415 protein-coding genes, 3 tRNA genes, 5 pseudogenes and 2 CRISPR repeat arrays (1 of these 425 only partly in view) are annotated in these 461,373 nt (G+C 38.8%); of the genes and pseudogenes, 232 read left to right on the top strand and 191 right to left on the bottom strand.

Annotated features, from left to right (window positions below):
- A protein-coding gene (locus H6G06_RS03545; RefSeq protein ID WP_242039582.1) for a hypothetical protein crosses the window boundary here: on the top strand, positions 1-697 show its 3' portion. It extends 434 nt beyond the left edge of the window; only the last 697 of its 1,131 coding nucleotides appear in the window; its start codon lies beyond the left edge, outside the window; it ends in the stop codon at positions 695-697.
- 4 nt (positions 698-701) lie between these two features.
- Entirely contained in the window at positions 702-1,886 is a 1,185-nt protein-coding gene (locus tag H6G06_RS03540; protein ID WP_242039581.1) for a CDK-activating kinase assembly factor MAT1, read from the top strand.
- A 21-nt stretch (positions 1,887-1,907) separates the two neighbouring features.
- On the opposite strand, the gene H6G06_RS03535 is transcribed toward H6G06_RS03540, so the two are convergent.
- The 8 genes and pseudogenes from H6G06_RS03535 to H6G06_RS03500 all read right to left on the bottom strand — a co-directional run bounded on the left by H6G06_RS03535 (position 1,908) and on the right by H6G06_RS03500 (position 13,710).
- Positions 1,908-2,348, bottom strand: coding sequence for a DUF29 domain-containing protein (locus H6G06_RS03535; RefSeq protein ID WP_190557104.1), 441 nt, complete (start codon positions 2,346-2,348; stop codon positions 1,908-1,910).
- Positions 2,349-2,558: 210 nt separating this feature from the next.
- The gene (gene hpnH, locus H6G06_RS03530) at positions 2,559-3,578 is read right to left on the bottom strand and encodes an adenosyl-hopene transferase HpnH (RefSeq protein WP_190557102.1); all 1,020 of its coding nucleotides are present in this window, start codon (positions 3,576-3,578) and stop codon (positions 2,559-2,561) included.
- Between the two features lie 123 nt (positions 3,579-3,701).
- A complete protein-coding gene (hpnA, locus tag H6G06_RS03525) occupies positions 3,702-4,685 on the bottom strand; it encodes a hopanoid-associated sugar epimerase (RefSeq protein ID WP_190557100.1) in 984 nt (327 codons plus the stop codon).
- 574 nt (positions 4,686-5,259) lie between these two features.
- Positions 5,260-7,968 (bottom strand): efflux RND transporter permease subunit, encoded by a 2,709-nt coding sequence (locus H6G06_RS03520; protein ID WP_190557098.1) that lies wholly within the window; start codon positions 7,966-7,968, stop codon positions 5,260-5,262.
- 217 nt (positions 7,969-8,185) lie between these two features.
- Positions 8,186-9,060: pseudogene (locus H6G06_RS03515) on the bottom strand (efflux RND transporter permease subunit); the annotation flags it as partial.
- Between the two features lie 244 nt (positions 9,061-9,304).
- Complete coding sequence (gene sodB, locus H6G06_RS03510) at positions 9,305-9,904, bottom strand: superoxide dismutase [Fe] (RefSeq protein WP_190557096.1); 600 nt, start codon at positions 9,902-9,904, stop codon at positions 9,305-9,307.
- A gap of 922 nt (positions 9,905-10,826) precedes the next feature.
- A complete protein-coding gene (locus H6G06_RS03505) occupies positions 10,827-12,446 on the bottom strand; it encodes a bifunctional pantoate--beta-alanine ligase/(d)CMP kinase (protein WP_190557094.1) in 1,620 nt (539 codons plus the stop codon).
- A gap of 151 nt (positions 12,447-12,597) precedes the next feature.
- The gene (locus H6G06_RS03500) at positions 12,598-13,710 is read right to left on the bottom strand and encodes a septal ring lytic transglycosylase RlpA family protein (protein WP_190557251.1); all 1,113 of its coding nucleotides are present in this window, start codon (positions 13,708-13,710) and stop codon (positions 12,598-12,600) included.
- Positions 13,711-14,506: 796 nt separating this feature from the next.
- Between H6G06_RS03500 and glsA the strand changes: the two genes are divergently transcribed.
- From glsA to H6G06_RS03475, 5 genes are all read left to right on the top strand, one after another.
- Complete coding sequence (gene glsA / locus H6G06_RS03495; RefSeq protein WP_190557249.1) at positions 14,507-15,478, top strand: glutaminase A; 972 nt, start codon at positions 14,507-14,509, stop codon at positions 15,476-15,478.
- A gap of 90 nt (positions 15,479-15,568) precedes the next feature.
- A complete protein-coding gene (locus H6G06_RS03490; RefSeq protein ID WP_190557092.1) occupies positions 15,569-17,590 on the top strand; it encodes a glycoside hydrolase family 10-like protein in 2,022 nt (673 codons plus the stop codon).
- A 246-nt stretch (positions 17,591-17,836) separates the two neighbouring features.
- Positions 17,837-21,853, top strand: coding sequence for a response regulator (locus H6G06_RS03485; RefSeq protein ID WP_190557090.1), 4,017 nt, complete (start codon positions 17,837-17,839; stop codon positions 21,851-21,853).
- A 178-nt stretch (positions 21,854-22,031) separates the two neighbouring features.
- Positions 22,032-22,847, top strand: a complete 816-nt coding sequence (locus H6G06_RS03480) for a TlyA family RNA methyltransferase (RefSeq protein WP_190557088.1) — start codon at positions 22,032-22,034, stop codon at positions 22,845-22,847.
- On the top strand, positions 22,844-23,296 hold the full coding sequence (locus H6G06_RS03475) for a DUF29 domain-containing protein (protein ID WP_190557086.1): 453 nt from the start codon (positions 22,844-22,846) through the stop codon (positions 23,294-23,296). The genes H6G06_RS03480 and H6G06_RS03475 overlap by 4 nt, the downstream gene beginning before the upstream one ends.
- 123 nt (positions 23,297-23,419) lie before the next feature.
- On the opposite strand, the gene H6G06_RS03470 is transcribed toward H6G06_RS03475, so the two are convergent.
- The 5 genes and pseudogenes from H6G06_RS03470 to H6G06_RS03450 all read right to left on the bottom strand — a co-directional run bounded on the left by H6G06_RS03470 (position 23,420) and on the right by H6G06_RS03450 (position 28,593).
- The gene (locus H6G06_RS03470; protein ID WP_190557084.1) at positions 23,420-24,019 is read right to left on the bottom strand and encodes a DUF2238 domain-containing protein; all 600 of its coding nucleotides are present in this window, start codon (positions 24,017-24,019) and stop codon (positions 23,420-23,422) included.
- A gap of 43 nt (positions 24,020-24,062) precedes the next feature.
- Positions 24,063-25,412: a DUF2254 domain-containing protein gene (locus H6G06_RS03465; protein WP_190557082.1), complete on the bottom strand. Its 1,350-nt coding sequence runs from the start codon at positions 25,410-25,412 to the stop codon at positions 24,063-24,065.
- A complete protein-coding gene (locus H6G06_RS03460) occupies positions 25,409-26,416 on the bottom strand; it encodes a mechanosensitive ion channel family protein (protein ID WP_190557080.1) in 1,008 nt (335 codons plus the stop codon). The genes H6G06_RS03465 and H6G06_RS03460 overlap by 4 nt, the downstream gene beginning before the upstream one ends.
- Positions 26,417-26,448: 32 nt before the next feature.
- Positions 26,449-27,261 (bottom strand): ion transporter, encoded by an 813-nt coding sequence (locus H6G06_RS03455; RefSeq protein WP_190557078.1) that lies wholly within the window; start codon positions 27,259-27,261, stop codon positions 26,449-26,451.
- A gap of 49 nt (positions 27,262-27,310) precedes the next feature.
- Positions 27,311-28,593: pseudogene (locus H6G06_RS03450) on the bottom strand (DUF389 domain-containing protein).
- Positions 28,594-29,161: 568 nt separating this feature from the next.
- Between H6G06_RS03450 and H6G06_RS03445 the strand changes: the two are divergent.
- Together H6G06_RS03445 and lysS are read left to right on the top strand one after the other, a co-directional pair.
- Entirely contained in the window at positions 29,162-30,061 is a 900-nt protein-coding gene (locus H6G06_RS03445) for an MBL fold metallo-hydrolase (RefSeq protein ID WP_190557076.1), read from the top strand.
- Positions 30,062-30,132: 71 nt separating this feature from the next.
- Complete coding sequence (gene lysS, locus H6G06_RS03440; protein WP_190557074.1) at positions 30,133-31,716, top strand: lysine--tRNA ligase; 1,584 nt, start codon at positions 30,133-30,135, stop codon at positions 31,714-31,716.
- Positions 31,717-31,753: 37 nt separating this feature from the next.
- Here lysS and H6G06_RS03435 read toward each other — a convergent pair whose 3' ends face one another.
- Entirely contained in the window at positions 31,754-32,203 is a 450-nt protein-coding gene (locus H6G06_RS03435) for a DUF29 domain-containing protein (protein ID WP_190557072.1), read from the bottom strand.
- Positions 32,204-32,501: 298 nt separating this feature from the next.
- On the opposite strand from H6G06_RS03435, the gene H6G06_RS03430 reads away from it, so the two are divergent.
- Positions 32,502-36,689 (top strand): WD40 domain-containing protein, encoded by a 4,188-nt coding sequence (locus H6G06_RS03430; RefSeq protein WP_242039580.1) that lies wholly within the window; start codon positions 32,502-32,504, stop codon positions 36,687-36,689.
- Positions 36,690-36,735: 46 nt separating this feature from the next.
- Here the strand turns inward: H6G06_RS03430 and H6G06_RS03425 are convergent, their stop codons facing one another.
- From H6G06_RS03425 to H6G06_RS03390, 9 genes are all read right to left on the bottom strand, one after another.
- Positions 36,736-37,320, bottom strand: a complete 585-nt coding sequence (locus tag H6G06_RS03425; protein ID WP_190557068.1) for a Uma2 family endonuclease — start codon at positions 37,318-37,320, stop codon at positions 36,736-36,738.
- A gap of 110 nt (positions 37,321-37,430) precedes the next feature.
- Positions 37,431-38,540 carry a glutamate 5-kinase gene (proB, locus tag H6G06_RS03420; protein ID WP_190557066.1) on the bottom strand — a complete coding sequence of 370 codons (1,110 nt, stop codon included), beginning with the start codon at positions 38,538-38,540 and terminating at the stop codon, positions 37,431-37,433.
- Between the two features lie 278 nt (positions 38,541-38,818).
- Positions 38,819-39,358 carry a YqeG family HAD IIIA-type phosphatase gene (locus H6G06_RS03415; protein ID WP_190557064.1) on the bottom strand — a complete coding sequence of 180 codons (540 nt, stop codon included), beginning with the start codon at positions 39,356-39,358 and terminating at the stop codon, positions 38,819-38,821.
- A 145-nt stretch (positions 39,359-39,503) separates the two neighbouring features.
- Positions 39,504-40,076: a DUF3727 domain-containing protein gene (locus H6G06_RS03410; RefSeq protein ID WP_190557062.1), complete on the bottom strand. Its 573-nt coding sequence runs from the start codon at positions 40,074-40,076 to the stop codon at positions 39,504-39,506.
- A gap of 129 nt (positions 40,077-40,205) precedes the next feature.
- The gene (gene ruvX, locus H6G06_RS03405) at positions 40,206-40,682 is read right to left on the bottom strand and encodes a Holliday junction resolvase RuvX (protein WP_190557060.1); all 477 of its coding nucleotides are present in this window, start codon (positions 40,680-40,682) and stop codon (positions 40,206-40,208) included.
- Between the two features lies 1 nt (position 40,683).
- Entirely contained in the window at positions 40,684-41,919 is a 1,236-nt protein-coding gene (locus H6G06_RS03400) for a GNAT family N-acetyltransferase (protein WP_190557057.1), read from the bottom strand.
- A gap of 235 nt (positions 41,920-42,154) precedes the next feature.
- Positions 42,155-42,355, bottom strand: a complete 201-nt coding sequence (locus H6G06_RS03395; protein ID WP_190557247.1) for a hypothetical protein — start codon at positions 42,353-42,355, stop codon at positions 42,155-42,157.
- 218 nt (positions 42,356-42,573) lie between these two features.
- Complete coding sequence (locus H6G06_RS27740; protein WP_277875163.1) at positions 42,574-42,702, bottom strand: hypothetical protein; 129 nt, start codon at positions 42,700-42,702, stop codon at positions 42,574-42,576.
- A gap of 209 nt (positions 42,703-42,911) precedes the next feature.
- Positions 42,912-43,490 carry a hypothetical protein gene (locus H6G06_RS03390; RefSeq protein ID WP_190557056.1) on the bottom strand — a complete coding sequence of 193 codons (579 nt, stop codon included), beginning with the start codon at positions 43,488-43,490 and terminating at the stop codon, positions 42,912-42,914.
- A gap of 239 nt (positions 43,491-43,729) precedes the next feature.
- On the opposite strand from H6G06_RS03390, the gene H6G06_RS03385 reads away from it, so the two are divergent.
- Complete coding sequence (locus H6G06_RS03385) at positions 43,730-45,592, top strand: sensor histidine kinase (protein WP_190557054.1); 1,863 nt, start codon at positions 43,730-43,732, stop codon at positions 45,590-45,592.
- On the opposite strand, the gene H6G06_RS03380 is transcribed toward H6G06_RS03385, so the two are convergent.
- On the bottom strand, positions 45,589-46,470 hold the full coding sequence (locus H6G06_RS03380) for a 4-hydroxybenzoate solanesyltransferase (protein WP_190557051.1): 882 nt from the start codon (positions 46,468-46,470) through the stop codon (positions 45,589-45,591). The genes H6G06_RS03385 and H6G06_RS03380 overlap by 4 nt on opposite strands.
- A gap of 257 nt (positions 46,471-46,727) precedes the next feature.
- On the opposite strand from H6G06_RS03380, the gene H6G06_RS03375 reads away from it, so the two are divergent.
- The 8 genes from H6G06_RS03375 (at position 46,728) to H6G06_RS03340 (ending at position 56,281) form a co-directional block, all read left to right on the top strand.
- Positions 46,728-48,401 carry a Ppx/GppA phosphatase family protein gene (locus H6G06_RS03375; protein WP_190557049.1) on the top strand — a complete coding sequence of 558 codons (1,674 nt, stop codon included), beginning with the start codon at positions 46,728-46,730 and terminating at the stop codon, positions 48,399-48,401.
- A 73-nt stretch (positions 48,402-48,474) separates the two neighbouring features.
- Positions 48,475-49,764 (top strand): glycosyltransferase, encoded by a 1,290-nt coding sequence (locus H6G06_RS03370; RefSeq protein ID WP_190557047.1) that lies wholly within the window; start codon positions 48,475-48,477, stop codon positions 49,762-49,764.
- 85 nt (positions 49,765-49,849) lie between these two features.
- The gene (locus H6G06_RS03365) at positions 49,850-51,556 is read left to right on the top strand and encodes an N-acyl-D-amino-acid deacylase family protein (RefSeq protein ID WP_190557045.1); all 1,707 of its coding nucleotides are present in this window, start codon (positions 49,850-49,852) and stop codon (positions 51,554-51,556) included.
- Between the two features lie 333 nt (positions 51,557-51,889).
- On the top strand, positions 51,890-52,312 hold the full coding sequence (locus H6G06_RS03360; protein ID WP_190557043.1) for an Mpo1-like protein: 423 nt from the start codon (positions 51,890-51,892) through the stop codon (positions 52,310-52,312).
- Positions 52,296-53,300, top strand: coding sequence for an aromatic ring-hydroxylating oxygenase subunit alpha (locus H6G06_RS03355; protein ID WP_190557041.1), 1,005 nt, complete (start codon positions 52,296-52,298; stop codon positions 53,298-53,300). Before H6G06_RS03360 ends, H6G06_RS03355 begins: the two co-directional genes overlap by 17 nt.
- A 165-nt stretch (positions 53,301-53,465) precedes the next feature.
- On the top strand, positions 53,466-54,206 hold the full coding sequence (locus tag H6G06_RS03350; RefSeq protein ID WP_190557040.1) for a hypothetical protein: 741 nt from the start codon (positions 53,466-53,468) through the stop codon (positions 54,204-54,206).
- A 97-nt stretch (positions 54,207-54,303) separates the two neighbouring features.
- A complete protein-coding gene (locus H6G06_RS03345; RefSeq protein ID WP_190557038.1) occupies positions 54,304-55,389 on the top strand; it encodes an aromatic ring-hydroxylating dioxygenase subunit alpha in 1,086 nt (361 codons plus the stop codon).
- On the top strand, positions 55,373-56,281 hold the full coding sequence (locus H6G06_RS03340) for a ferritin-like domain-containing protein (RefSeq protein ID WP_190557036.1): 909 nt from the start codon (positions 55,373-55,375) through the stop codon (positions 56,279-56,281). The genes H6G06_RS03345 and H6G06_RS03340 overlap by 17 nt, the downstream gene beginning before the upstream one ends.
- Here the strand turns inward: H6G06_RS03340 and H6G06_RS03335 are convergent.
- Positions 56,278-57,027, bottom strand: a complete 750-nt coding sequence (locus H6G06_RS03335) for an alpha/beta fold hydrolase (RefSeq protein WP_190557034.1) — start codon at positions 57,025-57,027, stop codon at positions 56,278-56,280. The genes H6G06_RS03340 and H6G06_RS03335 overlap by 4 nt on opposite strands.
- Before the next feature lie 109 nt (positions 57,028-57,136).
- Here H6G06_RS03335 and H6G06_RS03330 point away from each other — a divergent pair, with 109 nt between their 5' ends.
- The 10 genes from H6G06_RS03330 to H6G06_RS03285 all read left to right on the top strand — a co-directional run bounded on the left by H6G06_RS03330 (position 57,137) and on the right by H6G06_RS03285 (position 66,390).
- On the top strand, positions 57,137-58,372 hold the full coding sequence (locus H6G06_RS03330; RefSeq protein ID WP_190557032.1) for a P-aminobenzoate N-oxygenase AurF: 1,236 nt from the start codon (positions 57,137-57,139) through the stop codon (positions 58,370-58,372).
- Positions 58,365-58,649, top strand: coding sequence for a 2Fe-2S iron-sulfur cluster-binding protein (locus H6G06_RS03325; protein WP_190557030.1), 285 nt, complete (start codon positions 58,365-58,367; stop codon positions 58,647-58,649). Before H6G06_RS03330 ends, H6G06_RS03325 begins: the two co-directional genes overlap by 8 nt.
- A 53-nt stretch (positions 58,650-58,702) precedes the next feature.
- Positions 58,703-59,095 (top strand): deaminase domain-containing protein, encoded by a 393-nt coding sequence (locus H6G06_RS03320; RefSeq protein ID WP_190557028.1) that lies wholly within the window; start codon positions 58,703-58,705, stop codon positions 59,093-59,095.
- Between the two features lie 14 nt (positions 59,096-59,109).
- Positions 59,110-59,574 (top strand): SMI1/KNR4 family protein, encoded by a 465-nt coding sequence (locus H6G06_RS03315; RefSeq protein WP_190557026.1) that lies wholly within the window; start codon positions 59,110-59,112, stop codon positions 59,572-59,574.
- 431 nt (positions 59,575-60,005) lie between these two features.
- Positions 60,006-61,028, top strand: a complete 1,023-nt coding sequence (locus H6G06_RS03310; protein ID WP_190557024.1) for an aromatic ring-hydroxylating dioxygenase subunit alpha — start codon at positions 60,006-60,008, stop codon at positions 61,026-61,028.
- A gap of 59 nt (positions 61,029-61,087) precedes the next feature.
- Positions 61,088-61,840 (top strand): sterol desaturase family protein, encoded by a 753-nt coding sequence (locus tag H6G06_RS03305; RefSeq protein WP_190557022.1) that lies wholly within the window; start codon positions 61,088-61,090, stop codon positions 61,838-61,840.
- Positions 61,837-62,445, top strand: coding sequence for an acyl transferase (locus tag H6G06_RS03300; RefSeq protein ID WP_190557020.1), 609 nt, complete (start codon positions 61,837-61,839; stop codon positions 62,443-62,445). The genes H6G06_RS03305 and H6G06_RS03300 overlap by 4 nt, the downstream gene beginning before the upstream one ends.
- Entirely contained in the window at positions 62,445-63,956 is a 1,512-nt protein-coding gene (locus H6G06_RS03295; RefSeq protein WP_190557018.1) for a GH3 family acyl-acid amido synthetase, read from the top strand. The genes H6G06_RS03300 and H6G06_RS03295 overlap by 1 nt, the downstream gene beginning before the upstream one ends.
- Before the next feature lie 234 nt (positions 63,957-64,190).
- Complete coding sequence (locus tag H6G06_RS03290; protein WP_190557016.1) at positions 64,191-65,210, top strand: DMT family transporter; 1,020 nt, start codon at positions 64,191-64,193, stop codon at positions 65,208-65,210.
- A 40-nt stretch (positions 65,211-65,250) separates the two neighbouring features.
- Entirely contained in the window at positions 65,251-66,390 is a 1,140-nt protein-coding gene (locus tag H6G06_RS03285; RefSeq protein WP_242039579.1) for a peptidoglycan-binding protein, read from the top strand.
- A gap of 16 nt (positions 66,391-66,406) precedes the next feature.
- Here the strand turns inward: H6G06_RS03285 and H6G06_RS03280 are convergent, their stop codons facing one another.
- On the bottom strand, positions 66,407-66,808 hold the full coding sequence (locus H6G06_RS03280; RefSeq protein WP_190557012.1) for a metal-sensing transcriptional repressor: 402 nt from the start codon (positions 66,806-66,808) through the stop codon (positions 66,407-66,409).
- A gap of 273 nt (positions 66,809-67,081) precedes the next feature.
- On the opposite strand from H6G06_RS03280, the gene H6G06_RS03275 reads away from it, so the two are divergent.
- The 5 genes from H6G06_RS03275 (at position 67,082) to H6G06_RS03255 (ending at position 72,293) form a co-directional block, all read left to right on the top strand.
- Positions 67,082-68,275: an HhoA/HhoB/HtrA family serine endopeptidase gene (locus tag H6G06_RS03275; RefSeq protein ID WP_190557003.1), complete on the top strand. Its 1,194-nt coding sequence runs from the start codon at positions 67,082-67,084 to the stop codon at positions 68,273-68,275.
- 137 nt (positions 68,276-68,412) lie between these two features.
- Positions 68,413-69,069, top strand: a complete 657-nt coding sequence (locus tag H6G06_RS03270) for a Uma2 family endonuclease (protein ID WP_190557001.1) — start codon at positions 68,413-68,415, stop codon at positions 69,067-69,069.
- A gap of 141 nt (positions 69,070-69,210) precedes the next feature.
- A complete protein-coding gene (locus H6G06_RS03265) occupies positions 69,211-70,014 on the top strand; it encodes a Uma2 family endonuclease (RefSeq protein WP_190556999.1) in 804 nt (267 codons plus the stop codon).
- Positions 70,015-70,183: 169 nt separating this feature from the next.
- On the top strand, positions 70,184-71,584 hold the full coding sequence (locus H6G06_RS03260; RefSeq protein WP_190556996.1) for a serine/threonine protein kinase: 1,401 nt from the start codon (positions 70,184-70,186) through the stop codon (positions 71,582-71,584).
- Positions 71,585-71,870: 286 nt separating this feature from the next.
- The gene (locus tag H6G06_RS03255; protein ID WP_190556995.1) at positions 71,871-72,293 is read left to right on the top strand and encodes a hypothetical protein; all 423 of its coding nucleotides are present in this window, start codon (positions 71,871-71,873) and stop codon (positions 72,291-72,293) included.
- A gap of 202 nt (positions 72,294-72,495) precedes the next feature.
- Here the strand turns inward: H6G06_RS03255 and H6G06_RS03250 are convergent, their stop codons facing one another.
- Positions 72,496-72,744 (bottom strand): hypothetical protein, encoded by a 249-nt coding sequence (locus H6G06_RS03250; RefSeq protein ID WP_190556994.1) that lies wholly within the window; start codon positions 72,742-72,744, stop codon positions 72,496-72,498.
- A gap of 214 nt (positions 72,745-72,958) precedes the next feature.
- Here H6G06_RS03250 and H6G06_RS03245 point away from each other — a divergent pair, with 214 nt between their 5' ends.
- The 4 genes from H6G06_RS03245 (at position 72,959) to H6G06_RS03230 (ending at position 78,833) form a co-directional block, all read left to right on the top strand.
- Positions 72,959-75,361, top strand: a complete 2,403-nt coding sequence (locus tag H6G06_RS03245) for a GH116 family glycosyl hydrolase (RefSeq protein WP_190556993.1) — start codon at positions 72,959-72,961, stop codon at positions 75,359-75,361.
- 804 nt (positions 75,362-76,165) lie between these two features.
- Entirely contained in the window at positions 76,166-76,390 is a 225-nt protein-coding gene (locus H6G06_RS03240) for a hypothetical protein (protein WP_190556992.1), read from the top strand.
- A gap of 1,191 nt (positions 76,391-77,581) precedes the next feature.
- Entirely contained in the window at positions 77,582-78,154 is a 573-nt protein-coding gene (locus H6G06_RS03235; RefSeq protein WP_190556991.1) for a hypothetical protein, read from the top strand.
- Positions 78,155-78,449: 295 nt separating this feature from the next.
- Positions 78,450-78,833, top strand: a complete 384-nt coding sequence (locus tag H6G06_RS03230; RefSeq protein ID WP_190556990.1) for a HetP family heterocyst commitment protein — start codon at positions 78,450-78,452, stop codon at positions 78,831-78,833.
- A 74-nt stretch (positions 78,834-78,907) separates the two neighbouring features.
- Here the strand turns inward: H6G06_RS03230 and H6G06_RS03225 are convergent, their stop codons facing one another.
- Positions 78,908-80,209: an ATP-binding cassette domain-containing protein gene (locus tag H6G06_RS03225; protein WP_190556989.1), complete on the bottom strand. Its 1,302-nt coding sequence runs from the start codon at positions 80,207-80,209 to the stop codon at positions 78,908-78,910.
- A gap of 110 nt (positions 80,210-80,319) precedes the next feature.
- Entirely contained in the window at positions 80,320-81,684 is a 1,365-nt protein-coding gene (locus tag H6G06_RS03220; RefSeq protein ID WP_190556988.1) for a response regulator, read from the bottom strand.
- 616 nt (positions 81,685-82,300) lie between these two features.
- Between H6G06_RS03220 and H6G06_RS03215 the strand changes: the two genes are divergently transcribed.
- The 14 genes from H6G06_RS03215 to hepC all read left to right on the top strand — a co-directional run bounded on the left by H6G06_RS03215 (position 82,301) and on the right by hepC (position 100,605).
- The gene (locus tag H6G06_RS03215) at positions 82,301-82,975 is read left to right on the top strand and encodes a vWA domain-containing protein (protein ID WP_190556987.1); all 675 of its coding nucleotides are present in this window, start codon (positions 82,301-82,303) and stop codon (positions 82,973-82,975) included.
- Between the two features lie 139 nt (positions 82,976-83,114).
- On the top strand, positions 83,115-83,897 hold the full coding sequence (locus H6G06_RS03210) for a PP2C family serine/threonine-protein phosphatase (protein ID WP_190556984.1): 783 nt from the start codon (positions 83,115-83,117) through the stop codon (positions 83,895-83,897).
- Positions 83,898-84,050: 153 nt separating this feature from the next.
- On the top strand, positions 84,051-86,246 hold the full coding sequence (locus tag H6G06_RS03205) for a tetratricopeptide repeat protein (RefSeq protein WP_190556982.1): 2,196 nt from the start codon (positions 84,051-84,053) through the stop codon (positions 86,244-86,246).
- A gap of 587 nt (positions 86,247-86,833) precedes the next feature.
- Positions 86,834-87,607, top strand: coding sequence for a glucose-1-phosphate cytidylyltransferase (gene rfbF / locus H6G06_RS03200; protein ID WP_190556979.1), 774 nt, complete (start codon positions 86,834-86,836; stop codon positions 87,605-87,607).
- A 58-nt stretch (positions 87,608-87,665) separates the two neighbouring features.
- Positions 87,666-88,883 carry an L-2-hydroxyglutarate oxidase gene (gene lhgO / locus H6G06_RS03195; protein ID WP_190556977.1) on the top strand — a complete coding sequence of 406 codons (1,218 nt, stop codon included), beginning with the start codon at positions 87,666-87,668 and terminating at the stop codon, positions 88,881-88,883.
- Between the two features lie 148 nt (positions 88,884-89,031).
- Positions 89,032-89,973 carry a glycosyltransferase family 8 protein gene (locus H6G06_RS03190; RefSeq protein ID WP_190556975.1) on the top strand — a complete coding sequence of 314 codons (942 nt, stop codon included), beginning with the start codon at positions 89,032-89,034 and terminating at the stop codon, positions 89,971-89,973.
- Positions 89,974-90,026: 53 nt separating this feature from the next.
- Positions 90,027-91,052 (top strand): NAD-dependent epimerase/dehydratase family protein, encoded by a 1,026-nt coding sequence (locus H6G06_RS03185; RefSeq protein WP_190556971.1) that lies wholly within the window; start codon positions 90,027-90,029, stop codon positions 91,050-91,052.
- Positions 91,053-91,199: 147 nt separating this feature from the next.
- Positions 91,200-92,207 (top strand): glycosyltransferase family 2 protein, encoded by a 1,008-nt coding sequence (locus H6G06_RS03180; protein ID WP_190556970.1) that lies wholly within the window; start codon positions 91,200-91,202, stop codon positions 92,205-92,207.
- 15 nt (positions 92,208-92,222) lie between these two features.
- Positions 92,223-93,071 carry a phytanoyl-CoA dioxygenase family protein gene (locus tag H6G06_RS03175; protein ID WP_190556969.1) on the top strand — a complete coding sequence of 283 codons (849 nt, stop codon included), beginning with the start codon at positions 92,223-92,225 and terminating at the stop codon, positions 93,069-93,071.
- A 137-nt stretch (positions 93,072-93,208) separates the two neighbouring features.
- A complete protein-coding gene (rfbC, locus tag H6G06_RS03170) occupies positions 93,209-93,754 on the top strand; it encodes a dTDP-4-dehydrorhamnose 3,5-epimerase (RefSeq protein ID WP_190556964.1) in 546 nt (181 codons plus the stop codon).
- A gap of 2 nt (positions 93,755-93,756) precedes the next feature.
- Positions 93,757-95,070, top strand: coding sequence for an NAD(P)H-dependent oxidoreductase (locus tag H6G06_RS03165; RefSeq protein ID WP_190556962.1), 1,314 nt, complete (start codon positions 93,757-93,759; stop codon positions 95,068-95,070).
- A 548-nt stretch (positions 95,071-95,618) separates the two neighbouring features.
- Positions 95,619-96,719, top strand: coding sequence for a glycosyltransferase (locus tag H6G06_RS03160; RefSeq protein WP_190556960.1), 1,101 nt, complete (start codon positions 95,619-95,621; stop codon positions 96,717-96,719).
- Positions 96,720-96,790: 71 nt separating this feature from the next.
- Entirely contained in the window at positions 96,791-99,019 is a 2,229-nt protein-coding gene (locus tag H6G06_RS03155) for a polysaccharide biosynthesis tyrosine autokinase (RefSeq protein ID WP_190556958.1), read from the top strand.
- 872 nt (positions 99,020-99,891) lie between these two features.
- Entirely contained in the window at positions 99,892-100,605 is a 714-nt protein-coding gene (gene hepC / locus H6G06_RS03150) for a heterocyst development glycosyltransferase HepC (RefSeq protein WP_190556956.1), read from the top strand.
- Here hepC and H6G06_RS03145 read toward each other — a convergent pair.
- Positions 100,589-100,756, bottom strand: coding sequence for a hypothetical protein (locus H6G06_RS03145; RefSeq protein WP_190556954.1), 168 nt, complete (start codon positions 100,754-100,756; stop codon positions 100,589-100,591). The genes hepC and H6G06_RS03145 overlap by 17 nt on opposite strands.
- 56 nt (positions 100,757-100,812) lie before the next feature.
- Between H6G06_RS03145 and hepA the strand changes: the two genes are divergently transcribed.
- The 9 genes from hepA to H6G06_RS03100 all read left to right on the top strand — a co-directional run bounded on the left by hepA (position 100,813) and on the right by H6G06_RS03100 (position 112,461).
- Positions 100,813-102,669 (top strand): heterocyst formation ABC transporter subunit HepA, encoded by a 1,857-nt coding sequence (gene hepA, locus H6G06_RS03140; protein ID WP_190556952.1) that lies wholly within the window; start codon positions 100,813-100,815, stop codon positions 102,667-102,669.
- An 89-nt stretch (positions 102,670-102,758) separates the two neighbouring features.
- Entirely contained in the window at positions 102,759-104,213 is a 1,455-nt protein-coding gene (locus H6G06_RS03135; RefSeq protein ID WP_242039578.1) for a glycosyltransferase, read from the top strand.
- Positions 104,210-105,391: a glycosyltransferase family 4 protein gene (locus tag H6G06_RS03130; RefSeq protein WP_190556949.1), complete on the top strand. Its 1,182-nt coding sequence runs from the start codon at positions 104,210-104,212 to the stop codon at positions 105,389-105,391. The genes H6G06_RS03135 and H6G06_RS03130 overlap by 4 nt, the downstream gene beginning before the upstream one ends.
- 35 nt (positions 105,392-105,426) lie before the next feature.
- On the top strand, positions 105,427-106,554 hold the full coding sequence (locus tag H6G06_RS03125) for a glycosyltransferase family 4 protein (protein ID WP_190557245.1): 1,128 nt from the start codon (positions 105,427-105,429) through the stop codon (positions 106,552-106,554).
- A 35-nt stretch (positions 106,555-106,589) separates the two neighbouring features.
- Positions 106,590-107,579 carry a glycosyltransferase family 2 protein gene (locus tag H6G06_RS03120; protein ID WP_190556947.1) on the top strand — a complete coding sequence of 330 codons (990 nt, stop codon included), beginning with the start codon at positions 106,590-106,592 and terminating at the stop codon, positions 107,577-107,579.
- 52 nt (positions 107,580-107,631) lie between these two features.
- Entirely contained in the window at positions 107,632-108,831 is a 1,200-nt protein-coding gene (locus tag H6G06_RS03115) for a glycosyltransferase (protein WP_190556945.1), read from the top strand.
- Positions 108,749-109,684 (top strand): glycosyltransferase family 2 protein, encoded by a 936-nt coding sequence (locus tag H6G06_RS03110; RefSeq protein ID WP_190556943.1) that lies wholly within the window; start codon positions 108,749-108,751, stop codon positions 109,682-109,684. Before H6G06_RS03115 ends, H6G06_RS03110 begins: the two co-directional genes overlap by 83 nt.
- Positions 109,685-109,712: 28 nt before the next feature.
- Entirely contained in the window at positions 109,713-111,146 is a 1,434-nt protein-coding gene (locus H6G06_RS03105; RefSeq protein ID WP_190556942.1) for an O-antigen ligase domain-containing protein, read from the top strand.
- A gap of 433 nt (positions 111,147-111,579) precedes the next feature.
- A complete protein-coding gene (locus tag H6G06_RS03100) occupies positions 111,580-112,461 on the top strand; it encodes an aspartoacylase (protein WP_190556940.1) in 882 nt (293 codons plus the stop codon).
- A gap of 344 nt (positions 112,462-112,805) precedes the next feature.
- On the opposite strand, the gene H6G06_RS03095 is transcribed toward H6G06_RS03100, so the two are convergent.
- The 3 genes from H6G06_RS03095 to H6G06_RS03085 all read right to left on the bottom strand — a co-directional run bounded on the left by H6G06_RS03095 (position 112,806) and on the right by H6G06_RS03085 (position 117,666).
- Entirely contained in the window at positions 112,806-113,918 is a 1,113-nt protein-coding gene (locus tag H6G06_RS03095; protein ID WP_190556938.1) for a glycosyltransferase family 4 protein, read from the bottom strand.
- A 216-nt stretch (positions 113,919-114,134) separates the two neighbouring features.
- Entirely contained in the window at positions 114,135-114,917 is a 783-nt protein-coding gene (locus tag H6G06_RS03090; protein ID WP_190556936.1) for a PIG-L deacetylase family protein, read from the bottom strand.
- A gap of 526 nt (positions 114,918-115,443) precedes the next feature.
- Positions 115,444-117,666 (bottom strand): NHL repeat-containing protein, encoded by a 2,223-nt coding sequence (locus H6G06_RS03085; protein ID WP_190556934.1) that lies wholly within the window; start codon positions 117,664-117,666, stop codon positions 115,444-115,446.
- Between the two features lie 976 nt (positions 117,667-118,642).
- On the opposite strand from H6G06_RS03085, the gene H6G06_RS03080 reads away from it, so the two are divergent.
- Complete coding sequence (locus H6G06_RS03080; RefSeq protein ID WP_190557243.1) at positions 118,643-119,770, top strand: glycosyltransferase family 4 protein; 1,128 nt, start codon at positions 118,643-118,645, stop codon at positions 119,768-119,770.
- A 30-nt stretch (positions 119,771-119,800) separates the two neighbouring features.
- Complete coding sequence (locus H6G06_RS03075) at positions 119,801-120,934, top strand: glycosyltransferase family 4 protein (protein WP_190556932.1); 1,134 nt, start codon at positions 119,801-119,803, stop codon at positions 120,932-120,934.
- Between the two features lie 345 nt (positions 120,935-121,279).
- On the opposite strand, the gene H6G06_RS03070 is transcribed toward H6G06_RS03075, so the two are convergent.
- Positions 121,280-121,543, bottom strand: coding sequence for a hypothetical protein (locus tag H6G06_RS03070; protein WP_190556930.1), 264 nt, complete (start codon positions 121,541-121,543; stop codon positions 121,280-121,282).
- A 360-nt stretch (positions 121,544-121,903) separates the two neighbouring features.
- The gene (locus H6G06_RS03065) at positions 121,904-123,523 is read right to left on the bottom strand and encodes a mechanosensitive ion channel domain-containing protein (RefSeq protein WP_338422901.1); all 1,620 of its coding nucleotides are present in this window, start codon (positions 123,521-123,523) and stop codon (positions 121,904-121,906) included.
- 354 nt (positions 123,524-123,877) lie between these two features.
- Between H6G06_RS03065 and ahcY the strand changes: the two genes are divergently transcribed.
- Complete coding sequence (gene ahcY / locus H6G06_RS03060; RefSeq protein ID WP_190556928.1) at positions 123,878-125,155, top strand: adenosylhomocysteinase; 1,278 nt, start codon at positions 123,878-123,880, stop codon at positions 125,153-125,155.
- 65 nt (positions 125,156-125,220) lie between these two features.
- On the top strand, positions 125,221-127,020 hold the full coding sequence (locus tag H6G06_RS03055; RefSeq protein WP_242039577.1) for a reverse transcriptase family protein: 1,800 nt from the start codon (positions 125,221-125,223) through the stop codon (positions 127,018-127,020).
- A 495-nt stretch (positions 127,021-127,515) separates the two neighbouring features.
- Here the strand turns inward: H6G06_RS03055 and H6G06_RS03050 are convergent, their stop codons facing one another.
- The 5 genes from H6G06_RS03050 to H6G06_RS03030 form a co-directional block, all read right to left on the bottom strand.
- Positions 127,516-128,421 (bottom strand): protein kinase domain-containing protein, encoded by a 906-nt coding sequence (locus H6G06_RS03050; RefSeq protein WP_190556926.1) that lies wholly within the window; start codon positions 128,419-128,421, stop codon positions 127,516-127,518.
- A 151-nt stretch (positions 128,422-128,572) separates the two neighbouring features.
- Positions 128,573-128,986, bottom strand: a complete 414-nt coding sequence (locus H6G06_RS03045) for a putative toxin-antitoxin system toxin component, PIN family (RefSeq protein WP_190556924.1) — start codon at positions 128,984-128,986, stop codon at positions 128,573-128,575.
- On the bottom strand, positions 128,983-129,222 hold the full coding sequence (locus H6G06_RS03040) for a hypothetical protein (RefSeq protein WP_190556922.1): 240 nt from the start codon (positions 129,220-129,222) through the stop codon (positions 128,983-128,985). Before H6G06_RS03040 ends, H6G06_RS03045 begins: the two co-directional genes overlap by 4 nt.
- Before the next feature lie 66 nt (positions 129,223-129,288).
- Positions 129,289-129,663 (bottom strand): hypothetical protein, encoded by a 375-nt coding sequence (locus H6G06_RS03035; RefSeq protein WP_190556919.1) that lies wholly within the window; start codon positions 129,661-129,663, stop codon positions 129,289-129,291.
- Positions 129,664-129,671: 8 nt separating this feature from the next.
- Entirely contained in the window at positions 129,672-130,166 is a 495-nt protein-coding gene (locus tag H6G06_RS03030) for a hypothetical protein (RefSeq protein ID WP_190556917.1), read from the bottom strand.
- 237 nt (positions 130,167-130,403) lie between these two features.
- Here H6G06_RS03030 and H6G06_RS03025 point away from each other — a divergent pair, with 237 nt between their 5' ends.
- Both H6G06_RS03025 and H6G06_RS03020 read left to right on the top strand, forming a co-directional pair.
- On the top strand, positions 130,404-130,739 hold the full coding sequence (locus H6G06_RS03025) for a XisI protein (RefSeq protein WP_190557237.1): 336 nt from the start codon (positions 130,404-130,406) through the stop codon (positions 130,737-130,739).
- A 98-nt stretch (positions 130,740-130,837) separates the two neighbouring features.
- On the top strand, positions 130,838-131,167 hold the full coding sequence (locus H6G06_RS03020; protein WP_242039576.1) for a type II toxin-antitoxin system Phd/YefM family antitoxin: 330 nt from the start codon (positions 130,838-130,840) through the stop codon (positions 131,165-131,167).
- 60 nt (positions 131,168-131,227) lie between these two features.
- On the opposite strand, the gene H6G06_RS03015 is transcribed toward H6G06_RS03020, so the two are convergent.
- From H6G06_RS03015 to H6G06_RS03005, 3 genes are all read right to left on the bottom strand, one after another.
- Positions 131,228-131,590: an aspartyl protease gene (locus tag H6G06_RS03015; RefSeq protein ID WP_190556915.1), complete on the bottom strand. Its 363-nt coding sequence runs from the start codon at positions 131,588-131,590 to the stop codon at positions 131,228-131,230.
- A complete protein-coding gene (locus H6G06_RS03010; RefSeq protein ID WP_190556913.1) occupies positions 131,587-131,904 on the bottom strand; it encodes a hypothetical protein in 318 nt (105 codons plus the stop codon). The genes H6G06_RS03015 and H6G06_RS03010 overlap by 4 nt, the downstream gene beginning before the upstream one ends.
- A 149-nt stretch (positions 131,905-132,053) precedes the next feature.
- On the bottom strand, positions 132,054-132,248 hold the full coding sequence (locus tag H6G06_RS03005) for a ribbon-helix-helix domain-containing protein (protein ID WP_190556911.1): 195 nt from the start codon (positions 132,246-132,248) through the stop codon (positions 132,054-132,056).
- 154 nt (positions 132,249-132,402) lie between these two features.
- Here H6G06_RS03005 and H6G06_RS03000 point away from each other — a divergent pair, with 154 nt between their 5' ends.
- From H6G06_RS03000 to H6G06_RS02990, 3 genes are all read left to right on the top strand, one after another.
- Positions 132,403-132,984, top strand: coding sequence for a Uma2 family endonuclease (locus tag H6G06_RS03000; protein WP_190556909.1), 582 nt, complete (start codon positions 132,403-132,405; stop codon positions 132,982-132,984).
- A 751-nt stretch (positions 132,985-133,735) separates the two neighbouring features.
- Positions 133,736-134,530, top strand: a complete 795-nt coding sequence (locus H6G06_RS02995) for a PhzF family phenazine biosynthesis protein (RefSeq protein ID WP_190556907.1) — start codon at positions 133,736-133,738, stop codon at positions 134,528-134,530.
- Between the two features lie 50 nt (positions 134,531-134,580).
- Positions 134,581-135,024: a DUF4332 domain-containing protein gene (locus H6G06_RS02990; protein WP_190556905.1), complete on the top strand. Its 444-nt coding sequence runs from the start codon at positions 134,581-134,583 to the stop codon at positions 135,022-135,024.
- Between the two features lie 44 nt (positions 135,025-135,068).
- Here the strand turns inward: H6G06_RS02990 and H6G06_RS02985 are convergent, their stop codons facing one another.
- Positions 135,069-135,683 carry a TetR/AcrR family transcriptional regulator gene (locus H6G06_RS02985; protein WP_190556903.1) on the bottom strand — a complete coding sequence of 205 codons (615 nt, stop codon included), beginning with the start codon at positions 135,681-135,683 and terminating at the stop codon, positions 135,069-135,071.
- Positions 135,684-135,834: 151 nt separating this feature from the next.
- Between H6G06_RS02985 and H6G06_RS02980 the strand changes: the two genes are divergently transcribed.
- The 13 genes from H6G06_RS02980 (at position 135,835) to H6G06_RS02920 (ending at position 146,295) form a co-directional block, all read left to right on the top strand.
- A complete protein-coding gene (locus H6G06_RS02980; RefSeq protein WP_242039575.1) occupies positions 135,835-137,574 on the top strand; it encodes a M16 family metallopeptidase in 1,740 nt (579 codons plus the stop codon).
- Positions 137,575-137,782: 208 nt separating this feature from the next.
- The gene (locus tag H6G06_RS02975) at positions 137,783-139,282 is read left to right on the top strand and encodes a M16 family metallopeptidase (RefSeq protein WP_190556901.1); all 1,500 of its coding nucleotides are present in this window, start codon (positions 137,783-137,785) and stop codon (positions 139,280-139,282) included.
- Positions 139,283-139,804: 522 nt separating this feature from the next.
- Positions 139,805-140,047, top strand: coding sequence for a hypothetical protein (locus H6G06_RS02970; protein ID WP_190556899.1), 243 nt, complete (start codon positions 139,805-139,807; stop codon positions 140,045-140,047).
- A gap of 818 nt (positions 140,048-140,865) precedes the next feature.
- Entirely contained in the window at positions 140,866-141,102 is a 237-nt protein-coding gene (locus H6G06_RS02965; protein WP_190556897.1) for a hypothetical protein, read from the top strand.
- Between the two features lie 65 nt (positions 141,103-141,167).
- A complete protein-coding gene (locus H6G06_RS02960; RefSeq protein ID WP_190556895.1) occupies positions 141,168-141,404 on the top strand; it encodes a hypothetical protein in 237 nt (78 codons plus the stop codon).
- 194 nt (positions 141,405-141,598) lie between these two features.
- Positions 141,599-141,832, top strand: coding sequence for a hypothetical protein (locus H6G06_RS02955; RefSeq protein ID WP_190556893.1), 234 nt, complete (start codon positions 141,599-141,601; stop codon positions 141,830-141,832).
- A gap of 65 nt (positions 141,833-141,897) precedes the next feature.
- The gene (locus tag H6G06_RS02950; protein WP_190556891.1) at positions 141,898-142,131 is read left to right on the top strand and encodes a hypothetical protein; all 234 of its coding nucleotides are present in this window, start codon (positions 141,898-141,900) and stop codon (positions 142,129-142,131) included.
- Between the two features lie 65 nt (positions 142,132-142,196).
- The gene (locus H6G06_RS02945) at positions 142,197-142,433 is read left to right on the top strand and encodes a hypothetical protein (RefSeq protein ID WP_190556889.1); all 237 of its coding nucleotides are present in this window, start codon (positions 142,197-142,199) and stop codon (positions 142,431-142,433) included.
- A 65-nt stretch (positions 142,434-142,498) separates the two neighbouring features.
- Positions 142,499-142,735, top strand: a complete 237-nt coding sequence (locus tag H6G06_RS02940; RefSeq protein WP_190556889.1) for a hypothetical protein — start codon at positions 142,499-142,501, stop codon at positions 142,733-142,735.
- A gap of 143 nt (positions 142,736-142,878) precedes the next feature.
- Positions 142,879-143,094: a hypothetical protein gene (locus H6G06_RS02935; RefSeq protein ID WP_190556887.1), complete on the top strand. Its 216-nt coding sequence runs from the start codon at positions 142,879-142,881 to the stop codon at positions 143,092-143,094.
- Between the two features lie 167 nt (positions 143,095-143,261).
- Positions 143,262-144,446 carry a phosphotransferase family protein gene (locus tag H6G06_RS02930; RefSeq protein WP_190556885.1) on the top strand — a complete coding sequence of 395 codons (1,185 nt, stop codon included), beginning with the start codon at positions 143,262-143,264 and terminating at the stop codon, positions 144,444-144,446.
- A 344-nt stretch (positions 144,447-144,790) separates the two neighbouring features.
- Positions 144,791-145,888 carry a T3SS effector HopA1 family protein gene (locus H6G06_RS02925; protein WP_190556883.1) on the top strand — a complete coding sequence of 366 codons (1,098 nt, stop codon included), beginning with the start codon at positions 144,791-144,793 and terminating at the stop codon, positions 145,886-145,888.
- A gap of 104 nt (positions 145,889-145,992) precedes the next feature.
- Entirely contained in the window at positions 145,993-146,295 is a 303-nt protein-coding gene (locus H6G06_RS02920) for a HetP family heterocyst commitment protein (protein ID WP_190556881.1), read from the top strand.
- Between the two features lie 228 nt (positions 146,296-146,523).
- Here H6G06_RS02920 and H6G06_RS02915 read toward each other — a convergent pair whose 3' ends face one another.
- The 5 genes from H6G06_RS02915 to H6G06_RS02895 form a co-directional block, all read right to left on the bottom strand.
- On the bottom strand, positions 146,524-147,309 hold the full coding sequence (locus H6G06_RS02915; RefSeq protein ID WP_190556879.1) for a peptidylprolyl isomerase: 786 nt from the start codon (positions 147,307-147,309) through the stop codon (positions 146,524-146,526).
- Positions 147,310-147,395: 86 nt separating this feature from the next.
- Positions 147,396-148,922 carry a beta-barrel domain-containing protein gene (locus H6G06_RS02910; protein WP_190556877.1) on the bottom strand — a complete coding sequence of 509 codons (1,527 nt, stop codon included), beginning with the start codon at positions 148,920-148,922 and terminating at the stop codon, positions 147,396-147,398.
- A 417-nt stretch (positions 148,923-149,339) separates the two neighbouring features.
- Positions 149,340-152,381, bottom strand: coding sequence for an ABC transporter transmembrane domain-containing protein (locus H6G06_RS02905; protein ID WP_190556875.1), 3,042 nt, complete (start codon positions 152,379-152,381; stop codon positions 149,340-149,342).
- 17 nt (positions 152,382-152,398) lie between these two features.
- Positions 152,399-152,998 carry a helix-turn-helix domain-containing protein gene (locus H6G06_RS02900; protein WP_190556873.1) on the bottom strand — a complete coding sequence of 200 codons (600 nt, stop codon included), beginning with the start codon at positions 152,996-152,998 and terminating at the stop codon, positions 152,399-152,401.
- A 1,980-nt stretch (positions 152,999-154,978) separates the two neighbouring features.
- Entirely contained in the window at positions 154,979-157,504 is a 2,526-nt protein-coding gene (locus H6G06_RS02895) for a mannose-1-phosphate guanyltransferase (protein WP_190556871.1), read from the bottom strand.
- Between the two features lie 532 nt (positions 157,505-158,036).
- On the opposite strand from H6G06_RS02895, the gene H6G06_RS02890 reads away from it, so the two are divergent.
- Positions 158,037-158,225 (top strand): hypothetical protein, encoded by a 189-nt coding sequence (locus tag H6G06_RS02890; RefSeq protein ID WP_190556869.1) that lies wholly within the window; start codon positions 158,037-158,039, stop codon positions 158,223-158,225.
- A gap of 115 nt (positions 158,226-158,340) precedes the next feature.
- Here the strand turns inward: H6G06_RS02890 and H6G06_RS02885 are convergent, their stop codons facing one another.
- The gene (locus H6G06_RS02885) at positions 158,341-158,610 is read right to left on the bottom strand and encodes a YciI family protein (RefSeq protein WP_190556868.1); all 270 of its coding nucleotides are present in this window, start codon (positions 158,608-158,610) and stop codon (positions 158,341-158,343) included.
- A gap of 134 nt (positions 158,611-158,744) precedes the next feature.
- Here H6G06_RS02885 and H6G06_RS02880 point away from each other — a divergent pair, with 134 nt between their 5' ends.
- On the top strand, positions 158,745-159,284 hold the full coding sequence (locus tag H6G06_RS02880; RefSeq protein WP_190556866.1) for a Uma2 family endonuclease: 540 nt from the start codon (positions 158,745-158,747) through the stop codon (positions 159,282-159,284).
- 79 nt (positions 159,285-159,363) lie between these two features.
- Here the strand turns inward: H6G06_RS02880 and pheT are convergent, their stop codons facing one another.
- From pheT to H6G06_RS02840, 8 genes are all read right to left on the bottom strand, one after another.
- Complete coding sequence (pheT, locus tag H6G06_RS02875) at positions 159,364-161,799, bottom strand: phenylalanine--tRNA ligase subunit beta (protein WP_190556864.1); 2,436 nt, start codon at positions 161,797-161,799, stop codon at positions 159,364-159,366.
- A gap of 192 nt (positions 161,800-161,991) precedes the next feature.
- A complete protein-coding gene (locus H6G06_RS27200; RefSeq protein WP_242039587.1) occupies positions 161,992-162,099 on the bottom strand; it encodes a type II toxin-antitoxin system VapB family antitoxin in 108 nt (35 codons plus the stop codon).
- 82 nt (positions 162,100-162,181) lie between these two features.
- Complete coding sequence (locus tag H6G06_RS02865) at positions 162,182-162,757, bottom strand: Uma2 family endonuclease (RefSeq protein ID WP_190556862.1); 576 nt, start codon at positions 162,755-162,757, stop codon at positions 162,182-162,184.
- A gap of 327 nt (positions 162,758-163,084) precedes the next feature.
- Positions 163,085-164,083 (bottom strand): ADP-ribosylglycohydrolase family protein, encoded by a 999-nt coding sequence (locus H6G06_RS02860; RefSeq protein ID WP_190556860.1) that lies wholly within the window; start codon positions 164,081-164,083, stop codon positions 163,085-163,087.
- Between the two features lie 12 nt (positions 164,084-164,095).
- Complete coding sequence (locus tag H6G06_RS02855; protein WP_190556858.1) at positions 164,096-165,103, bottom strand: aspartate carbamoyltransferase catalytic subunit; 1,008 nt, start codon at positions 165,101-165,103, stop codon at positions 164,096-164,098.
- Between the two features lie 170 nt (positions 165,104-165,273).
- On the bottom strand, positions 165,274-165,900 hold the full coding sequence (locus H6G06_RS02850) for a CAP family protein (RefSeq protein ID WP_190556856.1): 627 nt from the start codon (positions 165,898-165,900) through the stop codon (positions 165,274-165,276).
- Between the two features lie 147 nt (positions 165,901-166,047).
- Positions 166,048-167,397 carry a magnesium transporter gene (mgtE, locus tag H6G06_RS02845; protein ID WP_190556854.1) on the bottom strand — a complete coding sequence of 450 codons (1,350 nt, stop codon included), beginning with the start codon at positions 167,395-167,397 and terminating at the stop codon, positions 166,048-166,050.
- Positions 167,398-167,885: 488 nt separating this feature from the next.
- Positions 167,886-168,890: a LuxR C-terminal-related transcriptional regulator gene (locus tag H6G06_RS02840; RefSeq protein ID WP_190556851.1), complete on the bottom strand. Its 1,005-nt coding sequence runs from the start codon at positions 168,888-168,890 to the stop codon at positions 167,886-167,888.
- 236 nt (positions 168,891-169,126) lie between these two features.
- On the opposite strand from H6G06_RS02840, the gene H6G06_RS02835 reads away from it, so the two are divergent.
- The gene (locus H6G06_RS02835; RefSeq protein ID WP_190556849.1) at positions 169,127-169,408 is read left to right on the top strand and encodes a hypothetical protein; all 282 of its coding nucleotides are present in this window, start codon (positions 169,127-169,129) and stop codon (positions 169,406-169,408) included.
- A gap of 145 nt (positions 169,409-169,553) precedes the next feature.
- Here H6G06_RS02835 and H6G06_RS02830 read toward each other — a convergent pair whose 3' ends face one another.
- A complete protein-coding gene (locus H6G06_RS02830; RefSeq protein ID WP_190556847.1) occupies positions 169,554-170,042 on the bottom strand; it encodes a hypothetical protein in 489 nt (162 codons plus the stop codon).
- A 165-nt stretch (positions 170,043-170,207) separates the two neighbouring features.
- On the opposite strand from H6G06_RS02830, the gene H6G06_RS02825 reads away from it, so the two are divergent.
- Complete coding sequence (locus tag H6G06_RS02825) at positions 170,208-172,127, top strand: protein kinase domain-containing protein (protein WP_190556845.1); 1,920 nt, start codon at positions 170,208-170,210, stop codon at positions 172,125-172,127.
- Positions 172,128-172,204: 77 nt separating this feature from the next.
- On the opposite strand, the gene H6G06_RS02820 is transcribed toward H6G06_RS02825, so the two are convergent.
- From H6G06_RS02820 to ndhL, 4 genes are all read right to left on the bottom strand, one after another.
- The gene (locus H6G06_RS02820; protein WP_190556843.1) at positions 172,205-172,861 is read right to left on the bottom strand and encodes a heterocyst differentiation related protein; all 657 of its coding nucleotides are present in this window, start codon (positions 172,859-172,861) and stop codon (positions 172,205-172,207) included.
- 242 nt (positions 172,862-173,103) lie between these two features.
- Positions 173,104-173,907, bottom strand: coding sequence for a tryptophan synthase subunit alpha (gene trpA, locus H6G06_RS02815; RefSeq protein WP_190556841.1), 804 nt, complete (start codon positions 173,905-173,907; stop codon positions 173,104-173,106).
- A 127-nt stretch (positions 173,908-174,034) separates the two neighbouring features.
- On the bottom strand, positions 174,035-174,334 hold the full coding sequence (locus H6G06_RS02810; protein ID WP_190556839.1) for a DUF3007 family protein: 300 nt from the start codon (positions 174,332-174,334) through the stop codon (positions 174,035-174,037).
- A 25-nt stretch (positions 174,335-174,359) separates the two neighbouring features.
- Positions 174,360-174,569, bottom strand: coding sequence for an NAD(P)H-quinone oxidoreductase subunit L (gene ndhL, locus H6G06_RS02805; protein ID WP_190556837.1), 210 nt, complete (start codon positions 174,567-174,569; stop codon positions 174,360-174,362).
- 721 nt (positions 174,570-175,290) lie between these two features.
- On the opposite strand from ndhL, the gene H6G06_RS02800 reads away from it, so the two are divergent.
- On the top strand, positions 175,291-175,428 hold the full coding sequence (locus H6G06_RS02800; RefSeq protein WP_190556835.1) for a hypothetical protein: 138 nt from the start codon (positions 175,291-175,293) through the stop codon (positions 175,426-175,428).
- Positions 175,429-175,830: 402 nt separating this feature from the next.
- Here the strand turns inward: H6G06_RS02800 and H6G06_RS02795 are convergent, their stop codons facing one another.
- A complete protein-coding gene (locus H6G06_RS02795; protein ID WP_190556833.1) occupies positions 175,831-176,748 on the bottom strand; it encodes a lysylphosphatidylglycerol synthase domain-containing protein in 918 nt (305 codons plus the stop codon).
- 279 nt (positions 176,749-177,027) lie between these two features.
- Here H6G06_RS02795 and H6G06_RS02790 point away from each other — a divergent pair, with 279 nt between their 5' ends.
- Both H6G06_RS02790 and H6G06_RS02785 read left to right on the top strand, forming a co-directional pair.
- A complete protein-coding gene (locus tag H6G06_RS02790; RefSeq protein WP_190556832.1) occupies positions 177,028-177,594 on the top strand; it encodes a DUF6658 family protein in 567 nt (188 codons plus the stop codon).
- A 47-nt stretch (positions 177,595-177,641) separates the two neighbouring features.
- Positions 177,642-178,244, top strand: coding sequence for a hypothetical protein (locus H6G06_RS02785; protein ID WP_190556831.1), 603 nt, complete (start codon positions 177,642-177,644; stop codon positions 178,242-178,244).
- Positions 178,245-178,288: 44 nt separating this feature from the next.
- Here H6G06_RS02785 and larC read toward each other — a convergent pair whose 3' ends face one another.
- Positions 178,289-179,572, bottom strand: coding sequence for a nickel pincer cofactor biosynthesis protein LarC (gene larC / locus H6G06_RS02780; protein ID WP_190556830.1), 1,284 nt, complete (start codon positions 179,570-179,572; stop codon positions 178,289-178,291).
- 131 nt (positions 179,573-179,703) lie between these two features.
- Here larC and H6G06_RS02775 point away from each other — a divergent pair, with 131 nt between their 5' ends.
- A complete protein-coding gene (locus H6G06_RS02775; protein WP_190556828.1) occupies positions 179,704-180,363 on the top strand; it encodes an L-threonylcarbamoyladenylate synthase in 660 nt (219 codons plus the stop codon).
- A gap of 371 nt (positions 180,364-180,734) precedes the next feature.
- Positions 180,735-181,955 (top strand): HetZ-related protein, encoded by a 1,221-nt coding sequence (locus H6G06_RS02770; RefSeq protein ID WP_190556826.1) that lies wholly within the window; start codon positions 180,735-180,737, stop codon positions 181,953-181,955.
- Positions 181,956-182,408: 453 nt separating this feature from the next.
- On the opposite strand, the gene H6G06_RS02765 is transcribed toward H6G06_RS02770, so the two are convergent.
- Positions 182,409-183,236, bottom strand: coding sequence for a DNA adenine methylase (locus H6G06_RS02765; protein ID WP_190556824.1), 828 nt, complete (start codon positions 183,234-183,236; stop codon positions 182,409-182,411).
- A gap of 173 nt (positions 183,237-183,409) precedes the next feature.
- Here H6G06_RS02765 and H6G06_RS02760 point away from each other — a divergent pair, with 173 nt between their 5' ends.
- From H6G06_RS02760 to H6G06_RS02750, 3 genes are all read left to right on the top strand, one after another.
- Positions 183,410-183,616, top strand: coding sequence for a DUF751 family protein (locus H6G06_RS02760; RefSeq protein ID WP_190556822.1), 207 nt, complete (start codon positions 183,410-183,412; stop codon positions 183,614-183,616).
- A 140-nt stretch (positions 183,617-183,756) separates the two neighbouring features.
- A complete protein-coding gene (gene rbfA / locus H6G06_RS02755) occupies positions 183,757-184,155 on the top strand; it encodes a 30S ribosome-binding factor RbfA (protein WP_190556820.1) in 399 nt (132 codons plus the stop codon).
- Between the two features lie 680 nt (positions 184,156-184,835).
- On the top strand, positions 184,836-185,072 hold the full coding sequence (locus tag H6G06_RS02750; protein ID WP_096537447.1) for a DUF4327 family protein: 237 nt from the start codon (positions 184,836-184,838) through the stop codon (positions 185,070-185,072).
- A 474-nt stretch (positions 185,073-185,546) separates the two neighbouring features.
- Here H6G06_RS02750 and H6G06_RS02745 read toward each other — a convergent pair whose 3' ends face one another.
- Positions 185,547-185,900 (bottom strand): hypothetical protein, encoded by a 354-nt coding sequence (locus tag H6G06_RS02745; RefSeq protein ID WP_190556819.1) that lies wholly within the window; start codon positions 185,898-185,900, stop codon positions 185,547-185,549.
- A gap of 391 nt (positions 185,901-186,291) precedes the next feature.
- Here H6G06_RS02745 and cdf31 point away from each other — a divergent pair, with 391 nt between their 5' ends.
- On the top strand, positions 186,292-187,197 hold the full coding sequence (cdf31, locus tag H6G06_RS02740) for a CDF family zinc efflux transporter Cdf31 (RefSeq protein WP_190556817.1): 906 nt from the start codon (positions 186,292-186,294) through the stop codon (positions 187,195-187,197).
- A 38-nt stretch (positions 187,198-187,235) separates the two neighbouring features.
- On the opposite strand, the gene H6G06_RS02735 is transcribed toward cdf31, so the two are convergent.
- From H6G06_RS02735 to H6G06_RS02705, 7 genes are all read right to left on the bottom strand, one after another.
- Complete coding sequence (locus H6G06_RS02735; protein ID WP_190556815.1) at positions 187,236-187,640, bottom strand: response regulator; 405 nt, start codon at positions 187,638-187,640, stop codon at positions 187,236-187,238.
- Positions 187,641-188,192: 552 nt separating this feature from the next.
- Complete coding sequence (gene guaA, locus H6G06_RS02730; RefSeq protein ID WP_190556813.1) at positions 188,193-189,815, bottom strand: glutamine-hydrolyzing GMP synthase; 1,623 nt, start codon at positions 189,813-189,815, stop codon at positions 188,193-188,195.
- Positions 189,816-190,037: 222 nt separating this feature from the next.
- On the bottom strand, positions 190,038-191,153 hold the full coding sequence (gene cbiD / locus H6G06_RS02725; RefSeq protein WP_190556812.1) for a cobalt-precorrin-5B (C(1))-methyltransferase CbiD: 1,116 nt from the start codon (positions 191,151-191,153) through the stop codon (positions 190,038-190,040).
- A 117-nt stretch (positions 191,154-191,270) separates the two neighbouring features.
- Positions 191,271-191,570, bottom strand: a complete 300-nt coding sequence (locus H6G06_RS02720) for a DUF7734 family protein (RefSeq protein WP_190556810.1) — start codon at positions 191,568-191,570, stop codon at positions 191,271-191,273.
- A gap of 82 nt (positions 191,571-191,652) precedes the next feature.
- The gene (locus H6G06_RS02715; protein WP_190556808.1) at positions 191,653-192,243 is read right to left on the bottom strand and encodes a DUF3177 family protein; all 591 of its coding nucleotides are present in this window, start codon (positions 192,241-192,243) and stop codon (positions 191,653-191,655) included.
- A 305-nt stretch (positions 192,244-192,548) separates the two neighbouring features.
- Positions 192,549-192,791 carry a Calvin cycle protein CP12 gene (locus H6G06_RS02710; protein ID WP_190556806.1) on the bottom strand — a complete coding sequence of 81 codons (243 nt, stop codon included), beginning with the start codon at positions 192,789-192,791 and terminating at the stop codon, positions 192,549-192,551.
- Positions 192,792-193,004: 213 nt separating this feature from the next.
- Positions 193,005-193,313: a hypothetical protein gene (locus H6G06_RS02705; RefSeq protein WP_242039574.1), complete on the bottom strand. Its 309-nt coding sequence runs from the start codon at positions 193,311-193,313 to the stop codon at positions 193,005-193,007.
- A 333-nt stretch (positions 193,314-193,646) separates the two neighbouring features.
- Between H6G06_RS02705 and H6G06_RS02700 the strand changes: the two genes are divergently transcribed.
- Positions 193,647-194,900 carry an FIST signal transduction protein gene (locus H6G06_RS02700; protein ID WP_190556804.1) on the top strand — a complete coding sequence of 418 codons (1,254 nt, stop codon included), beginning with the start codon at positions 193,647-193,649 and terminating at the stop codon, positions 194,898-194,900.
- A 98-nt stretch (positions 194,901-194,998) separates the two neighbouring features.
- Here H6G06_RS02700 and H6G06_RS02695 read toward each other — a convergent pair whose 3' ends face one another.
- Positions 194,999-196,108 carry a metallophosphoesterase family protein gene (locus H6G06_RS02695; RefSeq protein WP_190556802.1) on the bottom strand — a complete coding sequence of 370 codons (1,110 nt, stop codon included), beginning with the start codon at positions 196,106-196,108 and terminating at the stop codon, positions 194,999-195,001.
- 163 nt (positions 196,109-196,271) lie between these two features.
- Here H6G06_RS02695 and trmB point away from each other — a divergent pair, with 163 nt between their 5' ends.
- A complete protein-coding gene (trmB, locus tag H6G06_RS02690) occupies positions 196,272-196,919 on the top strand; it encodes a tRNA (guanosine(46)-N7)-methyltransferase TrmB (protein ID WP_190556800.1) in 648 nt (215 codons plus the stop codon).
- Between the two features lie 50 nt (positions 196,920-196,969).
- Here trmB and H6G06_RS02685 read toward each other — a convergent pair whose 3' ends face one another.
- The 10 genes from H6G06_RS02685 to H6G06_RS02640 form a co-directional block, all read right to left on the bottom strand.
- Entirely contained in the window at positions 196,970-198,136 is a 1,167-nt protein-coding gene (locus H6G06_RS02685) for a hybrid sensor histidine kinase/response regulator (protein ID WP_190556798.1), read from the bottom strand.
- Between the two features lie 125 nt (positions 198,137-198,261).
- Complete coding sequence (locus H6G06_RS02680) at positions 198,262-198,708, bottom strand: response regulator (RefSeq protein WP_190556796.1); 447 nt, start codon at positions 198,706-198,708, stop codon at positions 198,262-198,264.
- Positions 198,662-200,968, bottom strand: coding sequence for a sensor histidine kinase (locus tag H6G06_RS02675; RefSeq protein WP_190556794.1), 2,307 nt, complete (start codon positions 200,966-200,968; stop codon positions 198,662-198,664). Before H6G06_RS02675 ends, H6G06_RS02680 begins: the two co-directional genes overlap by 47 nt.
- A 420-nt stretch (positions 200,969-201,388) precedes the next feature.
- Positions 201,389-202,891 (bottom strand): dolichyl-phosphate-mannose--protein mannosyltransferase, encoded by a 1,503-nt coding sequence (locus tag H6G06_RS02670; protein WP_190556792.1) that lies wholly within the window; start codon positions 202,889-202,891, stop codon positions 201,389-201,391.
- A gap of 45 nt (positions 202,892-202,936) precedes the next feature.
- Complete coding sequence (locus H6G06_RS02665; RefSeq protein ID WP_190556790.1) at positions 202,937-203,500, bottom strand: GNAT family N-acetyltransferase; 564 nt, start codon at positions 203,498-203,500, stop codon at positions 202,937-202,939.
- A 119-nt stretch (positions 203,501-203,619) separates the two neighbouring features.
- Positions 203,620-203,910 (bottom strand): CRISPR-associated endonuclease Cas2, encoded by a 291-nt coding sequence (gene cas2 / locus H6G06_RS02660; protein WP_199306549.1) that lies wholly within the window; start codon positions 203,908-203,910, stop codon positions 203,620-203,622.
- A gap of 128 nt (positions 203,911-204,038) precedes the next feature.
- Entirely contained in the window at positions 204,039-205,031 is a 993-nt protein-coding gene (gene cas1, locus H6G06_RS02655) for a CRISPR-associated endonuclease Cas1 (protein ID WP_190556788.1), read from the bottom strand.
- Between the two features lie 134 nt (positions 205,032-205,165).
- Entirely contained in the window at positions 205,166-205,438 is a 273-nt protein-coding gene (csx18, locus tag H6G06_RS02650; protein WP_190556786.1) for a CRISPR-associated protein Csx18, read from the bottom strand.
- Between the two features lie 91 nt (positions 205,439-205,529).
- Complete coding sequence (locus H6G06_RS02645) at positions 205,530-205,700, bottom strand: hypothetical protein (protein ID WP_190556784.1); 171 nt, start codon at positions 205,698-205,700, stop codon at positions 205,530-205,532.
- A gap of 30 nt (positions 205,701-205,730) precedes the next feature.
- Positions 205,731-207,717: a CRISPR direct-repeat array (repeat unit 36 nt; unit sequence GTCGCTTCCTTTATAGGAAGTGGAATTAATGGAAAC).
- A 272-nt stretch (positions 207,718-207,989) separates the two neighbouring features.
- On the bottom strand, positions 207,990-210,083 hold the full coding sequence (locus tag H6G06_RS02640) for a WYL domain-containing protein (protein ID WP_190556782.1): 2,094 nt from the start codon (positions 210,081-210,083) through the stop codon (positions 207,990-207,992).
- A gap of 391 nt (positions 210,084-210,474) precedes the next feature.
- Here H6G06_RS02640 and H6G06_RS02635 point away from each other — a divergent pair, with 391 nt between their 5' ends.
- Genes H6G06_RS02635 through H6G06_RS02600 form a run of 7 tightly spaced genes read left to right on the top strand, consistent with a single transcriptional unit; the run spans position 210,475 to position 217,762 of the window.
- Entirely contained in the window at positions 210,475-212,061 is a 1,587-nt protein-coding gene (locus H6G06_RS02635; RefSeq protein ID WP_190556780.1) for a Cas10/Cmr2 second palm domain-containing protein, read from the top strand.
- Positions 212,046-213,044, top strand: a complete 999-nt coding sequence (locus H6G06_RS02630) for a CRISPR-associated protein (RefSeq protein ID WP_190556778.1) — start codon at positions 212,046-212,048, stop codon at positions 213,042-213,044. Before H6G06_RS02635 ends, H6G06_RS02630 begins: the two co-directional genes overlap by 16 nt.
- A 1-nt stretch (position 213,045) precedes the next feature.
- The gene (locus H6G06_RS02625; protein WP_190556776.1) at positions 213,046-213,897 is read left to right on the top strand and encodes an RAMP superfamily CRISPR-associated protein; all 852 of its coding nucleotides are present in this window, start codon (positions 213,046-213,048) and stop codon (positions 213,895-213,897) included.
- Between the two features lie 4 nt (positions 213,898-213,901).
- A complete protein-coding gene (locus tag H6G06_RS02620) occupies positions 213,902-214,327 on the top strand; it encodes a hypothetical protein (RefSeq protein ID WP_190556774.1) in 426 nt (141 codons plus the stop codon).
- Complete coding sequence (locus H6G06_RS02610; protein WP_242039573.1) at positions 214,317-216,053, top strand: hypothetical protein; 1,737 nt, start codon at positions 214,317-214,319, stop codon at positions 216,051-216,053. The genes H6G06_RS02620 and H6G06_RS02610 overlap by 11 nt, the downstream gene beginning before the upstream one ends.
- Before the next feature lie 3 nt (positions 216,054-216,056).
- Positions 216,057-217,454, top strand: coding sequence for a hypothetical protein (locus H6G06_RS02605; protein ID WP_190556772.1), 1,398 nt, complete (start codon positions 216,057-216,059; stop codon positions 217,452-217,454).
- Positions 217,455-217,483: 29 nt separating this feature from the next.
- Complete coding sequence (locus tag H6G06_RS02600) at positions 217,484-217,762, top strand: hypothetical protein (protein ID WP_190556770.1); 279 nt, start codon at positions 217,484-217,486, stop codon at positions 217,760-217,762.
- A gap of 275 nt (positions 217,763-218,037) precedes the next feature.
- A CRISPR array of direct repeats spans positions 218,038-218,537; the repeat unit is 36 nt; unit sequence GTCGCTTCCTTTATAGGAAGTGGAATTAATGGAAAC.
- Positions 218,538-218,634: 97 nt separating this feature from the next.
- On the opposite strand, the gene ppsA is transcribed toward H6G06_RS02600, so the two are convergent.
- Complete coding sequence (gene ppsA, locus H6G06_RS02595; protein WP_190556768.1) at positions 218,635-221,082, bottom strand: phosphoenolpyruvate synthase; 2,448 nt, start codon at positions 221,080-221,082, stop codon at positions 218,635-218,637.
- Between the two features lie 226 nt (positions 221,083-221,308).
- Here ppsA and H6G06_RS02590 point away from each other — a divergent pair, with 226 nt between their 5' ends.
- Together H6G06_RS02590 and H6G06_RS02585 are read left to right on the top strand one after the other, a co-directional pair.
- Complete coding sequence (locus tag H6G06_RS02590; RefSeq protein ID WP_190556766.1) at positions 221,309-221,713, top strand: hypothetical protein; 405 nt, start codon at positions 221,309-221,311, stop codon at positions 221,711-221,713.
- Positions 221,714-221,825: 112 nt separating this feature from the next.
- Entirely contained in the window at positions 221,826-222,881 is a 1,056-nt protein-coding gene (locus tag H6G06_RS02585) for a tellurite resistance TerB family protein (RefSeq protein ID WP_190556764.1), read from the top strand.
- A gap of 129 nt (positions 222,882-223,010) precedes the next feature.
- Here the strand turns inward: H6G06_RS02585 and H6G06_RS02580 are convergent, their stop codons facing one another.
- From H6G06_RS02580 to H6G06_RS02545, 8 genes are all read right to left on the bottom strand, one after another.
- A complete protein-coding gene (locus H6G06_RS02580) occupies positions 223,011-223,571 on the bottom strand; it encodes a hypothetical protein (RefSeq protein WP_190556762.1) in 561 nt (186 codons plus the stop codon).
- Positions 223,571-224,965: an AAA family ATPase gene (locus tag H6G06_RS02575; RefSeq protein ID WP_190556760.1), complete on the bottom strand. Its 1,395-nt coding sequence runs from the start codon at positions 224,963-224,965 to the stop codon at positions 223,571-223,573. Before H6G06_RS02575 ends, H6G06_RS02580 begins: the two co-directional genes overlap by 1 nt.
- A gap of 114 nt (positions 224,966-225,079) precedes the next feature.
- The gene (locus tag H6G06_RS02570; RefSeq protein ID WP_190556758.1) at positions 225,080-225,691 is read right to left on the bottom strand and encodes a Uma2 family endonuclease; all 612 of its coding nucleotides are present in this window, start codon (positions 225,689-225,691) and stop codon (positions 225,080-225,082) included.
- Between the two features lie 113 nt (positions 225,692-225,804).
- Positions 225,805-228,294, bottom strand: a complete 2,490-nt coding sequence (gene recG, locus H6G06_RS02565) for an ATP-dependent DNA helicase RecG (protein WP_190556756.1) — start codon at positions 228,292-228,294, stop codon at positions 225,805-225,807.
- Between the two features lie 94 nt (positions 228,295-228,388).
- Complete coding sequence (locus tag H6G06_RS02560; protein WP_190556754.1) at positions 228,389-229,312, bottom strand: hypothetical protein; 924 nt, start codon at positions 229,310-229,312, stop codon at positions 228,389-228,391.
- A gap of 623 nt (positions 229,313-229,935) precedes the next feature.
- A complete protein-coding gene (gene tsf, locus H6G06_RS02555) occupies positions 229,936-230,877 on the bottom strand; it encodes a translation elongation factor Ts (RefSeq protein ID WP_190556752.1) in 942 nt (313 codons plus the stop codon).
- Positions 230,878-231,013: 136 nt separating this feature from the next.
- Entirely contained in the window at positions 231,014-231,808 is a 795-nt protein-coding gene (gene rpsB / locus H6G06_RS02550) for a 30S ribosomal protein S2 (protein WP_190556750.1), read from the bottom strand.
- Between the two features lie 204 nt (positions 231,809-232,012).
- Positions 232,013-232,951, bottom strand: coding sequence for a glycosyltransferase family 2 protein (locus tag H6G06_RS02545; protein WP_422387038.1), 939 nt, complete (start codon positions 232,949-232,951; stop codon positions 232,013-232,015).
- A gap of 170 nt (positions 232,952-233,121) precedes the next feature.
- On the opposite strand from H6G06_RS02545, the gene H6G06_RS02540 reads away from it, so the two are divergent.
- Complete coding sequence (locus tag H6G06_RS02540; RefSeq protein ID WP_190556748.1) at positions 233,122-234,321, top strand: argininosuccinate synthase; 1,200 nt, start codon at positions 233,122-233,124, stop codon at positions 234,319-234,321.
- Positions 234,322-234,474: 153 nt separating this feature from the next.
- Here H6G06_RS02540 and H6G06_RS02535 read toward each other — a convergent pair whose 3' ends face one another.
- On the bottom strand, positions 234,475-235,104 hold the full coding sequence (locus H6G06_RS02535) for a DedA family protein (RefSeq protein WP_190556746.1): 630 nt from the start codon (positions 235,102-235,104) through the stop codon (positions 234,475-234,477).
- Positions 235,105-235,617: 513 nt separating this feature from the next.
- Between H6G06_RS02535 and H6G06_RS02530 the strand changes: the two genes are divergently transcribed.
- On the top strand, positions 235,618-235,971 hold the full coding sequence (locus H6G06_RS02530; protein WP_190556744.1) for an STAS domain-containing protein: 354 nt from the start codon (positions 235,618-235,620) through the stop codon (positions 235,969-235,971).
- Between the two features lie 305 nt (positions 235,972-236,276).
- Here H6G06_RS02530 and H6G06_RS02525 read toward each other — a convergent pair whose 3' ends face one another.
- On the bottom strand, positions 236,277-236,837 hold the full coding sequence (locus H6G06_RS02525; RefSeq protein ID WP_190556742.1) for an Npun_F5560 family protein: 561 nt from the start codon (positions 236,835-236,837) through the stop codon (positions 236,277-236,279).
- Positions 236,838-237,300: 463 nt separating this feature from the next.
- Positions 237,301-237,627, bottom strand: a complete 327-nt coding sequence (gene rpsF, locus H6G06_RS02520) for a 30S ribosomal protein S6 (protein WP_190556740.1) — start codon at positions 237,625-237,627, stop codon at positions 237,301-237,303.
- A 183-nt stretch (positions 237,628-237,810) separates the two neighbouring features.
- Here rpsF and H6G06_RS02515 point away from each other — a divergent pair, with 183 nt between their 5' ends.
- Positions 237,811-238,584: a fumarylacetoacetate hydrolase family protein gene (locus tag H6G06_RS02515; protein ID WP_190556738.1), complete on the top strand. Its 774-nt coding sequence runs from the start codon at positions 237,811-237,813 to the stop codon at positions 238,582-238,584.
- 3 nt (positions 238,585-238,587) lie between these two features.
- Here H6G06_RS02515 and H6G06_RS02510 read toward each other — a convergent pair whose 3' ends face one another.
- Both H6G06_RS02510 and H6G06_RS02505 read right to left on the bottom strand, forming a co-directional pair.
- Entirely contained in the window at positions 238,588-239,067 is a 480-nt protein-coding gene (locus tag H6G06_RS02510) for a Tic20 family protein (RefSeq protein WP_190556736.1), read from the bottom strand.
- A gap of 81 nt (positions 239,068-239,148) precedes the next feature.
- Entirely contained in the window at positions 239,149-239,346 is a 198-nt protein-coding gene (locus H6G06_RS02505; protein ID WP_190556734.1) for a hypothetical protein, read from the bottom strand.
- A gap of 621 nt (positions 239,347-239,967) precedes the next feature.
- On the opposite strand from H6G06_RS02505, the gene glyA reads away from it, so the two are divergent.
- From glyA to H6G06_RS02395, 22 genes and pseudogenes are all read left to right on the top strand, one after another.
- The gene (gene glyA, locus H6G06_RS02500) at positions 239,968-241,251 is read left to right on the top strand and encodes a serine hydroxymethyltransferase (protein WP_190556732.1); all 1,284 of its coding nucleotides are present in this window, start codon (positions 239,968-239,970) and stop codon (positions 241,249-241,251) included.
- A 153-nt stretch (positions 241,252-241,404) separates the two neighbouring features.
- Positions 241,405-242,451: a glycosyltransferase family 4 protein gene (locus H6G06_RS02495; RefSeq protein ID WP_190556730.1), complete on the top strand. Its 1,047-nt coding sequence runs from the start codon at positions 241,405-241,407 to the stop codon at positions 242,449-242,451.
- A 114-nt stretch (positions 242,452-242,565) separates the two neighbouring features.
- Positions 242,566-243,816 (top strand): competence/damage-inducible protein A, encoded by a 1,251-nt coding sequence (locus tag H6G06_RS02490; RefSeq protein ID WP_190556728.1) that lies wholly within the window; start codon positions 242,566-242,568, stop codon positions 243,814-243,816.
- Between the two features lie 522 nt (positions 243,817-244,338).
- Positions 244,339-245,772: a glycosyltransferase family 4 protein gene (locus tag H6G06_RS02485; protein WP_190556726.1), complete on the top strand. Its 1,434-nt coding sequence runs from the start codon at positions 244,339-244,341 to the stop codon at positions 245,770-245,772.
- Positions 245,773-245,958: 186 nt separating this feature from the next.
- The gene (locus H6G06_RS02480; protein ID WP_190556724.1) at positions 245,959-246,384 is read left to right on the top strand and encodes a hypothetical protein; all 426 of its coding nucleotides are present in this window, start codon (positions 245,959-245,961) and stop codon (positions 246,382-246,384) included.
- A 405-nt stretch (positions 246,385-246,789) separates the two neighbouring features.
- Entirely contained in the window at positions 246,790-248,565 is a 1,776-nt protein-coding gene (locus tag H6G06_RS02475) for an ABC transporter ATP-binding protein (protein ID WP_190556723.1), read from the top strand.
- 17 nt (positions 248,566-248,582) lie between these two features.
- Positions 248,583-249,395: a class I SAM-dependent methyltransferase gene (locus tag H6G06_RS02470; RefSeq protein ID WP_190556721.1), complete on the top strand. Its 813-nt coding sequence runs from the start codon at positions 248,583-248,585 to the stop codon at positions 249,393-249,395.
- Positions 249,396-249,755: 360 nt separating this feature from the next.
- Positions 249,756-250,154, top strand: coding sequence for a hypothetical protein (locus H6G06_RS02465; protein WP_190556720.1), 399 nt, complete (start codon positions 249,756-249,758; stop codon positions 250,152-250,154).
- The gene (locus H6G06_RS02460; protein WP_190556718.1) at positions 250,141-251,127 is read left to right on the top strand and encodes a class I SAM-dependent methyltransferase; all 987 of its coding nucleotides are present in this window, start codon (positions 250,141-250,143) and stop codon (positions 251,125-251,127) included. Before H6G06_RS02465 ends, H6G06_RS02460 begins: the two co-directional genes overlap by 14 nt.
- Positions 251,128-251,135: 8 nt before the next feature.
- On the top strand, positions 251,136-252,212 hold the full coding sequence (locus tag H6G06_RS02455) for a glycosyltransferase family 4 protein (protein WP_190556716.1): 1,077 nt from the start codon (positions 251,136-251,138) through the stop codon (positions 252,210-252,212).
- A gap of 46 nt (positions 252,213-252,258) precedes the next feature.
- Entirely contained in the window at positions 252,259-253,518 is a 1,260-nt protein-coding gene (locus H6G06_RS02450) for a glycosyltransferase family 4 protein (RefSeq protein WP_190556714.1), read from the top strand.
- 263 nt (positions 253,519-253,781) lie between these two features.
- On the top strand, positions 253,782-255,044 hold the full coding sequence (locus H6G06_RS02445) for a hypothetical protein (RefSeq protein ID WP_190556712.1): 1,263 nt from the start codon (positions 253,782-253,784) through the stop codon (positions 255,042-255,044).
- A 128-nt stretch (positions 255,045-255,172) separates the two neighbouring features.
- Positions 255,173-256,300: a glycosyltransferase family 4 protein gene (locus H6G06_RS02440; protein ID WP_190556711.1), complete on the top strand. Its 1,128-nt coding sequence runs from the start codon at positions 255,173-255,175 to the stop codon at positions 256,298-256,300.
- A gap of 12 nt (positions 256,301-256,312) precedes the next feature.
- Positions 256,313-257,512: a glycosyltransferase gene (locus tag H6G06_RS02435; protein ID WP_190556709.1), complete on the top strand. Its 1,200-nt coding sequence runs from the start codon at positions 256,313-256,315 to the stop codon at positions 257,510-257,512.
- A gap of 136 nt (positions 257,513-257,648) precedes the next feature.
- Positions 257,649-258,278: a class I SAM-dependent methyltransferase gene (locus tag H6G06_RS02430; protein ID WP_190556707.1), complete on the top strand. Its 630-nt coding sequence runs from the start codon at positions 257,649-257,651 to the stop codon at positions 258,276-258,278.
- Positions 258,279-258,289: 11 nt separating this feature from the next.
- Positions 258,290-259,126, top strand: a complete 837-nt coding sequence (locus H6G06_RS02425; RefSeq protein ID WP_190556705.1) for a glycosyltransferase family 2 protein — start codon at positions 258,290-258,292, stop codon at positions 259,124-259,126.
- A gap of 90 nt (positions 259,127-259,216) precedes the next feature.
- On the top strand, positions 259,217-260,098 hold the full coding sequence (locus H6G06_RS02420) for an FkbM family methyltransferase (RefSeq protein WP_190556703.1): 882 nt from the start codon (positions 259,217-259,219) through the stop codon (positions 260,096-260,098).
- A 39-nt stretch (positions 260,099-260,137) separates the two neighbouring features.
- A pseudogene (locus H6G06_RS02415) lies at positions 260,138-260,500 on the top strand (NAD-dependent epimerase/dehydratase family protein); the annotation flags it as partial.
- 2 nt (positions 260,501-260,502) lie between these two features.
- On the top strand, positions 260,503-261,099 hold the full coding sequence (locus H6G06_RS02410) for a YdcF family protein (RefSeq protein ID WP_190556701.1): 597 nt from the start codon (positions 260,503-260,505) through the stop codon (positions 261,097-261,099).
- Positions 261,086-261,667, top strand: a complete 582-nt coding sequence (locus H6G06_RS02405) for a WcaF family extracellular polysaccharide biosynthesis acetyltransferase (RefSeq protein WP_190556699.1) — start codon at positions 261,086-261,088, stop codon at positions 261,665-261,667. The genes H6G06_RS02410 and H6G06_RS02405 overlap by 14 nt, the downstream gene beginning before the upstream one ends.
- Before the next feature lie 525 nt (positions 261,668-262,192).
- Positions 262,193-264,424 carry a GumC family protein gene (locus tag H6G06_RS02400; RefSeq protein ID WP_190556697.1) on the top strand — a complete coding sequence of 744 codons (2,232 nt, stop codon included), beginning with the start codon at positions 262,193-262,195 and terminating at the stop codon, positions 264,422-264,424.
- A 330-nt stretch (positions 264,425-264,754) separates the two neighbouring features.
- Positions 264,755-265,549 (top strand): LmeA family phospholipid-binding protein, encoded by a 795-nt coding sequence (locus tag H6G06_RS02395; RefSeq protein WP_190556695.1) that lies wholly within the window; start codon positions 264,755-264,757, stop codon positions 265,547-265,549.
- A 130-nt stretch (positions 265,550-265,679) separates the two neighbouring features.
- Here the strand turns inward: H6G06_RS02395 and H6G06_RS02390 are convergent, their stop codons facing one another.
- From H6G06_RS02390 to H6G06_RS02355, 8 genes are all read right to left on the bottom strand, one after another.
- Positions 265,680-267,071 (bottom strand): UDP-glucose dehydrogenase family protein, encoded by a 1,392-nt coding sequence (locus tag H6G06_RS02390; RefSeq protein WP_190557230.1) that lies wholly within the window; start codon positions 267,069-267,071, stop codon positions 265,680-265,682.
- 92 nt (positions 267,072-267,163) lie between these two features.
- Complete coding sequence (locus tag H6G06_RS02385) at positions 267,164-268,099, bottom strand: UDP-glucuronic acid decarboxylase family protein (protein ID WP_190556693.1); 936 nt, start codon at positions 268,097-268,099, stop codon at positions 267,164-267,166.
- Positions 268,100-268,448: 349 nt separating this feature from the next.
- Complete coding sequence (locus tag H6G06_RS02380; protein WP_190556691.1) at positions 268,449-270,620, bottom strand: cation:proton antiporter domain-containing protein; 2,172 nt, start codon at positions 270,618-270,620, stop codon at positions 268,449-268,451.
- Between the two features lie 257 nt (positions 270,621-270,877).
- A complete protein-coding gene (locus tag H6G06_RS02375) occupies positions 270,878-271,534 on the bottom strand; it encodes an HAS-barrel domain-containing protein (RefSeq protein WP_190556689.1) in 657 nt (218 codons plus the stop codon).
- Between the two features lie 87 nt (positions 271,535-271,621).
- Positions 271,622-271,816, bottom strand: coding sequence for an NAD(P)H dehydrogenase subunit NdhS (locus tag H6G06_RS02370; protein ID WP_190556687.1), 195 nt, complete (start codon positions 271,814-271,816; stop codon positions 271,622-271,624).
- A 165-nt stretch (positions 271,817-271,981) separates the two neighbouring features.
- Complete coding sequence (gene rodA, locus H6G06_RS02365) at positions 271,982-273,295, bottom strand: rod shape-determining protein RodA (protein WP_190556685.1); 1,314 nt, start codon at positions 273,293-273,295, stop codon at positions 271,982-271,984.
- Between the two features lie 115 nt (positions 273,296-273,410).
- On the bottom strand, positions 273,411-274,481 hold the full coding sequence (locus H6G06_RS02360; RefSeq protein ID WP_190556683.1) for an Mrp/NBP35 family ATP-binding protein: 1,071 nt from the start codon (positions 274,479-274,481) through the stop codon (positions 273,411-273,413).
- 153 nt (positions 274,482-274,634) lie between these two features.
- Positions 274,635-275,159, bottom strand: a complete 525-nt coding sequence (locus H6G06_RS02355; protein ID WP_190556681.1) for an SRPBCC family protein — start codon at positions 275,157-275,159, stop codon at positions 274,635-274,637.
- A gap of 361 nt (positions 275,160-275,520) precedes the next feature.
- Here H6G06_RS02355 and hemF point away from each other — a divergent pair, with 361 nt between their 5' ends.
- The 3 genes from hemF to psb29 all read left to right on the top strand — a co-directional run bounded on the left by hemF (position 275,521) and on the right by psb29 (position 278,717).
- Positions 275,521-276,564 carry an oxygen-dependent coproporphyrinogen oxidase gene (hemF, locus tag H6G06_RS02350; RefSeq protein WP_190556679.1) on the top strand — a complete coding sequence of 348 codons (1,044 nt, stop codon included), beginning with the start codon at positions 275,521-275,523 and terminating at the stop codon, positions 276,562-276,564.
- Positions 276,565-277,058: 494 nt separating this feature from the next.
- Positions 277,059-277,517: an anti-sigma factor antagonist gene (locus H6G06_RS02345; RefSeq protein WP_190556677.1), complete on the top strand. Its 459-nt coding sequence runs from the start codon at positions 277,059-277,061 to the stop codon at positions 277,515-277,517.
- Between the two features lie 492 nt (positions 277,518-278,009).
- On the top strand, positions 278,010-278,717 hold the full coding sequence (gene psb29, locus H6G06_RS02340) for a photosystem II biogenesis protein Psp29 (RefSeq protein WP_190556675.1): 708 nt from the start codon (positions 278,010-278,012) through the stop codon (positions 278,715-278,717).
- A 120-nt stretch (positions 278,718-278,837) separates the two neighbouring features.
- On the opposite strand, the gene H6G06_RS02335 is transcribed toward psb29, so the two are convergent.
- The 3 genes from H6G06_RS02335 to H6G06_RS02325 all read right to left on the bottom strand — a co-directional run bounded on the left by H6G06_RS02335 (position 278,838) and on the right by H6G06_RS02325 (position 281,037).
- Positions 278,838-279,200, bottom strand: a complete 363-nt coding sequence (locus H6G06_RS02335) for a phage holin family protein (protein ID WP_190556673.1) — start codon at positions 279,198-279,200, stop codon at positions 278,838-278,840.
- Positions 279,201-279,590: 390 nt separating this feature from the next.
- Positions 279,591-280,256: an ExbD/TolR family protein gene (locus tag H6G06_RS02330; protein WP_190556671.1), complete on the bottom strand. Its 666-nt coding sequence runs from the start codon at positions 280,254-280,256 to the stop codon at positions 279,591-279,593.
- A complete protein-coding gene (locus H6G06_RS02325; protein ID WP_190556669.1) occupies positions 280,246-281,037 on the bottom strand; it encodes a MotA/TolQ/ExbB proton channel family protein in 792 nt (263 codons plus the stop codon). Before H6G06_RS02325 ends, H6G06_RS02330 begins: the two co-directional genes overlap by 11 nt.
- A gap of 225 nt (positions 281,038-281,262) precedes the next feature.
- On the opposite strand from H6G06_RS02325, the gene H6G06_RS02320 reads away from it, so the two are divergent.
- The 4 genes from H6G06_RS02320 (at position 281,263) to H6G06_RS02305 (ending at position 282,740) form a co-directional block, all read left to right on the top strand.
- Entirely contained in the window at positions 281,263-281,571 is a 309-nt protein-coding gene (locus H6G06_RS02320; RefSeq protein WP_190556667.1) for a YkvA family protein, read from the top strand.
- A 332-nt stretch (positions 281,572-281,903) separates the two neighbouring features.
- A complete protein-coding gene (locus tag H6G06_RS02315; protein WP_422387037.1) occupies positions 281,904-282,104 on the top strand; it encodes a hypothetical protein in 201 nt (66 codons plus the stop codon).
- Positions 282,105-282,333: 229 nt separating this feature from the next.
- The gene (locus tag H6G06_RS02310) at positions 282,334-282,534 is read left to right on the top strand and encodes a type II toxin-antitoxin system HicB family antitoxin (protein ID WP_190556662.1); all 201 of its coding nucleotides are present in this window, start codon (positions 282,334-282,336) and stop codon (positions 282,532-282,534) included.
- On the top strand, positions 282,531-282,740 hold the full coding sequence (locus H6G06_RS02305; protein ID WP_190556660.1) for a type II toxin-antitoxin system HicA family toxin: 210 nt from the start codon (positions 282,531-282,533) through the stop codon (positions 282,738-282,740). The genes H6G06_RS02310 and H6G06_RS02305 overlap by 4 nt, the downstream gene beginning before the upstream one ends.
- 43 nt (positions 282,741-282,783) lie before the next feature.
- Here the strand turns inward: H6G06_RS02305 and H6G06_RS02300 are convergent, their stop codons facing one another.
- Both H6G06_RS02300 and H6G06_RS02295 read right to left on the bottom strand, forming a co-directional pair.
- On the bottom strand, positions 282,784-283,059 hold the full coding sequence (locus H6G06_RS02300) for a type II toxin-antitoxin system RelE family toxin (RefSeq protein WP_190556658.1): 276 nt from the start codon (positions 283,057-283,059) through the stop codon (positions 282,784-282,786).
- Complete coding sequence (locus H6G06_RS02295; RefSeq protein WP_190556656.1) at positions 283,052-283,303, bottom strand: type II toxin-antitoxin system Phd/YefM family antitoxin; 252 nt, start codon at positions 283,301-283,303, stop codon at positions 283,052-283,054. The genes H6G06_RS02300 and H6G06_RS02295 overlap by 8 nt, the downstream gene beginning before the upstream one ends.
- 112 nt (positions 283,304-283,415) lie before the next feature.
- Between H6G06_RS02295 and mazE the strand changes: the two genes are divergently transcribed.
- The 9 genes from mazE (at position 283,416) to H6G06_RS02250 (ending at position 287,436) form a co-directional block, all read left to right on the top strand.
- The gene (mazE, locus tag H6G06_RS02290; protein ID WP_190556654.1) at positions 283,416-283,646 is read left to right on the top strand and encodes a type II toxin-antitoxin system MazE family antitoxin; all 231 of its coding nucleotides are present in this window, start codon (positions 283,416-283,418) and stop codon (positions 283,644-283,646) included.
- Positions 283,633-283,992 carry a type II toxin-antitoxin system PemK/MazF family toxin gene (locus H6G06_RS02285; RefSeq protein ID WP_190556652.1) on the top strand — a complete coding sequence of 120 codons (360 nt, stop codon included), beginning with the start codon at positions 283,633-283,635 and terminating at the stop codon, positions 283,990-283,992. The genes mazE and H6G06_RS02285 overlap by 14 nt, the downstream gene beginning before the upstream one ends.
- A gap of 110 nt (positions 283,993-284,102) precedes the next feature.
- A complete protein-coding gene (locus H6G06_RS02280; protein WP_190556650.1) occupies positions 284,103-284,432 on the top strand; it encodes a hypothetical protein in 330 nt (109 codons plus the stop codon).
- Positions 284,433-284,438: 6 nt separating this feature from the next.
- Positions 284,439-284,888 (top strand): PIN domain-containing protein, encoded by a 450-nt coding sequence (locus H6G06_RS02275; protein WP_190556648.1) that lies wholly within the window; start codon positions 284,439-284,441, stop codon positions 284,886-284,888.
- 179 nt (positions 284,889-285,067) lie between these two features.
- Positions 285,068-285,358, top strand: coding sequence for a hypothetical protein (locus tag H6G06_RS02270; protein WP_190556646.1), 291 nt, complete (start codon positions 285,068-285,070; stop codon positions 285,356-285,358).
- 236 nt (positions 285,359-285,594) lie between these two features.
- Positions 285,595-285,795 carry a type II toxin-antitoxin system VapC family toxin gene (locus tag H6G06_RS27965; RefSeq protein WP_338422900.1) on the top strand — a complete coding sequence of 67 codons (201 nt, stop codon included), beginning with the start codon at positions 285,595-285,597 and terminating at the stop codon, positions 285,793-285,795.
- A 145-nt stretch (positions 285,796-285,940) separates the two neighbouring features.
- Positions 285,941-286,243 (top strand): hypothetical protein, encoded by a 303-nt coding sequence (locus tag H6G06_RS02260; RefSeq protein WP_190556644.1) that lies wholly within the window; start codon positions 285,941-285,943, stop codon positions 286,241-286,243.
- 12 nt (positions 286,244-286,255) lie between these two features.
- The gene (gene vapC / locus H6G06_RS02255; protein WP_190556642.1) at positions 286,256-286,657 is read left to right on the top strand and encodes a type II toxin-antitoxin system tRNA(fMet)-specific endonuclease VapC; all 402 of its coding nucleotides are present in this window, start codon (positions 286,256-286,258) and stop codon (positions 286,655-286,657) included.
- A 311-nt stretch (positions 286,658-286,968) separates the two neighbouring features.
- On the top strand, positions 286,969-287,436 hold the full coding sequence (locus H6G06_RS02250) for a hypothetical protein (protein ID WP_190556640.1): 468 nt from the start codon (positions 286,969-286,971) through the stop codon (positions 287,434-287,436).
- A gap of 74 nt (positions 287,437-287,510) precedes the next feature.
- On the opposite strand, the gene H6G06_RS02245 is transcribed toward H6G06_RS02250, so the two are convergent.
- The 4 genes from H6G06_RS02245 to H6G06_RS02230 form a co-directional block, all read right to left on the bottom strand.
- The gene (locus H6G06_RS02245) at positions 287,511-288,527 is read right to left on the bottom strand and encodes a hypothetical protein (RefSeq protein ID WP_190556638.1); all 1,017 of its coding nucleotides are present in this window, start codon (positions 288,525-288,527) and stop codon (positions 287,511-287,513) included.
- A 210-nt stretch (positions 288,528-288,737) separates the two neighbouring features.
- The gene (locus tag H6G06_RS02240; RefSeq protein WP_190556636.1) at positions 288,738-290,141 is read right to left on the bottom strand and encodes an NAD(P)(+) transhydrogenase (Re/Si-specific) subunit beta; all 1,404 of its coding nucleotides are present in this window, start codon (positions 290,139-290,141) and stop codon (positions 288,738-288,740) included.
- Positions 290,138-290,431, bottom strand: coding sequence for an NAD(P) transhydrogenase subunit alpha part 2 (locus tag H6G06_RS02235; protein ID WP_015214883.1), 294 nt, complete (start codon positions 290,429-290,431; stop codon positions 290,138-290,140). Before H6G06_RS02235 ends, H6G06_RS02240 begins: the two co-directional genes overlap by 4 nt.
- A gap of 197 nt (positions 290,432-290,628) precedes the next feature.
- A complete protein-coding gene (locus H6G06_RS02230; RefSeq protein ID WP_190556634.1) occupies positions 290,629-291,783 on the bottom strand; it encodes a Re/Si-specific NAD(P)(+) transhydrogenase subunit alpha in 1,155 nt (384 codons plus the stop codon).
- A gap of 846 nt (positions 291,784-292,629) precedes the next feature.
- On the opposite strand from H6G06_RS02230, the gene H6G06_RS02225 reads away from it, so the two are divergent.
- The 7 genes from H6G06_RS02225 to H6G06_RS02195 all read left to right on the top strand — a co-directional run bounded on the left by H6G06_RS02225 (position 292,630) and on the right by H6G06_RS02195 (position 296,849).
- Complete coding sequence (locus tag H6G06_RS02225) at positions 292,630-293,139, top strand: DUF2808 domain-containing protein (RefSeq protein WP_190556632.1); 510 nt, start codon at positions 292,630-292,632, stop codon at positions 293,137-293,139.
- A 224-nt stretch (positions 293,140-293,363) separates the two neighbouring features.
- Entirely contained in the window at positions 293,364-293,498 is a 135-nt protein-coding gene (gene rpmH, locus H6G06_RS02220) for a 50S ribosomal protein L34 (RefSeq protein WP_015209090.1), read from the top strand.
- A 28-nt stretch (positions 293,499-293,526) separates the two neighbouring features.
- A complete protein-coding gene (rnpA, locus tag H6G06_RS02215; protein WP_190556630.1) occupies positions 293,527-293,949 on the top strand; it encodes a ribonuclease P protein component in 423 nt (140 codons plus the stop codon).
- Entirely contained in the window at positions 293,936-294,325 is a 390-nt protein-coding gene (locus tag H6G06_RS02210; RefSeq protein ID WP_190556628.1) for a PH domain-containing protein, read from the top strand. Before rnpA ends, H6G06_RS02210 begins: the two co-directional genes overlap by 14 nt.
- A gap of 250 nt (positions 294,326-294,575) precedes the next feature.
- Positions 294,576-295,727, top strand: a complete 1,152-nt coding sequence (gene yidC, locus H6G06_RS02205) for a membrane protein insertase YidC (protein ID WP_190556626.1) — start codon at positions 294,576-294,578, stop codon at positions 295,725-295,727.
- Positions 295,728-295,729: 2 nt separating this feature from the next.
- Complete coding sequence (locus H6G06_RS02200) at positions 295,730-296,263, top strand: Jag family protein (RefSeq protein WP_190556624.1); 534 nt, start codon at positions 295,730-295,732, stop codon at positions 296,261-296,263.
- A gap of 79 nt (positions 296,264-296,342) precedes the next feature.
- Positions 296,343-296,849: a YceD family protein gene (locus H6G06_RS02195; RefSeq protein ID WP_190556622.1), complete on the top strand. Its 507-nt coding sequence runs from the start codon at positions 296,343-296,345 to the stop codon at positions 296,847-296,849.
- 96 nt (positions 296,850-296,945) lie between these two features.
- Here the strand turns inward: H6G06_RS02195 and H6G06_RS02190 are convergent, their stop codons facing one another.
- Positions 296,946-297,209 (bottom strand): glycosyl hydrolase family 31, encoded by a 264-nt coding sequence (locus H6G06_RS02190; protein WP_338422899.1) that lies wholly within the window; start codon positions 297,207-297,209, stop codon positions 296,946-296,948.
- Positions 297,190-297,393: a hypothetical protein gene (locus H6G06_RS02185; protein WP_190556620.1), complete on the bottom strand. Its 204-nt coding sequence runs from the start codon at positions 297,391-297,393 to the stop codon at positions 297,190-297,192. The genes H6G06_RS02190 and H6G06_RS02185 overlap by 20 nt, the downstream gene beginning before the upstream one ends.
- Before the next feature lie 76 nt (positions 297,394-297,469).
- Here H6G06_RS02185 and H6G06_RS02180 point away from each other — a divergent pair, with 76 nt between their 5' ends.
- From H6G06_RS02180 to H6G06_RS02165, 4 genes are all read left to right on the top strand, one after another.
- The gene (locus H6G06_RS02180) at positions 297,470-298,708 is read left to right on the top strand and encodes a DNA cytosine methyltransferase (protein WP_190556618.1); all 1,239 of its coding nucleotides are present in this window, start codon (positions 297,470-297,472) and stop codon (positions 298,706-298,708) included.
- Positions 298,681-299,658, top strand: coding sequence for a Bpu10I family restriction endonuclease (locus H6G06_RS02175; protein ID WP_190556616.1), 978 nt, complete (start codon positions 298,681-298,683; stop codon positions 299,656-299,658). Before H6G06_RS02180 ends, H6G06_RS02175 begins: the two co-directional genes overlap by 28 nt.
- Before the next feature lie 229 nt (positions 299,659-299,887).
- A complete protein-coding gene (locus H6G06_RS02170) occupies positions 299,888-301,399 on the top strand; it encodes an AAA family ATPase (RefSeq protein WP_190556614.1) in 1,512 nt (503 codons plus the stop codon).
- Between the two features lie 165 nt (positions 301,400-301,564).
- Positions 301,565-302,041 (top strand): SH3 domain-containing protein, encoded by a 477-nt coding sequence (locus H6G06_RS02165; RefSeq protein WP_190556612.1) that lies wholly within the window; start codon positions 301,565-301,567, stop codon positions 302,039-302,041.
- Positions 302,042-302,447: 406 nt separating this feature from the next.
- Here H6G06_RS02165 and H6G06_RS02160 read toward each other — a convergent pair whose 3' ends face one another.
- The 3 genes from H6G06_RS02160 to sbcC all read right to left on the bottom strand — a co-directional run bounded on the left by H6G06_RS02160 (position 302,448) and on the right by sbcC (position 308,616).
- The gene (locus H6G06_RS02160; RefSeq protein WP_190556610.1) at positions 302,448-304,469 is read right to left on the bottom strand and encodes a putative bifunctional diguanylate cyclase/phosphodiesterase; all 2,022 of its coding nucleotides are present in this window, start codon (positions 304,467-304,469) and stop codon (positions 302,448-302,450) included.
- Between the two features lie 176 nt (positions 304,470-304,645).
- Positions 304,646-304,798 carry a hypothetical protein gene (locus tag H6G06_RS02155; protein WP_190556608.1) on the bottom strand — a complete coding sequence of 51 codons (153 nt, stop codon included), beginning with the start codon at positions 304,796-304,798 and terminating at the stop codon, positions 304,646-304,648.
- 794 nt (positions 304,799-305,592) lie between these two features.
- Entirely contained in the window at positions 305,593-308,616 is a 3,024-nt protein-coding gene (gene sbcC / locus H6G06_RS02150; RefSeq protein WP_190556606.1) for an exonuclease subunit SbcC, read from the bottom strand.
- A gap of 543 nt (positions 308,617-309,159) precedes the next feature.
- On the opposite strand from sbcC, the gene H6G06_RS02145 reads away from it, so the two are divergent.
- The gene (locus tag H6G06_RS02145; protein ID WP_190557226.1) at positions 309,160-309,930 is read left to right on the top strand and encodes a hypothetical protein; all 771 of its coding nucleotides are present in this window, start codon (positions 309,160-309,162) and stop codon (positions 309,928-309,930) included.
- 98 nt (positions 309,931-310,028) lie between these two features.
- On the opposite strand, the gene H6G06_RS02140 is transcribed toward H6G06_RS02145, so the two are convergent.
- The 4 genes from H6G06_RS02140 to pds form a co-directional block, all read right to left on the bottom strand.
- The gene (locus H6G06_RS02140) at positions 310,029-311,354 is read right to left on the bottom strand and encodes an ABC transporter substrate-binding protein (protein ID WP_190556604.1); all 1,326 of its coding nucleotides are present in this window, start codon (positions 311,352-311,354) and stop codon (positions 310,029-310,031) included.
- 192 nt (positions 311,355-311,546) lie between these two features.
- Positions 311,547-311,638 (bottom strand) — tRNA-Ser (locus H6G06_RS02135).
- Positions 311,639-311,770: 132 nt separating this feature from the next.
- On the bottom strand, positions 311,771-312,703 hold the full coding sequence (gene crtB / locus H6G06_RS02130) for a 15-cis-phytoene synthase CrtB (RefSeq protein ID WP_190556602.1): 933 nt from the start codon (positions 312,701-312,703) through the stop codon (positions 311,771-311,773).
- Entirely contained in the window at positions 312,687-314,132 is a 1,446-nt protein-coding gene (pds, locus tag H6G06_RS02125) for a 15-cis-phytoene desaturase (protein ID WP_190556601.1), read from the bottom strand. The genes crtB (H6G06_RS02130) and pds overlap by 17 nt, the downstream gene beginning before the upstream one ends.
- A gap of 191 nt (positions 314,133-314,323) precedes the next feature.
- Here pds and nagZ point away from each other — a divergent pair, with 191 nt between their 5' ends.
- Positions 314,324-315,412, top strand: a complete 1,089-nt coding sequence (gene nagZ, locus H6G06_RS02120; RefSeq protein WP_190556599.1) for a beta-N-acetylhexosaminidase — start codon at positions 314,324-314,326, stop codon at positions 315,410-315,412.
- A gap of 149 nt (positions 315,413-315,561) precedes the next feature.
- Here the strand turns inward: nagZ and H6G06_RS02115 are convergent, their stop codons facing one another.
- Positions 315,562-315,807 carry a hypothetical protein gene (locus tag H6G06_RS02115; protein ID WP_190556597.1) on the bottom strand — a complete coding sequence of 82 codons (246 nt, stop codon included), beginning with the start codon at positions 315,805-315,807 and terminating at the stop codon, positions 315,562-315,564.
- 733 nt (positions 315,808-316,540) lie between these two features.
- On the opposite strand from H6G06_RS02115, the gene H6G06_RS27190 reads away from it, so the two are divergent.
- On the top strand, positions 316,541-316,831 hold the full coding sequence (locus H6G06_RS27190; RefSeq protein ID WP_242039571.1) for a hypothetical protein: 291 nt from the start codon (positions 316,541-316,543) through the stop codon (positions 316,829-316,831).
- A 96-nt stretch (positions 316,832-316,927) separates the two neighbouring features.
- Here H6G06_RS27190 and H6G06_RS02105 read toward each other — a convergent pair.
- From H6G06_RS02105 to H6G06_RS02060, 10 genes and pseudogenes are all read right to left on the bottom strand, one after another.
- Positions 316,928-316,999 (bottom strand) — tRNA-Lys (locus H6G06_RS02105).
- 50 nt (positions 317,000-317,049) lie between these two features.
- Complete coding sequence (locus H6G06_RS02100; RefSeq protein WP_190556595.1) at positions 317,050-319,311, bottom strand: GAF domain-containing protein; 2,262 nt, start codon at positions 319,309-319,311, stop codon at positions 317,050-317,052.
- Positions 319,312-319,702: 391 nt separating this feature from the next.
- Positions 319,703-320,284: a hypothetical protein gene (locus H6G06_RS02095; RefSeq protein ID WP_190556592.1), complete on the bottom strand. Its 582-nt coding sequence runs from the start codon at positions 320,282-320,284 to the stop codon at positions 319,703-319,705.
- A complete protein-coding gene (locus H6G06_RS02090; RefSeq protein ID WP_190556590.1) occupies positions 320,284-321,525 on the bottom strand; it encodes a glycoside hydrolase family 10-like protein in 1,242 nt (413 codons plus the stop codon). Before H6G06_RS02090 ends, H6G06_RS02095 begins: the two co-directional genes overlap by 1 nt.
- 239 nt (positions 321,526-321,764) lie before the next feature.
- Entirely contained in the window at positions 321,765-323,246 is a 1,482-nt protein-coding gene (gene glcD / locus H6G06_RS02085) for a glycolate oxidase subunit GlcD (protein ID WP_190556588.1), read from the bottom strand.
- A gap of 79 nt (positions 323,247-323,325) precedes the next feature.
- Positions 323,326-323,665, bottom strand: a pseudogene (locus tag H6G06_RS02080) (XisI protein).
- 19 nt (positions 323,666-323,684) lie between these two features.
- Positions 323,685-324,350: a hypothetical protein gene (locus H6G06_RS02075; protein ID WP_190556586.1), complete on the bottom strand. Its 666-nt coding sequence runs from the start codon at positions 324,348-324,350 to the stop codon at positions 323,685-323,687.
- 102 nt (positions 324,351-324,452) lie between these two features.
- Positions 324,453-324,650 (bottom strand): type II toxin-antitoxin system HicA family toxin, encoded by a 198-nt coding sequence (locus H6G06_RS02070; protein ID WP_190556584.1) that lies wholly within the window; start codon positions 324,648-324,650, stop codon positions 324,453-324,455.
- 3 nt (positions 324,651-324,653) lie between these two features.
- Positions 324,654-324,896: a DUF1902 domain-containing protein gene (locus H6G06_RS02065; RefSeq protein ID WP_190556582.1), complete on the bottom strand. Its 243-nt coding sequence runs from the start codon at positions 324,894-324,896 to the stop codon at positions 324,654-324,656.
- Positions 324,897-325,158: 262 nt separating this feature from the next.
- The gene (locus tag H6G06_RS02060; protein ID WP_190556580.1) at positions 325,159-326,886 is read right to left on the bottom strand and encodes a succinate dehydrogenase/fumarate reductase flavoprotein subunit; all 1,728 of its coding nucleotides are present in this window, start codon (positions 326,884-326,886) and stop codon (positions 325,159-325,161) included.
- Between the two features lie 90 nt (positions 326,887-326,976).
- On the opposite strand from H6G06_RS02060, the gene H6G06_RS02055 reads away from it, so the two are divergent.
- The gene (locus H6G06_RS02055) at positions 326,977-327,195 is read left to right on the top strand and encodes a hypothetical protein (RefSeq protein WP_190556578.1); all 219 of its coding nucleotides are present in this window, start codon (positions 326,977-326,979) and stop codon (positions 327,193-327,195) included.
- Positions 327,196-327,229: 34 nt separating this feature from the next.
- Here H6G06_RS02055 and H6G06_RS02050 read toward each other — a convergent pair whose 3' ends face one another.
- Positions 327,230-327,547 (bottom strand): hypothetical protein, encoded by a 318-nt coding sequence (locus tag H6G06_RS02050; RefSeq protein WP_190556576.1) that lies wholly within the window; start codon positions 327,545-327,547, stop codon positions 327,230-327,232.
- A gap of 164 nt (positions 327,548-327,711) precedes the next feature.
- Positions 327,712-327,996, bottom strand: coding sequence for a DUF2470 domain-containing protein (locus H6G06_RS02045; RefSeq protein ID WP_190556574.1), 285 nt, complete (start codon positions 327,994-327,996; stop codon positions 327,712-327,714).
- Between the two features lie 811 nt (positions 327,997-328,807).
- Between H6G06_RS02045 and H6G06_RS02040 the strand changes: the two genes are divergently transcribed.
- Positions 328,808-329,572: a metallophosphoesterase family protein gene (locus H6G06_RS02040; RefSeq protein WP_190556572.1), complete on the top strand. Its 765-nt coding sequence runs from the start codon at positions 328,808-328,810 to the stop codon at positions 329,570-329,572.
- Positions 329,573-329,855: 283 nt separating this feature from the next.
- Here H6G06_RS02040 and H6G06_RS02035 read toward each other — a convergent pair whose 3' ends face one another.
- Positions 329,856-330,710 carry a M48 family metallopeptidase gene (locus H6G06_RS02035; RefSeq protein ID WP_190556570.1) on the bottom strand — a complete coding sequence of 285 codons (855 nt, stop codon included), beginning with the start codon at positions 330,708-330,710 and terminating at the stop codon, positions 329,856-329,858.
- A gap of 308 nt (positions 330,711-331,018) precedes the next feature.
- On the opposite strand from H6G06_RS02035, the gene H6G06_RS02030 reads away from it, so the two are divergent.
- A complete protein-coding gene (locus H6G06_RS02030) occupies positions 331,019-331,552 on the top strand; it encodes a DUF4330 domain-containing protein (protein WP_190556568.1) in 534 nt (177 codons plus the stop codon).
- A gap of 121 nt (positions 331,553-331,673) precedes the next feature.
- Here the strand turns inward: H6G06_RS02030 and H6G06_RS02025 are convergent, their stop codons facing one another.
- Positions 331,674-332,570 (bottom strand): alpha/beta fold hydrolase, encoded by an 897-nt coding sequence (locus H6G06_RS02025; RefSeq protein ID WP_190556566.1) that lies wholly within the window; start codon positions 332,568-332,570, stop codon positions 331,674-331,676.
- Positions 332,571-332,794: 224 nt separating this feature from the next.
- On the opposite strand from H6G06_RS02025, the gene H6G06_RS02020 reads away from it, so the two are divergent.
- Positions 332,795-333,544, top strand: a complete 750-nt coding sequence (locus tag H6G06_RS02020; RefSeq protein ID WP_190556564.1) for an armadillo-type fold-containing protein — start codon at positions 332,795-332,797, stop codon at positions 333,542-333,544.
- A 231-nt stretch (positions 333,545-333,775) separates the two neighbouring features.
- On the opposite strand, the gene ftsE is transcribed toward H6G06_RS02020, so the two are convergent.
- From ftsE to H6G06_RS27185, 5 genes and pseudogenes are all read right to left on the bottom strand, one after another.
- A complete protein-coding gene (gene ftsE / locus H6G06_RS02015) occupies positions 333,776-334,495 on the bottom strand; it encodes a cell division ATP-binding protein FtsE (RefSeq protein ID WP_190556562.1) in 720 nt (239 codons plus the stop codon).
- Between the two features lie 31 nt (positions 334,496-334,526).
- Positions 334,527-335,291 (bottom strand): WecB/TagA/CpsF family glycosyltransferase, encoded by a 765-nt coding sequence (locus tag H6G06_RS02010; RefSeq protein ID WP_190556560.1) that lies wholly within the window; start codon positions 335,289-335,291, stop codon positions 334,527-334,529.
- 120 nt (positions 335,292-335,411) lie between these two features.
- Positions 335,412-337,595: a hybrid sensor histidine kinase/response regulator gene (locus tag H6G06_RS02005; protein ID WP_190556558.1), complete on the bottom strand. Its 2,184-nt coding sequence runs from the start codon at positions 337,593-337,595 to the stop codon at positions 335,412-335,414.
- Positions 337,596-338,254: 659 nt separating this feature from the next.
- A complete protein-coding gene (locus tag H6G06_RS02000; RefSeq protein ID WP_242039586.1) occupies positions 338,255-338,443 on the bottom strand; it encodes a zinc ribbon domain-containing protein in 189 nt (62 codons plus the stop codon).
- 207 nt (positions 338,444-338,650) lie between these two features.
- A pseudogene (locus H6G06_RS27185) lies at positions 338,651-338,815 on the bottom strand (RNA-guided endonuclease TnpB family protein); the annotation flags it as partial.
- A 53-nt stretch (positions 338,816-338,868) separates the two neighbouring features.
- Between H6G06_RS27185 and H6G06_RS01995 the strand changes: the two are divergent.
- The 5 genes from H6G06_RS01995 (at position 338,869) to H6G06_RS01975 (ending at position 343,261) form a co-directional block, all read left to right on the top strand.
- The gene (locus H6G06_RS01995; protein ID WP_190556556.1) at positions 338,869-339,048 is read left to right on the top strand and encodes a hypothetical protein; all 180 of its coding nucleotides are present in this window, start codon (positions 338,869-338,871) and stop codon (positions 339,046-339,048) included.
- A 350-nt stretch (positions 339,049-339,398) separates the two neighbouring features.
- Complete coding sequence (locus H6G06_RS01990; protein ID WP_190556554.1) at positions 339,399-340,115, top strand: response regulator; 717 nt, start codon at positions 339,399-339,401, stop codon at positions 340,113-340,115.
- Between the two features lie 433 nt (positions 340,116-340,548).
- Positions 340,549-342,222, top strand: a complete 1,674-nt coding sequence (locus H6G06_RS01985; protein WP_190556552.1) for a SpoIIE family protein phosphatase — start codon at positions 340,549-340,551, stop codon at positions 342,220-342,222.
- 3 nt (positions 342,223-342,225) lie between these two features.
- Complete coding sequence (locus tag H6G06_RS01980; protein ID WP_190556550.1) at positions 342,226-342,651, top strand: ATP-binding protein; 426 nt, start codon at positions 342,226-342,228, stop codon at positions 342,649-342,651.
- A 169-nt stretch (positions 342,652-342,820) separates the two neighbouring features.
- On the top strand, positions 342,821-343,261 hold the full coding sequence (locus H6G06_RS01975) for a hypothetical protein (protein ID WP_190556548.1): 441 nt from the start codon (positions 342,821-342,823) through the stop codon (positions 343,259-343,261).
- Here H6G06_RS01975 and H6G06_RS01970 read toward each other — a convergent pair whose 3' ends face one another.
- Together H6G06_RS01970 and H6G06_RS01965 are read right to left on the bottom strand one after the other, a co-directional pair.
- Positions 343,262-343,684, bottom strand: a complete 423-nt coding sequence (locus tag H6G06_RS01970; RefSeq protein ID WP_190557225.1) for a nuclear transport factor 2 family protein — start codon at positions 343,682-343,684, stop codon at positions 343,262-343,264.
- Between the two features lie 161 nt (positions 343,685-343,845).
- A complete protein-coding gene (locus tag H6G06_RS01965) occupies positions 343,846-344,367 on the bottom strand; it encodes an orange carotenoid protein N-terminal domain-containing protein (protein ID WP_190556546.1) in 522 nt (173 codons plus the stop codon).
- A gap of 217 nt (positions 344,368-344,584) precedes the next feature.
- On the opposite strand from H6G06_RS01965, the gene queG reads away from it, so the two are divergent.
- Positions 344,585-345,577 carry a tRNA epoxyqueuosine(34) reductase QueG gene (gene queG / locus H6G06_RS01960; protein WP_190556544.1) on the top strand — a complete coding sequence of 331 codons (993 nt, stop codon included), beginning with the start codon at positions 344,585-344,587 and terminating at the stop codon, positions 345,575-345,577.
- Positions 345,552-346,187, top strand: a complete 636-nt coding sequence (locus tag H6G06_RS01955) for an HAD-IA family hydrolase (RefSeq protein ID WP_190556543.1) — start codon at positions 345,552-345,554, stop codon at positions 346,185-346,187. Before queG ends, H6G06_RS01955 begins: the two co-directional genes overlap by 26 nt.
- Positions 346,188-346,271: 84 nt before the next feature.
- Here the strand turns inward: H6G06_RS01955 and H6G06_RS01950 are convergent, their stop codons facing one another.
- Complete coding sequence (locus H6G06_RS01950) at positions 346,272-346,649, bottom strand: hypothetical protein (RefSeq protein WP_190556541.1); 378 nt, start codon at positions 346,647-346,649, stop codon at positions 346,272-346,274.
- Positions 346,650-346,877: 228 nt separating this feature from the next.
- On the opposite strand from H6G06_RS01950, the gene H6G06_RS01945 reads away from it, so the two are divergent.
- Positions 346,878-347,411 (top strand): orange carotenoid protein N-terminal domain-containing protein, encoded by a 534-nt coding sequence (locus H6G06_RS01945; protein ID WP_190556539.1) that lies wholly within the window; start codon positions 346,878-346,880, stop codon positions 347,409-347,411.
- A 249-nt stretch (positions 347,412-347,660) separates the two neighbouring features.
- Here the strand turns inward: H6G06_RS01945 and arfB are convergent, their stop codons facing one another.
- The 5 genes from arfB to H6G06_RS01920 form a co-directional block, all read right to left on the bottom strand.
- Positions 347,661-348,074 carry an alternative ribosome rescue aminoacyl-tRNA hydrolase ArfB gene (arfB, locus tag H6G06_RS01940; RefSeq protein ID WP_190556537.1) on the bottom strand — a complete coding sequence of 138 codons (414 nt, stop codon included), beginning with the start codon at positions 348,072-348,074 and terminating at the stop codon, positions 347,661-347,663.
- Between the two features lie 187 nt (positions 348,075-348,261).
- Complete coding sequence (locus H6G06_RS01935; RefSeq protein ID WP_199306548.1) at positions 348,262-349,026, bottom strand: ABC transporter ATP-binding protein; 765 nt, start codon at positions 349,024-349,026, stop codon at positions 348,262-348,264.
- A 531-nt stretch (positions 349,027-349,557) separates the two neighbouring features.
- Positions 349,558-350,775 (bottom strand): ABC transporter permease, encoded by a 1,218-nt coding sequence (locus H6G06_RS01930; protein WP_190556536.1) that lies wholly within the window; start codon positions 350,773-350,775, stop codon positions 349,558-349,560.
- Positions 350,775-352,244, bottom strand: coding sequence for an efflux RND transporter periplasmic adaptor subunit (locus H6G06_RS01925; protein WP_190556534.1), 1,470 nt, complete (start codon positions 352,242-352,244; stop codon positions 350,775-350,777). Before H6G06_RS01925 ends, H6G06_RS01930 begins: the two co-directional genes overlap by 1 nt.
- A gap of 288 nt (positions 352,245-352,532) precedes the next feature.
- Positions 352,533-353,126 (bottom strand): TetR/AcrR family transcriptional regulator, encoded by a 594-nt coding sequence (locus H6G06_RS01920; protein WP_190557220.1) that lies wholly within the window; start codon positions 353,124-353,126, stop codon positions 352,533-352,535.
- Positions 353,127-353,284: 158 nt separating this feature from the next.
- On the opposite strand from H6G06_RS01920, the gene H6G06_RS01915 reads away from it, so the two are divergent.
- Complete coding sequence (locus H6G06_RS01915; protein ID WP_190556532.1) at positions 353,285-354,169, top strand: tetratricopeptide repeat protein; 885 nt, start codon at positions 353,285-353,287, stop codon at positions 354,167-354,169.
- Positions 354,170-354,510: 341 nt separating this feature from the next.
- On the opposite strand, the gene H6G06_RS01910 is transcribed toward H6G06_RS01915, so the two are convergent.
- A complete protein-coding gene (locus tag H6G06_RS01910) occupies positions 354,511-354,909 on the bottom strand; it encodes a response regulator (RefSeq protein WP_190556530.1) in 399 nt (132 codons plus the stop codon).
- Positions 354,910-355,526: 617 nt separating this feature from the next.
- On the opposite strand from H6G06_RS01910, the gene gyrA reads away from it, so the two are divergent.
- Both gyrA and H6G06_RS01900 read left to right on the top strand, forming a co-directional pair.
- Positions 355,527-358,034: a DNA gyrase subunit A gene (gene gyrA / locus H6G06_RS01905; RefSeq protein ID WP_190556528.1), complete on the top strand. Its 2,508-nt coding sequence runs from the start codon at positions 355,527-355,529 to the stop codon at positions 358,032-358,034.
- A 215-nt stretch (positions 358,035-358,249) separates the two neighbouring features.
- Positions 358,250-358,429, top strand: coding sequence for a chlorophyll a/b-binding protein (locus H6G06_RS01900; RefSeq protein ID WP_190556526.1), 180 nt, complete (start codon positions 358,250-358,252; stop codon positions 358,427-358,429).
- Between the two features lie 150 nt (positions 358,430-358,579).
- Here H6G06_RS01900 and rpoD read toward each other — a convergent pair whose 3' ends face one another.
- Both rpoD and gyrB read right to left on the bottom strand, forming a co-directional pair.
- Positions 358,580-359,752 (bottom strand): RNA polymerase sigma factor RpoD, encoded by a 1,173-nt coding sequence (rpoD, locus tag H6G06_RS01895; protein ID WP_190556524.1) that lies wholly within the window; start codon positions 359,750-359,752, stop codon positions 358,580-358,582.
- Between the two features lie 1,270 nt (positions 359,753-361,022).
- Complete coding sequence (gyrB, locus tag H6G06_RS01890; protein ID WP_190556522.1) at positions 361,023-362,960, bottom strand: DNA topoisomerase (ATP-hydrolyzing) subunit B; 1,938 nt, start codon at positions 362,958-362,960, stop codon at positions 361,023-361,025.
- A gap of 203 nt (positions 362,961-363,163) precedes the next feature.
- Between gyrB and miaA the strand changes: the two genes are divergently transcribed.
- Positions 363,164-364,063 (top strand): tRNA (adenosine(37)-N6)-dimethylallyltransferase MiaA, encoded by a 900-nt coding sequence (gene miaA, locus H6G06_RS01885; protein ID WP_190556520.1) that lies wholly within the window; start codon positions 363,164-363,166, stop codon positions 364,061-364,063.
- 28 nt (positions 364,064-364,091) lie between these two features.
- Here miaA and H6G06_RS01880 read toward each other — a convergent pair whose 3' ends face one another.
- From H6G06_RS01880 to H6G06_RS01870, 3 genes are all read right to left on the bottom strand, one after another.
- Positions 364,092-364,385, bottom strand: a complete 294-nt coding sequence (locus H6G06_RS01880; protein ID WP_190556518.1) for an antibiotic biosynthesis monooxygenase family protein — start codon at positions 364,383-364,385, stop codon at positions 364,092-364,094.
- A 128-nt stretch (positions 364,386-364,513) separates the two neighbouring features.
- Positions 364,514-364,915 (bottom strand): helix-turn-helix domain-containing protein, encoded by a 402-nt coding sequence (locus H6G06_RS01875; protein WP_190556516.1) that lies wholly within the window; start codon positions 364,913-364,915, stop codon positions 364,514-364,516.
- On the bottom strand, positions 364,899-365,198 hold the full coding sequence (locus tag H6G06_RS01870; RefSeq protein WP_190556514.1) for a type II toxin-antitoxin system HigB family toxin: 300 nt from the start codon (positions 365,196-365,198) through the stop codon (positions 364,899-364,901). Before H6G06_RS01870 ends, H6G06_RS01875 begins: the two co-directional genes overlap by 17 nt.
- Positions 365,199-365,652: 454 nt before the next feature.
- Between H6G06_RS01870 and H6G06_RS01865 the strand changes: the two genes are divergently transcribed.
- The gene (locus H6G06_RS01865) at positions 365,653-366,276 is read left to right on the top strand and encodes a TMEM165/GDT1 family protein (RefSeq protein WP_190556512.1); all 624 of its coding nucleotides are present in this window, start codon (positions 365,653-365,655) and stop codon (positions 366,274-366,276) included.
- A gap of 80 nt (positions 366,277-366,356) precedes the next feature.
- On the opposite strand, the gene H6G06_RS01860 is transcribed toward H6G06_RS01865, so the two are convergent.
- Complete coding sequence (locus H6G06_RS01860; RefSeq protein ID WP_190556510.1) at positions 366,357-367,256, bottom strand: tetratricopeptide repeat protein; 900 nt, start codon at positions 367,254-367,256, stop codon at positions 366,357-366,359.
- Between the two features lie 389 nt (positions 367,257-367,645).
- Between H6G06_RS01860 and H6G06_RS01855 the strand changes: the two genes are divergently transcribed.
- Entirely contained in the window at positions 367,646-368,659 is a 1,014-nt protein-coding gene (locus H6G06_RS01855; RefSeq protein WP_190556508.1) for a hypothetical protein, read from the top strand.
- Positions 368,660-368,728: 69 nt separating this feature from the next.
- Here the strand turns inward: H6G06_RS01855 and H6G06_RS01850 are convergent, their stop codons facing one another.
- On the bottom strand, positions 368,729-369,898 hold the full coding sequence (locus tag H6G06_RS01850) for a homocysteine biosynthesis protein (protein ID WP_190556506.1): 1,170 nt from the start codon (positions 369,896-369,898) through the stop codon (positions 368,729-368,731).
- Between the two features lie 150 nt (positions 369,899-370,048).
- Here H6G06_RS01850 and thiL point away from each other — a divergent pair, with 150 nt between their 5' ends.
- On the top strand, positions 370,049-371,089 hold the full coding sequence (gene thiL, locus H6G06_RS01845) for a thiamine-phosphate kinase (protein WP_190556504.1): 1,041 nt from the start codon (positions 370,049-370,051) through the stop codon (positions 371,087-371,089).
- A gap of 135 nt (positions 371,090-371,224) precedes the next feature.
- On the opposite strand, the gene H6G06_RS01840 is transcribed toward thiL, so the two are convergent.
- Together H6G06_RS01840 and nadD are read right to left on the bottom strand one after the other, a co-directional pair.
- Complete coding sequence (locus H6G06_RS01840) at positions 371,225-372,238, bottom strand: type I glyceraldehyde-3-phosphate dehydrogenase (RefSeq protein ID WP_190556502.1); 1,014 nt, start codon at positions 372,236-372,238, stop codon at positions 371,225-371,227.
- A 116-nt stretch (positions 372,239-372,354) separates the two neighbouring features.
- On the bottom strand, positions 372,355-372,981 hold the full coding sequence (nadD, locus tag H6G06_RS01835) for a nicotinate (nicotinamide) nucleotide adenylyltransferase (protein ID WP_190556500.1): 627 nt from the start codon (positions 372,979-372,981) through the stop codon (positions 372,355-372,357).
- A 481-nt stretch (positions 372,982-373,462) separates the two neighbouring features.
- Here nadD and murC point away from each other — a divergent pair, with 481 nt between their 5' ends.
- The 4 genes from murC to H6G06_RS01815 all read left to right on the top strand — a co-directional run bounded on the left by murC (position 373,463) and on the right by H6G06_RS01815 (position 377,106).
- Positions 373,463-374,923, top strand: a complete 1,461-nt coding sequence (murC, locus tag H6G06_RS01830; RefSeq protein ID WP_190556498.1) for a UDP-N-acetylmuramate--L-alanine ligase — start codon at positions 373,463-373,465, stop codon at positions 374,921-374,923.
- A 123-nt stretch (positions 374,924-375,046) separates the two neighbouring features.
- Positions 375,047-376,048, top strand: coding sequence for a UDP-N-acetylmuramate dehydrogenase (gene murB, locus H6G06_RS01825; RefSeq protein ID WP_190556496.1), 1,002 nt, complete (start codon positions 375,047-375,049; stop codon positions 376,046-376,048).
- Between the two features lie 131 nt (positions 376,049-376,179).
- Complete coding sequence (locus tag H6G06_RS01820) at positions 376,180-376,530, top strand: YbaB/EbfC family nucleoid-associated protein (RefSeq protein WP_190556494.1); 351 nt, start codon at positions 376,180-376,182, stop codon at positions 376,528-376,530.
- A gap of 84 nt (positions 376,531-376,614) precedes the next feature.
- Positions 376,615-377,106, top strand: coding sequence for a low molecular weight protein-tyrosine-phosphatase (locus H6G06_RS01815; protein WP_190556492.1), 492 nt, complete (start codon positions 376,615-376,617; stop codon positions 377,104-377,106).
- A gap of 164 nt (positions 377,107-377,270) precedes the next feature.
- Here H6G06_RS01815 and H6G06_RS01810 read toward each other — a convergent pair whose 3' ends face one another.
- Positions 377,271-377,954, bottom strand: a complete 684-nt coding sequence (locus tag H6G06_RS01810) for a response regulator transcription factor (protein WP_190556490.1) — start codon at positions 377,952-377,954, stop codon at positions 377,271-377,273.
- 320 nt (positions 377,955-378,274) lie between these two features.
- Between H6G06_RS01810 and smpB the strand changes: the two genes are divergently transcribed.
- A complete protein-coding gene (smpB, locus tag H6G06_RS01805) occupies positions 378,275-378,742 on the top strand; it encodes an SsrA-binding protein SmpB (RefSeq protein WP_190556488.1) in 468 nt (155 codons plus the stop codon).
- Positions 378,743-378,975: 233 nt separating this feature from the next.
- Positions 378,976-379,254, top strand: a complete 279-nt coding sequence (locus H6G06_RS01800) for a WGxxGxxG family protein (protein WP_190556486.1) — start codon at positions 378,976-378,978, stop codon at positions 379,252-379,254.
- Between the two features lie 502 nt (positions 379,255-379,756).
- Here H6G06_RS01800 and H6G06_RS01795 read toward each other — a convergent pair.
- On the bottom strand, positions 379,757-381,172 hold the full coding sequence (locus tag H6G06_RS01795) for an IctB family putative bicarbonate transporter (protein ID WP_190556484.1): 1,416 nt from the start codon (positions 381,170-381,172) through the stop codon (positions 379,757-379,759).
- A gap of 155 nt (positions 381,173-381,327) precedes the next feature.
- On the bottom strand, positions 381,328-382,905 hold the full coding sequence (locus H6G06_RS01790; RefSeq protein WP_190556482.1) for a GAF domain-containing sensor histidine kinase: 1,578 nt from the start codon (positions 382,903-382,905) through the stop codon (positions 381,328-381,330).
- Between the two features lie 789 nt (positions 382,906-383,694).
- Between H6G06_RS01790 and H6G06_RS01785 the strand changes: the two genes are divergently transcribed.
- The 5 genes from H6G06_RS01785 (at position 383,695) to H6G06_RS01765 (ending at position 390,452) form a co-directional block, all read left to right on the top strand.
- A complete protein-coding gene (locus H6G06_RS01785) occupies positions 383,695-384,837 on the top strand; it encodes a DegT/DnrJ/EryC1/StrS family aminotransferase (protein ID WP_190556480.1) in 1,143 nt (380 codons plus the stop codon).
- Between the two features lie 69 nt (positions 384,838-384,906).
- The gene (gene crtB, locus H6G06_RS01780; protein ID WP_190556478.1) at positions 384,907-385,809 is read left to right on the top strand and encodes a cyanoexosortase B; all 903 of its coding nucleotides are present in this window, start codon (positions 384,907-384,909) and stop codon (positions 385,807-385,809) included.
- A 145-nt stretch (positions 385,810-385,954) separates the two neighbouring features.
- A complete protein-coding gene (locus tag H6G06_RS01775; RefSeq protein WP_190556476.1) occupies positions 385,955-386,677 on the top strand; it encodes a cyanoexosortase B system-associated protein in 723 nt (240 codons plus the stop codon).
- Between the two features lie 27 nt (positions 386,678-386,704).
- Positions 386,705-388,081, top strand: a complete 1,377-nt coding sequence (locus tag H6G06_RS01770) for a polysaccharide biosynthesis/export family protein (protein ID WP_190556473.1) — start codon at positions 386,705-386,707, stop codon at positions 388,079-388,081.
- A 184-nt stretch (positions 388,082-388,265) separates the two neighbouring features.
- Positions 388,266-390,452, top strand: coding sequence for a GumC family protein (locus H6G06_RS01765; RefSeq protein ID WP_190556471.1), 2,187 nt, complete (start codon positions 388,266-388,268; stop codon positions 390,450-390,452).
- A gap of 92 nt (positions 390,453-390,544) precedes the next feature.
- Here H6G06_RS01765 and cofG read toward each other — a convergent pair whose 3' ends face one another.
- Positions 390,545-391,462, bottom strand: a complete 918-nt coding sequence (cofG, locus tag H6G06_RS01760) for a 7,8-didemethyl-8-hydroxy-5-deazariboflavin synthase subunit CofG (protein ID WP_190556469.1) — start codon at positions 391,460-391,462, stop codon at positions 390,545-390,547.
- Between the two features lie 266 nt (positions 391,463-391,728).
- On the opposite strand from cofG, the gene psbA reads away from it, so the two are divergent.
- Positions 391,729-392,811: a photosystem II q(b) protein gene (psbA, locus tag H6G06_RS01755; RefSeq protein WP_190556467.1), complete on the top strand. Its 1,083-nt coding sequence runs from the start codon at positions 391,729-391,731 to the stop codon at positions 392,809-392,811.
- A 98-nt stretch (positions 392,812-392,909) separates the two neighbouring features.
- Here psbA and H6G06_RS01750 read toward each other — a convergent pair whose 3' ends face one another.
- Positions 392,910-393,251, bottom strand: a complete 342-nt coding sequence (locus H6G06_RS01750; protein ID WP_190556465.1) for a hypothetical protein — start codon at positions 393,249-393,251, stop codon at positions 392,910-392,912.
- Positions 393,252-393,473: 222 nt separating this feature from the next.
- Here H6G06_RS01750 and H6G06_RS01745 point away from each other — a divergent pair, with 222 nt between their 5' ends.
- From H6G06_RS01745 to H6G06_RS01730, 4 genes are all read left to right on the top strand, one after another.
- Positions 393,474-393,764, top strand: coding sequence for a type II toxin-antitoxin system TacA family antitoxin (locus tag H6G06_RS01745; protein WP_190556463.1), 291 nt, complete (start codon positions 393,474-393,476; stop codon positions 393,762-393,764).
- A complete protein-coding gene (locus tag H6G06_RS01740; RefSeq protein WP_190556461.1) occupies positions 393,761-394,255 on the top strand; it encodes a GNAT family N-acetyltransferase in 495 nt (164 codons plus the stop codon). Before H6G06_RS01745 ends, H6G06_RS01740 begins: the two co-directional genes overlap by 4 nt.
- Positions 394,256-394,383: 128 nt before the next feature.
- Positions 394,384-395,475 carry an AAA family ATPase gene (locus H6G06_RS01735; RefSeq protein WP_190556459.1) on the top strand — a complete coding sequence of 364 codons (1,092 nt, stop codon included), beginning with the start codon at positions 394,384-394,386 and terminating at the stop codon, positions 395,473-395,475.
- On the top strand, positions 395,472-396,095 hold the full coding sequence (locus H6G06_RS01730) for a DUF4276 family protein (RefSeq protein ID WP_190556457.1): 624 nt from the start codon (positions 395,472-395,474) through the stop codon (positions 396,093-396,095). Before H6G06_RS01735 ends, H6G06_RS01730 begins: the two co-directional genes overlap by 4 nt.
- Positions 396,096-396,175: 80 nt before the next feature.
- Here the strand turns inward: H6G06_RS01730 and H6G06_RS01725 are convergent, their stop codons facing one another.
- Entirely contained in the window at positions 396,176-396,958 is a 783-nt protein-coding gene (locus H6G06_RS01725) for a DUF3226 domain-containing protein (RefSeq protein WP_190556455.1), read from the bottom strand.
- Positions 396,955-398,112 (bottom strand): AAA family ATPase, encoded by a 1,158-nt coding sequence (locus H6G06_RS01720; RefSeq protein WP_190556453.1) that lies wholly within the window; start codon positions 398,110-398,112, stop codon positions 396,955-396,957. The genes H6G06_RS01725 and H6G06_RS01720 overlap by 4 nt, the downstream gene beginning before the upstream one ends.
- A 215-nt stretch (positions 398,113-398,327) precedes the next feature.
- Between H6G06_RS01720 and aroC the strand changes: the two genes are divergently transcribed.
- Together aroC and H6G06_RS01710 are read left to right on the top strand one after the other, a co-directional pair.
- Entirely contained in the window at positions 398,328-399,416 is a 1,089-nt protein-coding gene (aroC, locus tag H6G06_RS01715; protein ID WP_190556451.1) for a chorismate synthase, read from the top strand.
- 158 nt (positions 399,417-399,574) lie between these two features.
- The gene (locus H6G06_RS01710) at positions 399,575-400,474 is read left to right on the top strand and encodes a S66 peptidase family protein (RefSeq protein WP_190556449.1); all 900 of its coding nucleotides are present in this window, start codon (positions 399,575-399,577) and stop codon (positions 400,472-400,474) included.
- Here H6G06_RS01710 and H6G06_RS01705 read toward each other — a convergent pair.
- Both H6G06_RS01705 and H6G06_RS01700 read right to left on the bottom strand, forming a co-directional pair.
- Positions 400,464-401,549: a glycosyltransferase family 4 protein gene (locus tag H6G06_RS01705; protein ID WP_190556447.1), complete on the bottom strand. Its 1,086-nt coding sequence runs from the start codon at positions 401,547-401,549 to the stop codon at positions 400,464-400,466. The genes H6G06_RS01710 and H6G06_RS01705 overlap by 11 nt on opposite strands.
- A gap of 13 nt (positions 401,550-401,562) precedes the next feature.
- Positions 401,563-402,309, bottom strand: coding sequence for a class I SAM-dependent methyltransferase (locus H6G06_RS01700; RefSeq protein ID WP_190556445.1), 747 nt, complete (start codon positions 402,307-402,309; stop codon positions 401,563-401,565).
- Between the two features lie 180 nt (positions 402,310-402,489).
- On the opposite strand from H6G06_RS01700, the gene H6G06_RS01695 reads away from it, so the two are divergent.
- The 3 genes from H6G06_RS01695 to H6G06_RS01685 all read left to right on the top strand — a co-directional run bounded on the left by H6G06_RS01695 (position 402,490) and on the right by H6G06_RS01685 (position 406,122).
- Complete coding sequence (locus H6G06_RS01695) at positions 402,490-403,815, top strand: ABC transporter substrate-binding protein (RefSeq protein WP_190556443.1); 1,326 nt, start codon at positions 402,490-402,492, stop codon at positions 403,813-403,815.
- Between the two features lie 152 nt (positions 403,816-403,967).
- Entirely contained in the window at positions 403,968-405,020 is a 1,053-nt protein-coding gene (gene hemE, locus H6G06_RS01690) for a uroporphyrinogen decarboxylase (protein WP_190556441.1), read from the top strand.
- Positions 405,021-405,165: 145 nt separating this feature from the next.
- Positions 405,166-406,122 carry an NAD-dependent epimerase/dehydratase family protein gene (locus H6G06_RS01685; RefSeq protein ID WP_190556439.1) on the top strand — a complete coding sequence of 319 codons (957 nt, stop codon included), beginning with the start codon at positions 405,166-405,168 and terminating at the stop codon, positions 406,120-406,122.
- 170 nt (positions 406,123-406,292) lie between these two features.
- Here H6G06_RS01685 and H6G06_RS01680 read toward each other — a convergent pair whose 3' ends face one another.
- From H6G06_RS01680 to H6G06_RS01670, 3 genes are all read right to left on the bottom strand, one after another.
- Complete coding sequence (locus H6G06_RS01680) at positions 406,293-407,624, bottom strand: hypothetical protein (RefSeq protein WP_190556437.1); 1,332 nt, start codon at positions 407,622-407,624, stop codon at positions 406,293-406,295.
- A gap of 165 nt (positions 407,625-407,789) precedes the next feature.
- Positions 407,790-408,164: a DUF5615 family PIN-like protein gene (locus tag H6G06_RS01675; RefSeq protein WP_190556434.1), complete on the bottom strand. Its 375-nt coding sequence runs from the start codon at positions 408,162-408,164 to the stop codon at positions 407,790-407,792.
- Positions 408,161-408,394, bottom strand: coding sequence for a DUF433 domain-containing protein (locus tag H6G06_RS01670; protein ID WP_168694765.1), 234 nt, complete (start codon positions 408,392-408,394; stop codon positions 408,161-408,163). The genes H6G06_RS01675 and H6G06_RS01670 overlap by 4 nt, the downstream gene beginning before the upstream one ends.
- Before the next feature lie 391 nt (positions 408,395-408,785).
- On the opposite strand from H6G06_RS01670, the gene H6G06_RS01665 reads away from it, so the two are divergent.
- Positions 408,786-410,363, top strand: coding sequence for a B12-binding domain-containing radical SAM protein (locus H6G06_RS01665; protein WP_190556432.1), 1,578 nt, complete (start codon positions 408,786-408,788; stop codon positions 410,361-410,363).
- An 82-nt stretch (positions 410,364-410,445) separates the two neighbouring features.
- On the opposite strand, the gene H6G06_RS01660 is transcribed toward H6G06_RS01665, so the two are convergent.
- Both H6G06_RS01660 and H6G06_RS01655 read right to left on the bottom strand, forming a co-directional pair.
- Positions 410,446-411,669 carry a molybdopterin molybdotransferase MoeA gene (locus H6G06_RS01660; RefSeq protein WP_190557218.1) on the bottom strand — a complete coding sequence of 408 codons (1,224 nt, stop codon included), beginning with the start codon at positions 411,667-411,669 and terminating at the stop codon, positions 410,446-410,448.
- A 250-nt stretch (positions 411,670-411,919) separates the two neighbouring features.
- On the bottom strand, positions 411,920-412,171 hold the full coding sequence (locus tag H6G06_RS01655; RefSeq protein ID WP_190556430.1) for a hypothetical protein: 252 nt from the start codon (positions 412,169-412,171) through the stop codon (positions 411,920-411,922).
- Positions 412,172-412,365: 194 nt separating this feature from the next.
- On the opposite strand from H6G06_RS01655, the gene H6G06_RS01650 reads away from it, so the two are divergent.
- The 9 genes from H6G06_RS01650 to H6G06_RS01610 all read left to right on the top strand — a co-directional run bounded on the left by H6G06_RS01650 (position 412,366) and on the right by H6G06_RS01610 (position 419,860).
- Positions 412,366-412,923 carry an RDD family protein gene (locus H6G06_RS01650; RefSeq protein ID WP_190556428.1) on the top strand — a complete coding sequence of 186 codons (558 nt, stop codon included), beginning with the start codon at positions 412,366-412,368 and terminating at the stop codon, positions 412,921-412,923.
- Between the two features lie 43 nt (positions 412,924-412,966).
- Positions 412,967-413,161, top strand: a complete 195-nt coding sequence (rpmG, locus tag H6G06_RS01645) for a 50S ribosomal protein L33 (protein WP_190556426.1) — start codon at positions 412,967-412,969, stop codon at positions 413,159-413,161.
- 3 nt (positions 413,162-413,164) lie between these two features.
- A complete protein-coding gene (gene rpsR / locus H6G06_RS01640; protein WP_190556424.1) occupies positions 413,165-413,380 on the top strand; it encodes a 30S ribosomal protein S18 in 216 nt (71 codons plus the stop codon).
- 340 nt (positions 413,381-413,720) lie between these two features.
- A complete protein-coding gene (locus H6G06_RS01635; RefSeq protein ID WP_190556422.1) occupies positions 413,721-415,772 on the top strand; it encodes an RNB domain-containing ribonuclease in 2,052 nt (683 codons plus the stop codon).
- A gap of 233 nt (positions 415,773-416,005) precedes the next feature.
- On the top strand, positions 416,006-416,737 hold the full coding sequence (gene radC / locus H6G06_RS01630; RefSeq protein WP_190556420.1) for a RadC family protein: 732 nt from the start codon (positions 416,006-416,008) through the stop codon (positions 416,735-416,737).
- A 348-nt stretch (positions 416,738-417,085) separates the two neighbouring features.
- Positions 417,086-418,396 carry a YcjF family protein gene (locus H6G06_RS01625; protein WP_190556418.1) on the top strand — a complete coding sequence of 437 codons (1,311 nt, stop codon included), beginning with the start codon at positions 417,086-417,088 and terminating at the stop codon, positions 418,394-418,396.
- A gap of 79 nt (positions 418,397-418,475) precedes the next feature.
- Entirely contained in the window at positions 418,476-418,730 is a 255-nt protein-coding gene (locus H6G06_RS01620; RefSeq protein ID WP_190556416.1) for a TIGR03643 family protein, read from the top strand.
- A gap of 193 nt (positions 418,731-418,923) precedes the next feature.
- Complete coding sequence (locus tag H6G06_RS01615) at positions 418,924-419,511, top strand: Panacea domain-containing protein (RefSeq protein WP_190556414.1); 588 nt, start codon at positions 418,924-418,926, stop codon at positions 419,509-419,511.
- Positions 419,483-419,860, top strand: a complete 378-nt coding sequence (locus H6G06_RS01610) for a hypothetical protein (RefSeq protein ID WP_190556412.1) — start codon at positions 419,483-419,485, stop codon at positions 419,858-419,860. Before H6G06_RS01615 ends, H6G06_RS01610 begins: the two co-directional genes overlap by 29 nt.
- Positions 419,861-419,918: 58 nt before the next feature.
- On the opposite strand, the gene H6G06_RS01605 is transcribed toward H6G06_RS01610, so the two are convergent.
- The 3 genes from H6G06_RS01605 to H6G06_RS01595 all read right to left on the bottom strand — a co-directional run bounded on the left by H6G06_RS01605 (position 419,919) and on the right by H6G06_RS01595 (position 422,827).
- Positions 419,919-420,530, bottom strand: a complete 612-nt coding sequence (locus H6G06_RS01605) for a hypothetical protein (protein WP_190556410.1) — start codon at positions 420,528-420,530, stop codon at positions 419,919-419,921.
- 44 nt (positions 420,531-420,574) lie between these two features.
- Positions 420,575-421,801, bottom strand: coding sequence for a DUF4336 domain-containing protein (locus tag H6G06_RS01600; protein WP_190556408.1), 1,227 nt, complete (start codon positions 421,799-421,801; stop codon positions 420,575-420,577).
- Between the two features lie 150 nt (positions 421,802-421,951).
- The gene (locus H6G06_RS01595; RefSeq protein ID WP_190556405.1) at positions 421,952-422,827 is read right to left on the bottom strand and encodes a hypothetical protein; all 876 of its coding nucleotides are present in this window, start codon (positions 422,825-422,827) and stop codon (positions 421,952-421,954) included.
- A gap of 117 nt (positions 422,828-422,944) precedes the next feature.
- On the opposite strand from H6G06_RS01595, the gene H6G06_RS01590 reads away from it, so the two are divergent.
- Entirely contained in the window at positions 422,945-423,169 is a 225-nt protein-coding gene (locus H6G06_RS01590) for a hypothetical protein (protein ID WP_190556403.1), read from the top strand.
- A gap of 91 nt (positions 423,170-423,260) precedes the next feature.
- Here the strand turns inward: H6G06_RS01590 and H6G06_RS01585 are convergent, their stop codons facing one another.
- From H6G06_RS01585 to H6G06_RS01575, 3 genes are all read right to left on the bottom strand, one after another.
- Complete coding sequence (locus H6G06_RS01585; protein WP_190556401.1) at positions 423,261-423,947, bottom strand: DCL family protein; 687 nt, start codon at positions 423,945-423,947, stop codon at positions 423,261-423,263.
- Positions 423,948-424,056: 109 nt separating this feature from the next.
- The gene (locus H6G06_RS01580) at positions 424,057-425,037 is read right to left on the bottom strand and encodes an aldo/keto reductase (protein WP_190556399.1); all 981 of its coding nucleotides are present in this window, start codon (positions 425,035-425,037) and stop codon (positions 424,057-424,059) included.
- A 341-nt stretch (positions 425,038-425,378) separates the two neighbouring features.
- A tRNA-Thr gene (locus tag H6G06_RS01575) sits at positions 425,379-425,450 on the bottom strand.
- A gap of 301 nt (positions 425,451-425,751) precedes the next feature.
- Between H6G06_RS01575 and argF the strand changes: the two genes are divergently transcribed.
- The 9 genes from argF (at position 425,752) to H6G06_RS01530 (ending at position 435,963) form a co-directional block, all read left to right on the top strand.
- Positions 425,752-426,672, top strand: a complete 921-nt coding sequence (gene argF, locus H6G06_RS01570; protein ID WP_190556397.1) for an ornithine carbamoyltransferase — start codon at positions 425,752-425,754, stop codon at positions 426,670-426,672.
- Positions 426,673-426,829: 157 nt separating this feature from the next.
- Positions 426,830-427,435, top strand: coding sequence for a transcriptional repressor LexA (gene lexA, locus H6G06_RS01565; protein ID WP_190556395.1), 606 nt, complete (start codon positions 426,830-426,832; stop codon positions 427,433-427,435).
- A gap of 115 nt (positions 427,436-427,550) precedes the next feature.
- The gene (locus H6G06_RS01560; protein ID WP_190556393.1) at positions 427,551-429,032 is read left to right on the top strand and encodes a DNA phosphorothioation system restriction enzyme; all 1,482 of its coding nucleotides are present in this window, start codon (positions 427,551-427,553) and stop codon (positions 429,030-429,032) included.
- Between the two features lie 374 nt (positions 429,033-429,406).
- The gene (locus tag H6G06_RS01555) at positions 429,407-429,580 is read left to right on the top strand and encodes a hypothetical protein (protein ID WP_190556391.1); all 174 of its coding nucleotides are present in this window, start codon (positions 429,407-429,409) and stop codon (positions 429,578-429,580) included.
- A complete protein-coding gene (locus H6G06_RS01550; protein ID WP_190556389.1) occupies positions 429,577-431,643 on the top strand; it encodes an AAA family ATPase in 2,067 nt (688 codons plus the stop codon). Before H6G06_RS01555 ends, H6G06_RS01550 begins: the two co-directional genes overlap by 4 nt.
- Before the next feature lie 137 nt (positions 431,644-431,780).
- Positions 431,781-432,422 (top strand): Uma2 family endonuclease, encoded by a 642-nt coding sequence (locus H6G06_RS01545; RefSeq protein ID WP_190556387.1) that lies wholly within the window; start codon positions 431,781-431,783, stop codon positions 432,420-432,422.
- A 63-nt stretch (positions 432,423-432,485) separates the two neighbouring features.
- Positions 432,486-434,378, top strand: coding sequence for a DUF3370 family protein (locus H6G06_RS01540; protein WP_190556385.1), 1,893 nt, complete (start codon positions 432,486-432,488; stop codon positions 434,376-434,378).
- 147 nt (positions 434,379-434,525) lie between these two features.
- On the top strand, positions 434,526-434,999 hold the full coding sequence (locus H6G06_RS01535; RefSeq protein WP_190556383.1) for a DNA phosphorothioation-associated protein 4: 474 nt from the start codon (positions 434,526-434,528) through the stop codon (positions 434,997-434,999).
- 40 nt (positions 435,000-435,039) lie between these two features.
- Positions 435,040-435,963, top strand: coding sequence for an HNH endonuclease (locus H6G06_RS01530; RefSeq protein ID WP_190556381.1), 924 nt, complete (start codon positions 435,040-435,042; stop codon positions 435,961-435,963).
- A gap of 222 nt (positions 435,964-436,185) precedes the next feature.
- Here the strand turns inward: H6G06_RS01530 and H6G06_RS01525 are convergent, their stop codons facing one another.
- On the bottom strand, positions 436,186-437,784 hold the full coding sequence (locus H6G06_RS01525) for a DGQHR domain-containing protein (RefSeq protein WP_190556379.1): 1,599 nt from the start codon (positions 437,782-437,784) through the stop codon (positions 436,186-436,188).
- A gap of 191 nt (positions 437,785-437,975) precedes the next feature.
- On the opposite strand from H6G06_RS01525, the gene dndC reads away from it, so the two are divergent.
- The 8 genes from dndC to H6G06_RS01485 all read left to right on the top strand — a co-directional run bounded on the left by dndC (position 437,976) and on the right by H6G06_RS01485 (position 445,879).
- Positions 437,976-439,622 carry a DNA phosphorothioation system sulfurtransferase DndC gene (gene dndC / locus H6G06_RS01520; RefSeq protein WP_190556377.1) on the top strand — a complete coding sequence of 549 codons (1,647 nt, stop codon included), beginning with the start codon at positions 437,976-437,978 and terminating at the stop codon, positions 439,620-439,622.
- Between the two features lie 246 nt (positions 439,623-439,868).
- Entirely contained in the window at positions 439,869-441,857 is a 1,989-nt protein-coding gene (gene dndD / locus H6G06_RS01515) for a DNA sulfur modification protein DndD (protein WP_190556375.1), read from the top strand.
- A gap of 93 nt (positions 441,858-441,950) precedes the next feature.
- On the top strand, positions 441,951-442,346 hold the full coding sequence (dndE, locus tag H6G06_RS01510; protein WP_190556373.1) for a DNA sulfur modification protein DndE: 396 nt from the start codon (positions 441,951-441,953) through the stop codon (positions 442,344-442,346).
- A gap of 67 nt (positions 442,347-442,413) precedes the next feature.
- Positions 442,414-443,703 carry an AmpG family muropeptide MFS transporter gene (locus tag H6G06_RS01505; protein ID WP_190556371.1) on the top strand — a complete coding sequence of 430 codons (1,290 nt, stop codon included), beginning with the start codon at positions 442,414-442,416 and terminating at the stop codon, positions 443,701-443,703.
- Positions 443,688-444,089 carry an ABC transporter permease gene (locus H6G06_RS01500; RefSeq protein WP_190556369.1) on the top strand — a complete coding sequence of 134 codons (402 nt, stop codon included), beginning with the start codon at positions 443,688-443,690 and terminating at the stop codon, positions 444,087-444,089. The genes H6G06_RS01505 and H6G06_RS01500 overlap by 16 nt, the downstream gene beginning before the upstream one ends.
- 103 nt (positions 444,090-444,192) lie before the next feature.
- Positions 444,193-444,336 (top strand): hypothetical protein, encoded by a 144-nt coding sequence (locus tag H6G06_RS01495; RefSeq protein WP_190556367.1) that lies wholly within the window; start codon positions 444,193-444,195, stop codon positions 444,334-444,336.
- 112 nt (positions 444,337-444,448) lie between these two features.
- On the top strand, positions 444,449-445,024 hold the full coding sequence (locus H6G06_RS01490) for a GNAT family N-acetyltransferase (RefSeq protein WP_190556365.1): 576 nt from the start codon (positions 444,449-444,451) through the stop codon (positions 445,022-445,024).
- Between the two features lie 96 nt (positions 445,025-445,120).
- On the top strand, positions 445,121-445,879 hold the full coding sequence (locus H6G06_RS01485; protein WP_190556363.1) for a HEAT repeat domain-containing protein: 759 nt from the start codon (positions 445,121-445,123) through the stop codon (positions 445,877-445,879).
- On the opposite strand, the gene ung is transcribed toward H6G06_RS01485, so the two are convergent.
- The 7 genes from ung to H6G06_RS01445 all read right to left on the bottom strand — a co-directional run bounded on the left by ung (position 445,876) and on the right by H6G06_RS01445 (position 459,315).
- Positions 445,876-446,592: a uracil-DNA glycosylase gene (gene ung / locus H6G06_RS01480; protein WP_190556361.1), complete on the bottom strand. Its 717-nt coding sequence runs from the start codon at positions 446,590-446,592 to the stop codon at positions 445,876-445,878. The genes H6G06_RS01485 and ung overlap by 4 nt on opposite strands.
- Entirely contained in the window at positions 446,589-446,972 is a 384-nt protein-coding gene (locus H6G06_RS01475) for a phosphomannose isomerase type II C-terminal cupin domain (protein WP_190556359.1), read from the bottom strand. Before H6G06_RS01475 ends, ung begins: the two co-directional genes overlap by 4 nt.
- 132 nt (positions 446,973-447,104) lie before the next feature.
- A complete protein-coding gene (locus H6G06_RS01470; protein ID WP_190556357.1) occupies positions 447,105-448,316 on the bottom strand; it encodes an EAL domain-containing response regulator in 1,212 nt (403 codons plus the stop codon).
- A gap of 8 nt (positions 448,317-448,324) precedes the next feature.
- Positions 448,325-453,400, bottom strand: coding sequence for a PAS domain S-box protein (locus H6G06_RS01465; RefSeq protein WP_242039569.1), 5,076 nt, complete (start codon positions 453,398-453,400; stop codon positions 448,325-448,327).
- Positions 453,401-453,668: 268 nt separating this feature from the next.
- Positions 453,669-456,581: a family 10 glycosylhydrolase gene (locus H6G06_RS01455; protein WP_422387036.1), complete on the bottom strand. Its 2,913-nt coding sequence runs from the start codon at positions 456,579-456,581 to the stop codon at positions 453,669-453,671.
- Positions 456,582-456,825: 244 nt separating this feature from the next.
- Entirely contained in the window at positions 456,826-458,151 is a 1,326-nt protein-coding gene (locus H6G06_RS01450; protein ID WP_190556355.1) for a TIGR03279 family radical SAM protein, read from the bottom strand.
- A gap of 255 nt (positions 458,152-458,406) precedes the next feature.
- Complete coding sequence (locus H6G06_RS01445; RefSeq protein WP_190556353.1) at positions 458,407-459,315, bottom strand: undecaprenyl-diphosphate phosphatase; 909 nt, start codon at positions 459,313-459,315, stop codon at positions 458,407-458,409.
- Between the two features lie 423 nt (positions 459,316-459,738).
- Here H6G06_RS01445 and H6G06_RS01440 point away from each other — a divergent pair, with 423 nt between their 5' ends.
- The gene (locus H6G06_RS01440; protein ID WP_190556351.1) at positions 459,739-460,518 is read left to right on the top strand and encodes a DUF3120 domain-containing protein; all 780 of its coding nucleotides are present in this window, start codon (positions 459,739-459,741) and stop codon (positions 460,516-460,518) included.
- Positions 460,519-460,879: 361 nt separating this feature from the next.
- A complete protein-coding gene (gene psbU, locus H6G06_RS01435) occupies positions 460,880-461,308 on the top strand; it encodes a photosystem II complex extrinsic protein PsbU (protein WP_190556350.1) in 429 nt (142 codons plus the stop codon).
- The last annotated feature ends 65 nt before the right edge of the window (positions 461,309-461,373 follow it).

The raw sequence follows: 461,373 nt of genomic DNA, 5'->3' as shown, positions 1-461,373 counted from the left end.
GTTTGCTCAAGATGAAGGTGATTTATTGTATAGAATGTTGGTACTCAACTCTGGCCAAATTCCTTGGGGAATTGATAAACAATTAGAGGTAGTTTTTAGACCAATTTTGCAAAAATTAAAATATCGTATTCCTCATTTAGACAATTTAATTTCACAAAAATTATATAAACAGTCAGAAATTGTAGAACTATTTTTGGCATTTACTTCTAGAAAAGTCAGAATTGACAAAAAACAACAATTAGCTGAATATCATGCAGCTTTAGATATTATGAGTTTAATTAGGGAAAAATCGGGACATATTATTGATAAATTTGAAACCATTTTTGTATTGATGACCGACATTGATCAACTACTCTCAGAAATTGAAGACCGCTATGTTTTCAATAATCAAACTGTAAGAGTTGGTTTTATGGTAGCTTGTGCGGAAAAAACTTTTGGTTTATTGGGAAGCAATCTTGAAAAAGACCATACACAAGTAGAGGATAATTTTAACAATATAGTTTTCAAATTAAAGAAACTTAGAAGCAAAATTCAATTCCAAGACCGTCATAACTTTCTTGCCTTGAATATTTTAAAAGAAAACTTACGTTCTATTCCCAAAGAAAAACATAGACAAGCTTTTTTAGATGGATTCAAAGTAATTTTTTCTGAACCTGAAATTAATTCTTTTGCAGTTTGCTGGCATAAAATGTACTAAAAATATGGCAAGAAATATAACAAGCTCAATCAAAAAAGTTGTAGAAAAAATACAAGCTGTTGTTAATACACAAGAAAAATACACAATAGATGGTGAAGAAACTTGTATACACTGGCTAAAATACCTAAATATTGATAAGACAATACGATTATTTCCTAATTTTTATAGTTCGTGGTTAACTTATGAAAATGAGAATTATTTAGTATTGGTCAATCATAAATTTAAAGATAAAATTCCCCCTTTTTTACAAGAGGAAGCTCTTAACTCAGGTGCTTGGGTCGCTATTGTTGACGAATTAGAATTACCTCTTACGGGAGATACTGATATATTACAGGAAATTTTGGAAAGTGATTGGGAAATAAATCAAAAAGGATTTAAACAAGTTCAGTTTGATACAGTAATAGGTAATTTTAACCTCAAAGATTGTTTCCCGACTATTTCTTTGTATAAAATAATAAGCAGATTTACTCAAAAAGAAGAACTCAGCCAAATTACAGGTATTTGCCTAAGCAAAAGCAAAAGTTATTGTTTGCTACCATATAGTACAGAGGTTTTACAAGGGTTTAAAAATACATTTGAGAGCGGAAACCAATATATTCCTTTTGAAAATATTTTGGCGAGTTATGTAGCCTCCGATTTCAAGTTTGCTTATTTAGATTTATATAGGTGCATAGAACGATTACAGCCTCTATATTTTTTAAAACCTTTTTATGATAAATTGGCATTGGTAAATAAATCTCTGGAAGATTTTTATCGTGATTTTTCTGACCATATAAATTTACAGCCTAGATTTGAAGATTCTCTAAAAAAGCTCCTGGAATCAATAGACATTGATTACCAATATGAATACCCTAACAAACAAAATAAACAAAATAATTTGGATAGACTTATCAATCAAATCAAAGAATTTCGTATGGATTTTGATGAAAATTTAAAATTAGAACCTAAATGTGAAGAGTTTTTAAATATTCTTCTTGCATTAATTGAATCTATTGACAATAATACAAATAAAAAAAATAAGATTCCTAGTTCCTATTTGAATAAGCTGAGAAATGAAATTGTTCATTTGCGTCCAAAGCAAACTAATGATTTAATACCCAAATCTATTGCTGATTGGAACTTACTAATCTTAGATATGCTCACAATAGTTCAAGAACTTTATAAAGCTAATCAAGACTTATTAACTTGATTAGGAAATCAGTATTTTACTTTATTCTGGATAAACCAAAAAATCAGCATCGATAACTTGAGAACTACTATAAGGATTTTCAGCCGGAAAAATTGTATCAGGTAAATTAGTTTCCTGAATTGCTAAATCTACACCATCTTGATAAGCAGAAACAATTGCTTCCGATAAATAAGATTTCAGACTGGGGTTTTCTTCAAGAAGTTCTTTAATCCGACGACGTTGTTCTCTAATTGTTGCTTTCCAGCTATTACTGCGTTTATCGCTTTGATACTGCCATTTCAGTAAATGTCCAATCAGAATACCAAGTCTATTTCTCAATTCTTGCTTTTCTCGCTTACCCAAAGATTCAATTTCCTCTATTAAATTTAAAATATCAAGTTGATTTAGTTTTCCTTGTTTTAATAGTTGTGCCTGTTCCAATGTCCAAGCATAAAAATCAGTTTCATAAAGTTTTGATGTCATAGTATTATCTCCCGTTGTACAAATAATCAGCGGCTGTTATCCTTTCATTATTTCAAATACCTCTATTGTAGATCAGTAATTATAGATAAAGTATGAATCAGAATCAGGATTTACTAGATTTGAAGATTAACAGAATTGAGTGTAAATAAATTACTCTTCCATCCTGTAAATCCATTAATCCTGGTAATCCTGATTCAGACACTTCTCTAATTACCCCCTACCAAACACAGTTGTTAGAGAACGGGCTATATTTTGCGGTTGCATCGCATCCATTGCTGCGGTTGGTTCATAACCACAATGCACCATACAATCAGCACATTTAGGATTACCACTAGCACGTCCGTATTGACTCCAATCAGTCTCATCCAACAACTGTTTGAAACTTGTATAGTATCCTTCATTCAAGAGATAGCAAGGTTTTTGCCAACCAAGAACACTATAACTAGGACTACCCCAAGGAGTACATTCATAGTCTTTTTCACCAATGAGAAAATCTAAGAATAGGGGGTTGTGATTAAAGTTCCAGTTCTTCTTACCAGATGTGTAAGGTGTGAGAATTTCTCTAAACAAAGCGCGGGTTTGTTCTCGTTGCAGAAAATGATCCTGATCTGGGGCCCATGCGTAACCGTAACCAGGAGAAATCATCATTCCATCAGTTCCCAGAGTTTCCAGAAAGTCAAAAAACTCTTGCATTTCTTTGACATCGCAACCTTCAAAAATAGTCGTGTTAGTAGTGACACGAAAACCTTTGGCTTTAGCAGCGCGAATAGCTTGTACAGCAGTATCAAAAACGCCTTTTCTGTCTACACATTTATCATGCCATTCTCGCATTCCATCGAGGTGAACGCTAAAACTCAGATAAGGAGAAGGTTGAAATTTATGGAGACTTTTTTCTAATAACAAACCATTGGTACACAAGTAAACATATTTCTTGCGTTCTACTAATCCCTTAACAATTTCATCAATTTGGGGATGTAATAGGGGTTCTCCTCCAGGAATGGAAACCACAGGTGCGCCACATTCTTCTACTGCTGCAAAACACTGTTCTGGGGTGAGGTTTTGTTTGAGAACTTCTGTAGGATGTTGGATTTTTCCACAACCTGTACAAGCTAAGTTACACCGGAACAGCGGTTCTAACATCAATACGAGGGGAAAGCGTTTACGCCCTAACAGACGTTGTGTAACTAAATACTTTCCGATATCAATTGCTTGTTGTAGATTAATCGCCATTTAACTATTCTCCTCTCTTGATAACACCACTTACTTGAAGACCTAACCCCCAACCCCCTTCCATCTTAGGGAAGGGGGCTATTACCCCTCTCCTTGTAGGAGAGGGGTAAGGGGTGAGGTTTTTCATTTCACATAACCATTAGACACAAACCAGTCAACAGCGTCCTTGAGTGCTACATTCAGAGGGGACTGAGGTAGACCAAGTTCGCGGACGGCCTTTGAAGCATCATAATACATTGGTTGCTGTGCCATGCGGACACCATCTATAGGAACTGTGGGGGTTTTTCCTAAAGGTGCGAGAATTTTCTCTTCTACCCAAGCCACGCTCAATGGTAAAAAAGCCGGAACAGATATTTGCGGTGCTTTTAATCCTGTGATGTCGGATAGTATTTCTAGCAGTTGTTTGAGGCTAAGATTTTGATGTCCGAGAATATAGCGATCGCCCCCTTTTCCTTTTTGTAAAGCCAGCAAATGTCCCCTAGCTACATCTCGTACATCAATAAAGTTTAAACCGGTATCCACATAAGCCGGCATTTGTCGTCGCAAAAATCGCAGAATAATATCTCCGGTGGGTGTGGGTTTAATATCCATAGTTCCAATTGGACTGCTAGGATTAACTATCACAATATCCTGACCTTGTTTTGCTGCTGCGATCGCTTCTTGTTCAGCTAGGAATTTAGACTTTTTATAGTCTCCCACCAACTTCTCTACAGGACTCTGATAAGTTTCATCAACAACCTGACCAGCTTTTCCTACTCCAATAGCTGCTACAGAACTTGTATAAACAGTGCGTTCAATCCCAGCTTTTTGCGCTGCTGCTAACAGATTGTGCGTTCCTTCTACATTATGACGATATAGTAAATCGCGGTCTTTCTGCCAAAGAGAATAATGGGCAGCGACATGAAACAGGTAGTTACAACCTTGCATCTGTTTCCAGATATGCGGATCATTTAAATCACCTTTGACAATATCTATCTCTAAACCTCTTAAGTTGCCCAAGTTACTACTCCCACGCACCAAAGCTGTAACTTGGTATCCTGACTCTAACAGCGATCGCACTACATGAGAACCTACAAAACCTGTACCACCAGTCACAAAAGCCCGCATTCAATGACCTCTCACTCCTCAAGATTTCATTATTGTCTGATAGCATGGCGTAGCCATATCAGGATTTACAGAATTTAAGGATTTTCAGTATTTATGAAAAAACTGAGTTATTTTTCGTGATTGATAAATTTTAATTATTAATTAATGTTTTTTTAATAAGTTTTTTTCAAAAAAATTTCTTTTTTTTAGGGGTTCAGGTTGGGGTCAACGTGGTAAGATAGTTATATTAATATAATGGAGTGTAAGCTCAATTTTTATTGAGGCATATATTCTCATTATTAGAATATCAAGTCTAGGCGAAAAAGTCAACGGGGTTAGACACCAAAAAAACGAATTTTTTTTTTTAATTTTGAAATTTTTTTGAAATTTGAAAACGGCAGAATAAGAATTCAGACACAAAAATCATACCACAAACAAACATTTTGTAAATCCTCAAATCCTGTAAATCCTGATATGGCTTCGCCACGCTACGCTATCACACAAAAAATCATAAAACCAAGATCAGATCCCCGACTTCTATCACTTTCATCTTGGTAAATGAGAAGGTTGTAATCAGAAGTCGGGGATATTAAACTCATTTTTTCATATTTTTCCTGGGAAACCAATCATCTAAAATTGCATAGACAACCGGCACAACAATTAAGCTAAGGATCGTAGAAGTAACCAAACCGCCAGCAATAGCAACAGCCATAGGCGATCGCAACTCTGAACCCGCACCAAAACCCAAAGCAATAGGTAACATCCCTAAAAGAGTAGAGACAGTAGTCATCATAATTGGTCTGAGTCTAACTGGGCCAGCTTTGAGAATTGCTTCCGTGCGTTCCAAACCTGATTGACGTAACTGATTAATGTAATCTACCAAGACAATAGCGTTTTTATTTGCCAGTCCTAATAAGAACACAAAACCAATCAGCGAAATCATGCCAAAATCACTCTTAGTCAAGAGTAATGCTAACATTGCTCCCACCACAGCTAAAGGTAAGGAAACGCCAATCACTAACGGATCTACCCAGCTTTTGAACAGTAAAATCAACACAACGATGATACACAAAGCCGATAAAATCAAAGTAGAAATAAAACTACTAAAAACCTCATTTTGTCGGGCAGAATCTCCACCTAAACCTAAAGTGATATCAGCAGGTAAAACGCCTTTCGCTTCCGCAACTATTTTATCTGTAGCATCACCCAAAGTTAAACCCTGACCCAAGTTAGCACTGATATATGCTACCCGTTGCTGGTTCAGTCGTTCAATTTGAAAAACCTGATCTGCATTGTTTGTATCTCCTGTAACTGTGACATCTGCAAATCCTGGGATTTTGGTAATGCGGTCTTTAATAGTCTTAGCTGCTTGATTCAAAGCTTTGAGATCATTACCGCGAAGTGCCACCTGTAAAGGTTTTTCTCCACCAGTATCCACAAATTGAATATCTTCCACACTGGTATTTACACCAGGAAGTTGAGGCAAAGTTTGCCGTAATTGGTCTTGTAATTCTGCCGTTTTAATCGTGCGGTCTTTTTTCAGTTTGACATAGAGAGTTCCCTTATTTGGTTCACCCCCACGAGAACCGACAGTAGTAAATACTGTTTCCACATCTGGGAATTTTCTCACCTCTGCTTCTAGTTTTTTCGCCACCTCTAAAGAATCATTAAGAGGGTTGGGAATAGGTATTGGTGACTGGGGACTGGGGACTGGGAAATTATTTCCCCCCTGCTCCCTGCTCCCTGCTCCCCTGCTTCCTAGCTGTAACGCCGCCAAATCCGGTATTTTCGGCAGAGGTGCTGTGTAGGTAATGTTGAATTCACCGCGATCTAATTTGGGAATAAAACCCTTGGGAATAAGGGGAATTAGGGCAATTCCAGCAATAAAACTGAGTACAGCTAAGGCAATAACTATTTTGCGGTGATTCAAAGACCAAGAAAGTAAATTGCGATAAGCTTCGGTAAAATAAACCCCAATTTTTAGGTCTTTGCGTTGGGACGTTGTCGTAGCTGGCTTGAGCCAATAAATAGATAACACCGGAGATAAAGTCCGAGCCACCAATGTAGAAGCAATATAGGAGGCGGAAACTGTGATCCCGAATGGCTCGAAAAACTGCCCGACTACTCCACCCATCAAACCAATAGGTAAGAATACTGCTACGGCTGTGGCAGTTGTGGCAACGACTGTTAAGCCAATTTCATCGGTAGCTAAGTGTGCAGCTTCGCGGGGACTTTGCCCTTCTTCGATGTGCCGCAAGATGTTTTCTACATCAATGATGGCATCATCAATCACACTACCAATAACTAAAGCCAAAGCTAACAACGTGATCGTTTCTAGGTTAAAGCCGAAAATCGCCATAACGATAAACGTCGCCAACAAAGATGTGGGAATTGCTAAAGCAGAAATCAAAGTGGCTCGCCAATTCCATAAAAATGGGAAAATTACCACAACTGCCAAGATGATAGCTTCTATCAACGCATCTATGGTTGATTTGGTAGCTTGGCGGATATATTCTGCTTGGGTAGCTGCTAGGGTAAGTTTGACATCCTTCAAGGTAGAACGCAGGTTTTGTACTTCCTGTTCAACTCGACTCACTACTTCTAAGGTGTTAGCATCGCCACGTTTGATGACTTGAAATGCTAGTACATCTTGACCATTAAATCTGACTAAATTTGCTCCCCCTGGAGTTAAAGCCGCCGTGGCATTGGTAGGATTGAGAGGAGGCGATTTTGGAGGAGCGCCCAACAGTGAGACTTTGAGAACTCCTGGTAATTTAGCGATCGCTGGTAAAATTTTCTCATTGGCCAATTTTTGCAAATCACCCAAATTTCCTGACTGACTCTCAATGGCATAACTAATCACTGATGACTCATTCAGGTTTAAAGGAATAATCTTATAATTAGCACCTTCAGGTAGTTTTAACTCCTTCAGGGCGCTCTTCGTTTTCTCAGTAGAAGTTTCTAAATTTGTACCAACTGCAAACAATAGGCTAACAGCACTTTGCCCCGGATAAGTTGAGGAACGGATATTATCAATTCCTTCCAGGGACTTGAGGCTTTCTTCCAGTGGCTTAGTTAACTTGGCTTCTGTATCTAAAGCAGAAGTTAGGGGTGCTTGGGCATTTACCACCACCACCGGAAAAGTAATATCTGGAAACAAAGCGTATTTGAGAGAACCGAAAGCGAGAATACCCGCTACTGTCACCCCGATCCAAAAACACACCGTCAACCACGAAAATTTAATTGCCCATCTGGATATATTAAAAACTTCGCGTGCGGATTTTGAGTTATTATTCTGTACCATCTTGGAAAATCAATCATCTTGTGGCAGACACAATCATTTGTCATGCTACATTAATGACTCACATTTTGGACAGTTTTGCAAATGGCTAAGATGAGCAATCGCGAGGATTGCAGTGCCGATGTTCAATTTTAAAAACATTACCTTTAGGACTTACGCAAGTATCACATCAAACATCTCTTGTAGGGTGCGTCCCCTTTTGATTTGCTCCTCCTTCAATCAAAGCTGCCAGATTATCACCTTGCAAAGCCAACTGCAAAGGTTTCTGCCCCCCAGTATCCACAAATTTAATATCTTCTACACTTGTAGTTGTACCAGGTAAACACAGTTTCCACTGGGGAAGACTTTCTCACCACTGCTTCCAGTTTCTTAGCAACATCCAGAGAATCATTTAAAGGATTAGGAAGAGGAATTGGAGATGATAAAGCAGCGAAAGCAGCAGAAGAAGAGGAATTTATTTGTCCTCTTGTGTTCGTTCCTCCTTGTCCCGGTAGCCTTCCTGGTTTTGGTAGTTGTCCTTGTCCTGCTTGCGCCAATAGTCGGGGATCAGGAACACTAGGCAAAGGAGAGGTATAGACATTAAACTCGCCTCGGTCAAGTTTGGGAATAAAGCCTTTGGGAATCAGGGGAATCAGGGCAAAACCACCAACTAGGCTGAGAACGGCTAAACCGACAAATAGCCAATGGTGGTTTAAAGACCAGGCGAGCAAGTTGCAGTAAATTTGGTCAAATCGCACCCCAATCTGCTTTTCTCGCCGAGGAGAATGAGATTTTGAGGGTTTGAGCCAATAAATTGCCAATACAGGGGATAAAGTCCGCGCCAGTAATAAAGATGTGAGCATAGCAGCCGAAACATTAATGCCAAAGGGTTTGAAGAATTGGCCAACCACGCCACCCATCAAACCAATAAGCAGAAATACTGCCACTGCGATGAAAGTGGCAGCAGTGACTGTTAAGCCAATCTCATTAGTAGCTATCAGGGCTGCTTGGCGCGGAGTTGCCCCGTCGTCTATGCGGCGGGACTAAGAAAGAAATGGGAATTGCTAAAGCGAAAATCAGCGGTGCTTGCCAATTCCACAAAAACGGATTAATTATCGTGCGGCTGACACATCATTTATAGCAGGAGTCAGGAGTAAAACCCTTTTGTAGTGGGAGTTTCATTATCAATTGATGTCCTAACCACCCTGTCCATGGCTATAGTTATGCTACCAGAACGCAGAAAGCAGAAGGCAGGATGTAATTATTCTCCCCATCTCCCCCGTTGCCTATTCCCTGCATTCATTAAAAATCCCCTGCCAGCTAGGCATGGGGACTGTCATTATTAACTTTATTTAGCTGATTAAGCAGCTAGATTTGCGGCCGCAAATTCCCAGTTAACCAGTTGATCCAAGTAATTTTTGATGAATGCTGGACGAGCATTTCTGTAGTCGATGTAGTAGGCGTGTTCCCAAACGTCCAGGGTGAGAAGTGCCTTTTTACCATGTGCTAGGGGGTTTTCTGCATTTGGTGTCTTGATGACCTTGAGTGTACCACCATCATCAATCAACCAAGCCCAACCGCTACCAAACTGGGTTGCAGCCGCAGTAGAAAATTCTTCTTTGAATTTGTCAAAGCTACCAAAATCTTTGTCAATCTTAGCAGCTAGTTCACCTGTGGGTGCGCCACCACCAGCGGGTTTGAGTGAGTTCCAAAAGAAGGTATGATTCCAAACTTGAGCCGCGTTGTTGAAGATACCAACTTTAGAGGAGTCTTTAAAGGAAATTTGGATTACCTCTTCCAGGGACTTATCAGCAAGTTCTGTACCATCGGTGAGCTTGTTGAGGTTGTCTACATAAGCTTTGTGATGCTTACCATAGTGATATTCAAAGGTTTCACCTTTCATGCCATAAGGCTCTAGTGCATTAAAGTCGAAGGGTAGTGGAAGCTGTGAAAATGCCATCTTTTAAAATCCTCTCTTTACTGTTTTCCAGTTCCCAGCTATTGCCGAAATCCAGAAAATTACAGGTTTTGCATTGATTCAGTTTTATATCCTTGATCTGGGGACATAAAACTTAACACGGTTATTTTACTACCAAAGTGAAAGTTAAACCACAGGACTTTGGGAATAAGTCAAATTTTGAGAGATTTATGGTTATAAATAAAAATTGCTAATGGTTTATCGGCTCAGTTAATTAGCTGTTTGCAGAAGATCTATCCTCAAATTCAGATTTCCAAATATGCACAGATCAAGTATAATCACCTCTTACTCAGGAGGGGTTAAATATGGGTTAATTTTTTGTTGGTATGCTCGATTTATGGATAACAGGCCTAAATTATTTCTGAATAGAAAGATCCCCTACTTATGGGAGAAAATGGGGATCTATGCTTGAGTGATTTATGTGTACTGCACGCTACGCAAATACAAATCAGATAGGATTGCTATAGTTTTGATATGTAACAATCAAAAAATAATATTTAAAATATGTCTTTAGTTAGATGAATTATGATTTAAAGACTTTAAAAATATTCATTACTATACTTATATCTTGGCAATTGAACATACAGCAGGAGCCAGGAGTAAAACTGGTTTTGTGTATAGGTTTCAATTTAGATTCTGTACCGTATGGCTACGCCACGCAAGCTATCGGCTGACGCTCACGGCGAAGCCTCATTGATCTGCAATCTGCTGTATAGCACTTTTATTTGATTTGTGTTACAAATCTTTTCCCTATTCTTTGTTCACAGTTCCCTTACTCTGTGGGGGTTTAGCATTGCTAAACCCCTACTTCATGCAATAAATTTGATTTCAGGTTGAGTTTTGGGGATTTGCAGATTTGGATGAGCCTCTATTCAAATCCAAGACCAACAGGAAATTAGAGAAATTACCGATGAGACAAACGATCTTGGTAATAATTAACAATTTGCGCTGCTACTTCAGACGGGGTGAGTCCATCAGTTTGCACTTCCACTGCATCTGCTGCTTTTTGTAAGGGGGAAATTTTGCGAGTGCTATCTTTGTAGTCGCGTTCTGCAATATCTCGTTCCAACTGCTCTAAACTGACTTCGGGTTGACCTTGTTTGGTAAAATCTTGCTGACGACGACGCGCACGTTCACCAACAGAAGCAGTTAGGAAGATTTTCACTTCTGCATCCGGGAAAACATGAGTACCGATGTCTCGGCCTTCAGCTACCAAACCACCTTTTTTACCCCAGCTTTGCTGCTGTTTAACCAGTGCTTTGCGGACTGCACTTTGAGCGGCGATCGCTGATACTTGAGATGTTACCTCAATGGTGCGAATTTCTTGAGTGACATCATTACCATTAATCCATACTCGCACGGGAGTTTCGAGATTGTGGCTGGGAGTCAGTTCAATGTTACACTGGCTTGCTAATTCGGTGATTGCACACTCATCATTAATAGCAATACCTGTTTGTAGCACTAGCCAAGTGATAGCCCGGTACATAGCACCCGTATCTAAATACACTAAACCCAACTCGGATGCCACTTGGCGAGCCACAGTAGACTTACCAGCACCAGCAGGACCATCAATGGCGATAATAGGTTGGCGTAGCCCGTTGTAGACATCGCGCAAGATGGTATTATCAATCAAACGTGTAGAACCAAGACGGGCTGCGATCGCCAGCATTCCTTCCTCCTCAACTTTTGCTAAAAACATCAATGTAGTCGGTTCAACCAATTCAATATATTCAACATAGATAGTGCTGATCTTTGCGATTTCTGCCCACACCAATGCTATCAGCTGACTACTGTTGCGAACGCCAGCACGAAACGCCGCCTCAGCTTGCTGCAAGCCTTTATATAACACTGTTGCCTGCTCTTTTTCCGTTGCAGTCAAATATTGATTACGAGAACTCAAAGCCAAGCCCGACACTTCCCGCACCGTTGGACAAGCAACAATCTCCACCGGCAAATTTAAATCAGCCACCAGACGTTTAATAATTGCCAGTTGCTGACCATCTTTTTGACCAAAGTAGGCTCGGTCAGGCTGTACCAAATTGAAAAGCTTGGTGACAATCGTCGCCACACCTTGAAAATGACCCGGCCGATATCTACCACACAAGCTACTTATCATACCAGATGGAGGGATTACTTGTGTCACTTGAGTTTCTTGTATATTCTTCGGAGAAATTCCCATTTCTTCCGGAGTAGGGGCAAAAATCGCATCTACTCCAGCTTGTTCACACAATTGTTGGTCTTGCTCTATAGCACGAGGATAGCGTTGATAATCCTCATTAGGACCAAATTGTAGGGGATTGACAAAAATACTCACAATCACCGTAGAATTTTCTTGCCTAGCCTTTTCAATGAGGCTAAGATGACCTTGATGCAGCCCTCCCATAGTCGGGACTAAACCAATTTCTGTCGGATACCAGGTAGTCTGCTCATCAAGCAATAGCTCCTCTGAAAGCTTGAGATTGCTTTCCCAGCGACGTTGATTTAAATAACAGCGTAAAGCTGCAACTGTTGTCAGCAGGCGCACAAAATTCCCCTAGTTCTTCTCTATCCTCTCCCCCGTTAGTTTATATCTAATAGCGCAGCTTGGCGCAAACCATAATCGGGGTAAGGAATTAGTGAACCAGGGGAATTAAACAATAGTGAAGAGCGAAAAGGAGTTTGTTTGAGGAAGCGTGTTATCTTCCCAGCACATCAATACGCACTGGAGCAACTCCACTGTTCATCATTCCTAAAATCCGGGCTGCACCCAGAGAAAGGTCAATAATTCGACCACCGATGTATGGACCACGGTCATTGATTCGCACAACCACAGACTGGCCATTCCGGGTGTTAGTCACACGAACTTTTGTACCCATGGGTAAACTACGATGGGCTGCTGTCATTGCTTCGGGATTAAATCTCTCCCCATTGGCAGTTTTCCTACCAGCCCAATCATAACCATACCAAGAAGCTAGACCCTTGAAGTTGAGTTTTATTCCACGAATAGCAACCTGTTGAGGTAGCTTGGGCATGGAGATGGTTGTATTTGCTGGTAAGTTAGCAATTTCGCTGATGGGAGATGCGTTACCTATGAGTCTCCGTAGGCGATTGGTTGCTTGTAAAGCATCTTGTGCTGGATTTCTGGTACTATCTGCTAGTTGGGTGGCAGCATTGATTTCCACCAATTCTTTACCGTTGATTTTGATGGTGTAGCGATCTAGCTGTTGTTGAACAGAGTAGCTTTTGTCTTGGGCTTTATTATTATTGTTGACTGGAGATTTTTCCCCTGTTTTCCAACTTACGGTAATTTGGCTTGCGTCTGCGTTATCCCGAATCAAACGGTTGATTTTAGAGGCTACTAAGCTGGCTCTCTGAACTGGGTCATTGGCAATAATGGAGCTAGGCGATTTGCTCACATCCATCACACTCCCCAGACTCGCTACCTTGGCTGAGTGACTAGCGGCAAGGGCATAAGATTTAACGCCCTCACTATTTCCAATTGTTCCCACTTTTGTTTCTGCATGAGTAACTGGTGCAGAACTTAGAAATGTAAGAACAGGAATATTTCGGATGTAAAGGGTTGCCGCTTGACGGCCTTCAACGCTGTGAGGATGAATTTGTGTGTTCACAGCATCCAAGGTAGGTTTCGGTTTCGGGGATTGGTACTCTCCCACTTTCACTGCATCAGCTATAGCAGATGCTTGGTAAGTTGGAGCGTTTCCCTTAATGGTTTGAGTACGACCCACTGAGGGTAGACCCAAAACAGACAGAAACACAGCGACAGTAGTCCACAAATGTCTTTGATTCATGCGTCCGATTTTAAAGCGACTGTAGAACTTTAGTTTTTTAATTCGTGGGTTTTTCACCTGTGATGGTGATAGACCCTGAAACTTGAACTCGTTCCGCTTTCACTTTTTGTTTATAACTGCAACAGAGTAACATGAACTTTTGGGCTTGGGGATCAGGGTTTTAGCGTAAGTCTTGTTCAGGTCTCCCCTCTTCACATTCGATTTTCTGGGTCAAAACCTTTTGCGAATAAGGTTTTTGGATATGTAACATTTTTTTTCGGGATATGAATAATTTTTTATGAAAACTAAATATTAGGCTGATGTTAAACGAGTTGTCTACTAACCTGATCGTTAGACGGACAATATTTAAGCTTAGGTGATAGATTTAACTTAATAAACAGTTAATTTTGGGTAAATAAATATAAATATCAATTACATTTATGCGTATTTACACTTAAGAGTTATTTATTAATTAATGTGAGAAAATTTCCATATTAATCATAATTAATTAATTTTTTGAGATGAAACTATTTGTGATGAGCGTTCTAATAAATATCAATGACTTGTGTTTTTTAATACAAATTTAGCCCATAATTTACAAAAGTTTTAGTATAGACTATTTTCATTACTAAAGTATAATTACGGTTGTAAAAATAGTTGTAATGACAGTAAGAATTTTTTCTGCTCAAAAAAAAGCAATGATGGGAGAATAAATCAGGGTCGTCAACTTGTAAAGTCTAGTTTTTGATGTATTAAAGATTACTTTACTACTGCTGACCAGAACTAATCCATCAATTATGATAGTTATTAGCAAGTTATTAGCCTTATGGCAAACTCACAAGATCAAGAAATAGGTTCATCACCATTTTCGGAAGTTCTCAAAGATTTGCATTCCCAGTACAAATCTCTGCAAGAGGGTACAGTAGCAAAATACATTCCCGAACTGGCAAAAGTAAACCCCAACTTGTTTAGCATTTGTATCGCTACTACGGATGGTCAGATTTATGAAGTCGGTGATTATCAACAGCTATTTACTATCCAGTCGATTTCCAAGGTGTTTGTCTATGGACAAGCTTTAGAAGATCATGGACGGGATTATGTGTTAACTAGGGTGGGGGTAGAACCGACTGGAGAGGCATTTAATGCCATTATCCTTGATGAACAATCAAAGCGACCCTATAACCCAATGGTAAATGCTGGGGCTATAGCCACTACCAGCTTGATTAAAGGTAATGGTGCTACAGAACGCCTTAACCGCTTATTAGAAATGTATCGGCGCTATATTGGTCGGGATGTGTTTGTGGATATTTCGGTATTTACTTCCGAACGCAGCACGGGACACCGTAACCGAGCTACTGCCCATCTTATGCTAAATTTTGGCATGATTGACCAAAATATTGAAGAAGCACTGGATTTATATTTTCAACAATGTTCTGTGATGGTAAATTGTCGAGATTTAGCCGTGATGGCAGCTACTCTCGCTAATAAAGGAGTGAACCCAATTAGCAAGGAGAAAGCGGTAGATAGTTGTTATATCAAAGATATATTGAGTGTGATGTACACCTGTGGGATGTACAACTTTGCGGGTGAATGGGCTTATAAAATTGGTATTCCGGCGAAAAGTGGCGTTTGTGGGGGAATTATCGCTGTTGTTCCCGGCCAGATGGGAATTGGTGTGTTTTCACCTCTGCTAGATGCGCGGGGTAATAGCCTGCGGGGGGTGAAGGTGTGCGAAGAACTATCACAACGGTTGGGGTTGCATTTGTTTGAGTGTGCAGGTAATTGGTAATTGGTAATTATTGATTTTCTATCTCAGTTACTAGCCCCCTGCCTTCTGTTGCTAAATTAACAGTGGATGTTAATCTACTAACAATAAATAATGGTATCTACTTCTGGATCATTTCCCGATATTCAAAATCATTGGGCGCGTTTATTTATTCAGGCTTTAGCCCAGCGTCGCATTGTTAATGGATATCGAGATGGGACTTTTCGCCCTGATTATCCCGTTACCCGTGCTGAGTTTGCGGCTATCATAGCTTCTGTATTTACGGTGACTAAAAAACGGGAATATGTACCTTTTGGAGATGTCCCTGTTACATTCTGGGCTAACAGTGCAATTAAAAAGGTTTACGAAACAGGTTTTCTGGTTGGCTACCCTGATCAGACTTTTCGGCCTAATGATAGTATTTCCAGGGGTGATATTTTAGTTGCTATGGTCAATGGTTTGGGAATTGGTAGTCAAGTCCAGCCTGACCTATTAAGTAAATTACCAGAAATCTATCAAGATGCGGCGGCAATTCCTAACTATGGGATCAATCAGGTAGCGATCGCCACTCGTGTCGATTGGGTGACTAGTTATCCCAATATCAAATTACTCAACCCCAAAATGGCTGCTACTCGTGCTGATGTATCTGTGATGGTATATCAAGCTTTGGTATATCTGGGGAGGGCGGAAAAAATTGCTTCTGAATATATTGTAGTACCGCCATCATCGCCAACTCAACCCACTACCCCTACTGTGAAGGTAAGTCATAACCGCGAGTTTCGGGGTGCTTGGGTGACAACTGTGTGGAATAGTGATTGGCCTTCTAAACCTGGACTGGCTGTTGAACAGCAGAAAACGGAACTACTGGAAATTATTAAACAATTACAGTCTTTAAATTTCAATGCTTTGATTTTACAGGTGCGGCCAGAAGGGGATGCTTTATATGCTTCGGCGTTAGAACCTTGGAGTGCTTGGATTACGGGAACTCAGGGAAAAGCACCAGAACCATTTTATGATCCTTTAGAATTTGCGATCGCTGAATGTCATAAACGCAATATTGAACTTCATGCTTGGTTCAATCCTTACCGTGCCAAAACTACTACCAAAAGTGGTTTTAATGTCCGTCCCCATATAGCTATAACTAATCCCGAAGTAGTTTATCAATGGGGTAATCAATTATGGATGGACCCTGGTGCAAAAATCGTTCAAGATCGAGCTTACAACGTCATTATTGATGTTCTTAACCGCTACGATGTAGATGGCATTCATCTAGATGATTATTTTTACCCATATCCTATATCTGGTCAATCTTTCCCTGATCACAAAACCTACGCAACTTACAAAGCAAATGGCGGTAAACTCAGCTTAGAAGATTGGCGACGGGAAAACGTCAATCAAATGGTATTGCGTTTATCTGAAGGCATTAAAAAGACCAAATCTCATGTTAAATTTGGCATTAGTCCCTTTGGTATTTATCGTCCCGGACAACCAGCCGGGATTGTTGGTTTAGATCCCTATAATGTGCTTTATGCTGACTCTAAAAAATGGTTGCAAGCAGGTTGGATAGATTATTTAGCCCCCCAACTTTATTGGCGTACTGACCAAACACAACAGAGTTATGAAGTTTTGCTGAAATGGTGGACTGAAGCTAATACCAAACAAAGACATATTTACGCTGGTAACAATATCGGACAACTTGATGGTAAGGTTTGGAAAAATACAGAAATTCAAAAGCAGATTCAGATTTCTCGCAACTTAGCCACAAACTTTTCTTTGGGGAATATCTTTTTTAGTATGAGTTCCATCAAAGATAACCGCCAAGGTATTGCTGACCAATTTCAACAAGTCTATTATTCCCGTCCGGCGATAGTTCCTACTATGTCATGGCGAAGTATGACACCTCCATTTCCTCCTAAAGAACTGAAATTTCAAGATGGGAGATTGAATTGGCAAACTGGTGATAATCAACCTGTACGTTCTTGGAGTCTTTATCGTCAAAGTGGAGATAATTGGATCATTCAAAGAATTTTGTCTGCTGGTACTACCTTTGCAACTGTACAACCGGGGACTTATGCGGTGTGTGCGGTAGATAGGTTGGGAAATGAGAGTTTGGGTGTGATAATTACTGTAAATTGATTTAAATAAGCATTCAGGGTCAAGAGCAGTCAGCTAAAACTACCTTGGAAATTGATTTTTTCTTCTTGGAGTTGGCTGGAGTGAGACTAAAAGCAATTTGCAAACCTAATGATTAGTTATACATACTGATAGTTGAGAAAGTTATGCCACACTCCTGCTTTTATGACTGACTCCTGACTTCTGCTGTATCTTATTGATCTGATTTTTGGTCATACTTATTACCTACTTAAAAGCTGACCTACTTAAATGCGCTTGATCTACCACTGGACTGAGTTTACTTCCCGTTTTTACAGAATTCCCCTCAGACTACTATTAGTAGTTCCCTTTGTACTGCTGATTGTGGTAGCAGTAAGTTTAACCGGGTATCTATCCTTTACAAGTGGACAGAAAGCAGTCGCAAATTTAGCAGAGCAGGTAATTGAGCGCGTCAATGTTCAAGTTAAAACCCGTCTGAATGAATATTTAAACACACCACATATAATTAATCGCCTGAATTTGAATGCGGTGAAATTAGGTGAGTTAAATGTAGAGGATATTGAGCAAGTTCAACATCATCTTTGGGAACAAATTCATATTTTTGAAACTATTACAACTATTGGTTATGGAAATGAAAAAAGAGATACTATTGGCTACGCCAGATATCAAGGACAACTATTAGTATCTGTAAATCAAAAACCTGATTACGGGGTGCAGTATACTTATGTGACAGATAAAAATGGGAATCTAGCCAAGTTTTTGATCAAAAGAGATGTTGAATTGCATCGGACAGCTTGGTATAAAGTTGCTAAAAATTTTGGTAACAATAATTGGACGAAAATCTTTCCTTGGATGAATTATTCCTTGGCAGGAATTAATGCTTCTGCGCCTGTTTATGATCAAAATGGTAAGTTGCAAGGAGTATTTACTGTAGGTCTGATTTTGGAAGATATCAGCACCTTTTTAAATAATTTGAAACCTTCGGCCAACGGGCAAATTTTTATTATCGAAAAATCTGGGGATTTAGTAGCAAGCTCTACTTTAGAAAAGCCATACAATCATATTAATAAAAAATTTATTCGCCTAGCAGCTTCAGATAGTAAAAATCAATTGACGCAAAAGATAGCCCAGGAAATAAAGCATAAATTTGGTAATGTTGAGCAAATTAAAAAACCAGAAAAACTAATTTTTTATCAAAAAAGAGAACGCGATTTTGTAGAAATTCAGCCTTATCAAGATGAGTATGGTTTAGATTGGTTGGTAGTAACGGTTGTCCCAGAAAATGATTTTATGGCGGAAATTAATGCTAATCGCCGCACAACAATTATATTATGTGTGGGAGCATTGTTGGGAGCGATCGCACTAGCAACAATTATATCAAGTTGGATTACTAAACCTCTACGACGTTTAATTGTCATGAGTGAGGCAATAACAACAGGTGATCCTCATCAGACAATACCGGAAAGCTTGCCGATTCAAGAATTATCAAAATTGGCAAAATCTTTTAATCTAATGTCTGAGCAACTACGTCAAGCATTTGCTAGTTTAGCAGTTGCCCTAGAGGAATCAGAAGCCAAATTTACCAAATTGTTTGGTAATAGTCCTGACCCGATAGCGATCGCCACTTTGAAGGCAGGACGTTATTTAGAAGTTAATCAAAGTTTTTTGGAAGTTTCAGGATATAGCCGTGAAGAAGTCATTGGTAAAACTTCTGTGGAATTGAACTTATGGACAAATCTCCAAGACCGCGATCGCTACTTCCAAGCCATGCAAACAGATGGTTACATTCATAATTGGGAATTGAACTTTCGCATGAAATCGGGGGAAATTAGAACCCTGTTAGCTTCCGCAGAAGTAATTGAACTGCATGGAAAGCGATGCGCCATGATTATCGCCAAAGATATCACCGAGCGCAAACAAATTGAAGCTTCATTGCGTCAGAGTGAACAGACTACCCGCGCTTTAATTGCGGCTATTCCTGACTTACTTTTGCGTTTAGATTGCCATGGTAATTACAAGAATATCTTTGTAGGTAACGAATTTCAACCTATTCATCCTCATCGCAGTCGAGACGGGAAAAATATCTTTGATATCCTACCCCCCGACAGAGCAAAAGAGCGAATGTATTATGTAGAACAAGCACTACAAACAGGTAAACTTGAAACCTACGAACAGCAACTTGAGGTAGAGGGAAAAATTCAATATGAAGAAAGCCGGATTACTCCCCTCAATGACAATGAAGTTTTAGTCATGGTACGGGATATTACAACCCGGAAACAAACAGAGGAAGCTTTGCGGCGTTCTCAAGCCCAATTAGAACATCTAGCAACCTCTTCACCAGGAGTCATTTATTCTTTACTCATGCGTTCTGATGGCTTAACTACCTTTGAGTATGTGAATCAGGCGATCGCACATATTAACGAAGCTAAGGTTGAGGAGATTCTCAACGATGCAACAGTTGTCTTCAAGCAGTTTCATCCTGAAGATGTTCCCAGCTATATGCAGGCAGTTGAACGTAGTGCCTCTACTTTAGAAACATTTAGCCACGAATGGCGCATCATCACACCTTCCGGTAAACTGAAATGGTTACAAGCAACGTCCCAACCAGAACGCCGCGAGAATGGGGATATTTGTTGGCACGGCACTGCTCTGGATATTACTGAGCGCAAACAGGCGGAATTAGAATTAACACAGGCAAAAAAAGCAGCAGAAGCCGCCAACCGTGCCAAAAGCGAATTTTTAGCGAATATGAGTCATGAATTACGAACCCCCCTAAATGCCATTTTGGGATTCACTCAATTAATGCAGGGGGATACGACTCTCAATGCTGAACAAAAAGAAAATTTAGATATTATTATTGCCAGTGGTGAACACTTGCTGTCTTTAATTAATGATGTTTTAGAAATGTCAAAAATCGAAGCAGGGAAGATCACATTTAATAAAACTAATTTTCATCTTTCTACACTGATTGAATCTCTCCAATCAATGCTACAACTCAAAGCTACAGAAAAAGGAATTAAACTTTACTTTGATTTAGCCCCAAATTTACCCCAATGTATTCGCACAGACAAGGGTAAACTCAGACAAATTCTCCTGAACCTGCTCAGTAATGCCATTAAATTTACTCATCAGGGAAGTGTCACTTTCAAGGTAGAAGCGCAAGAAAAAAATACTCTAAAATTTGCAGTTATAGATACAGGAACAGGTATTGCTCCAGAAGAATTAAAACACCTTTTCAATCCTTTCGTCCAAACTGAATCAGGGCGTAAATCTCATCAAGGAACAGGTTTAGGTTTAGTCATTACTCGTAAATTTGTACAACTGATGGGAGGTGATATTCACGTTGACAGCACTTTAGGTAAGGGTAGTATATTTCACTTTACAATTCGCTTTCGCTCGGTTTTAGTTGATGCAGTTGCTTCACCATTATCAACGCGCAGAATTATGGCTTTGGCTCCCGACCAAACTCATTATAGAATTATGATTGCTGATGACATAGAAAATAATCGTCAGTTGTTAGTTAAGTTACTTCAACCTATTGGTTTTGAAGTTCGGGAAGCCAAGAATGGTAAAGAAGCAATAACATTATGGCAAGAATGGCAACCGCACCTAATTTGGATGGATATGCGAATGCCGGAAATAAATGGTTATACAGCTACTAAAATAATTCGCCAACTTAGTCAAGAACAGAACAAACCAGTAATTATTATTGCCTTAACTGCTAGTGTATTTGAAGAAGAAAGAGCCGCAATTAAAGCCGCTGGCTGTGATGAGATGGTACGTAAACCATTGCAAGCACAAATAATTTTTGATAAAATTTCGGAATTTTTACAGGTGCGGTATCTTTATGAAGATGATAAAATTAAACATACAAAACAACTTAATCTTCCTTTATTAGAAACATCAATTAAAACAGCATCTGAAGTAAAAATTCTCATAGCAGAAGATAACCTAGTAAATCAAAAAGTTGCTTTGCGTATTTTGCAAACCTTAGGCTACTCTGCTGATGTTGTGAATAATGGTAAAGAAGCAATCTCAGCACTAGACCAAAAATATTATAATTTAGTATTAATGGATATGCAAATGCCAGAAATGGATGGTTTAGAAGCAACACGCCAAATCTGCAAACATTGGCAACCTGATCAACGTCCTGTGATTATTGCAATGACAGCCAATGAAGAAGATAAAGATAGAGAATCTTGTTTACAAGCAGGGATGAATGATTTTCTAACTAAACCTATTCGTGTTCAGCAAGTTCGGGAGATGTTGGAAAAATATTTAAAATAAGGAGTCAGGATAATTTTGGATTTTGGATTTTGGATTGAAAAATCAAGAATTCCCTATTCCCTACCCTCACAGATATAGCGGTATGCACTTCAATGAGATACACAATTAACGTCAAAAATCCATACACTAAAAGATTTTTAACTCTGTTCCCTGTTCCCTGTTACCTATTCCCAGCTATATGAAACAACGATTAGATACATTATTAGTAGATTTGGGTTTATGTCCTTCCCGTCAGCAAGCACAAAGACTGATTCAAGCTGGGGAAGTGAGGGTAAATGAACAACTGATAGATAAACCTGGAACTGAGGTAGATACAACAGCACAGATAGTAGTTAAAGAACGTCCTCCCTTTGTTTCTCGTGGTGGTGAAAAACTATCTAAAGCTTTAGCCTTTTTTGGAATTTCCGCCGATGGACGTATTTGTTTAGATGGGGGAATATCTACAGGTGGTTTTACAGATTGTTTATTACAAAATGGTGCAACCCAAGTTTATGGAATTGATGTTGGTTACGGACAAGTTGACTGGAAAATCAGAACTGATGAACGAGTTATTTTAAAAGAACGTACTAATTTACGGGAATTACAACCAGAACAATTATATACAGATGGATCAACATTTCCTGATTTAGCTGTTGTAGATGTTTCCTTTATTTCTTTAACTAAAGTTTTACCAGCAATTTGGCGTTTGACACAAGCACCAAGGGAAGCAATTTTATTAGTAAAACCACAATTTGAAGTGGGTAAATCTCGTGTAGGTAAAAAAGGTGTAGTACGTGAGCCAAAAGATCATGCTGATGCCATTTTTCAAGTTTTGCGAACAGCGTTAGAATTAGGATGGAAATATCGGGGTTTGACATTTTCTCCCATCACTGGACCTGCGGGTAATATTGAATATCTTTTATGGTTAGGGATGGAAAGCGAAACACTACCACCAGATTTAGCAGTCATCCAAGAAATTACTAAGAATGCAGTGCAGGAGTTAGTAACAAAATGATCAGTAATAATCAGTTTGGTTTAAATTCTCTCTACGAGCAGAATTATCAATTATGGCTAGAGTCAACTATTGAAAATTTAAAACATCGTAATTTTGATAATTTAGATATTGATTTATTAGTAGAAGAAATCGAGGAAATGGGCGGTAGTTTAAAGGATGCTTTAGAAAACAATCTCATTGTAATTATAGCCCATCTCTTAAAATGTAAATATCAACCAGAAAAACGTTCTGGCAGTTGGCGAGCAAGTATTAAAGAACATCGCCGTCGTATTAATAAGTCTATCCAAAAACATCCTAGTTTGAAAAATTATTATGAGAGTATTTTTGCAGAATGTTACTCTCCCGCTTTAGATTGGGCTGCGGAAGAAACAGGATTATTACCTGATATATTCCCAGAGAAATGTCCCTTTACTACTCAACAGGTATTAGATAGTGAATTTTTCCCTTAGAGGATGTTTGATAGCTTGCGTGGCGTAGCTATAAACTTTTTTGTGTGGTATCTAATACTTGTAGATCCCCCTAAATCCCCCTTAAAAAGAGGAGGCAGTGCCTTGGGGTGCGGAAGGTGGGTATTAGGTGTTTTCAACAGATGTTGAATTGTTTGCTTCTGGATTACGATTTGTCCACTTTCGCAACGCCCAAAGGCTAATTAAAGCCGCTAATCCAGCACCGAGAGTGTCCATAACTAAATCAATAATTGTATCATCCAAGCTTTCAATTACTTGAGTATTGAGAATTTTACCAGCAGACCATTCCGTGACTTCCCACAAAGCACCAATAGCAATTCCAAAACTAGCAATTGTCACTAAATACAAAAGTGTATGATTCCGAAATATATTCAACATTGAACCATAGACTAAAAAACTAAGTGCTAGGGTAATTGCAAAAGTCGTATAAGCATGAACAATTTCGTCATAGGGGCCTGGCATACCAAATAAATCCCATACCCAACCAGTAGCATTGAGCAATGCGGCCAACACAAACAAAAAATCAAATAAAGTGGGTAATTTACTATCTCGGATAACAAACACAAAGGATACAACAAGGAAGAATGCAAGACCCAAGGCATTTGACCACTTACCTTGAACTGCTGCGACTATGACAAAAATTGTTAGTAGAGCCTGTCCTATCCATGCGATAATTCGATAACCTTTCCAATTCAGAATTTTCATAATTATTACCTCAAAACTATTAATTTAAAACGCCATTATCTGATTAATCCCAATCCTTATTATTGCCATCATTATTTAAATTTTTAATGACCTGATAATAACTCTCTTCTACATCTTTGCGGTCTTGTTCTTGTGATAATCCTTCACGGCTATCTTCTAAAATCATGTCAGCATGATGGCGCAGGCTTGCTTGATATTTAGAACTGTTGGTGTAAGTAGCAATTGCAGCTATAGCTTCTAACAAACGAATAGTTACTCCTGCATCCGACTTTCCATACTGCCGAATTTGGTTAAAAGCACAATCAACCAATCCTTGAAAATCTACTCTTTCAGCAATGAAGCGCAATTTTTTATTTTTATCGTAGCGATAGGGCGAAGGAAAATCTCGTTGAACTAAGTGGCACAGTCCTGCGCTAATTCGGTCAATACAGCGAATTGCAGTAAATGGATCATTCACAGCAGGAGAGATGGCACGCAGAGCAATTTCTACTAACTGATTGATAGGAAATTCTACATCCTGCTGCTCTGTACGTTCTTTGCCCAAAATAAAGGCATCATTGATTTGTTTGGTAAGTTTTTTATTTACTTTTTTCCGAGGAAAAACCAGGGCTAAATCGCTACCTTGAATTAAAAATTTTCCTGGTCTAACCTTAAGGCGTATTAGCAAATTATGTTTACAAGCAATTTCCATAAATTCTTCGTCATCAATTGCTTGTAAATAACCAGTTCCATTAGCTCGAATTGGTAAAGCTTCCTCCTCAAAGGAGATGGGAATTTCTTCAACTCCAAGGCTATCTTCTGGTTTACCATGCCCAATCTTTTCGGGGAATAACCGTTCAATTGCTGAATGTAAATCCTCACTAACATTTTGGATTACGTGAGATGCCTGAATTATGGTTGAAGCATGATGGATAAAATAAATTAATACACCAATGCTAATAATTGCCAGTAAAGTGCCGATTGTAACTGAAAGTTGTGGCACATACTGTTCGTATCCATCTCCTTTTCCATGAATTGTCCGCAGTACAAGCAAGCAGTAGATGAACGTACCAATAAATGTGCCTAGTACAATTTGATTACCTGTATCCTGCATAAAATTACGCAGAAGTCGCGGCCCGAAATTGGAAGCAGCCAACTGAAGTGCCACAATTGTAATTGAAAAGGCTGTAGCAGCAACGCTAATCATCGAACCTGCAACCGATCCTAACAGCGATCGCGCTCCATCCGCCCCACCTGTGTAAATCCACCAATAATCAATGTTTACCTTGCCTGTGCGGTCAAGATTAAGCATTGTGAAAGCCAAAGCAGTAGCTACCACCGCCATAACCGCCGGTATGAACCAGTAACTTGAGTGGAGCTGATCCCACAGTTTGCTTATCTTGACATTTCTCATTGTTCGTTGGTTTGAGAATCTACTTTACCGTTGTTATCTTGTGAAGATCGCACTTGGGCAAGTAACCTGAGTGAATCGCTGATGCGGCGAGGCTTCGGTACTTCACCTTTACCAGATGGCCAACCTTCACGCTGGCGGGAACGGTTTCCATCTGTCTCTTCTGTCTGGTCGTGGAACAGAATTTGTTGAGTTGGGAAGGGCAAATCAATGCCGTTTGCAACGAGCGTTTTCTTAATTGCAGTAATCACTTTATCCCGCGAAATAAGATTATCTGCGCGTCGTGGTGGATGAACCCACCAACGCACACGGATGTTAACAGTGCTTTCGGCAAGTTCCATTACTAGTACATCAGGAGCCGGATCTTTTAAAACTTCATTTACACTAAGCATTGCGTCTAGCATTAACTGCTTGGCACGGTCAATGTCGTCGCCGTAGCCAATGCCGACATCGTACTCTAATCGTCGGTTATCAAAGGCAGTGTTGACAGTTACCGAATTAGTAAATAATTCCGAGTTCGGAATGACAATCCGCCTACCATCATAAGTTCTGATTGTAGTTGCTCTTGTTTGGATATTTTCAACTGTTCCTTCAAAGCCTTTAAAAACAATTTGATCGTCGATTTGGAACGGCTCAGTCAACAGAATTAAAATCCCAGCTAAGAAATTTTGTAAAATATCGCGGAAAGCAAAACCAATTGCAACACCACTAATTCCCAAAAGTTGGACTAAATCACCTGCTTTGAATGAGGGAATTACAATGGAAAGGGCGATAAACAAACCAATCAAAATGGTTATGCCCTGAGCTAACCTTCCCAGGACTAATCCAAGATTACGGGCGGAGCGACGATTGCGGGTTAACCGCTTAACCAGTACCTTAATTCTGCCAGCAATAAACAAAAAGACTATAAAGACAATTAACCCTAACAGAAGGTTAGGTAGCAAAACTATAAACCCGTTAATCATGCTTTGAACTTTATCCCAAGCTGCGGAGATTTCTGCATTCATGAACTTTCCTCAGTAATTAATTTTTGCTCATATCAACGCTGTGAATTTTGATGCAATAATTCTTGAATTTCCTGTCGCAATGCGGCGATTTCAGTCTGAAGTACTTGAATAGATTTCGCTCCAGCTAACTCTGCTTCATCATCATCAGCATCACGACCAATAAAGAACGTTGCCAGAGTTGCAGTCACATAGCCAAACACGGCAAACGCATACAATGCTAGGAAAAAACAAAGCACCCGACCTTCGGGCGTTTTCGGCCAATACTCAGAACCCATCGTTGTGATCAGCATTGCTGTCCACCATAAAGCAGTACCGTAATTGTGCAGCCCAGATTCCACAGGCACTTCATTCTCAAACGCATACATCCCTGCTGCTCCTAGTACAGTAACAATCATTGTTAACGCCACAACATAACTAAACCCTCGACGGGTCCCACTTGCTGCTAAAATCCGCATACTTCTGTTAGCACGAGTCATGACTCGTAACAGTTGGAGTCCTCTTACAGCCCGTGCTGTTCGGAGTATTTTTATGACTCGTATAATCCGAAAAGTACGCAGTGCTGGCAAAAACAGAGAAATAACTGTTAGCCAGTTGCTTTTGATATAGGAAATTCTATGAGGGGCGATCGCTAGTTTCAGCAGAAAATCTAAAATAAAAATAATCCAGATAGTGATGCTAACAGCTTCCAGTAAAGAATTTAACCCCCAGATCATCTCGATGATGAATAGTGCTAACCACGCAAAGCCCAGCACCAGCATAGGAGTTTCTAGCCAATCTTCTAACTGCTGTAAGACTTCGATGCGTTCTTTTTCTAGGGCTTGTTTTTCTAGCTGAGAGCTATTCATAATATCAATTCGTAATTCGTAATTAATAGCGGATTTGGGAAAATTCGTATTATTGCCTAGCTGCCGGAGGCTCTAGAACATTTACACTAACTAAAGGTGTGACGTTGAGGTTTTGTTTTAATAATTGGGTTTGAATTGATTGGGTGAGGCGAGCGCGAATTTCTTCGTTAGAGGCTGTAATTTGCGGTTGACGCTGTACATAAAAACAGATAGCAGGGTATCTTGTCCTGCAATATTGGCTCGTGTAAAGCGCACATTCGATTCGACTAATTTTGCTAAACCAACTTGTTCCACAGTTTTCTGGACTTGGGCGTTGGCACGTTGGGCAAGACTAGAGCGTTGGAGATTAGGCGAATTTATGAACTGCCAAGTGAGTAAACCTGCCAATGCGAAGATAGTGATTGTCAAGGCAGAAAAAAAGACTCGTTTTTTACCACGCTGATAGCGAGTTTCTTGAGCAGACAACCCGAACACTCGAAACAACAAAGCTGCTGAGAAGTTAATACCGCATAGTTGTAAAAACAGTAAGAACAGCCCCGAAATTGCCATGTCCCATCTGCCAATGGCACTGGCCATACCCACGATTCCCGCAGGTGGAGCTAAGGAAGCCGCAACTAACATTCCTGTCGCTGCTCCAGATACTAAACTACTCCGCTCTGACTGTACCAAGTTAAGCGCCCCTGCTGCTCCGGCTGCCAATGGTAAAATCACTGCCACTGCTGAAACCTGACTGCTTTCTAACATTAAACTGGTGGGAATTTCTTGCCGTAATATCAGGCTAAGTAGCCAAGTAGTGGCAATTATGACTGTTAAAGCGGCAAAATATCGTAAAATACTCCGTCCTAAGAGTTTGCGATCGCCCCATGCAGTAGCGATCGCTGTATTCATTGCCGGGCCTGCAAACGGTGCTATCAGCATCGCCGCCACCAGCAAGTAAGTTGTATTAGTATACAAGCCAATCCAGACCACAAAGCCTGCGAGTGCTGCATAACCAAGAAAGCCTCGCCATGAGCCAAAGCTTTGCAAACCGGAGAGAAAAATCTCAATCGGACTGCGTTCCTCTACATCCACAACCTGCTGTGGTGCTGATGACGCAGGTGGTTGCAGAGCCATCACACCAGTTGGTATGAGCGTGATGTGTACTTTGGGCAAGTCTTGCAACTGCTCTACCAGTTCCCCAACCTTTTGATTTGAAATGTGAACCATTACCAGATCAATTGGTTCATCTGCATTCCCTTCAAACTGTGCCAGATTTGCGCCATTATGAGATTTAGCAAGATCAATAACGGCTTTTCCGTTTCCGCGCGGCACTTGGATAATGAGTTGACGCATTTTCACCTCCTATCGGTAACCATCTTCCTTTTTTAGGCGATCGCTCTACTACCAAAAGAGATATCTTGTGAAAAAGAACATAAAATACTCGTAAGGATTCAGGATTCAGGATTGTTTCAAGATTTTAATTCTTCATTAACCATTAACAGCAATTTTTGTTTTGTCTGATGCGTTATTTATGACTAATGGAATAAAGTAATTTCATTCTCTGGTAGTAATTTATTTTTTGAAAAGTATAAATTCACTAAAGGCTTACTGTTTATTAATTACTATATAAATTATTAGAGAACTAAATTGAAAAACAATAGGAGGCATATCATGACTCGGTTAGTGAAAAAGTAGGTTTTTTAAAAAAGTAGAGATGACTGACCATCAATTTAGTAGTTCGTTTGTGACTATAACCCACATTCCTCACCCTAACTGTCACATAGGAAAATTACTGTGGTAAAAAAGAAGTTTTTACCCATTACCCATTACCCAGTTATCAATCTAGCTTTTGGTAGTCTTTAATCAGAGTCATCTTTGTTAGCGTGATCATGTAGGGTTTATTCTCAGCCAGAGGTTAAATATGGCTAAATTAAGTTTGCGTCGTCCCCAAAATGTCAACGGCGATTTTTACGTTGATACCACTTGTATTGATTGTGATACTTGTCGTTGGATGGCTTCTGAAGTATTTTCTCGTAGTGGTGAACAATCAGCAGTTTATCATCAACCAACAAATGATACCGAAAGATTAGCAGCACTACAAGCACTTTTATCTTGTCCTACTTGTTCTATTGGTACAATAGAAACACCAAAAGATATTCAATGTGTGCAACAAACATTGCCAATTTTAATAAATGCAAATATTTACCATTGTGGCTATCATTCAGAAAAATCTTTTGCTGCTACTTCTTATTTAATTCAACTGCCAGAAGGTAACATTTTAGTAGATTCTCCCCGCTTTACTTCACCTTTAGTTAAGCGTCTAGAAGAGATGGGAGGAATTAGTTATATGTTCCTATCTCACAAAGACGATATTGCAGATCATCAAAAATTTGCCGAACATTTTCACTGTCAACGTATTTTGCATATTGATGATATTGCTCCAGATACACGCAATATAGAAATACAGTTGACAAGTTCAGAACCATTTCAACTCACACCAGATTTATTAATCATCCCTGTTCCCGGTCACACCAAAGGACATACAGTTTTACTCTATAAAAATAAATTTCTGTTTACAGGAGATCATCTTGCTTGGTCAGAAGATTTTCAGCAGTTAGTGGCTTTTCGTGATTTCTGTTGGTATTCCTGGTCAGAACAGATTAAATCTATGCGTAAATTGGCCAATTACTCCTTTGAGTGGGTGCTACCAGGTCATGGACGACGGTTTCATGCTGACACTGAGATTATGCAACAACAGATGCACAGGTGTATTGATTTTATGGAAGCTTTTCACGCTAAAGCACTAACTACAAGCCAATAGCTGATTTAACTCATCACTGATGACGAATCCTAGAGGTAGAATAGAGAGATTGTGAAAAGACATAAAGACAAATGTTTTGGGCTGATAAAATCGCTGCTGATGCACAAGGCTACCAGGTAGTTAATGATTCTAAGACTCCATCAGGTAGAGTCCACGTCGGGTCATTGCGGGGTGTGGTTATCCATGACGTTATTTACCGTGCCTTGAAACACGCAGGTAAGCCCGTGAAATTCTTGTACGGTGTGGATGACTATGACGCGCTGGATACAGTTCCCAAATACCTAGACCAAGAAAAATTTTCTCCTTATTTGGGTTTTCCTTTGTGTAACGTTCCTTCACCTGGAGAAGGTGCAAGTGATTACGCTAAATATTTCATTGGCGAATTTTTTGAAGTTTTTGAGTATTTAGGAATTAAACCAGAAACTTATTTTTTACGTGATTTATATCGTTCTGGAAAACTAAATTCCCATATCGACACTTTTTTAAAAAATGCTCACCTAGTCCGAGAAGCATATAAAGAAGTAAGTAAAGCAGACCGCCCCAATAACTGGTATCCTTTTCAAGTTATTTGTGAAAATTGCGGCAAAATCGCCACAACTGTAACTACAGACTATAACGGTTCAGAAGTTTTTTACACTTGTAATCCAGATGCAACTGACTATACAAAAGGTTGTGGTCATTCTGGTTGGGTTTCTCCTTTTGATGGTAATGGTAAATTACCTTGGAAAGTGGAATGGGTTGCGAAGTGGGATGTCGTAGGTGTAACTATCGAAATGGCAGGTAAAGACCACTCTCAAAAAGGTGGTTCTAGAGATGTGGCTAATGCTATTTGTCGCAAGGTTTTAAATAAGCAACCTCCTTTTCATTCACCGTATGAATTTATTCTCGTTAATGGTACGAAGATGAGTTCTTCTAAGGGTGTGGGTTCTAGTGCAGAAGAAATTGCTGCTTTACTTCCTCCTGAGTTATTACGCTTTTTGATGTTAAGAACTCAGCCGAGAACAGTAATTAATTTTGCACCCAATTATGAAACCGTCACTCGTTTATTCAGAGACTACGATATTTTAATTAACAAATATCCCCAAGCTTCTGAATTAACTGAAGAACTAATGCCGTTATTTTACGCGCAATTAGGTGATGAAATTAAACCTTTCCAACCTTTTGATTTTAGTACGCTGATTTCTTTGTTACAAGTTCCGCGTTTAAATATTCAAGATGAGGTTGTACAACGCAGTCAACAGCCTTTAACTGAGTATGATCAATTCATTGTCAATCAAAGAATTGCTTCGGCTCAAAAGTGGTTGCAAGACTACGCAGATGAGGAAGAAAAGTTAGTTCTTTATTTAGAACAAGTTCCAGAAAAAGCAAATGATTTGAATGAGGAACAAGTTGCTTATTTGCAGAAATTAGCAGAGAATTTGCAGAATATTTCTAACTGGGATGCTGAGGAATTGCAAACTTTGATTTTCTCAACTACTAAGGAGTTAGGTATTCAACAAGCAATTGCTTTTAAGGCTTTGTATCTATCGTTTTTAAATAAAGAACGAGGTCCAAAAGCCGGCGGTTTGTTTTCTTATTTAGAGAAGTCTTTTGTGATTTCCAGGTTGCAGGATGTTGTTGCTTTGAATCAGTCTCAGGAAAAAGCGGAAGTTTAAATTATTCTTGTTCCCTGTCTCTGACAGGGACTACAGTTTATGGTAAAAATTCCATATCCAGAATTTGAGTCACAGTGTAAGGTAAATCTGCTGGAAAGGTATTTTGAGAAATTCCTGTTTCGTTACTTGCTAGTTTTTTGCCTCTGCGGTAACACTCAGCTAAGACTTCTTCTAAATAAGGATTAAGACTAGGACTATCTTGGAATAAATCTTCAATGCGGTTGCGTTGTTCTGTAATTGTATTTTGCCAAGAGCCACTTCGCAAGCTCGGCTGATATTGCCATTTTAGCAAATGCTGTAACAATACCTCCAATCGGCTTTTCAACTCTCGTTTATCTGACCTTCCCAAGCTTTCGATCTCCTCAACAACCGCTTCCCAATCTACCCTATCCCATTTTCCGGCGCGGATTAACTCAGCCGTTTGCTGTGTCCATGCTAGAAAATCAGTATCATACAACCGGATTGCTGTCTTGGGAATAGAAACCATGATGTTTTTGCAATCTTGTTTGGATTGGTTTATTAATCTACTATTTTAACTCTGAATCAGCAACAGGGAATACATTTAATGAGTCTCTAACTCATATTTAATGTTAGCACAAGGCAGATCCTTCTTGATTGCATTCCTGCATTCCCAGGTTCTACCTGGGAACGAGGAACGAGGAAGTAATTCAGGAGTTTGCGAAAAAATGATGAATAATCAAGGTTAAAAGTGATTTTTTAAAAGCTTGACAGGCAAATATGTGTGATGGTATAAAAAGTAAAAATCTTTATACCAAGTTTTGTTTATGCTTGATAAAATTATTGACGCATTAATTGGGGAAGCAGTAGGTAAAGTCTTAGATAAATTAGAGTACAGTGAAACTCGATTACGACTTTTAAATAAATTTGATTTAAAACCAGAGACACCACCTAATGATTTTGATGGCGTTTATGTTTATACTTTGATTGAGTATGGAGTCGGGAAACCAAAAGCTATTTTACAGTTATTTAAAGAACAAAAAATTAAAGAAGAGTTTCAGAAAGCATTTAGTCAAAATAAAAGTTTTAATATTCAAACATTAGATAATTATATTCAAAGTTCTGATATTGGCGATAAAATCAAAGATCAAAAAATTGATTATCGTCGAGAATTGGCTGAATTTGCCCGTTTATTTGTGGAAATTGCCAAACGACCTAGAACAGCAACGGAAATTTTACAAGACCATAAATTAGAGAATTTACAAAATAGTTTAACTCAAGTTCGGGAACAAATTAACCAACTTAGTTTACCGGAGATTCAAAAACAAATTGCCCAAATAGTACAAAGTCAACAGCAATTATTACCACCTGCGGAAATTGTCAGAGAAACAGAATTAGCTAAACAATTAAAAAAATGGTTTGAAACACTGGGTTATAAATTTGAACAATACGAAGTCTTAGAAAAAGATTATTTTGAATGGATTATTAATATCCCCAAACGGCGAGGATATGACCGGATTTTGATTCACGGAGTAGAAGCAGAAGCGGGAATTAATGATATTAATGCAGTAAAACAAGCTGTAGAAACTCAAAAAGTTGATGAATGTTGGATTGTTGCACCGCGTCGAGTTAGTAAATTAGCCAGAACCGAAGTTGAAAAAGCTGAAAATAGCCATATTTTTTGTTATTCATTTGATGAATTAATTGAAGCTGATGCTGATTTTAGTGGTTATTTTGATTGGTTAGAAACAGAAGTTAAAAGCAGAGGAATTGATCAATATTATGTTCCCTTAGCTTGTACTAAAGAGGAAATTAACCCCAAAACGAAACAACGTATTGGTATTAGTCATTATGGTCAAGAAGATGGATGGATTGAAGGTTATATTAATCAATGGTTAGATGATCCGGTTAAAGAACATTTATCAATTTTAGGGGAATTTGGTACAGGTAAAACTTGGTTTGCTTTTCATTATGCTTGGTTAGCTTTACAGGAATATTTAAAAGCAAAAAATAACGGTACTGAAAGACCGCGTATTCCCTTAGTGATTCCTTTAAGAGATTATGCCAAAGCGGTGAGTATTGAATCTCTATTTTCTGAGTTCTTTTTCCGTAAACATCAAATTGGTTTATCTGGATATTCTGCCTTTGAACAACTTAACCGCATGGGCAAATTATTATTAATCTTTGATGGTTTTGACGAAATGGCTGCACGGGTAGATCGTCAAGCGATGATTAATAATTTCTGGGAGTTAGCCAAAGTTGTAGGAACAGAAGGAACGAAAGCAATTTTAACTTGTCGGACGGAACATTTCCCTGAAGCATTGGAAGGACGCAGACTGTTAAATGCAGAATTACAAGCATCTACTTCTAATTTAACAGGAGAACAGCCCCAATTTGAAGTTTTAGAATTAGAAAAATTTGATGATGAACAAATTAAACAGGTACTTGATTTTAAAGCTAAACCAGAAACCGTTGCTAGTGTAATTAACAATCAACAATTATTAGACTTAGCACGTCGTCCGGTGATGATTGATTTAATTATGGAAGCATTACCGGATATTGAATCTGGTAAACCTGTGGATATTTCCCGTGTTTATCTCTATGCAGTGCGGCAGAAAATGGAACGGGATATTAAATCGGCACGCACTTTTACCTCAATAGCAGATAAATTATATTTCCTGTGTGAATTATCCTGGGAAATGCTGTCAAATGACAAAATGAGTTTAAATTATAAAGAATTTCCTGACCGGATTCGGAGTTGTTTTAGCAAAGAAATCCAGGAACAAAAAGATTTAGATCATTGGCATTACGATATGATGGGGCAAACCATGTTAATTAGAAATGCTGATGGTGATTATTCTCCTGCCCATAGGTCATTATTAGAGTTTTTTGTTGCTTATAAATTGGGACGAGACTTAGGAATTTTAACCGCAGATTTTCGAGAATTTGCGGATGTTCGCCCCTGCCACCAAGAAAAAATAGACCCTACCGGGAATTTTGGGAAAACTCTGTTAGCCAAAGCCGTCTTAGATTTGATGTTTCTCATGTTGTCAGCAGCAGCTAATCAACGTTTATTAGAAGTAGTCAAAGCCACCAAAGGTAAAACCGAAGCAGAAGCAGGTTTTTGTGGCAGTAATGCGGTACAGTTGTTACTCAAAGGGAGTCGCTTTGCTTTAGAAAAACAGGATTTGAGTGAGACAGTTATACCTGATGTAAATTTTGGTTTGGCTAGTTTGTCTAATGTCAACCTGACTGGGGCAAATTTAACAGATACTTTTTTTGCTAAGGCATTAGGATCAGTTTATTCCCTTGCTTATAGTCCAGATGGAAAATACCTGGTTACAGGAGATAGTAACGGTAGAGTCCAAATTTGGAATGCCGTAACAGGAAGGGAAATATTGACATTTGTAGGTCATAGCAATTGCGTTAACTCAGTAGCCTGGAGTGGAGATGGTCTGACTTTGGCTAGTGGTAGTTCTGATAAAACGGTGAAACTGTGGGATGTGCAAACTGGGGACTGTGTGCGGACTTTACAGGGTCATAGCAGTTTGGTGAGGTCAGTAGCCTGGAGTGGAGATGGTCTGACCTTGGCTAGTGGTAGTTCTGATAAAACGGTGAAACTGTGGGATGTGCAAACTGGGGACTGTGTGCGGACTTTACAGGGTCATAGCAGTTTGGTGAGGTCAGTAGCCTGGAGTGGAGATGGTCTGACCTTGGCTAGTGGTAGTTCTGATAAAACGGTGAAACTGTGGGATGTGCAAACTGGGGACTGTGTGCGGACTTTACAGGGTCATAGCAGTTTGGTGAGGTCAGTAGCCTGGAGTGGAGATGGTCTGACCTTGGCTAGTGGTAGTAGTGATAAAACGGTGAAACTGTGGGATGTGCAAACTGGGGACTGTGTGCGAACCCTAGAGGGTCATAGCAGTTGGGTTAACTCAGTAGCCTGGAGTGGAGATGGTCAGACTTTGGCTAGTGGTAGTGATGATCATACGGTGAAACTGTGGGATGTGCAGACTGGGGACTGTGTGCGAACCCTAGAGGGTCATAGCAGTTGGGTGAGGTCAGTAGCCTGGAGTGGAGATGGTCTGACCTTGGCTAGTGGTAGTTCTGATCATACGGTGAAACTGTGGGATGTGCAAACTGGGGACTGTGTGCGAACCCTAGAGGGTCATAGCAGTTGGGTTAACTCAGTAGCCTGGAGTGGAGATGGTCTGACTTTGGCTAGTGGTAGTGATGATCATACGGTGAAACTGTGGGATGTGCAGACAGGGGACTGTGTGCGGACTTTACAGGGTCATAGCGATTGCGTTAACTCAGTAGCTTGGAGTGGAGATGGTCTGACTTTGGCTAGTGGTAGTGATGATCATACGGTGAAACTGTGGGATGTGCAGACAGGGGACTGTGTGCGAACTTTACAGGGTCATAGCGATTGGGTTAACTCAGTAGCCTGGAGTGGAGATGGTCTGACCTTGGCTAGTGGTAGTAGTGATAATACGGTGAAACTGTGGGATGTGCAGTCTGGGGACTGTGTGCGAACTTTACAGGGTCATAGCAGTGGGGTTAGGTCAGTAGCCTGGAGTAGAGATGGTCTGACCTTGGCTAGTGGTAGTAGTGATAATACGGTGAAACTGTGGAATGTCCAGACTGAGGACTGTGTGCAAACCCTAGAGGGTCATAGCGATTCGGTTTGGTCAGTAGCCTGGAGTGGAGATGGTCAAACTTTGGCTAGTGGTAGTTATGATACAACCGTGAAACTGTGGAATGTCCAGACTGGGGACTGTGTGCGATCGCTAGAGGGTCATAGCGATTCGGGTTGGTCAGTAGCCTGGAGTGGGGATGGTCAAACCTTGGCTAGTGGTAGTGGTGATCAGACGGTGAAACTGTGGTATGTGCAGACTGGTGAATGTATTGCTACCTTTGACCATAGGTTATATGCAGGGTTGAAAATTAAGGGAATGAAGGGGTTAAGCCGTGCGGAAATATTGACTTTGAAGGCATTGGGGGCTGTGGAATAAACAGCCAGAAACTTTTAAAACAACCTCTGAGACAAACAGCACAAATTCATATCCCCTGACGAAATTCTCTAATCGCTTCCAAGGGTGAAGATAACAACAAACAACGATTCAACAAAGATAAATCTAATTCTGGTAATAATTCACTATTACTAACTTTCTCATATTCTTGTTCTCGCAAGCAATAAACCTCAAGTGTGCCATCTTCCCAAAACCAAACTTCGGGAACTTCCATTAATTTGTATTTCTGTAATTTGATGGGACTACCGCTAGTAATAACCACCTCAATACATAAATCTGGTCTATTTTTATCTGTTCCCAAACAATAAGATAAATCTGCTTGATACTCAACTACACCAGGAATTATCTGAGAATAACTACCACTGGGGAAAAATTCAATTTCCTTAATTTCAAAGTAGATGATTAGCAGTCCAGCAATCAAACCACTAATCAACTCATGCGCTTTACCGACACCCACAATTTCTAAAACTCCCTCACAATAAAATAAACGCACCCCTGGTAAATGCTCAAAACCCTTTTGAATTGCTTGAAATCTTTCCCAACTCACTCCCCGACGATAAAAACGTTGTTCCTCTTCCGGTAAAACAATAGAAGTTTCTAAGGCTTGAGTCATAATTGTTTTCACCCTCCCTAGTTATACAGTTAATTTTATCATACCAAATCATTAAATATAGATCCCCTATTTCTTAGAGAAGTCGGGGATCTGGAGATTAAGTTTCTATATCAAGTTAAAACCAAATTATCCCGATGAATCACAGTTTCTACACCTACATAACCCAAAATTCCGGCAATATCCCGTGAATGACAACCACAAATTTTTTGTAATTCTTTACTGTTATAATTCACTAATCCTCTGGCAATTTCGTTACCGTTACTATCACATAATTGCACCGCTTCTTGATTTTCAAATTCTCCTTCTATGGCTTTAATTCCTGCTGGTAATAAGGATTTTCCAGCTTGCAAAATGGCATTTATCGCCCCATCATCTAAATATAATTTTCCTGCTGGAACTAAACCATAAGCTATCCAACGTTTTCTCGCTGATGTTGGTTCTGGTTGGGGTGCAAAATGCGTTCCTATTGCTTCCCCTTGGATGATTTTTTCGATGTTGTGAGGAAAACGCCCTTGAGTAATGACAGTTCGCACTCCAGCTGCGATCGCAATTCTGGCAGCGGATATTTTTGTCACCATTCCCCCAGTACCCCACTGAGAACCCTGTCCCCCGGTTTGAATTTGTAATTCTGCCAATTCCTTCATGTTACTAATTAAAGAAATAGGACGGGCATCGGGTACAGTCCGGGGATCTGCTGAATATAATTTATCAACGTCTGTCAGTAAAAATAACCAATCTGCCTCAACTAAGCTGGCGACTAAAGCGGAAAGGGTGTCATTATCACCAAATTTTAATTCTTCTACTGCTACTGTATCATTTTCATTGACTATGGGAATTACTCCCAGTCCTAGCAATTCCTGAAAAGTATTATAAGCATTAAGATAGCGGCTACGTTGTACTAAGTCTGCTCTAGTTAATAATACTTGGGCTATGGGTTGCTGAAGAGTAGTAAATAAATCATCATAAATACGCATTAACCGCCCCTGCCCCACTGCTGCTACTGCTTGTTTGAGAGCGATCGCTTTCGGGCGTTCTGTTAAACCCAGACGCGCACAACCCACCCCGACAGCACCAGAGGAAACTAAAATTACGTTATGCCCTTGATGTCTTAAATTGCATAGAGTTTCTGTCAAGCTGGCAATGGTAGAAAGGGCTAATTGTCCCGTTTCTGGTTGAGTTAGGCTGGAAGTACCGATTTTAACAACTATTGTTTTAGTCATTTGTCAGTTGTCAATTGTATGTAAATACGAGATAGATCCCCGACTTCTCAAAGAAGTCGGGGATCTGATAACTCAAAACTCAAAATTCATAACTAAAAAATTGTACAGCGCCAATCCCTCTATAGTGAAGGCTGACGCTGTATGGGTTTATATTTATCTATTATCGGCTAGGGTCTTTATTTGCTTGACCCGATGTTATTAATACTTATAATCTCTGATTTTTGGAGCAACTAAAGATTCCTTAATTATTTCTTTAGATTTACTTTTCTATTGATTTATCAATCTTTGTGAATTTTTGTGTGCTTGGGAGTGATAGAAGCGCCGAGTATTTCTGATACCCAAACTTCAAAGTTGCGGATGGGATGAGAACGGAGAACAGTATCAGCATGAACAATTGGTTCAACTAAAATAGTAAACATTCCTAAGCGATTACCTGCTATAACATCAGTAAACAAGCGATCGCCTACCATACCCACTTGATGTACAGGTAAATTCATACCTTGCAGTGCTGCCCTAAGTTTGCGCCGTGAGGGTTTAGCCGCACCGAGATAGTAAGGGAGATTCAAAGAACTGGCAATACTACCAATTCGGGTTTCACTTAAGTTGTTGCTAACTAACCACAGTGCAGCACAGCAACGCGTTTCTGCTACCCACTTTTGCATTTCTGGGGAAGCTGTACTGGCAGTAATTGGTACTAAGGTTTCATCTACATCCAATACCAGCCCTTTGAGTCCATATTGTTGAATGATATCTGGTGTCAGGTTCAAAATTGAACCTTCTAAAATCAAGTCAGGCTGTAAGAGATTGTTCCAAGTCATAATAATTCGTAATTCGTAATTTACAGCGTGTTGCAAGTTGCTCTCAGTACAAAATTGCTCTGCTTTCCGCTGACTGCTGCTGTAATAAAATTCCACTGCCAATCAAGACAAGATTAGCAATGGAAAAAATCATTTCACTTGCTAATTATTCAACTTGATTAAAGAGATGTTCTTCTAAAAGCGGTTGAACTTGGCGGAACTCTTCGGGAGAGAGCAATTTAGGATTACCTGTCTTGGTCATGCGGGCAAAAAATAGCAACGGATCAAGGGGTGTATAAATGGCGTATTCTTGCTCATCATGATAGAAGCTAGTAAGTAGCTGGAGTTGTTCTGGTTCTAAATCTGCTTCTTCATCTTCGATTTCTAAGGTGAAGATTTCTGATTCTTCTACTGGTGGTAACTCACCAGCTACTGTCAAAGCATAAGCGGTATTTTTAACAATCAGATTTTGCTCAGAGAGAACAGCTTGAGCGGTGCTAAAAATTTTGTCAATTGTGGCATCGTCTTCCACTAAAATTGCTTCTTCTTCTTCGCCATCACCTTCCCAAGCAAAAATCTCTATTGGGGAGTCAACAGGTAGAAGTAAAACATATTCTTGCCCCTCTACTGATAGGGAATGTTCAATATAACATTCGAGCGATCGCCCCTGGTCATCTGTCAAAGTAATAACAGCAGCGTCAGCAGGATCATGTTCTTCAGAAAATTCAGAGTAATACATAGTCATATTATGTAAATTTATCAATATCCCTAACTATGAAATTTATTGAACTGTTTTATGGCACCTAATGTCAACATCTTTGGGTGCTTTTTTATATTTTTAACTGATGGGTACTATAATTCAAAGATATCAATCCTCAACAAATTCTACTGCTCTATTTGATGTGCTGCGTTTGTTATCCAGCCACCGTTGCAAAATTAAAGCTGCTGCTTTACGGTCAATCAAGCCTTTGTGACGTGATGGAGAGCGATTTTCTGCAATCAGCAGTTGTTCAGCTTGAAAAGAAGTTAATCGCTCATCCACATATTCCACAGGCAATTTCACAGCTTTAGCTAATCTATTTGCAAATTTTTGGACGTGACGAGCCTGAAACCCCAACGAACCATCCATGGAATATGGCAGACCAACAACCAGAACTTGCACTTGGCGCTCATTCAAAATTTGTTGTATTTGCTCAACATCCTCTTGAAAGGATTTGCGATCAATTGTGGTGAGACCAGTGGCAATCAAACCAGTCCCATCGCACCCAGACACACCAATACGCTTACTACCGACATCTAACCCCAAGGCTGATATAAAGGATTTTGATTGCTGCTGAGGTATCACCCTAATTATTCTCCTGCTGTGCCTCTGGTTGTTGAGATTGGCGAGATATATCTATATTATTATGAAATTTTTGACTGCCAAAAGCAACAATTTCGGACTTGCTGGGTACTGCTCGGTCTGACTTGGGCTGTTGTTTGGGAACCCATGACATTCCACCTGGTATGGGTTTACGTGCTGGTTGTAGTCCTTGCAGCACTTCTGTCCACTGAATTCCTTCCAAGGAAACCAGCTTCGATTCCCGGATTTTATGCCAAACTGAGCGCGACATAATCAGGGTATGTTCAATGCGCTTGGCACCAATTCTTTCTAAATATTCTTCGCGTTCTGGCTGATAATCTGAAGAAGCTAATTGTAAGCCTTGTTGAGGAAAATCTTGGGCAATGCGGGCTAGTTGAGACAATAATTCTGGATACAACCAAGTATAAGCCGGGTGTACCGTCAGAGTTGCTATATGGGGATTTTCCCCTTTGCGTTCCAGTTGTACCTGAAAATAGCCAATAGCTGCTTTACGCTGGGGTTCAAACACGTAGCCGCTGACAACTTCGGTTTTAGTCACCCATTGCTTGACAGCATCCGAGAGAACGCCGAATAAACTGGTTTTGAAATCATGGGTGTGGCGGTCAAAAACCTGACGTACTAAAGGCGGCATCGATGCTGTATCTAGTTGATATAGCAATGGTGCATCGGCATTACTGACTGGTAACAGGTTGGGTAAATCTGGTTCTGCTTGTGCTAATTCCAGCAGTAACTCTGGGCTAATTTCCCAGTATGTCATTTCTGCCAACCGCTGAAATCCATTTTGCCGATAAAGTGCTAGGGCTTCAATGTCATTGACATTAACTTCTAGTAGCCAGGTACGAGCTTCTAAAATTGATTCAAAGCAATGACGAAGCATCTGTGAGCCTACACCTTGCTTATCAGCAGTACGGTCTAGCATCACTCTGTCAATTCGCCAAGTGCTGCGGGTACGGTTAAATGGTGACACTTGAATCATGCCCAGCAGCGTCCGCCCTTGCTCTGCTACAAATCCACAGAAGCGATACTGTAATGGGTTGGGAAACCAACTCAAAAACTTGAGCAACCCAAACCAGTGACGCAGCCATTGCATGGTAAAAAAGCTGCTCTTAGGAGAGAGGTCTGCGAATGAATCTTGTGTTAGGCGTTCAATACCGTCCAGATCCCGATATTGGACGGGACGAATTACGAGGCTGAGATTTCGAGGAAGTAGTGAATTCATTTTGATTCAAGCCGCCATTTAGCCTTTACTAATTGCGATTGGTGAGGTACTGCTGCAATAATAATCTTAACGGCTTTTCGCTCCTAGATATTGCTCCAAAAGAGTGATTTTCGTAACTAAATACCGAAAAAAGAATAAAAAGCAGAAATTTTGAGTACACCGTTGGCGTAGACACAATAATATCTGCTTCTATTTTATGATTTTTTCGGGAAAATTATCTATAATTTCTACGGTTCTATAAGCCTTGTCGAGAAACCAGCTTTTCAAAGTTGGCTTGGGTTTGATGAAGTAACTGCTGGCGACTATCTTCTTGTATATGTTTTAGGGTTGGAACCAGGTTGCGAGCTTGGAGAGTCATGTGCAACTGTAAATGCGCCACGTATTCACTGATATCTTGGTTTTCTACAACTGCGCCCGTTAATACATTTGATTCCATTGCCACTGTGTTCTCCTTAATCAATTTTGTTTGTGCGGTTGTATGACATGATAAAAACCTATCATATTTGTTTTACTTAGCTTATTGATTTGCAACGAACTGTAATAGTTTTTATGGTTGGCGTGAGCTAAGTATTTATACTCTAGTTGAAAATGGTCTGAGCCGTTGCCATCGCTTCTTAGCAATCATGGGCAATATAAACATCCTCTGGCTATAGCTTACGGAAGAAAGTTTGACTTTCTGCGTTGTTCACCAGTCAGCAAAATCCATCGTTGCGGCGCGATGTGCTTTTTTAGTTCATAAGCATTTTGTAAATCGTCTGCTGTGGCTGTTTCGTCCGGACTCATCACCCCAATCATCTTTTTTCTCATCCAATAGTTCCACATCTGCTGATAGATTGATACTGAGAAACCTTTCCCAACCCCAATAAAGTCTAGGGTAAGGGGGAAAAGAAAAAACCGTAAACCCTTACCCGATTAAAAATTAAGGGGACAAAAATCCTTGCAGTATTGAAATCTGATGGGCTGAATTCTGAATTCCGAATTCCGAATTGATATTACCACTTTTCTACCCAATAGACAATTTCTGAAGTTGAACTATCAATAGCTACTCCATAGCTATGACCATGATTCCATTTAAACCCAGGTTGACCTTGCGCTTGTGCCTTGAATACAAATATTTGATATGTATTGGGAAAGGCTTCAGTTTCAGATTCACCAGTATAAAAAAAGGTTGTAGGTACGCCATTGCTTTGGCTGCTATGGCTGTTTGTATCACCTCCCCAATATTGGTGATCTGCAATTTTACTGTAGCGTAAAAGTAATTTTTGAATCTGTTCAGGAGGCTGTTGAAAACGGATTTGAAAAAAACTACTTCCTTGCATCAAACCGGGAGAATAAGCCATGGAGACGGCCTTAGCACCACCGGGAATATCTACAGGGAAATGTTTTATTTGGTTAATATCAGACCACTTGTGATTGCGAATTTCTTGATAGCGTGATATATCAGTAATGATCTGTGTTGTTCCAGTATGGTTTGAAGTTTTTGTGAAGAGAAAACTTCCCGCAATTATACTGGAACTACCAACAGAAAATAAACCTACTGTAGCGATTTTGACAAAAAGAGATTGCTGCATTTAGTTGAGTGAATCTAGCTGGTAGATTAATATCCCAACTAATCAAACAATGGTCATGATAATTTTGAATCTATCGCCAGATATATGAAAATATTTCGTAATAGTGCCTCTGGCAGGCTACGCCAACGTAATTCCTAAATTAAGTTTTGTAACTGTGATTTAGACCCTGCCACAAAACTTACCGCTTTTAGAAGGGGGGACTTATACCCCTAGAATTTGTCAAATTACTTAATCAATGAATGATATATCTTATTAAGAAAAAGTTCAAACCTATTTTCCTGTATCTTGGCTACTTAACCAATAACTGGAATATAGCCAAAAAAATCAGTTATGGTTACACAGTTATACTTAGCATTGCCGCTATAGGTACAGTAAGTGGTTTGCTGATTGCCAATTACTATGAAGAAACCGCTCAGAAGCAATTATTCTTATCTTATCAGCAACAATTACTTGTAAAAGATTTAAAGAATTCAGTAATAACAGTAAGGATGTATCCACAAAGATTAGTTAATGTTCTAGAAAATTACGTTTTATTAGATTTTGAAAAAAATAAATTTTCAAATGATATTAATCAAGTAAATCAGAAATTATCTCAACTAGAAACCTTTATCAAAGAGAATCCTGATGCTTTAGCAGTAAATGATCAAGATTTCAATATCTTGATACAAAAATATAAAGACACTACGCAGTTATATACTGAAACTGTCAAAACTTTTTGGCGATACATAGAAGTAAATAACTTGCAACAATCTCAAACGAATAATTCTTCCCAGTCAATTCTGCTAATTTTGCTCAATGAACAAGAATATCTGAAGCTCAATATAAAATTTGAGGAACTCTCGAATGATCTAAATCTAATTATCGGCAGTGCTGACACTCAAAGATATCAGGCAAATGTTAGCTTTGATCAAGCCAAAAAACTGAGAATCAGAATTATTGCTATTAGTATAGTCTTGTCATCTTTAATAGCAGCAGCCCTCGCATTTTTTACTACTAAATTAATTACCCGTCCTCTACAAGCAGTTACTAATACCGCTAGAAAAATCACCCAAGAATCAAACTTTCAACTTAGAGCTAATGTTAACACCAATGACGAAGTAGGGACATTAGCAACATCCCTAAATCGATTGGTTGAATGGGTAGGAGATTATACCCGACAATTAGAGTTTGCTCGCAAAACTTTAGAACAAAGGGTAGATGAAAGAACTCAGGAACTGCAACAAGCACAACGAACTTTAGAACAAAGGGTAAAAGAAAGAACTCAAGAACTGCAACAAGCACTGCAAAATTTAAAAAATACCCAAGCACAACTAATTCAAACAGAAAAGATGTCTTCTCTTGGGGAAATGGTAGCAGGTATAGCTCATGAAATTAATAATCCTGTTAACTTTATTTATGGTAATATTCAATGTGCAGAAAATTATCTGCACGATTTAATTGGTTTATTAAATTTGTATCAAGAACAATACCCTGATGAAAATTCGATAATTGAAAATAAAATTGCAGAAATTGATTTAGAATTCCTCACTGAAGATTTGTCGAAAATGTTATCATCTATGAAAGTAGGTTCTCAACGGATTCGGGAAATTGTGCTGTCATTGCGGAATTTTTCCCGATTAGATGAAGCCGAAATGAAGGATGTAGATATTCATGAAGGTATTGATAATACTTTATTGATTTTAAATCATCGACTGAATCAAGAAATTAAAGTTATTAAAAAATATGCAAATTTGCCTTTAATTGATTGTTATCCTGCCCAACTTAATCAGGTATTTATGAATATTATTAGTAATGCCATAGATGAACTGATAGAATGTAAAGAGCAAGGTAGTAAACAAATAGTTATAGAAACATTAAGAGTTGATGATAAATATATTAAAGTAGGAATTAAAGATAATGGTCCAGGAATTTTACCCGAAATTATCAATAAGCTATTTGACCCTTTTTTCACGACTAAGCCAGTAGGTAAAGGTACTGGCTTAGGTTTGAGTATTTGTTATCAAATAATTGAGAAGCACCAAGGTAAAATAGAAGTGATTTCGGAAGTTACACAAGGAACGGAATTTGTAATTACTTTGCCAATCAAACAACTAGATTCTTAGAATGAACCAATAATTATTCCTGCGAGGATGAAAAACCCAATCCAGACATTTTGACGAAACATTTCACCATAAGCAGAGTTGGGTAATTCTGGGTTTCGCAAGCGGATAAATTGCCAAACCCAGCCAAAAGCAGCAATTATTAAGCTGATCCAGAAAAATGCATTGAGATTAATTAAAATGCCTTCTGTTGCTAGGAGAATGATAGTACCAGCGAAGAAAATACCAATGGCTGTGGGAGCATATTTACCAAAAAAGATGGCGCTGGAATTTACACCAATCCGCTGATCATCTTCGCGATCGCTCATTGCATAAATTGTATCAAATCCTAATGTCCAGAGAACAGTTGCACCCCACAGAGACCAAGTAGGTGCGGAGATGTTTTGTGTGACTGCACTCCAGCTAATCAAAACCGCAAAACCCCAAGCGATGGAAAGCACCAACTGCGGTACAGGGAACACCCGTTTTGCTCCTGGATAAAGTAAAATTACGGGTACTGCGGCCACAGACAACCAGAAGCTTAAGGGGTTAAGATAGAAAGCGAGAACTGCTGCACAAGCTAGGGCAACTATACCAACTACAATACCAACTTTTAGGGAAAGAGCGCGGGAAGCCAGAGGGCGATCGCGTGTTCTCTCTACTTGCGGATCTATGTCCCGATCCCATAAATCATTGACTACACACCCGGCAGCACTAGTAGCTAGAGTACCTAAAATAATCACCCCAACTAGGGGTAAAGGTGGTTTGCCAGCAGCTGCCAAAAACACAGCCCACAGTGCAGGAATCATCAAAATTAACCTGCCTTCTGGTTTATGCCACCGTAACAGCCGAATAATGACCAGCCATAATGGTTCTTGGTTGCTTAGGGGTATTTTTAGCATCTTTGCTCAATTCACATATCTTCACATCTATAGAATATCGTTATTTGCTAACTGTAAACAAATCAACTCAGCTGACAGCTTTGGATACAGATTCATGACTTTAATTGTTAGTTGTAGGAGTAAAGCACAATGCTAAATCCGTATTGTCACCAGACAATTAAGCTGAACACTCTATAGATTGTACGTACTAAGTATTTAGTGCGGATTAAATCAGCACACCAGCTTTGTCCATCCATTGTTATGAGAGAGAAACCTAAATGCTGAATGTAGTTTCTGCTAACTGGGAGAGTATGCCAACTCAAGTAGTTAAGCAAAACCGGATGATTGCGGCCATTGATATCGGCACTAATTCTTTGCACATGGTAATAGTGCGGATTGAACCGACGCTACCATCTTTTACAATGATTGCCAAAGAAAAAGAAACGGTGAGATTAGGCGATCGCGATTTAGAAACTGGAGAATTAAAACCAGAAGTGATCAAAAAAGCGATCGCTTGTTTAGGACGCTTCCAAGAACTGGCCAAAAGTCTAGAAGCAGAAAGCATTATCGCCGTTGCAACCAGCGCCGTCCGGGAAGCCCCCAATGGTAGAGATTTTTTACAGCGAGTAGAAACAGAGTTAGGCTTAAGCGTAGACTTGATTTCTGGTCAAGAAGAAGCGCGACGCATATACTTAGGTGTGCTTTCTGGCATGGAATTTAATAACGAACCGCACATCATTGTTGACATTGGTGGTGGTTCCACAGAATTAATTTTAGGCGACTCCCAAGAACCCCGCAGTCTCACCAGTACCAAAGTAGGTGCAGTGCGACTGACAGGGGAGTTAATCACCACTGACCCCATCGGCGATACTGAGTTTCAATACTTGCAAGCCTACGCACGGGGAATGTTAGAACGTTCTGTAGAAGAGGTGCTTACGAAACTCCAGCCTGGTGAATCTCCCAAATTGGTAGGAACATCGGGGACCATTGAAACCTTAGCCATGATTCATGCTAAAGAAAAGATGGGTGTTGTTCCTTCTACCCTCAACGGTTATCAGTTTAGTTTCCAAGACTTGCGGACATGGGTAACTCGCTTGCGACGCATGACGAATGTAGAACGTGCCGCAATTTCCGGAATGCCAGAAAAGCGGTCTGAAGTGATACTAGCTGGGGCAGTGATATTACAGGAAGCAATGACCCTGTTAGATGTGGAATCAGTTACACTATGTGAGCGTTCCCTGCGGGAAGGTGTGATTGTAGACTGGATGCTGACACATGGTTTAATTGACAACAGACTGCGCTATCAAAGTTCGATTAGACAGCGGAATGTTCTCAAAATTGCCAAAAAATACCAAGTTAACCTAGAACACAGCGATGACTGCGGCGGCCATAGCCAACGCGTTGCTGCATTTGCGCTAAGTATATTTGATCAAACTCAAGGTCAACTGCACAACTGGGGTAAAGACGAAAGGCAATTACTTTGGGCTGCTGCCATTTTACACAACTGCGGTCACTACATCAGCCATTCTGCACATCACAAGCATTCATACTATTTAATTAGAAATGGTGAATTACTTGGTTATAACGAAACAGAGATAGAAATCATTGCCAATTTAGCCCGTTATCATCGCAAATCACCACCTAAGAAAAAGCACGAAAATTACCGCAATTTATTGCATAAAGAACATCGGCAAATGGTCTGCCAACTGAGTGCAATTTTAAGATTAGCAGTTGCTTTAGATAGAAGACAAATCGGCGCAGTTTCTCGCGTGCAGTGTGAATATCTTCCTCATGTGCATGAATTTAAGATGTTAATCTTTCCCTCTAAGTTAGGCGATGATTGTGCCTTAGAACTGTGGAGTTTAGATTACAAAAAAGGAGTATTTGAGGATGAGTTTGGGCTGAAAATAGTAGCTAATTTAGTCAATCCTGGGAGCGTTAATTTTACCTAGTTTTTAGGGTGCGTTAGAATAAGTTAACGCACCTAAATATCTGGGTAAGTAACTTTAATGACATAACAAAAAAGTGGAAAAAAACATCTGTCAAACCAGTAAAAATATCAGCATTTATCGTTATCGCCGTCTCAAAGCAATTCTAGTAGTTCTCATAGTGTGGGGTGTCGTGAGTTTGCTGCACTATCTACCAGAAACACAATGGTTTATGGTTATTTTAACAATCGGACTAACTCTACAAACGGTCAGAATGCTGATAGCAAAACCTGCCGCTTTAGTGATTGAGAGTGATACTTATTTATCGCCAGTATCGATTTTAATTCCGGCTAAAAATGAAAGTGCAGTTTTGCCCGATATAGTTGACAGTTTAGGCGACTTAAATTATCCGAGTGATTATTTAGATATTTGGGTAATTGATGATGGTAGCACGGATGAAACACCCCAGGTTTTAAAGAAATTACAAACGCAATTTCCTTATTTACAAGTTCATCGACGGGAATCAAAAGGAGGTAAATCAGGAGCTTTAAATGCGGTGTTTCCTTTCACTACAGGGGAGATTATTTTAGTCTGTGATGCGGATGCTAAGTTACCTGCCAATTTTCTCCGGCAAACAGTACCTTTATTCCAGAAGCAAGCTATTGGTGCAGTGCAGGTGAGAAAAGCAGTTTCTAATGCTAATACTAATTTTTTAACCCGTTGCCAGCAGATGGAAATGAACTGTGATAGCTTTCTGCAAACCCATCGGATTGCGATTGGGGGAATGTCAGAACTTCGCGGAAATGGGATGTTAATTAGTCGGGAATTATTAGAAAAGTGCCACGGTTGGAATGAGGATACAGTTACCGATGATTTGGATCTTTGTTTCAGGCTTTATTTAGCAGGTGCAGAGATTGAGTTTATCACAGTTCCATTTATTCAGGAAGAAGGGGTGACAACCTGGCGAAAACTTTGGCTGCAACGCCGTCGTTGGGCTGAAGGTGGCTATCAGCGTTACTTCGATTATTTTCCGCGAATTATAACTTTAAATTGGAAAAAAGAGATTGATTTATTATTGTTTTTTATATTACAATTCTTATTACCAATAGGGTTAATTCCTGATTTGGTTTGGACTATATTCTATAGTCATCAGCTAGTTTTATTTCCCCTCCAGACATTACTAAGCGTCATTCTGACGATTGCTTTTATTGCCGGACTTTATCAATTCCAAGGTTTACGTGGTTGGTCTTTATTGTGGGCAACTATTCAAGGATCATTCTACATGGTGCATTGGATTCCCGTAATGATTGTCACGACCTTAAAAATGTGTGTGCAAAGAGAGCGATCGCCCTGGGTGAAAACTGAGCATCGGGGTGGAAATGCTTGAGGGTTCTCCACTAATTACCAGATAATTGCTAGAGCATCTCCACGCCATGCCCTAAAACTTGCAAGAAAGCTAAGGGAAAAGAATAATGCTAGATTTGCTAATTCAAAACGGGTTAATTTTCGATGGTTTAGGTTCTGCACCTGTGCGCGGAGATATTGGCATTGAAAACGGCCGCATTGTCACTATTTCCCCATCAATAAATATCCCAGCCCGTGAAATAGTAGACGCTGCTAATTTATGGGTGACACCTGGATTTATCGACATTCACACCCATTACGATTTAGAGTTAGAAATTGCACCAGGATTGAGTGAATCAGTGTGTCATGGAGTTACTAGCGTCATTATTGGTAACTGTAGTTTATCTGTTACCATCGGTGAACCGCAAATGTTAGCAGATATTTTTCAAAGGGTAGAGACGCTTTCCCATCGGTTGATTGCTAAATGGTTACAAAAATCAGTTTCTTGGTACACTCCAGCAGAATATTTACAGCATTTACAACAGTTACCCCTTGGTCCAAATGTTGCGCCTATGTTTGGACACAGTGCTTTACGCGCTCATGTGATGGGATTAGAACGCAGCTTAAAAACTCAGCCGACAAAATTTGAACTAAAAATTATGCAGCGCATAGCCGCAGATGCTTTAGATGCTGGCTTTATTGGTATTTCTATTGATATGTTTCCGTGGCATCGGATGAGTGGAAAATGGCAAGGTGATACTATTCCCTCTCAACACGCCAAACTTAAAGAATATGCAATGTTAGCAGATTTGTGTAGGCGACGGGATCTAGTCTTTCAAGTTACACCCAACTTACAAAAACTGACTTCCTTCGCAGAGATTTTATGGATGGGTTTAGGCATAGGAAAAAAACCACTGCGGTTAACAGTTCTCTCCGCTTTAGATGCCGTACATGATCGCAAATTGTGGCGAATATTTGCCCCCCTGTTGTTTATTTGGAATCGGATTTTAAATGGTAATGTTCGCTTTCAAACATTAACAGAACCATTCACCATTTTTTCTGATGGACCAGTCACGCCCTTATTTGAAGAATTTTCTACCGGCGGACAACTCAATAGTTGTCAGTCACGAAAGGAACGAGAAGAATTATGGAAGTCAGAAATTTTTCGTCGTCAATTTCGTCAAGAATGGAATAATAAATGGCGTAGATCATTCCATCGTCGGTTAGATTTAATGGAAGTTGTAGACTGTCCGGAAGCAATTTGGCAGGGTTTGAGTTTTGCGGAAATTGCCCATCAAAAACAACAGGAACCACTAGATTTCTTTATTGACGCATTACAAAAATATGACACAGATTTACGTTGGGTAGCCACAGGAGCAAATGATCGCCTCAAACCCCGTTTAGCGATGATGCAGCATCCCTATATTTTACCTGGTTTTACTGATGCTGGCGCTCACGTGCGTAATCTGGGCTATTATGATGGGGCTTTATCTTTGCTCAAACAAGCAGTTACAACCGGCTTCCTTTCACCTGAAGTTGCTATTTACCGAGTTACGGGAGAACCTGCACAATGGTTTCGTTTGGATACGGGAGTTCTCAAAGTTGGTGCGAAAGCAGATATAGTTTTACTTGATCCCCAGGCTTTAAATCAGCCTATTAGTCCGCAGGTGCAGATATCAGATCCAGTTTTGGATGGTGAATATCGAATGGTGAAGCGTGGTTCTGATGAGATTGTACAGGGGGTTTTTATTAATGGGGTTCGGGTTGTTTGTGGGGGTGAGGTGAGTGATATTTTAGGAAGGGAAAGGGTGGGAAATGTTTTGTTTCCTGGTTGAATTATTTCGCATTCCAGGCGCAAAGGTGCGGAGAGTTATGATATCGTCAACCTGTTTTGATCATAGGCAAGATTACTAGCATAGTTAAAAGGGAACAGGGAACGGGCAACAGGGAACAGGAAATCGCCATAATTAAAATTAGGGGATTTGAACCGGACGTATTTTTGAAGCACTACGTGTCTTTCGACAAATGTTTTTACCTCTTTTCATCAATAAATTTAGGGGCTTGAAACCCATTATTCGGGCAGGATTTTACGACTATTCCCTGTTCCCTATTCCCTGTCCGAAGGGCTTGGTCAAAGTTTCGCCCAAAGGTGTAAAAAATATTTTCTTATGAGTGACATCAATTCTCATCCTCAACAAAAGTTGAAATATCGAATTAATCATCAAATTCACGATCATCCATTTACAGACTATTGGGATATTTTTGTTCTTAAACATCAACATCCTATTAATATTGTTCTACACATTCTGGGAATATTATTTTTTTATAGTCTACTTTTTTTAACGTGGAAATTACAAAATTTCTGGTTACTCTTAGGCTTACCATTAACTCAGTTGATAGGATTAGCAGGGCATTTTTTATTTGAACGTAGCCATATTGATAAACAAGATGCTATATTTTCCTGGAGGGCTTCTTATTGTTTGGGTAAAATGTTATTCAGGGTTTTAATGGGTAAATATCAAAACGATATTCATAAAAAGCAGGAAATTTTAAATAATTATCTAGCAAAAATTTATGCAAATCTTCAATAATTGGGATGTAGTTATTAAGGGTTGGTATATTGCTTGTTCCAGTGAAGAAATCCCTAAAAGCAAAGCTAAATCTTTAGAATTATGTGGGCAGAAAATTGTTATTTTTAGAGGTCAAGATGGACAAATACGGGCTTTAAATGCTTACTGTCCGCATTTGGGAACAGATTTAGGCATAGGAAAGGTTGATGGTAATTTGATTCGTTGTGCTTTTCATCATTGGGCATTTGATGAAACCGGGATGTGTCAAGATATTCCCTGTCAATCAGAAATTCCTACTAAAGCTAAAGTACAAGCTTACGCAACTGAAGAAAAGTATGGATTTATCTGGATTTATCCTGAAGCAAAAGCACCGGAAAACGTAGTTGATTTTGATGAATTGAAAGGTAAAGAAATTATTTCCCAAGCTGATACGGCATTTACGAGAACTTGTCATCACCATATTTGTATGATGAATGGAATTGATGCCCAACATTTAAGAACAATTCATCATTTAGATATTCAAATGGAACTATCTTTATATCGCAGTGAATTGGGTACACAAATTGATTTTACAATGCGGGGTCAATTTCCCCAAACTACTTGGCGAGAAAAATTAGGTCAAAAATTTCTTGGTTCTACTTATGAGTATTCTATGCGCTATGCTCATGGTTGTATTGGGTTGTTAACAATGATGAAAAATGTCCGGCTTTTTCCGCCACTTTATATGATTTATGCTTATACTCCCATTGCACGTGGAAAAACGCGAATTCAACCAATTTATGTAACAGAAAAACGTCCAGGTATGATGGGATTTTTGGTGAGTAAATTTTTGTTATTTTGTACTCGTTGGGCCTACTATATGCTCAGAGATGAAGATGGTAAAATTTACGACAATATTCAGTTTAATCCTCAGTTGCTGTTGAAGATTGATCAACCATTAGCTGAATATATGCAGTATGTTAACCAGTTAGAACCGTCTCAATGGTCAAATAACAGGGGTTTAGTATAGGCCTTGTCCACCAACCCCTATTGAGAAAGTGTAAAATGTGAATAAATAATTGTATTGTAAACAACCATTTTAGAATCTGTCACATTAAAAACTCATTTCAACCAGCCACTCGCTAAAGTTTAACTTAAGACTCCCTATAAATAAAGTTTAGGTAATTTCCGAAAAATGAAAAGTTTGCTTGTTTCTATAGAAAAGTTGCAACCAAGCGATCGCACAGCTATGTATATGCTGCTGCAAAATCACTTTCAAGGTATCACCTGGGATGCCTTTGAAATTGATCTAGAACGCAAAAACTGGGTGTTGTTATTAAAAGATGAAACATCCCATACACTCAAAGGATTTTCAACTCTGAATTTATGCCAAAAGACTGTTTTGGGAGAAAAATTTAGTGTTGTTTATTCGGGTGATACTATTGTTGATCCTAGTGCTTGGTCAAGTACAACATTACCGCGTAGTTGGATTGCAGCCATAAATTTTTTACGGCAAAATTATGCAGAAAATAAACTATACTGGCTGTTAATTTGTTCAGGTTTTCGCACTTATCGTTTTCTCCCTACCTTTTGGCAAGATTTCTACCCCCGTTATAATTTAAAAACACCTGCAAATGTTGAAAAGATCATGGGGAGTTTAGCAAAACAATACTATGGTGATTTCTATCAAGAAAAAACTGGGGTTGTCCGCTTTCCCTATCCTCAAATTTTGCGAGAAGGATTGATTGAAATTCCATCAGGAAGAGAAAATAGTCCCCATATCCAGTTTTTTGACCAAAAAAACCCTGGTTATCGACAAGGAGATGAATTAGTTTGTTTTACCGAAATAAGTTATGATAATCTCACCCGTGCTGGCAGACGGATGTGGGAGTCAAACTCATCCTTAGAATTTGTCAAAGATTGCATTCTCATTTAATACCAATTTCTAAAAAGAAGGCAAGAGACACAAACCTATAAACCCAGATATATAGGCTGACCTTCTTAATTACGAATTACGAATTAGTATAACTGTTATGGCATCTACCAACCTACAATCAAACTTTAATAATCCTACACAATTTATAGAAGGATGGTACTGGGCATTACCATCAAAAAAATTAAAAATTGGCAAGGTAAAAGCTGTCACATTGCTAGGTAGAAATCTGGCAATTTATCGAGGATTTAGTGGTGAAGTGATAGCGGTGGATGCTTATTGTCCGCATTTTGGCGCACATTTAGCAGAAGGTAAGGTAGAAGGTGATAGTATTCGCTGTTTTTTCCATAATTGGAAATACGATCAGCGCGGAATTTGTGTAGATATTCCTTCCCTTGAAAAACCCCTACCTGTATGTATCAACACTTGGAAAACAGCAGAAAAATACGGCATGATTTGGGTTTGGGTGGGAGAAGGAAAACCCAATTCCCTGCCCTTTGTACCAGAATTAGAAGATGTAGACTGTGATTATATATTGGGAACTCGGTTTATTAAAAATTGCCACCCCAATGTATTACTAATTAATGCGATTGATGCTCACCATTTTAACACGGTACACAATCTACCTTTAGAGATTGTTTTTACTTCTCAAAACCTCAACCCTAACGCTATTACTTTCAGCAATATTACACGGGGAGGGGATGATTCTTGGTTTATTCGTTTGATTCGTCCACTATACCGCAACGAAGTTACTTATAGTATGTGTTATTGGTATGGTAGCACTGGAACTGTAACATTAGGTCCTGATTTTCTGCACTTTTACATTATATTTTCATTGCAAATGATAGAAGGAGGAAAAACCGAAGGACAAACAATTTTAGTAACTCCCAAACGTCCAGGATTCTTAGGATGGTTTGTAAATCCTATTTTGTTATGGTTAACCCAGCGGGTTGGTAATTATTTTGCCAAAGGAGATACTCAAGTATTTCAAACTATTCAATTTAATTTACAAACTCCTACTAAAGCAGATCAATCAATTTTGCAATTTATCCAGCACGTAAATCACCAAAAATCCTTAACTTGGGGAACTTGGGAAACCTTGAATGATTCAAATATTAAAAACCTATCAAAATCCAACAGTGAATTAACTTTAATGGAACAGGAAAAACATGAGTTTAAAATATAATATTGTCGGTTTTGACTTACCGCCAACAGATTCAGATCACCGTTTACGAAAGATATTAACAGCAGCATTACCAAAGGAAAATAATTATGCTCCTGATCCCCGATCAAATTATTGGGATGCAGAATTTTTTAACTTACATCAAGTTAAAATTTTTCAAGAATCTAATATTGATGAACAATATGGAATTTTAGAAATTGCCAATCTTAGCTTATTAACAGAATCTTATTTTATTGAGAAAGCCGGTGTTGGCTATATGGCAAAAATGGTACTATTAGCAGACACCGTTGAAGAAAGAATGCTTTACGGACTGTTTACTGCTGATGAAGCTACTCACCTTCACCAAATTACCAAATTTTTACCTCAACAAGAAGTAACCAGCACGGATGATCCGTTTTTAAAACTACTCTCCGAAGTAGTGGAAAGTGCAGATAAAACAGTTTTGTTATTTGTACTGCAAGTAGTTTTAGAAGGATGGGGTTTAAGTCATTATCGCAGTTTAGCGAAAAAATGCCGCTATCCAGTTTTAGCAGAAATTTTTGATAATTTTTTACAAGCCGAATCTCGTCATCATGCTACAGGAACAACATTATTTAATCAAATGTCTGTTTCTCCATCCAGTCAAACAATAATCATCGAAATATTGGCACAGTTTTTGTTAATGGTACAAGTGGGACCCCAAAACCTACTAACAGCAATTGAACAAGTAAAAGGACATTTAACACGTGGGCAAAAAATCCAAATTTTAGAAGAAATAGATACAAAAAATCATAGCGGTACAAGATTAAAAATATTGCGATCGCTCATGAGTGTAACATCAGCAAATATCATCCTTCAAACCTTAGAAGAACAGGGAGCTTTTCAACCACTCCCCGCTAATAAATGTGTGTATTAGTAAGTATTATGAGTTAATACTGATGCAAGGTGAGCAGGACGAGACAAGTGCGGGCAATGTCCTCCCGGTACTTCTATCGCATCAATTCCCAAACGTTTACGTGCAGCGTAGCGTGACCATGCAGGAGAAATGATTCGGTCATCCGTACAAACAATATATTTACAGTCTACATTGGGTAAACAATTCAGGGGATTGATTTCAAAAATATATGCCATTGATTGCTGCAAACGTCCTTTTGAAAGCGCCCATTCCATTACATCCGGTTGACAATCATGATAGAAAAATTCCCTTAATACTGCTTCATCAGTAAAGTCTTTGCCAACAGAAACCGGATTAAACATATCAGGTTCATCATCAAATTTTTCGAGTTGACTAGACTCTTTTATTTCGTAATTTAATGACTTGAGAGTATGAGCATCAAAACTATGAGAAAATTGATCAATTGTACTTGTTCCTGGACATGGAATCAGACCCCCAATGAATACCAGTTCACGTACTTTATGGGCTTCTGCAACAAGGGGGATAACAGTACCAGCCATTGAGTGACCAACCAGCACAATATCATCATCAGTTTTTGGCAGAGCTTGAATTACTACATCTGCAAATTGCGATAAACTAGCAGAAGCATCTTCAATTGGCAAATCTACTGCTAATGTTTTATGACCTTTCCCTTCCAAGTAAGGAATCAACAAATCCCAAGACCAAGCACCTTGAAATGCACCATGAACTAGACAAAAAAGACTCATAAAAATTTTAGGCGAGTTTTTTGATTTGTGCTGATATTATAGTTTATGTCTTACTTGCATTATTATCAAAAAACATCCCCACTAACTAACCAATTCATAGATTTTATTTATGACAAATACTATTCCCAAACTTTCAGACATTCCAGCAACTTATCGCAAACTACAAATTAACCACACCCGCAACAAACAACAAGATCATACTGCTTTAATGGATGAAGTAGTTAACAACTTTCGCTATGAAAATTGTCAAAACGAATATTGGAACCCAGAGGAATTTTCTCTTCTATATGGTACACCTTTATGGGAGGAATCTAGCCAACATCAAAGAATTATTTTAAATCATCTTTATTGGGTAGCTTATTATTCTCAAATTGTCTCTGCTGAAATTGCTACTATCTTTTTTAATCAAACCAGTGCAGCCGGACTTTATGCCTATGAAGATTTTCGGTTAATTTGCGATACATTAGATTTAGAATCCTCCCAAGAAAGGACGCACATTAACACCTTCCGCACCATTGCCAAACAAGTTGAACAAGCGTTATTTGGGCAGTTTATCTTTACCTACCCCATGCGCGGACCTTTTACAGAAACGATGGTTTATGCTGATACTAATGCCTTAAAAACTTGGTGGAAAAAAATTCAACTGCAATATTTTGGGCTGATTTCTGCGAATAATACTTTTTTGGCTTGTCAGTATTTTACAGTTCGGGGAGTGCGGACACTAAATGGTAAGTTAGTACAGCATAAACTCAGCAATTATTATCAAAAACATCCCACTCAAGAAGCTGCTCCAATTCCTGCTAAAATATCTTACTATCACTTTCTGGATGAAAGTTTTCATTTCAATAGTTCGACTATTATATCTCACGATGTAGTTACTTGTCTTGCCCCTCCGACTGCTTTTGAGCGACTGGTGGCTAATTTAGGATTGTGGGGATGTCAGCGCGATCATTTTCATTTTTCAGCGGCAATTAATGGGATTTTTTGGTATGATCCGGCGTTGTATGAGAAGATTTATTATGTGTTGCGATCGCCTATTTTTGAGATGAGTTATAGGGATGCTAGGGAAATGATGCGACGCTGTTTTACTGAGGAATCAGAAGGGTTACACCGCAGTTTTTTAACTCATCAGGAAGCAATGGCATCTTATCAGGTGTATGTGGAGAAACTTGATTATCTTTGGCAACGTAATCGGGAAATGTCGCTGATGAGAAATAATTCTATTTCTCGCTATTTGGCTACTCAAAGGAGAGCATTTCAAAAATTTGAAAAAGGAGAAGATTTAGGTTTATATCACGCAGAGACGCAGAGGCGCAGAGAGGGGGAGAGTTTTTATTATGGCTGATTTGTGTAAGATATCGTTTCCAGGAAGTGGTTTTGAGCCGATTATTTTGGAGTTTAATACAAATTTATCTGAACGTTTGACAATTCAAAATTCACCTGTTTTGTTTGGTTGTCGAACTGGTATTTGTGGTACTTGTTTGGTTGAGGTGGTTGGTGATGTTCTTCCTCCCCAAGCTGATGAACAGGAAATGTTGGAGGCTTTAGCAGCTAATAATCCTCATGCGCGGTTAGCTTGTCAGGTTGATGTTATAGGTGATGTGGAGATTCGTAGGGTTTAGGTAGCGATTTAAAGTTAAGGTAATGAGGGTTAAAAACTACTAAAATAGTAAGTATGGATTGGTTCAAGCGCGTCTCAGAAATTCGGAAAACTTGTAACGTGCCAGCACCAGCCAGAAATGTTGCTATTGCTAGAGTATGGGTAGATGAGATGTTTTATGAGCTATTCGCCTTTAGTGGTAAGCTGGTACGAGAGGGAGCAGTTGTTGTACCCAATCAACCGATGTTTCAAACCTTTGAAGTTAGCGGACACCGAAGAGATTTAGACTCAGAGTACAAAATATTAGAAGCGATCGCACAAAGATATACAAATAATAGAGAAGTAAAGGGTAAGATTGAGTTATTCACAGAGAGAGAGCCTTGTGATTCGTGTGAGTATGTTATTAAGCAATTTATGCAAACTTTCCCGAATATTCAGCTAAATGTACATCACGGAAACATTGCGTAAAGGAGTCGATAGAAATGTTAATTTGCAATTTACCCGAACCACTTCAGCTTATTTTTAGTGAGAATAAGCCTTCTCCATGTTCAGATTTGGAAATAATTCAACTGGAACGACAAAAAAATATTAGTCTACCCAGCACCTACAAAGACTTTCTCAAGATGATGGGGCATGGGGCAGGTAAGTTTTTGCGTGGTTCAGATTGCTTTTACCAGCATTTACCGCAAATTCAAGAATGGGCTAAACAACTTTTGTTAGAAAATGATTTTCCTGAAGCTTTGCCAAAGGATGCTTTTGTATTTTTTATGCACCAGGGTTATCAGTTTAGCTTTTTCAGGCTTTCAGAAGGTGATAACCCACCAACTTATTCATATTGCGAAGGGCAGGAAGAGCCTGATTTTGTTAAAAGTCATGATCAGTTTAGTGACTTTCTAAAAGTGGAAATTGAGCTTTATTTAAAGTCTTCGATGTCTCGATCGAGTTAGAGATTTGCTGTATTAAATTGACATTCAGCTTTCTCTCTACCTAATATGGCACTTGTCAGTTTTCAGAACTGTTGGTTTTCCGAGCTTTAATTCAAACTACTCTGCTAAATCAGCTAATTTTATTGCAGGTGTTTGGCTGTTATTGTATGGATTATCCTTATAGTAAAATTCTATTTTTCCTTGTGCTTTTAAGTCCTCTATTAGCTGATAAGTTGAAGAAGTATCTTAATTCATTTGTCATAACAAATTGGCTTTATAGTCCCAAAATACTGATCCGAATAAGAGTTAATAATTATTTAGAGGATGTTTGATTCAAAGGATTAGAGTGAAACTTTAACCATAAAACCTTTATCTAGAGAATTATACTGTGAATTTTCAAATTTTTTAACATTTTTTTCCAGCAACCCTGTATACTTCATAACCTATTTACCATGCAATTTGAAGATTTCTGGTACATTGTCGCACTTAGCGAACAGTTAAAACCTAATCAGGTATTAGCAAGAACCGTTTTAGGAGAATGGTTAGCAATATTTCGTGGTGCAGATGGAAAACCTGTAGCTTTGCGCGATCGCTGTTTACATCGTAATAGTCGTTTATCTCCAGGTAAAGTCTGCAATGGTACTTTACAATGTCCCTATCATGGTTGGATATATGACAGTTGTGGTAATGTCATTGCTGTTCCCGCAGAAGGAAATGATTTCCAATCTTCCCCTCAACGTCGTGCAGAATCTTACCCTACCAAAGAACAAGATGGTTATATATATGTGCGGTTAGCAGATACCCCAAGAATTGATTTTCAACCCTTTCCTATGCCTTATTACAAACAACCGGGATGGGAAACAGTAAGGGTAATTAATCGCTTTGCGAATAATGTTACTAATTGTGCAGAAAACTTTATTGATATTCCCCATACGGCTTTTGTTCATCCTGGTGTTTTTCGTACTTCGCGTCAACAAAAATTAGAGATGACTGTGGAACGTTGCCATGGTTCGGTTTTGGTAGAATATGGCAATGAAAATAATAATTTAGGTTGGTACAGTCGGTTTCTAAATTCGCAGGATGGAGAGATTAAACATAGCGATCGCTTTTTTATGCCCAATATTACTTCTGTAGAATATCAAATGGGCAAAAATCGTCATTTATTCATTACCAGTCAATCTATTCCGGAAAATGATAATTCAACGTTGGTTTATACTGATGTCACCTATAACTATGGTATTTGGAATAAATTAGCTCGTCCCTTTGTGTGGTGGACTGCTCAACATATTATTAGTCAAGACATAGAAATTTTAGGAATTCAGGGAGAAGCGATCGCTAAATACGGAACACAGTTTTATAATACTCCTGCGGACACAATTCATATATTTGTAGAGTCAATTATATCAGCGATATCTCGTGGAGAAGATCCGCGTTTATTGCCCAATCAATCAGTTAAAGTCACATTTTGGGTTTAAGAATAATTCGTCCTTAATAAATTATCTGTTTCTTCGTGTTCAAAACCAGGCAATTAGCAATGGAAATAAAAAACTTTTCCCAATTTCTAATTTTTATTAGTTTTTTTAGTTTATTTGGTTGGACAATTTTCAATAAATTTACTAGAAATCAACTTAAATGTAAAAATCGAGAAGATTGGCTACTAGATAGTATAGGATTGACAATTCAAGGAATTTTCATTCCCTTACTACAAGCTACCTTGGTTTATGGGCTGTACCACCATGTCCTACACAACTATCAAGGATATTTAAAAATATCACTAATTCCGTCTTTTATTCTCAGTTTTGTTGTCATTGACTATTTATATTATTGGAATCATCGCTTATTACATACTAAAATATTTTGGCAACTTCATCAAGTCCATCATACTGTTACCCAAATGGATGTTTTAGGAACTTCTCGCAACACCATTTGGACTAGTGTGTTCATTATCTATTTATGGATACATCCATTATTTTTGTATCTGTTAACTGCTCCCACAGGTTATTTATTAGGAATTAGTTTAACATCTGCTTTAGATTTATGGAGACATAGCCGCTTGATGATTCCTACTAATAGCTCGTTTTATCAATTTCTATCTCCCTGGCTAATCTTCCCACAGGATCATAATTGGCATCATTCTAAAGAGACTAATAATTGTAACTATGGTGCTAATCTGAAAATTTGGGATAAATTACATAGAACTTATTATCAAAGTCAAGAATTACCAGCTATAATGGGAACTCCTACATCATTAAATTTAATTCAAAAACTTTTATTTCCATTTCCATGACAGTTTTAAGTACAATTCTTGCATTTTTTCCGACTTTAATATTATTGCTAACTGGTTCAGCAATAGTATACTTTATTTATTCACATAATCTTTTGAGCATCTTAGCTATTTTCTTCTGCATTTACGGTTTACCAGTGCTAGTTTACCGCTTACATGAATGGGTTTATCCTATCAAGGAAGGTATTAGTTATTTACAAGGTAAAGAATATAGTCATTGGTGGGGTAGTCATCAAATTCAGGTAATTTATATTGCGATTCCAGTTTTAGAAGCCGTATTAAGATTGATTCCGGGAATGTTCTCTTTTTGGTTAAAATTGTGGGGTGCTAAAGTGGGGAAAAATGTTTATTGGACACCTGGTTTAGAAATTGCCGATCGCGGTTTATTAGAAATTGGCGATCGCGTGGTTATTGGTCATCGTGTCGGGATTTATTCTCATGTCATCAAACCCCGCAAACAAGACTTAATGTTGTATGTCAAAAAAGTCAAGATTGGCAATAATGTTTTTGTTGGTGCTGGATCTCATCTTGCTCCCGGTGTAGTTATTAGCGATGGTACATTTATTTCATCTGCTACTAATCTTTATCCTAATCAAAAGGTGCAATAATGCGTCCCCTAATTCAACTATTTGGCAAAATACTTGCCCCCACAGCTAACAGATTTTATAAATCATTATCACAACCAGAATTAACCCAAAACTCTGTAAAACAAGAAATTTACCATCTTCTGATTAATAGTGAATATGGTAAAAATTTAAAAATAAATTCTCTAGATGATTGGCAGCGTCTACCCATTGTAAATTATGATGACATTGCATCTTATTTACAAAATCAAAATAAACAGATTTCTCTCACACCAGAACCGATTTTATTTTATGAAAAAACCTCCGGTAGTAGTGGTGCGGTGAAATTTATTCCCTATACTCAATCTTTACGAAAATCATTTAATCAGATGTTTTGCGTTTGGGCGCATGATTTGACTGCAAATGGTCCAAAATTTAGTACAGGAAAACTTTACGCTTGTATTTCACCACAATTAAATATAGCTGATCACCAAACTTTACAAGATGATTTAGATTATTTAGATGGTTGGTTAAGTTGGTTTTTACGTCCTTGGTTGGTGATGCCTAATAAACTGAAAAGCTTACATGATGCCAACTCTTTTAAACATCAGTTAGCTTTAGCATTACTACAAACTGAGAACCTGGAAATTATTTCTATTTGGAGTCCTAGCTTTTTACAAATACATTTACAATATATCCAAGAAAATCGAAATTTATTAAAAGCAGAATTACATAACCAAATCTCCCATAAGCGCCTAAAATTACTGGATGAAAATAAGATTAATTGGGCGCAAATGTGGGAAAGGTTAAAACTCATATCTTGTTGGGATAGTGCCAACGCAGCAGATCAAGCGCAGGGATTAAAATCAAAATTCCCTGGTGTATTAGTTCAAGGTAAAGGACTTTTAGCAACTGAAGCACCAATGACAATTCCTTTAATTGAAGCTGGGGGATATGTTCCTGTTTTGGATGAAGTATTTTTTGAGTTTGAAGATGATAATGGCAATTTATATTATTTACATCAACTTAACATTGGCAAAGAATACAATATAATTTTATCTCAAAAGGGTGGTTTATATCGTTATCGAATAGGCGATCGCATCCGAGTAACTCATTATTATCGCAACACACCCTGTTTAGAATTTATCGGACGACATCAAAATATTAGCGATTTAGTGGGGGAAAAATTACAAGAAACCTTTGTAAATAATGCTTTAAATCAGTTGAACTTACAAGGAACAAATTTTAAAAGCTTAGTTCCCGTTGCCGATCCCCCTCACTATATTCTATTGCTAGATTCGGCCACAGAAACGCCAGAAATAATCGCTCAAAAACTAGATCGGTTTTTATCAGCATCTTATCATTATAAAATAGCGCGATCGCTTGCTCAACTTGCCCCACCACAGGTTTTAATTTCCCGTCAAATTCCTGAAGTGTTAGTTTCCCATCGCATCCGCACTGGAAGTATTTGGGGAGGTATTAAGCATCCAATTCTAGCCACATCACCCATTAGCACTGAACTTTTGCAAGCATTGAAATACTGTAGCAATTCATAATATAGCGTTTCCCAGTCTCATGAAGTACATACCAATTTATTCCCTGTTCCCTGTTCCCTAAAACTAAAAAACTTTGTACCTCACGAGCATGGGAACTGCTATAAATGTCAAATTAAATACAAATAAGTATTTATTCCTGCTTTCCGAGATGCTACACGAACACAAAAGTAAATGTTTCTGTAAAATTAGGTAAAGTAATATTTCCACCCATCTACCAAAGACCACAGCTAACTCATGCAACTGCAACTCCGAGGATCTAAATCTACCCTAGCTACCCTATTGTTAATTGCCCCCTTTTTCCTCTGGGGTACAGCAATGGTAGCTATGAAAGGGGTAATACCTCATACAACACCTTTATTTATGGCAGCAGTGCGTTTGCTACCGGCAGGGATTTTAATTCTCATCGCTGCTGCATTTATGGGTAGACCCCAACCCAAAGGATGGTTAGCATGGCTGTGGATTATAATATTTGCCCTTGTGGATGGTACGCTGTTTCAAGGCTTTTTGGCAGAAGGGTTGGTGAGAACCAGTGCGGGGTTAGGTTCTGTAATGATTGACTCTCAACCTTTAGCAGTGGCTTTGCTGTCCCTGTGGTTATTTCAAGAACATATTGGCCTTTGGGGATGGTTGGGGTTAGGATTGGGAGTTGCTGGTATTAGTTTAATTGGCTTACCAGAAGAGTGGATTTTTCATCTTCTCGACTCAGGGGTAAAAATTACAGTCGATAATTGGCAACAATTGTTTGCTAGTGGTGAATGGTTGATGTTACTAGCAGCTTTATCAATGGCTGTAGGAACTGTACTCATTCGGTTTGTGTGCAGGTATGCTGATCCAGTGACAGCTACAGGATGGCATATAATTTTAGGCGGGTTGCCTTTGTGGGGAATTTCTTCGGTTGTGGAAGTGGAACAGTGGCAAAATCTTGTCTTATCCGACTGGTTAGCTTTAAGTTATGCAACTATATTTGGAAGTGCGATCGCTTACGGTTTATTTTTCTACTTTGCCTCTAGTGGTAATCTGACTAGTTTAAGTTCTCTCACTTTTCTCACACCAGTTTTTGCATTGATATTTGGTCATATTTTTCTTTCAGAAGTCCTCACCCCAATTCAATGGGGAGGAGTTATCCTAACTTTAATTAGTATTTATTTAATCAACCAGCGCGAAACCCTCTCAGGGCAAAATCACAAAGTTACCATCGGTGAAAACACTCAAGAGCAGCAACCAATTTTAGAAGCATCTGTCACCAAAAAGTAGAACACAATCACCCTAATCAATTCAGTCGGAGATGAGGAAGATGAGGGATAACAAGCAATTACTCATTACCAAGTATCAATTACCAATTACCAATCACCAATCACCAATTACCCATTGCATTCTCATATTTGCCTCTTGTTTATCCTTGGGTTTATTCCCAAATCTTGTGATTTCAGCCACACCTAACCCAGCACCTAATCAACAAGCTATTCTTATTCCAGGGATGAGAGGTTCGGAGGTGCAGGTATTACAAATACAACTGAAGGCGTTAGGATACTACAAGGACTTGATCGATGGACTGTATGGCATCAGTACACAAGCTGCCTTATCTAAGTTTCAAAAAGCACAGGGATTGAAAAGAACTGATGGTATTGCTGATATAACTACTCAAACAATTCTGACCAAAGCAGTATCAGTCCAAACTCAATGTACAACTTCTCCTGCTTCTCCTGCTCCCACTCCCCAAATTAACACCAAGTCTCAACCTAGCCAACGAGATTTTATCTGGTGGTCATTACTAGGTTTGGGGCTTTTAGGAACTATTGGTGCAGTTGTTTACTTAATCAAAAAGTTTGGTAAAGTTCCACAGTTAGCAGGATCAGAAGATCAGAAACTTCTCAAACCATCTCCTGATCATCATCCTAAATTTTTCTTAAACCCAGCACAAACAGCAACTTTACCAATTTCTACAGAATTAGTACCAATAGAAACAGGTACGCTTATTCCTAAGCTCAACTTATTTGACGAATTGATCAAAGACTTACGGTGTCATGATAGTAATAAGCGACGCAAGGCTATCTGGAATTTGGGTCAGCAAGGAGATTCACGTGCTGTTCAGCCACTGGTAGACTTGATGATTGATGCAGATTCTCAACAACAAGGTTTAATTTTATCAGCCTTGGCAGAAATTGGTACTTGCACGCTCAAACCGATGAACCGTGCTTTAGCAATATCCATGCAAGATGAAAATCCCCAAGTACGGAAAAATGCTATCCGTGATTTAGTTCGCATTTATGACACGATGGGGCAAATGAGCAAAATTGTGTTTCATGCACTGGAAGATCCCGATCCAGAAGTGCAGGAAACCGCAAAGTATGCTTTAAATCAAATGGACCGTATCCGTCGCATTCCCAGGGAGCAGATTTTAGGGGATATGAAGACAGAAGAGCTTTTAGAATAAGCTGACTACTATCAACCTACGGCAAAAACCGATCTAAAGCGGCTTTGAGTTGTTCAATTTCTACGTCGATATTGCCATTTTCTGAAGCTCTAGCAATACACTCGGTTAAATGTTCATCCAAAACAATCCGTGCTACCTTGTCTAATGCGCCTCTCACAGCCGCAATTTGTAGTAAAACATCAGGACAAGGGGTGTTTTGTTGCACCATTGTTTTCACTCCCCGAATGTGTCCTTCTATACGAGATAGTCGGTTGACAATTCGCCGCATGGACTCTTCACTATGGACGTGAGGATGGACTGACTTGACTGCCCCTGGAGTATGATCTGTATGTTCGTGGTCAAGATGATGATGGTGTGTGTGTTCTGCTTGCTGAGATGAAGCCAAGGATTCTTCAGCTAATCGGTTTGATCCATTCATGGGTCATTTAGGGTTTGGTATAATTAAATCCTAGCCTAGAAGGATTTGAGATTGGTGGAATAACCGAACTGAGTAAGGGCTAATTTCCATAATAGCCTGGTTAATCAATGTTCCATTAACTTGATGATAGAACTTGCTCTGTATCCCGAATTAGATGGGTAAGTAAGATAAAAACTTCAATATGCAAGGATTTTTATCCAAGCTATTAACATTAAGTTTAGCTACATTTGTGACGAAATTGCCAAAATTAGGCTTCTAGATTAGGTTGTGATTATGCGAATTTCCCAAGTACCCCGGTCTATACGCCAACTCAGTACCCATGTTTTAGCGATTTTTCTAGGAGTGGTGCTAACGGTTTCTTGTTTGCAGGTTTTACCTTCACAAGCAGAACCTGCACCCGATCCAGTGGTTACTCAAAGGCCATCTACTGCTGTTGGTGCTATTGGTAGCAGTAGCTTTGTGACAGCAGCGGTGAATCGTGTCGGATCTGCTGTGGTCAGGATTGATACAGAAAAAACTATTACTCGTCCTGTTGATCCGATTATGGAAGACCCGTTTTTACGGCGGTTTTTTGGTGAGAGTTTCCCCCAACAGTCGCCGACTGAACAATTACGCGGTCTAGGTTCTGGTTTTATTCTGGATAAAAGTGGCATAATTCTCACTAATGCTCATGTTGTTGATCAAGCTGATAAGGTAACTGTCCGGCTTAAGGATGGTCGCACCTTTGAAGGTAAAGTTAAAGGCATTGATGAAGTTACGGATTTAGCGGTAGTCAAGATTAATGCTGGTAGCGATTTACCTGTTGCACCTTTGGGTTCTTCCAGTAATGTGCAGGTGGGAGATTGGGCGATCGCTGTTGGTAATCCGTTAGGATTTGATAATACTGTCACTTTGGGTATTGTCAGCACTTTAAAACGTTCTAGCGCCCAGGTGGGAATTAGTGATAAACGTTTAGATTTCATTCAAACTGACGCTGCTATTAACCCCGGTAACTCTGGTGGGCCGTTGTTAAATGGTCAAGGTGAGGTAATTGGCATTAATACTGCTATTCGTGCAGATGCGATGGGGATTGGGTTTGCGATTCCTATAGATAAAGCAAAAGCGATCGCTGCTCAACTGCAACGTGATGGTAAAGTTGTTCACCCCTATTTAGGTGTACAAATGGTGACATTAACACCCCAATTAGCCAGACAAAACAATTCTGATCCTAATTCTGCAATTCAAATACCAGAAGTTAATGGTGTTTTAGTGATGCGAGTTGTACCCAACTCTCCTGCTGCGAAAGCTGGTATTCGACGCGGTGATGTAATTGTACAAATTGATAATAAACCAATTACTTCCGCTGAACAATTGCAAGGAGTTGTGGAAGATAGTCGTTTGGGTGAAATGTTGCAGGTGAAAGTACAAAGAGGAAATCAAACTCAGGTGCTTTCAGTTCGTACTGCCCAACTGCAAGATATTTCTTAATAGTTGATATTTCAGAATTTGAGCATATTTATATCCCCGATTTTGTCAATAAGTCGGGGATTTATTATTTACTATTTCCTCTTCCCTATTGCCTAAAGTGATATAATAAGAGAATTGAAAACGCGAGGTGAATTTCTATGGTAACTCTAGCACTTACTCACAGCGACACTCACACCAATAGCGTCATCCTCCATAATATTTCTTGGAATACTTTTGAAAGGATTTTATCAGAAACAGGTGATACTCGTAATAACAGATTTACTTATAATCAGGGAATCTTAGAAATTATGACTCCATTAATGCCCCATGAACATAATAAACGCTTGCTAGAAAAGCTAATTGATACGTTAGTTGAAGAGTTAAATCTCAACGTTAAAAGCACTGGTTCATTAACTTGTAAAAGAGAAGATTTAGCTAGAGGTGTAGAACCTGATTCTAGTTTCTATATTCAAAATGAACTAATTATGAGAAATAAAAGAAGTTTAGATTTAACTCAAGATCCCCCACCTGATTTAGTAATAGAAGTTGATTATGCTAGTTCTTCTATTGATAAGTTACCAATTTATTTAGCTTTAGGTGTTCCTGAAGTTTGGCGTTATGATGAACCTGTGATGCAAATTTATAGTTTATCAGATGGTAAATATATTCCTTGTAATGGTTCACCAACCTTTGCAAATTTACCTTTAAATACAGAAATTCCTCGGTTTTTAGCCTCAAGTTTAGAAATAGGTGAAGTGGCAATGATTCGGAGTTTTCGGAGTTGGTTAAAAACACAAGTAGAAAATATTAAATAAATGTCTGATAGCGTAGCGTGGCGTAGCCATATCAGGATATCCAGGATTTGAGGATTTACAGGATTAAGAAAGAGAAAATAAATTGTAAGTCAATATAGTATAATTAAATTGCAGAAGTTTGATATTAAGGATGTTGAAAAAATGTATCAAACAGATCCGCCCTTAGCGGCTAAAGAAACATTACCCACAATGTACGATCTGCCTAGCGAAGATCCAGAGGAGAAAGGTTTGCCGGATCAATTTCATTTATTACAACCACAATTATTAGCAGATACATTTCTTCCTCCTAACTATAAACAAGAGGAAATATTTACAGGAAGTGACATAAATCTGTATTTTGATTCTCGTCATCCATTGTGGTATAAACGCCCAGATTGGTTTGCGGTTGTGGGTGTTCCTTATTTGTATGAAAAAAGAGATTTGCGGTTAAGTTATGTAGTTTGGCAAGAATCTGTTAATCCTTATATTGTGGTAGAGTTACTGTCACCAGGAACAGAAAAAGAAGATTTAGGTCAAATATTGCGAGATGTGGAAAAACCTCCTGGTAAATGGGAAGTTTACGAAAAGATTTTAAGGATACCTTATTATGCCATATTTGATCGTTATAAATCAGAATTTAGGATGTTTGAATTAACAGGCGATCGCTATATTGAAACTTTGCGATCTACACCTTCAGATGCTAATTCTCGTTTTTGGATTCCTGGGTTAGAATTAGGTTTAGGAATTTGGGAAGGGAGTTATAAAAATGTGCAAATGCCCTGGTTACGATGGTACGATCAAAATGGTAATTGGGTGTTAACTCCCACAGAACAAGAAAGAGAAAAAGCGGAACAAGAAAGACAACGTGCAGAACAGGAAAAACAGCGTGCAGAACAAGAAAGACAGAAAACAGAAAAATTAATTGCCCAACTGCGTGCGCTAGGTGTTGAACCTGATTTAGATTAAAATTCAGATCCCCGACTTCTTTTATTAATTTCTCCTCGTTCCCAGTCTCAGACTGGGAATGCCATATAGAGGCTCTGCCTCATGATATTAAAATAACATCACCACACTACCCAAATCATCTCTGATTGTGCCAAAATGAACATAACTATATTTTAGGCATCTGTAACCGATGGTTTGGCAGCAGGGGTATAAACTACAGGGTGGGAGATACGTTATAGAAAAAGTCCTGGGAGAAGGTGGTTTTGGAATTACGTATCAAGCACAACATACACTTTTAAAGCAGTGGGTAGTTATAAAAACGCCGAATGAAAGCCTAAAAAATGATTCTGAATATCCCAATTATGTAAAAAGATTTATTCAAGAAGGACGCAAATTAGCAAAACTTTCTCAACAACCACACCCGAATATTGTCCGTGTAACTGAATTGTTTCAAGAAAGTGAAACATACTATTTAGTCATGGATTTTTTGCCTGGTGAAAGTTTATTTAATATAGTCAAAAAAAAGGGATCATTACGAGAATTAGAAGCAGTAGGATATATTAAACAAATTGGAGAGGCTTTAATTTTTGTCCATCAACAGGGTTTAGTACATCGGGATGCACACCCTGGTAATATTATGGTACAAAAAAATGGTAAAGCTGTTTTAATTGATTTTGGAATTGCAGGGGAAATAATGCCCCAAGATGGATATTTTACTTCTCATCATCCTGCTAATATTGCTTTTGCACCCTATGAACAAATGGGAGGTAATAGACAAGTAACGATAGATGTTTATACTCTTGCTGCTTCTTTATATTATGCAGTTACAGGTAAACGTCCTGAAAGTTCGCTAGATAGAAAATTATATAATAAACCGTTAATTTCTCCTAATAAATATGTTGTTGGTATCAGTGATGGGTTGAATCTGGCAATTCTGAAAGGTATGAGTTTAGAAGCGGAAAATCGTCCGCAATCTATGAGAGAATGGTTAAGGTTATTACCTGATTTTAGTAATCAGGTTTATCAGGTTAGTCAGAAAATAGAACATCAAACTATTAGGACTGAGAAAACTGTTCCTGTTATTGTAGGTGTTAATAATTCTCCTAATGTTAAGGTAAATAGTAAGAATATTCCTTGGGTTTGGTTAGTAGTTATGAGTTTATATTATGTAATAATGGGGTTTTTATCAGCAATCTCCTCAGTTTGGATTCTTACTTCTACCATGCCTCCAGCTATGAATTCATCGGTGGTTACAGCTTTGGGTACTGATGCTGTAATTTTTCTTGTGGCTTTTTCTTTCGCTTTACCTTGGGATGGATCTCCGGCTTTATTTTTAGCTTTCGCTGGATTTATATTATTATCATGTATCGAGGTAGTATCAAAATATGGTTGGGTAGCTGTTGTTGGCTATATTGGGTTTTCTGTTTTGCATTTACTCGTATTTTTTGCTTATTCTTTTGCAAATAAACAATTAAAAAAATATTTCAGCAAATTGCATCAATTTCTGATCATGCTTTGTACATCTTGGTTAGGCTTATTTTTAGGTTGGTTAGTACATCAAATTTTCCCAAAATTTGTAAGATTATCTTGATATTGTAAAATAGTGAATTAATTTTTCCAGGAGTAGACTAATGTTTCTTTACCACGGTACAAGTTTTGAAAATGTTCCCCGTATTTTAAGTCAAGGATTGTTACCCAGAGGCTCTGAAAATGGTAATTGGTCTACATCTGAGTCAAATAATTTTGCATCAAGAAAGGATGCTGTTTATTTAAGTGATGCTTATTCACCATATTATGCATTTGCACAATACTATAATCGTTTGTATTCCTTCAACTCGAAGCAAACCTCCAACAAATTGACTACAGTAAACTCGACAGTGGCTTTAATTGAAATAGATATTAATTCTTTAGAAAAAGATAAGCTCTACCCTGATGAAGACTTTTTAGCACTGTCAAACCTGCCTTGTCAAATAGGAGAAACTCCAGAAGAACGCACAAAATATTTTAAAGAAAATTTGGAATCCTACCAGGATTATTTGAAAGATAGCCTTCAAAAAATGGGAAACTGTTGTTATCTTGGTATAATTCCTCCAGCAGCGATTTCTCGCATTACAAAATGGTGCTGTAATGAAGTTAAAATTCTGAATAAATGGAGTTATAAGGATGTAGATAAAAAAGACGGCGTTGTTCCCTTTCATGATCAGGAAGAGGGTCAAATTTTACGCTTGTTAACTCAATGTTTTGCAAAGCGAGAATTTCAATTAGATGAACTACTATTTTTATGTCAAAAGAAATTTTAACTAGATGATAATTTGGATTATGATAAAATTAAAGATATTCTCATCCAAGAAATGAAAAGCATTTACATTGTGCATGATAAAGACAAAGGCATATCAATCTTGAACTAACTTATAAAATTTATAAATTGATATCTTTTACCATTCTTCTATTAGCCAACTAACCCGCCTGGGAATAAATTCCCAGTCTAATAGCCCAAGTCAGTTAAAACTGACTAAAATCCCTAATTATTTTCGCATTCAATAAAGTAAAAATCCGATCTAGTTCTAATATTTCTGCTAACTCAGCCTCTTCACTTGAATTTAGCATTTCTGCCTTCTTTCTCTCAGAAAGTTCTTCCAAACGAGACTGTAACTCTGAGCTAAACTTAAATAAATTCAAATCTATAACTTTTTTGATTTCAATTCCCGACTCTACCCAGGATGAGGGTTGAATCATCACTTGAGTAATCATAGACTTATTTTATCTCTTGTAATCACATTCATCTTATCACATATTAAATCAACCTTTGCGCCTTTGCCCCTTAGCGCCTTTGCGCGAAACAAAAACCTCTCTTCCTCTCTGCGCCTCTGCGTCTCTGCGTGAGAAAAAAACACCTCATAACTACTTGAAAAAAACCACATAAACAGCTACCCTGCATTAACATCAAATATTCATCCCCAAAACCATGAAAAACCACTCCCAAATACCCCCCTATACCTGGAAACGTCCCATCGGTTTAGGATGGGAAAAACCCTACACCGTCCGCTATCCCAGCAACCTCGACGATGGACCATTTCACGGAATGCCATTAGGTGGTTTTGGTGCAGGTTGTATCGGCCGTTCCTCTCGCGGAGATTTCAATTTATGGCACATTGACGGGGGTGAACATATCTTTAAAAATGTCCCCGCTTGTCAATTTAGTATCTTTGCATCTGGTCAAGCTTATGCTTTATCTACCCAACCTCCAGAAGATGCTACATTACAATCTTGGGAATGGTATCCACCGACTCCCTTTTGTATTGACCCAGATGGTTTATGGGTGAAGTCAGGAACTTATCATGCACTTTATCCCCGCAGTTGGTTTGTGTATGAAAATGTTTTTCCAGTTAACTTAATTTGTGAACAATTTTCACCCATCTGGGCTAATAATTATCAAGAAACCAGTTATCCTGTAGCGGTTTTCTTGTGGAATGCACACAACCCAACCAACCAACCAATTACTGTTAGCATCATGCTAACTTGGGAAAATATGACTGGTTGGTTTACCAATGCGGCAAAATCTCCCGAAGTCAAAATTAGAGATGATGGCAGTCCCGTTTATGAATATCAACCACGTTGGGGAGAAAGCAAAAATAACTATAATTGGTTAGCGGAAGATGATAAATATTTAGGTTGTGTTTTAGGTCGCGTTACTAATAACGAAAATCCCCAAGAAGGTGACGGAACTTGGTGTATTGCGACTGCAAAAAATCCTCAAGTTGAATTATTTTATCATTCCCGTTTTAATGCTGTGGGTCATGGTGCAGAAATTTGGCAAAGTTTCAGTACAAATGGTTCTTTATTTAATTATCGTGATGAAACTCCCGCAGATGAAAATACTCGTTTAGGTGCTGCTGTTGCAGTTCGTTTCACTTTACAACCAGGAGAAACTTTAGAAGTTCCTTTTGTGTTAAGTTGGGATTTTCCAGTAACAGAATTTGCAGAGGGAGTAAATTACTATCGCAGATATACAGACTTCTTTGGTTGTAGTGGTGATAATGCTTGGCAAATTGCTACTACTGCACTGAAAGAATATCACAATTGGCGATCGCACATCCAAAACTGGCAAGAACCCATCCTCAACCGTTCTGACTTACCCGACTGGTTGAAAATGTCCCTATTTAACGAACTCTACGACTTAACCAGTGGGGGAACTCTCTGGAGTGCAGCCACCGAAAAAGACCCCTTCGGCCAATTCGCAGTGTTAGAATGTTTAGATTACCGCTGGTATGAAAGTTTAGACGTGCGGTTATACGGCTCTTTCGGGTTATTAATGTTATACCCAGAACTAGAAAAAGCCGTTATTCGCGCATTTGCTAGGGCAATTCCCCAAAGTGATGATAGAACTAGAATTATCGGTTATTATCTCACCATCAACGCCGAAAGTCCCCAAGCTATTCGTAAGGTAGCAGGTGCTACACCCCACGACTTAGGCGCACCCAATGAACACGTTTGGGAGAAAACTAATTATACTGCTTATCAAGATTGCAATCTTTGGAAAGATTTAGGTTGTGATTTTGTCTTGCAAGTATATCGCGATTTTCTGTTTACCGGTGCAAATGATATTGAATTTCTCGCAGAATGTTGGGATGCAATTGTCCAAACTCTCGACTATGTGAAAAAATTTGATATTGATGGAGATGGTATACCAGAAAATTCTGGCGCACCTGACCAAACTTTTGATGATTGGCGGTTAAATGGTGTTAGTGCTTATTGTGGTGGTTTGTGGTTAGCAGCTTTGGAAGCGGCCATTGCTATTTGTGATATTTTAACGAACCGCAGAGGCGCAGAGGACGCAGAGAAACGGAGATTAATTTATCAAACTTGGTTACAGCAAGCTAAACCCATCTATCAAGAAAAGCTGTGGAATGGTAAATATTACCGCTTAGATAGCGAAAGTGGTTCTGATGTAGTCATGGCTGACCAATTATGTGGGCAATTCTACGCTCGATTACTCAATTTACCAGATATTGTACCGAGCGATCGCGCTCTTTCTGCTTTAACAACTATATATGATGCCTGTTTCCTCAAATTCCAAGATGGGAAATTTGGTGCTGCTAACGGTGTCCTTCCCGACGGTTTCCCAGAAAACCCTAATTCTACCCATCCTCAAGAAGTGTGGACTGGTATTAACTTTGGTTTAGCTGCTTTTCTGCTACAGATGGGTATGAAGGATGAAGGTATGCGCTTAACACAAGCAGTAGTGAAGCAAATTTACGACAATGGTTTACAGTTCCGCACCCCAGAAGCTATTACTGCTGCTGCTACTTTTCGTGCTAGTACATATCTCCGTGCAATGGCTATTTGGGCTATTTATTTGTGTTTTTAAGAACGTATAATAGGTGATAGGGAATAGAGAACGGGGAATAGGGAGTTAGTAAAGAATTTTCTCCCCATTTCCCCATTTCCCCATCCCCCAATACAAGCTTTGTAACATTTCGCTCAAACACGTATTCAGAATTTTGATTAAAAATTACAGAATTACTTAAGATTTGCCCGTAAAAAAAAATCTTTTATCAGGAAAATGCCGAAAACCCTTGAAGGTGCGTCCGACTGTTGAGCAAGTTTTGACGTTGAATGTAGAATCCCCTCTGCTAAAGCCAGGGGAGTGTCAAAGTTAAAAAAATGTATCTGAATAAATGTGATTTTATTTTCCGGTTATTTCCGGAATCCTTAGAAAAAATAAGTAATGGTAAGAGTTAAAATATTTAAACCTCGATACCCATGTTTAAAAATATGCTCTAAACACTTACTCCATGAAAAAAACCTATGATTATAAACTTTTTTGTACAAACACAGTCAGCTTACAAGTGTCAAGTTATACACTGAACTCATAGTAACAGTTTTTCAACATACATAACCAGGTATCTAAAGGAAAACTAAAAAAATGAATATTAGGCACACAAGCAGGAAAATTACCCTTACCCGTAGGACACCATCTGACAAGCACAGTATCACAGATGGTCTAGTGTCAGTCGCAATGATGTTTTTCTGTTAATTGGGTTTTCTAAACTTTGACTTCCAAAAAGCCACGGGGAAAGAAAATCTAGGTCTATGTAGAGACACCGAAAGCAGCAGCAATCTTGATTGATCGTGTCAGGTTCACAAGCCATCTCGCCCTTTACTAGTAGAAATGAGTTTGGGTGATAGGGATTTATATTGTAACTCCTTGGCTTCTGATTGGCAAGTCAAAGACGATGTTAATTACCGCTTAAACCTCAAACCTGACATATCAAGCTATTGGACATTGAACTTGCATATCAGGACTAAAACTCTTGTGGGGGAGCCACTGCGTTGGTTAGGAAAGACCGCCATAGTTATGTTTTTTGAGGGTTTATCAGCTTACCAGACTAACTAACCTGATTGGTGATCCACTTTGTGCCATGCCGACTAGATAGTGACTTAAAACCGAAGTATAAAGTTTTAATACCGTACTAAACAGAAACTAAACACAATTAACGCTTTACATTTGTACTTAAGAAAATTGAGAACACAATTGTCATCCCCATCATCTTAGTTAATTTGCTTCATAAAAACTAAAAAATATCTTTAAATAAATTCAAAATTCTCTTTTAACGCTTAATTTAGGTTTAGCGTTTTAATTGTATGATTATGTGTAGGTTTAACCTATTAATTTTTTGGATAATACACCCGCTTAAGGGTGTTTTTTTATGTATAACTTTGTGTGGTAGGGATGCTAAATATAGTATATCATAAAACAGTATAAGCAATAACTTAATATCTGGATTATCTGACTTGGTTACTATACAATTATTACTCTGTATTCACTAGCCTCTATTGAGAACAGGTGTAGCTAGAATGATTTTCCCATAAGACCTCCAAGAAAAACATATAACAATATATAATCACTAAACTCGGAGAGCTAATTTTCCTAAAAATAGCGGATTGGGCTTTTACAAAAGTCTCTACAATGGTCTATACATAAGGTTTTTTGAATTAATTTAATGGTAAGTTTTAACAGAAAATTAAACACAATCAATTTTTTTTATTACATTAAATGGGGGGTGTTACCCCTCATTTTATTGACAAATTTGGGACAAAAATCAAAGTTGCACAATGCCTAAATGAACATTCTGAGATATTCAGTAAATTTAACTTATAAGACTGCCAAAGTGGCAGATGACATTAGCGAAAAAAAATAGTATAAATACGAATGTAGCTTTTGAGAAGCCAATATGAATCATCTTCTCGTCCGAATTGAAAATTATGAGACTTCACTGAAAAGGCTTACTAATTTTCGGCGGCAAGTTATACAATAATAGCCAGGGAACATCTATTGAATTAAAGCTTGTGAAATTTTTAAAGGTCACAACTGCATCTACTAAACCCGCTAGATTACAGAAAGATGGTAAATTTTTACCTTTCATTCACTAGTCAGCAAAAGTCACAGACGAGAAGTAACTAATGGCGGTTGCTTTTACCAGCAACCAAAGCCACTAGGGTACAAAACTGCACAACAGGGTCAATACAGCAAAGCAGCACACAGACTTGATTAAAAACAGTCAGGTTTTCAATCACAGGTCAGGTCATGAAACAAATCATCAGGTCAATTGCAGTCGAAACACTCAGCCAACGGGGTAATTTAGGGAGAAAACTCTCTGATTTGTATCCTCGTCAGGTATTCATTCAGGAAAGTCTCGTACTTTCACCAACGGTAACTTTATCAGTCCTACCGAAAAGTAGTGACATAGTAATTAAAAATAAAAGCAACAAGTCAACATCCTGCGAGAATAAGGCACTTTCAGCCCTTCTGTATGTAGTTTGGGAGAACAAGTTAGATTTTTTGCCAAGAGTTGTGATTTGGGTGTGTACAGGAAAGATTGTACAAGTCAGTTACACCCCAGGAAAGCAAATCACAGCTTTGATGACTAGGATTATGGGGAAGATTAAAGCTAGAGCAGAACAAGCAGCCCTAAGAGCCTTAGTTTTGAAAGTTAATTTATTGAAGTTTCTCCCAAACATACGGAAAACGACCCAGTTAGCAGTCAAAATTGCGAAAACTAAAACTTGGCTCCACAATATCTGGATGCAGGGAACACAACAGAGCAGTTTTAGAAATAAGTTTTTTTGCTCTTGGTTACGGGAACCGCTGAGAAGTTGAGAAATTTCTGGATGTGCCTGTTGAGAAGTGTATCTATTTTTTCAACATTCGCCATTAATCCATTATCAATATATTCCTGTAATTAATTCATCAGCTGTCTCAAAACTAGTAATCAACCAAACCAAAATTCCTGGGTGAAGGTACGCATTGGAAAAAACATAAAGTTTCTTCCTGTTATAAACCCGGAACCTTTGGCGTGGGGGACTAGTATTGCAGTTTGTAAATAGCACTTGACACAATAACACTCGCCGAAACTCGACTAGTTTACTTCATTGAAATAAAACTAAAACTCACCATGAATCAAGACATTTCTGGCAATAGTGGCCAACCTGATAAAAAAATCAATCCTGAACAGTTTGACCAAGTAATAGAAGCAATCCTAGCTGGTAAGTATTCTTGGGCTTGTGTTTTAATGCTGCGGTTTGTGGGTTACAATCCTCTGCATTACATTCCTTACCGTACTTATAACCGATTACTCAAAGAAAACTCTCGCAACAGTAGGTCAAACCCACAACCGAATGAAAATTTGAAAATTGCTAAATCAGCAACAGAGAAAAGGTCTGATGGTAATTTAGCAACTAGTTGTCTGAGCAAAATTAAAGATTTAGCTTATCTGGAAGTAGGGGGTAAGCAAAAAGTAGAGGTACGTGGTAGCCATAGGGAGAAGAAGTCGGCATAGCCGACAACAATGTTAGTTATCTGTGGTGATTGGATTCAATGCAAAAAAACATTACCAATCACATCTTCCCCAAATCATCGATGACCTTTGGGAAATATGGCCAACTCGGTTTCTGGGTCAAAAAAGTGGAGTTTCTCAGGAACTAGTGATAACCAAAGTTGCTCACCCAAACTGATGAATCTATCTGGGGGAATTCGGACTTGTAAGGCTTGACCATCTGTATTTGCTTCAGGGTCAGATATTCTTACAGCTAGAAAACTGTCATTTCCTAAATTTTCTACCAAATCTACTTTTACTGGTAAATTTTTGGTCGCGGGTACACTTAAACTCAAGTGTTCTGGACGGATACCTAAAATTACAGTTTGTCCATCGTATTTTTGCAACGCTTTTCCCCACACATCTGGGAGGGTAAAGCGAAAGTCAGAATGGGTAATTAATAAAGGTGCGTGAAATTCCACCGGGATAAAATTCATCGGTGGTGAACCAATAAATTCGGCTACAAAGCGGTTAGCAGGATAATTATATAATTCTAAGGGTGGGGCAACTTGCTGGATTTGTCCAGCAGACATGATGGCAATGCGATCGCCCATTGTCATAGCTTCCGTTTGATCATGGGTAACGTAAATAGTGGTTATCCCCAACTGACGCTGCAATTTAACAATTTGGGCGCGGGTTTCTGCCCGTAATTTAGCATCTAAGTTAGATAATGGTTCATCCATTAAAAATACTTGGGGATTGCGGGCGATCGCTCTTCCTAATGCTACCCGCTGTCTTTGTCCTCCAGATAACTGTTTAGGTAAGCGATGCAATAAAGTTTCTATTTGTAACAACTGGGCAACATTCCGCACCCGTTGATCTATAGCCCTTTCTTGTTCAGAAAAATAACGTAGTCCTTTGGGTAGTTTTTTAGTCACCCCCACGAGGAAATTTTCTCCCCACTTGCGGAGATAGGGGGGTGGAGAGATTGTTTCCCCATTTCCAAACCGACGACGTAACCCAAAGGCGATGTTTTCATAAACACTCATGTGGGGATAGAGGGCGTAATTTTGAAACACCATGGCGATATCTCGTTCTTTGGGGGGTAGGTCATTAATCAAGCGCAGCCCTGCGGGCGCACTACCGCTATCGCCCACCCAGATATTACCCCCAGTCATCACCTCTAACCCTGCTATTAATCGCAGCAAGGTACTTTTACCGCAACCAGAAGGTCCCACCAATACCATAAATTCACCATCAGCGATGGTTAAATTAATTCGCCGTAAGACATTAATACTATCTGCACCTTCTCTTTCTGGTGATGACTGCTGTGTAGTCACACCTTCCCCCTTCCGGGGGGGGAAACTTTTATAAACGTTTTCTAATACAACTTGTGCCACAGGTAATTACTTTAATAGTTAGTTGTCAGGGAACAGGGAACTCTTAACAGGGAACAGGGGAGGTAGGGGAAGTTAATAACCCAGTCACCAGTCCCAATCCCCAGTCACTTTTATGCCAAGTGCATAAAAATCATCTTTAACAATTCAGCACGAGTAAAAGGTTTAGTTAAATAACCAGAAGCTCCTACCATTCTTGCTCTTACCTTATCGACAATTCCCTTACTACCAGTCACGAAAATAATGGGAATTTCCTTAAACATTGAATTATTACGAATAATTCGGCATAACTCATAACCGTCAATTCCCGCCATATTCAAATCTAATAGAATCAAATCGGGTTTATGCCTAATAATAGACATCACCGCTTTGACTGGATCATTAATAGTCACGACAGCAACATTTTCATCTTCCAAACAACGGCTTATTTCTTTGAGAACTGTCGGACTATCATCTACAGAAATAATTTTGTAGGGTTTTTTAGCAGTTATGGTAGCAGTGTTTACGTTTTCTCCATCAGCTTGTATGTTATTTGGTATGGTTGATTGCTCAAGGTTTTCTTTTGGTAGAGCAGAAACTTGAGGTACAGGGTTTTTTCCCAGGGTAGTAGTTGGTGATGCTTCTACCTGAAACGATTTACCATTAATTCTGATTGTGCTGTATCTAGGAGCTAGTAAAACATCTTCAAAGGTTTTAGGCAATTTATCAAATGGAGGGTCTGGTTCATGCAAAATAATCGAACCCTGAAGGATATGTGGGTATAAAGTTCGAGCCAGTTCCACTTCATCCAAATTCATGATGACTGCCAAATGACGCAGACTAAAACCCTTCATCCATGTAGTTATATTTTGCTGTAGTTCTGGTAGTTGTTTGTCATAGAATTTACTGTTAATCAATAGATATGGACGCTGATAGGGAGAAGATATTTGGGGAGCGAAAGACTGCCAATTTTGCAACCGTTTTCGGCAGCGTTCCATGATATTTTCAACATCCAGCTTGCAAATTTTAGGTAAGCTATTAACTGGTGTCGTTAATTCATAAGTGCCTTCACTAATCAGCAAAAATGATTCGATCACCTCTTTAACTAACTCTTGAATAAGTAATGCTGCTTGGTCAGAGAATAGATGTTTTTGAGTAACAAGCCAGTGAATAGCTTGATATTCTGGCGCTTGGCTGGGATGATGATCACGACGTTCACTTAACTGAGTTTGCCAGTCAGGTTCAAACGTCATGCGTAATTGTACACGAATTTCATTAGTCAGTAAGGGAATTTGCTGACTGAGACGGCGCATATGCCGTTCCAGTCTATCAAAGGGTTCTACTGAATGGGTGGCATAGACAATTTTTCCTTGATCCAAGTATATTGACCATAACACTGAATTGTTAAAGACTTGCAAACAAGTAGTGTCAGATGAATTGCTTAACTGTCTTAATAAACTTTCAGGAGATAGTTTGCTAAATGTGCCAATATTATTCATATTTTTACAGTTTTTTCTAAAAAACTGACTTAGGATTGAGAAAGAATAAATTTCGGGATGAGATTAAATATGGTTTTTCTTTCATATTTCTCTATAAACCAACTCATGATGGATCAGAAAAAATAATATATCTATCTCAAGCTATATCACTTACTCCTCCGTTGGTTACATAATAATACTAGACTATCAAATATCTTTGTATTTTTCGATGTCATGCAACTTCTCAGTTTTCATTTTTACAGTGTGTCCATGATCAAATTGCTGCCTTAATTATGTTTACTGAGTGGTTGATAATTAGCAAATTTTCCACATAAAATCTTTAAATTTTTATTAATTATATATGTATATATTGAATATTATATTCTTAATTAGTTGAAGATAAATGATAGTAGATGCACCAAAATAAGTAATGTTAACCTCCCGTTCCATCCGTTTTAACTAAACTCTATTGTGATTCAAGTTTCCTGAAATAGAGAATCTGATGAGAATAATTTGAAAGATGAAGTTTCATCCATCTACCACCAAATACCATACTTGTAGTCGTACTAGTCTTGCAAACTATATACTTTGAGAAAAGGAAATTAAAACGTTGGACTATAACATAACACAAAAGGTTATGCTGGATACACTAAAACTAGATGAAGTCGTAGAATTTGCAGAAAACCCAGAACCTCGTTGCCCGTGCGTGCTATTGCTAGACACATCTGGCTCCATGCAAGGAGAACGGATTGAGGCTTTAAATCAGGGCTTGCTGAGTTTTAAAGATGAACTGATAAAAAATTCATTGGCAGCAAGAAGGGTAGAAGTAGCAATTGTTACTTTTGATACTCATGTCAATGTCGTACAGGATTTTGTCACCGCCGACCAATTCAACCCACCTATTTTAACAGCCCAAGGACTAACGACAATGGGGGCGGGAATTCATAAATCTTTAGAAATAATTCAAGAACGCAAATCCCAGTATCGCGCTAATGGCATTGCTTACTACCGTCCTTGGGTATTTATGATTACAGATGGTGAGCCACAAGGTGAGCTAGATGATGTTATAGAGCAAGCAGTACAGCGACTGCAAGGAGATGAAGCAAATAAACGTGTTGCCTTTTTTACGGTAGGAGTAGAAAATGCCAACATGACCCGTTTAAATCAAATAGCTGTGCGTACTCCCCTCAAACTTAAAGGATTAAACTTTATTGAAATGTTCGTTTGGCTTTCAGCAAGTATGTCAGCTGTTTCCCACTCCAAGGTAGATGAGCAAGTAGCACTACCACCAATTGGCTGGGGGTCTGTTTAACAGTTATCAGTTATAGCAACAAGCAAGGTGGTTAGGACATCAACATAATGACAAAACTTAAGATCCAAACAGACAGACGTTCAACTCTGTCACCTGTCACCTGTTAAGAGTCACCTGCTATAGCTGTGAGAATAAATTTATGAACACACCAAAACAGATTCCTCAATGGCGGATAGTAGCCGCTTCGGTATGTGGTACTAGCCATATCAAAAACCAGCAGCTGTGTCAGGATGCTCACCATTGGCAGATCTTGCCAAATAATGTGTTATTGATAGCAGCAGCAGATGGGGCTGGTTCAGCAACTTTAGGAAAAGTGGGAGCGATGATTGCTGTAGAAACAGCAATAGAACATATCTCAAACTGCGAAATTACTCACAGCACCCTTGCTGATGATACTCTTTTGCGTGATCTGCTAACTGATGCCATATTAGCTGCTAAAAAAGCAGTAGAAGATGAGGCAGAGGTCTGCAAACATCAGTCCTATGATTTAGCAACCACCTTAATTATTGCGATCGCCACACCAAAAGTTGTAGCAGTAGCCCAAATCGGTGATGGTTTAGCTGTGGCCAAAGATAGCACAGGTAACTTACTGGCGCTAACTATTCCTAACAGCGGTGAATACATTAATGAAACCACATTTTTGACTTCACCTGATGCCCTAGCTACAACCCAAATCAAAATATTACGTCATAACATAATTAATATCGGTGTTCTCACTGATGGACTACAAATGCTGGCTTTGAATATGCTTGTTGGTGAACCTCACAAACCATTTTTTTTCCCGTTATTTGACTTTGTAGCCAATGCCGAAGATAAAATGATAGCCAAAGAGCAGTTGGTAAAGTTTTTATGTTCTGAAAGAATTACAACACGTACTGATGATGATTTAACTCTAGTATTAGCAGCATTAAGCAACTCATGAACAATGTTTATTGGGTAGGGTTTAGGGTGCAGGCTGTCAGGTTCAGGAGCAGCGTTTTTTTCCCATCTTCAATTCCGTATCGACGACCTATCAGGTCGTCTGTACCTAAATCCCCAGTCCCTTTCCATAACCACTGTTAAAAGTAATTCTACTATGCAGGTACTACGTTCTTCTCCGCAGCAGGAAATTCTCAATCTCACGGTCAATTTGGGGCGTGGGGGTGAAGCTTGTGTTTATGCCGTGCCATCAGATGAAAATTTAGTGGCCAAAATTTATCATAAGCCCATTCTTACCCATGCTCACAAACTTCAGGCGATGATTGCCAACCCCCCAGAAAACCCAACAGCTAATTTGGGGCATATTTCCATTGCTTGGCCACAGGAGTTGTTACAAGCTGCGGATGGCAGTGGTAGTATCATCGGCTTTTTAATGCCTCGTATTCGGGGGATGCGGCCGATCATGGACTTTTACAATCCGGGAAACCGTCGTCAAAACTGTCCTTTATTTAATTATCAGTATTTACTGCGGACTGCTCGCAATCTGGCCACGGCTTTTGCAGCTTTACACGCCAGCCAATACTGCATTGGCGATGTAAATGAGTCGAATATTCTAGTCAGTGACACTGCATTAGTTACTTTAGTAGACACCGACTCATTCCAAGTCCGTGATCCAGAGCCAAATATTGTTTATCGTTGTTCAGTAGGTAAACCAGAGTACACCCCCCCAGAACTACAGAATAAAACTTTTGCTGAATATGATCGCGAAAGTTACCATGATTTATTTGGGTTAGCGGTGCTGTTATTTCAATTATTAATGGAAGGCACTCACCCATTTTCTGGGATTTTCCAAGGTCTGTTTGACCCACCTACTTACGAAGCCCGAATAGTGGCCGGTCACTTCACTTATAGTCAAAAGCAACACGTTCCCTATTTGCCTACCCCCATAGCACCAGCTTGGGAAATACTCTATCCCGGCTTACGGGATCTGTTTGTGCGTTGTTTTGAGGATGGTCACAACAATCCCCACTTGCGTCCTACTGCTCAAACTTGGTTGTCAGCCCTAGCTGAGGCTGAAGAGAATATTGTAACTTGTGCCGTCAACCCCCAGCATCTCTATCATAATCATCTTCACAAATGTCCTTGGTGTGAACGTACCGCGCAGTTAGGTGGACGTGATCCTTTTCCATCACTAGAGGCGATCGCTTCTAGGGAACATCTTAAACCCCGCCGAAAATCTAGAAAGCGGCATACACACAATCCTCGTGTACGCAAACCAGCTATTTCCGCATCACCGCTACATCATTGGCAACCAGTATTTCGCCAAAACTCTTTTGGTTATCAACCTCCTAAAAACTCAAATAAGTCAAAATTTTATACTTTTATGTTTTGCCTGTTGGGTTTTGGTCTGTTGGGGTATTTGGACGTAATGATTAAATTTACTCGTCCCTTTGTTTCCCAAAATCCTTACACTCAACAAAGCTTGTTGTCTCGCCAAGAAAATAATCTTCCTCAAGAGGACAATTTTACTTTTGTAGATTACTACGAGCGTGGTAATGCTGCTTATCGAAAGCAAGAATATGAGCAAGCAATTGAAAATTTTACCCAAGGTATCAAAAAAAATACTAATTTTTCTAAACTGTATATCAATCGGGGCAATGCTCGCTACAACTTGAACGATTATGAAGGAGCATTGGCAGACTATAACCAAGCTCTGAAAATTAATCCGCAGGAAGTCAAAGCATTTGTGAATCGGGGTAATGCCTACTATATGCTTGCCGACTATAGTAATGATCCTGACCGAGAGTATAAGAAAGCTATCCAAAACTTTAATAATGCTATCAACATCAATGAGCGTGACACCGAAGCTTATATCAGACGGGGTATTGTTCGTTCTCAAATAGCTAAATATAGCCATAATTTTCAACAAGAATACCAAAAATCAATTGCGGATTTTACAGAAGCAATTCAACTTAATGCTTCCAAAGCAGAAGCTTACTTTCAGCGTGGTCTGGCTCGATATCAATTCGCCCAATATAGCAGTAATTATGCTCCAATATATAAACAGGCGATCGAAGATTTTAACCAAGCTATAAATATCAATCCCCGCATGGCTAAGGTTTACCTCAAACGGGGAATGATTCATTATGAATTAGCCCAATATGGGGAAAGTCAAGTTAAAGAAAATCAAGCACAAGCTATAGAAGATTTAGAAAAATCTGCTCAAATTTACCTTGAACAAGAGGACATGGATAACTACCAGCAAGCACTCAGCAACATTTGCGTAATTGTATCCAAGAAATGTGACGCTTTATTCCAAAGCTCAACTATGTTTGATCCGACTAACCATTAGTTCCCTCTTCCGCTTTCCCTTTTAACTGAAAATATAAACTGTGATCTAATTAACCGTAAACTACTTTAAGGAGGCAGGAGTAAAACCCTTTTGTAGTGAGAGTTTCATTATCAATTGATGTCCTAACCACTCTGTCCATGGCTATACGAATTAGTGATTATGGTAACGACCTTTATTGTCACTAGCATTTTTGCTTGATCTTGAGGATAATTCATACCTCTGGAGGTAGGCAATATTTGATGCTAATTATTTTATATTTGTTGCTTTTTTAAGTGTATAAAACTTAATTTTCATTATTGATATTCATCATCTTTTTACATAGAAATTATTTTAATTTTATTGTTTCTTCATAATTTATAAGCATTTTACGGTTACATTATTTTTAGATTGTTTGTAGAGAAAAACATATAAAAATTCGTAAGGATTCAAATGTACAAGCGTTTCAGTTTTGTAGAGGTGTGCCGGCGGAACATCTCTACTGACTCCTGAATTCTTGCAAAAATTCATATTTTCTCTATTTCTTGTGCATCCTCTTCATCCTGAAAAATTCAAATCATAACCGACCGGCAAATCTTTGAGGTAATTGCATGAAAGCAGTAATTTTGGCTGGGGGTCTAGGTACACGCCTCAGTGAAGAAACTAGTATCAGACCGAAGCCGATGGTTGAGATTGGAGGTAAGCCGATTCTCTGGCATATCATGAAGATATACTCGGCTCATGGTATTAATGAATTTATTATCTGTTGTGGGTATAAAGGTTACATCATCAAGGAGTATTTTGCTAACTACTTCTTACATATGTCAGATGTAACTTTTGATATGCGATTTAATCAAATGAGTATACATTCTGGATATGCGGAACCCTGGCGCATCACCTTGGTAAATACAGGTGATAATACCATGACAGGTGGACGCTTAAAAAAAGTTAGAGAACATATTGGTAATGACACTTTTTGCTTTACTTATGGTGATGGTGTCAGTGATGTAAATATCACCGAATTAATCAAATTTCATCAAGAACAAAAAACCTTAGCAACATTAAGCGCAGTTCAACCAGCAGGAAGATTTGGAGCAATTTCTCTAGGACAGGAACAAACTAAAATTACTAGTTTTAAAGAAAAACCTGAAGGTGACGGTGCTTGGATTAATGGCGGTTATTTTGTCCTAGAACCTGAAGTCATCAACTTTATTACTGATGACTCCACTGTGTGGGAAAAAGAGCCATTGGAAAAACTAGCTGATATGCAAGAGCTATCAGCTTTCAGACATAATGGTTTTTGGCAACCAATGGATACTTTAAGAGATAAACAATACTTAGAGGAGCTATGGAAAAATGATCAAGCTCCTTGGAAAGTGTGGTAATACAAATTTTGGATATTGGATATTGGATGTTGGATTTTGGATTAGGGAAAAATTACTAATGTACGATTTTGCGATTATTGGTGGGGGAATAGTTGGACTTTCTACAGCGATGGCTTTAGGCTCACGCTATCCTGATGCACGAATTTTGGTGTTAGAAAAAGAAAGTCAATGGGCATTTCACCAAACAGGTAATAATAGCGGCGTAATTCATTCGGGAATTTACTACAAACCAGGTAGCTTTAAAGCTAAATTTTGCCGTGACGGTAGTCGCTCAATGGTAGAATTCTGCCAAAAGCATGATATTGAGCATGACATTTGTGGTAAGGTAATTGTGGCCACGGAATCACAAGAATTATCACGGCTAGAAAACCTCTACCAACGAGGTTTAGATAATGGCATAGCAGTGCAAAGGATTAGTTCTGAAGAAGTCAAAGAAATTGAGCCTCATGTTAGTTGTGTCGGTGGAATTCGGGTATTTTCTACAGGAATTGTTAATTACAAGCAAGTTTGTTTAAAATACGCTGAAATTATCCAAAAACAAGGGGGAGATTTACGCCTTAATACCAAAGTTTTACAAATCTCCCCAAGTGGTAAAAATCAGGTATTAGAAACCAACCAGGGTAGTTTTGAAACCAGATTTGTGATCAATTGTGCCGGATTGCATAGCGATCGCATGGCAAAATTAGGTAAAGCCAACCCCCAAGCTAAAATTGTCCCCTTCCGGGGAGAATATTACGAACTCACACCCGAAAAACGCTATCTGGTCAAAACTCTCATTTATCCGGTTCCTAACCCGGACTTTCCCTTCCTGGGTGTTCACTTCACCCGCATGATTGACAATAGTGTTCACGCAGGGCCAAATGCAGTTCTCAGTCTCAAACGTGAAGGTTACAAAAAAACCGACTTTGACTTGCGGGACTTTGCAGAAGTAATCACCTATCCCGGTTTCTGGAAACTAGCAGCTAAACACGCCGATGAAGGAATTCAAGAAATCATTCGTTCCTTTAGTAAAGCTGCCTTTGTCAGAAGCTTGCAAAAACTAATTCCTGAAGTCCAAACAGCAGATTTAGTTCCCACCCATGCAGGAGTTCGCGCACAAGCATTAATGAGTAATGGTTCCTTGGTAGACGACTTTTTAATCATCCAAGGTGATAACTCCATTCATGTTTGCAATGCTCCCTCTCCCGCAGCAACTTCTTCTCTAGAAATTGGCAAAGCGATTGTTAACCAGATACCTCAAGAGTCTCCTCTCCTGGAAACAGCAGTAAAAAATTAACTACTTTGCATCTATCCTAAATTTGCTAGGGCTAATCTTAATCTGGTTCAGAATAAGTGCATTATAAAATTTTGCTTAATCACTTATTATTGCAACTGCTGTCAACCAGATTTTCATCTCCAGCAACTTTAGTTATCAGGATTTTTTTATGTGCATTAACTCCAATTTTCAGCCAATCATACTTGTCTGCGCTGCTGATAATAACTATGCCATGCCCCTAGCGGTAACAGTTCGTTCGGCACTGGCAAATTTTAAAAGTAATCGCAAGATAGGGTTATTTATTCTGGATGGAGGGATTAGTAAATCTAACAAAAACAAAATTATTAAATCACTGAAATCAGAACAAGTTGATATTTCATGGATACAAATAGATGAGACGCAGTTAAACAATCTGGTATTGACTAGACATCTAACAACTACTTCATATTATCGACTCCTAATTACTCAATTTTTACCCCCAGAGTTTGATAAAGCAATTTATCTAGACACCGATATGGTAGTGAAAGGAAATTTAGAAGAGTTATGGAATATTCCTCTAGAAGATAACTATGTATTAGCTGTTCAGGATGATGTGGAACTGTATATATCAATGTCCGATGGATTAAGGAATTATCAAGATGTGGGAATTTGTCCAAATCATAAATATTTTAATTCTGGACTTTTAGTAATTAATTTGGAAAAATGGCGCAGCGACAACATAGGACAAAAAGCTCTTGAATATATCAAACAAAATCGAGAATATGTAAGAAACGATCAAGATGGACTCAATGCAGTTCTAGCGGGTAAATGGAAAGAAATTCATCCCAGATGGAATCAGATGCCCAGAATATATGATTATTCATCCTGGCAAGAAAGTCCTCACCCAGAAGATATTTATGAGGAACTACTGCATAAGCCTTACATTATTCACTTTACTAATTCTCCTAAACCCTGGTACGCAGGATTGAAAACAGAGTGTACACATCCGAAAAAAGATTTATTTTTCCAATATCTTGACATGACATATTGGTCAGGATGGCGGGATACTTTCTGGAGACGGCTGGCTAGAAAATTCATGAAAGTAACATCACTAACTACCTCAAAACTCTAAAAATATTGTGGTAGTAAACATCTGAAAACATCAATCACAAGGATTTAACAATAATGAAAATATTAATCACAGGAACAGAAGGATATCTTGGTTCCTTACTACCTCCTTTGTTAATTGCAAGAGGTCATGAAGTTCTGGGCGTAGATACTGGTTTTTATAAAGTTGGTTGGCTATATAACGGAACTGACGTAACAGCGAAGACTCTTAACAAAGATATTCGTAATATTACTCCTGAAGATTTGCTGGGTGTAGAAGCAATAGTTCACATGGCAGAACTTTCCAACGATCCTACCGGACAATTAGCACCTAACATTACCTATGAAATTAATCATTTAGGTTCAGTTCGTCTTGCTAATTTAGCTAAAGCAGTGGGTATCCGTCGCTTTGTTTATATGTCTTCTTGCAGTGTTTATGGCGTTGCGAGTGAAGATGATGTTACAGAGGAATCACCTGTTAATCCTCAAACAGCTTATGCAGAATGTAAAACATTAGTAGAAAGAGATGTTCAAGCATTAGCTGATGATGACTTTTCTCCTACTTTCATGCGGAATGCTACCGCTTTTGGTGCTTCTCCCAGAATGCGATTTGATATTGTTTTAAACAATTTATCAGGATTAGCATGGACTACCAAAGAAATTAAAATGACCAGTGATGGTACACCTTGGCGGCCATTAGTTCATGCTTTGGATATTTGCAAAGCCATTGTTTGTGCCTTAGAAGCACCTAGAGATATTGTCCATAATCAAGTCTTTAATGTGGGAGATACAGCAAATAATTATCGAGTTAAAGAAATCGCAGAAATTATTGCTGATGCTTTCCCAGGTTGTAGATTATCTTTTGGTAATAACGGTTCAGACAACCGTAGCTATCGAGTATCTTTCGAGAAAATAAATACTATTTTACCCGGATTTAAGTGTGATTGGAATGCTCAACGCGGCGCTCAACAGCTATTAGATTTGTTCAGCCAAATTGATATGACTGAAGATACTTTCTTGTTCCGAGGATTTACACGCTTAAAGCAGTTGGAGTATTTAATTCGTACTCAACAAATTGACAAAGATTTCTTTTGGAATAAATAAGGCTTAAGGGTTAAAATAATCGGATAAAAGCAGCAAAAACAATCTATTATTGCTGCTTTTAATCCGTACTTATTAATTGCGAACAGATGCCAATTAGCTAATTCATTCCCCAAAAAATAACTTTATTGATTTAGATCATGTCAACCTATGAATAAATTACTGACTATTGCTATTCCTACCTACAATCGTGCGGATTTACTGGATCAACAATTAGAGTGGTTGTCTAAAGCTATCAAAGGTTATGAATCTGATTGCGAGATATTAATTTCTGATAATTGTTCTAGTGATAACACCCAGGAAGTTATCACAAAATGGAAAAATACACTTACTTATGTAACTTTTAATTCCAATAGAAATATTGAAAATTTAGGCGTAATGAAAAATATCCTTTATTGCCTGAATTCAGCAACAACAAAATATGTTTGGACAATTGGAGATGATGATCCAATTCAAAATCAAGCAATTAGTTATGTAATAACTAAGATTAAAAAACATCAAGATTTATCATTACTATTTCTCAATTTTTCTGGGAGGAATAAAATTACTGGTGAACCAGTTCATCCACCAACTATTGTTGGTAATCGCTGGTTTGATGTTGAAAGTGAAGATGGTGAAGGGGATGGTAAAGCAATATTTGAATATTGTTTTTCTAAAAGTGTTGGAGCAGTCATTTTTTTAACTGCTTCAGTATACAGGACTGATTTAGTTAAACGCGCTCTACAAATTTGGCCAGATGCTGTGAATAATTGGATATCTTTAGCATATTTAGCTGGGTATTGTGCTGCTAATGGCAAAGTAATCGTCACCAAAGAGACTTATTTAGAATGTATTGTTGGTGTGAGTTATTGGCAGAAAGAACCAAAATCTGCGCTATTAATGCAATATAAACACATACCAGAAGTAATTTTTAAGCTGCAAGAAAATGGCTATTCTAAGCGATTTTATGCACAAATGATGGTGAATAAGTTTCAAGAAGTTAACTTGAAAGTTTTCTTGGGTGCTTTGAAAAGATGGCCAGTTACTGCTATTAAAACAGCCGTTCCTTTTTTGGCTTTAGCGACTATTTCTGCTATTGAAGTCATGGCTGCTCCCGAAGTTATAATTGCTGAATCTTTTCAGCCATCAAACCAAATTATTCGTCGTAATAAACAATAATCAAGTATATTTTCTATGATACAAACTCTCAAAAATAAAATAAATATGCTGACTTCCGAGCTAGATTATCGAGTAGCACTAGCTAAACACAAAAAAAAATTACCTGTGTTATCTCATGCGGATAATTTAATTGCTCAAGCTCTAAAACGAGAAGGTGTGTACGTCACTTCCTTAGAACATTTAGGATTACCATCAACTGCACAAATGTTAGATAGTGCTAACAGTTATGCAGCGATGATGGAAAGTCCGAGAAATATCCAATCAGGGTATAAATTACCGCAAATTTATACAGTTACAGATTTACCAGAATTCTTTACTTGGGGAATTGAAAAACGGCTGCAAAATATCATAGAAAACTATATCAGATTACCTATGGTTTTTCATGGTGTTCATGTGCGAAAAGACTTTCCAAATGAGCAGCAATTACAAACACTGCTTTGGCATAAAGATTCTGAAGATCGGCGCATGATTAAAGTCATTATTTATTTAAATGACGTGACAGAAAAACACGGACCATTTGAATATCTACCCCTACCTACTAATCTTGTAGACTGGTGTAATTATTATCGGGTTGACTATGCACTTTGGAAGTCTAATTATTTAGGAATCAACGATGAAAAAATGATGAAAATAATTCCTAAATCAGCTTGGAAATCTTGCCCAGGAAAAATTGGAACTGTAATTTTTGTAGATCCAAGAAATGTTTTACATCATGGTACTGTGAGAACGGAAGAACGTTCAACACTATTTTTTGTGTATACAGCAAACCCACCGAAGCGCCCAGAACTTTGTACTCAATACAATGATGATACTTTTATCAAACCAAATAAACAATTAATCCCTGAAAGCATAGGAAAGGGCTAGTAAATTATATATGAGCATTCAATTGTTAACGCCAATAATGCAGCTTCTATTTGTCACGGGTAATGGGTAATTGGTAATTAATTATTTATTTACTGTCACCTATTCCCTGTTCCCTGTTTCCGGTTACCTTAAAAACTATGATTTTTACAAAAACTAAACTCCCTGGTGCTTTTATTATTGACTTAGAAGAAAAACCCGATCATCGTGGTTTTTTTGCTCGGACGTTCTGCGCTCAGGAATTTGCAGACCACGGTTTAAAGCCAACTGTTGCTCAATGTAACTTGTCTTTTAATCACAAAAAAGGTACTTTGCGGGGAATGCACTATCAAATTCTCCCAGCCGCAGAAACCAAATTAATTCGTTGTACTCAAGGGGCAATTTATGACGTAATTGTGGATATGCGTCCTGAATCTCCAACTTATCTGTCGCATATTGGTGTAGAACTAAGTGCGGAAAATCGCCGCGCTTTATATGTACCAGAAATGTTTGCTCATGGCTATCAAGCTTTAACAGATGGTGCAGAAGTTGTCTATCAAGTGGGTGAATTTTACACTCCTGGTTATGAACGTGGTTTGCGTTATGATGATCCACTGTTAGAAATTTCTTGGCCTTTGAGTGCAACTGAAATGTCTGATAAAGACCGCAATTGGCCTTTACTAGAATCTATTTTAATAGGAGTTTAATAATGATTATTGTTGATAAAGCCTTAGAAGCCCGTGCTGCATTAGGTAAACCTGTAAAAGTCGCCATGATTGGTGCTGGATTTATGGGTCGCGGCATTGCTAATCAAATTATCAATTCTGTTCCTGGAATGGAATTGGTTGCTATTTCTAACCGTCACATTGATGGAGCTAAAAGAGCTTATTCAGAAGCAGGAATTGAGGATTTTAAGATTGTTTCTAGTGTAGTTGATTTAGAAAATGCACTGATTCAAGGTCAATATGCAATCACCGAAGATGCCATGTTGCTGTGTGAGGCTGATGGTATAGATGCAATTATTGAAGTGACGGGAACAATAGAATATGCTGCTCATTTAGTGATGAGAGCGATCGCCCATCAAAAGCATATCATTTTAATGAATGCAGAACTCGATGGTACTATCGGCCCCATCCTCAAACTGCACGCTGACCGTGCTGGAGTCATCCTGACAGCTTGTGACGGCGACCAACCAGGGGTAGAAATGAACCTGTACCGCTTTGTGAAAAGCATTGGTTTAACCCCCTTATTGTGTGGAAATATCAAAGGTTTACAAGACCCTTACCGTAACCCCACCACCCAAGCCGGTTTTGCTCAACGCTGGGGTCAAAATCCCGCCATGGTAACAAGCTTTGCTGATGGGACAAAAATTTCTTTTGAGCAAGCAATAGTAGCCAATGGCACAGGAATGAAAGTAGCAAAACGGGGAATGTTGGGATACGAATACGCAGGTCATGTGGATGAAATGACCAAAATGTATGATGTTGATCAACTCAAACAATTAGGTGGCATTGTTGATTATGTCGTTAGCACAAAACCAGGCCCAGGGGTGTTTGTTTTTGCCACCCATGAAGACCCTAAACAACGCCATTATCTCAATCTTTATAAACTTGGTGAAGGACCTCTTTACAGTTTCTACACCCCCTATCACCTTTGTCACTTTGAAGTTCCCCTTTCTGTTGCCCGTGCAGTGTTATTTCATGATGCTGTACTTGCTCCCATAGCTGGTCCAGTTGTCGATGTCGTGGCTACTGCAAAAATTGACCTCAAAGCTGGAGAAACTCTTGATGGCATCGGTTATTACATGACTTATGGACAATGTGAAAACTCAGAAATTGTCCAGCTACAAAATTTGCTACCAATGGGGATAGCAGAAGGATGTCGCTTAAAGCGTGATATTGATAAAGATCAAGTTCTCACATACGATGATGTGGAACTGCCTGGAGGTAGACTTTGCGACAAACTGCGATCTGAACAAACAGCTTATTTTGCTCCTGCTAAAACTTTGGCAGTTGTGAAGTAAGGTAAAAATTTAAAAGCAAAACTAAAATTCAGCCCCTGATTTTAGGGGGCTGATAACTCTTCACCACTTACCTTTGAGCAAATTCATCTTTCTGTTCAAGACGAGCAAATAAATGAGAATTTACCTGATATTCTGTTTCCACTTCTAGTTTACAGGTAAAAATTAAAGTTTTATTTGAAAGTATCTACTTAGTAAAAAAAAGCAAAAGGCAAAACATAAAGATATCTATAGAGTAGATTTTTCGCTGATTGCCAATAGTATCTCTACATCCGCCTGGTTATACTAATTACTCTCACAAAAAATGGCTAATTAAGCAATGTCATTTAATGTACAAAGGAGCGGTTTTGTAGTTAATCCCATCTGGAGTGCGATAGCTACGCTGACCAAAGCTATCGGACATTTGCCAAACTTAATTTGCAATATGTAACTACCTAAGGATGGGTTTAGTACAGACATAATACTGTTATAAACAGAGAACTTATTAATATCTGTACAACCTTACGAAACAGCCCATGATTTAGTCAACACTCCCATATAAGGCATCATCCATGAAAATAGCTCTCGTCCATGATTACTTAACCCAGCGCGGTGGGGCAGAGCGAGTGTTTGAATTGCTTTGTAAACGCTACCCCGAAGCCGACATTTTCACCTCTTTATATGATCCTCAAAAAACAATTGACCTTGGTGAACGTATAGTTAGAACAACTTTATTACAAAATATTCCCGGTGCTGTAAAGTATTTTCGCTTGATGGCTCCCCTTTACTTTCCTGCCTTTCGAGCCTTGAATTTACAAGATTACGATTTAATTATTAGTAGCAGCACTAGTTTTGCCAAAGCAGTGCGTAAAAAACCACAGGCACGGCACATTTGTTTTTGTCATAATGTCACTCGTTTTTTATGGGATACAGAAACTTATTTACGAGAGTATGGAGACTATCGCTACTTTGCACCCTTAATTGAAAAAATATTTGAAATGATGAGAAATGTAGACCTGAAATATTCTCAGGAACCAGACCTCTACATTGCTAATTCCAGCGTTGTTGCCCGTCGTATTCAAAAAATTTATGGGAAACAAGCAATAGTGATCAATTATCCAATTGATACCAATAATTTTGTCTTTTCCGATACCAAAGAAGATTACTACTTGGCATCGGCGCGGATGATAAGTTATAAACGTCTTGATATAATAGTCGAGGCTTTTAATTGGTTAGGGTGGCATTTATTAATATCAGGTGACGGACCTGAACTAGAACGGTTAAAATCTAAGGCATTAGGTAATATCGAATTCTTAGGCCATGTGAGTGACAGCAAACGTAAAGACTTATTTTCTAGAGCTAAGTCTATTATTGTTGCAGCCTTAGAAGACTATGGATTAGTTCCAGTAGAAGCAAATGCTAGTGGAACTCCAGTGATTGCCTATGGAGCCGGTGGGGTATTAGATACTCAAATACCTGGTAAAACCGGAGTTTTTTTCAAGAGACAAACACCTGATTCTTTACAAGCCGCATTATTAGAGGCTAGAGGAATATCTTGGAATTACAAAACTATTCGTAATCACGCCGTAAATAATTTTTCAGAACAAGCATTCTTTACCAAAGTTGAGGATATTCTTGTTCAAGTTTCTGGTGTGCATCACTCATTTATTTAACTTGTTAGCTTTGCCCCTACGGGTAAGTAAACTACGCATAGCATAGCGTCTCCCATAGAAGGATAATAAAAGTGGTTCAAACTAGTCTAAATCCCCAGAGAGTTCCCATAGCAGATCAAGAGCCAGGTTATGGACAAATGCTTGCTGTCTTTGTCAGGAGATTTCCCTGGGTTGTGTTAGTATTTATGAGTTCTACGGCTCTGGCAGGCATAATAACTTTAAAGACAAAGCCCACTTTCCAAAGTACGATGCAATTGTTAGTAGAAGCCAACTATCAAGGCAAAAAAGAAGGAGACAGCGTAGAAAATCAGTTTACAGACTCTAACATTGTTATAGATACTGCAACACAGCTTAACTTGATGCGGAGTTCTGGACTGATCCAAAAAGCAGTTGATAAACTGAAGTCGGAATATCCAAGCATCACTGTAGAGGAAATTAAAAAATCCTTAGTCTTAACTCAAATCAAGACTCCAGAAGATAATATCGCTACTAAAATCTTTCAAGCTGACTATACCGATAGCGATCCTGAAAAAACGCAAAAAGTGTTAACTGCCATTCGGCAAGTTTATGTTGAATATAACAAACAACAACAGGATGTGCGTTTACAAAAAGGTCTGCAAGTTATCAGAGATCAGTTGCGAAAAGCTAGTGATGAAGTGAATGCATCTGAAGCCAATCTGCAACGATTTCGCAGTAACCAGAATTTAATTGATCCAGAGTTGCAGGCCAAAGCAATTGAGGAAACTTTAAATAATATTCAGAAAGAGCGACAAACAACTCGTTCTCAATATGAAGAAGCTGTGGCAAAGCAAAAGTCTTTGCAACAACAACTCAACCGTTCGCCGCAGAATGCTCTGGTTTCTTCTCGTCTGAGTCAGTCTTTACGCTATCAAGGCTTACTGAATGAAATCCAGAAAACAGAACTAGCTTTAGCACAGGAACGCTTACGTTTTACTGATGGTACTCCTAGTGTACAGAAGCTCAACGAACAGCTTCAGAGTCAAAAAGAACTTTTGCAAAAAGAAGTCAGTAGAGCTTTAGGCGGACAATCTACTACTGCATTAAGTTCTGGAGAAAATCTTCTCGAACAAGGACAACTAGGACAAATTGATCTTAACCTCACTGGTGAATTAGTAGAAACCCAGACTAATATAGTTGCTTTAAGCGCCCGTGATCAAACTTTGGCACAAAAAGAAAATGAACTGCGATCGCAACTAAAACGCTTTCCTTCTCTGTTGGCTTATTACAATCGCATACTTCCCCAATTACAATTTAGTCGGGAAAGAATGGAGCTATTGTTAAAAGCAGAACAACAATTGCGTCAAGAACTTTCCAAAGGTGGATTTAATTGGGAAGTGGTGGAAGATCCGCAAAAAGGCATAAAATTAGGACCCAACCTTCAGCAAAATCTTTTGTTGGGTGCAATAGTAGGATTCATGTTAGGTGGTGTTGCCGCCTTTATTCGAGAAGCATCGGATGATTCAGTACATACTACTGCTGAATTAGAAAAACAATTTGCCCTACCTTTGTTGGGAACAACTCCCAAATTGCCACCAGCTAAACCTAAAGAATCAATCATCAAGTTGCCTTTTGGTAAACCTGAAGTTCTTGCTCCCTGGACAATTCAAGTCTTACAATCTCCACCTCGGTGGGAATCGCTGGATCTAATTTATAAAAACATAGAACTCCTCAATAGTGTCACTGATTTAAAATCATTGATGGTGACATCAGCATTACCAGATGACGGTAAATCAGCTTTGACATTAGGTTTGGCTATGAGTGCGGCTCGGTTACACAAAAAGGTACTGTTAATTGATGCCAACTTACGAGATCCTAGCTTACACAAACAGCTAAATCTTCCTAATGAACAAGGTTTATCAACTCTATTAGCCAGTGATATTACCCTTCCTAATCAGATTGGAATTCAATACTCAGGTTCATCCTATATCGACATTTTAACCGCTGGTCCGATACCTGTAGATCCGGCTCATCTTTTAAGTTCCCCACGCATGATGGAATTGATGGCTGCATTTGAAGAAAACTATGATTTAGTACTCATAGATGCTCCATCTGTTATCGGTATGGTAGATGCTATGCTCACAGCCTCATCTTGCCGGAGTGTCGTCATGGTCGCAAGCATTGGTAGAGTAACACGCAACCATTTAGCCCAAGCTACAGCAATGTTGAGCAAGTTAAATCTGATTGGGGTTGTGGCTAATGGAGTATCTAATTCTGATAGCACTTATGTTCCTTATGTCAAGCAAAAAGAATTAGTGCTGCAACAATTTGTGGAAAAATAGCTAGATGTTTTCCAGTGCAAATTTTTGTTTGATAACTATTTGTTTTGTGCCTTTTCCAGTCAAAATTTGGCTTAGTAAAAATACAAAAGGTATGGGTAAAAAAACAAACTTAATTCATTTTTTGCCCATTTCCCTTTTACTATTAGCAGACTAGTAAGTAAGTCGGCGGGAAAAAACCGAAGTATGTAACAAAAAGTAAATTCACCAAAACCCTCTTCCCTGTTCCCTGTTCCCTGTTCCCTTGTCATAACGACAATTTTTAACGCCCACTTACTTAGGAAAAATTGAAGAATTACTAAAAAAACATTTTTTTAATATTCTGTATAACTTTCTTTCAGACTGCCCCGGAAAAATTTTGATTCATCAAAACTTAACAATGGTTGCCAAAAAAGCATATCTATTTAAAGAATAAATGAAGATTTTCTTTAATCCTTAGTTAATGATCCTCCTTCTTATATTCTAGAGAATGAAGACAAATCTCAAATTAAATCAGCTAAGAGTAGAGGATTTTTATAATTTTTTGTGATAGCTATATCAAACTTAAGTAGCTTCTACTAAATTAAGGTATCGCTGATTTCCAAGGGGGAGTTTATCTCTACATATCCCCCAGAAAAAATACCAATTTTGCTAATTTTCCATTTACAGCACTTCCCTCTGTTATGAGGTACACACTTAGCGGGCAAGATGCCCGCACCACAAAGGTTTTATTCTTCCAGTTTGTACCTCATTTGAACAAAATATGCTGTATCTTCATTGCTGTTTGCTTAACTCTTATTGTTGCTTTTTGTACATCTTCGCATCTACAGAATTGCACAAACTTGAACTCCTATTCTCAGGTCACTAATTCGGCTACTGTATCAACGCAAAGACCTATGACAACTTCAATTGTTCCCAGCTTACAAGAACACAGCAGTATATCCCAGCAGCCCCAAAGTTATCACTCGCAATACTGCACACTTCAGTGGCGTAGGGGTCAGCTATTGGTGAAGTCTCCTATAAATTTGCAACAACCATATTTACCTTCACTGGAAAATGAACAATTATTAGTAGAGTGTTTAAAACATTCTCCAGTTACTTTGGTAACCATAGATCCACAACTAGGTGATGCTGCACTGCGATTTTGGGCAGATGCTTGCAAACAAGCTAAAAAGCCAATATTCATCCGCCTACCTTTTAAGAATCAATTGCCAAAAACAAGTAATTACATCCGGGTTATACAACGAGTAATTGACTGGATTTTGGCTTTATTTGTCCTGTTATTAGTTAGTCCTGTGATGCTGGTATTGGCTTTACTTATGCAGATGTACTCGCCTGGGTTACTATTTTCCTATGAGTGGCATATTGGTGAGCGGGGTAAACTATTCCAATCGATCAAGTTTTGTACAACTGGAAAACAGAGTATCACATTTTTAGGGTTTTTGATGCGTAAATACGGTTTAGATAATTTACCAAAATTATTCAATGTACTGCGTGGTGATATGAGTTTTATTGGCTCTCGTTGTTGGACTTTAGCAGATGCAGTCCACCTAAGTTTAGAAGATGCAGAACAGCTAAATAAGCTATCAGTAATTAGTAATCCATGGTAAGTACATAATCAAACTTCTCATCTCTTGAATTTAAATGTACAAACACTGTGATTTGCCGAGAAACTGTGAAGAACTTATAATTATTAGCTGTCAGTGAGGTAATTTTTGATTTAATTAACCGCACTTCAACTAGAGCTAAAACTGGTTGCATCGTATTTATGGGGGACTACCTGATTTGACCAAATACTTCTAGAAAATACCAATCCAATGAATTCTCCAATTTTTTATCCCCTCCGCAATTTGCTCAATACTACTAAATTTTGGAAAGAAAATCATTTGATTTTGCGAGAGTTTAAACACTTTCGTCGGATTACTGTACTTGCCTTAGTCTTTACATTTTTAGCTGCAACATTTGAAGGTATTAGCATTGGTTTTCTGCTATCATTTTTGCAAAATATAACAGATCCTAATTCTCAACCAATTCAAATAGGAATAGACTGGTTTGATCATTGGATATTGGGAGTTCATACGTCAGCAATTAGCAGACTATATCGCATATCCTTTCTTATTTTATTGAGTACTTGGATACGTGCTGCTTTTAACTACTTTGCCCAGATATACACAGAATTTTGTCAATTATATCTTGGAGACCGCTTACGTAAGCAAATTTTTGAGCAGTTGCAATCTTTATCTCTTAGCTACTTTAGCACTACTCGTTCTGGTGAAATCGTTAACACAATTACCACAGAAATTGAGAGAATTAGACAGGGTTTTAGCGGTGGAGCATTTTTATTTACTAGATGCTTGACGGTTATTGTCTACTTAACCACAATGGTTTTGCTCTCATGGCAACTAACGCTAATTGCAGTATTTTTATTCACTCTCTTAGCTGTCGGATTATCAAATCTCAATGCCAGAGTGCGAGAATCAAGTTTTGGTACGTCAGTTGCCAATGGTAATTTTACATCCATAGCCCTAGAATTTATTAATGGCATTCGGACTGTCCATGCCTCTGGTACTCAAGAATTAGAGCGTCAGCGTTACTACAAAGCTAGTAATCAAATAGTCAGTAGTTCAACTAAAGTTATTTTAACTTGGACATTGGTGAAACCCATTGCTGAAAGCGCAGCTACTACTGTGTTGATAGGTATGATTATTTTGGCTTTTAGTAGCTTTGTGGTTAATGGTACGTTGCAAGTTAGTTCTTTACTCACCTTTTTCTTTGTACTGTTTCGTCTCGTACCGTTTATTCAAGATATTAATGGCACAAGAGCATTTCTCAGCACTCTCCAAGGTTCAGCTGAAAATATTAAAACCTTGTTGAAAAGAGAGGATAAAACCTACTTTCAAAACGGGACAATTCAGTTTACAGGTTTAAAAAGATCAATTGATTTAGTGTCTGTGGATTTTGGCTATAGTCAGAATCAAAAAGTGCTGCATAATATTACCCTGACTATTGAACGAGGTAAAATGACTGCCTTAGTCGGTGCATCTGGTGCTGGTAAAACCACAATTGCCGATTTAATTCCTCGGTTTTATGATGCTACAGACGGCTATATTTACATTGATGAAGTTGATGTTCGGAAATTTGAAATTAACTCTCTACGTCGTAAGATAGCAGTTGTTAGTCAAGATACTTTTATTTTTAATAGTTCTGTGTGGAACAATATTGCTTACGGTACACCAGAGGCAACAGAAGCAGAAATTCGAGAAGCTGCTCGACTAGCAAATGCAGAAGAATTTATTTCAGAAATGCCAGAAGGGTTTGATACACAGTTGGGAGATAGAGGTATTCGTTTATCTGGTGGACAAAGACAGCGACTTGCTATTGCGCGTGCATTATTACGTAACCCAGAAATTTTGATTTTAGACGAAGCAACTAGTGCTTTAGATTCTGTGTCTGAGCGATTAATTCAGGATTCATTAGAAAAGCTCTCTCTAGGTCGAACTGTGATTGCGATCGCTCACCGTCTTTCTACAATTGCTAAGGCTGATAAAGTCGTAGTTTTAGAACAAGGAAGAATCGTCGAACAAGGTAAATACCAAGAACTTATAGAACAAAAAGGTAAGCTTTGGCAATATCACAAAATGCAATATCAAATGACTGCTAATGAGCAAATTTAATCCCATATCATAGGAGATAGATAATAGTAAATAAATTAACTTTTTGTTCGCCTGTTTGCTGAAACTATATAGGGAGTATGGAGGGAGAAATGAATAATTATTTATTAGAATTCCTAAACTTCAATTTTACTAAAAACAGAAAAACTGCCAATTCCAAAAATAACTTTGCAGAAAACTCACGAAATCAGCCAAAACTTTTTTGTATAGCCCATGATTTACCACCTTTAAAAACACCAATTGCCAATAGAGCTAATAAAATATTGAGCGAAATTCAGAAAACTTGGCAAATCCATGTATTAACCGATACAAGGGGTAGTTTTTTATCAGAAAAATCTAATATTTATCATGTCAAAAGTTGGTATCCTCAAGCCTTAATTACATGGCTAGGAAAGCTAAGATTGGAGAAAATATTAACATTATTAGTTTGGCCAGATCCAGAGATATTTTGGTTTTTACCAGCATTATTTAAAGGATATCAATTAATTAAACAACAAAAACCAGATGCTATTTTTGTGATCATGATGCCCTATTCTGCTGGTTTATTGGGAGTTGCTCTAAAATTTCTCACAGGGTTGCCTTTGGTAGTTAGTTTAGATGATTCACTGAGTTGTACTGATATGCACCCCTATGCTGTAAGTTGGTTACATCATCATCTCGACCGTTGGCTAGAAAATTTTTATGTACGACAAGCAAATGCAGTAGTTTATGTTTCACAATTCAATTTAGAATTAGTAAAAAGTCGTCAACCTGAAGCACAAAGATCAAAGTTTCATTTAATTCGTTGTGGTGCAGATCCATTAGATTTTGCTACTCCTATTAACTCTAAAAATGACAATTTCTCTTTTGATATTGTTTATATAGGTGGCATGAATGGCTGGTATGAATTCTATCATCGCCCGCAAGAAAAAACCTTACCTAAAAAACTTTATAAAGCTTGGCTAAAATGGGGATATTATCAACGAGCAAAAATTGATCATCGTAGTTCTAGTCCGGTGTTTGTGGGTGAGGCTATTAAAGAGGTTATCTCCCAAAACTCAGCATGGAAAAACAAAATCAAACTCTCAGTCTATGGTAATAGTTTTCCCGAGTTTGTAATTGATAGAGTTTTACAAAATCAAAATATTACAGATGTAGTAAATGTATCTGGAGCATTACCTCACTTTCAAGCTATTCAACTAGCTAGACAGGCAGATTTATTATTAATAACTTTACCAAATCGTCCAGATGGTACCCCAGGTGGAAGAATTTCTTGTAAAACCTACGAATATTTAATGACAGATCGACCAATTTTAGCAGCAGCACCTTACGGAGAAAACTGGAATTATTTACAAGATAAACCAGGCGTTTGGTTAGTTGAACCAACTGATGTAAAGGCTATCAAGGAAGTAATTATTCACATAGCGACTGCTAAGTTTTCCGGCTCTCCTTTACAGTTTGATCGCAGTTATTTACACAAAGAATTAAGTTATCAAAACCTAGTACAAGACTACTTAAAAATTTTCGATGCTGTTTGCTCAACCTCAACTTTTAATTATCCATTATGAAAATCACACTCACTTGCAATACAGGTTTAGGAACAGGTGGACAAGGTGTTTGTTTAGAGAATGCTGCATTAGGTTTAAATAAACTAGGAGATTTAACTGTATTTTGTAGTGGCTTAACAGTGCCAAAAACCGATTTTACTGTATATCCTGTAGGTAATTCTCCTTGGAGTAAGAGATTATTAAGTACCCCAATTTTGCGTCGTCGTAATGATTGGGCTGTATTGCTAAGTGACCTATATTTTGATCACCAGGTCAGCGAAAAATTAAAATCCTATCCCTGTGATTTAATCATGGGAGTAGCTGGACAAACTAACTTAGCATTTAAAGCAGCTAAAGCTCAAGGTGCAAAAGCTTGGTTATATTGTTTAAATAATTATCTGCCTTTTATGCAGCAGCAAATTCAGCAAGAATTAGATTTTTTATCTGATCCTACTGTAGCAACCATGAATCCCAAAATGCTCAAGAGATTTGCTGAAGAATGTCAACAAGCAGATTTAATTATCGTTTTATCTGAAGTTGCCAAACAAACATTTATTCAAGCGGGATTAGCACCAGAAAAAGTTAAAGTTGTCACTCCTTTTGTTGATACTCAAAAATTTCATCCTACTGTAAAAAATGATCAAGTTTTTCGAGTGCTTTATGTAGGAACTATTGAACCTAGAAAAGGAATTCCTTATTTATTTCAGGCTTTTTTACAAGCTGATATCCCCAATTCAGAATTATTGATTGTTGGAGGTGCTTCTACTCGTGGGCTAAGACAATTTATGACAGAAACATTAAACAAACATACCAATATTAAACAAGAATTTTGGAATTTTAGTCAAGATGATCCTACTGAAGTTTTTGGTAAATCTTCGGTTCTGGTTTTACCTTCTGTAGAAGATGGTTTTGGTTTGGTTGCATTAGAAGCAATGGCTTGTGGATTACCTGTAATTGTAACTTCTAATTGCGGTGTAGCGGATGTGGTAAATCATGGCATAAATGGCTTTATTGCTCCTCCTAGAGATGTAAAAACTATGGCTAATCAATTGAGATTTTTAGCAGAAAATGAATCCATAAGAAGAGAAATGGGAAAAGTTGCCAGAATAAATTCACAACAATATAATCAGGCACTTTATCAACATCGATTAAGGAAAATATTTTTAGAACAAGATTTAATTACACCAATTTTTAACTAAAAATTTCAATTTAAAAGGAACAAATCATGTTAACCATACATGAAAACATAATTTATCAGGAAAAAATATATCACTGTTCTGGTATTGATATCAGGGGAAATGGGGGGATGGAAACCTACATATCTTCTTTGATCAATTTTCCCATGAATGGAGTGATCAAGACCCATATGAATTCTGTTAAGAATTTAGACCAAAGTCAATGTAAGTTACTCCACCTTCACGATCCAGAATTATTATTAGAATTGACTGGCGAATGTCCAGCAGTCTTTACACTGCATAATCACTGTACATACTGTCCCAGTGGCACAAAATATTTAGCAGATCGCCAAAAACAGTGCGATCGCAATATGCACCTATTAGGTTGTGCTTGGGGACATTTGGTAGATGGTTGTGGTAGTCGCAGACCACAAAGAATATTTGAGAATTTGCGGAATACCTATAATTTTCTTAGCACTGCCAAAAAAATCAACATTCCTGTAATTGCTAATAGTAATTATGTACGAGAGCAAATTATTAGTAATGGTTTATTACCCGACCAAGTAATTACGCTTCACTGCGGTGTGCGAGACCCTCAATATACCACCACATCTTTAACTAAAGAAATACATCAAAATCAGCGAATTTTGTTTGTTGGTAGAATTGTTCCCGATAAAGGAATTGAATGGTTGCTCAAAGCTTTAGCAAAGACTGACACCCGCATTCATCTTGATATTGCTGGTGAAGGTTGGATTAAACCCAACATGGAAAAATTAGCTGAAAAAATGGGTTTGAGCGATCGCATTACATGGCATGGTTGGTGTCATAAAGAAAAACTAGAAACACTTTATCAACAGTGTTTAGCTGTAATTTTTCCTAGTCTCTGGCCAGAACCTGCCGGTTTAGTAACTTTAGAAGCCTATGCTCGTTATCGTCCTGTAATTGCCAGTGCTGTTGGTGGAATTCCTGAATATGTGCAAGATGGTCAAACAGGAATCCTTGTACCAGCTAATCATAGTCAAAAATTGGCAGATGCCATCAACGAACTAGCCACAAACTATCATAAAAGCCGATTGATGGGTGAACAAGGTCGGGATTGGTTTGAGCAAGAATTTACTCTTGATATTCACATTCAGCGATTGGAAGAAATTTATGCCAAAACCATTGCTGATTTTAGGTCTATTTAACACTAGCAGAGATAAAAAAATAACGAATTGTAATTATGTCTATCAATGCTAAAGTACCCGAACCTCTAGTTAGCGTTATCATCCCTACTTATAATCGCCCAGAATACCTCAAACAAGCAATTACTAGCGCAGTTCAACAAACTTACCAAAACATTGAAATTATCGTTTCTGATAATTGTAGTCCAGAAAACCTTCAAACTTTAGTAGAATCTTTTGCTGATCCACGCATCAAATTTTGGCGACATCCAGAAAATGTCGGGATGCTAAATAATCAGATGAATGCCTTCAAAATGGCACAAGGAAAATATGTGGCTAGTCTCCATGATGATGATATGTGGAATCAAGATTTTCTAGCAAAAATTTTGCCGCCACTAGAAGCAAATCCCAACTTAATTCTGGCTTTTTGTGACCAATATATTATTGATGCTCAAAGTCAAATTAATCATGCTGCTACTGAAGAAAATTCCCGCAGTTATCAGCGTGATCAAATCGCCTCAGGAATTCATAGAAATTTCCAAAAAATTGGCTTAGTTGATAAAAGTATACCTACAGCAGCAGCTTGTGTAATTCGTAATGGTTTGATTAATTGGGATAGCATTTCCTCAGAAGTTGGGGGAATGTGGGATTTATATTTAACTTACTTGTGTTGTATATCAGGGTATAGTGTGTACTATTATCCAGAAAAATTGACCTATTATCGTGAGCATGAGCAAACCGATACCATGCTCAGTGGTAGACGCAATATACAAGCAAAAATTCGCAAAGCTAAAAGTGAAATTTTTTGTTACAAAATTTTTATGGAAGATATGCGTTTACACGAATTTCATTCACACTTTAGAAAACTATGGTTAGAAGCACATACAACTTTAGGAATTGGCTTGATGCTAGATCAACAAAGTACAGCAGCACGTTCTTATTTTTGGCAAGCCTTACAGGAACAAAAATTCAATTTGCGGACTTTAACAGCACTTACTCTCAGTTTTACCCCGCAAATATTAACTAAGAAATTACTAGGTGTTGCCTAAATAGTAAATTAATTTTTACCTGTAAATTTTTTATAAAATTGAGAGGTCATGAGTGAAACTTTGCATTGTTACCCATAAAATTCAAAAAGGGGATGGTCAGGGACGAGTCAACTATGAAGTTGTTCTAGAAGCAATTCGTCGTGGTCATCATTTAACATTGTTGGCCAGTGAAATAGCACCAGAACTAGAACAACATAGCTTGGTAAATTGGATTTCAATCCCCGTAAATCAATATCCTAGTGAATTTATTCGCAATTTCATATTTGCTAAAAAAAGTGGTGAGTGGTTGCGACAACATCGGGGTGAAATTGATTTAATTAAAGTCAATGGTGCAATTACTAGAGGCACTGCTGATGTGAATGCTGTGCATTTTGTTCATGGTTCATGGTGGCATTCACCTTCACATATTTCCCGGCAACGTCGAGATTTATATGGTTTATATCAGTGGCTGTACACTGCCATCAATGCCTATGTGGAAAAACAAGCATTCCAACAAACCAAAATTGTGATTGCTGTATCTACAAAAGTAGCTGAGGAATTAGTTAATATTGGTGTACCCCGTGATAAAATTCGCGTTATTGTCAATGGAGTTGACTTACAAGAGTTTTATCCTGGTGCGACTTCTCGGCAAAAATTGGGTTTACCAGAAAATGTGACTTTGGCACTGTTTGCTGGAGATATTCGCACAACTAGAAAAAACTTAGATACAGTCCTGCAAGCTTTAGTAAAAGTTCCTAATTTACATCTAGCAGTAGTAGGAACAACAGAAGGTAGTCCCTTTCCAGAATTAGCAAATAGTTTGGGCATAAGTGAACGAGTACATTTTCTCGGATATCGACGGGATATAGCCGAGATTATGCGGGCTGTAGATTTTTTTGTTTTTCCTTCCCGATATGAAGCTTGCAGTCTTGTTTTGTTAGAAGCATTGGCTTCAGGATTACCCATAATCACTGCCGCTGCTACAGGAGGTGCAGAATTAGTCACAGCAGAAGCGGGAATTATTTTACCTGATACAGACGACATAGATGCTTTGGCGGCTGCCTTGTTCTCTTTACAAGACGATTCACTATGTCAGCAAATGAGTAAAGCGGCTCGCACCGTTGCTGAACAACATAGCTGGACGACTATGGCACAAACCTATTTAGATTTATTTGCAGAGTTAATCACAAATGAGGAATACAGTTCTCATCCCCACCTATCGCCGTCCTCAAGACCTATCACGCTGCCTTACCGCACTGCAAGCCCAAACTAAACCAGTTGATCAGGTAATTGTGGTAGTCCGGGATACAGATACAGAAACTTGGCAATTCTTGAACCAATTTCCTGCCCACAACCTACCATTGCAGATTGTAACAGTGACAAAATCGGGAGTAGTAGCGGCTCTCAACACCGGACTAGCAGCAGTAGAAGGAGACATCGTTTCTATCACTGATGATGATGCTGCCCCACATCCTGATTGGTTAGAAAAAATCACTGCTCATTTTCAAAGCGATGGTTGCATAGGTGGTGTGGGTGGACGTGACTGGATACACCAAGGCGAGAAGATAGAAGACGGCTCTTGTTCAATTGTGGGGCGTTTACAGTGGTTTGGGCGAGTAATTGGCAATCATCATTTAGGGGTGGGAAAACCTCGTGAAGTGGATGTCCTTAAGGGTGTAAATATGAGTTTTCGCACCCAAGCAATGGGGAAATTACGATTTGATGAAAGGATGCGAGGTACTGGCGCTCAGGTACATTTTGAAATGGCATTTACCCTTTCTCTCAAGCGAGCAGGTTGGAAAATTATTTATGATCCCAACGTTGCCGTAGATCACTATCCTGCCCAACGTTTTGATGAAGACCAGCGCCAACACTTTAACGAAATTGCTTTTACTAACTTAGTCCATAACGAAACTCTAGTTTTATTAGAACATCTACCACTGCCACGCCGAATTGTCTTTTTATTCTGGGCAATATTAATTGGCACAAGGGAAAGTTTAGGACTAGTTCAATGGCTCAGATTTTTCCCCAGCCAAGGCAAAATAGTCAATAAAAAGTTACAAGCATCTTGGCGGGGACGTTGGCAAGGATGGCAAACAAATAAATTCACAATTCATAATTCTTAATTCAATCCAGTTACCAATTAGGAAAAAAGTGATTTCCAAACAAATACTTTTCAATAGTTTTTTACAATCAAATTTTTCTCCAAAACAAAGAGCAGCCGAGAGTTGGATAGTCATCTTAGGCTTCATATTGCTAATAGCAACTTGCTATTTTGGCGGTGCTGCTAACTTGTTACGCCTAGTTTTTCCCGCCACCTCTTTGGTGGTAGCAATATTTTTATACTTGCGTCATCCTCTTCTTTACATCGGCTTCACTTGGTGGATCTGGTTTCTCACACCCTTACTGACTCGTTTAGTTGATTATCGAGTTGGTTGGGACCCCACCCGTCAAATGCTGATTGCACCTTATTTAGTGGTATTTGTAACCATCGCCACTTTTATCAAACACTTACCTCGTGCTGTTCATCAAGGCGGTTTACCTTTTATTTTGGGTTTCATGGGCGTATTTTATGGTTTTTTGGTAGGGATAATTTTTAATCAACCAATTCCAGTTATACGCGGTTTTTTAGACTGGTTGAGTCCCATTATCTTCGCTTTTCACTTATTTATGAATTGGCGAGATTATCCCAGTTATCGTCAGCACATTCAGCGGGTATTTTTATGGTGTGTTTTAATAGTAGGAGCTTATGGCATATATCAATTTGTAGTGGCTCCTGAGTGGGACAGATACTGGCTAATAGAATCAAAAATGTTTACCAGTGCGGGAAATCCTGTACCTTTTGGCATGAGAGTTTGGAGTACACTGCACTCATCTGGTCCATTTGGTTCGGTTATGCAGGCTGGTTTGTTGTTATTATTTACCAGTTCTGGTCCATTAATTTTTCCTGCCTCAGCAACTGGGTATTTGTCATTTTTGCTTTCGCAAGTCCGTACTAGTTGGGGAGGCTGGTTTTTAGGGATAATTATAATTCTCGGTTCAGTTAAGGCGCGGATTCAAATGCGCTTAATTATGATCATTTTAGTCATGGCTATGTGTGTAGTACCATTGGTGACTATTGAACCTATCTCTAAAGTTGTTACTACTCGCTTGGAAAGTTTTTCTAATCTGGAAAAGGATACTAGTTTTCAGGATAGATCCAAATCTTATGATCGAAATCTTAATTTAGCCCTTTCTACTGGTCTCGGTAATGGGTTAGGAAATATCTGGAAGGTGAATGAAAAAACTGGACAAATCGAAGTTATTGTCATTGACAGTGGCATTTTAGATATGTTTTTTACTTTGGGTTGGTTCGGTGCTATACCCTATATTGGCGGTTTGGTCTTGATGCTTGTCAGTGTTAGTCAGTATACTGAAAGTCGGTTTGATAGTTTTGTCAGTGCGGCTCGTGCTATTGGTATCAGTTCCTGCGCTCAGTTAATTATCTATAGTGGGATGTTAAGTGTGGCAGGTATGATTATGTGGGGTTTTTTGGCTATGGCTATGGCAGCACATAAATACTATCAGCATCAGGAAATGAAGATGTAGCTACTTAAGCATTCAGTAGAGATGTTTTGGGGGAATGTCTCTATATTAGACCTCTTGCAAAATTGTTTCTGTGGTATAGTGAGGGGTTTTAGGTTGTATGTATTTTTGGGTGTCTTTGCGATAGCTACGCTCGCCGAAGGCATCGCAAATTCAAAGATAGGTGTGTAATTCTAACTTTTATGTAAATCCAAGCCAACCCCTAATTATAACATAAAATGAATTCTGCAAGAGATCTATTTTGATAACACAAGGTTGATGTTGTAAACAACAAGATTCCCGACTTCTTAGAGAAGTCGGGAATTTAATAGCGTAATGCTATATAATCATTTTTATCTTTTATTAACAAAATGCTCCTTATTAACTAATTTATATTTTGAAGAATTAATTATAATCTGGCTGCTTTTTGGTAATTTTTTGTATGTATGAGGTGATTATGAATCAAATCAACCGGGCGGCAATTGTGGGGGGAAGCCACGGTAATGAATTAATAGGAGTTTATCTAGTCAAAAAGTTTCAGAAATATCCACATTTAATCAAAAGAGCCAATTTTGAAACATTGTCATTACTTGGTAATCCCAAAGCCATTGCGGCTAGAAGAAGATACATTGATAGAGATTTAAATCGTTGTTTTACTGAAAACAATTTAACAACTGACATAACTTCTAGTTATGAAGAATTAAGAGCCAAAGAAATTCAACAAATCTTGCGACCACAAAATCAGGAATTTGTAGATGTAATCATTGATTTACATACGACTACTGCCAACATGGGATTATGTATTATTCTGGGAAATATGCACCCATTACTACTTGGTTTGGCGGCTAATATAAGTGCGATTAATCCTTTGGTAAAAGTCTATAGTCATCAACAACCTAGAAACAGTGGTTTTCTCCGTTCTTTAAGTGAATTAGGTTTTGCTATAGAAGTTGGTGCTGTCGCCCAAGGTGTTTTAAGTGCGGAATTATTTAAACAAACAGAGCAACTTGTTTATGCTGTGTTGGACTATTTTGAAGAGTGTAACCAAGGTAAAATTCCGCCAACTCACAACACGCTAACACTTTATCAATCTATTGGTGCGGTTGATTACCCTAGAAATGAAGACGGGGAAATTCAAGCTATGATTCACCCCCAACTTCAATTTAGGGATTATGAACCTCTACATCCAGGTGAGCCAATTTTTCTCACTTTTGAAGACGAAGAAATTTTTTATGAGGGAGAGTCTACTGTTTATCCCATTTTTATCAATGAAGCAGCTTATTATGAGAAAGGAATTGCTATGTATCTCAGCCAAAAGGAAGTGATTCATACTATATAGCAGGTGACAGGTAACAGAGTTGAAAGCCTTTTGGTGTCTCAGTTTTTTCATCTGTTGATGTTCCAACCACTTTGGCAGTTGCTATAAATAAGCATTTAGCCATCAGCCCACAGATGATGGCTATGCTTCCTCTAGAGTCAAGCTAATGAAATTTTATCATGTTCGTTTTAATGGTTATCATATTTTTTGGGGCTGGTAATGGGTGTTTGATAATGGGTAATTGGAAAGAGCAATTATCAAATTGAATAGGTTTATTATCAATAATTAATTATCCGAATTTGATATTAGACCTAAACTCAAAATTGTAAAACTAAACTCTCTAGGGTTTTAAAAGAAGAAAATGCCTATTTACCTACTACTAATTCTCTGGTTTTAATGGCTGGGATGACTTTATATGTCTTGGTTAACTCACGGTATACAGTCAATGTTTCTTCATTTACTCGCACGGAACTAAATCTTTCTAGGTTTTGTTTGGCGCGGAATTTCCACTTTTGCAATTGTTTAGCATCACTGAGTAATTGGGCTAAAGCATTAGCCAAGGTTTGGCTATCTTTGGGTGGTACGAGGATACCAGCCTGACGATGATCCAAAGTCTCAGGAATGCCGTCTACATCACTAGCTACAATTGCACAACCGGCTTCTCGTGCTTCTGTTAACACCAAACCAAAGGATTCGCAGTGTGAAGCGAGAACGAAGATATCTGTTGATAACATATACCGTTGGGGTTCTGGCTGGAAACCTTCAAAATGAATGCGTTGGCGTAGTCTTCCGCAGGTTTTAACCATGCTCTCAAACATAGCACGATCAGGTCCATCTCCTACTAAATAAAGATGGGCTTGGGGAAAATCTTTAGCAATGTGGCGGAATGCTTCAATTAAATCTCCAATACCTTTGCGGGTATACATCCCGGCTACTGTGGTGATGGCTGGGTGATGCAGTGGTAGTGGTTGGTAATCTTGAATTTTTCTATGTCGAGGACTGTCTAAAGTGCCGTTTGCAACTACGCGCAATTTTTGGGCTGGGATACCACGACGGATCATGGAATCAGCTACTGCATGACTAACTGCAATTACTCGATCTGCTAATCCCATTAATACTGCACTACGTTGGAATTCATTGTGTACGGTGGAAACTAAACTATATTCATGACTATTTCTGAGAATTCCTGCGAGTACAACTCCTGTCATCATGTGGGCATGAACAATATCTGGTTGAAACTTTTTGATAATTTCTCGATAACGCCAAGCTGCTTTGATCATGTTGGCTGGTGTGCGTGATTGATTGAGTTGAAAGTGGTCAATACCATGATTTGCTAATAATGTTTCGTATTCTCCACCTGATGATGCAACAGCAACATGAAGACCTTTTTTCGCTTGTAAACAAGCTAAGTCTACTGCAACATTGACAATTCCGTTACCGATTTTTTGGACATGGTTTGTAATGTGTAAAATTCGCATTTATTTTTCTCCACAGCAATTATTTTAAGCAAAGAACATGATGCGTATCACTGTATATTTCAGCTTAAATCACTTGTTGATAAATGATTTATAGCGTTCCCCAGTCTAATGAAGTACACACCAATTTATTCCCTGTTAAGAGTTAAGAGTTCCCTAAAACTAAAAAACTTTGTACCTCACGAGCATGGGAACTCATGGGAACTGCTATATCAGTAACTAAGATTCAGCTTTAAAGAATATTTCTTCTGAATGTAAAAATCGCTTGATAAAGCCACGAGGTAAGGTTTGTATTTGGGAAGGGTAGGCAGCGATCGCTATTTTTTTCTTCTCTTGCACTGAGGTAATTGACAACCGATATGCTGATCTAATATCCTTTAACTTCAAGAGGATAAATAAGGGCGCTCTCCAGAATACCCAGATAGGATATTGTAATAGTTCTACTTGAATTCCACTTTCGGCGATCGCCTCTTTAACTAAGTAATATGTAGCTTCATGATCTTTATGACAATCTTTACGGTGAGGAACGTAAACTTCTCCTGGTTGATAACGCTTTAACAGTTCAGAAATGTGAGCTATTGTCTGTTGTCTTTCTGATGTGTTTAAATCTGGCAAACTCCCATCCTGCTTATCCAAAAAGTGAATTTCTGAAGATGCTACTCCCAAAATTCCTAATGCCTTTAAAGACTCTTGTTTACGAATTTGAATGATTTGATCTTGAATATTTGGAACTGAACCATGCGAACCACGTCCATCGGTTAAAAAAGTTACAGCTACTGTTATTCCTTGTTCCCGTTTTCGGGCGATCATCCCACCACAACCCAAAGTTTCATCATCTTGATGAGGAGAAAAAACCATTGCTGATGCTTCACTAAATTTTAGCGGTTGACTTCCCCAATTTAAAATCCATTGTGAAAGTAAACTGGCATGGATATACTGAATTGGATTTAACAAATTTATGGGGATTAGTTTTTGTATTTTCATCAAGGTGGTTTTCTGCATATTTTCTTACTCCATATACCTTGAGTTTAATGTTTTTGCCAGGGATTTAAAAGAGCTATAACTCAAAAGTTATCTAGCAATTATTATTGTTGAAAGCACACCCTACAACAGAAAAATTATTTTTCAATCCAACCCAGTAATTATTATCATAATTAACTAGAGGTGGCTATATTTATTGATTTTGTAAATTTGCTATATGAATATGAAGATTGAATTTGCTATAACTAAAAGCCCGAAAACAGGTTATTATATTTACCTATATAAATCAAAATTTAGGATGTATATCCTCTCATGTCTTGCCGCACCATTTTCTCTACAAAATCAAATTCTCAAAAACTGATGATTTCCTAAGGTGGGCATTACCCACCCTACTATAGGAATCATATTTTATTTTTGATAGCTTGCGTGGCGTAGCCATACAAAAATCAGCTTTATTCCTTCTTTCCTGTTCCCTGTTCCCTGTTTCCTGTTCCCTTTTGAAAAACTCCAGTTCTCAACTTGGACGAGGTTTATATTTAGATTTTGATTAAATTGGCAACCGATAAATAATCACCTTACCTTTCCAATTTTCTTCCACAAACACTAAATATTCACCATTAGCACGGCGAAAAGCCCTGATACCGTAGGGGATATCAACCCAGCCACTTTCTCCACCGACTTCAGGACCTGGACCAAACTTGTGTACAAGTTTTCCTGTAGCGGCATTGTAGACATAAACTTCTGCGGTTTTCACTGTCACCGCAAACACATAATCCCCGGCTACACTCATGGATGCGGTAGAAACTTCTTGTTTACCAGTGGTGTCGTAAGGAACTACAGTTCGCCATCTAGGAGTGCGGTTGCCTTTACTCCAATTATCAAACCGGGCAATTTCTGATCCGACCACTTTGGCTTCATCACCAGAGGCAGGATGTTCTGTGGTGAAGCCTGACAAATACATAGTATCTGTTTCGGGAAAATACTCAATCCGCCGCAAATCTCTAAAGAAGCTAGGAGTCTTATCCTTTTGCATGGAACGATAGGTATAAACGGGGTTGCCTTTGCTATCTAATCCCTGTAAAGGATAATGGCGAATACCATCTTGAGTTCGCAAGGTTTTCCAAATATCACCTTTACTATCTACCCACCAACCCCCCATGTAGGGATAATCTTGACTGCTGTCATATTCATTTTGATCAAATGCACCATTACCATTACTATCTCGCCAAATCCATTCTCCTTGGGCTGGTTGATGTGGAGGCCAATTACCTTTGATAGATTTACCTTCAACATTAGTTCCCACAAACAGTCCCGCAGGAATAGCAATTTTACCATCTGTAGTTGGTTGAAAACGATAAATTTGCAAAAAGCTGCCATACATATCTGTAAGAAATAAAAATGGCTTACCTTGAATCCGGCGGAAAATAGGAGCATCTGGGGATGTGTGTAAACGAGGATCTTGAGGATATTTGAAAGGATTAAGGGTGTAGGCTTTATAAGTCCACTGTTTACCAGCAGGTTTACTATAATCCATCAAATATTGTTCTTGTTTGGTGAAGAGATTTACACCATCACTTTTAGGATCAGTATCGGCATTATCGACAAATATCAAACCGAGTAATTGCCATTGTAGTTTTCCAGATGAGGAAAATTTTCTTAAATCTGTTCCTGATTTATTGAAGCCATTATTATTGATATAGAAATTCCCGGCACTATCTGCCCCAACGCCTGTAATACCATAGAGTTTTAAATTTTGGACTTCTCCAGGGACACCACTATAAATCCCATTTTTAGTTCCGAAAGTCCCCACCTGTACAGGCTGATTTTGGATGTTGTAAATCAGCACTTGTTGACGGATGTTATTTTCTGCTACTAACAATCTGTCTTGTTTGTAAATTGCGATCGCTGTTGGGTTAATAACATCTACAATTTGTTGAGGTAATTTTTTACCAGTCTGGGAATAATGGACAATTTTAGCAGCCGTGCTACCTTTTTTATTTTGAAGAATCCATAAATCTCCTTGTGCATCAATAGCTATTTCTCCAGGATTTGTAACAGCAAAGCTGCCCATTTCCTGCATTGTTTCTGTATTATAAATACGCACAATGTTTGCATTAGCATTACTGACAAATAACTTATTACCTACAGTTGCTAAACCAGTGACTTCGCTTTTTTCACTGGTAATTAACATACTTTTATCCCAGCCATTCCCTCCCGGAAAAGGTACGGGTTTTCCCGCTAAATTATAGCGTCTCACACAGTACCAAGTTTTACCATCTGGAGGATAACCTTCTTTTTGACTACTCATTCCTCCCTGACTCATAGCAATATAAATATATTTGCTATTGGCTGTTACTGCTTTACCACCAAGACGATTCCAGCCGTGAAGATCTTCTAAAAAACCTATAACTTTACCATCTTTATATATTCCCGCTTCTCCTCCAGCTTCATCCCAGTAACTATTAGTATAAATATCACCATTGGCTGTTACATACATTGCTTCTATATTGTTTTGTACCCGCAAGTCTCCCTTACCAATAGTATTACCAAGCCAAGAAGTTTTATAAGTAAATGCAGGTGCTGTAGCTGTTTGTGTGCTGGCCTTGTCCATTTTCATGCCTGCGAATATCACTACTAAGCCACAGGTTAAACTGAGTAAAATTTTCAACCATATATTTTGTCGCCAATATCTACTTTCAACTAAATTATTAATAACTTGATTAAGCTTTTGGCGGCTTTTCTTAATTTGGGAAATGAATCTGTTTTTCATGGAATTGCTATGGTTGCATATTGGCAATTAACATTAATATGCTTTTGCTATTTGGATATGTTGCACTATGTCCAATAAACGTAGAGTAGACAATGCACACACTCATCATGGGTACTAAACATCAATAACCTAACAAATAAATGTTGTTGTTCAGGTAATTTCATCAAAAATTTATAAAAAAAATATATATTTTATATACTAGGTAAAATCCGTCAATATTTATATTGGTTTGCAGAGAACTTTCCTGGCATTACTAAACTAGTCAATTATGATACAGGATTACTCATAATTTAATTCTGGTGATAGATACAATTTTTTAGAAAATGCTGAATACTAAAAGGTGAAGAGGTAATTCTCAAAGGAAAATTGAAACTTTTTACTATGTTTACCTTGCCTCATTTCCTGCTGGAGGTTAATCATCAAGAGTAACATTTATCATTAGTAGAAAATTACAGCAAAAATAACAAGTAAAGATTTAAACTCTCATGCTCTGTAAAAACTCTATATATAAAAATAATTTCTTTAAGAAACAAAGTGATTAATATTTTTTTAACCGGATTTAAAGGTGAGTTCATTGATGTTTTTGATCATGAATTGTCATCAATTGTCTTGCTTCCGACTTAAATATTAAGGTACGGAGTCAGAATATTTGCCAAATCAGGAATATAGAGGAGCGATTTTTTCGATAAATTATTAAGACTATAGCAGAAGGCAAGAGGCAAAAGGCAAAAGTAAAACCCTTGCCATCACTGAGTTTGAGCTTTCAAAAATCTCCTAACCGCCTTGCCTTGTCCACTGCTATAATTCTGTATTCAGAATCCTTACTGTTTCAATGTGATGTTGAGAACTTTGTCTTCTCAATAAGATTAATAATTAACGACTGAGTGCAGAAAGTTTCCTCTTGTGTGGAAGTCAAGGAGATAATTAGGTGGAAAGTAGCAAAAAAACTTTGGAATCAGCTTCGGCATCTATCCTCATGTTGGGGACAGGTTGGTTTCCCAAAACTCCAGGAGGGTTGGAAAGGTATATTTATGAACTAACTCATAAATTAGCTATAAATCAAGACCAGATAGAGTTATGTGGAGTTGGTTTACCAGATGAAAAGAATACACATATTAAGTTAAATAATTTAGGATCTCCAGATAGTCGTATTTGGGAAAGATTGTGGTCAATTCGTACTAACTTCCAGAAAACGAGATTAAATAAACCTGACGCTATTAATCTGCATTTTGCATTATATAGCTTTCCCATTTTGGATCTTTTACCTAAAGGAGTACCAATTACTTTTAATTTTCATGGTCCTTGGGGTTCTGAAAGTAAAGAAGAAGTAGTAGATAAGAAACTGAGTATTTGGATAAAGCAGCAACTGATAGAAAAAAACACTTATAATCGATGCGATCGCTTTATCGTTCTCAGCAAAGCTTTTGGTAATATCTTACATCAAGAATATCAAGTTCCCTGGAGTAAAATTCATATTATCCCCGGTGGAGTAGATATTAATCACTTTCAAAATAACTTATCCCGTCTGGATGCGAGAACAAAACTAGGGTGGCCAACTGACCGACCGATATTATTTACCTCCCGTCGTCTAGTTCATCGTATGGGAATTGACAAATTATTACAAGCACTAGCAATAATTAAACCAAAAATTCCTGATATTTGGTTAGCTATTGCCGGACGTGGACATATCCAAATTTTACTGCAACAACAAGTTATAGAACTAGGACTAGAAAACAACGTTAAATTCTTAGGTTTTTTACCTGATGAACAGTTACCAATTGCTTACCAAGCTGCTGATTTAACGGTAATGCCTAGTCAATCTTTTGAAGGTTTTGGGTTAGCAATTGTTGAATCTTTAGCCTGTGGTACTCCGGTTTTATGTACACCTGTGGGGGGAATGCCAGAAATTTTACAGGGCTTTACACCAGATTTAATTACTAATTCTACCACTGCTGATAGTATTGCCGAAAACTTAGAGGAAGTAATGTTAGGTAAAATTGCTTTACCTTCTAGAGAAGAATGTCGTAATTACACAGTTCAAAATTATGATTGGACTAATATTTCTCAAAAAGTACGGCAAGTTATTTTAGCTGAAAAAAATTGATAAAATTACGGCAACTTAAATAATCAGATCATGAAAATTTTGTTTTTAGACCAAAGTGGTAAACCTGGTGGTGCTGAGTTATGCTTACTAGATATCGCTAAACCCTACTCTAATGCTTGCTTGGTTGGTTTATTTGCAGATGGTGATTTTAGAAAGTTACTCGAAAGTAATCATATTCCTGTAGAAGTTTTAGCAACTCAAGCTCTTAAAGTTAGAAAACAAAGTAGTTTACTTACAGCATTAGCTAGTTTAGGACAACTCACACCTCTAATTCATAAAGTAGTTAAACGCGCAAAGGATTATGATTTAATTTACGCTAATACTCAAAAAGCTTTAGTTGTAGGTGCAGTCGCGAGTTTTTTAGCACGTCGTCCTTTGGTTTATCATTTACATGATATTCTGTCTACTGAACATTTTAGCCCAACCAATCTGCGGGTTGCTATTACTTTAATTAATCGTTTTGCATCTTTAGTAATTGCTAATTCCCAATCTAGTAAAACCGCATTTATCCAAGCTGGAGGTAAACCGGATATTATTGAAGTTGTCTACAACGGTTTTGAAACTAAAAATTATCAAATTTCTGAAGTTGAGATTCAGGAATTAAGACAAAAACTAGGGTTAGCAGAAAAATTTATAGTGGGACATTTTAGCCGTCTTTCTCCCTGGAAAGGACAGCATATTTTAATTAATGCTCTTGCGGAATGTCCAGAAAATGTGACGGTCATTTTAGTTGGTGATGCTTTATTTGGTGAACATGAATATGTAAAAGAATTACACCAAAAAGTAACTGCATTAGGTTTAGAAGACAGAGTTAAGTTTTTGGGTTTTCGTGCTGATATTCCCCAATTAATGTCAGCTTGTGATTTAATTACTCATACATCAATCGCACCTGAACCTTTTGGTAGAGTTATTGTTGAAGCGATGCTGTGCGGTAAACCTGTGGTTGCTGCTAAAGCTGGGGGTGCAATAGAGTTAGTTGAAGATGGTATGAATGGTTTTTTAGTGACCCCAAATAATCCCCAGGAATTAGCGCAGGTAATTAATACTTGTATTCAGGAAAAAGACAAGATTAAAAAAATCGCTAATCATGCTAGAATTAATGCTAGTCAACGGTTTGATGTGAATATTATTAATCAGCAAATTCAAGAATTGTTAGAAATATGATATCCCCGACTTCTTCCTTAAATCTATTATTTATTCACATCAATTGTCTTAGAAGTCGGGGATCTTGGGTAGATATAAGTTTTTTAAATAGGGATTTTGCCAAAATAATGAGATTTGCACCTTGTTGATAATTAACCCCCTCTATTCTCAAGATTATTGAAAATGTTATCAATAATTGAACGCAAATACGTTTTTTCAGGATTGATTAATACTACTTGACTTTTTGTGCTATGATTATATGTAAAATCTACTTGTGTTTACCTTGGAAATTTCTATGATAAATCTATAGTGTTGGGTTTCCTTGCGTCAACCCAACCTACAAATATAAAGCAGGTAAATGTTTAATTACGCTGCTTCCCGAATTTGCGAAGAAATGCTCACTTCTGGAAAGGGAAGGGAAAGTTGTTCAGCTTGAGGTATTGCAGCTTCCTCCAAGACTTTGACTTCAATATTGACACTGACTAAATAACTACCTGTATCCGCACCTACTGCTTCAGCAATTAATTTAGCTATGTCTGGACGTTTTGCGGTCAGAGGATCACGTAAAATACAACGATCCCATTCATGCTTGGCAGTTGGATTAAGATTGAGAATATAATGCTTCATCATAGGAATATCCTTGAATCCATCTTCCAGAAGTCGTTTACAGGTTCGAGGCGATGAATTCATTTTAGTACATACATACTATATTGTCAATATGTCTATTTGCTGGCAAGTAAACATCCTGCCAGTTCTAATACTCAGATCCCCGACTTCTCCAGGACTTACGCAAAAGAGAACGAAAGTAGGGGTAATTCATGAATTACCCCTACGCAAGAATCAGGTTTTTAGTCCAATCTTGCGTAAGTCCTATTCTCAAAGAAGTCGGAGATATACAGCATATTGCAGGTAAATGAGGTACAAATTTTAATCACAAAGCCTTGCACCAAGAGGGTTTGACCGCTGAAAGCGGAAAGCTGCTGTATCTGTTTACTGAACAGATGAACCATTTTCTTGATAACTCAACAAATGAGCATCATTGACCCAGATTGCTTGTTGTGGTACGGGAATGGAAATACCAGCTTGATCCAAGGCAATTTTGAGACGACGACGATATTCTCGCGCTACTTCCCATTGTTTAAGGGGTTGGGTTTTGATCCAGACGCGAATCATCATACCGCGATCGCTAAAATTATCAATTCCTAAAATACTAGGCTTTTCGATAATTTGCCGTTTCCAGAAAGGTTCTTTATTCATATCCACAGCCACATCTGTGATTAATTTTAAAGCTTCATCAATATTGGCTTGGTAAGAAACTGGAATAGTTAAATCAGCCCGTGACCAACGACTCGAAAGATTCGCAACGACTTTAATTTCACTGTTAGGAATTGTAATCAAACGTCCTTCCCCATCCCGCACTTGAGTCATTCGCAAATTGAGATTTTCTACTAAACCGCCCACATCTCCCACACTAATCACATCACCAAGGGCATATTGATCTTCAAGAATAATCAAAAAGCCGTTGATTGCATCTTTAATTAAGTTCTGAGAAGCGAGAGATACAGCTACACCAATTAAACCAGCACCTGCTAATAAGGGAACTATATCTATACCCAGTGCAACCAAAGTAAGTAAAATCCCAACTCCCATGCAGATGAGGGTAGTAATACTTTTTGTCACTCCTGAAAATGTGGACACTCTTAATTCCATCCGTTCAGAAGCTTCGGTGTTTAATAAAACACCACCGCTGATTAGAGTCGTGGTAAATTTGTCAATCAGGGCATAACTAAAACGAATCGCTACGTAAGTTCCTAATACCACAATACCTACTTTCACAGGAATTTGGGCTGCTGCGAGAATCCCTACTTGAAATGCTCGCGTGTAGGGAAATAAACCCAAAATTATAAAACTTCCGCCTCCCCAAATACCTGTTTGCGTTAATTGAAATAGGCGTTTTTTTACTTCTGCTAAATGCTGATGTTCCTGTTGATTTAGTTGGGTTGTAATCGGTTGACCTGTGGCGGCATCTGGGGAAATCGGTTCTACATCATCCTTTTGAGATCGGCGTTGCCAACGATATATTAATAAACTTGACAAAATCATTACCAAAGCGATACTACCAGCAATTTTACCTTGGTCGATTAAAGATGAAGTTTGGCGTTCTTCCTTAGCCCGTTCTAACTCTTTTTGCAAATCTCCGGCGATTTCATTAGCCAGTGTCAACGTATCTATTTGGCGCAATTTAGCATCCAGGGAATTAACAGTCATCAGGTATTTGTCATTGACATAAATGACTGGCAAATCGTTGACTGTTCGCATCTGCACCTTCAGTTTTTGTGTAGATGACCGAAAGTAATCTTGGTTAATTTCCTGTAAATTCCCTTGGATATTTTGTAACCGTTCCGAAATATCATTTCTCGATGCTGCAATCCGAAATAAGGGACGACCATCTAAATAAATCCATTCGGAAACTGTTTGATTTTCGGAAGTATTACTCACACTGCTAGGAGTTGGTAAGTAAGGTAAAAGAGGAATCTGGGCTGTAGCTTTTGGTACAGAGACAACGGTAATAGCCATTGAAACTGCGATCGCCAAAAATTTTAAACGCACTCAAAAACCTCCTTGAATAAAATCTATTCTTGGGTACTGATAGAGTCATTATCAACACAGGGACTATATTATCTATCTTTGGTCAAATCTGCGTGAAATTGACCGTTATTTATATCTAAAGACAGATAAAATATCTTGATAGTGATGACTAGCCCATTTGTTCATAATACTCATAACAGATATTAGGAAAAAAAGACAACTTGGATAAAAATGGTGATTGGTAAATTCTCGCTTTTTATCGGTCACATACTTCCTGATGCGGCAATTACAGCGAAAATTTGCCACTTGTGAGAAATCTTGTTAAAGTACGTAAAGGTTTTTAGACCTTTTTCATTTTTTAGAGGATAATTTTTCATGACCGCAACAACTCCCAGATTAAAGCACGAGGTTAAAGACCTCGCTCTCGCTCCCTTGGGAAGACAACGGATTGAATGGGCTGGACGAGAAATGCCCGTATTGAAGCAAATTCGCGATCGCTTTGAGAAAGAAAAGCCCTTTGCTGGATTGCGTATTTCAGCTTGCGCCCACGTGACCACAGAAACTGCACATTTAGCGATCGCTCTTAAAGCCGGTGGTGCTGATGCAGTTTTAATTGCTAGTAACCCCTTATCAACTCAAGATGACGTAGCTGCAAGTCTTGTAGCTGATCATGAAATTTCCGTATTTGCTCAAAAAGGCGAAGATGCCGCTACATATAGCCGCCACGTGCAAATCGCCTTAGATCATCGCCCCAACATCATTGTTGATGACGGTAGCGACGTGGTAGCAGAATTAGTTCAACATCGCCAAAATCAAATCGCTGATTTGATTGGTAGCACGGAAGAAACCACAACTGGTATCGTGCGGTTACGCGCCATGTTTAACGAAGGCGTTCTTACCTTCCCCGCGATGAACGTCAACGACGCAGACACCAAGCACTTCTTTGATAACCGCTATGGTACTGGTCAATCTACCTTAGACGGGATTATCCGCGCTACAAATATTTTATTAGCTGGTAAAACTGTTGTCGTTGTCGGTTATGGCTGGTGTGGTAAGGGTACAGCCCTCCGCGCCCGTGGGATGGGTGCAAACGTCATCGTCACCGAAATTGACCACATCAAGGCTATTGAAGCCGTTATGGATGGTTTCCGCGTCCTCCCAATGGCGGAAGCAGCACCTCACGGTGATATCTTCATTACTGTCACAGGTAACAAGCACGTCGTTCGCGGTGAACACTTCGATGTCATGAAAGACGGTGCGATCGTTTGTAACTCTGGTCACTTTGATTTGGAACTTGATTTGAAATACTTAGCCGCTAATGCTAAGGAAATCAAGGATGTCCGTCCTTTCACAGAAGAGTATAAATTGACAAATGGTAAATCCGTAGTTGTACTCGGACAAGGACGTTTGATTAATTTGGCTGCTGCTGAAGGACACCCCAGCGCAGTTATGGATATGAGTTTTGCTAACCAAGCATTAGCTGTTGAATACCTAGTGAAGAATAAGGGTAGTTTAGCTGCTGGTTTGCACTCTATTCCTAGAGAAGTGGATGAAGAAATTGCTCGTTTGAAGTTGCAAGCTATGGGCATTTTCATTGATAGTTTGACAGCAGATCAAATTGACTATACCAATTCTTGGCAGTCTGGAACGTAAATCATTAATTAGTTGATTTTTTGGGGATAGGCTTTTTGCTTATCCCTTTTTTTTCGTTTTGTGTTATGGATTTATTTAATGAACCACGAAAGAAGAGTAATGTTCTAATTTATAATAGAAAATATCATGTAATCAATATTTTACTCATAAATCTCCAATCAGTTGCATTTACAAATAATATGAACACTAATCATCTGATAACTATAGGAATTTCTCTATACCAAGAAAATAAATATAGCGAAGCTATTGATTGTTTTAACAAAATTATTTCTACTGATTCAAATTGTTGTCAAGCTTATCACTACAGGGGTTTAGTTCTTAGGAAACAAAGAGATGATCAAGGTGCAATTGCTGATTTAAAAAAAGCTGATACACTTATAGCTGATCAAGAATATACAAATATCTTTCAAAAACTTCAAAATTTAATTGGAAAAGATTATTCGCATTTTTCTAAAAATAATGATAATGATGAATTTTCTTATATTGAATATAAAGGTACTTGGCACTTAGAACAAGAAATCTATGATTTAATATCATCCGAATTAAATAAATTGGAAAATTTCCTTTCTAGCCGATTACAAACTATTGAGTTATTGCGAAAAAAGCGGGCTGAGAATTCCCAGTTTAATCAAGAAAGATTAGAAAATAAAAACTTACCTACATATAATTCCCATGAAGAAATTGCTCAAGCTATGGGAATTAGTGTTAAAGGATTGCGATTTCTGTCCTTTTCCCGCAAAAATGATCACTACATTCGTTTTCAAATACCCAAAAAACCGAGTGGATATCGGCAAATTTCCGCACCAAAAAAATTATTAAAAAAAGCTCAAAATTGGATTCTTGATAATATTCTTGAAAAACTAGAACTACATGATGCTGCTCACGGTTTCCGTCTGAAACACTCTATAGTTACAAATGCACAGATTCATGTAGGTAAAGAAGTAATTATTAACATTGATCTCAAAGATTTTTTTCCTTCAATTTCTTATAAACGAGTTAAGGGACTTTTTAAATCCTTTGGATATTCGGAAACAGCCTCAACAATTTTCGCGTTGATTTGCACAGAAGCAAAAATTAAAGAAGTTGAAATAAACGGAGAAATTAATAGTTTACTATCATGGACAGATCGTTATTTACCCCAAGGCGCACCGAGTAGTCCAGCAATTACAAATATTCTTTGTCGTAGGTTAGATAGGAAATTAACCTTTATGGCTAAACAATATGGTTTTGATTATACTCGCTATGCTGATGATTTAACTTTTTCTGCTTCTGGTGAAAGTCTTGTGAATGTCAATAATATTCTGAAACTTACCAATTTGATTGTTAAAAAAGAGGACTTTGAAATTAATGAAAATAAAACTAGGGTAGTTCGCAATTATCGCAGACAAGAAGTAACTGGTGTGATAGTTAATGAAAAACTTAATATCCCTAGAGATAAACTTAAAACTTTTCGTGCAGTTCTTTATAAAATTGAAAAAGATGGGTTGCAAAATTATACTTGGGGACAGTCCAAGGATATTATTGCTGCAATTGAAGGTTTTGCTAATTTTGTTTCAATGGTAAATCCAGAAAAAGGTGGTAAATTTATAGAACAGATACACCGAATTAAAGAAAAATATGGAATTAAAAAGGATAAGATTAGTGATTATAGTCCAGTAATTCGGACTCAATCTTACATAATTAATCAGATTTATTATAAACTTAGTAAACTTAGTTATAGTAAAACAAAAAGACGGATGTATCTAACTAAAACTTATAATAAACGCTCTCTCCAAGAATTAACAGAAGAACAATTAGTAGAATTTTTAAATTACTTAAAAAACTTGCAATCATCCTTTGACGATTTAGATGAGCCGCCGTTCTAAAAAACTTGCTTTTTATACATTCCATGTTTTATACTTTAATCATCACGTGACATTGTTAACAGGTAAAACAGCCTTGCATTTGGGCAGTAAAGTGCTGCCCTCTGTTGGGCGGTGGAGCGCCGCCCTCTGTTTTCAAGCTAATACTTATTCACCTGGCTAACGCCGTTCGGTGAGTAAGTATGTATTTTATTATGGTTTACGACGGTGTAAACTATTCTGAGTTTTTATGATTGGCTACGCGAAGGGGCAACCTAATAACAATGTTGCGTGATATTTTTTAACAGTGGTAGGTTGGGTTGAGGAACGAAACCCAACATCTTTATAATTTTATTGCGTTGGGTTGCGCTTTGCTTAACCCAACCTACGAATTATTACTATAACTTTATAGTCTTATGGAAAAGTTAGATTATCGAGAAATAGTTAAAAATTTCATCCATATAGCTGTTTCCTACCTCCTAGTCATCACGAAAAAACTTTTTCAGCAAGCCCTGTCTATTACTGGTAAAATTCTTGATTAAAGTTCTTAACTATTTGGTTCATCTGTATCATTTGGATCATCTGTATGTTTCTTAATTCCTTATCTAAATCTTCTCTTAATTCTAATACGCTTTGATAACGCCATTCTAATCTTCGACGTAACATACAAGAAATTATATATGCTAAATTTCCAAATTTTTCAATTAATGATTCAGCTATTTTTCTTGGTTGCCCCTCATTTATCAAATGATTAATTATTTCACGGTCTAAATTTTGAGGAATAGGTTCTTGTCCTGTTAATAATGTAAGTAGAATTAAACCTAGCTGGTAGATATCTGATTGAAAATCGGAGTAGCCCTGTTGTAAAATTTCTGGAGGAATAGCATTAGGAAAACCAGTATTAGACACAATAGGAAGATATAAATCAGACTTCCTTTGAGATATTCCGAAATCAGCAATTTTTACATGATAGCCAGGAAATAATAAAATATTTCTTAAAGTTAAATCTCTATGTATGACTGTAGAGTTATGAATTTCAAATAAACCATCACATAATTGACAACCTATCCAACAAACATGAATTGAAGAAAAATTTTTATTAATTTGCAAATATTTATCTAAGCTCGTTAAAGCTTTTTCCATAACTATTACTAACCTAGTATTACTAGTATAAGGCTCGGTATCAATAAAAAAATCATAAATTTTAACTATGTTTTTATGATCAAAACCTATTTGATTTGAAATTTCATTAACCCAGGCTTTCAAATTTTTATCATCAGTAAAATGAAAAATCTTAATAGCAACTGGAATTTGGTTGCTATCTATTCCTCCCCATACTTGCCCAAAACAACCTTTACCTAATTCTTCTGTTAAATAATAAGTTATTTGTTTGTCAGAATTTTTTAAACTATGTTTTACTTGCATAAATAACAACCCTGTATAAAACCATCAAGATTATAACAAGGTTGCTAGTATGTGTCAACGACTACGACCTAGCCTATGCGGGTTCAAAAATCTTGTTTTTAGTCCACGAAGGTGGACTTTGTTTATATAGCCGCGATTTCTAATCGCCTGATTATTCCCTAAAATCACAAACCAACCGCTTAAACATAGACACAGAAACAATAGTAGTATTCACTAAATTCTGTGCTTGATTAAAATCAGCATCTCCAGTAATTAAAAAATCCGCCTCTGCTGCGACAGCACAAGCTAAAAACTTTTCATCCTTTCTATCCCTAGCAAAATCTATTGTTACCTGAACATCAACTAATTTAGTTACCAAATCTATAACTTCTAACCATTCTTTTCTGACTTCATCTGTCAACTTAAACTTCTTCCGACTTAACACATCCTGATACTCTGATAAAATCTCCTCAGAAACAACCCAATCACAATTAGGACTATCCACAACAAATTGAATAACATCCCTTGGTTCTCTCCCCTTGAGAACAGCAGAAACTAAAACATTAGTATCAATAATAACTTTCATTCCCCACGCCGATAAGCTTCAATTTCTGCGGCTATATCCTCCTCTGTAACCTCTTCCACACCAGGAATAGCCTGAGTTTTATCAAATAAATTCCGCAACTTATTACTAATTGTAATTTGCGGGTTATCTTCAGCTAAAACAATAATCTCCACACGCTGTCCAACTTGAAAAGGTAAATCAGATAAAACTACCTGCTTCGGGTCTTCAATCGTGATATAAGTCTTGTAAGCATTCATGATTTATTCTGCTATTTATCCTGTATATATTTTATAACACTTCTCTTCCTTTGCGTGAGATATAAATTATGGTACAGGTGCATTTTTAGGATGTTTCCCCGCATAATAGACAACAACCTTTAATTGCTCCTCATTAGGAACATAAAATACCCTATCACCGCTTGTAACTTCATACTCCCAAACACCTTGATAAACTTTACCCTTTAAAGAAAAAACCCGCTTTGGTTGTCTAGTTGTTGGTGCATTACATAAATCTTGATAACAACGAGAGCAGTTTTCTGGATAACGTTGCATTAATGCTTCCCAATCTCGATTAACCCTTTTGTTTTTAGCAACTACTAACCAAGTTCCAATTGTTTGAGATAATGCAGGTGCAGATAATTTTACTTCTGGTGGTTCTACATTATCTATTAACTCATTTTCAGCAGCATTATCTGACATAAAATAATTTAACCACCACTTTTATTAATAGGTGATGTTAAAGGTATTTCATCAGTTTCATCATTAAAAGCTGCTGCTAACTCAGGACTACTAATAGCTATAGAACTTTCTTTCCATTCATAAATAATAGCATCAATCAAATCCCAAGCCTGATTAGAAGTATCAGTTAAACGAAAAGCCTCACTCACTTCTTTAATAAAATCTTGCAATTCATCCGCATCAAAAACCCGCAACCAACCATAAGGATGTTCATAACCAATTTCTTGACCCAATAACAACCGAAATCCCACCGATAACACCTCAAAAACAGCCTTACTTTGTGTTACCCCTTTCACTAAATAAGCCACATCCTCACGACGCAACAGCGCAAAAGATTGGTCATTTCTAGTAATAGTAATTGGGTGTTCATAAGCTTTGTCTAGAACTCGTCCAGGTTGACGATTCAACTCCGTGGCTGTCACTAACTCATCTGAGAAAGCATTGCTAAAAATTGCAATTGACATGATACCTGCGTTTTCAAGAAACGCTGACTTAATCTGAATATGATATTACGCACTATTATACGTAACTTTTATCATTTGTCAATAGGTAACATTACAAAAACCTTTGTTTCGGGTTTCATTTTTTCTTTGCACGAAACGAAAATCAGAACTATTTCAAAAACCAGTTGGTAAAATATTATTAGAAAATCAATGCCTTTGTTTACTTGTCTTCTACTCCAAACAAGAGATTATACTGCAATGGATACCTTAGATAAATATCGCCAAATCATTCAAAAAATATTAACCGAATATTCCCAACTTCCCTACGCTTACGGTGAACTAGAAAGACAACTAATAATAGACCAAACCGCCAACCATTACCTACTACTAACATTAGGCTGGGAAAATAATCAACGAGTACATGGTTGCTTAGTTCATATAGACATAATCAACAATAAAATCTGGATTCAAAGAGACGGAACAGAATACGGTATAGCCAACGAACTTGTTAACACTGATATTCCTAAAAATCAAATAGTTTTAGCCTTCCAACCAGCCGATATCAGACAATATACAGAATTTGCAATTACTTAAAACCTTGCGATTCTTCCTTTGCGTCTTTGCGCCTTTGCGTGAGATAAAAATATTCATAATTTCTTGATATACTAGAAAGATTCCCACCCAATCATCTCATGTTAACCATAACCATTGATGAAATCCAAAAAAACCTCACTAGCTATCTTCATCAAGTAGCAGCAGGAGAAAGTATAATTATCATCGAATCAGGTAAAGCAATTGCAGAAATTAAACCAGTTTCCCCCACATCTCCACAACTCAGACCTTATGGTTTATGTGCTGGAGAGTTCATTGTTCCAGATGATTTTGACGCTCCCTTACCTGAAGATATTTTGAATAGCTTCGAGGGTAAAGATTTACTAACTATTTTTGATAGAATTGGTAAAAATGCTCAATCCAAAGGACTCACAGAGGAAATCTTAGAAGAATTATTAGCTGATGAATGATAGTTACTTAAAACATTGCCGATAAGTTTCAATTTCTGCGGCTCTGCGCGAAATAAAAAATTATCCCAAAGTCAAAATATCCTCTGGAAAATCCACAACTAAACGCAATAACTTTAACCACTCAGAACTCAATAAAATCTCATTAATTCCTTTGCCCACATTCACAGGAATTTGATACTGCTTTCCGTCTAATATCACTTGACCTAAATAAATCTGAAATTTTGATTCACCTTTAGCAGTCCGTAACATTTCCTCCCCACTATACACCCATTCTAATCCATCTAAATCTTGTGTATTAATAGCCATAAAACCCGCAAATCCCGTATCAAATAGGGCATCTACAGCAAGATTTAAGCCATCATTAGTGACTAATTCAATTTCAAAAAATATTTGCCCATTTTCTCCAAAATAACCCTCTATCATATCGTGCCAGTTGTCCCCGTTTCATTCAAACAAAAAACGAAGTGTCTAGCTTGAGGATATTTTTCCAACATTCTTTTATGAGATTGCATCCTATCCTGATCAACTAAATATTCTCCACTATCTGGTTCTATGGCAATATACCAACCATAGTGACTTTCAATATATTCAGGACGGACACGCTCAAAAATTGCCCGACAACATTGATAAAATATTTCATCATCTGCTTCTCGTCTAGCTAATTCTTCCGGTGATATAGTCAATTCAGGGAAAATCCTTCCTCTTCTTACCACTTTTTTTGATGTTATGTGAGTCATATTTTTAACCTCAAATCTAACTACTATTTTAACTTAAATTGTGATAATTAATCAAAGTTCGTATTTGTTTTTATTAGAAATTATTATTTATTTTTGATAAATGCCAACTTATCCCGCAATTGTGAAATCACAACTTCCCCATCAATACCTTACCCTCTATCCAATTGTTCAATAGCAACATCAACCTTTTCTCGTGTTTCTTCCACCCAATTCTGATAACCTTTCTCCCACTCCAAAAGTAACTTCAAAGCCTTACTAATTACATCTTCAGCATTTGCATATCTACCCGTTGCAATTTGTGCTTGAATAATTTCCTCTAATTCCGGTTTAATTTGGATATTCATGATTTATTCTGGTAATTGACCTATATATATTTTATAATACATTTCTTTCTTTGCACCTTTGCCCCTTTGTCTCTTTGCGCGAAATAAAAGATATTAATCATTGCTATACTAAGAACATTCCCACACAATCATCTCATGTCAATCATAAAAATATATGACCCTTAGCCAATTTCAACCCTATCTTTCCCCAGAAGAATATTTAGAAACTGAAAAATCCAGCCCTATTAAACATGAATATATCCAAGGGCAAATTTATGCAATGGCTGAGGCTAGTGATGCTCATGTAACAATTACTGCTAACTTAGTCGCCCTTTTAAGAAACCACATTCGTGGTACAGGATGCCGGCTTTATGTTGCTGACATGAAAGCGAGAATTGAATCTCTCGATATTTTCTATTATCCTGATATCATGGTAACTTGCGATTCAAGAGATACACAATTTGAATATTTTAAACGATATCCGAGTTTAATTATTGAAGTTTTATCACCTTCTACAGAAGCCTTAGATAGAGGTGATAAATTTAGTGATTATCAAGAATTAGACACTTTACAAGAATATGTTTTAGTTAGTCAAAATCGGCAACGAATTGATTGTTTTCGGCGCAATTCTGAAGGAAGATGGGTTCTTTATAGCTATAGAGGAAATCAACAATTAGAATTAACCAGTGTGAGTTTTTATTGTCCTCTTACTGATGTTTATGAAGATGTTGCTTTTCCTACAAATTTGAGTAAATAAAAGATGACACTGGTATTATAGTAATTGCTCGAAATCTGGAAGAGAAAAACCTTTCCACCTTAAAAGTACATAGTTATAAGCTTTTTTCAACATTAAATAATCAGCACTCACTCGCAGAGATTTCAACAATAACCTATCAGATTCACTTAGAGGATGTTTGAAAAGTTTTGAATGTATAAATAAACCCCTCTCCAAACCTCTCCCCGACGCGGGGAGAGGCTTTGAAACCCCCATTCCCTCGTAGGGAAGGGGGGAAGGGGGGTTAGGTTACTGAAGATTATTGGTTTCATCTAATACTTTTCAAACAACCTCTTAATTGGTTATTTTGATTTTTTTCTAAAAGTTGTAAATGTAATTCTTGCTGACTTTCTAGAATTGGACTTTGAGCGAAATCAAAATATTCAACTTTTCTATCCGTGCATTTGTCTGAATCAGGATTTACAGGATATCAAAAAAATAATTTTCTATCACTAAATTATCATCAATTGTAGTTACGTAAATTATTTTAGTCGGCTTCACCCGACTTTTGCTATGAGCCTGAGAATTCATTCTCAGGCGGTATACTTGTATTTTAACCCAGCAATAAATGATATTATGCAAATAATCAATATAATAACTTTCTGATCTGACTTTTAGCCAATCTCACCGATGTTTATGAAGATGTGGCTTTTTAAGATTAATTTTTGACAAAGATTACGATCCCTCTCTTCCTTGGTGTGAAATATACCCTATCTTAACTTCTTACCCTCCTATGAACCAAATCATTACCCAAGTTGATGCTTTCACCAATACACCATTTAAAGGCAACCCAGCCGCAGTCTGTGTATTAGCAACTCCCCAACCTGACGACTGGATGCAAAAAGTCGCCCAAGAAATGAACTTATCAGAAACCGCTTTTTTAATCAAAAAAAATGGCGGTTTTAATTTACGTTGGTTTACACCGACTGTAGAAGTTCCCCTTTGTGGTCACGCCACTTTAGCCAGCGCCCATGTATTATGGTCAGAGGGACATTTATCACTGAATCAAGAAGCCCATTTCCATACAAAAAGCGGCCTATTAATTGCCAAATTGAAAGGCGGCTGGGTTGAGTTAGATTTCCCGGTGAATCATTCCAAATCCATAGAACCACCATCAGAATTAAATGAAGTTTTGGGAATTGCTTATAAATCCGTTTACCTAAATTCTCTTGGTTATTTAGTAGAAGTTGAATCGGCGGAATTGGTGCGACAAATGCAACCGAATTTTCAACAGATGAAAAACTTACCTATTGCTAATGTGATTGTTACGAGTATTGGTGATTCAGAATATGATTTTGTTTCTCGGTTTTTTGCCCCTGGGTTGGGTATTGATGAAGATCCGGTGACTGGTGCAGCACATTGTTGTTTAGCACCATTTTGGCGCGAAAGGTTGAAAAAAGATGAGTTTTTAGCTTACCAAGCTTCTAGTCGAGGTGGTGTTGTTAAGGTTAATTATCCAGGTGAAAACCGCGTTTTTCTGGCTGGACAAGCTATAACTGTAATGCGCGGTGAGTTAATAATGGGCTAATTGGTAATTGGTGGTGCAAGATATAAATAAACTCATGTTTAAAGGAAGAAATGGCTATTAAACACACAAAGAGTAGAAGTTTCCTGCAAGCTTGTGACTGGCCGATTGAAAAATTACCAGGATTAAGCCCAGAGGAAGAATCCAAACTCCAAAATTGTGGCATTACCACCACAGGAGAACTACTCAAACAGGGAAAAACTCCAGAAGCAAGATTAGTATTAGCCAATAAATTACAGGTACATCTTCAATATGTAAATAAATGGATGGCTTTGGCGGATTTGGCACGTCTTCCTAGTGTGGGAATTCAATATTGCGGCTTATTACTTCATGCTGGTGTGATTTCGGTGACGCAGTTAGCGGAAATTCCCACTCACAGATTGCACCAACAAATTATGCGTTTGCAAGTAGCAACATTCCAGCGTCGTGATTTGTGTCCAGCAGTTGAGTTAGTACAACAATGGAGTCAACAAGCGAAGGTAATTGGTAATTCATAATTATTAATTTTCTCCCCCAGTCCCCAGTCCCCAGTCCCCAGTACCTACTCCTTAGCTAGTACACCATTTAAGAAAATATCTGCCAGTCCTTCGGCCATTTGTTGCATTTCTTGGGGAGACGCATTGGGTTCCATGAGGGTATTATCAGAAAAACCTGCGATCGCAAACATTCCTAAAAACACCTTAGCCACAAGTTTGGCATCCATCTGGCGATAGATTCCTTTATCCATTGCCGTTTGAAAGAATGCTTCAGCGACATCGGTCATTTTATCAATGACTTCTGTTTGAATGCGATCGCGCAAATCTGGATGGAACTGCACTTCCATGAAACAAACCCGCATTATCTCGACATTTTTGTGCATATTCCACATTCTGCGGCGCATTACCTGGGCTACAGCCTTATAACTACCCATTTCACTCAATTCTGTGAGCAAATCTGTGAGAATATCCACCCAGCCACTAGTCGCCACCTCTACCAAAATCGCTTTTTTATTGGCAAAATGACGAAAGAGTGTACCCTCAGCTACCCCTGCGGCCTGTGCTAAGTCACGGGTTGTAGTACCATCAAATCCCTGAGATGCAAATAACCGCTGTGCCGCTTGAAGAATGCGTCCACGCGTTTGAGCTTCTGAGGGTGGGGGAGAATTAAAAACTCGCATAAGTAGTTATTGCTGTATCACAGGAACACGAATTGTAGCAATATTGTCTAACATCAAATCCAAAAAGCCCAAAAAGCTTAATACAAGATTAACGCTCTGTTTGCTAATTAACCAAATTCTCAAGAAGTGTAAATTTACTTTAATTTTTGCTATGAAACATTCGATTTTGGATTTTGGATTTTGGATTTTGGATTGGTTAAGGTTAAACAAAGCGATTGTAAATCACAGCTACACAGACAAAACCCACCTGCGTGGGTTGAAAACAGAAGATATTTCCCCAGTCCACGTAGGTGGACTTCGTTTGTGTAGTAGCGATTTCCAATCGCCTTTTTCCCATTCCGTCACTCGTCTGTTGTCAGTTGCGTTGGTGGTGTTGATATTTTTTGTGGGTTTGACTCCCCAAGCCGCTATAGCACTGCAACCCAGCCAAACTTCAATTCAACCTTATTTAGATCGGGTGGTGAAGCAGTTAACAGAATTTCGCCTCGATAATGGGCTGAAGTTCATTGTTTTAGAACGACATCAAGCGCCAGTAGTTTCCTTTGTCACCTATGCTGATGTTGGGGGCATAGATGAACCAGATGGACAAACAGGTGTAGCGCACTTTTTAGAACATTTGGCTTTTAAAGGTACAAAGCGCATTGGCACAACAGACTACAAAGCTGAAAAACCACTACTAGACCGCTTAGAACAATTAGATGCCCAAATTAGAAGTGCTAAAGCCAACAACAAACAAGATGACTTAGGAAAGTTGGAAACTGAGTTTAAATCAGTGGAAGCTCAAGCCTTGAAGCTAGTTAACCAAAACGAAATAGGACAAATTGTGGAGCAAGCAGGAGGTGTAGGTTTAAACGCCACTACTTCCAGCGAAGCAACCCGTTATTTTTACAGTTTTCCTGCTAATAAGTTGGAACTGTGGATGTCTTTGGAGTCGGAACGATTTTTAGAACCTGTATTTCGAGAGTTTTATAAAGAAAGAGATGTAATTTTGGAAGAACGACGGATGCGGGTTGACAATTCTCCCGTCGGTTCAATGGTGGAAAAATTCAACGATACTGCTTTCACAGTCCATCCCTACAGACGACCAGTGATAGGTTATGACGAAGATATCCGCAACTTAACACCAGCAAATGTCAAGCAGTTCTTTGATAATTACTATGTCCCCAGCAATTTAACCATCGCTGTTGTTGGTGATGTTAATCCTGATGAAGTGAAAAGATTAGCACAAACTTACTTTGGACGTTATCAAGCTAAACCCAAAGCACAGGCAAAAATTACCCCAGAACCAAAACAAACTGCAACCAGGGAAGTTACTTTAGAACTATCTTCTCAACCTTGGTATTTTGAAGGTTATCACCGTCCGGGTGTTACCGATCCTGATAATGCAGTTTATGACATCATCGGCAGTTTATTGAGCAATGGACGCACTTCACGACTGTATAAGTCTTTGATAGAAACACAGCGCATAGCCTTGGCTGCTCAGGGTCTTAGTGGTTTTCCCGGTGAGAAATACCCGAATTTAATGTTATTTTATGCCCTCACTGCTCCCGGACACACAGTTGATGATTTAGCGATCGCTCTCGGTAAAGAAATTGCCAGATTGAAAACTGAACCTGTATCCGAGACAGAGTTACAGCGTGTGAAAACCCAAGCCAGGGCGGGTTTATTGCGTAGTCTCGATTCCAATATGGGTATGGCGCAGCAATTGTTGGAATACGAAGTCAAAACTGGCTCTTGGCGGAATTTGTTTAAACAGTTAGATGATATTGCATCTGTGACACCTGCTGATATTCAACGGGTAGCACAGGCAACGTTTACCCCAGAAAATCGCACTGTTGGTAAATTGTTGTCGAAAACAGGGAACAGGGAACAGGGAACAGGGAACAGGTAAAGGCAAAAGGCAAGAGGCAAAAGGCAAGAGGCAAGAGGCAAGAGGCAGAAGGCAGGAGGCAGGAGGCAGAAGGCAGGAGGCAGGGGGAAGAAGGTAAATATTTCTCCCCATCTCCTCATCTCCCCATCTCCCCATCTCCCCCCCTGTTCCCTGTTCCCTGTTCCCTGTTCCCTGTTCCCTAAAAAAAATAGAGGATGGAAATACAAAGATGGTCAAAAATAAAAACTTGAAGTTTTCACTGAAATTTTCTAAAAGATGGCGGTTTATATCCGCTTTGGTTGTGGTTTGTCTGTTGACTTTTAATTTTTCTTGGGTAGCGACAGCAGCAGCAAAGCATTACACCGATTTACAGTTTACGCCTGTTTCGGAGATTAAATTACCTAAATATGAACGTTTTGTACTAGATAACGGCTTGGTTGTCTATTTGATGGAGGATCATGAGCTACCTTTGGTAAGTGGGACGACCCTTGTCAGAACCGGAAGCCGTTGGGAACCAGGAGATAAAGTTGGGTTAGCCGATGTTGTTGGTTCACTGATGCGGACTGGTGGAACTCTCAAGCATTCGCCTGATCAATTAAATGAGATATTAGAACAACGGGCAGCTGCGGTAGAAACCAATATTAGCGAAGCTGCTGGTAGTGCTAGTTTTGATAGTTTGACTGAAGATTTAGAAACGGTATTTGGGTTGTTTGCGGAGGTATTGCGAGAACCAGCATTTGCTCAAGAAAAATTAGATTTGATTAAAACTCAGGCTAAGGGTGGTATTGCCCGTCGCAATGATGATCCTAGCAGTATTGCCAGTCGAGAATTTAGAAAATTAATCTATGGACAGGATAGCCCTTATGCTCGCACGGTAGAATATGCGACTCTGGATAAAATTAACCGTGAGGATGCGCTGAAGTTTTATCAGCAATATTTTTATCCTAATAATATGATTTTGGGAATTGTGGGAGATTTTAACCCCAAAAAAATGCGATCGCTCATTCAAGCTCAGTTAGGTGACTGGAAACCTAACTCCAAAATCTCTCAAACTCAATTACCGCAAGTATCACCAGCTAATTTAGGTGGTGTATTTTTTGTCAACCAACCCCAACTCACTCAAAGTAACATTCTCATTGGACATTTAGGCGGAAAGTTTGATAATCCTGATTATGCGGTGTTAGATGTGATGAATGGGGTGTTAAATGGATTTGGTGGACGTTTATTTAATGAAGTGCGATCGCGTCAAGGTTTAGCTTACACTGTATACGGCTCCTGGAGTCCCCGCTTCGATTATCCGGGAATGTTCATCGCCGGCGGACAAACCCGTTCTGATGCTACGGTTCAGTTTGTGAAAGCCCTGCAAACAGAAATTAAACGGATACAAACTCAACGGGTGACAGCAAAAGAATTGAATCACGCCAAGGAGTCTACACTAAACTCCTTTGTATTCAATTTTCAAGACCCCAGCCAAACTTTATCCCGGTTGATGCGCTACGAATATTATGGTTATCCGGCTGATTTCCTGTTTCGCTATCAAAAAGCTGTCATCGCAACCACAACAGCAGATGTGCAGAGAGTAGCCAGAAAATATCTCCAGCCAGAAAATTTAGTCACCCTAGTAGTGGGGAATCAAACCTCTATTAAACCGCCATTAACGCAGTTAGCAACTAAGGTGACACCAATAGATGTGAGTATACCTGGTTCCCAAACCCAAGCACAGAAATAAAGCTATTTGTTGCTGCTTGGAGAAGTCGGGGATTTGGGTATTACGTTTTTGTAGGGGTTTATCTCGTTCCCAGTCTCCGACTGGGAATGCTATCACAGAGGCTCTGCCTCTGCTGTCCATCAAGGCAAAGCCTTTTAGAAGTTTTTTCTTAAGTAGACACTGGTAGCAGGATGCCCATCCCTCAAGATAGGATAAGTAGGTAGGCACAAATAAACCTAACTATGTAACAAAATGTAAAATCATCAAAACCCTTGCGGTTGCTTCACTCCGCTACGCTCCGTTCGCAATGACATACCTTGAAATTTTTCCGCCTACCTACTTAATTTATTTTTTGGTATTCCCTGAATAGAAACTTGCATTTCTAAAAAATTATCAGTTTCATAGACAAAACTCCTTAACTTCTGTCTGTAAAATTGCTCTAAAAATGTTGACTTTATGAGATAGAAGTTCAAAATATAACTAAGGCATTTAAAATCGTGGATTTATTCTATTCAAACCAGTATTTAAGGAGGTGATTCAACCATGGGCATAAAAATTTATGACCTCTACCCTAGTAATGATGCACAATTTCTTGAGGAAGCAGCCGCTTGGGAAATGATAAATATCAAGGGTGGTTTTAGCAGAAGAAGAAGAAACAGAAATCCAAGCACAGTAAACAGTAGTGAGATTGCCACGCTAATGCAAGACATCAATACTAATCTTGATAAATGGAGAACGGACATCGATACAACACTTGATGACTTGAGACAGGCAATCAGTTTTTAACATATTGGTTCGGTAATTTACTTTTTCAATATTCGTGTGTTGTCTTTTAATAAATAGATAACGCACGATTTTTTATGCAATATTTAAAACAATATTTCAAGAATCAGAATGCTTGTTATAGCGGTTCTACCGTACTTGTTATCCTAAATCACCAGTCTGAAAGAGGGAACAGGGAACAGGGAACGGGGAACAGGGAACGGGGAACAGGGTAAAGAGGCAATATTTTGTAATAATGTTCAAAATTATAACTTATTTCTTATGTATATTAAGCTTTACGAGGTTTTTTTGACTTGATTTTGCATATTAGGTACTGAAGAACCGTTATAGCAATTCTATGTGAGGGTGAGCCAAATAAATGATGTAGAGCCGTTATAGCGATTTCCTAAAAAAACGGTAAGTAACTTGGCACAATTAAATATAAAACCTCTCTCCAAACCTCTCCCCTACCAGGGGAGAGGCTTTGACTCCCCCTTCCCTAGTAGGGAAGGGGGCTGGGGGGTTAGGTTTATATTATATTTTTTAACGCCCACTTACTTATTAAATCTAAATCAGGAATATAGAGGAGCGAGATAGGGTGAAAATCATCGAGCATGACTCTAGAAGCAAAAAGATGAATGCTTGAGTTGAAAATTAATTCTCCCCCAAATTAATCAGCTTCAAAAAGACATTAAATCATGATTAATGTCTGATAAACCTGGTTCAAACCCTTGATTTTCCAAATTTCCTCAAATAAAAATAGGAGTATCGGTTGAGCAAAGAAAAACTTAACCGCTCCCACAAGTTCTAATTACTGAAAACAAGTCTTTTAGGAGGAAATTATGGCAAGTATTAAACTCTCTGAACTGCAAGCGACTGGTTCTGAATTATTCCAAGATTCCGAAAGCTTTCTCAACGAAATGAGCGATGCCAATTCCATTTCTGTTTATGGTGGATATAACAGCGACGTGAGTGATGCTTCCACACTAACAAAATTGGCTGAAGCCTTTGTGAATGTATATGGCATTGGTCATATCGGTTACTTAGCTAAGTCCTACAGCGACAAGGGTTACTACTAAATAGTTTTGTCCTTCCCCATTCCGCAAGTTCCAATTACTGAAAACAAGTCTTTTAGGAGGAAATTATGGCAAGTATTAAACTCTCTGAACTGCAAGCAACTGGTTCTGAATTATTTCAAGATTCCGAAAGCTTTCTCAACGAAATGAGCGATGCGAATTCCCTTTCTGTTTATGGTGGATATGACAGCGACGTGAGCGATATGTCCACATTAACAAAATTGGCTGAAGCCTTTGTGAATGTATATGGCATTGGTCATATCGGTTACTTAGCTAAGTCCTACAGCGACAAGGGCTACTACTAAATAGTTTTTTCCTTCCCCGTTCCGATACTTGTCGGGTTTTGCGGGGAAAGGCAAAGGGGAAAAGGGGAAGATTAAACCTTAAACTTAAACCTTTTCCCAAATCAACTAACAATTTTTAGATTATTAACCGAGCAGTATTGCTTCCCCATTCCGCAAGTTCCAATTAGTGAAAACAAGTCTTTTAGGAGGAAATTATGGCAAGTATTAAACTTTCTGAACTGCAAGCAACTGGTTCTGAATTATTTCAAGATTCCGAAAGCTTTCTCAACGAAATGAGCGATGTCAATTCCATTTACGGTGGTGGACATCACAGCAACGTGAGCGATATGTCCACATTAACAAAATTGGCTGAAGCCTTTGTGAATGTATATGGCATTGGTCATATCGCTTACTTAGCTAAGTCCTACAGCGAGAAGGGCTATTACTAAATAGTTTTGTCCTTCCCCATTCCGCCAGTTCTCATTACTGAAAACAAGTCTTTTAGGAGGAAATTATGGCAAGTATTAAACTCTCTGAACTGCAAGCAACTGGTTCTGAATTATTCCAAGATTCCGAAAGCTTTCTCAACGAAATGAGCGATGTCAATTCCATTTACGGTGGTGGACATGACAGCAACGTGAGCGATATTTCCACATTAACAAAATTGGCTGAAGCCTTTGTGAATGTATATGGCATTGGTCATATCGCTTACTTAGCTAAGTCCTACAGCGACAAGGGTTATTACTAAATAGTTTTGTCCTTCCCCATTCCGCCAGTTCTCATTACTGAAAACAAGTCTTCTAGGAGGAAATTATGGCAAGTATTAAACTTTCTGAACTGCAAGCAACTGGTTCTGAATTATTTCAAGATTCCGAAAGCTTTCTCAACGAAATGAGCGATGTCAATTCCATTTCTGTTTATGGTGGACATCACAGCAACGTGAGCGATATGTCCACATTAACAAAATTGGCTGAAGCCTTTGTGAATGTATATGGCATTGGTCATATCGCTTACTTAGCTAAGTCCTACAGCGAGAAGGGTTACTACTAAATAGTTTTGTCCTTCCCCATTCCGCCAGTTCTCATTACTGAAAACAAGTCTTCTAGGAGGAAATTATGGCAAGTATTAAACTTTCTGAACTGCAAGCAACTGGTTCTGAATTATTTCAAGATTCCGAAAGCTTTCTCAACGAAATGAGCGATGTCAATTCCATTTCTGTTTATGGTGGACATCACAGCAACGTGAGCGATATGTCCACATTAACAAAATTGGCTGAAGCCTTTGTGAATGTATATGGCATTGGTCATATCGCTTACTTAGCTAAGTCCTACAGCGAGAAGGGTTACTACTAAATAGTTTTGTAGTGAACGACTGAGTTAGGTGGCTCTCCTGGGGTTAACGGTAACAGTAATTTCTGTGATAGACATAAGTTGATCATATTACCAATAAACCGGGAGAGCCAATAAAAAAATTTCATTTTAGCAGAATTAAATAAATGGCACGAATTATCATTGCTGATCTGCATCCCATTGATTCAGAAGTTTTTCTCAAGGAACTGACTAATCAGGATTATCAAGCGGTGTTTGGTGGTGAAGATAAATATCGTCCTCAGATTCTAAATTTTGGTGTGAAGACTCTTGAGTTTATGCTTTTGATTGCAGCTATCGATGCTATTTCGTTTCTCACGGATTCATTCAGAAACCAAGATTAAGAATAAAACACCCTAGCATCTATTTATTTACCTATAATTTTCTACTGAGAATGAACATGATTACTAATAAATTGGGTATGCGATCGCTAATGGAATAGTCTCATGGTGTATTGATGGTTTATTGACACAAAAGCCATTTTACAATCGTTTCATCATCATTTAAAACCATGCCATTTCTTTTAAGTTCTCAAACCGTTTTTCCTTATCTCATTTCCCAAGGACTGTGTACTCAGGAAGAACAGTCATTGAGTAAAATTGAGCTAAAATCTGCTAAGAATTTTAATTTATTAGTTAGCTTGCCCGATGGCCGTCAGTTGCTGGTAAAGCAAGAACGTCTCAACCGAGAAGGTAAAACTCGTGGTGAGTTTTTAGATGAATGGCAAGTTCATAATTTTTTCCAGACCTTTCCAGAAATCAGTCATCTGCGCTCGTCTTTATCAGAAGCCATTCATTTTGATGCTGAAAACTCTATCATTATTTTCAATTATCTCAATGACTATCGTGACCTAGCAGAATTTCATGCTAAAGAGAATTTATTCCCTACTCAAATTGCTCGGTCGATTGGAGAGAATTTAGCATCAATTCATCGTTTAACTCTAGAGCGTCAAGAATATCAGCAATTCTTCCAAACTTCGGAAGTGACGATCAAGCAGACAAATCCTAACTTGGCTGGGGGGTTAAATAGAATTACTCCAGAAATGTTTGGTTTAGTTCCGTCCGATGGGTTGAAATTCTTTGCACTTTATCAACGTTATGATAATCTGGGAAAAGCGATCGCAGATTTGAGTGAGGCTTTTAACCCTTGTTGTTTAACTCACAACGATCTCAAACTCAACAATATTCTTCTCTCCTTAAATTGGGAAACAGCAATATTTCAAGAATCTTTCTTGGATGAAAAGATTATTCGCTTAATTGACTGGGAACGTGGTACTTGGGGAGATCCGGTCAGTGATTTAGGCGCAATCATCGCTAGTTACTTACAAATCTGGCTATATAGTATGGTAACTAGTAAAACAGTACCGATTGAAGAGTCTTTACGTTTAGCGGCAATTCCCTTGCATCTGCTACAACCTTCAATAGCAGAATTGGTTACTGCTTATTTAGCTAACTTTCCCGAAATTTTAGAGCGTCGTCCTGATTTCTTGCAATTAGTTGTGCAGTTCAGCGGGTTCTCTTTAATTAGGTCTATTCAAGCGAAACTGCAACATGAAAGAACCTTTGGTAATTCGGGTATCTGCATTCTCCAAGTGGCCAAGAGTTTATTGTGTCGTCCGCAAGCATCTATGACCACAATTTTTGGGATGGAAGCTTCAGATCTAATACCCACAAGCTTATCAATACCTGTCACCTAATACTATTAGGACTTACGCAAGTGTCACATCAAACATCTCTTGTATGGTGCGCCAGACTGCATAAATCCTGTCAATAAACAAATTTTTAACATCTGACACACCCTAATAAATATGCCAGTTGCGTAAGTCCTGACTATTTTGGATTTTGGATTTTAAGTAGGTGGGAAGAGAAAAACCGTAGACGCGGAGCGGCTTCTCGAAGAGTAGTATGTCACGAAAAGTAAAATTGCCCGAAACTTCTTCCCTGTTCCCTGTTCCCTTGTCATAACGACAATTTTTAACGCCAACCTACTTAGATTTCGCCCTGTTCCCTGTCAGCTTTAAACCCCTAAACCCTACAAGCCATGCAACTATTAGATTCACTACAGTCTCAACTTTCACAACTGCCCCAGCAATTGCAGACATCATTACAAGATATTGTCAATAACATTGAAATTGAATCTCACCACTGTATCAAGCATCCAAATTACAAATCGTTAGAATTGCCAGAGTCAGTTGTCTCTCGCTTTGAGAAGTTACCATTAGAGATGCAGCAACAGCATTTGAAGTTACAATTGCGTAATTTTCTATACAGTGCTTATTATAACGTTGCTTCACAACCTATCCTCAGTCCTGAGCAAGAGGAAACAAATGGTAAATCTGACCCAAATCTCGAAAATAAGAGTTTATTCGGCGTAGATTTAGAATTCTATGATCGCTTACATACCAGGAACAAAAGTGAAGGCTACTGGAGTCATAACTGGCAGGTAGTCAGGGAAGAAACAGATGGCACTTTGGCAGTGCATAAAAATGGGTTAACACTGCACGTTGATCCAAACTGGCATCTGTTACCAACACACCACGGAGTAACTGTTGGTAAGTTTGTATCTATCAAAATGCCGAAGAATTTGGTGCAAAATGGATTTTATATGGCTGTAGCTAATGCAGGCTCCCAAAATAATCATGAGATTACGCGAATTTACTTTAACTTAACTCCAGAAGGGGCCGCAGCCGTTATGGAAAGTTTAACAGAACAACTAAATAATATCGGCATTTCTTTTTCGTTTAAAGCCCTATATAATCCTTCCGATTATCGACGTTATGATTCAGCCGTTCTTTACTTTAACAAAGGCAAATATGAGGTAGTTCACCCAATTTTACAAAAAATCTATGCGGAAAATCAATTCTATTTTCAGGAGCAAGTACCTTTATTTACTAAGCTGTTAGCACCGGGGTTAGCTTGCGCTGAAGAACCAGAGCAAAAATTTGGTGAGCAAGAAAGTTTTGGTACGCATCGCTGTCAAATTATCGCTAATGGTTTAATTGCTGCTTGGCAGCAAGGTGATGATAGCCCAGAAAGTCGTATGGCCTCTATTTTTAAACATTTTTCATCACAGAAAATTCAATTACAATGTCCTTATCTCAATCCCAGGTCTAAGGATGTTTACACTCCTTTGTTTTAGTTGTACGCAAGCCTTCAGCATTCAACTCTGGATCTGAATGCTGAAGATTTTAACATCAGTAGCGTTGATAAATTAGTTTAGCTTCTCATTTTAGAGGTAATGGTATGATTCAAGAAAATTTTGAGCAAAATCAACAGCTAGATAAGATTTTTAAACATTCACAATTTCAAGAAATTATCAAAGCTATTATTTTTGGTAAATATTCCTGGGCTTGTGTTTTATTCCTCCATTATTCTGGATGCGATCCTCTAGACTACATCCCCCAGGAAACTTATAGCCAATTAGTCCAGGACAACTATATCTTTACTGGAAATAATCATGATTCAACCCCTGATAAAAAATTGAAATTTCCTGGCATACGATTAAGCTGGATTAAGTTTATTAGCGATAAACATAGCTCAAATTAATTAAATTCTTTGATTCTGCTGATTGGCTATTACGTGAACAAAAAGATCCCCGATTTCTTAAAGAAGTCGGGGATATAAATGGTATTGCTAGTAGGACTTACGCCAGTATCACATCAAACAACTCTTGTCGGGTGTGTCAGATGTCAAAAATCTGTTTATTGACAGGAGTTATGCAGTCTGAAGCACCCTACTAATATGCCAGTTGCGTAAGTCCTAGCTAGATTAAATTTAGCTGGCTTCACTCAATATTTGTGGAGAAGATTGATAATTTTTATCTTCTTCTAACTGGGCGACAATTTCTAACGTGTTCACCTGTTGATTTAACCAATTTGTAAATAACTCTCCCATAATTTTTAAGCGCATCTGTTCATTTAACTGGGGTTTGATAATTTCTTCAACCATAATGATATGCGCTCCTTTATGTGTAATGATTGGTTTGAGAATCTGGGGGGGGGTAGCAGCAAAAATGGCCGCAGCAATTTCTGGTCTAAAATCGCTACGTTGTCGGATACCTTGATATCCTCCAGCACGACGAAGTTCTGGATTTTGGATATATTGACGAGCGATTTGGTGGAAACTTATTTCTCCTTCTTGCAGAGCATAAAATATTTCCAATGCTAAATCTTCATCATCTAATATGACTTCATATGTCACTGCTGCTGTGTAGTCGAGTTGGTGAGCATAAAAAAACGGTTCCACTTTATCTGCAAATAAATGATTTGCTAACTTTGCAGAAAGTAAGTTGGTATAGGCTATTTCTTCAAAGTTATCCAAAGAAAGATAATGTTTGTTTAACCATGTCCACGTTTCTTCTGCTTTAATCAGTTTGTTGGCTAATCGTAGGTTATCTGCTGCTTGTTGCAGTTCCTCTGTTTCGATCTCAATACCCTCTTTATCAGCAATATCAGCAATAATTTTTCTGGCGGCGATCGCTTCTAGGATATTAGGAATTTGGCACGATATCTTAATATGGTAAAGAATATCTACAGGAGAAACACTTATAACTTTTGACATGATCTAATTCCTCCACTATTACCAAAAGGTTGGGATTCCCGACTTTTAGATCAGTCAGGAATCTTATTGTTAACGATAGCTAATTACTAAAGGTCTAGACCATTGTTTTGCAGCTTTTTGAATGGATCTAAGATAAAATCAATAACGCGACGTTGACGCACAATAACTTCTGCGGTTGCTGTCTGACCTGGTGCTAAAGGAATACGTTTGTTACCAGCTTGGATATAAGGTTGTTCCAAGGCAATTTCTAACTGATATGTTTCTAAGCGATTTGGGCTATTTTCTGGAACTTTGGCATCAGGTGAAATCCAGGTAACACGCCCTTGGGTAACACCATATTCTTGGAAAGGATAAGCATCAAACTTGATTTTTACTGGCATTCCTACCTTCACAAAACCACTTTGTTGACTGGGCATTTGTGCTTTCAAAATTAAAGCAGCACCTTTGGGTGCAATTTGCGCTAACATTTGTCCTGGTTGAACAACAGAACCAGGCTTTTTAACAGGTAATTCAAAGATTGTGCCATCAATCGGCGATCGCACTACTCGCTGTTGTAACTGCAACTCCAATGATTTAATCTGACTCTTGGTTTGAGTAATTTCTGATTGCAGTGACGTAATTTGCGTCTGCAAATCTTTAAGCTGTTCCTGATTTTTCAGCAGTGTTAATTTACCTGCTTGCACTACACTTTGATAGCTACTTTCCTGTTCTTGTAAACGCAGTTTTGCCTGTTGAATATCTGATTGAGCTTGACTCCTAATTGAGTTATATCGGCTTAACTCTTCCTGTAGACGCAACTGAGCCTGTTTGATATTAGCTTTAGCTTCTTCCTCCAACCTTTGGCTGTCTTCTGCCGTCTTTTCTAATTCCACAAATCTGGTTTGAGGAATTGCACCTTCCTGTAACAGTAGACGATAGCGAGAAACTTCTAATAAATCTCGATTCAAACGACTTTTAGCTAAACGATGGGCAATTTCGGTAGAATTTATGTTCTGTTTTACTTGCTCAACTTGAGCAAGTCTTTCCAATCCTTGCAAATGGTATGCACTTTGTTTAGCATCTACGTTTTCTCTTGCTTGATTAAGTTGAGCGAGTTTTTCTAATTGTTGAGACTGATTTTGTTGTTCTTGGATATTTATCGCCAGTAATACCTGATTTTTGAGTAATTCTAATTGTGCTTGACGATTCACTAAACCTTCTATTTTAGCCTGAGTTTGTTGCAGTTCTGTTTGCAAAAGTTCGGATTCAATTTCCACTAAAACCTGTCCGGCTTTAACGGTTGTTCCTTCTTTAATATTGACAGCAATAACACTCCCAGTAACTGCACTATCTAATTTTTGGGTTGCACCTTTGGGTTCTATTCTGCCACTAGCATTTCCAGTTTCATCAACTTGGGAAAACATTGTCCAAGGTAAGGCTACTGCTGTAAAACTAATCAGTAAATACAGCATGGAGCGTGTCCATACTTTCGGTAAAGCATCTAATAATTCTTCAGTACCATAAAACCAATCATTCTCTTTGGTTGCTGTCTGTTTTTCATGTTGAATACCAGAAGAATGAGCCTGTTCTGATATAACAAAGGCTGATGATGAATTGTAAGTTGATTGTGGCATAACCAATCTTGGATGAAGAGTATAAAACTTGTTGCTAAAGTGGAAAAATGATTAATTAAACGCCAATTTATGTGCAGAAAAGCCCTTTGTACATTCATAAAATTCTGTTGTAAGTAGAAAGGCACAAAAAAACAGGAGTATGTAACGAAAAGTAAAATTGCCCAAAACCTCTTCTCTATTGCCTTTTGCCTTGTCATAACGACAATTTTTCACACCCACCTACTTAAATGGAACATATAGCAGGAGTCAGGAGTAAAATCCTTTTGTAGTGGGAGTTTCATTATCAATTGATGTCCTAACCACCCTGTCCATGGCTATACATATTAGAGACGTTGTATGCAACGTCTCTAGATTTCGGTTGGAGATTAATTAAGGTGACAGGGGAGGAAAGGGAGGCATCTTCCACTGTTAACTGATTTAGCCTGTCGCCGCTAGTTGTTGTTGATTGAGATAGTAATAATGTCCTCTTTTGGCGATTAATTCGTCGTGAGTACCGCTTTCAACTAAAACGCCGCGATCTAAAACTATAATCAGGTCAGCATGACGCACGGTGGAAAGGCGATGAGCAATAATTAAACTTGTGCGTCCTTTGAGGATCTTTTTGAGATTGTTCTGAATAATTCGCTCAGATTCAGCATCAAGATGACTGGTAGCTTCATCTAATATTAAAAGGCGCGGATTTCCTAATAATGCACGAGCTATAGCTAGACGTTGACGTTGTCCCCCTGATAACATTCCTCCACCTTCACCAATTTGGGTTTCATAACCCATAGCCATGCGTTTAATAAACTCATCTGCGCCTGCCATTTGTGCTGCTTCTATAATTTCTTCTAGGGCAGCTTCTGGATGAGCAATGCTAATATTTTCCCGAATTGTACCGCCAAATAAAAATGTATCTTGGTCAACAACTCCTATTTGCGATCGCAGTGATTTTAGAGAAATACTAGTCACATCTTGATTGTCAATCAATACTCTGCCATCAGTCGGCGGATATAAACCCAAAATCAACTTAGAAAGAGTGGTTTTTCCTGATCCACTTCGTCCCACAACTGCTACAGTTTGTTCAGGTAAAATTTCAAAACTCAGATTTTCTAGGATGTTAATATCGCTTTCTGGATGATAACGAAATGTTACTTGATCAAAGTTTATTTTACCCCGCAATCTGGGTAAAACTTGACGGGGCTGGACTGCTAAATCTTCTTCTACTTCTGCTTCTAAAACATCATTAATTCTTTCGGTGGAAACAATTACTTCTTGTAGTTGATTCCACAACACAATTAACCGCTGAAAAGGTTGAATAATGTTGCCTAATAACATATTAAAAGCAACTAATTGTCCAATGGTTAATTGATTTTGAATCACTAACCAAGCTCCAAACCATAGCAATCCTGTACTAGCTAAAGATTGAATTGTGGAACTAATAATTTGTAGTTGGTTACTAATTACCTGAACGCTGAAATTTTTCTTGGTCAATTTATTGAGCAATTCTTCCCAACGCCAGCGTACTGTTTGTTCAATAGCCATTGAGCGAATGGAAGAAATTCCCGACAAGCTTTGAATTAAGTAACTATTTTCTTGAGTTACTGCACTAAATACCTCACGGCTAATGCGTCTTAAAAAAGGTGTAGCAAACAGGGCTAGAAATACAAAAGGTGGTACAATTGTTAACACTAACAAAGCCATGGGTGGACTGTACCAAAACATCAAACCCACATAGATAAAGACCGTCACCAAATCTAAAATAATAGATAGTGCTTCACCAGTGAGAAACCGCTGAATTTTTTGATTTTCTTGGACGCGAGAAACGATATCCCCAACGTAACGAGATTCAAAAAATGACAGAGGTAAACGAAATGTGTGTTTGATAAAACCTACCATCAAGGCTACACCAATTCGGTTAGCTGTGTGGTCTAATAGATATTGTCTGAGTCCATTAATGACGACACGAAATAAGCCAAAAATTAACAATCCAAACCCAACGGTGTTTAAGGTAATGGTGCTACCTTGAACAATTACTCTGTCTAATAAGAGTTGAGTAAATAAAGGTGTCACCAGTCCAAATATTTGAATTAACACCGAAGCTGCAAATACTTCTAGCAGTACCTGGGAGTGAGGTTTAACTAACTCAAATAACTGCCAAAATGGTGTATTAGCTTCTGGGGTTTCTTTGAGTGAGTTTGTCGGTTGTAATAACAACGCATAACCAGTCCAACCGGCTTTAAATTCCCCGATAGTGAGGTTGCGTTGACCGATAGCAGGATCAGCAACTATTACCTGTTTTTTGGTGATTTCATAGACGACGATGTAATGTTTACCTTCCCAGTGAGCGATCGCTGGTAGGGGTTGTTGTGCTAATTTATCTAAACTGGCTTTCACTGGACGAGTAGCAAAGCCAATACTTTCAGCCGCAGCAGTTAAACTCTGCATCGATGCACCAGCACGGTTAACATTGGCAAGATCCCGCAAGCGATTAATGCTGAAATTCTTCCCCCAATAACGGCTAATCATCACTAAGCAAGCTGCACCACAGTCTGAGGCGCTTTGTTGTTCAAAAAATGGGTAACGTTTGCTAATTCTACGCCACCAATTGCCAGCGGTGACGGTGGGACTAGGAAAGTATTTTTGGTGTTGTTTGGGCTGTGGTTGAGGTTGTATTCTCGGTTGGGGAAATTGAATTACATTCCGACTTTTGGGCTTAACTTCGCGCTGTATTGGTGCGGGAATTGGTATATTTTCTGCTTCAATTAAGGTACTTAGTTGCGGCCAGTGTTGTAGTGCTGTTTGCCAATCACTATGACGTAAAATGTAGGCTATGGTTGGTTGGTTTGCTTGCCAATTTCCCTGTTGGGGATTTACAAAAATATTACCAGGTGTTAATTTTGTCCCCTGAGAATGTTGTAATTCTCCCTGACGCACTAGCAACAGTTTACTATCTTTGGTGAGTTGGGTATTTAAGGAACCAATTTCTAAATTTTGTTTTGCAAATAGGGATAATGCTGTTAAGATTTCCTCTGTTGATTCATGACGAGGAATAGCAGAGTTTTGGCACAATAACAGCAGTGTATCCCAAAGTTCTGCCTGATGGAGTAGGCGCTCAGATACGGCGGAAAATTTATTAATTACCTCCTGGGGCAGATAACCTATTTTTAAATTAACAGAAGCTCTCGCTACATAATCACTAAACTCTTGTTCGGGAAACAACGTCAACTCCCCAAAGGATGAACCAGATGTCAAAGTGGTAATTAAATTATTTTCACCATCTAATAGTCTGACTTTACCAGCCAAAACAAGATAAATTCCCGGTGCTGCGGTTGTCGATTGCCAAAATTGTTTGGCTATTGGCGGCTCAATAATTTCTAATGCTTGGATACAAGTTTCTAGGTCTTGATTTGACAGAGACTCGCCCAAAGCGTGGGTGATTTGTGCAGCTAACTTTTCATGAGAAAACGCTGATGTCATTTTCTTACCTCCAAATATTAGTTATTGGTCTGAATCAAATTAAATGACCAATTAAAACTAGGTTCGGAGCGAGATTGCAAATCGCAAATCGTGATACTAGCATCCTGATTTTGCAGAGTTTGGGGTTGGGGGGAACTTTTGCGTTTGGTAGAAAGTCCCATTTGTTTAAGTAGGCGATTAATATGGCGATCGCTAATTTCAATCCCTAATTCATTTGCTAAATGTTTACTCAACCATTGAGCAGTCCAGTAACCAAAAGCATAGCCATATTCACGGGGACTATGACTCACCAATTCTTTCAATCTCTCAATATATTGATTATTAACAGTCTTTGGTCTACCTATCCTTCTTTCATTCCATTTATGAGCCATACCAGCCTCAGCTATACCAATCCAATACCGCGCCATCTCCTGAGAACAACCAATTATTTCACAGATACGAGATTGAGATTTACCCATATCTGCTAACAACATAATTTCAATGCGTCGTCGATATTCTGGTTGTAAATCAGCTTGCAAATTTTTTAACAGCGCCTTACGCTGAAAAGCCGTTAAAAACTTGCTCTCGTGTGCATCATAAAGTTCAGAAACTTTGTCTTTTTGAGAAGAGGATGACATAATTCTTACCAGTTGCTGAATACTGTGAAATTTGGGCAAAAACTTGGGTAAATTTATCCCTGACATCTGTTTTTAAAATCCAGATGCAAAATTTACAAACCACTTCAAGCCGACTAAATATTTATGAGGTGATGTGCAAATAACGCTGGTTTAAACAGCAGGTTATGATAAAACACCTATCATTAGTAGCAATTCGTAAGTCCTCATTCATAATTGGTTTTGAATAGAGATTTCAACCCTAACCAAAACGAGGCTGCCTATAGAAAAAGCAAATTCTCAGCAGTCTTTAAATTATGAACTATGAATTATAAATTACTCATTATTTTGACCCTTGCGATGCAACTTGATACAGCAACTTTCAACTATTTAAATTTGTTGAGTTTTGATTAACCAACAATAATGAGGTAAAACCTGTTCCAATTGAAGCCTAAAACTTTTTAAGTTCAGGCAAGGAAGCAACCTATTTCTTAACACTAGCCTAACACTAGTATTTTCTCATCAGCAGATTTTCATAAATCTGAACTTTTTGGACAGAAAAATTCAAAGAAAAGCACAGAGTTAATCTAATACTGTTCGGGGTTTTGCAGCTTGTAGTTTTTATTTACTCTGGACCGGGAAAAGCTTACTGGGTTTGGGTTAAAGGTTTTTTATTTCCCTTTCCCGTAAAACCCGACAAGTATTTAGAGTTAATCGCTATCTGTGTTTAGCCACTATTATTCATTTCCAAATTTTCCTGCATCTTCACTGAAAGTTTATGTAAGGTCTGAATTCCTTGATTGCATCTTCATAATAATCTTACATCAAATTTATATTTTTTGCTCCAATACTTTAGTTTGATAAAATTGGACAATTTAAAATTATTAATCAATTTGATCTAATTTATTTAAAATTTTATTCAATTGTTAAACGAGTGTTGAACAAGAGTATAAAAATAAATGGTTTTTACCTAATAAAGTAGATAGACCTCTACCTTGCGAAATAAACATATATTCTATTACCATCGGAAATCTACTAATTTTTATCTATCTATAGTATGAGAGTTTTTAGCTATTTGAGTAACCTCTTAGTTACAGGTAAATTTAATTAATAAATCTAACCTTAGATGAATAATCAAACAATAAATATAGTGTAGATATTTACTAGATATATTTTCTACTTCTTTGAGAAATCGGGAATCTTCAGTTCAGGTACTTGCAAAAAAAAAGAAGCTGAGAAATTTTTCAGCTTCCAGTATATGCTATATAAATTGCCAATTTATACAGTAGAGTTAATCCTGTTGGGGAGAAATAGGATTAATATAATGGGACTAGAAGTGTAATAGTTCAAACTGCTACCAGCCATAAGGAAGATTTCACCGTAACTGTTCAATTTCCCACAACAGCGCCGATGCTGAAGTTTATAATCAAAAACTAACACCTAAAATAGTAGAAGAATTTTGATCACAATCTCAAATTTCGGGTTAGCCACTACCCCAATTTGTAATTGTTCAAACTTAGTAGGAAAAAGAACCACCAGTAGTTACGGTTCATCTGTCTTGGTGTAAAAGGCAAGCATTTAGCTGTCAGCATGAAGCCTAAAGGTAGGCTAGTTCAACAGCTATTAGTGTTGTTATTTATAATTTATAGGATTTTACGGGTGTATATTTGCCATTCTGGCAGAATCTTACACTGAGTTTGGAGATAGATAACAAATATAAAACCTCTCTCCAAACCTCTCCCCTTGTAGGGGAGAGGCGTTGACTCCCACTTCCCTGGTAGGGAAGGGGGCTGGGGGGTTAGGTCTATCTTATTCTCACATCTAAATCAAATTAACATCCCCGACTTCTTTTTTGATCTGTCACCTATTGACATCAATAATATTAGAAGTCGGGGATGTGGTTTCTGGCAATTTTGATGATGTGAGAATTTCCAAGCAAGATTTAAATTATCAAAATCATTTTTCTGACAGAGAAATTTAAGCCTGTAAATCCTGATTCAGATATTACACTTCCGCATAATGTTCCTGTTCTCGTTCCACAAAAGTCTGTACACGGTGGCGATAACTTCTCAAACTATCATCTACCCAATCGCGATCGCTGCTGTTAACAAATAAATGTACCAATGGTTCACTGGCATCGGGTAGAACTAACACCCAACTATCATCATAAGGTTGACAAATTTTCACTCCATCAATCAATTCCAAATTTTGCGCTGGGTGAGTTTCCACCAAATAACGCATCAACGCCCCCTTAGCAGTCCAGGGACAACGAATAGTATAATTTCTGTAGATAACGCGGGGTAATTCTGAGCGCACAGAAGCAAGCGATCGCTCTTGAATTGTCAGCATTTCAATCAACTTAGCAATGCAGAACATCGAATCAAAACCCGGATGCAATTGTGGGAAAATAAAACCCGTTTCCCCACTTCCACCCAAAACTACATTGGGATTTTTTTGACAAGCCTCCATTAAAGCAGTAGGATTAGCTTTGGTACGGATTACCTTACCATCATGACGACGCGCCACTTGTTCCACCGCACTAGAAGCATGAACCGGCACAACCACCGAACCTCTAGGATTAGCAGTTAACATCATTTCCACCATCAACGCCGTCAGTATTTCTCCCCGCACCGGGTAGCCAGACTCATCAACTAAAATCAGTTGTTCACCATTAGCTGATACCTGCACCCCAAAATTAGCCTTCAGTGCTTCCACCACATGACCCAACTGAGTCAGCAAACCTTCCCGGCTAGTAGATGTCATTGCGGTTTTATTCACACTCGCATTTAACACCACCGCATCAGCACCAAACTTATCTAACATTTGCGGTAACACCGCCCCAGATACCGCATAAACATAATCAATAACTACCTTTGCTCGGCTGTTACGCAAAGTTGCCACATTTAAAAGCTTTTCAAAAGCAGTGCAGTAACGATCAATCACCTGGCTAGGATATGCCACATCGCCAATTTCATGACTTTGCGCTCTCCGCATATCTTCCTTAAAATAAGCCCCCTCAATTTTCTTTTCCTGAGCTTTAGTGATATTAATGCCCTTGCTATCCATGAATTCAATCAGGATATAATCAGGGCGATCTGGATGTACCCGGACATGAATACCCCCAGCAACTCCCATTGTGGGAATAACTGTTCTGGTGATGGGAATAGCTGTCGAGTCAAGATTTTGAATATCCACACCCACCGACATCAACCCAGCAATTAAAGAACGAGTTACCATCCGCGACACATTCCGCTGATCACGGGAAACAGTCACCTGAGAACCAGGCTTCAAAGTCGAACCGTAAGCAGCACCCAATTTGACCGCAAACTCCGGGCTAATGTCAATATTAGCTAAACCTTGTACCCCGCGTTGACCAAATAAATTTCTTTGAGCAGTGTTACCCCAAATCAGGTTAATGTTTAAAACAGCACCTGATTCAATCTTTTTACTCGGCCAAACCCGCACACCTGGGCTAATTTGCGCCTCTTCTCCCACCGTAGAAAGCGAACCCACTACAGCAGCTTCTAATACATGAGCGCGTCTATCAACACGAGTCCCACGGGAAATTACACAAGCTGATAATTGTGCTTCATCTCCTATAATCGCTCCATTCCAAACTATTGGCCGCTTTAAATTCGCATCTGCACCAACAGTCACATTATCACCAATTACTGTCCCATCTTCAATTTGTACTCTCGCGCCGATCCGGCAATTATCACCAATCACCGCTGGAGTTTCAATTCTAGCTGTTGGATCAATATATGTGTTTTGACCGATCCACACACCAGCAGAAATTTCTTGATAGGGAAAATCTAGTTTTACCTTCCTGGCTAAAGCATCATACTGGGCTTGCCGATAAGCATCTAAATGACCAACATCACACCAGTAACCTTGGGCTACATAACCATAAATTGGTTCATTTTTTGCCAGCAGTAAAGGAAATAAATCTTTGGAAAAATCAGTTTCAGTGTTTTCTGGTAAATATTCCAAAACTTCTGGTTCTAAAATATAAGTACCTGTATTAACAGTATCGGAAAAAATTTCGCTGGTTGAAGGTTTTTCCAAAAATCGTTTGATGCGTCCTTCTTCATCCGTAATTACTACGCCAAATTCAATTGGGTTGGGAACACGGGTTAAAATTAAAGTAGCTTTTGATTGTTTTTGTTTGTGAAATTCAATGGCTGCTGTCAGGTCAAAATCTGTGATACTATCGCCGCTGATGACTAAAAAAGGTTCATCCAAAAGTTCAGCAATATTTTTAACACAACCTGCTGTCCCCAATGGTTGATCTTCTTCAATAGCATAAGTCATCTGTACGCCAAAATCACTGCCATCTTGAAAGTAATCTCGCAGGACATCCGGTAAATAATGCAATGTGGCAATGACTTCTGTAATGTGATGTCGTTTGAGAAGATTGATAATATGTTCGGCAATGGGTCGATTTAAGATAGGAACCATTGGTTTGGGTAAATCGCAAGTCAAGGGACGTAAACGTGTCCCCGACCCACCTGCCATTAGTACTGCACGCATAAATCCTCCTATTTACAGCCTTGACTGCATCGAGATTCGTTATAAAATTTGGCTGTTCTTTCTTTAGTCTCCTATGAATGTTGATCTTTGAGGAACTTCCACAAGAAACATCTACTCAAAATTAAGTAAATTTACCCAAAAAAGTATTTGGCTGGTTTGGATAAAATCAAGTAATATCATCATCGAGTAACAAAATTATCATATCTGTATTTGGGCAACGTCTTCGTATAAAGTGCTGGTAATTAGGAAAAAACAGTTAGCAATCAAACCAAACTTATCCTCAGTAATGAGCAAGACTTGATATAAAACAGAAAAACAGGATAAATTTAAGATACTTCTATATTTTTATGAACACCGCACTGTTTCCGATGACTGGCAGCAATCTGTGATACTAATCTAAAGTAGAATCAAGTGACTCCAAAGCCACAGTCTGATAACCTGAGTTATAGGCTCTCGATTTTGGCAATGAAATCTCTGTAAAGTGTGTAAGTTTAACTAAAATTCTCTGAATTTACTAAGGGAGTTGACGACAATGGAATTAATTATTCTTGGTTTGACAGTGGCTTATGTAGTTGGGGCTTGGAAGTTTTGGACTGGGTTTAATAAAACTCATTTTACACAAAATTTACCCAATCGCATTGGTTTTACTTTATTATGGCCAGCTTTGTTTATTGCTAATCCATCCTATCGACGTAATTTTAGAAGGGCGCTAAAAGGGTAATTCGTAATTCGTAAACAAGGGAACAGGGAACAGGGAACAGGGAACAGGGAACAGGTGCAAAATAAATTCTTTCTCCTGACTCCTGACTCCTGACTCCTCCTGTAATTATGATTGATTAAAAAGCCTGAATCCACTCTTTGATAGAGTATTCTGTCCATATGCCATTTTGCCAATAAGGATCAGCTTCAACCAATTGACGAACAGTGTTTTCGTCTTCCGCTTCGTAAATACCAAAAACTTGAGTCACATCTTTAGTTGGTCCAATAGTAATCAACACACCTGATTCTTTTTGTTTTCCTAATCCTTCTAAGTGTGCTTGACGATAGGGTTCACGTTTGCTTAAAACGTCTTCGCAGTAGCTTCCCCACATTACATATTTGGCCATGATTTTATTACTCCTGTGTTAAGGTGAAGGTCATGATTCAAAAGCACTTTTATCATATAAGTATGATATAATAAAATGCAACAATTAATCACAATCAATAGAGTATTTCCGTAGTATTTCAGGAGAAAACCATCATGTCTTTAACCGTGAAAGAACTAGAAGAAATACAGATAGCATATCCAGACTATCGCATGGAATTAGTTGATGGAAGTATCATTATTATGAGTCCTTCGGGTTATGAACCAGAAGAGGTAGGTACTGAGTTTGCAGCTTTGTTAAGAAACTGGGTTAGACCTCGTAAACTAGGCCGTGTAGTGGGTTCTAGCGCGGGGTTTAAGTTACCAAATTCTGATTTACGTGCGCCCGATGTTTCTTTTGTTCGTGCTGAGAGATTGAAAATATCAACAGAAGATTATGCAGAATTAGTTCCTGATTTGGTAGTGGAAGTAAAATCTAAAACCGATTCTATAGATAAACTGAGAAACAAGATTCAAGAATTTATTAAATTAGGTTCACAAGTAGGAATTTTAATTAATCCTAAAACTAGAACGTTAGAAGTTTCTCGTCATGGTGAAACAGTGATTTTAAAAGATGGTGAGATTTTAACAATTCCTGATTTATTACCTGATTTTGAGGTGGTAATTTCGGAAATTTGGCCTCCTGTTTTTGAGTAGTTTTGATAATGGCAATTAGCAATTAGTAAATAGAAAACTATTACCAATTACCAATTACCCATTACCAATTACCTAAGAATTAACTTCTCAGACTCACGCCGAATTTTTCCACCAAAGCAGTACGCACTTTATCATGAACTGGTTCAACTTCATTATCGGTGAGAGTGCGATCGCTGACTCGATAAATTAAGCGAAAAGCTAAACTCCGCTGTCCTGCGGGGACATTTTCACCTCTGTACTCATCAAACACTTCCACCGAGTCTAATAAACCTTTACCAGCTTTAGTAATCACTTTTTCAATTTCCGAAACTGTCACCTTCACAGGTGCGAAAAATGCTAAATCTCTATCACTAGCTGGATAGGTAGAATAGGATTTAAACTTGGGAACTAGTAAATCATCATTATCCAACGCATTCAATAGCGTATCCAAACTCAATTGGAACACAAAAACCGCATCTGGTAAACTTTTTTCCCGTCGCAGTTGGGGGTGAACTTGTCCAAAAGTTCCCAACCTATTACCCCTTACCCATAAAGAAGCGGTACGTCCTGGATGTAAACGTGAATCTCGATTTTCTGGTTGAAATTCTACCTCTAAACCAAATTGTTGAAAGACACTTTCTAAAATGCCCTTAGCTTCAAACCACGTCATCTGCTGTTCACGTCCACCCCGTGACCATTTACCAAGGGTAGCATCACCACCCATAATACCAGCCAGCATCTCAGCTTCTTGCAAACCCTCTTCTTCTTGCCAGAAAATGCGCCCGATTTCAAAACCATTTAGCGCCCCATTTCCCTGTTCTAAATTGTATTGAAAAGCATCAATCAATCCAGAAATTAAATCAGTTCGCAACGCTGAATATTCTGCAAATAAAGGGTTAGCAAGAACAATCTGTTTATCCTCCCCTGGCTTTACCAAAGAATAGTGCATTAATTCTGTTAAACCTTCAGCCCGCAAATATGCCCGTAACTTCCGCAGCAATTCTTGATCTAAAGATAGATAACCAGGTTCTGTTTTTTCTGGTAAAGTATCAACGAAATTATCATAACCATAAAGACGGGCGATTTCTTCAATTAAATCAATTTCCCGTTCTAAATCGCGGTAACGATAAGGTGGTACTGTCACCTTCCAAGTGCGGTCATTATTATCAGTTAATTCACATCCCAAAGCAGTCAAAATTCTTTCTACATCTTCAGCTTCCAGTTCTCCTGTTTCTACTCCCAAATCAATGGGTCCTAGCACTTCATTAATTCTATCTAACCGCAGCACAATAGAATGAGACCAGTTAGCAGGATCAGGACGAGTATCAGCAATTTCTTGTTGGACAATTACACCATCTGCTAATTCAGTGATTAACGATAAAGCGCGGTTACAAGCTATTTCTAATTCTGCGCGATTTACTCCTCGTTCATATCTACCCGAAGCCTCACTTCTTAAGCCCACACTGCGGGAAGAACGACGAATAGCCACAGATTCAAATAAAGCTGCTTCTAAAACTAAGCTTTGTGTACCTTCATGAACTTCAGTTTCTTCACCACCCATTACTCCTGCTAAAGCCACAGCTTTATTATTAGCAGTAATTAATAAATTCTGGGTTGACAAAGTGCGGGTTTGTCCATCTAAAGTTTTCAGAGTTTCTCCAGCTTCAGCAAAGCGCACACCAATGGTTAAATTTTCACTACCAGCTACAGATTTTAATCTTTCCTGATCAAAAGCGTGCAGAGGTTGTCCCCTTTCTAACAATACATAATTAGTGATATCCACCACATTATTAATTGGTCTTACCCCAGCAGAACGCAAACGCTGTTGTAACCACTCAGGAGAAGGGGCAATTTTTATCTGTTCAACAACAGTACCAATGTAAGCAGGACAAGCTTTGGTTTCCGAAATTTTTAAAGTTAGGTTTCCTGCACTCTTGTTAATTGTCACTGCTTCCGGTTGGGGAATAGACAACTTTCCACCAGTCAAAGCAGCAACTTCCCTCGCGATACCCACCATCGATAAAGCATCAGCACGGTTAGCAGTTGCAGTGACATCTAAGATGACATCATCTAAACCCAACAAGGGACGTACATCACTACCCAAGGAGAGATTTTCTGGGGTGAAAATATGAATCCCATCTACATCAGTCGGTAAACCCAGTTCTTTTAAAGAACAGATCATCCCGTTAGATGGTACACCTCTGAGTTTTGCCGGTTTAATTTTTAAGTCGATGTTGGGTAGGTAAGTACCTGTGGTTGCGACTGGTACATAAATATCTGCGCGAACATTGGCCGCACCACAGACAATATTTAAAGTCTCAGATGCACCAATATCTACTGTACAGACACTCAGTTTATCTGCGTTGGGGTGCGGTTGACGTTCCAGCACTTTACCTATGACAACGCCATCTGCCCAAGTACGGCGATCTTCTATATCTTCGACTTCAAACCCTGCCATTGTCAAGGTTTCAGCTAGTTCTTCTGGAGTCAGTTTTATCTCTACTAGTTCCCGCAGCCAATTTAAAGAAATACGCATGGAGTGTGCTTGTGTTCAGATTTGTCTTTTGCTTTAATTTTATAATTTTATATGGTAGGTGAAAATTAGTGGGTTTTATCTCACGCAGAGACGCAAAGAGAAGGAGAAAACTCCGAAATTTTCCAACAACTGTATCAACTATAACTTTATTCTCTATATCTTTGTTGTTTGTAGTCATAATTATCTTCATATTCAATTATACCAAATAGTTCTATAATTAATCTCCTGCTGTTTTCGCCGTTGTATATACTGTTTTAAAGCTTCTGCAATTACAGCACTTTGATCACTATAACCACTCAGTTCCAGTGCTTCTTTGATTAAGTTTTCGTCTATTTATAAATTTAAATTTGTCATCATATTGTATATTTCTCTAATATTTCAATTACCAAACTATTGCCATATTTAAAATAAATCCTGGTAAAATATCTTCTCCTGATAATTCTGACGGTGAGGTTAATATTTCTATCGGTTTACCTAAACGATAAATTTCTACTTGTCGCCTTTTCGGATTAATTAACCAACCTAATTTTACACCGTTATCTATATATTCTTGCATTTTCTTTTGGGTTTCTTGCAAGCTATCTGTAGGTGACATTAATTCTAAAACAAAATCAGGCGCAATCGGAGGAAATTTTGTTTTTTCTTCTATTGTTAAACTATCCCATCTTTCTTTTTTTATCCAAGCTACATCAGGAGAACGATTTGCACCATTAGGCAATTTAAAGCAGGTGGAAGAATCAAAACAAACTCCTAGTTTATTTTGGCGGTTCCAAATTACAAAATCAGCGTTAATTTCTGAGTTGCTTTTTCCAGTTTCTCCTCCTGTTGGTGACATGATTAATAATTCTCCTTTTGCACTCCTCTCAAATTTGACTTCTGGGTTTTCCCGACATAGTTGATAAAATTGATCGTCGGTAAATCTGACAATAGGGTTTAAATTAATGGTGATAGCTGTCATTGTCAATAGTGGGTGATAGAGTGACTATAATGCAAGTTTCTAGTTAAGGAATTTGTCTGAATCAGGATTTACAGGATTAAAGGATTTACAGGATGAAAACAGGTATTTTTCAGTAATTAACCATGACTAGGATTAACTAGATAATTAGCAAACTAGAGTGAGGAACTAGAGTTAGCTAATTAATATTTATATTTTCCTATCAATCATAAATATTATATCAAATCAGGATCAAAAATTTCATATATTTTACCAGCTTCCTAGTTACTTATCTTGTAAATCCTTTAATCCTGGACATCCTGATTCAGACAAATTAAATCCTGAAAATCATCATTCATCAATTAACCTAATTAAATCATCTACTCTAGCGTCTAATTCCTGTTGATAAACTAAACCTTCTATCCATTTATTATCAATTCCTTGATAACCAAATTTTGCCCCTAACAATGCACCAGCGACAGCAGCATTTGTATCTGCATCTCCCCCTTCTTGAATAATGGCAAGAATACCTTCTGCAAAGTTTTCAGCATGAAGTAAAGCCCAAAAACCAGCCCCCAAGGTTTTTAATGTATAGCTTAACCTATAACTTTCGTTAGCATTCAAACCTTCATCTAAGTCTAAATCATCTAATGAATCTGCTTTTGCTTTGTGAAAGGATTCTTCTATCTCTGGATGGAATGATTTGACATCATTCGCTATTTCATCAACCAATAAATTCACATCTTCTACACCTTGTATCAGGTGACTAATTGCTAAAGAAACAGCAACACAGGAAGCAACACAACGAGGATCTGCATGGGTTATTTTACATACATTTTCAGCGTTATTACGAACTTTATCCGCGTCAAAATATTCCCATATTCCTAATACTGAAGTCCGCATTACTCCCCCGTTAGCTGCTGTTTCCCGATTTTTAGACCGCCAATATTCTTCAGCTACACGATGAGGATCTCGCAAAAATTCTGGATGATGAACCATTTTGTAAACTGTACCACCAATACCAAAACCATCAATAATAGCCCAATCTTGAAAACGAGTAGCAATATCTTGAATATTAACTTGTTTTTGTGCTAATAAACTATCAAGAATACAAAGCATTTGGTCAGTATCATCAGTCCAGTCTCCAGGTTTCCATCTCCAATCATCAACTTGTTCAAATTTGTTAGTAATTCTCGAAAAATATCTGATTTGTGAGTAGTTTGTTAATCCATGAGGATATGTAAATATTACTTCAGAACGAGCTAAAAACTCAGTTCCAAAACCTAGTGCATCTCCAACGGCTTGACCAAATAAAACTCCACGAATTCTATCAGCAAATATGGCATCCATATTAATTCTAAATTACGCCCTACCACTACCGATAAAATACAACAGTGCCATCCTCACAGCAACACCACTAGTTACTTGATCTTGAATTAAGCTAAATTCAGGATCATCCATTAAATCAGAGCTAATTTCTACACCCCGATTTACTGGTCCTGGATGCAAAACTTTAACATTAGGTTTACAGAGTTTTAACTTATTTCTAGTAATCCCAAATAATTGATGATATTCCCTTAAACTCGGTAATAAATGTGCTGTCATCCGTTCTTTTTGTAAACGCAATGTCATCACAAAATCTGCGTTTTCTAAGGCTGGTTCTAGCTGCCAATGAGTAAATAAACGTTTTGATTTCAAGTTTTCTGAGTCTGTTGCACCTAAATATTCAGCAAAGAATTTCGGTAATAATGTGGGAGGTGCTGCTAAATGAACCTCTGCACCACTAGCGGTTAAACTCCAAATATTAGAACGGGCAACACGAGAGTGTAAAATATCTCCAACAATGGCGATTTTTTTACCTTCTAATAATTCAATTCTGGGTTGTGCAGGGTCAATTAAACTACAAATTGTAAATAAATCAAGTAATCCTTGGGATGGATGTTCATGTTGTCCATCACCAGCATTTAAGACGCTGACTTTTACACCTAAACGATCCATTTCTTGAGCGATCGCTTGCGGTACTCCTGCTTCTTTATGACGGATCACCATAATATCCGTACCCATCGCTAAATAGGTTTTAGCAGTATCTAAAATCGTCTCTCCTTTAGTCATGGAAGAAGTAGCCGCAGCAAAATTGAGCGTATCTGCACTTAACCTTTTAGCAGCAATTTCAAAACTACTACGGGTGCGGGTAGAAGGTTCAAAAAATAAATTTGCCACCACCTGTCCCTGTAAAGTGGGTACTTTCTTTGTTCTGCGTGATAGCACCTCTTGAAACGAAGCCGCAGTTTGCAAAACCGCGTTATATTCAGCGGTTGTGAAGTCAGCTAGGGAAAGAATGTGATGACGATTCCAAGTAGTAGTAGGCATAAATAGTTCTGAGTTGAGGTTGTATGACACTCTACAGCGTGTAAATTTGTATATGCAGTAGCAATGATAACACCTGTGTCTATCACTTTTCTTGTGCCATCTGATTCAGATTAACTAAATTTTAATTGCACCAACAGAAGTTGCTGGTGCTAAGTTCAATCTTTTGAATACTAGGGTTTCAGCACGTTAGCAGGAAATTGCCCTTGCACATTACCAGCGGGAGCATACTGGCAGACCACATAGAAGGCGTTATACTTAGTTCCATTAATGGTTTTAACGCCCTGTGCCGCACCACAACCTAATTGGGTACTGCTCTTCCAGACTACCTGGGTAAAATGCCCAGTTTGGCTGGAAAACCCTGGATTTGAATAGTTGTAGGCTGAAACTTCATCGTACCACTTCTTCACTGCTGTGTTGGACAGGGTGGTTGAGTCTACTGAGGATGCTGTAGTATATGAAACATACAAATTTTCTCCAGCATTATTGCGTTGGCTGGGGGTACTGTGTTCAAACACTCCATTGGTTGCTAAGTATTGGGCCCAAGTTTGAGCGGTGTTATCAAGAGAATTACTTGTAGTCAGAGCAGGGCTACGATGTATGGAGCGATAACCGTTATGCTTAGAGAGAGAAGCACTACGCAGACTTGTTAGGTTAATCCCTGTCTGCGCTAGAGCGGGGTTACTACTGATAGACTCTAATGGAATTATCCCAGCGAATTGAGAGGGAGCTATTCCCATTAGGATGAGAGTTAAAGCTGTACCAGTTGTCAGTGTTAGAGTTGCAAATAATTTACTCATGTGTTTGTGTGTCATCCTACTAGAAGAAATTTTTGACCAAGACCGAGTTTATTTGTGATAAGTCCCAAAAATAATTTGACTGGGTAATTGCCAGCCTAAAAATTAACTTTGCAATTGCTAGAATGCCCAGATTTAACTGTCCGTATTTCACGATTGTAAATTAAATACTTTCAAAGCAATAGAAATCATGCTGAGGAAGGTTAAAAAGCCAATAGTATCCAGTAACGTTGTTACTAAGGGACCACTCATCAAGGCAGGATCTAACTTGAGTCGTTGTAATCCCATTGGTAGCAAAGTTCCCAAGCTAACAGCAACCATTGTATTCGTTGCCATAACTGCTCCCGCAACCAAAGCCACCCATCTTTCGTGAGGTTTAGCCCAAATTAGAGAAAGTAACATCATGGTTATACATAAAGCCAGGGCTGTACCTAAACCAGCTAAAAGTTCTTTGCGGAGAATTTTGGCAGTGTCTTTGGGTGTGACTTCCCCTACACCCAAACCGCGAATTGTCACGGTTAAAGCTTGAATACCTACAGTCCCACCTGTGTTAGAAAATATCGGCATAATTACAGCGAGGACTGGTACAGCAGCAATTACTTGTTGAAAGGGAGCGATCGCACTAGCAGCACCTATATACAATCCCATAATACCCAATAACCAAGGCAACCGTTTGCGAATGGTAACATGGGGAGGAGACAAAGCTTCTTCGTCACCACTCACCCCCGCCAATTTTTGGATATCTTCTGTGGCTTCTTCTTCTAAAATATCAATGACATCATCAATAGTAATAATGCCTACTAATCTATCTTCCCTGTCAACTACAGGCATAGCAATTAAATCGTAACGCTGCATAATGCGAGCAACTTCTTCCTGTAGGGTTTCAGTTCTCACTTTAACGACATGACTGCTGGCAATATCTTTAATTAAGACATCTGGAAAAGTAAATAATAATTGACGCAAGGACACAACACTAACCAAAGTGCGATTATCATCGGTAACATAAGCGTAGTAAATTGTTTCTTTATCTTCATCTTGCAAGCGAATTTTAGTTAAGGCTTCACCCACAGTCAAACCTTGACGCAGCCGCACATATTCAGTTGTCATTACCCGGCCAGCAGTCCCTTCTGGATAGCCAAGAATTGTTGCGGTTGCTTGTCTTTGTTCAGGACTGAGTTGTTGTAATAACCGTTTGACTACTCCTGCTGGTAGTTCATCAAACAAGTATGCCCTTTCATCAGGACTCATTTCTTCTACAAGATGTACTACTTGGGCATCATGTAAAGAATTTATCAGTTCTTCTTGTACTTCTGTGGGTAAATATTCAAAGGCATCTATGGCTTGAGATTTGTTAAGTAAACGAAATGCGATCGCCCTTTGTTTTTCTGGTAAGAGTGATATATATTCCCCTACATCCACGGGTTGTAGATTATTTAAATCACATTTCAACTGGTTTAAGTCAGCAAGATCCAATGAATTGCGAACTTCCTGTGTGAGCATAATAAATTCCTCCTAATGCCTCCCCCTCGCTGGGAGACTATTTCGCCAGCTTAGGGGAGGATAATACTGCCATCTGGTGGACTTTTGTCCATAAAATCTCAAGAACTCAATATCGATATTTAATCAAGACATCGTTAGCTTATCATCCTAACCCGGAATGAGTTCAATAGCTAACGCCAGGTTGTTCTGTCTCATGCCCAGCAATAAGGTGTCCTATTGGTAGTATTGTACACTGGTATGTATCTAGTTGCCTTGATTTTTCTTTGATGTCGAAATTTTACTACTGTTAGAACCTGTGTCAAGTCTATCAACCTACTTACTGAGAAACTTTACAAAATCAAAATATTTCCATTACAACAAGTTGTTTTTCTTATTACTGGGAGTTTATTGGTAAAAATATGGGAATATGAATACAAAAGCTAAAAAAGTTAGTTATTAAACAAATTTTTTGTGCTACTAAATGCTGTCAATGCTTTTATTTGGATTTTTTAGAAAGGTATATCATCAATATCAGATGTGTCACCCGATTGTATATTCATTAAAATTTTTCCAAAATAAATCAGAAAATCTTTTAATACTGCTCTAGAATTTATAACCATTTGCCAGGTATAGTTAAAGTTAAATTCCTTATTCTCATTAATATTTAGGTAACTTTCACTGTCACTCAGATCAGATTTATTAAATCCCTCAAGACATTTTTTAGTTGTTTCCTGTGTTGTGTTATCGTAATACTCTGGATTTTCTTGGTCATTTAAATAAACATCACCTATGGTTTTACCTTCAATTTCTAATATATTCCAATATTTAGGTTTAAGTGAATGTAAAAATAAATTTTCTTTGCCTGGAATTACTAAGAAAATTCCGGCTATTTCTGTATTCCAATTACTATCGCCTAGATCTACCCAATATTTCAAATTTAGTAAATGTGGTTCTAAAATATTTTTATTAATAGAAACACTTAAGCCCAAGTTGGAAGAATATTCAAGAAATAGTTGATAGCGTTTATCTGCAATTATATTTATTTTCGGTTTATAACCAACAAAATCCAATGCTCTTTTCATCTTAAATATTTCATCAAATCCGATCTCTTCCAGTATACTGATAGCAAAAGATATCAACTCTTCTTCAAGTTCTGGAACTAATTCCTCATCTGATGGAACTAATGGAATTAGACCTTTATTGGTTATATTTTCTAACTGCTTGATATTCTCATCTGTAGAGACAGAAAAATCATTACTTACCCACTCAGGTTTATGCTGTAGAAATAAATCCTTTAATTTATCTCTTTGAGGTTGATCTCCTGGGAATTCACTTTTAATACCAAACTTTTCATATATATTAGAAACTGTTTTGCTGATAGTTCCTTTAGCACTTTTCCGTGACTTAGCAATCTCACCATTAGGAAGCCCTTTCAGCACTAAACACAACACCTCAAATTCCACAGGTGCTTTTTTGAACTTTTCTAGAATTTCCTCAAACTGCTGCTTATTCATAGGTTTGATAACCTCATTTACCCCAATCTGCGTATTCCGCGTATTCTGCGTACTGTGATTTAGTTTAAGGGTAAATTTCCTCAAAATGCTTCCTATTCATAGGTTTTAGAATACTGCATTGAGTCAAACTTGCTTATTGTGCGTATTTTGCGTACTCAAATTCTATTTAAGGGTGTCTATTGACCTGCGTATATGCGTAATGAGCATGATATGTAGAGTAGCGTTTGAGTAAACCCATGAAAGATCATTTGAGCTTTGTTCAATTAGCAATACCAGGGATGGAAAAATTTATTGCTGAAAATCCAACAAGCACAGAAACCACTCCAACCACTCTCAAAGCCGTTGAAAATATATCGATTCTGAGTCAAGAAAATCAAAACACATTCCACCAATTAGAAATTCCAGGAATGGAAGAATTTTTAGCTAAACCAAATGCACAGTCAAAACCAAAAGATTTAAGCAAGTATAGCAACTCAATCACAACAGATGAGCGCAAATTTAAAGATTGTGCTGCTTAAAGAAAATGCAACTTCTTAACCCACGCAGGTGGGTTTTTTCTGTTTAGATAACTCCAAAAAATCTCCTGCCTTCTGCCTCCTGCCTCCTGCCTCCTGCCTCCTGTATACTCCCACACAATACCCCAAACACCACACCCCCCACGCTTCAAACCTCTGGTAAACTGTCAAATACCTGTTTAACTAACTGCTTGGTCTTATTTTCCAAATGTTGCCAATCGACTTGCCCCGACTCATCCAATAAATTAGTATCAATATCTACTCCTGTATTCTCAGGACTGTAATCTAAAAAACACACTTGATAACACAGATCCCACAAATCCACATTCACTTGCTGCTCTTGACGTTGCAAGCGCAGATGGTATCCTGGATGGGGCATAGGCAAAAGGGCAAGATTTTCGCGAATATCTTCCACCTGTTCCGGTGTGGCAGTTTCCATATCTTGCAACAACTGTGTCACTATAGCTTTGGTTTCATCAGTTGTACCAGGTGGCCAAATCAGTACATCGTGATAAGTTCCTTTCCAAGCGGATGTATCCAGATGCTTGCGAAGATTATCAACAACACGAATAAAAGCCGGTTGCATGAGGAGTTCAGCTTGCTGCCATGTAGTAGAGTTTGTTATCTTAGGGGGCATTGTTGGTTAACAGAAATACTAAACAAAAAGTAACAATTTGTTGTTTTTATTAAAAAACTGCATTTTTAGTCTAAATCTTTTCTCAAGATAGCGGATTTCCTAGAAGAAAATTTGGAGATATTGACTACCGTTTGCAAAATTAGGTGTTAAAACTGGGGAGGGAACATGATAGGCAAACTACTAGACCATCGATACCAAGTCATACGCATTTTGGCAACGGGAGGATTTGGTCAAACCTATATTGCCGAAGATACCAGGCGGCCTGGTAATCCCATCTGCGTTGTCAAACACCTCAAACCTGTCAGCACTGACCAAAAAATCTTTGAAACTGCTAAACGTCTATTCAACAGCGAAGCCGAAACTTTGGAAAAGTTGGGTAACCATGACCAAATACCCCGACTACTCGCTTATTTTGACGAAAATCAAGAATTTTTCTTAGTCCAAGAATACATTGACGGACATACGCTGAGTCAAGAACTGATTCCCGGCCAACCTTGGAGTCAAAACCAAGTCGTGCAACTGTTGTTAGAAGTTCTAGGGATTTTAGAATTTGTCCATCAAGAAGGAGTAATTCACCGCGATATCAAGCCAGATAATATTATCCGTCGCGCTGCTGATTATAAATTAGTTTTGGTAGATTTTGGGGCTGTTAAACAATTGAGATCGCCCTTAGTGTCAGTTGGCGCACAACTCACCGCTACAGTAGCTATTGGCACACCAGGCTATATGCCTACAGAACAAGGACAAGGTAAACCTCGTCCTAATAGTGATATTTATTCTCTTGGTATCATCGCTATTCAAGCATTAACAGGAGTACCAGCTAACCAATTACAAGAAGATCCCAATACAGGTGAAATCCTTTGGCAGCATTTTCTGCCTGTAAATTACCGCTTGGCAGAAATCTTAACCAAGATGGTGCGTTATCACTTCAAAGACCGCTACCAAACAGCCACGGAAGCACTGCAAGCCTGTAGAGAGTTGATGAATATGACCTCTACATCTTCAATATCTTCTGAGTCTCCAAGACAAATTAGCTACCAAACCCCCAAACGACCATCTTCTATCGCATCTCAGGTCTTTTCACAGCCTACTGTCGCTGTTTCACCTGCTAATCATGTTGTTCCTAAACCTGTTCATCACGAAAGAGTTCATCAGGATTCTAGCAAACCTGATCCATTACCCTTGATAATTGGCTTATTATTAGCTGGTGGTGCAGCAGCTTTGGTAACAAATCTATATCCAAATGTGAAAAATGTAGCTGCTAATTGGACAGGCAAAAATAGCACATCATCAAAAAACTGCTTGGCTGTAGTTGCAGCTAATTCTAATATTCGTTCTGAACCGAGTGCGATTAATTCGGATAATATTCTCAAAACTCTTGGCGATGCTAGTGATTTTGATGTTACTGGTAAGCGAACAAAACGCGGTTGGATAGAACTTAAACTCAAATCTGGGCGTTTGGCTTGGGCGCATTCGGATGTCATTATCAATAATGAACAATGGGTTTCTTGTTTACGGGATCAAGGAGTTTCTATTCAAACCGTAGACGATACTCCCTTAATCGCATCTCGACCTCTTCCCAAACCACAACCAAAACCAACTGCTGTTGCTACTCCTAGTCCAGAAATATCTGATCAATCAACTTCTGAAGCTGAAAAATCCCCATCTAGTGAGGATAAGCAGAAAATTGTCGAAAAAGCCAGACAGAAGTTTGAATCAGGAGATTTAAACGGTGCGATCGCTCAACTTAAAACAATTCCTACAAATGCTGCTTCAGGTATCAAAGAAACGGTTGAGATCATGAATCAATGGCAGCAAGACTGGGCTAAAGCTGAAGCACTAGCTAATGAGATTAATAAAGCTATTGATAATGGTCAATGGGATAAAGTTTTAGCTTATCGAGATAATCCAGAAAATTTACCCAATATTAAATATTGGCAAGATAAATTACAACCAATGTTTACACAAGCAGCAGAAAATGTTGCTAAACAAGCTCTTCCTAAAGAAGACAACAAAACTCATAAAAATACACCAACCACTTCCGAAACGCCCAGTGATACAGACAAGCCTGTAAATAGTTTGTAAATTCATGGTAATGGAAATCACCTTCTTCCCATTACCAATTCTCCGCCTGATCAAAAGCATTTAAGTCGAATCGAGTATTAATATAGTTCGTCGTATTGAGCCGTTTCCACTCGTCTGGTTTCTGGGCTGGAGGATGGTAAAAATTCAGCCCGTCGGACTGTAGCTAAAGGTGGTGTTGGTCCGTGGTAGGGGTGAATTACCTGTACAGTGCGGCTAGGACGTTGTTTGGGAGAAAATAAAGATAAAACTCCAGCGACAACAACACCGCCACCAATAGTCAAAGTCGCACCACCTACAGCCCAAACTATGGGTGAAGACCACCAGCGATTTTGTTCAGCTGGCAGTGCAGCTACTTTTTGTTGATTTTGTTGTTGGGCTAACTGCCACTGTTGTTGAGTGAAATTTTGAACTTGACCTTGAAGCTGTTGATTTTGCAACCGAAGTTGTTCGTTGTCGCTTTTGAGCTTCTCCATTGTCATGTTCAGCTTTTCCATTTCCAGCCGCTGGTCGGAATTAGGCGCTACTGGTTGTTGATATGGATATACTGGTTGCCCATAGTTAGGAGGGTATTGCATTGATGGATGCATCACCTGGGGCGCTACAACCGAACCTGGCATTTGTGGAGCAACAGCGAAGTTAGGTTGTTGTACGGGGGTATTGGTTCCTTTTAGCAAGAGGAGAGCCGCCAGCCCAGCTACAGCAACTCCGCCGATAAATGCCATACTTTCACTCATCGCTTTTACCCCTCAACTACGTCGGCAGTGTAACTTGATTTTAACTGACTCACTCTCACACTCATAATTTATCGCCTGCTTCAATTCACATAAAACTCAAACTATAAGCAAATGTATCAGGTAGTTTTTTTTTCAGCCTGGTATGTGCTGTTAATATTCAAGACTATATCAGTCAAATTGTCCACCAAGGTATGATAAAAAAACTACGCTGTTATCTTTTTTAATCTAATTTTCCCAAATCATCAAGAGGGAGTTGTGATTGTTGTCTTGAGAGTTTGGCAAAATTGAGCGATCGCATCAAGTCCTGATTCTGGTGTCCCTTCTGCCAAACGCTTAACGATAGCACTACCCACAATTGCTGCATCTGCACCCCATTCCCGCACTTGACGCGCTTGCTCAGAGTCGGAAATTCCAAAACCTACGCCGATGGGTTTATCTGTCACTCTACGAATTTGTGTGAGTAAATCTGAAACTCGGCTTTCCATTTGCGATCGCATTCCCGTCACACCGGTCACACTCACCAAATAGATAAATCCTTGAGAAGCACGAGCGATCGCTTCAATCCTCTGGGCCGAACTTGTAGGAGCTACCAATAGAGTTAAATCAATGCCCACCTCACCTGCTGGTTTTAATAGCCCTGCGGCCTCTTCCAAAGGCAAATCAGGAACTACCAAACCTGCTACACCAGCAGTCTTAATTTGCTCAAGAAACTTATCAACTCCCCGGTGCAGAATTGGGTTGTAGTAAGTAAATAAAATAATTGGCGCTTGCAAACTGGGAGTAGTAGCTTGCAACATCTCCAACACCTGATCCAAAGTAGTACCCCTTGCCAAAGCACGGGTAGCTGCTGCTTGAATAACGGGTCCATCTGCCAAAGGGTCAGAATAGGGAACACCCAACTCAATAATATCGGCTCCAGAGCGATCCAGAACTTGCAACGCCTTAGCTGTCGTTTCTAAATCAGGATCACCAGCAGTAATAAACGGAATCAGAGCGCACTCGTGATTCCGTCTTAAAGTTTCAAAACAACGAGAAATTGCAGTCATTAGTCAGGGAATAGGGAATAGGGAACAGGGAATAGGGAACAGAGAACATATTTATTTTTATTCGCCCCATCGCCCCATCTTCCCATCTTCCCATTTTCCCTGTCACCTGTCACCTGTCACCTGTCACCTAATTCCCTGATTCAATCTCAGCTTGAATTTTCGCTAATTCTTCAGGAGTTAGTTCATCTAGTCGCTGTTGCAGGAAAGTCTTTTCATACTCTTCCCGTTGTTGATGGTAGGTCATTTTTTTACTCCCCGCACGGAAAAGATATGTAGCCAACCAACCTATCAAACCAACAACCAGCACAGCTTGGCTCCAAATTCCCGCATTTTGACCATCTAAACCGACCAGCTGCAATCCTACATAAGCCAGTCCACCAATCAAAAAAACGCCTAAAGTAATACCGATTGCATCAATGCGTCGCATGAGAGTTATGACCTACCAAATCTAATTAAACAATTTGTCTGCGCCGGGGTCGAAAATTCGCAATTGGGGAGAGCAGCAACAAACCCGGAAAGAAGAAGAACACCAAAAAGTACATAAACCCACGCTCTACAGAACTAGCTGAATACCAGCGTAGCTTTAGATAAAGCATCACAGCCATTGGTACTACCAGAAGATAAGCTCCGGCTAAAATCAAATACAGTAGTGCTACAACCATAATTTTTGTCGGATTTGAGAAGACTATATTGGTGCATCTGTTTTCCATAATAGGCTCAACCCGTCAACTAAGGAAAGTATCAGAGATTGGGGATTGGGATATGGTTAACTAACGGTTTTAGCGGGGGCGGAAAAAAATTTGCAAAATACTTGGCAAAAATTTAAAAACCAGCTAAGATTGTGCTAGAATAGATTTCGCTGTTAAATTTAAGTTGAGTGCCAAATAAAAAAGTAGTAAAAAATAAAACTTGAAAAGATTTAAAAAAAAATTTTCAAAACTACTTGCACAAAAAACACATTAATGGTGAAATAGACAAGGAGGTTTCGCCTCCAACATCTAAAACCCCTTGGGAGTGTGGCGGAATGGTAGACGCTACGGACTTAGAAAACTGAGCCTTGATAGAGAAATCTTTCAAGTGGAAGCTCTCAAATTCAGGGAAACCTAAATCTGTAATCGTATGTGAACAGATATGGCAATCCTGAGCCAAGCCCAGAAGCTTTAGAGTTGAGATTTGATTTTGGAATTAAACCCAAGATTCAAAATCCCAAAGTTAAAATTCCGGGAAGGTGCAGAGACTCGACGGGAGCTACCCTAACGTTAAGCCGAGGGTAAAGGGAGAGTCCAATTCTCAAAACCTAGAAGGTAGTAGTGAAAGCTGCAAGAGAATGAAAATCCGTTGACCTTAAACGGTCGTGGGGGTTCAAGTCCCCCCACTCCCATTATGAATAACATTAATTTTAGTCGGTGTAATAGCTTTAATTACACTGGCTTTTTTGCATTTTATCAATTACTTTTATTAATTACTCGCCTGTCACCCGTAAATATAGCTAAACCTGATTATAAAGCTTTATCAGTTTAATAATTTATATGAGAGAAAATTTTTGCTTTATACTTTCTTAACAATTAATTGAGAATTATTTTTATTTATTTACGGTATTGCAATATTTTCAGCCTTCTGGTATGATTTAATAGAATTTGTAAACTGCCCAAATATTACCTATTTTTAAGATTAATTTTTAGGCATCAGCTAGAAATGATTGCTATATTAAGACTTTCCGAAAAAGCAAAAAATCAACCATACAAAACTTAACCAATTAACCAGGGTTCAGAATAACAAATTTTCCCAAAAATTCAATGCTGTTATTTGAGGGTTACACTTTCTGGTATTGACAAATAAGACAAATTATGATATGTGCAACCCTTAAGTTTTCCATCTGCGTTTATCTGCGTGTATCCGCGTTCGATGTTGAGTACCTGTAACCTAGCTAGTAAAACGTTCATCGAGAGAAGCCAAAGCAGCACCAGCGGTTTCAGCCAAAATGCTAATGAGACGATAGAGAGCGATCGCACTTATTACCAAAGCAGAAGGAAAACGATTTTGTAATATTGCTATAGCTGTCGCTTCAAATACCCCCAAACCACCAGGCGCACCGGGAACAACCAACCCCAATACCCAAGCAAAACTAAAAGCACCTAATAATAAAGGAATTTGGCTCAAGTTTAACGAACCCAGAGCATACATAGTTAATATAAACCCAGTTCCACGCAATCCTAAAAAAATTAATTCACCCAACAAAGGACGTAGAGGATAACGTTCCAGACTTAAACTGCTAATAGACTGATTTTCTGGTTGTGAATTTTTGTTCTTTAAACGATATAAAAAGCGAATTGCTGGATTTAAAACCCAAGGATGAACAGCACCCAGCAGCACAACTAAACTGAGAAATTGCAGAATTTGTACCCAAATATTAGTATTATTAACTGCCAATTCACTACCAAATAAAACCACGGTCATCAAAGCCGCCGCAGTCATAAGTAATGGTTCTAGTAAAACGCTTAAAGTTGCCGCACCATTAGAAATATTAGCATTTTTAGCCGCTAAGATGCGCCCGTAATAATGCCAAACATTACCAGGTAAATACTTAGCAATATTTGTCTTTAAATAAACTTGGATAAATTCAGAAGCTGATACAGATTGATTTAACTCTTGCAACACCCAAGTCCATATCCAACCAGCCCAAATATGTGCAAGTAAAGTTACACCTGTAGCAATTGACAAAATTGCCCATCCGGCTGCATCAATACGGATAGAACTCACTTCTAGCCAATTATCCTTCAACGCTTTCCCTAAAAAAAACAGCGTTCCCCCCAAAATGAACCAGCGTAAAACTTTTTTCATTATTGTTTTTATTATTTGTGTAATTTAATCATCAAATTGGTCAAGATAATTATATTAAATAATATCTCTCTTGAGTTAGAGAAAATTGGTATTTTCTCAACAGTAAAATGTGACCTAAGCTAGAAGTGGATTTCATATTAAATACGTTAATCTTGTTAAAGGTTGTTCACATTAACAACTCAACCCATTGCCAAAAATATGTAAAAATTGGCTGTATAACTCGTAAAACTCCATAATTTGTCAACGAGTTAAACTGCGAGATCGGATAAGGAGGACTAAGTGAAAAGTTTGATTAATTTCGTCAAGAACCTGCAAATACGCCAAATTGTAACTATCTTTTTAGTTGGAATATTGTTGATAGTTAGCACGGCTTGTAGCGGAGTAAAGGCTCAAGGTGCAAATCCCCAAAATACACCTGTGCAAGCTGGTGGAGCAAATAATCCTTATAAGAGTGGTAGCAACGAATATACAAATTTGCGAATGTCTACCGACCCAAAAGTAACTACTGGAAGCAGCAATAAAAAAGATGACCAAGCTAGTTTACCCTTAAATTCGCAATTATTCCTAGCGGTAAATAAAGACTCAGAAATTCTTTATCCTGGTGCAGAAACACCTTTAGGTAGAGTTAAGAAAGAAGCTGAATTACCAATCATCACTGAAGAAAATTTCCAACATCCCGAACCAGGTGGTTTAATTCAGCGCGAACCTGATTTAAAAACTCGCATCCAAGACAGAATAGAAACTGTAACAGAAGCAGTGGAAAAAGCTTCAGGCTTTTTGAAAGAAACAGCAGATGAAGCCAGTGCTAGACCTGAATTGCAAAAAAATCCAGCCGTTGGCAGATAGATAGATAGACGTTCTTTAGTCAGTCGGAAAACTACAAGGAGAAGAATATGAAAAGACTAACTACTTTGTTGCAGAACCTGCGTCCATTGAAAATTTTAACGGTATTTTTGGCGGCAAGTTTTCTATTTTTAGTCCAAGCTTGTAATCGTCCTACTATAGCTGGACAACCGCCACAACCTTCGGCACAACCGCCGAATGAGAAAAGATATGATCCTACAAAAGATTATCCTATTTCTCCATATCAAGGAGGAATGAATAACTTTAGTGATGTAGATCCCAGATCAAAAGCAGCAGAAAAATCAGCCAGAGTTAGAGCCGATGAGCTAATAGAAAATGCTCAAAGAAATATTGAACGCAAGGGAATTGATAGTACAGAGCAATACGTTCGTAATTATCGTGAAGGAACACCTTTTGGTGAAAGGGTGAAAAACTTAGGTGAAGACGTGGGAAGTTCAGCCGAAGAATTGCGGGAAGGAGTCAGCAAGGGGACTCAAAGAGGGGTAGAAAATCTTCAGAGAAATGTTGGCAGTGGAGTCAAAGATTTAACCAAGAATGTACAACGTGGAACTGAAGATATTGGTAAAAATATTCAACGCCGAACCGAGGATACAGGAGACGCAATAAACAGGACTTTCAGAGAAGCAGATTGAAATTAAGATGATGATTTTAGGGCAGGCTTGACACCTGCCCTATTTTATTTTTGATTTTGTAAATACCAATTCTGTAGAGCCAATCGTTGAATTTCCCGCCAGGGAATATTATGTTTTCGTGCTAAGTCTGCACAATCTTCATATTCTGGCTGCACATTGGTAATGACTTTCTCTGCTGCTTGTCCTTTCCAGGCAACTTTCACACCCACTTTCCCATACGGGGTTTCTACTTTTTGAATTTCCCGTTGTAAGATAGCACGTTTTTGAGTAGTCCGCCGAATTCCTAAAGTAGTGGTCTCGCAAAATAAAATCTCTTCACAACTGGCTAAATGTGGTGGATGACAAATTACAGTTAATAAAAGCCCAGGGCGTGATTTTTTCATCCCTATACTTTGAGTAAAGACATCCACAGCACCAGCAGCAAATAAAGCATCAAAGACATAGCCGACAGCTTGGGGATTTAAGTCATCAATTTGGGTTTCTAGGACAGAAATTGTTTCTAAATTTGGGCTAGTATCGGCCAAATCTGAAATATTTGTGTTTTCATTTGCACTTTCACCGAGCCATAGCCGTAGTATATTGGGTATGGGTAAGTCGAGAGAACCTGCTCCTAGTCCCACTTGTTTGAGGGTAATTGGAGGTGGTGAACCAAAACTTCTGGCTAAGGTAGTGGCGATCGCTGCTCCTGTCGGTGTCACCAATTCTTTGTCAATGCCGTTGCTATAAACTGGACAACTTCGCATTTCCCACAACTTCAATACTGCGGGTACTGGTACTGGCATTTGTCCATGTGCAGCGCGAACAGTTCCCCCACCGGTCGGAAAAGGTGAGCAGTATATCAAGGGTAATCCCTCGTGATTGCTGTCGATACCCAACCAATCTAACCCCAAACAAGTACCGACAATATCCACAATCGCGTCTACAGCACCCACCTCATGAAAATGAACTTTTTCCGGTTCAATGCCATGTACTGCCCCTTCGGCCACGGCTAACTGGCGGAATACTGCTAAACTCCAAGCTTCTGCCTGTGATGGTAGGTTGGCTTTGAGAATTATCTCCTCTATTTCCGGTAGGTGACGGCCATGATGGTGAGAGTGTTCATGATGATGATGGTGGTGATGGTGACGTACTAAATCGACGTAAATTTTAGTAGCTTGCTGAGTTTGCCGATGGACAAGTTCTGCCCGTAATTGGTATTCCTGCTCAATTCCTAAACCATTGAGTTTTTCCACTAGATACTCTAGGGGAACACCCAGACTTACCAAGGAACCCAGACACATATCACCGGAAATTCCGGTTGGACATTGAAGATAAGCAATTTTATTCATAAATTAGTCATTGGTCATTGGTCATTAGTCATTAGTCATTGGCAAAACTTTACTACCGATTACCCATTATTACCCAGTCCCCAGTCTCCAGTCCCCAGTCCCCAATCCCCAATCCCCAGTGAGCATCTTTTATGGCCAAGATTTTTGCGATTCATCCTGATAATCCCCAAAACCGCCGTATAGAGGATATAAAGTTGGCGCTTTCTAGTGGCGCTATCATGCTCTACCCTACTGATACAGTCTATGCAATTGGTTGTGATTTGAATGCCAAGTCGGCGGTGGAAAGAGTGCGGCAAATTAAGCAGTTAGCAAATGATAAACCACTGACCTTTTTATGTCCTTCTCTTTCTAATGTGGCAACTTATGCCTTCGTAAGTGATACAGCCTATCGGATTATGAAGCGTTTGATACCAGGTCCCTACACTTTTTTGCTACCTGCTACCAAGTTAGTACCGCGACTGGTGCAAAGTCCCAAGCGAAAAACAACAGGAATTCGAGTGCCAAATCATAATGTATGTTTGGCATTGCTGGAAGCGTTAGGAAATCCGATTATTTCGACTTCGGCACATTTACCACCAAATGACACAGATGATGAAATACTGGGAATAGATTCAGAATCTATTCTGTCACGGGTAGAGCTATTTGACCGTTTGGATAACTTGGTTGACATTATTATAGAGACAGGTGAAGAACCTACTGTTCAAGTGTCCACCATTTTAGACTTGACGGATGAAGAACCAATAATTACACGGAGGGGGTTAGGTTGGGAAGCAGCAGCTGCTTGGGTATAATAATTAAGCTTTACAAATGCAACCCTCTGTTTCGCAAATTGTGATACATATACTCCAATTTTGAAATTGTCATACCAAAAGATGCTGGGATCACGGGAAAAGAGATGGCGGCAAATCTTGGCATTGCTAGGGTTTGGATTAATTGCCGCACCTTCTCAACACCGATATCTCACCTTTGATCTAGTTGCTGATCTCAAAAGCGACACACTTGACAAGCCCTTAACTTCTGAAATTTCCTACAGTCTTATATGTGAACAGTATCTGCGGCGAGTCTTGATGGATGTATGTCAGCAAGATTCTCCAGTGATGACTGGCCTTAAGTACTGTGTCTGCGTTTTAGTTAAGGTGCAATACCAATTCCAGGAAAAGTCATGAAAGCTAACCTCGTCAATCTGCCAAATTCTACACCTGCTTTTGATAGTGATGTTCCAATCGAAGATTTATCGGATACTAAATCTGATACTTTAATGCAACTTCTTTGTCAGGAAATGCAGACTCAAGTGAAAGCTTCAACTGGCTGTGTGCAAGCTGTAGCTAATCGCATAACTAAAGAAGTAGAACGCATTTGTGATAAAAGTTCCCGCATCCAAACTTCTGGGCAAGTAAGGTCTTGGCAGATTACTTTAGCAAGACACCGTTTACAAAAGTGTCTACGTTACTATCAATTGGGTTCACGACAAGGACGGGTGGAATTACATAGCAGTTTAGGTGCTATTGTTTATCGCCACGTTACAGTTGCTGGCTCAGAATTAGGTTTTGAAGCTCGTTACAATCTGATTGAAGATTTTCTCCAAGCTTTTTATATCGAAGCGATTAAGGCTTTTCGCAGGGAAAATGAACTGCCTGAAGATTATACACCGCGTACTCAACTACAATTAGCTGAGTATATGGCTTTTACAGAGCAGTATGCTAAACGTCGGATTAATTTACCTGGTGGTGCTAATCAACAGTTGATTGTGTTACGCGCTCAAGGTTTTGCTCGTCGTCAACCCCAAGAAACGACTGTAGATATTGAAATGGCTGTGGATTCTGCTAAGACTGAAGAGGCAGAATCTTATCAACGCAATTTAGCGGTGCAACAAATTAGGTCGCAAATGGTTGCTAAACCTAATTTTGATCCCTCTGAGGAGTCGGAACGCGATCGCGTGATTACGGAGTTGATGAAATATCTGGAGTCTCAAGGCCAATCTGACTGTATGAATTATCTATCGTTGAAACTCCAAGACCTATCAGCACCAGAAATTGACCAAATTCTAGGCTTAACTAGCCGTCAGCGCGATTATTTGCAACAACGCTTTAAGTATCACGTCGAGAAGTTTGCTAAACAACACCACTGGCAATTGGTACATCAATGGTTAGGTGCTGGTTTAGAACATAAGTTGGGTTTATCTTCTCAGCAGTGGGATACTTTCTGGAATCAACTGACTGAACAGCAACAGCAAATCTTTAAGTTAAAAACTGCTTTGGAAAATGATCAGGCGATCGCTAAAGCTGTACAATGTACCCCGAAACAGCTACAAAAACGCTGGACTCAAATGCTAGAATTAGCCTGGGCTATCCGCAATGGTCATGCTGAAGTTAAGACCTGCTGAAGCTAAGGTGAAATTGCTAAATTTATCTGAATACCTGACCACCTTATACACCTGTTCCTACAAAATAACCATCTCCTCTATTTCTCCCCCAAGAACGGGAGAATTAGAGAAGTAGTTATCTCAATTAAAAATTAAAAATTATTTAAATTAAAAAATATTTAAATTTTATTCATCGACGCACCTCGTCAAATCCCCAAAACCCTATATTTTTCGTTGAGATGTGTCGATTGCTTACTAGGTAAGGCTTTTAGGTATGTACTTTACGATTTTTTTGCCTACAACGAGATCCCCGACTTCTGAGATGATAAATGTCAATCAATGACAAATCAAAAAAGAAGTCGGGGATCTTTTTCAAATCTTTTTTGTCAGAATCAGGATTTACACCATCAAAAAAAATCATTAATTAATATCTTCTAAATCCTTAAATCCTGGATATCATGATTCTGACAACCTCTAATAAGAAGTTACTAAAACCTCACTAATATTACCCCGCTTATTAGCATTAGAATTAATCGATCTCGCAGCGGAAATCCGATAAATATTAAACTCATGATAAAGATCACGAGTAAATTCACAATCAGAATTAGAAAGCATAACTTTCACTCCACGTTTAGCTAACTCCGCAAATACATCTCTTAATTGAATTTGCTGAATTTCACCAAAAGCATAGGTACTATAAGCTGTAAAATAGCTTGTTCCACTTAGAGGATAATATGGGGGATCAAAAAAGACAAAATCATTACTGTTTATCGCAGAATTCAAAACCTCTGTAAAATCTGCGTGTTTAATTTCAGCTTTATAAAGGGCTTTTGATGCAATTCGCAATACATCTTCCTGACAAATACCAGGATTTTGATATCTACCCAATGGCACATTAAATTTACCTTGAGAATTGACTCGATAAAGACCATTAAAACAAGTCTTGTTCAGATAAATAAATCGAGCAGCTTTTTCTAAATTCGTGCCTTCAGGATAGGAACGCACATCATAATAATAATCTCGCTCATGTTGCTGTTTATGTTTTTGTAGAAGTTCAATTAATCCTTCAACATTATCTCTAACACAGCGATAAGTAGTAATTAAATCAGCATTAATATCAGTTAAAACTGCTTTAGTTGGTTGCAGATGAAAAAAAACAGCCCCTCCACCTAAAAAGGGTTCATAGTAAGTCTGGTAATTGGTAGGAAAATATTCCTTATATTGCGGAATTAACCTACTTTTACCCCCCGCCCACTTTAAAAAGGGACGTGGGCAAGTTTCTTTGGGGATTTGACTGATCATGTACTTATAATTTGACTAAAACTCAGCTACTAAGCCACTAAAAAATAAAACCAATATAACCAACAAATCATATTTTATATGAATTGCTCAATTTTTAGCCCTATAGATTACAATTAAGTTAAATAAGCACCTGAAAACAAACTACAGTTTATAACAAGGCAGTCTATATTCAAATGTTTGACGGATTTTGGGATAACGTATTTCGCTACCCCCGGTACTTAATCACTATCGTCTTAGGTCTTTTTCTGAATACCTTTGAGCCATTAATGCCAATGTTGAAACGCCCAGCCACCTTAATAGCCCTTTTAGGCTTATTTGCTGGTGGTCTGGTTTTTCTGACGCTCACTGTTCGGGCGATGCTGGGCTTGAGTACAATCTAAACTAGGACTTACTTTACAGGGTCTAATCTTAAGTGGACTCGCTGAACCAAGAATCTCCGTGGCTACCCTTCGGGAACGCTAAGGGCAAACAGCCTGGAGAGTGTCAATTCGTACAACCTCTGTGAGAAGGCGGAATTTATATGGCTACAAATCGCCGCGTTTCCCGCGTTGCTGAATTAATTAAACGGGAAATTAGCCAGTTGTTGCTCAACGGTATTAAAGATGACCGTGTGGGTACAGGAATGGTAAGTGTCACCGATGTAGATGTTTCCGGTGACTTGCAACACGCCAAAATCTTCGTCAGTATTTATGGGACAGAGGAAGCTAAGGCTGAAACAATGGCGGGTTTAAAGTCAGCAACTGGTTATGTCCGCAGTGAACTAGGTGCTAGGGTAAGGCTTCGTCGCACGCCAGAAGTGATATTTGTTGAAGATCGCTCTCTAGAACGAGGTACTAAAGTGCTGAGTTTATTAAACCAACTCAAGCAGGAGCGTCCACCAGAAAGCAAGGAAAAAGATGAGGAAGATATTCCCGAATAATTAACTCAAAGTTAACTTATTCTACAACCTGAACTGTGATAGGGGCGAAGCACAATGCTAAACCCCTGCTCAATCATGCTGACAAAAATCTTGGTGAAAGAGCTTATATACTGTATAAAGTATGACAAAATTAACAAATTGATAGCAGTAATAACAGTACAGGTTAAAAAATTGTTAACAGATGATGCCAATAAAACTTAGTAGTGTAATTTAGCCATTGTAACTTGCGGTAGTTTATACCCTATTATCACTCCGAGATTGCAGATCTATGATTTTTTGGAAAAACCAATCACAGTTAGGCTAGAAAAGGCTTTACAGTGATTATTTGGAATATAAATAATATTTTTCTTATACATAACATCAGAAAATACTAGATTAAATTGTGACTATAGGTATATAGATAACAGACTTTTTAACCTGTTAATAGTAGCTGCAAGATATTCCGAGTTAGCCCAGTTAACAAGCCGGGGATTCACAATCTGAAGCGGAGTTAGTATTTATGTTATCTTTCCTTGACAAACTTAACATTTCTTTAGATAATTTACAGGTGTGTAGCGTCAAAATGATAATAGTTCCGTATAGCAAACTACAAAACCTAGCCACAGGTCTAAATTATTGCCATTTTCGTTCCTGATAATAATTGGGAATACTATCTAAATGTAAATTTGTGAGTAAAAACAATGAGTGTGAATACGGTGCCTTCTATCAATTACTACTCTCTAGACGTAATCCAGGACGAAGCACGCCGACTGGTGCAGAAGGGAATGGTTAGCCGTCAACAACCAATATATACACTGTGCCAATACATCCCAGCCAGAGAGTGGGTTTGCGTTGAATGTGAATTGGAAAAATGTGACTTCTTATTGCGCGATCGCATTGGGGATTTAATTGGTCGTGAAGAATGGGATAACGACTAATCAAGGGTTGGTTTTGGATTGGGAGTTGATTTATAAGTAATATTTCTCTGTCCATCATCTTTTATTAACCATGAACACAGAATAATTACAGTCTGAATTTATACTACTTTTCCAGTGATCGATATTGATGATGGCCCACGCCTACACATCGTGATTTTGAATAAGTAGTCATTATTTTATTAATACTTGTCCAGAGTTCATAACTTTGGATAAGTATATTTTTTGGTATTAGTCATTAGTCATTAGACCTCTCCGGAAATATGGTAGAGACGTTCCGCCGGAACGTCTCTACAAGGGTTTCAAACCACGCACATTTAATTACCGGAGATGTCTATTGGTCATTGGTCATTGGTCAATAGGGAAATTTCCCAGTCCCCATTCCCCAGTCCCCAGTCCCCAGTCCCCATTCCCCAGTCCCCAGTCCCCAGTCCCCAGTCCCCAGTCCCCAGTCCCCAGTCCCCAGTCCCCAGTCCCCTATCCCACTTGTTCTAAATACTGGTTAATATCTTCAATAATGCGAGTCAGTTCAGCTTCTGTAGTCAAGCGAATACCAACATTGCGGATAGTCAGCAGAACTTTGGCTGCAAAAGGAGTAGGCCAAATATTGGGATTGCAGAAAACTTCTAAAAATACCTCTCCTGTGTAGCGATACTCTAAAGGAGGTTGGGGAGTGACTTTACCACTACCTGGGGTGGGTTTAGCCGCAACAGCTTTGAGACTCAGCATCAATTGATCGATTGCTGCTTTTAATTCTCGTGCTGCTTGGGCTGAAAAACTAAAGGAGATAGAACCATCACCCAGGTTAAGTGTCAGAGGGGTAGAAGACATAGAGCTTTGTGATTAAAACTTCTTGGTAATTACTTATCTTACTGGATGGGGAGAAATCAATTCATAATTCATAATTCATAATTGATAATTCCTGTTAAGAGTTCCCTGTTCCTACAACAAGAATACCGATGGGATCACAGATTTTTTATTTTTACAGAATGCTCACGCTATTGATGATAATAATAGTCTGTTAGAAGTAATGATATTACCTAAATGAATCGGGGTTGTAGCTGATTTTAGTTAAAATAAATCTCAAGAAATTGGTAGTAAATTTAGAGATTATCGAGAGATTTATTCCTTACTATGTAAGACTTTGATACATTTAATTTGTATTTATTTGTTATTGAGCATTTACAGTAGAAGTCATAGAACATCATGTGATAAATTTTTTATGACTTACGATAACCGCGCCGAAGTACGAAAGGTTTTAATTATTACCCTGCTACTCAATTTATTCGTGATGGGGTTAAAAGCATTTGTGGGGTACTCAACAGGTTCTCTAAGTTTGTTGGCTGATGCCTTACATAGTGTTACAGATAGCGCCAATAACGTTTTAGGATTGATAGCTAGTAAGTTTTCTTCACCGTTACCAGATCGGGAGCATCCCTACGGACATCATAAATTTGAAGCTGTGGGTGCTTTAGGGATAGCCGCTTTTTTAGGAATAGCCTGTTTTGAAATTCTCCAAGGAGCTATTGAACGAATTCTGAAAGGTAGTTCACCTGTGAAAATATCAGCTTCTGAGTTGTGGTTATTACTAATTGTGCTAGGGGTAAATATTTTTGTAGCCTTTTATGAACGTAATGTTGGTAGACGGGTAGGTAGTTCAATTTTAATTGCTGATGCTACACATACGATGAGTGATGTTTGGGTGACTATCTCTGTGCTGGGAGGGTTAATAGGGATTTGGTGGCTAAATTTTCAATGGCTAGATGTGGTGTTAGCTTTTCCGGTGGCTTTGTTGGTATTTTGGAGTGGTTGGTCAGTTTTAAAGGAGAATTTACCTTGGTTGGTAGATCAAATGGCGATCGCTCCTGAAGCTATTCATGCGATCGCAGTTTCTGTTCCTGGTGTGATTAATTGTCATGATATTGCTTCTCGTGGTGTTCTTGGCCGCCAAGTTTTTATAGAAATGCACTTAATAGTAGACGCACCAGATGTAGAAACTGCTCACCGTATTACCGAAGAAGTAGAAAGTCAACTAGAAGCAAAGTTTAGTCCCGTGAGAATTGTAATTCACATTGAGCCACCAGCATACAAATCTGAAAGTATTAGCTTTGAAAATAGAGTAAACTAGAATATTTTCCAGATATTTTAATTCCTCCACTTCCAGGATTAACACTTAGAAAATGTGACTAAATTGGCGATAATTTCTACTAATTCACTAGGTTCAACAGGTTTAGCTATATGTCTCTGAAAGCCAGCTTCTAAGGCGTGAACACGGTCTTCACTATCTGCGTAAGCAGTTAAAGCAACAGCCGGAACTTGTCCACCTTCATTTGCTGAGAGCAATCGCACTTTGCGAATAAAAGTATAGCCATCTTCACCAGGCATAGCAATATCACATATCAAAGCATCTGGGTTGAAATGCGGTAATATTTCCAGGGCTAGTGCTGCTGATGGAACTGCTTTAACACTGGCTCCTTCTAGTTCTAATACCGCTGTAATGTAGCAGCAGCTATCATCATTATCATCAACCACAAGAATGCGTAAGCCAGTCAGAGGGAGATCAGTTTCCATAATATCTCCATTGGTGTTGGGAATTGAAGAAATATCCTCAAAGAACTTATTTTGCTATTCGCTTTCACCATCCATACCAATGGTAATTTTACTGTGACAAATGTAATTTGTTACGATTTGGTTCATCAATTAGTAAAAGCCAGCATTATTAACAATTAACCGGAAAAGCAAGAGCATAGTTACTATTTTAGATTTTTTTTTATCCGTTTGCCCCAAAACGGATAGATGATAACAGTTAGTTAAGTTAAATTTACAAAAGTACAAAGAGGCAGCGGCGAGTCTTAATTGCGATTAGTGCTAAGTAAGTGGGCGTTAAAAAATATAATATAAACCTAACCCCCCAACCCCCTTCCCTGCTAGGGAAGGGGGAGTCAAAGCCTCTCTCCTGGTAGGGGAGAGGTTTGGAGAGAGGTTTTATATTTAATTGTGCCAAGTTACTTACTTTCACCATTAAATTGCCGATTTAGACCTGGGACTGGGGAGAAAGAGGGAAAATAGGCTAAGAAGGATGAATATTTATCTTTCTTCTGCCTCCTGCCTATTCCCTATTCCCTATTCCCACTCAATGGTTCCAGGTGGCTTGGAGGTGATGTCATAAACTACACGATTAACGCCTTTTACCTCGTTGACAATCCTGTTAGAAATTGCCTCTAGGACATCGTAAGGTACACGCGCCCAGTCAGCTGTCATGCCATCTTCACTCGTAACAATCCGTAAAACTATGGGGTAAGCATAGGTACGTTTATCACCCATTACGCCGACACTACGAATCGGTAATAATACTGCGAAGGCTTGCCAATAGTCATGATACAAGCCACGCTGATTGATTTCTTGGCGGACAATCAAATCAGCATCGCGTAAAATATTTAACTTTTCGGCGTTAACTTCGCCTAAAATACGAATTGCTAAACCAGGACCAGGGAAAGGTTGTCTTTGGACAATTTCTTCTGGTAAACCAATTGAACGTCCTACTTTACGGACTTCATCCTTAAAGAGTTTCCGTAATGGTTCTACTAATTTAAATCTCAAGTCTTTGGGTAAACCACCGACATTGTGATGACTCTTGATTTTCACCGCGACTCGTTCACCGGTTTTGGGGTCAACGTTAGTATCAGCAGATTCGATCACATCGGGATAAAGAGTACCTTGAGCTAAATAATCAAAGTGACCTAGCTGTTTGGATGTTTCTTCAAAGACACTGATAAACTCATGGCCGATGCGACGGCGTTTTTCTTCGGGGTCGGTGATACCGGCAATAGCATCAATAAAGCGATCGCGTGCATTGACATACTCTACCGGAATATGAAACTGTTCTTTGAACAATTTCAGCAACCTTTCTGGCTCTAATTTCCGCATAAAGCCTTGGTCGATAAACACACAAGTTAGCTGTTCACCAATGGCTTTATATAGCAAAAATGCCAAGGTTGAAGAATCTACACCGCCAGAAAGTGCCAATAATACCCGCTTATCACCGACTCTAGCGCGAATTTCCCGAATTGACTCTTCTACAAAAGCTGCTGTTGTCCAGGTGGGTTCACAATCGCAGATGTGGTAAACAAAGTTACGAATTAATGCTAAACCACCCAGAGAATGTACTACTTCTGGATGGAACTGTACACCATAAAGTTTCTTGTCGTGGTCAGCAATAGCAGCACAGGGAGTATTTTCTGTATGTGCCAGTAACTCAAATCCCGGTGGCATTTTGGCGACAGAGTCTCCATGACTCATCCACATTGTTGTCCCATCTTCAACATTAGTAAGCAAGTCTGTGGGGTCATCTATATATAATGATGCTTTACCATATTCACCTCGTTCAGCTTTGGTGACTTCTCCTCCCAGCTGGTTTACCATCAGCTGCATCCCATAGCATACTCCTAAGATGGGGATACCCAATTTCCAGATTTCTGGATCACAATGGGGAGCATGATCACTATATACTGAATTTGGTCCACCAGAGAAAATAATCCCTTTGGGATTGAGTTGGCGTAACTGTTCCGCTGTGGTGCGATAGGAAAGAACTTCAGAATATACTTGAGTCTCGCGGATACGCCGAGCAATCAGTTCGGAATATTGAGAACCAAAGTCTAAAATAACAATCATTTGGCGATTAAGCTGCCTCAAATTTTCTTGGGTTTGAGGTGCTTGTTCGGTTGGTAGAGTCACCGCTGTATTCATGATGGCAAAAGTGTGTCTTTGAGAATGAAAACGTGAATTACCATTTCCGGCTGTTTAGGCTAGTAATGGTGTAAAAACCTCTTTAAAAACCTAAATATATAGACGCAACTGGTGTCGCGTCTGTTGAGCCGATAAATTTGGCTTGTTATTAAAAGCAAATCACTCTAAAGTGGGTACACAAAAAATTATTTATGTGATTTATTGATGATAATTTATAATAAGTTAACATAATTTTCCCATCAACATACAACCAGTTTTACTCTTAACGATTATTTGGCGATCGCGATCAAAGAGAACAGAACCACAGACTGTTGTGGCTGTACCCCGGTTGCTATGGCTTTTAATGTATTCTTGAGAGCGTGCATCAATAGTTTCGGCAATGCGGCTATAAACTTGTTTACTCCAATCACAACCTGTAGCATAATCGAGCGATCTCAGGTGTTGTAATGCTGATTCTGCTGTGGGGCTGTGAAATACTACCTCTATATCTGAAGATTTTAAACCCAACATGGCGCAATGGGCTGCTAAAATTTCCCGTCGGCCATCCGCTAAGTGATGATGGGTGTGAAAAATTCCCCCTGCCAATTTCATCAGCTTACCGTGATAACCAAACAATAAAATTTCTTTAACCCCTAAAATATCAGCTTCCACTAACAAAGGTCCTAACCAATTAGCAGTTTTCACTAATTGTTGGCAATTTATCCCTAGTTTTGCTGCTAAATCTAAGCCGTTTTCCCCAATACAGAAAACTAAACTTTCAAACCGACTAGCTTTTGCTTGTAAATCGCTGCGGAAAGCTGTTAGCTGATCGGGTGTACTCAAAGGTTGAGAAATACCTGTTGTGCCTAATAAAGAAAGTCCTTCGACTACTCCAAAAGCAGAATTGGAAGTACGCACTGCGAGCGATCGCCCTTCGGGTAAAATAATCCTCACCGTGATTTTTTCCCCCGGCGCTAGGAGTCGCTGCAAATTCTCCGTTAACAACTTTTGAGCATAACTATAAATCGCTGCGTTGCCTTCCCCATTTAATTGCTTACCAATTCCCTCCCCTCCCTGAATAATTACTGTTTCTTCATCTCCCTCGTTCCATGCCACCATTGCCCAAATCGGCGTATTTCTAGTCAAATCCAGATTATCACCCGGATCACTGCGGGTAATAGCCAAAGCAGCATTTTCAGATAATCCTGCTACCTGCTCAATCGGTATTTCTGCTAATTGTGAAGGTGAAATCAAATCTATCGAAGTTACAGTCAAGGGTTGACGATGACGCAACCAATGTAAAGCCGCCACAGCAGCAGCACAAGCAAAAACGGGGAGAGTGTATCCAGAACGGGACATAGGGAGCAGGGGAGCAGGGGAGCATGAAGTCAGTCAAGCAGGAACCCTGACGCTGACCGGGGGAGCAGAAGAGAAATATTGTCTTTCTCTGGCCTTTTGCCTCTGTTGACTAACAATTTAGAGACCAACTTCTGAAAGTAGAACTTGCATATCTGTCCAAGAAATTCCTTGTTGAATATAACGGGGTGATTCAGGATTATAAGGACTGGCTATGCGGTCAATAGCCACAATTATCGCATCATCTGGGAACACAGGTACATCTGGATCAAAAGCAGTGGAGCGCATCAAAGAACTAGAAAATCCCTTGAAAACGGCGATTTTGTCTTGTTCATCAGCGATATTTATTGTCACTATTAGGACTTCTTGAGGTCGTTTGACCGTGTATTGTTCTAGCCGTTTACCAATGAAATTATTCATCAAGAGAATACTGTACAAGTTAGTTGAGTATTTGCATTACTAACATTAACTAGACAATTAAACAGCATATTTTATCTTTTTTTTATTGTGTTGCTGATCTTCCTTGCTTACCTAGTTTTACAAATACAAAATAGCTTAGATAAACCACATAAATTACTAATCCAATCATGCCCAAAAAGCCTAGAAAAGCTGGTTTGCTATTATGATGAAAATAGTCTTTAAACATTAATGGTCCTTCCAACCAGACGCTACAGCCAGGATTTTTCAGAGCATTTTCTGAGAAAGCACAACCCAAAAAAGGTGCAAAGCCAACTATGCCTAAAATGCAATAAATAGTCATTGCCCAGCGCCAAGATGTGAAAATCAATTTTAAGGGACTTTTGGGTTGATAATCAATTTCATCGTTAATATCAACCCAGAACCATAAGGAAATGGGAATCAGGATACGAGCCATTAAACCAGAGATAAAACTAATTCCCAAACCGCCCATCATTAAGTAAACTGTGATGGCTAATAAACTTGCTACCCGCCAGTAAATTATTAGCAAGCGTTGTATGCCGTCTACTTTTTGTACAAATGCCCAAATCAGAAGAATGAGAGGAATAATTAATGTAAATAATAATGCTAATCTATAGTCCATCCAGACGTAGGGGCGAAACCAAACTTGTGGCATAGCGTTTGTTAGTTAATAAGTAAATTACTTCTGCAAGTCTTGCAGAATTCGTGTTCAATAGTGAGCGGACGTTGATCTACTTGGGGAGCCACCCCGGTGGGTGGGTCTCCCGACTTGAAGAAAGTGGCGTGAAACACTCATACCGCACTGCCTTCTCCTGACTCCTGAATTCTTTATTGATAAGCAGATCAACATAATTAAACATAAAACTGTCAAGCGATAGAACCCCAACTTCTCAAAGAAGTCGGGGATCTGGGTATTACGTTTCTTTAGGTTGAGATACTTAAAAGGTATTAGCTCAATTTCTAGTCTTCGTAAACCCGACACTCATCTGCTTCTGGGTTGGCATCACAGTATTGTTCTAAAGAGTTTTTGGGCTTGGTTTGACGCTGGTGGGAAGCTTCCGCTTGTAATTCTTCGACGGCATCCCAAGCAGCAGCACATTCTGCGGAGTTGCCACCTGAAACATCACAGACAGTACGAGCTTGTTCAATCTCTTCTTGGATTTGCTCTTGGATGGTGTTTGCTTTTTCTTGAATGTTGGTCATTACGTTAATCTCGTTATGTGTTGTTTATACCAGTGTAGAAAAAATCAAAAATTGCAGTTTTTGGTTTATTGTTCGCTTACTATTCTAACCACTGAGTTGCCCAGTTAGGCTTCGACCCTGATAATCGATCACTAATACAGCAAATTACCACATCTATACTGTGTTCTTCTTGATGTTTTAAGATTTGGCGGCAATATGACTACAGAAAAAGAATCATAGTTCCAAAAAGCATAGACAAACTTCTGTATAAGTTTTAATGGCCGCAAAAAAACTTAACCAGTTGCGATGTAGTCCTAATAATACTTGTTGGGATACTTTAGCAGGCAAAGCTTGATATGGTTCTGTTGATTTTAATTGTTGCGCTAAACAATTGTAATCGAGATATTTTTGAGCAAGAATAAAGCTTTGGCGGATGTGGAAGTTAGCATAATTGTAGAGGTTTTTGGCAGCAAAACATAACTGATCAATCTCCTGATAATGGGGATGATTTCGTTGAATGATATGCCGTTCGACCAACTGCATAGACTAGCTTACCAAAAGTAAAAACATGATTATATATACTAACATTTTTCCGTATTTGTGTCAATAAATTTATGCTAATTCTCTGGCTTTAGGTTTGCTCTATCCCCATCTATTAGCTATTTGTCTATGGATGGGGCGAAGTTTTACAATACAATATATTTAATATTTAAATGAATATAGTAGTAAGTAGCCGCCCCATTTAGCTGCTTGAGATGATCAGGGCAATAGTAGGGGGTGGAGAAAGGCCTGCTTGCTGTGTCAACTCTGATAGGATGCAATATTCCCTGGATAAGACAAACTACTAGCCTCAACACAAAGAGAAGCCCAGAAATCATGGCAGACCAAATGCAGTGGGCAAATGCCCTATCAACCCATCATTCTTTAGAAGCAGCTGTTACAGATGTAGTGCAACAAGCTGTTTCATCTTTAACAGCACCTGCGGATCTAGGGCTGGTATTCATTTCGTCTGCTTTTACAAGTGAGTATTCCCGACTTTTACCGCTGCTGGCAGAAAAACTTTCAGTACGTGTGCTGATTGGTTGTAGTGCTGCTGGTGTAGTTGGTAAGACATCAGAAAGCCAAACTCAAGAAATAGAAGCCGAACCAGCCATCAGCTTGACTTTGGCTCATCTCCCTGGTGTGGATATTCGCGCTTTTCATATTCTGGGAGATCAGTTACCTGATTCAGATAGTTCACCAAATGCTTGGATTGATTTAGTGGGTGTGCCACCATCACCAGTACCGCAGTTTATTTTGTTGTCTAGTGCTTTTTCTTCAGGAACTAATGATCTGTTGCAGGGGTTAGATTTTGCTTATCCTGGTTCGGTGATTGTGGGGGGACAGGCCAGCGGTGGATTTGTGAGCGATCGCATTGCCTTATTTTGTAATGATCGCCTTTATCGTCAGGGTACGGTGGGTTTGGCTTTGAGTGGTGATATTGTGCTGGAAACCATTGTCGCCCAAGGATGCCGACCAATTGGTGAACCATTACAGGTGACTAAAGCTGAACGCAATATTATTTTGGAGTTGGATGAACAAGTTCCTTTGGTAGTGTTGCGGAATTTGATTGGGACTCTGAGCGAACAGGACAAGATGCTGGCACAGCATTCTCTGTTTGTGGGTTTGGCAATGAATGAGTTTAAGCTTTCTTTAGAGCAGGGTGATTTTCTCATTCGTAATTTGCTGGGAGTAGATCCATCTGCTGGGGCGATCGCGATTGGCGATCGCGTGCGTCCTGGTCAAAGGTTACAATTCCACCTGCGTGATGCTCAGGCCTCAGCAGAAGACCTAGAATTGTTCTTACAAGAGTATCAAGCCCAAAACAGCAATCAATCTTCTCCTTCAGCGGCTTTGATGTTCAGTTGTGTGGGACGTGGTGCTGGACTCTACGGTAAACCAAATTTTGATTCACAGCTATTTAGCCTTTACCTCAAAGACATCCCGATGGGAGGTTGTTTCTGTGGTGGTGAAATTGGTCCTGTCAGCGGCAGAACTTTCCTACACGGTTATACTTCAGTTTTTGCAATTTGTAAAAGAAGGGAACAGGGAATAGGGAACAGGGAACAGGGAATAGGGAATAGGGAATAGGGAATAGGGAACAGGGGAAGTAGGGAAAGATTAATAACCCAATGCCCAATGCCCAATGCCCAATGCCCAATGCTCAATGCCCAATGCCCAATCACCAATCACCAATCCCCAATTAAAAGTCTACTGTTGTTATCAATTGAGGCAGGATAACCAGTATGAGTAATTGCGCCATATTTTTGAATGTAGCGGCGGACTTCTAGGGGAAAGTCAGGGTAGTCTAGAACTCCATCCCCATCGGCTATAGTTGCCCAAAAATCGCGCAAATCGGGAGCTAGTTTTTTCGCTTGTGCTAAGGGTAGGTTTAAGGGGGGTAAGGTTAGTAACTTGACAACGAAGGGAAATGAGCGATCGCCCATCCATTCTCTTGATGACTGCTGCAAGTTGGGGAAATCGGGTACTGATTCCACGCGATGAGAGACAATTTGTAACCATTCCCTACCTAGATGATCTCGTTCAAATTCTAGGACACGATAAGGATGGGGATAGCTAACTAATGAACCAGTGGTAATATCATAGACTCCATCTGCACAGGCTACATCCTGAACGTGCAAATGTCCGGTAAATACTAATCTCACTCCATGTTTACGTAGTAAAATTAAAAGCTCTGGCGCATTTTCTAACATATAGCGATTTGCCATGGGGTGATTTGATTGATTGGGCAAATGCTCAACAACGTTGTGATGTACCATAACAAGAACTAATTCATCACCCATTGCTGCTAGTTCTGCTTCTAACCACTGGAGTTGCTGGTTATCTAAACGCCCTATCTGATTACCCTGGTCATCAAACGAGTTAGAATTTAAACCAATCAGCCTGACTCCTGGCAGTAGTTGACAATTGTAATAAAGTTGCTGTGGGTTTTCATAACCAAACTTGCGGTAATAATGGGGAAAATCTGCAAAAGCGATTGATTGCTCATTTGCCATCAATACGGGAACATCATGATTACCAGGAACAACATAGGCTGGAAAAGGTAGCTGAGATAACCTTTTTGCCAACCAAGCATGATTTTCAGGTTCACCGTGTTGGGTTAAGTCTCCGGGAATCAAGAGAAAATCTAAATCAAGTTGTTTTAAATGTTCTAATACGCTTTCAAAAGCTGCGATACTGACTTCCACCAGATGAAATCGGCTGGGATGATCCCAAATTGTATGGGGTAGTGCAGTGTGTAAGTCACTAACTATGGCAAAGCGAAAGTTGAGATCCATTGATTTAAGAAAATGTTAAAACGAAAAGTGCAAATGCAAATAGTCTTTTTACCAAAGTATACCTCTTGCTTTGTCTGACTGCGTAATAACAGTTAGACTTAATATTTGTATACATTTATGTTTAAATTTTTTTACCCAAATTTCACCTAAAGGAGTGTTCATTATGCCGTTGATTCGAGTGCGTCAGCACGTTAACCCACTAGCGAGAAAGTTTCAAACCCCGGTTGATCCCCTAGAATGGGAAAAAGTTTATACAGAGGCAAATCAACCGCTACATTTAGATATTGGTTGTGCTAGGGGCAGGTTTTTACTCCAGATGGCACAGGTAGAACCGAAGTGGAATTTTTTAGGTTTGGAAATTAGAGAACCTTTGGTTGTAGAGGCTAATAGGTTGGGTTGTGAGTTAGGTTTAAAAAATTTGCATTATTTATTTTGTAATGTAAATAATTCTTTAGCACCGATTTTATCTACTTTACAATCTGGAATTTTACAGCGAGTAACAATTCAATTTCCTGATCCTTGGTTTAAAACTCGTCATGCAAAACGGCGTGTAGTGCAACCAGAATTAGTGGAAGAATTAGCTAATTATTTGGCTGTGGGTGGGGTTGTATTTCTGCAATCTGATATGGAATTTATTGCTGTGGAAATGTGCGATCGCTTTAAAGAACATCCGGCATTTGAAAAGATGGGTACAGAGAAATGGTTAGCAGAAAATCCGCTCCCAGTTCCTACAGAACGAGAAATAGCAACGCAAAAGAAGGGTGAACCTGTTTATCGGGCTTTGTTTGTGAAGCGAGAAAGCAGGGAATAGGGAATAGAGGAAGAATTACCCAATTACCAAAGTACCGAAGCTCCAAAAATTTAAATTTTCATCAATGGTAAAGTCACTGTAAACGTTGTCCCAACGCCAACCTGACTATCAACTAAAATTTCACCACCATGAGCCTCAACACACTTTTTTACAATCGCTAAACCCATACCTGTACCGGAAATACTGCCGACATTTTCCCCCCGATGAAAAGGAACAAATAGTTGGCTTTGGTCTCTTTTAGAAATGCCAATTCCCCAATCTTGAATTTTGAAAGTGACTGTTTTATCTTGTCGAATTAATTCAAACTTGACTTTGCTTTCAGGATGGGAATATTTAATGGCGTTATTCAGCAAATTTCCTAAAATGTGCCTTAACAAGCCTTCATCCCAAAGGCTGTGGCTAAAGTCTCCCAAGCTGGTAAATTCTATGAGTATGTGTTTTTCTAAAGCAGTTAAATGAATATCTTCTAGTATTTGGTGACAAAAGGCTTCTAAATCTAGCTGGCTAAGTTGACTTTGTAATTTACCAGAATCGGCTTTACCAATGAATGTAACTTCATCCAATAATTGCGCCATGTTTTTGATAGCGGAACGAATCATTTGTAAATGATTAAATTTTTTCTCTTTGGTTAATTTGTCATCGTTGTTTTGCAGCAAGCCCGCAGCCAAGAGAATAGTATTCAATGGATTACGAATGTCATGGGAAAGCATGGAGACAAATTCAGATTTAAACTGATATAGTTCTTGAGCTTTCTCTAGTTGAGCAGTTCTTTCTTCTACTCTATTTTCTAATGTTTGATTGACTGTACGCAATTGTTCTAAAACCTGTTTTCTGGCGATCGCATACTGTACCGAGCGAACTAAAACATCTGGATTTACTTGCCTTTTAACTAAATAATCTTGCGCTCCCTGTCGCACGGCTTCTATGGCTAATTCTTCATCATTTGTATTAGTGAGAACGACAATCGGTGTGCTAGGGGCTTGGGATATTAGCAAGGGTAGGGATGATAATCCTTGACTGTCAGGTAAAGTTAAATCCAACAAAATTACATCATAAGTTTGCTGATTTAATTCATGAAATGCGTCTCGTAATCTTTGGACATGAACTAAACTAAATTCTTTAGATTGGGCTTGCTTCAGAAACTCTTGTAACAACCTAGCTTCCGCCAAGTTGTCTTCAATCAACAAGATTTTTACTAAGCAGGTTGCAGCCATCATGTTCAGGAGTTTAAGGAGGCAGGAGGCAGGAGGCAGGAGGCAGGAGGCAGGAAGCAGGGGAAGCAGGGGAGAAAAAGATTTTTCCCAGTCACCAATCACCAATCACCAATCACCAATCACCAGTATTATTCTGATGGTAAGGTAGCGGTAGCAAACCAAAATTCTTCAATCCCTTTGACGATTTGGAATAACTGAGCGAGGTTGCGGGATTTGGTGATGTAGCAGTTTACGTGCAAGTCGTAGCTGTGGTAAATGTCATCTTCGTTTTTGGAAGTTGTTAACACTACTACGGGAATGCGCTTTAATTTGGGGTCAGATTTAATTTCTGCCAGCACCTCTCGGCCATCCTTCCTGGGGAGATTCAAGTCTAGCAAGATGAGGTCGGGACGTAGTGCATCAGCATATTCGCCTTCTTGACGGAGATAGGCCATAGCGTCTATACCATCCCTAACTGTCACTACCTGATGAGGTAGTGAACTAGTTTTTAATGCTTCTTGGATGAGACGGATATCGGCTTTATTATCCTCAACTAAAAAGATTATTTTGTGTGTTTCTTCCGTTTCTACGCTCACGATCACGTCCTCCGGCTGGAATGGTAAAGTAGAAGGTTGCGCCCTGACCGAGTTGTGACTCTACCCAGATCCGCCCCCGATGGCATTCGATAATTTTTTTACAAATTGCCAAGCCCATACCAGTTCCTGGATATTCATCCCGTGTGTGTAGGCGTTGAAAGATGATAAAAATGCGATCGCTAAATTGCGGATCTATGCCAATTCCATTATCGCGCACTGAGAATAACCACTCATCTTCTAGTCTCTCTGCACCTATATGGATTTGCGGTGGTTCGTTACTGCGGAACTTGATGGCATTACCTACCAGATTCAAAAATAGCTGCATGAGTTGGGTGCCATCAGCCATGACAGTGGGTAAAGAGTCATGGGTAATAGTTGTCCCGGTTTCGGAAATGCGTTTGCGTAAGTTGCTTAAGGCTCGTTCTAAGGCTGTATCTACTTCAGTTGCTTGAAATGCGATCGCTTGAGTATCTACTTTGGAATATGCTAATACATCATCAATCAAGGTTTGCATTAAGCTCACTCCCTCGACTGCATAATTAATAAATTCCTTCGCATCTTCATCAAGTTGGGCTTCATAGCGCATCTCTAATAACTGCACATAATTGGCTACTTGATTAAGTGGTTCTTGCAAGTCATGGGAAGCGACATAAGCAAACTTTTTCAATTCCGCATTAGACCTTTCTAAATCATGTGCCAACTGCGCTAATTCATCCGCTTGACGCAGAACAATATTGACAATTGCTTTCCGTAATTCTAATGCTGATTTGATTTCTACATAACGCCAGGGTAAAGATGTTAATTTAACTGTTTCTTTCCACAGTTCAAATGATTTCCGGGGACACAACCGCACATTTCCATGTGATTGATTGACTTCAAAAGCTTTATTAGGATCACCACCCCAATTAACTGTTTGAATTACTTCCGGTCGAAACCATAAAACATAATTTCGCTGGGAAATAGGAATAGCTAATAAACCACTAGCAACATTTTTGAAGCTAATCGCATCTGGATATAAACTAGGAAGAGAATCCGTATAAAATACTTCATCTTCTACATGATTCTTTAACCATTCTACTAAAAAGTTCAGGTCTTCTTCTTTGGGAGTTTCACCAATCAGTGTATAGTTTCCCCCAAAACAAACAGCTGCTCCTTTTGCACTGGTTAAATCTAGAAGATTGGGCTGGTTTTTCACCAAACCGTCAATAAAGTTATCTTCTTGGGACATATATTCAACTAACAGTGTTTGAATATATGTCAAATTCATCCGATAATCATAATCTTCTGTTTCTTCTCTGGCTGAAATTTCCGAAAATATGACTCTTCCTAAAAATTCGCAGGCTTTCCGCAGTTCATAGGAAACGTATTTGGGTGTTTGATGATGACAAGCAATTAAACCCCAAAGTTTTTGATCTTTGATCAAAGAAATAGTTAAAGAAGCACCGACACCCATATTATGTAAATACTCTATATGGCAAGATGCAGGACTTCTCAGACTAGAGTTAGTTAAATCAAGGGGACGATTAGTTACAGGATTATTATCGGGAAAAATTTGTACAGGTTCTACATTAGCATCGGGGATTAATCTAATGGAATTGGAAATAAATAATTTTCTCGCAGGTTTGGGAATATCTGACTCTGGATAGTGTAACCCCAAATAAGGCTCTAACTCGGCTATTTTTTCTTCAGCGATCACAGAACCATGTCCATCATCATCGAATTTATATAGCATTACTCTGTCAAATCCGGTCACTTGCCGCACTTCTTGGACGATGATTTGACCAAATTCCCGCAGGTTTTTCGTGCTTTCTAAACGATTGATGGAAGCTCTGGCTAAATGATAAAAACTTAAAAAAGGAATATTTTCTTGAGAAATAGCAGGCTCTAATTCTAAAATCAAAAATCCTTCAGAATTACGGTGAAATACAGCATCAAATACTGTGTATTCATCACCTTTTTTTCTGATCCAAATTTTGGTAGGGTTGATAAAATCTAGATTCTGTTCTGATAACCCGGATTTAATTCTCTCTAGCTGAAATGGATCTACTAAATCTTCTAATTTTTTCTGCACCATATTTTCGGGAGAAATTCCGAAAACATTTAAGGTATTATTACTAACTTGTAATACTTTTAGCTCTGGTTCTTCTAATACTAACAGAATGCCATGAGGTTGAATTTTGCTTGAAATATGAATTGGTGCTTCTTTCAAGCTAGTTATATTAATAGCTGGAGCAGGTTGCATTTGTAAGCCGATATCCATCACGATTCCCCCTCAATTATCTAGGTGCATCAAGAGTAGAGTTAGCGATAGATTTGTTCACCTATCAGGTTTAGTAACTTACGCGGATTTAACTCTCTTAGCACTTTTAAATTTACTATTAAATTAACTGGCAGATGATTAAGTAGCTAATAAACTGAATGAGATATTTAGCTAACTTCTCATTTGCCATTTCCATACTTGTTTAATTTTGCTGTATGGTCTATATCATTTACTTGCTCTTTTGTAATTGGGTAGAGTTACCCTAATCTGTCAACTGCCTACAGTTTAACAGGTGGTTATCCTGACTACAGATAAGAAATGTAAAATACAGGTGATTAAGTAAACGCTTTTTATGTACTTATGTTAAGTAAAAATTACGCGGATATTTGATTACTTTAATAATTATTTTGACTGCTGACCTCAAATCCAACTTCTAAACCACATCCGTAGGTGATAATCATCCAAAGAAAGAGGTAAACCCAAATAAATAGGCATCCAGAAAATGAAAGCAGCTATGATAGTGAAGGTGATTGTCAGACCAAGTATACGCATTCTGCTATAATAACTACGAAGACACTGATCAATAAACCAAGCGATCGCAATAAATGTAAAGACTACGGCACACATATAATGGTAGATAAATACGCAGCGATTCACCTTCACCCAGGGTAATAAATTAGCGGCATAATTGATAACTATATATAAACCAATCCAAGTATCAACACTCAGATTTTTAGGAATAAATAACCGTTTTTGCTGTATTCCCGGTAGGACGATTTTTACAAATAACATTCCTATTAAAAATATAATCGCTGCCAAGCCAAACCACCATAAAAAAGGATTACCCATTGCATGGACATCATAAATCACTTTCCCTGCACCAGGAGGTAAGGGAGGACCAAGTACAGGGAGGGGATCTTTAAAACTTTGAGTTATTTGGTAATAATAAGCCATTGGCCGAGTTAATAATGGCCATTTGTACCAAGCTGCACAGTAAGGATGAATACTGGGACTATTACCACCCAACTGAAGATGAAACTGTAAAATTTGCTTATGAACCTCTATAAATCCATAACTTGTGTCTAGTTGTAAATGAGGAATCCAAATTAAACTGTACATTAATATAGGGATAATTCCTAGACAAGATAGCATCTGCAAAATATTTATTTGAGTCAAGTTTTGCAGCGGTGTCTGAATAATCTTTTGTGGATTAACTTGAGAATTTGGAGGAGAAATAAAAGGATGCAAATAAGAAAATAAAGGTAAGCGCGGTGATGGTGAAAAAGATTGCAACCAGCGAATTATCCAAGCTGATACCCACATTCCATAAGCACCAGCAAGAAACCATAAACCATTCCATTTTGTGCCAACGGAAGCACCAAAACTAATCCCAGCTATAACTAAAGACAACCAACGTTGTTTATTTTGTTTTTCCAAAGCTAATAATAAAAACCATTGTCCAATTAATCCAAAGATAACTATATAAATATTACTTAAAGCATAGCGTGATTCTACCAAAAATAAGCCGTCACAAGCTGTAAATAAACCTGCTAATAAAGCAAAGCCACGACGATAACTTAACTGATAAGTCAGTAAAACAACTATTAAGGGAATTAATGAACCTGTAAAAGCATTTGCCCAACGATAACTCCAAGGAGATAATAAAGAACCTGTGGCACCATTGACAGTATTTTGCCAAAAGGGAATATGATTACCAATCCAAATACCAATACCAATGATATATTGACTTAGTGGGGGATGGGCATTAAAAAAGGGAGTTTTGGTAAGATAGTTGTTACCAAACTGAGCAAAATAAACTTCATCAAAGACGAGGGTATTAAATCGGTCTAATCCCCAAAATCTTAAAATAAATGACAGGATAAATATCACTGTCATGCCGATACGAAACCATTTTTTAGTCATTAGTTATTAGTCAGTTGTTATTTTTCCTCTGTCACCTATCACCTGTCACCTATCACCTATTCCCTTGATTTTATCAGGTGGAGTTTGTTGAAATAAAAGCAGTTCAATACCGTAGTAATTGCTTGTTAATCCTAATGGTTTCATTTGCAATCTTTCAGTAACATGGATTGAAGCAAGATGCCCTGGTTTAACTACAGCATAAATAACTGGTAAATGCAACTGATTAAAGCCGTATTCAAGGATAGCGCGTCCAGCTTCGGTTGCATATCCTTTACCCCAATCCGAACGTTTTAAATGCCATCCTACTTCAATTTCTTGAGTGGGTATGCGATTTTTATCTGGTAGTTGGGAAAGCATGATAGTACCTGCGATTTTTTTGGTATCTTTTTCAACAATTGCCCAAGAACCTGTACCATTTTTGAGTTGTTCTGATTCTTCTAAACTATCAATTAAATGCTGACGTTGTACTTCAATACTGGGAGGACGTGCAGCACTACCAAGAAAGTATATTACTTCTGGGTCATTATAAATTGCAAATACTTGTTCTGCATCTTGTTGCGGTATCCAATTGCGAATAATTAAGCGTTCTGTTTCTAAAAGATGGGTCATTTTGGGTTTGTTAGATTACTTCAGTTTGAATAATTATAGCAATCATAAATTACTTGTAATAGCCGATTGTGGTATTCATCATAAAACAAAATCCCAACTTCTCTAAAAAGTCGGGGATATTAAATTATAGTTGAGTTGGGAATTTCTGTAACGGGTGTTTGTCCCCAGGTGTCTATTTGGTTGAGTGTATGTTTGGTTAATGGATAAAATCTGACGCTATCTTCTGTAAGATTTACTTGTTGATGCAGTCGTTTTTTCAGTTCTTTATATTTATTTTGGTTAAGAATACATTCAAAAACTGAATATTGGACTCGTTGACCATATCCTTCTAATAAATCAGCTACTTTTTTACGCCTTTTATCACAGGGTATAAGTAACTTGGCACAATTAAATATAAAACCTCTCTCCAAACCTCTCCCCTACCAGGGGAGAGGCTTTGACTCCCCCTTCCCTAGTAGGGAAGGGGGCTGGGGGGTTAGGTTTATATTATATTTTTTAACGCCCACTTACTTATCATAGACAATAACATAAAATAACATTAGCGAATTTGATAAGGTTTGTATATTTGACTAGGTTGATAAACAAAATCTTTAAAGGCTTTAATTTGTTGAGTCATTAAATCCCAACGGGGTTGTTTTTCTCCTTGGGAGTTTTGGACTTCTTCCTCTAATCTTTGGAGGAAATATTTAATATATTTTGGTCTACCTGCATTATTTAAATAACAACCACTATCATGATATTCAAAATCGTTGTTAGCGTCCATAATTTTAGTATTAACTAACCACAATACTAAAGAATCAATTATGGGTGTTCTAAATTCTTCAATTAAGTCAGAAGCTAAAGCTGCATGGCGTTCTGTTCCTTGATGTAAACAAGCATAATAGGGGTCTAATCCTTGGAGTTCAATTAATGTTAATAAGTGATTCCAGAGAATTTGATAACCAAAACTCAGCATAGCATTAACAGGGTTGCCTGGAGGACGACGACTGCGGGCTAAAAATATAAAATTAGGATTATTTAAACATTCACCAAATGCTGAAAAATATTGAGCAGCACCAGCACCTTCTAAGCCCATTAAACGTTCTATTGTTTCAGCTTCTCCGGCTTTTTGGATTAATACTTCTAAACTTTTAATGCTAATATCAGCCGTGGTGGAAGGGTTACGCCGTTGTTGACGTTGTAAAAATGTGCGACTGTTTTTTAATTTAGCTTGAATGATTTTTCTGGCTACTATGACTTTATCAATTGTGGTTAATTCTTGTTGATAGCGAGATAAGCGCCGATATCCTCTTTCTATGGGCATTAATCGACCATAACAATATCCCATTCTTGATAAATAAGCGATGGGTATATCTCGCCAAAGACAGCTACGAATTGCTTGGGTTGTGATTTGTGATTTACCAAAGATTAGTATTTGTTCTAGTAATGGTAGTTGAATTTCGCCGTGAATTGTTTCTCCTTGTTTAACTATTAATGTTTCCGCTTTGAGGGAGATATAACAACCTTGACGTGAGACGTAAAGTGTTCGCATATTGGTTATTTTATGATTGATTTTTTATCTACTCAGATCCCCGATTTCTGGCATCAATTAATAATTTATTGGCAAGAGTTAAAAAAAACGGGGATCTTATTTTTCCGCCTCATTTAGCAATCCATAATATAAATTTAGTCTTGATGATGTTGTGAATTATTAACTATTAGTGACTGTTGTGAGATGATTTCTGCTATCATTGTTTTGATTTGAGTTGGTTGCAAGAAACGGACAATTGTATCTCCTGCTGTGGCATTTATAAAACTAGCGAGAGTGACTAAAAGTGTGTTAATAATTACTGCTGCTAGTCCTAATGGTGCGATTAACAAAATGATGAGTGTAATTCCACCATTGAGTAAGGCAACTGATAAGTTTCGCACTAAGGCTGCACGATGGGAAATATACATAATTTACTTGGGATTTGAGTTGATGCTGTTTTTTTAAGTTAATCGGTATAGGAAGTTTATACAAGTGGTTTCATGCGAATGACGATTTTTTTTATTGGTGTTGATTTTTTTGCGGCCGGGTACGCTGGGGGGTGGAAATGCTGATTGTTTCGTTGACCCGGCCGATGTGTTGCTGTGTAAGGATTTTACGGCTTTTGGCTGTGTGGCTTTGGGCTGAAAATGGTCTTGTGTTCATACCCCGTCGCAAATGGCATCTAGACATTAGTCGCTGTCTGGGTTTATACTATGAGGGGTCGCTTCCTTTATAGGAAGTGGAATTAATGGAAACTACTCCTAATCCGCCAGTAGCCACAGTGAATGCAGTAGCGTCGCTTCCTTTATAGGAAGTGGAATTAATGGAAACTTGAATTATCTTTGACAGCTTGATGGATTTACTAGCACACACTTTGTCGCTTCCTTTATAGGAAGTGGAATTAATGGAAACATTACTACACTGTCCTCATTGTACTCAACTAGAGAGATGTCGCTTCCTTTATAGGAAGTGGAATTAATGGAAACGTTGTTGTAGTTCAAGTTCAGATCGGCGGTTTGATAGTCGCTTCCTTTATAGGAAGTGGAATTAATGGAAACAGTACAGGAATAGTAGCACCACTATCAAATAGTGCGTTGTCGCTTCCTTTATAGGAAGTGGAATTAATGGAAACAACTTACTATATGAATCTAGTTGTTTAGGTGTTAACTGTCGCTTCCTTTATAGGAAGTGGAATTAATGGAAACATATCTATCTGTTGATACAACAAGTTCTCTTATTTCACTGTCGCTTCCTTTATAGGAAGTGGAATTAATGGAAACACTCAAGACTTTGGTCCATTGTGCCTCATCTTCTAGTCGCTTCCTTTATAGGAAGTGGAATTAATGGAAACGACATGTGGGTTAACTCTTCCCATTTCTGTGACGTACTTTGTCGCTTCCTTTATAGGAAGTGGAATTAATGGAAACAAGCTAAACCTGAACTACAAATCCTTGCAGCTATGAGTCGCTTCCTTTATAGGAAGTGGAATTAATGGAAACGAGTGGTTGAAATACCCCAAGTTATCCCAGCTGTGTCGCTTCCTTTATAGGAAGTGGAATTAATGGAAACTTAAACCTAGAGAAACTTTAGGTTGTGTTACTCGTAGTCGCTTCCTTTATAGGAAGTGGAATTAATGGAAACGGCATAAAGTCTAGTTCAGGAAAGCTGATAAGTTCTCTGAGTCGCTTCCTTTATAGGAAGTGGAATTAATGGAAACAATATGGAGCATTGGTTCAGCCTTGAGGGCTTCCAATACGTCGCTTCCTTTATAGGAAGTGGAATTAATGGAAACGATTCTAGTTTGCTGATAGGACAATCTGCGATCGCCTGTTGTCGCTTCCTTTATAGGAAGTGGAATTAATGGAAACTTGCAGGTCAGGTGGTTAGTGTCTAACTCCACAGTGTACAACGTCGCTTCCTTTATAGGAAGTGGAATTAATGGAAACTTGATTCTTCCGATAGCAGCATGAGTTAAAAGAAGGTCGCTTCCTTTATAGGAAGTGGAATTAATGGAAACCTTTTCTGATTCTTCCACCGCTTCATTCTCATGAGGTCGCTTCCTTTATAGGAAGTGGAATTAATGGAAACCTAGACGAAACTTCTGCTTGAGTTCATTGATATCATCTGCGTCGCTTCCTTTATAGGAAGTGGAATTAATGGAAACATGACTGGTTTAGTCATACATACCTCCTCTTTCTTAATAAACGTCGCTTCCTTTATAGGAAGTGGAATTAATGGAAACATCTTCTAATAGCCTCTATTGCGGCTGCTTTCATCTCCCACTGGTCGCTTCCTTTATAGGAAGTGGAATTAATGGAAACAAGCATCCTGAGAACGGACCAATCATATCTCCGCAAGCACTGTCGCTTCCTTTATAGGAAGTGGAATTAATGGAAACGGATATACCCCGTCAACGTAGGCTATATATGGCTGCTGTTCCAGTCGCTTCCTTTATAGGAAGTGGAATTAATGGAAACGGCATTAACACCAGCTCCTATTACCACTGCGTCTTTAAACAGACAGTCGCTTCCTTTATAGGAAGTGGAATTAATGGAAACCTATCATCCCCTTGCTGTGAGTTGGCGCACAAGTCAGAACGTGTCGCTTCCTTTATAGGAAGTGGAATTAATGGAAACCTATCCTTCTGAAAGTAGAGATTCTCAATTGTTTTGTCGCTTCCTTTATAGGAAGTGGAATTAATGGAAACATTAAAATAAATTGGGGATATTGCATCAATAAAGATTAAGATCCCCGACTTCTTCAAAAAATCTGTCTATTAAACAGATAATTAATCATAGAAGTCGGGGATCTGTGCCAAACTAATCATCAAGTAGCGTGTAATCATCTGTTGTTTAGAATATTTATCTAAGAAGTCGGGGATATTTAGTGGAAACTGATTGAGATCCCCGACTTCTCTGTGTAATCATCTGTTTTTCAGAAGATTTATCTAAGAAGTCGGGGATCTATAGGGTATTTATATTACCTATAAATATTGACAATATCCTCACCAATTTGTTTAAATTTATCAACTAATAATTGTGGTTTTACTACCTTTACACCTGCTTTAAAACCAAGAATCCAGCGTAACAATTCTATGTCATCTAAACACCATTGCGGGAGGATGACTTGAAAGCGATTAGGAAAATTTTTCTCTCCAGTTGATTTGAGAGAAAAAATAGATTTTGGTAAATTTAATTTATTGCCAGTAACTGGTAAAGACATTTTCATTTGTTGTGATGGAAAGCGTTTAGTTCCTTCAGCTACAAACCGAAACATTCCATCACTAAACCACAGTTCCACAGTAACGCAGACCTGAGAACGTGCTTTTTTATTTCCATCCAGAAATTGTTTTTGGTCTTGGGGATTATATCCTAAAAAAATTCCTCCACTAGCTGCGGATAGTTTTTGTAATTTCTTTAAAGTTTCTTCCTGTTCTAGTTGAGAACGGGTTTTTGTTTGGGGTTTACCAATAAATAATCTATCTAATCTTTCAAATCTCAGTAAACCGTCATCTTTCCCTTCAACAAGTTCGTAACCTAAATACCAAGCATAGTTAAAAAAAACTATTTGGAGGGGGAAAGCTAAAAAGAAACTTTCTTCATCTAAAATAAATTGACCACCACCGGGAAAACGATTTAATTCTAAAAGTTGTCCCTTGATAATAGCTTCTTCAACTCGTTGTAAATTTCTCGCTAAGGACTCCGCTGGTAAATACTCTGGGTCAATCATACTACGATTTGCGATCGCTCTCACCGGATAAACTTCACTCACACCTAATTTACTTTTTTCCATGCGATTAGCGAACTTTTCATAAATCTCTAATGCTATGGGGTCATTAAGACTTTGTGCTTGAGATTGAAGCACTTGAAAGACTTGAGTTAATTCTAATGTTGATAAAATCGCAGTTCCCGCAAAATAACCATCGCGCATAGAAAAATCAGGTAAAATTTTATAGGGTTTGAGAATTTTTTCGATATCTTTACGGACAGAATTTAAAACGGTCTTGAATATATTACTATTATTGACATCAATTATTCCCTGTTCTTGCATGACAGAAACTAAAGTTTTTAAACTTCCTTTTCCAGTGTTTACTAAAAAAGGATGATGTAAAATTAATCTGATTGTGTGTATTAATCGCTGAAATGCTGGTAAATCTGAATAAGGATGAGTTACTAAATTACTAGAATAATGCTCAACATAATCACCAGCATCAATAGGAGTATGGGGTGTTGAAGAAATTGTATTAACGCCAATTAGAGCGTTTTTTTGTAACCACTGTAAATCATTAGCGATAGCTTTTTGATCTGCATATATTTTACCATGCAATTGCATCATAAAACCAGTAATTTCTGATAAAGCAGTTGGAAAATCAGGAACATTACCGAAAATATTTACTAATAAACCAGGCTGATTTTCTGTTAAGTTACCAATTCCTGGATAGTTGATAATCAAGGAAATGAGATAAATTAAACGTTCAAAATCCAGCAATTTACTATAAGCATGAAAAGTCATGTGACTATTGCGATTACTGCGATTGATAAGAGTTTTATCAAGCTGGTGAATGTGAGTATAAATTTGTTGGAAATCGAAATTTGACGCAGTGACATCAACTTCTTTAATAATTGCAAATCCTTCCGCTGCAATGGGGGGAAAATCTTGTAGAGATGCGGACATTTTATCAATTATCACATCTGGAACTTGACGAGAGCGTTGTTGATTCCAGTGCTTACAGATTTCAATAGGTGTTTGTAAATACCACCCCATCCACAATACAGGGGTACTCACAGCTAAATTCAGCTTTTGTAATAAATCCAGTCTCCATACACGCTTGGCGTTAGTAGCATCATAAATCACGCTAACGCCTTCAGTAATAGCTGTCACAACCGCAGAGATGACTTTCGCTTCTATTTCTGTCCATTCACCTTGAATAGTCGCATCATTATATAGTTGCTGTCGAATAGCGTCTGTAGAGATAACGCGATAATTGCCTAATTTAGCCAGATTAGCAGCAAAAGTTGATTTTCCGCTACCAGGGACACCGATGAGGAAATGACAGATGGGAGGGTTGGACATTTTTTTTCATACTCAAGATTTGTCTTACATTTTCTCTTGTTCACTGGGGTGAAAGTCTAGTGTTTTCAAGCGAATCACGAATTTTTTTACCATATCTGGTCAGTAAATTTCGTCGTTCGCATGAGTAGCAGTTTACAGCCAGTTTTTTACCGCTAAGATAAAAACAAGACATAAATCTTTCAAACTTTACAGATTGCAAAATACAGCTAAGTTTGTTGATATATCGTTTGATATGTAAATAAAACCTGATGTTTAGTAGATAAAACTTAGTCATTTATGACAAAACCTGTTGCTTTTAGTCACTAAATATTACAAAGTATCTTTTTTTGAACACTGTATAACTTATAACGTGTATGTTGAAAATTAAGCATAACAAGGAGATACATAGTTAGTGGATAAATATACTGCTATCACCTTTGCTCCCGTTCAAGGGTTTATTGAAAAATCCCGCAAGCTTCGAGACTTGTATGGTGCATCTTTAATTCTTTCTTATTTGAGTCAACAAATAGTTAGTTATGTTGATAATCATAAGGATTTAAAACTGATTTCTCCTGCGCTTCCTAGCGTCCAAAAAGGAATGCCTAACCGCATTTTAATTAAAGGAGAAATGAGTAAAGAAGAAGCTGAAAAAATCATTCTTTCTGCATGGAAGGAGATGTTAAAAGTTTGTCGAGAATGGATACAAAAAAAACTCCCAGAATTTCATTATGAATGGGAAAGAGAATGGACGCTTTGGGGTTGTCATACTTGGGAAGTATTTCAAGGATGTGGTGACAGCATCAAAGCAGCGATGGATGATTTAGAAACTAATAAATTATCTCGTGATTGGAGTGCTGTAAATTGGATTGGTGAAAGTTCTAGTTTGACGGGTACTGATGGAATTGCTTTTCCTGGTTTGGGTTCTGATTATCGTAATCCTAAGACCTTAAATTATGGATTAGAAGATGATAAAGTCAAGGATTTTTATACAAAATTAGCGCGAAAATTAGATAATTGTCCAGATGATAAAGAACCAGAAGGTAAATATATTGCACCTAATGAAAAGCTGAGTATTCCTGAATTAGTAAAACGGTTAGTTACCTGGTATGGAATAGGGCAAAAATTAGGGATGGAAACACTAGAAGAGAGTTTTAAAGACATTCAAAGAAAACCAGAACCTAGTAAAAACATTCCTGGACAATGGACAGGGTGGTTTATGGGAGATGGTGATAAAGTTGGAGACCATTTGAAGGAGTTAGCTAAAAAAGACAATGGTGATGAAGAAATTCACCAATTTAGTGATGCAATTAGGAATTGGGGTAAAGATTTTGATCAAGAGTTTCCTGAAAATTTAGGGAGAATTGTTTATGCTGGTGGTGATGATTTTTTAGGAATTATTTATAGTAAAGATTCTAAAAAACCAATTCCAGCATTTACAGCTTATGAATGGTTACGGACTTTAAAAGATAAATGGAAGGAACATAAACAGGGTATTAATGTTAGTGTGGGTTTTGTTTGGGTCGCGGGTAGTGTACCTCAGCGAGATGTTTTACAACATTGTCGGGAAGCGGAAAAGGTAGCGAAATCTTTGGGAAGAGATAGAGTTACTATTCGGGTGGTTTTTAATAGTGGTCAATATGTCCAGTGGACTTGTCCTTGGGATTATTTGGGGATTTTGATGAAGTATCGAGATAGGGATGGTAAAACATTTTATGAGTGGGAATGTAAGGGAAGAAAGAAGGAAGATTTTCCTAACTGGGGTCATGTTTATAGTGATTTAGCAACTTTAAAAGCTCGTCATGCAATAAATTTGAATGCAAAAGGGTATCATGTTGATGAACGGATAGCATTAGAACTCTTTAATATTTACTTTGAGAAACAGAAAGAATATTTAGAAAACCAACAGGAAAAAATAGTTGGTAAATCAGATAATCTAGAACTCATGAAATGGATTGATGGTTTAATTCATATAGGATGGCATTTATGTTCAAATATCTAATCTGTATCAATCCTTTAGGTTTAATGTATGGTAGTGCTGGAGCATTTTTATCACCTGAAAATTTAGTTGGTCGTTCTGGTGCTAAATTTCCTCCTGAAGCAGCTACTTTATCTGGATTATTCTTTAGTGTTAACCAAGTTCAAAAATTATGGGATAAAAAACAATTAAGTAATGATTTATCTGTTGCAGGTCCATTTTGGAGCAAAACCAATAATCCAGAATATTTTTATGTACCAATACCTTGGACTAAAATTATAGCTGAAGATGAATCTAGTGAATGGGAATTTAAAAACAAAAAATGGCACTGTGAAAACTCAGAATTAACACCAGATTATCAGTGGCAAACAATTAATTACTGGAATTATTCAGCAGAAAGAATTCGTAGTAATGGGTATGCGGAAAAAGTACCTTGGAATTTTGTATCTGTATTGCATCCTCACTTAAAAAATGATGAAAGATGTACTCTGAAAAATGAGGATGATACAAAAGGTGGATTGTTTCTAGAATATTCTGTACAGTTAGACTCGGAATATTGCTTAGTTTATTTATCTACTCAGGCTTTACCCAATGGTTGGTATAGATTTGGTGGTGAAAATCATATTGTAGAAATCAACAGTTTTGAACTACCTGATAACAGTCCAATTTTAGAGCTTTTACGTCAGCCAATAAAAGATAAATTTGCTTTAATTACACCAGGAATTTGGGGTTCTAACCGTATTTCTCACCGTCAACCTCAAGATAATAGTTTTCCTGAAACTATGCAGATGTTAACTGATAAACCAGTTCCCTATCGTTACCGTTCTCAAGGAACATTAGGAAGAGGACGTTATGCAGTTCCTGCGGGTAGTGTTTACGTTCTCAAAGAACCCATTAACAAACCTTGGTGGGAATGGGACGAAAAATGGTTTCCCAATGAAGGTTACAGTCTCAAAAAAGTTGGTTGTGGTTTGTGTTTACCAGTAGAAATTCAAGGAGTTAACTAAAATGTACAAAAAAGCTTATGGCATTATTGAAACCTTAGCACCTCTCCATGTTGGTGCAACCGCAGGAGAAGAAAGTGGTAATTTAAACCTGATTTTCCGTGACCAATTTACCCAAACTGGGATCATTCCTGGTAGTTCTATTCGTGGTCGTTTGCGTTCAGAAATGCGCTTGATAGAAAACGGAGAAGCAGACGCAAATTATTGGTATGGTAATGAAGCAGGTGCAGCAGAAGTAAATAATAATGAATCCATTGTTAAATTTGAATATGCTTCTATTATTTGGATTCCTGTTTTTTGTCCTGGACAACCAATAGTTTGGGTAAGTTGTCCCCGTTTATTGCAACGTTATCAAAGAATTGCTGGTGATAGTGTTCAAGTTCAAGTAGATGGTAAAACTAAACTTCTCAAAGAGATACAAATTCCTGATAAATATACAGGTTCAACTAATCTTGTAGCTAAACAAGCAACAGGAGGTAAAAAAACCATCTTCTTTAATTTAGGTTTCTTAGAAATTAACAAAACCAAAGATTTATCACCTTGGTTTCCTGACCAAAAACAACAACCATCTGTAATAGTCGATGATAGTGATATTGGCATGATTCATGATATGGCATTATATCGCCAAAGTCGTGTGCGATTAAAACCAGATCAGAAAGTAGTTGATGGTGGTGGATTTTTCAACACTGAAGCATTACCAGAAGGCACAATTTTAGTATTTCCTGTGGCTATTAGAGATGATAAATCTGGTAAAAAATGGCAACCTTTAAAAAGTGGTGAAACCGCAGATATTTATTTAGGTGGGTTAGAATCTATCGGTTTAGGTCATTGTGAATTAACCTTCAAAGGAGTGTAAATATATGACTTGGAAATCTTACAATTTAGACCAAGAAGCACAAAAGTTAGTCCTCAAACATCGGGATAAAAAAGGCGTAATTGGTCAATCTCATAAAATGCGAACTACTGTAGCTTATGGTTTAGAACGTTTTTGGGGTGAACATTTACGACTGTTAGGTAAAACCGACTCTAAAGAACGCGCAAAAGGTGAATATTGGCGTGATACTTGGACAACTTTTGTCGAAATTATGAAAAAAGCAGGAATTAAACTTCCTGAAGAAAAAGTTGATGGTAATAATACCAAACAAGTACAAGATTATGCAGCTAAATTATGGGAATTTCCCATTGAAGACCAGCGCATTTGTTTAGCAGTTCTTACTCAATTTTGCGACAGTTTGGTTTGGTGGACTCAACGTTATAAAAAACCAGGAGATAACGATGCCGAATAGTAATGAAGTGCCGTTAATGTTTCAAGCACCAATTAGCGGTAGGGGACAAGTTCAATATATTGAAGAACGAGAACAGTCAGAAAGATGGGTTGATGAATGGGTAGAAGCTACTGCTACAAATTCCCCTAAATTTAACCACAATGTCAAAACCAAACCATATAAAATCACTTGGCGTTTTATTTCTAACAGTGGACAAGATGACAGTATCATCAGACCTGTCATAGCTGCTAATGGCTTTCCCTATTATCCTGGTGCGAGTATGAAGGGTGCTTTTTTAAGAAGTTGTAACCCTGAACAGGCTATGAAATATTGTGGAGGTAAGAACCTAACCCCCCAACCCCCTTCCCTACCTCTCCCTAACCCTCTCCTAAGAGGAGAAGGAACAAATGGGGAGAATTTAAAGCCTCTCTCCTTGCAGGAGAGAGGTTTGGAGAGAGGTTTTACAAATAACGAAACTAAACCGGGTATTTTGCGTTTTCATGGTGCATATCCTGAAGATGATAGTTGGTGTGAACAACCATTAATTGATGTGGTTCATCCTCAACAAGATTGGCAAGTTAAAAATAATGATTCTCACTCGGCTTTTTTGCAAATATCTCTCTATCAACCGACTTTAGTTTTTGGTATTTCTAGCAATATTGAATTAGATGATAGTGAATGGGAAATTATTTGGAATATTTGGGATAAAGCCATAGAAAGGGGTATTGGTTCTAGGGTAAGTGCGGGGTATGGTCAACCTGTTAAACACCCAGAAACTAAACTACTTACTGTTAATTTAAAAGGACAAGGTTTAGCATCACAATTAGTAGATACAGATAAAACACCTGAATTTCGTCCGAATATGTTTAAAGCCGCTTTACGTGGTCATACATTGCGGTTATTTAGTGCATTGACTGATGAGAAAACAGCAGAAGAATTAACTAAGGAACTTTGGGGAGGTTTTGCCGATAATAATAAAGGTGCAATAGTTGGAGATTTAGGTATTGCATTTAATCCTGTTGATTTAGAAATGGATGAATTTAAATACAATAATCTGAAAATGCCAATTTATGAATTAAATAAAGGCGTTTTAAATATTCTCTGTATGAAAAATTTTACAGATGAATATAAAAAAGAATTGAAAATTTTAGCCTTCCAATTGATCAAGTTTTCCATGCTGATAGGTGGTTTTGGTAAATCATCCCGCAGAATTGATCATAGAATATTTTTTCCCGAATATTTGGAAAATGGAAATAAACCAATGATAGGCTGTCATTGGCAATTTACCAAGGAATCAAATCAATACTATTTTCCTGTTAATAACCTGAATCACATCACTAATATTATTGATGGTGTTCACAAGGCTGTTAAAAATTGGTTGATTTTTAAAGGTCATACACCAACAAATAAAAACAGTTCATGGCGTGAATCTTTTCATCCTGAAAAAGTGCAAGTTTGGGGGCGAATTGCTTTAGGTGAAGATGATAGTTTAGCTGTGAGATGGTTTCATGGGAATTACAAAGGAAATCAATCAATTAAAGGTTCTAAATTGACGGGTAAAATGGGGAGTATTGGCAGAATTTACCATAGAATGTATCCACATTACAAAATCAGTGATGGGAAGATGATTTATCAGAAAAAGTATATAGAGTTATTAACTATCTTTCCAGATACAAGAGATGAAAGAACACAAGAATTTTTAACATTTTTACCAACAAGTGATTTTACTAAATTTTGGGGAGTATAAACAATGAGTATTTGGATTGTAACAACTGGTAATAGTGATGTGCAGCTAAAACCTAATTATAACTCTAATAAATGGCAGAAACTTTATAGAGAAGTTAGAAGCGAATTCTCTGATCATTTGTTTGAACCATATAGATTAAAAAATGCTCCTGCTAATGAACCTTATACTGTTCCTGCAAGGGTTATGGGTATGGTTTATAGTCCTCAATTAGATGATGAAATTTTTAAGGATTTACACTTTCCTTTGTTAGATACTTTTATTAATGGGTTAACTGGTAAAAATCAACCTGATAAAATAATTGTGATTTTAACTAATCAGGAAAATGTTTTTTCTGATGAAGATAAAACAAACAATAAATGTCCTTATTGGCAAGATACTTATACACTCAAGCCAATTCTAGAGAAATATTTTGAGAAAAAGTTCCCTCGACTGAAATCAAATCACGATATTAAATATTTAGAATTAAAGCCTAATTCTAAAGAAGAAGGTCTTGATAATTGGGATAAATGCTTAATCTTGGTTAACAATTTATTTTACCAAGAAATGGCTGACTTAGAAATTAGAGAATATACAAAGATTTTTGTCAGTCATCAAGCAGGTACTCCGGCTATTTCTTCAGCAGTTCAGTTCAGCAGTTTAGCAAAATTTGAAAAGCAAGTACAATTTTTAGTAAGTAATGAGTACGAACCAGGAAATCCTATCTCTATTCCCAGTTCCAATTACTTGAAAGGTATTAAATTGCAAGAAGCAAAGGAATTATTAAAACGATATGATTACTCTGGTGTTGATAAAATATTAACTGAAGTTTGGAAGCAAAAACAAGAATTATTAAATGTTCAAGAACAAAAAATTAAAGATTTATTAGCAATGGCTATTCAATGGAATAATGCTAATTTTAATGATTTTGGAAAAGCCAGAAGTAAAATAGATAAAAATGCTGAGGAACAGACTAAAAAAAGGTGGTGGACAAGTTATGAAGCTGCTTATTTAGCGGTTATAAGACTGAGGCAAGGTAATAATTTAGAAGCTTTGTTTCATAGTTTCCGTGCTGTTGAAGGTTTGTTGAGAGATATGGAGGCAAGTAAATATGATCACAAAGGTATCCATGATTTAATTGAAACAGTTTTATCTGATTGGAAATTGAGTGAAGATATCAGAATTTTTAAAGACTACACATCCAAACAAAGAAATAATTTATTTCATAATTTGCTAGGATTACAACAAGAGGAAGTATTTCAAGCATGGAATACAAATAGTAACAAAGAATGGCAAAAGAGAGTTAGAAGATGCTTAGATTTTATAACTAAACAAGAATTTAACTCATTAGAAGAAGCCAGTCTCATGTCATGTGTCCATCAAGAACTAGACACAGCAATTAATAATTATGAATTGCAAACCTAGCATTAATTAACAATTTACTCATAATCTCTTTGTCTCATGATCATGATATCGCCAGATTTTCGACTACAATTAATAAATCAACTAATCAAGATCAACACTCAAATAATCAACCTGAACACTCAACTGATCAAACTAAACACCCAAATAATCAACTTGAACCGTCAATTAATGAAGCTCATAAAGCTTATGTAGAAAACGTGAAAACACCATTTTTGAAAGCATTAAAGTTATTTGCACTTTCCCCAGAACAACCTATAGAAAATCAATTGGAGGAAAAATTGCAACAATTAGCAAATTCAATTAACTAATCTACAAATGTAAGAATTCAGGAGTCAGGAGTCAGGAGGATATGACAGGTTTTTGTATTAGTTTTGATTTTTTCCGAGGGTCAGCCCAACAAGACTCAAATGCTGATTCTTTCGTTGTGAACTTCGGTCTGTCTCTGTGTAAGGGTTTCAGGCGTTTTAGTTGGTGGTTTTTGGCTGAAAATTGTCCTGTTTTCAGTGACCTATGGCTAACGCCACGCTTCGCTATCGGAAATCGCCTCTAGACACTAGGCACAGCAAGGGTTTATACTAGAGGGGTCGCTTCCTTTATAGGAAGTGGAATTAATGGAAACGGTAGATCCTCGAAGTTTGTTGTATTGAAAACCCAATGCCAGTCGCTTCCTTTATGGGAAGTGGAATTAATGGAAACGGCTTGATGTAGAAGATGCGGGTAAATGTATTGTGTACGGCGATTGAAGTCGCTTCCTTTATGGGAAGTGGAATTAATGAAAACAATAACTCTGTAAAGTTGTCAATTTGCCCATCAATAGGGTCGCTTCCTTTATAGGGAGCGGAATTAATGGAAACGCACCAAGTATAGCCTCACGGTTGAAGAAAAAGTTCAGGTCGCTTCCTTTATAGGAAGTGGAATTAATGGAAACCCGTAACGTCCAACCAATCGGTGTAGTTTAATGGTTCTGAGTCGCTTCCTTTATAGGAAGTGGAATTAATGGAAACGGGAATTGTGCGAAGTGTTCGTTAGGCATCGACTCAGCTAATTGTCGCTTCCTTTATAGGAAGTGGAATTAATGGAAACATGAAAAAATCGGGGATCTTTAACCTTACCTAGATCCCCGAATTTTATATTTAATTAGTTAATTAACAGCAAAATTATCCTCAGAAAACGGGGATATTTAAACAGAATCTTCACACTTTGCTACTGACAACATAGTTTGTAAAACAGAATCAGGATTTAAACTAATACTATCAATTCCCTCCTCTACCAAAAACTGCACAAATTCCGGGTAGTCACTAGGTGCTTGTCCACAAATGCCGATTTTACGATTGTGTTTTTTCGCTCCCGCAATGGCCATTTTCACCATTTGTTTCACACCTTGGCTGCGTTCATCAAACAAATGCGCTACCAAAGCCGAATCTCTATCTATCCCCAAAGTTAGCTGAGTCAAATCATTAGAACCGATAGAAAAACCATCAAATATCTGAGCAAATTCTTCCGCTAAAATCACATTACTTGGTAACTCACACATCACGTAAACTTGCAAATTATTCACACCTTGCTGTAAACCATTTTTTGCCATTTCTGCTAATACTAAACGTCCCTCATGGGGAGTACGACAAAAAGGAATCATGGGAATAACATTCACTAAACCCATATCTTCCCGTACCCGCTTAATGGCATAACATTCTAAAGCAAAAGCAGCTTGATAACCCGGATCATAATAACGCGAAGCACCTCTCCAACCTAACATGGGGTTTTCTTCGTTAGGTTCAAATTGTTTACCACCTAATAAATTGGCATATTCATTACTTTTGAAATCTGACATTCGCACAATCACAGGTTTCGGATAAAATGCAGCCGCTATTCTGCCAATACCTTGGGCTAATTTATCTACAAAATATTGAGATTTATCATCATAAATTGCCGTAATTTCGCCAATTTTGTTTTTGACAAACTTATCTTCTAACAAATCAAAATGAATCAATGCCATCGGGTGAATTTGAATTTGATTAGCAATGATAAATTCTGTTCTCGCTAAACCCACACCATCATTAGGAATAGCAGATAAACTCAAAGCTTCTTGAGGATTACCCACATTCATTAAAATTTTAGTCCGAGTCCGGGGTAAATTATCTAAAGCAACTTCCTGTAATTCAAAAGGTAATAAACCCGGATAAACTTTACCTTCTTCCCCTTCCGCACAAGAAACAGTTACCAGTTGTCCAGTTGTTAATATTTCTGTAGCATTACCACAGCCAACAATTGCAGGAACACCTAATTCTCTAGCAATAATTGCGGCGTGACAAGTTCTACCTCCAGAATTAGTAATAATTGCACTAGCACGTTTCATAATTGGTTCCCAATCAGGATCAGTCCTCTCTGTGACTAACACTTCTCCCGGTTGAAATTGGTCAATTTTACTAGCATCTAAAATCAAATGTACTTCACCTTGACTAATAGCTGAACCTACTGCCCGACCAGTTATAAGTGGTTGTTCTGTCTGCTTTCCATCTCCACCCAGTAAACGATAATTCCGCAGGACATTACCTTGTCTTTGTGATTGTACTGTTTCTGGTCTAGCTTGAACAATAAATAATTGATTGGTAATGCCATCTTTTGCCCATTCGATATCCATTGGGCTGTAATTATTGTGAACTTGAGAATAATGGTCTTCTATTAAACAAGCCCATTTTGCTAATTGAATAATCTCATCATCAGTAATTGCAAATTTAACTTGTTCACCTTGAGTAACTGGAATATTTTTTGTGAAGCGAGAACCGTCATCATAAACCATTTTGAGTTTTTTACTACCCAATCTTTTATCAATAATTGGGCGAAAACCTGTTTTTAAAGTTGGTTTAAACACATAATATTCATCTGGGTTAACTGTTCCTTGAACTACGTTTTCTCCTAAACCATAAGCAGCAGTAATTAAGGCTGCATCTTTAAATCCTGTTTCTGTGTCAATGGAAAACATCACACCGGAAGCTGCTAAATCAGAACGCACCATTTTCTGCACACCGACAGCCAAAGCAATGCTAAAATGATCAAAGCCTTTAGTATGACGATAGGAAATTGCGCGGTCTGTAAATAGGGAAGCAAAGCATTTATGACAAGCTGCTAAAACACTTTCAACTCCCACAATGTTGAGATAACTTTCCTGTTGTCCTGCAAAACTCGCATCGGGTAAATCTTCAGCAGTCGCACTAGAACGAACCGCAACATCTGTATCTGCATTGTATTTTTGACAAAGAATTTGGTATGCTGAGGCGATCGCATCTCGCAGATCTTTGGGGAATGGTGTGTGCATTAATAATGATCTGGCTTTTTTCCCCCGCACTTGCAGATTTTTCACATCTTCTACATCCAAATCTGCAAACAGTTCTCGCAGTTTGCTTTCTAACCCAGCAGATTCTAAGAAATAACGATAAGCATAAGCCGTAGTAGCAAATCCTGTCGGCACATTGACACCTTTGGGTGTTAACTGCTGAATCATCTCCCCCAAAGAAGCATTCTTCCCACCGACTAAGGGAATATCAGCAATACCAACTTCATCAAACCAGAGGAGGAGTGAGCTATCTTTGTCAGATTGAGATACAGTGTTTCTAGATACTGTAGCCATCAGTATTACCTCTTATTTAGATGCTCTAGTTGCCCGTATGTTATACCATTTCTCGTCATCCCCCTTTTTAAGGGGAGTTGGTACAACTGCTAAGAAATTTTGCCTATATTTAATTGTAGATTTGTCATTCTAGGTTATGGCAGTAAAAATAAAATACTAGTCAAAAAAAATTAACAATTATTCGAGATAATAAATAACTGTACATGAAATATTTACTAGATGCACCATGTCACAATTAGAACGTCTTTTGAAAATGGCCGAAGATGAGCTAACTGAATACAGCACTGATGCCCGGAAGATGGAAAAACTACGCCGGAAGATCAGTTTATCCCTATCATTAGCAGAACAGAGGCAAATCAAGGCAGAATTATTAGCTACAATGCAATCTAGCAAAATTGCGGAAATAGTCGAGGAACAAAGACAAGCAGCAGCCTTGCCATTCTGGGGTATTGCGGGCTTGGGTTTGTTATTGGGAATTTCTCTCAATCAACCCATCGGTTTGTTAGCCGCCATAGTTGGAACTGTTGCAGCCTTTAGAATTCAGAAATGGGGTTGGCAGTTACAAGCAACTCGTCTCTTATTACACACATTAGAAGATATTGAAACGCGTATTACTCAACCAAACAAGTAATTCTCTCTATAAAATCTATACAAGGTTGCTGACCTTGCTAAACTAACAATTGTTACCGTTCAAGATCGGTTATTACTAAAAACCATTGATGGAGAGGATGGAGATAAATATTATGACAAAGTATGATAAAATATTCAAATCCCAAAAAATTTCCGAAGAATCACTGAGTCCAGAAGAAGCGGTAGCAGCCATAGCTGTCATTACCGCAATAGTTGATTCTTCCGTTGAAGACTTAGATACTGAAAGTTTAGCGGATATTCTCTGGGAATTTGAGGTTTTTGACGAATACTCAGAAGAGGAAATGCTAGAAACAGTTGATCGACTAGTAGCGATCGTAGAAGATGAAGGACTAGGTGCATTATTTAATACCGCCCACGCCAGCCTGACTGATGAGATAGTATTAGATGCCTTTGCTGCGGGGGTGATCATGCTTTTAGACGACGAAACATTGACTATCCCCAAACAAAAACAGCCTTACATTAAACAATTACAGCAAGCCTTAGAATTAGAAGATATAGAAGCTGAAGAAATTATCAAAGAGGTAATAGCTGCCATAGAAGAAGCAGAACAAGCAGAAGAATATGCAGATACAGAACAGGACGCAGTAATATTAGATGAATTTGGCCAACAAATATATCAATCACCCTTGGGTAATTTTATCGTTCCCATCCCAGTTACCACAGAACAGGGAGGAAAAATTCAAAGTCAAGAAGGAATAGTTGGCTTTTCTGATGATGTTGGTACTTTACTTAGAATTGATTATTATCCTCTCCCTCCAGAATATTTAGAAACAATGGAGTCTCAAGGACAGGAAACATATCTCCACTCCATTCTGATCGAGAAATATCTACCACAAGCCATTTTTGCCCATGTCGAAGGTGCAGAAATAAAGTACACAGAATATCTGCAAGATACCTTAAAGGGCTACTACTATGTATTAGTTGATATGCCTAAAGGTTCAACAATTTCCAAGCAAGAAAATAACGGCAATGCTATCAGATTAGATGCCTATCGGGGTTTATTAGCTTTTATCAATGGGGAATTTTTGTATATAGTTAGCAGTCAGCGTACCTTTTTTAGCGATGACATTCCTGGTTCTATTTTGGAAGAAGCTGAGGACATTAAGCAGAATATTTTAGAGTTTGTGGAGACGATGGAGTTTAGTTAACTCTTGATTTTTGCGGTGGTAATAAAGGGGTGATGTTTCAGAAACCAACCCCTATCCAAATATAAATCATATTATTTTCTCAGAATTTGCGTAAAGTAAATTGGAAAAGTCTTTATGCAGTGATATTGGCTATTTACCTCCAATCAAACGATTAAATTGAAGACCCTTCGGAGAGCTAATTTTTAGCATCCTTTCTGGACTGTCATGAGTAACCGTTTTTTCCCCACGCGTTGGTCTAATATCAATGTTGATATTTCTGATAGTGACGAAGCGATAAACATAACTGTCAAGGAATGTCGGTTGCTCCCAAAACTCTTTACCAATTTTCTGACAATAGGCTGCAAAACACTTTGCACCCTTAAGTTGCTCAATAATTTTCTTCTCTGTGGTTGTCTTTGTCTTGGCCTTCATCTCAATGCAGAGAATGACCTGTTGCGTATCAGTATCGGCGACTATGACAAAATCTGCACGCTTACACTCACCTTTTGAGCCAATAAACATATCTGGTGACTTAAATTTATCTGCCTTGATGATAATGACATCATTATTATGGGGCATTCCATGAATTGTTACGCAACAGTTGGGAAGATCAGGCTCTGTAAGCGTAACCAGATTTTTGCCGTTTTTCTCTTCTAATGGAACGGTAGCATCTTCCTTGATCATTTCTTTGAGGATAGCAATATCAGACATTAATCCTCACCCCAAACAATTGCTTCCTGAATCCGATTCATTGTTTCAATGGTTGTATCAAAACTGCGGGCTTCAATACCCAATTCTGGGCTGATGTCGGCTGGTATCAGAGTTTGTCCTTTAGTTCTTTTTGTCTTTCCCCCTACTGTTGTTCCTGTTATATATGCTTCTTCTGCAATGTAGACTTTGATTTTTTCAGAAGAAATCAGTTCTTCTTGACGATATCCTTCTTGTTCCGCAATTCGCTTGAGATGAGGTTTATCATGATTGAGCATGATCAGCGTATTCAGTTCTTTAATAATGTAATCACTGTGGGTAGTGATAAAAACTTTAATACCCAAGTTAACCAGTCGAGCAAAAAGTCGCGCAACTCGACGCTGATTTTCAGGGTGTAGGTTCAGTTCAGGTTCGTCTACCATCAGTAAATCACCAGACTGGGCTTCGTGTTTCAAGTAAAAGCCAATGTCTAGTAAAGAACGCACAGCACTAGAACTTTCATCCATAGAAAGCTTAACCCGTTTCCCCTTCGGCTGATAATAAAGCTCATCGTTGCGGGTAACGGTGTACTCGCCACCGATAATATCAGCAAAATCTACTAGTACATCAGGATATTTATCAGCAATGAAACTATTTTTTTTGACAATAGTTTCAAGTCGCCGGATAAAATCCACATTCGTCTTTATCGGCAGTGCATAATCTCCATAATCTTTAAGTAGAAGTTCCGTTCGATCCATATTTTGTCCAGCTTGACCTATTTCTTCCAATAAGCGATTGCGGTCGAAATTCAAGTCTTTACGAAAAATGGCCGCACCGGTTCGTTCGCTACTGGCGATAAAAGGACGAGGAAAAAGCTGAACAAAAATGATATTTTTTAGTGCATCAGTAATTAAACGCTCAAGGATAAGAGTGGGGATTTTTACCTTATCTTTCTCAACCAGCAAAGTGACAACTAATTCTGCACTTTCTTCACTTTTGGTAATCGAAAAAAGTGATACTTCGCCAGAGCCAATTTCCGAATCAAATCTCCTTGCTAAACGTATATTTTTCGTGTCCAGGATTACTTGAAATTCTGATTCCTTAAATCGTTCAGCCGATGCTGCAAAAATCTTTGGTAATTCCTGGGTATATGCCTGACAACCTTGAGTCACAATCTGCTCAACCTGATTAACATATTCTTGTATATCAAGACGAATTACACCGTCAGCAAGCAGTTGCTCAATCTTGTCGTCGTTCATTTTAATCGAAAACATCTTGCGCCAAGTATATAAAAAGCCGAACAGCGCATAAGTTGCGTAAGTTTTTCCAGTATTGTTGTAGCCACAAATAATCGTCAGGTCGCCAAGTGTGAATTCGGCTTGTTTTAATGCACCAAGATTTTTGACTTTAATTTTCATTGGCTTATAAATAATTTATCTACGTTGTTAAAAATGGGATTTCCAGCATTTTATTGCCTGAGAAGCAGAATTTTTATAGCTAATACCAATTTTATGTGAGACTGTACAGAAATCTTAAAATTTAATCCGTCGATAATTTTCATTCATAGGAACTTCTAGATTTAAACTGTGCATAAAAATAGACAAATCAATCTGATCATAAACTTGCAATTGCCAAAGATTATTATTTTGATCTTCCTGTTTATAATAATGCTCAATATAAGGTTCAGTTTGACTAACAAGCACATATTCACAAAAACTAGAAAGAGAGCGATATTTTCTGAATTTCTCTCCTCTATCATAACCCTCTGTAGAAGGAGAAAGAACTTCAATAATCAGTAAAGGATTGAGAATTTCATCGTTGCGATTATTATTGAATTCCGGTTCACCATTAATCACCAGAACATCTGCATAAGTTCCATGATTAAAATTAGGAATCCAAACTCGCAAATCACTATTGTAAAAGCGAAAATCAGTATCTCTGAGTAAAAATCCCAAGTAAATTAATATATTACTAGCTATCGCACTATGAACTTCTGAACCTCCAGGCATAATAATAATTTCTCCATTACAATATTCATGACGTTCTTGGGCGATTTCCTCCATCGCTCGATACTCATCTGGAGTGAAATCAGTTTTTGTGACCTCTTTTCCAAGGTTTGGCGGGTTGGTTTGTGAAATAACCACAATCACACCTCCTAATAATGATTAAACCTAAAACGATTATGACTTAAATGGAAAAAATCAACCCAAGAGAAAGGAAATATCCAATCCAAAAAAAGCCAATATCATCAATATTATTACGTCAAAATAGCTCCACCCATTAACCGCGCATACCTATACTGCAACTCATCCTTCATCAACGGCCAACGCGCCAAACTTACATCCATATCAATCACCTTTTCTGCTGCTTGTCGCGCTAACAGCAAAACATCCTCATCTTCCACCAAACTAGCTAAAGTAAAATCCGCTACCCCTGATTGACGAGTTCCCATCACTTCCCCAGGGCCACGAAAACGCATATCCATTTCCGAGATAAAAAACCCATCCTGGGACTGTTCCAACACCTTTAACCGTTGTTGAGCATCCGCACTTCTCGAACTACTCATCAATAAACAATAAGACTGCGCCGCACCCCGACCCACACGCCCCCGTAATTGATGCAACTGCGATAAACCAAATCTTTCCGCGTGTTCAATTAGCATCACCGTGGCATTTGGCACGTCTACACCCACTTCAACCACAGTAGTAGAAACTAATATCTGCGTTTCATTATCCCGAAATTTGGTAATTGCTTCATCTTTCTCCGCTGAAGTCATACGTCCATGCAATAACCCAACTTGAAAATCAGGAAAAACGCTTTCTTGTAATTTTTGATGTTCATCTACAGCCGATCGCAAATCCAACTTTTCTGATTCTTCCACCAATGGTAAAACCACGTATATTTGTCTACCTTGGGCAACTTCTCGGCGCATTAAATCATAAGCTTGGGGTCGTTGCTGACCAGTTAACAAAGTGGTTTTAATTTGTTGTCTTCCTGGGGGTAATTCATCAATTTGACTAACATCTAAATCCCCATGTACTGTTAATGCTAAAGTTCGAGGGATAGGAGTTGCAGTCATGGTTAAAACATGGGGCTGTTCGCCTTTCTGCTGTAACTTCGCTCTTTGTTCTACCCCAAAACGATGCTGTTCATCAATGACAACTAAACCCAAACTTTGAAAATTTACTTTATCTTGAATTAAGGCGTGAGTTCCAACCAACAAAGGTAATTCACCTGTTTCTAACTGAGAATGAATTTCTCGCCTTTTGGCTATTTTTGTCGAACCTGTTAATAATTCAACGGGCAAATGTAGCAAGTTAAACCAACTAACTAACTTCCTATAATGTTGTTCTGCTAATACTTCAGTCGGAGCCATCAAAGCAGCTTGATAACCGGATTGAATTGCGGCTAAAATCGCCACCACAGCCACCACAGTTTTACCTGAACCCACATCACCTTGAACTAACCGATTCATCGGTGTAGGTTTTTGTAAGTCGTTGAGAATATCGTTAATAACTCTTTGTTGAGCGCCAGTAAATTTAAAAGGGAGAATTTCGTTAAATTCTTCTAATAACTTTCCTTTCGGTGCAAGGACGGCGCTGGTTTGAATTTCCTTGGCTTTTTTCTGACGTTGCAATAAACCAACTTGCAAATAGAAAAATTCATCAAATACTAAACGACGACGCGCAGATTTTAAAGTATCACTATCTTTAGGAAAATGAATATTAGGAATTGCATCTTTCAATTCCATTAAATCATATTTTTTCCGCAACCCACTAGGTAAAGGATCTTTTAAATGCGCCGCCGCAGGTAAAGCCGCAATTACAGCTTGTCTGACCGTATTTGCCACCACTCCTTCAGTTAAAGCATAAATCGGCACAACGCGGCCAATGGTCAGCGAATCAATCGCATCTCCTGGATTTGCCAAAACTTCCAATTCTGGATTATCCAAAGTTAAACCATATTTCCCACCTTTCACCAACCCACAAGCCGCCAAAACACTACCCACAGCATAGCGGCGTTTTAAGCTTTCCTGCCAACCACGACTACTAAAACGCGCCCCAGCATAAAAACGACTAACTTTAATTTGCCCTGTATTATCTTTCAGCATCAATTCTAAAATTGATAACTTCTTATTTTTAGGGCTAGTAAAACAATTAATACGCTTTACTGTTGCTATGATTGTTACTGTTTCCCCTCCCTGCAATTCTTGAATATTGACTTGACGTGCATAATCAATATGATCACGAGGATAATAAAACAGCAAATCACGCACAGTCAATAAATCCAAACGTGCCAAATTTTCAGCTTTTTTAATGCCAATCTCTGGCAAATCACTCAGTTTTTGCTCAATTTTTGGAGCTAGTTTTTTACTCACTTCCGCAACAATTGGGGTTGTGAGATTTATAGTTTTACTGGGATATATTCTCCCCTTCTCCCCTTCTCCCTTGGTCTTTTCTTCACCCTCTTCTAGTTCTTGCTGCAATTGGTAAAGATATCTTCTGACTTCTGCTATTAAATGTTGTCTTGCTTCCACTTCCAGATTTGGATAACTGGCAAATTGCATAGCTATTCCATGCCAGCGTGAGCGTTCTTTTGGTGGCAAAGCTTGGGGGAATTTCCCAAAGGTCAAACTGAGAAATTCACTGAAGCGGTATTGCTTACCCACCAAATCTGTAAAGCCAGATTCGGCCTCTACTGCCAAAGCTTTATGCAATCTTATCCAATCGGGTGTTTCATTTGTCATTGGTCAAGGGAATAGGGAATAAAAAATAGGGAATAGGCAGAAGTTCTTTCATTTTGACTTTTGACTTTTGATTTTTGATTTCCGCGTAGCGGTGCTAATCCTCAAACCAACTAGCACGCCAGGCAGCTTCAGCTTCTGCAACTTTGAGTTCTCGCTGTTTTTTATGATATTCTCGTCCCAGCTTATTTAGCTGCAATAAAATATTGCGGATTTGCTTGCGCCCTGACAAGAGTGTGGTATCAGCAAATTCAATGTCTCCCAATCGCAAGTTAAGGGTCATCAGCTGTGTCAAGTTAGCATCTTCTGATTCCTGCTCATTACTTATTTCAATTACCAAGTTTAATAGGTTAGGAGGACCTGGTATCATCTCGGCTGAAGCTTCTGAGGCAGCCGCAGCCGCAGCCGCTAAAATCGGTTCTGGTAATTTTTTGGGTAAGATTCCAGCTTTTTGGATTAAAGAATTAGCATCATGAGATACTTTTTTGAGTGTATCCTGAATCCCTTCCTCTAAATCCTGATGCCATTGTGCCAGTTCCATCGGGTTGCAAGGATCTAAGTAATTTTGATTTTGGGTTTTCGATTGTGGTGAAGCAGCACCCGTATTGGTGGTTTCTGTCGTTTGCGTAGCGTTTCCGCAGGAATTTGGCGGACTGCTGTTTGCGAAGGGATTGGTTTCACTCTCGTCTATTTCCTCAGATTGCTCAATTTCCTCCGGTTGCTCGACTTCCTGATTTTTCCCACCCTGAATATAAACAAGCAGCTGTTGTGCGCCTTTTTGACCTAATTTGCGAATGCTTTGTTGCAATTGTTGCCGCTGATTCAGTGACAAGTTGAGAAATTTATCAGGATAGCCTTGAGTACAAAGGTGATAAACTGCCACAATTAACTGTTTTTGTAAAGCTTCTCCCAGGATAGTTAAATAATTGACATAATTGCTGTGGAGTTCTATGGCGATCGCTCTAATCGCCTGTTTTAGGGCTGTAATATCTCTTTCTATTCGCTCAATTGATCTGGCCATATCTTCCCCTTTTTCTCCACCTGAATTTTATTTTGATACAAATGTACAATTTGCAGTAAAAATAATCATCCAGATCATCTGGAGTTTTGGATTACTCCAATTGTATAGCAACGGACAAGACGGTTAGGACATCAACTGATGAAAAACTTAGACATCAAAAGACTTTTAGCCCTGTCACCTGTCACCTGCTATAACTGCCAATAAAATACAGGTCAGCAAAGTTTGCTAGACCTGTTATTTAACACTTATCAGTTATCAGTTATCAGTTTCATCTCTGGGAAAAATACCATAAAGTCTCAGAACTGTCTACTGTGTACTGATTGAAGATTGAAACTCCCACGGCTATAGGACTTGGGATTCTTGCTTCATAGGGATGCCAATGAATTTAGTGGTAGGCTTGATGCTCTTAGGACTTACGCAAGATTGAACTGAAAACCTGATTCCTGCGTAGGGGTAATTCATGAATTACCCCTACTTCCGTTCTGCTTTGCGTAAGTCCTGGCTCTAATAGCTGTAAGCTGATCAACCTGAAGAAAGCATAAGTCAAAAGTCTATAGTTAAAAACCTCTAGTTAATTAGAAATTTTTAACAATTGAACTAATGACTAATGACTAACAACTAAATTACTTAGCGCCCATTTGAGCAGCTACTTCTTCAGCAAAGCTAATTTCTTGCTTTTCAATGCCTTCACCTAGCACATAGCGCACAAAGCGATGTACTTGGATCTCGTCGCCTACTTTAGACTTAACTTGCTTCACCAAGTCTTCTACAGAGATGCTTTGGTCGCGGATGTAAGGTTGATCCAGCAAAGTCATTTCTTTGAGGCGTTTGTCAATTCGTCCTTGAACAATCTTTTCTTTAATGTTCTCTGGTTTATTGCCCAAGTCATCCTTGCCCATTTCGATGTCTTTTTCTTTTTTGACAACTTCAGCAGGAATTTGGTCTACACTGACATACTCGACATTGGGGCAAGCTGCTACTTGCATAGCTGCATTTTTAGCCAAGCTTTGAAACTCTTCTTTACCAGCAGATGCGTCAGTTTGGGCGCTCAATTGAACCAAAACACCAACTCGACCACCCGTATGAATGTAGCTGTCTACTACTCCTGGTGTGTTACCAAGCGCAAAATTGACAAAGCGCCGCACCTGAATATTTTCACCCAGGGTAGCAATAGTTTCTTTGATAAACTCATCTACAGTCACGCTGGCTTTTTCAATATAGGGTTGAGCCAGCAAAGACTCAACGCTATCAGCAGTTGTCGCTTGTTGTGCCAGATTCTTAACTAAAGATTTGAAAGCATCGTTACGGGCAACAAAATCTGTTTGACAGTTAACTTCTATCAGTACACCCACCTTACCACCAGGCTGAATGTAGGTGTCTACTAGACCTTCTGCTGCGATGCGATCGCTTTTTTTACCCGCCGAAGCGATGCCTTTTTTACGTAGCCAGTCTATGGCTTCGTCAATATTGCCATCAGTTTCTTTCAGCGCCTTTTTGCAGTCCATCATGCCGGCACCAGTTTTTTGGCGTAGCTCTTGGACGAGTTTTGCAGATATTTCCGCCATGTTGCCTCAATTCCGTTCCATTTCAAGTTTCAATGCTCAATTACTTGGGTTGGTAATTGCCACGACAGGAGTTACAGGAGTTATGACTCTCAAGGTCAAGCATATTGCTTAACCCCTAGTAAATCCTTCCTTCTTATTATTCTTTATCTTCGTCGTCGGGAATGAACGAGTCAGCGTACTCAGTTTCATCGTAGTCGTAATCTTCCTCAGCGCCTTCGTAATCTTCGTAATCCCCTTCCGCTTCCAGCTGACCATGACGGCCTTCATAAATAGCATCTGCTAATTTGCCGACAATCAGCTTAATTGATCTGATTGCGTCATCATTCGCTGGGATGGGAATATCTACTACATCTGGATCACAGTTTGTATCCAGCATGGACACAATAGGAATACCCAATTTTTCGCATTCTTGAACGGCGTTATACTCCCGACGTTGGTCAACAATTATCACTACATCGGGGACTTTCCGCATATTTTTAATGCCGCCCAAGTATTTTTGCAGCTTCGACATTTCTCGTCGCAGCATAGACGCTTCTTTCTTAGGCAATAAATCCAGTGCGCCGTTTTCTTCCCGACGTTCTAAATCTTTCAGACGGTCTGCTCTGGTTTTGATGGTAGCCCAGTTGGTGAGCATTCCACCCAACCAACGTTGGTTAATGTAGTGAGAACCACAACGGGTAGCTTCTTGAGCAATAATCCCTGCTGCTTGGCGCTTTGTACCAACAAACAAGAATTTCTTCCCTTGCTCTGCTTGTGTCCGCATATAGTTGTAGGCATTATCCATCAACTGGGCAGTTTGCACCAAATCAATGATATGTACACCATTGCGGGAAGTGTAGATGTATGGAGACATCTTTGGGTTCCAACGTCGGGTTTGATGCCCAAAGTGAACACCTGACTCCATCATTTGAGCCAATGAAACGACTGGCATATTTTCTTACTCCTATTCGGGTTAAACCTCCACCCAGGTGCATTTCCCCGTGAGGAAACACCCGAATTCCCGGATGTGCGGATTTTAGACAACTATACTAGGGTAGCACAAATATGTTGATTTTTTAGGTCAAGCTGAACCTTTTCGTCACAAGTCAATTAATTTGGTTGCGTTTATAGCTGATCAAAAAGCGATCGCTTTCTGCTATTTATCCAGAATTTCAGCATAAGCCGCATAAACACCCTTGACATTATACCAATTCAAAAAAATCCGCGCAATTTCCAGCGCCAACTGCGGCTTACCAATATTAATCAACCATTGTAAAAAAGGAGCCATCGTTTTTTCATTCAACAACCCATTTAAAGATAAAATTCCCCACAATAAACGATGAAACCAAGTCATTTGAATCATCATTTTTACTTCCCATGTAGGATGTTTTTGATAAAATAAAACTCCCATCCTTCCGCGTTGAATTTCTTGATCAATTAACTTAGGAATTTGTTGTAACCTAAAAGCTGGATGCCAATGATAACCAACAGCTTCAGGACATTTAATTAATTGCAAACCCAAATTTTTTAATCTCACACCTAACTCTAAATCTTCCCAACCATAGAGTTGAAAACCAGTATCAAACAAACCAGCTTTTTCTAACCAATGTTTAGGAATAGCTACATTACCCGTAGCGAAAAAAGCAGCCGAAAAATCTGTGATTTTATAAGGTTCTGAAGTAGGATTTTCAAAATTACAAGTATTAATTACAGCCCCATAGGTAAAAAAGCGATCGCTCCCTAATTTCTCCTTTCCTTGTACCAAAGCTTCTGTATGAGCTTGCAAGAAATTAGACAAAACCACCAAATCACTATCAATAAAAATAATCGTGTCACCCTCGGCTTTTTCTACACCCAAATTTCGCGCAGCGGCAGGACCAGCATGATCCTGTTCAAAACACCGTACATGAGGAAACTCATCTTTATGTGACTCTAACCAGTTCAAAGTCCCATCAGTAGAACCATCATCTACCAAAACTACCTCATAACCTTGAACAAGGTGATCATCTCTCCATTGCTGTGACTCCAAAGCGCGGAGGCATTTTTGCAAAATCGGTAGGCGATTATAAGTGGGAATTACAACACTAAAAAACACAGTTTCACCTAAAATGCAATTATTTATAATATGACAAATACCGCCAGGTCACAGTTTCTTGATTTGGAATTGAGAATTTTTAATTAGATCCCTGTTGCATGATTAAAATATATACTGTGTAGTCAGATATAATAATGACTCATTGTTTGTTTTCCCAACTGGAGAAACTGATGGGTCGCGCCAAAAAGGTTGTCTTAGCATATTCTGGTGGAGTTGATACTTCTGTTTGCATACCCTACTTAAAAAAAGAATGGGGAGTTGAAGAGGTAATTACCCTAGCAGCAGATTTAGGTCAGGGAGATGAATTAGAACCAGTACGAGAAAAAGCTCTTAAATCTGGTGCAAGTGAATCCCTGGTAGCGGATGTCAAAGAGAGTTTCGTGACAGAGTACGCATTTCCCGCAATTCAAGCCAACGCACTCTATGAAAATCGCTATCCGCTGGGAACTGCATTAGCTAGACCTTTGATTGCTAAGGTATTAGTAGAAACAGCCGAAAAATACGGTGCTGATGCGATCGCTCACGGTTGCACAGGTAAAGGTAACGATCAAGTACGTTTTGATGTTTCCTGTACAGCCTTAAATCCCAACTTAAAGATTCTCGCACCAGCAAGAGAATGGGGAATGAGCCGAGAACAAACTATAGCTTATGGTGAGCAATTTGGCATTCCTACACCCGTGAAAAAGTCTTCTCCCTTCAGTATCGACAAAAACTTACTTGGTCGGAGTATTGAAGCTGGTGTGTTGGAAGATCCAGCAAATGAACCACCAGAAGAAATTTATGAAATGACCAAAGCTATAGCCGATACCCCTAACGAGCCAGAATATCTGGAAATTGGCTTCCAAAAAGGCATTCCTACCGCCATCAACGGTACATCCAAAAATCCGGTTGAGTTAATTGAACAACTCAATCAAATCGTAGGAAATCACGGTATTGGTCGGATTGACATGATTGAAAACCGCTTAGTAGGTATTAAATCACGGGAAATCTACGAATCACCCGCAATGGTAGTCCTAATTAACGCCCACCGCGATTTAGAAAGCCTGACTTTAACAGCAGATGTTACTCAATATAAACGGGGTATTGAAGAAACTTACACCAAACTCGTATACAACGGACTTTGGTATAGCCCACTCAAAGCCGCATTAGATGCCTTTATTCAACAAACACAAGAGAGAGTTTCTGGTGTTGTGCGGTTAAAACTTTTCAAAGGTAACGCCACTATAGTTGGCCGTTGGAGTGATAATTCCCTCTATACTCCCGACTTAGCCACCTACGGAGCAGAAGATCAATTTGATCACAAAGCCGCAGAAGGCTTTATCTATGTCTGGGGACTACCTACCCGCATTTGGGCGCAGACTAACAAGTAATTAGGTGACAGGGAATAGGGAATAGGGAATAGGGAATAGGGAATAGGGAATAGGTTTTTCTTCCCAGTCCCCAGTCCCCAGTCCCCAGTCCCCAGTCCCCAGTCCCCAGTCCCCAGTCCCCCCAATCACCTATTCCCCAGTCCCCCCAATCACCTATTCCCCAGTTTGATGCTTAACTTGGCGTGATTCCCACCAAATAGGCACAACAATCACAGCAACTAGGATAAGTAATGCCAAAATTGCAAATTGACTTACCCAAGCAACTAATTGTTCTAGAGAAACAATTCTGCCTGCAAAGAAAGCTAAAGTCACCATCACACTAGCCCAGGCAGAAGCTCCTGCTAAGTTATATACCAAGAATTTCCCGAAGGGCATTTCAGCTATACCAGCAAGTGGGGATGCAAAAATTCTCAATAACGCGAAAAAGCGACCAAAAAATACAGCTTTAGCAGCATTTTCACTAAATTGCTCTTTAATACTCAGCAGTCGGGTTTCAGATATGCGGAATATCTTACCAACCTGTAGCAGGAATGGCCAACCACCAACCCTGCCAATCCAATAGCCGCAAGTACCGCCAATTACAGCACCTGTAACAGCGTCACCCAGAACCAGCCAGTAATTAAGCTCATCACTACCAGCCAGGAAACCGCCCACTAAAGTCACGGTTTCACCGGGAAGAGGAATGCCCAAATTCTCTAGCAAAATTCCTAAAAAAATTGCCCAATAACCATAAGATTGAGCAAATTCTTGGATGTTTTCTAGTGAAATTAGCTCAAAAGACATCCAGCACCGCCGACTTTACAAATTTTTACCTTTACTATATCTTGGCTTGTTTTTGGTGAGGCTGTCAAATAATTAGTAATTCAGAATTCAGAATTCATAATTAAAAACTCGTGAGCCTGTTTTAGTTGGAGTCTAAATCCACTTGCATAATGTAATTATGAATTTTTCATCAAATTGCGACAAGAAATCATTGGCTTGCGGTTTTATGTGCATTCTTGAGATTTAATTATTAAAAATTTATAAAACTACATACAAATTATAAGAATTCTGTAACAGTTAAATTCGCTACCGAAATTCACAGGCATTTATGCTTATACTGGGGCTATCTATCAAATTTTATACCCTCTTAAACCATGATTCCTGTACCACTTCCATATATATCGACTATAATTGCATTAAGTCCTTCCTAATCAGGTGAAAACAGTATTTCCACTGTTGACACTTCATCATTATTGATATAAAGTCCCTTTTCTGAACATTTCAACTGCCCAGTTCAACTACCCAGTTAAATTCATGACTCTTACACAAGAACGCCAAGTGATTTTGTTCAAACCCCAAGGAAGCATAGACTTACAGGTTGGTACGGCCTTGAGCGAACAGATGGCTGGAGTAATACCTCAGCCTGATCAACTCTGGGTTATCGATCTAGCAGAAGTTGAATTCATGGATAGTTCTGGTTTAGTTCCCCTAGTCCAAGCACTGAAAGCTGCACGTGAAATCGGTTGTCGCTTAGTTCTCTGCAATGTGCAAGCTCCTGTAAGACTAATTTTAGAACTTACTCACCTAGATTCAGTGTTTGAGATAGTTAACAATTACGAAGATATATTTTCTGGACTTAACGAGCAAAGTTTGGTGACAGCAGGCTAAATTATCGACTTTTCTCAGGGAAAAATTGCCAAGTTAAGCAAAATTTTTCCGCTTTTCACATTGGCAACACATTAATCGATATAATCACCCTTTAAATCCTCGATCTAGCAAGCTGAATCTCTATTTCACCTCCACAATATGGGCAGGTTGACTAGAAGTCCGGCTGCTAGGCGATAAAGATTTTAGAGCGGGTAAGAGTGGCAAAATTTGCAGGCTTGTTTCTCATAAATGATTTAGAAATAAACCACCGGCTGAAAAAATCAATCAACACGAATATCTATTCCTAACTCAAAATATCTACTCATTTAGGCGTTTTGAGGAGTAGATATATTTGCTTGCCCAGACATAGGACTGGAGAAATTCGGTAAATCAATACCACTATGACTTGAGTGACGAGTTTTAAGTGCTAACCGATAACTCACACTTTGCAATTCTGCTTGTAGTTGGCGATTTTCTCTTTGCAGCATTGCTACCTTATCTCTGACTGGAGCCATCCGTTCCTCAAATTTACGTCGGTAAATTTGGGGTAATTCTTGTACTACTTGCTCCAACATCCGACTGCGATCAGTTAATTCTTGAACTGACTGTCGTAATTGGTGAATTTCTGAGTCACGAGATGTAATTTGCTCTTGGTAGAACGCTACTTGCTCTTCCACAGCTTGGAGTTGTTCTCTTAAAGCCTCTAATTGACTCAAATCGCAATCAGGCTCAGTCCGTTGAGGGATAAAGCTAGTATTACCCTTTACCAGTCGGAACAGTTCTTGAGATAGCTGTTGTACTAATTGATCTCTCAGTTGCAACTCTTGACGCAACTGCGATACTTCAGTAGAAAGAGCTTGGATGTTGGGGGTGTCAGATTGGCTCACAGTGGCTTACATCTCTTAGGTATAACTGCGACAATATTGCCTTTGGTAAGTGCTTGAGGAACCATCAACATACTGGGCTTTGCCCTCTTTCGACAAGGCAAAGTACAAATCACAAGCTATATTTTCAGGAGGCTTGACACCTCTTGTTACAAGCTTGTTGTACGCGATGTGGAACTTTAATACAAGATTACAAGGTATTAAGACTGTTTTGTAGAAAACTTGATTTATCAAAACCCTTGTAGTCATAGTTAGGAAAAAAGTTTCAATCTGTGTTTGTTGTGTCCTTTCCTATACTTTATGTGTATAAAAGAAACACTTACCTCATGATTTTATCCAAAACATATCGCAATTAAGAGAAATTGACAACTGTTCAAATACGCAAATTTCTCTAAAAATGCTGGCACAAAAAATATGGGTAGGCTGGGTGGGAGGAATTCCTTGAGAATTCCTCACTCAGAACTTTTTAGGCGGTTACAGCTTCTTTAGCTGATTTTTCTTCGCGTACTTCTTGCTTAACTGTAAGGTAGCGAATCACTTCTTCGCTCAATCGCATGGCACGTTCTAAGGGAGCGATCGCACCTGCGGGGGCTGTGTAGTTAAATTGGATGTAGATGCCGTCACGATGCCTATTGATTTCATAAGCAAGACGACGCTTACCACGATTTTGAATTTCAATATTCTGTGCGCCTTGTTCAGTTAACAAGTTCTGGTATTTAGTAACGGCTTGATCTACCTGCTCATCTCCCAAGTCAGGGCGGAGAATGTACATTGTTTCGTAAACTGTGGTCATATATTTTTAGTCACCTTATGGACAGAAAAGGCTGCTGATGTATATTTATACAAGTAAACTTAATGAGTTACTGGCAAAAATCAACATCTGAAGCAACAAGGAACTATAATCTTACCAGTTTTCCATCGAAATCATTAGCTTAGTCCGCCGAAATTTGCATCTCTAAGGATATTAATCAAGGTTATGGCGCAACGCTATGTGCGAGTTAAAAGTCAAGAAGGACAAATTTACTATGGGTTGCTGCAATTATCCCTCAATGTGGAGGTTTTGGACGCTCCACCTTGGTTGGAAGGGCAACCCACAGATTTAATTTTAGAACCAGACAAATACCGAATTCTGGCCCCCTGTTCACCGTCCAAAATAGTGGCTGTAGGCAAGAATTATGCCGATCATGCAGCAGAAATGGGAACTTCAGTACCCGCTGAACCGCTGATTTTCCTCAAACCGCCTACAACTGTCATTGCCTCAGAAATGGAAATTAAATATCCTCCACAGTCACAGCGGGTAGACTATGAAGGCGAGTTAGCATTAGTGATAGGCGATCGCACCTGTGACTGTACACCAGAAGAAGCCCAAAGCAAAATTTGGGGTTACACCATTGCCAATGATGTCACCGCCAGGGATTTACAAAAGAAAGATGCTCAATGGACTAGAGCCAAAGGTTTTGATACATTCTGCCCCTTGGGTCCTTGGATTGTCCGAGAATTGAACCCAGGAGCCAGATTGCAGACCTTTTTGAATGAAGATCCTCATCCCGTTCAATCTGCTGGTATTGATCAGATGGTGTTTTCTCCAGATTTTTTAGTGTCTTATATTAGTCAAGTGATGACACTATTACCTGGGGATGTAGTGCTAACAGGTACACCTTTTGGGGTGGGAGCATTAAATTTAGGCGATCACATCCGTGTAGAAATCGAAGGTATTGGTCGCCTAGAAAACCGTGTAATCAACCGTTAGCTCCTAGCGCACCTGCATATGAACAGCATCAGAAATGGCTGGTATTTCGGCGTAGCGTCCCATGAGACACTGGAACAGAGAATAAACAACAGCTGCCACTATACCTAGAAAGATAGTATTGGCTAGAGTTTCTATTGCAAAGCCAGCACCAGGAACAGGAGTTAAAATTCTCAGGAGTATGGAACACAAAAATATCACAATATCTAAAAGAATTGCTTGCATTGTGTTGAAACGAATAAAATGATTGATTTTTTCGTTTCTCACCACCAACATGAACAAGGCGAAAAACACAATAATTTGACCTAATGGACCCAACGCATCGTAAACTGCTTTAACTGGTAGCACGGGAAACAACAGCACAGCCAATACTGGAAATTGTCTCAACAAGAAGCTACCAAAAACTAAACTCTCAATTAGAGGTAGTAAATAAGGTAAACAAGCGAAAATTCGGTCAGGAACCGTTGTAGAGCCACGCCAAGACATCTTAAATTCTCCTATGGCTAAATTTCAATAGCTATTTGACCATAGGATAACGCAGTTGCTTGATATTGCTGGAAAATTAGATTATTTTATATTGGCAATCCGGAAGCCCATCACACACTCATACTGCTCTGGTTGCTGTTCTGTGAATTTGCGAATAGCTTGACCACAGCGGAGTTGACCTCCATGCCAGCGGGGTTGTCCGCTGTTGTTAGCAAGCAAACAAGACTGGCAAACCTGCTCAGGGGCAAAGATTTGATCATCCGTTAAAATGACTAGCATCCAAATCCCTCCTGTAAATCCTCGTTTTTACCCACATCTCACCTAGAGGAAGACACTCTTAGTCAAGGAAAGAAAGAGTGACATAAAGGCAAAGGGAGGATGACAATAGAGCAACCTCCGACGCTCTTTTTAGCAAAAATGTGGACAATAGCAAAAAGTTGCTAACTTCACCTAGTTTTATTGTATGTTGTATATCTTGGAGATTAATTCTTTTAGTAAAAAGTAAGTAAGTGGGCGTTAAAAATTGTCGTTATGACAAGGGAACAGGGAACAGGGAACGGGGAACGGGGAACGGGGAAGAGGGTTTTGGTGAATTTACTTTTTGTTACATACTTCGGTTTTTTCCCGCCGACTTACTTAATACATAAATTCTGACAGCAAGGTTGAATCCAGAAGGGTAGCTATATATGATGACATTCTCGTTAACTTAGTGATAGTGAATGTCAAACCCAATTGTTGACAACAAAGCTTGCTCCTGGTTAACGCATTCATTAAGCGCGTGTCTCATAATCAGTAAATCAGCAACAATCAATTTTATTAGTCAGCATTCCTAAACTGTCAATTCAATTTTGTTCCCAACCCCAAAATACAGTTTTGTCAAATTCCACAAGGATAATTAACGTGAATAAAACTAACTCAGACCTGCTTAAATCCTCCGACCCTGCTATTGACGAATTAATTAACCAAGAGCTACAACGTCAACGTGACCACCTAGAAATGATTGCGAGTGAAAACTTTACCTCGGCTGCTGTATTAGCTGCTCAAGGTTCTGTACTAACCAATAAATACGCCGAAGGCTTACCAGGTAAACGCTACTATGGCGGTTGTGAGTTTGTTGACAAAATTGAACAAATAGCCATTGATAGAGCCAAACAACTATTTGGTGCTGCTCATGCTAATGTCCAACCCCATTCTGGCGCACAGGCAAATTTTGCCGTGTTCCTGACCCTGCTAGAACCAGGTGACACAATTATGGGGATGGACTTGTCCCACGGTGGACACTTAACCCACGGTTCACCTGTGAATGTTTCCGGTAAATGGTTCCAAGTGCGGCACTATGGAGTCAGCAAAGAAACAGAACAACTAGACTATGACCAAATTCGTGATTTAGCCCTCAAAGAACGTCCTAAGCTATTAATTTGCGGTTATTCAGCTTATCCTCGGATCATTGACTTTGAAAAATTCCGCAGTATTGCTGATGAAGTTGGCGCTTACCTGCTGGCAGATATTGCTCACATCGCTGGGTTAGTAGCTACAGGTCATCATCCTAACCCTCTGCCCTATTGTGATGTGGTGACAACAACAACTCATAAAACCTTGCGCGGTCCAAGAGGCGGCTTGATATTAACCCATGATGCAGAATTGGGTAAAAAGCTGGATAAATCAGTTTTCCCTGGTACTCAAGGTGGACCATTAGAACACGTAATTGCTGGTAAAGCTGTAGCATTTGGTGAGGCGCTGAAGCCTGAGTTTACAACCTATTCCGCCCAAGTGATTGAAAATGCTCGTGCTTTGGCTATCCAACTGCAAAACAGAGGCTTAAAGTTAGTATCTGATGGCACGGATAACCATTTAATGCTAGTAGATTTACAGTCTATCGGCATGACTGGTAAAAAGGCAGATCAGCTAGTGAGTGGCGTAAATATTACAGCTAACAAAAATACAGTGCCTTTTGACCCAGCATCTCCATTTGTTACCAGCGGGTTGAGATTGGGTTCACCCGCCATGACTACTAGAGGCTTAGGTGTGGAAGAATTTAAAGAAATTGGGAATATTATTAGCGATCGCTTGCTTTCCCCTGATTCTAGCGCAGTGGCAGAAGATTGCCGTCGTCGAGTTGCTGTCTTGTGCGATCGCTTCCCCTTATATCCTCACCTAGAAATTCCCTTACCAGTTCTAGCCTAAGCGAGCTTAGATATTAGATTTTAGATTAATCCCTAATCTAAAATCTAATATCCAAATATTATTGTGCTGATAAATACTCCAAATGTAGTAAATGTAAGTAGAAATTGCCCTCACACAATTTTGCTCCTACCAACTACTTCTTAAAAAATACCGATGCCTGCTCAGATTTATCATCTGATTGCCTTTCTTGTCGCCGCAGTAGTCGTTCTCTGGACTATACCCGATGTCAAAAAAATTGGCATCAAAAGCGGACATTTAGATAAACCTGGTGGTCGAAAACTTCATCAACGTCCGATGGTACGCCTGGGAGGAGTTTCTATCTTTGCAGGTACTTTCATATCCCTATTAATTGTCTGGTGCTTGGGTGGATTTGCGAATCTACCACTGGAAAAAGAATGGCAAATTTGGGGTGTGACATTAGGTGGACTGGGCTTTTTTCTCATCGGTTTAGCAGACGATTTATTAAACCTGTCTCCCTTAGTACGCCTGCTGATACAAGTAATTGTCGCTGCTGGTGCATGGAAAGCAGGTGTAAGTATAGATTTTATTACCATACCCACCATCGGCATAGTTAATCTCGATTGGCTGAGTTTACCAATTACAGTCATTTGGCTAGTGGGAATGGTTAATGCTATTAACTGGATTGATGGTTTAGATGGACTAGCAGCTGGTGTCACAGGAATTGCTGCCGTAGTCATGCTGTTCGTATCCTTATTTATGCACCAACCAGAAGCAGCCTTAATTGCAGCAGCCTTAGCTGGTGCAGCATTGGGATTTCTTCGCTACAACTTCAACCCTGCCCAAATCTTTATGGGTGATGGTGGCTCTTATTTTATGGGATTCACCTTAGCATCTGTAGGTGTCATTGGTCTGGTAAAAGTCCCCGCTTTTACAGCTGTCATCTTACCTTATTTGATTTTGGCAGTACCAATTGTGGATATGTCAGCCGTGATTTTATCTCGACTCCGCAAAGGTAAACTACCTTGGGTCGCTGATGGACACAGCCATTTGCACCACCGACTTTTAAGAGTGGGTTTATCCCACAGATTAACGGTTCTGTTTATTTATTCCTTAACTCTTTGGGTGGGTAGTTTAGCCTTAGCTATTGCTGGCATTCCCAGCGGTATGACTTATGCCTGTGCATCTACCTCTGTGTTGAGTTATGCTATTTGGCGAGTCTGGAAACTTTCTCGACAATAAGGTGACAGGTGACAGTGAAGAGGAAAAACAACAGGAAACAAATAAGCAGATTTTTCCCAATCACAAATCACAAATCACAAATCCCCAGTCCCCAGTCCCCAGTCCCCAGTCCCAATGAGTGCAGAAATTATTTGTGTCGGTACTGAATTGCTGCTTGGAGATATCCTCAACAGCAATGCTCAATTTCTTGCCCAGCAGTTAGCACAACTAGGCATTCCTCACTACTATCAAACCGTAGTGGGAGATAATCCCCAAAGACTTAAGCAAGTTATCGACATTGCCGCTTCCAGAGTGCAAATTCTGATTTTCACAGGTGGTCTGGGACCGACACCCGATGACCTCACCTGTGAAACCATCGCTGATTTTTTTGGTGTTCCCTTGGTGGAGAGTGCCGAGATTATTGAAGATATAACTGCGAAATTTGCCCAACGCGGTCGTGTGATGTCTCCTAGCAACCGCAAACAAGCCTTAATTCCCCAAGGGGCAGAAATTTTACCCAATCCTACAGGAACAGCACCGGGTATTATTTGGCAACCCCGACCGGGATTAACCATTTTTACTTTCCCTGGTGTTCCTAGCGAAATGCACCGAATGTGGTCAGATACAGCAGTGCCTTTTCTGAAAAGTCAAGGTTGGGGCAAGGAAATTATTTGCAGTCGGAGTTTGAAATTTTGGGGTATTGGTGAATCAGCTTTGGCAGAAAAAGTATCTGCGTACCTGAATTTACTTAACCCGACAGTAGCACCTTACGCGGGTAAGGGAGAAGTCAGGCTGCGAATTTCTGCGAAAGCATCTAACACAAAAGCCGCAGAGGAATTGATTGCACCGATTGAAAAACAACTTAGGGAAATTGGTGGATTAGATTATTACGGTGCTGATGATGATACATTGGCTTCTGTTGTTGGTGAATTATTGCGGTCATCAGGGGAAACTTTATCAGTTGCAGAATCTTGCACAGGTGGGGGACTAGGGCAAATGCTGACAGAAATTCCTGGTAGTTCTGATTACTTTTGGGGTGGGGTAATTTCTTATGATAATTCTGTGAAAGTTAGATTATTGGGGGTTAAACCCGAAGATTTAGAGCAGTTTGGGGCTGTGAGTGCTACTGTAGCCGAACAAATGGCTATTGGTGTGAAAAATCGGCTGAAAACTACTTGGGGATTAAGTATTACGGGAGTTGCTGGCCCTAGTGGAGGAACGGATACAAAGCCTGTGGGTTTGGTGTATATTGGTCTAGCTGGTTCAGCAGATGAGGTGAGAAGTTATGAGTGTAGATTTGGAGCCATGCAGACTCGCTCTTTTATTCGTCATCTAAGTGCGTGTACAGCTTTGGATAATTTGCGGCGCACCTGGCTGATCTGTTAGTCCAGGCTATATGAGGATACAGGATTATACTAATAAATGAAGTTTCTCTGGAAAATATTTGTGTTAATGAGTGCTAGTCTTATTAACAAGAACATCGTTTTGTTGTTAACCTATGTAACGTATCAAACAGTGGAACTTTACCAAATTATTTAATTCTGATATATATAGATAACAAATTTATCAAATTTTGGTAAAGATGTTTGCCAAGTTCTGTTATTCTTCAAGAGACTTTTTTATCATGGTTTTGTTCTAGTGTACTCAAATAACCGATTGAACTCCTCAGTTTGTGTCTATTCTACTTCAGAAGGTTTACCCATGGAGCTTTAGTTAAAACAGTGATTTTGCTTAGTTGTTTTTTTCCGGAACAAGCGTTTCTTTGTTGTCAATTAATATGTAACCTATTGACAACAAGTCCTAAAAATTCACTGAGAACCATCTAGAGACTGAAAAAATATTTACCGGATAATTCCAGTCAATAATCCTACCTGTAAACCTAAAAATTTTCTACAGGAAAATACGCTCATGGCATTCTGGCCAAAAAAGTCAACCATTTCTCATCCAATCACATCCCCATCCCCAAATCAGGATACAAAAAATGATACAGACAGGCTAAATATATTTAAAAAACCAAATACTGTGAATACACCAATTTACAAAGAGACCCATGTTACTACAGCTAGGCTATCTCCAATAGAGTTAACCGATGTTTCTCAAGCCCAGGAAAACCCCGAATCCCAAAAGCTTAAAGTATCAATAATTACAGAATTTTTTCCGCCTGACTATGCTGCTACGGGACAGTTGATTGAAGAACTAGTAAAACAATTAGAGCAGCAAGAGTTAGATATTGAAGTGTTTACAGGACAGCCTGGTTATGCATTTTCCACTGCGAAAGCTCCGGCTGTGGAAAAATTGGGTGATATTCGCATTCAGCGATCGCGCTCCACCCAGGTGTGGTCTGGAAGGATTCGTGGCAAAGCAGCAAATGGTGTCCTCTTTACATTGCGTGCTTTTATTCATCTGATCAAAAATTTTCGTAGCCACAATGTATTTTTAGCTACATCTGCCCCGCCTTTTTTGCCCATAGCAGCATATCTGGCTCACCTGTGTTTGAGGATTTCTTACGTTTGTTTAATCTATGATCTTTATCCAGATATTGCGATCGCCCTGGGAGTAATATCTAAAAACCATTGGCTGGCAGGATTTTGGCGAGAAATGAACAGAATGATTTGGCGCAAGTCCAAGGCCATTGTGGTTCTGAGTCCTGATATGAAGGAGAGAGTAATAGCAATCTGTCCCGAAGTAGCTAATAAAGTGTCTGTGATTCATAGTTGGGGAGATCCTGATTTAATTTTGCCTATTGCCAAAGAGAATAATTGGTTTGCCAAGGAACATAATTTAGTCAACAAATTCACGGTTCTCTATTCTGGTAATATGGGCAGGTGTCACGATATGGACACCATTCTCGAAGCTGCCAAACAACTACGAGATGATCCTATTCAGTTCGTTTGCATTGGTAACGGCGCAAAACGAAAAGATTTCATGGAGGCAGTAAATGAATTAGGACTAACCAATTTTCTGTTTTTACCGTATCAAGACAAGCAAGTTCTGCCTTACTCTCTGACAGCTTGCGATCTCTCTCTAGTAAGTGTAGAAGCTGGTATGGAAAGTCTTGTTGCTCCCAGCAAACTTTACCCGGCTTTAGCTGCTGGCAGACCGATAGCTGTGATTTGTTCCAAATATTCTTATTTGCGACAAATGATGGCTGATGGTAAATGTGGGGTGAGTGTTGATAACGGTGATAGTATGGCTCTAGCTGAATTTATTCGCCTGCTGAATAGCGATCGCAAACTAGCAGAACTTATGGGTAAAGCTTCTAGACAATATTTGCAGTCAAATTTTACGCCGCAAATCATAGCCAAAGAATATTTCCGTGTGTTACAAAAGTCTAGTTTGTAGTCTATAAATAAACTAGACCAATGATCCCAAATGTGCTAACATATCCGTCGATTTACAAAACGTAGTTTTTCAAATTTAATAACTTAACTTTTAAATTAGGAGCAGGGCTTTGATGGTCTTATTGATCTCAGTCCCTCCACCGCAACCTTCTGGTGATCTTTTTCGATCAAATTTTAGGAGGCCGAAGTGCAGAGAAGGTGTGACCGAAATCGAAATCGTTCTAAACGTCGAGCTATTTATTGTCCAGTACATAACTGCTATATGGATAGCATGAGTCAAAAATACAGCTTATTTGCTGAATGCGCCGGACAACTGCAACAGAGAGGGATGAGACGGAAAGAAGCCGTGATGTTAGTCGCGGCAAAAACCGTAGTTCCTTTGGAGGGAGAATGGTTAGAAGCTTTGTGGTGTGATGATTGCCAAGAAACTAAATGGTACCACATCCGTAAACGTCAATCCATATACGAGTTGTCATTAGCACCATCAGAACTTTGGCAACAAGCGACAGGAGTAATTAATCCCCATAGAAATCCATCTGTAGGAGAGTTTACCTTCAGGCAATCCCGCGTTGTGGGTGGTAACGGCATCAAAGATTTTGGGCTGGTGAATTGATATGAAAGAAGCTCTCATTTGTGGAATATCACGACAAGATGGAGCTTCTGTGGCACTGTTACTTGCTTGACAATCGAGTCATCTGTAATGTTTAAAAAAACAGATTGTTGGAAAAACTCTAGAATTAGCTAGAACAGAGGAATTATACAGAAGGAGATTTTCAGATTTTGGCAAAAATCTATAGGACATTAAAACCATTATTAATGGGATGATATAAACTACCATCTGGCTTGAAGATAAATCATCACTAAAATCTATTTTGGTTCAATAGGTTTGACTCCAATGTTACCAAAAATCTGAGTAAGTAGGTTAGTTGGGTAGATTGACAAGTGGTTATAACTACCGGCTTATACATAATAACATACGGAATTGATCGACACAGGAATGAAAGTATCTTCACCATTTATGGCCCTAACACAACCATTTCCTAAATTGGTTGTTGGGATGGTCTTGCTCACTACAATAGCATCTCTGATGGAAGGGGCAACACTGTCTTTGGCAATACCGCTATTGCAAAAGTTGGCTGGTGGAGGTGTCCAGACCTCCTCAATGGAGGCGAGTTCTTTTATTCAGTCCCTTTTGAGCTTTTTTGATCGGTTCCCACCTGAACAACAACTGGGGGTGATTATTGCCTGTTTGCTAACCTTGTCTATTGCTAAGGGAGGTTTGCGCTTTATAGCAGACTTTAGCTTACGGACTTTAATGCTGAAGGTAGGACTCCACCTGCGTTCAATTTGTATTGATCGTTTTTTGAATTTAGGGCTTTCTTACTACAACCAAGCTCGTGCAGGTGATTTACTAAGCTATGTAAACGAGCAAAGCCAACGCTGTGAAATGCTAACCTTTTACATAGGGTCGATATTTAGTGAAAGCTTAATTGTTTTTTCATTTGTGGTGTTGCTTTTCAGTATTTCCTGGCAACTAACCCTCTTGTCTTTAGTGATGTTGCTTGGAATTGGCATCAGCTTGAAATTCATTGTTGCATCTGTCAAAGCATCTGGAAGAATCGTGTCCGAAACTATTGAAGAGTTTTCGAGCCGTGTCTTTGAGGTGATTAGCGGAATTCGCATTATTAAGTCTTATACAGCAGAGTCCTATGAAGGAAAACGTCTTAGTGATATTTTGCAACAGCGATATAGCGCAGAACTTAGGGGGTATGCCGGACAGGCCGCGGTTCAGCCAATTTCTGATACTTGTGGCATATTCATCCTAGTAATATTAGTTATCCTGGGCAATAGGTTTCTGTCGCAAGATTTGGTATTGCCACTATTGCTAACCTTCTTGCTGGTCATGGTCAGAATGTTTCCTCGCATCAACCAACTCAACGGACTGAGAGTATCACTCGCCAATTTTTATCATAGCTTTCAAACGATTCAATACTTTTTGGAGCAAACTAAAACACCTGATATTTGTAATGGTTCGCGGCAATTTACGGGACTCCAAGAGAAGATTTGCTTTGAGTCGGTAACATTTAGTCATCAGAATAGCGAGAATCCAATACTAAAGCAAGTGAATATGGTAATTCCCAAGGGCAGTTTCACTGCTTTGGTAGGGGAGTCGGGGTCAGGAAAATCAACCTTGGCAGACCTGCTGTTGCGATTCTATGACCCCCAGATGGGAAAAATAACCATTGATGGAGTTGATATTCGAGATTTAGATATTAAATCACTACGGCAGCGCATGGCAATTGTCAGCCAAGATACATTTTTGTTTAATGACACTGTGCGCGAAAATATTAAGTATGGCAATCCCCAGGCAACAGATGCAGAAATTGTGGAAGCAGCAAGACAGGCTTATGCAGAGGAGTTTATTCAGGCTTTGCCCCAAGGCTTTGATACTATTTTAGGAGATCGAGGAGTACAGTTATCTGGTGGACAACGGCAGCGGTTAGCAATTTCCAGGGCAATTGTGCGAAATCCAGAAATATTGATATTAGATGAAGCTACGAGTGCCTTAGATAGTAGTTCTGAGCGTATTGTGCAACAGGCACTAAATGCGGTGGGGAAAAACCGCACAGTATTGGTAATTGCTCATAGATTATCCACTATTCATCAAGCTGATCAAATTATAGTTTTGAAGCAAGGTCAGATTTTGGAGCAAGGTAGTCATTCAGATCTGATGGCTCGTGAAGGATATTACTATAGATTAAATCTAGATCAGAAAGTAGATGTTTTATCTTAATTAATCAGGAGAAAAAAATGGCAACACTGAAATATTTAACCAAAGTAACAAAAGCTTATTTGAGTTTCCCAATAGATGATAGTTGTCCTTTTTGCCATCATACTCAAGCAAAAGTTCTGGGAAGAAAGTATTTGTTAGTCCAGTTAAGAAAGTGTGATCAGTGTGGCTTGATGTTTAGATTTCCCAAAGAACAGCCAGAAGAAAATTTAAGATTTTATCAGTCAGACTATAAAGAAGGACTAACAACTGATTTACCCGATGAGTTATCTCTAAAAGACTTACTAGAAAATAAATTTCATGGTTCATCGAAAGATTTTTCTGAGAAAATTAACTTAGTTAAATCTTATATATCAACAGGTAAACTTTTAGATTATGGTTGCTCTTGGGGATATGGTGTTTGGCAATTTAAACAAGCTGGTTATGACAGTATTGGATTTGAGATTTCCCAGCCACGTGCTGATTTTGGACGTAAAGTTCTAGGAGTGGATATTATTAGTCGTCAGGATGAAATTAATAATTTAGAACAAGAATCATTTGATATAATTTTTAGCAGTCATGTAATAGAGCATCTTCCTGATATATCAGATGTATTCCAATTATTCCGGCGACTCCTAAAAACTGGTGGTATATTGGCAATCTCTGTGCCTAATTGTAATGGTTGCGATATTTCAACAGTTCTTAATAAGAAAAAGAGCTTTGCTTTTGGTGAGAAGCATACAATTGCATATGACTTTACTTTTTTATCTCAAACTTTGGAAAATCATCAAATGTCAGTTCGGTTTCTAAAAGAAGATAGCTATGAAATACAGGTAATAGCTCAAAAACTATAGGCACAGGGAAACGCATCTTATCAATAAGGGCAATTTAATCTCAATAATGACCAAAATATTCGCATTAACGACCCTTATTGACAATATTTTAGTCCGTCCCTATGACTCTGAAAAAATTAATCAAACGATAAATTGGGATTTATTGGTTTATACATTAAATCGGTATTTTGTCAATAAAATTTAGATGCGTTTCCTCTGCAGGGTATCATCCCATTTTTGCACACACAAAAGTTTGGTTAGTAGGAATATAGCCTATTTTATAACCTCATAATAATTTATATTTTGAGCAAATTAAAACCATAAAAGAGAGTTTTCAATAACCCCCTAAGAAAAATTTATCTTAATCTGCGAAACTTTATTATGGCGATGTCTGGACTACAGCCTTTTGGTGAATACTGTTACTCTGTTGGAAAGAATAATTTTAAAAGCAATAAAGAGTTAGAAATCCCCTTGCCAAATTTGAGTTTGAAATTTCACTCAGTGATTAGAAAATATTTGGATCACTATGGCTTAGGGAATGAATGCTTACTTTTATCTGAAGGAAACCGAGTAAAAGAAGAAATCTCCAAGTATTATCCAAAAGTTAATTTTTTTTTTACATCAGATTTGTTTAGTGAACTAACTGAAAATAATTTGCCTGATTTCATTTGGGATGTATGTTTACCGCCTCCTAATGAACTGAAAAACAAAACTTTTGACTCAATCAATTATCTCCCATGCTCCAACCATAATAAATATTTTCACCATGAATTGTTCTGAATCTAAATATCTTGATTTACAAAAATGCCCATTATGTGGATCATTAAACAGTCAATTGTTATTCAAAGCAAATGATATATTAATGGGAAAGCCTGGTGAATATAATATAGAAGAATGTACTGAATGTAGTTTTAGATTTACAAACCCACGCCCTTATGCTGAGGACATTTTTAATTACTACACCAGTGATTACCATTGTTATCGTGATGATAACAGAAAGAAAAATGATGTTACAGAATCCTCTGATTTAGAGAACAAAGTCTTTACCAGTAATTCTGGATATACACTACATGGAGGATTTTGGGGAAGTCGGGGGTGGGTTTTTCCAAATTTGCAAAAAGGAGCCAAAATTTTAGAAATAGGGTGTGGTAGTGGTGGCTTTATCCGTGAGTGTATTGCTCGTAGATGGGAGACGCTAGGTATGGATCTGAATCCTGATTTAGAACCTGTTATTACTCAGATGGGAGCAAAGTTCCTACCAACTACTCTACCAATAATTGATCTTCCTGATTCTTATCTAGATGCAGTGTTCGCATGGCAAGTTATAGAGCATTTATACGAGCCTGTAGAAACATTAACAGAAATCCAGCGAATACTAAAGCCTAATGGAATATTAGCATTTAGCGTGCCTAATTCTGATTGCTGGCAATTTCATTTATTTAAAGATAAATGGGCAGGATTACAAGTACCTACCCATGTCAGTCATTTTTCGGAAAAAACGATTCGTCAGGTAGTTGAGAAATCAGGGTTAAAGGTAGTGGAAATATATGGACAAAATACCATTGGCTGTCTTTGTCCTAGTATTTTATTTTCGATGGGAAGAAAAAATGTTTCCCTTAGTGATCAATGGACTCCTTTGAGTTCGGTCAACAAAATAATAGATAGATTTTTATCTATTTTAATTAGCTTACTTTTTGGTAGAAATCAAGCTGAAAGGCTCACAGTAATCTGTATTAACAATAGCCAAGAATAAATAAAACAATGACCAAAATATACTTTTTCACTGAACCTTCAGTTTTTCCTACAACCAGATTTCGAGCAGAGCAGTACATACCATATTTCCATAAAAATGGATATGATACAGTGTTATTTCCAGCTTTTTCATCAGGTTATAAATCTTTTTCCCAATCATTAATATCTGTTTTTAAGTTTAATTTAGACAGATATTTATCTAACATCAAAAATATTTTTCATCGTTGGCAACAAATTAATCAAATCAATACAAATGATAATATACTTTATATACATTCATTTTTAACACCCTTTATAGACACAGATTATTTAGCTCAAGTTGTCAGAAAGAAAAGCAGACTTATGGTGCTAGATATGGATGATGCTCTTTTTGTAACTAACAAAAGAACTGAAATTAAACTAAAAAAAGTTATGGCTATGTGCGATGCCGTAATTGTAGGGAATGAATATCTAGCAGATTTTGCCCAAAAGTATCAAAGTAATATTTATATTATTCCCACTCCCATAGAGACTAACTATTATGTACCCAAAAAAATAGATATTGAGACAAAATCAAATACTATCACTATTGGCTGGATGGGTTCATGGGTTAACCTAAAACACCTGAACCTGGTTATTTCCAGTTTAATTCATCTCCAAAACAAATTTCCTCATATTCATCTAAAGATTGTTACTAATATTCATGAACTACCCCCAAATTTGAAAGATATCGCCAAGTTAAAACAATGGAGTGTTGAAGATGAATTAAAAGATCTACAATCTTTTGATATTGGCTTGATGCCTTTAGAAGATAACGCCTTTAGCAGAGGAAAATGTTCTTTCAAGCTACTACAATACATGGCGGTAGGCATTCCAGTTATTGCTTCCCCAGTAGGAATGAATAAACAAGTAGTACAAGATAATGGTTTCTTGTGTGAAACAGAAGAAGAATGGTTAGAAAGTTTACTTATACTATGTGAAAATAAAGAATTAAGACAAACTATGGGAAAAAGAAGTAGAGAAATTGCAGAAAAGGATTATTCTACACAAGTCAATTTTTTAAAATTGCATAGAGCTTTAACAGGTTCAGAGTTATCAGCAAAATAACTTTATATATGAAAGAATAATTGACAATATAAAATAGTGTTTAACCATGCAACATATTAACATTGCTTTTCATCAATCAGGCTCAAGACTAAATTACGCTATTCCCCTAGCTTTGCATCAACAGGATTTACTATACAAGCTATTTACTGATTTTTATGCCTTCTCTTGGATGATCAAAGGGGGCAAACACATAGAACCAATAATTAACCCTTATTTCTCAGTCAATGATTTATTAAAACGACATCAAAAGCAATTACCAGATGAAAAAATATGTAGTTTAAATTTGCAATGGCTTTTGTTAAATTTGAGAACAAGAAATAGAAACCTTCAATATAAAGATATATATTTTCTGAATCAAGAAATTTCCATCAGAATTGCTCAATTGATAAAAAGTCAAAAAAAGCATATAAGTCATGTGTATTGTTATACTTGGAATTCATCTAATTGTCGGCAGTATGTTAAAAATGCTTTAATTTTCACAGACCAAATTCAATCTATCATCAAGTCATTCATACCAATGCTAGAAAGAGAATTGGAAGAACATTCAGATTGGGTGAAAGAAAAAAATATGTTATCTGAAGTTAGTGAATTATGGACAGCAAAGGAAAAAGAAGATATTGAAACAAGCGATTATTTTTTGGCACCTTCAGAGTTTATCAAAGCAAGTCTTATTAATGATTTATCTATTGATCCCAAGAAAATCTACTTAAATCCCTATCCTGCTCCTTTGTGGTTATATGATTATGAGACAAGTTTAAATAATTCTGTCAGGTTATCTAGCAAAAAAGAAAAGGGTGAAGAATTAAAAATTGTTTTTGTGGGTACAGTAGAACTGAGAAAAGGAATTCAGTATTTATTAAAAGCGTTGAGGAAAATAAATCCTGATAAATTTCATGCTAGAATTGTCGGTTCGATTCAAATCCATGAAAACAAAATTAAAGAATATTCAGATATTTGTACGTTTATGGGTCAATTAAATAAACAGGAACTGACAAAACAGTATGAATGGGCAGATGTATTTGTTTTTCCTAGTCTATCCGAAGGCAGTGCTGGTGTTATTTATGAAGCAATGGCTTTTGGATTGCCAATTATAACCACAAAATCATCTGGTTCATGGGTTAGAGATGGGATTGATGGAATAATTGTTCAAGAAAGAAATATTGAACATTTGATAGAAGCGTTATTGCAATATATCGAGAAACCTGATTTGTTAGAATCGCATGGGGAAAATGCTTGGAACAATGTTAAATCATTCAGTATAGAACAAACAGGAATCAGATTACAAAATATATTTAATACTATATGATATGCTAAAAAATGTAGCTTGATTTCCTTGTAATTCGCTAACTTGAAAAAATTAAATTTGATTTGTTTAAACAAAACAAAAGTAAGACCAATCTTGACTCTATGTCAATATTAAGTTAATTTAATCGCATTTTTTGTATGATAGAGTAAATATTAATTATGTTCCTTAGTTATTGCTTATTAATTCTTTTATTGTTTATTTGTCTTTATATAGTTTGGTGGAGTTTTAAAAAAACAATTCGTTTATATCAATTTCCTTTTTTTATGGCTATAGCTTTTCTCATCTATATTGTTCCTCAAATTAATGCTTTAATCAAAGATCCCTATCCTGTACATGAAAACTATGTTGATTTGACTATAATTCTGTCTATATTGTGTGTAATTTTGTTTTTTTATGGATACATAAAAAATCAACAGGATATAAAAATAATAAACTATAAAAATAATAACAATTTACAGGGAGAGCAGATAGACAAAACATTTTTTTACATAGGAATTGTTTACACAATTATTGGTTTTATGTGCAATATAGCCATTGGAGGAGTTGATATTGAAGCACAACAAGTCAGTCAGTGGACTGGTATATTAACAGTATACGCTTTTTTTCAAAGACTTTTATACGTTGGTTTTGCTATAAATTTACACTGCGTCCTTAGAAAAAATCGTCTTATTCATTGGTTAATGTTGGGGATTTCGTTATTTTGGCCTATTTTTAACTTCTTATTTTATGCTCGGAGGACTGAAGTAGTAATTTATATATCTATAATTATGCTTACTATTTGGTTCACTAAAGGTTATATTGTTAATCGTACATTTATATTCGTTGCGGTTATCATTGGGTTTTTCTTTATGAATTCTATTGGTGCGTATCGTGCAGCATTATCACAAATAAATATAGGATATTCTAATTGGCAAGACTTTTTTAGTTTTAATTGGTTGAATAATTGGTTGATAGCTTTTCAGAGTATTGATTGGTGGAATACAACTACGGATTCTTTACAATTTTCCGATGCCCAATCTTATATCTCTACCTCTCATTCTTCAGAAACGAAATATGTCGCATCTGTCATTCAATTAACCAATGAAACCAAGGAATTAGGTTATGGATCAATCTTGTGGAATAGACTTGTGTTTGGTTTTGTTCCTGCTCAATTTTTAGGAAATGATTTTAAGGAATCACTATTTATTTATGTAAATGCTCCACTTGCAGATAGGATACTTAACCATTTTTCGACTCAAACCTTTCAAAATGGATATGTGATGCCTATCATGGGAGAATTATTCTCGGAATTATGGTTTTTTGGTTTTTTTCTTTGTTATTTTATTGGTAAAATATTTAAACATTTTTGGCTATTGGCTAATAAAGAAGCAAAAATCTATAATAAAATTCTTTACCCTATTGCCCTAGCTTTTTCAGTATCTCTTTGTCTTGGAGGATTGGCAGGATATGTGTATAATATAATCTGTTTTATGATTTTTCTTGCTCCTGTCAAATATATCGAATTAACCAGCAGGAAAAATAAATAAGAATTAGATACATATTAATTTAATCAGTTGTTTAAAAAACAACTGATCTGAGTTAGTTTGCAGTCATATTCTTATACACAGTCTGCTCATATAAGATAATAAATGCTGAAAATAAATTTTGAAAAACTATGAAATTAGCTACGATTTTTACCAACTATGGTCCATATCATGTAGCGAGGCTAGAAGTAGCTTTTAAGAAATTAAAAGCAAAAAAATGGGAATTATTTGGTATTGAGTTAGCTCGTTATGAAGAAGAGTATCCTTGGCAAATAAAAACAGAAAATTTCCCATGTAAAATCATATCAGTAATTAATAATTCTCCTCTGGAGAAGGCAGACTTCACTGACTTGATATATAGATTAATATCTATTTTAAATCAAACTTGTCCAGATGCTATAGCAATTGCTGGTTATGCTCATCCCTCTATGCTTGCGGCTTTGTTATGGTGTCTCTGGCATGGTAAACCTGCTATTCTGTTATCTGAAAGTACAGAACATGATGCACCCCGTTCCTGGTGGAAAGAAAAAATAAAAGCATGGTTAATTACAAGATATAAATCAGCATTGGTAGGAGGACAGCCACAAAAACGCTATTTAATAAAATTGGGAATGTCCTCAGAAGCCATTTTTTTTGGTTACGATGTAGTCGGAAATGATGTTTTTCACCCTGATAAAATTAAATTCTTATCTTGTCCGTTAGATAAACCATTCTTTTTAGCTATTAATAGATTTGTCAGCAAGAAAAACCTGCCATTCTTGCTTTCAGCCTATGCTAGCTATCGTCAATTGTCAGGTGATAAAGCTTGGGATTTAGTTCTGTGTGGTGATGGTGAATTAAGGTTAGAACTAGAAGAGCAAATTGCTACTCTGGGAATCAAAGATTATGTCCATCTTCCCGGATTTTTACAACAGGAGCAACTTTTACCTTATTTTGCCCACGCAAAATGCTTTATCCATGCCAGTACTCAAGAACAATGGGGACTGGTAGTAAATGAAGCTATGGCAGCTGGTTTACCAGTATTGGTTTCTAATCGTTGTGGCTGTTATGAAGACTTAATCATAGAAGGTGTTAATGGATTTGGTTTTGAACCTGAAAATTCCCAACAGCTAACTGAATTGATGCTGAAAATGAGTTCAGGGGAAATTGACTTGAAGAAAACGGGACAAGCTGGATTAGAACATATTGAAAAATTTTCTCCTGACTACTTCGCCAAACAATTAATTCAAGCTGTTGAATATGCTACAGCACATTATTAAATAAAAATAATTATGAAGGTTTTAATGGTTATCCCTGCCTTGGGAAATGTCTATGGGGGTCCCACAAAAATTGTTATTGAGTTAGCAGAATCGGTAGCCAAATTAGGTATCAGCGTTGATATTGTTGCTACTAATGCAAATGGTTCGACAAATCTAGATGTGCCTTTAAATCAATGGGTCATAGAAAATTATTATCGATTGCAGTATTTTACCTATTTGGATTTGTTAGATTACAAGTTCACTGGGTCGATGACGAAATGGTTATTTAAGAATGTATCTAACTATGATATAGTACATACTAATGCTATCTTTTCCTATCCAGTGCTAGCTGCTCATTGGGCTTGCCAATTTCGTAAAGTTCCGTATATTGCAACTCCCCACGGCATGATGGAGCCTTGGGCATTAGCTTATAAAGCTTGGAAGAAAAAACTTTACTTTAATCTTTTGGAAAAGCCATCACTACAAACAGCCAAGGCTATGCAAATGACAGCTTCTACTGAAGCTAGACACATAAACACTTTTGGCTTAAAAATTCCTTTAGTTTTTGTGCCTAATGGCATTCATAGTAAAGATTTTGAATTTCTTCCTAGCCCAGATATTTTTTATCAAAAATTTCCAGAAACTCGCAATAAAACATTAATTATATTTTTAGGACGTATTGACCCAAAAAAAGGACTAGATTTATTAGCTCCCGCTTTTGCCAAAGCACACCGAAAATTTCCTGATACCCATTTGATTGTTGCTGGTCCTGATAATACAGGATTTTTACCTACTGCTGAAAACTACTTTATCGAAGCAGGATGTAAAAATGCTGTCACATTTACAGGAATGCTCACAGGTGAGATGAAATATGCAGCTTTAGCAGCGGCTAATATTTATGTTGCTCCTTCCTATTCAGAAGGTTTTAGTATGTCTGTATTGGAGGGCATGGCTGCTGGTTTACCCTGTGTAATTACCACTGGCTGTAATTTCCCCGAAGCTGGTATGGCTAATGTGGCTAGTATTGTTGATATTGATGTTGAGCAAATAGCTAATGCTTTAATTCAACTCCTACAGGATAGTCAAGCAGCAAAAAAAATGGGCGATCGCGCTCGTCAGTTTATTCTGGAAAATTATACATGGGATAGCGTTGCCTCAAAAATGGTTTCAGTTTATCAAGAAATTATTAACGACGGTACTGTGAAAAATGCCAATTTAAGATCAAAGCAATGAACACTCCTACAGGATGTCTAAAAACTATTTTATGAAACACAAACAATCTCGAAACCTAACCTCCCTACCCTACCTTTCCCTGTAATATACTAGAATATCTTATTAGATACAACTCTACACAACATTACGTTAAACGATGATGATAAAACAAGAATACGAATATCAATATCAAGACAATAACCTAACAAATGCCCATTCATTCTTGATGAATCCACTACTATCAATACTTTCTGAAAAATCTCAACCTGGAGCTAAAATTTTAGATTTAGGATGTGGTAATGGTAGTCTAAGTAATGTTATTTGTCAGCATGGTTATGAAGTAGTGGGTATGGAGGAATCTCCTTCAGGTGTGGCTATTGCCAATAATAACTTTCCCAATTGCAGGTTTATCCAAGGTAGTATATATGATTCCTCGCCCCCAGAATTAGAAAATGCCTTTGATGTTGTTATTTCGGTAGAAGTAATAGAGCATCTATTTTATCCCAAAGAGTTGGTTAAATTAGCGAGAAAATTCTTAAAGCCAGGAGGGTACTTGATTCTTACTACACCGTATCACGGCTATTTAAAAAATTTAGCTCTTGCTCTATCAGGAAAGATGGACAACCATTTTACAGTTCTTTGGGATGGGGGTCACATTAAATTTTTCTCAGTGAAAACTTTGACACAATTATTGGAATCTGAAGGATATACAGATATTAAATTCAAATTTGCAGGTAGAACTCCTTACCTATGGAAATCAATGTTATGTTCCTCTACTCCAAAATAACCTAAACTCTCATGCTATCTGTAATTATCTTGACTTACAACGAAGCTGCCAACCTGCCTACTTGTTTAGCAAGCTTGCAATCTCTCAATGCAGAAATTTTTGTTGTTGATTCCGGTAGTTCAGATAATACTATTGAGATCGCAACGCAAGCTGGTTGTCAAGTTTTTAGTCATCCTTTTGAAAACCATGCCAAACAAATAAATTGGGCAATAGAAAATCTGCCAATTTCCACACCCTGGATCATGCGTCTCGATGCAGATGAACGCCTTACCCCTGAACTCGTTGATGAATTAAAAACAACTTTACCCCAAACCCCAAAGCAAATAACAGGCTATCAGGTAAAACGGCGTGTATTTTTCATGGGACGATGGATTCGTCATGGTGGTTATTATCCCACTTGGTTACTGAGAGTTTGGCGTACAGGTCTAGGGACGTGCGAACAACGTTGGATGGACGAGCATATTATTCTATCCCAAGGAGAAGTTGCTAACCTCAAATACGATATCATTGATGAAAATCAAAAAGGTTTGACTTTCTGGACAGATAAGCATAACCGCTATGCAGATCGAGAAGTTAAAGATTTACTGGGTGTGATGATAGATGAACAGGATGATTTATTAAATACAAATCATTTCTCCCAAGCTGGTCAACGCAGGTGGGTAAAGAAAAATTTGTATGGGCGTTCACCTCTTTTTCTTAGGGCTTTTCTTTACTTTTTGATGCGTTACATTATAGGTCTAGGCTTTTTGGATGGTATGCAAGGTCTGATTTTTCATTTCCTACAAGGTTTTTGGTATCGCTTTTTAGTAGATGCGAAAATATATGATCTGAAAAAAAGTAAAAGATAATTTTTAACCCATCAGATATTCCTCATCAATAGTAGTGAGCATCGTCATAAATTATCCCAACTATCACCATAATAGCAGCATAGAAATCAAATGGATCATAAAAATATTTTTGCTATAGAAACAATCAAATATATCTGGACACATCCAAACTGTAAAAACACAAAAATTCAATCAATTTTAAAATTTGTTTCTTGGCAGTTGTACAAACGTCTGACTCAAAAATATATTGATATTCAGCTTGTTAACAATATAAAAATTCGTTGCCATACTGATAGTCGTTCGGCTGCGGCTGCATTATATTGTGGATTGTATGACTATCATGACATGAATTTTCTCCTAAGATATTTGCGAGCAGAAGATTCATTTTTAGATATTGGTGCTAACATAGGAATTTACACTCTCTTAGCAGCATCTATTATTAAAAATGGAACAATTTACAGCTTTGAAGCACTCCCCAAAAACTATACTCGCCTAGAAGAAAATATCAGGATTAATCAATTAGACCAAGTGAAGACTTACTCATTAGCGATTTCTAACTTGATAGGAAATATTGCTCTCAACCTGGCTGAAGGTGATTCTATGCCTTTTATTTCTACGCAATCACATGAAAAAACCCTTACAGTTAAGACAGATACACTTAACAATATCCTTAATAATGAATCACTGAGTAAGTTAACACTAGCAAAGATAGATATTGAAGGAGCAGAACTTTTAGCTCTCAAAGGAGCAACTTCTTTGTTGAAAAAGCAACTTCCTCATGTGTGGATTATGGAAATTAATAATGCAGTGAGTAACTTTGATTACAATAAAGAAGACTTAGTTAATTTCCTTCAAGATTATGGTTATGGATTGTTTCAATACAACGCTGATAACAACCAAATTATTCCCATTACACTGGAACAACAACAAGGAAATAACGTCTTAGTCATTGCTAATTCTTGTGTGGAGTTTGTACACGATCGCCTGAATTAAAGTCAACCTGAATGAAGTAGCGAAAAATTAAAGATTTTCAATCCTCATGCTTATGTAGACAGCAATCTGACAGGTTTTATTAATATTCTATAAGGATCTCGTCATCACTCGGTTAAGCATCTGGTATTTGCTACTTATAGTTCAGTTTACGGTGCTAATCAAAAAATCCCTTTTTCTATCAGCGATGATGTCAGTCAACGCATCTCTCTCTATGCTGCCACTAAAAATGCTAATGAACTAATGGCTTATACATACAGCCACCTTTATCAAATTCCCATTATAGGACTACGCTTTTTCACAGTTCACGGACATATACAGGATGTAGGATTTAAGCCCCACACACCAATAGAAGAAAGTATTGCTAAATTTGTTGAGTGGTATCGAGAATACTATTGTTGCTAATCATGAAATTCTTGTATCGCAAAATCGCAAAGTATGTAGTTTTTGCTGCCGTTGGGTTGAGCCTGTTCTTGTTCAGTATTATACCCATCAGAATTGCGATCGCCTCTTACTACGCACCCCATCCCCAGGCGATCCTTACCCTTGGTGGTGGTACAGAACGAGAAACATTTACAGCCGAATTTGCTCAAGAACATTCTCATCTAGACATTTGGGTTTCCAGTGGTACACCCCAAGCCGAAGCCTTGGCTATTTTTGGAAATGTAAGTATTCCCACTGAGCGTATTCACCTTGACTACCGTGCTGTTGACACAGTTACCAACTTTACTACCCTCGTTCACGATTTCCAAAAACGTCATATTCAGCATATCTACCTGATCACTTCAGATTTTCATATACCCAGGGCAAAAACCATAGCCACTATAGTTCTAGGTAGTCAAGGCATCACCTTTACCCCTATTTCCATTCCCTCTGAACAACCCAGAGAATCTATTGTTCGCATTGTCCGTGATGGTGGACGCTCTCTGTTGTGGATTGTATCAGGTCGTACCGGAGCAAGCTTAAACCCTCGTTTTCATCCCCCAGTTTATGCGTCTAGATAAATACACCCTTGGCAACTATACTCCCGGTGCGTCCTACGTTCAACAATTGTTGTGGTACTTCCTGGGTTCTCCTTTGGTTGAAAGTCATTGGCTACCAATTTCATCAGCAAAAGTTTGGATACTCAAGCTTTTTGGAGCCAGTATTGGTAAGGGAGTCCGTATAAAACCAGGGGTGCGAGTCAAATTGCCCTGGCGTTTGACTGTTGGTAATTATGTTTGGATTGGGGAAGATACCTGGATTGATAATCTAGCTCCTGTGATCATCGAAAATCATGTTTGTATATCCCAAGGAGTTTATCTTTGTACTGGCAATCATGACTGGAATCAACCAGATTTTAAACTGATTCCTGCTCCTATCCATATTCAAGAGAGCAGTTGGATAGCTGCTAAATCCGTAATTGGTCCAGGAGTCACAGTAGGAAGTGGTGCAGTGTTAACTCTAGGCAGTGTAACTGGAAGCTGTTTAGATCCGATGATAATTTATGCTGGTAATCCAGCGCAACCGATTAAGAAAAGGCGAATAGGACAGGTAGAAGACTTTTTTCCTATTCCTGTACAGGATCAATAGTACCTGCCAAAATCTACTCCCTTTTAATTTAAATATTAAACCATAAAATAAATCAATAACTGATCAACTAGGGTGTAGAATTTTAAGAACATTATATTCCTGGCATCGAACGATACAAAGCAATTTTAGCTAACTATGTCTTTTGAATTATAAATTTTCTGATACGTGTTTAATATTTGGTACATAGGCTTAGAATGTAAAATTATCACTTTGTATCTACCTAAATGTAACAGTGAAAGAAAAAAGCCAGCGGATTAGTATTTAAGACAAAACTAATCACAGAAAATTGGGAATCAAACCCTTATTCAACTTTAAAATTAATAATTTGGAAATATTTCTGACTGATTCCTTAAATTATCTTAATGTAGGCTCAAAAATTAAGTATTATAAAGGTGTGCATACTATAAATATGCAAATTTTATTTTAAAAGTTACTAACTATGCTGGGAATATTGGTTACAATATTGACGTAAATGCTCAAGCATAACAAAATATACTTAACTAAATAATTATCTAATCGAAATCCATGAACAATCAGAATTCTACTAGAATCTCAACTCCTAATGAAAATGGCAGGGTTATTATTACACCTGAATTCGTGCCATCTCAGAATTTTCCATCATTTTCAACAGAGGATGAGGATGGGAATCTAAAAGACTTCTTGGCTGTTCTCCAGCGGCGAGCATTAGTTATACTAGGGGTTGTATCTGTAGTGATGTCTACTGTTATTTATTCGACACTCAAAGAAGAAACTATTTATCAAGGCAATTTTCATATTTTAGTCGAACCTGTTAATAGTGACAGTCGTTTAGGACAAATACCACTGCCAGATTATAGCATTAATAATGCTAATCTAGATTACGACAGTCAAATTCAGGTTCTCAGAAGTCAGGAACTGATGAAAGATGTTCTGCCATATTTACAATCTTCCTACCCGGATATCACCTATAATTCCCTACTCAAAAATTTAACTATTCGTCGTTTAGGTTCAACTAAGATTATAGAAATAAGCTATAAAAACCAAGATCGCAAAAGAATTGAATTAGTATTAAATACACTATCAAAATTTTATTTAAAATACAGCTTGGAAAAACGTAAAACCAAGTTAAATCAGGGAGTAGAGTTCGTAGATAAACAATTACCTCCTATCAAAAATAGGGTAGCTCAATTGCAACAGCAACTGCAGATCTTTCGACAAAGATACAATTTTGTTGATCCAGAAAACCAGTCTACTAATGTAGGGAAACAACTCCAAAAATTAGAAGAGGAACGACTGGAAATTGATCAGCAGTTAGCAACAGCAAGAGCTACTTATGTCAGCCTATCAACACCAGAAGGACAACAGGCCACATTAAATGAAGCGCCTATATATAGTCAATTAATATCTCAACTGCGGCAACTAGAAGCCCAGCTATCTGCTGAATTAGTGCGATTTCAACCAGATAGCCCATCTATAGCAGTATTAGAAGATAAAAGGGAAAACCTTTTGCCTCTAATCGAAGATGAGCAAAGGCGGTATGTAGGTTTAAAATTGGCTGAAGCAACTAGTTTAATTCAGAAACTAGAGGTACAAAGCCAAGAACTGGCTAGAGTAGAACAGCAAACAAAGAGCAAATTTCAGCAATTACCAATCTTAGCTAGACAATACAGCGAAATTCAGCGTAATTTACAGATGGCGAATGAGAGTTACAATCGGTTTTTATCTGCCCGTGAAGACCTTGTAATTCAAGTAGCCCAAACAGAACTACCTTGGGAATTAATCCAAGCACCAAATCAAGGTGAAGCCCCTATATTGCCAAATATACCCCGGAATTTATTGATGGGATTGTTCAGCAGTTTAGCCGCAGGTATTGGTATAGCCTTCCTATTAGAAAAACTGGACAATACATATCATACTGTTGCCAGTCTGAAGGAAAAAATCAAACTACCTTTCTTGGGAACTCTTCCCACCGACAAGACCATCACAGGTTATCAATCTCCTTACCGCAATCTCATCGGTTCAGAATCTGAATCACGGAAAATTTCTCCAGGGAATGGTTGGTTGTCTAATCTGTTCCGTCGTCAGATTAGGGGTGATAGCTATTATGGTAATAGCTATTATGGACAAGGGTTATTTTGGGAATCTTTACAGGTTCTTTATGCGAATATTCAGATGCTCAATTCTGATCAACCGATTCGCTCTTTAACTCTTTCTTCCACTATGCCAGGAGATGGAAAAACTACTGTTTCGTTCCATCTAGCCCAAATAGCAGCTGCCTTGGGGAAAAGAGTATTGCTTGTGGATGGTGATTTGCGTCGCGCCCAGGTTCACAGAATATCTGGTTTGAGAAATTTCTCCGGTTTAAGTAATGTCTTAACATCGAATATTCCAGTTGAGCAGGTGATTCAACAATTACCTGATATGAATTTATTATCTGTGATTACCGCTGGACCTCCCCCACCAGACCCGGCGAGATTGCTTTCATCAGAGAAGATGAAGCAACTGATAGAATATTTTAATGAAAATTTCGATTTGGTGATTTATGATGCTCCTCCCATGCTGGGGTTAGTGGATGCCAGACTTCTAGCGACCCAAACTGATGGTATGCTGCTCGTGGTAAGGATAGACAAAACAGACAAGTCGGCGCTGATGCAGCTTCAGGATAGCCTGAGAAACTCTCCTATCAATGTCTTAGGTGTAATTGCTAACGGGGATAAGCAAAAAGCTACTAGTTACCATTACTACCATAGTCCTGGTAAGGAAGCTAGACCATTCTAATTTTAGCTTGCTGGGAAGCAGGTTTTTTTTGGTGGAAGATGCTTGTAGTTTAGGCGTAGATGTAGCCTGCCACAGGCATGGCAATTTTGTGCTGAATGAAAAGAGAGCGATCGCATACATTTAATTTGTACTAAAATTTGTACTAAATTTCATGCTAAAAAATTTAAATCTGAAGTTCTTATAGCAAATACTGTAATATCGGACACATTTAGCCATGAGCAATCAGTTATCCTGCTCACACCTATCAGAACAATAAATCTGGGGATCGCTTGCAGTATTGTTCACAATTTGTTACAAAAGTACAAAGAACTTCTAGAGACCCAAAACCTAATGTTAGGCGGACTTACTGGTTTAACCGATCCCAAAGGCAGCGATTGGGGAGAGCGGATGCTCAACACAGTCGCGAGCCAAACGATTCGCCACCTGTTTAGCATGAGCGAGTCAGTAGAAGTCTTTGTGCGCTGCTATCCCTCCAGCAAACTGTTGCAAGGCAGCATTGATAGCTTTAAAATGAACGGTCGTGGCTTAGTAATCCGCAAAGACTTCGCAGTAGAGGAAATGTCTTTTGAAACCGATGCGGTGGCCATTGACTTTGGCTCAGTTTTGAGTGGAAAACTTAGCCTCAAGCAACCCACCCAAGCGGTAGCACAAGTAATATTATCAGAAGCAGGTATTAATCAAGCTTTTGGTGCAGAATTGGTTAAAAAGCGGCTGCTCAACCTTTCTGAACCAGCTTTAACAGAAATATCTGGTGGGGAACTAGTTTCCTTTACCGCAGTTCAAATACAGTTATTGCCGGGAAATCGCTTGCATCTTGTGGCTACAGCCGATCTAAACAACGGTGAACTCATACCTCTGAGTATGACTCTTGGTATAGGTATTGAAAAACGGCGACGGGTTTCTTTCAAAGATCCAAGAATTGAACTTGAGCAAGTACCAGAAGCACAACGCGAAATTTCCCAAAATTTAAGCATTGCACTGGTGGGAATTTTGGACAATATGGTCGATTTAGACCGCTTTGACCTGGATGGCGTAAAAATGCGACTTAATCGTTTAGAAACAGAAGGTCAAAGATTGATTTTTAGTGGATATGCAGAAATAGAAAGAATTCCTAAAAGCGGTTAATGGGGACTGGGGACTGGGGACTGGGGACTGGGAAGAAACAATCAAGTCAAAAGTCAAAAGTCAAAAACTCTGTTCCCTGTTCCCTTCTTTCCCAATCACCAATCACCAATCACCAGTCCCCAATCACCAGTTATCTGCCAACACCTATATATTGGAATCCAGCCCTGACCATGGCTTCAGGGTTTAAAAAGTTACGACCATCAATCATCACAGGGTGGTTCATCAACTTTGCCATTTTTGCATAGTCCAACGTGCTGAACTGTTGCCATTCAGTAACAAGTACCAAAGCATCACAGCCATCAGCAAGTCTTTCGGCATCCGTTTCTACCAATACTCCAGAAAGACCATGGCGCATACCAGTTTGGGAAATAATTGGGTCATAAGCTTTGACTTTAGCACCCAGTCGGTTGAGTTGCTCAATTAGGTTCAATGCTGGAGCATCGCGCAAATCATCCGTATCTGGTTTGAAGGTCAAGCCGAGTAGTCCAACAGTTTTACCTTTCAGGATTTTCAGAGCCTGTTGGAGTTTTTCCAAAGCAATTAAACGTTGGCGTTCATTGACACTCACTGCGGCTTTCATGAGTTGGGCTTCATAGCCATAATCATCGGCTGTGTGAATGAGTGCGGAGACATCTTTGGGGAAGCAAGAACCACCCCAACCAATACCGGCTTGTAAGAACTTGTTACCAATGCGGGAATCTAAACCGATACCTTTTGCTACCTGGGTAACATCTGCACCGACGCGATCGCAAATATTCGCCACTTCGTTAATAAAACTAATCTTGGTTGCCAAAAAGGCATTCGCGGCATATTTGATCATCTCTGCTGAACTCAAGTCTGTCACCAACACCGGTACAGGAGGTAAAGATGTATCAGCAGCAAATTTGCGTTCCACAATGGGGGTATAGAGTTCCTTCATCATCCCGATAGCTTGTTGACTATTCCCCCCCAAAACAATCCGATCAGGATTAAAGGTGTCGTACATAGCCGAACCTTCCCGCAGAAACTCTGGATTACTCACAACATCAAACTGAGCAGCAATCTCAGGTAATTTCTCCTCAACAGATGAACCACCTGCGGATATCAATGTTTTCTGGCGTTCAGCAATGCCATCTAACACAATCATCCGCACCCAATCACCAGAACCGATGGGTACAGTAGATTTATTAACAATTACTTTATAACCGCCATTGAGATTAGCTCCAATACCACGAGCTACAGCTTCTACATAACGGGTATCACTTTCACCATTAGGTAATGGAGGAGTTCCCACAGCAATAAACAAAATTTCTCCGTGAGCAACACCCGCAGCCAGATCCGAAGAAAATTGAATATTTCCACTATTAATGGCAGATTGCATAATTTCCGAGAGTCCAGGCTCGAAAATTGGCGACTGCCCTGATTTCATTAATTTTACTTTCTCTTCGTTGTTATCTATGCAAATGACATCATGGCCGATATGAGCCAAACAAGCACCTGTCACTAAACCTACATAACCAGTCCCGATTACACAAACACGCATTTTTTTTAAGCTCCTTGCTTTCTTGTCATCAGTCATTGCTCATCAGTCATTAGTCATTTGTTAACCAATGACTAATGACAACTGGCTACCGACTAATCATTAGTTTTGATACGTTTACGAAAATCTTCTACTGTCAGTTTTAACCCTTCTTGCAAAGGAATGGTAGGTTCCCAATTTAACCAAGTTTTGGCCTTGGTGATATCAGGACGACGACGACGGGGATCATCTGAAGGTAGGGGTTCAAACTTAATTTCTGCATCTGGATTTACCATGTTTTGTACAGTCTGCGCCAGTTCTAAAATGGTGTATTCATCAGGATTACCCAGATTCACAGGTCCGATGTAATCACCATTCATTAGCCTCATGAGACCTTCAACTAAGTCAGATACATAGCAAAAGCTACGAGTTTGTGTACCTTCACCGTAGACAGTTAAAGGAATACCCTGTAATGCTTGCACAACAAGGTTACTGACGACCCGACCATCGTTTTCTAACATCCGTGGACCATAGGTGTTAAATATTCTGGCTACCCGAATATCGACTTTATTTTCTCGATAGTAGTCAAATGCCAAAGTTTCCGCAATTCTTTTACCTTCGTCATAGCAAGAACGGATACCAATGGTATTGACGCTACCTCGATACTCTTCTGTTTGGGGATGGACTTCTGGATCTCCGTAGACTTCACTGGTAGAAGCCAACAAAAATCTAGCTTTTACCCGTTTAGCCAATCCCAACATATTCAGTGTTCCCATCACGTTAGTTTTAACTGTTTTTATGGGGTTGTACTGGTAATGTACAGGAGATGCGGGACAAGCCAAATGATAGATTTGATCCACTTCTAACCGAATTGGCTCGGTGATATCATGGCGGATCATCTCAAAATAAGGGTTATTTAACCATTTGAGTATATTACGCTTATGTCCTGTATAAAAGTTATCTAAGCATATGACTTCTTGTCCATCAGCCATTAGTCGGTCGATCAGATGGGAACCAATAAACCCAGCACCGCCAGTCACCAAAATTCTCATAGTTTCTTAGTTATTTTACAGGTATTTTCAGGAGTATTATCCTTATTTTTAGATTATCCAGCTTCGGTACAAAAATACATAATTAACGAAAATAATTCTCCGTAGATTAGGTGATTCTTCTACAGTTACTGTACAAAATTATTGTTTATCTTCTAATGAATGTGGAATTTTTAGTTATATTTCATCAAATCTTCAACAAAATATAAAGTTTGTTATAAACATTTTATTATGTCACTATGAATACATCCCTAAAAATGGTAATTAGTATTTCTGCACAACCGCTGTTTTAGTGGGGATACTATAGCCATGGACAGGGTGGTTAGGACATCCATTGATAATGAAACTCCGACTACAAAAGGGTTTTACTCCTGACTCCTGACTCCTGACTCCTGACTTCTGCTATTTTTGACAAAACGAGTTTGTGATTCTGTTGTGGCTCTCCAAGAATGATAATTGAGCAAGTGAGTTGCCTAGCTAATTCGGTTGTGACATCACCAATGGCTAATCCTCCAGGACTAGTACGATTGCGGATAAAAGGCAATACTACTAAATCATACAATCTTGCAGCTTGTAAAATCGCTTGAGCAGCATTTTCATGAGTGATAATTTGAATTTCCGGTGGATTTGGCACAGCCAATTTAGATACTAATTGGGAGAGATGCGATCGCCTAGCAGCAATTTGACTAGAACTGGTACGGCGATCACAAATATTTAACACAGTAATTTGGCTTTGATTGGCATCTGCCAAGGTCTGAGCAAATTCTACAGGCGTTAGTGTTGGCGTGATTAAGTTTTCTATCGGCACGAGGATGCGCTGAATTCTTTTTGGTGATTCTACCAGACGTGCCACAGCTACTGGACAATGGGCAGCCCAAAACACGTTATCAATCACATTACCTAATAAACGCGCTCTCAAACCAGTACGTTTACCCCAACCCATGAGAATCAAATTCGCCTTTTGTTCACGAGCCGCCCTACAGATTCCTGGAGCAAAAGCATCATCAATTCTCAGTAATGGTTCTGCTTTAGCGCCCAATATCCGACTTTGTTCTGTGGCTTTTGCCAATAACTTTTCACTGCGCTGCCAAGCAACATCTAACTGGGGCGCATCCATTTGAGCCGTAGCATGAGCGATCGCTAATGGTAAAACTTTTCCCTGGGATTGACAGGCTAATAATGCCGCCATTTCAATCAAATATTTTTGAGTTTGGGGATTTTGGACAGGTACGACTATGGTAAAATTACTGTGTGCTGATTCTATCGGCTGCTCAGACAAATTAATTATTGGTGCTGCTACCACTGATGAACAAGTCAAACCCACAGCACCTCCAGCCATTAAACTTGTCAGCCAGGGTCCCAAAGTCGCTGTAATCACCACTAAGATAATGACACTGTTTAATACCTCTACTGGCAGTAACCCAGATCGGTATCCCCCTAAGGCCACCGCTAATGTCGTACCTACCAAGGGAATAGATAGCGACCAAATAGTTAGTGTTTCTTGCCAGCTATAGCGGTAAACCAGCTTTGCCAACACAGATGCCATAAATTTGCTGGACATCAAGCTGACAAAAATTAATAATAATAACTTGATTGTGCTGTATCCATTAAAGAAGGCAGGTAAATCAATAGTTAAGCCCAGATCAATAAAGAAAATGGGAATAAATAGCGCACTACCAATCAATACTAATTTTTCTTTAATCGGTCCTTCGCCTATAGCTTCATTTACCGCCAAACCCGCCAAGAAAAAGCCTACAATTTTTTCTAAACCCATCAATTGAGCAATGACAAGGGACAAAAATACAGACATCAACACACATAAAAACTTATTACCCTCATCGTCCCCAGATTGGCGGAAAAATTCTTTGCTGGCCCAATCAAAACCGACTAAAACTATCAAGAAGTATATTATTACCCAGCCTACGATAGTCCCTAGTTGAGCAAAGCTGAATGCTCCACCATGAAAGCTGGCTATAGAAACAGTTAATATTAACAGTGTGCCAATATCTGTAAAAATAGTGGCTCCCATTGTCATAGTAACAGCCTTATTATTTACTACTCCCAAACGACTGATAATCGGATATGCCACCAGGGAGTGAGAGGCTAGTAAGCACCCCATTAAAATTGAACTATGCCAACCAAAGTCCAAAAATCGTCCTCCTAATGTTCCTAGTATCAGGGGTATACTGAAACTGAAAGCACCAAATACCAAGGAACGACTTTGCTGTTGACGGAAAAGTTGGATATTAAATTCTAATCCGGTTATAAACATTAGATAAACTAACCCAATGTTTGATAGGAAAGTAATTATAGGCGTTTCTGGCTCGAATAAGCGCCAACCAGATGGACCAAGTACCACTCCAGAGCAAACCAGACCCACTAATGCTGGAAGTCTTAGCCGTTCAAAAAGGATAGGTATAACAAGAATGACTAAAAGTAAAATAGCCAAGGGAACAATTGGTTCCTTTCCGAGAACTTGGGAGGTTGGGTCTAAAGTCAGAAATTTTAATACAAGTGGTATCATGTAAAGCAGTTATCAGTTACCAGTTTCATCGCTGTGTTGAATCATATATTGATTAATTGCTTCTATATAATTGCTTTACCTCTATTGTTATGTTCTGTGTCGAGTTAGTTCGCGTCATGACTGATTTTGCGTATTGGGGTAGGTATTGCAGGTAAATGCAGTACAAAATTTATTTACAGTTACTAGCCTCCATGCCCCAAGAGGGTTTTACTGCTGACTGCGGCTGTAACTGTTTACTGTTAACTAATAACTGATACCTATGGGTGTATTTGACTCAAAATAAAACGCAGACGATCATAATCATCTTTTAGCAGGACACTGAGATGCCGACCAGCTTTAATCAGCCATTCTCTGTCAGTTTTGCGTAACTGGTAAACTTCGCGAATAGCAGATGCAGCCAAAGATTCTACGGGCGCACCATTAATCAAAAGTAGTGTCCGTAAAAAATCTAGTTTTTCGGTGAACCTGATGATCGCTTCTGGTTGACAGCGATAAACTGCCTGATGAATTTGGGGCGGGCGTGGTGGGAGATACTGATACACTCCTTGGTTATAACTGAGATTTTGTGACTGCTGCTCAAATCCGACAATTGCAGCCCGAAATTCAGTTCTGAGCATAGCAAATATCTGGGGTTGTTCCTCGCGCAGGGTTTGCAAGGACAACCCCAAAGCCCTAGCCCGGTGTACAGAATCTATAGGCATAGTCGTGGCATGATACACCACAGCATAGATTTGATTACCAGACTCTTCATCTATAGCACAAACCCAACTGCCAAAAGGTGGCATAGCAGGAAAACTCAAGTCTTCTGGTTCTAGACACTGTGCCAAAAATTCGGTAGTTGTGGTTTCGATTACCTCCGCAATATGGTGAGGATGGCGATCGCCGATAGCAAATTGTGGTAAAGGTAGACGCATGGAAATCAGTTATCAGTTAACAATTATCAGTTATCATCTGTCTTTTATCAACTAGTGACAAATGACAACTGAATAATGACTAAAGAATTATTTTCCTTTTTTCTTGCCTGTGGTGTCTACGAGTTCTAATTCTGGTAAGCGGAAGGTAATTATTTTATCCCAGTTACCACCTTCAAACAGTACAGCTACCTTGCCATCACTTACCCGTTGCACAAGTCCTTCATACCGATAATATGTGTCTGCGGGATTTTTGATGCGAACAGTTGCTCCAGGCAGAATCATGTTTTTACCCTCTATTTATTCTCTATTATTAGCTTAATATTAGTTGATTGTTAGTTGTCAGAGGTAATAGGCAACAGGCAAGAGGCAGAAGAAAGATAACTACTGCCTCCTTTATGCCGGGAAACCCTTCCACCGCAGTGGCTCACCTGTCAAGAGTCACCTAATTTAATAATACTTTTGACGTTGGCGGAAATTAGCCACAGATTCTACTATTCCCAGAGCAATAAAGTTAGTCAGCATAGCAGAACGACCATAACTCATCCAAGGTAGGGGAATTCCAGCCACAGGTGCTAAACCAACGGTCATACCCACATTAACAATTAGTTGAAAAATAATCATGGATAAAACACCAATAGCCAACAGCGAACCAAAATTATCTTTGGCGGTTTTAGCTACGTGAAGGATACGGAAGCAAATTAAACAATAAACCAACAGCACTATTAAACAACCAATAAACCCAAATTCTTCACCAACGGCAGAGAAAATAAAATCTGTATGCTGCTCAGGCACAAAATTTAATTGAGTCATTGGACCTTTGAACAACCCCCATCCCCAAATTTCCCCTGCACCAATAGCAATGCGAGATTGTATTAAGTGATAACCAGCACCAAGGGGATCATGTTCAGGGTTGATAAATACACTTAGTCTGTTTTTTTGATATTCTTTTAATACATGATTCCAAGCGAAAACGCCTAATTCACCACCCAACATATTGAGACTAAAAGAGGCGATCGCACTAATTTTGAATTTGCGCCACGGTAAAGTTTGCCACCCTAGAATACCCATAGCACCAGCCCAGAATACACCCAACGGACTAAAGGTTAGTTCTTTGAATAACACAATAGGTTCTGACAAAGGCCAGGATATACTGAAGAGAATAGCGGAAACCACAGGGGAAATCATCAGGATCAACCAACCAGGGTTAGCATTTGCCCAATACAGCATCCCCAAAACAATAGACGCAAACACCAGCGAAGTAGCCAAATCTGGCTGTAAAAATATTAATCCCCAAGGAACAGCTGTAATTGCCAAGACACGGAAAACACTATCTAAAGAGGAAGCAGTACGCCTGTGTAACAAAGCTGCTAGGGTGATAATTACGCCTATTTTTGCAAATTCCGAAGGTTGGACATTGAAGCCCGCAATACTGATCCATCGCTGTGCGCCTTTGGCACTTGTACCAGCAATCATGACCACTATGAGGCTGAAGTTAGTCAGAGCGTAAGTTATCCAGTGCCACTGAATCAGGTTTTCATAGCGGCAACGAGCCAAAAATAGGGCTATGATTGAGCCAATGCCCGCAACAAGCCAGTGCCACCACCAATCAGTCACTGGCTGATTGAGTTCTGTACTAAGGATCATAAGTCCGCCAAACATACTGGCAGCAACAGGTAGACAAAATAATAGCCAATCTATTTGCTGCCAGGGCTTAACCCAATATTGCCAGCGGATTTTCGGGAGCGAACGTTTTAACAACATTGTGCGAATAACGACTTGAGCTTTTAATTGGGAGCAGGGGAGCAGGGGAGTAGGGGAGCAGGGGAGAAATATTATCTGTTTTCTGCCTTTTGCCTCTTCCCTCTTGCTTTCTGCCTTATGTCAGAGCAGCAACTGATACTTTCCCGGCGATAGCCAGAGCGATCGCTTTTAGGGCTTTGGCAGAAGCTGAATCTGGGTCAGCAACCACTATGGGTATACCACTGTCACCACCAATCCTAGTAGAAATTTCTAGAGGTACACATCCCAATAGTGGTACTTCTAATTCTGCTGCTGTTTTTGAACCACCTCCGGAACCAAAAATGTCATATTGTTTATGCGGTTGATCTGGGGGAATAAAATAACTCATATTTTCCACAATTCCCAGTACCGGGACATTCATCTGCTGGAACATCCGCAAACCCTTGCGGGAATCTAACAGTGCTACATTCTGCGGTGTGGTGACAATTACTGCTCCTGCCATTGGTACAGCTTGGGTTAAAGTTAACTGAGCATCTCCGGTTCCTGGTGGCATATCCACAATCAAATAATCAAGTTCTCCCCATTGCACCTGATATAGAAACTGACGAATTACTCCATTCAGCATTGGTCCACGCCAAATTACTGGCTGATCACAGTCAATCAAAAAGCCCATTGAGACTAACTTGACCCCATGATTAAACGCAGGTTCCAGAATGTCCCCCGTTTCTGTAGAGCGAACAGTAATTTCAGCATCAGCCAAACCTAACATGGTGGGGTCATTAGGTCCGTAAATATCCGCATCCAGCAGGCCGACTTTCGCCCCTGTTTGTGCCAAAGCAACGGCGACATTTACCGCCACTGTACTTTTACCAACACCACCTTTGCCGCTAGAAACAGCAATAATATTTTTCACCCCAGCAATACCAGTACGGTCAGGTAGGCTTTTTTGTTGGGGTGTTTCTGCTGTCACTTCTACACTGATATCTGTCACACCAGGCAGTTGTTGAATAGCTTTTTTACAATCTTCGACAATAAATTCTCGCAAGGGACAGGCGGGAGTGGTCAACACCAAAGTAAAGCTAACCTTGCCACTGTCAATTTTTACATTGCGAATCATATTCAGTTCTACCAGACTTTTGCGAAGCTCTGGATCTTCGACTGGTCGCAATACTTCTAGGACTGACTGGGAATTGAGGACATCATACATAGCGTGTATACCGTTGCCGCCTTAATAAAGCTTAAAAAATTTTCATTTTCACCTACTTGAATCTTAACTTTCTTGGGACATCCGATTTTGGATTTTGGATTTTGGATTTTGGATTTTGGATTTTGGAATAGCAACTGACAACTGATCACTGACCTAAAAATCAAAACAACTGTCATCTAGGGCTTTCTTCTTGCCTGAAACTGCTTGCAGTGCTGCTTTTTCTACGGATTCGACTAGGGAACGTGCTACTCGATCAACATAAGGACGGGAAAATGACCAAATTAGAGGTGATAACCAACCGCGTAGTGTTACAGAATAAGATAAATAACTGCCACAAACCGTTGACTCTACTTGGTATGTGATTCGTTCCTCAATACCAGGAATTGCCAACACACGGATACTAAGCATCTGTTTGGGATTTACGCGTTCTACAAATATCTGGATCGGAATCGGCCAAAAGCGTGTCATTGCTTGGAAAATTAATCCGGGTTTGGGTACCAATCCTAATGGTACGTTGGTACTTTTGAGTAGTGGATGCCAGGAAACATCTGTCAAATCAACTACTTTATGCCACAGTTCATCTACAGAAGCAAAACTGATCTCTCGATAAGTCCGCACCAGAGAAGCGCAAAACCGACGACGTTTGCGGTGGATGAATTTGGATAACCAATTCTGCACTGTCCTAATCCTCCTGGCTACAATCTGTCTGGTTACTCTGGTATCTGGGAAAATTGGAGTCAAGCTATCTACTCACAACAGATACCATACAGAAAATCGGCTGCTTTGTGGACTAATTCTCTAAGGTCTGGTGTTGATAGAGGAATTGTCTCCACAATAATTGCAAAGAAACTTAATGAATATAGAAGCCTATACGCATTTGAGGGAAAATAGCTCTAGTCAAGATCCTCAATTGGTTTTGACGACTAACAAAAAGCAGTTTTGGCAAATTGAGCTAAGTTTTTGGCTCCAAGTGCCAACAAATTTTTAAAATGAAAATTTGTAGCTTTCACAGAAATTGTAATTTTAGGTTCGGGAATCTATGTTGACCAACTCGCAAACCCCCACTCTGGCAGAATCATCCAAATTTCTTCCAGCACCTGACGCTCAAGTTAGAGTCAGTCAGTTTATGAAACAGTTACAAGACGAAATTACTCAGGCTTTAGAAGCATTGGATGGTGTTGGTAAGTTTATGGAAGATAGCTGGGAGCGTCCAGAAGGGGGTGGTGGGCGATCGCGTGTACTGCGTGATGGCGCAATTTTTGAACAAGCGGGTGTAAATTTTTCTGAAGTTTGGGGTTCCCATCTCCCTCCGTCAATTTTAGCCCAACGTCCAGAAGCGACAGGACACGGTTTTTATGCAACAGGTACTTCGTTGGTGTTACATCCTCGTAATCCTTATGTACCCACAGTCCATTTAAATTACCGCTATTTTGAAGCAGGTCCAGTTTGGTGGTTTGGTGGTGGTGCGGATTTGACACCTTATTACCCCTTTGCTGAAGATGCGGCTCATTTCCATCAAACTCTGAAACAGGCTTGCGATCAACATCACCCAGAGTATTACCCAGTGTTTAAACGCTGGTGTGATGAGTATTTCTACCTTAAGCATCGTGATGAAACACGGGGTGTTGGGGGACTGTTTTTGGATTACCAAGATGGTCAAGGTTCTATCTATAGAGGTCCTAACCCCAATGGGGAAGCGGCTATTTACAGTAACCAAGTGGGAGCTTTACCTCCACGCACTTGGGAAGAGTTATTCGCTTTGGTACAAGAGTGTGGAAAAGCTTTTGTGCCAGCTTATGAGCCAATTGTCAAACGCCGACATGGAATAGAATATGGCGATCGCCAACGGAATTTTCAGCTATACCGTCGGGGAAGATATGTAGAATTTAACTTGGTTTATGACCGAGGAACAATTTTTGGTCTGCAAACCAATGGACGCACAGAATCCATTCTCATGTCCCTACCACCTCTGGTTCGTTGGGAATATGGCTACCAACCAGAACCCAATTCTCCCGAAGCGGAACTGTATGAAACTTTCCTGAAGCCACAAGATTGGATAAACTGGACAATAAATCAACAGTAATCGGTGTTTTAGGCTGGGTAAAATTCCACACATTTAGCTAGAGGAAGTAGACAGGACTTGAGCTTTTGGATGAGCAATCAAGGGTTTGGACAGGGTTGAGGAGATAGGATGAAGGGAAATATTTCTGAGTTTTTAGGTCTTATCAAAGGATAATTGGGCAAATAGTCACTTTTTTTTCTGAGAAAAGATGCACTTTTTTCTCTCTAGAGAACTCGTAAGTTCCATTCACCAAGGAACCGACAATTCCCCAAACCCAGCCTCCATAGATAAATTTATAATCTACTCAATCTGGATACTCAGCATTGTTTCAGTGAGTTAAACTACTAAATACAGGCATTGAGTTAAAGTGTCCCATTTGTAGCTGTAGCTTGCTCATCTCCAGCGTCAGATCGATAAATTTTGGTAATTCTTGATACTATGAGTGGTGAATTTTTTAGCTCTATAAAGTTCGTATAAAAAGTAGCTTATTTCAGGACAATATCACGGAGAATACAGTGAATATAGACCAAAAAACATATTCAACCCAAGACGGGAATACTGTGATTGTCTTGAAACCAACAGGTCGTCTAGACATCACCACTGCTTGGCAATTTCGTCTGAAGTTACAAGAGTGTATTTCTAAACTGAGTCGTCATGTACTTGTGAACCTGGGAGAGGTAAATTTTATTGATAGTTCGGGTCTTACCTCTTTGGTCGCTGGAATGCGTGATGCTGATAAAGCTAAGGGCAGTTTCCGCATCTGCAATGTTCATCCAGATGCCAAACTTGTCTTTGAGGTAACAATGATGGATACAGTATTTGAAATCTTTGAAACTGAAGACGAAGCTTTAGCAACATTATTCCCCGACTTAGTCAATTACGACAAGAATAGTTCTAATCCAAGACATCAAAATACTCAAGACACTAGCACATTTCCTGAATTAAGTTCCCAATCTGATCGCTTTGTGCCATAATTAGCAGATGAATAAACTCAAGAGAATTACCAGAAAATCCTGAAAATTTTCCCAGAATATTCCCTGTAAAAACGGCTTACTGAAATTCAAAAAGCGTGGGAAACAAAGTATAATTTTTAATCTGGTAACAACTATGGCTAACGCCACGCTACGCTATCAAATAACTTGGATCAGTGAACCAAAAATCCCCTTCGTTGTCTTTGCAGGCAGGTTAACAAAAGGAGTGAGAAAAATATAAATAAGCTGCTGCTCCCATAATTAATTTGCAATTTCTGATTTTTGAGTAAACTCGCTCCCCACCTTGTTATCTCCCATCTCCCCATCAGCCCAAAAGTGCAATTTGTAAGCTTAACAGCTTATTTCTGTAGGACAGGCATTTTGCCTGTCAATTGAAGAAATGAAACAATTAATTAGTTAGCCATTTCCTGCATAGCTTGGCAAAGTAGCCTTTAAACGAGAAAATAAAAATACGTCGCCCTTAACATTTTCTTTGTGAATAACGTCCGTACTGTCTCTGATACAAAGCGAACTTTCTATAATCTTCATACCCGTCCAATCAACACTATTTACCGTCGGGTGGTGGAAGAGTTGATGGTGGAAATGCATCTGCTGTCAGTAAATGCTGATTTTAGCTACAATCCAATTTATGCCTTGGGGGTTGTCACAACTTTTGACCGCTTCATGCAAGGCTATCAACCGGAACAGGATCAAACATCGATTTTTAACGCCATAATTCAGGCTGTAGAGCAAGATCCACAACGCTATCGACAAGATGCGGCCAGATTGCAAGCTGTAGCTCAGATTTTGCCAGCTAAGGATTTAATTGCTTGGTTTAGCCAAACTACTCAATTAGATCAAGATGCTGATTTGCAAGCACAACTGCAAGCGATCGCTCACAATCCTAATTTTAAATACAGCCGCTTGTTTGCCATTGGTTTATTCTCCTTATTGGAACTGGCAGATTCGGAACTGGTCAAAGATGATCAGCAACGTAATGAGGCGCTAAAAGCGATCGCTCAAGGTTTACACCTATCTGAAGACAAACTTACTAAGGATTTAGAGCTATATCGCTCTAACCTAGATAAGATGGCACAGGCACTGATAGTGATGGCAGATATGCTGGCAGCGGATCGGAAAAAGCGCGATCAGCGTCAAAAACAAGCCAGCACCCCAGTCGCTCCCCCCAGTACCAATGATTAAATAATTCGTAATGAGTAATTCGTAATTCGTAATTAAAGGTTGCAAATCCAAAAATTACGAATTACGAATCATCAATTACAAACTAATGTCATTTATTTCCAGTTGCTGCAATTATTACCTTTAGACACCCAACAATTTGTAGATTATATTGTTAATAAGGGTGAGTGCAAAAGCTCCTAAAATAGCACTCCAAATACCGTAACGTAAGCGAAAACCCTCTACTAACCAGGCAGCAATACTAAAACAAACAACGGCAATCATGAACGTGAAGATACCAGATAATAAGTCAAAGGTGACTAAATTTGGTATCGTAAAGACTATGCCTAAAATCGGTCTAACTAATGCCGTGATGATACCAAGAACTGCTGCGGAAAAAACAGTTTTCCCTGGAGTATCAATTTCAACCCCCAAAGGTAACTTACTAATAATCCACAAGCTGATAGACGTGACTATCCAAACAATTAACAGTGTCACAATATTCATTGCCGCAACCCTTGAAACGTAAATGGCGATAGGCGATAAAGTTAAGAAGTCAGGAGTCAGGATGTTTGATAAATCCGTAGATTCTCAAATAGTGAGTTTAGGCGTAAGCTTTAAAAAGCTGACTGCTGATAGCGCAGCGTGCCGTTAGGCATAGGCTGATAACTGAAAGCTTACGCAATAAATGACTTGGCCTATTGATAGGAAAATCTTTGTAGCTTAACCAATTATTTATAAATTAGCAGAGGTTTTTTCTCTAGAGGGTATTTATTTTGGATATCTTTAGGTTTATCTAAATTTTCTTGATATTGCTAAAAATAAAATTCCCCCTAACCCATATTATTCAAAAGGGTTTGGGGGAATTTAGACCTAGAAAATTTGAGAAAAATTGTGTCACCTTTTCGGTGCAGAATTGCCGTTTTGCGGTACTACAGGCACTTGGGGGGCGCTGTCGTTGGGAACTATTGGCGACATACCAGGATTGATACCTTGCCCCGGTGTAGGAAATGGATTTGGGGCTGAGGGCAGAGAAGGGTTAAAATTATTTTGTGGATCACTTCCCGGAATTGGTACAGTGTTAGGTATTGGCACAACCGGGGTAGTAGAAAAGTTTGGTAAATTTGTCAGTGGTTGAGAAGGTCCAGGAATAATTCCCAAAGACACACGATTACCTCCCACTTGTCGGAGCAAATCTAATGTTTGAATGACATCATTATAAGTTGCTGTGCGGGACGCATTCAGCACCAAAATACCATCAGGATTGGCTTGGATATACTGCTTTAAACGTGCTTCCAACTCCTCCCCTCTAACAGGATCTTTTTCAATGTAAATTTGACCAACAGCATCGATAGTTACAGGCAATATATTACTTTTGCTCTGTAAACTGGCAGCAGAAGTTGTCCCTGTGCTGGCTTTGGGTAAATCAACATTAATTGCCTGTTGTCTGGTAAATTGCAACGCTGCTAACAGAAAAAAAGTCAGGATACAAAAAACGACATCAATTAAGGGGATGATTTGAATTTGAACTTCTTCAATGGGAGTATGTAGGTTAACTTTCATTTTCTAGCTCTGGTGGTGAGTTAGGTAGGGGATTTTTTGGGGCTGTTTTCTCTGGAGCAGGTTCTGGGGTGTGAGTCAAATTGTTTTTGCGTTGCTTACGGGGTGAAGTAAAACTTTCCCGTGCAGGTTCCCGTACAATTCCTGATGTACTTTTATTAGGGTCTGGTGGAGACTGACGGTAAAGCAACTCTAAATCATTGCCAGCTTTATTAAAAACTTTGACTTGGTTGACAACAAAACCTTGAAACAGGCGATAAAATACCAAAGTGACGATCGCAACTATTAACCCAGCGGCGGTACTAATTAAAGACTCGCCAATCCCAGTGGTTACGCCAGCTGTAGATTCAGTTCCCAAATCACCAATTCTAATTGAGCGCAAAGACTGTATCAAACCTAAAACCGTACCCAATAATCCTAACAGCGGGGACAGGGCAATAACAGATTCTAAGAGTTTTTCTCCTCTCCGCATCCCTGCTACTTCTTCTGCTGCTGTGGACTCTAAGGCTAGTCGGAAGGTTTCGGCATCACTTTTTTGTAAGCGTAGGGGTGCATAGAGAAAACGCCCAATCGGTTGATCAATGGCTTTTTGGGCGATTTCCGTAGCTATTTCCCAATTCTCAGTAGCAGCATCAAGGACGCGCTCAACTATTTCCTTTTCCTGCGTCAAAATCCGTAACCAGAACCAGAGACGCTCAAAAATTACACTCAAAGATAGGACTGACAGCACCAGCAAAGGCCACATGGCTGGACCGCCCTTATTAAACAGATCTAAAATATCCACTTTGTAGGTTTCCTCTTTCCATCACTAGAGCAACTATGCTAGGGCATTTTAATTTTAAAGATTAATGCACCATTACCACACTCACCTACTCTATCGCTAGGTAAGCAGTTAACAAAGCATGACGATTACCATCTTCTATACACAATAGGGCGGTTATTCCCACCGGGAGTTTAGAGGATTATTTGCCAAAATAAAAGTTAATTGCAGGTACTAGAGGTTAAAAATATGAGTTTCTCAATTCAATCGCTTTACACTTGGTATCGCAATGTACTGCGTAATCCCAAATATCGTTGGTGGGTAATTATCGGCACAATAGCTTATCTTGTTAGCCCTATTGATATTGCTCCCGATTTTATCCCTGTTGTTGGTCAGATTGATGATCTTTTGCTTTTGACATTACTAGTTTCAGAAGTTTCTGGATTAGTAATTGACGGTTGGAAAACTCGTAAAGGTCATGTGGAAAGTGGCAGCAATGATTCTGCATCTACAGATAAAAATAATACTGTTGATGTTGATGCTGTTTCTGTCAAGTAGTTTTAGCTACAAAGTACAATTTCATCCACTTCCAGCTTTTACTGTCTGTTGATAATTGATTGTGTTGCTAAAGAGGGGAATATTTGTTTTTGCTCTACATTTGATAATCGAAAAATTCCCCCCTCTATATTCCTGTCCTGATTTGGCAAATATTCTGACTTCTTTAGGGGTTTAGCATTGCGCTTTACCCCTACTGACTCCTGAATTTTACTTAATATTTCTTAATGCCAGATGTCGTTTTCGGCTAACCCTTTGGGCATACTAGGGATTGTAAAGGTTAATTTTGCCATTAGTATTGCATTCTGCGAGGGGATTTAGACATGAAACGGTATATGCCTATCATATTTATTGGCTTTGTGCTGTTTGTGGCAGGAGGAGATCAGGTATTTCCAGGTGCAGTCGGGAAAGCTAGTACTCAGACACGAACAACGGTGAATAATTTTTTCATTGGTCTGTTTCCCACTTGGAAACCTAAGACAAATCCTTATGAGCGGACAGAACGGAAACTGCGGGAAGTGGAAGAAAAAAAGTAGGTAGTTGGTTGTAAACCAAGGTTGATTATAAAGCGATTATGCAAAAAAAATTTTTGTAGCCGATACCTACGGTGAGCTACGCTATCGCTTTTTTTCGTGCAAAGTCGCAAAGGAAGAGCGATCGCAGATCAGACACAGAAAACACAGAGGAGCGCGATTATTCATCTTTATTAAGCGGGTACGTCTGACTGCCTCTACGGTAAAATATCCCTAGTTCAAGGAATTGGCTATGAAAATAAAAGCACTTATCTGGGAAGAAGATGGTGTATGGTGTGGTTCTGTACCAGCTTTACCAGGATGTCATACATGGGGTGAAAGCTACGAACATTTATTAGAAATGTTGAAAGATGCTGTTCAAGGTTGGTTAGAAGTTGCTAGTCAGCAAGAAGAAATTGAACCACAAAAACAGTTGATTGAGCTATCTTTATGAAATCGGTTTCTGGTAAGTCTCTGTGTAAGATTGTTGAACGTTATGGATGGAATCTAAAAAGGATCACAGGTAGTCATCATATCTATGTTAAGGAAGGTATGAGTGTGATTCTTTCTATCCCTGTTCATGGTAATCGTGATTTACCGATGGGTACACTCAGAAGTATTTTGAAAGATGCTGGTTTGATTGAAGAAGATTTAGATTAATTTCGTGGATCGCATCCCCTCAACTTCCCAAAAAGCGATCAAGTTACAAATTTTTATAAACTTCGTCATCATTACGTTTACCAACCCGAAAAATCTCAACTAATTTATTATCATCATCAATGGTGTACAAAATTCTGTACTCACCCTGATTAATACGATAACCACCTTGATAACCTTTTAAAGCTGCATAGTCTTGAGGACGAGGATTACCCTGAAGGGAGAGTATTTTTGATACAACTTGTTTATATTGTTTTGGTTGCAAGTCTAATAAGTCTTTTTCTGCTGTTTTAGCAATCCTCAATGTATAACGTTCACTCATTGGGGCGTTTTGCTATTATTTCTTCTATGGTGGTAAATCCTTCGTTTTCTTCTATTGCACGTCGTAGTTTAGCAGAATCTATTGCATCTTCTATTGCTTCTAATAGTTTTAAATCTTCAATGCTAATTATCGCTACCGCAGGTTTACCATGACGCTGAATTAAAATTCTTTCTCCACGATATTCTGCACGGTTCATAATATCGGGAAAATTAGCACGCGCTTCACTTGCACTGATGACAGACATAGCGCCTCACAAAATTTATAGGGTTACATAAGATTATAGATTATTTGTCTATTTTTTACAAATTGTACAAAAATATAGTATGATGATGTGGTAAGATAAATAGATAATTCTCATGATTAAAGTCACAATTACTTTAGAAGAAGACATTCTCAGATTTATTGATCAGCAAGCAAAAGGTAATCGTAGTGCCTATATTAACGCACTATTAGCAGAACAAAGACGCAAAATTTTAGAGACAGAAATAATTGCAGCACTCCAAGAAGATGCGAAAGATTTAGAATATCAAAATGAGATTTCTGCTTGGGATAATGTCGCTGGAGATGGTATTAATGCCAGAGGGTAATTTAACTTATCAAAGGGGAGAAATTCGCTGGGTAAATCTTGATCCAGCTTTAGGAGCAGAAGCACAAAAAATCCGTGCTTGTTTAATAGTTCAAAATGATATTATGAATCAATATGGATTATTAACAATTGTGATGCCATTTCGACCAGGAAGTAAGCAAGCTCCCTATGTTGTCAATGTCAAAGCAACAGCAACTAATGGATTAGATAAAGATCGTTTTATTGATGTTGCTCAGATTCGTGCTGTAGATTATCGTCGTGTTTTGGGTTTGGTGGGGATTTTAGAAGCTGAATATTGGGAAGAAATTAGGAATGCTTTGGATGTGGTTTTGGGGTTTGGGGTTTAAATTTGCGATAGCGAAGCTCACCATACGTATCACAGGTTAGAAATTTCAAACATTACTTATTCTGATATGATATACTGATAATATATAAAAATAATCAAATCTAGGATTTTATGATTAACAATCCCCAATCGATTACAGCTAAATCATCAGCAACACCCCGCAATGATTTATTCCTAGAAATTGACCAAACTCCAGAAGAATACATACCCGAATTACTGCAAATTGTCCGTTTATTTCGTCAAAGTGTGACGATTAAACAGACATCTTTAAAGAACTGGGAAAATGCTATTAATGAGATTAATGAAAGTGATGTGATTAAAAAAGAACACAGAAAAGCTAATATTAAAAGATTGTTTGAATCATGGAATGAATCAGATGATCAACAAGAACAACAAGAAACTTTAGAAGTTATTGAATCTATGAATGGTATTTCAATTTAAAATAAAATGAGTAAGGTTATTTTTTTAGATTCTGCACCTGTGGGATTAATTACTAATCCTAAAGGAAATCCTCTAGCTGTGCAATGTCAAGAATGGTTTTATAGTCTTTTTGACAGAGGTTATGAAGTCATTTTACCAGAAATTATAGATTATGAAATTAGACGGGAATTATTAAGAGCAAATAAGTTATCAGGAATTAGAAAACTTAATCAACTGAAAGCAGAAATTATTTATCTTCCTATTACCACAGAAGTAATGTTAAAAGCAGCAGAATTATGGGCTAAAGCGAGAAATCAAGGTAAATCTACAGCAGATAATAAAGCTTTGGATGGTGATGTTATTTTAGATGCTCAATCTATTTTAGTTGCTAATTATGATCATGAGGTAATTATTGCCACGAGTAATAAAAAGCATCTTTCTCTTTTTACTGATGCTAGAGAATGGGGAGAAATTTAAAAGGTGAGAGCGATCGCATCCCCTTAACTTCCCAAATAGCGATACCTTCGGTCAGCTTCGCTATCGCACTCCCTCCAACTTCCCAAACAGCCATACTTTCGGTGTTTAAATCTGATATACTTTTAATAGATCAAGTTAATCATCATTTACTTGATAGTAATTAACTAGAATCTAAAAATATGAAACAATATAAAACTATACAACTACAATTAAAACCAGAAATAGAAGATCGTCTGATTACCCAAGCTACTAAACAAGGTTTATCAATTGAATCTTATCTTGAATCTTTGATTGAAGATAGTTTGAAAAATCAAGAGGAAAAATCTTTTTCTCAATTAACAAATGAGGAAGATTGGGAAACAGCACTAATGAATTTAATCAATAGTCCTGCTTTTGCTGTAGCACCACCACTTTCAGATGCAGCTATTAGTCGAGATAGTATTTATACCAGAGAAGATGAAATGTTATGAAATATCTGGTAGATACTAATATTTTACTGCGTTTGGTACAAAAAAATAGTCCCATGCACCTTGATGCTTAAAGGGCAATTTTAACGCTCAAAAAGCAAGGTGATTTTTTATGTATTATTCCACAAAATATAATTGAATTTTGGGCTGTTGCTACAAGACCTCTTGATAAAAATGGGTTAGGTTTATCTATCACTCAAGCTGAAGAAGAAAGCGAAAAACTTAAAAATATATTTATATTGGAGTTGGATACACCACAAATTTTTACTGAGTGGGAATCACTTGTTATTAAATATCAAGTGATGGGAAAACAGGTACATGATGCTCGTTTAGTAGCGGCTATGTTAGCTCATAATATTACACATTTATTAACATTTAATGTTGATGATTTTAAACGGTTTTCGGATATTGTAGTTGTTGATCCACGTAGTGTTGTTTAATTATATTGGAAGAGCGATTCCTACGGATCGCTTCGCTATCGTACTCCCTCAACTCCCCCAAAGTATCGTTATTTGGGTAAGTTACACTTGCTGATTCTGATCTGATATACTGATAATATGTAAAAATAATCAAATCTAGTATTTTATGATTAATAATCACCAAGTCATCACAGAAACATCCTCAACTACACCCTGGAATGATTTATTATTAGAAATTGCCCAAACTCCAGAAGAATATATACCAGAAATATTGGAAATTGTCCGTTTATTTCGTCAAAATTTAATCAATAAACCAACAACTTTGATAAACACAGAAAAACACAATTTAGACTGGCAAGAATTCATTAATAAAACCGCAGGAAGTTGTGCTGATGATCCAATTATTCTGGATAATTTAGGTATTGATGATACTTTAGATGATAGCTTAGAAGAAATGATTAATTGTTAGGAATACAAACTGATGAGATATTTATTAGATAGTAATGTTTGTATTCAATATCTTAATCAAAGATCAGAAAAGATTATTCAGCGTCTTCAAGATTTATCCGATATAGATATAGTAGTTTGTTCTATTGTCAAAGCGGAATTATTTTATGGTGCAATGAGAACAAATAATCCTGCGAAAACTCTGCAAAAGCAGCAGGAATTTTTAGATCGTTTTGGTTCTTTGAAGTTTGATGATGAATGCGCTGTAATTTATGGTGAAATTCGTAGTAAATTGGCTGCTAAAGGTACTCCTATAGGAAATAATGATTTACACATTGCTGCTATTGCGATCGCTAATAATTTAACTTTAATTACTCACAATACTAGAGAATTTAGTAGAATTGATAATTTAAAATTAGAAGATTGGGAGATTTAGTAAACAGCGATCACTCATTTTCACCCAATATCTTTTTTTAAACGAACCGCAGAGACGCAGAGAACGCAGAGGATCGCACCCCTTCAACTCCCCAACATCCTTTTTTAACGAACCACGAAGACACGAAGAACACGAAGGAAGAAGAGAAGAAAGAGCGATCGCTTATTTTTGCAAAAAGCAAATTAATCTTACAATCATAACTGTAAAGTAAAATAGTATATTCGTATAAATACTTGGATTTAATGAAATTTAATAATAGGATGCAGTATTATTTCTGTTGTATTTGGTTTATTGATCTGTAAATATTGGAAGTGTTGAAGAATATATTAATAAAAAAATTAGAATCTTCTAAAATCATGCTTGATATAAAACATACCTTGCTAAACATTTTATGTAAAACTGCTATTTTGAGTATTTTTTTATCTTTTGCAATACCAGCAATAGCAGCAACAGACACAATAAAAAACGCCAACTGGGAAAAAGTTCCAGGTACAGAACCTTCACAAGCAAATATTGATGCTAATCAATATGATGAACCTGCTTTTCTTAATACCAATGGAATTATAAAAAAAGGTGGAATAGTCATGTATGATATTGTTAATCCTGATGCTAGTTATGCTAGGTTACAAACAAATTGCCAAACTAAGAATTTTCGTACTATTCGAGTTGGTCAATTTATTTCAGATTCAAAAGTCGAATATCAAAATATAGTAGGTGAATGGGGAAAAGCATCAGAACTATATCATATTTTAATTGTAGACTTTGTATGCAGTTTATAGAAGAACATTAAACATTATATAACTAAATGTTTGATTATTGTCATGGGTAGAAAATTTTAGATTTGGATTTTTCATTAAACTATATTCTGAAGAATCTCATAACCGTGTGTATTATAATCATTATTAACAAAATCACAAATTGGGTAAATCAGATGATAAATTTCATCTTTATCGTTTTCTCTATAAAATCCTACTAATTTAAGATTACCCTGTTCATCTTCTATTTGGAAGCATACAGCTTTCACAAATTCATATTTATTCAAGATTCCTTCTGTACTTAACTCACCTTCTATATTTTTAGATCCTTCACCTTCAATAGTTGTAAATATTCTTTCATTAAATTTTCCAAAAGCTGAGTACCACAAAATACCGCTAATCATAGATTTATAAAGTTTTTCTTGATATATAGGTACGGAATTTAATTGCCAAATTTGTGGTAACATTGACATTAGAGATAAATTAACCAAAAGTATAGTTTTTCCTTTTGCAAATTGTTTTGTTTTGATTACATCTTCATTAAGTTTATTAATTATACTATCAATAATTCTTGTTTGATTTAGATGATTATATTGATAACCTTTATTTTCTTTTCTGAATGGACTAACAACTACTTCACTAATTGCTATTGGTTCTCCAGAATTTATTTGTTCAGTTAAAGAAACTTTAGCTTCTAAACCTTTATTAGTTGCTTTTACATAATTATTGTCACCATCATTAAATCCTAAAGTTTTCATTTCAATATAAAAAGTTTCTCCATGAGTAAAATTAACTTCAAAGTCAGGAGTTCCTTTATTATCTTCTGGTACTCTTATAACTGAGAAACTTCTATTTTTACCTATATTATTAAGAAATAAATATGTTATGATTTCATTGTAAATATCAAAAGCTTGTTTAAATTCAGAAGTATGTCCAACTGAACATTTTTTTAAGTGATCAAGTATTTCATTCCTGTGTTGAGCAATAAATTTATCATTCTCCGCAGCTTCATCAATTTCTTTGCATCTGTCTAGAGAGAAAGCATTTAAAATAGGATTTGTAGTAGTTAATTTAGAATTTTCTTCTTGTAATTCTTTAATTTTTGTATGCAACATAATTATCCTTCCTTGTAAATAAATTAATTTGACATTTTTATTCTAATTTAATTGCAAATTATAACTTAAATTAGACAGAATTTATAAAAATATTATCAAAACTTCAAAAGCATAACAAAGAGTTTAATATAAGATTGGTGCGTCAAACTCGAAAATAAACTACTGATATAACTTACTTGCTTATTTGACACACCCTGCACAATATTTAACCTAAAGTTGCTTCACCTCACTAACCAACTTAGCCACCATATCCTTAGCACTACCAAACAACATCGTCGTTTTATCCTTATAAAACAACTCATTATCAACACCAGCAAAACCAGCACTCATACCACGCTTAATCACAATAGTCTGCTTTGCGCGATCAACCTCCAAAATCGGCATCCCATAAATAGGACTACTCGCATCACTACGCGCCGCAGGATTGACCACATCATTAGCACCAATCACTAACGCCACATCAGCTTGTTCAAACTGGGGATTAATATCCTCCATATCGTACAACTGCGTATAAGGTACATTAGCTTCCGCCAATAATACATTCATGTGTCCCGGCATTCTCCCCGCAACCGGATGTATCGCATATTTCACATCCACACCCATGCGTTCTAGTTGATCTGCCAACTCCCGGACGCTATGCTGTGCTTGAGCAACCGCCATACCGTATCCTGGGACAATTACCACAGAACGAGCATATCCCAACATCATCGCCCCTTCTTCAGCATCAATACTGCGAACTGGTTGACTACTTGCACCACCACTAGCAGTAGCAGCAGCAGTAGAAACTGAACCAAAAGCACTAAATAAGACACTGAACAAAGAACGGTTCATAGCCTTACACATAATTTCTGTAAGGATTAAACCAGAAGCGCCCACCAAAGCACCGGCGATGATTAACATATTGTTCATCACCACAAACCCAGCCGCAGCCGCAGCCACACCGGAGAGGGAGTTCAACAGGGAGATTACCACCGGCATATCACCCCCACCAATGGGGAGGACGAACATCACACCCAATACCAAGGAAACAGCTACCACCGCTAAAAAGATGGGTAAACTATCGGGTGAGATGATTAAATATGCACTTCCGGCTAAATATGAACCCAACAGCAAGAGGTTAAATGGTTGCTGGAAAGGAAAGGTAATAGGAGTACCACTAACTAAACCTTGCAATTTGGCAAAAGCGAGAAAACTACCTGTTAATGTCACGCCACCGATTAACACATCCAATAACATGGAAATGTTGACATCGAGGGGGATAGGTTTAGAACTTCCTAACAACCGCCAAAATTCAGCAACTGCAATAAGTGCGGAAGATGCGCCACCCAAACCGTTGAGTAAACCCACCATTTGGGGCATTTCGGTCATTTGCACTTTGTAAGCTGCGATCGCTCCAATAATAGAACCAATCACCAAACCTATCAATATCATCTCGTAATTTAATACGTGCTGATCTAATAAAGTGGCAACAACAGCTAACAGCATCCCCACAGCAGCGACAAGATTACCGTTTCTAGCTGTAGCGGGAGAACCGAGTTTTTTCAAACCGAGAATAAATAACGATGCAGCGACTAAGTAAGTTAGCTGTATCCCAGTTGGTAAAAAGTCGCTCATGCTTTAACTTCCTTTTTCTTAAACATTTGCAGCATTCTGTCTGTTACTAAAAAACCACCGACAACGTTAACCATTGCCAATATCACCGCAATTAAGCCGAGAATTACTGATAAATTGGTGTTTCTCTCCCCAGCAGCTAATATTGCCCCAATTACGGAAATGCCGGAAATAGCGTTTGAACCGGACATTAAGGGGGTGTGTAATGTGGGGGGAACTTTGTTGATGACTTCAAAGCCGATGAAGGAGGCTAAGACGAGTACAAATAAGGCCGCAAGTAATGCTTCTGTCATTTTGATTTTGGAGTTAATGAGTTTCGAGCAAAGATGCAAAGGAGCAAAGACGCAAAGAGAAAATCTACAACACTCACGTAAAATCTCTCTCAAACTCTTCTTCCTTCGTGTTCTTCGTGCCTATGCCTATGGCTCCTGCGTCGCCACGCAAGCTATCGGCACGCTTCGCGAACGTGGTTCATTCAATCTATGTTTAGTTACACCGCTACTGCTTGCAAAGCATCCTTTACTCGTTGGTTTCTAATTTCTCCAGCGTGAGTAACGCAAGCTGCGTCAACGATGTCGTCACCAAAGTTGATTTGCAAGGCTTTGTCTTTAATCAGCAGTTGCATTAATGATGTGACATTCTTTGCATACAGTTGACTGGCGTGTACTGGCATTGATGAGGGTAAATTAATGGGGCCAATAATTGTTACACCATTCCAAACAATGTCTTTACCTGCTTCTGTACAAGCGCAGTTTCCACCTTGTTCTGCGGCTAAGTCTACTATGACTGAACCGGGTTTCATCTGAGCTACCATTTCTTGGGTAACTAGTTGTGGTGCTTTTCTTCCTGGTACTTGGGCGGTAGTAATCACCACATCAGAGTTTTTGACGTGTTCAGCGACTAGTTCCTGAGTGCGTTTTTTACTGTCTTCGGAGATTTCTTTGGCGTAACCACCAGCAGCAACGGTTTCTTCTTCTAGTTTGACTTCGACGAATTTCGCGCCTAAGCTTTGTACTTCTTCTTTAACGGCTGGGCGAATGTCAAAGGCTTCTACGACTGCGCCTAATCTTCTAGCAGTTGCGATCGCTTGCAATCCTGCTACACCTGCTCCCATAATAAATACTTTAGCGGGAGCGATCGTACCCGCAGCAGTTGTCAACATTGGGAAATATTTCGGTAATGCCGCCGCCGCAATCAATACAGATTTATACCCCGCTAGTGAAGCTTGAGAAGATAAAGCATCCATACTTTGCGCCCTAGTAGTACGGGGAATTAATTCCATACTCAAAGCAGTAATTTGACGATTTGCCAATTGTTGCGCTACGACAGGATTACCCAAAGGATTAAGAAAGCTAATTAAAACTGATCCTGGTTTGAGTAAATCTATTTCTGAGCGTCCATCTTCTCGTTCTTGTGGTGGACTTACTTTCAGCAATATATCAGCTTCACTCCATAATGTTGCTGCATCGCTGATAATTTTGGCTCCGGCTGCTTCATAGTCAGCATCACTGAAATATGCTTTTTCTCCCGCACCACTTTCTACTAAAATCTCTAAGCCTTGTTTTACTAACTTGGCTACTGTGTCAGGAATTAATGACACCCGACGTTCACAAACTTCAATTTCTTTAGCAACTGCTATTTTCATGAAATCTCCTGGAGATGAATACCTAATATCTGCTAACTATGGATGTACGTCACTTGTAGCCCCTAGACAGGCAAGATTATCCATAAATTTTGATAGTAGATTAAACTTTGAACTTTGTCTTTCCCATTCTTATTTCTCCCTGCAAAGAGAATCTTTGCGGCTTGCAGTTATAATTCCAGATGGTTGCAAACTAGTTTACTTACTGCACATCTTATGTTGATTTCCTGATATTATATCTATGTCTTCAGATTCTTTTCGGGATTGATAAGTTTTGATTTTGCTTTCTGACATTTTGAAGTATTCATCAAATTTCGCGAAATTGATATTTTTTCACTTAATTCTTAACTATTTATTCGCTCATTCCTGTTGTTACAAAATATTATCAATTACCAAAACACTGATAATTAAGCACCTTCATAGAAACACATTCAGATTTTAGATGATGCCTCTAGGATACAAAAAGTTATTTACATCACTTCTTGGCAGCTACCCCAGGCGGACAGAAAGTTTGAGTCTAACCAATTTATCGCAATTTAACTAGCGATCGCTAAAACCATATTTCAATTTTTATAAAAAAATGTCATATTTCTCAATATTTGTATATAATTTGAAACACAAACCAACCAAAAATCCATTTACAAATCTTTGTTGTCTCTACACCCCATACCCGACACCCGACACCATGCCTTGTTTTTACCTTCATTGTCACCCCGTCAGAGTAAAAAGGCACTTTTGCTTATATTTATCGTCCATTGTCAAGCATAGAGTAGTAAAGTTTAGTTAATAATACTAACAAAACTGTTACTTAAGATTACAAACATAATATTTACCAGAGGAAGCCTAACTATGCGACGTTTATTTTCTGCCTTAGCTGTGACTGGTTGTTTATTGACAAGTATTCCGGCTGCGACTTTGGCGCAATCACAGGGTTTTACACTATTTAGCGGAGTTAAGTCAGAAAATCAGCTGCCCTTCCGGTTAGATTTTGATGGACAAAGACTTGGTACTGATAGATATAGACTCAGACTACCCGCCAAAAAAATGAACTTGGCAGTTGCCCAATTTGCCATTACTTACCCTAATTATTACAAAGGCAGTTTTGATCCCAAAAATGTTGAAGTTAGAGTCAATGGTAAAAGCGTTCCCCTATCTGAAGTTAAATGGGAGAAAGAAGGACGGGTAATTGAAATATTTCCCCAAGAGCCAGTACCTGCTGGTACGAGCGTTGAGTTAGTGCTATCTAATGTGCAGAATCCCCCCTTTGGCGGAATTTACTATTTTAACTGCCAAGTTCTCTCCCCAGGACAGGTGCCACTACTGCGTTATCTCGGCTCGTGGATTATCAGTATTTCTTAACAAGGGAACAGGGAACAGGGAACAGGGAACAGGTGAGAGGACAAGGAGCAGGGCGCAGGGAGCAAGGGGGAAACTCTTCGCCTCCTGCCTCCTGCCTCCTGCCTTCTGCTTTCTGCCTATCCCAGTCCCCAGAAACTCTATCCAGAAATATGTTCCTATCGCCTGTAAAGTGGTAAGATAACAGATTGTGACTTTTTATAAAAATCGTCTAAGAGGAGAACGGTATGCAAAGAACATTGGGCGGTACTTGCCGTAAGAGAAAGAGAACCTCTGGTTTTCGCGCTAGAATGCGGACACCAGACGGCAGAAACGTGATTAGTGCCAGAAGAAGAAAAGGCCGTCATCGTTTGAGCGTTTAGGGTAGATCCAGCAAATAGTAGAGTAGCTGTGGCTTTGCCCAAAGCATATCGATTAAAATCCCGCAAGGATTTTCAGGCGGTTTTCCGGGAAGGAATTCGGTGTCATAGCTCTCATTTCACTTTGAGAGCTTTAAAACCGTCACGTCCAAAAGATCCTTGTTTGGATCATGGCGCTATGACTATACAATCAAGTAGCTGTGAAGATTTAGCCAGCACAAAAATTGGCGTTTCTATTAGCACCAAAGTCAGTAAAAGAGCAGTAGTTCGCAACCGCATTAAACGGCAAATTACAACCGCATTGTATCAATTATTGCCTAAATTTTCTCCAGGATGGCGGCTAGTAGTGATTGTTAAGCCAAAGACAGCAGAATCTGAGTGCGTAAGCCAACAATTTCTGCAAGAATTAGAGCAGTTGTTGGTAAAAGCTGAGGTCATAAATGGGTATTCGTGAAGAAATTTATTATGAAGGTGGCCCCCATATTGGGGATTTGATTCTCAATATATTGATTGGGCTAACCGTGGTTGGTTTACCATTAACTGTTGGGGCAATTGTGAGAGCGTTGTGGCTGCGTTTCCGGATTACTGACCGACGCGTTGGCGTAACGGGTGGTTGGATGGGACGCGATCGCACTGACGTAATTTACTCAGAAATCGTCAAAGTCGTCAAAATCCCCCGTGGAGTTGGCTTATGGGGAGATATGGTACTTACCCTCAAAAACGGTACCCGTTTAGAAATGCGTGCTGTTCCCAACTTTCGGGAAGTTTATGACTACATTAATGAAAAAGTTGCTGCTAAAAATCCCCAATATACTCCTACTTCCAAGTAGTCATTCATAAACTGTGTATATCAAGACCAATCAAACTGGGAAAATACAGCAGGAGTCAGGAGGGGGGAACGGCCGTTCGCCCGTACAGGAGTTCAGTAGAAAGAATTAATTTTTCTCCCCCTGCATCCCCTGCTCCCCCTGCTTTCTTCCCTGTGCGGCTATCCGTAGCAAAGGTTAGTCGCTAATAAATCACGATTTAGATAAATTAGATTCAGTTCAGTTTACAGTACCTTGGGTTGGATTCAGAATAATGGATTTTGGTATCGGGTTTCTCTCAAACAACGTGATGCTGCCAATCATAGACTTCTTCTATGGTTTTTTCCCCAGCTATGGATTAGCGATCGTTGCCTTGACATTGATAATCCGCTTTGCGCTCTACCCCTTGAGTGCTGGCTCGATTCGCAGTATGCGACGAATGCGGGTTGTGCAGCCTGTGATGCAAAAGCGGATGGCGGAAGTCAAAGAACGCTATAAAGATGATCCGCAAAAGCAGCAAGAGGAAATGGTCAATGTTCAAAAAGAATTTGGCAACCCCTTGGCAGGATGTTTGCCGCTGCTGTTACAGATGCCTGTCTTACTAGCACTGTTTGCTACTTTGCGGGGTTCACCATTTGCAGGAGTTAACTACTCCGTTAACCTGCAAGTCTTCCCAGCCGAACAAATCGAACAAATTCAACCCCAAGCTTTTGCCACTCCTCCGCAAAATATTTATATTGCTGATGGGGAACACACAAAAATTACTGCTATTCTTCCCAGTGGTAACAAGTTGGCTGTGGGAGAAAAAACTAAGATTCAATATCAGACAGTAGAAGGTAAACCCTTTGATGCCCTATTGGCAGCACATCCAGAAACTAAGTTAACCCCTGAATGGAAAATTACCAAAGGGGAAGAAAGGGTCAAAATTGATGCCGATGGCAATATAGAAGCCTTACAGCCAGGAGATGTCACCATACAAGGTACAATTCCTGGACTGGCAGCAGATAAAGGATTTCTGTTTATTGATGCTTTAGGTAGGGTGGGTGCAATTGATCCCGATGGTACAGTTCACTGGGATATTGTGGCCATGATTGTCTTCTTTGGTATCAGTCTTTACGTTAGCCAAATGCTTTCTGGGCAGAATTCCAGTGGTGGTAATCCTCAACAGGATACAGTTAACAAAATCACCCCTGTGATTTTTTCGGGGATGTTTTTGTTCTTCCCTCTGCCAGCTGGTGTACTGATGTACATGGTAATTGGTAACGTTTTCCAAACCCTGCAAACCTACATTCTTTCCCGCGAACCTCTATCGGAGGAATTGCAAAAGTTGGTGGCTATTCAGGAGAAGGAAAAAGAAGCAGCAACCGCAGAAGCTAAGACTTTGCCCTTTGAGCCAAAAAGTTCTAAGAAAAAGGCTACAGGCTGATTATGAGTGACATTTCTATGCAGCGTGGTGAAGAATGGTTAACACAATTGCTGCAACTCACTGGGATTTCTACTGGTGTTAAAGGTAATTTAGGGGCTGCTCCTGCTATTGGGGCAGACTCTCAAGAACCTGATAGCTATTGGTTGACCATTGATGAAACGAATTTGATGCCAGAACAAATCAAGGTGGTGATTGGTGCTGGTGGTTCTGTGCTAGATGCGATGCAGTATCTAGCAAATTCGGTGCTTAATGTGCATCAACCAGAGCATGAACAGGCATCTTATACCATTGAGTTGAATGGCTACCGCGTCAGACGACAAGCGGAAATTAGTGCTTTGGCAAAAACAGCGGCTCAAGAAGTGCGTTTTTCTGGACGAGAGGTGGAAATTAAATCTCTCAGTTCGGCGGAACGTCGTCAAGTTCACAGCTTTTTGCAGGACTTTCCTGATTTAGAAACCTTTAGCCGTGGCAAAGAACCCCATCGTAATTTGGTAGTTCGTCCTGCCACTGAACCACCAACAGATCCTGGCTATTAAAGCTAAAATCAAAGATGTACTAACAGCAATTTTGCTGATCATCAATCATAATTTTGCGTGAGGATGTCTCACAAATCCTATGGACGCTATTTTTATTCCGCAGCTAACTAAAGCCCCGGAGCGAACAGAGGAAGTTCAAGTTAATGAGTCTCTGCCTGGTCTGGAAACTTTAACCCCGGTGCGTGGAACTATTCGCGTGCAGCATCAGGGGAATTATTTAGAAGTTTCTGGTCAGGCAGAAACAATTATCACTTGTACCTGTAACCGCTGTTTGCAGCAATATAATCAACGTTTGGCTGTTAATACTAAAGAAATTATTTGGTTAGATGAAAAGGCTAATCAAACGGAACACTTGCCTTTAGAAATGGAAGTGGCTATAGAAGATTTAGTGGAAACGGTAACACCCGATGGTTATTTTTATCCTAGTGAATGGCTGTATGAGCAAATGTGTTTAGCTATTCCTCAGCGCCAGTTGTGCGATCGCAATTGTCCAGGTATTTTGGATAAAGTTGCTGGTAGTTCTGAGGAGATTGTTGATAGTCGTTGGTCTGCTTTGCAAAGCTTGAAAAAGCAACTTCCAGAATAGTATTTTTAAAGGGTTTGAAATGCTGGATTATTCCTCATTTCTTCCCTATGTATTCGGTTTTTTTTATAGATTATTCTCTTGAATATAAAGATTATCTTATTTCGTAAAGTTTATATTATTTATTGATTCTATGTTATATTCTGGTTCATTTTCTGCATAACATTGATTTAAGTTATTTAAAGAAAAATTTTCCCAATTTTCTCTTTCTTCTGTATCGGGTTCTAAAACAATAGGAATAATAAATACTTTTGTTCCTTCAGGAATAGATACGGGATCTACTAATTCTATTTTCCCATTTTTAACAATTGCTAAATGTCCTGATGTCATTGTGTTAGCCCCATTAAAATTCAGCCAAGCCACGGGAATATTTTACTAATGCTAAACATTCTTTAATATCATCACCAACCCACCTTCCAGCATGGTATAGAATTGATTTACCTGATCCTTGACGATGGGGTGGATGAGGTTGTGATAATTTGGTAGACTGTTTGTTTTTTATTGTTCGGATAATATTTAGCATTTCTATAAGCCCTGTTTCTGACATAATTTTATCTCCTTGCTCTTGTACTATGATAAGTTATTTAGAGGTTAAATGCGATAAACAACTACAGTAACTGACTATGATAACAAACCAACCTGTTGCTATTGATTTATTTGCGGGTGCTGGAGGCTTTGGTTTAGGTTTTAAGATGGCAGGTTTTTCTATTCCTATATCTGTTGAAATTGATGCTTGGGCTTGTGATACGCTGCGTTATAACCAGCCTGGAATGACAGTTATTCAAAATGATATTCGTAATTTTAATACCCTAAGTAGTGTTAAAGAAATCTGTCTCTACAAACCGGATATTATTATTGGTGGTCCTCCATGTCAAGGTTTTAGTATTGCTGGACCAGCCGAAAAAGACCCGCATGATCCTAGAAATACTTTATTCATTAACTTTGCTCAGTGGATAAATTTTCTGGAACCTAAAGCATTTGTCATGGAAAACGTGAAAGGTTTACTGTCACGCAAAAATAGTGAAGGAGTAAAGGTAATAGATATTATTAAGAAAACTTTTGAAGATATCGGCTATTTTGTAGAAGTATGGTTACTCAATTCGGCTGAATATGGTGTACCCCAAATTAGAGAGCGTGTCTTTATTGTCGGAAATAAACTAGGTAAAAAATTAGGAACTCCGCAAAAAACACATTCCCTAGATTTATTAACTATTAATAGTTATCAATTATCGTTTGAGGAAATAAATTTAATTCCTGCTATTAACTTATGGGATGCAATATCAGATTTACCTCCACTTAATGCACGAGAAGGTAAAGAAGAACAACCCTATATATTAGAATCTCAAAATCACTATCAGCACTGGATCAGAAATGGTAGTAAAATACTGTATAATCATGTAGCAATGGAGCATTCTAACAGGTTGGTAGAACGTTTTAAACAAATCAAATGGGGTGAATGTAGTTCAGATGTCCCAAAAGAATATGGTGCTAAACGCCGTAGTGGAAATGGTGAATTATCTGGTACAACTTATGATCAAAATAACCGACGTTTAAATCCTTATAAACCAGCCCACACCATAGCAGCTTCTTTCTATGCTAATTTTATCCATCCTTTCCAGCATCGTAATTTGACAGCCCGTGAAGGTGCGCGTGTTCAATCTTTCCCTGATACTTATCGTTTTTTAGGAAAGAAAACTGTTGTATCTCATAAGTTATTACAAAGAGAAAATAGATTTAATGAAAAGTTTCTTTGCCAGTACAATCAGATAGGTAATGCTGTACCCCCCCTTCTGGCTAAAGCAATTGCACTTCATCTTCAAGAAAAATTAGACCTATGTCCACAACTGATAGAAACCCTTTAGTTCATGGTTCAAATCTGGAACAAAAGGAAAATCACCGCAAAAAATACAGAGATCCTGAAAGCAGAAAATTTATCCAAGAGATTAGAATTGAGTATGATAAATGGCATTTAGCCAATGTTGAATTAGTTGGACCAACATCAACACCTGCTAAAAATGATGATGCGATTATTTCTAAACGAGTAGAACTTTTATCAACATATAAAGATTTTTTAGATCAACAACATTATGCAGAGAAGTTTGACTCTCGTTCTAATCTTCACTCTAGTGTATTGGAAGAATTTCTTTATTATTTGTTTCGAGATTTAGCAAAAGATTTTGGAGAAAATGCTCTCATTGGCAAATCCCATACTTTTAAAGATATTTTCTTTGTACCTCCAAAATATGCTGAGATGTTAAAACGCCCCTATGCACGTATTGAAAAGAAAGACCATAATTTTGTGATTGGTGCAACTATTGAAGCATCATTTGAAGCAGTTACACCACCAGAGGAAGAAGAAAATTCTGGTGAAATGCTAACACTTCTTAAAGAAGAACCTGAAAACTATACAGAAGTTACAGTTATAGGTAACACAGAAACTCATATTTTTGATATTCCAGTTATTGTGATTGAATGTAAAACTTATCTTGATAAAACTATGTTGGAAGGTTCATCACGAGCCGCAGAGGATTTAAAAGCAAGAAATCCCAATAGTTTGTATATTGTATTAATGGAGTGGATAAAGTTGACAAGTGATGTCAATCTTCGGAAGTACAAGGTTGATCAGATTTATGTACTACGTCAGCAGAAAAACACTGATAGAGAATTTAGGTATGAAGAAAAATATATTAAAAATCCAATTAATCCAACTGTAGTTCAACATTTATTCCATAAAGTACGGAAGCATTTAACAATGGACTGGACTGGAGGAATTGAATATGGGATACAGCGTGGTTGGTTAATTGAAGAATAGTTATTTTTAGTCGGTTTTAACGGACTTCCGCTATGAGGCTGGGAATTCATTCCCAGACGGATAAGACTACTAAACGATAATAACGATACTACCTCTTATTCTCTCCTCCTCCTTTGCGTCTTTGCGTCTTTGCGTGAGATAAAACCCTTCTTCCTTCGCTTCCTTCGCTCCTTCGTGGTTCATTACCTTAAAAATAGGAAAATAACAAAAACCACCAAAAACCCAGATCATGAACTTCCGAGACGAATTTAAACTCCTCCTCCGCGCCCGCTACCCGCTAATTTATATCCCCACCTACGAAGAAGAACGAGTAGAAGCCGCCATCCGCGAAGAAGCCACAAACCAAGGAAACCGCCCCGTTTATACCTGGGATTTTGTCGATGGTTATCAAGGAAACCCCAACGATGCAGGCTTTGGAAAGCGCAACCCCTTACAAGCATTGGAATTTATCGAAAAATTACCAGCTTCCGCGCCTGCGGTGTTGATTCTTCGGGATTATCACCGCTTTTTAGATGATGTGGCTATTTCTCGTAAACTCCGCAATTTAGCCAGACTCCTGAAATCTCAACCGAAAAATATTGTTTTATTATCACCACGCATCGCCATTCCTGACGACTTAATGGAAGTGTTGACGGTGGTGGAATTTCCCTTACCCGCAGCACCAGAAATTAAAACCGAAGTAGAACGGTTATTACAAGCCACTGGTAACTCACCATCTGGTAAATTTCTTGATGACTTGGTGCGTTCTTGTCAAGGTTTATCAATGGAACGGATACGCCGAGTTTTAGCCAGGGCGATCGCATCCCACGGAGAATTACAACCAGAGGACGTTGATTTAGTTTTGGAGGAAAAACGCCAAACTATCCGCCAAACCCAAATCCTCGACTTTTACCCCGCCACTGAGCAGATTTCTGATATAGGAGGACTTGATAACCTCAAAGACTGGTTAATTCGTCGGGGTGGTTCATTCACAGAACGAGCGCGACAGTACGGATTACCGCACCCCCGTGGTTTAATGTTGGTGGGTATTCAGGGAACTGGTAAATCTTTAACAGCAAAAGCGATCGCCCATCATTGGCATTTACCCTTATTACGCTTAGATGTGGGGCGGTTATTTGGTGGTTTAGTCGGTGAATCGGAATCCCGCACTCGCCAAATGATACAAGTCGCTGAAGCCCTTGCACCCTGCGTATTGTGGATTGATGAAATTGATAAAGCTTTTTCGGGGTTGGGTAGTAAAGGTGACGCGGGAACAACTAGCCGGGTATTTGGGACATTTATCACCTGGTTAGCAGAAAAAACCTCACCAGTGTTTGTTGTTTCTACCGCTAACGATATTCAAGCTTTACCACCGGAAATGCTGCGAAAAGGTCGATTTGATGAAATTTTCTTTGTCGGTTTACCTAGTCAAGAAGAGAGAAAAGCCATTTTTAACGTCCATTTATCCAGATTGCGTCCCCACAATTTGAAAAGCTATGAAATTGATAGATTAGCCTACGAAACTCCTGATTTTTCCGGTGCAGAGATTGAACAAACGTTAATTGAAGCGATGCACATTGGTTTTAGTCAAAATCGTGATTTTACCACCGATGATATTTTAGAAGCTGCTAGTCAAATCATACCTTTGGCGCGAACAGCGGTAGAACAGATTCAAAAACTGCAAGAATGGGCTGCTGCGGGTAGGGCGCGTTTGGCTTCTAAGCATAGTTCTTTGAGTGAACGCATTCAACGCCAACTGTAATAATATTTTAGTCGAAATTACTTAATCAATAGTTCATAGTCTAATGATCATTTACTATGGACTATTGATGAAAACAGGGACTGGGGACAGGTGACAGTTGACAGGTGACAGGTGACAGTTAAAAATTTACCAATCACCAATTACCACTAACTAAAGGATATAAATATGCTTTCTGGTTTCTTTAAACTTATACTTGGTTTTTTATTAGCGATCGCTGTTTTATTAGGTAGCGGACTCACGATAGCTCTCTATTTTGTCAATCGCACTGCCATACCCCCGGAAAAACCTACATATGCTAATGATAATCCCAAACCCAAAGCTGACAAACCAAAAGTCGCTGAGGTAAAAGACACATCTACCCCCAAACCTACTCCTACTTCCACTCCCAGTCCTACTCCTACTCCCACTGAATCACCTGATTCATTACCGCCTGGGGCTTACAAAGCTGTTGTAACTTGGCCTCAAGGCTTGAGTATGAGAGATAAACCAACACTGGATGCTCAAAGTGTGGGTGGGGTTGGTGCTAATGAGAAATTGATTATCTTAGAAGAAAGCCAAGATAAAAATTGGCAAAAAATTCGTATTGAAGGTACTGATAAAGAAGGTTGGGTTAAAGCAGGTAATACTAAACGAGTTGAATAATAAAAAGACTCACAAGAACAATCACAAATACAGCAGATTACAGGTAAATGAAGTGCAAAATTTAAATCAAAAAATGGCTACCGCCACGCTGTGCTATTAGAGGATGTTTGAAAAGTTTTTGGCGAATATAATATGGCTGATGCCTCCGGCACGCTACCGCGAACGCCACGCTGGCGCGAACACTACTACACAAACTAAGTCTACCTCCGTGGACTAATGAAAAATAAAGCTTTTGAACCCACGCAGATGGGTTTTGTCTGTGTAGGCGGAATTTCTAATCGCTCACGGTAGTATGAATTTAGACTTTTCAAACACCCTCTTAAGTATAAAGCTGATTTTACTCCTGACTCCTGAATTTTGCTGTATTTAGTAATTATTGTGTAGGAAATTTTTGTTCCCATCAATTCTATAAAATATTGTGAGACACACGTAAATCCACGCTTGTGGAAAGACTGTAAGACTCGTTGGTAATTGTACTAAAAATTAGGTTTTTGTTAAATAATAATTTTCCTCCACCACAACGTAAGCTTGACGGGGGAGTATCAATCGGGTGATATGCTCTCAGCATCCTCGTGGCTTCTTCAGATGATAGGGGGTGACTAAAAAGATACCCTTGCATAACTTCACACTCAAGGATTCGCAATAAATTGAACTGTTCTTCAGTTTCGACTCCTTCCGCAACTACTGCTAAATTCAGTCCATGTGCTAAGGCAATTATCGCTGTTGTAATCGCTGTCTGATTATCACCATTAGCGAGATCACGCACAAAAGACTGATCAATTTTTAAGGCATGAATGGGAAAGTCTTTTAAATAACTGAGAGAAGAATATCCTGTACCAAAGTCATCTATCGATATAGTCACTCCTATCTGATCTAATTCTTTTAAAATCTTTCTAGTCAATTCCACATCTTGCATAGCCACAGTTTCAGTAATTTCTAACTCTAAATATTTGTGTTCCAATTTAGTTTCTGATAGAACTTGTTCTACCATGTCAACTAAGTTAGGTTGCTGAAATTGTCTAGCTGAAAGATTCACAGCCACTGATAAAGATGGTAAATTTAGATTCTGCTGCCAAGATTTGTTTTGTAAACAGGCAGTTTTCAAAACCCATTCGGAAATTGGTAAAATTAATCCAGTTTCTTCAGCAATAGGAATAAAAGTAGCCGGTGGAATTAAACCTAATTCTGGATGTTGCCAACGCAGTAGAGCTTCCATTTTAGTAATTTCACCCGTAGAACTGTTTACTTGCGGTTGGTAGTAAACTTTAAATTCTTGCCTCTCTAAGGCATGGTGCAAACTATTTTCTAAAATGAACAATTCTGTAGCTTGGGAATTGATAGCTGGGTGATAGAGTTTGTAATTATTACGTCCCTGTAATTTTACACGGGATAATGCCGCATCAGCATTTTTAATCAGAGTTTCTGCATCTTCTCCATGTTGGGGATATAAAGCAATACCAATACTAGGGCTAATATTTAAGTGGTAATTATCTATTTTAAATCCTTCTTTAAAAGCTGCGAATATACGCTCTTGGATAAGATTTACATCCTTGCTATCACTAATTTCTGGTAAAATAATAGTGAACTCATCCCCTCCCCAACGCGCAATTATATCACCAGGACACAGACATTCCCTGAGCCGTTGGGCAACCATTTGTAATAATTGATCACCAATAGCATGACCTAAACTGTCGTTAATTTTTTTGAATCGGTCTAAGTCTAAAAAACATACGGCCAGAGTATGACTATGACTGACTTTTTTCAAAGATGCCATGAGTAGATTATGAAATAGGACTCTGTTTGGCAAATTAGTTAAAGTGTCATGTAAAGCTTGATAATGAATTGTAGCTGATGCTAATTTTTCCGCAGTGATATCACGAAAACTCCAAATCTTGCCAATATTTTTTTCACCAATATGCTGTTGTTGGTAATAAGGATTAAATACTCTTCCATCCTTAAAAAGGATGAGATCATTAATTTTAATATCCCTATTTTGATTTAATTCTCTTAATCTAGACAGATAATATTTGGGATTATCTAGTTTTCTCATGGCAATTCTTAGGGCTTGTTTGTAATTACCTGATTTTATTAATAATTCCGTAATGCCCCACATCTGAAGAAAATTTTGATTAAAACCTATAATTCTATCTAGACTATCTAAAATTAAAATAGCGTCTTTAGTAGACTCTAGAGTTGCTTTTTGCAAAACCAGGAATTTTTCTAATTCTGTTTGGATTCTTTGACGTTCAGCCTTTTCCATTTGTAATTTCTTTGCCAAATATTCGGCTGAATTTACTTGGTCTATCTTCGTATTTTGATATTTTTCGTTTTTTTCATGACTAAATTGTGGTGAGAGAAAATTAAAACTATGCCAGATAATTAACTGAATCCCTAAGCAGCTGATTACCCCAATCATAAAAATTATCATATTAGTCTTTGCTTTAGTAGAATGCTTCTGATTTGATTATTTTTGTATTGTTGATTTTGCATAATCCATTAAGATTTATTATTTTTACCTTGGTAATGCGTCCCTGAATTCAAAATAAGCTGATGTGCGGCTAAATTGGATATGACGATATTCGATACAGAAGGTTCAACCTGTCTTCACTTTTGACTTTTGACTTGCTGTTGTGCATTTTTAATACACAACAGCTTACCTGCCAGTAATATGCTGTATCTTCCAGTTTCTACACATCTGGAGATATCTAAGCCTTTAATCTTCAGACATGGCATAGCTATCAGTGTTTTCACTAGCATATCAAGATCAGGTATATTTTATCTAACTCGAAATTTCCGGATTCAATTTTCTAAGAATATAAAATACTGTTAAAAGTATTCTGGTAATTTGCTCATTAGCTAGAATCCAGACAGAAGCAGGGTCTCAAAAAATAACTTTTTAGTAAAAAGCAACCATATTATAAGCAATGTTATTGCCGTGCAGTTCTAACTATTTGCCAGTGGTATTTAGGGTATAACATAAGTATTATCACGAATAAACCTGTCTAATGTCAAGGTAGTTTAAATAAACTATGATATTTTATACTTAAGACACCAATATGTATTCCTGTACTTAAGTAACCAATACATACGTATTCATTTGCAGCAAGACTTACAAAGAAGGCAGGAGGCAGAGGGCTGTCTTGCTGGAGGGAAGAAGTATGAATTAAAACTTTAGTTCTGGGTCTCAAGCCCAGTTTAAAAGAGGAATTGTATCGAGACGCATAGCGCCAGATACAAAGCGTCCTTGCTTCAATCCCACGTTTTAAAACGTGGGTTCCTCCTGCCTCCTGCCTCTTGAAGCAACTGGCATATTATAATAGCCATGGACAGGGTGGTTAGGACATCCATTGATAATGAAACTGCCACTACAAAAGGGTTTTACTCCTGACTCCTAACTCCTGCTATAGTAGGGTGTGTCAGATCTTAAAAATCTGTTTATTGACAGGATTTATGCACTCTAACGCACTCTACAAGAGATGATGTGACACTTGCGTAAGTCCTATGAAGAAAAAGTTAAGGTGTTGGCTGATACAAGAGCAGTTGGACGAGTATCAAATTGACAAAGATAAATGTGAACCTTGCTGAGTTTTATTAACTTCTATCCGGGCTTGAAAAGCTTCTTTGAGGTGGGGAATATGAGTTACAGTCAGGATACAAGCGAAATCAGCAGCGATCGCATTTATTGCCGCAATCAAGCGATCGCAGCCTTCTGTATCTTGTGTACCAAACCCTTCATCTATAATTAACAGTTGCAGTGCAGCACCTGCACGCTGCGCTAATAATTTCGCCAACGCTAATCGAATCGCAAAGTTAATTCTAAACGCTTCCCCCCCAGAATAAGTTTCATACGCTCGCGTTCCCCTCGCATCAGCAATTAAAATATCTAAAGTATCAATCAACTTGGCATTTTTCCTGGTTGACTTGCCACTTCTTCCTGCTTTTTGGGTGACAAATTGTACGTGCAATTGATTTGCACTCAAACGCGAAAGTAGTTGATTTGTCTCAGCTTCCAGTTGTGGTAACACATTCTCAATCATCAAAGCTTGGATACCATTTTTACCAAAAGCTTGCGTTAATTCCTGATAAACGCGCTGTTGCTGTTTACAATATTTTAATTGTTCCTGCTCTTGTTCATACTGATTTTGCAGCATTTCTAACTGATGTACCCGCTGTTCTAAACGCCCCAAATAAGCTATTTTTTCATCCAGTTCCCGGCGGCGAATTGCTATTTGCTGCTCTAAAGCATTAATTTGCTCGATGGGGTTAGCAGTAGCTTTTAATTGCTCCTCAATAATGTCAATTTGACTAGCAAGTTTTTGCTGCTCTACTAATCTGCTATTTTTAGAAGCTGTTAAATCCTCTAACCTTTTCGCAATTTGGGGATATTGCTGTTGAGCAGATAATAACTGTTGATAGCGCATCTGCCAAGATTGAAACTCTCTTACACCTTGGCGTAAGTTGTTGTGTTGCTCAGAACTGTAAGCAATTTCCTTGATTTCCTGTTCCAAGGCGTTTATTTGTCTCGCTATATCCGAATCTGTTTGTTCTGACTGAATTGTGGCTTTAAATTCGTGAATACTAGCTTCTAGTTCTGGTTTTCGCGCTGCTAGTTGAAATTGTTTTTTCTTGGCATCTTTAATCTGCGCTTGTTTTATTTCTGCCCACCGCCAACGCTCAACTTCACTTCTAGCCAAAGCGTGGTCTCGTTCATTGTAATTGAGTTGTTGTAAATTTTGGTCTAACTCTTGAAGTTCTGCTTGCTGATCAGGTGCATAATTACCTTGCAAAGAACACTCTAAATTTTGCTTTTCTGCGGCAATTTGTTGTAGCTGTTCTTGAATATCTGCTGTAGCTTGCAACTGAGCGGCTAATTGTCCCCGTTGTTCCCGCAAAGCATCATAAGCTGCTAATTGCTGGGATATTTCCCTGTATTCCTGCCTTAATACCTGAATTTCTCGGTCAGAAACCGCCATCTGTTCCCGCACTACCCAAAATTGCCCTTGAGTATCTTCGTATTCAAGTTGGGTTTTTTGGATAACTCGACTCCAGTGATGCTCATCTAGAGGACGTTCACACAAGGGACACAAAGCATTAGGATTTTGGAGCATTTGTATTTTTTGCTCTAATTCTCCCAGCAATTTCTCGTAGTCTCGTTGGTGAGCTTGTAAACGTTCAATGAAGTGCCGACGTTCATGTCCTTTTTCCTGCACCCTTTGCAAATAAACGCGTTTTTTCTCCAACTGTTCAATCTGAATACCCACATCCATCACGGCTTGTTGCAACTGGGGTTGGCGGCGATTTTGACTTTGAAGTTGATTTTCTGTAGCTTGCAACTGTTCCAGACGCGCCACTAAACTAGCATGAGTGCGATCTAACTGACTTTGTAAATTTGCTCGTTGTTGCAATAAAGGATTTACTTGCATTTGCAATTGATCCAAATAATTGAGATGCTCACGAGCAGCAGCTAATTGCGATAAAGCTGGGTCTACTTCTGCGGCTTTGGTGAGAGTTTGTTGAAGTTCTCGCTCTTGTTGTTCTAAAGCTTCTAACTGAGCTTCGGCTTGTTGCAGTTGGCGTTCAAGAGATTGGATTTGTTTAGCAAGCTGTTGTTGCTGTTGTTGGCGTAAACTAATAGCGCGGGTATGTTGTTCAAATTTAGCAGCAAAAGCTTCTTCTTGAGATTGCAGACTTTGATATTGAGCGTATCCGGCTTGAATTTGGGCTGATTGATTTAAAATAGATTCTAAATCCGCTAATTGGGATTTGACAACTAACTGATCTTGATGTAGGCGATCGCCATCTTGACTCAGATTTTGATATTGATGCCTCACAAAACTCAGTTTTTCTGCTAAATTTTGGCGTTGGTGTTGAGCAACTTGCAAACTTTGTAATTGAATATTATCAAAAGCTTGCTGTTGTTGGAGTTGATTTAGTTGAACTTCTAACCCTGCTCGTTCGGCTTTGGTTGTTTCCCGTTGTTGGAGTTGAGATTTGATATTATCCAAAGAACGCTCTAACTCTTCCGCCCGTCCTTTATACTGTTTAGAATTGTCCTTAGCCCGTTCTTCCAATTGATCATATTGATTAAGTTTTAACAACTCCGCTAAAATTTCCTTGCGTTCCGTAGGACGCTTGAGCATAAATTCATCGGCTCGACCTTGACGCAGGTAAGCAGAATTAATAAAAGTCTCGTAATCGAGCTTGATATGTTGTAAAATTACATCCTGCGTTGCTCGCACCCCTTTACCAGTTAGAGGACGAAAGCCAGCAGGAGTTTCAATTTGAAATTCCAGAACGCTAGTTGCACCCCGAAGACGGGTACGAATCACCCGATATTTCTGCTGGTTATTGTAGAAAGTAAAATCAACTCTGACTTCTTTTGCGCCAGAATAAATCACGTCATCTTCTACAGTGGCACGGCTTTCACCCCAAATAGCCCAAGTGATAGCTTCCAGAAGAGAAGATTTACCCGCACCATTAGAACCACAAATACAAGCCGTATGCAAACCGCCAAAATCTAAAGTTGCATCACGGTAACTAAGGAAGTTTTTCAGGATAAGTTGGACTGGGATCATTCAGGCTATAGCGCCATATCTACAATTTTTATAATTAACAGTACAGATGCACTTTTTGTTAGTTTAGCTATCTAGATCTCAGCTTTCTAGTCTTGAAGACATCAATTTTACAAAAATTTACAATTCACTAATTAAAATAACTAAACCTGAAATGAGTTTCTTCCATCCTCCCATCTTTGAAAATTTCCTGCCTAAAGGCGATCGCACACCAGCATCTTTCTAGAGAGAAGATTTTAAATTAGGGTTGATCAGACAATAGGCTGATAACGCCAGCGTGGCATCCCCCACAAAACACTCTACATCCTGATGTTGCCTGAATCTTAGGCTTTTTGGCAAAATTGAGATATTCCCATGTCATCTATCAGATTCAGGATTTACTATGTATTGGTTGGTCTCTAAACCTCAATTGTATACGTCAAATTAAAGATGTAAAAACGATTTTTTGGTGTTAAATGTTGAGTATTGCTCAAATTTGTTACATTAAACCCACAGCAACAATCATCAGTTGTTGTCCTAATTCATGCAGGAGTGAATGTGAATACTATGTTTCTACGTAAAAATCTTTTTTGCTTGCCAAGTCTAGCAGCCTTAACAGTTTTAGCTAGTAGCCTCTCTGCAACTGCTCAAACAACCCAGCCCCCTACGGCTGTAATGCCTGAGAACCAGGAAAGCACAGAACTCACCACAACCACTGTGTCCGAAGTAAAACAGTTTCCCAACGCCGCTACAGAAAAAACGCCTAATCGGACAATCATACCCGTTCCAGGCACAGTGGCCACCTCATCAATAATGCTGACTTCTGAAGATACAGAGCCTACATCCCAGCCATCTGCTGCTCAAGTAGCACAGCCCAATCAAATAGCACAATCCGATATTGATCTAGGAAGACCTACCCGTGGTGGTAGCAGCTATATTGGCGTTGCTGGCAACATCGGTTTAAGTGGTGGAGATTCAGCCTTAGCCGATGGTAATTTCACAGTCATCAGCAAAATCGGTTTCACAAGGTCTTTATCAGCAAGACCATCGGTAATTTTAGGAGATGATACTACATTTCTTATTCCTCTCACCTACGATTTCTCCTTCCAGCAGGTAGGAGATCCCCTTGCTGAACCTTTACCTATTGCTCCTTATGTGGGAGCGGGTGCAGCCATTAAAACAGGTGATAACTCTGAAACTGCTTTACTAGTAACTGGTGGTATTGATATACCTCTAAATAATAGATTCACCGCCACAGCCGCTGTAAATGCTGGATTTTTTAATCAAACTGATGTCGGTGTGTTGTTTGGCGTTGGTTACAACTTTAGCGGTTTTTAATTGACTAGGGACTGGGGACTGGGGACTGGGGAGATGGGGAAAATAAGATATTATCTCCTGCTTCCTGCCTCCCGCCTCCTGCTTCCTGCCTCCTGCCTCTACTTAGGACTAACCTTGTCTATCACCTTGATTTTGCCGTCATTTTCCACAGTCCACACATCGTAGACACCAATTACATCACCGTTAGCATCGACATCCACATCACCGCTGGCACCTTGGTAATTAATCTTTTTCCCTTCTTTAAGTAGCTTCAGTCCTGCACAAACATCACTCACAGGTGTACCATCACCAGCAGAAACTTCCCGAATTTTACTAGCAATACCTACACCTGTATTTTCCTTGGCTGCTTGGGCTGCTAATACCAACAAAGCCCCAGCATCCCAGGCTTGAGGTGCGTATTCTCCTGGCGTACCGCCTTTTTTGTCTTTCCACAATTTATTAAAGGCTTCTAAACCTTTACCACTGGAACCGGGAACTGTACCTATCGCCCCAGATAACAGATATTTGCCATCAGGACCTTTACCTACTTGTTCAGGGAAACTATCTGATTTCACTCCGTCAGTCAGCATGATCTGTACTCCCTTGGCTACACCTTGCTGGTAAGCAGCTTTAAGGAATAAACTACCTGTTTCCGCATACATAACCGCTAATACAGCATCAGGTTTACCAGCGAAAGCAGCACCCGCTTCTGTTTCAAAGGTTTGGGCTTTGGGGTCATAGCGGACAGGTTTATCTTTATTAACTACGGTTCCACCCAATTTTTCAAAAGTTTGCACAAATGCTTTTTCAAAACCTACGCCATAGTCGTTGTTGATGACGACTGTAGAAACTCTTTTAAAACCTTTTTTCTTAGCAAGTTGGGCTAAAGCTAATGCTTGGTAGGTATCTGGAGGAGCAGTCCGCGCCCAATATCCTTTAAAATCGCCTTTTTGGGCTTTTTCGGTAAATACGGGGCTGGTACTACCAGGGGAAACTAGCATGACTTTGTTAGGAGCAGCAACTGAGATAGCAGCTGTAGAAACGCTACTAGCAAAGGAACCAACTACACCAGCAACTTTATCCACCGTTGCTAGTTTGGTCATACCTGCTGCACCGGTTTCGGGTTTGGTTTGGTCGTCTACTTCTACTAATGTGACTTTTTCTCCGTTGACACCACCGCAAGCGTTGACAGTTTCCACCAGCAGGGGAACTGAACCAACCATTTGTTGTCCGATGGAAGCTAAATCACCTGTTGTTGGTAATAAACTGCCTATTTTTAAGCCTTTAGCACTAGCAGCCGTGGTAGTGGTGTTGGCTGCTGGGGTGGCGGTAGTTCCGTTGCTGGCCACACCATTGGTTGTGGTGGTATTTTCACAAGCGCCTAAGAGAAAACCACTGGCTAGGGTTGCCATACTTAAAGCCAGGGAAACACTAAATTTTGCCATATATTCCTTCACGCCTCTCAAGTTGAGAAGCTTGAAAATCAATTATCAAACTAACCCGTCAGTTTAGCTGGAAATGACTCAAGCTCCAAGGGTTAAATAATAACATCAACCTTTGAAAATATAGGAATAAAAGCTAAATCAAAACAACACTCGTGAATCCGTTCAATTCCGAGGACTGTTGAAACTTATAAACGGAGAAGGAGGGATTCGAACCCTCGGATGGACCTTACGATTCCATCAACAGATTAGCAATCTGCCGCTTTCGACCACTCAGCCACCTCTCCAGAGGTAATACTTAATGATGTTAGCAGAGAATTTTTGGTTAGTCAATAGTTTTTTTGTCAGTGGTCAGTGGTCAGTGGTCAGTGGTCAGCTAGTAGTTACTAATGACTAATGACTAATGACCAAGGACCAAGTTATAAAACTTGCGATCGCATCCAAGCTGCTGGCAAGGTACGCAATTTTTGCCACTGGGGAACATAAGCACGTTGACTGAACACTTCATAATCATTGCGCTCAATCACATCTAAAATCTGTCCATATAGCATAGATGCTGCCCAAACTGGCCAACGGGCATCAGGGGCGAGATAGCTAATTCCCTGATCGGCTTTGGTGTAATATTGGCGGGCGCGATCAATTTGAAACTGCATCAAGGAACGCCAACGGTCGTCTAAAATACCTTGAAAAAGTTCTTCTTCGCTATAGTTGAATTTAGCCAAGTCTTCTAGGGGGATATAGATTCTGCCCCTGCGTGCGTCCTCACCCACATCGCGGAGAATGTTGGTCAGTTGGTTGGCTATACCCAAGGCGATCGCTTCGTCTATGGGAAGATAAGGTTTTTTATTTTGATACCAGGGTGCTGTATAGAGGCTGGTATCTATACCCATAATCGTGGTTGACATCAAGCCGACAGTGCCAGCAACCCGGTAGCAGTAGAGATACAAATCTTCAAACTTTTCATAGCGACTGCGGTATAAATCCATGCGCTGACCAGCAATCATATCCCGAAAGGGTTGAATTTCCAGGGCAAAGCTTTGGAGTGTGTCTACTAAAGCTACGTCGTAATTATCTAATGGATGTCCCGCAAAAATTGATTCCAGCTGCTTTTCCCATAGGTCTAGGGTTTCTGGCGTGGTTATAGCAGATGCGGGGCCATCTACTAATTCATCTGTGCGGCGACACCAAGCGTATATTGCCCAAACAGATTGACGCTTTGCCGGACTCATCAGCAATGTACCCAGGTAAAAAGTTTTGGCATACTTGGCTGTGAGTTCCTGACAAAGTTTGTAGGACTCATCTACAGAGACCAGCGTTTTCATGCGCGGGGGGGAATCAGGCAGTTGCAGCATTCGTTGCGGGCAGTCGAGTTAGCGTTTGCAGGTTAGAAGAGTTTGCTACCGATGGCGCTATGCTATCGGAGATCGCCTGTGCTGTTAGCTTACCAGAAAGTACTGCTCCCTCCATACTGCCTAGATAGCGTTGCATGGTGTAACTCCCGCTCAAAAAGAAGTTGGCTATAGGAGTTTTTTGGGGTGGACGGTACTGTTGACGACCAGGGGTCGCTTTGTAAACTGAACGCGGCGTTTTGACGACGTGAGACTTCAGCAGTTTTGCCGGGTTGTCTCCTTTAAAGTGGTCAGGAAAGAGTTTTTCCAACTCGGCCATAGTAGCCCAGACAATTTCCTCGTCAGATTTGCTAATCCAATCTTTGGCGGGAGCTAGAACTAATTCCAGCATTGAGCGAGAGGGGTGAGCATATTCGCGACAAGTGTTGCTCATATCAGCATAAACGCTGAGGAGGGGCGATCGCGAAAAAAGTAGGTGATCAATGTCTGTTAACTTCCGATCAAACCATAGATGGAGGTTAATTACTGGTACACCTTCTAAACCTTCTAGCTTTTGGAAGAATTCCATCTGCTTCCAAGGTTCTGGCAACATAACTTTTAATGGGTCAACCGATATGGCTGATACGTAAAAGTCTGCTGTCACTTCTTCATCTGGCTCCCCATTTAACCCGCGCAACAATAACCCTTTTACTGTACCATCAGGGTTGAGCAAAATCTCTTTTAAGGGCGCATTTAGTCTGACTTGTCCACCTCGTTCGGTAATGTAATCAACGATAGGTTGGCAGAGTCGTTCTGTGGGAGAACCATCCAAAAAAGCAATTTTAGAGCCGTATCGTTCTTGTAAAAAACGATTGAGGGCGGTTAATAAAATTGTAGAAGAAACTTCATCGGGGTTGATAAAGGTTAGCGCCTTAGAAGCAGCAATAAACACATCACTGGCGACCCTATCACCAACACCTTGTCTTTTTAACCAATCTGAGAAGCTGTACTTGTCCATCTCCTCAACATACTTTTGGCCGCGAACTATGGCTGGAAGCAAACCAATGGCGAAACGAATCTTCTGCTCCCAAGTCAACATATCATTGTTACGAATAATTGAGGCAATGATATTAAATGGAGAAGGAATATCGGGAACATCAAAACGTGATAGTGTTCCGGGCTTATCGGGTTGATTAAAAATCAGTGTATGCTCTTTCCACTGGAGTCGGTCTTCAATGCCCAACTCTTTAAGTAGTTGCAGCATATTGGGGTATGCCCCAAAGAAGGCGTGTAACCCGGTTTCGTACCAGTCGCCGTCAGAGTCTTTCCACGCTGCCACTAGACCACCCAATACATCCCTACGCTCCAAGATAATGGGTGTGTGGCCTGCATCTATTAGATATTTCGCGCAGGAAAGTCCTGCTAAACCAGCACCAGCGATAGCAACTCGCATTTAAACCTACTGTTTTTCAATATTTCTTAATGGTTTCCTGGTTCTCATTATACGTTGCATTCTGTTACATTTGGCCTAGCTTGGAGAAAATGCAGGGGAAGAGGTGACTGGTGACTGGTGACTGGGGACAGTTAAAAAATAATGGGTAGAAAGGATAGAGTAGAGAAAATTTATCCTTTATTTTTACTCTTATGTCAGTAAAACAGCATTTACAAAGCTTTGGCAATCACCTCATTCTCGGTGTTTCGGGTACAACCTTAAGCGATGATGATAAACGGGTTCTCAATGAGTTAAAACCTGTTGGGGTGATATTTTTCGCTAAAAACTTTCTTGATGGTGTACCTTATCCGGTTTGGTTAGAAAGCTTTAAGAATTTAATTCAACAAACACGAGAATATACTGAACGTGATTTCCTGTTTACCAGCTTAGATCATGAGGGTGGAAGGGTTGTCAGGACTCCTTTACCCATTACTCGCTTTCCTTATGCTTATTTGCTGCGCTCGCAAGCCTATCAAGTAGCAAAAGCTACGGCTTTAGAATTAAAATCACTGGGAATTAATCTTTCTTTTTCTCCCGTTGCTGATATTTTTTCTAACCCTCAAAACCCTATTATTGGTCCCCGCGCTTTCGGGACAACTCCAGCAACTGCTAGTCAAAGTGCGCGGGAATATTACCAAGGACTCAGGGAAAGGGATATTCTCGGTTGTGCTAAACATTTTCCTGGACATGGAGACACTAGCACAGATTCTCATTTAGAGTTACCAATATTAAATCTAAGTTTAGAAGAGTTGCGAAAACGGGAGTTGATACCTTTTCAGACTCTCATTCAGGAACAGATACCGCTAATTATGACAGCACATATTTTGTTCCCGCAAATTGATCCAGAAGTTCCAGCGACATTATCCAAAACGATTTTAAATCACATTCTTCGGGAAGAATTAAATTTTCAAGGAGTGGTTGTTTCTGATGACTTAGATATGAAAGCTGTTTCGGATATGTTTATGCAGTCGGGAACAGTAGCGCGTGCGTTTAATGCTGGTTGTGATTTATTTATAGTATCACGAAATATCAATTCTTCATCCTTAGAGAGAACATATAAAATAGCAGAAGATTTTGCTAAGTGTTTAAATAATGGTAGTTTAAATGAAGCAGTTGTAGAAGCTGCTCAGAAGAGAATTGAGAAATTACTAGCTGTCACACCTCAATATCCAGTTTATCAACTTGAAAAAGAAATTTTAGTCAATCATGCCGAGTTAGCTATTACTTGCAGTTTTGAGTAGACATCTGGTTATAAAGTAGAGACGTTCCATGGAACGTCTCTACAACTTCTCAAAGAAGTCGGGTATCTGGTTATTCATGAATTGGATTAAAAGCCGGATTTATGCTTAGTAGTCGAATCTTAGTGGGAAAAGCCTATAACTTAGTTTTGCTAATCTTCCCAACCTTGGTATTGAGCTAACAACGCTTCCTTATCTGTAATGCTACCAACTTCTGGAGGACTCAAATAAGCTATTCCCAAGGCTTTCAGATACCTGTTGTAATTAAACTGACTTTTATCTTCTTTACCACCTTGTTCACCTTGTTGTCCTTGACCTTGTTCACCTTGACCACCGTTAATGTTAGCAGCAGTTTCAGAAGTGAGTTCAGCTAACAATTCATTTTTGATGTTTAACATCAGCTTTTCTCCAAAAAATACCTGGTTTATGACGTTAGTTGAGAACTTATTTGTTATTGCTCAACTAATGACTTGTTTATATAGTAAAAGGCATGATTTTTAATTACCTCCGAATTAGAGAATTAAACTTAGGTACTAATTTTAATGTTGTCCAATTGCTTCGAGTTATTGATAATAATATAAAAATTTTCTGACATAGATAACGTAAAGTTTGCGTTTTCAGCAAATGAGTTTTAGCTGATTTCTCAATAAGCGAGTCATTCACACATCAGTTAATAAAATATGATTGCAAATCCTGTAAGCTTGGAATAGCAAGACTTTTGAGACTTCCACAGAAAAAGTTTAATTTTTCTACCTCAGTAATATTTGTATTCAGCAGGTTATTCACTTAACATTTAGATGAGAAAATGACATATTTTGTAATAAAAGCAGAGAAATAAATATAGATATAACTTTGTAAATAAACGTACAAACTGCAAATACAGACACATTAGTTACTTTTGAAAGATTTACCGCTGAAGAATTTCAATGGATATCGGAATGTTGTCAGCACGTTGATTTAACACCGAGAACCGCAAAGCGACTAATTAATATTTGCAAAATCATTAAAATTATCTGGACTCCAACACCTAATGATACAACCTGGAAAGTTGAACCATCACCAGAATGTAAGCAAACATTAATTGCATTTTTAGCTTTAGCTGGTAGATATCCCAAGGAAATACGAAAAATATTGGAAGAAATTTATTTGGAATTTGAAGAAGATGCAAATACGGTAAAAATTGAAAAAGATGAATGGTTAAACCGCTTACAAAAACAAGATGGATATATGGATAGTCATAACCAAAGAGAGTGGAAAAAGTTTAAAAATGACTTCATGAAAATGTCACCCCAGGAAAATTTTTATTTTGAAACTAGAACCTTCCATTTAGCAATTTCCTTCTGTTTTGTGGGTGATATTGGTTATGACCCCGATGATATATACAATCGAGAGTATAGATTTGATGATGGTACAAAAATCTAGGGTTTTAACCAATAAACCATAAGAGTTTAGGTGCGTTAAAAATACCATAACGCACCCAGGATGATAGAATATTATTGCTAACTTAATAACGGTTAGTGGGTGATCTGAGATTCGAACTCAGAACCAATTGATTAAGAGTCAACTGCTCTGCCGTTGAGCTAATCACCCGCACTAAAACCTATAATAGCAGACTTTTGACTCTGGCGCTAGTGGTGCAGTTAAAAAACTGGATGCAGCGGGAATTTAAGCGTGAAGGTGATTTGATGATCAACACTTTTGACATCAATTGCACTGTTTAAACGCTTTATCATCTCTTTCACCAAGGCCAATTCTAATCCAGAATCGCTGGATTTCCAAGGAGCGTTTTTAGTAAAGCGATAAAATGGCTGAAAAACCCGTGTTAGTTCATGACTGGGAATGTCTACACCGGAATAGCTGACTTTCAACTCTACTGCTTCTGCAACTAAGTTAGCAGAAACAATGATTGATTCACCTGCGGGGGTACATTGACAAGCATGATTAAGCAGTTCGCTAATAATGCGCTCAAAATCAGTGATATCAGTTTCTAAAGGTGGAAGTTTTTTCTCAATATTCAAATTTAAGTTTTGTTTCTGGCAATCTGCAACATCCCGAAAAGACTCAACAATGGGAGTTAGCCAAGCTTGTAAGTCAATAGCGATTAATGTCGGTGGTTCTGGTTCAATTTTGAGATATGTAAGAGTGAGTAAATCGTTAATTAATTTGTTTTCGCGTCCACACTCGTTATGTAAAATCTGCAAAAGTTGCGGTACTAATTCTCTATCAAGAATACCATTTGGAGTGAGCAAACTTTCTAAAGTTTGAGCAGCAAGACTAATGTTAGTAACAGGTGTGCGGAGTTCTTGAGAAAGGGTTTTCAGGAATTCATTTTTGCGTCGTTCCCATTTTTCTAGTTCTTTTACCTGTGCTTTAGTTTTTTCCTGTAGCTGAGATTGTCGAATGGCGATCGCACATTTGTTAGCTACTTCCTGCACTAAGGATATCTCTAATTCATTAAACTTTTCTTCTGTAGTTTTAATTAACCAAATATTACCTAAAATACCTTGAATATCAAAAATTGGACAAGCGAGTTGAGAAACAACCTGTATTTGTAGATAGTTGCCAGGGAGAATTTCCACTGTTTGCAAGGGTTGTTTTTGCAACAGTGGCTGATAAACTTGAGGAAAGTCTGCAATCTCTCTCGTTAATCCCTGACAATAAGGTGAACTAGAACTATACTCACAGGTAACGATCGCTGATGTTTGGCTGGGATTATAAAGTTCGATTTGACATCGTTCTAGTTGCAATAATTGTGCTAATCCTTGAACCGCAGTTTGTAGCACTTGATTAAAATCCACACTATCCCGGATTTGTTCAGTGATCAGCCTGACAAGTGCTTGAAAATTCTGCAATTGCTGTAATTGGGATGTGTGCTGTTGCTTTTGTAATTCTAGTTGTGATTGCAGATATTTTAGGTGTTTATGTAGTTCAGATTGTTGTACAGCAATACCAATTTGAAGAGCAATTTGTTTACATAAATCAATTTCTTCTTGCTGCCATTGTCTCGTTTCTCGACAATATTGAACAATCAAAAATCCCCACAAATTCTGTTGTGATAAAATTGGTATAGCTAGATTAGCTTGCACCTGCATAGAGGCGAGAAAATCTCTTTGACAAGGATGTAAACCTGTGGCATAAATATCTTCAACAACATGAATACAGCCGCGTCTATAGCGTTCTCGGTGTTTGGCATCAAAGCAGGGATCTTTGATTTTTCTTCCTAGTAGAGAATCACCAGCCATAATTGTTGATTCAGCCAAAATCACCCCACCATAATCAGTCTCAAATTGATAAATGAGAATGCGATCGCTATCTAGTAAATGGCGAATTTCTTTAACTGTTTGCTGAAAAAACGTTTCTAAATCTTCAGATTCACGAATTCTCAAAGTAGTAGCTTCTAGCAAACGTTCCCGTTCTGCTTGCATTCTTCCTGCTTGTTCTACCAGCTTTGAGGGGGTAATATTGCTACTAGTGCCAATTAGTCTATAAATCCTAGATTTGGCATTTCGCAACGGTGTTAAAGTTGTACTCCACCAAGTATTTACACCCTGAAATTGTAAACATTGTTCATAGGAAATTGTTTTACCAAACCGCACACAATCAGCATAACGCTGACGCACCCTAGCAGCATCAACAGGAGAAAGAACATCCTCTGGTTTTTTACCCCGCAGTTCCTCTGAGGGAATACCAAGCCACCTTTCATGGGTAGGATTAAGTGCAAAATACCGGAAATCCCCATCTTCCAGAACATCGACAATAAATATTGATGTCTGCACAGAATCATACATACTCAGTAGAAATTGTTCACTACTGCTTTTTTCATTGATTTCTGTACCGAAAAAAATCTGCAAAGATGCTGATTTGGTTAAATCTAGAATGGATTCAACTGGATTGATTTTCATGAGAGTCCCTGTTGTATATTGCTGACTCTTCTAGGCGCTGGTATCCAAACTCTCTTGGTATAAATTTTGGTGACAAATCCTCCTTAGCGCCTAAAGCTAAAGTATTGTTCAGATTTTACTCATAGATATTTATATATATCTTTCTCTACTTCTTAACCGAAAATATCGGTAAGCTAATAGGAGTAAATTCAACTGCCCGGCTGGTTGCAGGCAAGAATACATCTTACTTTTATATCAAGTATACTGAAGTTATTGTCAAGAATGTTTTAAGATTCTGGCATATACTGAGTTAGAAACTAGGAAATTTTTCATAGTTGTTACAATTCTTAATATTTCTAGTCATTAGTCATTAGTCATTAGTCATTGGATTATCACTTCCCCCTGTAACCTGTCACCTCAACAGTCTGTAAGCACTAATACCTGTGAGGATACCCACTACCAGCCAAGTAATAGCTAAACCGACAATTTCTCCTAAAAATAACTGTGTGAGACGGCGCAAAAAAATACCTGTAACCGAACCAATACTGAGAGCGATCGCCCAACTTGCGGAACTGAGGAACATCCAAGACCATCCCCAGGAGACTGATGAGGGTATTGCTAACCACCATTGTGCCAGTCCAATCACTAAACCACCAATACCCCCGGAAATAATTCCAAAGAAGATTCGATAATATAAAAACTCTGTGGATAGTACAAACCAACCAACAGCACCTACACCCATAGCGGTGATTAATACCCAACCTAACAGCGTTGATATGATCCAGCCCAAAGGTAAAATAGTCTGTCTGAGAAGATAAGATTGGGGAAGTGCGATCGCTAATCCGCCGATAGCAGCTTCTAGCACTCCAACATCAGGCTTTTCACCAATTTCAATCAAAAGTAAACTTAAAAGAAAACCACTCAAAGTGGCGAAACTCCACAATAATATAAAATTTAAAATACTAACTTGAGTTTTCACTGACACTAATTGCATCACAATTTTTTTAGTTTTAAAGGTTTAACAGCCTGAGTAGAAAACATTTCTAAAAAAGCCTTACGTCGCTTTTGGGGTGATTCGGGAGAGATGTAACCCCACAAACTTTCCCAATAAAAAAAAGAAAAGCCTAAAAAATTGCGATCGCGCACAATTTGTACCTTTTCTTGAATGCTTTCAATATCCACAGGACTAACTAAAGTTCCCGTTGAAATACCGATACTAACAGGAATCTTAGTCATAGCTAATTTTACCCCAGGTTTTTCAATTTCTGTAATAAAAGAATTATTATCATCTCGATATACCTGCAAAATCAACTCATCCACCAACTCTTTATTTACCCAATTTTCCCAATCTTGCAAATAGTATTTATAGGCAAAATACTGGGAATTGGGAGAAAGAGATATTTTGGCTTGCGGCTTAATTCTCTTCACGGCTTGATTAATTTTCACCATGAAATCAGTAATTTTATCTGACCGCCACCGCATCCATTCTGCATCAAAAGGATCAGTAGGTGGATTCTTACCTAGATGTTCTTTTTGGTAAAGTTTAACAGTAAATGAATCATAACCAAATTGTACAGGCATTCCAAAATGATCATCAACTTGAATCCCATCCACATCGTAATTTTTGACAACTTCCAAAATTAAACCCAGGATAAATTCTTGCACTTGGGGATGAAGAGGATTTAGCCATACCTGCCGATTAAAAACACCATTATTATTAATTTCGTCTGGCAGATTTTCAGCCACAGAATTTATACCTTGTTGCCCACTTGTCAACCATTCTGGATGCGCCTTAGCCAATGCAGAATTAGGCGGAGTCATGAAACCATATTCAAACCAAGGAATCACACTTAAATCCTTATTTTTTGCCAACCTTACCAACTTGGACAGAACATCTTTTCCACCCTGCATAAAATTGAGAAAAGGTTGAGTATTTGCACCAGTAATACTTTTAGCAACCTCACTGTTGTAAAAAGTGTAACCTCTGTTCCACGCCACCGGATAAATTGTATTAAAATTAAGTGCTGCTAATTGATTGATCGCCCTTTCCAAACCCCAAGGCACAAAAAGCACACCACTAGCAACATTAGTCAGCCAAACGCCACGGATTTCTGTAGTTAAAGCATTTGTTTTTTGAGAAGAAACCGAAGTAGAATAAATTGGAAATACTGTTAAACTAATTACAAACCCTAAACATAGTAATAATGAAAAACAACGGCGTATCACCCTATTCATCTGCAAACTAAAATTAATTTTTCATATATATAACTACAAAATCAAGTTAGATTTGTCAGGATTATATAATGATCTGATGATTTTCTGATAAGGAATAAAGAATACAGATGATATCAGCCCGGAGATAGATCCCCGACTTCTTTGAGAAGTAGGAGATCTGGGTATTATATTTTTTAAGGTTTAGCATTGCTAAACCTCTACGTATTAGCCCCCCTTTTTTAGGGGGTTGGGGGATCAAATTAAAACCTTTCCACCCCAGAAAACTGCTGATGAGTTGCTTTTGCAGCTTCTCCACAAGTGCGCGGAGTGGGGAAAATTTTACCAGGGTTAGCCAAACCTTGAGGATTAAAAACTTGCCTTACCCATTGCATAGTTTCTAAATCTGTATCACTAAACATATCTGGCATATAACATTTTTTATCCGCACCAATACCGTGTTCACCAGAAATGCTACCACCAACTTTTACACATAGCTTGAGAATTTCTCCTCCTGCTTCTTCCACTTTTTCCAACTCTCCGGGGATAGAATTATCAAATAAAATCAAAGGATGAAGATTTCCATCCCCAGCATGAAACACATTCGCAATTTGATAACCATATTTTTGGCTGATAGCCTCAATTTCATTCAAAACATAAGGTAATTGAGTCCGAGGAATTACCCCATCTTGAACATAATAATCAGGGCTGATATGTCCCGCAGCCGCAAAGGCGGCTTTTCTCCCTTTCCATAATTTTAATCTGGTTTCTGGGTCAGCAGCAGAAGTAATATTCCGCGCTCCATTTTTTAAACAAATTTCTGCTACGCGCTGTTTATTTTCTGCAACTTCTACTTCTAAACCATCAATTTCTACTAACAAAATTGCCGTCGCATCACGGGGATAACAATTAGTAGCAACAACATCTTCAACAGCGTTAATACTAACATTATCCATCATTTCCATCCCACCGGGAATAATGCCAGCACTGATAATATCAGAAACACTTGCAGCCGCAGCTTCAACACTGGTAAAATCTGCTAATAATACACAAATTGATTCAGCACTTTTGAGGATTTTTAAAGTTATTTCTGTAGCAATTCCTAAAGTTCCTTCTGAACCCACAAATACACCTGTTAAATCATAACCTGGCATTTCGGGAATTTGTCCACCCACATCCACAATTGAACCATCGGGAAGGACGAGTTTTAAACCCAAAACATGATTAGTTGTTACACCGTATTTTAAACAATGTACTCCCCCAGAATTTTCAGCAATATTACCACCAATTGAGCAGATAATTTGACTAGAAGGGTCTGGTGCGTAATAAAAACCAGCACCGCTAACAGCTTGTGTCACCCAACTATTAATTACCCCTGGTTGCACAATAGCACGCTGATTTTCTAAATCAATTTTGAGAATTTGCCGCATTAAAGATGTGACAATTAAAACTGAATCTTCTGATGGTAAAGCGCCACCTGATAAACCGGTTCCTGAACCTCTAGCGATGAAGGGGACGGAATATTGATTACATATTTTCACAACTTCCGCTACTTGTTCGGTGGTGCGGGGTAAAACAGCAACTGGGGGTGTTTGGCGATAGCTGGTTAAACCGTCGCATTCATAGGTGAGGAGTTCTTCCCGGCGTTTTACTACTCCTTTTTCACCCAGGACAGCGATGAATTTTTTGATGATGGGTTTCCAGTCTATTTGGGTTTTATCTTGTTCTTTATCTTGGGTTAGCATTATGGTTTTTTTATGGGTGGTAGATGTTTATTTATTTTCTCACGCAGAGGCGCAGAGTCGCAGAGAGGAAGAGAGATTTTTAGGCTACTCCATAATCTGTATAGGGACGTTTATAAGGAGGATGTAATCCCAGGACGATATCTTCTCTGGGAACACCCATTTTTACTAAATCTTCTGCGGGATTTTCTTCTGTGAGGTTTTGTTGTAGCCAAATAAATTTTGCCGTTTTTAATATCTAGATGGATGATAGTTATATACACGCGGTTTAAATGTTCCCATCCAACGTTCATCCATTGATAATGGTCGTGTTCTGTATCAAAGATGAGTTGTACATCTACTTCTTCGGTGGAAATATCGTCTTTGGCGTAATTTGTGAGTAGGGTTTTAATGTATTCTCGATATTTGGTTACTTTATCCATATTCTTCCGTAGCGATAATTCATGAATTCCCAGACATTCGTTCTATTTTGCGTAATTCCTGTTCTGTTAAAGGAGGAATTTCACGTTCCTCAACAAAAATTTGCAAATCTCCTTTTGCTTCATCAATACTAAACGGAACAGTAAAAATTAAATGTGGATGAATCAAATTTCCATCAGTATTTTTAAAAGGAACAACATGAATAATGACAGGAAACCTATTTCTACATTCATTAACTAAGGGAATAGCTACTTTACCAAGTATCCGAGTACCTCCAAAAACAAGACTTCGTTCTTGAGCAACTTTTAATTCAGATTGATTCCACCAATTAAAAACTAATTTTCCATCAGAAGGATCTGCAATTCCCCACAACATACGATACTGTTTTGGAGTTAAGGTTAGTAAACCTTTACCCTCTTTAGACTTTTTCTTTCTTGCTAGTTTTATTAACTCAGCACTAAAAGCAGTTTCCATGATTAATCTTATGTCTGGCTGATCATTTAAATCATCATAGGTGAGTATAGAAAATATATCTCCTAAACCTGCTACTTCATCCTCTATTGGATGAGCTAACAAAATTTTTGTACCATTAACTAGACCTTCAAAATCAAAAGAATCATCAAATTTGTATTTTTTATTATATCGCTTACTAAAACCTTTCCCACTTCCGATCATCTGTTTAGTCATGAATTATTCCTCTGTCTATAATTGAATGATGTAATTTTTGACATTGTACGTCAAAATTAAGCTACAGCAAAATTGGATACTCGGTTAATTTATCTATTCATGTTAAAAAGATTTCGGTAGACCAGCTTGTTTCAAAACTGTATTAGCAGTGTGACGGGACTTGATACAACTATCAACTACAAATCTACGTTGTGTAATAGGACTGTACCAAATTTCATGATCACCTTTACCTTGACGTTCAAAATAGCAACCTGCTTCTGAAAGTATTTTTTTCAATTCAGGTGTAAAGGATGTACTCATATATCAAGCCACCTGAATCAATTCTTGTCTATGACTAATTAACTCAAAGCTAATAGAACCTAAATAATCAGCAGGTACAATATGATTCAATACCAATAATTCTGGAATTATAACTCGCAATTTTTCTGTTAAAACTTCAATAGTCGAAGCTTCTGTTACCAAACCTGGTACATCTTCGCTAGTTGCAACCCAAACATCCGCTTCTGAATCCCAAAATGCTTCAACTTGATAAGTGATTTGTGTCATAATTCCAAACTCTCTAGACTGAACATAAAAGAGAATTAATTATCAATGGGGATAGTATATATTATACTTTATTCTCTATTTATTAACAAAATAACATTACTTTTTTCCTCTCTTCCTTCGTGTCCTTCGTCCCTTCGTGGTTCAATCCTATTTTTTTAAAGAACCGCAGAGACGCAGAGAACGCAGAGAAAGAATAATTTTTATCTATCTTCCTTTGCTCCTTTGCGCCTTTGCGTGAAATAAAAAAATCCTCTAAATAATTTTAATACTTCCTCTCCTTTGGCTCAAACATATTCACCACCACAGGCATATATTGAATATCAATTCCCGCAGGTGAATAATAAGCCATTGTGTGTTTCAAGAAATTACCATCATCCCGATTGGAAAAATCTTCCCGAAAATGTGCGCCGCGACTTTCCTGACGATTTAAAGCTGATGCTAAAATTGTCTGTCCTACGATCATTAAACTTCGCAATTCTAACGCTTCTACTAATTCCGTATTCCAACAACTGCCTTTATCATCTAAATAAACCTGTGGATATTGTTGTTGTAATTCTGCTAATTTCTGCAAACCTTCACTCATTAATTCTGCTGTTCTAAACACTCCACAAAATTCCGTCATTGTATCTTGGAATTGTTGCCGAATTTCGTTAATTCGATATTTTCCAGGTTGTTCTAATAAAGTTTGAATTTCTTGTTTTGCTTCGGTAATATAACGTTGTTCATCTACAGATGGTAATTTGCTATTCTGCACATATCTAGCTATACTTGCCCCGGTTCGCTTACCATAAACTACACATTCTAACAGCGAATTACTACCGAGACGATTTGCACCATGAACAGAAACGCAAGCGGTTTCCCCAGCAGCAAAAAAGCCTTCTACTAATTCATCTGCACTGCTGCGAACTTGTCCATCTGTGTTTACTGGTATACCGCCCATGCAATAATGAATGGTGGGACGTACTGGCATGGGTTGAGTGACAGCATCTACACCTACCAAACGATGGGCTTCTTCCCAGCAGAAGGGAACGCGACTCATGATTTTTTCTTTACCAAGATGGCGTAAATCAAGGTAAACAAATTTACCACCTGGGCTACCGTCAGAATTTACACCTCTTCCAGCGCGAATTTCATAAGCGATCGCTCTTGAGGTAATATCACGAGGAGCCAATTCCATGCGACTAGGCGCATAATTCGCCATAAAGCGATCGCCCTCAGCATTAATTAAATACGCCCCTTCCCCCCGCACAGCTTCGGAAATTAGCACTCCTACAGGATATAAACCGGTAGGATGAAACTGCACAAATTCCATATCTTCTAAAGGCAAACCAGCGATCGCTGTCATTGCCAAACCGTCACCTGTGGAAGCATAATCATTAGAAGTAGTGTTATAAACGCGACCATATCCCCCCGTCGCAAACATCACTGCCTTAGCCCGCACCACCTCAATATGTCCATCTAACAGGTGAAACATCACCAAACCCTTAGCCTGACCATCTTCTAAAATCAGGCGCATTACATACCATTCTTCGTAAATCTGCACACCATAACGCCGCAAATTATTCACCAACTCATGTAAAATTGCATGACCAGTTTTATCAGCCGCGTAACAGGTGCGGTTGTGGGAATGTCCACCAAAAGCCCTTTGGGCAATTCTACCATCCGGTAGACGGGAGAATAAAACCCCCAGATGCTCTAAATCAATGACTACATTTGGCGCTTCTTGGGTGAGAATAGCTACAGCGTCCTGATCCGCCAAGTAATCAGAACCCTTGACAGTATCAAAAGCGTGTGCTTCCCAACTATCTTCTGGATCAACATTTTTCAAAGATGCCGCCATACCACCTTGGGCTGCGACTGAGTGAGAACGAATAGGATGAGTTTTCGCAACTACGGCCACGTTTAATCTGGGGTTAGTCCGGGCAATTTCTAACGCCGCCTGACATCCTGCCAATCCCCCGCCAACAATAATCACATCATGTTCTAACATAATCGCTCCCTGAAATTTATTCAAATCTATTTAGCTATTACTGAATAAACCGAAAACCTTGATAAATCAATACATTAAGGAGTATAAAAGGTGGATAATATGCCAGAAATAAGCCTTCATCCTATTAAAAATCAAACACTTTTTCAGATTCGAGGCCATTCTGACTTCTTCCTCACTCCCCCTCCTGACTCCTACTCCTCACGAAAAAACTTTTATGGCTTACGCTTGGCGTTAGCTATCAGCAAGACCTATTTAAAAATAACTGCTTTACAAAAAAATTCCCTGCCAATGGACAGGGGTGTTTTATAATTTTTTGATTGTCAAGGGTTAATTTTAAATTGCCTCAACTAGTTGCTTGGATAGGCTGTTGCTGAGAAACGTTACCGGGTATAGGTTCAGTTTTTGTTCCCGGTTCCACAGCAGCCAATTCGATATGATTTAACAATGTCGTCACAAAGGCAAACAGCAAGAAAGGCAGTGTGAGAACTATCACGAGTCCTACCGTAGCTAAAGCATATACTGGTCTTCTAGCGCCCATCAGTGCCAAAGCTGATGCTAAACTAATGGTAATTGTGATTAGCCAAACAATGATTTGTCCGTAGATATCACCAAAGGTCAAAGTGCAAACAAACCGATAGTTTTGAATATTATTCTTATTCATCCTGTTTACCTCAAGTCTATCCTCTAGGTTCTACCTTAGAACCATGTTTGGCTGACGGGCAATTTCTCAATATTTTTCCAAGGTTTGTAATATCACTTAACAATTTAGTTGTTTCTCCTCTTGTCTAACTTGTCAAGTGGGATTTATGGCTTTTTCAGCAGTTTCTAATTTACCTTTACCCGCGCTTGCTTCACCATTGCTATCAAGGTTTGATGAGCATCTTCAGAATCGGCTAAAACATGATCAAACGGGATGCGAACTGGCACTGTCTCTTCATCCACCTGTGCCGTTAAATTCATACCCTGGGCATCAATTGATAGCATCTGGGCTGTTGTGGCATTTTTGATCTTACCAAATACCTGAACGTATGTCACCACCGCATCTGCGTGATCTTCGTTCATGTGTTGGCAGATGCGAGAGCTAATTTCTGGCGAGAACTGATCAGACATTGTAACGTACCAAATGGGGTAGACGGATATCGTCTATATTCTAAGTTATAAGTAACTTGGCACAATTAAATATAAAACCTCTCTCCAAACCTCTCCCCTACGAGGGGAAAGGCTTTGACTCCCCCTTCCCTGGTAGGAAAGGGGGTTTGGGGGTTAGGTTTATATTATATTTTTTAACGCCCACTTACTTACTAGCCTGAGATTTACATTCACCATCTTTTAAGTAGCCATCATGAACTGCGTACACCAGGAGATGATGAAAAACTCTTATTCCGATCCTCGCTTGCGGGGAGGGGTTAGGGGTGGGGTCTTATTTTCAAGTCAGGTTGGCGTTAAAAATTGTCGTTATGATAAGGGAACTGTTAACAGGCAAGAAGTTTTGGGCAATTTGACTTTTCGTTACACACTTCGGTTTTTCTCTTCTCACCTACTTATCTGATATAATTTTAACTAAGGCACTGAATTTTTTGTTAAACCTAAATAATTATATAATTCATCAGTTGAAGAAGAATTCAGAAGTCAGAATACCCTGCGGGAAGCAAGCTACAGGAGTCAGAATGCAATCACTGGAGGATTGGAACCCGCCACTGATTGAAGCTCACCAAATTTTCAATTTAGTGGGGGTCTTAAACCCGATTATTCATCCGCCAGTCGGACAAAATTCATTCTGTTAGCGGTAGCGGGGCGTTTAGCCGATTCTGACTCCTGACTCCTGAATTCTGTTCGATAAAAGTAACCCTTGCAGGCAAAAATTCAGACACATAAAACTGTAGTAAAACTATATCAGTTAATTTATTCAAGCCAAGATTCTATGAAAGAAATTAGTCCACGCCGAATTATTATTGGGGATGTACATGGTTATTATCAAGGTCTAATGATACTTCTGAAAGAAATAGCACCCACATCAGAAGATCAAGTCTATTTTTTGGGAGACTTAATAGATCGTGGACCTCAAAGCGCACAGGTAGTAAATTTTGTTAAAGAAAATAACTATCCTTGTCTGCTAGGTAATCATGAGCAGATGCTTTTAAGTGTAATGGGTAATAATTTAAACTCTAATCAAGCACTACAAGCATGGCTGTATAGTGGGGGACAAGCAACCGTTACTAGTTATCAAGCAGCCAAAATTCCTCAAGATCATCTCGATTGGTTTGCAAACCTACCAACATATATTGACTTGGGGGATGTTTGGTTAACTCATGCAGGTGTTGATCCGTACAAAGCTGTGTCCGAACAAAGCGCGGAGGAACTTTGCTGGATACGTGATGAATTTCACAGCATGGAACTTCCGTACTTTACCGATAAGTTAATTATCGTCGGTCATACCATCACTTTCACTCTACCAGGTGTTGAGGCTGGTCAATTGGCACAAGGAGAAGGTTGGTTAGATATTGATACTGGTGCTTATCATCCGCGCAGTGGTTGGTTAACCGGACTGGATATTACCAATAACGTGGTTTATCAAGCTAATGTTTTTAAGAACTGCGTTCGGACTTTACCTTTGGAAAAAGCAGTTACTAGGATTTCGCCAAAGGAAATCAAAGTTAGTCGTCGCCACAAGCAGCGATCCTATTAACAATTCATAATTCATAATTGATTACAGCAGATTGCAGATCAATATCAATGAGGTACAGAATCTAAATTGAAACCAATACACAAAGCCAGTTTTACTCCTGACTCCTGACTCCTGACTCCTGACTCCTGCTGTAATTCATCATTGCGTTTTTAATGGGCTTGTTGAAGCCGGGGATTTCTACCCGGATTTTGATTATGAATTATGAATTGGCAATTACTAAATCATCTTCAAGTTCAGTTCACAGAAATGACTAAACGGAGAGACTTTGGAAAAAATGGCATTTCTACCGCAACAATGCCCGTATATTAGCTTGGTAAGCCGTATTATCTAAGCCATAATTGCTATTGCTTGGTTGACGCTGTATTTGGCTTTGGAGAGACTTAACGCGATCGCTCGCTCCGGGGTGTGTACTCAAAAAAGTGGGAACTGAACTTCTTCCCTGTAGCTTTTTCATAAAGGAAACCATAGCTGAGGGAGCATAACCAGCCTGCGTTAAAGCCCTCAATCCTCTTCTATCAGCATCATATTCATCTTGACGACTTTTTGGACGATTTAGAGCCAAATCAACACCTATAGCTACTGCCTGATTCCGATTTAAGCCAGTTGCACTAGCAACACCACTAGCGATCGCTCTTTGGCGCATCTGCTTGATTAAGTGTTGACCCTCAATGTGACCCATTTCATGGCCAATTACACTTGCTAGTTCCGCTTCATTTTCCGCAGCTTTTACCAACCCTGTATTTACATAAACGAAACCACCCAGAGTTGCAAAAGCATTAACAGCATCATCCTCAACTACCTGAAAAGTATAAGGAATATTAGAGCGATCGCTATTAGCTGCTAACCGCCTACCAATCTGCTCCACATAACTATTAAGCTGCTGATTGCGGGAAATTCTTACTTCTTGGCGTAACTCATCATTCATCTGCTTGCCAAGCTCAACTTCCTGACGAGCAGATAGATTAGACATCTGAAATACTTGTACCCCTTGAAATAAAAGCGGCAATAAATCTATAGCTTTGCCGGGTAAAGGTGTACTCAAGCACAGACTCAGAGCAACACTTAGCGAAATCAACGGATAAAACCAACGTCGCCGCCCTATACGATAATTTGCCAAAAATCCATTCCAGTTAATCATAATCCCATGAAAAGAGAGTGGTGTGAGAACTTAAAATAGGAGACGTATTTACAGCTTACTAAGTTGCATTCTCAACTCAATACCTGTGAAAAAACAGACGAGGGAAGTCTACGCTATGATTAAAAATCAGAAATTCTCAACTGCTTTATTACTTACCTTTCTGCTGCCACTGCTTCCAACTGTTCCAGCTATGATAAACTGTCGCATAACTGTACCTTCCATCCGTTATTAGCTGCTACCAAATAGGCAAAATTGCCACTTCCCTCTCAAACCTTCTTTGACTACAATTTAACCTGAAAAAACTTGTTATGCCAATTTTAGATTCCAAAGGTCGCTTATTCGGCAAAATCAACTTACTCGATTTAGGTGCTGCGCTGATCATCTTACTAGTTATAATCGGCATCTTTATATTTCCCGGAACTTCCGGTTCTGTAGCTCAAGTCGGCACGAAAACAGTACCTATCGAAGTAGACTTAGTAGTGCGTGGTTTAAATGTCCGCGACCCTGAGCAGTTATTTAAACAAGGATTTAGTAAGGGCGGTAAAACAAATGTAATTATTCGTAATCAACCCTATGGACAAATTGGTATTAAATCTATTCAACAGCTAGAAAGAACTGTTACTGTTCCTCAACCAGATGGTTCAGTTAAAGAATTAGCAGATCCAAGAGCAAACAACTTTAGTGCAGATTTTCTTTTGACCCTAGAAGGTAAAGCACAAGTTACCAACAGCGGGCCAGTTTTAGGTAATAGTAAAGTTAAAATTGGAATGCCTTTTGAATTAGAAGGTTTTAACTATAATTTTAACGCTTCAGTCATCGATATTCGTTTAAAAGATAATTAGTATTTTGGTAATGGGTAATTCAATTTTGGATTTTGGATTTTGGATTTTGGATTTTATTAACTCCAATCTAAAATCTAAAATCTAAAATCTAAAATTTTCTTTCCCAGCCCCCAATCCCCAATCACCCATTCAGCAAAGTTAAAAATTTACGAATTAATCCAATTGTCACCGCAGGTAATTCTAATTGCGGAGTTAATCCCACATTTTCTAAAGGTTGAAAGAATCGAATACTTTGGGGATTCATTTCCGCAAAGCGGCGACCGATTTCTGGTCCTGTAAATTGTGATTTTTGTCCCCAAATGATAGCTGTGGGAGTTGTCAACTGTTGAATGTAAAGAGACAAATCAAAGCACAAATCTCCACGAACAAAAGACAGTGCTGCATATTCAGCATTTGGTTGTTGGGCAGATTGTAAATAAGCGTCCACAATCTCTTGATAAACTCGATTAGATTCGGCAAATTGTCTTTGCTCTAAAAAGCTGCGAATACCTGAATCAGTGGCAATTCCTGTACTATATAACAAGCGATCAACAAAGGGAACACTGACTAACTGGGCAAAAAAGCTGCGGGAGTAGTCTTGGCCAAAGTCCGAAAGTCCAGCGGGACTGACAAGAATTAAAGACTTAAATAAATCAGGACGGGCGATCGCAACTCGAATTGTCAAAGCTGCTGTCAGAGAAGAGGCTATTACCATCACTGGCTCTGTACAGGTCTGCTCAATCAACTCTTGAATCGTCGTCAAATAATCCTCAATTTTGTAACTGCGTTGCGGATGCTCAGAGCCACCCCAACCAATTAAATCTGGTGCAATGACTCGATATTCAGCAGCAAAAGCTGGATATACCTTCGACCACTCATAAGCAGAAGACCCACCACCAAAGCCATGCAGAAACAACAAAGTTTCCTTGTCCGATTTTTCGCTTTTATCCTGCCAAGGTGAGCCACTAGCAGTATAGTATACCATCCTGCCTAGTGACGTATTGACGGAGCTTTGCTCAAAGCCTAAAGGTTGCAACATAAGTATTATCTGTTAATTTTTGTAACTAATTAGCATTCATAGCACCGAAGTAGCTCCAAAATGCTGACTGATTGGGTACAAACTCCCCCTTCCTGTTTATTATCAGCCAACTAAGAACACCATAACTTCTGACCATCGTTAGAATAAATCAAATATAATTCTTGTGAAGTGGGCATCCTGTCCACAAACAAAAAATATTGTATTAAATAGGTTAAGTAAAAGCTGTGACACAGGCTTCGTCTTCTTGGCGGCAATTATTCAAACAGCTTCCAGAGATCAAGACAGGAAGCCCAAAGCAACGAAAGTTAAAACGTTTCTCTGAACCTGGAACCATTCTTGGATTCTTGACAATCATCGTTGCTATGCTGTTTTGGAACTGGAAGTTGCTATTAGCACTTGCCGTTGGTATTGGGGTAATGCTCATCGCTTACTCAATACCTAAATGGAACTGGCAAATAAGTTGGTTAGAAATACGCAGGTTTTTAAACAGTGCCAACGTTCGGTTAGCTTTAGCAGTGGCTAGTGGTGGTGTTGCTACTTTGATTACTTACATGGCAGCTGCCATCTGGGTTGATTCCCCAAGTCTTTGGATGGCTGTTGGTACTATTGTGCAAGGGTTTGGAACATTGCTAACTTTAGTCTTGTTGGTGTGGCAAATTTTCAACTTTCAGGAAAATCGAGAGGAAGACTATCTTGAACAATTGTTAAACAACTTAACGGAAACAGATCCCTTAAAACGGTTGCTTGCTGTGCGCCAACTAACTAAATTCATCACTCGCAAACAAGCTGATGCTTCAGTAAAGCAAAATGTGGTCGAATGCTTACAACTCCTATTGAGTACGGAAGAAGAAGCAATAATTCGTGAAGCAGCTTTGAATAGTTTGCAAACCTTGGATGGGTTACAAATGCTACTATCCACCAGTAATAAACCTCTTGTACCTATATCTACAAAAGTTAAGCACGAGGTTTATTAGTCACTTATAGCAGGAGTCAGGAGTCAGGAGTCAAGAGTGAAACCCTGTTGTAGTCAGAGTTTCATTATTAATTTATGTCCTAACCATCATGTCCACTGCTATAGTTGTCGGTTATCAATGGAAGAAGGCAAAAGGTAAGAGGCAAAAGTTGATTAATTTTACCCTGCTGCCTGTTCCCTGTTCCCTATTCCCTGTTCCCTGTTCCCCGTTCCCTATTCCCTGTTCCCTATACTAATTTCGATATAACCTTCCATTCTTCACCTGAACCACAGGATGATTACACCGTCTTACCAGCTGCTCATCATGAGTAGTGACAATTACTGTAGCTCCAAAAGTATTTAATTTCTGGAGAATCTGGATAACTTGCCAGGAATTATCGGGATCAAGGTTTCCCGTTGGTTCATCGGCTAGTAGTAGGGGTGGGGTAGCGATAATTGCTCGCGCAATACTCACCCGCTGCTGTTCTCCCCCAGAAAGTTGATCAGGAAAAGAGTCAGCTTTAGATAATAAACCTACTAATTTTAAAGTGGGTTCTAAACGTCGTTGAATTTCTTTACGAGTGTAGCCTTGAGCTTGCAGTACAAAAGTTACATTCTCTGCCACAGTCCGCTGGGGAATTAATTTATAGTCTTGAAAGACGATTCCTATGCGTCGGCGCAACAATGATAAGCGATCGCCCCGTAAGTTTGCTACATTCAAATCATCAACAATTACCTCTCCTTGGCTGGGTAACTCTTGACCATAGAGCAGTTTTAAAAAGGTCGATTTTCCAGAACCACTCGGCCCTGTAATAAACAGAAATTCTCCCTTTTTGATATTTATACTCACATCCAGCAGGGCATGATAGCCGTTGGTATAAGTCTTGGTGACGGAGCGCAACTCTACCATTGCCCCAGCTTGACTACCCTGCTGTTGACTATCTGTGTCTTCTGTTATGTAAACTGTTGACATCTATAGACATTCCTATGACCAATTACCCATTTCAACATCCAGCACTGTTTATACTCCTGGCAGTCAAGCGATAAACAAAGGCCTTGAGTACGAACTCAGGTAAAGCCAGCATTCGCCGCCAACGCCAAGGTTCTTGATACAAACGGTACAGCCATTCTAAATTGTTATTTGCCAACCAACGAGGAGCGCGAGTTTTTCTCCCTGACCAAATATCGAAACTACCACCAACCCCAATCCAAATTGCTTGGGGACAGAAATGGCGGTTTTTGGCGATCCATAACTCTTGACGTGGCACTCCTAGACCAACAAAAATGACTTGTGGCTGCAATTGAGCTAATGTTTGCTGTAATATTTGTTCTTCTTCTGGGGAATGGTATCCGGAGTGAGTACCTACTATATCCAAATCTGGAATTTCCATCTGCCAAAACTCTGCGGCGGTTGCGGCTACTCCCGTAGCTCCTCCATAGAAAAATACTTTAGTAGGTGTTTTGTGCTGACCGAGTTCTTGTAACAGTTTTTCTGCTAATTCAATTCCTGGACAACGTTTTACTTCTTGTCTTAATAGACACTGCAAATACAAAACAACCCCTGCGCCATCTGGAATCACTAAATCAGCTTTTTGAATTACTTCAGCGAGGAAGTGATTCCGCTCCGCCTGCATAGTCATTTCTGCATTGAGCGTAACTACATGAGTTCCTCTGCCTTGTTGTAGGCATTCTAGCAACCAGTGGGGATAGTTTGTCATCACATGAACTGGTAAACCCAACACTGAAAATTTTGTATCTGATTTATACATAGTATATTTTATTAGACTTACACCAAATTATTTAGAAGCTTAGTCTATCAAATTTTCTCCCAGACGGATTGTATATTTTGGGTTAGTTTTTGCCTGATTGCCAAGATAAAAATTCTTCTTTCAGTTTGGATGCAAATCTGGTTTTGGATTCAGGGATGGAAGTTGATCCTGCTCACTTTGCGGTAAATTAATTACTTGAGCGATCGCTCGCACTAAGTCTTCTCCTGCTATCGGCTTTGGCAGATGCAACTGAAATCCTGCGTCTATAGCCTGGCGTTGGTCATATTCTCCAGCAGAGGCAGTTAAAGCAATGGCTGGAATTTTTCTCCCTTGTTCTGTCTTCCAAGTTCTGACTTGACGCATTAGCATATAGCCATCCATTTCTGGCATACTAATATCACTGATTAACACATCTATATGTCTCTGTGATAGCATTTGTATTGCTGCCAATCCTGAAGATAACGCCATCACCTCAGCCCCATATTTTTCTAAAACAAAGGCGACAAAATCGAGAGAATCAGCATCATCATCAACAACTAAAACCTGTAGACCATTCAGCGGCAAAGAATTAAGCGTTAAGAATGAAGAATTATTTTCTTCATTTACCATCCTGGAACTATCATCTTTAATCAAGGGTAATCTGACAGTAAACCTTGCCCCCTGATCTATACCAGGGCTTTCTGCTGTGATCATACCGCCATGTATTTCCACTATATTCCGGACAATTGCCAGCCCCAAACCTAATCCACCAAATTTTCTGGTAGAACTGCTATCTGCCTGCCGGAAGTAATCAAAAACATAGGGCAAAAACTCAGCACTAATCCCCTTACCTGTATCACTAACTATAATTTCAGCATAGCCATCAACTTCACCTAATTGAACTTCTACCGTTCCTCCCCTAGTTGTAAATTTAACAGCGTTAGAAAGCAAATTCCAAACCACTTGTTGCAAGCGAGTCGGGTCACCTATCACTTGAGCGATCTTCTCTGGAAAGATTGTGTTTAACTGAATAGACTTAGTTTCTGCTGCCAAACGTATTGTTTCTATCGCCGATAAAACTATAGGGGCTAAATTTACGTTTACCCTATTCAGCGCCAGTTTACCCTGTAAAATTCGCGAAACATCAAGTAAATCTTCAATCAGTTGCACCTGTAATTTGGCATTGCGTTCAATTATTTCTAAAGCTTGAGATGTCTTAATCTCGTCAAATTTATGAATTCGCAATAACTGAGACCAGCCTAAAATTGCATTTAGAGGTGTGCGTAACTCATGAGAGAGTACAGCCAGAAATTCATCTTTAATTCGATTAGCTGTTTCAGCTTTAGCCCGTGCTGCTTGTTCTAATTCCAATAAGCGGACGCGTTCTTCTTGTATTTCTTTATGTTCATGGATATCTGTACAAGTACCAAACCACTTGATTACACAATCTTGCTCATTTTTAAGTGGTAATCCCCGTGCCAATTGCCAGCGATAACAACCATCCGCAGCCCGTTTAAAGCGGTATTCATTCTCATAAATTTTACCAGTTTCAACAGCATTTAACCAGACTTGATAAGAACTTTCCACATCATCTGGATGCAATGCTGCTAACCAACCAGAACCCAATGATTGCTCTAATGTTAATCCTGTATATTCACTCCAATTGAGATTAAAAAAATCACACTGTCCTTGTGCATCACTTGTCCAGACAAGTTGGGGGATTGCTTCCACCAAATAACGGTAGCGTTCCTCACTTTGTCGTAAAACTTCTAGGATGCGTTGACGTTCAGTAATTTCCTGTCCTAATTGCTCGTTGGTGTTAGTAATCTCTTGCGTGCGGAGAGCAACCAATTCCTCCAAATGATTCTGATATTTTCTCAGTTCTTTATCTATCCGTAACCGATCCGATATTTCTGTTTGCAGTTCTTGATTTATTTGTTTGAGTTGAGTCGGACTCGGAAGAGCTAGTGCTTGTGGAACTAAAGGTACAAGTTCTAATGCTGTAATTAAAGATATTATTGCAGTGCCAGCTTTAACCAACCCTGATAACCAATATATGGGATGCCAAAGAGTCCAAATTTCTAATAAGTGCGTAGTACCACAAGCTATGATAAAGGCGCTAAACAAGAGAAAAATCCAAGAGAATGGGAGATCTTTACGCTTATTAACAAAGTAAAATAGTGTGATAGGAATTGAGTAATAAGCTAGAGCAATCAGTGCATCAGACAATAAATGTAGCAAAACTAAATCAGTTTTCCAGAGATAGCAATGCCCATGTGGTATAAACAGACCTGAGTTAAAAAGATTATTCCATATTTCCGGCATATTTTTTCATGGATCTATTTTAAGTGATTGCGCTTATATAGCGATTGGGTCTTACGGTCTGCAAATTATAATTTCATCAACTGTTTTTAAGTTATACTCGGTTGAGTTAGTTGCTATGAAACTTGAAAAATTCGGGAGCATTCCCAATGTGTAAGTTTATTTTTTTCTGAGCTTCTAACTTTAACAAGACGTGAAATGAACGAACCACGAAGGTAAGAAGAAAGCAGAGGGTTTTCGGATACTTATTCCGCGTTTTTGCAAAATTGGGATGCTCCCAAAAATTCAGTATAAAATCACTTTGTTTCTAACTAACAAATTTGATAATTTACGAATTACTAATTACTACATCTTCTGTGATTTGGTTGAGTGAATGAAAGTAAACCAAAGTAAACCAAGGAAAAATTAGGGTTGCCTAAGATGGTTGTCAGTGTGTAATTCTTCCTCAAAGAAGATTTTATGCTGTCTACCTGATTCCTGCTCACTCCATAACCCCATAGATTATTGATCATAAGATAAATTTCTGGATATCGCCCAGATCAACTTAGTGTGACATACTCCTACACTTCTGCTTCGCAGTAAGTGTAGGCTTCCAAGACAATCCGGCTATTGCTTAGGAGGCTCTTGGCTTTAAGAACGGAATGCCGATACAAAAAAGCTAACTAATGCCAACAAAAGTCGGCTTTTTCTTCCTGCTTCACCAGTTCGACTATGCTCACTGAACTCCTAGAAGTGCCGGCACTATCTAGTCCACAGGCTAACACGGTCAATCTGACCGCTTCTTTTTTTAAATTAATCGCAGCGTTTAAATCTCTGTCACACTCAAAACCACAGCTATCACATTTAAACAGAATTCCTTTAACCCAACATCAATACCAATTATAAATTCTGAATTGAAATCAGCTTTAATCGTTGGAACTGTTGAGTCTTCTATAGGACTTACGCAAGATTGAACTCAAAACCTGATTCTTGCGTAGGGGTAATACCGCAACGGGCAAGCAAGCTACATGAATTACCCCTACTTCCGTTCTGTTTTGCGTAAGTCCTGTTCTAGACTAGTAACCGTCAGCTTTCTTGGTAACGGAAGCAGTTTTGATTTTCAAACCATCTGGGATAGGACGATGCAAAATAACTTTAACCTTGCCAAACATGAGAAGATTAATTAGATTACCTTGCAAACATTCATTTTTTATTTGTGGATAGGTAAAGGTTTTGTAACGACTCTCCTATCAGGAATAGGATAACATAATAGTGACAACAATGGGTATACATAAGTATGAAAAGTACTAGATTAAATGTACGGATGTCCGAACGTAGATTGAATAAATTAAGACAGTGGGCGGCAAGCAAAGACAAAACTGTGACGCAGATAGTTGAAGATTGGATTGACCGACTACCGAATACAGAAATTGATAAAAATTCAACTACCCCTCTCCCTGTCAAACCTGCGGTTTGATGTGGTCAAGGCGTGTCTCGTTTTTATCTGGCAATTCATCTCATCACCTCCCTATGCTTACGGCACGCTGCGCGAACGGGTAGGTGAGAGGCTTCTTGCTGTTTTAGCTAAAAATAGCCATAATCTTTTTAAAGTTTATCAATCTCTATGAAGCGCCAAATCTAACTTGTTTACAATTTAGAGTATTGTTATTTAATATAAAGTATAGAGGTGAGATGTTCCTAGTAATTACTCTCTAGGTAATTTAAGGCAAGTTGGGCAAAGTTGTTGAACTTGATTGTAAATTAATGATCTCATGCTTTTTAGGCGTGAGGAGTGTAAAACTGAGTATTAACAGGCATTAGTTGACTATGAGTAAAATTCGCATCGCGCTAATTGAAGATCATGATCTCACCCGTGTGGGCATTCGGACAGCACTTTTGCAAAAGACAGAAATTGAAATTGTTGGGGAAGCTACCACCGCTGCGGAGGGGCTAAAAATGTTAAAAACAGTGCAACCAGATATTGCTATTGTCGATATTGGTTTACCAGATAAGGATGGAATTGAGCTAACAAAAGAGCTAAAAAGTATTACTGAAACTGAAGAGCTAAATACAAAAGTGTTAATTTTGACTCTACAGGATAATAAGGAATCCGTATTGGCAGCTTTTGCCGCAGGTGCAGACTCCTACTGTATGAAGGATATCAACTATGACAATTTGCTGGAAGCAGTGCGAGTAACTTACAATGGCTATGCTTGGATTGATCCAGCGATCGCCAGAATCGTATTACAACAAGCACAGCAAAATCCGAATAAATTAGCTGTATCCTCATATACCAAAACCTTTGCAAACTCTTTAGAATCAGAGGAAAATCAGCAGTCTATCGAACCTTACGCCCTCACAGATAGGGAATTAGAAGTATTACAGTTAATAGTCGAAGGTTGTAGCAATGCACTCATCGCCGAAAGATTGTATATCACAATTGGGACTGTAAAAACTCATGTTCGTAATATTCTTAACAAGCTATCTGCTGATGACCGCACCCAAGCAGCAGTACGCGCTTTGCGTTCTGGAATTGTGGGCTAGGAACGGCTAATTAGTGAGTGGGATCTTGCTAAATCGCCCACTGAAAAAATATGGGATACAAGCCCCGTCCTAGAAGGACGGCTTTATGGTACTAGATATAGTCGCCATAGGGCATTAGGAGACTATAAACGAACGTCGAGGGATGGTAAGACTATTTCGATAGCACAACCCAATGAAGCGTTAAGGAATCCTCGGACTTGAGGACGAGGAGGTATGTCAAAAGACGTTGAAACCTAAAAACTTTTTTAGATTTATAGGTTTCAACTTCGGGTTTTTTAGCCTATTTTCTTATAAAATTGGTGATATAGCCGTAGACAAGGCGATTAGGACATTAACCAAAACTCAAACTTAGACAATGAAAGGCTTTTAACACTGTCACCTGTCACCTGCTGTATCTTGCTATTAAAGTATCTAAAAATATAGTCAAATATGTATGACACAGAAAGTGGTAGAAAAGCTCAAGCTCATGGTGGTAGATGATGAGCCAGATAACTTGGACTTGCTTTACCGCACTTTTTGGCGAGACTTTAAAGTATATAAAGCAAATAATGCCCATCATGCTTTGGCAATATTAGACCAAGTTGGGGAGATGGCTGTGATTATCTCTGACCAAAGAATGCCAGATATGAACGGCACAGAATTGTTTAGTCGGACAGTGGAGAATTTTCCCGATACAATTCGGATTTTACTAACTGGTTTTACTGATGTTGAAGATTTGGTAGATGCTATCAACTCTGGTCAGGTATTCAAATACATCACTAAACCTTGGAAACCTGAACAACTCAAGGCATTAGTTGAGCAGGGACGGGATACTTATAATTTAGTTAAAAAGCGGACAAAAGAACTGCGTAATGCTCTGCAACGAGAATCTTTATTTAATGCTGTGACAACGGCAATTCGGGAATCTTTGGACTATGACAGCATCTTACAAAAGATTGTCGTTACTATTGGACAAACATTTGCTGTTACCAGTTGTTTGTTGAGACTGGTAGAGGGCGATCGCTTGACACCAACTCAATTTTCCTATCACGATCCTAAATCCCCAGCCATTACTTCACTTTTAGTCCCTATCCCTTTAATTGAAGAAGTTTTCCACACCCAAAAATATCAGTTAGCTCAAGATACACATAATCAAAATCCTTATCACTACCTAGTTGTCCCATTTAGTTACCAGCAGCACTTACTAGCTGTGATGACTCTCTATCAATGGGGAAGTGAACAACCTTGGCAAGAGGAAGATATTCAACTTATTACAGATGTGGCAGAACAAGCTGCTTTAGCCCTCTCCCAAGCTAAACTCTACCAAAGCCTGCAAGAAAAACAACAGCAAATCCGGGTTGAATTGCAAGTAGCCCGCCAAATTCAAAATAATCTCCTCCGTCAAACCTTACCTGAGTTTGATGGTGTCAAAGTACAAGCTTGCTGTTATCCTGCACGGGAAGTAGGAGGAGATTTTTTTGAGGTCTTTGTCCATCCTCAAGGTGACTTGTGGCTGGCTGTCGGTGATGTTTCCGGTAAAGGCGTGCCAGCGGCTCTATTCATGGCCAGTGCTATTTCTCTGTTGCGTCGGGAATTATCTCAACAATCACCAGCCGAGCCGAATATGGTCATGCAAAATCTCAACTATGCTCTGGCTGATGATTTAATGAGTAACAATTATTTTATTACTCTTGTGATTGCATCTTACAACAGAGCGACCAAAGAGCTTGTCTATGCTAATGCTGGTCATATATATCCTCTCTTGTGGTCACACTCAGCAACTTTAGTTACTCAACCTCATTACCTCAAAGTCCGCAGCGTTCCCTTGGGAATTTTACCCAAGTGGCAGTCACAGCCAGGCCGATTGATTTTGGCTCCTGGAGACACATTGCTATTAGCTAGTGATGGTATTACGGAAGCGAAAGTATCACTAAATTCAGAATCATCTATAAAAACTGATAGTAGCGGTCAGCCAATTAACTCTTCTATGCTAAATCAAGAAGGTCTTTGGCAACTTATACAAGAGCAACCTCAACCTTTTTCTCTGGAACATTTACTAACTTGTATTCAAACAGATAATCATCTGCAAGAAGATGACCAAACTATACTCTCCCTGGAGGTTTTGTAACTCATGAAAAGTGAGCTTCATGTACCAAGTGATTTGAGTTTTGTAAATATCGTCGAAACTTGGTTGTTGGGATGCTTGAAAATCCATCTGGGGGACTCTGTGGATTGGTCAGAGCAATCAGGTCGTTTGCGCTTGGCGTTGGTTGAAGCTTACTCCAACGCTGTGCGTCATGCTCACAAAGATCAGCCTAGCTTACCGATTTTACTGCGTTTGGAACTAAAAGAGCGGAAATTAGCGATCGAAATTTGGGACTATGGTAATGGTTTTGATATGTCTACCTACTTTCCTCCCAATCCTACGCAAAAACAAGAAGGTGGTTATGGGTGGTTGATTATGAATCGTCTCATGGACAAGGTAGAGTATCGGTTGCAGGTTGATGGTGCTAACTGTCTAAAGTTAGAAACTACCATACCAGAACTGGTTAATTGACAAGCTCTTGCCTAAAGACGGTGATTTATTAAGAAATATGAATAACATTAATAACTTTTGCTAAATTTATTTGATTTATTAGTGATAGTTATCGAATACTTAATATATTAAGGCTGCTTTTTGTGTTAACGAAGAGCCTGAAGTTGATACCAAATTTATCACTTTGCTTATGGAACCTTTATTTTGCTTATCACCCCGCTATCGTCTTGACGATGAATCACCTTGGTTAGAAGGTATCGACCCTAGTCGTCATTACTGGATTGCGGTGAATGGAGAAAAAAAGGTAACATTAGCTCTTCCTGGGTTGATAGTGTCTTCTTTTGATGAGTTTAAAGAAGTAATTCGCAAATTTCGCTCTCTAGAACCAGGAGAGATGATGAGTTTGGCTAGAATCTCCAGCCGTTGCATGATTCGCTGCATTGCTCCTAACTGCTATGCTCTAGAAGCTAGAATCAATGATGCTCCTGTGTGGCATCTTTTTGATCAAGAAACTTTAGATAGTTTGTTAATGACCGCACACCCAGATTGGCAATGTGCGCCCTCAGATATTGAGCTAGGTAGAAGATTGTTATTGCGTTCTTTGGCTCAACCAACTGTTACCAAAGGATAATCAAATTATTTCTGGAACAACTGTATATTCCTTGTTAGGTGGCCGTAGGGAAAGTAAGTCTTGGGGTGAAGCTAAAAGTTTGATTTTGGCTTCGATAATTTCCCGTTGTGGGTTAAGGATAAATAACCACAAAACATTAACACTACACCAAGAGGTATGGGCTTTCCCTGTAACTTGAAGTTGAATGTGGTGATCTGCTAAATTATCAATAATTCCTTGCTGGGGTTCGGCTTTAATGTCTTGCGCTTCTCGCTCAAGATAGGAAGCGATCGCCTCTGGTCCTACAACAGCAGACTCCAAAGGTGGATACATCACACCATCTTCAGCAAATAAGGCCGCAGTGGCTGTAAAATCACCTGCGTTTAAAGTATTAAAATAATTCAATATAGTTGGTTCTGCAATTCCTTCAATAGCAATATTCATATTTTTAGGTTTGTAATAGGTTGTCACATAGATGCCCGACTTCTCAAATAAGTTGGGCATCTCATTAATTATTACGTTTTTTTAAAAAAATAAATTATTCCCAAGTCATTACCTGGGAATAAAAATTTAAAAATACATTGAGGTTGGGAGAATATCAGCGATTAGTCAGCTAGGGGATCAACACCCATATCTGTGACTACTTTGCGGAAAACGGTGATTTGTTGACCAAAATCTAATTCTTTGAGAGTTTGTAAAACTTGTGCGCCATCACGGGAAATCTGATAACCTGCTGGTACAGGTACGACAAAACCCTTGGCCATTAATTCTGCTAATTCGTACCAAAAAGCTAACTTGGTATTAGCACTAAGAATTCCGTAAGCACGAGAAAATTGAGAATTTTTTTGAGCAGCTAAATCACGCATCGCTTCCAACTGCTCTGCATTAGACATTTGTTTAATTTGATTCAATAAACCTTCTGCTAACTGCAATCTAGCTACACCTGTAGCGGCTGGGGTAATGGATTTACCCATTTCTGTGTAAGCGTACCAAAGGACTGCTAGTTGGTCATCCACGCTGAGAGCTTTAAATACAGCAATGGTTGAAGTTACAACATCAACTGTTTGGTTGCTGTAGTTGAAAGCACCAGAAAAGCGGGTTGAAGCTGAATCAGAAGTGAAAGTCATGATGTTCACCACAGTTTATTAACTAAGTAAGCCGTTAATTCGTGGGAGGTTGGCATCACTCTGCGTTGCTTGACCTCTTGTAAGCTATTCTGCATCATTTCTTAACAAATTGCAAATAAAATTTACATATGGTTGGAGTAGCAAAATCAAATGAATGTATCGATGGTATTGTGTATAATCGCAGTGCAGCCAAGTGGCAAAATTTTAGATCACCAAAATGAATGAGTGTGCCTTAACTAGCAGTGTCATCAAAGAGAAAGTTAAAGAGTTAGGCTTTCACAAAGTGGGTATTGCTGCTGTAGAAGACGTAGACGCTACAGAGGCTCAAAAGTTGCAAACATGGATGGCAATGGGTTATCACGCTGATATGGAGTGGATGGGAAACCCAAAACGTCAGGATGTTCGGTTAGTGATGCCAGAAGTGCGATCGCTTGTCTGTGTGGCGCTGAATTATTACACACCACATCAACGCCCGGAAGGTGAAGAATACGCGAAAATTTCCCGCTATGGCTGGGGACGGGACTATCATAAGATACTGCACAAGAAGCTCAAGCAACTGGCTACCTGGTTAGAATCACAAAGAGAAGGGATAAAAGCTAGATATTACGCAGACACAGGACCAGTACAAGATAAAGTTTGGGCGCAAAAAGCTGGTATCGGTTGGATCGCCAAAAATGGTAATGTAATTACCAGGGAGTATGGGTCTTGGGTATTTTTAGGAGAAGTATTAACTAATATAGAACTAGAAAGCGATAGCGAAGCGCTCCGTAGGAATCGCCCAGCTACACAACATTGTGGAACTTGTACAAGATGTATACAGGCTTGTCCTACTGGCGCAATTACTGAGCCGTTTGTAGTCGATGCTAACAAGTGTATTGCCTATCATACCATCGAAAACCGTTCGGAAACATTGCCAGAAGAAGTAAAACCCCATTTGCAAGGATGGGTTGCTGGTTGTGATATTTGTCAAGATGTATGTCCTTGGAATCAGCGTTTTGCTCAGGTAACTGATGTGGCAGATTTTCAGCCTTATCCTGAAAATTTAGCACCCAAGCTGGTAGAATTAGCGCAAATCACAGATGAGGAGTGGGATAGACGATTTCCAGCATCAGCCTTGCGGCGCATTAAACCAGAAATGTTACGAAGAAATGCTCGTGCTAATCTTGACGCATCTAGGCTAAAGAATGACCCAGAAAGTAATAATCTTTGATTTTGATGGCACAATTGCAGATACAGTAGATGCCCTTGTCACTATTGCCAATCGTTTAGCTGTAGAGTTTGGTTATATACAAATATCTCCCAATGAACTTACTCTTTTAAGGAATTTAACCTCTAGGGAAATTATCAAATATTCAGGTGTCTCTCTGTTGAAAATTCCTTTTCTAGTCAAAAAAGTTAAAGGTGAATTAAAAAACAAAATCCAAGAATTAGAGCCTATATCTGGGGTTACAGAAGCATTAATAGCACTGCATCATCAGGGATATAGACTGGGAGTGATTACTTCTAACTCTCCAGAAAACGTGAGCAAATTTCTCAAGTGTCATGATTTAGATTATCTATTTGAATTTATCTATTCTGGAGTAACGATTTTTGGCAAAACAACGATAATTAATAATGTATTAAGGCAAAGACAAATCAAACCCCCAACAGTAATTTATGTGGGGGATGAAACCAGAGATATAGAGGCTGCAAAAAAAGCTAATATTAAGGTGATTGCGGTGACGTGGGGGTTTAATTCTCCAGAAGCACTAGCCAAGGAAAATCCTGACTTTTTAATTCATCATCCCAGTGAATTATTGGATGTTGTCAAAAGTTGTTAAAAGCCCAACCTGATTCCGGTTGAGCATTAGCAATAATATCTTTATTGCAATTCTAAAAATATGTTTTTGATAGAAAATCTTTAATTACTGATGAGCAGCTTCACCCTTTTTCAAAGCTTTTTTTACTAAATCATCACTGATGCTAGTCACAGCTTCATCTCTAGAAGCACCAATTTCCTTAGCCATTTCTACATAATCATCAGGATTACCAGTAGACTGTGCTTGAGTTTGTGTCTCTTCTGGTTCAGGGATGTCATATTTAGGTGCAGTGGCCGCTTCAGCCGCAGCAGAACCTTCATCTGTGCGGTCAATTTCACTAACACTGAATTGCTGTGCAGCTGCATAATCAGCTTCAAAATCTACCTTTGGCGCTTTTTCTTCACCGTTCACTATTTGTTCGGCAGCTAATTTTGCATCATGAGTGGTAGCTTGATTGGGATTAGGCTTCACTTTATCAGACATAACTAAAACCTTAATTAATATTTACATTGCTGCTGGTGCAACTTTATCTAAAATAGCTAAAAAAAATATTAAAATCTTGCTCCCTAAGAGAGATATCCAACTCTATTAAAGGGTAGATAAATAACTAAATTAGCTAATTATTAAACATCTTTCTTTTGGTACTAGAACAGAATTATAAAAGTCTGATAATCCTGTAGGTCTTAACTGTTAAATTGCGCTGGTGATGATATGACCGCAAGTTACAATAAAACTATTTCTCATCAAGCTCAGAGCCAGGAAACTCAAAATTTAGTGGCAGAGTTTAATGCTTTAGATACCGATGCCAAATTAGCTTGGCTATATTTTGTTTATGAAAAAATGGGTGATACTGTTACTCCAGCGGCTCCCTCAGCCGCAGAACCAGAATTAGCTCCAATGTTGCTAGGAGACTATTTACAATTATCAGATGAGGAACAACTAGAAATTATGCGGGATATAGTTAACTGTCAGGATACAGACTATTCTCGTGCTTATGGGGCATTAAAAGAAAATAACCAGTTATTAGTTTGGTATGTTTGGGCAGAAGCTATGGGGGATACAGTAGTGGGAATGCCAGATAATTACGAGTCAACTGAGGCAATTAATGATTTACTTGCTCGAATTGAAGAAATAGATTTTGAAGGTCAAATTTCTGTTTTGCGAACTATTGCTGGTGAGATGGGTTTTAGTGATGTCAAGCCGATTGCAACGCAAGCAGAAACAGGCAAAACTTCGAGTTTGTAATTAATTCAAAATTCTGAATTTTGAGTCGGAATTTAACAAGTTGTAATTTGATTTAACTCCGCTGGGGTGAGGTGAAAATGTATCACTTCACCTACGATTATTAATATAATACTTTGCCCATAATAATATAGCAGTAGGCAAAAGGCAAAAGTAAAACCTTTTTTATCACTGAATTTGAGCTTTTAATAATGTCCTAACCGCCTTGTCCATTGCTATATGAGTGATTATTTACCGGATGTGTTGCATCGCTCAATCTGTAATTTTGCCTCTTAGGGCTTTAATTTCGCCGCGTTTGGTTTTGCTGTCAATGCGTTTATTTTTAGCGCCGCGCGAGGGTTTTGTGGGCTTGCGTTTTGGGGAAATGACAGTGACGCTTTTGATTAAGGTTTGGAGACGTTTGAGCGCGTCTTCTTTATTCTGTTCTTGAGTACGATGCTGTTGGGCTTTGATAACGATTATCCCATCTTTGGTGATGCGTTGATCTCCCAAATTGAGCAGACGTTCTTTGTAAAGCGGTGATAGGGAAGAGGCGTTGATGTCGAAGCGCAAATGAATGGCTGTAGCAACTTTATTGACATTTTGACCACCTGCACCTTGAGAACGAATTGCAGTAATACTAATTTCGCTAATAGGGATGGTGGTTCTGTCGGTGATTTGCAGCATGGTGATTTTTTAATGACTTTGATGTTTATCCCGCTTTTAAGTAAGTCGGCTCGAAAAAACCGAAGCAAGTACAAAAATGTAAAAACTCTGAAAATCTCTTCCCTTTTGCCTTTTGCCTTGCCATAATGACAATTTTCAACGCCTACCTACTTATTCTAATCTTTCAATTTGACTGTTGATATTCTGCTCAAGAAACTACAAGCTGATGTAACTCACTTGGTGTCAGGTGAGAATGGACAACTTCTCCATCACGAAACCAAACAATGCGTTTAGTTTGACGAGCAACTTCTGTTTCATGAGTTACCATAACAACTGTAATTCCACTGCTATTTAATTCACCAAAAATATCTAAAACTTCCTGAGTAGTGCGAGAGTCTAATGCACCTGTAGGTTCATCAGCTAAAAGCACAACGGGACGGTTGACAATGGCGCGGGCGATCGCTACTCTTTGTTGTTGTCCCCCTGATAATTGGGTAGGTTTATTATTGAGACGTTTTTCTAAACCTACTTTTATCAATGCCTCAATTGCCCGTTCTTTTCTTTCCCCAGGCTTAACACCAGCATACACCATTGGCAGCATCACATTTTCCATTGCTGTCAATTGGTTTAATAAATGGAATTGTTGAAATACAAACCCTAACTTTTTATTGCGAATATGTGCCAATTCTGTATCACCGATTTGGGCTACATCAAGATTGTCTAAATAATAATGTCCAGAACTGGGACGATCTAAACAGCCGATAATATTCATCGCGGTAGATTTACCAGAACCAGAAGGTCCCATAATCGCACAATATTCACCTTTTTCTATAACTAAGTTGATATCATTTAGGGCTTTTACTTCTGTTTCACCACTACCATATATTTTGAAGATGTTCTCTAAACAAATAATTCCTGATTTTCTCTCAGGATTAGTAATACTAGAATCGTTAACAGTGAGAGTATTAGACATGGAGATTTATCCTTTTTTTAAATAGTTTTTTTGTCAGAATCAGGATATCCAGGATTTAAGGATTGACAGGATGAAAATTTGATAATTATCATTTATAGCAGGAGTCAGGAGTAAAACTGGCTTGGTGTCTAGGTTTCAATTTTGATTCTGTACCTCATTGATCTGCAATCTGCTGCAATACTGCTCGGTTAAGCCTAAAAAGTAATTATACGGTAGGTTGGGTTGAGGAACGAAACCCAACATTATCAAGGATTTTGTTGCGTTTCGCTATCGCTCAACCCAAGCTACATTTCCTTAACCGACAAGTATTGCAATCTGCTGTATGTCCAAAAATTCTCTAATCATCTAAATATTTCAATCCTGAAAATCCTTAAATCCTGGACATCCTGATTCTGACATTTTAAAAAACCGCTATTTTCCAAAATCCACATTTATATATACAATATGTCCAAAAATTCTCTAATCATCTAAATATTTCAATCCTGAAAATCCTCAAATCCTGGATATCCTGAATCTTTAATTTTTAATTATTTACGCGCTCCTTAATGCCACAATTGGGTCAAGTTGAGCAGCACGACGGGCAGGAACTACGCCAAAAAATAAACCAATTCCACCAGAAATGCCAACAGCCATTGTAATTGAAACAATGGAAATACTCGCTTCTAAAGGAGTTAGGGCTGATACTAAGATTATGCAACCGACACCAACCGCAGTACCCACTAAACCGCCAATTACAGAAACAATTACTGCTTCAATTATGAACTGAAGTAAAATGTCTTGTTGAGTAGCACCAATTGCTTTTCTCAATCCAATTTCTTGGGTGCGTTCGGTGACAGAAACGAGCATAATATTCATAATACCAATTCCACCGACAAATAGAGAAATGCCTGCGATCGCAGCCAGCATGGTTGTCAAAGCACCGGAAATTTGACCTACTGTTTGCAAAGCATCCTTTTGGGTACGGATAGTAAAATCATTTTCACCGACAAGTTTGTGGCGTTGTCGTAGTAAATTGGTAATTTGAAACTCTGCTGCATCTACACTATCTGCATCTTTCGCAGAAGCAACAATATAGGTTACTTCTAATCCATAGGGAGAAGTTTTGCCGACTAGCCGATTTGCTGATGTGAGAATCGGAACTAATGCTGATTCATCGTAATCTACACCCAAATTTGAACCTTTGTCTGTTAGTACCCCAATTACTTGAAAGCTGGCGTTTTTGATTCGTATCTGCTGACTAACGGGATTAGTATTACCAAAAAGTTTTTCTTTCAATTTTGCACCAAGCACGACAACTTGGTTGCTGCGCTTCATATCTATGTCTGTGAAAAACCTTCCTGTCGCTACTTCAAAATCACGTACTGTCAAAAAGCTGGGAGTTGTACCAATAATATTGACATCGGTATTTCTATTTTTATAAGTAACCACCTGTCTACTATTGAGTTCGGCAGAGGTAGCTGCTATTGTGGGTACTTGAGTTGCGATCGCTTTAGCATCTTCTAAAACCAGAGTTCTGGTAACATCTCTAGAAACCCGTTGAACTTCTTCATTACCGGGAATCACAAATAAAATGTTTGGTCCCAAGGAATTTAGTTGATTGGCTACAAACTTTTGTCCCCCTTCCCCAATTCCAATCATCGCAATTACAGAGCCATTACCAATGATAATACCCAACATTGTTAAGGCGCTTCGCAATTTGTTAGCGAGTAAGGTTTTACCTGCCATTTGCACGCTTTCTAAAAAATTCATTATTTTTTCTCTGCTTTGGCTTTTTGAATTTTGTAGTCTTTGGGTGGGTTCACAAATATCAAATCACCCTGTTTTACTCCCTCTAAAACTTGCGTTTCATCTTTGATTTGCGTTCCAATTGTGATTTCTCGAAACTGAGGTTTATTATTTGCATCTGGTATCAGTACGCCAGTTTTACCATTTTCGGTGAGAATTGCGACTGTTGGTAGAGTTAAAGCATCGTTAATGCGATCGCCCAAAAACGTTAAATCCACATTTAAGCCAGAACGCAGTTTATCTGCACCACTATCAATCACCACCCGCACCTGAAAAGATGTCACACCTTGCTCTATCACCGCTTCAGGAGCAATCAAACGGACACGGCCTTTAAACACTTGATCGGGATAGGCATCAGCGACAATTTCCACCGGTTGTCCCTGCTTAATTCTACCAATATCAGCTTCGGGAACTTGAGCTAAAACTTCCAAACCCGTCGCTAAGGCCACAATTGAACTGGAAGTTGCTGATGTACTGCTAGAAGCCGAAGTTGTTGGTGTTACAAAAGCTCCTATATTCGCGTATTTTTGAGTCACAATCCCTGCAAAAGGAGCGCGAATAATGGTATCTTCCAACTGGACTTGTTGCTGCTTTAACTGAGCATTTGCAGCCGCTACAGATGCTTTAAGTCGGGCAATTTCTTCGATCCGACTGCCATTTTCTAACCTTCGCAGTGCTTCCCGTTCTTGAGTAACTACTGCTTCTTGCTTTTTAATATCTTCGTCGCGGCTACCCACTTGTTGCAGTGATAATCGGCGTTGAGCTTCTTGTAAACTGGCTTTTGCTCTTTTATCTTCACTGATATATTGTTCTAGGGAATCTTGGGAAATAGCGCCTTCTTTTGCTAATCCCTGATAACGTCTAACTCTGGCTTGGGTTAATTCTACTTGCGCTTTGGCTGAATCTACAGCAGCCCGTGCTTGATCAATTTCTTGAGTACGATTCCCCGCCCGAATGATAGCTAACTGAGCCTCAGCTTGAGCTACACGTGCTTTCCCTTGGGCAATTTCTTCGGGACGACTCCCCGCTTGACTCTCTGCTAATTGTGCTTTGGCTTGCTCTAAGTTGGCTTGAAATTGGAGAATTCGCATCTTAATTTCGGAATTATCCATCCGAGCAATAATTTGTCCTTTCTGGACTTTTTCCCCCTGTTCAATATCCAAATCGGTGATAATTCCCGGATTTTTGGGACTAATATTCACGCTTTGTACTGGTTGCACTTTCCCACTAGCGGTAATCCGCACAGTGACGTTTTTTGCTGCTACTGGAACAGTGAGTTTAGTAATGTCTTGTTTACTGTTTTCTAGATTCGCTATTTTTAAGGCTGTGGTTGTCCCAACTATCAAAATACCAGATGCCATCAACCCCATTAACCAGCGAAATGGGTACTTAATTTTTTTGCCAATTAGCGGAATTTCTATGTAAGCAGTCATATTGTTTGGCCGTATTTACTAGAATTGAGAGTTGTTAATTTATTGAACTCAAGAATGAAGAATACTGTTTATAAAAATCATCAATAAAATCAATACATTGCTGATTATTATTTGTCCTTTTATCCTAGCAATTAAATATAGGATGAGCCATCATCTGATTGATTTTGTTTTGCCAGTTGTGCTGAAAAAAAATCGAACTGGAGAAGTAATTTTCCTAAACAATATAATAAAATGTAAGTAATCACTTATTAATTTTTTCAAAAAAGAGGTTTTAGTTAAATTGTGCAATTAATCTTGAATGGGTGCAATTCCTTGCCAAACAATATCTACAAGGTTCTCGACAAATATTGCTTCCTCTATTTTTAGAACTTCTGCGGGGTGCATTTGTTCCAAGAAAACATAGTTCATGAGCGATCCTAGCAATATCATAGCAATAGTATGAGGATCGCAGGGGCGCAATCGTCCTTGTTCTATTTCTTGCGCTAGGAAGTTGGTGAATACTTTAACCTCGCGGATAGGTTTTGACTTAATTACACTTGCTGTTTCTGGAAACAGATTACCACGTGCTTTCAACATCATCAGTCGTGGCATCACCTGACGATGAAATTCTAAAGTTTGCAGACACAGATGAATTAGGTTTTGTTTGAGATTTCCTTTTCCAGATAAAGAATCAAGTTCTTGCACCCAAGGGGGTCTTTCAGGAATTCCCATTGACGCAAAGAAAAGTTCTTCTTTGGTTGAGAATCGCTTGAAAATCGACGCTTCAGAAATTCCTGCTTTTTGAGCAATTTCTAAGGTTGAAGCACCAAATCCTTGTTGGAGAAAGATTTCACAGGCTGCATCTAAAATTTGCTGATTGGTGATTTTGGGTGTGCGTGCCATAAATAAGTGTGTATTCACTTATTAATTTAATTGATCTTGATCGTAATGTCAACTCAAATGTTGCAGCAATAACTACTGTAAAATTTACCTGTCGTCTACAGTGGAAATCGTCTAAGCTATCGGAAAGATGATTTGATTTGTGGCTAAGAGGCGGTAGTGTGCCAAAACACCTTCATGTGATTTCTCTTCTAGTTGTCTGTAGTTTGTGGAATATGCCCTCATCTGTTCACGCACAGGCACTAATACCTCATACAGTGGAGATTGATGCAGCTAAGTTGGAGCAGCAGGGATTGAGCTTGGCGCAGCAGGCCGCTCAATTAGCGCAGTTTCAACAAATTGATTTGGCTTTGCCAAGAGCGAGACTGGCTACTCAACTGGCTCCTAAAAGTGATAAAGTATGGTTGCTGTTAGGTGGATTACATTTGCAGACTAAAGAGTTTGATGCAGCGATCGCCGCCTTGACAAAGGCGCAAACTCTCAATCCCAAAAATCCTGACATTCTGTTTGCTTTGGGTTCAGCTAATTTTCAGCGGGAAAATTATCAGGCTTCAGCAGCCCATTACCAAGCCGGTTTGAAGTTAAAACCTAATGACCCAGAGGGGTTGTTTGATTTGGGTAATGCTTATTATATGCTAGGTCGTTTACCAGAGGCGATCGCTCAATTTAATCAAGCTGTTTCCCAAGATAAAAAATTCTGGCCAGCAATTAACAACATTGGGTTAATCAAATACGAACAGGGTGATGTTCAAGGTGCGATTAAGCAATGGCAAGAGGCAGTTACTATTGATAAAAAAGCCGCAGAACCTTTATTAGCATTGGCAGTAGCCTTGTATACTAAAGGCGATAGCCAGCAAGGTTTAGCAATGGGGGAAGCAGCACTCCGCATAGATCAACGCTATGCCGATTTAGATTTTCTCAAGCAAAATCTTTGGGGGACACGCCTGCTGCTAGATACCAAAAAGTTCTTAGAATTACCCCGGATGCAATCAGCCCTAGATTCCGAAGAAGGTGTAATCATCCCCGATCCACCGCCTGCCCAGTAGAGAATTTCACCTTTTGACATTGGTAATTAGGATCAAAATTCTGGTATTACAAGGATGAACAGGGTAGGTTTGAGGATGATGAAAATTAATCCTGTAGCCCTTACGGGAGCGTTAGCCATTCGTTTTTTCATCCTTAAATGCTGATTGGTAGTTGGTAATTGGTAGTTAACCTTACCATTACCAGTTCCCTATTGGTGCTTGCCTAACTTAGCCCATTTATAGTACAAATATTCTAAATAGCCAGAGAATTAGCCCAAAATATTCACAATAAAATATTTATTATGGGTGTTTGGGTGTTTGGGTGTTTGGGTGTTGCTGACATCAGCCGTCAATTCTTAAGGCTAGTTTTTGGGTAAAAGTGCCATGATTTGATCAACAAATTGCTGATGGTCAACAACTGGTTTTGAAATGTAGCCATCAGCACCGCTTTGTTTGAGGAAGTTCTCGCGATCGCCTTCCATAGCGTGTGCAGTCACTAAAATTACAGGTAAATTTGCTGTTTGCGGGTCAGATTTTAACATTTGTGTAATTTTGATACCATCAACAGACTTACCTTGATAAATACTGCGTGACAGAGAAACATCCATTAAAATCAAATCAGCTTCTCCAGCTTGGGCAATTTTAATTACTTCTTCTACATCTTCCGTGTGTTTTACCCCCAAGCCACCACGCTTGGTCAAAATCTTGGAAAAAACACGAGCATTAATCAGATCATCTTCAACAATTAAAACTGTTTTCATGAGAATTTATATTAGCGTGGGTAAGGGAGGATGATAACCCAGATTGGATTTATAATTTTGGATTGGAAATTATTAATGGTCAGCGTGTTTTATCGATTTAACACTTCTTTTACCTCTCCCACTTTGGTATAAGACGTTATGCAGCAAATAATGTCTGCCACCTTTTTAATAATTAATGTGTGTCCCCAACATCAAGGATAATACTACTTTTTTTATCCTCTAAGTAGGTCGCATTAAAAATTGTCGTTATGACAAAGCAGGAGGTGAAGCAGTGCGGTCTGGGGCAGCCACTGCAATCTTGGGGTTTTACGCAACTCCCGACAAGTCGGGAAACCCGCCCCGCCCAAGGGGGTGGCTCCCCAAGTGGAGCAAGTGGCGTGGTTTCCCCATGTAGCTTGCTTCTGTGAAGGAGTCCAACTGCTGAAACCGGAGGTCAAGAGGCAGAAAGGAAGAGGTTTTTGGGCAACTTTACTTTTCGTTACTTACTTCAGTTTTTTGCGCCTTTCTACTTAAAGATCAAGATTGTGTGAGGAATCCTATTTCATCCGTGATGCTGTGGTTGCTACAGTGGTAAGTTCCAGCGACTTTTGTATAGTTAGAATTCAGGGAAAAAACTCATGGCACAACAGTTAAACCTTCTCTCCACGGGACAGGTCATCACAACAGCCCTGCACACCGAGATGCAACGGTCTTACCTAGAATATGCCATGAGTGTGATAGTCGGGCGAGCGTTACCGGACGTGCGTGATGGCTTAAAACCTGTGCATCGGCGGATCTTGTATGCCATGCACGAACTCGGTTTAACACCAGATAGACCTTATCGAAAGTGCGCTCGTGTAGTTGGTGACGTACTAGGTAAATACCATCCCCACGGGGATCAATCTGTATACGATGCTTTGGTGAGGTTAGTGCAGGAATTTTCCAGCCGTTACCCCTTACTAGCAGGACATGGTAACTTTGGCAGCGTCGATAATGACCCGCCAGCAGCAATGCGTTATACAGAAACGCGCCTTGCATCAGTGAGTCACGAAGGAATGCTGGCGGAAATTGGCGAAGAAACTGTGGAATTTATCGGTAACTTCGATAATTCCCAGCAGGAACCAACAGTATTACCTGCTCAGTTGCCATTCCTCTTACTCAATGGCTGTGCCGGTATTGCGGTGGGGATGGCCACAAATATTCCACCCCATAACTTAGGGGAAATTGTTGATGGCTTGATAGCTTTAATTGACAACCCAGATTTGACGGATGAGAAGTTATTTGCGCTAATTCCCGGACCCGACTTTCCCACAGGTGGGGAAATTGTTGGTAATTCAGGCATTCGGGAAGCATATACCACAGGTAAGGGTGGTATCGTGCTGCGGGGTGTAGCTACCCTAGAAGAGATACCTCCAACTAGGGGAAGTAAGCGACGGACAGCAATTATCGTTACAGAATTGCCTTATCAAGTGAATAAGGCAGGTTGGATTGAAAAAGTAGCGGATTTGGTCAATCAAGGTCGCTTACACGGCATTTCGGATTTGCGAGATGAGAGCGATCGCGAAGGAATGCGTGTAGTGATTGAACTTAAACGCGATACTAACCCGCAAGAAGTTCTTCAGCACTTGTATCACCAAACAGCCCTGCAAACTACCTTTGGCGCAATTCTTTTGGCCTTGGTGGATGGACAACCCCGTCAGTTAAGCCTACGGCAAATGTTGCAGGAATTTCTCAATTTCCGAGAACATACCCTCAACCGTCGCTACAGTTACGAGTTAGGTAAAGCTGAAAACAGAGTAAATCTAGTTGCAGGCTTGCTAAAAGCTTTGTCTAACCTGGATGAAGTAATTGCCATTTTACGGCAAGCGGCCGATGGTAGTACAGCCAAAACGACCCTTTGTCGCCGACTGGATTTAAGCGATGTACAAGCGGATGCAATTTTGTCCATGCCATTACGCCGCCTCACCAGTTTAGAGCAGCAAAATTTGCAGCAGGAATTTGACAACCTTAACGAGCAAATTACCTCATTGCGGAGATTACTGGAAGACAGAGGGGAATTACTGAAGTCGTTGAAAAAGGATTTGCGAACTCTCAAACGTAAATACAGCGATTCTCGACGTACCAAAATATTAACGTTGAGCGAAACTCCCATCCCACAAGAAAAGGGAAAAACACAAACAGAAGAAAATTCAAAATCTCAAATCCAAAATCCAAAATCGGAACAGCCCCCAGAAGAAGCCATCTTAGAATTTACCCAGCGCGGTTATGTGCGTCGTCTTTCTCCCACCGGGAAAAAGCCGAAAGCGGAAAACGGTTTACATGAAAATGACTTCATTATCCAAACTGAGTTAACTGACACCGAGCAAGATTTATTAATACTCAACACTGGGGGCAAAGTTTACCCTGTAAAAGTAGGAGATATTCCTGCCACAACTGGACGTTCTCCAAGGGGAACACCATTAATAACCATGCTCACCAGTACGGCTCAAGCCAATGTAGAAGCTATTATTAGCCGCTTTGTGCTGCCAGCATCTTTTGAAACTACTCAAATGGTTCTTCTGACCAAACAAGGGCGAATTAAGCGTCTGGCTTTAGAAGAATTCGCTAACCTCAGCCGTCGTGGAATTACGATTTTAAAACTCAAAGATGATGATGAATTGTCTTTTACTGAGTTCACTACCACAGGTCAACATCTGATTTTAGCCAGTTCCGGCGGTCGCTTGTTGCGGTTTGCAGTTAATGAAGAGCAATTGCCAGTTATGGGACGTGCTGCGATGGGTTTACAAGCATTTCGCCTTGTAAAAAATCAGCAAATGGTTGGCTGTGTCACTGTTGGCAAAGATGACCAGTTATTGCTGGTTACTCAAGAAGGATACGCCAAGCGAATGCCTGCAAGTAATTTAAGAGCAGCTAATCGCGGTGATTTAGGCATACAACTGCTGAAGTTCCATAACAAAACTGATTATCTGGCTGGAATGGTACGCGCTATGCCTGGTGCAGAAGTGGCTTTAGTTACCAATAAAGAGCGAGTGGTCAGAATACCTGTGGACTCAGTGCCTATGTTAGATAGAGATGCTAAAGGTGAAAGTGTCTTACAAGTCAACCGCGATGAGAAAATTATTCATGTTGTTGAGGTGCGAGTATAAATAAGTTAAAACGCATCTAATTTACATATCATAATTTCATCAAACTCTTGTGGGGTAGGTAGCTTGCCTGCTCCGCAAGAGTTTTATGAGATTTGTGAACTTAGATTTATAAATCTCTACAGAGAAATAAACAAACCTTGCTTTATTGAAAATATTTGTTATATTAGTTTACATAAGGCAACAGAACTTAGTAAAATCAGCTTGGAGTGCGAACCATGACTAACGCAACAAAAACTATTACTTCCGTACCTGAAGACCGTAACGGTTGGCGTTGGGGATTTACCCCACAAGCAGAAATTTGGAATGGACGCTTGGCTATGATTGGCTTTTTATCGGCTGCGCTGATTGAGCTTTTTTCTGGTCAAGGCTTCCTGCACTTCTGGGGTATTATGTAAATTTTGAGACACGAAATTAAAATTGCCTGTAAACTAAAAAACCTGGTAGTTAATTAAAACCACCAGGTTTTTTATTCAGTTATTAGTTATCGGTGATCAGTTATTTGTTTTTGTAACCAATTACCGATTACCAATTACAATTACCAATCACTACCGAATATATTCCTTGAGGACACTGTTACGATTGGGGTGACGTAATTTGCGGAGTGCTTTGGCCTCAATTTGGCGAATTCGTTCGCGGGTAACGTTGAAAATCTGACCGATTTCTTCCAGAGTTTTCATTCTGCCATCATCTAAGCCGTAGCGTAGTCTCAAAACATCTCTTTCGCGGGGGCTGAGACTGTCAAGAACTTTTTCTAGGTCTTCTCGAAGCAGATTTTTTGAAACTTGGTCTTCTGGTGTTTCTCCATCAGATTCAATAAAATCGCCTAACCGGGAATCTTCTTCTTTCCCAATGGGTGTTTCTAGAGAAATTGGTAGCTGGGCAGATTTGGCAATAAACCGCAGTTTCTCGATGGTCATTTCCATGCGAGTTGCAATTTCTTCTTCTGTAGGTTTGCGACCCATCTCTTGAGATAGAAGTTTGGTAGTTTTCTTGATCCGTGATATGGTTTCATAGAGGTGAACCGGTAGACGGATGGTACGAGATTGATCAGCGATCGCTCTTGTAATTGCTTGACGAATCCACCATGTAGCGTAGGTAGAAAACTTATAACCTTTTTCGTGGTCGAATTTTTCAGCTGCGCGAATCAAACCAAGACTGCCTTCTTGAATCAAATCTTGGAAGGACAAGCCACGATTCATGTATTTTTTGGCAATGGAAACCACAAGGCGTAGGTTCGATTGCACCATTTTATCTTTCGCCCTGCGGCCGACGTGGAGGCGATAACGGAAAGTTGGTAATGGCAGTTGTACTGCTTCTGCCCACTCTTTAAATTCAGGTTCCCGTTCTAACTGTTCGCACAGCTGATCCCTTACTCTTTCTAATTCCAGTAAATCAGCGATTTTCCGCGCCAGTTCAATTTCTTCGTCTGCGCGTAACAAACGGATACGACCAATTTCTTGGAGGTAAAGGCGAATCGAATCTTCGGTATAGTGCTTTTTCTTGCTTTGTGTCCGACGACGCGATTTAGCGGCTTTTCCAGACTTTGCGTCGTCCTCATCAGTCTGAGGCTCTAAAAAATCATCAATTTCGCCGTCATCGGTAAGCAGTAAGTCCTCTTCATCCTCGATTAATAAGAGTTCTTCTTCGATCTCAGGCGGATTTATCATTTCTAGGTCAGGCTGATAAATGCTATCGAGTACGTTGTTAGCCTGGTTCATGCCGCGTTCCTCATGCTCCTTGCAGAATCAATTACTCAAGATGTGGTTACTGCTCTTTTTATCGAGCTTATTGTTCACCGAAAATAGGCTTTTGGCTAATGTGCCTATGATCTTTCCGGTACTATTGCCTCTGGTTGAGGCGGAGTTTTTACTTTCGTGGCAAATATCACTTTTATGTGAGTTGCCCTAAGAAAGTAAATTCATTGCTGTCGCCGTTGTACACAACTTCTGATTACTGGTCTAAAACCAGATGCACCTTAATCAAGAAATTAACCACTTCAGACATAATGGATATGACTGCTGGCAGATTTACCTGTCAAGACTGTTCTGATTGTAGCCTGTTTCACAGAAATTGCACTCTTTTTGTGTGTTAATCACGAACTCATTTACCAAGATGAAGCCACTTTTATCAAAAAGACATTAAAAACGGTAGTCACACCATTAAATCTTGTCGAAAACTTTTTGGTTTTGCAGTGGCATTCTCATTAGATTAAAAGGTAGGCACACTTGCTCCGGGGAAATTCTAGACATTGGTTACAACAATAGTTTTCTGGTAACAGAAGATTGGAGGTTTACTCCAGTTAGCAGTATTGATGCACCCATGTTTACCATTCCTTCATAAATTACTTATTTGAGAGAGCAAAACTGTGCTGACCGCTGGTTATATAGGGTAATAGTGCTACGGTGGTGCTTGTTTCCAGGCACTAGCCTTGTATATGCTATGCCCATCACCTGAACTAAGGAGTTAAGGTTGTGGCAGAATCAGCCGATTGACAGATGAATTTAGAGTTCACTCTTTTCGGCCTTATTAACACATTAGCGCACTGCGGAGATTTCAACCCTATGCAACTTGACAAACTGTTCCTATTGTATACAAAGATATTTTAATCAGTCGAGAAAAAATTTGTCATTGGTTATGCTAAACAATTTACCTACTTATGAAAAAAGCTCATTGGATACATAATACAAATCAATATATTTTTACCATAGCGGTATATGACGATATTGGCAAATATCTAGTAACGTCAGCTGCTAGTTAGGAGGCAGAAGTCAGAAGTCAGGAGTCAGGAGTTTTTTGATTTTTTAGATAATTTGCGGCTCATTTACTGTATAGTTAGGTACATTATTCTCCCTAATTACACAAGAGTCATGAAAAAATAATGTAGGTCAATATCATTAAACACAAAACGTTCAGGAGATCAATCCCCAACTTCTTTGAAAAGTCGGGGATATGCGTATTAGGTTGTTGGCAGATGATCTAGAAAGTAAGTTAGATGTCTAGATCAGTGAGGTTAAGTTTGGAACCATAGGTTTCAATAAATTCCCGTCTGGGTGCAACGCGATCGCCCATTAAAATGGTAAATATCCGATCAGCTTCGGCTGCGTCTTCAATTTCCACTCGTTTGAGAGTACGGGTTTCATGGTTCATTGTTGTTGTCCACAGCTGTTCGGGCATCATTTCCCCCAAACCTTTGAAACGCTGGATGGTATAGTTGGCGTTGGCTGGTAGCGTAGCGATGTGCTGGTGCAATTCGCGATCGCTATAACAATACTGATAATTTTTTCCCCGTTCCACTTTGTATAGTGGCGGACAAGCAATATAAATGAAACCTTGTTCAATCAGCGCCCTTTGATAACGATAAAAGAAAGTTAGCAACAAAGTCCGGATATGCGCCCCATCCACATCAGCGTCAGTCATAATCACGACACGATGATAACGTAGTTGAGAAGCGTCGAATTCTTCCCCTTTAACACCCAAACCCAGCGCAGTAATTAAAGATTGAATTTCGGTATTTTTATAAATTTTGGCATCATCGGTTTTTTCGATGTTGATGATTTTACCACGGAGGGGGAGAATTGCTTGCGTCCGGCGATCGCGTCCTTGTTTGGCGCTACCACCCGCTGAATCGCCTTCGACGATGAAAATCTCGGATTCTGAGGGATCACGGGAGCTACAATCTGCTAATTTACCGGGCAAAGGAGACGATTCTAGGACTGATTTTCGTCTGACTAACTCCCGTGCATGACGGGCAGCTTCAGCGGCTTTAAAGGCTTGAATAGCCTTATCTAAAATCGCATCAGCTATAGCTGGGTGAAATTCTAGGTATTCTGTGAGAACTTCACCCACAAAAGAATCAACGATACCACGAACTTCTGTATTACCAAGTTTAGTTTTGGTTTGTCCTTCAAATTCAGGATCAGGGACTTTCACAGAAATAACTGCGGTTAAACCTTCGCGGACGTGTTCACCACTGAGGTTAGATTCATTTTCTTTAATTTTATTCCGTTTGCGAGCGATCGCATTTAATGTTCTCGTTAAAACTGCCTTTAACCCTTCTAAGTGAGTACCACCATCAATAGTGCGAATATTATTAGCAAAACCTAACACATTATCAGTGTAAGCATCAGTACACCATTGCAAAGAAACTTCCACCTGAACATTATTGCGTTCCCCTTGCACATAAATAATTTCTTCATGAAGAGGCTGTTTCTCACGATTCATGTAGGCGATATACTCTTTAATACCACCTTTGTATTCGTAAATTTCTACCTTAGGTGTGTCGCTTTTAAGAATTTCTAAACGATGATCCGTGAAAATAATTCTTACACCAGCATTCAAATACGCCAACTCGCGCAAGCGACCTGATAAAGTAATGTAATCGAATTCTATGCTGGTGGTAAAAATTTGTGTATCTGGCTTGAAGGTAATAGAAGTACCAGTTCTATCTTCTTTATAAGGCTTTGCTACCAATTCCGTAACAGGGAAACTCCTTTCATATCTCTGGTTATGTACCTTTTTGTCTCGCCAAACCGTAACTTCCACAAATTCAGATAGGGCGTTAACAACAGAAATACCAACACCGTGTAAACCACCTGAAACTTTGTAGCCACCACCACCAAACTTACCACCGGCATGGAGAACAGTTAACACCGTTTCTAAAGCCGATTTCCCCGTTTTTGGGTGAATATCAACAGGAATACCCCGACCATCATCTGTTACAGTCACGGAACCATCAGCATTGATATCCACCTCAACATGGGTACAGTGACCAGCCAAAGCTTCATCAACAGAGTTGTCGACTACCTCGTAAACTAAATGATGGAGTCCTCGCGGACCTGTAGTACCGATGTACATCCCTGGTCGTTTGCGGACGGCTTCCAGACCTTCCAGAACTTGAATCTGATCGGCACTGTAACTGCTCGTCATGAAAATTCTCCTGATATCTGGGGTTGAACTTACAAAAAAACTAAAAAAGTCAAATCACCCCAAAATTATAACACAAAAGCCTTGCTGCCGTCTGTAGCGCAATTTTATGGGAAGTTTATATAGGGGATGGAATGTACTGGGGATTGGGGATTGGGGACTGGGGACTGGGAAGAGTATTTATGTTGACTAATGACTAATGACTAATGACTAAATTAATTGTAATTTGTGGCGCTACAGCAACGGGTAAATCGGGTTTGGCTTTGAGTTTAGCTAGGCGCTTGGGTTCGGTGATTTTGAGTGCTGATTCCCGTCAAGTATACCGTGAGTTTGACATCGGAACAGCTAAACCAACTGTGGCAGAACAGAAGTTAATACCACATTATCTAATTGATATCTGTGCGCCAACCGAGACTATGACAGTAGCAGATTATCAGGAGCAAGCACAAGCGTTAATTGCTAGTCTTGGTGTTTCTCCATTGTTGTTGGTTGGTGGAACGGGTTTATATATACGTTCTATTGTTCAGGGTATGAAAATTCCCAGAGTCTCACCACAACCAGAATTGCGATCGCAACTCGAATCTTTAGGTCAACATCAACTTTACCTGATGTTGCAACAAGTTGATGCGATCGCCGCCCAAAAAATTCATGCTAACGATTTAGTGCGGACTTTAAGAGCATTAGAAGTATATTATGTTACTGGAATTCCTATTTCGGAACAGCAAGGGGAAAACCCACCTAAGTATCCGATTTTACAAATTTGTTTAGATTCTGAACCAGAAAATTTAGATATCAGAATTCGTAAACGTACTGAACAAATGATAGCAGATGGCTTAGTTGCTGAAGTTGAATATTTATCTCACAAATATGGTGCGGATTTATCTTTGTTGAATACTTTGGGATATCAAGAAATCAAGCAATATTTAGCTAGTGAAATTACTTTAGATGACGCTACAGATTTAATTGCTTTGCACACAAGACAATTCGCAAAGCGTCAACGAACTTGGTTTAGACAATCTGCTAATATTGAATATTTTGATATGGATAATCCTGATTTATTAGAACAGGTTTTACAGCGAATAAATGATTTTATTATAAACCCATAATAAAATACAGCAGATTACAAGTGCGCGACTATATTTCTACTTCTTCAAAGTGTTCAACAGTGGGAAATGGCTCATAAAAATGGTGGAGCAATTTCTTCCACTCTTGGTACTCAACTGAACCTCTAAAAACTACAGTATGCGCTTCCAGATTTTCCCATTTGACAAGTAATAAGTATTTACCTTGGACTTCTATACATTGATGAAGTTCATGGGACAAATATCCATTCATTGCAGAAATAATAGTAGAAGCCTTTTTGAAAGTAGATTCAAAATCCTTTTCTAGTCCAGGCTTAATATACAATATTACTGCCTCAAGAATCATAATATTTTCTCCTAAAGATTTTAAATTTTCTCTCTTCTCATAGAAGAGAGTTAGGGAGAGTTTCTTAGACAGAAGTAGAAGTGTTGATAGTTGATTTAATTTTTCTAGAACTTAATAAAAATCGAAGTTCAAATAAACAAACTAGGAGAAACCTTAAAATATTCTCCCAAAGCTTTTGCTTGTGCTTTACTAATGGAACGTTTACCATTTACAACTTCAGAAACCACACCGCTGCTAGAACCAAGAATACGTACTAAGTCAGCTTGACGAATTCCGCTAGATTCCATGATATGTTGTAAAATTTCATAAGGAGTAGACTTATCCATAGGATAATTTTCTTCCTCATAATCTTCAATTAGTCTGACAATCAATTTATCTAAAGCTCGCTCCTCTGGGGTAAGATTTTTTTTAAAAGTTAGAAATTCTACAACTTTTAAAAGACGTTCATACTCAGCTTCAGTTTCAATTACTTGAGGAGCGATTTCAGCTAGTAATTGACTATAGGTTTTATCGTCAAAAGTAATCGTCATTTTTCCATTTCTCTTTATTGTATTCCGCGTGAGTTAGCAAGTATTTGTAATAAACCTTTTTTGTCTCATAATTAATTCCTACAATCAATCGGTAATCATTACCTTTGATATTAAAAATAGTAAAATTGCCAACTGCTTCAGCATCTTGGTAAATTTTACGCACATCCTCTAAATTTTGCCATTCGACCTTTTTAACAGTTTCATACCAATTATCAATTTGTTTTTTGATATCGGGATATTTAGCTGCATCTTCGCGGAGGGTGCGAATGGAAATAAGGTGCATAGATTTTGGGTTTTAATTTTATGTTTGGTTGAAATGCGTTGTTATTCATAAATTGACTGGCAGGTCTTTTTATAATGTTCAAATCAATTCTCTCAAAATGAGAGTGAACTGTCAAGAGTCAATCACGACTCACGAAAAATCTCTCTCAAACTTCTTACCTTCGCGCTCTTCGCTTCTTCGTGGTTCATTCCTTCCCAAACCCTTGACTCCCAACCGACATCAAGGTATAATACACATCGAATAGAAGGGGAGTAGCTGCTGGCGCGACATAAAAAGCCAGTACATTTGAATCAACATACTGGCGATGAGCCTGGTTCAGATGGCGAATAACAAAATATTTGAAAGCGAGACCTTCACTGAATTCACACCAAAAGAGTGTGTGAGTTTCAGTGAGGTCTTTAAAATCTCATTAGAAGCTCCACACAGGTAAAAAATCCTTTAGGAGCTTGAGAGAGTGTTAACAGCATTTACAGCAGGTTTACTACTAATTACCATTTCCGAATTAGGTGATAAAACCTTTTTTATCGCTGTAATTTTGTCCATGCAGCACTCACGACGGGTAGTGTTTGCTGGTGTGACAGCGGCTTTAGCAGCTATGACAGTTTTATCAGTGATATTTGGACAAATACTGTCTACTTTAACACAAGGCTCAAAACTTTATGTTCATTATGGGGAAATAGTTTTGTTTATTGCCTTTGGCTTAAAACTGCTCTACGATGCCAGTAAAATGCCTGTGGCTTGTGATACAGAAGTAATAGAAGAAGCAAAAGAAGCAGTAGAAAAGGCAGATTTAGACAGTCAGCAAAAAAGCTTATGGTCAATGTTACTGAAATCCTTTGTATTAACATTTATAGCAGAGTGGGGCGATCGCACACAAATAGCTACCATTGCCCTAGCAGCGAGTAACAACCCTATGGGTGTAACTTTGGGAGCCATTTTAGGACACGCCATCTGCGCTGCGATCGCCGTTATCGGTGGTAGATTAATTGCAGGTAAAATTTCCGAACGACAAATTACCTTCCTTGGCGGCTTTCTGTTTATTATCTTCGGTATAGTCGCCGCCATAGAAGGAAGTTGACAGGGAATAGGCAAGAGGCAAAAGGCAAAAGGCAGGAGTCTGAAGAAATTTCCCCTCTGCTCCCCTGCTCCCCTGCTCCCTTATGGACTAGATGTAGTTTCTGGTGATGGCGTACTTTCCGGTGATGCTGAAGGGGTAGGAGTAGGTATTGCTGCTGCCTTGTTAATCTCGTCTTTATACTGAGCAGGTGCTAAAGCTGTAGCACTATCAAACAAAGATTTTGCTTCATCAACCTTACCTTGTTCTTTTAAAAGCATAGCCTTTGCTAAAACGGGACGAAAATCTTGAGGATCTTTTTTAATTGCTTGCTCGTATAAAGAGATAGCTTGAGTATTGTTTTTCTGTAAAGCGTAGACGCTACCTAAAAGCACCTGTACAGCGACTACATCAACACTTCCAGGCTGAATTGTATTTGCTTGAGAAGCCGTAGATAAAGTTTCTTGCAACAAGCCAATAGCAGCTTCTGGACGTTGCTGACTGAGTTGTAAATTCACCATCCCCTGTAAAGCTTTGAGATCACCAGGTTTTGTTACTAAAATAGAGCGATAAGTTTGGGCTGCACCTTCCTTATCGCCAATTTGCTGCTTTGCTTGTGCTAGTAGCACAGCATACTCAGACTGTTGTGGATTTAATTTAGCCAACTTCTCCAAAGGTTCAATTACCGCTTGAATATCAGTCGGTTTAACTTCACCACTGCCTTTTTGACTGAGTAATTGTAACCGCGCTTGCAAAAGCCCCTTGAGTGCGGCTTGATTTTCTGGTTCTCGTTGTAAAACCAGTTCATAACCCCGAATTTCATCTGCCAATTTTGACTTTTGCTCAGATGAACTAGAATTGATAGGGCTGCTGCTAGTATTTTGCCCTACTGGTTGGGAATTATTGAAAGCCCCAATTATGGGTATGAGGGAAACCCCAATAAAAGCGGCAACTGCTATAAATAAGACAACCTGAATTATCCACCGATTACGTGGTTGAGACACAATTTTTTTCCTTATGGTGAATTTGCACGAGATGAATCGAAATTAATATTTACACAAATTGTAAAGTTAAGATTTTCCAAAACTTTGCGGAATACGGTTATTTCACTGTGAATTTTATAACAAATAACTATCTACACTGCTAAAGTAAGTGATGACTTTAGGAGGAGCATTCAGAATTGTAGCTATGCTATGCTTCCGAAACTAGTGTAAAGGCGCTAAATAACACATTTAGTCTCTAAATGCGAAATTTCGCGCCTTTGTGTTCGCACAACGCACTCTAGAATGGCTAGATTGAAAGGAAATATACTTTTATCAGCCATACAAACGCTCCTTCCATCTACTTTTGTAAAATCCCACAATGGGATCTGTCTCCGCCTCAAGGAGTTTTTATGAATTCCGACCTGATGCCGTCTCCTGAATCTTCCAATTCCACAGCCTCTAACCAGGCTCCAGCTAAAATTGACTTAACAGCTAGGTCTTCCAAACCGGATCATTCACCCGTTAACCCTAACGAGACTGATACCAATGGGAATTTAGCCAATCGACAACAACCGATTCCACCTCCCAGCGAACCAATGCAGTACCGAGCAATTGGGTTAGTTCGGGGGCGCTACTGTGCCAGCAGTGAACAATTTACCCAAGGCACATTGGTAACCGCTGATGGTGTAGAACTCAATGCCGTCCTTTTAGGTCGGATTATGAGTTTAGTCAAAAATCACCTGGACTTAGAAAAACAACATCTATGGGTAGTTTATCCCCGCACCAGACAAGAAAATGACTCACTGCACATCCAAATTGTCGGAGTTTGGGAGCCAGAAAATCTGGCTAAAAATTCCCCAGACGAGGATGGACAAACTTCGGGTTCACAAGCGTTAGAGAGACCCGAAAATGGTTCTGCGAAGAAATCCTCTCGCCAAAAGTCTACTAAAGAGGAAATTTCCGAACCCCCAAAAACTTCATCAGAAATTCCTGATGGAGAATTTTCTGTGCGTGGTGAGGTAGTTTACCAATCTTTTGACGCTAAGAGTTTGGTAGTCAAAATCAAGCAGGCTCCACGCAAACCAACTGACAAACCTAAGTATTTTAAGTTGAAATTACAGGGTGTGTTGGCTACCAAAGCGGTGGGCAAATTTTGGGATTTTAAAGTCAAACGCGAAGCTGATATATTGGTCGTAGAAAATGCGGAAGCGATCGCTGATTTGCCCAAAAAACGCAGGCCACCATTCAGAAGCGGACCCCGTGCAGGTGGTGGTGGTCTGGCGAGAAAACCATTCCCTCCCAGACGCAATGGAGAAACTCCACGTCCTGTCAAGAAAATAGGTGGCGAACCCTCTGCGGTCTCTAAACCTGTACCCAAACCACCAGCACCTAAGCCAGTGAAGAAACCGAAACCCCAAGAGTAGGGACTGGGGAATGGGGACTGGGGAATGGGTAATAAATTCTTACCAATCACCAATCACCAATCACCAAAATTAAAAGTCTGTCCAACGGTCTTGGGGCAAAAAAGCACGATCCATTGGCATCGTTGAAACTGGCTCTGTGAGGGTAAATGTGCCTGCTTCTATCCACTGTTTCAACTCTAGAGCAACTTGCCGTGAGAGAAACATACTGGCTAAAGGAGCAACACGCACCGCTTTACCCTCTATGGTGATCTTCCCCGATTTGAGTTGAGCGTAACTGACTAAACCAAAGGTGGGACGGACGCGACGAGGAATGGAAAAGTCTACTATTGGTGCTACTAAGTCTTTATCTAGTACAGCACAATGTTCAATTACTGTTTCGTTTAAAACCGGAAGTGGGACACCAACACCCAACATTAAAGACGGTCCGTAACTTTTGAAGTAACAACCCCGCACCCAACGAGCATCCATTTGTTTGGCATCACCAATTAAGGCTAAAGTGGCTGATGGTCCAATAGGTGTCCGATTAGCTAAACGTTTTTGTAAGGGGAAGTGCTGTGTACCTTCCCAAGCTACATAACCGATTCCACCACCTAAGAATATTCTTGTCCCAATCCCTACAAGTTGTAAATCGGGATCATTGAGGAGCGGAGAAATAGCACCGGGATTTGAATAAACTGCATTACCTAAACGGGGTTGGAGGGGTCCAAGATAAGTGTGAAGTGGGCGATCGCCTCCATTTACCCCAACAATAAAATTTTGATACAGATTACGCGGATTAAATAAATAGAACTGATTGATAGTGTCACTGGTGACAGTCGTTTCAAAAGTTGCTCTTGGGTAACAGTCGGTAACTTGTCCTAAAGCTCGTACTTGTATCGGTTTACCTGCAATTAAATCTTGAATGACGTGGCCACCTCCACGTTCTCGGAGTTCTTCCCCGTCCATAGCTTCTACAGCACAACTAGCACCCACGTATAAATCTACTGCACCAAAACCAGAATATGCTGGCACGCCATCTAACCAGCAGCGGCGAATTTTGATCGGTGGGTCAGTATGTCCTAAATTAATAATTGCACCGCTTGATTCCATTGGTTCAAAGGTGCCGGTGGTAATGACATCAACTTCTTTGGCAGCTTTGGTGATCCCGATTTCTGCTACTCGTGTTTTTAATTCTTCAACCGTCCACACTACGGCGCGTTTTTGGTCGATTTTTTCATTAATTTCCGCAATAGTTCGCATTTTTATCAGTGGGAACAGGGAACAGGGAACAGGGAACAGGGAACAGAGGAAGAAAATTTTAGATTTTAGATTTTAGATTTTAGATTGGAACTAATTAAAGAAAATCCAAAATTCAGAAATCCTGCCTACTGCCTCTTTAATTAATACAAAATGATGTCTAACTTACCAACAGAACATTTGCAAGTCCAAGATATTGGCGAACAAGGTCTTTTAGAGAGATTACAACGCTTCTGTCCTCCAGACGTAATTGGTGATGATGCGGCAGTTTTGGTGACAGAATCAGAGCAATCTTTGGTTGTTACCACAGATATGCTAGTTGATGGTGTGCATTTTAGTGATGTCACCACTTCCCCAGAGGATGCTGGTTGGCGTGCAGCAGCAGCAAATCTATCAGATTTAGCGGCTATGGGTGCTTTTCCTTTAGGTATCACCATCGGACTAGGTTTACCTGGAGATGTGAGCGTTCAATGGGTGGAAAGACTGTATCAGGGAATGACGGAATGTTTGCAAAAGTACAACGTGCCTATAGTTGGTGGTGATATTGTGCGATCGCCTATCACCACTTTAGCAATTACCGCCTTTGGTCAGGCTACTGCCAATTTTATTATCCGTCGTTCCACTGCCCAAGTAGGAGATGCCATTGTCGTCACAGGCATTCATGGAGCCTCCCGTGCGGGCTTAGAATTACTCTTACACCCGGAAATAGGTCAAAACCTCAAAACTGACGAAAAGGCAGCTTTAATCACAGCACACCAGCGCCCCAAACCACGTTTAGATGTTATACCCATCCTCAAAGAAATCTTCCCATCCCCCTGCTCCCTGCTCCCCGCCCCCTGCCTCATATCTGGGATGGACAGCAGTGATGGTTTGGCAGATGCTGTATTACAAATCTGTCGTGCTAGTAAAGTAGGCGCTATCTTAGAACAGAGTAAAATTCCGCTACCATCAGCTTTTAATAACTGGCTATCACCAGAGCGATCGCTACATTATGCCCTATACGGTGGTGAAGATTTTGAATTAGTCCTGTGCTTACCACTACAAGCCGCATTAACATTAGTCCAAAAATTAGGTGCAAGTGCAGCTATCGTAGGCACAATTACACCAGGCTCAACAGTCATCTTACAGCATGAAAACAAAAAAATCCCCGACCAAGTTTTAAATCTTAGTCAGGGATTTCAACATTTTAATTAGGGAGCAGAGAGCAGTGCGATCTTGGGGTTTCCCCAAGTGGAGCAACTGCGGAGGAACAGAGAACAGGGAATAGATAGAAAATAATTCTCCTCTGCTCCTCTGCTCCTCTGCCTTTTAGTGTCAACTGTCACCTAACTACGCCCACTTAGAAGCTACTAATTCAGCCAAATCTAGAACTCGTTGGCTGTAACCCCATTCATTGTCATACCATGCCATGACTTTCACCATGTCATTACCCATGACCATAGTTAAGTTGGCATCAACAATGGAAGACTCATTTGTACCTTGATAATCAGAAGATACAAGTTGAAGTTCGCTGTAACCTAAAATGCCTTTGAGTGGTCCTTCAGAAGCATCTTTAAGGGCTTGGTTAACTTCTTCAGTAATAGTGCGCTTCTCAACCTGAACCACAAAATCCACCATGGAAACATTGGGGGTGGGTACACGTAAAGCTACACCATTCAGCTTACCCTTCAGGTCTGGGAGTACCAGAGCTACTGCTTTTGCTGCTCCAGTGGAGGTGGGAACAATGTTAATAGCTGCTGCTCTGGCCCGACGCAAATCACGGTGAGAAGCGTCTAATAAACGCTGGTCTCCAGTGTAGCTGTGGGTGGTGGTCATTGTGCCTTTGATGATGCCAAATTTCTCATTTAACACCTTCGCAATAGGAGCCAAACAGTTAGTAGTACAGCTGGCATTACTAATGATGTTATGTAGGTTGTGATCATAATCATGATGATTCACACCCATCACAAAAGTACCATCTTCATTTTTACCAGGGGCGGTAATCAGAACCTTCTTAGCACCAGCATTTACGTGCCTCATTGCCCCTTCTTTGCTGGTAAAAACACCAGTTGATTCAATAATCAGGTCAATGTTCCACTCTTTCCAGGGCAAGTTATCTGGGTTGCGATCAGATACGCATTTAATCGTCTTACCATTGACGGTGATGGAATTATCATCTGCACTAATATCGGCATTTTGTAACCTCCCTAGCATGGAGTCATATCTGAGGAGGTGAGCATTGGTTCTAGGGTCAGAGGTGTCATTGATAGCCACAAGCTCAATTTGGCTATTCTCTCTACCCACCCAGCAGCGTGCGAAGTTCCGTCCAATGCGCCCGAAACCATTGATTGCAACTCTAATCACAGTGTCTTGCCCTCTGTATTTATGCCTATAAGTTGATATCGTTGACCCCAATCATATCGCAAAGGGGGAGAGTGTTTATAACTATAAAGTGTTAGATCCAAAAAAAAACACAGAATTTATTCAGAATTATTTGAGTACAAGTTGTTAGTAGCGATGTACAATCTGACCGGTTCCGGTACTAAATCATGAATTGAATGGCCTTGGCGACAAAGTTCACGCATGATACTTGACGAAACTCTTACTAAAGGTGTATGCAGTAATTGCCAGTGAATGGTATACGATTTTTCTCTAAATTTTTGCTCCACTTGCTTGCAGATTATCTCACTTTGAGCTATAGTCTCACCACCTACTAGTCGGGGTGCGATTAACCAATCACACATTTGCGCTAGTTCAGATCCACGATACCAACGAGGCAAGGTTTGGAAGGCATCCAAACCTATAATCCAGTACCAATGAGTATTTGGGTAATAAACAGATAAATCAATCAGGGTGTTGATAGCATAAGAAGTCCCAGAGCGTTCTCTCTCAATGAGTGAGACAGTAAAGGCTGGGTTATTTTTAGTTGCTAATTGCAGCATTGTTACCCGATGCTCAAACAGTGTGGCTTGTTTATGAGGAGGATTTTTTGAGGGTATCCAAATTACCTGTTCTAGATGTAATTGAGCCAAAGCCGTTTCGGCTAAGAGCAGGTGTCCCCAGTGAATTGGGTCAAAGGTGCCTCCAAAAATTGCTAGTTGCTGCATCCAGTCCAGGAATTGAGGATTTGGTTACAGGTGGCAGAAGGTATGCCAAAGCATCTCTACCTGGAATGCTATGTTGAGTCCAGGAATTTATCACTGCAACCAGTTGAATAATATTTTCACTGCCAATGTACTATTGTAGTCAATTCACCCGCTGTCTAGATACAGTTTCAACTCAGGTTTACGACTCAAGCACTTCCGTAGCCACTTGTAGTAAAGCGACCAAAGATATGTATTTAACATTACAGGAAAATTTTTCCCGATGTTGCCCCAGTTTTCAGAATAATCATAAAAAGATATCAGAAATAGAAAAATTCTCCCGTCAGGGTAATATCTTTCTGAACAAGCACAAACAAAGTAAAAAATTAACCCTTTATTCAGATATGAAAATCTTACAGGAGCAGTATCTGTAAAAATCAAAATCCTGTTATGATACGCGTGTCATTTGTGAAGATTTTCTGGTGTGGTGTAAGAGGAACAAAAGATGAATAACTATATAGATTTTAGCGGTAGACCATTTCATTTCATAGGAATTGGCGGTATAGGAATGTCCGCTCTGGCTTATGTGTTGACAAAACGCCAATTACCAGTATCCGGTTCTGACCTGCGACCTAACCAAATTACCCGCAAGTTGGAATCTCTGGGCGCTCACATTTTTAGCAGACAAGAAGCCAGTAATATTGAATTCTTTCGTCCTCAAGTATTGGCTAATGGAATATTATTAAATTCACAAGAACGATTGCCTTTTGATCAGACAATTTTACCTCAAGTAATTTGTTCAACAGCTATTAACACCAATAATTTGGAATACAAAGCAGCCCTAGAATTAGGTTGTCCAATTTTACATCGTTCTGATGTCCTAGCTGCCTTGATAGCTGATTACTACAGCATTGCTGTGGCAGGAACTCACGGTAAAACTACAACCAGTAGCATGATAGGTTATATGCTATTAAAAGCAGGTCTTGACCCCACAATTTTGGTTGGTGGTGAAGTCAACGCTTGGGAAGGGAATGCTCGATTAGGGGAAAGTCAGTATTTAGTAGCTGAGGCAGATGAATCAGATGGTTCCCTTGTTAAACACGCCCCAGCAATTGGGATTATTACCAATATTGAACTCGATCATCCTGACCACTACGAAACATTAGACGAAGTGGTAGAGACTTTCCAAAAATTTGCCCAAGGTTGTCAAATTTTAGTAGGTAGCATTGATTGTGAAACAGTGCGCGATAGCTTAAAACCAACCATCAGTTATAGCCTTCATCCAGACACAGGCGCTGACTACACTGTTACCAACATTGACTATCGCGCTGATGGTACAACAGCTTTGGTTTGGGAAAAAGGTAAAGCCTTGGGTGTATTGAATGTACAGCTTTTGAGTCGGCATAACCTCAGCAATGCTCTAGCAGCCGTAGCTGTAGGACGTGTTCTGGGTTTAGAATTTGGAGAAATTGCCAAAGGTATTGCTACCTTTGAGGGTGCAAGACGGCGTTTTGAGTTCCGAGGGGAAGCCGCTGGTATTACCTTTATTGATGATTATGCCCATCACCCCAGTGAGATTCGTGCTACTCTCGCCGCCGCACGTCTCCAGGCTAGACCAGGGCAAAGGGTGGTTGCCATTTTCCAACCCCATCGTTATAGTCGTACACTTACCTTTTTAGAAGAATTTGCCGAGTCGTTTACCCATGCTGATGTAGTAGTCCTGACAGACATTTACAGTGCGGGAGAACCCAATCTAGGACAGATTAGTGGTGAAAAATTGGCAGCAGAAATTGCCAAGCAACACCAGCAGGTAATTTATCAACCAACTTTGTCTTCTGTTACCGAAGTCTTATTATCAACACTGCGTCCAGGCGACTTAGCACTGTTTCTAGGTGCTGGGAATTTAAATCAAGCGATTCCTGAAATCATTGCGACACTTTGCGAACCGGCTAAAGCCACATCCTGAGTGCAGCAAAGAAAGCTAGGTTTTTCCCTTTGTAGATTCCCAATCTAGCAATAGTCTCACTAGCTACTTTATATACCGTACTGACGGCTCATAACTTAATAAAAATTACCAATTAAAGCAACGATGACAATTTCCCAGGCAGCTGGTAACGTCTGTACAATTTCTGCTTTGACCACCAATAAACAGAAAACAGCTAATTCTGTCGATAGTAAAGTAATTTACTTACCCGGAACTGAATGTGTAATCAAGTCCCAAGCTTCTTTATCGGCATTTACTTCCTACAGAGTTGGAGGAGAAGCTCAATGGTACGTTGCTCCACGCAACGTAGAAGCACTACAAGCAAGCTTTGAGTATGCAAACACACTAGATTTACCAGTGACAATACTGGGAGCAGGTTCTAACTTGCTGGTCAGTGATCAAGGTATACCAGGCTTAGTTATTGCGACTCGTCATTTCCGTTCTAAGCATTTCGACCCCGAAACAGGTCAATTAACTGTTGCGGCAGGAGAATCTATTCCTAGCTTGGCATGGGAAGCAGCAGAATTGGGATGGCAAGGTTTAGAATGGGCTGTTGGTATACCTGGAACCGTTGGCGGTGCAGTTGTTATGAATGCAGGGGCGCATAATAGCTGTATTGCAGATATGTTAGTTAGCGCGGAATTACTCTGTCCCGACGGTACATTAGAAACTCTCACCCCGGCAGAATTAGGTTACAGATACCGAACTTCATTATTGCAGGGGGGCAAAAGGATAGTCACTCAAGCCACCTTCCAACTTCAACCAGGTGCAGATCCCGCACAAGTTATAGCTACAACCAAGCAACACAAACAGCATCGGCTCTCCACCCAACCTTATAATTTTCCCAGTTGTGGCAGTGTGTTCCGCAATCCTAAACCTTACACGGCTGGATGGTTAATTGAACAGGCTGGGTTAAAAGGCTACCAAATCGGCGGAGCGCAAGTAGCCCAACTTCATGCCAATTTTATCGTTAATCGTGGTGGGGCTAAAGCCAGCGATATTTTCTGTCTTATTAATCATATTCAACGTGAAGTACAAGAGCGTTGGTCTATTTGGTTGGAACCAGAAGTTAAAATGATTGGCGAATTTCAAGCTGTTTGTGGATAAGGGACTGGGAAGAGAGCAGGGGAGCAGGGGAGAATAATCTTCTACCAATCCCCAATTACCCATTACCTATTACCCGCCACATCTATAATTGAATTTGATTTGTTATTCAAAGCACAAGTGGAAAATTAATCATGACAGCAGGAAAAGGACAGGGATTTGGCTTTGGCTTAGGAAAAATGAAAGAACTAGCCGCAGCTTTTCAAAAGGCACAGCAAGTTCAAGAAGGTGCAAAACGTCTCCAAGAAGAATTGGAGCAAATGGAAATTCAAGGAGAATCTGGCGGTGGACTGGTTAAGGTAATTGTCAGTGGTAACCAAGAACCCAGAAGAGTAGAAATTTCCCCAGACGCAATAGCACAAGGTTCAGAGCTACTTTCTGATCTCGTGACAGCAGCGATGAAAGATGCCTACAACAAGTCCACTGCGACCATGCGCGAACGTATGGAAGATTTGACCAGTGGATTGGAACTACCGGGATTATAGTCATTAGTCATTAGTCGTTAGTCGTTGGTCAGAGGTTAGTAACAAAACAACTGACCACTGACCACTGACCACAAAACAATATTTATGTCTTACAAGTTACTGTTTGTCTGCCTGGGTAATATTTGTCGATCGCCCTCGGCAGAAAATATTATGAATCATCTGATTGACCAAGCTGGTTTGAACGACCGAATTTACTGCGATTCTGCTGGTACTTCTAGCTATCATATTGGTAGTCCACCTGACCGGCGCATGAGTGCTGCTGCATCTGCTAAGTTAGGAATTAAACTACGTGGTCAAGCTCGTCAGTTTCAAAAATTAGACTTTCAAGAGTTTGATTTGATTTTGGCAATGGATAAAGACAATTACGAAAATATCCTTGCTGTTGACCGTTCTGGGGAATATCACCATAAGGTGCGCTTGATGTGCGATTTCTGCTCTAGACACACTTTCAAGGAAGTTCCAGATCCCTATTATGGCGGACCAGAGGGATTTAATCAGGTGATTGACCTGCTCATAGATGCTTGTGAAGGTCTGCTAGACTACGTGAACAGTCAAGAAAAAGGGTTTAGGGAATAGGGTGTGGGCAGAAATAAATCAATTGAACACTCCTGCTTTCTGCTTCTTGCCTCCTTGTACTAGTACAGCACGGCGTAAATATAACAACCATTCAAAATAGCTAAAAAGCCTATCATCTAAGCTTTTTAACTTTTGAATGCATGACTTCCGCCTTACTGTACTAGCTACTCTACAAGACCATGCTTGATGGCAAAACGTACCAGTTCTGCTCGATTGCTGGTTGAAGTTTTTCTTAATAAACTGCTGACGTATTTTTCTACTGTTCGCGGACTTAGGTGCAGTTGATGACCCATTTCGGCATTAGACAAACCATGAGTCAATAGTTCTAGGACTTCCTGTTCTCTTGTGGTCAGCGACTGAAGCAGCTGGGGATTGGGAATTTGATTTGATAAAGGATATTGTCCGTCTATTGATTTAAGGGAGTGAGACCCGTCGAAACTTTCTTGATGAGAAAATCGGTATTCTGATTGAATAATTTGCGATCGCTCCAGTAAATTACGAATAGCTGCTGCTAACTCTTCTAGTTCAAAAGGCTTGGGCAGGTATAAATCGCATCCTGATTGGTAGCCGAGAATTCTTTCTTGGGTTTTGGTTCGCGCTGTTAACAAAATTACAGGTAACAACCTAAACCCTGCCTGTTGACGCACCCGGCGCACAAGTTCATAGCCGTTCATCCGTGGCATGACAATATCTGTCACCATCAAATCAGGATGGTTCTCTTCCACCATAGACAAAGCATCTTGACCGTCATCAGCCATGATCACCGAATAGCCGGACAGTTCAAGATAATCACTAATAGACAGACGAGTGCCCAGGTCGTCATCCACTACAAGGATCTTCAAGGGCATGGACAGTACACCCCTAGCATTTTTGTTACTCAATATTTTGCTATTATGAACACTATCAATAAACACTGGCAGTAGTAGTGTTCTTATGTTTCATACTATGACAGGATTACCTACTAATGACTGCATCAGGGATGATTTATAAAGAAATTCTTAAATGCTTAGGAACTATTCATAAAAATTAATGATATTTTAAAAAAATATAATGTTACAGTAATAGATTAAATTAAATGTAAAATAAAATGAAATGTAAAATTAAGTTACTCTAAACTTCCTATATTACAAAGCATCTTCAGCCATATTTAACACAAACCAAATTTTCAATGAGTGACAAAAACGAAGGCTATAAAGTTATTAGCGACAATCGCCAAGCCCGTTATTTGTATGAAATCCTAGAAACCTACGAAGCTGGAATTCAGCTGGCAGGAACGGAAGTCAAGTCAATACGTGCAGGTAAAGTGAATCTCCAAGATGGCTATGCTTTGATTCGCAATGGCGAAGCATGGTTAATAAATGTACATATTTCTCCTTACAGTTCTAGTGGACAATATTTTAATCATGAACCGCGTCGCACTCGTAAGTTGCTGCTGCATCGCCTAGAACTCCGTAAGCTAATTGGTAAGGTAGAACAGCAGGGTTTAACCCTAGTCCCGTTGAAAATGTATCTTAAACGGGGTTGGGTAAAAGTCAGTATCGGTTTATGTAAAGGTAAAAAAATTCACGACAAGCGGGAAGACCTCAAACGCCGTCAAGATCAGCGTGATATTCAACGAGCAATGAAAAATTATTGAGCAAAAATCTCAAAGCACTTTACTTGGCAGTGGGGACTGTTTACTGTTAATTGTTCACTGCCTCCTATTCCCAATAACAAATTAAGAATGACAAATTAGTAATTAGTAATTAATTAAATATACCCTCAGCCTGATTTACGACCAAACCTATTTTATAGCCACAGATTGATTTGGTTTATTTCAAAAATAGATAAAGTGGTGAGTATCTGAATCAGGTACAAGGCACTTTGATCATGAAAAGTAATTTCACCAAAATTGTTGGCGCTGGAGTTCTCATGTTGACTATGGGAATTTTACCCTTGGGTAAACCTGCACAAGCCCAAGTGAATCAACCCAGAACTGAGAATGCACCCGACAGGACTGTATATAATGATCGTAACGACACTGATTGGGGTTGGCTAGGATTAATTGGCCTCTTGGGTCTAGCTGGTTTAGCGGGTAAAAAACGTGAAGAAGAACCAACCCGTTATAGAGACCCTAATGCACCGGGGGCGGCCAGTTACAGAGACTAATATCAATTTTGGTAGGAGTTGCTTTTGGCAATTAATTGAGGAGAAAATAGTCAGTTGTCAGTATAGCTTATACTGACAACTAGACTTGACACTCTACCCTCTAAAGAGAGGCGGATTCTTTAAGACTTTCTTAAAAGGGATAGTCAAATATCCCACTAGACGCTCAAAACAACTATCAAAAAGATGCTGCGATTGCGCTTACTTTGACAAACTATTTCGCTCTTCGAGTTGATCACAATGCCAGTTCGGTACGCTCAACATCCTGCCATTGCTTGCTCGTTTAGTCGTTTGGCGCTCTTTGCGCGTTCGGTTCTTCGTTGCAGGGATTTCTCCTTACTAGGAGTGTTTCGTCGCGTAGATGATTATTCCTACTTGCTGCTAATATTTTAGCATTTTTGAATGCAGATAAATCTGCACGAGTCGTTTTTCCACCCCGGTTTAAAAACGTGGGGCTACCAAACTCCCGGAAATTTTACGTGTTTGTGAAATATTTTGTGGTAATTTAGTAGGCTGTGGGTTGTAGATTAGGTTGATTTCTTTGTCGAGTTAAAGGTGTCCAGTAGCTGGCAACTAAAGCAACCATTAGCCACCAGAGCGTATTGACTTCAGGACGATACCAGACTGTATCGACTGTGCCGTGAGCGAGCATACCTAGCAAAGTGGCGATCGCCCCAATTAACCAAAGTCCCTCTGCGCTTCTCGATTCCAGGAAACGTCGCATTTGCATAAATGCCGTATTCAAGGTAACAATTACTAGCCAGAGAAAACAAGCTAAACCCATAAAACCTGTTTCCACAGCTATCTCCAAGAAAATTGAATAAGCACTCAAAGCAGTATAACGGGGACGTTGGTAGAGGGGATAGACTTTATTAAAAGAGTTGTGACCAGGACCGATACCAATAATAGGGCGATCGCCTATCATCTCAAAAACAGCATCCCAGACATTACGGCGAAAATTATTACTACTATCTTGACGGTCTGCAAAAATACTCACAACTCGCACGCGTACAGGTTCTACAAAAATCACCGCCAGCACCAATACCCCAATCAAACCGCCTACAATAATTGGCAGTGACCAAGTGCGCCAAAAGGTCGGCATTTCCACACTCCACCAATAAACTAATAATGCCATCGCTGCCAACAGCCCCACCACTAAACCAATCCAGCCCCCACGACTAAAAGTGAGAACTAAGGAAGCAGTATTTGCCACAAACATTGTTAGTGCTAAAGCTTTCCTAATCCAACCACGCCAGGCAAAAATAGCTATCAAACTTAAAACCACTGCTGGTAGAAGATATCCAGCCAATAAGTTGGGATTACCTAAATAACTGTAAACCCTGGTTGTTTTAGCCAAACTTGATTCTGGGTCAACCCAAGTAGCTAATGCTTTAGCACCAAAAAACCATTGCCGAATTCCATATACACTGACAATCAGCGATACGTGTAAGTAAAGAGTAATCAGCCAAGACCGCAGACGGGAAATTCTCAGCACTCTCGCACACAGAGCAAAGAGCAATAAATAGAGAGTTAATGTTACTAAATCATTCAACGCGGCCTTTTTCACAGGTGATAAAGCTGTAGCTATGACAGCAATACTCCAATAAAGCAACACCACCAGATGAATTGGCGTGACTGAGGCAGCATTTATAAGACTTGTTTCATCAGATAAAGTCAATAGTACCCAGAAACCCACACAAGCTACCAACAACAATCCTAGCAGGGTACTAGAAACAAAAGGTGCAAGAGCATAGATTAGGCTGAGTAGAGCAGCAGCTATAGTATCTCCCCACTGCATCAAAATACTGGTTTGCCGCCAAGGATGTAAAATCCCCACCATCAAACGATGCAGGTAGCTAGTATCCAGATATTCTTTGAGCGGTACAGAGGATAAAGTAAATCTTTGCCAGACTAAATTCATAAACAAGGTTGTTATCAACTAGCGACCAATGTGCAGAACTTGGCCTTCAATGATAATCTGGGTTGGAATACAAAGATAACAACCACCATTAATAATTGAGCAATTGGGCGTTTGTTACCAGAAAGCTGGCTGAAAGCCGTGTCTTTAGACTGGGGTCAATAGACATCATTGATGATTGGAGCAGTATTCGCCGATTGCAGTGGCAAAGAAATCACATGACGGTATCCTGATTCTGAGGAACCTTGAATGGAAATTTGGCCGCCGTGTAGTTCTGCCAAATGACAGCTGAGTAATAAGCCTAGTCTTTCACGAGACAGATTAGCCGATTCATTAGCTAAATCCTTGTCTGAACGATTAACCAGTATTCCTAATTGCTGTTCAATCCAATTTGGTGAATTTTCCAAAATTATTGGTACATTCTCCTGATTTTCTAAATAAAAATCGTACTTTCCTGACTCACCCAAGATGTCCAATATGGACAAGGAATTGAGGCGTAAGTAAGGATCAATTTCAGTAATTCCATCTTCTAACCACGGATGGGAAACCCAAATAGTAATGCAGAGCTTATTTTCTTTGTAAGAAACGTGAACATGAACAATGCTACCTGTAGCAGAAAGTTGAACAATGCTAAACAACAGGTGATACAAAATTTGTCGCACCTTATCTTTATCTAAAGGACAAATGCGATTGTGTCCAGGTTCTATAGACAGGCGAATATCTTGATCACGACGGACAGCCACTTCTGATAGAGTGTTGATAGCTTGTTGGCACAGCATTTCAATATCTACAGGAGCTAAGTTCAGCACATTTGAATTCTCACTTAATGTTCCTAGTTCAGTAATTTCATTGACTAAGGAAAGTAAGTAGCGTCCACTGTGTTGGATAATCTCTAGATATTCTCGCTGCTTAGTTGTTAAAGGCCCATAAATTTCACGTGCCAGAACACCAGCCATCCCCAGTACAGATGTTAAGGGTGTACGCAACTCTTGAGTTAGCTGGCCTAAAAGTTCCAGTTTCAGATGCTGAGTAGAATTAGAAACAGTTTCTAGAATGGGTGGAGCAATTCTCAAGTCAATTGCCTGTTTTTCCTGAAATGGCAAGCTAGGAATACTTTTACTAGGAATACTTTTACTAGGAATACTTTTAATAGTGTTGTTGTGTGATTTACCTTGTAACAATCGGTTGCGTTCAAATTCACTCATGCTCCAACGAGCGATAATTTGCAAAAACTCAATCTCTCGCTCTGTGAAATTGCGTGGCTTGCGATCCATCACTGCTAATGCACCTAAGCAATAGCCGGAAGCCTCAATTAATGGCGCTCCTAAGTAAGACCGGATGCCATAATTTTGCACCAACTTACTGGTAGATATTTGTGTATTTGTTATATCTTTCGTATCATTAATAACTAATATTTGCGAATTCTCTACCACCTGGGAGCAAAAGGAATCCCAACGTAATAATTGACGGCTTTGTGCCAGATCATTCATGAGTCCTAATCTTGATAAACCCACTGATGATTTGAACCAGTGAATTTCTTGGTCTATAAATCCCAAAATAGAAATTTCTGCTGCCAAAAAGTGGGCAGCTGTTTGAGTGGCTTCTTCAAATACCGGAATTGTTTCTGGTTGGCGTAAACCTAAATCTGACAATACTTTGATGCGTTGTTGTTCTTTTGTTTCTAAAGAGTTCCAACCATCATTGGGGGCAAATAGTTTGTTTTCAGGCTCTATCATTGGTACTGTTATTTTGATACTTCCTAGATACTGTAAGTTATGTAACCGCTGGCATCAGGTTACTATTTCCTATTTCTCAGCATTCCCCAATTTCACATTTGATTAACAAGTTTGAAAAAAAAATTTTTTGCGGACAGCAAGCAGCATCAGTCCAACGGCAGACTGCGCCTTAAGCGCAGCTATGCCCGCAGGACAGCAGTCAGTAGAGACGTTCTGGCACAACTCGGTACAGAAGTCAGCAGTGCAACTCTTTAGGTTCATGGCTTTGTCACTCAATTTTGTACTTTATTGCCCCGCATTACGCTGTAGTTATGGATATTGGTGAGGGAGTATTGTAAAATTTATTAGATACTGGTGATTAATTTAGATCCAATCTTCAGAATTTTGGTTCTTGCGTTGCTTTTATGGTACAGCGTTAAAATCAAAGGCTTATAGGAAATCTTAAAACCTTAAAACCCATTCATGGCAAGGATTATAGCCCATAATGGCCTTTTATTTATTATTCGATGCCATCAAAGGATCGATAGAGCCAGAATTTCTACTGTATAAAAATGCTTTTGAATACAGCAATCAATTTCTACCGTTTGCTGAAAAGTCTGTATATGGCTGTTGAATTGAGTTTGAATAGTTAGTTATTTTTGAGTGATAAAATTTTAAATTTCATCAAAATTTCCCTATATTTTGAAAACTTTGATTGGATCATACCTATATATGAAATCGAAAATGTATTACATTTTGTGAGATATGATAGTGCTACTGAATTTTTGATACTACCAGGTAAGAGATCAGATGACTATTAAAGTTCCTTTTGTAGACCTGAATTTACAACATCAGCCAATGCAATCTCAATTGCTTGTTGCAATTGAAGATGTATTGACAAAGGGAGATTTTATTTTAGGGCAAGCTGTATCAAATTTTGAGGCAGCCTTTGCAGCCGCATCGGGTACAGAGTACGGAATTGGTGTCGCATCTGGAACTGATGCGATCGCTCTTGGTTTGCAAGCTTGTAACATCGGTGCTGGTGATGAAGTCATTTTACCAGCTAATACCTTTGTAGCCACACTCATCGGTGTAGTCAGTGCTGGAGCTACACCAATTTTAGTAGATTGTGACCCCCAAACAGCCTTAATTGACTTGGAAGCCGCTGCTAAAGCCATTACTCCCCAAACCAAAGCCATTATTCCCGTACATCTCTATGGACAAATGGTATCTCCGAGTCAATTATTAGACTTTGCCAATACTTATAAAGTTTTAATCTTTGAGGATGCAGCCCAAGCACATCTAGCAGAACGGGAAGGATATATAGCCGGTTCGGTAGGTATCGCAGCAGCATTTAGTTTCTATCCCAGTAAGAATTTAGGGGCTTTTGGGGATGGAGGAATGCTGCTGACGCGAGATTCAGAAGTCGCGGCAAAAATGCGACGCTTGCGGAATTATGGCTCATCTCAAAAGTATGTGCATATCGAACCAGGAACTAATAGCCGCTTAGATACCTTGCAAGCAGCAGTTTTACACCAAAAATTACCATATTTATCTCAGTGGAACAGCGAGCGCCTGGCCATTGCTCAGAGGTATGATATAGAACTAGCACCCTTAGCCTCTGCTGGTATGATTCCTATGCAAAACCAAAGCGGTACAGGACACATATATCATCTTTATGTCATCAAAATTGATGATTCTTGTCCCATCAAACGTCAACAAATACAAGAAAAATTGACCGCAGCAGGAATTCAAACCGGCATTCATTACCCAATTCCCTGCCATCTTCAGCCCGCATTTAGTTATTTAGGTTATCAACAAGGAGACTTCCCTCAATCAGAACAACTATCTCAACAAATATTATCCTTGCCCATGTACCCCGGCTTGAACAATAGTCAAATCACAGAAGTTATAACTGCTATTACTTCAATTGTGAAATCTGCCAAAACCTAACGTTGATTTAAATAATCTATTTCCCCACTAACTAGTATTAATAGCAATTTTGAATTTTGAATTAAACCTATGGCACTCCAGCAACAAATTAAACCCCGCAACACAGCCCAACTTTTAAACTTAGGCATTTTAGGAATTTTGCTCCTGCTTTATGCTCCCATATTGCTGCATTGGATAGATGGTTGGTTACACAAAAGTATCAGTATAGAACATGAATATTTTAGTCACGGTATAATTGGTATACCGTTTGCTGGTTACATAGCTTGGACAAACCGCAAACAGTGGCAACGTCTACCAAATATTACCCATCCTGTCAGCATTACCTTATTCATAATAGGCGTGATTTTTTATCTCAGTGGTGTAGCCGAATGGGTTAATCTTTCCTTGCCGGTGATACTGGCAGGACTATGCTTATGGTTCAAGGGCATACCAGGCTTAAAATTGCAGGGATTTCCCCTTTTGCTAGTATTTTTAGCTACGCCAACAGCATTACCTTACCTAATAGCTCCCTATACATTTCCTCTCCAAAGCTTTATCGCTGGTACAGCAGCCTTCATCCTCAATCAGTTTGGCATGAACGTTGTACTAGATGGAATAAACTTATACGTGGGTGGAAGAATTGTGGAAGTAGCCCCCTATTGTGCAGGTTTGAAAATGTTATTTACTACCCTCTATGTCAGCTTGATGCTACTGTATTGGACAGATACCTTATCTTCACGACGCATAACTTGCAGTTTTTTATCCGTTGCTGTGGTCATCAGTGTGACTGCCAATATCATTCGTAATACTTTATTGACCTTCTTTCATGGTACCGGTCAAGAGGGGGCTTTTGTATGGCTGCATGACAGTTGGGGTGGCGACCTATACTCTGCTGGTATGCTGTTATTACTAGTGCCTTTGCTAAATTGGATGAATAGTAATGTCTCAGAAGCACCAGCAACTCAGTCAGAACAGGAAGCCGAATCAGTATGAAGAAGGGAGTGGACATTAAAAAATTACCTCTATATGCTACACCCTTGAGAGCATTTGCATAAAGTCTCGTAGATAAGCAAAGCTAAAAGAAATATTTGCTCATTTTATACAGTACAATACTGTCTAAATGTTGGAAATTTTACTTATGATTTCCTTATCCAAATTCTTCAAGGAACAGCAATGGAGTCAGGTAGCAGTGCTAATATTACTGCTACTACTGTTAGGAGTGGGAACAGTTCCTGGATATCTAACAGGAAAGTGGCAATGGAAGCAACCACCACCAGTTCATCAACTCCAGAAATTGAAAAATCTCCGTCAAGGGGGATTAAGTATACCAGGGTGGCAAACTAGGGAACAGTCAGAAACACCAGTTGGCGGAAATAAGTGGTCTTTGCAAATACTCCAGCAAAAAGATTCATCTGTTGAATCCATACTGCTGTTGCTACCACAAAATGGACCTAGAGACCAACCAGAAGTGGAGTGGACAGATATTGAGGGTTGGGGCAAATCTCGCTGGGGAAAATGGGATATAGCTCAATATCGTGCTGCGGAATTTATTGTTAAACCAGCCTCTAGATCAGATTCTCATGCGGCTACAAAAGTCAAGGCTAGATTTTTTCGGGCTACGACACAACAACAAACTTTTGCTGTTTTACAATGGTACGCGATGCCCGATGGTGGTACTTTATCACCTGTTAACTGGTTTATAGCAGACCAATTGGCACAATGGCAAAAAAAGCGTGTTCCTTGGGTGGCTGTAAGCATTTTGATACCAATGGAATCTTTTGGACAGGTGGAAACATCCTGGACTACACTTGAGTCTCTGGGTAAAAAAGTCCAAGCCGCATTGATGGCAGTAATTATGTAAAGTATTTTATTTAACCATACTACACTGATGTTTATAGTCCCCCGTTATCATAAGCGTGTATTCAAGTCCCTGTTTTTTGTTACTCTCCAGGTTGGTGTTGGTTTAACAATATCTGTGAAATCTGTTGTAGCGCAACCTGTAGAATCTTCAGAACAACCACAAGTAGAATTTCCTATACCTTCAGCTAGTTCTGAGGAAAAAGCTCTTAATACTAATGCAAATGAAGATATTTCTCCTCAATTCAACCGCTATCTTTTAGATACAGGGGATTCGCTTACCGTTATTGTTCAGCGTCCCCCTGGGTTATACCGCTTGGGAATTGGAGATTCTATTGGTGTTACAGTTCAGAGGTTTCCAGACCTAAGTTTTCAAGCCTCGATTAATCCAGAAGGCAATATAGTCGTACCGCTCCTGGGAATAGTGTCTTTGCAAGGTTTGAGTTTGCAAGAAGCAGAGGCAAAAATCCGCTCTGGCTTAAATCGTTATGTTATTGATCCAATCATATATTTATCATTGGCTGGGCAACGTCCTGATTTGAGTTTCCAAGCTCCAGTTAATCAAGATGGTAATATAATTATCCCGCAAGTAGGACAACTTTCTGTCAAAGGCTTGAGTGTGGAAGAAGCTCAGGAAAAAATTAGCTTGGCTCTAAGTCGTATTACTAGTGATCCGGTGGTAGTATCTTTGGCACAGATGCGCCCAGTTCAAGTAACTATTACTGGGGAAGTATTTCGTCCCGGAATTTATTCTGCTGGTTCAGCAATGCCTCGAATTACTGATATTTTGCCCTTAGCTGGTGGTTCAACGTTGACCGCAGACTTACGACAAGTGCAAATACGTCGTAAGTTAACTGATGGTTCCATAGTTTCACGAAATATTGACTTATACGCAGCATTACAAAGTGGTGGTTCACCACCTAACTTACGCTTACAAGATGGGGATGCAATTATTGTATCACGCCGTGAACCTGGTACGGATGACGGTTATGATCGCAACTTGGTGGCACGTTCAACTTTAGCTGTACCCCAGATTAAAGTCCGAGTTTTAAATTATGCAGGAGGAGGAATTGGTACTCAATCGCTTCCGAATGGTAGTACATTTCTAGATGTATTGGGAAGTGTTCCTCTCAATACTGCTAATCTTCGAGATATTGCCTTGGTTCGGTTTGATCCAGAAAAAGGCAAAGCTGTTACTCAAAGACTTGATGCTAAAAAGGCACTTGCTGGTGATGCTTCTCAAAATGTGGCACTTCAAGATAATGATGTGACTGTTGTTGGTAGAAACCTTGTTGGTAAACTTACTAATTTATTGAGTACCATTACCCAACCATATTTTAATGTGCAATCATTTATCCGCTTTTTTGAAAACTTTGGTAATGGCTTATTTGGGGGAAGTTCCAAGTAACAGGATATGAGCGGGAATCAATCAATAATACCAATTTTTTAGTTATAACCGTGATGGGAGATGAGCAGATGGGCAGATGGGTAGATGGGCAGATGGGTAGATTGGCAGATGGGGAGATGGGGAGAAATTTCTTCTCTTACCTCTTGCCCATTCCCAATGACTAATAACTAATTAATTAGACGCTATGACACCACCAATTGTTAAAAAATATCTTATTGCTTTTGAAAAATATAAATGGATTGGAATAGCTAGTTTTGGTTTAGTAGTAGCTGGTTCAACAGTAGTAGCTATACAACCAGAACCACAAGCGAGCTATTTAGTAGAAGGTACTTTGACCTACAGTGGTCCGCCGATTTCTTTCTCGAAAACAGCTTTTGATATTCTGCAACAGGGTAAAGAATTAACAGAACAAGTTTTGCTATCAGACCAGGTTATTACTGAAGTAGCAGACAAAGTAAAAGTAAAACCAAAAACTATTGCTTCAAAGGTGAATATTAAACTGCCAAGTAAAAACAAATCAGGAAATTTTGAAAGTCCATTTATTCTAGTTTACTATCAAGATACTGATGCCAACAGAGGCAGAGATGTATTGGGTGAATTAATGAAAGTCATGGTTCGCTTAAGCAGCGACATTAATAGTGGGCGATTAAAGGCTATTATTACAAAAATTAACGATCTCTTACCACAAGCCAAGCGAGAACTCCAAGCTGCTGAAAATAAACTAGAACAATATGATCGTCAGGAGAGACCAGCCCTTTTGGCAGCAGAAAGTGGTAGTTTACTCAGTGGAATTAGTGCAAGTCAAAATCAACAAAGAGCAATTCAACTGACTATTTCTGGGATTGATGCTCAACTACGTTCTTTAGAAGATAAGTTGGGGTTAACCGTTGGTCAGGCTTACGTGTCTTCGGCTTTGAGTGCTGACCCTATTATTGGTAATTTGCGATCGCAAATCTATCAAGTGGAGTCACAAATAGCCGTACTCCGTAAAGACTTGCGGCCTGAACACCCGACAATGATTCAATTACAGCGCCAGAAAGAAGCCTCTGAAGAATTGCTACAACAACGTGCTGCTGAGGTGTTAGGTGGTGGTGGTATGGCGGCTCCCTTACGGGGTAATGTGATGGGTATTCGCACCCAAAGTAGCTTAGATCCCACGCGACAAGCATTAGCTAATCAAATGGTGGGTTTGCAAACTCAACGAGAAACCCTGGAACAACAATTCAAACAACAAATTCAACAGGAAGCGCAATTACGTCGAGAATCTGCTCTCATCCCAAATAAGCAGTTAGAGCGATCGCGTTTGGAACAAGCTGTAGGACTCAAAAAAGCTATATATGATCAAATGCAAGCAAAGCTAATAGATGCGAAAGCGGCAGAAGCAGAAACTGTAGGTAGTCTCAGCATTGCTAAACCACCAGTACCCATGCCTGTGCCTACCAAACCCAAGAGTGTCCCTCTTACCTTGGCTATCGGTGGTTTCTTGGGTGCTGTGATTGGTGGTGGTGTGATATTTTTATTGGGTTCACTGGAAGGCACTTTCAAAACCAAGGAGGATATTCGCGACAGTCTCAAGCAACGGGATGTGCTACTGTTGGGAGAATTGCCTTTGATGCCAGTGGATGATTTAGAACCTGAAGATTTACCAGTCCTACTTTCCCCAGATTCTCCTTATTTAGAGTTTTATGAAAAGTTTCGCAGTAATTTGCGCCGAATTGGTGGCAACAAAATTAAGGTAATATTAATTACTAGCGTCAGTAGCCAAGAAGGTAAGACGGTGAGTGCTTATAACTTGGGTATAGCTTCCGCACTAGCTGGCAAAAGAACTTTAATTATAGAAACAGATTTGCGATCGCCCTCCCGCGCTTCATCTCTGAATGTTGTTCCTGACTCCTATGTCCATATTGAACCCCTGCACTATTATTCCAATTTGAGCGACTGTATTCGCTTAGTTCCTGATGTAGAAAATCTATACATTATTCCCAGCATCGGTCTTGTGCGTCAATCTGCGGCTGTCATGGAATCAAATGAAATGCGCCGCTTGATACAAGATGCCCGTGAACGTTATGATTTAGTAATTTTAGACACTAATCCTCTCAGCACTTCCAATGACCCGTTGTTAATCCAACCCTATAGTGATGGGATAGTGCTGGTAGCGCGACCTAACTATACACAAGAAAATATGCTCGCTGAGGCCATTGATCAATTAGTAGAAGCTGAGTTAGGACTGTTAGGCGCTATTATTAATGGTGCTGATATCCGAGTTTCTATACCTGAACCAATAGAACCATTACTTCCTCCTGAGCCAGAGCTAGAATTGGAAGTGATGCAGCAAAAAGAAGATATATCCACTATTGCGGGCAAAAATTAGGACAGTTATCAGGGAACAGGGAACAGGGAACAGGGAACAGATAATTATTTATTCTTCCCATCTCCCCATCTCCCCATCTCCCCATCTCCCTGTCACCTATTCCTTTGAAACTGAGGATAGACAGGCAAACGTGGTACTAACTCCCACCCCGCAGGGTGTAAAATTTTTCTTAATCTCTGTTCCTGTAAATGAGGATAATCAGGGTTAACTTCATCTTTGGGACCTATTCCCCCTAAATCTCTAGCACCTGCATCTAAACAAGCTAGTAACCAATTTTCATCTTTAACCAAATTAGGCGGAATTTGAATAGTAATATCTGCGGGTAAAATTTCCCGTGCTTTAGCTATGACTTCTGGTAGTTGATGTGGGTTAAAAGGTTCTGCATCAAAGGTTTGCTGACTTCCCGGACTGTGGGGTTGCAAAATCACTTCTTGTATATGGTGGTAGCGTTGATGCAAATCAGAAATAGCTGCTAAAGTCTGCCACCAGTCATCTTCAGTTTCTCCTATTCCCAAAAGCAACCCGGTTGTAAAGGGAATTTGTAACTCTCCCGCCCATTGCAACTGTTGTAAACGCACTTCAGGTAACTTACTCGGTGCATGACGATGGACAGTATTTAACAACTTGGGTGTCAACTGTTCCAACATCAACCCCATTGAAACATTGACATTTTTCAGCTTTTCCATTTCTGCAAAACTCAGTATTCCAGCATTAGTATGGGGTAAAAATCCCATTGACAAAGCTAAAGCACATAAATCATAAATAAGCTGAAACCAAGCCTCACGCCTCGATGATAGAGGATGAACTTCACCGCTAAGGATGAGGATTTCACAGACATTTTGATTTTGAAGTTGTTGCAAAATACTCTTAGCTTCCGCAACAGTCAACCAAGGGCTTTTACCAGGGTCTGTCCGAAAATTGCAATAAGTACACCTATTAAAGCATTCGTAAGTGGGGACGAGAGTATAAGCAGGGCTGTAGGTGACAATATTTTGACGAGATAGAGACATATATATAGGGGACTGGGGACTGGGGACTGGGGACTGGGAAGAATAACCTAACTCTTATTACCAAAGATGAGAAATTGTTACAAAAAATTTTTTGACTGAAAGCATTGCTATATCTAGATTATGGTGGGTTAGCTTCCCCAATTTTTCAAGATTATTAAAAAATATTACGAAAACCCCTTTACAAATCGAAACAATAGGCTTACTATAAATTCATGAGGTAGAAACACCTACCAAAACATACATAACTCAAACGCAATTATAAACACATGACCACAGCCATTCAACAGCGCCAAAGCGCCAACGTATGGGATCGCTTTTGCGAATTCATCACCAGCACTAATAACCGTATCTACATCGGTTGGTTCGGTGTATTGATGATCCCCACTCTGTTAGCTGCTACCACCTGCTTCATCGTTGCATTCATTGCAGCACCTCCCGTTGACATCGACGGTATCCGTGAACCCGTTGCAGGTTCTTTAATCTACGGAAACAACATCATCTCTGGTGCAGTTGTTCCTTCCTCTAACGCTATCGGTTTACACTTCTACCCAATTTGGGAAGCAGCTTCCTTAGATGAGTGGTTGTACAACGGTGGTCCTTACCAATTGGTAATTTTCCACTTCTTAATCGGTGTAGCTTGCTACCTCGGTCGTGAATGGGAACTTTCCTACCGCTTAGGTATGCGTCCTTGGATTTGTGTAGCATTCTCCGCTCCTGTAGCTGCTGCTACCGCAGTATTCTTAATCTACCCAATCGGTCAAGGTTCATTCTCTGATGGTATGCCTTTGGGTATCTCTGGAACATTCAACTTCATGATTGTGTTCCAAGCTGAACACAACATCTTGATGCACCCCTTCCATATGTTAGGTGTAGCTGGTGTATTCGGTGGTTCCTTGTTCTCTGCAATGCACGGTTCTTTGGTAACTTCCTCTTTGGTTCGTGAAACAACCGAAACCGAGTCTCAAAACTACGGTTACAAATTCGGTCAAGAAGAAGAAACCTACAACATCGTTGCTGCTCACGGTTACTTCGGTCGCTTGATTTTCCAATACGCTTCCTTCAACAACAGCCGTTCACTTCACTTCTTCCTCGCTGCTTGGCCAGTAGTTGGAATCTGGTTCACCGCTTTGGGTGTCAGCACAATGGCTTTCAACTTGAACGGTTTCAACTTCAACCAATCCATCATTGATTCTCAAGGTCGCGTCATCGGTACATGGGCTGACGTAATCAACCGCGCTAACCTGGGTATGGAAGTAATGCACGAGCGTAACGCTCACAACTTCCCCTTAGACTTAGCTGCTGGTGAAGTTGCTCCTGTTGCTTTGACTGCTCCTGCAATCAACGGTTAATATTTCAAGTTTAGTTAAATAAAAAACGCTCTCCAGAAATGGGGGGCGTTTTTTTGTTTATTCACGCAGAGACGCAGAGAGAGAAAGTTTGAGTTTTTTTATACAGGTAAACGTCCAGTGATGAACATTTTATACCCTCCTGACATGAGAATTAATGATAGAAAAAATTGCCATAGGCTCGTAGGATTGAGGATGGCTCGACTACTCATAAATACAAGGATAATTCCAATAACTACGGGTATCCAGCCTAACTCTTTCATACCTCTGGGGAAGAAAATTAATATCATTACTCCTATTGTGAGTGCAAGTACAGATGTGTCTGCGGCTATTCCTCTCCACCAGTAAGGATAAACGTTGGTTGTGAAGATGATGTTTTGTCCAACTAAGTAGATGCCTAATATCAGCAAACCAAAGCCAAGTATTCTCAGTAAAAAGCCCATGATTACTGTAATTTACAAGTTTGGCTATAATTTAGCACATACTATACAGATATGATAAATATTGTACATATAGACGCAAAGGAAGTCACGGAATAGGGAGTTGGGAGAGGGAAAAGCAAAACCTTCATCTACAGATGGAGATTTTTTTTTACCAAATGCTGTAATGTCGTTGTCATTACAAGATGGTAAAATAGTCTTATCTTAAACTTCAAAAAATCAACCATGACCAACAAAATAAAAACTAAGACTCCACGCAACACCCTCAACTTACGCATTAAGCCAGAAGAACGTGATTTGATAGATATGGCTGCTAAATTACTAGGTAAAAATAGAACTGATTTTATTTTGGCAGCAGCGCGGAATGCAGCGGAAGAAACTTTATTAGAACGAACTATTTTTTGGACTACTCCAGAAGCTTATGCAGAATTTATTACTTTATTAGACGCACCTCCTCAAGCGAATGAACGTTTACGTAAAACCATGCAAACAACTCCGCCTTGGGAACAGAAATGAATTTCACACCGCCTGAACCCCTAGCGAGTCATCATTTTTGTACTGATTTTTCCTGTGGAATTACTTCTCTTGATGATTGGTTAAAACGTCGAGCTTATGTGAATCAAATCAGTGGTGCAACTAGAACTTTTGTTATTTGTGCGGATAATCAAGTTGTTGGATATTATGCTCTTGCTTCGGGAGCAATTAGTTTACAATCGGCTGTAGGTAAATTTCGGGGAAATATGCCTGACCCTATTCCGGTAGTAATTTTGGCACGATTAGCAATAGATAGTTCTTCTCAGGGTCAAGGTTTAGGACGTGCTTTATTTCGTGATGCTGCTTTACGAGTTCTTCAAGCGGCTGATACCATTGGCATTAGAGGAATTATTGTTCATGCAATTTCTGAAGAAGTTAGGGATTTTTATTTGGCTTTAGGTTTTAATTTGTCTCCCCTCGAACCAATGACATTGATGATTACTCTTAATGATTTACGCGATGCTATTGTTTAGAGATTGATGTTTTCGAGGTATTTTTGTCATAATCAGGTGGTTATCGAGCGAAGTCGAGATAATATCCAGGATTTGAGGATTTACAGGATGGGAATTTTTATAAACCTGAAAAATCAGGAGACTATTTCATGACTAAGTTGATTAGTAAAAAGCAACTATCAAGAATTATTTTGAAAGGATTTAAATCAATTACTGACTGTGACATTCAGCTTTCTCAACTTAATATACTTATTGGCTGTAATGGTGCAGGAAAATCCAATTTTATTGGCTTTTTTCGTATGATTGAGCAGATGCTTGATAAGAAACTGCAAGTTTTTGTCAGTCGTCAAGGTGGACCAGATTCAATATTACATTTTGGTAGAAAAACAACTGAAAAATTGGAAATAGAACTCTATTTTGGCAATAATAGATATTTTGCCACCCTTGAACCTACTCAAGATAACCGTCTGATGTTTTCTCAAGAGTGTTTTGGCTGGGGTGATGGTGAGTGGGAAATAGGTAGTGGTTATTTTGAAACTCAGGCTTTTACTGGTACTGGAACAGGAATTGATGAATATGTATTACCAGCTATGAAAAAATGGCAGGTTTATCATTTTCATGATACCAGTGACAGTGCTTATGTAAAACAACCTACTCCTATTAATGATAATATTTACCTGCGTCCAGATGCTCGTAATTTGGCAGCTTTTTTGTATTTATTAAAGAACAATCATTCTCAATCTTATCAACAAATTATCAAAACAATCCGACTTGTTGCACCTTTTTTTGATGATTTTTTATTGCGTCCTTCTCCACACAATCAGGATTTTATAGAACTAGAATGGTTTGAACAAGGTCAGGATCTTCCTTTTAAAGCTCATTTGCTGTCTGATGGAACGCTGCGTTTTATATGTTTAGCAACGGTATTTTTACAACCTGCTACTTTACAACCAGAAACTATTTTAGTTGATGAACCAGAATTAGGTCTTCATCCTTATGCAATTACTGTTTTAGCATCTTTAATGCGTGCTGCTTCCAGAGAAAAACAAGTAATTGTTTCTACTCAATCTGTGGAATTATTGAATGAATTTACAGCAAAAGATGTGATAGTTGTAGATAGAAAAGATGGTAAATCATTACTGCATAGATTAAATGAGGATGATTTACAAGAGTGGTTAGAAGATTATAGTTTAGGAGAGTTATGGAAAAAGAACATTATTGGAGGTAGACCTTCAAAATGATTCGAGTCAACATTTTTGTAGAAGGACAAACGGAAGAAACTTTTGTTAGAGAACTGCTTTACAATCATTTTCTGCAACAAAACATATATGTTAACCCTATACTTCTAGGTGGTGCGGTAACTTATGGAAAAATCAGAAAAGAATTATATCGTAAATGTTCTGAAGATAGCACCGCTTTTGTAACTACGATGTTAGATTTGTATGGACTACCAAAAGATTTTCCTGGTAAAAGTTCTATTCTCACTACCAATAATCCTTTTGAGAAAGCTGAATATCTGGAGAAACAAATGGGTGTAGATATTGGACAACAAAATTTTATTTCTAATTTATTGGTGCATGAGTTTGAGGGACTTCTTTATAGTAATCCACAAGCGTTTTTAGGATGGTTTGATAAAAGTATTGTAGAACAGTTACAATGTGAACGTGAATTATTTCTTTCACCTGAACATATTAATGATAGTCCGATAACAGCACCTTCTAAACGTATTCTCAGATGTTGTCCTGGATATGATAAACCGTTACATGGTTCTTTAATTGCAATGGATATCGGTTTGGATATAATACGTCAGCAGTGTCAACATTTTGATAAATGGTTAACAAAACTGGAAAATATCAAGTAGTTAACTATTTTGTCTGCATCAGGATATCTAGGATTTGAGGATTTTCAGGATGGGGATTTTATGAGTAAAAAGGAAGATAGTTAATGTTCTAAATTTAACAAATTACTGAAAAATTGAGTTAGGTTTTGAATAACCGGAATTTCAGCAGTTTGATCACTAACCCATTTATCAGCCTTAATACTAACTGTATTAGTAGAACCGGGTTTAAGTACACTAACAATTGTGGCAACTAAAGCTTTTTCTTTATCAAAAGGTTTCCATTTTAAAGACTTTTGCTTTCTGTCTTCTTCAGAAAATTTATCTATATATTCCCTTGCTCTTTGCATATATTCAGGATAAACTAAATCACCACAATCACAGATCAAATTTTCTAAAACACCTTGTTGAATATTATCTGGTAATATATAAATTCCTAATTTGGGTGAACTTTCTGTAACATTACCAGTTAAATTAACTGTATTAGGGAAATCAGGAAAATATTCTTTTAAACCATCATGATATTCTTCTGCAACTTGATTAGGTGTCTTTTTATCAGCATCAGCTATAACTGCAAAAGCAAAAAGATTATTTTCATAATCTACTATATTAGATAATTTTAATTTTAAATTCTCAATTAATTTAGTTCCTTCACCTACATATAGAGCAATTGAAAAATTTTCATTATATAATATTGTCGGCATATCCATTCTTTTATATAAGTTTCCCCCTTTGGGATAGGTAGGAATAAATTTGCGCCAAAAACTATCCAACTTTGATTCTTCTCCCGTAAATTCAGAAAATTTGAATAATTTACATAAAATCTTAGCAATAAAAGCCTGATCATGATTCCCCTCAACACCAATTAAAACATATTTTTTATTCACCAACGTACCTCCTCCCCTAATTCTTGTCTTAAACGTCTTAATCTATGTCCATCATGTCTAACTACTTTTGTTTTTTCTTCCTTTGGTTCTAAACGATAAAGCACTAAATCTGAATCAGATTCAGTTACTTCTAATAAAGCATCAACAGCTTCTAAACTATGGGTAGTAGCAAATAATTGTACATCCATTTCTTGACACCATTTAACCAACCATTGAAAGGAATTTTGTAAAGCTTCTGTGTGAATTGTTGATTCTAATTCATCAATTAATAGAATACCACCTTTAACACTAGCAAGTTTTAAAGCTATATGTAATAGACGACGAATACCATCACCAAAACTGCTAACTGGTGCAAGTCCCAGTTTTTTATGTTGAATATATATATTAAATGTAGATGTAGATTGTGGCGGTAATAAAATTTCTATATCCAAGATATTGTTATCTATTTTTTGAAGTAATTCCAGTACATCTACTTTAAAGTTTTTAAATCTTGCATCTGAAAATAACCGAAATTGTGATTCAAAACGGTGAGATACAGGTGTAACTGTGGATGTATGTAAGCTTAGGTGTGGGTCTCTTTTTTTAGATGGAAAAGGAAAAACTTCATTTTCCCATAACTGAAAAGTTTCTATAAAATGAGGAAAATTAGTAGTATTATCAAACAACTGTAACTGTAATTGTTTTGTATATACTTCTATTTTAAAGTCAATTCCTTTTCTTAATCCTGGTGAATCATCATGATCAATTTCAATATTTGTAATATTAATAGAATTACTTCTTTTTTTGTTTGTAGATAACGATATTCCTTCTATTTGCTCATAACTAGCTTTTAATTGCGTGATAAAATAATCACCATCACTAGATATAAGAATAGTTGGTTTATTCATTTCTGGATTTACAGGTTCAGCATAGCGTGTAAACAACCATCTTAAAGCATCCATTGGATCTTGTCTACTTTCTGATGATCTTTGAAGTGCTGTACTAAACCAGACTCTAATATCTAATGGGTGACAATAAATCTCTAATGCTTCTAAAACACTGGTTTTACCTGAGTTATTAATACCAACAAGCAAGTTAATACGTCCGAGATCCTTTAGTTCTAAATCTCGAAGTCCTCTAAACTGATGAATTGTAATACTATCTAAACTTTTCATAGGTTGATTTTACAGTTAAATGTCTATTAATGGATAGAACTTTAAATTACATGAAAGTTTAGAAAATTTCGATAGATAAGATACCCTAACTCTTTTTTCATCCTATCAAAAAATGATAAACTGCTGTCAGAAGTCGGGGATCTGGATGTAGCAGAGGGTGAAAAATGCCCAACACCATGTAAAATACATATTTCGGTCTGTATTTCCTCAACATCATGGGCAGCACTTTTGGTCATCTTTTCCGTATTACGACATTTGGCGAATCTCACGGCGGCGGTGTGGGTGTTATAATTGATGGTTGTCCCCCACTATTAGAAATTTCCGCTGAGGAAATTCAATTTGAGTTAGACAGAAGACGGCCAGGACAAAGTAAAATCACCACACCCCGCAAAGAAGCGGACACCTGTGAGATATTATCAGGAGTATTTGAAGGTAAAACTCTGGGAACACCCATCGCTATCCTAGTCAGAAATAAAAATACTCGTCCCGAAGATTATGATGAGATGGCGCAAAAATACCGCCCTTCTCACGCTGATGCTACCTATGATGCAAAATATGGGTTTAGAAATTGGCAAGGGGGAGGAAGATCCTCAGCGCGTGAGACAATAGGTAGGGTAGCTGCTGGTGCGATCGCTAAAAAAATTCTTCGTCAAGTTGCAAATGTAGAAGTTATCGCCTACGTTAAGCGCATCAAAGATTTAGAAGGCGTTGTTAATACCGATACTGTAACTTTAGCAGATGTAGAAAGTAATATTGTCCGTTGTCCCGATGGCGAAATTGCTAACACAATGATTTCATTAATTGAAAAAACTGGTCGAGATGGTAATTCTATCGGTGGTGTCGTTGAATGTGTGGTGCGGAATGTTCCTAAAGGTTTAGGTGAACCGGTTTTTGATAAATTAGAAGCAGACTTAGCAAAAGCGGTGATGTCACTTCCTGCAAGTAAAGGTTTTGAAATAGGTTCAGGTTTTGACGGAACATTATTAACAGGTTTTGAACATAACGACGAATTTTATATTGATGAAAATGGCGAAATTAGAACCATAACCAACCGTTCTGGAGGTATTCAAGGGGGAATTTCTAACGGCGAAAATATTATTATCAGAGTTGCTTTTAAACCAACTGCAACTATTAGAAAAGAACAAAAAACCGTAACCAAAGAAGGTGAAGAAACAGTATTAGCAGGAAAAGGAAGACACGATCCTTGTGTTTTACCCCGTGCTGTTCCAATGGTTGATGCGATGGTGGCTTTGGTTTTATGTGACCATCTGTTACGGCATCATGGGCAGTGTAAATTATTATAAAATTTGAACGCAGACGAACGCGGATTAACGCTGATAAAATTGCCTATTTGTAGACTCAAAAACCCTACATATCTATCACTCGTTATCCTGATTTATCTGCGTCTATCTGCGTTCATCTGCGTTTGATATTTACTGAAAAAATCTCCTATTAATAATTCATGTCCACCACCATCTTACCCCCGCCTCTAAAACCAGGTGATTTATTGCGCGTTATTGCCCCTAGTGGTGCTTTACGAGAGTTTGCAGCTTTTGAACAAAGTCTGGAAATTTGGAAAGCTCACGGTTACAATGTGCAAGTCAGCGATCGCATAGAAAGCAGACATGGTTATCTTGCCGGTGCTGATGATCACCGTCGTCAGCAGTTAGCAACAGCATGGCATGATCCTGAATGTCGCGGTATTATCTGCGCTAGGGGTGGTTTTGGCAGTACCCGCATTTTAGAAGATTGGAACTGGCAACAAAATACAGCAGATCCTAAATGGTTGATCGGCTTTTCGGATATCACAGCCCTGTTATGGAGCCTCTATAACGCAGGTATTTCCGGTGTACATGGTCCCGTACTCACTACCCTGATAGATGAGCCAGAATGGTCAATAAAGCGATTATTTGATATTTTAGAAGGCCGTGCGATCGCACCTTTAAAGGGTAAAGGTTGGGGTGGTGGTACAGTGACAGGTGTGCTACTTCCTGGTAATCTGACAGTAGCGACTCATCTTTTGGGAACGCCCCTTTTACCTAACCTTGATGGTGTAATATTGGCGTGGGAAGATGTGACAGAACCACCCTATCGTATTGATAGGATGTTAACTCAATGGCGGTTAAGTGGGGTTTTGTCTAAAGTTCGCGGTATTGCGTTGGGAGGGTTTACCAAGTGTGAAGCACCACCTAATATACCTAGTTTGAGTATAGAGGAAGTTTTGAGGGAACGGTTGGGTGATTTAAGTATTCCCATTGTCTCAGATTTACCCTTTGGTCATGATAGCCCTAATGCAGCTTTGACTGTGGGTGTGAAGGCACGTTTAGACGCAGACCAGGGAATATTGGAAATTATGGTTTAGTTCTTTTTGTGAGTATATCCTCAAACCATTGTTCCACGCGATCGCCCATAGCTTCTAAAGAATATTCCACTTCTGCTTGTTGCCGACAAGCATAACGGTCAATTTCATTTAACCGACCAATAGCATCTACCAAACCTTGCACACTATCCGGTTCTACCAAAAAGCCAGTTTTGCCCTCCTGGACAATTTCTGTCAAACCACCCCGACGATAAGCAATTAAAGGCACTCCACAGGCTAAAGCTTCAATTGCTACATTACCAAAAGCTTCTACCCAACGGGGAGTTACTAACAAGGCCATACATTTACCTAATTGTTTTTGTAACTCAACTGTAGGCAAAAAGCCCATATATTCTATTGGTGCATCTGGGTAATCTTGACAAATTTTTTGCCAGTAGCTTTCATCCTGTATCAGTCCAAAAATTTTTAGAGGAATACCCGTGATTTTTGCAGATGCAACCGCATCTTCTAGTCCTTTTTCTGGTGCTATTCTACCTACCCAAGCTAATGTTTGATTTGGTTGATGACAAAAATGATAAATAGATAAATCCATACCATTCAGCAAACTAGTACATTGCTGTGCAAATGTAAAAGTTGCCGCTTGGGTTTGACTATGAACACCAAGAGTACCAGGAAATTTAATTGCTACCTCCTCAATAATTGAGTCCATAGCATCTGTTAAAGAACCCATACTAATCAGATGAGCGATGGGAATCTGGAAAAATGATGTTAAATACAAAGGTAGCCAATCATAGGCAAAATTAACAATCAAATCATAATTTGATTGCACTTGCCGAGCATAATCCCACATATTTGCCAAAACTGAATTTTTTGGCATAGTAATTGGGCTATCACGAGTTTGAGTTTGTCCTGGTATCTGTAATTCTCCAGCAATTTCTGTCACAGTAAATGGCTGCATAACAGACCCATTTGGGGCGATGATTTCTATTTTGTGTCCTCGTCGTTTCATCTCTTGGGTAATGTTAAATAGTGTCAGTTCGACACCACCTCCAACACCTGTACCTATCGCACCCACAGGAGTAGATATAAATAATAATTTGTATTTTGGAATTATCATTGATTCATTCTCATTAAACTATGGCTTGACGATAGCAACGTGTCGTAATGTGATAAGGATGAAAGACCTCTAAGAAGTGCTTATTCAGGGTTTCAAAGAACAAGTCTATTACTTGAGGATCATCTAGATGAAAGGGATATTCTTGATTAAAACCCTTAAAGAAATACCAATTGAGAATGACTTTACCTTGAGATGTTAGGGCTTGATGAAACTTTAATAACTGCTGACTAGGGTTCGGTAAATGTTCTATAACATCAAAGGATAAAATTGTATCGAATTTCTCATCATCAGGCATTTGCGAATAGTACACAATTCTGTGTTCTAAACCCATTTTTTCAGCCCGATATTTTACAAAATCTGTATTAACAGGATTAAGATCACAATAAATTACTTGTTCAACTTGAGGACAAAGAGCAGCACCAAGAGTATGAGTACCGATACCACCACCAAAGTCCAGCACTCGACCTTGAGCTTTATCTGCTATTAAGCGTAAAGTATCACTAATATACTCATGACTAGTTAGATGCCATGCACCAAGTTCAAATAAGTAAAGCTCTCCTACCTTGTCACTATAAAAACTACTGACTTGATCCCAATCAAAATCTTTGTTACCTAAGTCTATCATTTCTTGCTGCTTTGTTTCTAATTGCATCTCCAACGCTGATGGATCTAAATGCAAAAATTCCTGTAAATGCTCTTTTAAGTTAAATGTATTTTGCAGATAGTTACTTAAAAATACAGGGGTAGGGAATTTCACCATAATTTTTTTTGCAAAAATAAACTCTACGTAAGTTATCATACTATGTTAGGTTTACTTTGTTAATTTGAGTAAAACCAAAAAAATTACGATTTCATATAATTTATGAAAAATTTAGAAATCAACCTAAACAATTAAGGATATTTTAGATGATTACCTTCATCTTATTCAAAAATTAATATCATGAAAATTCCTGTTTTACCATCATTAATCATATTTATTCGCAGGCAGTTGATTACTTATAATTGGCAAATATCATTTTTGGCAATTATCTTGCTTCTCTGTCTAATATTATCTAGTTGTCAAACTGGATTACAAAAAGATCAAGGTGTAATTCATCTAACTCTGTGGCAAGGAATTAATCCCCCCGCAAATCGTGATGTTTTCAACAAATTAGTAGATAAATTTAATCAAACTCATTCTAATATTCAAGTAGAATCTGTTTTTGCAGGAGAAATGGAACAACAATTGCCAAAAGTATTAACAGCAGTTGTAGGTAATTCCTCTCCAGATATCTTGTCATTTTACCCACAAATAACCGGTCAGTTTGTGGAACTAGGAGCAATTCGACCTTTAGATGATTGGTGGAATAACCTACCCATCAAGTCAGAAGTTAGTCCCAACTCCTTGACAGAATTAAAACTAGACGGTCGCCTGTGGTCTATCCCATTATACACTGCGAATATGGGTATTTTTTACCGTCCTGATCTTTTTAAAGCGGCAGGAATTACCCAAACCCCTAGAACTTGGGAAGAACTTAGACAGGTTGCCAAAAAATTAACTATTGATAAAAACGGTGATAAACGACCGGAAAAATACGGAATGTTACTACCTTTAGGAAAGGGAGAATGGACTGTTTTTAGTTGGTTTCCCTTTTTATTAAGTGCTGGAGGTGAAGTAGTAACTAATAACCATCCAAATTTAACAAATGCAGGTGCTATTACTGCTTTAAAATTCTGGGAAGACCTGTTAAAAGATGGATCAGCAATACTTTCTTCCCCAGAAAGAGGTTATGAAGAAGATGGTTTTCTGAGCGGTCGTGTAGCAATGCAAATTACAGGCCCTTGGACTTATATTACTAGGTCTAAAGTTGATTACAAGGTCTTCCCAATACCTGCTGATATCAGTCCATCGACTGTTACAGCTACTGGCAATATTTTTGTGATGAAAACCACGCCAGAACGAGAAAAAGCAGCACTCAAATTCTTAGAATTTGTTTTGAGTGAGGAATTTCAAACAGAATGGGCAATAGGTACAGGATTTTTACCTGTAAATATCACATCTGCTCAAAGTCAAGAATATCAAGAATACCTCAAATCAAGACCTTGGTTAAAAGTGTTTGTAGAGCAAATGTCTGTAGCTGGTTCTCGTCCAATTATAGCCGGATATAGTCGCATTTCTGATAGTTTAGGTAGAGCAATTGAAGCCACATTATTAGGTAAATCTTCTGCTGAATCTGCTTTAAAAGAAGCTCAAGACCGATTAGAAGTGATTTGGGGTGAAAAATAACAAACATTGTGACTCCTGACTTTTCACTTCTTAACGTTTTATTAAGTTAAGTAAAGCAATCCTAAGAGCTTTTGAGATGTGTTGATAAAGCGTAATCTGGGGATGATAAGCTAAACAGTGAAATATGAAAGTGACTTAGGATGAAGTGTTAAATGGGTGTTTCCTCAACGGCTCCTCTCCTCCTTCGGGCTGCACGTGGTGAACAAGTAGATCGTCCCCCTGTATGGATGATGCGACAAGCGGGACGCTACATGAAAGCATATCGGGATTTAAGGGAGAAATATCCTTCATTCCGCGATCGCTCAGAAATTCCAGAAGTAGCGATCGAAGTTTCCCTCCAGCCCTGGAGAGCTTTCCAACCCGATGGAGTTATTTTATTTTCCGATATTGTCACCCCCTTACCAGGTATGGGGATTGACATGGATATTGCGGAAGGGAAGGGACCGATTATTTATTCGCCCATACGCACTCAAGAGCAAATTGAAAAACTGCGTCCCCTAGATCCAGAAACAGCACTGCCGTTTATTAAAACGATTTTACAATCGTTGCGGAAAGAAGTAGGCAATCAATCAACAGTGTTAGGCTTTGTTGGCGCACCTTGGACATTAGCTGCTTATGCGGTGGAAGGTAAAGGTTCTAAAACCTATTCCATCATCAAAAACATGGCCTTCTCAGATCCGACTATTCTGCATCAGCTACTAACTAAATTAGCTGATTCCATTGCTGATTATGTGCGCTATCAGATTGACTGTGGCGCTCAAGTGGTGCAGATGTTCGATTCATGGGCGGGACAATTAAGCCCCCAAGATTATGATACCTTTGCTCTACCTTACCAAAAAATGGTGTTTGAGAAAGTCAAAGCAACTCATCCTGACACACCATTAATTTTGCTGGTGACAGGTAGTGCCGGACTTTTAGAAAGAATGCCTGCTTCTGGTGCAGATATCATTACTGTAGACTGGGCAGTAGATATGGCAGATGCCAGAGCAAGATTAGGTAAGCACGTAAAAGTACAGGGTAATCTTGATCCGGGTGTGTTATTTGGTTCTAAAGAATTTATCCGCGATCGCGTTTTGGACACCGTTCGCAAAGCCGGTAACTGGGGACACATCCTCAATCTCGGACATGGTGTACTACCAGAAACACCAGAAGAAAATGTCGCTTTCTTCTTTGAGACTGCCAAAAATCTCAACGCTTTGGTTTAGTTTGTTAGGTGGGCAAAATGCCCACCTGATTTTTATTAAACGCAGATAAACGCAGATGAGGAAACATCTTAGGATTTGTGAAGCCCATTATTGAACTTTTTCAAATTACATTAATTATTAAATAACAACCAAAACATCAAATTTCATGACTAAAAAACGGATTTTAATCACAGGTGCAAGCGGCTGTATCGGTCACTATATCAGCGAAGCCTTAATTGAAAACACTAATCACGAACTTTATTTGCTGGTGAGAAACCCAAATAAACTCCAAGTAGACACTACAGCACGTCCAGGAATCACCATTTTACAGGGTGATATGCAAGAAATTGGTAAATTCTCTAATTTACTCAAAACCATTGATATCGCTGTTTTAACAGCTACTTCTTGGGGTGGTGAGGGTATTTTTGATATCAATGTTTCCAAAACTCTAGAATTAATGAGTTTGTTAAATCCTGAAAGATGTGAACAGGTAATTTATTTCTCGACAGCGAGTGTTTTAAATCATGAAAATCACCCACTCAAAGAAGCAGGAGAAATCGGTACAGATTATATCCGTTCTAAATATGAATGTTTACATAAAATCGAAAATTTAGCTATCTTTCCCAAAATTACCACCGTTTTTCCGACCATTGTTTTAGGTGGTGATGACAACAAACCTTATTCCGCTGTCACAACAGGCATTCCCGAAGTTACTAACTATATTAATATCATTCGTTTTTTACAAGCGGATGGCAGTTTTCACTTTATTCATGGTAAAGATATTGCTACAGTTATACAGTATTTAATTGATTATCCACCACAAGCAGGAGATCCAAGAAGATTTGTTTTAGGTCAATCTTCATTAACTGCTAATCAAGCAATAGAGGAAGTTTGCGCTTATTTAAAGAAAAAGATTTACTTCCGCATTCCTCTATCTTTAGGTTTGGCTAATGTGATTATTAAATTGTTTAATATTCAAATGGCTGCATGGGATAGATTCTGTATGAATTATCGTCATTTTAGCTATGCTAATGCTATTAATCCTAGTAGTTTCAATTTACCTAATTACTGTGCAAATATGGCTGATGTTTTGAAAATTAGCGGTGTGAAAGGTGGGAAATAAATATGTGAGGAGTTATGAAGATGAAATAGGGCGATCGCACTCCTATAGTTTATCTTATGCGATCGCATCAATCTAAAAATATGCCGTTAGCTTACCGAAGGTATCACTCTCATGCAACTAAAAAAGATGCGTTAATAAAATGTAACTCTACAAGAGGGGCGATCGCTATTTTACTCTAGGACAGAACTTGATATCAGCACAGCGGGCTTATTGGATAATAATGATAACTCTTCTTCCTGATTTTCTTCTATCTGCCTGACTTGTCTTTTCTGAAGTTCTTCTATGAAATCTTTATTGTATATCTCTCTATAAGAAGTAAGAAACTCCTGACTTTCTCTAAAATCCATGAATAGCGGCCAATCGTAATAAGATTCCTCCTTAATGATCTCACCTTCTTTATTTATTTTTTTCATAATGCAAACAGCTTCATCATATCGGTCTAATAATACAGATTCAGCTAGTTTAAATTCGTTGATCGTTGCAGACCAATCAACTGTACTTAATACTTTTACTGCTTTTTCATTCTCACCTCCAAATTTCAGAGCAATTGCACGATTAACAAGAGCGATTTTCCTATTTAGATCATTCGATATATTCTTCTGCTCTATAAAGAACTCACTAAAGGTTTTCGCGCGTTCCCATTTTCCAGGTCTTAGGTGATTGTAAACTACCTCATTAAGATGTTCATCTGCTTGCTCAATTTCATTAGGAAATATTTTCCTCCATAATGTTTGCCCTAGCTTCAGTCCAACTTCTATAATTAATTCACATGAATGGGCAAAGTATTCATCGCCTAATCTTAACTTTTTTCCAATCTCAACGGGAGTCTTAAAAACATACCCTTCCTGCTCACAAATTTTAATATATTGTTCACTTATAATTCCATCACAATGTGTCATCAAGTTCCTTCTCTGAGAACACTCAACAAAATATGACCAATTTTTGAAGCCTTTAAGTGTTGTTATTTTGAAGTCGTTTTCTAAGTCTTTAAACTGTTCTACATAACTTTTTCTTCTAAAGGTTTCTATTTCCTCTTGCAAAACACTAACTTTAAGTTCATCGAATGAGTTATATTCTAAAATATCTGCAATTGAAACAGTTCGATTCATTTTTCTAAAAAGCTCTGGTTTCTTAGTATATATTGCGCCTAAAAGTTCTCCTGTAAATGTATCAAAAGCACTAAAAAGCCCTAAAAATAAACTAGACTCTATTATTGAAGGTAACTCTGAATGAACTGTTTGTGAGAACTGTTGGGCTGCATTAAGCACTTTTTGAATACCAAAATACTTTTGATCTTTCTTCTTTAAAATACTATAACCTTCCTCCAATTCCACCATACATTTTTCCATTCGTTGCTTTTGACGTTCTTTTGCGAGTGGGATAAAGGATGAGTGAGCTTCTTCTATAGCTTCGACTTTGCTCAATAATTTATCTATTGCGCTATTAATTGAATTTTGATGTTGCTGGGATTTTTCTTCCGCTTTATCTGTGTATTCCGACATAGTTATTGGTTTAAGTGGTGAAAGTATAATAATAGCTATTACGATAACAAAATACGCAGATAATGTCAAGAAAATCTCTGGATATCGTCACTATGTAAGTGTTATACTAACCTTTTTGATACTTTTCTAAAAGTATACGCAATTACAAACATTATCTTCAAATTTTTAACGAATTGGAAGCTTACGAATACGTACAGAATTATCATCAATTGTCAGGGCTGAACCTTGAGTAAGTTCTTCCTCTAACTGAGGTAAAACTTCCAACAATCTTTGTGTGATTACATCAGGTTTTGCAGAAGATAACCGCAATGTAACCAAACTTGGTTGGTTATACTTACCAACAGCTATCAACATCGAAAAATCTAAATCTTGGGTAATTACAATTCGATCTTCAACTCTTGCAAGTTCCAAAATATCTATATCAGCAGCAGTGTTAGGGAGCAAATCTGTACAACGCAAAATGTCATAACCCTTCAATTTTAGTGCTGCAACTGTTAGAGGGGAAATATGCACATCAGCAATAAAGCGAAGGTGATTCATGCTGAAGGAATACCTACAATTTTATCTGAAACAGTCCAAGCAGCGTAGTTTAAAGCCTGTCGGATATCTTCATCCTCTAATTCTGGATAAGCTGCTAAAACTTCCTGAACCGAAAGGTTACTAGCCAGCAATTTCAGGACAAAGCCCACAGTAATACGCATTCCCCGAATTGTTGGTTGTCCGAGGCAAACGTTAGGATTAACAGTAATGCGATCTAATTGAGCCAGCACTGTGGGACTCCTGAACTAGACAAATTCTTTACCTATTATCACATACAGCAGACAAATTGAGAAAAAAGTCAATTTTAACCAGCTAAAGTAGGAATTTTAGAACAAACTGACCTAGCTTATACTTAGATTTAATATTTTCCCAACTTGTACTATCCATAAAAAATTATCTTAACCCAAGTGCCTAATTATCTAGTGGAGGCTGGTAATAGGTAATTACTGATACGTAATTATTGATGAAATTCCGTCTTCATCCTGTAAATCCTTAAATCCTGGACATCCTGATTCTGACAGTTTCCCTATTCTCACACACAACATGGCAACTTATAAAAACGTCAATCAGTCCTAATTTTAGTTACAGTTAGATAACAAATAAATCGTGAGGGGTGATACTATGCGTGTCTTGCTAGTTTATCCAATATTTCCCAAAACCTTCTGGTCCTATGAAAAAATCCTAGCACTCGTAGATAGAAAGGTTCTATTACCACCATTGGGTTTAGTCACAGTTGCAGCAATCTTACCCCAAGAATGGGAATTTAAACTGGTAGATCGTAACATCCGCGCTGCCACAGAAGAAGAATGGGCATGGGCAGATATAGTCATATTCTCGGCTATGATTGTCCAAAAACAAGATTTACTAGATCAAATTCGGGAAGCGAAAAGACGTGGTAAGTTAGTAGCTTTGGGTGGTCCATACCCCACATCTACACCCCATGAAGTGGAAGCAGCAGGTGCAGATTACCTGATTTTAGATGAAGGGGAAATCACCTTACCCATGTTTGTGGAAGCTGTACAACGGGGTGAAAAATCTGGAGTTTTCCGCGCTACAGAAAAACCTGATGTTACCAGTACACCCATTCCCCGCTTTGATTTATTAGAATTTAATGCCTATGATATGATGTCTGTGCAGTTTTCGCGGGGTTGTCCTTTCCAATGCGAATTTTGCGACATCATTGTATTATATGGACGCAAACCCAGAACTAAAACACCTGCACAACTGTTAGCAGAATTAGATTATCTCTATGAGTTGGGTTGGAGACGTGGTGTGTTCATGGTTGATGATAACTTTATTGGCAACAAACGCAATGTGAAATTGTTGCTAAAAGAGTTAAAAGTCTGGATGGCAGAACATCAATATCCCTTCAATTTTGACACAGAAGCTTCTATTGATTTAGCACAAGATCAAGAGATGATGGAGTTGATGGTTGATTGCGGATTTAAAGCGGTATTTTTGGGTATTGAAACACCAGATGAAGATAGTTTACAACTAACTAAGAAATTCCAAAATACTCGCAGTTCTTTAACTGAATCTGTAGAAACGATCATTAAAGCTGGACTGCGGCCAATGGCTGGGTTTATTATTGGTTTTGATGGTGAAAAAGCCGGTGCTGGCGATCGCATTGTTAGATTTGCCGAACAAGCTGCTATTCCTTCCACTACCTTTGCTATGTTACAGGCGTTACCCAATACAGCCCTATGGCATCGCTTGAAAAAAGAAGGAAGACTGCGGGAAAACAAAGACGGGAACATCAATCAAACTACATTGATGAATTTTATTCCTACCCGTCCGCTGGAAGAATTAGCTAGGGAATATGTGGAAGCTTTCTGTGCTTTATATGATCCAGTAGCATATTTAGACCGCACCTATCGCTGTTTCTTGATGTTAGGTTCTCCCCAATGGACAGCACCAGCGAAAACACCAGAACGGATAGTTATCAAAGCCTTGTTAATAGTGATTTGGCGACAAGGTTTTAAAAGAGAAACCCGTTGGAAATTCTGGCATCACTTCTTTAGCATTCTCAAGCATAATCCTAAAGTGATTGAACAATACGTTTCTACCTGCGCTCACATCGAGCATTTTATGGAATATCGGCAAATTGTCCGTGATGAAATCGAAAGCCAATTAGCCGCTTATTTAGCCCAAGGTGCAGAAAAACCTTATGTTCCAGAGAAGGAAAAAGTAGTAGCTTAGGGACTGGGGACTGGTGACTGGGGACTGGGAAAATACAAATAAATAATTTCTCCCTGCTCCCTATTCCCTATTCCCTGTTCCTTTATATTTGCAAAACGAAAACTTCCTCCCCTGGATAAACCAACGTTTTACCCATCGGTAACATCGCCAAAGCATTAGTTTGAGCTAAATTAATTAAATTTCCAGAACTATCATTACCCTGGTTTTTGTGGAATTGGTAAACACCATTTACCAGATGTAACTTACCGTGAATATAAGTTTCCATCTTGCCATTAGATTGTAATTCTGATTGCGATTTTACTTTTAAAAATGTCGATTCCCAACCTTGAGAAAGTCCCGCAATTTTTTTAATCGCCGGTTGTACAAACCGCCAGCAAGTAACCAAAGCAGAAACAGGATTACCTGGTAAACCAAAGTATAGTGAATTGGGGAAAGTTGCAAAAGTCAGAGGTTTTCCCGGACGCATTTGTACAGAGCGAAAGTGAATCTTTCCACCCAGAGATGCTAAGATTTTATCAATGTAGTCATAATCGCCTACAGATACACCACCAGTAGAAATAACTATATCAGCGTTAGCGATCGCATAATCTATAATTTCTTTTAAAGTCGTCGGATCATCCTTAATAATTCCTAACAGTAACACTTCCGCCCCCAGTTCCCGCACCAAAGTAGCCAAAGCATACTGATTAGAATCTACAATTTGTCCTGGTTTTAGTACCTGTTCAGGCATCACCAACTCATTACCACTTGAAAGAATCGCTACACGAGGACGACGGAAAACACTGACTTGCTCACGTTGTGCCGCAGCTAAAACTGCAATTTCGGCAGCAGTTAAAGGAATACCTGCGGGTAAAAGTTCCTGTCCTGCTTGATAAAAATTTCCCTTGTGTCTAACAAACTCTTGCGGCTGAGGTGCAAGAAAGACAAAAACGCGGTTTTCCTGTCGGTGAGTTTTTTCCTGCATGACTACAGTATCTGCACCTGCTGGCATCATCGCACCGGTGAAAATGCGTGCTGCTTGTCCGGGTTTAATAGTCACTTGGGGTTGATATCCAGCGGGAATTTCTTCCACAACTTCCAAAACAGTTGGTTTGTCAGCCCTTGCTTGCTGCACATCTGCATAACGCACAGCATAACCATCCATTGCTGAATTATCCCAATGGGGAAAATCTAGGGAACTGGTAACGGGGGTTGCTAAAATGCGATTATTTGCCATCAATAAATCGACAAATTCTATATCCTGCTGGTTATCCAACGGTTGTATGGAATTTAAAATAGTAGCTTCTGCATCTCTGACTGACAGCATAGTTAATAACTCCGATTTTGGATTTTTCAATAAATCAATGTTTTTCATTGTCAGACATTAAAATTTATCATATTACACGAGATAGATCCCCGACTTCTCAAAGAAGCTGGGGATCTATACGATTGCTACATCATATCATGTGCGGCTAATTACTTTTAATAAGCTTATAGCTGGCTGCTAAATGATTTTTAGCAATTACCAATTACCAGCCAAACAAACAGATATGATAATTATGCAAACGAAGATATTATCAAATTACATCGTGAAGACTCACCATACCTTCACTGCACCATGCTTGTAACAGCCATTTTTTAGATTGCTGATCAAGTGCTGGCAAGAGACGGAAATTAAAAATATCTTGCCACACTTCAACGCTATGTTGGGTAACAAAGGTTTTTTCTAATTTTTTAAACTGGAGATAATCACGCTCATTAATCGCCATCAGCATAGGAATAATTTTGCTGACTGGAATTTGAGTTGCAGCTGTCCCTATAGTTGTCATTGTTGATAATCCTCAAAAATACAGTTAAATGGTAGAAGTCCCTGTACAGTATTGATAATTTTAACCAACCGCTGATCTTTGCTTCTGGCAAGCAAGAAACCGACTAGTACAACAATTACTTAAATTATCACCTTAATATTAAAGAAAAGGGCAATAATTATTTCCCTACACCTAGACATAAACGCCTATTGTGTATGACTATAGTTAAAACACCTCAAAAACACTACCCCAAGGGGGAAATTACCCGCCGTAGTATGGCACTGGGGATAGATTTTATGGGAACATGGTTAGTTAGTTCTCTTTTGGGAACCAGTAATATAGGTATTCAATTTGCCCAAATCTTCGTTTTTATGCTCACTTGGCTAGTTTTGCGGGTTTTAATCGTATACAATAATCATGGGCAAAGTTTAGGGCGTTGGGCAGTTGATTTAAAAGTTTTAGAAGTTGAAGATGGGCAAATAGTTAGCAGAATCCCCGAATTACAGGCATTATTGAAGCGCGAGGGGATTCTTGGCTTTGAAGCCTTGCTACTGTCTATTGGTTTAAGCAATATAATAGCTAATCCCCCTGCTATACTGCTAATACTTCCCCTGGCAATTGACTGTGGTACTGCCTTGTCAGATACTCAGATGCGGCAGGCTTGGCATGACCGCTATGCTAGAACTATAATCGTTTCGTCACGGCGCGGCTATTCGTTGGATTTAAAAGTTAAACGATTAGTTGAAAAAGTGCAGCGAAATGTGAGAAGATAGTCATTTGTGTTAAATCTCTCCAGGCTTTACTGTTTGTAAGATTATGGCTAAGAGTAAAGGTGCCCGCATAATAGTGACACTAGAATGCACCGAGTGTCGTAGTAACCCAGACAAGCGTTCTCCAGGCGTTTCTCGCTATACCAGCACCAAGAACCGTCGGAACACCACTGCCCGCTTAGAACTGAAAAAGTTCTGTACCCACTGCAACAAACACACTGTTCACAAGGAAATCAAGTAAAAGATGAGCTATTATCGTCGTCGCCTGTCGCCAATTAAGCCAGGAGAACCAATCGATTATAAAGATGTTGATTTATTGCGTAAATTTATCACCGAGCGTGGTAAGATTCTGCCCCGGCGGATTACCGGGTTGACATCGCAGCAACAGCGACACTTAACATTAGCGATTAAACGCGCTCGGATTGTGGCTTTGTTGCCATTCATCAACGCAGAAGGTTAAGAAAATTTTGGATTTTGGATGAAAGGATTTTAGATAAAGATCCAAAAAAAAGTAACGTTGGTAATAGAAATTAAACGTTTACTTTCAGTCCAAAATCTAAAATTTGATTAACGACAAGGGAGTGTAAATAACATTCCAAATTTCAAATTAACAGATTTGGGTTATGGGGAACAGGGAACAGGGAACAGGTGACAGGTGACAGGCTTCGCCGTGAGCGTCAGCCGAACGGTGACAGCAAAGAGTGTTTACCAATTACCAATTACCCATGACCAATCACCAACCTAAATTCAATCCAAAATCTAAAATCTAAAATCTAAAATTACTAAAGAGTGCGAGAGTTGTGGAGAAGGGGACGCTAGTTGAATTTAGGGTTCAAGGCGATCGCCGTCTGGGAGTGGTAGATCGTCCAGACGGAAAGACCCGTTGGTTTGTAGTAGATGAACGAGGTCAATCCCACAGCCTCGCGCCTCGACAACTAACCTATACAGTTAACGGACAAACTTACAAGCCCTCAGAAATTGTCCAGTTTTTAGAGCAAGTCAAACCATACCTAGACCCATCTAGCTTGGAAGTGGCGTGGGAATTATTGGTGGAAGATGGGGAAGCCGTCACCCCCAGCCAAATGGCAAATCTGCTGTTTTCTGAATCAGATGCACCATATTGTTACGCTGCTCATTGCTTGTTATCAGAAGACAAACTTTATTTCAAGCAGAAAGGGGACGCTTATGAACCCCGCAGTGCAGCACAAATAGCAGAACGGAAACATCAGATAGAAGTAGAAGCGCAAAAAGCTAAGGGACAGCAGGAATTTTTAGTACGTGTAGAACAGGCACTCAAGGGCGAAACCGTAGAATGGCAACGGCAAGACCGCCAGCGTTTGGAAGCACTAGAAAAATATGCAACTCTACTGGCGGACATCTTGCGGATGGGGTTAAATTCCGACTCTTTAGCTCGTGCCTATCCACCCCCAGCCCCAGTATTAGAAACTATGAATATGCTGGGACGTTCTGCAACTCCCCAAACAGCCTTTCAACTGTTGATCGACTTGGGTTGGTGGAGTCCCCATGAGAACCTGTTCCTGCGTCGTTCTTCAATTCCCGTTCAGTTTCCCAATAAGGTATTAGAAGTGGCGCAACAACTTTTGGATTCTCCACCAGCAGACTTAGATATCAATCGTCTCGATCTAACTCATCTCAAGGTATACACCGTTGATGATGAAAGCACCACTGAGATAGACGATGGTTTGAGTTGGGAAATACTACCAGATGGACGAGAAAAGCTGTGGGTGCATATTGCTGACCCGACTCGGTGGTTAATACCAGAAGATGAATTAGATTTAGAAGCGAGAAAGCGGGGTAGTACAGTTTATTTGCCCACGGGGATGATTCCTATGTTCCCAGAAGTCTTGGCAACTGGTCCGATGAGTTTGGTACAAGGGAAAATTTGTTGCGCCCTCAGTTTTGGGATAGTTTTAGATCAAACCGGGGCTGTAGAAGATTACTGTATTCATCCCAGCTTGATCAAGCCTACTTATCGCCTCACCTATGAAGATGTAGATGAGATGCTGCAATTAGGAGTAGAAGCAGAACCAGAAATAGCAGCGATCGCTAATTTAGCAAAACGGCGGAAAACCTGGCGATATCACCAAGGAGCCATCAGCATCAATATGCCAGAAGCGATGATCAAAGTTAAAGATGATCACATCAGCATTGATATTTTAGATGATTCCTCATCACGGCAGTTAGTAGCAGAAATGATGATTCTCGCCGGGGAAGTGGCAGCACGTTACGGTCAAACCCATAACATCCCCCTCCCCTTCCGTGGTCAACCCCAACCAGAACTCCCCCCAGACGAAGAATTACTCCTACTTCCAGCAGGTTTCGTCCGTTTCTGCGCCATGCGTCGGTGTATGCCCAAGAGTGAAATGAGCATTAACCCTGTACGTCATGCTGGTTTGGGCTTAGATACCTACACCCAGGCAACTTCCCCTATTCGTCGTTACAGCGACTTACTCACCCACTTCCAACTGAAAGCACACTTACGCGGCGAAGATTTGCCCTTTTCCGCCGAACAACTCAAAGAAGTGATGATGACTGTCACCACTACCACCCAAGAAGTAACGATGGTAGAACGGCAAACCAACAGATATTATGCCCTAGAATATTTACGCCGTAATCCTGAAGAAGTATGGCAAATCACAGTCTTGATGTGGTTGCGAGAAGATAGCAACTTGGCATTAATTCTCTTAGAAGATTTAGGCTTACAGTTACCAATGGTATTTAGGCGTTCTGTTAATTTAGGTGAACAGGTATTAGTGAAAGTTAGTCTCGCTGATCCGCAAAAAGATATCATCCAGTTTCAAGAAATAATCTATCAAGAAGCTGTTAATTGACTGGGGACTGGGGACTGGGGACTGGGGACTGGGGACTGGGGACTGGGGACTGGGGACTGGGGACTGGGGACTGGGGACTGGGGATTGGGGACTGGGAAAATAAAATCGGTTCCTCCTGACTCCTGACTCCTGACTCCTATTAAATATTTTTGCCAATAGATATAATTTCCAACTTCAAAAAGGGATAAATAAAATATAGTTCCATCCTTGGTGCATATTCCCTTTGTTTGTATATGACATATTGCCTCAGAATTGCCGACCTACCCGAAAATGAGCGTCCCCGCGAAAGATTGATGACTCATGGCGCAAAAATATTAGCCACTGCGGAATTAATAGCTATTCTGCTGGGAACAGGACAAGGACCTGGTAAACTCTCTGCTGTTGGTTTGGGGCAACATATATTACAGGAATTAGGTAAAAATCAGCGTGATCCCTTAGCCGCTTTACGGGAAGTAACTCCTTCCGAGTTAATGGAAATTCATGGTGTAGGTTCTGCAAAAGCTACATCAATTCTCGCTGCAATAGAATTAGGTAAACGGGTTTTTTTATCCCGTCCTGCGGAGGGTGCAGTCATTGACAGTCCCCTTGCTGCGGCCGCTACCCTGAGTCAAGACTTAATGTGGCAAAGTCAGGAACGGTTTGCAGTCTTATTATTAGATGTGAAAAATCGGTTTTTGGGGACAAAAGTAATTACTATTGGTACTGCTACCGAAACCTTAGCTTCTCCCCGTGATATTTTTCGGGAAGTTATTCGACATGGTGCAACGCGGATGATAGTTGCCCATAATCATCCTTCTGGTAATCTAGAACCTAGTGAAGCAGATATAGAATTAACACGGCAATTATTAGCAGGGGCGGAACTTTTAAATATTCCATTATTGGATCATTTAATTTTAGGTAATGGCACTCATCAGAGTTTGCGGGAAATTACAACTCTGTGGGATGATTGTCCTCAAGAGGATTGATGATTAGATATTGCTGATTAACCAAGCAACATTATCATAGAACTTACGCGCAAGTAACGGAAAAATGAACCACGAAGGAACGAAGGACACGAAGAAAAGAGGGTTTTAGAGAGTTCTTGCATAAGTCCTGAAAGGAATAGAAACAAACCATCTTTAATAGCTTTTGGTTTCCTCGTGGGTATCATTATTATTGCGATCGCTTTTTTCACTCAACTAGAATATTCAGTAAAATACATGACAAATAAATCCTCTAAGCCAGCTAGAAAAATCCTTTGATACCAATTAAAAGCGCCTTCTCACCAACACAGCAAGTTATACTAGAAATGGTGGCCTGTTGAAATTACACCAATGACAGAACAACCCAAAACAGACTCATTGAACACACCAACTGATCAAGCAAAACCCAAGTCAGACAATGATTCTTGGAAAAACCGCATCACTGGTGTTGTCAGCAAAACCACAGCTAAATTAACCCAACTCCTACCTGTAGACCAAGTGACACAGACCGTAGGACAATGGTTTAGTGTGAATGATGCCCAAGTTGCAGAGATTTTAGCAACTATTCGCACTCAGTTACCGACTACAGAAGCTTTATTGATAGGAAAACCCCAAACTGGTAAAAGTTCTATTGTTCGCGGTTTAACGGGGGTTTCTGCGGAAATTATCGGACAGGGTTTTCGTCCCCATACTCAAAATACTCAACGTTACGCTTATCCTTCCAATGATTTACCGTTGTTAGTTTTTACGGATACGGTTGGTTTGGGTGATGTTAATCAAGATACAGAAACTATTATTCAAGAATTAATTAGTGATTTAAAAACAGAAACTACAGGGGCGAGAGTTTTAATTCTCACTGTTAAAATTAATGATTTTGCTACTGATACTCTGCGAAAAATTGCTCAAAAGTTGCGTCAGCAGTATCCTAATATTCCCTGTTTGTTGGCGGTGACTTGTTTACATGAAATTTATCCACCGGAAACAGAAGATCATCCCAATTATCCACCAGATTTTGCAGAAATAAACCGAGCATTTACAGAAATAAAAAAGAATTTTACGGGTTTATATAATAGTGCAGTTTTGATTGATTTTACTTTAGAAGAAGATGGTTATCATCCGGTGTTTTATGGTTTGGAAGCACTGCGAGATAATTTAGCTGAACTTTTACCGGAAGCAGAATCAAAAGCTATTTATCAATTATTAGATAAACAAGCTGGAGAGAAATTAGGTAATATTTATCGTGATGCTGCAAGACGTTATATTTTACCTTTTTCAATTATGGCAGGTACTTTAGCTGCTGTACCTTTACCTTTTGCCACAATGCCTGTTTTAACCGCTTTACAAGTTTCAATGGTGGGGTTGTTGGGTAAATTATATGGTCAGACATTGACACCTTCTCAAGCTGGGGGTATTGTAAGTGCCATAGCTGGTGGTTTTATCGCGCAAGCTGTTGCACGGGAATTAATTAAATTTGTGCCTGGTTTTGGTAGTGTGATTGCTGCATCTTGGGCGGGTGCTTATACATGGTCTTTGGGTGAAGCTGCTTGTGTTTATTTTGGTGATTTAATGGGTGGGAAGAAGCCTGATCCTCAAAAAATTCAAAATGTGATGCAGGAGGCTTTTGAAGGGGCAAAAGAACGGTTTAAGGGCATGAAAAGTTAGAATTTAGTAGTTTCGATGTTTGTTAAACTTGTATATTTAGAAAATCTGAAACATTTATTTTGACAATTCTCGTAAAAATATGAAGTTACCTGAACTAGATTCCACAACCATAAATCGCATTATAGAAATGGCCTGGGAAGATAGAACACCTTTTGAGGCTATTGAAATTCAATTTGGCTTATCAGAAAAAGACGTAATTAATCTGATGAGACGAGAAATGAAAGAATCTAGTTTTCGGATGTGGAGAGAAAGGGTAACTAAACGCAAAACCAAACATTTGCGTAAGCGAGATTTTGTTGCTGGTAGATTTAAATCAGATAATCAAAAAACCTAATATTTTAGTTTGATAGATTTATGTCTGTGTAATCTCAATTAGGAAAGATTTATTTCATCTTTTCTTTACACATTTCAAACTAGATTTTTTAGTAAAAACGTACTATTCGGATAAACTCAAACTATAATAGTATATGTAACTGAACCTTAAAATTTATTAAAGTGTTCATTCTATTTTGATTTGCGAGTCTAAAATGATTGATTGTCTCAATGTAGCTCGCTACTTTATTGCGAGAGCTTATGAAGACAGTATAGAAGCAGAAATGACGAATATGAAAGTTCAAAAGCTTCTGTATTATTCACAAAGCTTACATTTGGCGATGTACGATGAACCATTATTTGAAGAGGAAATTCAAGCATGGCGATACGGTCCTGTGTGTCCTCCTGCTTATAGACTTTACAGTGAATTTGAAGCTAATCAATTACCTATTCCTAATCAAGAATCATTTTTACAGATTCCTGATGATAAGAAACAACTTCTTGAAGAAGTTTGGCAATATTTTGGAGGTTATCACGCCTATAGACTTAGTGATATGACTCATTTGGAGTTTCCTTGGAAAAAAGCTCGCAAGGGTTTACAACCTCAAGCAAGTTCAACTGAACCAATTTTGCTGGAGGATTTGAAAGCATTAGGTCATCAGAAATTAGACTTAATAGAACGTGATCATCCTGCATATCAAAGTGTAATGTCTGAAGTTTTGAAAGAAGCTTGTACTTCGGAATCAAAAACTAGAATTAAGAAAGGAGAAGTGCGTGACTGGCTTAACTCCCTTCTCGATTGAAGAATCCGATAATTTCAAGCGTTCTTTCAAAAAACTGAGAAAAGTTCACGGTGATGCTTTTGTTGAATTTATTGTAGAAGTATTGGAAGATTTAATTGTTGAACAGTATCCTCCAAATTCACGCCAAGAACCTTTACCTGGTAAGATTGATTTACCAGAAGGATGGACGTTTCATAAACTAGAATTGAGGTTTGCTAAAGGTGCTTCTGGACAAATTCGACTGATGTATTTAGTCAATTCAGAACTTTGTGTAATCAAGCCTGTGTGGATTTATAGTCATGAGCAGTTTACAAAACGTCCTGCTGATGCAGATTTAAAGAGCGTGATTAGGGAAATATTAGATTATTAATTTCGATGTTTTTACTTACATTTAAGTTTATCCGTAGATGAGAGCATTTTTTCCCTAATTAATTTGAGATATTTTCAAGAATTGCATAAGCCTCCTGAGCAATATCAGTTTCTATATTCAATCCGCAGTCAATTACTTCCAACTCATCTAAAAGACTATCCATTGTACTAACTAGCGATGATAAATTCACAACTTGATTAGGTTTAGTTGAATATTGACCTTCTTTATTAATTGGATATCTATAAGCAAATGAATTGTTATCAATTTCTGAAAACTCTTCTGAAATATGCACCACTTTTATTAACAGTTTACGAAGTGTCTCATCTTCAGGAAATGCACTTGTTAACACTTTATAGGCATTTTGTGACAAATCATTCAAGTCATGGGTATTATAAAGTTTGTTATCAATTCTTTCTATACCCTTGAAAAAGAGCAGTTTTGCTACTCGATAAATAATATTCTTTAGGTGTAGTTCTAGCGCATGACGGTAGAGAAAAACAACGGGATATGCTTTGTAATCAGGAAAATCGCCACATTCAATTAGTTCTTTAGCCACCGAATTGGCAGCAAACCTATAGCCTTGGGCAAAAACACCGAAATGATATCTGGGTGTACGCACCCATGAAATTGAAAAGCTAGTGGAGTCATTATCAGCATTATAAAAAGCCATGAATAACCTCAAAAATAGACAAAATTTAATTAATATATTTTATCCTACACCCTATCCCTCGCAGGTGGCACAATTTTAAACCTATTCAACCCCTGATCAATATCTCTTAAAACCTGAAAATCATCCTCCGGTAAAGGATAACTATTACTATTAACTAAACCCCCACTGGGATATTTTTCCAAAAAAGAAAATGCTTTTCTAAATTGCTGCGGTTCCGCTTTAATAGGTGCATCAAAATGACAGGGAATTATCCATTGAAAATCCCATTGTGCAACTCTATTAGCCCAGTTAATTGTTTCCTGCGGTGCGCGATTTAATATTAAACTCTGTAAAACCGGCGCTACAAATATCCGTCCATCTCCTCTTAATGCTTCATAAGACCTTTCCCAGTCTTGTCGCCATTGGAAGGGGAAAAAGCCAAAATATGTTTTTAGGCTGCGTTCTGGGGCTTTCCAGGCATCGGTAAATACATCTTTCCACTTGGGTACTTCCAGCACACTGGGCTGAAAGTAAAAAGCAAATAAAGTTATACGTTGCCATCCTTTAAGACGGTTTTCTGCTGTATCGGCTACGATATCATAAGCTTTATCTTTTGCGTGGTACAGCAAGGGGTAGGGGTCGAGTTGGACGATCGCTGGTGGTTCTGCTGGTACAGAAACTATGGTATCTGTAACTAAGAGAGTGTGCGATCGCTGGTGGAAAAAAGCCACCTCTGCAAACTTACCAGGACCTAAATCAATGGGTCCAAGTATGGCATAATCAAACTCATCAGCAAAAGGCGTTTTTTGACTATCTTCCGGTAATACCTGCGTGCGGGTTCCTGGTAAACCCAACCAACTCAAAGGTAAATTTACGGGAAAACTCCATTGTTCCGGTGCTACAAATACCTGTGCATTGGGAAAGCATCGCGCAAAGGGACCGACAAAAACCTTATGTTCTATTCCCGATATCGTTGGCAAAATTATATACTTAACTTCACCGTGTTCTGCTACCAACTCATTTACTAACCGGATACATTCTCCTGTTGGTGCGACAGGTGCATAAACCAGCAAACCGCCATTTTCTAACTTTACCACCGTCATGCGGATGGGTACAACTACATAGAAAACTCCCTGCATCTGGTCAAATGTCCAGATAGTATCCTTTACTACCTCTTTGCGGATAGTGCGACGTTTACCGTAGGGATAAAGGGGGACAACAGGCCAGAACTTCCATAAATAGTCCTGGGAGTTGACATTTTCTACATTGATTGTACCTTCACCTTGAGTCACTTTGCGATCGCTCCCAATACGCAATATTCTATAAATATTTCATAACTTTGGAGTTTAGCAAATTATGGGGATGATGAACATAAGATACCCGAATTCTTGAAGAAGTCGGGTATCTGAAATTAATGTCATCAACTTTTATTCTCTTCCATGTCATATTCCAGCTTGAGTTAATACTTCACTAAAATCATCAACTAAATCTAACAATTCAGCCCATTCTACTAAATAAGCATAATCCAAATTTTCTGATTGTAACTTGATTATCCCCAACACATCACGCCATTGTTTTTCTGATTTACTTCCCTTACCCCAGCGCAGTTTTTGTAAAATAATATCTTCTACTGAAGCTATCCAAAAAGTAGGTATTCCATCTAAATCAACTAATAATCTCCGATTCATTTGTGATATAGCGAAAGGTGAATTATCTGTAATATAGATATCAGCATTAGCAATAGTTTCTGTATGGGTAATATTCAACATATTTCCATAACCACTTTGCAAATCTTCTACCGCACCTGCTGGACAATAATATCCAGATGTTTCTAAAGCTTTTACCAATAAATCTATTTGATTTTGATTAATTTCTATAACCAAATCTAAATCACGAGTAGAACGAGGTTCGCCATGAATAGAACTCGCAACACCACCACTTACATAGTAAGAAATATTAATTGATTCAAAAATTTGATGTAATTCACCTGCTAAAGAAATTGAATCTTGAATCCACATATTTTCATTAATACCTTTTGGTTGAAAATCAGGAGTAAATTTTTCTCCCAGCACAGCACGAGTGAAGATATCACGAATTTCCTGGATAGTGAAATTTCGATGTCGTGATTTAATTCCTACAAGACATAGTTTTTTTACGCCTTTTTCATGGGAGATAAACATTTCTAGGCGTTGTTTTAATGTTAGGTTTCGTAATCTATTAAATAAGTAAACATCAGCTTCTATGTTTGTATCTTGACTTTGGGGTTGATAGTTAAATTTGGTAATTTTTGGGAAATATAATCTTGGTTTTTCTCGCATAGTTTATGGGTTGGGGGTATTATAAAGTTTTATTAAAGATTATTAGTAAGATTATAAAAAACTCATTTGAATACCCAAATAGATTAAAATGGATTAGGATTTACGAGGATAAAAATTATGACCAACAAGGAATTACTACTACAAGAAATTGATTCAATGTCAGAAATAAAACTTATTGAAACACTGAATATTGTCCGAACGATTAAACAAAAACAGTCTAAATCTCCTCATTGTCCAGGATTAGGAAAATCTATTTTTCGTCATGCTGGAAAGTGGGTTGGTGATGATCTTAAAGAATGTTTAGAAATAGTAGAATCTTCTCGTGGGTTGGCGGAATTTTAATGAAGTGATATATAATGCTCCCTATAAAATCAGTATTAATTAACGCTAATCATCAGTTATATTCTGCACTTCTGATATTTTACATATAAATCTAATGTGGATTAGTCTTCACATGACTAAGATTAGCTAATGGACTAATCACCCTGAGATTTGCATGAGTATTATGATAATTTATCCACGATAATGCCAAAGATTTATCAGCTATTTCGTCTTGATATTTATTATCTGTTTGTTCATCCTTTAATTCCAGTTGGTCTATATTAATATTATATTCATGAATAAATCTTTCAAACAGTGATTCAAATGTATCTGGTGGTTGATGGTCTACATGAGAATTAGTAAAACTAATTGCTTCTCCTGTTATTTCACAAATAGATACACCACCACAAACTTGAAAAAAATTGTCTTTAAATTCTAAAATATGTGGTTCTACTAAAGCTCTTAATGCACGTTTTACCTTTTGAATTTTAGATGTCTGTTTCAAACACTCTGTCCAACTAAAATCAGTTTCAGTTTTATCCCGTCTAATGATGTAGAAAGTTCTCGTTTGCCGATAAACTGGATTTTGGTTTATGTACATTGCAACTACACCACAACCAATCTTGGTTTGATAATATGGATGATTTTTCAATAAATCCAACATAAATGTATAATCTTCATTATTAAGATATTCTCCATTCTTATACTTATTGACAATATCTTCTCTGATTCTTTTCTCAAGTTCTTTTTTGGTTGTGAACACTGAACCATTAACGATATAAGTTTGGCGTTTACCCATAATTAATACCCTATGTATTTTTCCACAATTTTAAAACCGAATAGTTCAGTAAATTTCGTATCTATCCAAAAGATAACATTAATCTTCCTTTTTTACTTACCTAATTCTTTCACTTTGTCTGAAAAATATTCTGCACCATCTTCTTCTCAGACTTAGCCGCAGCACTATCTAATTCTGTAACTTCCCCATCACTCAACAACCAACCTAAAGCACTTATATTTTGCTGTGCTTGTTCCAGACTTTTCGCCCCAGGAATAGGAATTGCACCTTTACAAATACACCAATTAATAGCAACCTGTGACATAGTTTTATTTCTCTGTTCTGCTATTTCTTTTAATGTTCCTAAAACTCCCTTAATCCCTGGTAAGATTTGTTTAAATAAAAAACCCCTTACACCTTTAGGAAATTTGCCATTTTCTGCAAACTTACCTGTTAATAAACCCAAAGCTAAAGGACTATAAGCAATTAATTTAATTCCCAAATCATCACATACATCTTTTAAACCTAATTCCGTGACTGGATAGGTAGATAATAAGGAATATTGCACCTGCAAAGTTTTAATCGGTATTCCCCTTTCCTGAAATTTTTTATGTACCCACAATAATCTTTTTGTACCGTAATTAGATAAACCTACACCTTTAACTAAACCTTGTGCATATAAATCAGCTAAACCATCTAATAAACCTACTTCTTGCCAAGGTGCATAATTAGCTGTTGACCAGTGCATCTGCACTAAATCAACGTTTTTCCCTAATCTTTTAGCAGAAGCATTACAAGCAGAAATAATTGATTTTCTTGTCCATCTCCAAGGATAAGCGGCCAGCTTAGTAGCAATACAAATATTATTTTGATTTAATCCTTGATATTCTTTAGCAAACTTTCCTAAAAGTGACTCACTACGTCCATTTAATCTTCCTGTACCATAAGAATCTCCAGTATCAAACAGAGTGACACCATTACTCACACAGAGGTTAAATACCTGTTGTAGTTGGTCATCCATGCTTTCATTGTATCCCCAAAGCAGTTGGTTTCCCCATGCCCAAGTTCCACATCCCATACTCGGTAAGGATAATGTTTGGTTAGTTTGCATATTGCTTTCCTATAAACAGTATGATGTTCTACCAATTTAATATGAGTTTGCACAGAATCGTAAAATCTATGAATTTAGCCCTTTTTATCTGCGTCTATCTGCGTTTATCTACGGTTAATTTTTATTAACATCATTATTAGACCTCTCCGGAAATATGGTAGAGACGTTCCGCCGGAACGTCTCTACAAGGGTTTCAAACCACGCACATTTAATTACCGGAGATGTCTATTCTAATCAGCGGCATCTAAACTTTGTATTAGCAGTGTACCTAAAATGGATTTAGGCAGCTTAAACAATAGAATACTAACTTAATTTCTATAAGTGTTTAGTGAAGACACAAGAGCCAGCAGCGGGATTTGAACTCGCGACCTTCCGATTACAAGTCGGATGCACTACCACTGTGCTATGCTGGCGTGTTCGGTAATGATGTTTAAGACATCCACCGATTTCCAATAATATCATAAACCAGAAATTTGTCTAGTGTTTTTGACAAAAAAATTTCTTCCTTGCATCATGGTTAATTTTCAGCGCGAAGATATTTGTATAAAAAGCGAAATTGTGTATAGAAGTTGAAAATTTATCATTTATCACCAAGCTATCTGCAATCCCGTAGATCAAGGCAACAATATTTGGTACAGTTTTAAGACTGTATTCCTGTTGACGCAGCTGAGTGAAGACACAGAAAAACATCATTATTATTTACAAATCATCAGCATGGCAGCATTGATCGGACGAGATTTATTAGGTCTGGCGGATCTGAGTTCCACAGAACTGCAAGAAGTTCTAGAAATGGCAACCCTACTCAAGTCACAAAAGCTAAAGTTGCATTGTGATCAGGTGTTGGGTTTATTGTTCTCTAAGGCTTCAACTCGAACAAGAGTCAGTTTTACGGTCGCTATGTACCAACTTGGTGGACAGGTAATTGACCTTAATCCTAATGTCACACAAGTTAGTCGGGGTGAACCTATACAGGATACTGCTAGGGTATTGGATCGTTATTTGGATATCCTGGCAATTCGCACTTTTGCCCAGCGGGATTTGGAAATTTTTGCTAATTATGCCAAAATTCCGGTAATTAATGCCCTGACAGATTTAGAACATCCCTGTCAGGTATTGGCTGATTTATTAACGATTCAAGAGAGTTTTGGCACTCTGGCTGGTTTAACTCTTACCTACGTCGGAGATGGCAATAATGTGGCTAATTCCCTGATGTTGGGTTGTGCTTTGGTAGGAATGAATGTGAGGGTAGCTTTTCCTTCGGGATATGCACCAGATGCAGAAATTGTGGAAAAAGCTAGGGCTATAGCTGATGGTAAAACTGAAGTTATTCTCACCCATGATCCAGAAGCAGCAGCTAAGGGCGCACAAGTTCTTTATACTGATGTTTGGGCAAGTATGGGACAAGAAGCAGAAGCTGATAATCGGTTCCCAATTTTCCAACCCTATCAAATTTCTGAACAATTATTAAGTCTTGCCGATCCAGAGGCAATTGTTTTACACTGTTTACCAGCCCATCGTGGTGAAGAAATTACCGATGAAGTAATCGAAGGTTCTCAATCAAAAGTTTGGGATCAGGCAGAGAATCGATTACACGCTCAAAAAGCTTTACTGGCAAGCATTTTAGGGGCAAAATAAAGGTATTGGTGATTGGTAATGGCTAATGAGTCAGATAAATAACAATTAACAATTACCAATTACCAATTACCATGAATATTTATCTAAATCTTGTTAAGGGAAGATTTTTGTAGTACAAATGCTCTAGGGACATTTGTAATTACTTCCCCACAAAATCATGGAAAGACTAACAGAAGCTCAACAAGAATTATACGAATGGTTGGCAGAATATATAAGAATCAATCAGCATTCGCCTTCTATTCGCCAAATGATGCAAGGGATGAATCTGAAGTCACCAGCACCTATTCAAAGCCGCTTGGAACATTTACGCAATAAGGGATATATTGAGTGGATTGAAGGTAAGGCGCGAACGATTCGGGTTTTGCGTGCTGTTAAACAAGGTGTACCGATTTTAGGCACTATCGCTGCTGGTGGTTTAATTGAACCTTTTACCGATGCGGTTGAACATTTAGACTTAGCTAATTTATCTCTACCTCCCCAAAGCTATGCTTTGCGGGTAGCTGGTGATAGCATGATTGAAGATTTAATTGCTGATGGTGATGTGGTGTTTTTGCGTCCAGTAGCAGAACCCAATCAGTTAAAAAATGGTACGATTGTGGCCGCTAGGGTGGAAGGTCATGGTACGACGTTAAAACGTTTTTATCTTCAGGAAGATATGGTGACTCTCAAACCTGCTAATTCTAAGTATCAACCCATCGAAGTACCCGCCATGCAAGTACAGGTACAAGGTTCTTTAGTGGGTGTTTGGCGGAATTATAATTAGGGACTGGGGACTGGGGACTGGGAACTGGTAATTACCCATTACCCATTACCCATTACCCATCACCAATCACCAATCACCAATCACCAATCACCAATCACCAATCACCAGCATCATAATGTATTTAACGCGATCGCCAATAAAAAAACAACCTGCTTTTTCTCTCAAGTTGCCTTTTGTGGGAGAAAAAAAGGGCAGTTATCAAATTCAGCAATCATTACCAGGATGTCCAAAAATGCCTTTATCTCTGCAATTGCGGGGATATCAGCGTCAAGCTATTACTAGCTGGTTTGCTAATAATGGTAGGGGGACGCTAAAAATGGCTACTGGTAGTGGTAAAACTATTACTGCACTGGCGATCGCTTGCGAATTATACCAACAAATAGGGTTACAAGTCTTGTTAGTGGTGTGTCCTTACCGTCATCTTGTCAGCCAATGGGCTAGAGAATGTGATAAATTTAACTTGCAGCCAATTTTGGCTTTCGAGAATTTACGTACTTGGCAAAGTCAATTGTCAACGCAATTATATAATCTGCGTTCCGGTTCTCAAGGTTTCGTGACGGTGATCACCACTAACTTGACTTTAATTAGTGAGGGGTTTCAATCCCAACTTAAATATTTTCCCCCAAAAACTTTAATTATTGGCGATGAAGCTCATAATTTAGGCGCACCTAAGTTAGAAGCAAGTTTACCCCGCAATGTGGGTTTGCGACTGGCTTTATCTGCAACACCGGAAAGATATTTTGATGATGGGGGTACTCAATCTTTATTTGACTATTTCGGTCCTGTGTTACAACCTGAGTTTAACTTGCAGGATGCTATTAATCAAGGGGCTTTGGTACATTATTTATATTATCCGGTTCTTGTAGAATTAACGGAGATAGAAAGTATTGCTTATTTGAAATTAACCAAGAGAATTGGGCGTTCTCTTCAGTATCGAGAACGAGAAGAAGGTGATGTTGGCGATTTTGAAGATAATGAAGATATTAAATCTTTATTAATGAAACGCGCTAGATTAATAGGTGCAGCAGAAAATAAATTAACGGCTTTGCGAGAATTAATGCAAACTCGCAGGGAAACAAGCCATACTCTGTTTTATTGTAGCGATGGTTCTCAAGAAACCGGACACCGTTCATCTCTGCGTCAACTCAAAGCTGTGGCGAAAATTTTGGGCGTAGAATTGGGTTATAAAGTCAGCACCTACACCGCACACACTTCTTTACAAGAAAGGGAGATTTTAAGACAACAATTTGAAAGCGGTGAATTGCAAGGTTTAGTGGCTATTCGTTGTTTAGATGAAGGGGTGGATATTCCTGCTATTCAAACTGCGGTGATTTTATCAAGTTCGGGTAATCCTCGTCAATTTATCCAGCGTCGTGGTAGGGTGTTACGTCCCCATCCGGGTAAGGATAGAGCGACGATTTTTGATATGATTATTTTACCTCCTGATTTGGACAGGGACACTATTGAGGTGGAACGCAATTTGTTAAAAAAGGAGTTGCGGCGGTTTGTTGAATTTGCAGATTTGGCTGATAATGCTGGAGAAGCACGGATGAAATTATTGGCTTTGCAAAAACGATATGGTTTGTTGGATATTTGATTTTGGTTTCGCGCAAAGACGCAAGAAGATATTACCCTCTGGTGGGTTAGTATAGACATATCCCTTGATTTTCTTGTTTTGGGGGGGCAAAAATTGATGGTAAGGATATTGACCCGGCACTGGGGCAGCGGTATTATTCTAATATAATGGAATATTTGTAAAATTTTTAAACCAAGCTACATCCCATTATATAGCTTGATAATATTTATCCTACCATCAATAAATAGAAACCGCAACCCTTTCTAGCTGCAAAATCATAAATTTTTTCTCGATAGTTTGCATAATTTGAAGTTAAACGTAACAGTAAATTCACAGTTGTAATTACAGCGACAGAGATGGTTAAAATAGAGTAAAAGCCTATTTTTAAATCAGTCATGTCCACAGAATCAAATCTTGAAGATGTACAAGCACCAATTAACACCGCACCACCGGAAGTCAAGCAAATAATTGAGCGAGTATGTAAATTAGAAAAATCGAGATTAGCACGGAAAAGCAAAGGTGCAATTAACGATGATATTTTAACTATAGTCAAGGAAGCAGTACAATGAAATTGACTTCCATTAAACTTTGCAATTTTCGCTCTTTTTATGGTCAAACACCAGAAATTGTCATTGCTAGTGGAGACTTTCGTAACACGACAATCATTCATGGTAATAATGGTGCGGGAAAAACCAGTTTATTAAATGCTTTTACCTGGGTTTTATATGAAAAATTTACTGCTGCTTTTGCTGCGATAGAACAGTTAGTTAATAAACGCGCAATTTCCGAAGTCGAAGAAAATCAACCCGTTGAATGTTGGGTAGAAGTTGGTTGGGAACATGAAGGAACACGCTACCGAGCTAAACGTACTTGTCGAGTTTATAAAAATTCAACCACAATTGAAGCGACAAAAACGAAATTAACAATTCAATATGCTAGTGATGACGGTAAATGGGGTTTTCCGATAGAACCAGCAGAAGAAATAATCAACAATATTTTACCAGCTAGTTTACATCAATATTTCTTTTTTGATGGTGAAAGAATTGAAGAAATTGTCCGTTCTGATAAAAAGACAGAAATTGCCGAAGCAACGGAAACATTTTTAGGTGTAAAAGTCATTGAGTTAGCAATCAAACATTTAAAAGAAGCGAAGAAAAGCTTAGATAATGACTTAGCTGCTATTGGTGATGCGGAAACTAAAAAGTTATTAAATGAACAAACCAAACTAGAAACAGCAATTGAAAAAATTAACCAAAGACAAATAGAAATTAAACAAGAGTTAGAAAATCAACAGACGTTTAAAAAAGATGTCAGTAAACGTTTGATAGAATTAAGTGCAGTCAAAGAGTTACAAGAAAAACGGCAGAATTTAGAAACTCAAAAACGCACAAATCAAGAAGAACTCAAAAAGACTAAGGATGCACTCAAAAAGATTATTTCTAAACAAGCCTATACAGTTTTATTAGATGATACTAATCAAAAATTTCGGGAAATTATCACCGATTTAAAACAACGGGGAGAATTAACTTCGGGAATTTCTAAAGAATTTGTTTCTGATTTAATTCAATCTGGACGTTGTATTTGTGGTGCAGATTTAAAAGAAGGTGGACATGGACATTTTCATGTTAAATCTTTACTGAGAAAAACAGGTTCTTCTTCTGTGGAAGAAACAGCGATTAGGATGGGAGCGCAAATTGATGATATTGATAAACAAGCAAATTTATTTTGGGAAAATGTCGATAGAGAACAAGCAAGAATTAATCAGTTAAGAGAATCTATTTCTGAAGTAGAAACTGAGTTAGATAAAATTCAGGAAATTTTGCGAAAAGACCCCAATGAGGATATTAGTGGTTTGCAAAAACGGTTAGATGGAATAGAAGCAAAAATTGATGACTTAAATCGAGAACAAGGTGCAAATCAACAAGAATCTACTCACCTAAAAGCAGATATTGATGTTTTGGGGAAACAGATTTCTAAACAAAAACAGAATGAAGAAAAACAAATATTAGCACAGCGTCGGATGGTCGCAACGCAAGATGCAATTGAAAGATTAATGGAGGTGAAAAATAGACAAGAAAACCAATTTAGATTGCAGTTAGAAAAGCGAGTACAGGAAATATTTGCAGAAATTTCTGTAACTCCTTATATTCCCAAGATTACCGAAAAATATGAACTAACTTTAGTCGAAAATACCACAGGAATAGAAGCACCGGTAGCAGCTTCTACAGGAGAAAATCAAATTCTCAGTTTGTCTTTTATCGCAAGTATTATTGATAAAGTCAGAGAATGGAGTGAAAAGCGAAAAATCATGATGGTTCCTGATAGTAGCACCTTTCCTATTGTCATGGATTCACCTTTTGGCAGTTTAGATGCTAATTCTCGTCGTCACATTGCACAAACTATTCCTAAATTAGCAAATCAGTTGGTTGTTTTGGTGACAAAGACGCAATGGAGGGTGGAAGTTGAGGAGGAGATTATTGATAGAATCGGTAAGGAATATGTGCTGACTTATTATTCTTCTAAACCTGACTGTGAACAAGATTTTATTGATGTGGGTGGGGAGAAATACGCTTTGGTTAGGCAAAGTTCTAATGGTTTTGAGTATACTGAAATTGTTGAGGTGGAAAGATAGAAGATGAACGAACCACGAAGACACGAAGAACACGAAGGAAGAGAAGAAAGAAGAAGAAAGAAGAAGAGAAGAAGAAGAGAAGAAGAAGAGAAAAAGTTGATTTTTAATTATTGAAGTGGAAGGAGAGAGGTAATATCATGGTTATTGTTAATTTACCTAAGATTGATACAGATACCTGGGTAAAGGTAAGTTGGGATGAATTTCTCGAATTTGCTGATAGTTCTGATTATCAGGAGGGAAGATTTTACTTCTATCAAAATTACATGAGGGTGGAAATGTCTCCAGTTGGTTCAATTCATGGTAGCAATAACAATGTTGTTTCTAATGTTGTTAATTTATTTGCGGCCTTGAAAAATATTAAAATCAAAGGATGGGTAAATACCAGTTTTCGCAGAACAAATGAAAGTGAATGTCAACCTGATTTAGCTTTTTATATTGGTGATGCGGTGAAATTTCCACCTTTGACTAATTCACCTGTGAATATTAATGAGTTTGCAGCACCTACTTTAGTTGTAGAAATTGCTGCTTCTTCTGTTAATGATGATTTGGGTTTTAAGCGGTTGCTTTATGAAAGGTTGGGGGTAAAAGAATATTGGGTAATGGATGCTAATAATAATGATATAATTGCTTTTGAAATTATTGACGGAGGAAGTAGAAGAATTCAGGAATCCAAGGTTTTACCAGGTTTGCAAATAGAAACTGTAAAAGAAGCAATTCAACGTAGTCAAAATCAAGATGATGGAGAAGTTAATCGTTGGTTGTTGTCAATTTTTAGATGATTTATATCACGCAGAGTCGCAGAGTCGCAGAGAGAGAAAGCAAATTTATTATCAGGTGTGAAAATGTCAATCAAAAAAATCTCATTCATCATTTTTTTAACCCTCTTACCTTCGCCGGTTTTAGCTTTTACAGACACTCAAGGTTATTGGGGAAATGATTGTATTAAAATATTAGGAGAAAGAAAATTATTAACGGGTTATCCTGATGGTAGTTTTCGTCCTAATGCAACTGTTACCCGTGCGGAAGCTGCGGTTTTAATGTTGAATGCTTTTCCTGATGCTTCTATTAAACGCAATGCGGTAATATTTAAAGATGTACCTAGCAATTTTTGGGCAAATAAAGCTATTACTACCGCTTATCAAAAAGGATTTTTCTCTGGTTATCCAGGTGGTATTTTTCAACCTAACCAACAAATTCCTAGAGCGCAAATTATTGGTGTGATAGCTGGTGGTAAAAATTATAATTCTGTTGCTAACCCAACGCAAATATTACAACGTTATTTTGATGATGCTCAACAAATTCCTAACTATGCTCAAAGTTCTATAGCTGCGGGAACTATTAATAGTATTGTAGTTAATTATCCTAATGTTAAACAATTGAAACCTCTGCAACAAGTGACTAGGGGAGAAGTTGCAGCTTTGATGTGTCGAGCTTTAAATATTTATGCTGTTCCTCCTCAATATATTGCAGGTGTAGAAGTTCAACCCCAAGAGGTTCGCACTTTACCAGGTAAATTAGATACTATTCCTACTTTTAATAGTAATAGTCCTGAACTTGTGAATACTGATGGAATTTTACTTTCTACGTTTTCACCAGATGGTAAACAGGTAAAGGATGCACATTTAAATTATGCTTTTCAAGGTCGGTTTGATGTCTTTTCTCATCATATTGTCAGAGCAGAAAATTCATCTCAAAATCGCACCGTTTACCAAGGTATAATTGTGCATAACCCCGGTAATGAACCTGCGACTTTACAAGTTTTAAACGCTGCTAGTTATCTTTCTAGGGAAGCACCTTTTATTGATTTACCGGATATGGTGGATAATTCCCAAGGAACGGTTTATGCTGGTCCTGGAAGTAGAACTATGAGTGATGTTTTGCGGGGTGTTAAACAGGGGATATTTCCCGAAAAGTTGGTGATAGAACCGGGAAAAACCGCAATTTTAGCTAATTTACCGATTTCTGTCCAAGCACCTTCTTCCAATGGTCGCACGGTGATGATGCGGTTGAGTAGCGATCGCCCCATTTTTATGGCAAACTTAGCTATGAGTAGTCAAACTCCCCCCACTGTCACAGCATGGGAAAAGCTCCTCAATACTGGCAGTTTAGCAGGAAAGCGCGACCCTATCCCCACACCTTTAGACCCTCCCAGAGAACCCACAGTATTTAGTCGCGTTGCTGGTGTGTCCGAAGGAACAAGATGGGAAGCAAATATTACAGATAATGCAAGTGTAAATAATTTAACTTTACCCCAACCAGGAAGATCAATTTCTTATCCTTTAGGAACTGTACATTTAATCACTCTCAGCACCGGACAAATACAGAGTGCAAAAATGTTAAAACGTTATGCTGATACGGCGTATTTTGCCCATAGTAATTACGGTGTAGAGTATAATTTAACTTTGCCTTTATTCAATTCTAGCAGTCAAGCGAGAAATGTAACTGTATCAGTGCAAACACCTGTTAAGGATGAAGGTGGTACAGATAGATTATTGTTTTTAAAACCACCTGTGGAACAAGTATTTTTCCGGGGGACGGTGCGGGTACGTTATCGGGATAATAAGGGAAGTGAACAAACGCGCTATGTTCATTTGGTGCAGCGTCGCGGACAACCGGGTGATGCTTTGGTAAATTTGCAGTTAGCACCAGGGGAAAAAAGACAGGTTCAGGTAGATTTTTTGTATCCTCCTGATTCTACTCCTCCGCAGGTTTTGACGGTGAAAACTGAAGGATAATTATTGTAGGTTGGGTTGACGTGAGGAAACCCAACATTATGATTTATCTCACGCAAAGACGCAAAGACGCAAAGATTAATAACGCAAAGGTTTGATTTTAGTTAATGCAATTTGTTGTAAGATAGCAAGAGTTTAGATTTTAATATTATGGCTGAATCTGGTAGAATCAGGGTTGCAAAAGATAAGGCTGATTTGGTTAAGGCTTTAATTTCTTCTGATGGTGGATATGGTCCTTTTCAAACTTTTGCTGATGTGATTGTTTTTGCTGCTGCTTTGGGAGTAAAGAATAAGAAGCGTGTTCCTTTTGAGGAGGTTTCTAAACGTGAACCAGCACCAATAAGGTTAGAAACTTTTATATCAATGGGATATGATACTGTAATTAAATTATTGGGAATTACAGAAACTCAGAATATTCAAATTTTATCTCCTAATGAGGAAGAATATGAAAATCAACGTCATAAAATTTTTGAAGAATACGCTAATGGTGGTTTAGAAATTTTGCAAGGTGAACTTAGAGGTTCAATTGATTATTCAGACACAATTTTATTATTTTTAATATCTGATAAAGACAAGAAAAATGAAGAAACAGGAGAATTTGATTTAAGAAAATTCCTAAATTAAAAAATTACACATTAATTACATTTAATCAGTTTTTAAAAACATGGATAATCTAACATTATACTGTCAAAAATTATCTAATCTGAATGTCAGCAACAGCAAAAAACGTGGTACTGCTCTACATAAACCTATCTTAATTCTATCAATTATAGATTTAATTAGCAGAGATATTATTGACATAAATGAAATTAGAGTATCAGATGAATTAATTGAAACATTTGAAAAATATTGGCAAATAATAGGATCACATTCTTATACAGGAGGGTTACACTATCCTTTCTTTCATTTACAAAGTGAAGGTTTTTGGCACTTAGAATTTAAACCTGATTTTAATGGCTTACAACCAAAAACAACTAACACATTAAAAAAATCTGTAGAGTATGCTTACTTAGATAGTGAATTATTTGAATTTTTGAAAAATGAACTCTCTAGAAAAGAATTATTAGATGCACTGATAGCAGCTTTTTTTCCTGATATAGATCATCAAATAGATAGTATTTTACAAATTAATCAAAACTTTGAAGATGAAATAATAATACCTGAAGCTGTTGAAAATAATCCTAAATATAGGTTGCAAAAAACAATCATTAGAAATGCTTTTTTTAGAAAAGCGGTAGTTTCTGTATATGGTTGTCAATGTGCCTTTTGTGGTTTAATAGTTAACAAAAATCTCAGCCAAAATATAGTTGACGGCGCACATATAAAACCATTTTCACAATTTTATGACAGCAGAATACATAACGGAATAGCCTTATGTAAAAATCATCATTGGGCATTTGATAGAGGTTGGTTTGGTGTTGATGAGAAATACACAATTATAGTTAGTAAAGAATTGGAAGAAGTTTCTCCCCATGCTAAACCGATAAAAGATTTTCATGGTGAAAAACTCATACTTCCTCGAATAGAGAAATACTTTCCAGATATTGAAGCTTTAGAATGGCATCGTCAAAACATTTTTCATTCATAAATATTAATAAATATTAAAGCCAGGGAATAAATTCCCTGTCTCAAAGCTAAAGTCGGTTTTAACCGACTATTTAATCTTTATTTATTCTATTTAGAAAATAAAATTTGATTGTATTTTGGTTTAATTAGATATCAAAATATAGTACGTTTTAACGTACTTTAGCTATTAGCCCGGAAATTAATTTCCGGGCGGGTGTGTCAGCAAACAAATAACTGTTTTTAACTATAAAACTGCTGGTAAACCTACATCTTGCTGTTCAACCAACTTCCCATCAAAACCAATAGTATTATCTTCCATAGTTCTAGCATCAGCTAAAGCCTTACGCAAAGCAGCAACTTCCATCTTTTCAGTCATTCCCCCCACAATATAAACTAATAACTTCACCGCTAAATCTTTTCCTGCTACCTGTACCCGCTTCTTATTGGGGTCATATAAAACTCCATACCATAAAGAATGGGGAAATTCCATCTCACTAAAACCACCTTGACGGTCAAATTTTCGCAACTTCTTAAATATAGCTTCTAAAGTAAAACCTTTTTTAAAAACCAAAATTCCTAAAGCTTGCGCTAAAGCAACTTGAGAAACTGGACGAAATAACATATTTCCTTCACCACCACCTTTTTCAAAACTAAATCTTCGCAAAACTGGTGTATCTTCATGTTCTAAAATCTTATAACTAGGAAGACTCGCTAAATAATCAAATAACTCTCTAAAATCTTCAATTCCTTCCTGCAATTCTTCATCATCTGGACGCATAGGAATTAACCCTTTTTCCAAAGGTTTCCAATGGGGGAATTTTTGCCCTAAATATCGTTCAGACATATCTTGTAAAGCTTGCAGCGTCGTTAATACAGTAGAATTAGTTGCTACTGTTGCACTATTCCAATTTATGCGTTCTTTCCGATTCTCTTTATCTTCTAAAAGTGGATGTGTAACCGCAATTTTTCGCGCTACAATAGCAAAACCATCATCCTCATTTAATTGTGTTAACTGACCTTTAGTTAAAGGTGCAGCCATTAAATTTACATGAACAAAAATCGACCTTACCCGCCGTTTTGCTTCCATGTAAGTTTCCCCAGCATTAACCGCACAAATAAACTCAATGCCAATTTTTTCTTGTGGTATATTATGTAAATAATTTTCATTTACTTGATAATGTTCTATTAAATCTGATAAAGTGATAAAACTATCATTAGGCGTTTTATCCTTTTTACAACGTCTCAATTTTCCAGTTTTAATTAATTCTAATAAACCCTTAACTCCCATCAATCTATGTTGACCATCTAACGCATAAATACTGATATTTTCTTCAGCAATATTCAACAAACCTACTGTGCCATTTTCATCTAAAGGTGTAAAATCAGTAGTAGCTTTTTTAGCAATTCCCTCACTATCCCACTCATCTGCTTGCGGATTATCAACCCAAGGTTGATTAATTACAACTAATACAGGTGGGAACTTATGATTTTTTCTAGCTGCTAAATACTGTACTAACGGCGCTTGACGTGACCAGTCGAGAGGACGTTGCTGAACTTCATCAATACTATCCGCATCAATTTCAATATTCTCTGTCTCCGGGTTGTACTTTTTTTGCAACAAAGGTAAAGCTGAAGCAAACTGAACTCTGTTTGCAAACCATTCCAATGTAACAGAACCTACATAAGCTTCAATACCACCCATCTGGGTTTGCTGTACAAGAATTTGGTCTTTTTTGCCTAAAAATTGCTCTAGTAATACAGATAAAGCCTGTTGATTGTGATTATCGTTTTCTAGATATTGTTGAGAAATATTACGATTTTGTTCAGATGTGGTATCAATCATATTAGTTTTTAAAAACTTAGTCCAAGAGTAGATAGCTTATTGTTCCAAAAAAATGGATACTAGGATTATAGTTTTCAAAAACAATTTTGGGAAATGAATGTAAACTAACTTAGTATAATTAATTTCTTTCGTTTGCATTTACATCTACGGGCAAAATCAGGTTACATCTATATATTTACAGGTATAAAGTCATGACTACAGGACAACAACCAGACAGTAAAACTCAGCAAAATCGCACAGTAGCCGAATTAGTAGACTATATCCAAGTTCTCACCACAGAAATTCAAGAATTGTATTGTTTAGATGCTATCCCTTGGGTTATAGGTTATTCCGGTGGAAAAGACAGCACAGCAACTTTACAACTTATTTGGAATGCAATTTCTCAACTACCACCGGAAAAAAGAACTAAAACTATTCATGTAATTACAACTGATACATTAGTAGAAAATCCTATTGTTGCAACTTGGGTACGTCAATCTCTAGAACAGATGAAAGTTGCTTCTAAAGCACAAGGAATACCAATAGAACCTAATTTACTACAACCAGAGATAAAAGAAACTTTTTGGGTAAGCTTAATTGGTAAAGGTTATCCAGCACCACGCGGAAAATTTCGATGGTGTACAGATCGTCTTAAAATTCACCCTTCTAATCGTTTTATACGTGATATACTTAGAGTCCAGGGAGAAGTTATTCTTATTTTGGGTACACGCAAAGCTGAAAGTATTAAACGTGCTATCTCAATGGAAAAACATCGTATAAGTAGCACAAAAGATAGACTTAATTATGATGTAAATTCCAATCAAATTAACTCATTACTATACTATAGTTCCAGCTTGCCTAATGCTTTAATTTACAGCCCTATAGAAGATTGGCGTACTGAAGAAGTTTGGATTTATTTAAATCAGTGGGAAAATCCTTGGGGATACAGTAACAAAGATTTATTTAATATGTACCGAGGTGCAACCGCAGATAATGAATGTCCTTTAGTTGTTGATACCTCTACTCCTAGTTGTGGAGATTCCCGTTTTGGTTGCTGGGTTTGTACAATTGTTAGTAAAGATAAATCAATGGAGGCAATGATTCAAAATGATGAAGAAAAAGAATGGATGCAGCCTCTATTAAATATGCGTAATGAACTAGATATTAGAGATGACAGAAATAAAAGAGATTTTCGCCGTTTACGGGGAGAAGTTCAATTATTTGAACGTAATTTAGATGGTGAAAAATCAATTGAACCAATTTACGGACCATACACAAAAGATTGGCGTGAGTATTGGTTAAGAAAATTATTGACAGCGCAAACAGAAATGCGGCAAACTGCCCCAGAGAATATGCGCGATATTACCTTAATTTCTATGGAAGAACTTAGCGAAATTCGCCGCATTTGGTTAGAGGAAAAACACGAATTTGATGATAGTTTACCCCGCATCTATCAAGAAGTCACAGGAGAAGCGTTTAAAGATCCCCGTCCTGGTTCAGATTATAGCCTACTTGGTAGCGATGAATGGGAAGTATTAGAAGAAATTTGTGATGGTGATGGAATGCAATTAGAACTAATGGCCAAACTGTTGGATACAGAACGCCAATTCAGGAAAAAAACGCGCCGTGTGGGAATTTATGAAAGTTTAGAAAAATGTTTTGACACAAGTTCCCGTTCCCAAGAAGAAGCTATTAAAAATGCCCATTTAAAACGGGATTTAAGAGAAGCCGCTAGTAAAGGTGATGTGGCGACAATTCGGGAAACATTCAAACAATTAAATATAGGTGAAACGCCAGCAAAGGAAGAGAATAAACCCGATAGTTTTGCAGGTAGGAAGTTTAAGAAAAAGGAAGAGTGATAATAATTTTGCCAAAACATGAATGCCCAACGATTTTCTCGTTCCTAGACTCTGGCTAGGAATGCCTAATGTGAGGCTCTGCCTCAGATAATTAATAAATCTTTTCTCTGTTTTCTCGTTCCTAGACTCTGGCTAGGAATGACTAATGTGAGGCTCGGCCTCAGACAATTATAAACGAGGCAGAGCCTCTAGTACATCATTCCCCGGCAGAGCCAGGGAACGAGATAAAATAAACCCCAAATAACCATGATATTTCTTGAACTCGTACTGCAAAATTTTGGTCCTTACGCTGGTAGACAAGTTATCAACCTCAACCCCAAAATAGATGATGATAATATCCGCCCTATCATCCTTTTAGGTGGAATGAATGGAGGTGGAAAAACCACCTTAATGGATGCTATTCGCCTCGCTTTATATGGACATCGCTCCCAATGTTCTACACGGGGAAACCTCAGTTATAGTGATTTTTTAAATCAATGCGTTAATAGTAAAGCTGACCCAATTAATAAAACCAGAATTGAGTTAGTTTTTGAACACATTGAAGATGATAAACCTGTTCAATATCGTGTGGTGAGAACTTGGGAAAAAAATCCTAAAGATGGTAAAGACTCTTTAGGTATTTTAGGTGATGATGAAACCTGGCCTGTTGAATCTTTGGCAAATATCTGGGATGAATATATAGAAAATATTTTACCTTTAGGTATTTCTAGTTTATTTCTATTTGACGGTGAACAAGTCAAGGAATTAGCAGAACAAGAAACACCACCTCCTGTTGTTATAGATGCAATTAACGGACTTTTAGGTTTGGAATTAGCCGATAAATTAGCGATAGATTTAGAAATATTAGTCAATCGTAAAAAAAAGGAAACTGCTGATAATCAAGATTTAGCTAAGTTAGAAGAAATTGAAAACCGGCTTAGTCAAAAATTGCAAAATGAAGAAACCACAAAAAAAGAATTAGAAGTATTAAATATTGAATTGGAAAGGTTAGAAACCAAGCACGAAGAAGCTTTAAATAAATTCGTTTCTGAAGGTGGTAAAATTGCTGCGGAACGCAGTCAACTGGAAACACAAACGCAAGATAAAACCAAGATTACAGAAAATATCCGTCAATCTTTGTGTGAACTAGCGGCTGATATTTTACCTTTAGCTTTAATTCCTAATTTATTATCTCAAGTACAAAATCAATGTGAAAAAGAATTTCGTACTCAACAAATTCAATTAGCTAAAGATATATTAATAGCTAGAGATCAAAGATTAATTAATTGGCTAAATCAGTTAAATCTGGAATTAGATAAACTGAATAATATTGAATCTTTCTTAGCTGAAGACATAAATAAACTATATGCGGCTAATTCATTTACAGAAACCAATTGGTTAAATGCTGATGAAGAAACTTTAACTGTGCTTGACAATTTCATATATCGTCTCCAAATTAACCAAGATACTGCCCAAAAGCAGTTAATTGAGTTGAATAATTATGAGGAGGAAATTCTCACCCTAGAAAGACAAATGCAAACGGCCGCTGAACCAGAAGAATATACAAAACTAAAAAATGATTTGCATAAAGCCCAAACAGAACTGAATAAAGTACAGACTCAGAGAGAAATAACCAGCCGTAATTTAATAGAATTAGAAACAGTAATTAATCAAACCAAAAAAGAGCTAAATAATTATACGAGCGAAAATCTCAAATATCAAAGTAATGAACATTTGATTAATGCAGCTACGCAAGTACAGAATACATTAAAGATATTTAGAGAAAGATTGACTTTGCGGAAATTAAATAAATTAGAAGAAGAAGTCAAAAATTGTTTCTTGTATTTATTACATAAATCAGATTTAGTCCATCGTATCGCTATTGATGCTAAAACATTCAGCCTATCCTTATACGATTTAAATGGTAAACTAGTACCCAAACATCGACTTTCAGCCGGCGAAAAACAACTATTAGCGATCGCCTTCCTGTGGGGTTTAGCAAAAGTATCAGGAAAACGCTTACCAGTCGCTATCGACACACCCCTGGGAAGACTCGACTCATCCCATAGAAACAACCTAGTAGAAAGATACTTTCCCTCAGCTAGTCATCAAGTAATTCTCCTTTCCACAGACACCGAAATAGCTAAAAAAGAATATCAAACCCTCCAAGAAACCGAAGCGATCGCCCGTGAATATCTGCTCAAATACGACTCCAGCAAACGAGAAACCACAATAAAACCCGGTTATTTTTGGTAACTTATATTCACCACCAAAAAAACATATAAAGTCTTACTCTCTGCGCCTCTGCGCCTCTGCGTGAAATAAAATCATATTTTTAAATGACCCAAAATGGAATCACCAATAGAACGCATTAAAATCTCCCAAACAGCCAAAGAACAACTGATCAAACTCAAACGCAACACCAAAATAGAACAATGGAATATACTATGTCGTTGGGCGTTTTGTCGTTCCCTCGCCGAACCCGCAGCACCCACCCCCGTACCCGTACCTCAAGATAGCAACGTCGAAATGACCTGGCGCGTATTTGGTGGAGAAATGGCCGATATCTTGCTATTAGCACTCAAACAACGCTGTCACAACGATGGCTTAGACACAGACAAAGAAACCCTCATCACCCAATTTCGTTTACACCTACATCGGGGTATTGGTTATCTAGCCGGCGATCCGAACATGAAGAGAATTGAAGATTTAATCGAACTAGCAACAAAGAAAGTAAAATCTTGATTTTGCAGTTTTCCCTGCTATGGCAAGATAACTGCAACTCTCCCATCAGAGAAGGAAATTTGAACAGATGAATCCAGTGCGATCGCTCATACAAGTCTTCGGTAGCCGCAAAATGGCCGCCCTGATATTACTAGGTTTTTCCTCCGGGTTGCCCTTATTTTTGACCAGCAAGACCCTACAAGCCTGGATGACGGTCGAAAAAGTCGATTTAACCGCCATTGGCTTATTTAGCCTGGTCGGCTTGCCCTATTCCTTAAAATTTCTCTGGTCGCCCTTATTAGACTGGTTCAAGCTACCTTTTTTGGGAAGGCGAAGGGGTTGGTTAATTATCCTGCAAATAGGGTTATTAATAGCGATCGCCTGTATGGCCTTACAGCAACCCAAACAAGCCCTACAATTACTAGCCATCAACGCCGTCGCCATATCCTTCCTTAGCGCCACCCAAGACATAGCCGCCGATGCTTACCGCACCGACGTTCTCGAACAACTAGAAATGGGCGCAGGTGCAGCAGTCTTCGTCTTAGGTTATCGTATTGCCCTACTACTCACAGGTTCATTAGCCTTAATACTCGCCGACAGAATACCCTGGTCATCAGTATACTTATTAATGGCAGTGGGTATGGCAATAGGCATAATCACCACCCTATTTGCACCAGAACCCAAAGAAACCACCCCTCCTGAATCCTTAACCGCCGCCGTCATCATGCCCTTTGGCGAATTTTTTCAGCGCCAAGGCATAGTTTACGCCTCACTAACTCTCCTGTTTATCGTCCTCTATAAACTCGGCGATTCCTTTGTGAATAATATGTCCACGCCGTTTTTATTACAAACAGGCTTCACCCAAACCGACATTGGCGCAATTCAAGGTGGAATGGGACTGATAGCCACCATTGTTGGTACACTGGCAGGTGGCGCATTTTTGAGTAAAATTGGACTGAATCGCTCACTTTGGGTATTTGGTGGCTTGCAAGCAGTCAGCAACTTGGCTTACCTTTTACTTGCACAAGTTGGGAAAAATTATCAGGTTCTCATCCTGACCATTAACATCGAAAACTTTTGTGCTGGTTTAGGAACAGCAGCTTTTGTTGCCTTTTTAATGAATATGTGTAATCAGCGTTATTCCGCAACTCAGTATGCTTTACTTTCTAGTTTTATGGCCGTAAGTCGTGATATTCTAGTTGCGCCAGCAGGTTCCTTAGCAAAAAGCACAGGTTGGCCTTTATTTTTTGTTATTAGTATCGTTGCTGCCATACCGGGACTACTCCTGTTACCATTATTTGCTCCATGGAATCCCAAAGCAGTCACAGCAACCAGACCAGGACTTGAAGAAGAAGAGGATTTATGGGGAACCAAGTAGTAATTCTTGTCGGTACATTCGTCCTCGTTGTCACAGGTTTATTACTGGGCTACGTACTCTCACAATTAGTTCTCGGATTTTTGGGGTTGAACCTCCTCACCCTCCTGGGAACAATCAGCCTCGTCTTAATTTTTGGTACACTTTACTACGTCTTATTTTGGCAGTTGCGACGAGAGCAGTTACAGCCAGTCACTCGCACTCAGCCCACCCAGGTAGACGAGGAAATAACTGGAAACTACTTGAAAAACCGACTCATCGCCAGATTATCCGGTGACGTAGCCGCAGCAGAACGATTAATCGAGCAAGCCAAGCAAAATTATCCGGGAATGCCAGAAAATTGGTATTGTGAACGAGTTCTTGATGATTTAGATCGGGATGATCGTTAACCTTGTTTTTCCCTGTCCCCAAAATCGCTACAATAAATTAAGAAAACTTCACAAATCTTAAGTTAGATTTTCTTACAAGTCCTTGGCTAACTAAAATCCAAATATGGCTATCTTTCGTCAATACATCGCTCCCCTACTCGTCGTCCTAGTATTTTTGATTGCCCTAGTCGCAGTCAGCGCCCGCATCTTTTTACCCTCCGATATGGCAGCACCTGCACCCATCGGTTTGATAATTCATAATTCATAATAGTGCTTTCAGCACGCTACACGAATGTAAATTCGTCAAATGTTATTCTCCCCCTGCTCCCTGCTCCCCGCTCCTCTGCCTCTTCCAAGTCCCCAATCCCCGATCCCCAATCTTGAATTTTTCTCTACCAGGCTATTCTATTCGCCGAGGCTCGACCCTAGACAAATCACTCTTGGTTAAGTTCATCCAGCGAACTTATCAAGAACTATTTCCTGCTCAGGATTTTTCCCACCTAGCTCGTACAGTTGAGCAATACTTCTCTACTGACACCCCTTTATGGTGGGTATATGAACAAGCAGAGGCGCAGGAAGCCGGGCGCGGAGGAGCAGAGGAGCAGAGGAGCAGAGGAGAATTTACCCAATCCCCAGTCCCCGATCCCCAGTCCCCAATCCCCAGTCCCCAGTCCCCAACCCCCATAGCTTGTCTCTGGGTCGGTAACGCTATCGATCAAGTTACAGGCAGCCGTCATGCTCACATCTTTCTACTCTACGTCGTACCGTCACATCGCCGTCACGGTATCGGTAAAGCCCTAATGCAATATATAGAAAATTGGGCAAAACAAAGGGGCGATCGCCAACTTGGATTACAAGTGTTTGAGTCCAACACACCCGCATTAAATCTTTATCAGCAGCTGGGATATCAAACACAATCCCTCTGGATGATAAAATCACTCCATCCAGAAAAATAAACTATTACTCTATCAGAGTTAATTTCATGAGTCCTAGAAACCTAATTTATCCCAGAAAACAGTTTCTATAACTCCCCCTTATTAAAAAAAAATATTATGTACGACGAAGACGATATAAACCTACTTGATACTGAGGCGGATTTAGAAAGCCCCCTAGACCACATAGAACCAATTACCGCTGAATCAGAAGTAGCCAAACCTGATCCAGACTTAATGCTGGCACTTCTACAAGATCCTCAGTCCCAGCAACGAATGTTAGCAGCACGCGCATTCTGTGATATTCAAGATCAACGGGCAATTCCCCATTTAATTCACCTATTAACTGATAACTGTCCCCTAGTGCGAGTCAGTGCTGCCTATGCCATCGGCCGCAATCCCAGCCACGATGCAGTCGAGCCATTGATTAATCAACTCAACCGTGATTTGAATGGCTATGTGCGAAAAGGCGTAGTTTGGGCTTTAGGAAACTGTCGCGATCGCCGTTCCTTAATCCCCCTCACAGATGCCTTAAGAACCGATATTTCCGCCGTGCGTCTCTGGTCTGCAAGCGCCCTCGCCCAGATGGCAGGAGTCGGTTATGAGGTCGTTGTCGGCGCAATACCCCCCTTAATTGAAGCCCTAGTTCAAGATCCCACAGCCGCAGTACGTAGTAACTCCGCTTGGGCAATAGGTCAACTCTGTAAGGAATTACCTTCCAACGTAGTTTATGCCACAGCCATCGACTCATTAATCCAAGCCTTTGCCGAAGATAAAGACTTGGGTGTCAGAGAAGATGCCAAAGCCTCACTCCTGGGAGTCGGTGATCCCCGTGGTTTACAATTAATTGAAACCCTCGAACAAGAAGGGTGGTTTTAACAGGAGTCAGGAGTCCCAATCCCCAGTCCCCAGTCCCCAGTCCCCAGTCCCCAATTAATCTCTGGTTTACCACAAGAGCGTAAAGCGGCATTAATAGCCGAAAAAGGCTTACTGCCAAAAAAACCATTATGTGCAGACAGCGGTGAAGGATGAGCCGACTGTATAACAATATGTCGAGTTGTATCAATCAACTTCAACTTCTTTTGTGCATATCCACCCCACAGCACAAACACCACCGGATCAGATTTCTGGTTAACTTTATTAATCACCGCATCCGTGAAAATTTCCCAACCTTTATTCTTATGCGAATTTGGTGTATGCGCTCTCACAGTCAACACCGCATTTAACATCAGCATACCCTGTTTAGCCCAGTCAACCAAGTAACCATGATTGGGAATATCAAAACCCACATCCGCTTTTAGTTCTTTGAAAATATTCCTCAGTGATGGAGGTGGTTTAATCCCTGGTCTGACAGAAAAGCATAATCCATGTGCTTGCTTTTCATCGTGGTAGGGATCTTGTCCCAGTAACAAAACATTCACCTGCTCATAAGATGTTAATTCAAAGGCAGAAAAAACATCTTCTTCAGGTGGATAAATATTATATGATAGTCTCTCCTGATCTAAGAAATCTTGGAGTTTACTCACATAAGGTTTTTCCAATTCTTCAGCTAGGACAGTTTGCCAAAAAATAGGAAGTTGCAAATTTTTCATTCAACAGCAGTTAATTCAAAAGGACGCTCTGTATCATCTTCACCCAAATACTCACCATTTTGAATTTCCAGAATCACCAAAGGAATAGAACCAGGGTTTTCTACTTTATGTAGGCTTGCTGCTGGTACATAAGTTGACTGGTTACGATTCAGAAATATCTCCTCATCACCACAAGTTACCTTGGCTACACCAGAAACCACAACCCAATGTTCATGTCGATGATAATGGATTTGTGGTTTAATCCCGTGTCTAGGTTTAATTTCCACCCGACTAATTCTATAATTTTTACCTTCTTCTATTACTTCCACATTACCCCAGTAACGTTCCCCGGAATGGCAAGAAGATTGCTCAAAATTGGACTGAAGCTGATTCTGATTCATAACTGTTTTACCACCTGGTCGAATTATTATACTTTAAATTGTGCATTTTAAAGGGGTATTTTGAAGTTTGATAATTGCTGTATCAATCTTAAATCTTAGGTGAACCAAGTTCTATTCCCTGTTTCTTGTTCTCTAGATAGATAAAGTTTTATTAGAAAAGAAAAGTTGTTCAAATTCTAGTGTTGGCAATGCACGACTGAATAGAAAACCTTGGATAGCATCACATTTATTTTCGCGTAAAAATGATAGTTCTGCCGCCGTTTCCACACCTTCAGCAATTATCTTGAGATTTAGGTCTTGAGCCATTTTAATCAGTGATTTAGTAATGATGGATTTAGGGTAATCTTTATAAACGTTTTCCACAAAAGAACGATCAATTTTAATGGTATTAACGGGAAAAACTCGGAGATAGTTTAAAGAAGATTGTCCTGTACCAAAATCATCAATCGCGATTTTAACACCGAGCAAACGTAATTGATTCATAATGGAGATGGCACAATGTATATTCTGCATAATCATGCTTTCAGTAACTTCAATCTCTAGAAAACTTGGATCTAAATTATTAATTTCTATCAAGTTAATAATTTTAGAACTTAAATCTGGTTGGTTAAATTCAATAGCTGATAAATTGACAGCGAAAGTCAAAGACTTAATCCCGGCATCGCGCCAAATTCTAATTTGTTGACAGACATTTTTTAATACCCAGTTATCAATGTTAAAAATTAAACCATTTGACTCCGCTAAAGGAATAAATTCTGCGGGGGAAATAGGCCCTAACTCATAACTGTGCCAACGTAATAAACTCTCAGCCCCTGTTATTTTGCCAGTATTGATATCAATAATTGGTTGATAGTGAATTTCAAACCCTTTAAAATCATCATTTAGAATAGCCTTGTGTAATTGTTTATCTAATAACTGCATTCTGGGTGTTAATTTATTAACCGCAGTCTGAATAGATAAATATTTTTTTAAATTTGCATATTTTTCCAATTTATTCATGATAGCACTTAATAACTCAGAACGAGTGAAAGGCTTAGTTAAATAATCATCTGCTCCCATATCCATACCTTGACGAATATCAGATTTTGCCGATTTAGCGGTCAAAAAAATAAAAGGAATTGTCGCAGTTAATGGCTGTTGGCGTAATGCTTTTAATACTCCAAAACCATCAATTTCGGGCATCATCATGTCGCATAAAATTAAATCTGGCACTTCCGAAAAAGCTAAATTCAAGCCGATTTTTCCATTGGCAGCCGCAACTGTTTCAAACTCCTCAGCCGCCAATAAATCTAAAAGGTTTTCCCGAACGGATTCTTCATCTTCTATTACTAAGATTTTGGCCATAATTAACCTCATGTTGGATATTTTTTTAAGGGTATTTTAACAGTAAATTTCGTACCAATTCCTATTTTGCTAGTCACAGTAATTTCACCTTGGTAAATATCTACACACTTTTTTACAATTGCTAGTCCTAATCCAGTACCTAAAATATTACCGACATTTCTAGCACGATGGAAAGATTCAAATAAATGAGGTAGGTCTTCTTCTGGAATTCCGATTCCCTGATCTTGAATTTCAAATACTGCTAGTTCACATTCACAAGCAAGTGTAAATTTGACTAAGCTATCATTAGCAGAATACTTGATTGCATTTGAGAGCAAGTTACAGAGAATATGTCCCAATAATTTGTCATCCATGTAGCAGAAGATGGATTCATATTCACTGCTAAAGGAGATTAAATGCTTATTTCTCAAATTTACCCTTACTTCTTCTACTAATTGGCGGCAATATTTGACCAAATCCAACAATAAGGGTCTATATTCAAGTTTTCCAGCTTCTGCCTTACCACTCACCAAGATATCATCTAACATTTCTGTCATTCTGTGGACAGCGGTTTGAATCCGACGCAGATGAGTCAATTGCTTCTCCTGTGTCCATCTGTAACGATAGTGTTCCAGCAACTCCGAGGAAGACAGAATGGTACTCAAAGGGGTGCGGAATTCGTGGGAAGTCATGGATATAAAGCGGGATTTAAGCTCGTTGAGTTCTTTCTCTTTCTCTAGTGCTACTCTCAGTTCTTGCTCTAATTGCTTGCGACTGGTAATATCTGCCCAGTAGCCAACAAGTTCTAAAGGGTTGCCAGCTTCATCCCACACTACCTTACCTTGATCATATACCCAGCGATAAGTCCCGTCTTGGTGTAAAAAGCGATATTCTAAACTATACTGCTTTTTCTCTAAAACCTGTGAGAGTTTTGCCAGTACCGCTGGTGCATCTTCCGGGTGGATATGAGTATACCAAAAACTGGAATCTTCAATAAATTCCCGCGCTTCATAGCTTACCATACCTTTGATATTATCACTGATAAAAATAGCACCAAAATCTTCTGTAGCTTTGCTGGTATAGATCACAGCTGGACTGGCAGTGAGTAAGTATTTCAAGCGTTGTTCGCTAATCAGTAATGCTGTTTCTGCTTGCTTGCGTTCAGTAATATCATTTTGAATACCGATGTAATGTGTAAGACAACCATATACATCATACACAGGAGATATACTTAGCTCATTCCAAAAAATGGAACCGCATTTACCATGGTTACGTAAAATAACTGTGCAGTCTTTGCCAGTTTCCATCGCAGTTCTCAGTTCTTCTAAGGCTGATTGATTGATATCGACACCTTGGGCTAAAGGAAAATGCTGCCCTAGAACTTCGGCAACCGAGTAACCAGTCATCCGCTCGAAAGCAGGATTGACGTATATAATTGAACTATCTGGGCTGGTAACATCAGCAATAATGATGCCGTTACTACTAGCAGCGATCGCCCGATCACGCAGTCGTAACCCTTCCTCAATTAACTTACGCTGGGTTATATCTGTACAAATACTAATAACTGCCACGATATCTCCTGTAGCATCTTTAATAGCATCTGTACGTAAATCGATTTGTACATCCTCCCTACTCCGAGTTTTCATAGTCACTTCACCACGCCAAGACTGACCTCTCTGAACCGTCTTCAAGACGCTGTTAAATAACTCCTGATTCCGAAAATTAGCTGAAAGACCGCCATGGGCATTTAATTGAATTCCCGTATAATCAAATACTTCTATAAAAGCAGGATTAACATATATAGCCTTACCTGCAATATCTGTAATACTAATAGCATCACTTGTGCTTTCTATTGCTTTTTGCAACCTTAACAAAGACTTTTCTGCTAATTTACGTTCTGTGATATCGCGAGTGACTTTAGAAAAACCACGTAACTTGCCAGTTTCATCATGCAATGGTGTCAAAATACAATTTGCCCAAAAGTGGGAACCATCTTTGCGAACAAAAACACTCTCACATTCACATCGACCATTAGCTGCTGCTATTTCTAGTTGTTGTTTGGGAATATTGTTGAAAATTTCTTCCTGTCGGAAAAAGCAACAGAAATCATCTCCAATAATTTCTGATGCCTGATATCCAGTAATACATTCTGCCCCAGAGTTCCAACTCATCACCCTGCCTTCAGGGTCAAGCATATAAATTGCATAGTCTTTTACACCTTCTACTAACAAACGTAAATATTCTTCACTTTGATGCAGTTCTTCAAGAGCGCGTTTACGATCTGTAATATCAGTGGAAATTCCACAGACAGCATAAGTAATACCATTTACATCTTTTAAAGGAAACTTAATAGATAAGTATGTGTGCAAGCCATCTGGGTGAGGAGCAACTTCTTCAAATTCTCTAGGAATACCACCTGCAATCACCTCAAAATTGTTGACGACAAATGTTTCAGCAACATCATCAGGCCAGATATCATACAAACTTTGACCTAATACCTGATCTTGATTAAGATTAAATATATTTTCATAGTGGCGGTTAACTAGCAGGTATTTATTTTCAGTATCAAGTAAGTACAAAAGTCCTGGGAAATTATCCAAAATTGCCTGTAGCTGCTGCTGGGTTTCCCATAATTTTGCCGCTTCCTGTTTACGAACAGTGATATCTCGATCAATGCCACGATACCCACAAAATTTACCCTCAACATCAAAAATGGGTACTCCGTTAGTTTCCAGAACCACTAGATGACCGTCTTGATGAAGATTCGTATTTTCTAGACATTTAAAGGATTGCCTTAAAGCAGCAATCGGCGCAAAAATCTTGCGAACACGCTCTGCTTCTTCAGGTGCCATTAGTTCAAAGGGTGTTTTACCCAAAACTTCTTGGGGTTCATAACCTAAAATTTCCCGTACTTTAGGACTAACATAGGTATACACCACATTTTCATCAACTTCCCATACCCAATCACTACTAGCTTCAACTAAGTTGCGGAAACGTTCTTCGCTTTCTTGCAGTGAGACTTCAGTTTGTTTACGCTTAATCCCAATCGCAATTTCGTTAGCAGCAATACCCAGGGCTGTAAAAGTTGATTCTGTCAATGGTTGCCGGGAAAATAAAGCAATAACACCAATGATTTCCCCTTCCACAATTAAGGGATAACCACCAAAGGCCACCATTCCCTCTCGTTTAGCCCATTCTTTGTCATTAACACGCGGATCATCCTGCACAGAGTTGGTAAGATGGGGTTTACGCTCTGCCGCAATTAAACCTATTTTTAACCTACCCATAGCCACACGACTATGAATTCCATTAGTGTGGGTGTAGATGCCAGAACTAACCTGTAATTCTAGAACTTGTTCTTCTTTGTTGAGAATCCAGATGCGGGCAAAGGCAGCACCAAGATGTTTAACTAAAGCATCGGTACAGCCACGCATCATGGTTGCTAAAGTTTCTGACTGAGTGAGGATAGCATCAATTTCAGCGCGAAAATCTGCTAATTTCACCCGTTCTGCCAGTGCTGACTCTACTTCTTTTAAATCAGTAATATCGGTGACAGTGCCAACATAAGTAATAACTTTTCCATCTATTATTTGCTCGGTTACAGCTTGACCAAACACCCAAAAAATTCTCCCATCAGGACGTTGAAACCGATATTCAGCCTGGAAAGGACGGGTTTGTCTGGCAGAACGATACCACTCCGCATTAATTATTTCTCTATCTTCATGATGAATAGCTTTTATCCAGCCACATCCCATTGCAGCTTCTGGTGTTAGTCCCGTCATTTCGCACCAGCGTTCGTTGACGTAAAGGCAATCTCCCTTTGCATCAGTACGAAAAAGACCAACCGGTGAAACTTTGGCTATGCTTTGATATTTGTGTTCACTTTCTCGCAGGGCAATTTCTGCGTCCACGCGATCATGAATATCTGTATTGGTTCCAAACCAATTCACAATTTGTCCTTGGCGATCGCGCAATGGTAAAGCACGTGTCAAATGCCAGCGATAAGTTCCTGAAGCTTTTTCCCACAAACGAAATTCTATTTCGTGATTTGTACCTGTTTCCAAAGATTTATCCCAAGTATTAATACTTGCTAATAAATCATCAGGATGCACCCATTCCTGCCATTGCTCTCCCAAAACTCGCTCTGGAGTACAGCCGAAGTAATTAAGAGTCCGTTGGTTAACATATTCAAGACGACCATCGGCATTCGCAATCCAAACTTGTTGGGGAATAGATTCGGCTAGAAAACGAAAGCGTTCCTCACTTTTTTCTAAAGCTTCCTGTGCTTGCATCCTCTCAGTAATATCTTCCATTGTTCCTAGCATACCGACTACTTGCCCTTCAGTATTTAACAAGGGAACTTTATTTGTTTCTAGGCAAATCTGACTGCCATCTACTTGCTGTTTAGCTCTAATGGCATGATATTCAGCCTGATTAGTCTGCATCACCGCAGCATCATAAGCACGATAAAATTCTGCTTCTTCCGGGTTGGGAATTAAATCGTAGTCTGTTTTACCAACTATTTCTTCTGGATTTTCAATACTGACCATTTGGGCAAAGTTACGATTACAACCCAAAAAGCGGGAATTGATATCTTTCCAGAAAATACTATGGGGAATAGTATCCATAATTAATTGCAACATCTGCTGGGATTGCAGAAGCTGATTTTCTATCATCTGGCAACCATTTTTTTCCTCTTCTAAACGTGCCAGAGCCAGACAAATACTTTCAGGCGTAATGACTCCCACAATTTCATCTTCGTGATCGACAACTGGTAATAACTGCAACTCAGACTGAAACAACAGAGATACTACAGTTGCCAACGCGTTAACTGCCTGTGTTTTTAGTTGAATCACAGAAGTGTGCATCACTTCAGAAATTTTGGTAGTTTTCAAGTCATAACCTGAAGCAACTAATCGCACTATATCTTGTTGTGTCAAATATCCCACTACCAGGGACGCTGACTTTATCAACACACCTTTACAGTGCTTCGCCATCAGAGCGATCGCATCTAAAACAGTTATTTCCGGTGCAACCATCAGCGGCGAATAGTCAATAATTGACTCTAAGCTTTGTAGCACAAGATAGTGAGGTGAGGCTTGCATATTTTATTCCACAGTCACTCCCAAACAATAATCATCTAAAAGTGCTGATTTATTTAACTAATAAATATTGTGACGTGAATTCAGTAATATTTTAACGAGTAAAAATACTGAAAATATTTTTGTACAAATTATTTTAGCAATTTTAACTCCATCTAAGTAGAGCAGTTTCACTGTTTTAAGAAGGCAGAAGCCAGGAGTCACGAGGCAGAATTTTTGAAGTTTGAGGTTTGAATTTTGAATTGATCTAATCCCTGACAACTTTCACCAGTCACCTATTCTCTGTTTTATTGATTACTCTTCTCTCACCGTAACGCAATAACCTTTCTATTGTTAACAGCCGATTTTCCCATACTTTAACTCGATAGGGATTTTCCTTTGCAGCTACATTCATCCAAGTTTTAAATTTGGTTTGAAAACGAGTTAGTTCTCCTCTGGCACTAATCAAATTACTCGCAGAAGGTAAAACCGCCAGTTGATTGAGAGCATTTTGTAAATTATTGGACTGACTTTTAAAATCAGCCATTGTAGTTACTGACTTAGACAATTGTTCATTATTTTCTCCTACAAACTGCCATTCTTGTTGTAGAGCAGCAAAACGAAAAGCCGCAGTCCGAAATGGTTGACGCTGAGGAATAGGTTCAGTATGTGAACGTTGCACCTTACCTTGAGTGCTACTCAATAATTCATCTAACTCATTGTTAAAATTCTCTGCGGCAAAGAGGGCATAACCACTAACAGGTAAATCCCTCAGTAATTGTAGTTGATCAAATGCTCCCACCGTTGGCAAAGAAAGCAAACGAATCCCCGGAACCAATAAAGTAGAACCTAACTTAGTAGAACTAATCCAAGGTTGGGCTAGTCTTTGAAAACGAGGAGTATCCAAAGCATAAGTCATCGGCACAATTAAATCTATATCGCCCCGTCTTGCCCAAACTTCCCAATGCTGTTGAATCTTTTGCACTCGTTCATATTCTCCCAACGGAAACACAGCCACCGACAAAATTAAAGTAGATCGCTTTTGTCGCAACATCTGTGAAACTTCAGCCACAAAACTATCAACTTGTTCTGTGCGGAATGCCGTCCACTTTTGCCATAAATCTCGCTGATGAGAACTAATATTCACAGGATCTACACCAGTTTGTTGTTTAAATTGCTCCCTTGCTGCTTTACCATAACCGTAACTTCTACCTGAAAAGGGGTCTTGAAAAGGATAGCGAATATAGTCTAGTTGTATACCATCAACTTGATAGCGGGTAACAATTTCTTCGTACAGCTTTAATAAATATTGTCTGACTTCGGGATTAGCTGGATCTAAAAAAGGCTTAGTTTGACCAACCGGAATCATTCGCCCACTTTGATCATAATTTGCCCAATCAGGATTAGCTGCTAGTACAGGGCCTGGATAATCAGGACTAACACCAATAATTTGATTATGACGACGATTACCAGCAGCAAAAGTCCACACCCAAGCGTGTAATTCCATTCCCCTTGCATGGGCTAACTTGACAGCGGCTGCCAGTGGGTCCCACTCTTTAATCAAGGGGTTTTGTTGCGGTGCAACTTGACTAGGATAAATAGTGTAACTAGCGTTAACAGTTTCAAAAAATACGGTGTTAATTCCAGCTTGGCTCAAGCGATCAAAAATCTGCGCTAGTCCTGCTTCATTCCCTGCATTAACAATTGTTCCTCTATCTAACCAAACTGAGCGAATTTCTGGTTGAGCTAACCTTTGATTCATAGGGAACTGCTGCCATAAATTCCTCTTTGTCTTTAACCACTGCTGACGTGCCAAAGCATAGTTTTTTTGGGCAATTAACACAGGGATATTGTTGGCAACTTCCTTGGCTTGGGCTAAAGTTTCCTCTAAACTGGAGTTTGCTGTCTCGGTAGATGCTTTTGCACTTTCTCTCTTCAAGGATAGAGAGTTGCTTGTGTTAGCACCACGAGCTAAAGCTGCTAAATGGGCGCTTTCCACTCGACCAATCAAATGTTCTAACTCTTGTTGGAGAGATATTGCATCCTTATGAGCAATTGGCACATTAGAACTAGGTATTACATCCAACCGCACCGCTTCTTGCAGTAAATCAATTTCCTCCTGGGAATTTTGGGGCGTAACTTTAGCTATAGGTTTGGGTAAAGGCGTTGTCTTCTGTACAGTTACCCGTCTTGGTTTGGTTCCTGGTTTGTTTGGGTTGGGCTTTTTGCTAACAGTTACCCGTCTTGGTTTAGTTCCTGGTTGTGGTGAATTGGGCTTTTTGCTAACAGTTACCCGTCTGGGTTTGGTTCCTGGTTGTGGTGAATTGGGTTTTTTGCTAACAGTTACCCGTCTGGGTTTGGTTCCTGGTTTAGTCGGATTTGTATTACTAATTATAGGGGTTGGTTGTATAGTCCTAGTTGCTGAGGATAAGGGACAATTTGTGCTAGGAGATATCCCTTGTGTAGTTGATAATTTTAAATAATTATTGACTAAGGCTTTTAACCAAGCAGTATCTAACTCTGCTGTTGAATCTTTATCTGTTCCCCAGCGCCAACCTAAAAAAGTCGAACTTTCAGTTGTTAATACTGCTGCTGCCTGATCTTGGGAATTCCAAACAGCTGGAATTTGAGTTTTAGAATTCTCAGGAATCATCACCGCACCTAGCACTTTACCAAAGAGTTCTTTTTGAGTTGCCCATTCCTGTGCATGACTTTTTGCTGGTTGCAATTCTTGAACATCATTAAGCCTAAATCCCCAATAACCACCTAGCATATTTCGCAATGCTTGGCGCACTCCTAAAGTGGATAAAGTACCTACAGGACCACTAGCAATTAAACGCCCTCCCCTGTTCATCCATTCCTCTAGAGCGATCGCTTGTCCTGGCGTTAATGTCTCCACATTGGGCAACAACAACACCCGTTGTTGACCTAAATCTGCCACATTATTGATATTAGCTAGGGGAATTACACAATATTTTGCACCTACAGCTTGTAAGCGTTTAGTAATTCCTGTCCATTGTTGGGCATTTTCTTGGTTTTGAATTACATTTAACACCCCTTTTTGAGTTGCCGCATTTGTAGGTAATATCCCCCAAAAATTAAAAATTAAAAAATTTAAACAGAATAATCCCATTGTATTAAATGGGAATTTCAGCTTATTACTGACTTTTTCTTCGTGATTCTTCACGAGTTCTTCCTCACACATTAGTAGATAAGAACACAAATGCAAATTGTGAGCATAAATAATAACTTACTTACTCCCTATTCTCACATCTTGCACCAAGCCTTGGTGATTAGAAAGATACTGCTATACAAACTAAGTCCGTCTGCACGGACTCACGGAAAATCAAGGGTTTGAAACCCACGCAGGTGGGTTTTGTATGTATAGCCGTGACTTCCAGTCGCCTGGTGCAAGATGTGAGTATTCTCTATTCCCTATTCCTTATTCCCTAACAAATACAAGTATTGATTAAATCCTCAACTCCTGTCACTGGGAATATTTTTGTATTTAATTCCCTCGATACTTCCTCAACACTCATATCATCTAAAAATATCAACTCCCCATGTTTGAGCATGACACTAGGCAATAAAATACCGTCTCCTAAATCTTGCCCTTTTAAGTGGAAAAGTAAATCATGTCCGGTTAATAATCCCGTAACACTGATATTTTGCCCCCAATAATCACTACATAAGGCACGCATTTTCACTTCTAAACCTTCCACAGCATTTAACTGTTTAACAAGTGGTTGAAATGCGTTTTCCACTGCGTTACCCACAACCCAAGTTAAATTTTTCTGGAGAGAGATTTTTGGTGGTAGTAGTTTATTAGCAACACTGGTAAATTGCTTAATAAACAAACGTATTGAACCAACACCATTATCTATTTGCGGATATTCTTCATATTCAGCTTCACTAGGTAATTCTTCACCAGCAATTAAAAACCATTCATCGGCTAACCAAGCCACACTAGAACCGTATTTATGCCGAAATTCTTGAGATAGTAATTTCACTTGAGATATTACTTCTTTCGCTTTTTCTCGCGTCACAGGTACGAGTTCATCTTCTTGGGGACGAAATCGCGTTAACCCAACGGGAACAACTGCTACTGATGCTACTGCTGGGATTTCTCCTGTATGAAAAAATGTCAAATCTCTCAGTGTTTGTTCTAGATGTTCACCATCATTTATCCCTGGACAAACTACTACTTGAGCATGAATTTGTAAGCGTCTTTCTTGAAACCATTTGAGTTGTTCTAAAATCTGCGCTGCACGATGATTTTTTAATAGTCTAATTCTCACTTCTGGTTCTGTCGCATGAACAGAAACATACAAGGGAGATAACCGCATTTGTTCAATGCGTTGCCATTCTCTTTCTGGTAAATTAGTTAAAGTTAAATAAGAACCATATAAGAAACTCAAACGGTAATCATCATCTTTGAAATACAAGCTAGAACGTTTACCTGGTGGTTGTTGATCAATAAAGCAAAATGGACAACGGTTATTACATTGAATTAAATTATCAAATAATGCGGTAGCAAATTCTAGCCCTAAGTCTTCATCATAATCTTTTTCAATTTCAATATGATGAGTTTTCCCAGCCGCATCTAATACTTCTAGTTCTAAAATTTCATCTGCACACAAAAATTGATAATCAATTAAATCACGGGGTTTTGTCCCATTAATAGCAACAATCGCATCGCCAACTTCAAAGCCAATTTCAGCAGCAATGGATTCAGGAAGCACCTTGGTAATTTTAGCAGGATGAATGGTAGACATATATCAGGGAATAGGGAACAAGTAATAGGGAATAGGGAACAGGGAATTTAGATTTTAGATTGGAGGTAAGAATTCAGGTAGGGCAATAAGATCCCCGACTTCTTTTGTTTATTGTGTTCACAAATTATAAATTGATGTCAGAAGTCGGGGATCTAGGTATGAACGAGTGCTATAGCTGAATACTTACGATTGGAGTTCATGAAATACAATCCAAAATCCAAAATCCAAAATTAAGAACTCCTGACTCCTTTAAAATTATCCCTGCCAACCTGTTGCGATCGCTAATAAAATGGCACTACCAAAAGCCAATCTATACCAAACAAAAACAAAGGTATTTTTGGTTTGTAAGTACCGAATCAGAAATGCAATTGATAGGTAGGAAAAAATAAAGGTGGAAACAATCCCTATAACTAATAGTAAAACTATGTTATCGGGTAATTGTTGTTGCTCAAACAGCTTAAATATTTTCAGGCTTTTATAGAGGGTTGCTATTGTCAGAGTCGGAAAACCTAACAAAAATGAAAACTTCGCTGCTGTATCACGTTCTAATCCTAAAAATAAGGCAGTCGTTAGGGTTGAACCAGAACGAGAAACCCCAGGAATCAAAGCTAGAGTTTGTCCTAATCCTACCAAAATACCATCCCGAATTTGCAAGGAATCGAAACCACGCTTGCGAGTGCCAAATTTTTCTGCTAAACCTAATAAAATAGCCATGATAACTGACATTATAGCGATAATTAATGCACTTTCAGGTAAAACGTCTTTCAACAGAAAGCCAAAAATTAATGCAGGCATTGTGCCTACAGCAATACCCACAAAAATTTTCCATTCTTCCCGTTCCCAATCTTTATCCTTGAGTGCAGTAATTGCACCTTTAACAATACTAGAAATTAGTGACCAAAAATACAGCAATATTGCTATAACACTACCAAATTGAATGGCATCAACAAAATCTTTATCACCTAGTTCTTTCCAAGCAAATATCTTGGTGACAATTAAAAGATGTGCTGTACTGCTAATCGGTAAAAACTCTGTAATACCTTGTACTATACCCAAAATAAATGCCTGCAACCATTCCGGGGTTAAATTTTCCGTGTTTTCTGCCACGGCCAGCAGTTGCGAGGATAGTACACATATACTACTTGCTTCTAACATTGTCTCCATCAAACAGACTCCCACAATGGATGCGTAATTCTAGCAAATTATCCAACCTGATCCGCTGTTGTCATCAGTTTTTCCGGGCAAGTTTCACAGGCGACTGGGAGGTCACAAGAAGCAGGGGAGCAGGGAGCGGGGAGCAGGGGGGAGAGACTGGGACAAAGCTTGTACCCCGCCCCAGCCGAGCGCCCTGGAAGGGCGGGGCTTCTTACCCATGCTCCGCTTCGCTCCGCGCAGAGAGCAAGGGCTTGCTCCCCCTGCTCCCTGCCCCCTTCCCCTCTGCCTCTTTTTCAACTCCTGACTTCTGACTCCTATTTCCTATCAGTTTGAGATTTACTGAAATTTACAGTATAATAAAAATGCCCCTGGGGGGGATTTAAGAATGTGATACTGTAGATAAGTAAAGTTTAGTAACAAATATTAAAAACTTTGATTAATAATACGTTGTCCTCCTACACTACTGCCAACTCCTCTATTGAGACTGATTTGCATACCGCTGACACCAAGCACAGAGGTATGCAAGAATTAGAGTCTACCCTTTCCTTATTGCCCTCACTGCCTACTGCAATCTCTTGGAGGCAAACTTGGTTAGTGTTTGTGGCAGCAGTATTTTTGGTATCAGTACCAGTATTTATAGAAGCACCGCTAGTGCGATCGCTACCCAGTCTCAGTTTAGTAATCACAGGATTTTGGATTTGGCTGAGTTTGACATTAATGTCACGGACCCAAACCTATCTTTGGGGAGATTTACTCTTAGGATTTAGCTGGAGTTGGTTAACAGGGGCGATTTACTGGGGTTGGTTACGTTGGGAACCCTTGTGGCACTTACCCATAGAATCAATCGGCCTACCCTTCGCTATTTGGTGTCTGTGTAAAAATTGGGGCAAAGTCGGTAACTGGTTTTATCTAGGTTCTCTATTCGGCACAGTTTTAACAGATATATACTTCTACCTAGTAGACTTAATGCCCTATTGGCGGCAAATTATGAGAACAGATGCCCAGGGAGCGTCACAAATCTTAAAAAATGCCCTAGCACAAGTGCAAACTCCTTGGGGAGAAGCTTGGGCAATCATTCTGGCCTTAGCACTATTGACAGTTGGGCTAGTATCTTTAGGTAAAAAGCAACTGCATTGGTACGCCTTTAGTGGAGCAGTTTTGAGTACAATTTTAGTGGACAGTCTGTTTTTACTAGCTGCGGTTCTTGCCTAAAATTTTCAGGTACCAAATTTCAGTTACCAAAGCTCAATGATTAGCAATAAATTTTTACAAAGTAAAATCAAAAAAAAATCCCTAACGTGGTAATGACAAATAATACCCGAAGTTTCAACTTCAAGTACAGCTAAGTTGGGTAGTTCACTAAGCTGTATATTAGTTTGTGATGACTGCTGTGTGTTGATTCAGCTATCAGCTATTAACTAAGAGCATGAAGTCCGAGGCAGCAAGTAATTCATCAGCCCCTCAGTTATTAGTAGGGTTGAATTATTACTCCATACTTCTCACTTAAGCCGATAGTTGACAGCTTGTAGTTGAAAGCTTTTATTCCTGTTTGATGGAAAGAGGTAGAAAGATCGTGAAAGGATTAGTACGTTTATTAACAGTATTTAGTTTGTTGCTCGGCTGCTGGGGATGGTTAGCAACTAATCAAACAGCCCAAGCTGCTAGTTTCAACAGCTTTAGTTGGCCACAAGTTCCTGTTATGGCCATTTCACGCCAAAATAGGGCAGATCAGAAGCTGGCAACAGAATTTGGTAAAAAAATTGATTTGAATAATACCAACATTGCCGCTTTTCAACAGTATCCAGGGCTTTATCCCACCTTGGCTAAGAAAATCATCCAAAATGCTCCTTACAAGAGTGTAGAGGATGTATTGGATCTGCCAGGATTGAGTGATCGTCAAAAACAAACCTTACAAGCCAACTTAGATAACTTCGCAGTCACAGAATACGAGCCTAACTTCAACGAAGGAGACGATCGCATTAACAACGGTATCTACAGATAGATAAATCTAGTTGGTCATTGAGCAAGAGGTGACAGGTGACAGGTGACAGGAGGCAGGAGGCAGGA

Origin of the sequence: Anabaena sphaerica FACHB-251 (assembly GCF_014696825.1) — a bacterium.
GTDB lineage: Bacteria > Cyanobacteriota > Cyanobacteriia > Cyanobacteriales > Nostocaceae > RDYJ01.
The sequence above is the reverse complement of the archived record's forward strand: the minus strand, read 5'-3'. Positions and strand labels throughout refer to the sequence as shown.

Coding starts and splice junctions, on each gene's coding strand:
- H6G06_RS01720 (WP_190556453.1), bottom strand. CDS start 398,112: ATGAAAAGTTTAGATAGTATTACAATTCATCAGTTTAGAGGACTTCGA.
- H6G06_RS02735 (WP_190556815.1), bottom strand. CDS start 187,640: ATGGAAACTGATCTCCCTCTGACTGGCTTACGCATTCTTGTGGTTGAT.
- mgtE (WP_190556854.1), bottom strand. CDS start 167,397: ATGCTCACACAGGAAGTTCGCAATTCATTGGATCTTGCTGACTTAAAC.
- H6G06_RS03435 (WP_190557072.1), bottom strand. CDS start 32,203: ATGGTTTCTATTCCCAAGACAGCAATCCGGTTGTATGATACTGATTTT.
- nadD (WP_190556500.1), bottom strand. CDS start 372,981: ATGCAGCAACTAGCAATTTTTGGAGGCACCTTTGACCCAATTCACTGG.
- H6G06_RS02720 (WP_190556810.1), bottom strand. CDS start 191,570: ATGAATAATTTCATTGGTAAACGGCTAGAACAATACACGGTCAAACGA.
- H6G06_RS02030 (WP_190556568.1), top strand. CDS start 331,019: ATGCCAATTTTAGATTCCAAAGGTCGCTTATTCGGCAAAATCAACTTA.
- H6G06_RS03210 (WP_190556984.1), top strand. CDS start 83,115: ATGAACACACCAAAACAGATTCCTCAATGGCGGATAGTAGCCGCTTCG.
- H6G06_RS02835 (WP_190556849.1), top strand. CDS start 169,127: ATGAAAGATCATTTGAGCTTTGTTCAATTAGCAATACCAGGGATGGAA.
- H6G06_RS03305 (WP_190557022.1), top strand. CDS start 61,088: ATGGAAATAAAAAACTTTTCCCAATTTCTAATTTTTATTAGTTTTTTT.
- H6G06_RS01975 (WP_190556548.1), top strand. CDS start 342,821: ATGGAACCTTTATTTTGCTTATCACCCCGCTATCGTCTTGACGATGAA.
- H6G06_RS02750 (WP_096537447.1), top strand. CDS start 184,836: ATGAGTGTGAATACGGTGCCTTCTATCAATTACTACTCTCTAGACGTA.
- H6G06_RS02920 (WP_190556881.1), top strand. CDS start 145,993: ATGATTCAAGAAAATTTTGAGCAAAATCAACAGCTAGATAAGATTTTT.
- H6G06_RS03270 (WP_190557001.1), top strand. CDS start 68,413: ATGGTAACTCTAGCACTTACTCACAGCGACACTCACACCAATAGCGTC.
- mazE (WP_190556654.1), top strand. CDS start 283,416: ATGATTAAAGTCACAATTACTTTAGAAGAAGACATTCTCAGATTTATT.
- H6G06_RS02160 (WP_190556610.1), bottom strand. CDS start 304,469: ATGATAATTTTTATGATTGGGGTAATCAGCTGCTTAGGGATTCAGTTA.
- H6G06_RS01985 (WP_190556552.1), top strand. CDS start 340,549: ATGACACAGAAAGTGGTAGAAAAGCTCAAGCTCATGGTGGTAGATGAT.
- H6G06_RS01590 (WP_190556403.1), top strand. CDS start 422,945: ATGACCAACAAGGAATTACTACTACAAGAAATTGATTCAATGTCAGAA.
- H6G06_RS03005 (WP_190556911.1), bottom strand. CDS start 132,248: ATGAATATCCAAATTAAACCGGAATTAGAGGAAATTATTCAAGCACAA.
- H6G06_RS01945 (WP_190556539.1), top strand. CDS start 346,878: ATGACCGCAAGTTACAATAAAACTATTTCTCATCAAGCTCAGAGCCAG.
- H6G06_RS01870 (WP_190556514.1), bottom strand. CDS start 365,198: ATGCACCTTATTTCCATTCGCACCCTCCGCGAAGATGCAGCTAAATAT.
- H6G06_RS03020 (WP_242039576.1), top strand. CDS start 130,838: ATGTTAACCATAACCATTGATGAAATCCAAAAAAACCTCACTAGCTAT.
- H6G06_RS01920 (WP_190557220.1), bottom strand. CDS start 353,126: ATGGCACGCACACCCAAAATCACCAATCAGCAAATTTTAGATGCAGCC.
- H6G06_RS02245 (WP_190556638.1), bottom strand. CDS start 288,527: ATGTTGCATACAAAAATTAAAGAATTACAAGAAGAAAATTCTAAATTA.
- H6G06_RS02335 (WP_190556673.1), bottom strand. CDS start 279,200: ATGAATATTGTGACACTGTTAATTGTTTGGATAGTCACGTCTATCAGC.
- lexA (WP_190556395.1), top strand. CDS start 426,830: ATGGAAAGACTAACAGAAGCTCAACAAGAATTATACGAATGGTTGGCA.
- H6G06_RS02895 (WP_190556871.1), bottom strand. CDS start 157,504: ATGCGTGCAGTACTAATGGCAGGTGGGTCGGGGACACGTTTACGTCCC.
- H6G06_RS03340 (WP_190557036.1), top strand. CDS start 55,373: ATGAGTTTAAAATATAATATTGTCGGTTTTGACTTACCGCCAACAGAT.
- H6G06_RS02800 (WP_190556835.1), top strand. CDS start 175,291: ATGAATAACATTAATTTTAGTCGGTGTAATAGCTTTAATTACACTGGC.
- H6G06_RS01955 (WP_190556543.1), top strand. CDS start 345,552: ATGACCCAGAAAGTAATAATCTTTGATTTTGATGGCACAATTGCAGAT.
- H6G06_RS02575 (WP_190556760.1), bottom strand. CDS start 224,965: ATGAAAATTAAAGTCAAAAATCTTGGTGCATTAAAACAAGCCGAATTC.
- H6G06_RS03165 (WP_190556962.1), top strand. CDS start 93,757: ATGATTATTGTTGATAAAGCCTTAGAAGCCCGTGCTGCATTAGGTAAA.
- H6G06_RS03455 (WP_190557078.1), bottom strand. CDS start 27,261: ATGAATAGCTCTCAGCTAGAAAAACAAGCCCTAGAAAAAGAACGCATC.
- H6G06_RS03490 (WP_190557092.1), top strand. CDS start 15,569: ATGGTATCTACTTCTGGATCATTTCCCGATATTCAAAATCATTGGGCG.
- dndD (WP_190556375.1), top strand. CDS start 439,869: ATGATATTTCTTGAACTCGTACTGCAAAATTTTGGTCCTTACGCTGGT.
- H6G06_RS01695 (WP_190556443.1), top strand. CDS start 402,490: ATGAAAATTCCTGTTTTACCATCATTAATCATATTTATTCGCAGGCAG.
- H6G06_RS03335 (WP_190557034.1), bottom strand. CDS start 57,027: ATGAGTCTTTTTTGTCTAGTTCATGGTGCATTTCAAGGTGCTTGGTCT.
- H6G06_RS02140 (WP_190556604.1), bottom strand. CDS start 311,354: ATGGCAAAATTTAGTGTTTCCCTGGCTTTAAGTATGGCAACCCTAGCC.
- hemE (WP_190556441.1), top strand. CDS start 403,968: ATGGGTGTTTCCTCAACGGCTCCTCTCCTCCTTCGGGCTGCACGTGGT.
- H6G06_RS03040 (WP_190556922.1), bottom strand. CDS start 129,222: ATGAATGCTTACAAGACTTATATCACGATTGAAGACCCGAAGCAGGTA.
- hepC (WP_190556956.1), top strand. CDS start 99,892: ATGACAACTTCAATTGTTCCCAGCTTACAAGAACACAGCAGTATATCC.
- rfbF (WP_190556979.1), top strand. CDS start 86,834: ATGAAAGCAGTAATTTTGGCTGGGGGTCTAGGTACACGCCTCAGTGAA.
- H6G06_RS01680 (WP_190556437.1), bottom strand. CDS start 407,624: ATGTCGGAATACACAGATAAAGCGGAAGAAAAATCCCAGCAACATCAA.
- arfB (WP_190556537.1), bottom strand. CDS start 348,074: ATGCTGCAAATCACCGACAGAACCACCATCCCTATTAGCGAAATTAGT.
- H6G06_RS02745 (WP_190556819.1), bottom strand. CDS start 185,900: ATGTCTTCTACCCCTCTGACACTTAACCTGGGTGATGGTTCTATCTCC.
- glcD (WP_190556588.1), bottom strand. CDS start 323,246: ATGCTAACCCAAGATAAAGAACAAGATAAAACCCAAATAGACTGGAAA.
- H6G06_RS02640 (WP_190556782.1), bottom strand. CDS start 210,083: ATGTCCAACCCTCCCATCTGTCATTTCCTCATCGGTGTCCCTGGTAGC.
- smpB (WP_190556488.1), top strand. CDS start 378,275: ATGAGTGACAAAAACGAAGGCTATAAAGTTATTAGCGACAATCGCCAA.
- H6G06_RS02825 (WP_190556845.1), top strand. CDS start 170,208: ATGATAGGCAAACTACTAGACCATCGATACCAAGTCATACGCATTTTG.
- H6G06_RS03330 (WP_190557032.1), top strand. CDS start 57,137: ATGACAAATACTATTCCCAAACTTTCAGACATTCCAGCAACTTATCGC.
- H6G06_RS01965 (WP_190556546.1), bottom strand. CDS start 344,367: ATGACTTTCACTTCTGATTCAGCTTCAACCCGCTTTTCTGGTGCTTTC.
- cdf31 (WP_190556817.1), top strand. CDS start 186,292: ATGACTTACGATAACCGCGCCGAAGTACGAAAGGTTTTAATTATTACC.
- yidC (WP_190556626.1), top strand. CDS start 294,576: ATGGATTTTGGTATCGGGTTTCTCTCAAACAACGTGATGCTGCCAATC.
- H6G06_RS01700 (WP_190556445.1), bottom strand. CDS start 402,309: ATGGTGAAATTCCCTACCCCTGTATTTTTAAGTAACTATCTGCAAAAT.
- H6G06_RS02590 (WP_190556766.1), top strand. CDS start 221,309: ATGTCACAATTAGAACGTCTTTTGAAAATGGCCGAAGATGAGCTAACT.
- H6G06_RS01775 (WP_190556476.1), top strand. CDS start 385,955: ATGATTTCCTTATCCAAATTCTTCAAGGAACAGCAATGGAGTCAGGTA.
- H6G06_RS02475 (WP_190556723.1), top strand. CDS start 246,790: ATGGCCCTAACACAACCATTTCCTAAATTGGTTGTTGGGATGGTCTTG.
- H6G06_RS02095 (WP_190556592.1), bottom strand. CDS start 320,284: ATGCAATTAGTGTCAGTGAAAACTCAAGTTAGTATTTTAAATTTTATA.
- H6G06_RS02670 (WP_190556792.1), bottom strand. CDS start 202,891: ATGACTAAAAAATGGTTTCGTATCGGCATGACAGTGATATTTATCCTG.
- H6G06_RS02925 (WP_190556883.1), top strand. CDS start 144,791: ATGCAACTATTAGATTCACTACAGTCTCAACTTTCACAACTGCCCCAG.
- H6G06_RS01950 (WP_190556541.1), bottom strand. CDS start 346,649: ATGTCTGATAAAGTGAAGCCTAATCCCAATCAAGCTACCACTCATGAT.
- H6G06_RS02715 (WP_190556808.1), bottom strand. CDS start 192,243: ATGCCACAAGTTTGGTTTCGCCCCTACGTCTGGATGGACTATAGATTA.
- H6G06_RS02395 (WP_190556695.1), top strand. CDS start 264,755: ATGTTAGGCGGACTTACTGGTTTAACCGATCCCAAAGGCAGCGATTGG.
- H6G06_RS03475 (WP_190557086.1), top strand. CDS start 22,844: ATGATCAGTAATAATCAGTTTGGTTTAAATTCTCTCTACGAGCAGAAT.
- thiL (WP_190556504.1), top strand. CDS start 370,049: ATGATGTCTAACTTACCAACAGAACATTTGCAAGTCCAAGATATTGGC.
- H6G06_RS03470 (WP_190557084.1), bottom strand. CDS start 24,019: ATGAAAATTCTGAATTGGAAAGGTTATCGAATTATCGCATGGATAGGA.
- H6G06_RS01925 (WP_190556534.1), bottom strand. CDS start 352,244: ATGACTGCTTACATAGAAATTCCGCTAATTGGCAAAAAAATTAAGTAC.
- H6G06_RS01535 (WP_190556383.1), top strand. CDS start 434,526: ATGGCTGAATCTGGTAGAATCAGGGTTGCAAAAGATAAGGCTGATTTG.
- murB (WP_190556496.1), top strand. CDS start 375,047: ATGACAATTTCCCAGGCAGCTGGTAACGTCTGTACAATTTCTGCTTTG.
- H6G06_RS03055 (WP_242039577.1), top strand. CDS start 125,221: ATGGATTTATTTAATGAACCACGAAAGAAGAGTAATGTTCTAATTTAT.
- H6G06_RS02830 (WP_190556847.1), bottom strand. CDS start 170,042: ATGCCCCCTAAGATAACAAACTCTACTACATGGCAGCAAGCTGAACTC.
- crtB (WP_190556602.1), bottom strand. CDS start 312,703: ATGCTGCAACTGCCTGATTCCCCCCCGCGCATGAAAACGCTGGTCTCT.
- H6G06_RS02625 (WP_190556776.1), top strand. CDS start 213,046: ATGTACAAAAAAGCTTATGGCATTATTGAAACCTTAGCACCTCTCCAT.
- H6G06_RS02375 (WP_190556689.1), bottom strand. CDS start 271,534: ATGCGTCTACCTTTACCACAATTTGCTATCGGCGATCGCCATCCTCAC.
- H6G06_RS03215 (WP_190556987.1), top strand. CDS start 82,301: ATGCTGGATACACTAAAACTAGATGAAGTCGTAGAATTTGCAGAAAAC.
- queG (WP_190556544.1), top strand. CDS start 344,585: ATGAATGAGTGTGCCTTAACTAGCAGTGTCATCAAAGAGAAAGTTAAA.
- H6G06_RS01625 (WP_190556418.1), top strand. CDS start 417,086: ATGACAGAACAACCCAAAACAGACTCATTGAACACACCAACTGATCAA.
- H6G06_RS02865 (WP_190556862.1), bottom strand. CDS start 162,757: ATGACAGCTATCACCATTAATTTAAACCCTATTGTCAGATTTACCGAC.
- H6G06_RS03400 (WP_190557057.1), bottom strand. CDS start 41,919: ATGAATTCACTACTTCCTCGAAATCTCAGCCTCGTAATTCGTCCCGTC.
- H6G06_RS03205 (WP_190556982.1), top strand. CDS start 84,051: ATGCAGGTACTACGTTCTTCTCCGCAGCAGGAAATTCTCAATCTCACG.
- H6G06_RS03010 (WP_190556913.1), bottom strand. CDS start 131,904: ATGACTCACATAACATCAAAAAAAGTGGTAAGAAGAGGAAGGATTTTC.
- H6G06_RS01735 (WP_190556459.1), top strand. CDS start 394,384: ATGACTAAGTTGATTAGTAAAAAGCAACTATCAAGAATTATTTTGAAA.
- H6G06_RS02165 (WP_190556612.1), top strand. CDS start 301,565: ATGCTTTCTGGTTTCTTTAAACTTATACTTGGTTTTTTATTAGCGATC.
- H6G06_RS03220 (WP_190556988.1), bottom strand. CDS start 81,684: ATGAATAATATTGGCACATTTAGCAAACTATCTCCTGAAAGTTTATTA.
- H6G06_RS01665 (WP_190556432.1), top strand. CDS start 408,786: ATGCGTGTCTTGCTAGTTTATCCAATATTTCCCAAAACCTTCTGGTCC.
- H6G06_RS03090 (WP_190556936.1), bottom strand. CDS start 114,917: ATGCAGAAAACCACCTTGATGAAAATACAAAAACTAATCCCCATAAAT.
- H6G06_RS02930 (WP_190556885.1), top strand. CDS start 143,262: ATGCCATTTCTTTTAAGTTCTCAAACCGTTTTTCCTTATCTCATTTCC.
- H6G06_RS02990 (WP_190556905.1), top strand. CDS start 134,581: ATGGCTATTAAACACACAAAGAGTAGAAGTTTCCTGCAAGCTTGTGAC.
- rpmH (WP_015209090.1), top strand. CDS start 293,364: ATGCAAAGAACATTGGGCGGTACTTGCCGTAAGAGAAAGAGAACCTCT.
- H6G06_RS02155 (WP_190556608.1), bottom strand. CDS start 304,798: ATGCTAGTGAAAACACTGATAGCTATGCCATGTCTGAAGATTAAAGGC.
- H6G06_RS03430 (WP_242039580.1), top strand. CDS start 32,502: ATGCTTGATAAAATTATTGACGCATTAATTGGGGAAGCAGTAGGTAAA.
- H6G06_RS01930 (WP_190556536.1), bottom strand. CDS start 350,775: ATGAATTTTTTAGAAAGCGTGCAAATGGCAGGTAAAACCTTACTCGCT.
- H6G06_RS03465 (WP_190557082.1), bottom strand. CDS start 25,412: ATGAGAAATGTCAAGATAAGCAAACTGTGGGATCAGCTCCACTCAAGT.
- H6G06_RS03260 (WP_190556996.1), top strand. CDS start 70,184: ATGGTTTGGCAGCAGGGGTATAAACTACAGGGTGGGAGATACGTTATA.
- H6G06_RS03085 (WP_190556934.1), bottom strand. CDS start 117,666: ATGAAAAACAGATTCATTTCCCAAATTAAGAAAAGCCGCCAAAAGCTT.
- H6G06_RS02510 (WP_190556736.1), bottom strand. CDS start 239,067: ATGTCTTGGCGTGGCTCTACAACGGTTCCTGACCGAATTTTCGCTTGT.
- H6G06_RS02840 (WP_190556851.1), bottom strand. CDS start 168,890: ATGAATAAGCAGCAGTTTGAGGAAATTCTAGAAAAGTTCAAAAAAGCA.
- H6G06_RS03290 (WP_190557016.1), top strand. CDS start 64,191: ATGCAACTGCAACTCCGAGGATCTAAATCTACCCTAGCTACCCTATTG.
- H6G06_RS01745 (WP_190556463.1), top strand. CDS start 393,474: ATGACCAACAAAATAAAAACTAAGACTCCACGCAACACCCTCAACTTA.
- H6G06_RS01785 (WP_190556480.1), top strand. CDS start 383,695: ATGACTATTAAAGTTCCTTTTGTAGACCTGAATTTACAACATCAGCCA.
- H6G06_RS03000 (WP_190556909.1), top strand. CDS start 132,403: ATGACCCTTAGCCAATTTCAACCCTATCTTTCCCCAGAAGAATATTTA.
- H6G06_RS03015 (WP_190556915.1), bottom strand. CDS start 131,590: ATGATAGAGGGTTATTTTGGAGAAAATGGGCAAATATTTTTTGAAATT.
- H6G06_RS02645 (WP_190556784.1), bottom strand. CDS start 205,700: ATGTCTAGATGCCATTTGCGACGGGGTATGAACACAAGACCATTTTCA.
- H6G06_RS02915 (WP_190556879.1), bottom strand. CDS start 147,309: ATGTCAAAAGTTATAAGTGTTTCTCCTGTAGATATTCTTTACCATATT.
- miaA (WP_190556520.1), top strand. CDS start 363,164: ATGACTAAATTAATTGTAATTTGTGGCGCTACAGCAACGGGTAAATCG.
- H6G06_RS02950 (WP_190556891.1), top strand. CDS start 141,898: ATGGCAAGTATTAAACTCTCTGAACTGCAAGCAACTGGTTCTGAATTA.
- H6G06_RS02280 (WP_190556650.1), top strand. CDS start 284,103: ATGATTAACAATCCCCAATCGATTACAGCTAAATCATCAGCAACACCC.
- H6G06_RS02765 (WP_190556824.1), bottom strand. CDS start 183,236: ATGATCAGTCAAATCCCCAAAGAAACTTGCCCACGTCCCTTTTTAAAG.
- H6G06_RS02850 (WP_190556856.1), bottom strand. CDS start 165,900: ATGAGTAAATTATTTGCAACTCTAACACTGACAACTGGTACAGCTTTA.
- H6G06_RS02795 (WP_190556833.1), bottom strand. CDS start 176,748: ATGAAAAAAGTTTTACGCTGGTTCATTTTGGGGGGAACGCTGTTTTTT.
- H6G06_RS02305 (WP_190556660.1), top strand. CDS start 282,531: ATGAAATCGGTTTCTGGTAAGTCTCTGTGTAAGATTGTTGAACGTTAT.
- H6G06_RS02775 (WP_190556828.1), top strand. CDS start 179,704: ATGGCCAAGATTTTTGCGATTCATCCTGATAATCCCCAAAACCGCCGT.
- H6G06_RS01850 (WP_190556506.1), bottom strand. CDS start 369,898: ATGCGAACTATTGCGGAAATTAATGAAAAAATCGACCAAAAACGCGCC.
- crtB (WP_190556478.1), top strand. CDS start 384,907: ATGGCACTCCAGCAACAAATTAAACCCCGCAACACAGCCCAACTTTTA.
- H6G06_RS03385 (WP_190557054.1), top strand. CDS start 43,730: ATGATATATCTTATTAAGAAAAAGTTCAAACCTATTTTCCTGTATCTT.
- H6G06_RS02025 (WP_190556566.1), bottom strand. CDS start 332,570: ATGTTGCAACCTTTAGGCTTTGAGCAAAGCTCCGTCAATACGTCACTA.
- H6G06_RS02090 (WP_190556590.1), bottom strand. CDS start 321,525: ATGAATAGGGTGATACGCCGTTGTTTTTCATTATTACTATGTTTAGGG.
- H6G06_RS02445 (WP_190556712.1), top strand. CDS start 253,782: ATGGCTATAGCTTTTCTCATCTATATTGTTCCTCAAATTAATGCTTTA.
- H6G06_RS02260 (WP_190556644.1), top strand. CDS start 285,941: ATGATTAATAATCACCAAGTCATCACAGAAACATCCTCAACTACACCC.
- H6G06_RS02400 (WP_190556697.1), top strand. CDS start 262,193: ATGAACAATCAGAATTCTACTAGAATCTCAACTCCTAATGAAAATGGC.
- H6G06_RS03395 (WP_190557247.1), bottom strand. CDS start 42,355: ATGGAATCAAATGTATTAACGGGCGCAGTTGTAGAAAACCAAGATATC.
- H6G06_RS02230 (WP_190556634.1), bottom strand. CDS start 291,783: ATGAAAATAGCAGTTGCTAAAGAAATTGAAGTTTGTGAACGTCGGGTG.
- murC (WP_190556498.1), top strand. CDS start 373,463: ATGAATAACTATATAGATTTTAGCGGTAGACCATTTCATTTCATAGGA.
- H6G06_RS02285 (WP_190556652.1), top strand. CDS start 283,633: ATGCCAGAGGGTAATTTAACTTATCAAAGGGGAGAAATTCGCTGGGTA.
- H6G06_RS03500 (WP_190557251.1), bottom strand. CDS start 13,710: ATGAATCAAAGACATTTGTGGACTACTGTCGCTGTGTTTCTGTCTGTT.
- H6G06_RS02210 (WP_190556628.1), top strand. CDS start 293,936: ATGGGTATTCGTGAAGAAATTTATTATGAAGGTGGCCCCCATATTGGG.
- H6G06_RS02620 (WP_190556774.1), top strand. CDS start 213,902: ATGACTTGGAAATCTTACAATTTAGACCAAGAAGCACAAAAGTTAGTC.
- H6G06_RS02225 (WP_190556632.1), top strand. CDS start 292,630: ATGCGACGTTTATTTTCTGCCTTAGCTGTGACTGGTTGTTTATTGACA.
- H6G06_RS03180 (WP_190556970.1), top strand. CDS start 91,200: ATGAATAAATTACTGACTATTGCTATTCCTACCTACAATCGTGCGGAT.
- H6G06_RS02485 (WP_190556726.1), top strand. CDS start 244,339: ATGGCATTCTGGCCAAAAAAGTCAACCATTTCTCATCCAATCACATCC.
- H6G06_RS03030 (WP_190556917.1), bottom strand. CDS start 130,166: ATGTCAATTGCAATTTTTAGCAATGCTTTCTCAGATGAGTTAGTGACA.
- H6G06_RS03480 (WP_190557088.1), top strand. CDS start 22,032: ATGAAACAACGATTAGATACATTATTAGTAGATTTGGGTTTATGTCCT.
- H6G06_RS02605 (WP_190556772.1), top strand. CDS start 216,057: ATGAGTATTTGGATTGTAACAACTGGTAATAGTGATGTGCAGCTAAAA.
- H6G06_RS02885 (WP_190556868.1), bottom strand. CDS start 158,610: ATGGCCAAATATGTAATGTGGGGAAGCTACTGCGAAGACGTTTTAAGC.
- H6G06_RS01765 (WP_190556471.1), top strand. CDS start 388,266: ATGACACCACCAATTGTTAAAAAATATCTTATTGCTTTTGAAAAATAT.
- H6G06_RS01605 (WP_190556410.1), bottom strand. CDS start 420,530: ATGGCTTTTTATAATGCTGATAATGACTCCACTAGCTTTTCAATTTCA.
- H6G06_RS03350 (WP_190557040.1), top strand. CDS start 53,466: ATGAAAAGTTTGCTTGTTTCTATAGAAAAGTTGCAACCAAGCGATCGC.
- H6G06_RS01615 (WP_190556414.1), top strand. CDS start 418,924: ATGATTGATTGTCTCAATGTAGCTCGCTACTTTATTGCGAGAGCTTAT.
- H6G06_RS02170 (WP_190556614.1), top strand. CDS start 299,888: ATGAACTTCCGAGACGAATTTAAACTCCTCCTCCGCGCCCGCTACCCG.
- H6G06_RS02405 (WP_190556699.1), top strand. CDS start 261,086: ATGCGTCTAGATAAATACACCCTTGGCAACTATACTCCCGGTGCGTCC.
- H6G06_RS02005 (WP_190556558.1), bottom strand. CDS start 337,595: ATGCCGGAAATATGGAATAATCTTTTTAACTCAGGTCTGTTTATACCA.
- H6G06_RS01495 (WP_190556367.1), top strand. CDS start 444,193: ATGGCTATCTTTCGTCAATACATCGCTCCCCTACTCGTCGTCCTAGTA.
- H6G06_RS02810 (WP_190556839.1), bottom strand. CDS start 174,334: ATGCGACGCATTGATGCAATCGGTATTACTTTAGGCGTTTTTTTGATT.
- hepA (WP_190556952.1), top strand. CDS start 100,813: ATGAATTCTCCAATTTTTTATCCCCTCCGCAATTTGCTCAATACTACT.
- cas1 (WP_190556788.1), bottom strand. CDS start 205,031: ATGCGAACACTTTACGTCTCACGTCAAGGTTGTTATATCTCCCTCAAA.
- H6G06_RS02535 (WP_190556746.1), bottom strand. CDS start 235,104: ATGTCTTTTGAGCTAATTTCACTAGAAAACATCCAAGAATTTGCTCAA.
- H6G06_RS02075 (WP_190556586.1), bottom strand. CDS start 324,350: ATGACTAAACAGATGATCGGAAGTGGGAAAGGTTTTAGTAAGCGATAT.
- H6G06_RS01655 (WP_190556430.1), bottom strand. CDS start 412,171: ATGACAACTATAGGGACAGCTGCAACTCAAATTCCAGTCAGCAAAATT.
- H6G06_RS01710 (WP_190556449.1), top strand. CDS start 399,575: ATGTCCACCACCATCTTACCCCCGCCTCTAAAACCAGGTGATTTATTG.
- H6G06_RS03160 (WP_190556960.1), top strand. CDS start 95,619: ATGAAAATAGCTCTCGTCCATGATTACTTAACCCAGCGCGGTGGGGCA.
- H6G06_RS02855 (WP_190556858.1), bottom strand. CDS start 165,103: ATGCCTACTACTACTTGGAATCGTCATCACATTCTTTCCCTAGCTGAC.
- H6G06_RS03310 (WP_190557024.1), top strand. CDS start 60,006: ATGCAATTTGAAGATTTCTGGTACATTGTCGCACTTAGCGAACAGTTA.
- H6G06_RS01465 (WP_242039569.1), bottom strand. CDS start 453,400: ATGCAAGCCTCACCTCACTATCTTGTGCTACAAAGCTTAGAGTCAATT.
- H6G06_RS01795 (WP_190556484.1), bottom strand. CDS start 381,172: ATGAATTTAGTCTGGCAAAGATTTACTTTATCCTCTGTACCGCTCAAA.
- hpnA (WP_190557100.1), bottom strand. CDS start 4,685: ATGCGGGCTTTTGTGACTGGTGGTACAGGTTTTGTAGGTTCTCATGTA.
- H6G06_RS02045 (WP_190556574.1), bottom strand. CDS start 327,996: ATGTCTGATCAGTTCTCGCCAGAAATTAGCTCTCGCATCTGCCAACAC.
- H6G06_RS01815 (WP_190556492.1), top strand. CDS start 376,615: ATGTCTTACAAGTTACTGTTTGTCTGCCTGGGTAATATTTGTCGATCG.
- H6G06_RS02065 (WP_190556582.1), bottom strand. CDS start 324,896: ATGACACAAATCACTTATCAAGTTGAAGCATTTTGGGATTCAGAAGCG.
- H6G06_RS03175 (WP_190556969.1), top strand. CDS start 92,223: ATGATACAAACTCTCAAAAATAAAATAAATATGCTGACTTCCGAGCTA.
- H6G06_RS01545 (WP_190556387.1), top strand. CDS start 431,781: ATGGTTATTGTTAATTTACCTAAGATTGATACAGATACCTGGGTAAAG.
- H6G06_RS03120 (WP_190556947.1), top strand. CDS start 106,590: ATGTCTATCAATGCTAAAGTACCCGAACCTCTAGTTAGCGTTATCATC.
- aroC (WP_190556451.1), top strand. CDS start 398,328: ATGGGCAGCACTTTTGGTCATCTTTTCCGTATTACGACATTTGGCGAA.
- H6G06_RS01530 (WP_190556381.1), top strand. CDS start 435,040: ATGGATAATCTAACATTATACTGTCAAAAATTATCTAATCTGAATGTC.
- sbcC (WP_190556606.1), bottom strand. CDS start 308,616: ATGATCCCAGTCCAACTTATCCTGAAAAACTTCCTTAGTTACCGTGAT.
- H6G06_RS03300 (WP_190557020.1), top strand. CDS start 61,837: ATGACAGTTTTAAGTACAATTCTTGCATTTTTTCCGACTTTAATATTA.
- H6G06_RS02145 (WP_190557226.1), top strand. CDS start 309,160: ATGTTTCTACGTAAAAATCTTTTTTGCTTGCCAAGTCTAGCAGCCTTA.
- H6G06_RS02940 (WP_190556889.1), top strand. CDS start 142,499: ATGGCAAGTATTAAACTTTCTGAACTGCAAGCAACTGGTTCTGAATTA.
- H6G06_RS02310 (WP_190556662.1), top strand. CDS start 282,334: ATGAAAATAAAAGCACTTATCTGGGAAGAAGATGGTGTATGGTGTGGT.
- H6G06_RS03390 (WP_190557056.1), bottom strand. CDS start 43,490: ATGCAGCAATCTCTTTTTGTCAAAATCGCTACAGTAGGTTTATTTTCT.
- H6G06_RS02295 (WP_190556656.1), bottom strand. CDS start 283,303: ATGTCTGTCATCAGTGCAAGTGAAGCGCGTGCTAATTTTCCCGATATT.
- H6G06_RS03485 (WP_190557090.1), top strand. CDS start 17,837: ATGCGCTTGATCTACCACTGGACTGAGTTTACTTCCCGTTTTTACAGA.
- rbfA (WP_190556820.1), top strand. CDS start 183,757: ATGGCTACAAATCGCCGCGTTTCCCGCGTTGCTGAATTAATTAAACGG.
- H6G06_RS02455 (WP_190556716.1), top strand. CDS start 251,136: ATGACCAAAATATACTTTTTCACTGAACCTTCAGTTTTTCCTACAACC.
- H6G06_RS03315 (WP_190557026.1), top strand. CDS start 59,110: ATGTTAATTTGCAATTTACCCGAACCACTTCAGCTTATTTTTAGTGAG.
- trpA (WP_190556841.1), bottom strand. CDS start 173,907: ATGACTGCAATTTCTCGTTGTTTTGAAACTTTAAGACGGAATCACGAG.
- H6G06_RS02320 (WP_190556667.1), top strand. CDS start 281,263: ATGAGTTTCTCAATTCAATCGCTTTACACTTGGTATCGCAATGTACTG.
- H6G06_RS01445 (WP_190556353.1), bottom strand. CDS start 459,315: ATGGAGACAATGTTAGAAGCAAGTAGTATATGTGTACTATCCTCGCAA.
- nagZ (WP_190556599.1), top strand. CDS start 314,324: ATGTCAGTAAAACAGCATTTACAAAGCTTTGGCAATCACCTCATTCTC.
- H6G06_RS03190 (WP_190556975.1), top strand. CDS start 89,032: ATGTGCATTAACTCCAATTTTCAGCCAATCATACTTGTCTGCGCTGCT.
- H6G06_RS01810 (WP_190556490.1), bottom strand. CDS start 377,954: ATGCCCTTGAAGATCCTTGTAGTGGATGACGACCTGGGCACTCGTCTG.
- H6G06_RS01455 (WP_422387036.1), bottom strand. CDS start 456,581: ATGTGTGAGGAAGAACTCGTGAAGAATCACGAAGAAAAAGTCAGTAAT.
- H6G06_RS02970 (WP_190556899.1), top strand. CDS start 139,805: ATGGGCATAAAAATTTATGACCTCTACCCTAGTAATGATGCACAATTT.
- H6G06_RS01770 (WP_190556473.1), top strand. CDS start 386,705: ATGTTTATAGTCCCCCGTTATCATAAGCGTGTATTCAAGTCCCTGTTT.
- H6G06_RS01820 (WP_190556494.1), top strand. CDS start 376,180: ATGACAGCAGGAAAAGGACAGGGATTTGGCTTTGGCTTAGGAAAAATG.
- cbiD (WP_190556812.1), bottom strand. CDS start 191,153: ATGTCCCGTTCTGGATACACTCTCCCCGTTTTTGCTTGTGCTGCTGCT.
- H6G06_RS03415 (WP_190557064.1), bottom strand. CDS start 39,358: ATGACTTGGAACAATCTCTTACAGCCTGACTTGATTTTAGAAGGTTCA.
- H6G06_RS03035 (WP_190556919.1), bottom strand. CDS start 129,663: ATGTCAGATAATGCTGCTGAAAATGAGTTAATAGATAATGTAGAACCA.
- H6G06_RS01550 (WP_190556389.1), top strand. CDS start 429,577: ATGAAATTGACTTCCATTAAACTTTGCAATTTTCGCTCTTTTTATGGT.
- guaA (WP_190556813.1), bottom strand. CDS start 189,815: ATGAATACAGCGGTGACTCTACCAACCGAACAAGCACCTCAAACCCAA.
- H6G06_RS02955 (WP_190556893.1), top strand. CDS start 141,599: ATGGCAAGTATTAAACTTTCTGAACTGCAAGCAACTGGTTCTGAATTA.
- tsf (WP_190556752.1), bottom strand. CDS start 230,877: ATGGCGGAAATATCTGCAAAACTCGTCCAAGAGCTACGCCAAAAAACT.
- H6G06_RS03345 (WP_190557038.1), top strand. CDS start 54,304: ATGGCATCTACCAACCTACAATCAAACTTTAATAATCCTACACAATTT.
- H6G06_RS02425 (WP_190556705.1), top strand. CDS start 258,290: ATGCTATCTGTAATTATCTTGACTTACAACGAAGCTGCCAACCTGCCT.
- H6G06_RS02040 (WP_190556572.1), top strand. CDS start 328,808: ATGAAAGAAATTAGTCCACGCCGAATTATTATTGGGGATGTACATGGT.
- H6G06_RS01485 (WP_190556363.1), top strand. CDS start 445,121: ATGTACGACGAAGACGATATAAACCTACTTGATACTGAGGCGGATTTA.
- ahcY (WP_190556928.1), top strand. CDS start 123,878: ATGACCGCAACAACTCCCAGATTAAAGCACGAGGTTAAAGACCTCGCT.
- H6G06_RS01705 (WP_190556447.1), bottom strand. CDS start 401,549: ATGATAATTCCAAAATACAAATTATTATTTATATCTACTCCTGTGGGT.
- H6G06_RS02465 (WP_190556720.1), top strand. CDS start 249,756: ATGGCGATGTCTGGACTACAGCCTTTTGGTGAATACTGTTACTCTGTT.
- rpsR (WP_190556424.1), top strand. CDS start 413,165: ATGAGCTATTATCGTCGTCGCCTGTCGCCAATTAAGCCAGGAGAACCA.
- H6G06_RS02820 (WP_190556843.1), bottom strand. CDS start 172,861: ATGAGTGAAAGTATGGCATTTATCGGCGGAGTTGCTGTAGCTGGGCTG.
- H6G06_RS03375 (WP_190557049.1), top strand. CDS start 46,728: ATGCTGAATGTAGTTTCTGCTAACTGGGAGAGTATGCCAACTCAAGTA.
- H6G06_RS02435 (WP_190556709.1), top strand. CDS start 256,313: ATGAAGGTTTTAATGGTTATCCCTGCCTTGGGAAATGTCTATGGGGGT.
- H6G06_RS02050 (WP_190556576.1), bottom strand. CDS start 327,547: ATGAATAAGAATAATATTCAAAACTATCGGTTTGTTTGCACTTTGACC.
- H6G06_RS03295 (WP_190557018.1), top strand. CDS start 62,445: ATGCGTCCCCTAATTCAACTATTTGGCAAAATACTTGCCCCCACAGCT.
- H6G06_RS02470 (WP_190556721.1), top strand. CDS start 248,583: ATGGCAACACTGAAATATTTAACCAAAGTAACAAAAGCTTATTTGAGT.
- rpoD (WP_190556524.1), bottom strand. CDS start 359,752: ATGAACCAGGCTAACAACGTACTCGATAGCATTTATCAGCCTGACCTA.
- H6G06_RS01730 (WP_190556457.1), top strand. CDS start 395,472: ATGATTCGAGTCAACATTTTTGTAGAAGGACAAACGGAAGAAACTTTT.
- H6G06_RS01505 (WP_190556371.1), top strand. CDS start 442,414: ATGAATCCAGTGCGATCGCTCATACAAGTCTTCGGTAGCCGCAAAATG.
- H6G06_RS02880 (WP_190556866.1), top strand. CDS start 158,745: ATGTCTTTAACCGTGAAAGAACTAGAAGAAATACAGATAGCATATCCA.
- H6G06_RS02460 (WP_190556718.1), top strand. CDS start 250,141: ATGAATTGTTCTGAATCTAAATATCTTGATTTACAAAAATGCCCATTA.
- H6G06_RS02975 (WP_190556901.1), top strand. CDS start 137,783: ATGGTCAAAAATAAAAACTTGAAGTTTTCACTGAAATTTTCTAAAAGA.
- H6G06_RS03075 (WP_190556932.1), top strand. CDS start 119,801: ATGAAAATTTTGTTTTTAGACCAAAGTGGTAAACCTGGTGGTGCTGAG.
- H6G06_RS02515 (WP_190556738.1), top strand. CDS start 237,811: ATGGCGCAACGCTATGTGCGAGTTAAAAGTCAAGAAGGACAAATTTAC.
- H6G06_RS02450 (WP_190556714.1), top strand. CDS start 252,259: ATGCAACATATTAACATTGCTTTTCATCAATCAGGCTCAAGACTAAAT.
- ung (WP_190556361.1), bottom strand. CDS start 446,592: ATGAAAAATTTGCAACTTCCTATTTTTTGGCAAACTGTCCTAGCTGAA.
- H6G06_RS03365 (WP_190557045.1), top strand. CDS start 49,850: ATGCTAGATTTGCTAATTCAAAACGGGTTAATTTTCGATGGTTTAGGT.
- H6G06_RS01685 (WP_190556439.1), top strand. CDS start 405,166: ATGACTAAAAAACGGATTTTAATCACAGGTGCAAGCGGCTGTATCGGT.
- recG (WP_190556756.1), bottom strand. CDS start 228,294: ATGACAAATGAAACACCCGATTGGATAAGATTGCATAAAGCTTTGGCA.
- H6G06_RS01660 (WP_190557218.1), bottom strand. CDS start 411,669: ATGCTGTCAGTCAGAGATGCAGAAGCTACTATTTTAAATTCCATACAA.
- H6G06_RS03280 (WP_190557012.1), bottom strand. CDS start 66,808: ATGAATGGATCAAACCGATTAGCTGAAGAATCCTTGGCTTCATCTCAG.
- radC (WP_190556420.1), top strand. CDS start 416,006: ATGACATATTGCCTCAGAATTGCCGACCTACCCGAAAATGAGCGTCCC.
- rpmG (WP_190556426.1), top strand. CDS start 412,967: ATGGCTAAGAGTAAAGGTGCCCGCATAATAGTGACACTAGAATGCACC.
- H6G06_RS02910 (WP_190556877.1), bottom strand. CDS start 148,922: ATGCCACAATCAACTTACAATTCATCATCAGCCTTTGTTATATCAGAA.
- H6G06_RS02985 (WP_190556903.1), bottom strand. CDS start 135,683: ATGCGAGTTTTTAATTCTCCCCCACCCTCAGAAGCTCAAACGCGTGGA.
- H6G06_RS03275 (WP_190557003.1), top strand. CDS start 67,082: ATGCGAATTTCCCAAGTACCCCGGTCTATACGCCAACTCAGTACCCAT.
- H6G06_RS02390 (WP_190557230.1), bottom strand. CDS start 267,071: ATGCGTGTTTGTGTAATCGGGACTGGTTATGTAGGTTTAGTGACAGGT.
- H6G06_RS02175 (WP_190556616.1), top strand. CDS start 298,681: ATGTCCACAACTGATAGAAACCCTTTAGTTCATGGTTCAAATCTGGAA.
- H6G06_RS02695 (WP_190556802.1), bottom strand. CDS start 196,108: ATGGATCTCAACTTTCGCTTTGCCATAGTTAGTGACTTACACACTGCA.
- H6G06_RS02275 (WP_190556648.1), top strand. CDS start 284,439: ATGAGTAAGGTTATTTTTTTAGATTCTGCACCTGTGGGATTAATTACT.
- H6G06_RS02760 (WP_190556822.1), top strand. CDS start 183,410: ATGTTTGACGGATTTTGGGATAACGTATTTCGCTACCCCCGGTACTTA.
- H6G06_RS03230 (WP_190556990.1), top strand. CDS start 78,450: ATGAATCAAGACATTTCTGGCAATAGTGGCCAACCTGATAAAAAAATC.
- H6G06_RS02440 (WP_190556711.1), top strand. CDS start 255,173: ATGAAATTAGCTACGATTTTTACCAACTATGGTCCATATCATGTAGCG.
- H6G06_RS02200 (WP_190556624.1), top strand. CDS start 295,730: ATGAGTGACATTTCTATGCAGCGTGGTGAAGAATGGTTAACACAATTG.
- H6G06_RS01740 (WP_190556461.1), top strand. CDS start 393,761: ATGAATTTCACACCGCCTGAACCCCTAGCGAGTCATCATTTTTGTACT.
- H6G06_RS01900 (WP_190556526.1), top strand. CDS start 358,250: ATGACTAACGCAACAAAAACTATTACTTCCGTACCTGAAGACCGTAAC.
- trmB (WP_190556800.1), top strand. CDS start 196,272: ATGCCGTTGATTCGAGTGCGTCAGCACGTTAACCCACTAGCGAGAAAG.
- H6G06_RS01470 (WP_190556357.1), bottom strand. CDS start 448,316: ATGGCCAAAATCTTAGTAATAGAAGATGAAGAATCCGTTCGGGAAAAC.
- H6G06_RS02705 (WP_242039574.1), bottom strand. CDS start 193,313: ATGCAGTTGGTCGAACGGCATATCATTCAACGAAATCATCCCCATTAT.
- H6G06_RS02430 (WP_190556707.1), top strand. CDS start 257,649: ATGATGATAAAACAAGAATACGAATATCAATATCAAGACAATAACCTA.
- H6G06_RS02380 (WP_190556691.1), bottom strand. CDS start 270,620: ATGATACCACTTGTATTAAAATTTCTGACTTTAGACCCAACCTCCCAA.
- H6G06_RS02900 (WP_190556873.1), bottom strand. CDS start 152,998: ATGTCATCCTCTTCTCAAAAAGACAAAGTTTCTGAACTTTATGATGCA.
- H6G06_RS01580 (WP_190556399.1), bottom strand. CDS start 425,037: ATGCAAACTAACCAAACATTATCCTTACCGAGTATGGGATGTGGAACT.
- H6G06_RS02675 (WP_190556794.1), bottom strand. CDS start 200,968: ATGGATATCGGCTTACAAATGCAACCTGCTCCAGCTATTAATATAACT.
- H6G06_RS03110 (WP_190556943.1), top strand. CDS start 108,749: ATGAGGAATACAGTTCTCATCCCCACCTATCGCCGTCCTCAAGACCTA.
- hpnH (WP_190557102.1), bottom strand. CDS start 3,578: ATGGCGATTAATCTACAACAAGCAATTGATATCGGAAAGTATTTAGTT.
- H6G06_RS03535 (WP_190557104.1), bottom strand. CDS start 2,348: ATGACATCAAAACTTTATGAAACTGATTTTTATGCTTGGACATTGGAA.
- H6G06_RS02995 (WP_190556907.1), top strand. CDS start 133,736: ATGAACCAAATCATTACCCAAGTTGATGCTTTCACCAATACACCATTT.
- H6G06_RS01595 (WP_190556405.1), bottom strand. CDS start 422,827: ATGCGAGAAAAACCAAGATTATATTTCCCAAAAATTACCAAATTTAAC.
- H6G06_RS02115 (WP_190556597.1), bottom strand. CDS start 315,807: ATGTTAAACATCAAAAATGAATTGTTAGCTGAACTCACTTCTGAAACT.
- H6G06_RS01500 (WP_190556369.1), top strand. CDS start 443,688: ATGGGGAACCAAGTAGTAATTCTTGTCGGTACATTCGTCCTCGTTGTC.
- H6G06_RS02580 (WP_190556762.1), bottom strand. CDS start 223,571: ATGTCTGATATTGCTATCCTCAAAGAAATGATCAAGGAAGATGCTACC.
- ppsA (WP_190556768.1), bottom strand. CDS start 221,082: ATGGCTACAGTATCTAGAAACACTGTATCTCAATCTGACAAAGATAGC.
- H6G06_RS03355 (WP_190557041.1), top strand. CDS start 52,296: ATGCAAATCTTCAATAATTGGGATGTAGTTATTAAGGGTTGGTATATT.
- H6G06_RS02360 (WP_190556683.1), bottom strand. CDS start 274,481: ATGTATGATGTCCTCAATTCCCAGTCAGTCCTAGAAGTATTGCGACCA.
- H6G06_RS02490 (WP_190556728.1), top strand. CDS start 242,566: ATGAGTGCAGAAATTATTTGTGTCGGTACTGAATTGCTGCTTGGAGAT.
- H6G06_RS01875 (WP_190556516.1), bottom strand. CDS start 364,915: ATGACGATTACTTTTGACGATAAAACCTATAGTCAATTACTAGCTGAA.
- H6G06_RS02585 (WP_190556764.1), top strand. CDS start 221,826: ATGACAAAGTATGATAAAATATTCAAATCCCAAAAAATTTCCGAAGAA.
- H6G06_RS01970 (WP_190557225.1), bottom strand. CDS start 343,684: ATGAATATTGCTATTGAAGGAATTGCAGAACCAACTATATTGAATTAT.
- H6G06_RS02060 (WP_190556580.1), bottom strand. CDS start 326,886: ATGTTAGAACATGATGTGATTATTGTTGGCGGGGGATTGGCAGGATGT.
- H6G06_RS01450 (WP_190556355.1), bottom strand. CDS start 458,151: ATGTCTACCATTCATCCTGCTAAAATTACCAAGGTGCTTCCTGAATCC.
- H6G06_RS02330 (WP_190556671.1), bottom strand. CDS start 280,256: ATGAAAGTTAACCTACATACTCCCATTGAAGAAGTTCAAATTCAAATC.
- H6G06_RS01790 (WP_190556482.1), bottom strand. CDS start 382,905: ATGATAGAGCCTGAAAACAAACTATTTGCCCCCAATGATGGTTGGAAC.
- H6G06_RS02195 (WP_190556622.1), top strand. CDS start 296,343: ATGGACGCTATTTTTATTCCGCAGCTAACTAAAGCCCCGGAGCGAACA.
- H6G06_RS02960 (WP_190556895.1), top strand. CDS start 141,168: ATGGCAAGTATTAAACTCTCTGAACTGCAAGCAACTGGTTCTGAATTA.
- H6G06_RS03240 (WP_190556992.1), top strand. CDS start 76,166: ATGAGTTTGGGTGATAGGGATTTATATTGTAACTCCTTGGCTTCTGAT.
- H6G06_RS02010 (WP_190556560.1), bottom strand. CDS start 335,291: ATGTATAAATCAGATACAAAATTTTCAGTGTTGGGTTTACCAGTTCAT.
- H6G06_RS02665 (WP_190556790.1), bottom strand. CDS start 203,500: ATGACCCATCTTTTAGAAACAGAACGCTTAATTATTCGCAATTGGATA.
- H6G06_RS01855 (WP_190556508.1), top strand. CDS start 367,646: ATGAATTCCGACCTGATGCCGTCTCCTGAATCTTCCAATTCCACAGCC.
- H6G06_RS02945 (WP_190556889.1), top strand. CDS start 142,197: ATGGCAAGTATTAAACTTTCTGAACTGCAAGCAACTGGTTCTGAATTA.
- dndC (WP_190556377.1), top strand. CDS start 437,976: ATGACTACAGGACAACAACCAGACAGTAAAACTCAGCAAAATCGCACA.
- H6G06_RS03135 (WP_242039578.1), top strand. CDS start 102,759: ATGAATAATTATTTATTAGAATTCCTAAACTTCAATTTTACTAAAAAC.
- rodA (WP_190556685.1), bottom strand. CDS start 273,295: ATGTTGTTAAAACGTTCGCTCCCGAAAATCCGCTGGCAATATTGGGTT.
- H6G06_RS02370 (WP_190556687.1), bottom strand. CDS start 271,816: ATGATTCTGCCTGGAGCAACTGTTCGCATCAAAAATCCCGCAGACACA.
- H6G06_RS02770 (WP_190556826.1), top strand. CDS start 180,735: ATGAAAGCTAACCTCGTCAATCTGCCAAATTCTACACCTGCTTTTGAT.
- rpsF (WP_190556740.1), bottom strand. CDS start 237,627: ATGACCACAGTTTACGAAACAATGTACATTCTCCGCCCTGACTTGGGA.
- ndhL (WP_190556837.1), bottom strand. CDS start 174,569: ATGGTTGTAGCACTACTGTATTTGATTTTAGCCGGAGCTTATCTTCTG.
- H6G06_RS01935 (WP_199306548.1), bottom strand. CDS start 349,026: ATGTCTAATACTCTCACTGTTAACGATTCTAGTATTACTAATCCTGAG.
- ftsE (WP_190556562.1), bottom strand. CDS start 334,495: ATGTCAACAGTTTACATAACAGAAGACACAGATAGTCAACAGCAGGGT.
- H6G06_RS01555 (WP_190556391.1), top strand. CDS start 429,407: ATGTCCACAGAATCAAATCTTGAAGATGTACAAGCACCAATTAACACC.
- H6G06_RS02700 (WP_190556804.1), top strand. CDS start 193,647: ATGGCAGACCAAATGCAGTGGGCAAATGCCCTATCAACCCATCATTCT.
- H6G06_RS01620 (WP_190556416.1), top strand. CDS start 418,476: ATGAAGTTACCTGAACTAGATTCCACAACCATAAATCGCATTATAGAA.
- H6G06_RS02860 (WP_190556860.1), bottom strand. CDS start 164,083: ATGGATGCCATATTTGCTGATAGAATTCGTGGAGTTTTATTTGGTCAA.
- H6G06_RS02540 (WP_190556748.1), top strand. CDS start 233,122: ATGGGTCGCGCCAAAAAGGTTGTCTTAGCATATTCTGGTGGAGTTGAT.
- H6G06_RS03025 (WP_190557237.1), top strand. CDS start 130,404: ATGGATACCTTAGATAAATATCGCCAAATCATTCAAAAAATATTAACC.
- H6G06_RS01585 (WP_190556401.1), bottom strand. CDS start 423,947: ATGGGTAAACGCCAAACTTATATCGTTAATGGTTCAGTGTTCACAACC.
- H6G06_RS03445 (WP_190557076.1), top strand. CDS start 29,162: ATGGCTAAATTAAGTTTGCGTCGTCCCCAAAATGTCAACGGCGATTTT.
- H6G06_RS02235 (WP_015214883.1), bottom strand. CDS start 290,431: ATGACAGAAGCATTACTTGCGGCCTTATTTGTACTCGTCTTAGCCTCC.
- H6G06_RS01560 (WP_190556393.1), top strand. CDS start 427,551: ATGTATTTAACGCGATCGCCAATAAAAAAACAACCTGCTTTTTCTCTC.
- H6G06_RS02315 (WP_422387037.1), top strand. CDS start 281,904: ATGCCTATCATATTTATTGGCTTTGTGCTGTTTGTGGCAGGAGGAGAT.
- H6G06_RS03080 (WP_190557243.1), top strand. CDS start 118,643: ATGTTGGGGACAGGTTGGTTTCCCAAAACTCCAGGAGGGTTGGAAAGG.
- H6G06_RS27740 (WP_277875163.1), bottom strand. CDS start 42,702: ATGAGTCCGGACGAAACAGCCACAGCAGACGATTTACAAAATGCTTAT.
- H6G06_RS01995 (WP_190556556.1), top strand. CDS start 338,869: ATGAAAAGTACTAGATTAAATGTACGGATGTCCGAACGTAGATTGAAT.
- H6G06_RS03070 (WP_190556930.1), bottom strand. CDS start 121,543: ATGATGAAGCATTATATTCTCAATCTTAATCCAACTGCCAAGCATGAA.
- H6G06_RS03325 (WP_190557030.1), top strand. CDS start 58,365: ATGGCTGATTTGTGTAAGATATCGTTTCCAGGAAGTGGTTTTGAGCCG.
- H6G06_RS02410 (WP_190556701.1), top strand. CDS start 260,503: ATGAAATTCTTGTATCGCAAAATCGCAAAGTATGTAGTTTTTGCTGCC.
- H6G06_RS02100 (WP_190556595.1), bottom strand. CDS start 319,311: ATGAAAATCAATCCAGTTGAATCCATTCTAGATTTAACCAAATCAGCA.
- H6G06_RS03245 (WP_190556993.1), top strand. CDS start 72,959: ATGAAAAACCACTCCCAAATACCCCCCTATACCTGGAAACGTCCCATC.
- H6G06_RS03285 (WP_242039579.1), top strand. CDS start 65,251: ATGAGGGATAACAAGCAATTACTCATTACCAAGTATCAATTACCAATT.
- H6G06_RS03410 (WP_190557062.1), bottom strand. CDS start 40,076: ATGTATTACTCTGAATTTTCTGAAGAACATGATCCTGCTGACGCTGCT.
- larC (WP_190556830.1), bottom strand. CDS start 179,572: ATGAATAAAATTGCTTATCTTCAATGTCCAACCGGAATTTCCGGTGAT.
- H6G06_RS03360 (WP_190557043.1), top strand. CDS start 51,890: ATGAGTGACATCAATTCTCATCCTCAACAAAAGTTGAAATATCGAATT.
- H6G06_RS02935 (WP_190556887.1), top strand. CDS start 142,879: ATGGCACGAATTATCATTGCTGATCTGCATCCCATTGATTCAGAAGTT.
- H6G06_RS01910 (WP_190556530.1), bottom strand. CDS start 354,909: ATGAAAACAGTTTTAATTGTTGAAGATGATCTGATTAATGCTCGTGTT.
- H6G06_RS02980 (WP_242039575.1), top strand. CDS start 135,835: ATGAAACATTCGATTTTGGATTTTGGATTTTGGATTTTGGATTGGTTA.
- H6G06_RS03145 (WP_190556954.1), bottom strand. CDS start 100,756: ATGCAACCAGTTTTAGCTCTAGTTGAAGTGCGGTTAATTAAATCAAAA.
- H6G06_RS01800 (WP_190556486.1), top strand. CDS start 378,976: ATGAAAAGTAATTTCACCAAAATTGTTGGCGCTGGAGTTCTCATGTTG.
- H6G06_RS01880 (WP_190556518.1), bottom strand. CDS start 364,385: ATGATTCTTGAGGCAGTAATATTGTATATTAAGCCTGGACTAGAAAAG.
- H6G06_RS03185 (WP_190556971.1), top strand. CDS start 90,027: ATGAAAATATTAATCACAGGAACAGAAGGATATCTTGGTTCCTTACTA.
- H6G06_RS02965 (WP_190556897.1), top strand. CDS start 140,866: ATGGCAAGTATTAAACTCTCTGAACTGCAAGCGACTGGTTCTGAATTA.
- psbA (WP_190556467.1), top strand. CDS start 391,729: ATGACCACAGCCATTCAACAGCGCCAAAGCGCCAACGTATGGGATCGC.
- H6G06_RS01475 (WP_190556359.1), bottom strand. CDS start 446,972: ATGAATCAGAATCAGCTTCAGTCCAATTTTGAGCAATCTTCTTGCCAT.
- H6G06_RS02420 (WP_190556703.1), top strand. CDS start 259,217: ATGGATCATAAAAATATTTTTGCTATAGAAACAATCAAATATATCTGG.
- H6G06_RS02610 (WP_242039573.1), top strand. CDS start 214,317: ATGCCGAATAGTAATGAAGTGCCGTTAATGTTTCAAGCACCAATTAGC.
- rfbC (WP_190556964.1), top strand. CDS start 93,209: ATGATTTTTACAAAAACTAAACTCCCTGGTGCTTTTATTATTGACTTA.
- H6G06_RS02270 (WP_190556646.1), top strand. CDS start 285,068: ATGAAACAATATAAAACTATACAACTACAATTAAAACCAGAAATAGAA.
- argF (WP_190556397.1), top strand. CDS start 425,752: ATGGCAGCATTGATCGGACGAGATTTATTAGGTCTGGCGGATCTGAGT.
- H6G06_RS02710 (WP_190556806.1), bottom strand. CDS start 192,791: ATGACCAACATTCAAGAAAAAGCAAACACCATCCAAGAGCAAATCCAA.
- H6G06_RS03235 (WP_190556991.1), top strand. CDS start 77,582: ATGAAACAAATCATCAGGTCAATTGCAGTCGAAACACTCAGCCAACGG.
- H6G06_RS02495 (WP_190556730.1), top strand. CDS start 241,405: ATGCCTGCTCAGATTTATCATCTGATTGCCTTTCTTGTCGCCGCAGTA.
- H6G06_RS03380 (WP_190557051.1), bottom strand. CDS start 46,470: ATGCTAAAAATACCCCTAAGCAACCAAGAACCATTATGGCTGGTCATT.
- lysS (WP_190557074.1), top strand. CDS start 30,133: ATGTTTTGGGCTGATAAAATCGCTGCTGATGCACAAGGCTACCAGGTA.
- cofG (WP_190556469.1), bottom strand. CDS start 391,462: ATGTCTCTATCTCGTCAAAATATTGTCACCTACAGCCCTGCTTATACT.
- H6G06_RS02385 (WP_190556693.1), bottom strand. CDS start 268,099: ATGAGAATTTTGGTGACTGGCGGTGCTGGGTTTATTGGTTCCCATCTG.
- H6G06_RS03425 (WP_190557068.1), bottom strand. CDS start 37,320: ATGACTCAAGCCTTAGAAACTTCTATTGTTTTACCGGAAGAGGAACAA.
- hemF (WP_190556679.1), top strand. CDS start 275,521: ATGTTGACCAACTCGCAAACCCCCACTCTGGCAGAATCATCCAAATTT.
- H6G06_RS02560 (WP_190556754.1), bottom strand. CDS start 229,312: ATGGCCAGATCAATTGAGCGAATAGAAAGAGATATTACAGCCCTAAAA.
- H6G06_RS02240 (WP_190556636.1), bottom strand. CDS start 290,141: ATGAGCGACTTTTTACCAACTGGGATACAGCTAACTTACTTAGTCGCT.
- gyrA (WP_190556528.1), top strand. CDS start 355,527: ATGGCACAACAGTTAAACCTTCTCTCCACGGGACAGGTCATCACAACA.
- H6G06_RS02630 (WP_190556778.1), top strand. CDS start 212,046: ATGTTCAAATATCTAATCTGTATCAATCCTTTAGGTTTAATGTATGGT.
- H6G06_RS01675 (WP_190556434.1), bottom strand. CDS start 408,164: ATGAATCACCTTCGCTTTATTGCTGATGTGCATATTTCCCCTCTAACA.
- H6G06_RS02785 (WP_190556831.1), top strand. CDS start 177,642: ATGAAAAGACTAACTACTTTGTTGCAGAACCTGCGTCCATTGAAAATT.
- H6G06_RS01525 (WP_190556379.1), bottom strand. CDS start 437,784: ATGATTGATACCACATCTGAACAAAATCGTAATATTTCTCAACAATAT.
- H6G06_RS02905 (WP_190556875.1), bottom strand. CDS start 152,381: ATGACATCAGCGTTTTCTCATGAAAAGTTAGCTGCACAAATCACCCAC.
- csx18 (WP_190556786.1), bottom strand. CDS start 205,438: ATGTATATTTCCCATCGTGCAGCCTTAGTGCGAAACTTATCAGTTGCC.
- H6G06_RS02300 (WP_190556658.1), bottom strand. CDS start 283,059: ATGAGTGAACGTTATACATTGAGGATTGCTAAAACAGCAGAAAAAGAC.
- H6G06_RS02180 (WP_190556618.1), top strand. CDS start 297,470: ATGATAACAAACCAACCTGTTGCTATTGATTTATTTGCGGGTGCTGGA.
- H6G06_RS01540 (WP_190556385.1), top strand. CDS start 432,486: ATGTCAATCAAAAAAATCTCATTCATCATTTTTTTAACCCTCTTACCT.
- H6G06_RS03265 (WP_190556999.1), top strand. CDS start 69,211: ATGTATCAAACAGATCCGCCCTTAGCGGCTAAAGAAACATTACCCACA.
- H6G06_RS01990 (WP_190556554.1), top strand. CDS start 339,399: ATGAGTAAAATTCGCATCGCGCTAATTGAAGATCATGATCTCACCCGT.
- pds (WP_190556601.1), bottom strand. CDS start 314,132: ATGCGAGTTGCTATCGCTGGTGCTGGTTTAGCAGGACTTTCCTGCGCG.
- H6G06_RS02185 (WP_190556620.1), bottom strand. CDS start 297,393: ATGTCAGAAACAGGGCTTATAGAAATGCTAAATATTATCCGAACAATA.
- H6G06_RS03320 (WP_190557028.1), top strand. CDS start 58,703: ATGGATTGGTTCAAGCGCGTCTCAGAAATTCGGAAAACTTGTAACGTG.
- H6G06_RS02890 (WP_190556869.1), top strand. CDS start 158,037: ATGGAATTAATTATTCTTGGTTTGACAGTGGCTTATGTAGTTGGGGCT.
- H6G06_RS02530 (WP_190556744.1), top strand. CDS start 235,618: ATGACTCTTACACAAGAACGCCAAGTGATTTTGTTCAAACCCCAAGGA.
- lhgO (WP_190556977.1), top strand. CDS start 87,666: ATGTACGATTTTGCGATTATTGGTGGGGGAATAGTTGGACTTTCTACA.
- H6G06_RS03050 (WP_190556926.1), bottom strand. CDS start 128,421: ATGCAAGTAAAACATAGTTTAAAAAATTCTGACAAACAAATAACTTAT.
- H6G06_RS02035 (WP_190556570.1), bottom strand. CDS start 330,710: ATGATTAACTGGAATGGATTTTTGGCAAATTATCGTATAGGGCGGCGA.
- H6G06_RS03095 (WP_190556938.1), bottom strand. CDS start 113,918: ATGCGAATTTTACACATTACAAACCATGTCCAAAAAATCGGTAACGGA.
- H6G06_RS01980 (WP_190556550.1), top strand. CDS start 342,226: ATGAAAAGTGAGCTTCATGTACCAAGTGATTTGAGTTTTGTAAATATC.
- H6G06_RS03100 (WP_190556940.1), top strand. CDS start 111,580: ATGAATCAAATCAACCGGGCGGCAATTGTGGGGGGAAGCCACGGTAAT.
- H6G06_RS03130 (WP_190556949.1), top strand. CDS start 104,210: ATGAAAATCACACTCACTTGCAATACAGGTTTAGGAACAGGTGGACAA.
- sodB (WP_190557096.1), bottom strand. CDS start 9,904: ATGGCATTTTCACAGCTTCCACTACCCTTCGACTTTAATGCACTAGAG.
- H6G06_RS02505 (WP_190556734.1), bottom strand. CDS start 239,346: ATGCTAGTCATTTTAACGGATGATCAAATCTTTGCCCCTGAGCAGGTT.
- H6G06_RS03045 (WP_190556924.1), bottom strand. CDS start 128,986: ATGAAAGTTATTATTGATACTAATGTTTTAGTTTCTGCTGTTCTCAAG.
- H6G06_RS02685 (WP_190556798.1), bottom strand. CDS start 198,136: ATGATGGCTGCAACCTGCTTAGTAAAAATCTTGTTGATTGAAGACAAC.
- H6G06_RS03460 (WP_190557080.1), bottom strand. CDS start 26,416: ATGAATGCAGAAATCTCCGCAGCTTGGGATAAAGTTCAAAGCATGATT.
- H6G06_RS02070 (WP_190556584.1), bottom strand. CDS start 324,650: ATGAGTACATCCTTTACACCTGAATTGAAAAAAATACTTTCAGAAGCA.
- H6G06_RS03540 (WP_242039581.1), top strand. CDS start 702: ATGGCAAGAAATATAACAAGCTCAATCAAAAAAGTTGTAGAAAAAATA.
- vapC (WP_190556642.1), top strand. CDS start 286,256: ATGAGATATTTATTAGATAGTAATGTTTGTATTCAATATCTTAATCAA.
- rpsB (WP_190556750.1), bottom strand. CDS start 231,808: ATGCCAGTCGTTTCATTGGCTCAAATGATGGAGTCAGGTGTTCACTTT.
- proB (WP_190557066.1), bottom strand. CDS start 38,540: ATGACTAAAACAATAGTTGTTAAAATCGGTACTTCCAGCCTAACTCAA.
- dndE (WP_190556373.1), top strand. CDS start 441,951: ATGGAATCACCAATAGAACGCATTAAAATCTCCCAAACAGCCAAAGAA.
- H6G06_RS01650 (WP_190556428.1), top strand. CDS start 412,366: ATGACTATAGTTAAAACACCTCAAAAACACTACCCCAAGGGGGAAATT.
- H6G06_RS03520 (WP_190557098.1), bottom strand. CDS start 7,968: ATGGTACAGAATAATAACTCAAAATCCGCACGCGAAGTTTTTAATATA.
- H6G06_RS01750 (WP_190556465.1), bottom strand. CDS start 393,251: ATGGGCTTTTTACTGAGAATACTTGGCTTTGGTTTGCTGATATTAGGC.
- pheT (WP_190556864.1), bottom strand. CDS start 161,799: ATGCGTATTTCTTTAAATTGGCTGCGGGAACTAGTAGAGATAAAACTG.
- H6G06_RS03250 (WP_190556994.1), bottom strand. CDS start 72,744: ATGATTACTCAAGTGATGATTCAACCCTCATCCTGGGTAGAGTCGGGA.
- gyrB (WP_190556522.1), bottom strand. CDS start 362,960: ATGACGAGCAGTTACAGTGCCGATCAGATTCAAGTTCTGGAAGGTCTG.